General features: G+C 59.0%; 412 protein-coding genes, 7 tRNA genes, 3 rRNA genes and 12 pseudogenes (2 of these 434 cut by a window edge). 258 read left to right on the forward strand and 176 right to left on the reverse strand.

Features of this window, described 5'->3' with window-relative positions:
* The 3 genes from AC3IX4_RS01330 to fba form a co-directional block, all read left to right on the forward strand.
* Positions 1-272: the final stretch of a phosphoglycerate kinase gene (locus tag AC3IX4_RS01330; RefSeq protein WP_489258901.1), read on the forward strand. Its footprint begins 892 nt before the window's first position; 272 of the gene's 1,164 nt are visible here — the last part of the coding sequence; its start codon lies off the left edge, out of view; its stop codon occupies positions 270-272.
* A 32-nt stretch (positions 273-304) separates the two neighbouring features.
* Positions 305-523: a hypothetical protein gene (locus AC3IX4_RS01335; protein ID WP_489258902.1), complete on the forward strand. Its 219-nt coding sequence runs from the start codon at positions 305-307 to the stop codon at positions 521-523.
* 117 nt (positions 524-640) lie between these two features.
* Positions 641-1,705: a class II fructose-bisphosphate aldolase gene (gene fba / locus AC3IX4_RS01340; RefSeq protein ID WP_489258903.1), complete on the forward strand. Its 1,065-nt coding sequence runs from the start codon at positions 641-643 to the stop codon at positions 1,703-1,705.
* A 39-nt stretch (positions 1,706-1,744) separates the two neighbouring features.
* On the opposite strand, the gene AC3IX4_RS01345 is transcribed toward fba, so the two are convergent.
* The gene (locus AC3IX4_RS01345) at positions 1,745-2,416 is read right to left on the reverse strand and encodes a polysaccharide lyase family 7 protein (protein WP_489258904.1); all 672 of its coding nucleotides are present in this window, start codon (positions 2,414-2,416) and stop codon (positions 1,745-1,747) included.
* Positions 2,417-2,724: 308 nt separating this feature from the next.
* Between AC3IX4_RS01345 and AC3IX4_RS01350 the strand changes: the two genes are divergently transcribed.
* The 3 genes from AC3IX4_RS01350 to AC3IX4_RS01360 are packed head-to-tail and all read left to right on the forward strand — an operon-like array spanning position 2,725 to position 5,706.
* On the forward strand, positions 2,725-4,845 hold the full coding sequence (locus AC3IX4_RS01350) for a putative bifunctional diguanylate cyclase/phosphodiesterase (protein ID WP_489258905.1): 2,121 nt from the start codon (positions 2,725-2,727) through the stop codon (positions 4,843-4,845).
* Between the two features lie 53 nt (positions 4,846-4,898).
* Positions 4,899-5,396, forward strand: a complete 498-nt coding sequence (locus tag AC3IX4_RS01355) for a M48 metallopeptidase family protein (RefSeq protein WP_489258906.1) — start codon at positions 4,899-4,901, stop codon at positions 5,394-5,396.
* Between the two features lie 13 nt (positions 5,397-5,409).
* Positions 5,410-5,706 (forward strand): winged helix-turn-helix domain-containing protein, encoded by a 297-nt coding sequence (locus AC3IX4_RS01360; RefSeq protein WP_489258907.1) that lies wholly within the window; start codon positions 5,410-5,412, stop codon positions 5,704-5,706.
* Here AC3IX4_RS01360 and AC3IX4_RS01365 read toward each other — a convergent pair.
* The 7 genes from AC3IX4_RS01365 to AC3IX4_RS01395 form a co-directional block, all read right to left on the reverse strand.
* Entirely contained in the window at positions 5,697-6,161 is a 465-nt protein-coding gene (locus tag AC3IX4_RS01365) for a GNAT family N-acetyltransferase (protein ID WP_489258908.1), read from the reverse strand. The two genes, AC3IX4_RS01360 and AC3IX4_RS01365, sit on opposite strands and share 10 nt — an antisense overlap.
* 53 nt (positions 6,162-6,214) lie before the next feature.
* Complete coding sequence (yccS, locus tag AC3IX4_RS01370; protein ID WP_489258909.1) at positions 6,215-8,395, reverse strand: YccS family putative transporter; 2,181 nt, start codon at positions 8,393-8,395, stop codon at positions 6,215-6,217.
* A gap of 198 nt (positions 8,396-8,593) precedes the next feature.
* Positions 8,594-9,772 (reverse strand): BaiN/RdsA family NAD(P)/FAD-dependent oxidoreductase, encoded by a 1,179-nt coding sequence (locus tag AC3IX4_RS01375; RefSeq protein WP_489258910.1) that lies wholly within the window; start codon positions 9,770-9,772, stop codon positions 8,594-8,596.
* Positions 9,772-11,109, reverse strand: coding sequence for an ATP-dependent RNA helicase DbpA (gene dbpA / locus AC3IX4_RS01380; protein ID WP_489261184.1), 1,338 nt, complete (start codon positions 11,107-11,109; stop codon positions 9,772-9,774). Before dbpA ends, AC3IX4_RS01375 begins: the two co-directional genes overlap by 1 nt.
* Before the next feature lie 105 nt (positions 11,110-11,214).
* A complete protein-coding gene (gene mdtD / locus AC3IX4_RS01385) occupies positions 11,215-12,642 on the reverse strand; it encodes a multidrug transporter subunit MdtD (protein ID WP_489258911.1) in 1,428 nt (475 codons plus the stop codon).
* Positions 12,643-12,843: 201 nt separating this feature from the next.
* Complete coding sequence (locus AC3IX4_RS01390) at positions 12,844-14,181, reverse strand: TldD/PmbA family protein (RefSeq protein ID WP_489258912.1); 1,338 nt, start codon at positions 14,179-14,181, stop codon at positions 12,844-12,846.
* The gene (locus AC3IX4_RS01395) at positions 14,181-15,623 is read right to left on the reverse strand and encodes a TldD/PmbA family protein (RefSeq protein ID WP_489258913.1); all 1,443 of its coding nucleotides are present in this window, start codon (positions 15,621-15,623) and stop codon (positions 14,181-14,183) included. The genes AC3IX4_RS01390 and AC3IX4_RS01395 overlap by 1 nt, the downstream gene beginning before the upstream one ends.
* Before the next feature lie 240 nt (positions 15,624-15,863).
* On the opposite strand from AC3IX4_RS01395, the gene AC3IX4_RS01400 reads away from it, so the two are divergent.
* From AC3IX4_RS01400 to AC3IX4_RS01415, 4 genes are read left to right on the forward strand one after another with little or no spacing between them, the layout of a single operon-like run.
* A complete protein-coding gene (locus tag AC3IX4_RS01400; RefSeq protein WP_489258914.1) occupies positions 15,864-16,517 on the forward strand; it encodes a class I SAM-dependent methyltransferase in 654 nt (217 codons plus the stop codon).
* A 15-nt stretch (positions 16,518-16,532) separates the two neighbouring features.
* Positions 16,533-17,543 (forward strand): ABC transporter ATP-binding protein, encoded by a 1,011-nt coding sequence (locus tag AC3IX4_RS01405; protein WP_489258915.1) that lies wholly within the window; start codon positions 16,533-16,535, stop codon positions 17,541-17,543.
* Positions 17,543-18,346: an ABC transporter permease gene (locus tag AC3IX4_RS01410; RefSeq protein ID WP_489258916.1), complete on the forward strand. Its 804-nt coding sequence runs from the start codon at positions 17,543-17,545 to the stop codon at positions 18,344-18,346. Before AC3IX4_RS01405 ends, AC3IX4_RS01410 begins: the two co-directional genes overlap by 1 nt.
* The gene (locus AC3IX4_RS01415; protein ID WP_489258917.1) at positions 18,343-19,131 is read left to right on the forward strand and encodes an ABC transporter permease; all 789 of its coding nucleotides are present in this window, start codon (positions 18,343-18,345) and stop codon (positions 19,129-19,131) included. The genes AC3IX4_RS01410 and AC3IX4_RS01415 overlap by 4 nt, the downstream gene beginning before the upstream one ends.
* Positions 19,132-19,206: 75 nt before the next feature.
* On the opposite strand, the gene betA is transcribed toward AC3IX4_RS01415, so the two are convergent.
* The 5 genes from betA to AC3IX4_RS01440 all read right to left on the reverse strand — a co-directional run bounded on the left by betA (position 19,207) and on the right by AC3IX4_RS01440 (position 25,495).
* Positions 19,207-20,904: a choline dehydrogenase gene (betA, locus tag AC3IX4_RS01420; RefSeq protein WP_489258918.1), complete on the reverse strand. Its 1,698-nt coding sequence runs from the start codon at positions 20,902-20,904 to the stop codon at positions 19,207-19,209.
* A 123-nt stretch (positions 20,905-21,027) separates the two neighbouring features.
* Complete coding sequence (gene betB / locus AC3IX4_RS01425; protein WP_489258919.1) at positions 21,028-22,500, reverse strand: betaine-aldehyde dehydrogenase; 1,473 nt, start codon at positions 22,498-22,500, stop codon at positions 21,028-21,030.
* Positions 22,501-22,567: 67 nt separating this feature from the next.
* On the reverse strand, positions 22,568-23,179 hold the full coding sequence (gene betI / locus AC3IX4_RS01430) for a transcriptional regulator BetI (RefSeq protein ID WP_489258920.1): 612 nt from the start codon (positions 23,177-23,179) through the stop codon (positions 22,568-22,570).
* A gap of 121 nt (positions 23,180-23,300) precedes the next feature.
* On the reverse strand, positions 23,301-23,933 hold the full coding sequence (locus AC3IX4_RS01435) for a TetR/AcrR family transcriptional regulator (RefSeq protein ID WP_489258921.1): 633 nt from the start codon (positions 23,931-23,933) through the stop codon (positions 23,301-23,303).
* Between the two features lie 185 nt (positions 23,934-24,118).
* Positions 24,119-25,495: a glutamine synthetase family protein gene (locus tag AC3IX4_RS01440; protein WP_489258922.1), complete on the reverse strand. Its 1,377-nt coding sequence runs from the start codon at positions 25,493-25,495 to the stop codon at positions 24,119-24,121.
* A gap of 277 nt (positions 25,496-25,772) precedes the next feature.
* Between AC3IX4_RS01440 and AC3IX4_RS01445 the strand changes: the two genes are divergently transcribed.
* The 3 genes from AC3IX4_RS01445 to AC3IX4_RS01455 are packed head-to-tail and all read left to right on the forward strand — an operon-like array spanning position 25,773 to position 29,358.
* Positions 25,773-26,549 (forward strand): gamma-glutamyl-gamma-aminobutyrate hydrolase family protein, encoded by a 777-nt coding sequence (locus tag AC3IX4_RS01445; protein ID WP_489258923.1) that lies wholly within the window; start codon positions 25,773-25,775, stop codon positions 26,547-26,549.
* A gap of 36 nt (positions 26,550-26,585) precedes the next feature.
* On the forward strand, positions 26,586-27,944 hold the full coding sequence (locus AC3IX4_RS01450) for a glutamine synthetase family protein (protein ID WP_489258924.1): 1,359 nt from the start codon (positions 26,586-26,588) through the stop codon (positions 27,942-27,944).
* Between the two features lie 49 nt (positions 27,945-27,993).
* Positions 27,994-29,358: an aspartate aminotransferase family protein gene (locus AC3IX4_RS01455; protein ID WP_489258925.1), complete on the forward strand. Its 1,365-nt coding sequence runs from the start codon at positions 27,994-27,996 to the stop codon at positions 29,356-29,358.
* 345 nt (positions 29,359-29,703) lie between these two features.
* Here AC3IX4_RS01455 and AC3IX4_RS01460 read toward each other — a convergent pair whose 3' ends face one another.
* The gene (locus AC3IX4_RS01460) at positions 29,704-30,807 is read right to left on the reverse strand and encodes an IS110 family RNA-guided transposase (RefSeq protein ID WP_489261185.1); all 1,104 of its coding nucleotides are present in this window, start codon (positions 30,805-30,807) and stop codon (positions 29,704-29,706) included.
* A gap of 205 nt (positions 30,808-31,012) precedes the next feature.
* Between AC3IX4_RS01460 and AC3IX4_RS01465 the strand changes: the two genes are divergently transcribed.
* From AC3IX4_RS01465 to AC3IX4_RS01485, 5 genes are all read left to right on the forward strand, one after another.
* Complete coding sequence (locus AC3IX4_RS01465) at positions 31,013-32,110, forward strand: polyamine ABC transporter substrate-binding protein (protein ID WP_489258926.1); 1,098 nt, start codon at positions 31,013-31,015, stop codon at positions 32,108-32,110.
* Positions 32,111-32,280: 170 nt separating this feature from the next.
* Positions 32,281-33,375, forward strand: coding sequence for a polyamine ABC transporter substrate-binding protein (locus AC3IX4_RS01470; RefSeq protein ID WP_489258927.1), 1,095 nt, complete (start codon positions 32,281-32,283; stop codon positions 33,373-33,375).
* Between the two features lie 60 nt (positions 33,376-33,435).
* Complete coding sequence (locus AC3IX4_RS01475) at positions 33,436-34,578, forward strand: ABC transporter ATP-binding protein (protein WP_489258928.1); 1,143 nt, start codon at positions 33,436-33,438, stop codon at positions 34,576-34,578.
* Positions 34,575-35,495: an ABC transporter permease subunit gene (locus AC3IX4_RS01480; RefSeq protein WP_489258929.1), complete on the forward strand. Its 921-nt coding sequence runs from the start codon at positions 34,575-34,577 to the stop codon at positions 35,493-35,495. The genes AC3IX4_RS01475 and AC3IX4_RS01480 overlap by 4 nt, the downstream gene beginning before the upstream one ends.
* Complete coding sequence (locus tag AC3IX4_RS01485) at positions 35,492-36,388, forward strand: ABC transporter permease subunit (RefSeq protein WP_489258930.1); 897 nt, start codon at positions 35,492-35,494, stop codon at positions 36,386-36,388. Before AC3IX4_RS01480 ends, AC3IX4_RS01485 begins: the two co-directional genes overlap by 4 nt.
* A 127-nt stretch (positions 36,389-36,515) precedes the next feature.
* On the opposite strand, the gene AC3IX4_RS01490 is transcribed toward AC3IX4_RS01485, so the two are convergent.
* Both AC3IX4_RS01490 and AC3IX4_RS01495 read right to left on the reverse strand, forming a co-directional pair.
* The gene (locus AC3IX4_RS01490; protein ID WP_489258931.1) at positions 36,516-38,921 is read right to left on the reverse strand and encodes a penicillin acylase family protein; all 2,406 of its coding nucleotides are present in this window, start codon (positions 38,919-38,921) and stop codon (positions 36,516-36,518) included.
* Positions 38,922-38,946: 25 nt separating this feature from the next.
* On the reverse strand, positions 38,947-39,528 hold the full coding sequence (locus AC3IX4_RS01495; RefSeq protein ID WP_489258932.1) for a DUF6436 domain-containing protein: 582 nt from the start codon (positions 39,526-39,528) through the stop codon (positions 38,947-38,949).
* Between the two features lie 95 nt (positions 39,529-39,623).
* On the opposite strand from AC3IX4_RS01495, the gene bipL reads away from it, so the two are divergent.
* Complete coding sequence (gene bipL, locus AC3IX4_RS01500; protein ID WP_489258933.1) at positions 39,624-40,610, forward strand: phospholipase BipL; 987 nt, start codon at positions 39,624-39,626, stop codon at positions 40,608-40,610.
* A gap of 44 nt (positions 40,611-40,654) precedes the next feature.
* On the opposite strand, the gene AC3IX4_RS01505 is transcribed toward bipL, so the two are convergent.
* Positions 40,655-41,401, reverse strand: coding sequence for a DUF2059 domain-containing protein (locus AC3IX4_RS01505; RefSeq protein ID WP_489258934.1), 747 nt, complete (start codon positions 41,399-41,401; stop codon positions 40,655-40,657).
* A gap of 116 nt (positions 41,402-41,517) precedes the next feature.
* On the opposite strand from AC3IX4_RS01505, the gene AC3IX4_RS01510 reads away from it, so the two are divergent.
* Both AC3IX4_RS01510 and AC3IX4_RS01515 read left to right on the forward strand, forming a co-directional pair.
* Positions 41,518-42,150 carry a 2OG-Fe(II) oxygenase gene (locus tag AC3IX4_RS01510; protein WP_489261186.1) on the forward strand — a complete coding sequence of 211 codons (633 nt, stop codon included), beginning with the start codon at positions 41,518-41,520 and terminating at the stop codon, positions 42,148-42,150.
* Between the two features lies 1 nt (position 42,151).
* Complete coding sequence (locus AC3IX4_RS01515; RefSeq protein WP_489258935.1) at positions 42,152-42,637, forward strand: 2-thiouracil desulfurase family protein; 486 nt, start codon at positions 42,152-42,154, stop codon at positions 42,635-42,637.
* On the opposite strand, the gene AC3IX4_RS01520 is transcribed toward AC3IX4_RS01515, so the two are convergent.
* Positions 42,634-43,215 carry a transporter substrate-binding domain-containing protein gene (locus AC3IX4_RS01520; RefSeq protein ID WP_489258936.1) on the reverse strand — a complete coding sequence of 194 codons (582 nt, stop codon included), beginning with the start codon at positions 43,213-43,215 and terminating at the stop codon, positions 42,634-42,636. The genes AC3IX4_RS01515 and AC3IX4_RS01520 overlap by 4 nt on opposite strands.
* A 168-nt stretch (positions 43,216-43,383) precedes the next feature.
* Here AC3IX4_RS01520 and AC3IX4_RS01525 point away from each other — a divergent pair, with 168 nt between their 5' ends.
* Positions 43,384-43,857, forward strand: coding sequence for a DUF4399 domain-containing protein (locus AC3IX4_RS01525; protein WP_489258937.1), 474 nt, complete (start codon positions 43,384-43,386; stop codon positions 43,855-43,857).
* Positions 43,858-44,148: 291 nt separating this feature from the next.
* Here AC3IX4_RS01525 and AC3IX4_RS01530 read toward each other — a convergent pair whose 3' ends face one another.
* Positions 44,149-45,252, reverse strand: a complete 1,104-nt coding sequence (locus AC3IX4_RS01530; protein ID WP_489261185.1) for an IS110 family RNA-guided transposase — start codon at positions 45,250-45,252, stop codon at positions 44,149-44,151.
* 149 nt (positions 45,253-45,401) lie between these two features.
* Positions 45,402-46,631 carry a phosphoglycerate dehydrogenase gene (gene serA, locus AC3IX4_RS01535; protein ID WP_489258938.1) on the reverse strand — a complete coding sequence of 410 codons (1,230 nt, stop codon included), beginning with the start codon at positions 46,629-46,631 and terminating at the stop codon, positions 45,402-45,404.
* A gap of 171 nt (positions 46,632-46,802) precedes the next feature.
* Between serA and AC3IX4_RS01540 the strand changes: the two genes are divergently transcribed.
* The 4 genes from AC3IX4_RS01540 (at position 46,803) to AC3IX4_RS01555 (ending at position 50,937) form a co-directional block, all read left to right on the forward strand.
* Positions 46,803-48,200 (forward strand): FAD-binding oxidoreductase, encoded by a 1,398-nt coding sequence (locus tag AC3IX4_RS01540; protein ID WP_489258939.1) that lies wholly within the window; start codon positions 46,803-46,805, stop codon positions 48,198-48,200.
* Positions 48,201-48,239: 39 nt separating this feature from the next.
* The gene (locus tag AC3IX4_RS01545) at positions 48,240-48,905 is read left to right on the forward strand and encodes a fumarylacetoacetate hydrolase family protein (protein WP_489258940.1); all 666 of its coding nucleotides are present in this window, start codon (positions 48,240-48,242) and stop codon (positions 48,903-48,905) included.
* A gap of 176 nt (positions 48,906-49,081) precedes the next feature.
* Positions 49,082-49,990 (forward strand): SdiA-regulated domain-containing protein, encoded by a 909-nt coding sequence (locus tag AC3IX4_RS01550; RefSeq protein ID WP_489258941.1) that lies wholly within the window; start codon positions 49,082-49,084, stop codon positions 49,988-49,990.
* Between the two features lie 56 nt (positions 49,991-50,046).
* Positions 50,047-50,937: an SdiA-regulated domain-containing protein gene (locus AC3IX4_RS01555; RefSeq protein WP_489258942.1), complete on the forward strand. Its 891-nt coding sequence runs from the start codon at positions 50,047-50,049 to the stop codon at positions 50,935-50,937.
* Positions 50,938-51,031: 94 nt separating this feature from the next.
* On the opposite strand, the gene rpiA is transcribed toward AC3IX4_RS01555, so the two are convergent.
* Positions 51,032-51,697: a ribose-5-phosphate isomerase RpiA gene (rpiA, locus tag AC3IX4_RS01560; RefSeq protein WP_489258943.1), complete on the reverse strand. Its 666-nt coding sequence runs from the start codon at positions 51,695-51,697 to the stop codon at positions 51,032-51,034.
* A gap of 147 nt (positions 51,698-51,844) precedes the next feature.
* Here rpiA and ilvA point away from each other — a divergent pair, with 147 nt between their 5' ends.
* Positions 51,845-53,359, forward strand: coding sequence for a threonine ammonia-lyase, biosynthetic (gene ilvA, locus AC3IX4_RS01565; RefSeq protein WP_489258944.1), 1,515 nt, complete (start codon positions 51,845-51,847; stop codon positions 53,357-53,359).
* Positions 53,360-53,406: 47 nt separating this feature from the next.
* On the forward strand, positions 53,407-53,796 hold the full coding sequence (locus AC3IX4_RS01570; protein WP_489258945.1) for a DUF2269 family protein: 390 nt from the start codon (positions 53,407-53,409) through the stop codon (positions 53,794-53,796).
* A gap of 109 nt (positions 53,797-53,905) precedes the next feature.
* Here the strand turns inward: AC3IX4_RS01570 and AC3IX4_RS01575 are convergent, their stop codons facing one another.
* Positions 53,906-54,562: a histidinol-phosphatase gene (locus tag AC3IX4_RS01575; protein ID WP_489258946.1), complete on the reverse strand. Its 657-nt coding sequence runs from the start codon at positions 54,560-54,562 to the stop codon at positions 53,906-53,908.
* Positions 54,563-54,703: 141 nt separating this feature from the next.
* On the opposite strand from AC3IX4_RS01575, the gene AC3IX4_RS01580 reads away from it, so the two are divergent.
* Positions 54,704-55,183: an RNA pyrophosphohydrolase gene (locus AC3IX4_RS01580; protein WP_166358248.1), complete on the forward strand. Its 480-nt coding sequence runs from the start codon at positions 54,704-54,706 to the stop codon at positions 55,181-55,183.
* A gap of 22 nt (positions 55,184-55,205) precedes the next feature.
* Complete coding sequence (ptsP, locus tag AC3IX4_RS01585) at positions 55,206-57,485, forward strand: phosphoenolpyruvate--protein phosphotransferase (RefSeq protein ID WP_489258947.1); 2,280 nt, start codon at positions 55,206-55,208, stop codon at positions 57,483-57,485.
* Between the two features lie 309 nt (positions 57,486-57,794).
* On the opposite strand, the gene AC3IX4_RS01590 is transcribed toward ptsP, so the two are convergent.
* Positions 57,795-58,544 carry an NRDE family protein gene (locus tag AC3IX4_RS01590; protein ID WP_489258948.1) on the reverse strand — a complete coding sequence of 250 codons (750 nt, stop codon included), beginning with the start codon at positions 58,542-58,544 and terminating at the stop codon, positions 57,795-57,797.
* A 118-nt stretch (positions 58,545-58,662) separates the two neighbouring features.
* Here AC3IX4_RS01590 and AC3IX4_RS01595 point away from each other — a divergent pair, with 118 nt between their 5' ends.
* The 3 genes from AC3IX4_RS01595 to AC3IX4_RS01605 are packed head-to-tail and all read left to right on the forward strand — an operon-like array spanning position 58,663 to position 61,293.
* Entirely contained in the window at positions 58,663-59,445 is a 783-nt protein-coding gene (locus AC3IX4_RS01595) for a sulfite exporter TauE/SafE family protein (RefSeq protein ID WP_489258949.1), read from the forward strand.
* Positions 59,446-59,458: 13 nt separating this feature from the next.
* Entirely contained in the window at positions 59,459-60,271 is an 813-nt protein-coding gene (gene lgt / locus AC3IX4_RS01600) for a prolipoprotein diacylglyceryl transferase (RefSeq protein WP_489258950.1), read from the forward strand.
* Between the two features lie 50 nt (positions 60,272-60,321).
* Positions 60,322-61,293, forward strand: a complete 972-nt coding sequence (locus tag AC3IX4_RS01605; RefSeq protein WP_489258951.1) for a thymidylate synthase — start codon at positions 60,322-60,324, stop codon at positions 61,291-61,293.
* A gap of 21 nt (positions 61,294-61,314) precedes the next feature.
* Here AC3IX4_RS01605 and cadR read toward each other — a convergent pair whose 3' ends face one another.
* Positions 61,315-61,764, reverse strand: coding sequence for a Cd(II)/Pb(II)-responsive transcriptional regulator (gene cadR / locus AC3IX4_RS01610; RefSeq protein WP_489258952.1), 450 nt, complete (start codon positions 61,762-61,764; stop codon positions 61,315-61,317).
* A 125-nt stretch (positions 61,765-61,889) separates the two neighbouring features.
* Here cadR and AC3IX4_RS01615 point away from each other — a divergent pair, with 125 nt between their 5' ends.
* From AC3IX4_RS01615 to AC3IX4_RS01630, 4 genes are all read left to right on the forward strand, one after another.
* Complete coding sequence (locus AC3IX4_RS01615) at positions 61,890-62,759, forward strand: LysR family transcriptional regulator (RefSeq protein ID WP_489261187.1); 870 nt, start codon at positions 61,890-61,892, stop codon at positions 62,757-62,759.
* Between the two features lie 254 nt (positions 62,760-63,013).
* Entirely contained in the window at positions 63,014-64,078 is a 1,065-nt protein-coding gene (locus tag AC3IX4_RS01620) for a putative 2-aminoethylphosphonate ABC transporter ATP-binding protein (protein ID WP_489258953.1), read from the forward strand.
* Between the two features lie 13 nt (positions 64,079-64,091).
* Entirely contained in the window at positions 64,092-65,804 is a 1,713-nt protein-coding gene (locus tag AC3IX4_RS01625) for a putative 2-aminoethylphosphonate ABC transporter permease subunit (protein ID WP_489258954.1), read from the forward strand.
* Between the two features lie 36 nt (positions 65,805-65,840).
* On the forward strand, positions 65,841-66,866 hold the full coding sequence (locus AC3IX4_RS01630) for a putative 2-aminoethylphosphonate ABC transporter substrate-binding protein (RefSeq protein WP_489258955.1): 1,026 nt from the start codon (positions 65,841-65,843) through the stop codon (positions 66,864-66,866).
* 118 nt (positions 66,867-66,984) lie between these two features.
* Here AC3IX4_RS01630 and AC3IX4_RS01635 read toward each other — a convergent pair whose 3' ends face one another.
* The 4 genes from AC3IX4_RS01635 to choX are packed head-to-tail and all read right to left on the reverse strand — an operon-like array spanning position 66,985 to position 70,301.
* Positions 66,985-67,449, reverse strand: coding sequence for a thioesterase family protein (locus AC3IX4_RS01635; RefSeq protein ID WP_489258956.1), 465 nt, complete (start codon positions 67,447-67,449; stop codon positions 66,985-66,987).
* 12 nt (positions 67,450-67,461) lie between these two features.
* Positions 67,462-68,427 carry an L-carnitine dehydrogenase gene (locus AC3IX4_RS01640; RefSeq protein WP_489258957.1) on the reverse strand — a complete coding sequence of 322 codons (966 nt, stop codon included), beginning with the start codon at positions 68,425-68,427 and terminating at the stop codon, positions 67,462-67,464.
* Positions 68,428-68,444: 17 nt separating this feature from the next.
* Entirely contained in the window at positions 68,445-69,329 is an 885-nt protein-coding gene (gene cdhC, locus AC3IX4_RS01645; RefSeq protein WP_489258958.1) for a 3-dehydrocarnitine:acetyl-CoA trimethylamine transferase CdhC, read from the reverse strand.
* A gap of 27 nt (positions 69,330-69,356) precedes the next feature.
* Complete coding sequence (gene choX, locus AC3IX4_RS01650) at positions 69,357-70,301, reverse strand: choline ABC transporter substrate-binding protein (RefSeq protein ID WP_489258959.1); 945 nt, start codon at positions 70,299-70,301, stop codon at positions 69,357-69,359.
* Positions 70,302-70,471: 170 nt separating this feature from the next.
* Between choX and AC3IX4_RS01655 the strand changes: the two genes are divergently transcribed.
* From AC3IX4_RS01655 to AC3IX4_RS01665, 3 genes are read left to right on the forward strand one after another with little or no spacing between them, the layout of a single operon-like run.
* Entirely contained in the window at positions 70,472-71,437 is a 966-nt protein-coding gene (locus tag AC3IX4_RS01655; protein WP_489258960.1) for a GlxA family transcriptional regulator, read from the forward strand.
* 48 nt (positions 71,438-71,485) lie between these two features.
* Positions 71,486-71,737: a helix-turn-helix domain-containing protein gene (locus AC3IX4_RS01660; RefSeq protein WP_489258961.1), complete on the forward strand. Its 252-nt coding sequence runs from the start codon at positions 71,486-71,488 to the stop codon at positions 71,735-71,737.
* Entirely contained in the window at positions 71,734-72,939 is a 1,206-nt protein-coding gene (locus AC3IX4_RS01665) for a type II toxin-antitoxin system HipA family toxin (protein WP_489258962.1), read from the forward strand. Before AC3IX4_RS01660 ends, AC3IX4_RS01665 begins: the two co-directional genes overlap by 4 nt.
* Before the next feature lie 13 nt (positions 72,940-72,952).
* Here the strand turns inward: AC3IX4_RS01665 and AC3IX4_RS01670 are convergent, their stop codons facing one another.
* Positions 72,953-73,372 (reverse strand): DUF3010 family protein, encoded by a 420-nt coding sequence (locus tag AC3IX4_RS01670; RefSeq protein ID WP_489261188.1) that lies wholly within the window; start codon positions 73,370-73,372, stop codon positions 72,953-72,955.
* Between the two features lie 78 nt (positions 73,373-73,450).
* The gene (locus AC3IX4_RS01675) at positions 73,451-74,227 is read right to left on the reverse strand and encodes a bestrophin-like domain (RefSeq protein ID WP_489258963.1); all 777 of its coding nucleotides are present in this window, start codon (positions 74,225-74,227) and stop codon (positions 73,451-73,453) included.
* Positions 74,228-74,372: 145 nt separating this feature from the next.
* On the opposite strand from AC3IX4_RS01675, the gene AC3IX4_RS01680 reads away from it, so the two are divergent.
* Entirely contained in the window at positions 74,373-74,672 is a 300-nt protein-coding gene (locus tag AC3IX4_RS01680) for a hypothetical protein (RefSeq protein ID WP_489258964.1), read from the forward strand.
* Here AC3IX4_RS01680 and AC3IX4_RS01685 read toward each other — a convergent pair.
* Positions 74,638-75,078: a lysozyme inhibitor LprI family protein gene (locus AC3IX4_RS01685; protein WP_489258965.1), complete on the reverse strand. Its 441-nt coding sequence runs from the start codon at positions 75,076-75,078 to the stop codon at positions 74,638-74,640. The two genes, AC3IX4_RS01680 and AC3IX4_RS01685, sit on opposite strands and share 35 nt — an antisense overlap.
* Before the next feature lie 739 nt (positions 75,079-75,817).
* Between AC3IX4_RS01685 and AC3IX4_RS01690 the strand changes: the two genes are divergently transcribed.
* The 11 genes from AC3IX4_RS01690 (at position 75,818) to AC3IX4_RS01740 (ending at position 89,149) form a co-directional block, all read left to right on the forward strand.
* The gene (locus tag AC3IX4_RS01690) at positions 75,818-76,795 is read left to right on the forward strand and encodes a dipeptidase (RefSeq protein ID WP_489258966.1); all 978 of its coding nucleotides are present in this window, start codon (positions 75,818-75,820) and stop codon (positions 76,793-76,795) included.
* Between the two features lie 216 nt (positions 76,796-77,011).
* Positions 77,012-77,542: a DUF5943 domain-containing protein gene (locus AC3IX4_RS01695; RefSeq protein WP_489258967.1), complete on the forward strand. Its 531-nt coding sequence runs from the start codon at positions 77,012-77,014 to the stop codon at positions 77,540-77,542.
* 15 nt (positions 77,543-77,557) lie between these two features.
* Positions 77,558-79,618, forward strand: a complete 2,061-nt coding sequence (gene dgcA, locus AC3IX4_RS01700; RefSeq protein WP_489258968.1) for a dimethylglycine demethylation protein DgcA — start codon at positions 77,558-77,560, stop codon at positions 79,616-79,618.
* A gap of 159 nt (positions 79,619-79,777) precedes the next feature.
* Positions 79,778-81,724, forward strand: a complete 1,947-nt coding sequence (gene dgcB / locus AC3IX4_RS01705; protein ID WP_489258969.1) for a dimethylglycine demethylation protein DgcB — start codon at positions 79,778-79,780, stop codon at positions 81,722-81,724.
* The gene (gene etfA, locus AC3IX4_RS01710; RefSeq protein WP_489258970.1) at positions 81,724-82,944 is read left to right on the forward strand and encodes an electron transfer flavoprotein subunit alpha; all 1,221 of its coding nucleotides are present in this window, start codon (positions 81,724-81,726) and stop codon (positions 82,942-82,944) included. Before dgcB ends, etfA begins: the two co-directional genes overlap by 1 nt.
* A 14-nt stretch (positions 82,945-82,958) precedes the next feature.
* Positions 82,959-83,729 carry an electron transfer flavoprotein subunit beta gene (gene etfB / locus AC3IX4_RS01715; protein WP_489258971.1) on the forward strand — a complete coding sequence of 257 codons (771 nt, stop codon included), beginning with the start codon at positions 82,959-82,961 and terminating at the stop codon, positions 83,727-83,729.
* A gap of 64 nt (positions 83,730-83,793) precedes the next feature.
* A complete protein-coding gene (locus AC3IX4_RS01720; protein WP_489258972.1) occupies positions 83,794-84,639 on the forward strand; it encodes an RHS repeat-associated core domain-containing protein in 846 nt (281 codons plus the stop codon).
* Between the two features lie 347 nt (positions 84,640-84,986).
* The gene (locus AC3IX4_RS01725; protein ID WP_489258973.1) at positions 84,987-85,298 is read left to right on the forward strand and encodes a DUF6124 family protein; all 312 of its coding nucleotides are present in this window, start codon (positions 84,987-84,989) and stop codon (positions 85,296-85,298) included.
* A 435-nt stretch (positions 85,299-85,733) separates the two neighbouring features.
* Complete coding sequence (locus AC3IX4_RS01730; RefSeq protein ID WP_489256307.1) at positions 85,734-86,801, forward strand: IS630 family transposase; 1,068 nt, start codon at positions 85,734-85,736, stop codon at positions 86,799-86,801.
* Between the two features lie 370 nt (positions 86,802-87,171).
* On the forward strand, positions 87,172-88,476 hold the full coding sequence (locus AC3IX4_RS01735) for an IS4 family transposase (RefSeq protein ID WP_489261189.1): 1,305 nt from the start codon (positions 87,172-87,174) through the stop codon (positions 88,474-88,476).
* Entirely contained in the window at positions 88,463-89,149 is a 687-nt protein-coding gene (locus AC3IX4_RS01740) for an RHS repeat-associated core domain-containing protein (RefSeq protein WP_489258974.1), read from the forward strand. The genes AC3IX4_RS01735 and AC3IX4_RS01740 overlap by 14 nt, the downstream gene beginning before the upstream one ends.
* Before the next feature lie 101 nt (positions 89,150-89,250).
* On the opposite strand, the gene gbcA is transcribed toward AC3IX4_RS01740, so the two are convergent.
* Positions 89,251-90,543: a glycine-betaine demethylase subunit GbcA gene (gbcA, locus tag AC3IX4_RS01745; RefSeq protein ID WP_489258975.1), complete on the reverse strand. Its 1,293-nt coding sequence runs from the start codon at positions 90,541-90,543 to the stop codon at positions 89,251-89,253.
* A gap of 284 nt (positions 90,544-90,827) precedes the next feature.
* On the opposite strand from gbcA, the gene gbcB reads away from it, so the two are divergent.
* The 3 genes from gbcB (at position 90,828) to AC3IX4_RS01760 (ending at position 92,615) form a co-directional block, all read left to right on the forward strand.
* Positions 90,828-91,928, forward strand: a complete 1,101-nt coding sequence (gene gbcB, locus AC3IX4_RS01750; RefSeq protein WP_489258976.1) for a glycine-betaine demethylase subunit GbcB — start codon at positions 90,828-90,830, stop codon at positions 91,926-91,928.
* Between the two features lie 157 nt (positions 91,929-92,085).
* Positions 92,086-92,316 carry a hypothetical protein gene (locus AC3IX4_RS01755; protein ID WP_489258977.1) on the forward strand — a complete coding sequence of 77 codons (231 nt, stop codon included), beginning with the start codon at positions 92,086-92,088 and terminating at the stop codon, positions 92,314-92,316.
* A complete protein-coding gene (locus AC3IX4_RS01760; RefSeq protein ID WP_489258978.1) occupies positions 92,313-92,615 on the forward strand; it encodes a cell division protein ZapA in 303 nt (100 codons plus the stop codon). Before AC3IX4_RS01755 ends, AC3IX4_RS01760 begins: the two co-directional genes overlap by 4 nt.
* Before the next feature lie 1,210 nt (positions 92,616-93,825).
* Here AC3IX4_RS01760 and AC3IX4_RS01765 read toward each other — a convergent pair.
* Together AC3IX4_RS01765 and AC3IX4_RS01770 are read right to left on the reverse strand one after the other, a co-directional pair.
* Positions 93,826-94,896 carry an IS630 family transposase gene (locus tag AC3IX4_RS01765; RefSeq protein ID WP_489258979.1) on the reverse strand — a complete coding sequence of 357 codons (1,071 nt, stop codon included), beginning with the start codon at positions 94,894-94,896 and terminating at the stop codon, positions 93,826-93,828.
* A gap of 405 nt (positions 94,897-95,301) precedes the next feature.
* Positions 95,302-96,342, reverse strand: coding sequence for a threonine aldolase family protein (locus AC3IX4_RS01770; RefSeq protein ID WP_489258980.1), 1,041 nt, complete (start codon positions 96,340-96,342; stop codon positions 95,302-95,304).
* A gap of 229 nt (positions 96,343-96,571) precedes the next feature.
* Between AC3IX4_RS01770 and glyA (AC3IX4_RS01775) the strand changes: the two genes are divergently transcribed.
* The 9 genes and pseudogenes from glyA (AC3IX4_RS01775) to AC3IX4_RS01815 form a co-directional block, all read left to right on the forward strand.
* Positions 96,572-97,825 (forward strand): serine hydroxymethyltransferase, encoded by a 1,254-nt coding sequence (gene glyA, locus AC3IX4_RS01775; protein WP_489258981.1) that lies wholly within the window; start codon positions 96,572-96,574, stop codon positions 97,823-97,825.
* Positions 97,826-97,846: 21 nt separating this feature from the next.
* Positions 97,847-99,097, forward strand: a complete 1,251-nt coding sequence (locus AC3IX4_RS01780; protein WP_489258982.1) for a sarcosine oxidase subunit beta family protein — start codon at positions 97,847-97,849, stop codon at positions 99,095-99,097.
* 15 nt (positions 99,098-99,112) lie between these two features.
* A complete protein-coding gene (locus tag AC3IX4_RS01785) occupies positions 99,113-99,442 on the forward strand; it encodes a sarcosine oxidase subunit delta (protein ID WP_489258983.1) in 330 nt (109 codons plus the stop codon).
* Entirely contained in the window at positions 99,439-102,456 is a 3,018-nt protein-coding gene (locus AC3IX4_RS01790; RefSeq protein WP_489258984.1) for a sarcosine oxidase subunit alpha, read from the forward strand. Before AC3IX4_RS01785 ends, AC3IX4_RS01790 begins: the two co-directional genes overlap by 4 nt.
* 92 nt (positions 102,457-102,548) lie before the next feature.
* Entirely contained in the window at positions 102,549-103,181 is a 633-nt protein-coding gene (locus AC3IX4_RS01795; RefSeq protein ID WP_489258985.1) for a sarcosine oxidase subunit gamma, read from the forward strand.
* A 122-nt stretch (positions 103,182-103,303) separates the two neighbouring features.
* Positions 103,304-104,161: a formyltetrahydrofolate deformylase gene (gene purU, locus AC3IX4_RS01800; protein WP_489258986.1), complete on the forward strand. Its 858-nt coding sequence runs from the start codon at positions 103,304-103,306 to the stop codon at positions 104,159-104,161.
* Positions 104,162-104,400: 239 nt separating this feature from the next.
* Positions 104,401-104,670, forward strand: a pseudogene (locus AC3IX4_RS01805) (alcohol dehydrogenase catalytic domain-containing protein); the annotation flags it as partial.
* Positions 104,671-104,743: 73 nt separating this feature from the next.
* Entirely contained in the window at positions 104,744-105,811 is a 1,068-nt protein-coding gene (locus AC3IX4_RS01810; protein ID WP_489256978.1) for an IS630 family transposase, read from the forward strand.
* A gap of 23 nt (positions 105,812-105,834) precedes the next feature.
* A pseudogene (locus tag AC3IX4_RS01815) lies at positions 105,835-106,773 on the forward strand (alcohol dehydrogenase catalytic domain-containing protein); the annotation flags it as partial.
* A gap of 38 nt (positions 106,774-106,811) precedes the next feature.
* Here AC3IX4_RS01815 and AC3IX4_RS01820 read toward each other — a convergent pair.
* Positions 106,812-107,459, reverse strand: a complete 648-nt coding sequence (locus tag AC3IX4_RS01820; RefSeq protein WP_489258987.1) for an RHS repeat-associated core domain-containing protein — start codon at positions 107,457-107,459, stop codon at positions 106,812-106,814.
* A gap of 162 nt (positions 107,460-107,621) precedes the next feature.
* Positions 107,622-108,353, reverse strand: a complete 732-nt coding sequence (locus AC3IX4_RS01825; RefSeq protein ID WP_489258988.1) for an RHS repeat-associated core domain-containing protein — start codon at positions 108,351-108,353, stop codon at positions 107,622-107,624.
* Between the two features lie 357 nt (positions 108,354-108,710).
* On the opposite strand from AC3IX4_RS01825, the gene AC3IX4_RS01830 reads away from it, so the two are divergent.
* From AC3IX4_RS01830 to rloA2, 4 genes are all read left to right on the forward strand, one after another.
* A complete protein-coding gene (locus AC3IX4_RS01830) occupies positions 108,711-108,962 on the forward strand; it encodes a hypothetical protein (RefSeq protein WP_489258989.1) in 252 nt (83 codons plus the stop codon).
* Between the two features lie 318 nt (positions 108,963-109,280).
* Positions 109,281-111,659 (forward strand): glucose/quinate/shikimate family membrane-bound PQQ-dependent dehydrogenase, encoded by a 2,379-nt coding sequence (locus AC3IX4_RS01835; RefSeq protein ID WP_489258990.1) that lies wholly within the window; start codon positions 109,281-109,283, stop codon positions 111,657-111,659.
* Between the two features lie 1,044 nt (positions 111,660-112,703).
* On the forward strand, positions 112,704-113,300 hold the full coding sequence (locus AC3IX4_RS01840; protein WP_489258991.1) for a DUF2780 domain-containing protein: 597 nt from the start codon (positions 112,704-112,706) through the stop codon (positions 113,298-113,300).
* 114 nt (positions 113,301-113,414) lie between these two features.
* Positions 113,415-113,915 carry a retropepsin-like aspartic peptidase RloA2 gene (gene rloA2, locus AC3IX4_RS01845; RefSeq protein WP_489258992.1) on the forward strand — a complete coding sequence of 167 codons (501 nt, stop codon included), beginning with the start codon at positions 113,415-113,417 and terminating at the stop codon, positions 113,913-113,915.
* 10 nt (positions 113,916-113,925) lie between these two features.
* On the opposite strand, the gene AC3IX4_RS01850 is transcribed toward rloA2, so the two are convergent.
* Positions 113,926-114,552, reverse strand: a complete 627-nt coding sequence (locus AC3IX4_RS01850; RefSeq protein ID WP_489258993.1) for a glutathione S-transferase — start codon at positions 114,550-114,552, stop codon at positions 113,926-113,928.
* Between the two features lie 348 nt (positions 114,553-114,900).
* Between AC3IX4_RS01850 and AC3IX4_RS01855 the strand changes: the two genes are divergently transcribed.
* On the forward strand, positions 114,901-115,341 hold the full coding sequence (locus AC3IX4_RS01855; protein ID WP_489258994.1) for a hypothetical protein: 441 nt from the start codon (positions 114,901-114,903) through the stop codon (positions 115,339-115,341).
* A 347-nt stretch (positions 115,342-115,688) separates the two neighbouring features.
* On the opposite strand, the gene AC3IX4_RS01860 is transcribed toward AC3IX4_RS01855, so the two are convergent.
* Positions 115,689-116,234, reverse strand: coding sequence for a hypothetical protein (locus AC3IX4_RS01860; protein ID WP_489258995.1), 546 nt, complete (start codon positions 116,232-116,234; stop codon positions 115,689-115,691).
* A gap of 235 nt (positions 116,235-116,469) precedes the next feature.
* Between AC3IX4_RS01860 and AC3IX4_RS01865 the strand changes: the two genes are divergently transcribed.
* The gene (locus tag AC3IX4_RS01865; protein WP_489256307.1) at positions 116,470-117,537 is read left to right on the forward strand and encodes an IS630 family transposase; all 1,068 of its coding nucleotides are present in this window, start codon (positions 116,470-116,472) and stop codon (positions 117,535-117,537) included.
* Here the strand turns inward: AC3IX4_RS01865 and AC3IX4_RS01870 are convergent.
* The 7 genes from AC3IX4_RS01870 to AC3IX4_RS01900 all read right to left on the reverse strand — a co-directional run bounded on the left by AC3IX4_RS01870 (position 117,436) and on the right by AC3IX4_RS01900 (position 127,919).
* Positions 117,436-118,263 carry a DUF7738 domain-containing protein gene (locus tag AC3IX4_RS01870; RefSeq protein WP_489258996.1) on the reverse strand — a complete coding sequence of 276 codons (828 nt, stop codon included), beginning with the start codon at positions 118,261-118,263 and terminating at the stop codon, positions 117,436-117,438. The genes AC3IX4_RS01865 and AC3IX4_RS01870 overlap by 102 nt on opposite strands.
* A complete protein-coding gene (gene tssI, locus AC3IX4_RS01875; protein ID WP_489258997.1) occupies positions 118,260-122,354 on the reverse strand; it encodes a type VI secretion system tip protein TssI/VgrG in 4,095 nt (1,364 codons plus the stop codon). The genes AC3IX4_RS01870 and tssI overlap by 4 nt, the downstream gene beginning before the upstream one ends.
* A 157-nt stretch (positions 122,355-122,511) precedes the next feature.
* The gene (locus AC3IX4_RS01880; protein ID WP_489258998.1) at positions 122,512-122,685 is read right to left on the reverse strand and encodes a hypothetical protein; all 174 of its coding nucleotides are present in this window, start codon (positions 122,683-122,685) and stop codon (positions 122,512-122,514) included.
* Positions 122,682-123,809 carry a PepSY-associated TM helix domain-containing protein gene (locus AC3IX4_RS01885; protein ID WP_489258999.1) on the reverse strand — a complete coding sequence of 376 codons (1,128 nt, stop codon included), beginning with the start codon at positions 123,807-123,809 and terminating at the stop codon, positions 122,682-122,684. Before AC3IX4_RS01885 ends, AC3IX4_RS01880 begins: the two co-directional genes overlap by 4 nt.
* Before the next feature lie 120 nt (positions 123,810-123,929).
* Positions 123,930-126,344 carry a TonB-dependent siderophore receptor gene (locus AC3IX4_RS01890; protein WP_489259000.1) on the reverse strand — a complete coding sequence of 805 codons (2,415 nt, stop codon included), beginning with the start codon at positions 126,342-126,344 and terminating at the stop codon, positions 123,930-123,932.
* 85 nt (positions 126,345-126,429) lie between these two features.
* The gene (locus AC3IX4_RS01895) at positions 126,430-127,404 is read right to left on the reverse strand and encodes a FecR domain-containing protein (protein WP_489259001.1); all 975 of its coding nucleotides are present in this window, start codon (positions 127,402-127,404) and stop codon (positions 126,430-126,432) included.
* Entirely contained in the window at positions 127,401-127,919 is a 519-nt protein-coding gene (locus AC3IX4_RS01900; protein WP_489259002.1) for an RNA polymerase sigma factor, read from the reverse strand. The genes AC3IX4_RS01895 and AC3IX4_RS01900 overlap by 4 nt, the downstream gene beginning before the upstream one ends.
* Before the next feature lie 316 nt (positions 127,920-128,235).
* Between AC3IX4_RS01900 and AC3IX4_RS01905 the strand changes: the two genes are divergently transcribed.
* Positions 128,236-128,685 (forward strand): response regulator, encoded by a 450-nt coding sequence (locus AC3IX4_RS01905; protein WP_489261190.1) that lies wholly within the window; start codon positions 128,236-128,238, stop codon positions 128,683-128,685.
* A gap of 195 nt (positions 128,686-128,880) precedes the next feature.
* Here AC3IX4_RS01905 and AC3IX4_RS01910 read toward each other — a convergent pair whose 3' ends face one another.
* Complete coding sequence (locus AC3IX4_RS01910; RefSeq protein WP_489259003.1) at positions 128,881-131,058, reverse strand: malate synthase G; 2,178 nt, start codon at positions 131,056-131,058, stop codon at positions 128,881-128,883.
* A gap of 444 nt (positions 131,059-131,502) precedes the next feature.
* On the opposite strand from AC3IX4_RS01910, the gene AC3IX4_RS01915 reads away from it, so the two are divergent.
* A complete protein-coding gene (locus tag AC3IX4_RS01915) occupies positions 131,503-132,021 on the forward strand; it encodes a glycine cleavage system transcriptional repressor (RefSeq protein ID WP_489259004.1) in 519 nt (172 codons plus the stop codon).
* A gap of 104 nt (positions 132,022-132,125) precedes the next feature.
* Here the strand turns inward: AC3IX4_RS01915 and rarD are convergent, their stop codons facing one another.
* From rarD to AC3IX4_RS01935, 4 genes are all read right to left on the reverse strand, one after another.
* Positions 132,126-133,013, reverse strand: coding sequence for an EamA family transporter RarD (gene rarD, locus AC3IX4_RS01920; protein ID WP_489259005.1), 888 nt, complete (start codon positions 133,011-133,013; stop codon positions 132,126-132,128).
* 71 nt (positions 133,014-133,084) lie between these two features.
* Positions 133,085-134,059, reverse strand: coding sequence for a serine/threonine protein kinase (locus AC3IX4_RS01925; RefSeq protein WP_489259006.1), 975 nt, complete (start codon positions 134,057-134,059; stop codon positions 133,085-133,087).
* 240 nt (positions 134,060-134,299) lie between these two features.
* The gene (locus AC3IX4_RS01930; protein ID WP_489259007.1) at positions 134,300-135,064 is read right to left on the reverse strand and encodes a TOBE domain-containing protein; all 765 of its coding nucleotides are present in this window, start codon (positions 135,062-135,064) and stop codon (positions 134,300-134,302) included.
* Positions 135,065-135,124: 60 nt separating this feature from the next.
* Entirely contained in the window at positions 135,125-135,862 is a 738-nt protein-coding gene (locus AC3IX4_RS01935) for a ComFC family protein (protein ID WP_489259008.1), read from the reverse strand.
* Between the two features lie 90 nt (positions 135,863-135,952).
* Between AC3IX4_RS01935 and bioB the strand changes: the two genes are divergently transcribed.
* The 8 genes from bioB to AC3IX4_RS01975 all read left to right on the forward strand — a co-directional run bounded on the left by bioB (position 135,953) and on the right by AC3IX4_RS01975 (position 145,106).
* Positions 135,953-137,011 (forward strand): biotin synthase BioB, encoded by a 1,059-nt coding sequence (bioB, locus tag AC3IX4_RS01940; protein ID WP_489259009.1) that lies wholly within the window; start codon positions 135,953-135,955, stop codon positions 137,009-137,011.
* A 54-nt stretch (positions 137,012-137,065) separates the two neighbouring features.
* Positions 137,066-138,238 (forward strand): 8-amino-7-oxononanoate synthase, encoded by a 1,173-nt coding sequence (gene bioF / locus AC3IX4_RS01945; protein ID WP_489259010.1) that lies wholly within the window; start codon positions 137,066-137,068, stop codon positions 138,236-138,238.
* Entirely contained in the window at positions 138,231-138,962 is a 732-nt protein-coding gene (locus tag AC3IX4_RS01950; protein WP_489259011.1) for an alpha/beta fold hydrolase, read from the forward strand. Before bioF ends, AC3IX4_RS01950 begins: the two co-directional genes overlap by 8 nt.
* Positions 138,955-139,770: a malonyl-ACP O-methyltransferase BioC gene (gene bioC / locus AC3IX4_RS01955; protein WP_489259012.1), complete on the forward strand. Its 816-nt coding sequence runs from the start codon at positions 138,955-138,957 to the stop codon at positions 139,768-139,770. Before AC3IX4_RS01950 ends, bioC begins: the two co-directional genes overlap by 8 nt.
* A 1-nt stretch (position 139,771) precedes the next feature.
* The gene (gene bioD, locus AC3IX4_RS01960) at positions 139,772-140,452 is read left to right on the forward strand and encodes a dethiobiotin synthase (protein ID WP_489259013.1); all 681 of its coding nucleotides are present in this window, start codon (positions 139,772-139,774) and stop codon (positions 140,450-140,452) included.
* Positions 140,453-140,856: 404 nt separating this feature from the next.
* On the forward strand, positions 140,857-142,662 hold the full coding sequence (locus AC3IX4_RS01965; protein WP_489259014.1) for a phenylacyl-CoA dehydrogenase: 1,806 nt from the start codon (positions 140,857-140,859) through the stop codon (positions 142,660-142,662).
* Between the two features lie 187 nt (positions 142,663-142,849).
* Positions 142,850-144,628 (forward strand): acyl-CoA dehydrogenase C-terminal domain-containing protein, encoded by a 1,779-nt coding sequence (locus AC3IX4_RS01970; protein WP_489259015.1) that lies wholly within the window; start codon positions 142,850-142,852, stop codon positions 144,626-144,628.
* A gap of 319 nt (positions 144,629-144,947) precedes the next feature.
* Positions 144,948-145,106, forward strand: a complete 159-nt coding sequence (locus AC3IX4_RS01975; protein WP_158461417.1) for a YqaE/Pmp3 family membrane protein — start codon at positions 144,948-144,950, stop codon at positions 145,104-145,106.
* 200 nt (positions 145,107-145,306) lie between these two features.
* Here AC3IX4_RS01975 and AC3IX4_RS01980 read toward each other — a convergent pair whose 3' ends face one another.
* The 10 genes from AC3IX4_RS01980 to AC3IX4_RS02025 form a co-directional block, all read right to left on the reverse strand.
* Positions 145,307-147,151 (reverse strand): alpha/beta hydrolase family protein, encoded by a 1,845-nt coding sequence (locus tag AC3IX4_RS01980; protein WP_489259016.1) that lies wholly within the window; start codon positions 147,149-147,151, stop codon positions 145,307-145,309.
* On the reverse strand, positions 147,117-148,277 hold the full coding sequence (pqqE, locus tag AC3IX4_RS01985; RefSeq protein ID WP_489259017.1) for a pyrroloquinoline quinone biosynthesis protein PqqE: 1,161 nt from the start codon (positions 148,275-148,277) through the stop codon (positions 147,117-147,119). The genes AC3IX4_RS01980 and pqqE overlap by 35 nt, the downstream gene beginning before the upstream one ends.
* Positions 148,249-148,524: a pyrroloquinoline quinone biosynthesis peptide chaperone PqqD gene (gene pqqD / locus AC3IX4_RS01990; protein ID WP_489259018.1), complete on the reverse strand. Its 276-nt coding sequence runs from the start codon at positions 148,522-148,524 to the stop codon at positions 148,249-148,251. Before pqqD ends, pqqE begins: the two co-directional genes overlap by 29 nt.
* Entirely contained in the window at positions 148,521-149,276 is a 756-nt protein-coding gene (gene pqqC, locus AC3IX4_RS01995; RefSeq protein ID WP_489259019.1) for a pyrroloquinoline-quinone synthase PqqC, read from the reverse strand. Before pqqC ends, pqqD begins: the two co-directional genes overlap by 4 nt.
* A gap of 8 nt (positions 149,277-149,284) precedes the next feature.
* Positions 149,285-150,196: a pyrroloquinoline quinone biosynthesis protein PqqB gene (gene pqqB, locus AC3IX4_RS02000; RefSeq protein ID WP_489259020.1), complete on the reverse strand. Its 912-nt coding sequence runs from the start codon at positions 150,194-150,196 to the stop codon at positions 149,285-149,287.
* 71 nt (positions 150,197-150,267) lie between these two features.
* The gene (gene pqqA / locus AC3IX4_RS02005) at positions 150,268-150,339 is read right to left on the reverse strand and encodes a pyrroloquinoline quinone precursor peptide PqqA (RefSeq protein WP_008365141.1); all 72 of its coding nucleotides are present in this window, start codon (positions 150,337-150,339) and stop codon (positions 150,268-150,270) included.
* A gap of 109 nt (positions 150,340-150,448) precedes the next feature.
* Positions 150,449-152,812 (reverse strand): pyrroloquinoline quinone biosynthesis protein PqqF, encoded by a 2,364-nt coding sequence (gene pqqF / locus AC3IX4_RS02010; protein ID WP_489259021.1) that lies wholly within the window; start codon positions 152,810-152,812, stop codon positions 150,449-150,451.
* 37 nt (positions 152,813-152,849) lie between these two features.
* Complete coding sequence (locus tag AC3IX4_RS02015; protein WP_489259022.1) at positions 152,850-153,650, reverse strand: carbon-nitrogen hydrolase family protein; 801 nt, start codon at positions 153,648-153,650, stop codon at positions 152,850-152,852.
* Between the two features lie 12 nt (positions 153,651-153,662).
* A complete protein-coding gene (locus AC3IX4_RS02020) occupies positions 153,663-155,345 on the reverse strand; it encodes a flavin monoamine oxidase family protein (protein WP_489259023.1) in 1,683 nt (560 codons plus the stop codon).
* A gap of 261 nt (positions 155,346-155,606) precedes the next feature.
* Positions 155,607-156,068 carry an Lrp/AsnC family transcriptional regulator gene (locus tag AC3IX4_RS02025; RefSeq protein ID WP_489259024.1) on the reverse strand — a complete coding sequence of 154 codons (462 nt, stop codon included), beginning with the start codon at positions 156,066-156,068 and terminating at the stop codon, positions 155,607-155,609.
* Positions 156,069-156,256: 188 nt separating this feature from the next.
* On the opposite strand from AC3IX4_RS02025, the gene AC3IX4_RS02030 reads away from it, so the two are divergent.
* A complete protein-coding gene (locus AC3IX4_RS02030; protein ID WP_489259025.1) occupies positions 156,257-157,918 on the forward strand; it encodes a PHA/PHB synthase family protein in 1,662 nt (553 codons plus the stop codon).
* Between the two features lie 171 nt (positions 157,919-158,089).
* On the opposite strand, the gene AC3IX4_RS02035 is transcribed toward AC3IX4_RS02030, so the two are convergent.
* Entirely contained in the window at positions 158,090-159,199 is a 1,110-nt protein-coding gene (locus AC3IX4_RS02035) for an IS5 family transposase (protein WP_489259026.1), read from the reverse strand.
* 190 nt (positions 159,200-159,389) lie between these two features.
* Between AC3IX4_RS02035 and AC3IX4_RS02040 the strand changes: the two genes are divergently transcribed.
* Both AC3IX4_RS02040 and AC3IX4_RS02045 read left to right on the forward strand, forming a co-directional pair.
* Positions 159,390-160,382: a hypothetical protein gene (locus tag AC3IX4_RS02040; RefSeq protein ID WP_489259027.1), complete on the forward strand. Its 993-nt coding sequence runs from the start codon at positions 159,390-159,392 to the stop codon at positions 160,380-160,382.
* Positions 160,357-161,424 carry an IS630 family transposase gene (locus AC3IX4_RS02045; RefSeq protein WP_489256307.1) on the forward strand — a complete coding sequence of 356 codons (1,068 nt, stop codon included), beginning with the start codon at positions 160,357-160,359 and terminating at the stop codon, positions 161,422-161,424. The genes AC3IX4_RS02040 and AC3IX4_RS02045 overlap by 26 nt, the downstream gene beginning before the upstream one ends.
* A gap of 595 nt (positions 161,425-162,019) precedes the next feature.
* Here AC3IX4_RS02045 and AC3IX4_RS02050 read toward each other — a convergent pair.
* From AC3IX4_RS02050 to rpsU, 7 genes and pseudogenes are all read right to left on the reverse strand, one after another.
* The gene (locus AC3IX4_RS02050; RefSeq protein WP_489259028.1) at positions 162,020-163,039 is read right to left on the reverse strand and encodes a hypothetical protein; all 1,020 of its coding nucleotides are present in this window, start codon (positions 163,037-163,039) and stop codon (positions 162,020-162,022) included.
* Between the two features lie 215 nt (positions 163,040-163,254).
* Positions 163,255-164,329, reverse strand: a pseudogene (locus AC3IX4_RS02055) (site-specific integrase).
* A 125-nt stretch (positions 164,330-164,454) separates the two neighbouring features.
* Positions 164,455-164,531 (reverse strand) — tRNA-Ile (locus AC3IX4_RS02060).
* Between the two features lie 15 nt (positions 164,532-164,546).
* A complete protein-coding gene (locus tag AC3IX4_RS02065; protein ID WP_489259029.1) occupies positions 164,547-168,290 on the reverse strand; it encodes a bifunctional diguanylate cyclase/phosphodiesterase in 3,744 nt (1,247 codons plus the stop codon).
* A 147-nt stretch (positions 168,291-168,437) separates the two neighbouring features.
* Positions 168,438-170,282, reverse strand: a complete 1,845-nt coding sequence (gene rpoD / locus AC3IX4_RS02070; protein WP_489259030.1) for an RNA polymerase sigma factor RpoD — start codon at positions 170,280-170,282, stop codon at positions 168,438-168,440.
* Positions 170,283-170,349: 67 nt separating this feature from the next.
* On the reverse strand, positions 170,350-172,329 hold the full coding sequence (dnaG, locus tag AC3IX4_RS02075; protein ID WP_489259031.1) for a DNA primase: 1,980 nt from the start codon (positions 172,327-172,329) through the stop codon (positions 170,350-170,352).
* Positions 172,330-172,716: 387 nt separating this feature from the next.
* Positions 172,717-172,932, reverse strand: coding sequence for a 30S ribosomal protein S21 (rpsU, locus tag AC3IX4_RS02080; RefSeq protein ID WP_002551877.1), 216 nt, complete (start codon positions 172,930-172,932; stop codon positions 172,717-172,719).
* A 199-nt stretch (positions 172,933-173,131) separates the two neighbouring features.
* On the opposite strand from rpsU, the gene tsaD reads away from it, so the two are divergent.
* On the forward strand, positions 173,132-174,157 hold the full coding sequence (gene tsaD / locus AC3IX4_RS02085) for a tRNA (adenosine(37)-N6)-threonylcarbamoyltransferase complex transferase subunit TsaD (protein ID WP_489259032.1): 1,026 nt from the start codon (positions 173,132-173,134) through the stop codon (positions 174,155-174,157).
* A gap of 20 nt (positions 174,158-174,177) precedes the next feature.
* Here tsaD and plsY read toward each other — a convergent pair whose 3' ends face one another.
* Positions 174,178-174,747 (reverse strand): glycerol-3-phosphate 1-O-acyltransferase PlsY, encoded by a 570-nt coding sequence (plsY, locus tag AC3IX4_RS02090; protein ID WP_489259033.1) that lies wholly within the window; start codon positions 174,745-174,747, stop codon positions 174,178-174,180.
* Between the two features lie 75 nt (positions 174,748-174,822).
* On the opposite strand from plsY, the gene folB reads away from it, so the two are divergent.
* Both folB and folK read left to right on the forward strand, forming a co-directional pair.
* Positions 174,823-175,179 carry a dihydroneopterin aldolase gene (gene folB / locus AC3IX4_RS02095; RefSeq protein ID WP_489259034.1) on the forward strand — a complete coding sequence of 119 codons (357 nt, stop codon included), beginning with the start codon at positions 174,823-174,825 and terminating at the stop codon, positions 175,177-175,179.
* Positions 175,170-175,685 (forward strand): 2-amino-4-hydroxy-6-hydroxymethyldihydropteridine diphosphokinase, encoded by a 516-nt coding sequence (folK, locus tag AC3IX4_RS02100; protein ID WP_489259035.1) that lies wholly within the window; start codon positions 175,170-175,172, stop codon positions 175,683-175,685. Before folB ends, folK begins: the two co-directional genes overlap by 10 nt.
* Before the next feature lie 93 nt (positions 175,686-175,778).
* Here folK and AC3IX4_RS02105 read toward each other — a convergent pair whose 3' ends face one another.
* The 11 genes from AC3IX4_RS02105 to AC3IX4_RS02155 all read right to left on the reverse strand — a co-directional run bounded on the left by AC3IX4_RS02105 (position 175,779) and on the right by AC3IX4_RS02155 (position 189,871).
* The gene (locus AC3IX4_RS02105) at positions 175,779-177,002 is read right to left on the reverse strand and encodes a multifunctional CCA addition/repair protein (RefSeq protein WP_489259036.1); all 1,224 of its coding nucleotides are present in this window, start codon (positions 177,000-177,002) and stop codon (positions 175,779-175,781) included.
* A gap of 60 nt (positions 177,003-177,062) precedes the next feature.
* Complete coding sequence (locus AC3IX4_RS02110; protein WP_489259037.1) at positions 177,063-178,628, reverse strand: SpoVR family protein; 1,566 nt, start codon at positions 178,626-178,628, stop codon at positions 177,063-177,065.
* Positions 178,625-179,896 carry a YeaH/YhbH family protein gene (locus AC3IX4_RS02115; protein ID WP_489259038.1) on the reverse strand — a complete coding sequence of 424 codons (1,272 nt, stop codon included), beginning with the start codon at positions 179,894-179,896 and terminating at the stop codon, positions 178,625-178,627. Before AC3IX4_RS02115 ends, AC3IX4_RS02110 begins: the two co-directional genes overlap by 4 nt.
* Positions 179,897-180,106: 210 nt before the next feature.
* Positions 180,107-182,029: a PrkA family serine protein kinase gene (locus tag AC3IX4_RS02120; protein WP_489259039.1), complete on the reverse strand. Its 1,923-nt coding sequence runs from the start codon at positions 182,027-182,029 to the stop codon at positions 180,107-180,109.
* 279 nt (positions 182,030-182,308) lie between these two features.
* A complete protein-coding gene (gene glpE, locus AC3IX4_RS02125; protein WP_489259040.1) occupies positions 182,309-182,638 on the reverse strand; it encodes a thiosulfate sulfurtransferase GlpE in 330 nt (109 codons plus the stop codon).
* A gap of 33 nt (positions 182,639-182,671) precedes the next feature.
* A complete protein-coding gene (locus tag AC3IX4_RS02130) occupies positions 182,672-183,529 on the reverse strand; it encodes a symmetrical bis(5'-nucleosyl)-tetraphosphatase (RefSeq protein ID WP_489259041.1) in 858 nt (285 codons plus the stop codon).
* On the reverse strand, positions 183,529-183,909 hold the full coding sequence (apaG, locus tag AC3IX4_RS02135) for a Co2+/Mg2+ efflux protein ApaG (protein ID WP_489259042.1): 381 nt from the start codon (positions 183,907-183,909) through the stop codon (positions 183,529-183,531). The genes AC3IX4_RS02130 and apaG overlap by 1 nt, the downstream gene beginning before the upstream one ends.
* Before the next feature lie 116 nt (positions 183,910-184,025).
* On the reverse strand, positions 184,026-184,832 hold the full coding sequence (gene rsmA / locus AC3IX4_RS02140) for a 16S rRNA (adenine(1518)-N(6)/adenine(1519)-N(6))-dimethyltransferase RsmA (RefSeq protein ID WP_489259043.1): 807 nt from the start codon (positions 184,830-184,832) through the stop codon (positions 184,026-184,028).
* Entirely contained in the window at positions 184,829-185,818 is a 990-nt protein-coding gene (pdxA, locus tag AC3IX4_RS02145; protein WP_489259044.1) for a 4-hydroxythreonine-4-phosphate dehydrogenase PdxA, read from the reverse strand. The genes rsmA and pdxA overlap by 4 nt, the downstream gene beginning before the upstream one ends.
* Complete coding sequence (gene surA, locus AC3IX4_RS02150; protein ID WP_489259045.1) at positions 185,815-187,107, reverse strand: peptidylprolyl isomerase SurA; 1,293 nt, start codon at positions 187,105-187,107, stop codon at positions 185,815-185,817. Before surA ends, pdxA begins: the two co-directional genes overlap by 4 nt.
* Positions 187,088-189,871, reverse strand: a complete 2,784-nt coding sequence (locus tag AC3IX4_RS02155) for an LPS-assembly protein LptD (RefSeq protein WP_489259046.1) — start codon at positions 189,869-189,871, stop codon at positions 187,088-187,090. The genes surA and AC3IX4_RS02155 overlap by 20 nt, the downstream gene beginning before the upstream one ends.
* Before the next feature lie 129 nt (positions 189,872-190,000).
* On the opposite strand from AC3IX4_RS02155, the gene AC3IX4_RS02160 reads away from it, so the two are divergent.
* Genes AC3IX4_RS02160 through AC3IX4_RS02170 form a run of 3 tightly spaced genes read left to right on the forward strand, consistent with a single transcriptional unit; the run spans position 190,001 to position 192,456 of the window.
* Positions 190,001-191,026 carry an aminoglycoside phosphotransferase family protein gene (locus tag AC3IX4_RS02160; protein ID WP_489259047.1) on the forward strand — a complete coding sequence of 342 codons (1,026 nt, stop codon included), beginning with the start codon at positions 190,001-190,003 and terminating at the stop codon, positions 191,024-191,026.
* The gene (gene murU, locus AC3IX4_RS02165; protein WP_489259048.1) at positions 191,023-191,691 is read left to right on the forward strand and encodes an N-acetylmuramate alpha-1-phosphate uridylyltransferase MurU; all 669 of its coding nucleotides are present in this window, start codon (positions 191,023-191,025) and stop codon (positions 191,689-191,691) included. The genes AC3IX4_RS02160 and murU overlap by 4 nt, the downstream gene beginning before the upstream one ends.
* Positions 191,692-192,456 carry a DnaJ domain-containing protein gene (locus AC3IX4_RS02170; RefSeq protein ID WP_489259049.1) on the forward strand — a complete coding sequence of 255 codons (765 nt, stop codon included), beginning with the start codon at positions 191,692-191,694 and terminating at the stop codon, positions 192,454-192,456. It abuts the gene before it with no gap.
* Positions 192,457-192,464: 8 nt separating this feature from the next.
* Here AC3IX4_RS02170 and AC3IX4_RS02175 read toward each other — a convergent pair whose 3' ends face one another.
* Positions 192,465-193,439 carry an alpha/beta hydrolase family protein gene (locus AC3IX4_RS02175; RefSeq protein WP_489259050.1) on the reverse strand — a complete coding sequence of 325 codons (975 nt, stop codon included), beginning with the start codon at positions 193,437-193,439 and terminating at the stop codon, positions 192,465-192,467.
* Positions 193,440-193,541: 102 nt separating this feature from the next.
* Between AC3IX4_RS02175 and AC3IX4_RS02180 the strand changes: the two genes are divergently transcribed.
* From AC3IX4_RS02180 to AC3IX4_RS02240, 13 genes are all read left to right on the forward strand, one after another.
* A complete protein-coding gene (locus tag AC3IX4_RS02180; RefSeq protein ID WP_489261191.1) occupies positions 193,542-195,944 on the forward strand; it encodes a PAS domain-containing sensor histidine kinase in 2,403 nt (800 codons plus the stop codon).
* Positions 195,941-196,570, forward strand: coding sequence for a response regulator (locus AC3IX4_RS02185; RefSeq protein ID WP_489259051.1), 630 nt, complete (start codon positions 195,941-195,943; stop codon positions 196,568-196,570). Before AC3IX4_RS02180 ends, AC3IX4_RS02185 begins: the two co-directional genes overlap by 4 nt.
* A gap of 249 nt (positions 196,571-196,819) precedes the next feature.
* Positions 196,820-197,941 (forward strand): ABC transporter ATP-binding protein, encoded by a 1,122-nt coding sequence (locus AC3IX4_RS02190; protein ID WP_489259052.1) that lies wholly within the window; start codon positions 196,820-196,822, stop codon positions 197,939-197,941.
* A 40-nt stretch (positions 197,942-197,981) separates the two neighbouring features.
* Entirely contained in the window at positions 197,982-199,019 is a 1,038-nt protein-coding gene (locus tag AC3IX4_RS02195; protein ID WP_489259053.1) for an ABC transporter substrate-binding protein, read from the forward strand.
* 221 nt (positions 199,020-199,240) lie between these two features.
* Complete coding sequence (locus tag AC3IX4_RS02200) at positions 199,241-200,488, forward strand: ABC transporter permease (RefSeq protein ID WP_489259054.1); 1,248 nt, start codon at positions 199,241-199,243, stop codon at positions 200,486-200,488.
* 11 nt (positions 200,489-200,499) lie between these two features.
* A complete protein-coding gene (locus AC3IX4_RS02205; RefSeq protein WP_489259055.1) occupies positions 200,500-201,324 on the forward strand; it encodes an ABC transporter permease in 825 nt (274 codons plus the stop codon).
* A 129-nt stretch (positions 201,325-201,453) separates the two neighbouring features.
* Positions 201,454-202,128: a ribulose-phosphate 3-epimerase gene (gene rpe / locus AC3IX4_RS02210; protein WP_489259056.1), complete on the forward strand. Its 675-nt coding sequence runs from the start codon at positions 201,454-201,456 to the stop codon at positions 202,126-202,128.
* Positions 202,125-202,943 carry a phosphoglycolate phosphatase gene (locus AC3IX4_RS02215; RefSeq protein WP_489259057.1) on the forward strand — a complete coding sequence of 273 codons (819 nt, stop codon included), beginning with the start codon at positions 202,125-202,127 and terminating at the stop codon, positions 202,941-202,943. The genes rpe and AC3IX4_RS02215 overlap by 4 nt, the downstream gene beginning before the upstream one ends.
* A gap of 71 nt (positions 202,944-203,014) precedes the next feature.
* On the forward strand, positions 203,015-204,502 hold the full coding sequence (gene trpE / locus AC3IX4_RS02220) for an anthranilate synthase component I (protein ID WP_489259058.1): 1,488 nt from the start codon (positions 203,015-203,017) through the stop codon (positions 204,500-204,502).
* Positions 204,503-204,512: 10 nt separating this feature from the next.
* A complete protein-coding gene (locus AC3IX4_RS02225) occupies positions 204,513-205,106 on the forward strand; it encodes an aminodeoxychorismate/anthranilate synthase component II (protein WP_489259059.1) in 594 nt (197 codons plus the stop codon).
* A 9-nt stretch (positions 205,107-205,115) separates the two neighbouring features.
* Positions 205,116-206,165 carry an anthranilate phosphoribosyltransferase gene (gene trpD / locus AC3IX4_RS02230; protein WP_489259060.1) on the forward strand — a complete coding sequence of 350 codons (1,050 nt, stop codon included), beginning with the start codon at positions 205,116-205,118 and terminating at the stop codon, positions 206,163-206,165.
* A complete protein-coding gene (gene trpC, locus AC3IX4_RS02235; protein WP_489259061.1) occupies positions 206,162-206,998 on the forward strand; it encodes an indole-3-glycerol phosphate synthase TrpC in 837 nt (278 codons plus the stop codon). The genes trpD and trpC overlap by 4 nt, the downstream gene beginning before the upstream one ends.
* Before the next feature lie 160 nt (positions 206,999-207,158).
* Entirely contained in the window at positions 207,159-207,866 is a 708-nt protein-coding gene (locus AC3IX4_RS02240) for a lipoate--protein ligase family protein (protein WP_489259062.1), read from the forward strand.
* Here the strand turns inward: AC3IX4_RS02240 and crp are convergent.
* Positions 207,863-208,507 (reverse strand): cAMP-activated global transcriptional regulator CRP, encoded by a 645-nt coding sequence (crp, locus tag AC3IX4_RS02245; protein ID WP_489259063.1) that lies wholly within the window; start codon positions 208,505-208,507, stop codon positions 207,863-207,865. The genes AC3IX4_RS02240 and crp overlap by 4 nt on opposite strands.
* A 195-nt stretch (positions 208,508-208,702) precedes the next feature.
* Between crp and AC3IX4_RS02250 the strand changes: the two genes are divergently transcribed.
* Positions 208,703-209,125: an OsmC family protein gene (locus AC3IX4_RS02250; RefSeq protein ID WP_489259064.1), complete on the forward strand. Its 423-nt coding sequence runs from the start codon at positions 208,703-208,705 to the stop codon at positions 209,123-209,125.
* Positions 209,126-209,170: 45 nt separating this feature from the next.
* Here the strand turns inward: AC3IX4_RS02250 and AC3IX4_RS02255 are convergent, their stop codons facing one another.
* The 6 genes from AC3IX4_RS02255 to hemJ form a co-directional block, all read right to left on the reverse strand.
* Positions 209,171-210,211 (reverse strand): DUF2157 domain-containing protein, encoded by a 1,041-nt coding sequence (locus AC3IX4_RS02255; protein WP_489259065.1) that lies wholly within the window; start codon positions 210,209-210,211, stop codon positions 209,171-209,173.
* Between the two features lie 50 nt (positions 210,212-210,261).
* Positions 210,262-210,909 carry a 2-polyprenyl-3-methyl-6-methoxy-1,4-benzoquinone monooxygenase gene (coq7, locus tag AC3IX4_RS02260; RefSeq protein WP_489259066.1) on the reverse strand — a complete coding sequence of 216 codons (648 nt, stop codon included), beginning with the start codon at positions 210,907-210,909 and terminating at the stop codon, positions 210,262-210,264.
* 109 nt (positions 210,910-211,018) lie between these two features.
* The gene (locus tag AC3IX4_RS02265; protein ID WP_489259067.1) at positions 211,019-211,357 is read right to left on the reverse strand and encodes a histidine triad nucleotide-binding protein; all 339 of its coding nucleotides are present in this window, start codon (positions 211,355-211,357) and stop codon (positions 211,019-211,021) included.
* Positions 211,358-211,422: 65 nt separating this feature from the next.
* On the reverse strand, positions 211,423-212,196 hold the full coding sequence (locus AC3IX4_RS02270) for an SDR family NAD(P)-dependent oxidoreductase (RefSeq protein ID WP_489259068.1): 774 nt from the start codon (positions 212,194-212,196) through the stop codon (positions 211,423-211,425).
* 122 nt (positions 212,197-212,318) lie between these two features.
* Positions 212,319-213,278: an NAD(P)H-dependent flavin oxidoreductase gene (locus AC3IX4_RS02275; protein WP_489259069.1), complete on the reverse strand. Its 960-nt coding sequence runs from the start codon at positions 213,276-213,278 to the stop codon at positions 212,319-212,321.
* A gap of 32 nt (positions 213,279-213,310) precedes the next feature.
* Positions 213,311-213,736 (reverse strand): protoporphyrinogen oxidase HemJ, encoded by a 426-nt coding sequence (gene hemJ, locus AC3IX4_RS02280; RefSeq protein ID WP_489261192.1) that lies wholly within the window; start codon positions 213,734-213,736, stop codon positions 213,311-213,313.
* A gap of 141 nt (positions 213,737-213,877) precedes the next feature.
* Between hemJ and argC the strand changes: the two genes are divergently transcribed.
* Both argC and erpA read left to right on the forward strand, forming a co-directional pair.
* Entirely contained in the window at positions 213,878-214,912 is a 1,035-nt protein-coding gene (gene argC, locus AC3IX4_RS02285) for an N-acetyl-gamma-glutamyl-phosphate reductase (protein ID WP_489259070.1), read from the forward strand.
* A 157-nt stretch (positions 214,913-215,069) separates the two neighbouring features.
* On the forward strand, positions 215,070-215,420 hold the full coding sequence (gene erpA / locus AC3IX4_RS02290) for an iron-sulfur cluster insertion protein ErpA (RefSeq protein ID WP_489259071.1): 351 nt from the start codon (positions 215,070-215,072) through the stop codon (positions 215,418-215,420).
* Between the two features lie 58 nt (positions 215,421-215,478).
* On the opposite strand, the gene AC3IX4_RS02295 is transcribed toward erpA, so the two are convergent.
* Together AC3IX4_RS02295 and AC3IX4_RS02300 are read right to left on the reverse strand one after the other, a co-directional pair.
* Complete coding sequence (locus tag AC3IX4_RS02295; RefSeq protein ID WP_489259072.1) at positions 215,479-216,564, reverse strand: anhydro-N-acetylmuramic acid kinase; 1,086 nt, start codon at positions 216,562-216,564, stop codon at positions 215,479-215,481.
* 3 nt (positions 216,565-216,567) lie between these two features.
* On the reverse strand, positions 216,568-217,998 hold the full coding sequence (locus AC3IX4_RS02300; protein WP_489259073.1) for a peptidoglycan DD-metalloendopeptidase family protein: 1,431 nt from the start codon (positions 217,996-217,998) through the stop codon (positions 216,568-216,570).
* A gap of 210 nt (positions 217,999-218,208) precedes the next feature.
* Here AC3IX4_RS02300 and tyrS point away from each other — a divergent pair, with 210 nt between their 5' ends.
* The 55 genes from tyrS (at position 218,209) to bfr (ending at position 260,372) form a co-directional block, all read left to right on the forward strand.
* A complete protein-coding gene (gene tyrS, locus AC3IX4_RS02305) occupies positions 218,209-219,408 on the forward strand; it encodes a tyrosine--tRNA ligase (RefSeq protein WP_489259074.1) in 1,200 nt (399 codons plus the stop codon).
* A 496-nt stretch (positions 219,409-219,904) separates the two neighbouring features.
* Positions 219,905-221,441, forward strand: a 16S ribosomal RNA gene (locus AC3IX4_RS02310).
* Positions 221,442-221,506: 65 nt separating this feature from the next.
* Positions 221,507-221,583, forward strand: a tRNA-Ile gene (locus AC3IX4_RS02315).
* Positions 221,584-221,610: 27 nt separating this feature from the next.
* Positions 221,611-221,686 (forward strand) — tRNA-Ala (locus tag AC3IX4_RS02320).
* Between the two features lie 227 nt (positions 221,687-221,913).
* Positions 221,914-224,807, forward strand: a 23S ribosomal RNA gene (locus AC3IX4_RS02325).
* 150 nt (positions 224,808-224,957) lie between these two features.
* Positions 224,958-225,073, forward strand: a 5S ribosomal RNA gene (gene rrf / locus AC3IX4_RS02330).
* The 16S, 23S and 5S rRNA genes sit together here with 2 tRNA genes alongside, the layout of an rRNA operon.
* 147 nt (positions 225,074-225,220) lie before the next feature.
* A complete protein-coding gene (birA, locus tag AC3IX4_RS02335; RefSeq protein WP_489259075.1) occupies positions 225,221-226,180 on the forward strand; it encodes a bifunctional biotin--[acetyl-CoA-carboxylase] ligase/biotin operon repressor BirA in 960 nt (319 codons plus the stop codon).
* Positions 226,170-226,919, forward strand: coding sequence for a pantothenate kinase (locus AC3IX4_RS02340; protein ID WP_489259076.1), 750 nt, complete (start codon positions 226,170-226,172; stop codon positions 226,917-226,919). Before birA ends, AC3IX4_RS02340 begins: the two co-directional genes overlap by 11 nt.
* A gap of 7 nt (positions 226,920-226,926) precedes the next feature.
* Positions 226,927-227,355, forward strand: a complete 429-nt coding sequence (locus AC3IX4_RS02345; protein ID WP_489259077.1) for a hypothetical protein — start codon at positions 226,927-226,929, stop codon at positions 227,353-227,355.
* Positions 227,356-227,500: 145 nt separating this feature from the next.
* Positions 227,501-227,585 (forward strand) — tRNA-Tyr (locus AC3IX4_RS02350).
* Positions 227,586-227,607: 22 nt separating this feature from the next.
* Positions 227,608-227,681, forward strand: a tRNA-Gly gene (locus AC3IX4_RS02355).
* Between the two features lie 27 nt (positions 227,682-227,708).
* Positions 227,709-227,784: transfer RNA gene (locus AC3IX4_RS02360), tRNA-Thr, on the forward strand.
* Between the two features lie 84 nt (positions 227,785-227,868).
* The gene (gene tuf, locus AC3IX4_RS02365; RefSeq protein ID WP_025857206.1) at positions 227,869-229,062 is read left to right on the forward strand and encodes an elongation factor Tu; all 1,194 of its coding nucleotides are present in this window, start codon (positions 227,869-227,871) and stop codon (positions 229,060-229,062) included.
* A gap of 54 nt (positions 229,063-229,116) precedes the next feature.
* A tRNA-Trp gene (locus tag AC3IX4_RS02370) sits at positions 229,117-229,192 on the forward strand.
* Between the two features lie 45 nt (positions 229,193-229,237).
* On the forward strand, positions 229,238-229,606 hold the full coding sequence (gene secE / locus AC3IX4_RS02375; protein ID WP_489259078.1) for a preprotein translocase subunit SecE: 369 nt from the start codon (positions 229,238-229,240) through the stop codon (positions 229,604-229,606).
* Between the two features lie 9 nt (positions 229,607-229,615).
* Positions 229,616-230,149 carry a transcription termination/antitermination protein NusG gene (gene nusG, locus AC3IX4_RS02380; protein WP_010443972.1) on the forward strand — a complete coding sequence of 178 codons (534 nt, stop codon included), beginning with the start codon at positions 229,616-229,618 and terminating at the stop codon, positions 230,147-230,149.
* Between the two features lie 114 nt (positions 230,150-230,263).
* Positions 230,264-230,695: a 50S ribosomal protein L11 gene (rplK, locus tag AC3IX4_RS02385; protein WP_010220295.1), complete on the forward strand. Its 432-nt coding sequence runs from the start codon at positions 230,264-230,266 to the stop codon at positions 230,693-230,695.
* The gene (rplA, locus tag AC3IX4_RS02390) at positions 230,696-231,391 is read left to right on the forward strand and encodes a 50S ribosomal protein L1 (RefSeq protein WP_489259079.1); all 696 of its coding nucleotides are present in this window, start codon (positions 230,696-230,698) and stop codon (positions 231,389-231,391) included.
* A gap of 201 nt (positions 231,392-231,592) precedes the next feature.
* On the forward strand, positions 231,593-232,093 hold the full coding sequence (gene rplJ / locus AC3IX4_RS02395; protein WP_489259080.1) for a 50S ribosomal protein L10: 501 nt from the start codon (positions 231,593-231,595) through the stop codon (positions 232,091-232,093).
* Positions 232,094-232,171: 78 nt separating this feature from the next.
* Complete coding sequence (gene rplL / locus AC3IX4_RS02400) at positions 232,172-232,537, forward strand: 50S ribosomal protein L7/L12 (RefSeq protein WP_489259081.1); 366 nt, start codon at positions 232,172-232,174, stop codon at positions 232,535-232,537.
* A 221-nt stretch (positions 232,538-232,758) separates the two neighbouring features.
* Positions 232,759-236,832 carry a DNA-directed RNA polymerase subunit beta gene (gene rpoB, locus AC3IX4_RS02405; protein ID WP_489259082.1) on the forward strand — a complete coding sequence of 1,358 codons (4,074 nt, stop codon included), beginning with the start codon at positions 232,759-232,761 and terminating at the stop codon, positions 236,830-236,832.
* 65 nt (positions 236,833-236,897) lie between these two features.
* Positions 236,898-241,097 (forward strand): DNA-directed RNA polymerase subunit beta', encoded by a 4,200-nt coding sequence (gene rpoC / locus AC3IX4_RS02410; protein WP_489259083.1) that lies wholly within the window; start codon positions 236,898-236,900, stop codon positions 241,095-241,097.
* A 204-nt stretch (positions 241,098-241,301) separates the two neighbouring features.
* The gene (rpsL, locus tag AC3IX4_RS02415) at positions 241,302-241,673 is read left to right on the forward strand and encodes a 30S ribosomal protein S12 (protein ID WP_003186084.1); all 372 of its coding nucleotides are present in this window, start codon (positions 241,302-241,304) and stop codon (positions 241,671-241,673) included.
* 118 nt (positions 241,674-241,791) lie between these two features.
* On the forward strand, positions 241,792-242,262 hold the full coding sequence (rpsG, locus tag AC3IX4_RS02420) for a 30S ribosomal protein S7 (RefSeq protein ID WP_008089143.1): 471 nt from the start codon (positions 241,792-241,794) through the stop codon (positions 242,260-242,262).
* A gap of 30 nt (positions 242,263-242,292) precedes the next feature.
* Positions 242,293-244,437, forward strand: coding sequence for an elongation factor G (fusA, locus tag AC3IX4_RS02425; protein ID WP_489259084.1), 2,145 nt, complete (start codon positions 242,293-242,295; stop codon positions 244,435-244,437).
* 30 nt (positions 244,438-244,467) lie between these two features.
* Positions 244,468-245,661, forward strand: coding sequence for an elongation factor Tu (tuf, locus tag AC3IX4_RS02430; RefSeq protein ID WP_489259085.1), 1,194 nt, complete (start codon positions 244,468-244,470; stop codon positions 245,659-245,661).
* Positions 245,662-245,819: 158 nt separating this feature from the next.
* On the forward strand, positions 245,820-246,131 hold the full coding sequence (gene rpsJ, locus AC3IX4_RS02435) for a 30S ribosomal protein S10 (protein WP_003186070.1): 312 nt from the start codon (positions 245,820-245,822) through the stop codon (positions 246,129-246,131).
* 81 nt (positions 246,132-246,212) lie between these two features.
* Positions 246,213-246,848, forward strand: a complete 636-nt coding sequence (rplC, locus tag AC3IX4_RS02440) for a 50S ribosomal protein L3 (RefSeq protein ID WP_489259086.1) — start codon at positions 246,213-246,215, stop codon at positions 246,846-246,848.
* A 12-nt stretch (positions 246,849-246,860) separates the two neighbouring features.
* Positions 246,861-247,463 (forward strand): 50S ribosomal protein L4, encoded by a 603-nt coding sequence (gene rplD, locus AC3IX4_RS02445; RefSeq protein WP_003186057.1) that lies wholly within the window; start codon positions 246,861-246,863, stop codon positions 247,461-247,463.
* A complete protein-coding gene (rplW, locus tag AC3IX4_RS02450; protein ID WP_002555488.1) occupies positions 247,460-247,759 on the forward strand; it encodes a 50S ribosomal protein L23 in 300 nt (99 codons plus the stop codon). The genes rplD and rplW overlap by 4 nt, the downstream gene beginning before the upstream one ends.
* 14 nt (positions 247,760-247,773) lie before the next feature.
* Positions 247,774-248,598, forward strand: a complete 825-nt coding sequence (gene rplB / locus AC3IX4_RS02455) for a 50S ribosomal protein L2 (protein WP_489259087.1) — start codon at positions 247,774-247,776, stop codon at positions 248,596-248,598.
* A gap of 16 nt (positions 248,599-248,614) precedes the next feature.
* Entirely contained in the window at positions 248,615-248,890 is a 276-nt protein-coding gene (gene rpsS / locus AC3IX4_RS02460) for a 30S ribosomal protein S19 (RefSeq protein WP_002555486.1), read from the forward strand.
* Between the two features lie 11 nt (positions 248,891-248,901).
* The gene (gene rplV / locus AC3IX4_RS02465; RefSeq protein WP_003103908.1) at positions 248,902-249,234 is read left to right on the forward strand and encodes a 50S ribosomal protein L22; all 333 of its coding nucleotides are present in this window, start codon (positions 248,902-248,904) and stop codon (positions 249,232-249,234) included.
* A gap of 13 nt (positions 249,235-249,247) precedes the next feature.
* A complete protein-coding gene (gene rpsC, locus AC3IX4_RS02470) occupies positions 249,248-249,934 on the forward strand; it encodes a 30S ribosomal protein S3 (protein ID WP_010220308.1) in 687 nt (228 codons plus the stop codon).
* 12 nt (positions 249,935-249,946) lie between these two features.
* Positions 249,947-250,360, forward strand: a complete 414-nt coding sequence (gene rplP / locus AC3IX4_RS02475; protein WP_003255479.1) for a 50S ribosomal protein L16 — start codon at positions 249,947-249,949, stop codon at positions 250,358-250,360.
* Positions 250,360-250,551: a 50S ribosomal protein L29 gene (rpmC, locus tag AC3IX4_RS02480; RefSeq protein WP_002555481.1), complete on the forward strand. Its 192-nt coding sequence runs from the start codon at positions 250,360-250,362 to the stop codon at positions 250,549-250,551. Before rplP ends, rpmC begins: the two co-directional genes overlap by 1 nt.
* Positions 250,552-250,553: 2 nt before the next feature.
* The gene (gene rpsQ, locus AC3IX4_RS02485) at positions 250,554-250,820 is read left to right on the forward strand and encodes a 30S ribosomal protein S17 (protein WP_489259088.1); all 267 of its coding nucleotides are present in this window, start codon (positions 250,554-250,556) and stop codon (positions 250,818-250,820) included.
* A gap of 23 nt (positions 250,821-250,843) precedes the next feature.
* Positions 250,844-251,212: a 50S ribosomal protein L14 gene (gene rplN / locus AC3IX4_RS02490; RefSeq protein ID WP_002555479.1), complete on the forward strand. Its 369-nt coding sequence runs from the start codon at positions 250,844-250,846 to the stop codon at positions 251,210-251,212.
* Positions 251,213-251,223: 11 nt separating this feature from the next.
* On the forward strand, positions 251,224-251,538 hold the full coding sequence (gene rplX / locus AC3IX4_RS02495) for a 50S ribosomal protein L24 (RefSeq protein WP_008374158.1): 315 nt from the start codon (positions 251,224-251,226) through the stop codon (positions 251,536-251,538).
* Between the two features lie 20 nt (positions 251,539-251,558).
* Positions 251,559-252,098, forward strand: a complete 540-nt coding sequence (rplE, locus tag AC3IX4_RS02500; RefSeq protein ID WP_489259089.1) for a 50S ribosomal protein L5 — start codon at positions 251,559-251,561, stop codon at positions 252,096-252,098.
* A gap of 13 nt (positions 252,099-252,111) precedes the next feature.
* Positions 252,112-252,417, forward strand: coding sequence for a 30S ribosomal protein S14 (gene rpsN, locus AC3IX4_RS02505; RefSeq protein ID WP_166363239.1), 306 nt, complete (start codon positions 252,112-252,114; stop codon positions 252,415-252,417).
* 209 nt (positions 252,418-252,626) lie between these two features.
* Positions 252,627-253,019: a 30S ribosomal protein S8 gene (rpsH, locus tag AC3IX4_RS02510; protein ID WP_489259090.1), complete on the forward strand. Its 393-nt coding sequence runs from the start codon at positions 252,627-252,629 to the stop codon at positions 253,017-253,019.
* Between the two features lie 12 nt (positions 253,020-253,031).
* A complete protein-coding gene (rplF, locus tag AC3IX4_RS02515) occupies positions 253,032-253,565 on the forward strand; it encodes a 50S ribosomal protein L6 (RefSeq protein WP_043861928.1) in 534 nt (177 codons plus the stop codon).
* Between the two features lie 10 nt (positions 253,566-253,575).
* Complete coding sequence (gene rplR / locus AC3IX4_RS02520) at positions 253,576-253,926, forward strand: 50S ribosomal protein L18 (RefSeq protein ID WP_166569633.1); 351 nt, start codon at positions 253,576-253,578, stop codon at positions 253,924-253,926.
* Between the two features lie 3 nt (positions 253,927-253,929).
* Entirely contained in the window at positions 253,930-254,430 is a 501-nt protein-coding gene (gene rpsE, locus AC3IX4_RS02525) for a 30S ribosomal protein S5 (RefSeq protein ID WP_166569632.1), read from the forward strand.
* Between the two features lie 2 nt (positions 254,431-254,432).
* Positions 254,433-254,609 (forward strand): 50S ribosomal protein L30, encoded by a 177-nt coding sequence (gene rpmD, locus AC3IX4_RS02530; RefSeq protein WP_010220317.1) that lies wholly within the window; start codon positions 254,433-254,435, stop codon positions 254,607-254,609.
* 3 nt (positions 254,610-254,612) lie between these two features.
* Complete coding sequence (gene rplO / locus AC3IX4_RS02535; RefSeq protein ID WP_007924183.1) at positions 254,613-255,047, forward strand: 50S ribosomal protein L15; 435 nt, start codon at positions 254,613-254,615, stop codon at positions 255,045-255,047.
* A complete protein-coding gene (gene secY, locus AC3IX4_RS02540; protein WP_489259091.1) occupies positions 255,048-256,379 on the forward strand; it encodes a preprotein translocase subunit SecY in 1,332 nt (443 codons plus the stop codon).
* 28 nt (positions 256,380-256,407) lie between these two features.
* Positions 256,408-256,524, forward strand: coding sequence for a 50S ribosomal protein L36 (gene rpmJ, locus AC3IX4_RS02545; protein ID WP_002555468.1), 117 nt, complete (start codon positions 256,408-256,410; stop codon positions 256,522-256,524).
* A gap of 131 nt (positions 256,525-256,655) precedes the next feature.
* Complete coding sequence (rpsM, locus tag AC3IX4_RS02550; protein ID WP_065759198.1) at positions 256,656-257,012, forward strand: 30S ribosomal protein S13; 357 nt, start codon at positions 256,656-256,658, stop codon at positions 257,010-257,012.
* A gap of 30 nt (positions 257,013-257,042) precedes the next feature.
* Positions 257,043-257,432, forward strand: coding sequence for a 30S ribosomal protein S11 (gene rpsK / locus AC3IX4_RS02555; protein ID WP_002555466.1), 390 nt, complete (start codon positions 257,043-257,045; stop codon positions 257,430-257,432).
* 18 nt (positions 257,433-257,450) lie between these two features.
* Positions 257,451-258,071 (forward strand): 30S ribosomal protein S4, encoded by a 621-nt coding sequence (gene rpsD / locus AC3IX4_RS02560; RefSeq protein WP_489259092.1) that lies wholly within the window; start codon positions 257,451-257,453, stop codon positions 258,069-258,071.
* A 22-nt stretch (positions 258,072-258,093) separates the two neighbouring features.
* Entirely contained in the window at positions 258,094-259,095 is a 1,002-nt protein-coding gene (locus AC3IX4_RS02565) for a DNA-directed RNA polymerase subunit alpha (protein WP_003176403.1), read from the forward strand.
* Positions 259,096-259,137: 42 nt separating this feature from the next.
* Entirely contained in the window at positions 259,138-259,524 is a 387-nt protein-coding gene (gene rplQ / locus AC3IX4_RS02570; RefSeq protein WP_489259093.1) for a 50S ribosomal protein L17, read from the forward strand.
* Between the two features lie 383 nt (positions 259,525-259,907).
* The gene (gene bfr / locus AC3IX4_RS02575; protein WP_489259094.1) at positions 259,908-260,372 is read left to right on the forward strand and encodes a bacterioferritin; all 465 of its coding nucleotides are present in this window, start codon (positions 259,908-259,910) and stop codon (positions 260,370-260,372) included.
* A 66-nt stretch (positions 260,373-260,438) separates the two neighbouring features.
* Here the strand turns inward: bfr and uvrA are convergent, their stop codons facing one another.
* The gene (uvrA, locus tag AC3IX4_RS02580) at positions 260,439-263,273 is read right to left on the reverse strand and encodes an excinuclease ABC subunit UvrA (protein WP_489259095.1); all 2,835 of its coding nucleotides are present in this window, start codon (positions 263,271-263,273) and stop codon (positions 260,439-260,441) included.
* A 129-nt stretch (positions 263,274-263,402) separates the two neighbouring features.
* On the opposite strand from uvrA, the gene AC3IX4_RS02585 reads away from it, so the two are divergent.
* Entirely contained in the window at positions 263,403-264,794 is a 1,392-nt protein-coding gene (locus AC3IX4_RS02585; protein WP_489259096.1) for an MFS transporter, read from the forward strand.
* A 9-nt stretch (positions 264,795-264,803) separates the two neighbouring features.
* Complete coding sequence (locus AC3IX4_RS02590) at positions 264,804-265,325, forward strand: single-stranded DNA-binding protein (protein ID WP_489259097.1); 522 nt, start codon at positions 264,804-264,806, stop codon at positions 265,323-265,325.
* 172 nt (positions 265,326-265,497) lie between these two features.
* Here AC3IX4_RS02590 and AC3IX4_RS02595 read toward each other — a convergent pair whose 3' ends face one another.
* The 9 genes from AC3IX4_RS02595 to glcD form a co-directional block, all read right to left on the reverse strand.
* Entirely contained in the window at positions 265,498-266,547 is a 1,050-nt protein-coding gene (locus tag AC3IX4_RS02595; protein WP_489259098.1) for a patatin-like phospholipase family protein, read from the reverse strand.
* A gap of 103 nt (positions 266,548-266,650) precedes the next feature.
* Complete coding sequence (locus AC3IX4_RS02600) at positions 266,651-270,100, reverse strand: adenylate/guanylate cyclase domain-containing protein (RefSeq protein ID WP_489259099.1); 3,450 nt, start codon at positions 270,098-270,100, stop codon at positions 266,651-266,653.
* Between the two features lie 294 nt (positions 270,101-270,394).
* Positions 270,395-270,742, reverse strand: coding sequence for a DUF6124 family protein (locus AC3IX4_RS02605; protein ID WP_489259100.1), 348 nt, complete (start codon positions 270,740-270,742; stop codon positions 270,395-270,397).
* A gap of 353 nt (positions 270,743-271,095) precedes the next feature.
* Positions 271,096-271,443 carry a DUF6124 family protein gene (locus tag AC3IX4_RS02610; protein WP_489259101.1) on the reverse strand — a complete coding sequence of 116 codons (348 nt, stop codon included), beginning with the start codon at positions 271,441-271,443 and terminating at the stop codon, positions 271,096-271,098.
* A gap of 533 nt (positions 271,444-271,976) precedes the next feature.
* Entirely contained in the window at positions 271,977-274,148 is a 2,172-nt protein-coding gene (locus tag AC3IX4_RS02615; RefSeq protein WP_489261193.1) for a malate synthase G, read from the reverse strand.
* Positions 274,149-274,179: 31 nt separating this feature from the next.
* Entirely contained in the window at positions 274,180-274,584 is a 405-nt protein-coding gene (locus tag AC3IX4_RS02620; protein ID WP_489259102.1) for a heme-binding protein, read from the reverse strand.
* A 23-nt stretch (positions 274,585-274,607) separates the two neighbouring features.
* Complete coding sequence (glcF, locus tag AC3IX4_RS02625) at positions 274,608-275,834, reverse strand: glycolate oxidase subunit GlcF (protein ID WP_489259103.1); 1,227 nt, start codon at positions 275,832-275,834, stop codon at positions 274,608-274,610.
* 10 nt (positions 275,835-275,844) lie between these two features.
* Positions 275,845-276,900 carry a glycolate oxidase subunit GlcE gene (gene glcE / locus AC3IX4_RS02630; protein ID WP_489259104.1) on the reverse strand — a complete coding sequence of 352 codons (1,056 nt, stop codon included), beginning with the start codon at positions 276,898-276,900 and terminating at the stop codon, positions 275,845-275,847.
* Positions 276,900-278,399, reverse strand: a complete 1,500-nt coding sequence (glcD, locus tag AC3IX4_RS02635; protein WP_489259105.1) for a glycolate oxidase subunit GlcD — start codon at positions 278,397-278,399, stop codon at positions 276,900-276,902. The genes glcE and glcD overlap by 1 nt, the downstream gene beginning before the upstream one ends.
* Before the next feature lie 209 nt (positions 278,400-278,608).
* Between glcD and glcC the strand changes: the two genes are divergently transcribed.
* From glcC to AC3IX4_RS02675, 8 genes are all read left to right on the forward strand, one after another.
* A complete protein-coding gene (glcC, locus tag AC3IX4_RS02640; protein ID WP_489259106.1) occupies positions 278,609-279,382 on the forward strand; it encodes a transcriptional regulator GlcC in 774 nt (257 codons plus the stop codon).
* The gene (locus AC3IX4_RS02645) at positions 279,382-280,293 is read left to right on the forward strand and encodes a LysR family transcriptional regulator (protein ID WP_489259107.1); all 912 of its coding nucleotides are present in this window, start codon (positions 279,382-279,384) and stop codon (positions 280,291-280,293) included. Before glcC ends, AC3IX4_RS02645 begins: the two co-directional genes overlap by 1 nt.
* A 109-nt stretch (positions 280,294-280,402) precedes the next feature.
* The gene (locus AC3IX4_RS02650; protein ID WP_489259108.1) at positions 280,403-281,323 is read left to right on the forward strand and encodes a hydroxymethylglutaryl-CoA lyase; all 921 of its coding nucleotides are present in this window, start codon (positions 280,403-280,405) and stop codon (positions 281,321-281,323) included.
* An 18-nt stretch (positions 281,324-281,341) separates the two neighbouring features.
* Entirely contained in the window at positions 281,342-282,526 is a 1,185-nt protein-coding gene (locus tag AC3IX4_RS02655) for a CaiB/BaiF CoA transferase family protein (RefSeq protein ID WP_489259109.1), read from the forward strand.
* Positions 282,527-282,539: 13 nt separating this feature from the next.
* On the forward strand, positions 282,540-283,064 hold the full coding sequence (locus AC3IX4_RS02660; RefSeq protein ID WP_489259110.1) for a gamma carbonic anhydrase family protein: 525 nt from the start codon (positions 282,540-282,542) through the stop codon (positions 283,062-283,064).
* A gap of 81 nt (positions 283,065-283,145) precedes the next feature.
* Complete coding sequence (locus tag AC3IX4_RS02665) at positions 283,146-284,468, forward strand: MFS transporter (protein ID WP_489259111.1); 1,323 nt, start codon at positions 283,146-283,148, stop codon at positions 284,466-284,468.
* A gap of 186 nt (positions 284,469-284,654) precedes the next feature.
* Positions 284,655-285,539 (forward strand): sugar nucleotide-binding protein, encoded by an 885-nt coding sequence (locus AC3IX4_RS02670; protein ID WP_489259112.1) that lies wholly within the window; start codon positions 284,655-284,657, stop codon positions 285,537-285,539.
* On the forward strand, positions 285,532-286,461 hold the full coding sequence (locus tag AC3IX4_RS02675) for an NAD-dependent epimerase/dehydratase family protein (protein WP_489259113.1): 930 nt from the start codon (positions 285,532-285,534) through the stop codon (positions 286,459-286,461). The genes AC3IX4_RS02670 and AC3IX4_RS02675 overlap by 8 nt, the downstream gene beginning before the upstream one ends.
* A 42-nt stretch (positions 286,462-286,503) precedes the next feature.
* Here the strand turns inward: AC3IX4_RS02675 and AC3IX4_RS02680 are convergent, their stop codons facing one another.
* The 4 genes from AC3IX4_RS02680 to AC3IX4_RS02695 are packed head-to-tail and all read right to left on the reverse strand — an operon-like array spanning position 286,504 to position 289,568.
* Positions 286,504-287,022: a DUF3299 domain-containing protein gene (locus AC3IX4_RS02680; RefSeq protein ID WP_489259114.1), complete on the reverse strand. Its 519-nt coding sequence runs from the start codon at positions 287,020-287,022 to the stop codon at positions 286,504-286,506.
* A gap of 11 nt (positions 287,023-287,033) precedes the next feature.
* Positions 287,034-288,299, reverse strand: coding sequence for an ABC transporter permease (locus AC3IX4_RS02685; RefSeq protein WP_489259115.1), 1,266 nt, complete (start codon positions 288,297-288,299; stop codon positions 287,034-287,036).
* Positions 288,299-289,018, reverse strand: a complete 720-nt coding sequence (locus tag AC3IX4_RS02690) for an ABC transporter ATP-binding protein (RefSeq protein WP_489259116.1) — start codon at positions 289,016-289,018, stop codon at positions 288,299-288,301. Before AC3IX4_RS02690 ends, AC3IX4_RS02685 begins: the two co-directional genes overlap by 1 nt.
* 4 nt (positions 289,019-289,022) lie before the next feature.
* Entirely contained in the window at positions 289,023-289,568 is a 546-nt protein-coding gene (locus AC3IX4_RS02695) for a DUF2796 domain-containing protein (protein WP_489259117.1), read from the reverse strand.
* A 127-nt stretch (positions 289,569-289,695) separates the two neighbouring features.
* Here AC3IX4_RS02695 and AC3IX4_RS02700 point away from each other — a divergent pair, with 127 nt between their 5' ends.
* The gene (locus AC3IX4_RS02700) at positions 289,696-290,052 is read left to right on the forward strand and encodes a hypothetical protein (protein WP_489259118.1); all 357 of its coding nucleotides are present in this window, start codon (positions 289,696-289,698) and stop codon (positions 290,050-290,052) included.
* A gap of 504 nt (positions 290,053-290,556) precedes the next feature.
* Here the strand turns inward: AC3IX4_RS02700 and trxA are convergent.
* From trxA to AC3IX4_RS02715, 3 genes are all read right to left on the reverse strand, one after another.
* Positions 290,557-291,429, reverse strand: coding sequence for a thioredoxin (gene trxA, locus AC3IX4_RS02705; RefSeq protein WP_489259119.1), 873 nt, complete (start codon positions 291,427-291,429; stop codon positions 290,557-290,559).
* A gap of 69 nt (positions 291,430-291,498) precedes the next feature.
* Complete coding sequence (locus AC3IX4_RS02710; protein ID WP_489259120.1) at positions 291,499-292,152, reverse strand: class I SAM-dependent methyltransferase; 654 nt, start codon at positions 292,150-292,152, stop codon at positions 291,499-291,501.
* On the reverse strand, positions 292,152-292,598 hold the full coding sequence (locus AC3IX4_RS02715) for a YbaY family lipoprotein (protein ID WP_489259121.1): 447 nt from the start codon (positions 292,596-292,598) through the stop codon (positions 292,152-292,154). Before AC3IX4_RS02715 ends, AC3IX4_RS02710 begins: the two co-directional genes overlap by 1 nt.
* Before the next feature lie 107 nt (positions 292,599-292,705).
* Between AC3IX4_RS02715 and nrdR the strand changes: the two genes are divergently transcribed.
* The 12 genes from nrdR (at position 292,706) to AC3IX4_RS02775 (ending at position 301,368) form a co-directional block, all read left to right on the forward strand.
* Entirely contained in the window at positions 292,706-293,170 is a 465-nt protein-coding gene (gene nrdR / locus AC3IX4_RS02720) for a transcriptional regulator NrdR (RefSeq protein WP_166569600.1), read from the forward strand.
* Between the two features lie 2 nt (positions 293,171-293,172).
* On the forward strand, positions 293,173-294,306 hold the full coding sequence (ribD, locus tag AC3IX4_RS02725) for a bifunctional diaminohydroxyphosphoribosylaminopyrimidine deaminase/5-amino-6-(5-phosphoribosylamino)uracil reductase RibD (protein ID WP_489259122.1): 1,134 nt from the start codon (positions 293,173-293,175) through the stop codon (positions 294,304-294,306).
* Between the two features lie 44 nt (positions 294,307-294,350).
* Positions 294,351-295,013, forward strand: coding sequence for a riboflavin synthase (locus AC3IX4_RS02730; RefSeq protein ID WP_489259123.1), 663 nt, complete (start codon positions 294,351-294,353; stop codon positions 295,011-295,013).
* Between the two features lie 16 nt (positions 295,014-295,029).
* Complete coding sequence (gene ribBA, locus AC3IX4_RS02735) at positions 295,030-296,121, forward strand: bifunctional 3,4-dihydroxy-2-butanone-4-phosphate synthase/GTP cyclohydrolase II (RefSeq protein ID WP_489259124.1); 1,092 nt, start codon at positions 295,030-295,032, stop codon at positions 296,119-296,121.
* An 89-nt stretch (positions 296,122-296,210) separates the two neighbouring features.
* Positions 296,211-296,687: a 6,7-dimethyl-8-ribityllumazine synthase gene (gene ribH, locus AC3IX4_RS02740; protein ID WP_065759168.1), complete on the forward strand. Its 477-nt coding sequence runs from the start codon at positions 296,211-296,213 to the stop codon at positions 296,685-296,687.
* Positions 296,684-297,184, forward strand: a complete 501-nt coding sequence (nusB, locus tag AC3IX4_RS02745; RefSeq protein WP_489259125.1) for a transcription antitermination factor NusB — start codon at positions 296,684-296,686, stop codon at positions 297,182-297,184. The genes ribH and nusB overlap by 4 nt, the downstream gene beginning before the upstream one ends.
* Before the next feature lie 18 nt (positions 297,185-297,202).
* Positions 297,203-298,168, forward strand: a complete 966-nt coding sequence (gene thiL / locus AC3IX4_RS02750) for a thiamine-phosphate kinase (protein ID WP_489259126.1) — start codon at positions 297,203-297,205, stop codon at positions 298,166-298,168.
* Entirely contained in the window at positions 298,165-298,668 is a 504-nt protein-coding gene (locus AC3IX4_RS02755; protein WP_489259127.1) for a phosphatidylglycerophosphatase A family protein, read from the forward strand. Before thiL ends, AC3IX4_RS02755 begins: the two co-directional genes overlap by 4 nt.
* A gap of 10 nt (positions 298,669-298,678) precedes the next feature.
* Positions 298,679-299,428 carry an ABC transporter substrate-binding protein gene (locus AC3IX4_RS02760; RefSeq protein WP_489259128.1) on the forward strand — a complete coding sequence of 250 codons (750 nt, stop codon included), beginning with the start codon at positions 298,679-298,681 and terminating at the stop codon, positions 299,426-299,428.
* 109 nt (positions 299,429-299,537) lie between these two features.
* Positions 299,538-300,155: a GTP cyclohydrolase II gene (gene ribA / locus AC3IX4_RS02765; protein WP_489259129.1), complete on the forward strand. Its 618-nt coding sequence runs from the start codon at positions 299,538-299,540 to the stop codon at positions 300,153-300,155.
* The gene (locus tag AC3IX4_RS02770) at positions 300,152-300,571 is read left to right on the forward strand and encodes an MFS transporter (protein ID WP_489259130.1); all 420 of its coding nucleotides are present in this window, start codon (positions 300,152-300,154) and stop codon (positions 300,569-300,571) included. The genes ribA and AC3IX4_RS02770 overlap by 4 nt, the downstream gene beginning before the upstream one ends.
* Positions 300,571-301,368 (forward strand): cobalamin-binding protein, encoded by a 798-nt coding sequence (locus tag AC3IX4_RS02775; protein WP_489259131.1) that lies wholly within the window; start codon positions 300,571-300,573, stop codon positions 301,366-301,368. The genes AC3IX4_RS02770 and AC3IX4_RS02775 overlap by 1 nt, the downstream gene beginning before the upstream one ends.
* A gap of 211 nt (positions 301,369-301,579) precedes the next feature.
* Here AC3IX4_RS02775 and AC3IX4_RS02780 read toward each other — a convergent pair whose 3' ends face one another.
* From AC3IX4_RS02780 to AC3IX4_RS02795, 4 genes are all read right to left on the reverse strand, one after another.
* A complete protein-coding gene (locus tag AC3IX4_RS02780; RefSeq protein ID WP_489259132.1) occupies positions 301,580-303,457 on the reverse strand; it encodes a TonB-dependent receptor domain-containing protein in 1,878 nt (625 codons plus the stop codon).
* A gap of 60 nt (positions 303,458-303,517) precedes the next feature.
* On the reverse strand, positions 303,518-305,410 hold the full coding sequence (dxs, locus tag AC3IX4_RS02785) for a 1-deoxy-D-xylulose-5-phosphate synthase (protein WP_489259133.1): 1,893 nt from the start codon (positions 305,408-305,410) through the stop codon (positions 303,518-303,520).
* A 106-nt stretch (positions 305,411-305,516) separates the two neighbouring features.
* Positions 305,517-306,404 carry a (2E,6E)-farnesyl diphosphate synthase gene (gene ispA, locus AC3IX4_RS02790; RefSeq protein ID WP_489259134.1) on the reverse strand — a complete coding sequence of 296 codons (888 nt, stop codon included), beginning with the start codon at positions 306,402-306,404 and terminating at the stop codon, positions 305,517-305,519.
* Positions 306,401-306,643, reverse strand: a complete 243-nt coding sequence (locus AC3IX4_RS02795) for an exodeoxyribonuclease VII small subunit (protein ID WP_166569588.1) — start codon at positions 306,641-306,643, stop codon at positions 306,401-306,403. The genes ispA and AC3IX4_RS02795 overlap by 4 nt, the downstream gene beginning before the upstream one ends.
* 129 nt (positions 306,644-306,772) lie before the next feature.
* Here AC3IX4_RS02795 and AC3IX4_RS02800 point away from each other — a divergent pair, with 129 nt between their 5' ends.
* Entirely contained in the window at positions 306,773-307,636 is an 864-nt protein-coding gene (locus AC3IX4_RS02800; RefSeq protein ID WP_489259135.1) for a LysR family transcriptional regulator, read from the forward strand.
* Positions 307,637-307,829: 193 nt separating this feature from the next.
* Here AC3IX4_RS02800 and AC3IX4_RS02805 read toward each other — a convergent pair.
* The 3 genes and pseudogenes from AC3IX4_RS02805 to AC3IX4_RS02815 form a co-directional block, all read right to left on the reverse strand.
* Positions 307,830-308,336, reverse strand: a pseudogene (locus tag AC3IX4_RS02805) (HPP family protein); the annotation flags it as partial.
* A gap of 369 nt (positions 308,337-308,705) precedes the next feature.
* Positions 308,706-309,944, reverse strand: coding sequence for a diaminopimelate decarboxylase (gene lysA / locus AC3IX4_RS02810; protein WP_489259136.1), 1,239 nt, complete (start codon positions 309,942-309,944; stop codon positions 308,706-308,708).
* A 79-nt stretch (positions 309,945-310,023) separates the two neighbouring features.
* Positions 310,024-310,959 carry a LysR family transcriptional regulator gene (locus AC3IX4_RS02815; protein WP_489261194.1) on the reverse strand — a complete coding sequence of 312 codons (936 nt, stop codon included), beginning with the start codon at positions 310,957-310,959 and terminating at the stop codon, positions 310,024-310,026.
* A gap of 189 nt (positions 310,960-311,148) precedes the next feature.
* Between AC3IX4_RS02815 and AC3IX4_RS02820 the strand changes: the two genes are divergently transcribed.
* On the forward strand, positions 311,149-311,760 hold the full coding sequence (locus AC3IX4_RS02820) for a hypothetical protein (protein ID WP_489259137.1): 612 nt from the start codon (positions 311,149-311,151) through the stop codon (positions 311,758-311,760).
* Between the two features lie 180 nt (positions 311,761-311,940).
* On the opposite strand, the gene darG is transcribed toward AC3IX4_RS02820, so the two are convergent.
* The 5 genes and pseudogenes from darG to AC3IX4_RS02845 all read right to left on the reverse strand — a co-directional run bounded on the left by darG (position 311,941) and on the right by AC3IX4_RS02845 (position 314,379).
* Positions 311,941-313,029 (reverse strand): type II toxin-antitoxin system antitoxin DNA ADP-ribosyl glycohydrolase DarG, encoded by a 1,089-nt coding sequence (gene darG, locus AC3IX4_RS02825; RefSeq protein ID WP_489259138.1) that lies wholly within the window; start codon positions 313,027-313,029, stop codon positions 311,941-311,943.
* The gene (gene darT / locus AC3IX4_RS02830) at positions 313,026-313,670 is read right to left on the reverse strand and encodes a type II toxin-antitoxin system toxin DNA ADP-ribosyl transferase DarT (protein WP_489259139.1); all 645 of its coding nucleotides are present in this window, start codon (positions 313,668-313,670) and stop codon (positions 313,026-313,028) included. The genes darG and darT overlap by 4 nt, the downstream gene beginning before the upstream one ends.
* Positions 313,667-313,840, reverse strand: a pseudogene (locus AC3IX4_RS02835) (DarT ssDNA thymidine ADP-ribosyltransferase family protein); the annotation flags it as partial. The pseudogene AC3IX4_RS02835 and the gene darT, both read right to left, overlap by 4 nt.
* 84 nt (positions 313,841-313,924) lie before the next feature.
* Positions 313,925-314,077, reverse strand: coding sequence for a hypothetical protein (locus AC3IX4_RS02840; protein ID WP_489259140.1), 153 nt, complete (start codon positions 314,075-314,077; stop codon positions 313,925-313,927).
* A 53-nt stretch (positions 314,078-314,130) separates the two neighbouring features.
* Entirely contained in the window at positions 314,131-314,379 is a 249-nt protein-coding gene (locus AC3IX4_RS02845) for a hypothetical protein (RefSeq protein WP_489259141.1), read from the reverse strand.
* A gap of 7 nt (positions 314,380-314,386) precedes the next feature.
* Here AC3IX4_RS02845 and AC3IX4_RS02850 point away from each other — a divergent pair.
* The 6 genes and pseudogenes from AC3IX4_RS02850 to tnpB all read left to right on the forward strand — a co-directional run.
* Positions 314,387-315,166, forward strand: a pseudogene (locus AC3IX4_RS02850) (PDDEXK nuclease domain-containing protein); the annotation flags it as partial.
* Positions 315,163-318,285: a type I restriction endonuclease subunit R gene (locus tag AC3IX4_RS02855; protein WP_489259142.1), complete on the forward strand. Its 3,123-nt coding sequence runs from the start codon at positions 315,163-315,165 to the stop codon at positions 318,283-318,285. The pseudogene AC3IX4_RS02850 and the gene AC3IX4_RS02855, both read left to right, overlap by 4 nt.
* 221 nt (positions 318,286-318,506) lie before the next feature.
* A complete protein-coding gene (locus tag AC3IX4_RS02860) occupies positions 318,507-318,923 on the forward strand; it encodes a DUF1810 domain-containing protein (protein ID WP_489259143.1) in 417 nt (138 codons plus the stop codon).
* A gap of 152 nt (positions 318,924-319,075) precedes the next feature.
* Positions 319,076-319,408, forward strand: coding sequence for a DUF4760 domain-containing protein (locus AC3IX4_RS02865; RefSeq protein ID WP_489261195.1), 333 nt, complete (start codon positions 319,076-319,078; stop codon positions 319,406-319,408).
* Positions 319,409-319,437: 29 nt separating this feature from the next.
* Positions 319,438-319,782 (forward strand): annotated as a pseudogene (locus tag AC3IX4_RS02870) (Sir2 family NAD-dependent protein deacetylase); the annotation flags it as partial.
* 90 nt (positions 319,783-319,872) lie between these two features.
* On the forward strand, positions 319,873-320,019 hold the full coding sequence (gene tnpB, locus AC3IX4_RS02875) for an IS66 family insertion sequence element accessory protein TnpB (RefSeq protein ID WP_489259144.1): 147 nt from the start codon (positions 319,873-319,875) through the stop codon (positions 320,017-320,019).
* A gap of 89 nt (positions 320,020-320,108) precedes the next feature.
* On the opposite strand, the gene AC3IX4_RS02880 is transcribed toward tnpB, so the two are convergent.
* The gene (locus AC3IX4_RS02880; protein WP_489259145.1) at positions 320,109-320,423 is read right to left on the reverse strand and encodes a hypothetical protein; all 315 of its coding nucleotides are present in this window, start codon (positions 320,421-320,423) and stop codon (positions 320,109-320,111) included.
* A pseudogene (locus AC3IX4_RS02885) lies at positions 320,420-320,614 on the reverse strand (transposase domain-containing protein); the annotation flags it as partial. The pseudogene AC3IX4_RS02885 and the gene AC3IX4_RS02880, both read right to left, overlap by 4 nt.
* Before the next feature lie 402 nt (positions 320,615-321,016).
* Between AC3IX4_RS02885 and AC3IX4_RS02890 the strand changes: the two are divergent.
* Positions 321,017-321,190: pseudogene (locus tag AC3IX4_RS02890) on the forward strand (transposase domain-containing protein); the annotation flags it as partial.
* Between the two features lie 629 nt (positions 321,191-321,819).
* Here the strand turns inward: AC3IX4_RS02890 and AC3IX4_RS02895 are convergent.
* The 9 genes from AC3IX4_RS02895 to AC3IX4_RS02935 form a co-directional block, all read right to left on the reverse strand.
* The gene (locus AC3IX4_RS02895) at positions 321,820-322,530 is read right to left on the reverse strand and encodes a S24 family peptidase (RefSeq protein ID WP_489259146.1); all 711 of its coding nucleotides are present in this window, start codon (positions 322,528-322,530) and stop codon (positions 321,820-321,822) included.
* A 166-nt stretch (positions 322,531-322,696) separates the two neighbouring features.
* On the reverse strand, positions 322,697-323,224 hold the full coding sequence (gene ppa / locus AC3IX4_RS02900; RefSeq protein ID WP_489259147.1) for an inorganic diphosphatase: 528 nt from the start codon (positions 323,222-323,224) through the stop codon (positions 322,697-322,699).
* Positions 323,225-323,419: 195 nt separating this feature from the next.
* On the reverse strand, positions 323,420-324,226 hold the full coding sequence (locus AC3IX4_RS02905) for a M90 family metallopeptidase (protein WP_489259148.1): 807 nt from the start codon (positions 324,224-324,226) through the stop codon (positions 323,420-323,422).
* A 3-nt stretch (positions 324,227-324,229) separates the two neighbouring features.
* On the reverse strand, positions 324,230-324,883 hold the full coding sequence (locus AC3IX4_RS02910; RefSeq protein ID WP_489259149.1) for a DedA family protein: 654 nt from the start codon (positions 324,881-324,883) through the stop codon (positions 324,230-324,232).
* A gap of 233 nt (positions 324,884-325,116) precedes the next feature.
* The gene (locus AC3IX4_RS02915) at positions 325,117-325,575 is read right to left on the reverse strand and encodes a GNAT family N-acetyltransferase (RefSeq protein ID WP_489259150.1); all 459 of its coding nucleotides are present in this window, start codon (positions 325,573-325,575) and stop codon (positions 325,117-325,119) included.
* Between the two features lie 111 nt (positions 325,576-325,686).
* Entirely contained in the window at positions 325,687-326,526 is an 840-nt protein-coding gene (gene eutC / locus AC3IX4_RS02920; protein ID WP_489259151.1) for an ethanolamine ammonia-lyase subunit EutC, read from the reverse strand.
* Between the two features lie 8 nt (positions 326,527-326,534).
* Positions 326,535-327,929 carry an ethanolamine ammonia-lyase subunit EutB gene (locus tag AC3IX4_RS02925; protein WP_489259152.1) on the reverse strand — a complete coding sequence of 465 codons (1,395 nt, stop codon included), beginning with the start codon at positions 327,927-327,929 and terminating at the stop codon, positions 326,535-326,537.
* A 112-nt stretch (positions 327,930-328,041) separates the two neighbouring features.
* The gene (gene exaC / locus AC3IX4_RS02930) at positions 328,042-329,562 is read right to left on the reverse strand and encodes an acetaldehyde dehydrogenase ExaC (protein ID WP_489259153.1); all 1,521 of its coding nucleotides are present in this window, start codon (positions 329,560-329,562) and stop codon (positions 328,042-328,044) included.
* A 387-nt stretch (positions 329,563-329,949) separates the two neighbouring features.
* A complete protein-coding gene (locus tag AC3IX4_RS02935; RefSeq protein WP_489259154.1) occupies positions 329,950-330,207 on the reverse strand; it encodes a PAAR domain-containing protein in 258 nt (85 codons plus the stop codon).
* A 384-nt stretch (positions 330,208-330,591) separates the two neighbouring features.
* Between AC3IX4_RS02935 and AC3IX4_RS02940 the strand changes: the two genes are divergently transcribed.
* From AC3IX4_RS02940 to AC3IX4_RS02955, 4 genes are all read left to right on the forward strand, one after another.
* The gene (locus AC3IX4_RS02940; protein ID WP_489259155.1) at positions 330,592-330,867 is read left to right on the forward strand and encodes a short-chain dehydrogenase; all 276 of its coding nucleotides are present in this window, start codon (positions 330,592-330,594) and stop codon (positions 330,865-330,867) included.
* A gap of 67 nt (positions 330,868-330,934) precedes the next feature.
* On the forward strand, positions 330,935-332,284 hold the full coding sequence (gene mpl / locus AC3IX4_RS02945) for a UDP-N-acetylmuramate:L-alanyl-gamma-D-glutamyl-meso-diaminopimelate ligase (protein WP_489259156.1): 1,350 nt from the start codon (positions 330,935-330,937) through the stop codon (positions 332,282-332,284).
* Positions 332,281-332,910, forward strand: coding sequence for a flavin prenyltransferase UbiX (gene ubiX / locus AC3IX4_RS02950; RefSeq protein WP_489259157.1), 630 nt, complete (start codon positions 332,281-332,283; stop codon positions 332,908-332,910). Before mpl ends, ubiX begins: the two co-directional genes overlap by 4 nt.
* Positions 332,907-333,200, forward strand: coding sequence for a YceK/YidQ family lipoprotein (locus AC3IX4_RS02955; protein ID WP_489259158.1), 294 nt, complete (start codon positions 332,907-332,909; stop codon positions 333,198-333,200). The genes ubiX and AC3IX4_RS02955 overlap by 4 nt, the downstream gene beginning before the upstream one ends.
* A gap of 79 nt (positions 333,201-333,279) precedes the next feature.
* Here AC3IX4_RS02955 and AC3IX4_RS02960 read toward each other — a convergent pair whose 3' ends face one another.
* The 3 genes from AC3IX4_RS02960 to AC3IX4_RS02970 all read right to left on the reverse strand — a co-directional run bounded on the left by AC3IX4_RS02960 (position 333,280) and on the right by AC3IX4_RS02970 (position 336,226).
* Positions 333,280-333,927, reverse strand: coding sequence for an oxidoreductase (locus tag AC3IX4_RS02960; protein WP_489259159.1), 648 nt, complete (start codon positions 333,925-333,927; stop codon positions 333,280-333,282).
* 27 nt (positions 333,928-333,954) lie between these two features.
* Positions 333,955-335,682 (reverse strand): C13 family peptidase, encoded by a 1,728-nt coding sequence (locus tag AC3IX4_RS02965; protein ID WP_489259160.1) that lies wholly within the window; start codon positions 335,680-335,682, stop codon positions 333,955-333,957.
* A gap of 88 nt (positions 335,683-335,770) precedes the next feature.
* A complete protein-coding gene (locus tag AC3IX4_RS02970) occupies positions 335,771-336,226 on the reverse strand; it encodes a MaoC family dehydratase (protein ID WP_489259161.1) in 456 nt (151 codons plus the stop codon).
* Positions 336,227-336,398: 172 nt separating this feature from the next.
* On the opposite strand from AC3IX4_RS02970, the gene AC3IX4_RS02975 reads away from it, so the two are divergent.
* Genes AC3IX4_RS02975 through AC3IX4_RS02985 form a run of 3 tightly spaced genes read left to right on the forward strand, consistent with a single transcriptional unit; the run spans position 336,399 to position 338,078 of the window.
* Positions 336,399-336,761: a CidA/LrgA family protein gene (locus AC3IX4_RS02975; protein ID WP_489259162.1), complete on the forward strand. Its 363-nt coding sequence runs from the start codon at positions 336,399-336,401 to the stop codon at positions 336,759-336,761.
* Positions 336,758-337,477, forward strand: coding sequence for an LrgB family protein (locus AC3IX4_RS02980; protein WP_489259163.1), 720 nt, complete (start codon positions 336,758-336,760; stop codon positions 337,475-337,477). Before AC3IX4_RS02975 ends, AC3IX4_RS02980 begins: the two co-directional genes overlap by 4 nt.
* Before the next feature lie 10 nt (positions 337,478-337,487).
* Positions 337,488-338,078 carry an LON peptidase substrate-binding domain-containing protein gene (locus AC3IX4_RS02985; RefSeq protein ID WP_489259164.1) on the forward strand — a complete coding sequence of 197 codons (591 nt, stop codon included), beginning with the start codon at positions 337,488-337,490 and terminating at the stop codon, positions 338,076-338,078.
* An 80-nt stretch (positions 338,079-338,158) separates the two neighbouring features.
* On the opposite strand, the gene AC3IX4_RS02990 is transcribed toward AC3IX4_RS02985, so the two are convergent.
* Both AC3IX4_RS02990 and AC3IX4_RS02995 read right to left on the reverse strand, forming a co-directional pair.
* Positions 338,159-339,487, reverse strand: a complete 1,329-nt coding sequence (locus tag AC3IX4_RS02990; RefSeq protein ID WP_489259165.1) for a bifunctional DedA family/phosphatase PAP2 family protein — start codon at positions 339,485-339,487, stop codon at positions 338,159-338,161.
* 2 nt (positions 339,488-339,489) lie between these two features.
* Entirely contained in the window at positions 339,490-340,209 is a 720-nt protein-coding gene (locus AC3IX4_RS02995; protein WP_489259166.1) for a DNA-3-methyladenine glycosylase, read from the reverse strand.
* A gap of 170 nt (positions 340,210-340,379) precedes the next feature.
* Between AC3IX4_RS02995 and AC3IX4_RS03000 the strand changes: the two genes are divergently transcribed.
* The 13 genes from AC3IX4_RS03000 to AC3IX4_RS03060 all read left to right on the forward strand — a co-directional run bounded on the left by AC3IX4_RS03000 (position 340,380) and on the right by AC3IX4_RS03060 (position 352,762).
* Positions 340,380-341,651 carry a glutamate-5-semialdehyde dehydrogenase gene (locus AC3IX4_RS03000; RefSeq protein WP_489259167.1) on the forward strand — a complete coding sequence of 424 codons (1,272 nt, stop codon included), beginning with the start codon at positions 340,380-340,382 and terminating at the stop codon, positions 341,649-341,651.
* Between the two features lie 28 nt (positions 341,652-341,679).
* Positions 341,680-342,333 carry a nicotinate-nucleotide adenylyltransferase gene (nadD, locus tag AC3IX4_RS03005; protein ID WP_489261196.1) on the forward strand — a complete coding sequence of 218 codons (654 nt, stop codon included), beginning with the start codon at positions 341,680-341,682 and terminating at the stop codon, positions 342,331-342,333.
* Positions 342,334-342,380: 47 nt separating this feature from the next.
* On the forward strand, positions 342,381-342,773 hold the full coding sequence (gene rsfS / locus AC3IX4_RS03010; RefSeq protein WP_489259168.1) for a ribosome silencing factor: 393 nt from the start codon (positions 342,381-342,383) through the stop codon (positions 342,771-342,773).
* A 9-nt stretch (positions 342,774-342,782) separates the two neighbouring features.
* The gene (gene rlmH / locus AC3IX4_RS03015; RefSeq protein ID WP_119138070.1) at positions 342,783-343,250 is read left to right on the forward strand and encodes a 23S rRNA (pseudouridine(1915)-N(3))-methyltransferase RlmH; all 468 of its coding nucleotides are present in this window, start codon (positions 342,783-342,785) and stop codon (positions 343,248-343,250) included.
* A gap of 17 nt (positions 343,251-343,267) precedes the next feature.
* Positions 343,268-345,163 (forward strand): penicillin-binding protein 2, encoded by a 1,896-nt coding sequence (mrdA, locus tag AC3IX4_RS03020; RefSeq protein WP_489259169.1) that lies wholly within the window; start codon positions 343,268-343,270, stop codon positions 345,161-345,163.
* Between the two features lie 31 nt (positions 345,164-345,194).
* On the forward strand, positions 345,195-346,298 hold the full coding sequence (rodA, locus tag AC3IX4_RS03025) for a rod shape-determining protein RodA (RefSeq protein WP_489261197.1): 1,104 nt from the start codon (positions 345,195-345,197) through the stop codon (positions 346,296-346,298).
* Between the two features lie 17 nt (positions 346,299-346,315).
* Positions 346,316-347,326, forward strand: a complete 1,011-nt coding sequence (gene mltB / locus AC3IX4_RS03030; RefSeq protein ID WP_489259170.1) for a lytic murein transglycosylase B — start codon at positions 346,316-346,318, stop codon at positions 347,324-347,326.
* Complete coding sequence (locus tag AC3IX4_RS03035; RefSeq protein WP_489259171.1) at positions 347,326-348,333, forward strand: septal ring lytic transglycosylase RlpA family protein; 1,008 nt, start codon at positions 347,326-347,328, stop codon at positions 348,331-348,333. The genes mltB and AC3IX4_RS03035 overlap by 1 nt, the downstream gene beginning before the upstream one ends.
* A 213-nt stretch (positions 348,334-348,546) precedes the next feature.
* Positions 348,547-349,707 (forward strand): D-alanyl-D-alanine carboxypeptidase family protein, encoded by a 1,161-nt coding sequence (locus tag AC3IX4_RS03040; RefSeq protein ID WP_489259172.1) that lies wholly within the window; start codon positions 348,547-348,549, stop codon positions 349,705-349,707.
* A 78-nt stretch (positions 349,708-349,785) separates the two neighbouring features.
* A complete protein-coding gene (locus AC3IX4_RS03045; protein WP_489259173.1) occupies positions 349,786-350,070 on the forward strand; it encodes a DUF493 domain-containing protein in 285 nt (94 codons plus the stop codon).
* Positions 350,070-350,717: a lipoyl(octanoyl) transferase LipB gene (gene lipB / locus AC3IX4_RS03050; RefSeq protein ID WP_489259174.1), complete on the forward strand. Its 648-nt coding sequence runs from the start codon at positions 350,070-350,072 to the stop codon at positions 350,715-350,717. The genes AC3IX4_RS03045 and lipB overlap by 1 nt, the downstream gene beginning before the upstream one ends.
* Position 350,718: 1 nt before the next feature.
* A complete protein-coding gene (gene lipA, locus AC3IX4_RS03055) occupies positions 350,719-351,747 on the forward strand; it encodes a lipoyl synthase (RefSeq protein WP_489259175.1) in 1,029 nt (342 codons plus the stop codon).
* 88 nt (positions 351,748-351,835) lie between these two features.
* On the forward strand, positions 351,836-352,762 hold the full coding sequence (locus AC3IX4_RS03060; protein ID WP_489259176.1) for a S66 peptidase family protein: 927 nt from the start codon (positions 351,836-351,838) through the stop codon (positions 352,760-352,762).
* Positions 352,763-352,909: 147 nt separating this feature from the next.
* Here AC3IX4_RS03060 and AC3IX4_RS03065 read toward each other — a convergent pair whose 3' ends face one another.
* The 4 genes from AC3IX4_RS03065 to leuS form a co-directional block, all read right to left on the reverse strand.
* Positions 352,910-354,241 carry a lytic murein transglycosylase gene (locus AC3IX4_RS03065; protein ID WP_489259177.1) on the reverse strand — a complete coding sequence of 444 codons (1,332 nt, stop codon included), beginning with the start codon at positions 354,239-354,241 and terminating at the stop codon, positions 352,910-352,912.
* A gap of 122 nt (positions 354,242-354,363) precedes the next feature.
* On the reverse strand, positions 354,364-355,401 hold the full coding sequence (gene holA / locus AC3IX4_RS03070; RefSeq protein WP_489259178.1) for a DNA polymerase III subunit delta: 1,038 nt from the start codon (positions 355,399-355,401) through the stop codon (positions 354,364-354,366).
* 40 nt (positions 355,402-355,441) lie between these two features.
* Positions 355,442-356,047, reverse strand: a complete 606-nt coding sequence (locus AC3IX4_RS03075) for an LPS-assembly lipoprotein LptE (protein ID WP_489259179.1) — start codon at positions 356,045-356,047, stop codon at positions 355,442-355,444.
* 69 nt (positions 356,048-356,116) lie between these two features.
* Complete coding sequence (leuS, locus tag AC3IX4_RS03080) at positions 356,117-358,723, reverse strand: leucine--tRNA ligase (protein ID WP_489259180.1); 2,607 nt, start codon at positions 358,721-358,723, stop codon at positions 356,117-356,119.
* A 285-nt stretch (positions 358,724-359,008) separates the two neighbouring features.
* Between leuS and AC3IX4_RS03085 the strand changes: the two genes are divergently transcribed.
* Both AC3IX4_RS03085 and AC3IX4_RS03090 read left to right on the forward strand, forming a co-directional pair.
* Positions 359,009-359,326, forward strand: coding sequence for a hypothetical protein (locus AC3IX4_RS03085; protein ID WP_489259181.1), 318 nt, complete (start codon positions 359,009-359,011; stop codon positions 359,324-359,326).
* A gap of 127 nt (positions 359,327-359,453) precedes the next feature.
* Complete coding sequence (locus tag AC3IX4_RS03090; protein ID WP_489259182.1) at positions 359,454-360,269, forward strand: YdcF family protein; 816 nt, start codon at positions 359,454-359,456, stop codon at positions 360,267-360,269.
* On the opposite strand, the gene lnt is transcribed toward AC3IX4_RS03090, so the two are convergent.
* The 5 genes from lnt to miaB all read right to left on the reverse strand — a co-directional run bounded on the left by lnt (position 360,219) and on the right by miaB (position 365,606).
* Positions 360,219-361,736, reverse strand: coding sequence for an apolipoprotein N-acyltransferase (gene lnt / locus AC3IX4_RS03095; protein WP_489259183.1), 1,518 nt, complete (start codon positions 361,734-361,736; stop codon positions 360,219-360,221). The genes AC3IX4_RS03090 and lnt overlap by 51 nt on opposite strands.
* Before the next feature lie 8 nt (positions 361,737-361,744).
* Entirely contained in the window at positions 361,745-362,584 is an 840-nt protein-coding gene (locus tag AC3IX4_RS03100; protein ID WP_489259184.1) for a CorC family transporter, read from the reverse strand.
* Between the two features lie 5 nt (positions 362,585-362,589).
* Positions 362,590-363,084, reverse strand: a complete 495-nt coding sequence (ybeY, locus tag AC3IX4_RS03105; RefSeq protein WP_489259185.1) for an rRNA maturation RNase YbeY — start codon at positions 363,082-363,084, stop codon at positions 362,590-362,592.
* Positions 363,077-364,093 (reverse strand): PhoH family protein, encoded by a 1,017-nt coding sequence (locus AC3IX4_RS03110; RefSeq protein ID WP_489259186.1) that lies wholly within the window; start codon positions 364,091-364,093, stop codon positions 363,077-363,079. Before AC3IX4_RS03110 ends, ybeY begins: the two co-directional genes overlap by 8 nt.
* 184 nt (positions 364,094-364,277) lie before the next feature.
* The gene (gene miaB / locus AC3IX4_RS03115) at positions 364,278-365,606 is read right to left on the reverse strand and encodes a tRNA (N6-isopentenyl adenosine(37)-C2)-methylthiotransferase MiaB (protein WP_489259187.1); all 1,329 of its coding nucleotides are present in this window, start codon (positions 365,604-365,606) and stop codon (positions 364,278-364,280) included.
* Positions 365,607-365,737: 131 nt separating this feature from the next.
* On the opposite strand from miaB, the gene AC3IX4_RS03120 reads away from it, so the two are divergent.
* Positions 365,738-366,064, forward strand: a complete 327-nt coding sequence (locus tag AC3IX4_RS03120; RefSeq protein WP_166570920.1) for a DUF1820 family protein — start codon at positions 365,738-365,740, stop codon at positions 366,062-366,064.
* A gap of 6 nt (positions 366,065-366,070) precedes the next feature.
* Here the strand turns inward: AC3IX4_RS03120 and AC3IX4_RS03125 are convergent, their stop codons facing one another.
* From AC3IX4_RS03125 to AC3IX4_RS03140, 4 genes are all read right to left on the reverse strand, one after another.
* Entirely contained in the window at positions 366,071-366,619 is a 549-nt protein-coding gene (locus tag AC3IX4_RS03125) for a tetratricopeptide repeat protein (protein WP_489259188.1), read from the reverse strand.
* Between the two features lie 213 nt (positions 366,620-366,832).
* Complete coding sequence (gene hemL, locus AC3IX4_RS03130) at positions 366,833-368,116, reverse strand: glutamate-1-semialdehyde 2,1-aminomutase (RefSeq protein WP_489259189.1); 1,284 nt, start codon at positions 368,114-368,116, stop codon at positions 366,833-366,835.
* A 16-nt stretch (positions 368,117-368,132) separates the two neighbouring features.
* Entirely contained in the window at positions 368,133-368,759 is a 627-nt protein-coding gene (gene thiE / locus AC3IX4_RS03135; protein WP_489259190.1) for a thiamine phosphate synthase, read from the reverse strand.
* A gap of 24 nt (positions 368,760-368,783) precedes the next feature.
* Entirely contained in the window at positions 368,784-369,581 is a 798-nt protein-coding gene (locus tag AC3IX4_RS03140; RefSeq protein WP_489259191.1) for a hydroxymethylpyrimidine/phosphomethylpyrimidine kinase, read from the reverse strand.
* 262 nt (positions 369,582-369,843) lie between these two features.
* Between AC3IX4_RS03140 and AC3IX4_RS03145 the strand changes: the two genes are divergently transcribed.
* From AC3IX4_RS03145 to AC3IX4_RS03160, 4 genes are all read left to right on the forward strand, one after another.
* The gene (locus AC3IX4_RS03145) at positions 369,844-371,835 is read left to right on the forward strand and encodes a sensor histidine kinase (RefSeq protein WP_489259192.1); all 1,992 of its coding nucleotides are present in this window, start codon (positions 369,844-369,846) and stop codon (positions 371,833-371,835) included.
* Between the two features lie 797 nt (positions 371,836-372,632).
* A complete protein-coding gene (locus AC3IX4_RS03150; RefSeq protein WP_489259193.1) occupies positions 372,633-374,282 on the forward strand; it encodes an acyl-CoA dehydrogenase family protein in 1,650 nt (549 codons plus the stop codon).
* Positions 374,283-374,320: 38 nt separating this feature from the next.
* Positions 374,321-375,823: an AMP nucleosidase gene (gene amn / locus AC3IX4_RS03155; RefSeq protein WP_489259194.1), complete on the forward strand. Its 1,503-nt coding sequence runs from the start codon at positions 374,321-374,323 to the stop codon at positions 375,821-375,823.
* A gap of 64 nt (positions 375,824-375,887) precedes the next feature.
* Positions 375,888-376,517 carry a pseudouridine synthase gene (locus AC3IX4_RS03160; protein ID WP_489259195.1) on the forward strand — a complete coding sequence of 210 codons (630 nt, stop codon included), beginning with the start codon at positions 375,888-375,890 and terminating at the stop codon, positions 376,515-376,517.
* A 7-nt stretch (positions 376,518-376,524) separates the two neighbouring features.
* Here the strand turns inward: AC3IX4_RS03160 and AC3IX4_RS03165 are convergent, their stop codons facing one another.
* Both AC3IX4_RS03165 and AC3IX4_RS03170 read right to left on the reverse strand, forming a co-directional pair.
* A complete protein-coding gene (locus tag AC3IX4_RS03165; protein WP_489259196.1) occupies positions 376,525-376,728 on the reverse strand; it encodes a DUF2788 domain-containing protein in 204 nt (67 codons plus the stop codon).
* An 83-nt stretch (positions 376,729-376,811) separates the two neighbouring features.
* Positions 376,812-377,291 carry an Lrp/AsnC family transcriptional regulator gene (locus AC3IX4_RS03170; protein ID WP_489259197.1) on the reverse strand — a complete coding sequence of 160 codons (480 nt, stop codon included), beginning with the start codon at positions 377,289-377,291 and terminating at the stop codon, positions 376,812-376,814.
* A gap of 416 nt (positions 377,292-377,707) precedes the next feature.
* On the opposite strand from AC3IX4_RS03170, the gene vgrG reads away from it, so the two are divergent.
* The 4 genes from vgrG (at position 377,708) to AC3IX4_RS03190 (ending at position 384,180) form a co-directional block, all read left to right on the forward strand.
* A complete protein-coding gene (gene vgrG / locus AC3IX4_RS03175; protein ID WP_489259198.1) occupies positions 377,708-381,706 on the forward strand; it encodes a type VI secretion system tip protein VgrG in 3,999 nt (1,332 codons plus the stop codon).
* Positions 381,703-382,332 carry a DUF2931 family protein gene (locus AC3IX4_RS03180; RefSeq protein ID WP_489259199.1) on the forward strand — a complete coding sequence of 210 codons (630 nt, stop codon included), beginning with the start codon at positions 381,703-381,705 and terminating at the stop codon, positions 382,330-382,332. The genes vgrG and AC3IX4_RS03180 overlap by 4 nt, the downstream gene beginning before the upstream one ends.
* 37 nt (positions 382,333-382,369) lie before the next feature.
* Positions 382,370-382,999: a DUF2931 family protein gene (locus tag AC3IX4_RS03185; RefSeq protein WP_489259200.1), complete on the forward strand. Its 630-nt coding sequence runs from the start codon at positions 382,370-382,372 to the stop codon at positions 382,997-382,999.
* Between the two features lie 212 nt (positions 383,000-383,211).
* Positions 383,212-384,180, forward strand: coding sequence for a DUF6515 family protein (locus AC3IX4_RS03190; RefSeq protein ID WP_489259201.1), 969 nt, complete (start codon positions 383,212-383,214; stop codon positions 384,178-384,180).
* 9 nt (positions 384,181-384,189) lie between these two features.
* Here the strand turns inward: AC3IX4_RS03190 and AC3IX4_RS03195 are convergent, their stop codons facing one another.
* Together AC3IX4_RS03195 and AC3IX4_RS03200 are read right to left on the reverse strand one after the other, a co-directional pair.
* Complete coding sequence (locus AC3IX4_RS03195; protein WP_489259202.1) at positions 384,190-385,062, reverse strand: cation diffusion facilitator family transporter; 873 nt, start codon at positions 385,060-385,062, stop codon at positions 384,190-384,192.
* A gap of 18 nt (positions 385,063-385,080) precedes the next feature.
* Positions 385,081-385,509: a polyribonucleotide nucleotidyltransferase gene (locus AC3IX4_RS03200; RefSeq protein ID WP_489259203.1), complete on the reverse strand. Its 429-nt coding sequence runs from the start codon at positions 385,507-385,509 to the stop codon at positions 385,081-385,083.
* A 117-nt stretch (positions 385,510-385,626) separates the two neighbouring features.
* On the opposite strand from AC3IX4_RS03200, the gene hrpB reads away from it, so the two are divergent.
* The 6 genes from hrpB (at position 385,627) to AC3IX4_RS03230 (ending at position 394,070) form a co-directional block, all read left to right on the forward strand.
* Entirely contained in the window at positions 385,627-388,149 is a 2,523-nt protein-coding gene (gene hrpB, locus AC3IX4_RS03205) for an ATP-dependent helicase HrpB (RefSeq protein ID WP_489259204.1), read from the forward strand.
* 560 nt (positions 388,150-388,709) lie between these two features.
* Entirely contained in the window at positions 388,710-389,732 is a 1,023-nt protein-coding gene (locus AC3IX4_RS03210; protein ID WP_489259205.1) for a TauD/TfdA family dioxygenase, read from the forward strand.
* 4 nt (positions 389,733-389,736) lie between these two features.
* Positions 389,737-391,317: a phenylalanine aminomutase (D-beta-phenylalanine forming) gene (locus AC3IX4_RS03215; RefSeq protein WP_489259206.1), complete on the forward strand. Its 1,581-nt coding sequence runs from the start codon at positions 389,737-389,739 to the stop codon at positions 391,315-391,317.
* Positions 391,317-392,378, forward strand: coding sequence for a pyridoxal phosphate-dependent aminotransferase (locus AC3IX4_RS03220; RefSeq protein ID WP_489259207.1), 1,062 nt, complete (start codon positions 391,317-391,319; stop codon positions 392,376-392,378). Before AC3IX4_RS03215 ends, AC3IX4_RS03220 begins: the two co-directional genes overlap by 1 nt.
* Positions 392,379-392,443: 65 nt before the next feature.
* A complete protein-coding gene (locus AC3IX4_RS03225; protein ID WP_489259208.1) occupies positions 392,444-393,184 on the forward strand; it encodes an alanyl-tRNA editing protein in 741 nt (246 codons plus the stop codon).
* Positions 393,177-394,070 carry a hypothetical protein gene (locus AC3IX4_RS03230; protein WP_489259209.1) on the forward strand — a complete coding sequence of 298 codons (894 nt, stop codon included), beginning with the start codon at positions 393,177-393,179 and terminating at the stop codon, positions 394,068-394,070. The genes AC3IX4_RS03225 and AC3IX4_RS03230 overlap by 8 nt, the downstream gene beginning before the upstream one ends.
* Here the strand turns inward: AC3IX4_RS03230 and AC3IX4_RS03235 are convergent.
* On the reverse strand, positions 394,042-395,247 hold the full coding sequence (locus tag AC3IX4_RS03235; protein WP_489256731.1) for an ISL3 family transposase: 1,206 nt from the start codon (positions 395,245-395,247) through the stop codon (positions 394,042-394,044). The two genes, AC3IX4_RS03230 and AC3IX4_RS03235, sit on opposite strands and share 29 nt — an antisense overlap.
* 184 nt (positions 395,248-395,431) lie before the next feature.
* Here AC3IX4_RS03235 and AC3IX4_RS03240 point away from each other — a divergent pair, with 184 nt between their 5' ends.
* The 3 genes from AC3IX4_RS03240 to AC3IX4_RS03250 are packed head-to-tail and all read left to right on the forward strand — an operon-like array spanning position 395,432 to position 399,275.
* Positions 395,432-396,805, forward strand: coding sequence for an FAD-binding oxidoreductase (locus AC3IX4_RS03240; protein ID WP_489259210.1), 1,374 nt, complete (start codon positions 395,432-395,434; stop codon positions 396,803-396,805).
* A gap of 56 nt (positions 396,806-396,861) precedes the next feature.
* On the forward strand, positions 396,862-398,097 hold the full coding sequence (locus tag AC3IX4_RS03245) for an ATP-grasp domain-containing protein (protein ID WP_489261198.1): 1,236 nt from the start codon (positions 396,862-396,864) through the stop codon (positions 398,095-398,097).
* The gene (locus AC3IX4_RS03250) at positions 398,094-399,275 is read left to right on the forward strand and encodes an MFS transporter (protein ID WP_489259211.1); all 1,182 of its coding nucleotides are present in this window, start codon (positions 398,094-398,096) and stop codon (positions 399,273-399,275) included. Before AC3IX4_RS03245 ends, AC3IX4_RS03250 begins: the two co-directional genes overlap by 4 nt.
* 122 nt (positions 399,276-399,397) lie before the next feature.
* On the opposite strand, the gene AC3IX4_RS03255 is transcribed toward AC3IX4_RS03250, so the two are convergent.
* Both AC3IX4_RS03255 and AC3IX4_RS03260 read right to left on the reverse strand, forming a co-directional pair.
* Positions 399,398-400,474: an endonuclease/exonuclease/phosphatase family protein gene (locus AC3IX4_RS03255; RefSeq protein ID WP_489259212.1), complete on the reverse strand. Its 1,077-nt coding sequence runs from the start codon at positions 400,472-400,474 to the stop codon at positions 399,398-399,400.
* Between the two features lie 60 nt (positions 400,475-400,534).
* Positions 400,535-401,200, reverse strand: coding sequence for a YciC family protein (locus AC3IX4_RS03260; RefSeq protein WP_489259213.1), 666 nt, complete (start codon positions 401,198-401,200; stop codon positions 400,535-400,537).
* Between the two features lie 201 nt (positions 401,201-401,401).
* On the opposite strand from AC3IX4_RS03260, the gene AC3IX4_RS03265 reads away from it, so the two are divergent.
* The 6 genes and pseudogenes from AC3IX4_RS03265 to AC3IX4_RS03290 all read left to right on the forward strand — a co-directional run bounded on the left by AC3IX4_RS03265 (position 401,402) and on the right by AC3IX4_RS03290 (position 406,854).
* Positions 401,402-402,133, forward strand: a complete 732-nt coding sequence (locus AC3IX4_RS03265) for a DUF2076 domain-containing protein (protein WP_489259214.1) — start codon at positions 401,402-401,404, stop codon at positions 402,131-402,133.
* Between the two features lie 148 nt (positions 402,134-402,281).
* Positions 402,282-402,761, forward strand: a complete 480-nt coding sequence (locus AC3IX4_RS03270) for an NYN domain-containing protein (RefSeq protein WP_166571570.1) — start codon at positions 402,282-402,284, stop codon at positions 402,759-402,761.
* 21 nt (positions 402,762-402,782) lie between these two features.
* Positions 402,783-403,391 carry a 3'-5' exonuclease gene (locus tag AC3IX4_RS03275; RefSeq protein ID WP_489259215.1) on the forward strand — a complete coding sequence of 203 codons (609 nt, stop codon included), beginning with the start codon at positions 402,783-402,785 and terminating at the stop codon, positions 403,389-403,391.
* A 6-nt stretch (positions 403,392-403,397) separates the two neighbouring features.
* A pseudogene (locus AC3IX4_RS03280) lies at positions 403,398-403,511 on the forward strand (drug/metabolite exporter YedA); the annotation flags it as partial.
* Between the two features lie 55 nt (positions 403,512-403,566).
* Positions 403,567-404,898, forward strand: a complete 1,332-nt coding sequence (rhlE1, locus tag AC3IX4_RS03285) for an RNA helicase RhlE1 (protein ID WP_489259216.1) — start codon at positions 403,567-403,569, stop codon at positions 404,896-404,898.
* A 234-nt stretch (positions 404,899-405,132) separates the two neighbouring features.
* Positions 405,133-406,854 (forward strand): phosphoinositide-specific phospholipase C-related protein, encoded by a 1,722-nt coding sequence (locus tag AC3IX4_RS03290; RefSeq protein ID WP_489261199.1) that lies wholly within the window; start codon positions 405,133-405,135, stop codon positions 406,852-406,854.
* A gap of 44 nt (positions 406,855-406,898) precedes the next feature.
* On the opposite strand, the gene AC3IX4_RS03295 is transcribed toward AC3IX4_RS03290, so the two are convergent.
* Positions 406,899-408,134, reverse strand: a complete 1,236-nt coding sequence (locus AC3IX4_RS03295) for a TIGR03862 family flavoprotein (RefSeq protein ID WP_489259217.1) — start codon at positions 408,132-408,134, stop codon at positions 406,899-406,901.
* A gap of 161 nt (positions 408,135-408,295) precedes the next feature.
* Entirely contained in the window at positions 408,296-409,207 is a 912-nt protein-coding gene (locus AC3IX4_RS03300) for a histone deacetylase family protein (RefSeq protein WP_489259218.1), read from the reverse strand.
* Between the two features lie 99 nt (positions 409,208-409,306).
* Between AC3IX4_RS03300 and AC3IX4_RS03305 the strand changes: the two genes are divergently transcribed.
* The 3 genes from AC3IX4_RS03305 to AC3IX4_RS03315 all read left to right on the forward strand — a co-directional run bounded on the left by AC3IX4_RS03305 (position 409,307) and on the right by AC3IX4_RS03315 (position 411,428).
* Positions 409,307-409,876 (forward strand): GNAT family N-acetyltransferase, encoded by a 570-nt coding sequence (locus AC3IX4_RS03305; RefSeq protein ID WP_489259219.1) that lies wholly within the window; start codon positions 409,307-409,309, stop codon positions 409,874-409,876.
* A gap of 98 nt (positions 409,877-409,974) precedes the next feature.
* Entirely contained in the window at positions 409,975-410,844 is an 870-nt protein-coding gene (tesB, locus tag AC3IX4_RS03310) for an acyl-CoA thioesterase II (protein ID WP_489259220.1), read from the forward strand.
* Complete coding sequence (locus AC3IX4_RS03315; RefSeq protein WP_489259221.1) at positions 410,841-411,428, forward strand: HAD family hydrolase; 588 nt, start codon at positions 410,841-410,843, stop codon at positions 411,426-411,428. The genes tesB and AC3IX4_RS03315 overlap by 4 nt, the downstream gene beginning before the upstream one ends.
* A 79-nt stretch (positions 411,429-411,507) precedes the next feature.
* Here AC3IX4_RS03315 and ypfJ read toward each other — a convergent pair whose 3' ends face one another.
* Positions 411,508-412,392 carry a KPN_02809 family neutral zinc metallopeptidase gene (ypfJ, locus tag AC3IX4_RS03320; protein WP_489259222.1) on the reverse strand — a complete coding sequence of 295 codons (885 nt, stop codon included), beginning with the start codon at positions 412,390-412,392 and terminating at the stop codon, positions 411,508-411,510.
* 242 nt (positions 412,393-412,634) lie between these two features.
* Here ypfJ and pcaH point away from each other — a divergent pair, with 242 nt between their 5' ends.
* From pcaH to AC3IX4_RS03340, 4 genes are all read left to right on the forward strand, one after another.
* Positions 412,635-413,354 (forward strand): protocatechuate 3,4-dioxygenase subunit beta, encoded by a 720-nt coding sequence (pcaH, locus tag AC3IX4_RS03325; RefSeq protein ID WP_489259223.1) that lies wholly within the window; start codon positions 412,635-412,637, stop codon positions 413,352-413,354.
* A gap of 12 nt (positions 413,355-413,366) precedes the next feature.
* Positions 413,367-413,972 (forward strand): protocatechuate 3,4-dioxygenase subunit alpha, encoded by a 606-nt coding sequence (gene pcaG / locus AC3IX4_RS03330; protein ID WP_489259224.1) that lies wholly within the window; start codon positions 413,367-413,369, stop codon positions 413,970-413,972.
* A 235-nt stretch (positions 413,973-414,207) separates the two neighbouring features.
* Complete coding sequence (locus tag AC3IX4_RS03335) at positions 414,208-414,984, forward strand: IclR family transcriptional regulator (RefSeq protein WP_489259225.1); 777 nt, start codon at positions 414,208-414,210, stop codon at positions 414,982-414,984.
* Positions 414,985-415,082: 98 nt separating this feature from the next.
* Positions 415,083-415,964, forward strand: coding sequence for a DMT family transporter (locus AC3IX4_RS03340; RefSeq protein ID WP_489259226.1), 882 nt, complete (start codon positions 415,083-415,085; stop codon positions 415,962-415,964).
* Positions 415,965-415,967: 3 nt separating this feature from the next.
* On the opposite strand, the gene AC3IX4_RS03345 is transcribed toward AC3IX4_RS03340, so the two are convergent.
* On the reverse strand, positions 415,968-417,281 hold the full coding sequence (locus AC3IX4_RS03345; protein ID WP_489261200.1) for an MFS transporter: 1,314 nt from the start codon (positions 417,279-417,281) through the stop codon (positions 415,968-415,970).
* A gap of 650 nt (positions 417,282-417,931) precedes the next feature.
* Between AC3IX4_RS03345 and quiC the strand changes: the two genes are divergently transcribed.
* Positions 417,932-419,842 (forward strand): 3-dehydroshikimate dehydratase QuiC, encoded by a 1,911-nt coding sequence (gene quiC, locus AC3IX4_RS03350; protein WP_489259227.1) that lies wholly within the window; start codon positions 417,932-417,934, stop codon positions 419,840-419,842.
* 101 nt (positions 419,843-419,943) lie between these two features.
* Complete coding sequence (locus AC3IX4_RS03355; RefSeq protein WP_489259228.1) at positions 419,944-420,612, forward strand: TetR/AcrR family transcriptional regulator; 669 nt, start codon at positions 419,944-419,946, stop codon at positions 420,610-420,612.
* A 98-nt stretch (positions 420,613-420,710) separates the two neighbouring features.
* Here the strand turns inward: AC3IX4_RS03355 and AC3IX4_RS03360 are convergent, their stop codons facing one another.
* The 4 genes from AC3IX4_RS03360 to AC3IX4_RS03375 form a co-directional block, all read right to left on the reverse strand.
* The gene (locus AC3IX4_RS03360; RefSeq protein ID WP_489259229.1) at positions 420,711-421,565 is read right to left on the reverse strand and encodes a shikimate dehydrogenase; all 855 of its coding nucleotides are present in this window, start codon (positions 421,563-421,565) and stop codon (positions 420,711-420,713) included.
* A 2-nt stretch (positions 421,566-421,567) separates the two neighbouring features.
* On the reverse strand, positions 421,568-422,017 hold the full coding sequence (gene aroQ / locus AC3IX4_RS03365) for a type II 3-dehydroquinate dehydratase (protein ID WP_489259230.1): 450 nt from the start codon (positions 422,015-422,017) through the stop codon (positions 421,568-421,570).
* Positions 422,018-422,165: 148 nt separating this feature from the next.
* Positions 422,166-423,251, reverse strand: coding sequence for a tRNA (uridine(54)-C5)-methyltransferase TrmA (gene trmA, locus AC3IX4_RS03370; RefSeq protein WP_489259231.1), 1,086 nt, complete (start codon positions 423,249-423,251; stop codon positions 422,166-422,168).
* Entirely contained in the window at positions 423,248-424,543 is a 1,296-nt protein-coding gene (locus AC3IX4_RS03375) for an NCS2 family permease (protein WP_489259232.1), read from the reverse strand. The genes trmA and AC3IX4_RS03375 overlap by 4 nt, the downstream gene beginning before the upstream one ends.
* A 211-nt stretch (positions 424,544-424,754) precedes the next feature.
* Here AC3IX4_RS03375 and AC3IX4_RS03380 point away from each other — a divergent pair, with 211 nt between their 5' ends.
* Complete coding sequence (locus tag AC3IX4_RS03380; protein ID WP_489259233.1) at positions 424,755-425,309, forward strand: DJ-1 family glyoxalase III; 555 nt, start codon at positions 424,755-424,757, stop codon at positions 425,307-425,309.
* Positions 425,310-425,489: 180 nt separating this feature from the next.
* On the opposite strand, the gene AC3IX4_RS03385 is transcribed toward AC3IX4_RS03380, so the two are convergent.
* On the reverse strand, positions 425,490-426,713 hold the full coding sequence (locus AC3IX4_RS03385) for an MFS transporter (protein ID WP_489259234.1): 1,224 nt from the start codon (positions 426,711-426,713) through the stop codon (positions 425,490-425,492).
* A gap of 280 nt (positions 426,714-426,993) precedes the next feature.
* On the opposite strand from AC3IX4_RS03385, the gene AC3IX4_RS03390 reads away from it, so the two are divergent.
* From AC3IX4_RS03390 to AC3IX4_RS03400, 3 genes are read left to right on the forward strand one after another with little or no spacing between them, the layout of a single operon-like run.
* Entirely contained in the window at positions 426,994-428,433 is a 1,440-nt protein-coding gene (locus AC3IX4_RS03390) for a cytochrome ubiquinol oxidase subunit I (RefSeq protein WP_489259235.1), read from the forward strand.
* 3 nt (positions 428,434-428,436) lie between these two features.
* Positions 428,437-429,444, forward strand: coding sequence for a cytochrome d ubiquinol oxidase subunit II (gene cydB / locus AC3IX4_RS03395; RefSeq protein ID WP_489259236.1), 1,008 nt, complete (start codon positions 428,437-428,439; stop codon positions 429,442-429,444).
* A 15-nt stretch (positions 429,445-429,459) separates the two neighbouring features.
* The gene (locus AC3IX4_RS03400; RefSeq protein ID WP_489259237.1) at positions 429,460-429,621 is read left to right on the forward strand and encodes a DUF2474 domain-containing protein; all 162 of its coding nucleotides are present in this window, start codon (positions 429,460-429,462) and stop codon (positions 429,619-429,621) included.
* 510 nt (positions 429,622-430,131) lie between these two features.
* On the opposite strand, the gene AC3IX4_RS03405 is transcribed toward AC3IX4_RS03400, so the two are convergent.
* Both AC3IX4_RS03405 and AC3IX4_RS03410 read right to left on the reverse strand, forming a co-directional pair.
* The gene (locus tag AC3IX4_RS03405) at positions 430,132-431,256 is read right to left on the reverse strand and encodes a methyltransferase (RefSeq protein WP_489259238.1); all 1,125 of its coding nucleotides are present in this window, start codon (positions 431,254-431,256) and stop codon (positions 430,132-430,134) included.
* 93 nt (positions 431,257-431,349) lie between these two features.
* Positions 431,350-432,054: an autoinducer binding domain-containing protein gene (locus AC3IX4_RS03410; protein ID WP_489259239.1), complete on the reverse strand. Its 705-nt coding sequence runs from the start codon at positions 432,052-432,054 to the stop codon at positions 431,350-431,352.
* Between the two features lie 331 nt (positions 432,055-432,385).
* Between AC3IX4_RS03410 and AC3IX4_RS03415 the strand changes: the two genes are divergently transcribed.
* Positions 432,386-433,162 carry a ferredoxin--NADP reductase gene (locus AC3IX4_RS03415; protein WP_489259240.1) on the forward strand — a complete coding sequence of 259 codons (777 nt, stop codon included), beginning with the start codon at positions 432,386-432,388 and terminating at the stop codon, positions 433,160-433,162.
* Positions 433,163-433,201: 39 nt separating this feature from the next.
* On the opposite strand, the gene mscL is transcribed toward AC3IX4_RS03415, so the two are convergent.
* Positions 433,202-433,624 carry a large-conductance mechanosensitive channel protein MscL gene (gene mscL, locus AC3IX4_RS03420; protein WP_489259241.1) on the reverse strand — a complete coding sequence of 141 codons (423 nt, stop codon included), beginning with the start codon at positions 433,622-433,624 and terminating at the stop codon, positions 433,202-433,204.
* A 182-nt stretch (positions 433,625-433,806) separates the two neighbouring features.
* On the opposite strand from mscL, the gene radA reads away from it, so the two are divergent.
* A complete protein-coding gene (gene radA / locus AC3IX4_RS03425) occupies positions 433,807-435,174 on the forward strand; it encodes a DNA repair protein RadA (protein WP_489259242.1) in 1,368 nt (455 codons plus the stop codon).
* Positions 435,175-435,813: 639 nt separating this feature from the next.
* Here radA and AC3IX4_RS03430 read toward each other — a convergent pair.
* Positions 435,814-437,346: a nucleobase:cation symporter-2 family protein gene (locus AC3IX4_RS03430; protein WP_489259243.1), complete on the reverse strand. Its 1,533-nt coding sequence runs from the start codon at positions 437,344-437,346 to the stop codon at positions 435,814-435,816.
* Between the two features lie 278 nt (positions 437,347-437,624).
* On the reverse strand, positions 437,625-437,993 hold the full coding sequence (locus AC3IX4_RS03435; protein WP_489259244.1) for a PilZ domain-containing protein: 369 nt from the start codon (positions 437,991-437,993) through the stop codon (positions 437,625-437,627).
* 190 nt (positions 437,994-438,183) lie between these two features.
* On the opposite strand from AC3IX4_RS03435, the gene AC3IX4_RS03440 reads away from it, so the two are divergent.
* The 3 genes from AC3IX4_RS03440 to yjiA all read left to right on the forward strand — a co-directional run bounded on the left by AC3IX4_RS03440 (position 438,184) and on the right by yjiA (position 441,513).
* The gene (locus AC3IX4_RS03440) at positions 438,184-440,250 is read left to right on the forward strand and encodes a carbon starvation CstA family protein (protein WP_489259245.1); all 2,067 of its coding nucleotides are present in this window, start codon (positions 438,184-438,186) and stop codon (positions 440,248-440,250) included.
* Between the two features lie 18 nt (positions 440,251-440,268).
* Positions 440,269-440,469, forward strand: coding sequence for a YbdD/YjiX family protein (locus AC3IX4_RS03445; protein ID WP_166569930.1), 201 nt, complete (start codon positions 440,269-440,271; stop codon positions 440,467-440,469).
* Positions 440,470-440,532: 63 nt separating this feature from the next.
* A complete protein-coding gene (yjiA, locus tag AC3IX4_RS03450; protein ID WP_489259246.1) occupies positions 440,533-441,513 on the forward strand; it encodes a GTPase in 981 nt (326 codons plus the stop codon).
* A gap of 3 nt (positions 441,514-441,516) precedes the next feature.
* Here the strand turns inward: yjiA and AC3IX4_RS03455 are convergent, their stop codons facing one another.
* The 4 genes and pseudogenes from AC3IX4_RS03455 to AC3IX4_RS03470 all read right to left on the reverse strand — a co-directional run.
* Positions 441,517-442,683: an MFS transporter gene (locus AC3IX4_RS03455; RefSeq protein WP_489259247.1), complete on the reverse strand. Its 1,167-nt coding sequence runs from the start codon at positions 442,681-442,683 to the stop codon at positions 441,517-441,519.
* Positions 442,684-443,020: 337 nt separating this feature from the next.
* Positions 443,021-444,274 (reverse strand): serine hydroxymethyltransferase, encoded by a 1,254-nt coding sequence (gene glyA / locus AC3IX4_RS03460; RefSeq protein WP_489259248.1) that lies wholly within the window; start codon positions 444,272-444,274, stop codon positions 443,021-443,023.
* Between the two features lie 128 nt (positions 444,275-444,402).
* A pseudogene (locus AC3IX4_RS03465) lies at positions 444,403-447,213 on the reverse strand (sensor domain-containing protein); the annotation flags it as partial.
* An 86-nt stretch (positions 447,214-447,299) separates the two neighbouring features.
* A pseudogene (locus tag AC3IX4_RS03470) lies at positions 447,300-448,224 on the reverse strand (PDC sensor domain-containing protein); the annotation flags it as partial.
* Between the two features lie 325 nt (positions 448,225-448,549).
* On the opposite strand from AC3IX4_RS03470, the gene ettA reads away from it, so the two are divergent.
* Together ettA and gdhA are read left to right on the forward strand one after the other, a co-directional pair.
* Positions 448,550-450,217: an energy-dependent translational throttle protein EttA gene (gene ettA, locus AC3IX4_RS03475; RefSeq protein WP_489259249.1), complete on the forward strand. Its 1,668-nt coding sequence runs from the start codon at positions 448,550-448,552 to the stop codon at positions 450,215-450,217.
* A gap of 237 nt (positions 450,218-450,454) precedes the next feature.
* The gene (gene gdhA / locus AC3IX4_RS03480; protein ID WP_489259250.1) at positions 450,455-451,792 is read left to right on the forward strand and encodes an NADP-specific glutamate dehydrogenase; all 1,338 of its coding nucleotides are present in this window, start codon (positions 450,455-450,457) and stop codon (positions 451,790-451,792) included.
* On the opposite strand, the gene AC3IX4_RS03485 is transcribed toward gdhA, so the two are convergent.
* The 3 genes from AC3IX4_RS03485 to AC3IX4_RS03495 form a co-directional block, all read right to left on the reverse strand.
* Positions 451,777-452,289, reverse strand: a complete 513-nt coding sequence (locus AC3IX4_RS03485; RefSeq protein ID WP_489259251.1) for a GreA/GreB family elongation factor — start codon at positions 452,287-452,289, stop codon at positions 451,777-451,779. The genes gdhA and AC3IX4_RS03485 overlap by 16 nt on opposite strands.
* A gap of 83 nt (positions 452,290-452,372) precedes the next feature.
* Positions 452,373-452,573 carry a hypothetical protein gene (locus tag AC3IX4_RS03490; RefSeq protein WP_489259252.1) on the reverse strand — a complete coding sequence of 67 codons (201 nt, stop codon included), beginning with the start codon at positions 452,571-452,573 and terminating at the stop codon, positions 452,373-452,375.
* A gap of 92 nt (positions 452,574-452,665) precedes the next feature.
* On the reverse strand, positions 452,666-453,592 hold the 3' end of the coding sequence (locus tag AC3IX4_RS03495; protein WP_489259253.1) for an Lnb N-terminal periplasmic domain-containing protein. 927 nt of this gene lie beyond the right edge of the window; the window shows 927 of its 1,854 coding nt (coding positions 928-1,854); its start codon lies off the right edge, out of view; the stop codon is at positions 452,666-452,668.

Genomic DNA, 453,592 nt, shown 5'->3' on the forward strand with positions numbered 1-453,592 from the left:
TGAAGACGTCCAAGACTATCCTGTGGAACGGCCCGGTGGGCGTGTTCGAATTCGACCAATTCGGCAACGGCACCAAAACCCTGGCCAAAGCGATCGCCCAGAGTGATGCCTTCTCCATTGCCGGCGGTGGTGACACCCTGGCGGCCATCGACAAATATGGCGTGTCGTCTGACATCTCCTACATTTCTACCGGTGGTGGCGCGTTCCTGGAGTTTGTCGAAGGCAAGGTACTGCCAGCGGTCGAAGTGCTGGAACAACGGGCCAAGGCCTGAATCGATCGGCACACGGCAAAGGGAGCGTCCTGATGGTCAAGGCATTGCCGCTGTTAATCGTCATCGGATTGCTGGGCGGCTGCGGATCCTCGCAGCCTGCTCCACAGAAGGATGAAGCACGCTCGCAAGGCGGCTGCTACCAGTCTGATTGGCAAGCGGAAACCGCACCGGTCATCAACAAGCGTGCAGGGCCTGAAAACCTTGAGAAATATGACGCCGACCACCAGCAGAAAGCGCGCGGTTGTCCGTGAGCCAAACGCACTACAGAAATTCACAGACAGGCAGTAGCCTGTCTACACGACTTGAATAGCGGCCGCCCCTGCGGCAGGCTTGCAAATTAACGACCTTCGTTGGGAGAGACACAAAAAATGGCACTCATTAGCATGCGCCAGATGCTGGACCACGCCGCTGAATTCGGCTACGGCGTTCCAGCTTTCAACGTCAACAACCTTGAGCAGATGCGCGCCATCATGGAAGCGGCTGACAAGACCGACTCCCCGGTGATCGTCCAGGCTTCGGCCGGTGCACGCAAATACGCAGGTGCTCCTTTCCTGCGCCACCTGATCCTGGCCGCCATTGAAGAATTCCCGCATATCCCGGTGTGCATGCACCAGGACCACGGCACCAGCCCTGACGTCTGCCAGCGCTCCATTCAGCTGGGCTTCAGCTCGGTCATGATGGACGGCTCGCTGGGTGAAGACGGCAAGACCCCGACCGACTACGAATACAACGTGCGCGTCACTCAGCAGACTGTTGCCATGGCTCACGCCTGCGGCGTTTCGGTTGAAGGCGAGCTGGGCTGCCTGGGTTCGCTGGAAACCGGCATGGCCGGTGAAGAAGACGGCATCGGCGCCGAAGGCATCCTGGACCACAGCCAGATGCTGACCGACCCAGAAGAAGCCGCTGACTTCGTCAAGAAGACCCAGGTCGACGCCCTGGCCATCGCCATCGGCACCAGCCACGGCGCCTACAAGTTCACCAAGCCACCTACCGGTGACGTGCTGGCCATCGACCGCATCAAGGAAATCCACAAGCGCATCCCTAACACCCACCTGGTGATGCACGGTTCTTCCTCGGTTCCGCAAGAGTGGCTGGCGATCATCAACCAGTACGGCGGCGACATCAAAGAAACCTACGGCGTACCGGTTGAAGAAATCGTCGAAGGCATCAAGTACGGCGTACGCAAGGTCAACATCGACACCGACCTGCGCCTGGCGTCCACCGGTGCGATGCGTCGCCTGATGGCCACCAACCCGAGCGAGTTCGACCCGCGCAAATTCTTCGGCGCCACTGTGACCGCCATGCGTGATGTCTGCATCGCCCGTTACGAAGCCTTCGGTACTGCGGGTAACGCTTCCAAGATCAAGCCGATCTCCCTGGAAGGCATGTACCAGCGTTACCTCAAGGGCGAGCTGAACGCCAAGGTCAACTAAGACCCGAAAAAACCCGCAGAAATGCGGGTTTTTTTAATCTCAAATTTTGTCGTGGTCGATGTCCAGCTGCGAAAACGTCACCATCCCGCCTTCGCTGGTGTACCCGGTATTGTCCTGGGTATACACCCCCGCCTTGAAGTACAACAGCTTGTCGCGCCAGGTCTTGCTGATGGCGCTGTCCCAATGACCATTAGCGGCTGATACACCCAATGCGCCCCCCGGGCTCAAGTGGATGAGGTATTTGAATGCCTGGTTCAGGGGTATCCCTTGCGCGATGACGATCACTCGACTTTCTTCATCATCCGGGCGGTTTCGCACCTTGGCGACGATGTTGCCGGTCTTTGTGGTGGTTTTGTATTGATACTCGAGCTTGAGCAGCGGCCGGGTGCTTTTGTAGGCGTGGATCTGGCCGATCACGATCTTGCCGCTGGAAGGCACTTGATTGACTGCCAGTGTCGCCCGCAGGAAGTTGTCGGCGCTGGCGTAGGTCCAGTTGCGCAAGGTGCCATTGGAGTAGGTTTCCCGTAGCTCCGTACGCGGGTAAATGGCGTTTTCGGTTTTGGTGCCGGTCACCGGCGACCAGAAAAACAGGGTGCCGGTATCAGAATGGAAATACTTGTTCTTGAAGCCTTCTACCAAACGAGGGGTGTCGATGGTGGCGGGTGGATTGCCCGTGGGAACACTGAGGTTCCAGGTGGCGAGATCGATCATTTCAGATTCCAGTCAAGCGCCCGCGAGGGCCGTACTTCAGGCCAGGGCACCAAGGCCCGGACCGTCTCGGGAGCTCTTTATAGCGGCTGGCTTGCCGACTGTTAACGGCATTTCGTCGAAAGGTTGACGCCAACCTAATGGCTAAATAATGCACGCCAATGGATTGGCGAGTTGCGGGCAGTACCGTTAGTCGGGGAGAACGAGGTTTATCAGGTGATGGCAAGGTGCCTTGCCGTCTAATCGAATTTTCCCGACTAGAGTTTCTGTTCAAGTTCTCAAACCAATACTCGAGAAAGATGAGAAGCAGCATGGAATGCGCTTACCCACAGCTGACTGATCAAGGTCCTGTTTTATTGGTAGTCGATGACTATCCCGAAAACCTGTTGAGTATGCGTGCCCTGTTGGAGCGTCATGACTGGCAGGTATTGACCGCAGCTTCGGGGTTGGACGCCCTGGGTACATTGCTGGAACACGAAGTGGACCTGGTCCTGCTCGATGTGCAGATGCCCGGCATGGACGGCTTTGAGGTGGCTCGGCTGATGCGCGGCAGCCAGCGCACGCGGCTGACCCCAATCATTTTTCTCACGGCCAACGAGCAGTCCCACGCTGCCGTGCTTCGCGGCTATGCCTGTGGTGCGGTGGACTACCTGTTCAAGCCTTTCGACCCGCAGGTTTTGCGGCCCAAGATCGAGGCGTTGCTGGAGCATCAGCGTAACCGGCGGGCGCTGCAGCGTTTGACCCAAGACCTTGAAGTGGCGCGGGCCTTCAACGCTTCGGTGTTGGAGAACGCCGCCGAAGGCATTCTGGTGGTTGATGAGAACGGCCGGATCAACTTCGCCAACCCGGCCATCTCTCGATTGCTGGGGATGCCGAATGAGTCATTGCAAGGCACCAACCTCTTGAGTTACCTGCACACCCCGCCCGTGTCGGATTGGCGCGAGTCGGATTTCTACCGGGCATATCTTAACCGCAGCATTTTGCGCCAGCACGATGCTGTACTGCGCACCAGCACGGGCCAGCAAATACCGGCGTCGCTTTCCTGCGCGCCTTTGCCCGCTGAGCAGGGGGCCATGGTGGTCACGGTGCAGGACATGTCGGTGGTGCGAAACCTTCACGAACAACTGGAGTTTCAGGCCGTTACCGACCCGCTGACCGGCTTGCTGAATCGGCGGGGGTTCAACCAGGCCGTGGAAAGTATGCTGGTGCGCAATGATCGCCAGAGTACTACCCAGGCGTTGCTGTATCTGGACCTGGATGGCTTCAAGCGCATCAATGATTCATTGGGCCACGATGTCGGTGACCGGGTGCTGTGTTGGGTGGCCGAGCAACTCAAGGACTGTTTGCGGCCCTACGACATCATTGGCCGCTTGGGCGGTGATGAGTTTACGGCCTTGCTGGAGAACCTCGATTACCCTGAGCACGCCGCCAAGGTCGCGGAAAAGCTGATCGAACGGATGTCGATCTGTCAGCAGATCGACGGCCGAGAAGTGATACTGGGCGTCAGCATCGGAATCGCCACTTACCCGGAATGTGGCGCCAATCTGGAAGGCTTGTTGCGTGCGGCGGACACCGCGATGTACGCCGCCAAGCAGGCCGGGCGTCAACAGTACCGCTTTTATGACCAGGACTTGAACGGGCGTGCGCGCTCGCGGTTGATGCTGGAGGCCAGCCTGCGTACCGCCATCGAACAAAAAGACTTCGACTTGCAGTTTGTGCCGCAGGTATCGCTGAGCAATGGTTGCCTGCGTGGCTTCGAGACGCTGTTGCGCTGGCAGCATCAGACGGTTGGCGAGGTGGCGCCTTCGCTGTTTATCCCACTGCTTGAAGAGGCGCGGTTGATCACTCGCCTGGCCAGTTGGATCTATGATCAGGGCGCCATGTGTCGGCAGGCCTGGCAGGGCCGGTTTGCCAGTGACGTGAAGCTCTGCCTGAGCCTGAGCAATGCACAGTTCGCCATGCCTAACCTGGCCGAGCAATTGAGCGATGTGATCAGCCATCATCAGTTGCTGGCCTGGCAGCTGGAAATCGAGGTCAGTGAAACCTCGTTGCTGCACAACCAGCCAGAGGCTCACAAGCAGATACAGCGTCTGCGTGGGATGGGCGTGACGGTGGCGCTGGATGATTTTGGCGTGGGCAACTGCTCCCTGACCCTGCTGCGCGACTTGCCCTTGGATGTGGTCAAGCTGGACCGGCAATTGATTGCCCGGCTGCCCGACTCTGCCGAGGACGCCGTCATGGCCCGCTGCATTATCGAGCTGTGCCGCGAGTATGGCATCACGGTGATTGCCGAAGGCGTAGACAACAACGTTCAGGTGCAATGGTTGCGGGCCCATGGCTGCCAGTACGTGCAGGGCCCACGGGTGTCGCGCCCGCTGGCAGCGCACGACGTCAGCGAATTTGCTTCGCGGTTTGACTGGGGCTTGCGATAGTTCGCCACCGCCAAGTTGGGTAGACTGACAGCTTTATCCAGTCGACTCTCGCCATGACCGCGCTGAAGTACCTGCAAGCTTATCCACAATCCTTGCAAGATCAGGTTCGCTCCCTGATCGCCCAGAAGCGCCTGGGCGATTACCTGCACGAGCGTTACCCGGATCGCCACGCGGTACAAAGCGACAAGGCGCTCTACAGTTATGTCCAGGCGCTCAAGCAGCAGCACCTGCGCAATGCGCCGAACCTGGACAAAGTGTTGTTCGACAACCGCCTGGACCTTACCCATCGCGCACTCGGTCTGCACACTGCGGTATCGCGCGTGCAAGGCGGCAAGCTCAAGGCCAAGAAAGAGATCCGCATCGCTTCGCTATTCAAGGAAGCCGCGCCACAGTTTCTGAGCATGATTGTGGTACACGAGCTCGCGCACCTCAAAGAAGCCGATCACAACAAGGCGTTCTACCAACTCTGCGAATACATGCAGCCGGGTTATCACCAGCTGGAATTCGACCTGCGTGTCTACCTGACCTGGCGCGACCTGCCCAGCGATTGACAAGGAATGCCCCATGGAAGTCAGCAAGACCAAGAGCAGTTTCTATCGCCGCCTCTACGTGGCCTGGCTGATCGACAGCCAGACCGCGACCAGCGTGCCGGCCATCACCGAGCACACAGGTATGCCCCGGCGTACGGCCCAGGACACCATTGGCGCACTGGCGGACCTGGATATCCTCTGTGAGTTCGAACAGCAGGAAGGGCTGCGCAACCATGCGGGCAGTTACCGCATTCGTGACTGGGGGGCGATCGACAAGCAGTGGATCGCCACCCATCTGGTACAGATCAAGCAGGTGCTGGGTTACCCCTGAACCGCTTCACGGCGCATGCCGATGTGGGGGATGCCGTCTTCCAGATACGCCTCGCCCGCCACTTTGAATCCGTAGCGGCCGTAGTAGCGTTGTAAGTGCGTCTGGGCTGACAGGAAGATCGGCACGCCCGGCCAGCGCTTCTGGGCCTGCTCCAATGCCTGCACCATCAGCCCGTGGCCAAGGCCCTGGCCGCGGACGTCCTCGGCGATGACCACGCGTCCAATCACCACATCGCCGCCTTGGGAGTCGGGGTCGAGCAGGCGCACATAGGCCACCAGCCGGTCGTTTTTCCAGGCCATCAGATGGCAGGTGTCTCCCGCCAGGTCCTGGCCATCGACTTCAAGGTAGGGGCATTTCTGTTCGACCACGAACACCTGCGTGCGCAGTTGCAGCACAGCGTAGAGCTGTTCTTTGCCAAGGTCCGTGTGATGTTTGCATAGCCAGGTTATCGGCATGGGTCTTCCTGATGGGGCCTATGTGGGTCAAGCGATTATGGCTCGTGACGGGTTCAGCTCACAGGCTCCTTGATCAAGTGCGCTGCCAAGGTGCGCAGCGGGCCGAGTTGGCGGCAAATCAGCGCCAGTTGAGTCTGGACCAGGCGTTGGCTTTCGTCGATCTCTTCAGGCATCTGCTCAAGCTCGGTGGCCAATGCTTCCTCTTCATCACTCTGGACCCTGACCGGCTGCTTGTTGGCCAGGCTGCTGGCAACCTCATCGATGCTGTTGGCCAGACGCTCGCCGGCACCCTCGATCAGCTGTTCGCGCACCGGTGCTGGCAGGCTGGCATCGCGGTGTGCGCCAAGGCCCGAAAGGTAGCTGAGCAGAGTGTGCGAGAGCACCAGGAAGCGAAAGCCCACATCGGCTTCCTTACGGAAATGGCCGGGCTCCATCAGCATGTTGGACAGCGTGGTCGACAGCGCCGCGTCAGCATTGTGGGCGTTGCGACGGGCCAGGCGGTAGGCCAGGTCATCACTTTTGCCCGTGGCGTACTGCTGCATGATCTGGCGCAGGTAGATGCTGTTACAGCTCAAGGTGTTGGCCAGCGCCTTGTTGAGCTTGCGGCCTTGCCAGTCGGGCAGGAACAGGAATACCGCCAGGCCTGCGATCAGGCTGCCGATCAAGGTATCGATCAGGCGGGGCAGGAACAGCCCGTAGCCGTCGCCGATCTGGTTGAAGCAAAACAGCACCATCAGGGTGATCGCGGCGGTCGCCAGGGTGTAGCGAGTGGTGCGGTTGACGAAGAACACCACGCCAGCAGCCACGGCAAACAACGCCTGGATGGTGGTGTGCGGGAAGAGGTCGAACAGCGCCCAGCCCACGGTCAGGCCGATGGCCGTACCGAAAATCCGTTGCACCAGTTTACGGCGCGTGGCGCCATAGCTGGGCTGGCAGACAAACAGCGTGGTGAGCATGATCCAGTAGCCCTGGGTCGGGTGAATCAGGTGCACCATGCCGTAGCCGATCGCCAGGGCCAGTGGCAGGCGCAGGGCATGGCGAAACAGCAATGAGGTGGGTGTCAGTTGCTGTCGCAGGCGCGTCCAGACATCGGTCAGGTTGTGTGGCGAGCGGTCCAGCAGACTGCTGTCGGAAGCTTCCGCCAGCGCGTCGGGATTGCTGGCATCGGCGAGCAGTCGGTCGAGGGTGCCCAGGTTGGCGGCCAGGGCTCGCAGCGAGCGCAGCAGCCCCTTCCAGGCCGGATTGCTTTGGATACGCAAGTGCTCGAGCGAAGCGTGCAGATCGTTCAGTGCTTCACCGACGTGGGCGTCCCGGACAAAGGGTTGGCGCAGTTGGATCGACTCCGAGAGCTTTTGGCAGAGGATGCCTTGCTGGCGCAACAGACGCTGGCAGCGAAACAGCACATCGCTGTGGAAAAACGCCTCGGCCAGGGCGTTGTAGGGGTAGTGCGAGGAGCTGGCCCGTTCGTGGATGTCCTGGGCCAGGAAGTACAGCTTCAGGTAGCGACTGACCTTGGCGCCAGGGCGGTCGTTGCTCACCCGGTGCAGAATAATCTCTTTAGCGTTATTGAGTGCGGCCACGACCCGGCCGTTTTGCCGCGCCAGCTCCAGGCGGCGGGCCTCCACATCCAGTTGGCGGATGGGTTCGAACAGCATGGCCTTGAACTTGAGGTAGCGACCCAGCTCGCGAAACAGCCGGGCCAGGCTCTGCTGCACCGGCTGATTGGAAAACATCGCCTGCCAGAGCACCGACAGCAGCCCGTACCAGGCCGCGCCTGCCACCAGCAACAAGGGTTCATGCCAAAAGTCGGTGACTTGGCCGCCGCGCTGATCGACGCCGATCATGGTGTAGACCGACAGGATCAAGGTGGCTGAAGCGATGGCGCCATATCGCTCACCCAAGGCGCCCAGCATCGTCAGGCCGAAGCTGGCCAGGGCCAGGGCGCAGACAAAGATCACGGGGTAGGGGAACAACATCTCCACGGACAAGGCCGCGACGGTAAAACACACCAGGGTGACCGCCAGGGCATTGAGGCGGCCCTGCCAACTGTCATCGGTTTCAGCGAGGGCGCTGGCGACGATGCCCAGGAACAGGGGAATCAACAGCGTCATCTGGTCCTGGAACCAGCACAGGGCCATGGCACCGGTCAGGGCGATGAACACCCGCACGCTGTAGCTGAACTTATCCAGCGCCCACAAGCGCCGCAAAGATTGACGAAACGAGGTCGATGCCATGAAAGGATGCAGGCCTGCTGGGCGATGGTTCGAATTTAGCGGGTTATGGTGAATGCGCCAAGACGGCGTTGGGCCTCAATCGCAATGCCGGACCACCCTATGCCTGTAGGAGCACGGCTTGCCGGCGATGAATGCACCGCGGTTGATCAGGCAGACCGCGGCGCGGCCATCGCGAGCAAGCTCTGCTCCTACAGGGATTTAGACGAACTGAGCTGCCGCGTGCGCTGACGCCCAGGCCCACTGGAAGTTGAAGCCTCCCAAGTGGCCGCTGACGTCCAGCACTTCACCGACGAAGTACAGACCAGGGTTTTTCAGCGATTCCATGGTCTTGGACGACACTTCGCGCGTGTCGACGCCGCCCAGCGTCACTTCCGCGGTGCGGTAGCCTTCGGTGCCGGCCGGGATGACCTGCCAGCACGACAGTTTGTCCGCCACCTCGGCAAGCTCGGCCGGGGTGTACTGCTTCATGGGTTTGGACACAAACCACTGGTCCGCCAGCAAGGTGGCCATTTTCTTGGTGAACAGCTCGCCCAGCAGAGTCTTAAGCTCGCTATTGGGGCGTTCGGCCTGTTGCTGTTGCAACCAGGTAAGCGCGTCGTGGTCGGGCAGCAGGTTGATTTCAACCGTGTCGCCCGACTCCCAAAACGAAGAAATCTGCAGGATCGCCGGCCCGCTCAGGCCGCGATGGGTGAACAGGATGTTTTCCCGAAAGCTGATGCCGTTGCAGCTGACCAAGGCATCGGCGGAGGTGCCGGAAAGCTCGGTGCACAACGCCTTGAGCTGGTCGGTGATGGTGAACGGCACCAACCCTGCGCGAGTCGCCAACACGCTATGGCCGAATTGGCGAGCAATCTGATAGCCGAAGCCTGTGGCACCCAGGGTCGGGATCGACAGGCCGCCGGTAGCGACCACCAGCGAGCTGCACTGCAACTGCCCAGCGCTGGTTTGCAGCAGATAGCCCTGCTCCAGCTTTTCGATGTGTTGCACCGAGGTGTCCATGCGCAGGTCGACCCGGGCTTGCTCACATTCGCTGAGCAGCATGCCGAGGATGTCGCTGGACTTGTTGTCGCAGAACAGTTGGCCCAGTTTCTTCTCGTGATACGGCACGCCGTGCTTGCCGACCATTTCGATGAAATCCCACTGGGTGTAACGCGCCAGGGCTGATTTGCAAAAATGCGGATTCTGCGAGAGAAAGTTGCCAGGCTCGCTGTACATATTGGTGAAATTACAGCGCCCACCACCGGACATCAGGATTTTCTTGCCCGGCTTGTTGGCGTGGTCGATCAGCATGACCCGACGGCCGCGATTGGCGGCCGTGAAGGCGCAGAGCAGGCCAGCAGCGCCAGCCCCAATAATGATGACGTCGGTGGAGTGCATCAGATAATCCGTACCCGCAGCGAACGACCCTTGATCTTGCCATTGCTCAGGCGTTGCAGGGCCTGTTGGGCCATGCTGCGCTCAACGGCCACATACGCCTGGAAGTCGAAAATCGCGATCTTGCCGACCTGGGTGCCAGGAATGCCGGCTTCACCGGTCAGGGCACCGAGGATGTCGCCTGGGCGGACTTTGTCCTTGCGACCAGCACCGATGCACAGGGTGACCATCGGTGGCCACAGCGGCGTGCCGTTCTTGGTGATCAGGTTGTCCAGCGGCTGCCAGTTCAGCGGGGCTTTCTGCTGTACTTCGATGGCTTGGGCGCGATGGCCTTCGGCCGGGGCCACGAAGCTGACCGCCAGGCCTTTTTCGCCGGCACGGCCAGTACGGCCTACACGGTGGATATGGATCTCTGAATCACGCGCCAACTCGACGTTGATGACCATGTCCAGCGAGTCGATGTCCAGGCCACGGGCCGCGACATCAGTTGCCACCAGCACCGAGGTGCTGCGGTTGGCAAACATGGCCAGTACCTGATCACGGTCGCGCTGTTCCAGGTCACCGTGCAGGGCCACGGCCGAGACGCCTTTGGAGCTCAGGTGATCGACCACTTCCTGGCACTGCTGCTTGGTGAAGCAGAAGGCCACGCAGGACTGCGGGCGGAAATGGTTCAACGCCTTGACCACGGCGCTCAGGCGCTGCTCTGGGTCGATCTCGTAGAAGTGCTGCTCGATCTGGCTGTCGGCGTGCAGGGTTTCGACCTTGACCTGCTGCGGGTTGCGCATGAAGGCCGAGGACAGCTGCTTGATACCGGCAGGATAGGTCGCCGAAAACAGCAGGGTCTGGCGGCGTTCTGGGGTTTGCCCGAGGATGTCAGCAATGGCGTCGTAGAAGCCCATGTCGAGCATGCGGTCGGCTTCGTCCAGCACCAGCGTGTTCAGCCCGTCGAGCACCAGGGTGCCCTTGCGCAGGTGCTGCTGCACGCGGCCAGGGGTGCCCACGATGATGTGCGCGCCGTGTTCCAGCGAAGCGATCTGCGGGCCCAGGGCCACGCCGCCGCACAGGGTCAATACCTTGATATTGTCTTCGGCGCGGGCCAGGCGACGGATTTCCTTGGCCACCTGGTCGGCCAGCTCTCGAGTCGGGCACAACACCAGTGCCTGGCAACCGAAGTAGCGCGGGTTGATCGGGTTCAGCAGGCCGATGCCGAAGGCGGCCGTCTTGCCACTGCCGGTCTTGGCCTGGGCGATCAGGTCCATCCCCTTGATGATCACCGGCAAGCTTTGCGCTTGAATCGGCGTCATTTGGGCATAACCGAGGGAGTCCAGGTTAGCCAGCATGGCGGCGGACAGCGGCAAGGTATTGAATTCGGTGGCAATGGTGGTCACGAGGCGGGCCTGCAAAACAAAATGTCGCGCAGTGTACCAGCCTCATGGCCTTTAGCCCTAAGGCTCGATCTCGGGTTCCAGACGAGAAGCACGCCTTCCGTCTGTCGGCGACAGCTGAACAAAGATCGCCGCGGCCAGCATCGCCATGATGCCGATGGTCAGGAAGGTCAGTTGAAATGCCTCAAGGGTGTTGCCCACGCCCTCGGCCGCACCGTCGCCCGTGAACCCGCCCAACAGCGCACCGGCGCACGCGACCCCCAGGCTCAATGACAACTGCGCTACCACCGACAGCAGGCTGTTGCCGCTGCTGGCGCTGGCGTCATCCAGGTCGATCAGGGTCACGGTGTTCATCGCTGTGAACTGCATCGAGTTCACTGCGCCCAGCAGGGCCAATTGAAACAGCAACAGGGCGTAGGGTGTTTGCTGATCGACCAGCCCCAGGCTGGCCAGAAGCAGGCCGAGCAAGAGGGTGTTGGCGGTCAGGATGGTGCGGTAGCCAAAGCGCTCGATCAACGGCCGGGCCATGGACTTGGCGACCATGGCCGCCGCCGCCAGCGGAATCATGCTCATGCCGGCCTGGGACGGCGAATAGCCCAGCGCCACCTGCAGCAACAGCGGCACCAGAAACGGCAAGGCGCCGCTGCCCAGGCGAGCGAACAGGTTTCCGAGTATGCCAACGGCAAAGCTGCGGGTGCGAAACAGCCGTGGGGCGAACAATGGGTCTTCCACGCTGCCGGCCCGCAGCCAATAGGCCGCCAGGCAGGCCATGCCGGCGAACAGCAGCAACATCACCCGCAGGTGGGGCAAATGCAACTCCCCCAGGCCTTCCATGGCGATGGTGATCAACACCATTGCCGCACCGAACAACACAAAACCGATGCCATCGAAGCGGGTGCGCTCAGTACCGCGCAGGTCGGGGATGAACTTCCACACCGCGTAGCAACCGAGGACGCCCACCGGCAGGTTGAGCAAGAAGATCCAGTGCCAGCTCAGGTATTCCACCAGCCAGCCACCGGTGGTTGGGCCCAGCAATGGCCCCAGCAGGCCAGGTATGGTGATGAAACTCATGATCCGCACCAGTTCCGAGCGGGGGTAGGCACGCAACACCACCAGCCGCCCGATCGGCAGCATCAGGGCGCCACCCAGGCCCTGGATTACCCGGGCCGCCACCAGCATGTTCAGGCTGTTGGACAGGGCGCACAGCAATGAGCCGATACTGAACAGCACAATCGCCCCGAAGAAAATCCGTTTGGTGCCGAAGCGGTCGGCGATCCAGCCGGACGCTGGAATCAGCAAGGCCACGGTCAGCATGTAGGCGACGATCACCGACTGCATGCGCAGCGGGTCTTCGGCCAAGTCACGGGCCATGGCGGGCAAGGCGGTGTTGAGAATGGTGCCGTCCAGGGACTGCATGAAGAAAGCGATGGCCACCACCCAGGGAATCCAGCGGGCGGTGATCGGGTCCAGCGGGGCGCGGTTGGGCATTGTTCCACCGTCGGTAGGAGCGCGGCTTGCCGGCGATGAAGGCACCGCGGTGTCAGGTATGACGCCTGTAGGAGCCGGGTTTACCCGCGATGAGGCCGCCGCGGTGTGTCAGGTATGACGTCTCGCAGGCAAGCCTGGCTCCTACAAAGGCCTGAGCCGGGTTTACCGGAATGCCGGACCACCGCGGAGATTGAGGCGCAGTTAAAGGGTCAAGGTCAGCCGACTCAGCAATGCCCCCGGCAAATGCGTCGAAGCGGTCTGGCGCTCACTATAGGTGCTGGTCGATAGAATCAACTCACGCTCCGCCGTCAAAGCTTCCAGACAGGTTCCCAACAAACTGTAGACGCTGTCGTCGAAGCGCATGGTGTTGACCGGTGCCTGAATTTCACCGTTCTCGACCCAGAAGGTGGCAAAGCGGGTCATGCCGGTCATGCGTGCCGCCGACTGATCCGAATAGTTCAAGTACCACAGGTTGCTGATGTAGAGCCCCGTGCCCAATCGTTGCAGCACATCGGCCAATGGCAAGTCGCCTGCGGCCATGCTCAGGGCGCTGGGGCTTTCATAAGCGTCGGCACCGTTGCCTTGGAGTTGGTACTCGACGGCGCTGCGGGAACTGACCAGTTGATCGCGGGCCTTGCCAGCATCGATCAGGGTCAGGTCGGCGCGCACAAAACCTTCGCTTGAGAAGGCCGGGCTCAGGGAACCGGTGACCTGCTCGGCCAGGGTGACCATCGGGCTCAAGGTGTTCTCGCCCCCATACAAACGCTGCAGTGGGCTGCTCTTGCTGGCGATGGACTGGGCCGAAAACCCGCCCCAGCCCAGCATGCCGATGATTTCGTCCAGCGCGGCAGGGGCCAGGTAAGCCCGGTACTGCCCAGGAGCCAGCGCTTTGGGTGGGCGACCCAGATAGGCCAATTGCTCGCGGGTTTGCAACAGGCGTTGCTCGAAGCGTTCGTCGTCCCATGCCTGGCCGGCATAGTTGGCCTTGATGGCCTGGCCATTGCTGTGAAACAGGCTCCAGTCCAGGTTGAAGCTGTTGGCCTGGTGCCAGCCAAAAGCCCCGCAGGAGCTGGCGAACCCTCGGCTGATAGGCCCTGCGGCGTAAATGCCGACGAAATCCGTATCACCTGCCATGGCGCCAATGCGTTCGACCACTGCAGCACTGTCGGGCAGTGGCGGCGTTTGCACGCTGCTGCGCTGCCAGGGCTCGGTATTGAGTTGCAGGTAAGGGTCGGCCGGCACCAGCGGCAGGATTTGCCGCAGTTGTGCCAGCGCGTCGCTGATGCGCTGCTGATCGACTTCAAACTCGCCGCTCAACGTCAGTTGCAGCTCGCCCTGACGTCCATCGTTGATCAACTTGAGCACTGCCACCGCCTGACACACTTGGCCGGCCTGGCGCACGCGAGCGTGGTTGAAGCGAATGAAGGTGGAGTCTTCGGCGTTGTAGCTGAAAGTGAATTGCTCGGGCGCAAGGACGGCATCACGCAGTCCATCCACCAGCGCCTGGAAGGTTTCGATACGGTTGACCGGATGGCTCATCAGCCTTCTCCCCCGAAGACATCAATCTGGCTGAACACGCAGGCCGGTGAGGCATGGCCAACACGGATCACTTGGTTCGGCTCGCCCTTGCCGCAGTTGGGTGTGCCCAGCACGGCGACAGTCGAGGCGTCACCGACGCCGCTCAAGTTGCGCCAGAACTGCGCAGAAATACCGCGGTAGTTAGGGTTCTTGACCACACCCTTGAGCTCGCCGTTTTCGATCAGTTGGCCCCATTCACAGCCGAACTGGAACTTGTTGCGGGCATCATCGATAGACCAGGAACGGTTGGTCGACATCAGGATGCCGTGCTCGATCCCGACGATCAGTTGGCTCAGGGTGCTGCTCCCTGGCTCGATATTAAGGTTGGCCATACGGTCGATAGGCGCCCGGTTCCAGCCGCAGGCGCGGCTGTTGGCAACCCCGGCCAGGCCTGCGCGAAACTGCGACAGCGCGCCGCCGAGCGGGCGCTCCAACAGGCCGTTGCGAATCAGGAACTGCTTGCTCGCTGGTGTGCCGTCATCGTCATGGCCGTAGCTTGCGAGCTCTTCGGGGATGTCCGGGTCGAAGGTCACATTGAGCAGCGCCGAGCCATATTGCAGGCGGCCGAAATCTTCGGTTTTCACAAAGCTGGTGCCAGCGTAATTGCGCTCATCGCCCAGGATACGATCCAGCTCCAGCGGGTGGCCGATCGACTCGTGGATTTGCAGCATCATCTGGTCTGGCATCAGCAGCAGGTCGCGCTTGCCTTCGGGGGTGTTAGGGGCGAGCAGCAATTGCAGGGCCTGGTCTGCGACCTTGATTCCGGCGCCGATGATGCCGCATTGGCTGATGACTTCATCGCCGCCTTGCTGACCGAAGTTGTCACGGCCCTGGCTGCGGGTCTGGCTGTCCTGTCCATCGTAGGCGGTGACGCTCATGCCGGGGTAGACGAAGCGCTGGGCCTGGCGAATTTCCGCACCGGCGCTATTGAGGTAGATCTGCTCGACCGTGCTGGTGCCCAGGCTGACCTGCCAGTTCACCAAACGATCGTCCTTGGGGACGCTGGCCGATTCACTGGCGAGCAACTGATAGCAGTCGCTCAGGGAGGGGAACGGTTGGTCGAGATTAGGCGAGAAATAATCGGCGCATGCGGTGGGCACGGGTTGCTCGCGTAGATCGAGCAGAGCCTGTGCGCCGATGCGTCGAGCCAGTTGCTCGGCTTGTTCCAGAGCCTGCTGCAGGCCGCGTTGGGAAAGATCGCCGGTGGCGGCATAGGTTTCCACGCCATTGAGGCGCACGGTCAGCATCGCGCCTTCATCACGACTCAGGCTGGGTGGCTCAGCGACGTTCTTGCGCACCGACAGGTGTTGGCTGGATTGGCGAACATAACGCAGCGAAAAGAATTCTGCGCAGCTGTGCAAGGCGGCGAAGCGCTGCTTGAGCTGGGCGTGAAAATCGAACATGGGCAACGCCTCGCGGCTGGTGGCAACCAGCGTGTCGGAATTTTCTGGAAAGGCTGTAGCTTAGGCGTGTGGGGCGGGGAGGGGCAACCGGTTAGATCGTGGTGGGGCCAAGCGCTTCGCGGGCTTGGCGCGCGATGGCCCACACAGATCTGAATGTTTCCGACGTTGCACTGGGAACCGCGCAATGCGACTGTTGGGTGGAAGATACGAATGGATCCCACCTGTAAACAGGAGTGTTGGATGAACCACGAACAGGATGTCGAGACGCTCTTCGACGAATGGGCTATCGAGGATGGGGCAGCGGACATGGCCCGTGAACATTGGGCTCGGGTCGAACCTGTATTGTCCGCTCTTGAACCCTGTACAGGGCGATACTTGGAGATCGGCCCAGGCAATGGTTATGCCCTTGAGTACATGGCCAGATCAAAATACGCTGCCGGATATTCCCGTGCTGTGGAGCTCAGCCAGGAAATGGCCCGCCTATGCGCCGCCAGATTGCGTGACCGGTCTAACGTAGATGTCGACGTCGAAAGCTTTCTGAGTTGGTGCCCGCCAGCGGGCATGCACTTCGATCTGATCTTTTCCATGGAAGTGTTCTATTACTTCGAGGACATTGCAGCTGCCATTGAGAAAGCGGCGGGCTTGCTGGCGCCGGACGGAGAACTGATCGTCATGGTGGACTACTACAAGGAAAGCCGCATATCGCAGGGCTGGTCACAAGAACTGGGCGTGAAGCTGACGCGGTGGTCGCAGGAGGACTATCTCGCTGCATTCAAAGCTGCGGGCTTGCAGACAGTGAGGCAGGAAGTGAAAAGCGGTGGGGTGCACGAGCACGGCCTTACACTTTGTACTCGGGGCATACGCGACAAACGCGCCACGGCGATGGGCGTGTAAGTGCCTTGGAGCGCAATGCGGGAGTTATCAAGGATTGGTATGTCAAAAGCAATCGTGCTGTGTGATGTCAGCAAAGTGTACGAAGTGTACCGAGCCAGTGACGCCCATTCGCGCAGCCTGCTTCGATATTTTCGTCGCGAGAAGGCGTATATTCCGGCGGTCAGGAATGTCTCCTTTTCAATCGATGCGGGGGAAGTGGTCGGGTTTCTCGGCGGTAATGGCGCGGGCAAGACCACGACCCTCAAGATGCTTTCGGGCATCATCCGGCCCAGCGGTGGGCATCTCTCAGTATTGGGGCATGAACCCTTCAAGAGACGAACAGAGTTCCTCAAATCGATCGCTCTGGTCATGGGCCAGAAACAACAACTGACTTGGGATCTTCCAGCGCTCGAATCCTTCAACCTACAGGGTGCCCTGTACGATATACCGTCTGCCGAGTGTAGGCGTCGGATCGACGAGTTGTGCGAGCTGCTGTCGGCCCGCGACATTGTTCACCGTCCAGTCAGAAAGCTGTCCTTGGGCGAGCGGATGAAATGCGAGCTGATGCTGTCATTGCTGCATCGCCCAAGCGTCCTGTTTCTCGACGAGCCGACCATCGGCTTGGACCTGGAAATGCAGGCCGCCATTCGTAAGTTCCTTATCGACTACAACAAGGAGTTTGGTGCGACGATTATCCTGACCTCTCACTATATGGCGGACATTGAGGCGCTTGCCAACCGAGTCATAGTGCTGGATCGCGGTCAGGTGGTGTTTGACGGTGATCGACAGGCGTTGGTGAAGACACACGTTTCCGAGCGGCGAATCTGTCTGCGTTTCTCCTCCAGAGTCTGTGGCGAATCCCTACGCGCCTATGGCACTTTGCTTAGCTTGGATAGCGAAGGTGCCGAGTTGTCGATACCTGACGAGCACTTGGCCAGGACTGTGGCAAAGCTACTGGCGAGCTTCCCGGTGACGGACATCTCAATACAAAGCCCGACCCTCGAGCAGGCGTTCCCCAGGTTGTTGCTGCCAAGTGAGCACGCCTGATGGTCGCCCTGACTTCGTTGCCGGGCATCGCCGGGCGCCTGATCCGAACGAGCGTGCTGGTGACCGTGATCTACCGGGTACAGTTGTTCGTGTGGCTCATCAGCGGCGTCGCGCCGTTATTCATGATGTTGATCTGGCGGGAGCTTTCACGAGATCAGGTGATCGGTGGGTATGCACCGAGTGATTTCGTGGCGTACTTCCTGGGTATTTATTTGGTCAGGCAACTGACAGCCGTCTGGGTCATCTTCGTATTGAACGAAGAGATACGGCAAGGGTCTTTATCGGGCCGATTGCTCAAGCCGATACCACCATTCTGGTTCCATGTGGCAGACCATGTGGGCCAGATGCTGGTGCGCGCGCCGATCGTATTGACGGTATTCTGTATCGGCGCATCTCTTTTCGACATCAACCTGGTGTCCATCGCCAAGCAGCTACCGTTTTTCCTGATTGCGCTCGTCCTTGCCTGGATCATCATTTTCCATATCTATTATTGTGTCGGCCTACTCGCATTCTGGATGGCCAATTCCATTGCGCTAGATACCCTGGTCTGGTCGATGTATACCGTTCTGGGCGGGACACTCATCCCCGTTGACCTGTTCCCCGAGGCGACACGCTCTATTGTGACAATGTTGCCATTTTCCGCAGCACTGGATTTTCCCGTCAAGGTGCTGATCGGCAAGGTCACCGGGCTAGAGTTATTACGCGGTTTCGCGGTTCAGTTCATCTGGGTTCTAGTACTGGTCGCATTGAGACGGGTTCTTTGGCGTCATGGTCTGAAGCGCTTTTCTGGAGCCGGAATATGAGCATCAGAACGTTCAAAGTTCTACTGGCCTTAATCAGACATTCGATGCTCGCGGAACTGGAGTTTCGCGCCAATGCCGTCATCAATGTGGTGAACACGGTGGTCGGGATGCTCCTCGCGCTCTATTTTCTTGATGCCATGTTCGCCGAAGTCGGAAGTGTGGGTGGCTGGAACCTCCACCAAGTGCTGGCCCTGTTCGGCGTGGCCATGATTCTTGAGGGCTTGCTTGAAGTTTGGTTGTTTCCCAGCCTTCACGCGTTGTCGGAGAAGGTGCGCACCGGCGATCTGGACTACTTGCTGGTGCGCCCGGTTGATAGCCAGTTTCTGGTGTCGTGTTCGAAGATCAGTCTATGGGAACTGCCCCGAGTGCTGATTGGTGTTGCCGTCGTCGTGTACGCCATGCATAGCGAAGATGCGTTGAATGTGGGCAACCTGGCGGCCTTCCTTGGTCTCATGACGGTGGGAGTGGCGATTTTCTACTCGGTGTTCCTGATCACCTGCACCTTATCTATCTGGTTTGTGAAGATCGGTGATGTTTGGATCATCAGTTACACGCTCATGGAGATCGCACGGTTTCCGGTATCAGCTTTTCCGCAGACGATTCGCACGGTACTGACGTTCCTCATCCCTGTATATTTCATTTCCAACGTTCCGGTTAGCGGGGCTATGGACATGGTCGGATGGCAGGAGGTATTCGGGGGGATTCTGTTTGCGATAGCCTTCCTGTGCCTGTCCAGGGTGTTCTGGCTGTTTGCCCTGAAATCCTACAGCAGCGCCAGCAGCTAGTGCTGCAAGGTGCCGCACCGGATGCTGCAGCGGCAACCGGGGATTGGAAGGGGCCGTGCAACGGCCCCAAACGTATCAGGCCTGCACTACTTCGCGCAGTGGCTTGCCTTTGACCGGCGCGCCATTAGCGACGTAGTACGTGGCGGTGCTGCGCGCCAACGGCTGGCGACCCCGAATCCTGTCGGCGATTTTCTCGGCCATCATGATCGTCGGCGCGTTCAGGTTGCCGGTGGTGATGATCGGCATGATCGAGGCATCGACCACACGCAGGCCCTGAATACCATGCACGCGGCCTTCGCTATCGACCACCGCCATCTCGTCGGTGCCCATCTTGCACGAGCAGGACGGGTGGAACGCGGTTTCGGCGTGTTCGCGGATGAAGGTGTCCAGTTGCTCGTCCGTCTGCACGCCGGGGCCAGGGCTGATCTCGCGGCCACGGTAAGCGTCCAGTGCCGGTTGCGCCATGATTTCGCGGGTCAGGCGGATGCCGTCACGAAATTCCTGCCAGTCCTGCTCGGTGGCCATGTAGTTGAACAGAATGCTCGGGTGCTGGCGCGGATCCTTGGATTTGAGCTGGATACGGCCACGGCTTGGCGAACGCATGGAGCCCATGTGCGCCTGGAAGCCGTGTTCCTTCACGCCGTTGCTGCCGTTGTAATTGATCGCCACCGGCAGGAAGTGGTACTGGATGTTCGGCCATTCGAATTCCGGGCGGCTGCGAATAAAACCACCAGATTCGAACTGGTTGCTGGCGCCGATACCGGTGCCGTTGAACATCCATTCGGCGCCGATGGCCGGCTGGTTCCACCACAGCAACGAAGGGTACAGCGAGACTGGCTGAGTGCAGGCGTATTGCAGGTAAAGCTCCAAGTGATCCTGCAGGTTTTCACCGACGCCCGGCAGGTCGTGGACTACGGGGATGTCCAGGCTTTCGAGCAGCTTGGCCGGGCCGACGCCGGAGCGCTGCAGGATCTGCGGCGAGGCGATGGCGCCGCTGCACACCAGGACTTCCTTGCGGGCACGCGCTTCAACACGTTCTTCGGCATCGCCCACCAAGTAACGTACGCCGATGGCACGCTTGCCTTCGAACAGAACCTTGTCGGTCAGTGCGTGGGTGATGATGGTCAGGGTCGGGCGCTTCCTGGCCTGGTCCAGGTAACCGCGCGCGGTGCTGGCGCGACGGCCTTTCTGGGTGACGGTACGGTCCATCGGGCCGAAGCCTTCCTGCTGGTAGCCGTTCAGGTCTTCGGTACGCGGGTAGCCGGCCTGCACACCGGCTTTGACCATGGCGTGGAACAGCGGATTGTTGCCGGCCTTTGGCGTGGTTACGCTGATCGGGCCTTCGCCGCCGTGGTAATCGTTGGGGCCGATGTCACGGGTTTCGGCCTTGCGGAAATACGGCAGGCAGTCCAGGTAGCTCCAGTTTTCCAGGCCTGGCAGTTTCGCCCAGCCGTCGTAGTCCATTGCATTGCCGCGGATGTAGCACATGCCGTTGATCAACGACGAACCGCCCAGGCCCTTGCCGCGCCCGCACTCCATCCGACGGTTGTCCATGTGCGGCTCGGGGTCGGTTTCGTAGGCCCAGTTGTAGCGCCGGCCTTGCAGTGGGAAAGCCAGGGCGGCCGGCATCTGTGTGCGAAAGTCAAAGCGGTAGTCAGGGCCGCCCGCTTCGAGCAGCAGAACGGAGACGCCTTCGTCTTCAGTCAGACGGGTCGCCAGGGTGTTACCGGCAGAGCCGGCACCGATGATGATGTAATCGAATTCTTGGGACATTGAATGCACCCTCTTTGGATGGGGTCAGGGCGGGGGGGGGGGGCAATCGCGGCGGTTCGGCGTTCCGACAAGCCCTGCTCCTACACGACCGGTAGGAGCAGACCTTGGTCGCGATGAGGTCCGTCAGAACACCGAGTGGTAGGCGCCCAACTCGACCTGGACCGATTTGATGCGGGTGTACTGTGCCAGCGAGCTGATGCCGTTCTCGCGGCCGACACCGGATTGCTTGTAGCCACCGACCGGCATTTCTGCCGCCGATTCGCCCCAGGCGTTGATCCAGCAGATGCCGGCTTCAAGTTGGTGAATCACGCGGTGAGCGCGGGTCAGGTCGTTGGTGACGATTCCGGCGGCCAGGCCGAACTCGGTGTCGTTGGCGCGGCGGATCACTTCTTCTTCGCTCGTGTAGCTCAGGATGCTCATCACTGGGCCGAAGATTTCTTCACGCACGATGGTCATCTCATCGGTGCAGTTGGTGAAGATGGTCGGTGCCACGAATGCACCCTTGGCGAAATCACCCTCGCTCAGGCGTTCGCCGCCACACAGTACGCGCGCGCCTTCTGCCTTGCCTTTGGCGATATAGCCCAACACGCTTTCCATGTGGGCGAAGCTGACCAGGGGGCCGAAGTTGGTGTTTTCATCTTGCGGGTTGCCAATGCGAATGCGCGCAACACGCTCGACCAGCTTGGCTTCCAGGGCCGCCTTGAGATGAGCCGGCACAAACACGCGAGTGCCGTTGGTGCACACCTGGCCGGAGCTGTAGAAGTTGGCCATCATGGCGATGTCGGCGGCTTTATCCAGGTCCGCGTCGTCGCAAATGATCAGCGGCGACTTGCCGCCCAGCTCCATGGTGACGTCCTTGAGCGAGGAGCTCGAAGCGCTGGCCATGACTTTCTTGCCGGTATCGGTGCCGCCGGTGAAGGAGATTTTTTCGATGCGTGGGTGCTCGGTCAGCCAGCTGCCGACTTCACGGCCGCTGCCGGTCAGCACATTGAACACACCGTCCGGCAGACCGGCTTCGGTGTAGATCTCGGCCAGTTTCAGGGTGGTCAACGAGGTGACTTCGCTGGGCTTGAAGATCATCGCGTTGCCAGCGGCCAGGGCCGGAGCGGATTTCCACAGGGCGATCTGGATCGGGTAGTTCCACGCGCCGATACCGACGGTCACACCCAGGGGCTCGCGGCGGGTGTAGACGAACGAGGTGTCGCGCAGCGGGATCTGTTCGCCTTCGATGGTGGGCACCAGGCCTGCGTAGTATTCCAGCACATCGGCACCGGTGACGATGTCGACATAGCGGGTTTCGGAGTACGACTTGCCGGTGTCCAGGGTCTCCAAAGCCGCCAGTTCATCGTTGCGCTCGCGCAGGATGTCCACGGCGCGGCGCAGGATCCGCGAGCGTTGCATGGCGGTCATGGCGGCCCAGACTTTCTGGCCCTTTTCGGCGCTGACGACGGCGCGCTCGACATCGTCCTGGCCGGCGCGTTGCACCCGTGCGAGGACTTCGCCGTTGGCCGGGTTGATGGCTTCGAAGGTGGTGCCGGTGCTGGCATCCACGTACCCACCGTCAATGTAGAGTTTTTGCGTTTCGAAACGGGCCATAGTGTCCTCGCAAGTGCAGTGTGTGGGGCATTCGCCACCGCAGGGATGCTCAGGACACGCCTGCGGCCTATGCGGTCGGCGGGGCAGGGGGCGCCTGCTTTGCCAGTTGTAGATCCATGTACTCGTAAGCGATCTGCTGTGCCTGCGCAGTGTCGAACGCATCGCCCGACAGCGCGCCGCGCAACCACAGACCGTCGATCAACGCTGCCAACCCGCGAGCTGCAGTGCGGGCCTCAGCCTGCGGCAGCACGCGGCGGAACTGACAACACAGGTTGGAATACAAGCGGTGATCGTTGATCCGCTGCAACCTGTGCAAAGACGGCTGGTGCATGCTGGCGGCCCAGAAGGCCAGCCAGGTTTTCATTGCCGGGCCATTGACCTGGCTCTCATCGAAGTTGCCTTCGATGATCACCTGAAGGTGCGCCCGCGGGCTGTCATCCTTCAGCGCCTGGCGATTGGCCGCGACGTTCTCGTTCAGCACGCTCATCAAGTAGCGCATGGTCGCTGCGATCAGGCCGTTCTTGTCCTGAAAGTAGTGACTGATGATGCCGTTTGAAACTCCCGCCAGGCGGGCGATCAAGGCAATGCTGGCATCTCCCATTCCGACCTGATCGACGGCCAGCAACGTGGCTTCGATCAACTGCTGGCGGCGTATGGGTTGCATACCGACCTTGGGCATCTTGCAAGTCTCCTTGGGCCAGGAAGTGATCGACGAGCGACCGCTTCGGCGAGGCCAGTCTATTTTGTTTTAATTGAACGTTCAATCAACAAAGAAAAATGTTGTGACAAACGGTGCCGTTTCATCGGGGGCGCTTAGGCAGGAAAGGCGGCAAGTAGAGCCCCAGGTAAGCATCGAATACACGCATGCCTTCTTCTGCCATGCGCGGAGTGATCTGGTCGTGCAATTGCACTGAACGAGCATAGACTCGGTCACCGAGCTCCATCGCCAAGGCAAACACATCGACGTCATCAGGCATGGCAGGCAGTTGGAAGTGTTGATCGAACACGGTGTGCATCAGCGCGCCCAGCTCGATATCGTGCTGGCGATCGGCCTGGGTGACTTCGGTCAGGCCGTGCTGGGCCAGAATGAGCTGGCGGGCGGCGGCGTCCTGGTTGTAGATGTGCAGCATGCGCTGTTCGACCAGGCGCGACAGGTCGTGCCAGGTGTTCAGGCTGTCTGGATCAATGGGGGCTTGCAGGCAGGCCCGGAAGGCGCTGTGTATATCGGCGGTGAGGGCTTCGAGCAGGGCCGGGACACTGGCAAAGAAATGGTAGACCGAGGACGGTGGGATCTGCGCGCGTTCGGCCACGCTGTAGATCGACAGGCTGGCGACGCCTTCGCTGGCCAACAGCGTGCGGGCGACATCGAGGATCGAATCGATCCGCGCCTGGCTGCGGGCACGTGGTTTGCGGGGGGCGGCGGTGCGCGTCATGGCTGTCTCCTGAGCGGGTCGGGAGGCATTGTACTGTAGCCGCTGCCGATAGGCTGCGATCGGCCGCGAAGCGGGCGCACGATCTTAAAATCGCAGTGGCGGCCCTGATGGACCGCATCGCAGCCTGCGGCAGCGGCTACAGGCAGCGGCTACAGGCAGCGGCTACAGGCAGCGGCTGCAGGCCATCAAACGGTATGCAGGTACCAGTTGTACTCAAGGTCGGAGATGGAGTGTTCAAACTCTTCCAGCTCACTTTCCTTGCACGCGACAAAGATATCGATGTATTTCGGATCGATGTACTTGGCCAGGACCTCACTGTCGTCCAGCTCACGCAGGGCATCGCGCAGGTTGTTCGGCAGGCTCTGCTCGTTCTGCTCGTAGGAGTTGCCTTCCACTGGAGCGTTAGGCTCGACTTTATTGGTCAGGCCATGGTGAACGCCGGCCAACACAGCGGCCATCAGCAGGTATGGGTTGGCGTCGGCACCGGCTACCCGGTGTTCGATGCGCACCGCATCCGGCGTGCCGGTTGGCACGCGCAGGGCGACGGTGCGGTTGTCCAGGCCCCAGCAGGGCGAGTTAGGGACGTAGAACTGGGCACCGAAGCGGCGATACGAGTTGACGTTCGGGCACAGGAAGGCCATCGAGGCCGGTAGGGTCTCGAGCACACCGCCGATCGCGTGTCGCAGCGCGGCGTTCTGCTCGGGATCCTCGCTGGTGAAGATGTTCCTGCCGTCACGGTCCAGAATCGAGATGTGGACGTGCAGGCCATTGCCGGCCTGGCCTGGGTAAGGCTTGGCCATGAAGGTGGTGTCCATCTCATGGTCGTAGGCAATGTTCTTGATCAGTCGCTTGAGCAGTACCGCGTAATCGCAGGCCTTCATCGGGTCGGCGACGTGGTGCAGGTTCACTTCGAACTGCGCGGGGGCGCTTTCCTTGACGATGGCGTCGGCCGGGATGCCTTGTTCTTTCGCGCCTTCGAGGATGTCTTGCAGGCAGTCGACGTATTCGTCCAGGTCATCGATCAGGTACACCTGGGTCGAATGCGGACGTTTGCCGGAAATCGGTGAGCGCGGCGGCTGTGGGCGGCCGTTCACGTTTTCCTGGTCGATCAGGTAAAACTCAAGCTCGAATGCAGCACAGATGGTCAGGCCCATCTCGTCGAACTTGGACACCACCTGGCGCAGCACTTCGCGCGGGTCGGCGAAAAACGGCTCGCCTTCTATCTCGTGCATGGTCATCAGCAGCTGCGCGGTCGGGCGCTTTTGCCAGGGCTCGTTGCACAGGGTGTCCGGGATGGGATAGCAGATGCGATCGGCGTCGCCGATATCCAGGCCAAGGCCGGTGCTTTCCACCGTCGAGCCGTTGATATCCAGGGCGAAGAGGGAGGCCGGCAGGTTGATGCCTTTCTCATAAACCTTGTGGAGGCTGGTGCGTTCGATGCGCTTGCCGCGCACCACACCATTCATATCTGCAATCAGAAGGTCAACGTACAGAACCTCAGGATGTTCCTTAAGGAACGCGTTCGCTTCGTTAAGCTGAACGGCACGCGGGGGTACCGACATGATGCAACACCTTTGTTGTTAAAAATATCAATCAATGGACTCTTGCTGGTTCAGTCAATCCGAAAGCCATCCTGAAGTCAAGTGAGCCCTGTTTTGCCCTAAAAAAGCGCTGCAACGGCGTTTTTGTTGCAATTTAGGGCGCTCAAACCTCGTTGAAGCCACAGCCAGTCGCAGGCTAAAGCAGGCCGTGTTCTATTTTTTACGGGAGTGTTGTGTAAAAAAATGAACAAGGCTAAGCTCGAATGCAACCCAGAACAGCAATAATACCGGGGGTTACATGTCTGGCTTGCCGATAATCGGCGTCACCGCCTGCACCAAGCAGATCGGTCTGCATGCTTACCATATCAGTGGCGACAAGTACGTTCGCGCTGTGGCTCAGGCGGCCCATGGCCTGCCGATGATCCTGCCTTCCCTGGGCGACCTGCTCAAGCCGGCCGATATACTTGACGCCGTGGATGGGCTGCTCTTCACGGGCTCTCCTTCCAATATAGAACCCTTTCACTATAACGGGCCAGCCAGTGCCGAAGACACGGCCCATGACCCTGATCGCGACGCCACTACCTTACCCCTGATGCGTGCAGCCATTGCGGCGGGCGTGCCGGTGCTCGGCATTTGCCGGGGGTTCCAGGAGATGAATGTGGCCTTGGGCGGCAGCCTGCACCAGAAGGTTCATGAAACCGGAACCTTTATGGATCATCGTGAGCCGCAAAACGAGCCGGTGGAAGTCCAGTACGGCCCCAGTCACCCGATGCAGGTGCAAAAAGGCGGCGTATTGGCCGGGTTGGGCTTGCCATCGACGATCGAAGTCAATTCCATCCATGGTCAGGGTATCGAATACCTGGCTCCCGGCCTTAGAGTAGAGGCGCTGGCGCCTGATGGCCTGATCGAGGCAGTGTCGGTTGAACAGGGCCCGGGTTTTGCCTTGGCTGTGCAGTGGCACCCTGAGTGGCGCGTGTGCGACAACCCGCATTACCTGGCGATCTTTCAGGCTTTTGGCCAGGCCTGCCAGCAACGAGCATCACAACGTGGCGCATCCGCGTCAAAAAATGCCTGACTCCTGACGAGTCGGGTTTTACCTCCTGAGGTATTTATGAGTACCAGCCTCGACCAGCTCACCGATTGGTTGAAAGAGCACAAGATCACCGAAGTGGAATGCCTGATTGCAGACCTCACCGGAATCACCCGCGGCAAGATCTCCCCGACCAACAAGTTCATTGCCGAAAAGGGCATGCGCTTGCCCGAGAGCGTCTTGCTGCAGACGGTCACCGGTGACTACGTCGAGGATGACATCTATTACGAGCTGCTCGACCCTGCAGACATCGACATGATCTGCCGGCCCGACGAGAACGCGGTGTTTCTCGTGCCATGGGCTATCGAGCCGACCGCGCAGGTCATCCACGATACCTACGACAAGCAAGGCAACCCGATCGAGCTGTCGCCGCGCAACGTCCTCAAGAAAGTTCTCAAACTTTATTCCGACCGCGGCTGGCAGCCGATCGTGGCGCCGGAAATGGAGTTTTACCTGACCAAGCGCTGCGAAGACCCGGACTTTCCGTTGCAGCCACCGGTGGGCCGTTCGGGCCGCCCGGAAACCGGTCGCCAGTCGTTCTCTATCGAGGCGGCCAACGAGTTCGACCCGCTGTTCGAAGACGTCTATGACTGGTGTGAGCTGCAGAACCTGGACCTGGATACGCTGATCCACGAAGACGGCACCGCGCAGATGGAAATCAACTTCCGTCACGGTAACGCGCTGTCGCTGGCCGACCAGATCCTGGTGTTCAAGCGCACCATGCGCGAGGCTGCGCTCAAGCACAACGTGGCCGCCACCTTTATGGCCAAGCCCATGACCGGCGAGCCGGGCAGTGCGATGCACCTGCACCAGAGCATCGTCGACGTGCACACCGGCAAGAACATCTTCTCCAATGAAGACGGGACCATGAGCGAGCTGTTTCTGCACCACGTCGGTGGCTTGCAGAAGTACATCCCCGAGTTGCTGCCGCTGTTCGCGCCCAACGTCAACTCGTTCCGCCGTTTCTTGCCCGACACCTCGGCGCCGGTCAATGTCGAATGGGGCGAGGAGAACCGCACCGTCGGCCTGCGCGTACCGGATGCCGGCCCGCAAAACCGCCGGGTCGAAAACCGCCTGCCTGGCGCCGATGCCAACCCGTACCTGGCCATCGCCGCCAGTTTGCTGTGCGGCTATATCGGCATGGTCGAAGGTCTCGCCCCCAGCGCCCCCGTGCAGGGTCGTGGCTATGAGCGGCGCAACCTGCGCCTGCCGTTGACCATCGAGGATGCCCTGGAGCGCATGGAAAACTGCCGCGCCCTGGAAAAGTACCTGGGCAAAAAATTCATCGTCGGCTACGTCGCCACCAAGCGCGCCGAACATGAAAACTTCAAGCGCGTGATCAGCTCCTGGGAACGGGAGTTCCTGCTGTTCGCGGTCTGATCGATACGGGGCCGCAGCCCACTGCGGCCCTTTGTTAACGGAGAAGCACATGAGCGTCAAAAACCCGCAAACCCGCGAATGGCAAGACCTGAGCCGTGATCACCACCTGGCCCCGTTCAGCGACTTCAAGCAACTGACGGAAAAAGGCCCGCGGATTATTACCAAGGCCAAGGGTGTGCACCTGTGGGACAGTGAAGGCAACAAGATCCTCGACGGCATGGCCGGCCTGTGGTGCGTGGCGGTCGGTTACGGCCGTGACGAGCTGGCCGAGGCGGCAAGCAAGCAGATGCGCGAGCTGCCTTACTACAACCTGTTCTTCCAGACCGCCCACCCACCGGCGCTGGAACTGGCCAAAGTGATTTCCGACGTGGCACCGGCCGGCATGAGCCATGTGTTCTTCACCGGCTCCGGCTCCGAAGGCAACGACACCGTGTTGCGCATGGTCCGCCATTATTGGGCACTGAAGGGCCAGCGCGAGAAGAAAGTCTTCATCGGCCGCATCAACGGCTACCACGGCTCCACCGTGGCCGGCGCCAGCCTGGGGGGCATGGTCGGCATGCACGAACAGGGCGACCTGCCAATCCCAGGCATCGTCCACATCCCGCAGCCCTACTGGTTCGGTGAAGGCGGCGACATGACCCCGGACCAATTTGGTGTCTGGGCCGCCGAGCAGTTGGAGAAAAAGATCCTCGAAGTGGGCGAAGACAAGGTCGCCGCTTTTATTGCCGAGCCAATCCAGGGTGCAGGCGGGGTGATCATCCCGCCAGACACCTACTGGCCGAAGGTCAAGGAAATCCTCGCCAAGTACGACATCCTGTTTGTCGCTGACGAAGTGATCTGCGGCTTTGGCCGTACCGGTGAATGGTTCGGTAGCGATTACTACGACCTCAAGCCCGACCTGATGACCATCGCCAAGGGCCTGACCAGCGGCTATATCCCCATGGGTGGCGTGATCGTTCGTGACGAAATCGTCAAAGTGCTGAATGAAGGCGGCGACTTCAATCACGGCTTCACGTATTCCGGCCACCCGGTTGCAGCGGCGGTGGGTTTGGAAAACATCCGCATCCTGCGCGACGAAAAAATAATCGAGCGTGTCAAAGCCGATACGGCACCGTACTTGCAGAAACGTCTGCGCGAACTCAACGATCATCCGTTGGTAGGCGAAGTGCGTGGCCTGGGCTTGTTGGGTGCGATTGAACTGGTCAAGGACAAGGCCACTCGTACTCGTTATACCGACAAGGGCGTCGGCATGATTTGCCGCCAGTTCTGCTTCGACAATGGCCTGATCATGCGCGCCGTGGGCGACACGATGATCATTGCGCCGTCGCTGGTAATCACCCATGAAGAGATCGATGAGCTGGTAACAAAAGCACGTAAATGCCTGGACCTCACGCTCAATGCACTTAATGGCTAAGTGCTAAGGTAGGAGCAGACCTTGGTCGCGATAAAGACGCTGCGGTCTGCCTGGTGTATTGCGGCGAGGCCATCGCGAGCAAGCTCTGCTCCTATGTATGGACTCGCCCCCACTATCAACCCGCTTTTGAACACTGCTACCCGGCTGCATCTATGTATAAGGCCTACTCGAGGAAGCCTGATCGGCTTCTGGCCAACATTCAATAAGCTCGCGGTATGCCAATTACGTTAAGGCCTCAAGGGCCAGTAGGAGCACAGGCATCAATCCGCGACGGTCTGACCTGGGGTCAATGTTCTTTAGCAAGGGTTGGAGCGCTTTAACGCCCCGGTGGCAGAACTCTGTGGATCAGTGACTCATCGTCGCCTCCTGGACATTGCCCATGTGGCGACGATAGGTCTGCTCGGTTTTCAGTAATACCCAGACGATGCGTAGGGTACGGTTGGCCAATCGGACGGCCGTTTCCTTGCGACCCAAGCGACACAGCCAGCGCAGCAAGCGCCGGTCATCGGGTTGTTCCGAATCAGGCCGCACCTGTCTCAAGACCGCATGCGCGCCCTGGATCGCCAGGCTGCGTAGGTAGGCGTCGCCCTGCTTGCTCATCTTGCCCAGCCGGATTTTCTGTCCGCTGCTGTGCTGAGTGGGCACCAAACCAAAGTAGGCGGCAAACTGGCGTGCGTTGGCGAAGCGCTCAGGCTCGACCTGCTTGGCCAGCAGCGCGGTGGCGATGATCGGACCGATGCCACGCACCGTCATCAACCTTTTCGCCGTCTCATCCTGCTGTGCGGCCGTTTCCAGTCGGCCGGTCAACACGCTGACGCGCTCGCCCAACTGGCTCCATTCGCCGAGCAGCTCAGCAATCAGCTCGCGCAGCAGATCCGGCAGCGGCTGGGTGGCATCCTCGAGTATCCGCGGCACCACCCGGCTGATCGCCGCCTCACCTTGCGCCAAGGCCACGCCATGCTCGAGCAGCAAGCCACGCATCTGATTACCCATGGCCGTGCGCCGCCGCACATAGCCCTGGCGGGCGCGATGCAGTGCCTGCATGGCCAGCGCCGCGGCACTTTTGACCGGCACTGAGACAATCCGACTATCTCGACCCGCCCGCAAGATCGCATGTGCATCGTTGCGATCATTCTTCGGCCCGCTGCGATGATCGGCCACATGCTGCGCAGGCAGGATCCGCACCGGGTTGCCTTGGGCCTGCAGCAACCGCGCCCATGCCTGAGCGCCTGGGCCTGTTTCCATCAGCACCATGACGCTCATGGGCAGTTGGCGAAGAAACGCCTGGAAGGCTTCGCGCGATTTGATTCGGTCCTCGTACACCACTTGGCCCAGGGCGTTTTCCCCGGCCACCTGGAAGACCCTCTTGGCAAGATCTACCGAGACGGTCGAACAGGTTGCTAGGTCGGCTGAAGACAAAGAGTGATTGTTGGTCGTATGCTTTTTCATGGGCTCGCCCTCGCTGTCGTTGGCTTCTTTATAGATGCCACCGTGGCGCATAGACGCCTCGGTTGGGGCGAGTCCATGTAATTACGGGGTGTTGGTTGTTGATAGAGCGCCTTGGATCTTGCCAGACTAGCGACTGTTGCGGTTGGCCAGCATTCGCGAGAGGGCCGGGCAGCAGGTTGATAAAAAAAATACTGGAGCATGACGCATGAAGAAATTTGGCAAGACGCTTTTGGCCATGTCCTTGATGGGGCTGGTGGCTGGCACTGTTCAGGCGGACGATAAAGTACTGCACGTGTACAACTGGTCGGACTACATCGCAGCCGATACCGTGAAGAAGTTCGAGGCAGAGTCGGGTATCAAGGTGGTCTACGACGTCTTCGACAGCAACGAAACCCTGGAAGCCAAGTTGCTGGCGGGCAAGTCCGGCTACGACGTGGTCGTGCCGTCGAACAACTTCCTGGCCAAGCAGATCAAGGCCGGCGTCTACCAGGAACTGGACCGCTCCAAGTTGCCGAACTGGGACAACCTGGACAAGAACCTGCTCAAGGCCGTTGGCGATGCCAGCGACAAAGACAACAAACACGCCTTCCCGTATATGTGGGGCACCATCGGCATCGGTTACAACCCAGAAAAGGTCAAGGCTGCGCTGGGCGTCGACAAGATCGATTCCTGGGACACTCTGCTCAAGCCTGAAAACATCGCCAAGCTCAAGAGCTGCGGTGTGAGCTTCCTGGATTCGCCTACCGAAATGATCCCGGTGGCGCTGCACTACCTGGGCTATCCGACCGACTCCCAGGACAAGGAACAGCTGGCTGAAGCCGAAGCCCTGTTCCTCAAGATCCGCCCATCGATTGGCTACTTCCACTCCTCCAAATACATCTCTGACCTCGCCAACGGCAACATCTGCGTTGCTGTCGGTTACTCCGGTGATGTCCAGCAGGCCAAGTCCCGTGCGGCAGAAGCCGGCGGCAAAGTCAAAGTGTCCTATGCCATCCCCAAGGAAGGTGCAGGCAGCTTCTATGACATGGTCGCTATCCCTAAAGACGCCGAGAACGTCGAAGGCGCCTACAAGTGGATGAACTTCTTGATGAAGCCAGAAATCATGGCTGAAATCACCAACACCGTGCAGTTCCCGAACGGTAACGCCAAGGCGACCCAGTTCGTGGACGACGCGATCAAGAACGATCCAGGCATTTATCCGTCCGATGCAGTGAAGGCCAAGTTGTACGCCATCTCCGACTTGCCAGCCGCCACCCAGCGGATCCTGACGCGCAGCTGGACCAAGATCAAATCGGGTAAATAAGCCCGGTTTATCTGCGTGAACACGGCCCGTCATGCGGCGGGCTGTGTTTACGGGCAATCAAAGATGCAAATTTTTTTTGCTGGATGGGTGTATCGAAGGTAAGTTGCGCGCCGGTTTTGTGATCCGGCAGAGATAACTGCCGACACGGGCACTATTGAGAGGACCTCCACTTGTCTACTTCTTTGTTTCGCAAGGCCCTGTTGGCGGGTGCAGGCCTGACGCTGGCGCTCAACGTACAAGCAGCGCCCACTGTGCATATTTATAACTGGTCCGATTACATCGGGCAGACCACCCTGGCAGACTTCCAAAAGGCCACGGGCATAAAGCCTGTGTACGACGTTTTCGACTCCAACGAAACACTGGAAGGCAAGTTGCTGGCCGGCCGTACCGGCTACGACGTGGTGGTGCCTTCCAACCACTTCCTGGGCAAGCAGATCAAGGCCGGTGCCTTCCAGAAGCTCGACAAGTCGCAACTGCCGAACTATTCGAACCTGGGCCCGGAACTGCTCAAGCGCCTGGACAAAAACGATCCGGGTAACCAGTACGCCGTGCCTTACCTGTGGGGCACCAACGGCATTGGCTATAACGTGGAGAAGGTCAAAGCTGCACTGGGTGTCGAGAAAATCGATTCCTGGGCGGTATTGTTTGAGCCCGAGAACATCAAGAAGCTTTCCAAATGCGGCGTCGCCTTCCTCGACTCGGCTGATGAAATGCTCCCTGCCGTGTTGAACTACATGGGGCTGGACCCCAACAGCACCGATCCCAAGGATTACCAAAAGGCCGAGCAAAAGTTGTTGGCCGTGCGCCCGTACGTGACCTACTTCCATTCGTCCAAATACATCTCCGACCTCGCCAATGGCGATATCTGCGTGGCGGCCGGGTTTTCGGGTGACATCTTCCAGGCCAGGTCCCGTGCTGAAGAAGCCGGCAAGGGCGTGAACATCGCCTATGCAATTCCCAAGGAAGGCGGCAACCTCTGGTTCGACATGCTGGCGATCCCCAAGGACGCCTCCAACGTCAAGGAAGCCCATGCCTTCATCAACTACCTGCTCAAGCCCGAGGTCATCGCCCAGGTCAGCGATTACGTTGGCTACGCCAACCCCAACCCCAAGGCAGGGGAGTTGATGGACCAAAGCGTGCGCACCGATGAGTCGGTGTACCCACCCCAAGAGGTGGTCGCCAAGCTGTACGTCAACTCCGAGTTGCCCCCCAAGGTGCAACGTCTCATGACCCGCAGCTGGACCAAGGTCAAGTCGGGCAAATAATTATCCAAGGCCCGCTCCGTGTTTGAGTGCGGGCTGTAAACCAGGTTGGGAGTTTCGTTAATGGCAGTTGCCTCCGGCGCCTATAAAAAAGCCCTCGAGGGCGACCAGCAACCCAAGCAGGTGCTGGTCAAGATCGACCGGGTCACGAAAAAGTTCGACGAGACGATAGCCGTTGACGATGTGTCTCTGCAGATCAACAAGGGCGAGATCTTCGCCCTGCTCGGGGGCTCCGGTTCGGGTAAATCCACCTTGCTGCGCATGCTGGCCGGTTTCGAACGGCCGACTGAGGGGCGTATCTTTTTGGATGGCGTGGACATCACTGATATGCCGCCCTACGAGCGGCCGATCAACATGATGTTCCAGTCCTATGCGCTGTTCCCACACATGACCGTGGCGCAGAACATCGCCTTCGGCCTGCAGCAGGACAAGATCCCCAAGGCCGAGATCGACGCCCGCGTAGCCGAAATGCTCAAGCTGGTGCAGATGAGTCAGTACGCCAAGCGCAAGCCGCACCAGTTGTCGGGTGGCCAGCGCCAGCGTGTGGCCCTGGCTCGTTCGCTGGCCAAACGGCCAAAACTGCTGCTGCTCGACGAACCCATGGGCGCATTGGACAAGAAACTGCGCTCGCAGATGCAACTGGAGCTGGTGGAAATCATCGAGCGGGTCGGCGTGACCTGCGTGATGGTGACTCACGACCAGGAGGAGGCCATGACCATGGCCCAGCGCATCGCCATCATGCACCTGGGCTGGATCGCCCAGATCGGTAGCCCGATCGACATCTACGAAACCCCGACCAGCCGCCTGGTCTGCGAATTCATTGGTAACGTCAACCTGTTCGACGGTGAAGTGATCGAAGACGCCGAGGGCCATGCCCTGATCGCCAGCCCCGAGCTTGAGCGCAGTATCTATGTGGGCCACGGCGTCAGCACCTCGGTGCAGGACAAGCGCATCACCTACGCCATTCGCCCGGAAAAAATGCTGGTGACCACCGAGCAGCCAGACAGCGAATACAACTGGTCGCGTGGCAAGGTCCAAGACATCGCCTATCTGGGTGGCCATTCGGTGATCTACGTCGAACTGCCCTGCGGCAAGCTGGTGCAGTCCTTTGTGGCCAATGCCGAGCGTCGAGGCACGCGTCCGACCTGGGATGACCAGGTGTTCGTCTGGTGGGAGAGCGACAGCGGCGTGGTATTGCGTTCATGAACAGCCGAAAACTCAAGCGCGCTTTGCAGCGCATAACGCCCGGTGGCCGCCACCTGGTCATCGGTGTGCCGTTTCTGTGGCTGTTCCTGTTCTTCATGCTGCCGTTCTTCATTGTTTTGAAGATCAGTTTTGCCGAAGCCGATGTGGCGATTCCGCCGTACACCGAGATCTACACCTACGTCGAACAGAAGGTCGAGCTGGTTCTGAACCTGGCCAACTATGGCCTGCTCACCGAGGATGAACTGTATATCTCGGCGTATCTGGGTTCGCTGAAGATGGCGTTCGTCAGCACCTTATTGTGTTTGTTCATCGGCTTTCCGATGGCCTATGCGATCTCCAAGGCGCGCAAGGAAATGCAAACGGTGCTGTTGCTGCTGATCATGATGCCGACCTGGACGGCGATCCTGATCCGCGTGTATGCCTGGATGGGCATTCTCAGCAACAACGGCCTGCTCAACGCTTTTTTGATGTGGCTGGGTTTGATTGACCAGCCGCTGCAGATCCTCAATACCAACCTCGCGGTGTACATCGGCGTGGTCTATTCCTACCTGCCGTTCATGATCCTGCCGCTGTACGCCAACCTGGTGAAGCATGACCAGAGCTTGCTCGAAGCGGCTTCGGACCTGGGGTCCAGTACGTTCAACAGTTTCTGGAAAATCACCGTGCCGTTGGCCAAGAACGGTATCGTCGCCGGTTGCATGCTGGTGTTTATCCCGGTGGTGGGTGAGTTCGTGATTCCTGAGCTGCTGGGCGGCCCGGAAACCCTGATGATCGGCAAGGTGTTGTGGCAAGAGTTCTTCAACAACCGTGACTGGCCGGTGGCGTCTGCCCTGGCGGTGGTGATGCTGGCGATCCTGATCGTGCCGATCCTGTTGTTCAACCGCAGTCAGGCCAAAGAGATCGAGGGCAGAGCATGAAGCGTTTCAGTTTTTCGAGCCTGATGCTGGTGCTGGGCTTGCTGTTCATCTACCTGCCGATGCTGATTCTGGTGATCTACTCGTTCAACGCCTCAAAGCTTGTGACGGTGTGGGGCGGCTGGTCGGTGAAGTGGTATGTGGGCCTGCTGGATAACACTCAGTTGATGGGGTCCGTGGTCCGTTCGCTGGAAATCGCTTGCTATACGGCGGTGGCGGCGGTGGCGCTGGGCACGTTGGCCGCCTTTGTGCTCACCCGCGTGACCCGTTTCAAGGGTCGCACGCTGTTCGGTGGCCTGGTGACGGCGCCCCTGGTGATGCCCGAGGTGATCACCGGCCTGTCGCTGTTGCTGCTGTTCGTGGCCATGGCGCAGATGATCGGCTGGCCGCAAGAGCGGGGCATCGTCACCATCTGGATCGCGCACACTACGTTCTGCGCCGCCTACGTGGCGGTGGTGGTGTCGGCACGCTTGCGTGAGCTGGACCTGTCGATTGAAGAGGCGGCGATGGACTTGGGGGCACGGCCTTGGAAGGTGTTCTTCCTGATCACCATCCCGATGATTGCACCGTCGCTGGCGGCGGGCGGGATGATGTCCTTTGCCCTGTCGCTGGATGACCTGGTATTGGCCAGCTTCGTGTCCGGCCCGGGTTCGACCACCTTGCCGATGGAAGTGTTCTCGGCGGTGCGCCTGGGCGTGAAGCCTGAGATCAACGCGGTGGCCAGCCTGATCCTGCTGGCGGTGTCGCTGGTGACCTTCCTGGTCTGGTACTTCAGCCGTCAGGCCGAAGAACGTCGTCGCCGTGCGATCCAGCAAGCCATCGAGGAAAGCGCTGCCGACTCCTGGAAGCAGCCGGACACCCGCCGCGCGCCAGCCCCGGCATCCCCGTTGGCGTAGGAGCAGACTTTAGTCGCGATGGCATCGCTGCGGTTTCTCAGGAAGCATCGCGGTGATGCCATCGCGGCTAAAGCCAGCTCCTACAACGATGGCAACACCGCGGTGCATCGGATGGACCGCGTGGTTTTCACCGCGGTGGTCCGCCATTCCCGTCAGGCACCAACTTCAAGGTACTGACGGATCCTTCGGCCACATCCTCTTCATCCATCAGCACCGGCTGATAACCTCCCTTGATGTACGCCTGCGCTTGATCGGCATAATGCCGATCAAACAGCACGCCGCTTTGCCCCACCGGGTTGATGGTCAGCGCCTTGCCGGGCTCGGCAAAGTCGATCAGCCGACGGGTCGAGGGGCCGTAGGTCACTGGCCACGGCGCCGGGCCGATCTTGGAGGCCAGATTGTTAGGCACTTCGTGGCCGCCCGGTGCCGGCATCGGGCCGACATTGAACAGGCGATCCAATGGCTTCTGTTGCCCAAGGGGATGGTTGTGGGTGAGGGTATGCGCCTTGCCCCATTGCCAGTCGCTCGGGTCCTGCCCCAGGGTTTTCTTCAAGTGCTCGATGCTGTTGCGCCAGGCGCGCTTGACGGTTTCGCTGCGATTGCCCTGGTTGGCCGTGCCGTGCTCGCCCCACCACGGCGACTGCGGATCTGCGGCCAAGCGCGGCAGGGCAGCATCCAGCACGCGGGTGGAGAGCAGGGTTTCAAACATCGCATCCCCCAACTCGTCGTGCATGGCTGCGCGGCTCAGTTCGTACAGAAACTGGCTGAACAGCGTTGCGTTCAAGGACTCCAGCGGGAAGTCGCCCTGCCAGGCGGCGAGGTCTTCGACCCATTGCTTTTCGCCAGGATCGCTGACCACTTCGCGCAACACCGGGATCAGTGGCGCGAGGGTACGCGGGCCGTAGGCCGTGGCAGTGCCGAGCTGCAGGGCCTGGCTGTTATGCACATCCCATCGCACCGAGGCATCGCTCAATTGCCGATTCAACTGTTGGCCGCGATCCGCCAAGTTGTAGTAACCGGGGATCGGCATGCCAGTGGGTGATACCGGTTGGGCATTGGCTGAGACGATATAGCCCCGGGCCGGGTTTTCTTCCTGCGGGTTGGCGCTAAATGGATAGAAACCGAGCTTGTCCGCATCAAAGGTGCTGCCGTCGAGAATGAACCCTGGGTTGACGCCTTGCGGTCGAATCGGAAGTTGCGCGGCAGCCCACCAGCCGATGTCGCCGGCGGCATTGGCCCAGACCAGATTCAGCCCCGGCGACTGGATTTTCTCGGCCGCGCTGCGGGCCTTGTCCAGGGTGTCGGCACGGTTGAATGCATAGAAGCCATCGAGGATCGGGTTCGCGGTTTCCAGGAACGACCACCACATGGCAATCGGTGTGCTGCCGGCGTTGGGGCCGAGCACGTCGTTGACGATCGGGCCGTGGGGCGACTGGCGCAGGGTGATGGTCACAGGCGCTGCATCCTTGACCGCGATCTGCTGCTCGCTGCGGGTCAGGTCGATCCATTGGCCATTGATTCGCACCTGTTCGGGGTTGGCCGGGTTGAGCTGCTCGGCGATCAGGTCGATGTCGTCATTCTGGAACATGGTCAGGCTCCAGCCGAACTGCCGGTTTTGCCCCAATGAGGCAAAAGGATTGAGCGCCTGATGATAGCCGTATAGCTCAAAGCCCGGCGCCGACAGCTGGGCTTCATACCAGACCGAGGGTACCGAGAAGCGAATATGCGGATCGCCTGCCAGCAGGGGTTTGCCGCTGTGCGTCCGGCTGCCGCTCACCGCCCAGGCGTTGCTGCCTTCGAACTGCGGCAAGCCGTTGTCGATCAAGGCTTGCTGGCTGAGCCGGGCCAGGCGGTTGAGGGGTTGCCAGTCGTTGGCGCTCAAGGAAGGGGGTGATTGCAGTACGCCTTCGGGGTGCCACTTAAGATCGAAGACTTTCAGGTAGTCCGGCCCCAGTTGATCACGTACATAAGTCAGCAGCGGTTCGGTACGAAAGGCGGCGGCAAAGCTGTAGGCCATGTAGCCTGCGATGCTGAGTGTGTCTTCGGCTGTAAAGGGCCGTTTGGCAATGCCCAGGATGTCGAACTCCACGGGCCGTGGATGTGTGTCCTGCCAAGCGTTCACGCCCTGCAGATAGGCTTGCAGGGCCTTCCAGGCCGGGGATTGCTTGTCCTGGTGCGCCACCATCGCCTGAGCCTTCTCGCGTATGCGCAAACTTCGAAATAGACGGTCGGTGTCTACCAGCTTGGCACCCAGCACCTCGGCCAGCTCGCCACGGGCCAGGCGGCGCATCGTTTCCATCTGGAACAATCGGTCCTGGGCATGAACATAACCCAGCGCTCGATAGAGATCCGCTTCATTTTCGGCGCGAATATGCGGTACGCCACGCGGGTCGTAGCGCACCGTCACCGGTGCCTGCAGCCAAGCCATCGTCACCTCGCCGTTTCGCAGCGGTTGCTTGCTGTGCACATACCAGGTGCCGCCGGCGGCAATTGCCGCAATGGCTACGGCCAGGACTGTCAGGCTGTGCTTCATGGGAACTCCCTGTTCTTGTGATCGATCAGTGGGCCTTGGCGGGTGTCCAGGGGCAATAACAGCCTACCGCCAGGGTGTGCGTTGCGTTGACCGGTCGATTTTCACTCAAAGCCTTCAGGATGGGCTCGATAAAACTGTTGCTGGAATTGCAGGTCGCTCCTGCGCTGTAAGGTCCGAAATAAGCCAGCCGGCCGTTACGGTCCCAGATCGCGACGGCGGGGCTGGCGGGTATCCGCTCGGCACCGGGCAGGTTGGCCAGTGGTTCAAGTGTGTGCAGAGTAGTGGGCAATCGGCCCTGGGTATCGGGCTTCTGGACGGAGTAGAACACGACACCCTGAGGGCCGAATCGCTCGGCCAACTCGGCCAAGTGCTGCTGGTTGCCGACATTGCAGGGGCAGGTCGAGTCCCAGAAATGTACCAGGCGGATGGGGCCAGGGCCTGCAAGCTCGCTTGGCAGGTTGAGGATGTCGCCGGCAAACAGCGCGGTCTGCTCGGCAAACGGGCGGATATAGCGGCCCTCGAACCATTGATAGGCGGTCCAGAGCGCATAGGCGCAGAGCAGGGCACAGGCGCTGATCAGGACAGGCTTTATGTGAGCGCGAGCCATGTAGGGTGTTTCCGATTGTGGGCGCCTAGCTTGCCATGCTTGCCCGGACAGATGAATATCGCAGTTGACTCCACCGCGCCGTGATTGGGAAAACCATGCCTGCGATGTTCCAAGCCGACACCCTGCGCGACAGCCTGTTGTCCTTGGCCGAGAAACAGCCGCTTTCGACCCAGGCCAAGGCCTATCAGCGCTTCTATGGTCTGGACTTGCCCGAACGCAAGTCCCGGTTTGCCAATGGGCTGGGGCGATTCCAGGCGGTGGGATTTGAGCTGGTCGCACAGGTGTGGACACCCGAATCGCCCGTGGCGACGATGTTTCTGCTGCACGGCTTCTACGATCATATGGGGCTGTATCGACATGTGATCGACTGGGCGCTGGACCAGGGGTTTGCGGTCATCTCCTGCGATTTGCCCGGCCATGGCCTGTCTAGCGGTGAGCGGGCCAGCATTGATGACTTCAGTGACTATCAACGCGTGCTCGATGCACTGTTCGAGGAGGCTCGCAGCCTGGCATTGCCAGCGCCCTGGCATCTGTGCGGGCAAAGCACGGGCGGGGCAATTGCCATTGATCACATCCTGCATCAGGGCGCAGGCAGCCCCATTGGCGGTGAGGTGATGTTGTTGGCGCCGCTGGTTCGCCCGCGTGCCTGGGGGTGGTCCAAGTTCAGCTACTGTTTGCTCAAGCCCTTTGTCAAAGGCATCGCCCGTCGCTTCAGCGAAAACACCAGCGACCCGACCTTTCTACCGTTTTTGCAGGCAGACCCGCTGCAACCCAGGCGCTTGCCCACCGTCTGGGTCGGCGCATTGCTGGCGTGGGTGCGCAGGATCGAGGCGGCGCCAAGCAGCATTCGTTCACCGATGATCGTTCAGGGCCAGGCCGACATGACGGTGGATTGGCTCTATAACCTTGAGATGCTCAAGCGCAAATTCGCCCAGCCCAGGATTCTGATGCTGCCGCAGGCTCGTCATCATCTGGCCAACGAGCTGCCCGCGATTCGGGAGCGTTATTTTGGCTTTTTGACCGAGAACCTGAGGGGCCCTGTAGGAGCCGACCTTGGTCGCGATGGCATCACCACGGTATAACGTGAAAAACCGCGGTGATGCCATCGCGACCAAGGTAGCGCAGGTCAGAGGTTGGAGGTCGGCTGGCCGACCGCAAGGCCTGCGCGGATGGCGGCCAGGGCCGCTTTGTAATAGGCCTTGCCTTCCGGGGACTCGGCAAAGTTGGCGAATTCTTCAAGTTCAGGGTCCGACAGGTTGCGGTAGACATACAGCAAGGTGTTGTCCAGGTCGGCGCCAATCTGCTCCATCAGCCGCTGGCGTTGGCCATCGAGCATCCCCTGGGCCTGGCCGCCACCGAACAGGCCGGGAATCATCTGGCTGAGACTGTCGGCCGCAACACCGGCAATCGCAAGACTGACTTCGGCTCCCGCTTCGCGGGCTGGCAAGGCTTGCGCCAGATGGCGGATCAGCAGGGAGCGGGTAGCACTGGCTTCCATCCGGGGCAGGCCTTGGGCGTTCTTGGCCAACTGATCGCGGCGGGTGGCGAGTAATTCAGCGGCAACAATCTTGCGCCCCAGCGGCGATTGGAAGAATGCCAAGGCAGGCTTCGGGTTCGGCAAGTTCTGGCGTAAATGGGCTTCGGCGCGCTTGTCCATGGCCTTGGCCGCGAAGCGCTGGTTGCTGTTGTTGACCAGTGCCTGGAAAACCGCAGGCGGCAGGCTGTTGCTATAGCGCTGCTGGGCGGCAGTGAGGGCATCGTTAAAATGCGCGCGTTGTTCCGGCCAACCGGCGACCTTGTACAACTGGTCGAGGTTGTCAGCCCAAGTGGGCGTGGAACAGAACAGCATCAGCAGGAAAAACAGACGGCGCATTGAAGGACTCCTGTCGGCAGGCCGCTATTGTCCGTGGGGTGGCGGGGCTTGTCGAGAATCCTCTGTCATATGGCGCCGCCAGGTGGCGCTGTCGGTTTCATCGGCGTATGGATACTATGCGCGCCATGCACCTATCTCCTGATCATTCGCTGTTGTTGCGTATTGTTGATGACCTGGCCGCTCATGGCTGGTCCCAACAAGACATCTTCTTGCCCCAAGGCCTGACCCAGGCGCTGGCGGGTGAGTGCTGTGCGCGTGCCTCAGCCGGTGAACTGGCCCCGGCCGCCGTGGGCCGCGGCCCGGCCCAGGAGGTCCGTGAGGGCATCCGTGGCGACCATATCCTCTGGCTCGACCCTGGCCAGTCCGAGGCGTGCGACCAATATCTGGGCTTGATGGACAGCCTGCGCGAAGCACTTAATCGCGACCTGTTCATGGGGCTTGAGGATTTCGAAAGCCATTTCGCGCTGTATCCGCCGGGCGCGTTCTACCGTCGGCATGTCGACCGTTTTCGTGATGACGACCGGCGCTCGGTCTCGGCAGTGGTCTACCTCAACGAGGGCTGGCAACCCGAAGACGGTGGTCAATTGCGCATGTACCTCAAGGGCGATGCCGTGCATGACGTGCCGCCGACCGGTGGTTGCCTGGTGGTGTTCCTGTCCGGCGAAATGCCCCATGAAGTCTTGCCTGCCCATCGCGATCGGCTGTCGTTGACGGGCTGGTTCCGCCGTCGTGGCAACGAGCCGTTCTGACATGCACAAGATTCTGGTCAGTGCCTGTCTGCTTGGGCAGCCGGTGCGCTACGACGGCAGGGACAGTGGGCAGTTCGATCAGTTGCGGGCCTGGCAGCAGGAAGGCCGGCTGGTCGTGCTGTGCCCGGAGGTGGCGGGTGGTTTACCGGTTCCAAGGCCCGCGGCAGAGATACCGGGCGGGCAGGGTGGTTCGGTGCTCGATGGGCGCAATCGGGTGATCACCCGTGATGGTGGTGATGTCACCGCAGCTTTTGTGGCAGGCGCCGAATTGGCCTTGCAGCTGGTGAAAACCCATGGAATCGGTATAGCGATTCTCAAGGCGGGCAGCCCGTCATGCGGCAATACCCTGACCTACGACGGTACTTTCAGTGCCCGCAAAGTGAGCGGCGAGGGCGTCACCACGGCGCTGTTGCGCCGTCATGGGGTGCAGGTATTCAGCGAACTGGAACTGCCTGAAGCTGCCCTCGCGCTGGCAGCACTCCCTTAGGGCGCTGTGTTTTCGGCCTGTGCGCCGAACCATTTGTTTGAAAGTGCTTCCAGGCGGCCATCGTCCTTGATTCGTTTCAGGGCGTTGTTCAGCGAGTTCTGGAACGCCGGGTTGTTTTTCTGAAAAGGAATGGCCAGGTTTACGGGTTTGCCGGTTGCTGCCGTGGCACTTGGAGCCTGGGGGGCAAACGGAATGACCAGCGCCGTGGTGGGGCCAACCTCTGCCGGCTTCGCCTTGGCTTGACCATAAGGTGAGCTGAAATCCAGGCGCTCCTTGAGCTCGGGCGTGGCGCTGAGGTGATTCAAGGCAATATCGTATTTTCCGCTCTCGACACCCACCAACAAATCCGCCTGGTCGGTCACGATAAACGACGGATAGACACCCATTTCCCTGGCGATCGTTTCTCCCAATTCAACCTCGAAGCCGGTCAGCTTCTCACCTTCCCTGAAGTTGAACGGTGGCGTGTTGGCTTCTACGGCAATTCGCAGTTCGTGCCGGTCGTTGATATCGTCGATCAGTTCGGCTTGTGCCACCGGGCTGATCAGGGCTGCTAGCAGTATCCCTATGGTTAAACGCATCTGCGCCCCTTCTTTTTCTTGGTATGTGAAAAGTATCGAGTTCGCCCCCGGATTTTTGGCAGTGCCGAGGTCGAACGCAAGCTAGGACCACTATTCTGCGTAGTTGTTTTGCGACTACGCTAATTAATTAACGTCCTAATTTCACGCAGTAAATCACAGGAGAAGTGAATGAACCGTCTAATTTCGCGCGTCGCGGTCGCCGGGTTGTTGCTCGGTATGTCGGCCTACAGTGTCGCCGAAGGTCCGCAAAGCGTAGCAGCGCCCGCGGGGGCAAAGGTGTTTATCGAATCGCCGAAGGACGGCGCCACGGTAGACAAGACCTTTACCGTCAAGTTTGGCGTAGAAGGGATGGAGCTCAAGCCCGCGGGTGACGTGACCCCGAATACCGGCCATCACCATTTGCTGGTCGATGTGGACAAGGAGCCGGCCGCCGATACGGTTCTGCCAACCAACATGATCCCGGAAAATAACCAGCCATTGCCGGCAGGGCCGCAAGTGTTGCACTTCGGCAAGGCTCAGACGGAAGCCAAGATCACCCTGACGCCGGGTAAACATACCCTGCAGTTGGTACTGGGCGATAAATCCCATGTGCCGTTCAAGCCAAGCGTCGAGTCGAAGAAAATCACGGTCAACGTTGAGTAAACAGGGGCCCAAAAAGCATCGCGGGCAAGCCCTGCTCCTATGTATGGACTCGCCCCCACTATCAACCCGCTTTTGAACACTGCTACCCGGCTGCATCTATGTATAAGGCCTACTCGAGGAAGCCTGATCGGCTTCTGGCCAACATTCAATAAGCTCGCGGTATGCCAATTACGTTAAGGCCTCAAGGGCCAGTAGGAGCACAGGCATCAATCCGCGACGGTCTGACCTGGGGTCAATGTTCTTTAGCAAGGGTTGGAGCGCTTTAACGCCCCGGTGGCAGAACTCTGTGGATCAGTGACTCATCGTCGCCTCCTGGACATTGCCCATGTGGCGACGATAGGTCTGCTCGGTTTTCAGTAATACCCAGACGATGCGTAGGGTACGGTTGGCCAATCGGACGGCCGTTTCCTTGCGACCCAAGCGACACAGCCAGCGCAGCAAGCGCCGGTCATCGGGTTGTTCCGAATCAGGCCGCACCTGTCTCAAGACCGCATGCGCGCCCTGGATCGCCAGGCTGCGTAGGTAGGCGTCGCCCTGCTTGCTCATCTTGCCCAGCCGGATTTTCTGTCCGCTGCTGTGCTGAGTGGGCACCAAACCAAAGTAGGCGGCAAACTGGCGTGCGTTGGCGAAGCGCTCAGGCTCGACCTGCTTGGCCAGCAGCGCGGTGGCGATGATCGGACCGATGCCACGCACCGTCATCAACCTTTTCGCCGTCTCATCCTGCTGTGCGGCCGTTTCCAGTCGGCCGGTCAACACGCTGACGCGCTCGCCCAACTGGCTCCATTCGCCGAGCAGCTCAGCAATCAGCTCGCGCAGCAGATCCGGCAGCGGCTGGGTGGCATCCTCGAGTATCCGCGGCACCACCCGGCTGATCGCCGCCTCACCTTGCGCCAAGGCCACGCCATGCTCGAGCAGCAAGCCACGCATCTGATTACCCATGGCCGTGCGCCGCCGCACATAGCCCTGGCGGGCGCGATGCAGTGCCTGCATGGCCAGCGCCGCGGCACTTTTGACCGGCACTGAGACAATCCGACTATCTCGACCCGCCCGCAAGATCGCATGTGCATCGTTGCGATCATTCTTCGGCCCGCTGCGATGATCGGCCACATGCTGCGCAGGCAGGATCCGCACCGGGTTGCCTTGGGCCTGCAGCAACCGCGCCCATGCCTGAGCGCCTGGGCCTGTTTCCATCAGCACCATGACGCTCATGGGCAGTTGGCGAAGAAACGCCTGGAAGGCTTCGCGCGATTTGATTCGGTCCTCGTACACCACTTGGCCCAGGGCGTTTTCCCCGGCCACCTGGAAGACCCTCTTGGCAAGATCTACCGAGACGGTCGAACAGGTTGCTAGGTCGGCTGAAGACAAAGAGTGATTGTTGGTCGTATGCTTTTTCATGGGCTCGCCCTCGCTGTCGTTGGCTTCTTTATAGATGCCACCGTGGCGCATAGACGCCTCGGTTGGGGCGAGTCCATGTAATTACAGGCCGTATGTAGCCGTTGTAGGAGCAGGGCTTGCCCGCGAATGGGTTCAGCCCGTTCTAGAACTTAGAACAGAACGCGCGAACGGATGGTGCCCTTGACCTGCTGCAGCTTGGCTTGCGCCAGGTCCGAGTACTCGGCATCGACGTCGATCACCACGTAGCCAACTTTCTCGTTGGTCTGCAGGAACTGACCGGAGATGTTGATACCGTTTTCGGCAAACACTTTGTTGATTTCGCTGAGTACACCCGGAATGTTTTCGTGGATGTGCAGCAGGCGGTGTTTGCCTGGGTGAGCCGGCAGGGCCACTTCAGGGAAGTTGACCGACGACACGGAAGTGCCGTTGTCGCTGTACTTGACCAGTTTTTCGGCCACTTCCAGGCCGATGTTGGCCTGGGCTTCGGCAGTGGAACCGCCGATGTGTGGGGTCAGGATGACGTTGTCCAGGCCGCGCAGAGGGCTTTCGAACTCGTCATCGTTGGAGCGCGGCTCGACCGGGAATACGTCGATGGCAGCGCCGATCAGGTGCTGGTCCTTGATCGCGTCAGCCAGGGCGTCCAGTTCGACCACAGTGCCGCGAGCGGCGTTGATCAGGATGCCGCCTTTCTTGATAGCGCGGATTTCCTTCTCGCCCATCATCCACTGGGTGGCCGCGGTTTCAGGCACATGCAGCGAGACGATGTCGGACATGCCGAGCAATTCGGTCAGGCTACCGACCTGGGTGGCGTTGCCCAGTGGCAGTTTGGTGATGGTGTCGTAGAAGTACACCTGCATGCCCAGGCCTTCAGCCAGGACCGACAGCTGCGTACCGATGGAGCCGTAACCGATGATGCCCAGCTTCTTGCCGCGGATCTCGAAGGAATTGGCCGCGCTCTTGATCCAGCCACCACGGTGGCAGGAAGCGTTCTTCTCGGGAATGCCGCGCAGCAGCAGGATGGCCTCGGCCAGTACCAGCTCGGCAACGGAGCGAGTGTTGGAGTACGGCGCGTTGAAGACCGCGATACCGCGCTGGCGTGCAGCGTCCAGGTTGACCTGGTTGGTACCGATGCAGAAACAGCCGACAGCGACCAGTTTCTTGGCGCAGTCGAAAACCTCTTCGGTCAGTTGAGTGCGCGAGCGAATGCCGATGAAGTGAGCGTCGGCGATCTTTTCCTTAAGCTCGGCTTCCGGCAGCGCCTTGGTGTGGTACTCGATGCTGGTATAGCCGGCGGCCTTGAGGACGTCCACGGCGGATTGGTGGACGCCTTCGAGAAGAAGGAACTTGATCTTGCTCTTATCGAGAGAAGTCTTGCTCATCTGCGTAAACCTGTGTCCCGGAGAAAAATGGCAGGGAAATGGAGCTGGCGCAGAATCGGCCTGAAGCACGATCAGCGGGGGCGTATGCTAGCATGAGTACCCCTTGATCCGCCCATCCCTGGCACGTGAAGTGTGCTCAGGGTGACTATGAATTGTTCGAGAGTTCCGTCGATGACTGTTCTTGCGCCGATTGATGAATTGAAGACCCTTGTCGAGCCCGGCAAGGTGCTGACCGATCCCGCCTCGCTGGATACATACGGCAAGGACTGGACCAAGCACTACCCTCCCGCCCCTACGGCGATCGTCTTCCCCAAGTCCATCGAGCAAGTCCAGGCCATCGTGCACTGGGCCAACCGCCATCGCATCGCGCTCGTGCCTTCCGGCGGACGCACCGGGCTGTCGGCGGCCGCAGTGGCCGCCAACGGCGAAGTGGTGGTGGCGTTCGACTACATGAACCAAGTGCTGGACGTGAATGTCACGGACCGCACCGTGGTTTGCCAACCGGGTGTGGTCACCGAGCAATTGCAGAATCTGGCGCAAGAGCACGGCTTGTATTACCCCGTGGACTTCGCTTCGGCAGGCTCCAGCCAGATTGGCGGCAATATCGGCACCAATGCCGGCGGCATCAAGGTCATTCGCTACGGGATGACACGCAACTGGGTCGCGGGCCTCAAGGTCGTGACCGGCAAGGGCGACATCCTTGAGTTGAACAAGGATTTGATCAAGAACGCCACGGGCTACGACTTGCGCCAGTTGTTTATCGGCGCTGAAGGCACCCTGGGCTTTGTGGTCGAGGCGACCATGCGCCTGGACCGCGCGCCGCGCAACCTCACCGCCATGGTGCTGGGCACGCCGGATTTCGACTCGATCATGCCGGTGCTGCACGCCTTCCAGAACAAGCTGGACCTGACGGCATTCGAGTTCTTTTCAGACAAGGCATTGGCCAAGATCCTTGGCCGAGGTGATGTGCCCGCACCCTTTGAGACCCAGTGCCCGTTCTATGTGCTGCTGGAATTCGAAGCGGTGACCGAAGAGGTGCTCAACGATGCCTTGGGCACTTTCGAGCACTGCATCGAGCAAGGCTGGGTTGTCGATGGCGTCATGAGCCAGAGCGAGCAACAGCTGCAAAACCTCTGGAAGTTGCGCGAATACATCTCCGAAACCATCGCTCACTGGACACCGTATAAAAACGACATCTCTGTGACCGTGTCCAAGGTGCCGGGCTTCCTCAAGGATATTGATGCGATTGTCGGTGAAAAGTATCCAGACTTCGAAGTCGTCTGGTATGGCCATATCGGCGACGGCAACCTGCACTTGAACATCCTCAAGCCCGAAAACCTGAGCAAGGATGAGTTCTTTTCACAGTGCGCGGTCGTTAATAAATGGGTGTTCGAGATCGTACAGAAATACAACGGTTCGATCTCTGCCGAACATGGCGTGGGCATGACCAAGCGCGATTATCTGGAATACAGCAGGTCCCTGGCAGAAATTGCCTATATGAAGGCGATCAAGGCGGTATTTGACCCAAATGGGATCATGAACCCCGGCAAGATTTTTGCTATCGAGTAACGCCACAGAATCACGGCAAACAAACATCAGGAGTGGGGAATGAGCTACCAGCACCAATATATCGACGGAACGCGCGTTCACTATCCGTTGGGTAAGGTGGTGTGCATCGGCCGCAACTATGCCGAACACGCCAAGGAGCTGAATAATCCGATACCCACCGAGCCATTGCTATTTATCAAGCCCGGCAGTTGCGTAGTGGAAGCAGAAGGCGGGTTTTCGCTGCCGTTTGACCGGGGTGCGGTGCACTACGAAGCTGAGATTGCGGTATTGCTGGGCAAGTCCTTGTCTACCAAGCCCAGTGTCGAGGAAGTTGTCGACGCCATTTCCGGTTTTGCGCCGGCGTTGGACCTGACCCTGCGTGACCTGCAATCGAAGCTCAAGGAAAAGGGCTTGCCGTGGGAATTGTCCAAATCCTTCGACGGTGCCTGCGTGTTGACGCCGTTCGTGCCGGCCAGCACGTTCCCTGACTTTACCGATATCGGCATTCGTCTGACCATCAATGGCGAGGTTCGTCAGGATGGCAGCAGTAACCAGATGCTCAATCCCATTGTGCCGATGATCCAGCACATGGCGGCGATGTTTTCCTTGCAGGCCGGTGACGTGATCCTGACCGGGACACCCGTCGGTGTCGGCCCGCTGGAGCAGGGCGATGAGCTGGTATTGGAGCTGCCCGGCGCCAGCCGTTTCGAAACGCGCGTACTCTGATGCCCTGGCCGCCGTCCGTGGCGGCGGCCATAGGCTGGGAAAGCGCTGTCGCCTGATCGTCGTTTTCTTTTTTTTCACAAACGATTCGCATAATGCAGGCGTGTTTTCAGCAACCGGGCTTGCCGGTAATGCGTTACTGTTCGAAAAAATCAGAGAAGTAATCGATGGTCGTTCCCATGAGTTCCACTGGCCGTAAGGGCCTGCACCGACGCACATCTTTCTGGCTGATCGTTTTAGCCGTCATCGGCTATGGCGTGTCGATGGCCATGCATTGGGATGATCGGGCGATATTCTGGGTCAAGGAGCGCTTCGTCAGCAGCGTGGCGCGGCAGCAAAGCGTCTGGCTTCCCGACTATCGAGCCGACATCAATGCCAAGGTATTGCCGGGTATGGAAGACGATGAAGCGTCGGACCTTTCTTATAACCCGACGACCAAAACCCTGTTTTCTGTCATGGGCAAGAACCCGTTCCTGGTTGAATTGAATCTGGACGGCGACGTGTTGCGTAAAATGCCGCTGGTAGGTTGGTCCAACCCTGAAGGCGTTGCCGTACTCGATGGCCAGCACCTGGCGATTGCGGATGAGCGAAATCACAGCCTGACGATTGTCACTGTGGATGCGTCAACCCAGTCACTGGATATCAAGGATTTTCCCCAATACGACCTGGGCCCTTCGGCCAATCAGAACAAGGCCTTTGAAGGGATTGCCTGGGATCCCAAGCATCAGCAACTGATCCTCGGCGAAGAGCGACCACCGGCACTGTTTACTTGGAAAAGCGACGGTAGCGCGCCATTGCAGGGCAACAAGGCCAAGCTGGCCAACAAAGACCTGGATATGCGCAACCTCTCTGCTCTGGCGATTGACCCGCGCACCGGGCATTTGCTGGTGTTGTCAGCTGATTCGCACCTGCTGATGGAGCTGGATGACAACGGCGAACAGGTCAGCTTCATCACGTTGCTGCAGGGTTTCAACGGGTTGGACAAGACCATTCCTCGTGCCGAGGGCGTGGCCTTGGATGAAGCCGGTAACATCTATATGGTCAGCGAACCCAACCTGTTCTATCGGTTCGTCCCCAAGCGCCGTTAAGCCTGGTTTCAGTTTGATGTGCTTACCTGCCGGCCGAACTTCTTTGAGTTACCTTAATGCGTCGCTTCCTCTATTTGTTTATCGTCGCTGCCCTGCTGATGGCAGGGCTTGCCGGCCAACACTTCCGCTTTTTCGAGCGCGCCTGGTTTAACTGGACGGTCTGGCAGAAGCCTTTTGAACACGCCATCGGCCTTGACGATTACCGCGTGGTGATTGAGGCCAGGCCTGTCGAAGGCGTGGCGGATGATCTTTCAGCGCTGACCTACAACCCTGACCGACGCACGCTGTTTACCCTCACCAATGCCCAGTCCGAGCTGATCGAGCTGTCGCTGGAGGGTCGCATTCTGCGGCGCATGCCTCTGGTCGGTTTCGGCGACCCGGAGGCGATCGAGTACATCGGGCCCAACCTTTATGTGATAGCCGATGAGCGCGGGCAGCGGTTGATCAAGATACATCTGTCAGACGATACCCAGGTCGTCGATGCCCAGAATGCCGAGCAACTGATTCTGCAGTTTGGTCCGGGCGGCAACAAGGGTTTCGAAGGGCTGGGCTATGACGTGGCCGGCAAACGCCTGTTTATCGCCAAGGAGCGTGACCCGATGTTGATCTATGAGGTCCAGGGCTTCCCGCACGGGCCAACAGATCAGTCGTATTCGGTGCATGTGGTGCAAAACAGCCAGCGTGACAAGGGCCTGTTCGTGCGGGATCTATCGAGTTTGCAGTTCGATGCGCGCACTGGGCACCTGCTGGCATTGTCTGAAGAGTCGCGGCTGTTGCTGGAACTTGATGTGGATGGACGGCCGATCAGCAGCCTGTCGTTGAGCAAGGGCAAACAAGGCCTGTCTCGCACTGTGCCGCAGGCCGAAGGGATCGCGATGGATGGCGAAGGGACGATCTACCTGGTCAGCGAGCCGAACCTGTTCTACGTCTTCAAGAAACCGCTGTAGGAGCAGAGCTTGTCGGAGCGCCGAACCGTCGCGATGGCATCACCGCCGTACACCAGATATACCGCGGTGTGGCCATCGCAGCCAAGGCTGGCTCCTACAGGGTTTTCACGCCTTCAGCCGTGCCCAGCAACAGCAGGTCCGCCGGCCGCGCCGCGAACAGACCGTTGGTGACCACGCCGACAATGGCATTGATCTGCGCTTCCAGCTCCACCGGGTTGGTGATCTGTAGGTTGAACACATCGAGAATGATGTTGCCGTTGTCGGTGATAACGCCTTCGCGGTAGACCGGGTCGCCGCCCAGCTTCACCAGTTGGCGGGCAACATGGCTGCGGGCCATGGGAATCACTTCGACTGGCAGCGGGAAAGCGCCCAGCACCGGCACCAACTTGCTGCCGTCGGCGATGCAGATAAAGGTCTTGGCCACGGCCGCGACGATTTTCTCGCGGGTCAGGGCTGCGCCACCGCCTTTGATCAGGTTCAGGTGCTCGTCGCTCTCGTCGGCGCCGTCGATGTAGAACTCAAGGTCGCTGACCGTGTTCAGTTCGTACACCGGGATACCGTGACCCTTCAGGCGTGCCGCAGTGGCTTCGGAGCTGGCGACCGCGCCATCGAAAGCGCCTTTATGCTGGGCCAGGGCATCAATAAAACAGTTGGCGGTCGAACCGGTACCCACGCCAACGATGCTCTTGTCATCTAGCTTGGGCAGAATGAAATCGACAGCGGCCTGGGCGACAGCCTGTTTGAGTTGGTCCTGGGTCATGCGGGCTCCGAAGCGGGCAAGGAGTAACGTAAAGGCCGGCATTATAGCCCCATGTGTGGGTAAAACCTTGGCTTTGCTGTGGTCGTCCGACGCAACGTCGGGGTAGACTCGGGGGTTCCCGCCCTCGATCGTCAGTGATGCTTTCCGATGCTTGAACAGTACGTCAAAAAGATTCTTACCTCGCGCGTTTACGATGTTGCCGTGGAAACCCCGCTGCAAGCGGCTGGCCAGCTGTCCAAGCGTCTGGGCAATCAGGTGCTGCTCAAGCGTGAGGACCTGCAGCCGGTGTTCTCGTTCAAGATTCGCGGCGCCTACAACAAAATGGCGCAGCTGAAGCCCGAAGAACTGGCGCGTGGCGTGGTAACGGCATCGGCCGGCAACCATGCCCAGGGTGTGGCGCTGGCCGCCCGCGAGCTGGGTATCAAGGCCACTATCGTGATGCCCAAGACAACCCCCGAAATCAAGGTCGAGGGTGTGCGTTCGCGTGGCGGCAAAGTCGTGCTGCATGGCGACACGTTTCCCGAGGCGCTGGCCTACTCGCTCAAGCTGGTGGATGAAAAGGGCTACGTTTATATCCACCCTTATGACGACCCGGACACCATCGCCGGCCAAGGCACCGTGGCCATGGAGATCCTGCGCCAGCACCCCGGCCGGCTCGATGCGATCTTTGTCCCGGTCGGCGGCGGCGGGCTGATTGCCGGGATCGCGGCCTACGTCAAATACCTGCGCCCTGAGGTCAAGGTGATCGGCGTCGAGCCGGACGATTCCAATTGCCTGCAGGCGGCCATGGCTGCGGGCGAGCGCGTGGTACTCGGCCAGGTCGGCCTATTTGCCGATGGCGTGGCGGTTGCGCAGATCGGTCAACATACCTTTGATATCTGCCGCCACTATGTGGATGAAGTGATCACCGTCAGCACGGATGAAATCTGTGCGGCCATCAAGGATATTTACGACGATACCCGCTCGATTACCGAACCAGCCGGCGCCTTGGGTGTTGCGGGGATCAAGCGCTATGTGGAGTCGCGCAACATCAGTGGCCAGACCCTGGTGGCCATCGACTCGGGCGCCAATGTCAATTTTGACCGTCTGCGCCATGTGGCCGAGCGTGCCGAGCTTGGCGAAGGCCGTGAGGCGATCATTGCCGTGACCATCCCGGAGAAACCGGGCAGCTTCAAGGCGTTCTGCGAAGCCATTGGCAAGCGCCAGATCACCGAATTCAACTACCGCTATCACAATGAAGGCGAAGCTCATATCTTCGTCGGCGTGCAAACCCACCCCGACAACGACCCGCGCAGCGCACTGCTCGACAGCCTGACGGCCCAGGGGTTTCCGGTGCAGGATTTGACCGACAACGAACTGGCCAAGATGCATATCCGCCATATGGTCGGTGGCCGTGCGGCGCGGGTCAGTGACGAATTGGTGCTGCGTTTCGAGTTCCCCGAGCGGCCGGGCGCGCTGTTCAACTTCCTGAACAAGCTGGGTGGGCGCTGGAATATCTCGATGTTCCACTACCGCAACCACGGTGCGGCGGATGGTCGAGTGGTCGCCGGCCTGCAGGTGCCAGACGACGAACGGCATCTGGTACCCGAAGCCTTGGCAGCCATCGGTTACCCCTATTGGGATGAGTCGGACAACCCGGCCTACCAACTGTTCCTGGGCTGACAGGCACTGCTACGCTCAGTGGATCGGTTGGGCTTCAGGGCGATGATATGGAAACGTTGACGGCACTCAAGCTGGCCCATGGTTTGGGCACCCTGGTGGTGTTTGGTTGCACGGCAGCCTTGGTGTTTGGCGCCTGGCGGATGCGGGCGCAAGGTTATACGGGCCTTGCGCGGCGGCCGTGGTTGTTTGTCTGGTTGCTGATGGGGCTGGGCTTGCTCAGCCTGCCTTTCAGTGGCTGGTGGCTGGTGCACACGGTCGGCTGGTCGCTGGGGCAAACCTGGCTGCTGGGCGGGGCATTGCTTTATACGGTCGGTTGCCTGTGCTGGCTGTTGCTGCCAGGACGCTTGGGGCGAGCGGGCTGGGCAGCGGGGCTGGCCGCGGTGGCGGGGGTGATGTTTGTCGCCGTGTTGGTATTGATGCTGATCAAACCGGTTTGAATCCCAGTGTAGGAGCCGGCTTTAGCCGCGATGAACGCACCGCGGTGCATCAGGCAAACCGCGGTGCGTTCATCGCGGCTAAAGCCGGCTCCTACCCAGAGTGCCAGTTTTAACCCCGCAGCGAGATCACTTTCCAGCCCCGACGCTCGGCTTCAGCCTTCAGGTTCGGGTCCGGGTCCACCGCTATCGGGTGAGCCACTTGCTCGAGCAGCGGCAGGTCATTCATCGAGTCGCTATAGAAGTAGCTGTCTTCCAGGTTCAATCCTGTCTCTTCCAGCCAGCGGTTCAGGCGCGTCACCTTGCCTTCACGAAAGCACGGTATATCGGTACTGCGACCGGTGTAGCGCCCGTCTACCATTTCGCATTCGGTTGCCAGTAGCGTCTCAACGCCCAAGCGTTTGGCAATAGGGCCTGTGACGAAGCGGTTGGTGGCCGTGATAATCACCAGCTTGTCGCCGGCGGCGCGGTGCTTGTCCAGCAGCGCCAGGGCCTTGGGCAGCATGATCGGCTCGATGCAGTCACGCATGAAATCACCGTGCCATTTGTCGAGCTGGGCCATCTCGGTCCTCGCCAGGATTTCCAGGGTGAACTCCAGGTAGGCATTCAAGTCCAGCTTGCCAGCCAGATAGTCCTGGTAGAACTCATCGTTGCGGTTCTTGTATTGAACCGGGTCAAGGATCTTGCGTTCACACAGGTAGTCGCCCCAAGCGTGGTCGCTGTCGCCGCCAAGCAGGGTGTTGTCCAGGTCGAATATAGCCAAGCGCATTGAAGTCTCTCGCGTGAAGTTCAGAAAAGGTCCACAGAATACGGTCTTTTCACAACAGTGCACATAAGGTAGGCCGGTGCGTTGCTGCCTTCCCAAGCTTTGTGGAACAATGCGGGGACATGCGTTTGCGAGGTTGCTGCCGTGATCGACCCCGATGGTTTCCGCCCCAATGTCGGGATTATTCTGACGAATGATGCCGGTCAGGTGCTATGGGCGCGGCGTATCAACCAGGATGCCTGGCAGTTTCCCCAGGGAGGTATCAACCCTCAGGAGACGCCAGAAGATGCCTTGTACCGCGAGCTGAACGAAGAAGTAGGGCTGGAACGCCAGGACGTGGAAATTCTTGCCTGCACCCGTGGCTGGTTGCGTTATCGTTTACCCCAACGTCTGGTCAGGACGCACAGCCAGCCGCTGTGCATCGGCCAGAAACAGAAGTGGTTCCTGCTGCGCCTGGTTTCCAATGAGCAGCGGGTGAGGATGGATTTGACCGGTAAACCGGAATTCGATGGCTGGCGTTGGGTCAGCTATTGGTATCCGTTGGGCCAGGTGGTGACATTCAAGCGCGAGGTATACCGCCGCGCACTAAAAGAGCTTGCCCCGCGCCTGCTGGCGCGCGACTGACGACGGAGTTCGACCCCGAGCCATGCTCAATACGCTGCGCAAGATCGTCCAGGAAGTTAACTCCGCCAAAGATCTCAAGTCGGCGTTGGGGATCATTGTCATGCGCGTCAAGGAGGCCATGGGCAGCCAGGTCTGCTCGGTCTACTTGCTTGATCCAGAATCCAACCGCTTTGTGCTGATGGCCACCGAGGGTTTGAACAAACGCTCGATCGGCAAGGTCAGCATGGCCCCTAACGAGGGCCTGGTCGGTCTGGTCGGTACGCGTGAAGAACCGCTGAACCTGGAAAATGCCGCCGATCACCCGCGCTACCGCTACTTCGCCGAGACCGGTGAAGAACGCTTCGCCTCCTTCCTGGGTGCCCCCATCATTCACCACCGTCGTGTGGTGGGGGTTCTGGTTATCCAGCAAAAGGAGCGTCGCCAGTTCGACGAGGGCGAAGAAGCGTTCCTGGTGACCATGAGCGCGCAGTTGGCCGGGGTTATCGCCCATGCCGAGGCGACCGGCTCCATTCGCGGCCTGGGCCGCCAGGGCAAGGGCATCCAGGAAGCCAAGTTTGTCGGTGTACCGGGCTCTCCGGGCGCCGCGGTGGGCACGGCGGTGGTGATGCTGCCACCGGCCGACCTGGATGTGGTGCCGGACAAGACCGTCACCGATATCCAGGCCGAACTCAAACTCTTCAACAATGCCCTGGAAGGTGTGCGCGCCGACATGCGCACTCTGTCGGCCAAGCTTGCGACCCAGCTGCGGCCAGAAGAGCGGGCCTTGTTCGATGTCTACCTGATGATGCTCGAAGACGCCGCGCTGGGCGGTGAAGTGGTGCAGGTCATCAAGACCGGCCAGTGGGCCCAGGGCGCCTTGCGCCAGGTGGTGGTCGAGCACGTCAACCGCTTTGAATTGATGGACGACGCCTACCTGCGCGAGCGTGCATCGGACGTCAAGGACCTGGGCCGACGGTTGCTGGCGTATCTGCAAGAGGCTCGTCATCAGACCCTGGTCTACCCCGACAACTCCATTCTGGTCAGTGAAGAGCTGACCCCGGCGATGCTGGGCGAGGTGCCGGAGGGCAAGCTGGTCGGCCTGGTGTCGGTATTGGGTTCAGGCAACTCCCACGTCGCGATTCTGGCGCGTGCCATGGGCATCCCGACGGTGATGGGCCTGGTCGACCTGCCATATTCGAAGGTCGATGGCATTGGGATGATCGTCGACGGCTATCACGGCGAGGTCTACACCAACCCCAGTGAAGTGCTCAGCAAGCAGTTCGCGGTGGTGGTGGAAGAAGAACGCCAGCTGTCCCAGGGCCTCGATGCGCTGCGCGAATTGCCGTGCGTAACCCTCGACGGCCACCGCATGCCGCTGTGGGTCAACACTGGCCTGCTGGCCGATGTGGCCCGCGCCCAGCAACGTGGCGCCGAAGGGGTGGGCCTGTACCGAACCGAAGTGCCGTTCATGATCCAGCAGCGTTTTCCGAGCGAGAAGGAGCAGCTGGCGATTTACCGCGAGCAACTGACCGCCTTCCATCCGTTGCCGGTGACCATGCGCAGCCTGGACATCGGCGGCGACAAGGCGCTGTCGTACTTCCCGATCAAGGAAGACAACCCGTTTTTGGGCTGGCGTGGTATTCGGGTCACGCTCGACCACCCGGAAATCTTCCTGGTCCAGACCCGCGCCATGCTCAAGGCCAGCGAAGGCCTGAACAACCTGCGTATCCTGCTGCCGATGATTTCCGGTATCCATGAACTGGAAGAAGCCCTGCACCTGATCCACCGTGCCTGGGGTGAAGTGCGCGACGAGGGCACCGACGTGCCGATGCCGCCGGTGGGAGTGATGATCGAGATTCCGGCAGCGGTGTACCAGACCCGTGAGCTGGCCCGGCAGGTGGATTTCCTTTCGGTCGGCTCCAACGACCTGACCCAATACCTGCTGGCGGTAGACCGCAACAACCCGCGGGTCGCCGATCTTTACGACTACATGCACCCGGCGGTTTTACAGGCCTTGCAGCATGTCGTCACTGAAGCTCACGCCGAAGGTAAGCCGGTGAGTATTTGCGGCGAGATGGCGGGCGATCCAGCCGCCGCTGTGCTGTTGATGGCGATGGGTTTTGACAGCTTGTCGATGAACGCCACCAACCTGCCAAAGGTCAAGTGGATGCTGCGCCAGATCAACATGAGTAAATCCAGGGAAATGCTCAGCCAGGTCATGACCATCGACAACCCGCAGGTTATCCACAGCACCTTGCAGCTGGAGCTGAAAAACCTGGGCCTGGCGCGAATGATCACCCCAGCCTCCCCGAAGAAACTGTAGGAGCAGACTTTAGTCGCGATGAACGCTCCGCGGTTTACCTGATACACCGCGGTGAGGCCATCGCAGCATAGGTATCTACACATTTTTTGGCGTACTGCTACGAATGTAGCCGCTGACGAGGTACGAGGCTGCGATCGGCAGCGAAGCGGCCGTAAAACCTGAGACCGTAATCCATCAGGCACACCGAAGGGCCTGAATTTACGACGGCTTCGCCGCCGATCGCAGCCTCGTACCTCGGCAGCGGCTACAAGAGCCGCGCTGCCCCAGAGTTGTGTAGATACCTATGGCCATCGCAGCCAAGGCTGGCTCCTACATCAGGTCGAGCTGTACTTCTCCCAGATGCCCTCCATAGGGCCCGAAACTGCGTTCTATCATTCGCCTGGACCCATCGGCCCCGACAATCAGCACGGTGCTGGCCCGTGTCCCGTAGCTGGGGCTGGCGATGAACACACTCGACAGCAGGCATTCAGTCGCCAGCCCCACGCCGGTATCCGGCAGTTCGGCAAAGGCGGCCGGTTGCGGGTCACTCAATAATGCCAGCAGTGCCTGCGGGTCGGGAGCATCGATGTGCGCCTGTAAGGCCGAGCGGGCCTTCAGCAGCTTGGGCCAGGGCGTGTCGAGGTCCGCGTTGGAGACGCCATAGACGCCCGCTGCCAGATATCTGGGAATCGGGTCGATAGCGCTTAGGTACGCCAATTGATCGTGTGTGCCGACCAGCAGGTTGAACCCGGCGTAATCGTCCGATCGCCTGGCCACTTCGTTCAAATATTGATCAATGGACTGCGTGCCCGTCAGGAACCCGGCCACCAACTCACCCCGCGAACGCCTTCCCAGCGGCTGGTTAGGATTACGAATATTGGTCAGCGCAGCGAAACGCCCCTGCGGGCCAATGCCAAGCCAGGTGCCACCCGCCTCCAGGTCTCGGCCGGCATACACCCCGGGATATTCCTCCCAAGCCGCCAAGGGCTGGGTAGGTCGGGCATAAAATTCGTCGCGGTTGGCCGCAACGATAAGCGGCTGGGCATGGCCGGGGCGCCAGGCAAACACAATCAGACACATAGGCTCGATCCCAGTGATTTAGCCCACTCTACCCACACTCCTGAAAGCTATCCATCGTCTTCACTAGAGCCAAGACCCCGGCTTCCGTTACCATGCCGAACTCATTTCGGGGGCAACAATGGAATTTCTGCTCTATCTGGTGCTGGGCGCTTGTGCGGGGGTGCTCGCCGGGCTATTTGGCGTGGGCGGCGGGATCATCATCGTGCCGGTGCTGGTGCTCAGTTTCACCCTACAGGGCTTTGATGCTTCGGTGCTGACACACTTGGCGGTCGGAACATCGCTGGCCACGATCATTTTCACTTCGGTCAATGCCATTCGCGAGCACCATCGCCGCGGTGCCGTGCGCTGGCCGATTTTTGTCTGGATGACCTTGGGGATTCTGATCGGTGCCGGTGTCGGGGCAAAAACCGCCTCCTTGATCCAAGGCCCGCACCTGCAAAAAATCATCGGCGTGTTCGCCCTGTTCGTGGCCGTGCAGATGGCCCTGGACCTCAAGCCCAAGGCCAGTAACACAGTGCCCGGCAAGGCCGGCCTGACTGCAGCCGGCAGTGTGATTGGCTGGGCGTCGGCCATTTTCGGCATTGGCGGTGGGTCGCTGACCGTGCCCTTCCTGACCTGGCGCAGTGTGCCGATGCAGCAGGCGGTAGCAACGTCCTCGGCGTGCGGCTTTCCGATTGCCGTGGCCAGTGCCTTGAGTTTCATGGTGCTGGGTTGGCATGACCCGCTGTTGCCACCCCATAGCCTGGGATTCATCTATTTACCGGCATTGCTGGGGATCGCCCTGACCAGCATGTTTTTCGCCCGTTACGGTGCTCGCTTGGCGCACAAACTGTCGCCGCGCTTGCTCAAACGGCTGTTCGCCGCACTGTTGTTCTGTGTTGGCTTGAGTTTTTTGCTCTAAAGAAGGAGTCACCATGCTGCCTTACCCGCAGATCGACCCTGTGGCCTTGGCCATTGGTCCGCTGAAAATTCACTGGTACGGCTTGATGTACCTGGTCGGTATCGGCGGTGCCTGGTTAATGGCTTCGGCCAGACTGCACCGCTTCGATCCGACCTGGAGCCGTGAGAAACTCTCGGACCTTGTATTCTGGTGCGCCATGGGCGTCATCGTCGGCGGGCGCCTGGGCTATGTGCTGTTCTATGACCTGCACGCCTATCTGGCCAACCCGACGCTGATCTTTGAAGTCTGGAAGGGCGGCATGTCGTTCCACGGCGGTTTTATCGGCGTGATGTTGGCGGCCTTGTGGTTCGGCAAGCGCAATAACAAGTCGTTTTTTGAACTGATGGACTTTATTGCGCCGCTGGTACCGATTGGCCTGGGCGCTGGGCGGATCGGCAACTTCATCAACGCCGAGCTCTGGGGCAAGCCGACTGATGTGCCATGGGCGATGGTCTTCCCGCCGTTCAGCGATCCGGCGCAATTACCGCGCCATCCGTCGCAGCTTTACCAATTTGCCCTGGAAGGTGTGGCACTGTTCCTGATTCTCTGGGCATTTTCACGCAAGCCACGGCCAACCATGGCTGTGTCTGGCATGTTTGCCCTGTTCTACGGGATCTTCCGCTTCATCGTCGAGTTCGTCCGTGTGCCGGACGCCCAATTGGGCTATCTGGCCTTCGGCTGGCTGACCATGGGCCAGGTCCTGTGCGTGCCGATGATACTCGGTGGGCTAGGCTTGATCTGGTGGGCCTACCACCGCGCGCCGACCACCAAGGGCGCAGCGCTTTAAATTCAGCAGGGCAAGGCCACAAGCCCTGCCCGCCTCGATACAGGTAAGTCATGAAGCAATATCTTGATCTGGTCGCTCATGTGATCAAAAACGGCACCCTGCAGGGCAACCGCACCGGTGTTCGGACCATCAGCTTTCCAGGCGCCATGCTGCGCTTCGATTTGCAGGAAGGCTTTCCAGCGATTACCACACGCCGCCTGGCCTTCAAGTCGGCCATTGGCGAGATGGTCGGCTTTTTGCGTGGCGTGAAAAACGCCGGCGAGTTTCGTGAGCTGGGCTGCAAGGTGTGGGACCAGAATGCCAACGAAAACGCTCAGTGGCTGGCCAACCCATTCCGCCAGGGCACCGACGATTTGGGCGAGATCTACGGCGTGCAATGGCGCCAGTGGCCGGCCTACAAGCGTATCCCGCTGAGCAACCCGGCCGCCATCGAACTGGCTCGCAGCCAGGGTTACCAGCAGATCGCTGAGGCCGAAGAAGACGGCGAAGCCTTTGTAGTGTTGTACAAGGCCATCGACCAGATTCGCCAGTGCGTCGACACCATCATCAACGACCCGGGCAGCCGCCGCATTCTGTTCCACGGCTGGAACTGCGCCCAACTCGATGAAATGGCGCTGCCGCCGTGCCACCTGCTGTACCAGTTCCACCCGAACGTCGAGACCAAGGAAATCTCCCTGACTCTCTACATTCGCTCCAACGACCTGGGGCTGGGCACGCCGTTCAACCTGACCGAAGGCGCTGCATTACTGTCTCTGGTAGGGCGCCTGACCGGCTACACGCCGCGCTGGTTCACCTATTTCATCGGTGATGCGCACGTCTACGAAAACCATCTGGACATGCTCAACGAGCAGCTCAAGCGCGAGCCGCTGGCGGCGCCCAAGCTGGTCATCAGCGACCGGGTGCCAGAGTTCGCCAAGACGGGCGTCTACCAGCCAGAGTGGCTGGAATTGATCGAGCCAGGCGACTTCAGCCTCGAAGGCTACGAGCACCATGCGCCCATGACCGCGCCCATGGCGGTCTGAAACCTGAGCACGCCACGGGTATCAATGCCCGTGGCTTCTACCCACATGCGAAGGCTCCGCCTCTGGCGCCGTCACCCCACCGCTGACTTCCAACTGCTGCAAGATTGCACACTGATCCACCGGGTTCGGTGCGTTGCAGCGTTGGCGCAGTTCCACCAACTGCTCCTGCAGCGCCAACAGCCCATCGATACGCGCCTTGACGTGGTGGATATGCTCATCCACCAGGACATTGACGCTTTCGCAGGCATCGGCGGGGCTGTCGCGCAGTCTAAGTAGGCTGCGAATTTCCTCCAGCGTCATGTCCAGGGTGCGGCAGTTGCGGATGAAGGTCAGGCGCTCGACGTGCGCCTGGGTGTAGAGGCGGTAATTGCCTTCGCTGCGGGCGGGTTCGGGTAGCAGGTTTTCCCGCTCGTAGTAGCGAATGGTCTCGACCTGGCAGTCGGTTGCCTTGGCCAGTTCTCCGATTTTCATGACGAAGACCTCCTGGGGTGTCTAGCCTATAGTGGCTACAGGGTCTGCACTTGGCAACCACTGCCGACGTGGCGAGACTTGCGTAAGATGTCGTGCATTGAACAAGCGTGTTAACAGAGGATGTGATGCTCAGTGCCGAGTTGAAGGCGTTTTACATGGTGGCTCGGTTGGGCAGCATTACCTTGGCCGCCAAGAAACTGGGGTTGAGCCAGCCCACGGTGACCACCCAGATTCGCAACCTGGAGAGTCAATACGCCGTTGAGTTGTTCTACCGCGGCGGAAGGCGCCTGACACTAAGCGACGATGGGGCGAAATTGCTGCCGATGGTCAAGGCACTGTTACAGCAGGAGTCCGATATCGAGTTCTTCCTGCGCAACAGCGGCCAGGGGCAGGGCGCTTTACGCATCGCGGCGACTGCGCCCTACTACATACTCGATCTGGTAAAGATCTTTCGTGAGCGCCTGCCTCAAGTCGAAGTGTCGGTGGAAATCGGTAATTCCCAACAGGTGCTGGAGATGCTCGAGGATTTTCGGGTTGATCTGGCAGCGTCTTCTCAATTGGTCGAGGATGCACGGCTGGTACGGCGGGTGTTGGGCTCGGATCCGTTGGTGGTGGCTGTCCACCGCAATCATCCGTTGGCCAAGCTTGAGTCCGTACCCATTGACGCATTGGCCGGTCATTGCCTGCTGATGCGCGAATCGGGCTCGACGACTCGTCTGTTGACCGAGGAGATGCTGCGAGCGTCCTCGGTTGCAGTCGGCTCTTTACTTGAGATTGGCAGCCGCGAGTCGATCCGCGAAGCGGTGCTGCGCAACATCGGCATCAGCATCATTGCCCGCCATGAAGTGCCGCATAACCCGGAATTGCGAGTGCTGGCACTCGAAGGGGCGCCGGTGATGCATGAGTACCTGTATTGCCTCAAGGAGCGTCGCCAGGCGCGCTTGCCGGCGGCTTTCCTCGGCGTGGCGCAAGAGGTCTGCGCCCTGTCCCTGTAGGAGCCAGCCTTGGCTGCGATGGCATCGCCTCGGTTCATAGCAGACACCGCGGCGCGGCCATCGCAGCCAAGGCTGGCTCCTACAGCAAGCAGCAAGCAGCAAGCAGCAAGCAGCAAGCAGCAAGCAGCAAGCAGTCGGGCGCAAGGGCCAACCCAAATTTGCCTATACCACTATCGGCAGCTTTTGCCTCACTGCCACATCCCCTTCGCAATCGCTCCCTAGGATGGCCTGCATCTGCTAGATGAGGTCCTGCCATGAACACTGCGATTGCAAACCCGGGCGCACAGATGAAGGTGCGCGGCATCCACAAACGTTTTGGCGCCTTTACCGCGCTGGACGATGTTTCCCTTGATGTGGCCGCCGGTGAGTTGGTTTGCCTGCTGGGACCGTCCGGGTGCGGCAAGACCACCTTGCTGCGTTGCATCGCCGGCCTTGAGCGACAGGACCGTGGCACGCTCTATATTGGCGACAGGGACATCTCCAACTTGGCGCCACAGGCCCGTGACTACGGGATTCTGTTCCAGTCCTACGCGCTGTTCCCCAACCTCACCGTGGAAGACAACATTGCCTACGGCCTGACTGGCAGCGGTCGCGATGAAGTCCGTCAGCGCGTCGCGCAGATGCTCGAACTGGTGGGCCTGACCGGCAGTGAGAAAAAATACCCGGGCCAATTGTCGGGTGGCCAACAGCAACGGGTAGCCCTGGCGCGTGCGTTGGCCCCGGCCCCTTCGTTATTGCTGCTCGACGAGCCGATGTCGGCCCTCGACGCCCGAGTGCGTGAGCATCTGTGTACCGAATTGCGCCAGCTGCAGCGCCAGTTGGGGATCACCACCTTGATGGTGACCCACAATCAGGACGAAGCCATGCTGATGGCTGACCGCATTGCCGTGATGAACAACGGCAAGGTCGAGCAATACGCGACCCCGCAGGAGATCTACGACAAACCCGCGACGCCGTTTGTCGCCGAGTTTGTGGGCCAGGGTAACTGGCTGCCGTTCCAGCGCAGCAGCGCAAGCCATGCCCAGGTCGGAGCCTTGAATATGCGCCTGGCACCGGATGCCGGCAGTGCTGATCGCGGCCGCCTGTTTTGCCGACCGGAGGCCATCAGTGTCAATCCGCCTGTCCACGAAGAAAACCTGTTCGCCGCTCGGGTACAAGAAATCACTTTCTTGGGTAACCGCTGTCGCATGAGCTTCGAGCTCGATGATTTGCCAGGCCATGCATTGACCGCCGAGGTTGCACCCGAGTCGATGCCGCGCCTGGGTTCGCAGTCGATCTGGGTAGCCTTGCCGCCCCGCAGCCTTCAGGTGTTTGCCTGAGATGGCCGTGCAAATGAGCGTGCCACTGTCGCACAAGCAAACGAAGGACAAGGCCGGCGTCGCCCTGGGTGACCGCTTGTTCGTGGTCGGCGGCAAATGGCTGCTGTTGGTGTTGTTGACCGTGGCGGTGTTGATGCCGCTCATGGCGATCTTCTGGCGCGGTTTCAGTGCCCAGGACGGGCAGGGGGGCGGGCTGGTCGCGGCTCGTGAGCTGTTCACCAGCGCCAACTTCCACTGGTTGCTGGGCAATAGTCTGAAAGTCTCGCTGAGCGTCGCGGCCATTGTGGTTCCGATTGCCTACCTGTTTGCCTACGCCCTGCAGCGCACGCTGATTCCGGGCAAGGTCGTGTGGCGCGGTATTTCGCTGTTGCCGTTGCTGGCACCCTCGATGCTGCCCGGCATTGCACTGGTGTACCTGTTCGGCAACCAGGGCCTGCTGCGCGGGCTGCTGTCCGACAACATCTATGGCTTTTGGGGCATCGTGCTGGGTGAGGTGATCTATACCTTTCCCCATGCCCTGATGATTCTGCTGTCGGCCTTGTCGTTGGCCGATGCGCGGTTGTTCGATGCCGCTTCAAGCATGGGCGCAAGCTCCTGGCGCGCCTACCGCAGTATCACTTGGCCTGCCACTCGCCAAGCCGTGTTCGCCGCGTTCTGCCTGGTGTTTACCCTGACCATTACCGATTTCGGTGTGCCGGTTGTGGTCGGTGGCGATTATCAAGTGCTCGCCCTGGAAGCCTACAAGGCTGTCGTGGGCCAGCAACAGTTTGGTCGTGGCGCCTTGATCGGTATGGTCTTGCTGCTGCCGGCGCTGTTGAGCTTTGGCGTGGATGCCTGGCTGCGCCGTCGTCATGGGGACTCCATGAGCGGTCGTGCCCAGGTATTCAAGCCGGTGCCGTCGCGACTGCGTGACGGTTGTTACCTGGCCTTCGTGGTGCTGGTGTGCGCCGCCTTGCTGGCCGTGGTGGGCATGGCTGTCTACTCCTCGCTGGTGAAGTTCTGGCCTTACAACTTGTCGCTGTCGTTCAAGCATTACCAGTTTGACGAAACCGCTGGCGGTGGTTGGCTGGCCTATCGCAACAGCCTGACCATGGCCTTGGCGACGGCATTGATCGGCAGTGTGGTGATCTTCACCGGCAGCTACCTGATGGAAAAAACCGGCGGGCAACGCAGCCTCAACCTGATCCTGCGCATGCTCAGCTTTATACCCATGGCCGTGCCGGGCTTGGTGCTGGGCCTGGGCTATGTGTTCTTCTTCAACCTCAACGGCAACCCGCTGCATGTGTTCTACGGAACCATGGCCTTGCTGGTGGTCTGCACCATCAGCCATTACCTGACCACCGCGCAGATGACCGCGACCACCGCCCTGCGTCAGCTCGACGGCGAGTTCGAGGCCGCCGCGCTGTCGCTCAAGGCGCCGTTGTACCGGCACTTCATGCGCGTCACTGTGCCGATCTGCCTGCCGGCCTTGCTGGATATCATTCGCTACCTGTTCGTCTCGGCGATGACCACCGTATCGGCCGCCATCTTCCTCTACAGCCCCGACACCATCCTGGCGGCCGTGGCCGTCCTGAACATGGATGACGCGGGCAACGTGGGCGGTGCGGCAGCGATGTCGACCCTGATTCTGCTGACCTCGGCCACGGTCTCCTTGCTGCTCGCTTGGGCTTCCCGTGGCCTGCTGCGCCAATCACAAGCCTGGCGCCAAAGTGCGCCCGGTCAATAAACACCTCTCTCACTGTATTGATAAAGGATCCGCACCATGTTCAAGCCACTGGCTCTTGCCGCTGCTGTCCTCACTGCCTTGAGCGTCCAGGCCCAGGCTGCCGACACCCAGCTGATCGTCTACACGGCGCTGGAAGCCGAACAACTGAAGACCTACAAGCAGGCGTTCGAAAAAGCCAACCCGGACATCGAGATCAAGTGGGTGCGTGACTCCACCGGTATCATCACCGCCAAGCTGCTGGCTGAAAAAGACCGCCCGCAAGCTGACGCCGTCTGGGGCCTGGCCGCGTCGAGCCTGGCGATTCTCGACCAGCAAGGCATGCTGCAAAGCTATGCGCCGAAGGACCTGGACAAGATCGGTGGCAACTACCGCGACGCAGCCAACCCGCCGACCTGGGTGGGCATGGACGTGTGGGCCGCGACCATTTGCTTCAACACCATCGAAGCCGAAAAACAGGGCCTGACCAAGCCGGTAAGCTGGCAGGACCTGACCAAGCCTGAGTACAAGGGCAAGATCGTCATGCCGAACCCGGCGTCTTCCGGCACCGGCTTTCTGGACGTCAGCGCCTGGTTGCAGACCTTTGGCGAGAAGCAGGGTTGGGCCTACATGGACGGCCTGCACCAGAACATTGGCCAATACGTTCACTCCGGCTCCAAGCCTTGCAAATTGGCTGCAGCGGGTGAGTTCCCGATTGGTATCTCGTTCGAGTACCCCGCCGTTCAGCTCAAGCGCCAGGGCGCGCCATTGGATATCGTGTTGCCCAAGGAAGGCCTGGGCTGGGAGATCGAAGCCACCGCGATCATCAAGAACAGCCCGCATGAAGCCGCTGCCAAGCGTCTGGCCGACTTCTCCGCAAGCCCGGCAGCCATGGAGCTGTACAAGGAAAACTTCGCGGTACTGGCCCAGCCGGGCATTGCCAAGCCGCAGACCGAACTGCCTGCGGACTACGAACAGCGCCTGATCAAGAACGACTTCGGCTGGGCCTCGAAAAACCGTGACGCCATCCTGGCCGAATGGCGCAAGCGCTATGACGGCAAGTCCGAGAAAGTCGCGCAGCAGTAAGCCCAGGCTTTGCGCAATTGGGGGCGCGCGCACCTGTAGGAGCCGGGTTTACCCGCGATGGTATCACCGCGGTCTTTCTCAATGACCGCGGTGATACCATCGCGAGCAAGCTCGGCTCCTACAAGTGCATCACCCGCCCGACATATTCAGGCTTGGGCAGGTCCACTTGCCCGGCCTGAATCTCCTTCAGCCGCTGCGCCACCGACTCACTGAACGGTGCCGATTTCGGCCCCGCCAGGTCCACGTGCAACAACATCTGCTCATTGGCCGCCACTGGTTCATCCAGCGTCTGAACATGCAGGCTGTGGTACAGATGCACGCGCTTGCGGTCCACGCCCAGAATTTGGGTGCGCACTTGCACTGTGGTGCCCAGCTTCACTTCATGCAGATAGTTCAGGTGGCATTCCAGGGTGAACAGCGAGTGGCCGCTGGCATTGCGGTTGTCGCTGTCCAGACCGATGCGATCCATGAACGCATCGGTGGCGTAGCTGAAGATCAGCAGGTAAAAGGCATCGCGCAGATGCCCGTTGTAGTCCACCCAGTCGGCCTGGATTTCAGTCTCAAAGGTTGGCAACGCAGGCATCGCTTACTCCGCTTATTCGCTGAAGGTCATGCCGTGTTTGGCTTTGGTGGTCTTGACCGCATCGAGCACGGCCAGCAGGCAGTCATCACGATAGCGTTCCAGCGCGCTGATGCTGTGTGACCCCAGCTGCTCACTCGTGCCATCCACCACATCGTCGATCAGCTTGTCGGTCAGGGCCGGGGCGGGCAGGTAGGTCCAGGGCAGCTGCAGCGCTGGGCCGAACTGGGCCATGAAGTGGCGCATGCCGGCATCGCCGCCCGCCAGGGTGTAGGTCAGGAAGGTGCCCATGAACGACCAGCGCAGGCCCGCCCCGAAGCGGATCGCGTCGTCGATTTCACCGGTGGTCGCCACACCGTCGTTGACCAGATGCAGGGCTTCGCGCCAGAGCGCTTCGAGCAGGCGATCAGCGATAAAGCCCGGGACTTCCTTGCGCACATGCAAGGGCCGCATGCCCAGTGACTCATAGACGCTGATGGCCGCCTGAATGGCTTCGGGGGCCGTGCGATTGCCGCCCACCACCTCTACCAGTGGCAGCAGATAGACCGGGTTGAAAGGGTGCCCGACCACGCAGCGTTCCGGGTGGGTGGACGACTCATAGAATTCGCTTGGCAACAGGCCTGAGGTGCTGGAACCGATCAGTGCATTGGGCTTGGCCGCCGCGCTGATTTTGGCATGCAGATCAAGCTTGAGCTCCAGTCGCTCAGGTGCGCTTTCCTGGATGAAATCGGCATCGCGCACGCACTCATCGATGGTGGCGACAAAGCGCAGCCGATCCTGTGAGGCGCCGGCTGCCAGGCCTTGTTTTTCAAGCGCAGGCCAGGCGTTGGCGATGCGTTTGCGCAGCGCGGCTTCAGCGCCGGGCGCCGGGTCCCAGGCCACGACGTCCAGGCCGTGGGCCAGGGCGCGGGCCACCCAACCGCTGCCGATAACGCCGCTGCCCAGGGCGGCGAATGTCTTGATGTCTGTGATAAAGCTCATGTGCGTTCCTTGTGTGATCAGCGACGGGTCAGGTTCATTTTGGCGCGGCCTTCGGCCGGCGTAAGCACGCGGGCACCGAGGCGGCTGAGGATCTCGCAGGCGCGTTCCACCAGTTGGCCGTTGGTGGCCAGCACGCCCTTGTCGAGCCACAGGTTGTCTTCAAGACCAACCCGCACGTTGCCACCCAGTAGCACCGCTTGTGCGGCCATCGGCATTTGCATGCGGCCGATGCCGAAGCCGGCCCAAGTGGCGCCAGCGGGCAGGTTGTCGACCATGGCTTTCATGGTGGTGGTGTCGGCCGGCGCACCCCACGGGATGCCCAGGCACAGCTGGAACAGTGGGTCGTGCAGCAGGCCTTCCTTGATCATCTGTTTGGCAAACCACAGGTGCCCGGTGTCGAAGATTTCAAGCTCAGCCTTCACGCCCAGTTCGGTGATGCGCTTGGCACCCGCCCGCAATTGGGTTGGCGTGGAGACATAGATGGTGTCACCGTCGCCGAAGTTGAGCGTGCCGCAATCCAGGGTGCAGATTTCCGGCAATAGTTCTTCGACGTGGGCCAGGCGAGTCAGCGGCCCGACCAGGTCGGTGCCCGGGCCGAACTCGGTAGGGGTTTCGCCCGGGCCGATCTCCAGGTCGCCGCCCATGCCGGCGGTGAGGTTGACGATGATGTCGATGTCCGCTTCGCGGATACGTTCCATCACTTCACGGTACAGCGCGACGTCGCGGCTGAACTTGCCGGTGTGCGGGTCGCGAACGTGGCAATGGACCACCGTGGCGCCGGCTTTGGCAGCCTCGACGGCGGCCGCAGCGATCTGTTTCGGCGTGACGGGCACCAGGTGGCTTTTGCCCGTGGTGTCGCCAGCACCGGTGAGTGCGCAGGTGATGATGACGTCGTGGTTCATGAAGAGTCCTTCAGGCATGTGGGATGTTTAACGATTTGTAAGGGGCAGGTTCTCGGCAGCCGGGCGGCCATCGAAGGTGGTCACCCCTTCCAGCCAGCGCTTCTGGTCTTGGGGGTGGTCCTTGAGCCACTGGCGGGCCGCCTCCAGGGCATCCTTGTGGTCGAGCAGCGGTTGCATCATCCGGCTCTCGTCTTCGGCGCTGAACGTCAGGTTGGTCAGCAGTCGGTTGGCATTGGGGCAACGGCTGGCGTAGTCGGGCGCGGTGACGCTCCAGACCGTGGCGCGGCCCTCATCCGGGCCCAAGGCGTCGTCACTGCCGGTCAGGTAGGCCAGCTCGAAATTCACGTTCATCGGGTGTGGGGCCCAGCCGAAAAACACCACCGCCTCATTGCGTTTCACTGCCCGCGCAACCGCAGACAACATGCCCGCTTCACTGGACTCCACCAGCTGGAAATCGCCCAGGCCAAACTGGTTTTTGGCGATCATGGCCTTGATCTGGGTATTGGCGCCGGAGCCGGGTTCGATGCCATAGATCTTGCCGCCCAGCTCTTTCTTGAATTTGGCGATGTCGGCGAAGGATTTCAGGCCCTTGTCGGCCAGGTACTTAGGCACGGCCAGGGTCGCTCGCGCATCCTTGAGGCTTGGTTCGGCCAGCACCTTGACCTGCTGTTGCTCGACAAAAGGGGTGATGGTCTGGGTCATCAGCGGGTTCCAGTAGCCCAGGAACATGTCCAGGCGCTGGTCGCGAATACCGGCGAAGATGATCTGCTGGGACGCTGCGGTCTGCTTGGTCTGGTAACCCAGGCCGTCTAGCAGCACCTGGGCCATGGCGCTGGTGGCCATCACGTCGGTCCAGTTGACCACGCCCAGGCGCACGTTCTTGCACTCGGCAGGTTCCGCGCCCACGGCACTGTTGGTGAGTAGGGCGGTACCGGTGAGCATCAGCAGACAGCAGCTGATCAGTCTTTTCATGATGGCTCCTCTGACGGCAGTTCTAATTGTTATGGGGGGCGGCGTCTGTGCACCGTGGAGCCCAGAGTACGCGGCGAGTTCTCGTGCCAATCGCACTGTGGCGACTGGCTCTTGCACTGTCGCGACCTGAGGAGGTATTAACTTCGTTGACCTTTGCCTGAGCACATCGCATGCCCCAGGATTTCTACTTTCTGTTGTTGCCCGGATTTTCCTCGATGGGCTTTATCTCAGCCATCGAGCCCCTGCGTGTGGCCAACCGATTCAAGCCAGGCCTGTACCGTTGGCACGTGCTGAGTGTGGACGGTGGCGCCGTGTTGGCGAGCAATGGCATGTCGGTCAATGCCGAAGGGGCGCTGGAGGTGTTGCCCACAGGCGCGACACTGCTGGTGGTAGCCGGCTTTGACCCGCTGGCAAGCTTCACCCCCGCGCTGCATCACTGGCTGAGACGTCTCGACCATGAGGGCATGACGCTGGGTGGCATCGACACCGGCAGCGTTGTGCTGGCTCAAGCTGGTCTACTCGAGGGTTATCGACTGACCCTGCACTGGGAAGCCTTGGGCGCGTTCAAGGAGTCGTATCCCCAGCTGGACGCCACCCAGGAGCTGTTTGAGATCGACCGGCGGCGCATCACCTCGGCGGGCGGCACCGCCTCTATCGATTTGATGCTCGACCTGATTTCCCAGGCCCATGGTTCGGCGCTGGCGATCCAGGTGTCCGAACAGTTCGTGCTCGGCCGCATCCGCCCTCGCCAGGACCACCAGCGCATGCAGATCGCTTCGCGCTATGGCATCAGCAACAAGAAGCTGGTGCACGTCATCGGCGTGATGGAGAAAAACATCGAGCCGCCGCTCAATACGCTGCAACTGGCTGACACCATCAAGGTGACCCGCCGCCAGCTGGAACGGCTGTTCCGCCTGCATTTGAACGACACGCCGAGTACGTTCTACCTGCGCCTGCGCCTGGACAAGGCCCGGCAGCTGCTGCGCCAGACCGACATGAGTGTGCTGGAGGTGAGCATTGCCTGCGGGTTCGAGTCACCGTCGTATTTCACCCGCAGTTACAGGGCGCGATTTGCGCGGTGCCCACGGGAGGATCGCCGTGCAGCTTCCAAAAGTGAGGCTTTGACAGCGCGCTGAATGTCGCATATACACAACATATGTGAATAAATGTTATGTGTGCGTGACATGGACTATGAATACCTCGCTCAAAAGCTCGGCCAGCAAGTCAAGGGGATGCGACAGAACCGTGGCTTGACTCAAGCTGCCTTGGCCAGCGCCAGTGGCGTGACACGACAGAAAGTGATCGAGATCGAAAAAGGCAGCCTCACCGTCTCAATGCAGGCTTACGCCCGAGTCATCGGCGCTTTGGGGGCAGAGCTGCAATTGGTGCCCGCCAGAATGCCAACCCTGGAAGAGCTTGAGGACTTGTTCAAATGAGTATCGACTGGCTGAAGGTGTATACGCCCCAGGGCGCTTCGGGCAATTTGCTGAGCACGGCAGAGGCGGATTTCCTGTTTCGCTATTCACCTGCCGTTGATGCGAGCAGCGCCATCAGCCTTGCGATGCCATTGCGCGCCGATGAGTTCCGGCGGCGCGAATTGCACCCGATTTTTCAAATGAATTTGCCCGAAGGTTACGTGCTGGAGCAACTGCGTAACCGGCTGGCGAAGACGATTGATGTTGATCCCATGTTGCTGTTGGCGTTATCTGGCGGTACATCACCCATTGGTCGGGTGTTCGTCAGCAGTGAGCAACTTGACGACCTGCTCAAGAACAATTCGGCCACTGAACAAGGTGAGCGGCTGGAAGAAATTCTGGGCTGGGATGGTACCCAGGATATTTTTCTCGACCTGGTTGATCGCTACATTCTGCGCGCCGGTATTTCTGGTGTTCAGCCCAAGGTCCTAGTGCCAGAACGTGCGCCACAGAAATTCACCTCCAAAACATCCGACCTGATTATCAAGAGCGGGCGAGATGAGTTTCCAGGCTTGGCCATTAATGAATACCTGTGCATGTCGGTGGCCAAGGAAGCGGGTTTGCCGGTGCCCGAATTTTACCTGTCCGATAATTTGAAGTTGTTCGTCATGCGTCGGTTCGACCGCGATGAACAGGCGAACCCCATTGGATTCGAAGACATGACCTCGCTGATGGGGTTGGCCTCGGATCAGAAATACAGCAAAAGTTACGCGCTGATCGCAAAAGCCATCCGAGTGTATTGCGCGCCCGAACAAGTGGCCCATTCCTTGCGCCAGCTCTTCGACATCGTTGCTCTAAGCTGCATCGTCGGCAATGGTGATGCCCATCTAAAAAACTTCGGCATCCTGTACACCGACCCTGCCGCCGCTGATGGGCGATTGGCACCCGCCTACGACATAGCCAATACCACCGCTTACATCCCTGAAGACGCACTGGCGCTGGCGCTGACGTTGGCGGGCAACAAATCGCTGTTTGCGTCCCGACTGGGCATTCTCGAATTTGCACTCACGTGTGATATCGATAACCCCAAGGCGCGAATCCAGCACTTACTGCAGGCCCTTGAACGCGTGCTGCATCGAGAGGCTGTAATAGGCGAGCATGCCCCGCTGGTGGTTGAGGCCATCCGTCGATCCGCACAGCCATTCGTTCAAACCTTTGGCTAGCCCAATGTGAGGGTCACGCCCGTTTCAACAACACCGCGCACGCCGTTTTAAACGCCTCGTGCTGATACTTGTTCAGCGAGCCGGGTAGGTCACCTTCAAGTTTCTTGCTCTGGGCACTGATGGTTTGCGGGGACACCAGTTGCACCTCGCAGTCCGTCAGCAACTGGAAGACCCCTTCGATCTTGAAGGTGGTCGGGCCACCGGCGAACTCGCCTTTCTTGCCGCGCTTCTTGATGGCGATGTGGTCGATGCCGTTGTCCTGGACAAACTGTTTGAGTGCAGTAGCGAACGCCTTGACGTTGGCGGTTTCGTCGTCGTCTTCCAAGGCGATTTTCTTGGTGGTCAGGGCCAGGTGTTCGGGCGTTTTTCCACTGAGGGTGGCCAGTGCGAAAATGGCTTCGCTGCCTTTGATTTCAACGCCGCAGATCTTCATCGGGTGCCCATTGCTCATTGAGAATAATGGGCGCCAGAGTGGCGTTCTGCTGCAAGTGCGTCAAGGTTCGCGGGCGCATCACTCCATAACGTCGCGCTGCTGTTCCAGTATTTGATCAAACGCATCCACCCGAATAATGCCCCGCCGCGGGTATTCGAAATCCAGGATCACATACAGCACGCTGACCATCACCAGCGCATAGCCCAGGCTGTGCAGCCAATTACGGCGTATGGCGCCGGCCATGCCGAAGCCGATCAGCAGGGCGCTGATCCAGGTCAGCGCCAGCAGCATCAGGTAGATCAATATCGGTGGGTGGGTCTTGAGTGCCACTGCACGGGTGGTGGTGATGTCGATCATGTCATTGAGTGCCGCCAGGGTTTGCAGGCCGGGGGCGGGGTTGGGCAGGTTTTTCACGGCATTGACACTGGCGGTCCAGATGGCTTGTTGAGCGGTCATCGCCCGCTGATGTTCCTGGGTGGCCACCTCGTCATTTTGCAGGTCTTGGTAATAGGCCAGGCGGGCGTCCACGTATTGGCGAAACAGAGGGCGGATAACGGCTTGATCGCTGGCTGCCAGCAAATCCAGGCGCAGCCAGGCGGTTCCGATAGCGTTGGCTTCCTGGACAATCAGGTCACGACGGACGTCCATGCGGCTGGCGGCGCCTGAGAAGGTAAAGGCGATCAGCAGGGCCAGCAGGCCGAACACCGCGCCTTCGATGGCACCGATGCCAGTGCGGGCACCGTCGGGGTCGATGCGCAGTTGGCGTTTGCCCAGCCACCGGCCCAGCTCCAGCGATACCACGATGGCGATAAAAATGAACAAGGCGTATTCGGGAGCGGCGGCCAGTGTGCGCATCGGCAGTACCTGAACATTGAGTGGGACAGCACCAGTCTTACCCGGTGGGCTGATATCGTGCACCTGTCAGTTCTGACAGTAGACGCTATCGGGCTCGCGAACTAGCGTAACGAACAACCACCGATTTATCGGCAAGGTAAGCCCAATGGCACTGACAAAAAGTTGCTGCTTGCTAGTGCTGTCAGTCATGACATCTTCGGTCTCGCAATCCGGCATGGCACTCATGTATCAGTGTGCCGCGTATGAACGCGAGCACGAAGAACCGCGCCAGCCGCTGCGCAAAGCCACTTATGACGCCAGCACCCCCGAAATTGCGGAAAACATGCTGCGCATGGATCAAAACTTTATGGATGAAGACCGCTATATCATTGTTTGCGATCCGCCCAATAAAGATGAATTGCTGTTCGGCTTCACTCAGCGGAATCGCCCTCGTCCTCGTTCGTAGGGGCGTCCGAATTATTGTGCAGTGATTGCAAATACTCCGAGCGCTCGTCGCTGCGTTGAGCCAGGCAGGTGTTTTCGACCATTTTGAACTCTTGGCTGCCTTTGGGATTCTGCAGTGTTTCTACCGCGCAATCGGCGTCGCGCAATTGGCGCCACAGTTGTTGAGCCGTTTCAACTTTGCTCTTGAATGCCTCGAACTTGGCCGGCTCGTCGACGTATTGGTCTTTTACCCGCTCAAGCATCTCGGCGTAGGCACTGTTCAATTCGCGCTCGGCCGTGTTTTTGTTGTAAAGCGCACACGCCGCATTTTGCTGCTCCGTCTCGACGTTATCGCACGGGGTGCTTTCGTCTTCGGCATGAGCACCGAATGCCAGCAGTGCAAAGGCCAACCCAACCCATAGTTTCATCGATGCGGTCCTGATAGTGGTCGAACAATGTCGACGATTCTGGCTCAAGGGCCTGTGGCTTTCCACTGTTGGGCAAGGAGGGCCACAATTCTAGGGTAGGAGCCAGCCTTGGCTGCGATGGCCATAGGTATCTACACAATTCTGGGGCAGCGCGGCTCTTGTAGCCGCTGCCGAGGTACGAGGCTGCGATCGGCGGCGAAGCCGTCGTAAATTCAGGCCCTTCGGTGTGCCTGATGGATTACGGTCTCAGGTTTTACGGCCGCTTCGCTGCCGATCGCAGCCTCGTACCTCGTCAGCGGCTACATTCGTAGTAGTAGACGAGTTCAGCGAGGCCAGGTCCGGGGACGTAGTCCTCGCAAAGCCTGTACTCGCGGTGTATCTGAATACTGAAGTGCCAGGTTTTACGACTGCTGCGCAGCCGGACGTGGCCTCGTTCTACTCGTCCACTGCTACGAAATGCAGTACACCAAAAGATGTGTAGATACCTATGCTGCGATGGCCACACCGCGGTGTATCAGGAAATATCGCGGTGAGGCCATCGCGGTGGTCCGGCAATCCGGTAAACCCGGCTCCTACAGCGGCGATGAGGCCCTTGCGATCCACACATAACTGACCCGTTGACGCTTTCTGCAATTCCCCTGTCGTTTTTGCATCGGGGCCCAAAGGCTGCGAGGCATATGCTGGCCCCAAAGCGCCGGCAGACGATTCGGCGCAAGGTCAAGACAAAGGGGACAGCCTGATGAGCCCAGCCGAATTGCACGCCGACAGCATCGTTATCGACGGGCTGATCATTGCCAAGTGGAACCGTGAACTGTTCGAAGACATGCGCAAGGGCGGCTTGACCGCAGCCAACTGCACCGTGTCGGTCTGGGAAGGCTTCCAGGCCACCGTCAACAACATCGCCGCCAGCCAGAAACTGATCCGTGAAAACAGCGACCTGGTGATCCCGGTGCGCACCACCGCCGACATCCGCAAGGCCAAGGAGCTGGGCAAGACCGGCATCCTGTTCGGCTTTCAGAACGCCCATGCCTATGAAGACCAGATCGGCTATGTCGACGTCTTCAAGCAGCTCGGCGTGGGCATTGTGCAGATGTGCTACAACACCCAGAACCTGGTGGGTACCGGTTGCTATGAGCGTGATGGTGGGCTGTCGGGTTTCGGTCGCGAGATCGTCGCCGAGATGAACCGCGTCGGCGTCATGTGCGACCTGTCCCATGTCGGTTCCAAGACCTCCGAAGAAGTCATCCTCGAATCGAAAAAGCCGGTGTGCTACTCCCACTGCCTGCCGTCGGGGCTCAAGGAACACCCGCGCAACAAGTCCGATGAAGAACTCAAGTTCATTGCCGACCACGGCGGTTTCGTTGGCGTGACCATGTTCGCGCCATTTTTGGCCAAGGGCATCGATTCGACCATCGACGACTACGCCGAAGCCATCGAATACACCCTGAACATCGTCGGTGAAGACGCCATCGGTATCGGTACCGACTTTACCCAGGGCCATGGCCAGGACTTCTTCGAATACCTGACCCACGACAAGGGCTATGCCCGGCGCCTGACCAGCTTCGGCAAGATTATCAACCCGCTGGGTATCCGTACCGTCGGCGAGTTCCCCAACCTCACCGAAACGCTGCTCAAGCGCGGCCACAGTGAGCGCGTGGTACGCAAGATCATGGGCGAGAACTGGGTCAACGTCTTAAAAGACGTTTGGGGCGAGTGAGTACCTCTGGAGCCTACTGCGCTCGCCGATAGCTGCGTCAGGTCCTCGCGTAAAGCTCGCCGTACCTCGGTACTGTCTCGCTTTACGCTCCGGTCCTTCCTTGCTCTCGACGTGCTCGCTACGGCTCCAGAGGCACTCACTACGGCTTGTTTATTAAAAAGCAAAGCAGTCCGGTTTTGCTTTCACGAACATTTCTGTTTCTGGAGTTAAGTTTCCATGGCCAAGATCGCCCCGCAATTACCTATCGAAGTCGACAGCGAGACCGGTGTCTGGACGTCCGATGCCCTGCCAATGCTCTACGTACCGCGGCATTTCTTCGTCAACAACCACATCGGCATCGAGGAAGTGCTGGGCGCCGACGCCTATGCCGAGATCCTCTACAAGGCCGGCTATAAATCGGCTTGGCACTGGTGCGAAAAAGAAGCCGAATGCCATGGCCTGGAAGGCGTGGCGGTGTTCGAACACTACATGAAGCGCCTGTCGCAGCGCGGCTGGGGCCTGTTCAAGATCCAGGACATCGACCTGGAAAAAGGCACCGCCAGCATCAAGCTCGAGCACTCGGCCTTTGTGTATGTGTACGGCAAGGTTGGCCGCAAGGTCGACTACATGTTCACCGGTTGGTTTGCCGGTGCCATGGACCAGATTCTGGCAGCCCGTGGCAGTTCGATCCGCACCGTTGCCGAGCAGGTCTACGGCGGTTCGGAAGAAGGCCACGACGACGGCCTGTTCATCGTCAAGCCGCTGTAAGTCGAGGATTCTGCCATGGCTTTCGAAGCAATGTTCCAGCCGATCCAGATCGGCAAACTGACCATCCGCAACCGAGTACTGAGCACCGCGCACGCTGAGGTCTATGCCACTGATGGCGGCATGACCACCGACCGCTATGTGAAGTACTACGAAGAAAAAGCCAAGGGCGGGATCGGCCTGGCCATTTGCGGTGGCTCCTCGGTGGTGGCCATCGACAGCCCGCAGGAGTGGTGGGCTTCGGTGAACCTGGCCACCGACCGCATCATCCCGCACTTCCAGAACCTGGCCGACGCCATGCACAAGCATGGCGCCAAGATCATGATCCAGATTACCCACATGGGCCGGCGCTCGCGCTGGGACGGCTTCAACTGGCCAACCCTGATGTCGCCGTCTGGCGTGCGTGAGCCGGTGCACCGTGCCACCTGCAAGACCATCGAGCCGGAAGAGATCTGGCGTGTGATCGGCAACTACGCACAAGCGGCCCGCCGTGCCAAGGCCGGCGGCCTGGACGGTATCGAACTGTCGGCCGTGCACCAGCACATGATCGACCAGTTCTGGAGCCCGAGGGTCAACAAGCGCACCGACGAATGGGGCGGCACTTTTGAAGGTCGCATGAAGTTCGGCCTGGAAGTACTCAAGGCCGTGCGTGCCGAAGTCGGCCCGGACTTCTGCGTGGGCATGCGTATCTGCGGCGACGAATTCCACCCCGATGGCCTGAGCCACGAGGACATGAAGGAGATCGCCAAGTACTACGACGCCACCGGCATGATCGACTTCCTGGGCGTGGTCGGCTCGGGTTGCGACACCCACAACACCCTGGCCAACGTTATCCCCAACATGAGCTACCCGCCCGAGCCGTTCCTGCACCTGGCGGCCGGCATCAAGGAAGTGGTCAAGGTTCCGGTGCTGCACGCGCAGAACATCAAGGACCCCAACCAGGCCACGAGGATTCTGGAAGGCGGCTACGTCGACATGGTCGGCATGACCCGTGCGCACATCGCCGACCCGCACTTGATCGCCAAGATCAAGATGGGCCAGATCGACCAGATCAAGCAATGCGTCGGTGCCAACTACTGCATCGACCGGCAATACCAGGGGCTGGATGTGCTGTGCATCCAGAACGCCGCGACCTCCCGTGAATACATGGGCGTACCGCACATCATCGAGAAAACCACCGGAATCAAACGCAAGGTCGTCGTGATCGGTGCCGGCCCGGCCGGGATGGAAGCGGCCCGTGTGGCGGCCGAACGCGGCCACGACGTCACCCTGATCGAAAAGAAAGACGCCATTGGCGGGCAGATCACCACGGCGTCCAAGGCGCCACAGCGTGACCAGATCGCCGGCATCACCCGTTGGTATCAGCTGGAGCTGACCCGCCTGAAAGTCGACCTGCGCCTGGGCACGGCGGCGGACGTTGCAACCATCATGGACCTGCGCCCGGATGTGATTGTGCTGGCGGTGGGCGGGCACCCGTACCTTGAGCAGAACGAGCACTGGGGCGCGGCCGAAGGGCTGGCGGTCAGCAGCTGGGATGTGCTCGACGGCAAGGTAGCACCCGGCAAGAACGTGCTGGTCTACGACACCATCTGCGAGTTTACCGGTATGTCGGTGGCCGACTATTTGGCCGACAAGGGCAGCCAGGTCGAGATCGTCACCGATGACATCAAGCCGGGCGTGGCCATCGGCGGTACGTCGTTCCCGACCTACTACCGCAGCATGTACCCCAAGGAAGTGATCATGACCGGCGACATGATGCTGGAAAAGGTCTACCGCGAAGGCGACAAATTGGTGGCGGTGCTGGAGAACGAATACACCGGCGCCAAGGAAGAGCGGGTGGTCGACCAGGTGGTGATCGAGAACGGTGTGCGGCCGGACGAAGCGCTGTACTACGCGCTCAAGGAAGGCTCGCGCAACAAGGGCCAGATCGACGTCGAGGCGTTGTTCGCGATCCAGCCGCAGCCGTGCCTGAGCCAGCCGGGCGATGGCTACCTGCTGTTTCGCATCGGCGATTGCGTAGCGCAGCGCAATACCCATGCGGCGATCTATGACGCCTTGCGACTGTGCAAGGATTTCTGATCAGTCATGCACAAACCCTGATGTGCCCTTACACATCACATGTGTAGGAGCAGGGTTTACCCGCGATGAAGGCGCCATGGTCTATCAGACATACCGCAGCGCCCTCATCGCGGGTAAACCCTGCTCCTACAAAGCCCCGAGGTCTTTGGGAGCGACACCATGTTGAACACTCTTCTTCCTATCCTGCTGTTCGCAGCCATCGGCCTTGCGGCTCTCGGCGCGGTGCGGCGGGTTTCACTGTGGCGCCAGGGGCGGCCGGCCAAGGTCGAGCTGCTCAAGGGCCTGCTGGCCATGCCGCGCCGCTACATGGTCGACCTGCACCATGTGGTCGCCCGCGATAAATACATGGCCAACACCCACGTCGCCACCGCAGGCGGCTTTGTGCTGGCGGCGGTGCTGGCGATTCTGGTGCATGGCTTTGGCCTGCATAACCGCATCCTCGGCTATGCCTTGCTGTTCGCTACGGTGCTGATGTTTGTCGGCGCGTTGTTCGTCTACAACCGCCGTCGCAACCCGCCTGCACGGTTGTCCAAAGGGCCGTGGATGCGCTTGCCGAAAAGCCTGCTGATGTTCTCGGCGAGCTTCTTTCTGGTGACGCTGCCGGTGGCGGGCATTTTGCCGGCCGATTTCGGTGGCTGGGTGATGGCGGTGATGCTTGCCGTCGGCGTGTTCTGGGGCGTGTCTGAATTGTTCTTCGGCATGACCTGGGGCGGGCCGATGAAGCACGCCTTCGCCGGCGCCCTGCACCTGGCCTGGCACCGCCGCGCCGAGCGCTTTGGCGGTGGTCGTTCAACGGGCCTCAAGGCGCTGAACCTGGACGATCCGCAAGCGCCATTGGGCGTGGAAAAACCCAAGGATTTCACCTGGAACCAGCTGCTCGGTTTCGATGCCTGCGTGCAGTGCGGCAAGTGCGAAGCCGCGTGCCCGGCTTTCGCCGCAGGCCAGCCGTTGAACCCGAAAAAACTGATCCAAGACATGGTCGTCGGCCTGGCGGGCGGTACCGATGCCAAGTTCGCGGGCAGCCCGTACCCTGGCAAACCCATCGGCGAGCACAGCGGCAATCCGCATCAACCCATCGTCAACGGCTTGGTCGATGCCGAAACCCTGTGGTCGTGCACCACCTGCCGCGCCTGCGTCGAGGAGTGCCCGATGATGATCGAGCACGTCGATGCCATCGTCGACATGCGCCGTCACCTGACATTGGAAAAAGGCGCCACACCCAACAAGGGCGCCGAAGTGCTGGACAACCTGATCGCCACCGACAACCCAGGCGGCTTTGCCCCAGGCGGGCGGATGAACTGGGCGGCGGACCTGAACCTGGACCTGATGGCCGACAAGAAAACCGTCGACACGCTGTTCTGGGTCGGCGACGGTGCCTTCGACATGCGCAACCAGCGCACCCTGCGAGCCTTCGTTAAAGTCCTGAAAGCGGCCAAGGTCGATTTCGCGGTGCTGGGCCTGGAAGAGCGTGACAGCGGTGATGTGGCCCGACGCCTGGGCGATGAAGCCACCTTCCAGCAACTGGCCCGGCGCAACATCCACACCCTGGCGCAGTACAGCTTCAAGCGCATTGTCACCTGTGATCCGCACAGCTTCCATGTGCTGAAAAACGAGTACGGCGCCTTCGACGGCCACTACCACGTGCAGCACCACAGCACCTTCATTGCCGAGCTGATCGGCGCCGGGCGCCTCAACCTCGGCCAGCACAAGGGTGGCAGCGTGACCTATCACGACCCCTGCTACCTGGGCCGCTACAACGGCGAGTACGAAGCGCCGCGCGATGTGCTGCGGGCGTTGGGTATCGAGGTCAAGGAGATGGAACGCTCGGGCTTCCGCTCGCGCTGCTGCGGCGGTGGCGGCGGTGCGCCGATCACTGACATTCCCGGCAAGCAGCGGATTCCTGATATGCGCATGGACGACATCCGAGGCACGGGCGCAGAGCTTGTGGCCGTGGGCTGCCCGCAATGCACCGCCATGCTTGAGGGTGTGGTCGAACCACGCCCGGCTATCAAGGACATCGCTGAGCTGGTCGCCGACGTGCTGATCGAGGACGTTGCCGCCCCAAAGTCGGTGCCGAGTAAACGTACACCTGCGGAGGTGCATTGATGAGCGACATTATCCGCCGCGATCCGCGCGCCGAGTGGATCGCCCGTAACCGCCTGCATCCGCTGCACGCGGCCATGCAACCGGCGCAAACCCAATGGATGGGCCCCAACGGCGTGCTGCGCAAGAACCCCCATGCGGTCGGCTTTATCGGCCCCAATGGCATCAAGCGAATCGACCGCAGCGGCGAGCAACAGGGCGGCACTGCCAAGCGCACGGCGGCGACCGAAGTGCAGTTGCCACTGCATCAGGTGTTGTCGCCTGCGTTCTACATCGCCGTGGCCCCGGACATGGTCGGTGGCCGCCTGAGCAGCCACGACCGCGACTTGCTGGGCCTTGCCCATGCGCTGGCGGGCAGCGATGGCGCGGTGTTGGCGATCGTCTTTGGCGAGCACAAGGAGTTGGCGTTTGCGACCGCCGGCGTGGATCGCTTGCTGGTGATCGAAGGCGAGCAGTTCGACGGTTATGCACCGGAGCAACGACTCCAGGGCCTGCGGGCTGTGGATAACCAGTTCAACCCGCGCCACTGGTTGCTGCCCGACAGCCGCACCGGTGGCGGTGAGCTGGGCCGGCGTTTCGCCGCCGCGCTGGGCGAGCGTCCGGCTACCCGGGTTTGGCAAGTCAAGGATGGCCAGTGCATGGGCCGTGCGGGTGCGGGCCAGCAGGATCTGCAACGTCAAGCGCCGCGCCTGATCCTGGCCGCTGCCGAGTGCGCGGAGCCGGTCAGCGAAACGCGCCACGAAGCAGTGCCGGTTCAGTTATCCACAGAGGTGGTGCGCAGCTTGTCGCGCATCGAAGACCTGGGCGCTGTGGCCGTCGACCCGGCAGCCATTGCGATGGCCGAGGCCGAGTTCATTTTCTCCGGTGGCAACGGCGTCAAGGACTGGGCCTTGTTCCACCGCACGGCGGCGGCACTGGGCGCCACCGAAGGCGCCTCGCGGGTGGCCGTGGACGACGGCTTCATGCCGCGTGATCGGCAGGTGGGCGCGACCGGCACCTGGGTCACGGCACGCGTGTATGTGGCCGTCGGTATCTCCGGCGCCATCCAGCACCTGCAGGGCATCGGCGCCTGCGATAAGGTCGTGGCGATCAACATGGACCCCGGCTGCGACATGATCAAACGCGCTGACCTGTCGGTGATCGGCGAAAGCGCCGCGATCCTGCAGGCCCTGATCGACGCCATCGAAGGCTACCGAAACCAAGCCAAGCGCGACGCCGCTTAACGCAGGATCACAGCATGAACACAAAAGTCATCAGCCTGGTTTCAATCGGCGCCCACCCCACCTCCGGCCGTGCGCGGCGGGCCGAACAGGACGCCCGTGCGGTAGAGCTCGGTTTGCAGTTGGCGGGGGATAACTTGCAAGTGCTGCATGCGGGCGACCCGCAGGAGCCGGCTTTGCGTGCTTACCTGGGCATGGGTTTGGCGCAACTGGATGTGCTGGAGCAACCGGCGGGCTCCGACGCCTTGGGCGTGTTGGGTGAGTACTTGCGCGAAGCGGGTGCCCAAGTGGTGTTGACCGGCAGCCAGGCCGAGACCGGCGAAGGCTCGGGCATGTTGCCGTTCTTGCTCGCCGAGCAACTGGGTTGGCCGTTGGTGGTGGGCCTGGCTCAGGTCGAATCCATCGACGGCGGGGTGGCTCATGTGCTGCAAGCGTTGCCCCGTGGTCAGCGGCGTCGCCTGAAAGTGCGCCTGCCGTTTCTGGCCACTGTGGATAACGCCGCACCCAAGCCTCGCCAGAGCGCTTTTGGCCCAGCGCGACGCGGTGTGTTGGCGGCGCGGCAAGTGGAGATTGTCGAAGACGAGTTATCCACAAGCGCGCAACTGCTACCGGCCAAACCGCGCCCCAAACGGTTGAAAGTGATCAAGGCCAAGAGCGGGGCGGATCGGATGAAAGCCGCGACTGCCAAAGCCAGCGGTGGCGGCGGGCAAGTGCTTAAGGATGTCAGCCCACAGGCCGGGGCCGAGGCGATCTTGAAGTTGTTGATTGAAGAAGGGGTGGTGCGCTGACGGGCGCGCCTACCTAGCAGTTCTGTGAGTACCGGGGGCGTTTCGTGGTTGCTAGGATTGGGGCTTGATCCAGCAAGTTCGAGGCGTCGCCATGCATAACGTTCAAGGTCATTCACTGTTGCTGGCAGTTGATCGCCACCAGAGCCCTTTGTTTGAAGCGTTCAATCGTGTGGTGTTTACGCCGTATGGTGTGCGTAGTGGGCAGCGTTCAGCGCAAGGGAAGATGGGCTTCAATGGACAGTTGAGAGAGCGTGAAAGTGGGGCGTATTTGCTCGGTAACGGGCATCGGGTGTATAGCCCGGTGTTGATGCGTTTTCACAGTGCGGATGGGTTGAGTCCGTTTAATCGCGGGGGTGTGAATGCGTACGCATACTGTGAGGGCGACCCGATCAATTTTGTCGATCCTAGCGGGAGATTTCTAAAGAGTTTTTTCAGGATGGGAAAAACGTCGACGGAACCTGAAGCTGCATTGGATGCGGTGGTCATCCATAGTCCACCCGCGAGTCCTGGTGCGCGTGCCACTTCAAGCGTTCCTACCGCAGCTGATGTGCTTGAGACAGTGGGTCAGGTTTCAGCCAACTTCAACACCACGTCGACCGGTTTGGGGGGCTTGTTTGCAGCAGGTGCGAAGGAGGCACCGCCTGTTATAGATCAGATCGCCAACTTTGCAGCCGTTTCGGGTAGCGGTTTTACGCTAGGCGGAAGAGCAGTCGGAAACACAGACCTTCAAATGGCCGGCTCATTTCTGATGACGGCAGCATTCGCTATCCGACTGGGTAGACAGATTCAACAGAACGGCCCTTTGGGGATGTTGGAAATTTATGGGCGAGGGGCTGCCCGTCTAAGTGGAGCTGAATACGTATACAACTTTTATCGGAATCGCGAAGTGCCATTCATGCCAAAGTTTTGAGTTGGCGAATGTTCCTACATGAATATGGCTGAGATCTTCCATGCTCTTTCTATGTTCCTGTAGTCACTCACGAGCTCTAGGAAATACCCTACGAACCCTGTCGCCAGCCATCACCTTGTCCCTGGGAAGCGTGATCCATAGTCTTTCTCGGTCGCTGAATGTTCAGCGATCGGGCGTGGAAGCCTGGGTACCCTAGAATGAAGCCATCTTGCGATTTTATGGCGACTGTGCGCGGGAGGACCTCTGTGTCCTGCCGGGTTTTTTCGGGTAACCGGTCTTCCACCTCGCGCACAGTTGCCACCCAATTACGTGGAAGTAAACGGGTGCGACTTCACGAGGATTTTCCCATGAAGCAACTCTTACCTGATCCACCGCTGTCCTCGATCAAAACCCAATACACCCCCTTCGGCACCTGCGATGCCCCCCACGGTCCATTATTCGCCGTACTGGCTGATGTCCCCGCCGAAGACGCCCTGACCCACGCCTCGCTCTACCTCAGATGCGCCTTGGCCACCGCCCAACATTCAATCACCCATTGCAACGAAGAAGGCCGGGCCATGCTGTGGTCGGCCGTGCATTCGCTCGAGATGGCCAAGGGGCTGGTGGATGGATTGCTGGATGGGCTAGAGGCCGAGCAGGACAAATCGGCGCCGGTCTGAAAAGCACCGCGGGCAAGCCCGGCTCTCACAAACAGTTGGGGAACGTAGGAGCCGGGCTCGCCCGCGATGGGCTGCAAAGCAGTCCCCAGGTTGCTGACAAACCCCGGCCACTGGTTGGAATCGCGAATGTAATCTGAAGATATATGAAGTGCGCGTAGGAGCGGACCCGGCCGCGATGGGCTGCGAAGCGGCCCCTGCGATTATGAAAACGACTGAGCCCCGCAAGATGTCGCTGGTCTCTGGGGCCGCTTTGCAGCCCATCGCGGCCGGGACCGCTCCTACGAAATGGCGGGTTGCCCCGAGGTTTGTCAGCAACCTGAGGGCTGCTAAGCCGCCCCAACAAACACCGCAGATACCTAGTGTGCTGTCTGCGAAATAGCTTTTCTAATTTTTCACCTACACTTCAGGTGTCATTTCCCCCTTGGAGAGCTTCAGGTGAGCGCACTGGACATTACGCTTAGCTCCGAAGAAAAGGCCGAACTGAACCGGCGCGTTCGCTCCGCCACCATTCCCCAGCGTGAAGGTCGTAGAGCACGCATTGTGCTGCTTGCAGCACAGGGCGAAACGCGGGAAGAGATTGCACGACTGACTGGGTTTTCTCTCCCGACAGTCACCAACTGGTGCCAACGCTTTCAGTTGCTCCGGCTCGACGGATTGATTGATAAACCAGGTCGTGGACGCAAGTCGTCGCTGCCTGCCGATACTGTCCGCCGCGTCTTGGAGCAGGTCACGAAACCTCGCATTGGCGAGTCGCGATGGAGCTGCAGGAGTATGGCGAGAGCGGTCGGGATTTCTTCGAGTACGGTCCATAAGTTATGGGCTGCCAATGACTTGAAGCCTCATCTGACTCGCACCTTCAAGCTCTCAAACGATCCGCAGTTCGAACAGAAATTCTGGGATGTTATCGGCCTTTACCTGGCCCCGCCGGACAAGGCATTGGTGCTGTGTTGCGACGAAAAAAGCCAGGTGCAGGCCTTGGAACGCACGCAGCCTGGATTGCCTCTGGGCATCGGCCACATCCAGACGAAATCACATGATTACACCCGCCACGGCACGGTTACATTATTCGCTGCGCTGGATTATCTGCAGGGAAAATTGATCAGCAGCATCGAACGTCAACACCGTCATCAAGAGTGGTTGTCCTTCCTCAAGAAGATCAACAAGCAGACCCCCAAGAATCTCCAGCTTCACCTGATCGTCGATAACTATGCGACGCACAAGCACGCCGCCGTGAAAACCTGGCTGGCGAAGCACCCGCGTTTCCATATGCACTTCACACCGACGTCCAGCTCTTGGATGAACATGGTCGAACGATTTTTCCGAGACATCACGGTGTATCTACGAGACGGTAGCTTTGCCTCGGTGCGCGAGTTGGAATCCTCGATAACAACGTTCATGGCACTAAGAAATGCTCAGCCGACCCGGTACGTTTGGAACGCGAAAGGCGAGGAGATTTTGAGCAAAATCCAACGAGCTCGCGAGGCACTTGAGGCCGTACCATAGGGATAAATTATTTCGAAGACAGCACACTAGCAGTTCTGCTAGTTGTTTCAAAACAGCGATAGGGTTTAATTAAGCGTATTCGCTCTCACCCCAGGCCGTGACCATGAATGTCCAATCCTTTAGCAGGCTGCTGACTACAACCCATTCGCAAACCGTGCAGCACGTTCTGCAGGCCGGTGCGCCACAGACCATTAACTACCTTGCCTACGGCCATCGTTCTGGGGCTGGCAGTGCGATGACACCGATGGGGTTTAACGGCCAGCCCTTTCAAGGTCTTCGTTTAAACTCTCTCCCATCTACGGTCCAGGATGACGAAACGATGTGGGAAGAAGTCTTAGCGCGGTTTGAAAAAAAAGCACCGGCCAGCGTCATGGCCAAGTTGGCGTTGGAGCAGGCCATCCCGGCCGAGTGGGTCGATCAGGTGTTCGAAAACCATCGCCAACGCCAGTACCCGCGTGAGCTTTTGTTTTCGACCATCGTTGAGCTGATGTCCCTTGTTTCATTGGGTTTACGACCTTCACTGCATGCCGCTGCACGTCAGATGGAGGACCTTCCGGTTACCTTGGCAGCGCTCTATGACAAGGTCAGCCGCACAGAACCCGCGTTGCTGCGGGCCCTGGTCACCGGCAGCGCAGAGCGGTTGACCCCGACCATAGAAGCGTTGGGCTGTTCAGCCATTTTGCCCGGCTGGCAACTGCGTATCGTCGACGGCAACCACCTGCCTTCTACCGAAAAACGTCTGGGGGCTTTGCGGCGTGAACGAGGCGCCGCGCGGCCTGGTTTTTCGGTCGTGGTCTATGACCCCGACCTGGATCAGGTCGTTGACCTTCAGCCCTGCGAAGATGCCTACGCCAGTGAACGCGTCAGCGTACTGCCGTTGCTGGCGAGTGCGAGGGCGGGACAGCTGTGGATGGCCGATCGGCTCTATTGCACGCTCCCCGTCATGGAAGCCTGCGAGGAGTCGGGCGCCTCGTTCATTATTCGTCAGCAGAGTCACCATCCACGCCTGATCCAGGAAAACGACTGGCAAGAACCCGTGTCTGTCGAGGCTGGAACGGTGCGTGAACAAACCATCGAATTGAAAGGCGGACGCTGCTGGCGGCGAATTGAACTGAGCTTGCGAACGCCCACTGAGTCGGGTGACTCCACGCTCTTATTCTGGAGCAATTTGCCCGACAGCATCAGTGCTCAGCAGATCGCTGATTTGTACCGTCGTCGCTGGAGTATCGAAGGGATGTTCCAACGCCTGGAATCGGTGCTGGACAGTGAAATCGCAAGCCTGGGCAACCCCCGAGCGGCCTTGCTCGGTTTTGCCTCGGCGATCTTGGCCTACAACGTTTTGTCGGTCCTTAAGCGCAGTGTTGAACAGGCCCATCGCCAGACGCAGCCCGAGGGCTGGGAAGCTTCGATCTTCCACCTGGCGGTGCAGGTGCGCAGCAGTTATGAGGGGATGCAGATCGCGTTGCCCTCGGATTACCTATCACTCCAAACGACCTCAGAAACTCTGGCGGAGCGTCTGTTGGCGCTGGCCAGGAATATCCAGCCCCGACAGGTCGCTAAAAGCAAACGCGGCCCCAAAGTAGATAAACCCAAGGAATGGCTCGAGGGCAAAGCTGCGCGTGCTCATGTATCGACGGACCGGGTGCTCAAGGCCAAAAAAGATGAAAGACCTTGAAAGGGCTGGGTTTAACGGCGAGAGGGTAGAGCAGGGGACAGGGCATTACATACTGGGCAAAGGTTATCGCGTTTTTAATTCTGTGTTGGGTCGGTTTCAGTCGTGTGATTCGTGGAGTCCTTTTGGGGAGGGCGGGATCAATGCGTATGCATATTGTGCGGGTGATCCGATCAATTATAAGGATCCCTCGGGACGGGCTGGAGCTGTCGTGTATAGGTCGTCCGGACCGATCAAGCCAGTCAGTCCGACGCTTCATAAAAAAATACAAAATAGTTTGCCAAAAGAAATAGTAGTAACTCCCGAGCAAAGGCGCGCGCAGAATCTGCTTAAGTCGATATCACCGGAGCGAAAAGAAAATATAGAGAATGGTTTAAAACGTGAACTGGCACCTACCCAAGCGGTTAGCAATTCTAAGTCTCAAGCCCTTTTTCAGTCTGCATCGGATAAAGAGCTGCAGGCGTTTGAATTAAGAGATAAATTTCTTACGACGATCAGTCAATGGAATAACCCCGGTGATGTTAATTTTTCAACGGAAGTTTTTAATCCGGTCTATAAGCAGTATCTGGATTCGTATGCGAAAATTAATTCAATTCGCGGCTATCATGTTTTTAGCAGGCCTCTGATCAATCGATATGAGCAGCGTTTGAAAGATTTCGGTCGTCCCTCTAAATGAAAAGCATCGCCGGCAAGCCGCGCTCCTACAAAAAGCCACCCCGTAATTATGGGGTGGGGGTGTAGGAGCTGGGCTTGCCCGCGATAAGTTCGCCGCGAACTTTACTGAGCCGCCACGCCCTTTAAATACGGCGCCGGCGCAGCCCCCAGGTTGTTCAACATCCGCTCGCTGTACCAATCAATAAAGTTCACCACGCCAAACTCATACGTCTTGGAGTAAGGCCCCGGCTGGTAAGCCGTGGAGTTGATCCCGCGCTGGTTCTCTTCCGCCAGCCGGCGATCCTGGTCGTTGGTGGCGTCCCACACCTGGCGCATGCGCTGTACGTCGTAATCCACGCCTTCAACCGCATCCTTGTGGACCAGCCACTTGGTGGTGACCATGGTTTCCTGGGCGCTGATTGGCCACACGGTAAACACGATGATGTGATCGCCCATGCAGTGGTTCCACGAGTGCGGCAGGTGCAGGATGCGCATCGAGCCCAGTTCCGGGTTCTTGATGCGGCCCATCAGCTTCTGGCAGCCCTGCTTGCCGTCCAGAGTCATGGACACGGTGCCCTTGAGCAGTGGCATGCGCACAATGCGGTTACGCAGGCCGAAGCTGGCGTGGGCATACGGGATTTTCTCGGCGTCCCAGGCGGCAGCAGAGGCGGCCACATGGTCCTTGAAGGCCTGGTCGGCACGTGGGTCGGTGACGTCGTCCCACTCCAGCAAAGTTTTCAACAGTTCAGGGTGCGCGCCGCCGCAGTGATAGCACTCTCGGTTGTTTTCCAGTACCAGCTTCCAGTTGGCCTTTTCCATCAAGGTGGTTTGCACCGCCACCTTGGTGTTCTCCATGTCGTAGGGCTCCATGTAGTGGTTCAACGTGGAGAGGAAGTCGTCGATGGCGGGTGGGTTCTCGGCCAGGCTGATGAAGATGTAGCCGCCTGAGGTTTTCACGTGGACGGGCTTCAAGCCGTACTGCTTCATGTCGAAGTCGGCACCCATTTCGGTGCCCGCGAACAACAGGCGACCGTCCAGCTCGTAGGTCCACTGGTGGTAGTGGCAGACCAGCTTGGCGACCTTGCCCTTGTCCGAGGTACACAGGCGCGAACCCCGGTGGCGGCAGACGTTGTGGAAGGCATGCACCTGGCCTTCGGCGCCACGGATCACGATGATCGGGTTGTTGCCGATCTGCAGGGTGATGAAGTTGCCTTTGGCCGGGATCTCGCAGGTCATGCCAGCGATCAGCCATTCCTTCTGGAAAATTTCCTGCATGTCGATCTGGAACAGGCGCTCGTCGCTGTAGAACGGCTGCGGCAGAGAGAAGGTGCGCTCGCGGCTCTGCAGCATTTCGGCGGTGGCCTTGCGTGCAGGTTCCAGTGGATCGCCCAGGCTCAAGGTTGCGGTGACGTCCATCGTTGTGGTCCTCATGGCCATGCAGTGTGGCCGGCAAAAGTGGCTGATCGGTTGGGGCAACGCAAGGCAAAAAAACAGTGGTTCAGTTGCGATGAAGTGTGCGTTTGTGCGGGCCGAGAACCTTACCTATGGGCGACATGGTCGAATCAGTTCCCGACGTGCAAGCCCTTATTCCAAGCGGCTGGTCGCGATAAGCACGTCAATGTCGCGAATAGGAAAGTGATCGTCGCGCACCTTGAGCAGAATCGCCAGCATGAGGCCGGCAGTCGGCCGTGGAGATGAGCATGTCGAACAGCTTTCTGAATCCGGTGACCACCCAGACCTGGGCCAATGGCCGACACATCGTGCGTTGCGTCAAAGTGATCCAGGAAACCTGGGATGTGCGCACCTTCTGCTTTATGGCTGACCAGCCGATCATGTTCTTTTTCAAGCCCGGCCAGTTCGTGACCCTGGAGCTTGAGATCGAAGGTGTACCGATCATGCGCTCATACACCATCTCAAGCTCGCCGTCGGTGCCGTACAGCTTTTCGGTGACGATCAAACGGGTGCCAGGCGGCAAGGTGTCGAACTGGCTGCACGACAACCTGCAAGAAGGCCATGAGCTGCCGGTGCATGGCCCGGTGGGCCTGTTCAACGCCATCGATTTCCCGGCCAACAAGGTGCTGTACTTGAGCGGCGGCGTCGGTATCACGCCAGTGATGTCCATGGCCCGCTGGTTCTACGACACCAACGGCAACGTCGACATGGTGTTTGTGCACAGCGCGCGCTCGCCCAAGGACATCATCTATCGCCGCGAATTGGAGCACATGACCTCGCGGATCGAGAACTTCAACCTGCATATTATTTGCGAGAAGTACGGCCATGGTGACCCGTGGGCCGGGTATCGCGGTTATCTGAACCACCGCCTGATGGAACTGATCGCGCCCGATTTCATGGAGCGCGAGATCTTCTGCTGCGGCCCGACCCCCTACATGACAGCGGTCAAGCGCCTGCTGGAAAACGCCGGCTTCGACATGAGCCGCTACCATGAGGAGTCGTTTGGGGCGACGCCGGCCGAGGTCAAGGCTGACGCCCTGGAGCACGCCGAGCAAGCGGCAGAAGCACCCGAGGTCGACATCGCCGACCAGCATCAGGTGGAGTTCACCGCCACCGGTAAGAGCATCCGTATTGCCCCGGGCGAAACCGTGCATGCCGCCGCCGCCAAACTGGGTCTGATGATCCCCAAGGCCTGCGGCATGGGCATTTGCGGCACTTGCAAGGTGATGAAGCTGGGCGGTGAGGTGGAGATGGACCACAACGGCGGGATTACTGATGATGATGTGGCTGAGGGCTATATCCTCTCGTGCTGCAGTGTGCCGAAGAGCGATGTACGCATCGAATATTGAAGGATCCAGTAAGGTAACTGACGAACAATGGGAACCGACCGCCATTACCGGGGTCAATCGGCACTCATGAAAACTGCGTCTGCTGGCTCGGAATCAGTGGCTAGCCGACCCAGTTTTCTTTATCGTGAGCGCCCCCTGGAACTGCCGAGAAATCATTATGTTGGAAACATCCCTCAGCCAATTGGAACAACTGGTCAGCGAACTGGTAGAAAAAAACAGCGCCCTGGCTTCCACCAACGCCCAACTGAGCGCTGAGCTGGCTCAGGCCAAGGACGAGAACGAAACCCTGCAACTGAGCCTGCTGGAGCAGGAAGAGAAGCAGTCGGCGACCGTTTCGCGCATCCAGGCGCTGGTTGATCGTGCAAGTGCTGGTACCGTAAGCGCATGACGGCGGCGACAGAATCGGTCAAGGTCGTCTCGATTCTGGGTAACGACTATTCGATCAAGGCCCCGGCAGGCGAAGAGCAAACCCTGCTCGATGCCACCTCGATGCTCAAGGTCGCTCTGGCCGAAACCAAGCGTAAATACCCGAGCCTGATCGGTGACAAACTGTTGGTGCTGGCAGCGCTGAACCTGTGTTCCAAGCAGATCGAACTGCAACAGCAACATCGCAAGGATCTCGACCGTTACCAAGAGCAAGTCAACGCCACGGTCGACGTCATTTCGCGGACCATCGCGAAAAACTGAGCCACAAGGCTTGCGCTTCTGCCCCTGCCGAATGCGTGCCCACGGATTGAATGCAATCTGTGGGCAGGTTTTTGTGTGCCCTACGTGTTGCTTAAAAGCATTTGCATTGAAAGGGCAAGCAAGACGCTGCCCATCAACCACTGTTGAACTAAGCCATAGTTTGGCCTGCGTAGCATAAAATCAGCCACCTTGCTGGCCGTGACCACTATTGTTGCATTAACCGTGATACTGATAAGTATCTGAATACTTCCAAGCGTCAGGGATTCGGTAATGAGGCTCGCTTATTCTATCGTTTTAACAATTGCCGTTGACGTGTGAATTTTTAGTCGAGTAACAAGGTTATTGCTACCCCTCTGATGTAGGATTGATTCGCCAAAACTTGAAGGGGTTGGACTGTATATCGGTCGGACAAGCGGCGCGGGTTCACCCTGAGAATGAGGGGAGGAAGGCCGTATCAAGGCCTCCAGGCGCTTGCCTTGGGTTTTGCGCTGTTGCGTAAATCGAGCGCCGCCCGCGCGGCGCATCGCGGCTAAAGCCGGCTCCTACATTGGTTGCAACGTGCCATGGCCTGTGGGATCGGCGTTGTTAGCCTTGGTGGTTCGGCTTTGGATTTTTTTGGTTTCGGTGGCTTTTGCGCGTGGCTGGCAACGCCACTCTCACAGGCCATGGCACGTTGCAACCAATGTGGGAGCCGGCTTTAGCCGGCGATGCGCCGCGCGGGCGGCGCTCGATCTCAAGAACAAAGAAAAAAGCCAAGGCAGGCACCTCGTGGGGCTCATGGGATCTGTTGACAGGCCCCTAGAGGTTTCCCTTGAGAATGGACGGGCGGAAGGCCGTATCAAGGCCTCCAGGCGCTTGCCTTGGGTTTTGCGCTGTTGCGTAAATCGAGCGCCGCCCGCGCGGCGCATTCGCCGGCTAAAGCCGGCTCCCACATTGGTTGCAACGTGCCATGGCCTGCGGGATCGGCGTTGTTAGCCTTGGGGGTTCGGCTTTTGATTTTTGTGGGCTCGGTGGAGATTGCGCGTGGCTGGCAACTCCAATCTCACAGGCCATGGCACGTTGCAACCAATGTGGGAGCCGGCTTTAGCCGGCGATGCGCCGCGCGGGCGGCGCTCGATCTCAAGAACAAAGAAAAAGCCAAGGCAGGCACCTCGTGGGGCTCATGCGATCTGTTGACAGGCCCCTAGTGTGCTGTCTTCGAATTAACTTACTAACATTGGGCCGCTTCAAGCACCTCACGCGCCCGTTGGATTTTGTTCAGAATCTCCTCTCCCTTTGCGTTCCAAACGTACCGGGTCGGCTGGGCATTGCGTAATGCCATGAACGTTGTAATGGAACTTTCCAGTTCGCGCACAGAGGCGAAGCTACCGTCGCGCAGATACATCGTGATGTCTCTGAAAAACCGTTCAACCATGTTCATCCATGAACTGGAGGTCGGTGTGAAATGCATATGGAAGCGCGGATGCTTCGCCAGCCAGGCCTTCACGGCGGCGTGCTTGTGCGTCGCGTAGTTATCGACGATCAGATGCAGCTGGAGGTGCTTGGGGGTCTGCTTATTGATTTTCTTGAGGAAAGCCAACCATTCCTGATGACGGTGTTGACGCTCGATGCTGCTGATCAGTTTGCCCTGTATGTAGTCCAGCGCTGCGAACAACGTAACCGTGCCGTGGCGCGTGTAATCATGGGATTTTGTCTGGATGTGCCCGATGCCCAAAGGCAATCCGGGCTGCGTTCGCTCCAGGGCCTGAACCTGGCTTTTTTCATCGCAACACAGCACTAACGCCTTGTCTGGCGGGGCCAGGTAAAGGCCGATGACATCCCAGAATTTTTCCTCGAACCGCGGATCGTTGGACAGCTTGAACGTGCGGGTCAGGTGAGGCTTCAAATCATTGGCGGCCCATAATTTATGAACGGTGCTTGAGGAAATACCCGCGGCCCGCGCCATGCTCCGACAACTCCAGCGAGGCTCACCGATTCGGGGCTGAGTGACTTGTTCCAACACGCGGCGGACAGTCTCGGCAGGCAACGACGATTTGCGTCCGCGTCCCGGCTTGTCAACGAGTCCGTCCAGTCGCAATACCTGAAAACGCTTGCACCAGTCGGTAATCGTTGGGCAAGAAAAGCCGGTTAGCCGTGCGATGTTTTCTCGGGTTTCACCCTGCGCCGCCAGCAAGATAATGCGTGCTCGGCGGCCTTCTCTTTGAGGGATGGTGGCAGAGCGAACACGCCGTTTCAGCTCGGCTGTTTCTTCGAGACTAAGCGTGATATCCAGAGCGCTCACTGAAAACTCTCCAAAGGAGGAATGACGCCTGAAGTGTAGTCGAAACGCTCAACAAATTATTTCGCGGACAGTACACTAGAGGTTTCACCCTGAGAATGAAGGGAGGAAGGCCTTATCAAGGCCTCCAGGCGCTTGCCTTGGATTTTGCGCTGTTGCCCAAATCGCGCGCCGCCCGCGCGGCGCATCGCCGGCTAAAGCCGGCTCCCACATTGGTTGCAACGTGCCATGGCCTGCAGGATCGGCGTTGTTAGCCTTGGTGGTTCGGCTTTGGATTTTTTTTGGTTTCGGTGGCTTCTGGGTATTGCGCGTGGCTGGCAACGCCAATCTCACAGGCCATGGCACGTTGCAACCAATGCGGGCTCGCCGGAGTGCCGGACCACCGCGAATGGCTACACCGCCAACCTATCAGCCCGCCATCGCCGCCCGGATGTCCGCCGCCAATTCCCGCACGCGGGCTTCTTCGGTGTCCCACGAGCACATAAACCGCGCACCGCCGCTGCCGATGAAGGTGTAGAAGCGCCAGCCCTTGACGCGCAACACCTCTAGCGCCTCTTCCGACATTTGCAGGAACACGCCGTTGGCTTCCACCGGGAACATCAGTTCAACGCCAGGAATGTCCGCGACCAGTTGACTCAGTAACTGCGCGCAGTGGTTGGCGTGGTTGGCATGCTTGAGCCAGGCCTGGCTTTCCAGCAGCCCGACCCACGGCGCCGATAGAAAGCGCATCTTGGACGCCAGTTGCCCGGCCTGTTTGCAGCGGTAGTCGAAATCCACCGCCAGGTCGCGGTTGAAGAACAGGATCGCCTCGCCCACGGCCATGCCGTTCTTGGTGCCGCCAAAGCACAGCACATCGACACCGGCCTTCCAGGTCAGGTCGGCCGGTGAGCAGCCGAGGAATGCGCAAGCGTTGGCGAAGCGGGCGCCGTCCATGTGCAGGTTCAGGCCCAACTCCTTGCAGGTGGCGCTGATCGCCTTGATCTCTTCGGGGCGGTAGACGCTGCCGACCTCAGTGGCTTGGGTGAGGGTCACCACGCGGGGCTTGGGGTAGTGGATGTCCTGGCGCTTGAGGGCGATTTCGCGGATCGAAGCCGGGGTCAGCTTGCCGGCTTCGGTGCGGGCGGTGAGCAGTTTGGAGCCGTTGGAGAAGAATTCTGGCGCGCCGCATTCGTCGGTTTCGACGTGGGCGGTCTCTGAGCAGATCACGCTGTGGTAACTCTGGCACAGGGACGACAAGGCCAGTGAGTTGGCCGCCGTGCCGTTGAAGGCAAAAAACACTTCGCAGTTGGTTTCGAACAAGGCGCGGAAGGCGTCCGCGGCACGCACCGTCCACTGGTCGTCGCCATAGGCGCGTTCATGGCCGTGGTTGGCTTGAGCCATGGCGGCCCAGGCCTCGGGGCAGATCCCGGAATAGTTGTCGCTGGCAAACTGCTGGCTTTGTTCTGGCATGGCCGTGGTCCTGTGATCGGTGATGGTGGGCACTGTAAACCATGCTTTAACGGCGCGCCTATCAGGCTATTTGCCTGGCGTGTAGCGAGGTCGCTACAGGCATGTCGTAATCGCACCTTTGTGTGGCGCGTGTAGGCATTCCGAGCGGCTTTGCTGGCCATACCATCGCAACCAATGAGGCACAACCCGTTCGGTCGGTGCCCACTGATCCGCTGCCAGGAGAGATGCGATGTTTAGCAAGCAAGACCAGATCCAGGGTTACGACGATGCACTGTTGGCTGCGATCAACGCCGAAGAGCAGCGCCAGGAAGATCACATCGAGCTGATCGCCTCGGAAAACTACACCTCCAAGCGCGTCATGCAGGCCCAGGGCAGCGGCCTGACCAACAAATACGCCGAAGGGTATCCGGGCAAGCGCTACTACGGTGGCTGCGAGCATGTGGATAAAGTCGAGCAACTGGCCATCGACCGCGCCAAGCAGCTGTTCGGTGCCGACTACGCCAACGTGCAGCCGCACTCGGGCAGCCAGGCCAACGCAGCGGTCTACCTGGCGCTGCTGCAAGCCGGCGACACCGTGCTGGGCATGAGCCTGGCCCACGGCGGCCACCTGACCCACGGCGCCAAGGTGAGCTTCTCTGGCAAGCTGTACAACGCTGTGCAGTACGGCATCAACACCGACACCGGCCTGATCGACTACGACGAAGTCGAGCGCCTGGCGGTCGAGCACCAGCCGAAAATGATCATCGCGGGCTTCTCTGCCTACTCCAAGACCCTGGACTTCCCACGCTTTCGTGAAATCGCCGACAAGGTCGGTGCCTACCTGTTCGTCGACATGGCCCACGTGGCCGGGCTGGTTGCGGCGGGCCTGTACCCGAACCCGCTGCCCTACGCCGACGTGGTCACCACCACCACCCACAAGACCCTGCGCGGTCCGCGTGGCGGCTTGATCCTGGCGCGTGCCAACGAAACGCTGGAAAAGAAACTCAACGCCGCGGTATTCCCAGGCGGGCAGGGCGGCCCCTTGATGCACGTGATTGCCGCCAAGGCTGTGTGCTTCAAGGAAGCACTGGAGCCTGGATTCAAGACTTACCAGCAGCAGGTGATCGACAACGCCCAGGCCATGGCCGGCGTGTTTATCGAACGCGGCTATGATGTGGTGTCCGGTGGTACTGATAACCACCTGTTCCTGGTCAGCCTGATCCGTCAGGGCTTGACCGGCAAAGACGCTGACGCGGCCCTGGGCCGTGCGCATATCACTGTGAACAAAAACGCCGTGCCGAACGACCCGCAATCGCCCTTCGTGACCTCGGGCCTGCGCATCGGTACCCCGGCTGTCACCAGCCGTGGCTTCAAAGTGGCTCAATGCACTGCGCTGGCCGGCTGGATTTGCGACGTGCTCGACAACCTCGGCGACGCCGATGTCGAAGCGGACGTTGCCCAGAATGTAGCCGCCTTGTGCGCTGACTTCCCTGTTTACCGCTGAGTGGGTTCAGGAGTAATGACTATGCAACGCTACTCTGGCTTCGGCCTCTTCAAACACTCGCTCAGCCACCACGAAAACTGGCAGCGCATGTGGCGCACGCCGACCCCTAAAAAGGTTTACGACGTGGTCATCGTCGGCGGTGGCGGGCACGGTCTGGCGACCGCCTACTACCTGGCCAAAGTACACGGGATTACCAACGTAGCCGTGGTCGAGAAGGGTTGGCTGGGCGGCGGCAACACCGCCCGCAACACCACCATCGTGCGCTCCAACTACCTGTGGGACGAGTCGGCGCACCTGTATGAACACGCCATGAAACTCTGGGAAGGGCTGTCCCAGGACATCAACTACAACGTGATGTTCTCCCAGCGTGGCGTCTACAACCTGTGCCACACCCTGCAAGACATGCGTGACTCCGAGCGCCGGGTATCGGCCAACCGCCTCAACGGTGTGGACGGTGAACTGCTCAATACCCAGCAGGTGATGGACGAGATCCCGTACCTGGACTGCTCCAAGAACACCCGCTACCCGATCCTTGGCGCCACCGTGCAACGGCGCGGCGGCGTGGCCCGTCACGACGCCGTGGCCTGGGGCTTTGCCCGTGCCGCCGATGCCTTGGGTGTGGACCTGATCCAGCAAACCGAAGTGATCGGTTTCCGTAAGGAAAACGGCGCAGTGATCGGGGTTGAAACCAACAAGGGCTTTATCGGCGCCAAGCGCGTCGGCGTGGTCACCGCCGGTAACTCCGGGCACATGGCCAAGCTTGCGGGCTTTCGCCTGCCGATCGAATCGCACCCGCTGCAAGCGCTGGTGTCCGAGCCGATCAAGCCGATTATCGACAGCGTGATCATGTCCAACGCCGTACACGGCTACATCAGCCAATCCGACAAGGGCGACCTGGTGATCGGTGCCGGTATCGACGGCTGGGTCGGCTACGGCCAGCGCGGTTCGTACCCGGTCATCGAGCACACCCTGCAGGCCATCGTGGAAATGTTCCCGGTGCTGTCGCGGGTGCGCATGAACCGCCAGTGGGGCGGCATCGTCGACACCACGCCAGACGCCTGCCCGATCATCTCCAAGACGCCTGTGGCGAACATGTTCTTCAACTGCGGTTGGGGCACCGGTGGCTTCAAGGCCACACCGGGTTCGGGCAACGTCTTTGCTGCAAGCCTGGCCAAGGGCGAAATGCACCCGCTGGCCGCACCGTTTTCCATCGACCGTTTCTACAACGGCGCCCTGATCGACGAACACGGCGCTGCCGCTGTCGCCCACTAACAGGAGAAATTCATCATGTTGCACATCTTCTGTCCCCATTGCGGCGAGCTGCGCTCCGAAGAAGAGTTCCATTCCTCAGGCCAGGCGCACATCCCGCGCCCGCTGGACCCCGGTGCCTGCACCGACGAGGAGTGGGGCACGTACATGTTCTTTCGCGATAACCCCCGTGGCCTGCACCACGAGCTGTGGATTCACGCCGCCGGTTGCCGCCAGTACTTCAACGCCACCCGTGACACCGTTACCTATGAAATTCTCGAAACCTATCCGATTGGCGCCAAGCCACAAGTGACAGGCAAGAGCACAAGCCCGCAAGTGGTTGTCAGTGGTCAGGGGGAAAAGGTATGAGCCAAGTCAATCGCCTGTCCAACGGTGGTCGTATCGACCGCAGCCAGGTCTTGAATTTCACCTTCAACGGCGCGCGTTATCAAGGCTATGCCGGTGACACCCTGGCCGCCGCACTGCTGGCCAACGGCGTCGACATCATTGGCCGCAGTTTCAAGTATTCGCGTCCTCGCGGCATCGTCGCGGCCGGCGCGGAAGAGCCGAACGCGGTGCTGCAGATCGGTGCGACCGAAGCGACTCAAGTCCCGAACGTGCGCGCCACTCAACAGGCCCTGTATGCGGGCCTGGTGGCGACCAGCACCAACGGCTGGCCGAACGTGAACAATGACGTGATGGGGATTCTCGGCAAGGTCGGCGGCAAGCTGATGCCGCCGGGTTTCTACTACAAGACGTTCATGTACCCGCAGTCGTTCTGGATGACTTACGAGAAGTACATCCGCAAAGCTGCCGGCCTTGGCCGTTCGCCGCTGGAAAACGACCCGGACACCTACGACTACATGAACCAGCACTGTGACGTGCTGGTGGTGGGCGCAGGCCCTGCTGGCCTGGCGGCGGCTCTGGCCGCGGCGCGCAGCGGTGCCCGCGTGATCCTGGCCGACGAGCAGGAAGAGTTCGGCGGCAGCCTGCTCGACAGTCGCGAAACCCTGGACGGCAAGCCTGCCGCCGAATGGGTCGCCAAGGTGATCGAAGAGCTCAAGGGCTACTCCGACGTGACCTTGCTGCCGCGCTCGACCGTGAATGGCTACCACGACCACAACTTCCTGACCATTCACCAGCGCCTGACCGACCACCTGGGCGACCGCGCCCCGCTGGGCCAGGTTCGCCAGCGCATGCACCGCGTGCGTGCCAAGCGTGTGGTGCTGGCCACCGGCAGCCACGAGCGTCCGCTGGTGTACGGCAACAATGACGTGCCGGGCAACATGCTGGCCGGCGCCGTATCCACCTACGTTCGCCGCTACGGCGTGGCGCCGGGCAAGAAGCTGGTGCTGTCGACCAACAACGATTACGCCTACCGCGTGGCGCTGGATTTCCATGACGCCGGCCTGCAAGTGGTGGCCGTGGCTGATGCACGCCATAACCCACGTGGCGCCTTGGTTGAAGAAGCACGCGCCAAGGGCATTCGCATCCTCACCTCCAGTGCCGTGATCGAATCCCGTGGCAGCAAACACGTGACGGCTGCCCGCGTCGCCGCCATCGATGTGCGCGCCCATAAAGTCACCAGCCCCGGCGAGTGGCTGGAATGCGATCTGGTGGGCAGCTCCGGTGGCTACAGCCCGGTGGTCCACTTGGCTTCGCACTTGGGCGGCAAGCCGATCTGGCGTGAAGACATCCTCGGTTTCGTACCGGGCGAAGCACCACAAAAGCGCGTTTGCGTGGGCGGTATCAACGGCGTTTATCCGCTGGCCGATGCCTTGGCCGATGGGTTTGAAGGCGGTGCTCGCGCTGCCAGCGAAGCCGGTTTCAAGGCCGTCGAGGGTGTAGTACCCAAGGCGACAGTGCGTAAGGAAGAGCCGACCGTTGCGCTGTTCCAGGTGCCCCACGAAAAGAACACTGCTCGGGCGCCCAAGCAGTTCGTCGACCAGCAGAACGACGTAACCGCCGCCGCTATCGAGTTGGCAACCCGTGAAGGCTTCGAATCGGTCGAGCACGTCAAGCGCTACACCGCACTGGGCTTCGGTACCGACCAAGGCAAGCTGGGCAACGTCAATGGCCTGGCCATTGCGGCGAAATCCATGGGCATCACCATCCCCGAGATGGGCACCACCATGTTCCGCCCCAACTACACGCCGGTGACCTTCGGTGCAATCGCCGGTCGCCACTGCGGCCACCTGATGGAGCCCGTGCGCTTTACCGCCCTGCATGCCTGGCACGTGAAAAACGGTGCCGAGTTCGAAGACGTCGGCCAGTGGAAGCGCCCTTGGTACTTCCCGAAAACCGGTGAAGACCTGCACGCCGCCGTGGCCCGTGAATGCAAGGCTGTGCGCGATAGCGTAGGCCTGCTCGATGCCTCGACCCTGGGCAAGATCGACATCCAGGGCCCGGATGCACGCGAGTTCCTCAACCGCATCTACACCAACGCCTGGACCAAGCTGGATGTGGGCAAGGCCCGTTACGGCCTGATGTGCAAGGAAGACGGCATGGTCTTCGACGACGGTGTGACGGCGTGCCTGGCCGACAACCATTTCGTCATGACCACCACCACCGGCGGCGCGGCCCGTGTACTGCAATGGCTGGAGATCTACCAGCAGACCGAATGGCCGGACCTTAAGGTGTACTTCACCTCGGTCACCGACCACTGGGCCACCCTGACGTTGTCCGGTCCCAACAGCCGCAAGCTGCTGGCCGAAGTCACCGACATCGACCTGGACAAGGACGCCTTCCCGTTCATGACCTGGAAGGAAGGCAACGTGGCCGGTGTGCCGGCCCGTGTGTTCCGTATCTCGTTCACCGGCGAGCTGTCGTATGAGGTCAACGTGCAGGCCGACTACGCCATGGGCGTACTGGAGAAAATCGCCGAGGCCGGCAAGCAGTACAACCTGACCCCGTACGGCACCGAAACCATGCACGTGCTGCGGGCCGAGAAGGGCTTCATCATCGTCGGCCAGGACACCGACGGCTCGATGACCCCGGACGACCTGAACATGGGCTGGTGTGTGGGCCGTACCAAACCGTTCTCCTGGATCGGCTGGCGTGGCATGAACCGCGAAGACTGCGTGCGCGACAACCGCAAGCAGTTGGTCGGCCTTAAGCCGGTCGAAGCCAACAAGGTCTTGCCTGAAGGCGCGCAACTGGTGTTCGACACTCGCCAGGCCATCCCGATGAACATGGTCGGCCACGTCACCTCCAGCTACATGAGTTCGACGATGGGCCACTCCTTTGCACTGGCAGTGGTCAAGGGCGGTCTCAAGCGAATGGGTGAGCGGGTCTTCGCACCCTTGGCAGACGGCACCATGATCGAGGCAGAAATCTGCTCGTCGGTGTTCTTCGATCCCAAGGGCGACCGCCAGAACATCTAAAAGCCAAAAGCTTCGCTGGCAAGCCAGCTCCCACAGGTAGGAGCAGAGCTTGCTCGCGATGGCCACGACACAAATCCCAAGACAGGTGTCCCATGACAGCAGTCAACGTATACGAACAACGCCCAAGCAACGGCGCCAAAGCCGAGTCCCCCCTGCACCACGCAGACCTGGCCAGCCTCGTCGGCAAAGGCCGCAAAAACGCAGGCGTCACCCTGCGCGAGAAAAAACTCCTCGGCCACCTCACCCTGCGCGGTGATGGCAAGGACCCAGCCTTCGCCGCAGGCGTCTCCAAGGCCCTGGGCCTTGAGCTGCCGGTGGCCCTGACCGTGGTCGCCAACAAAGCTATGTCGCTGCAATGGCTCGGCCCGGATGAATGGCTGCTGATCCTGCCGGCCGGCCAGGAAGTGGCGGTCGAGCAGAAACTGCGCGCTGCCCTGGGCGACCTGCACATCCAGATCGTCAACGTCAGCGGTGGCCAGAGTCTGCTCGAACTGAGCGGCCCGAACGTGCGTGACGTGCTGATGAAGTCCACCAGCTACGACGTGCACCCTAACAACTTCCCGGTCGGCAAGGCCGTGGGCACCGTGTTCGCCAAATCGCAACTGGTGATCCGCCGCACCGGCGATGAAACCTGGGAACTGCTGATCCGCCGCAGCTTCGCGGACTACTGGTGGTTGTGGCTGCAGGATGCCTCCGCAGAATACGGCCTGAGCATCCAGGCCTAATCACCCACCACCCCTGTAGGAGCCAGGCTTGCCTGCGATGGCGTCACCACGGTGTCACATGGAAAACCGTGGTGATGCCATCGCGAGCAAGCTCTGCTCCTACAGTTGTAAGGAGTTTCACCATGAGCCGTGCCCCGGATACCTGGATTCTTACCGCTGACTGCCCCAGCGTGCTTGGCACCGTCGACGCGGTGACCCGCTACCTGTTCGAGCACAGCTGCTACGTCACCGAACACCACTCGTTCGATGATCGGGTGTCTGGGCGCTTCTTCATTCGCGTGGAGTTTCGCCAGCCCCAGGAATTTGATGAACGCAGCTTCCGCGCAGGCCTGGCCGAGCGCGCCGAAGCCTTTGGCATGCTGTTCGAACTGACGCCGCCCAAATACCGTCCGAAAGTGGTGATCATGGTCTCCAAGGCCGATCATTGCCTGAACGACTTGCTGTATCGCCAGCGCATCGGCCAGTTGTCGATGGACGTGGTCGCGGTGATTTCCAATCACCCGGATCTGGAGCCTTTGGCGCGCTGGCACGAGATTCCCTATTACCACTTCCCCCTCGACCCACACGACAAACCGGCGCAGGAGCGCAAGGTGTTGCAGGTGATCGAAGAGAAGGGGGCGGAGCTGGTGATCCTTGCCCGCTACATGCAAGTGCTGTCGCCGGAGCTGTGCCGCCGGCTTGATGGCTGGGCAATCAACATCCACCACTCGCTGCTGCCGGGTTTCAAGGGCGCCAAGCCCTATCACCAGGCCTACAACAAAGGCGTGAAGCTGGTGGGTGCGACAGCCCATTACATCAACAACGACCTGGACGAAGGCCCGATCATCGCCCAAGGCGTGGAAGCGGTGGACCACAGCCACTACGCCGAAGACCTGATCGCCCGGGGCCGCGACATCGAATGCCTGACCCTGGCCCGGGCCGTGGGCTACCACATCGAACGGCGCGTGTTCATCAACGCCAACCGCACCGTGGTGCTCTAAGAATTGCTCAATCCGTTGTAGGAGCGGCGGGGGCGCCTAGCCTTTAGCCGCGATGGCCTGCGCAGCAGGCCCGACGTAGGGGGCCGCTGCGCGCCCCATCGCGGCTAAAGCCGGCTCCTACAGCGAAATTTGCAGGATTTTGGATCAACGCAAGAAAACCAGCTTCCAGAGCAACCGGCGTTACGCCGATTCGGCGAACGCCTTACACCGCTACAACAACAATTCAGCGAGGTAAAAGCATGTCTGGCAATCGTGGTGTGGTGTATCTCGGCGCGGGCAAGGTCGAGGTGCGGAACATTGACTATCCGAAAATGCAGGACCCGCGTGGCAAGAAGATCGAGCACGGTGTGATTCTCAAAGTGATTTCCACCAACATCTGTGGCTCGGACCAACACATGGTGCGCGGCCGCACCACCGCTCAAGTCGGCCTGGTGCTGGGCCACGAGATCACCGGTGAAGTGATCGAAAAAGGCAGTGACGTCGAAAACCTCAAGATCGGCGACCTAGTGTGCTGTCTGCGAAATAGCTTTTCTAATTTTTCACCTACACTTCAGGTGTCATTTCCCCCTTGGAGAGCTTCAGGTGAGCGCACTGGACATTACGCTTAGCTCCGAAGAAAAGGCCGAACTGAACCGGCGCGTTCGCTCCGCCACCATTCCCCAGCGTGAAGGTCGTAGAGCACGCATTGTGCTGCTTGCAGCACAGGGCGAAACGCGGGAAGAGATTGCACGACTGACTGGGTTTTCTCTCCCGACAGTCACCAACTGGTGCCAACGCTTTCAGTTGCTCCGGCTCGACGGATTGATTGATAAACCAGGTCGTGGACGCAAGTCGTCGCTGCCTGCCGATACTGTCCGCCGCGTCTTGGAGCAGGTCACGAAACCTCGCATTGGCGAGTCGCGATGGAGCTGCAGGAGTATGGCGAGAGCGGTCGGGATTTCTTCGAGTACGGTCCATAAGTTATGGGCTGCCAATGACTTGAAGCCTCATCTGACTCGCACCTTCAAGCTCTCAAACGATCCGCAGTTCGAACAGAAATTCTGGGATGTTATCGGCCTTTACCTGGCCCCGCCGGACAAGGCATTGGTGCTGTGTTGCGACGAAAAAAGCCAGGTGCAGGCCTTGGAACGCACGCAGCCTGGGTTGCCTCTGGGCATCGGCCACATCCAGACGAAATCACATGATTACACCCGCCACGGCACGGTTACATTATTCGCTGCGCTGGATTATCTGCAGGGAAAATTGATCAGCAGCATCGAACGTCAACACCGTCATCAAGAGTGGTTGTCCTTCCTCAAGAAGATCAACAAGCAGACCCCCAAGAATCTCCAGCTTCACCTGATCGTCGATAACTATGCGACGCACAAGCACGCCGCCGTGAAAACCTGGCTGGCGAAGCACCCGCGTTTCCATATGCACTTCACACCGACGTCCAGCTCTTGGATGAACATGGTCGAACGATTTTTCCGAGACATCACGGTGTATCTACGAGACGGTAGCTTTGCCTCGGTGCGCGAGTTGGAATCCTCGATAACAACGTTCATGGCACTAAGAAATGCTCAGCCGACCCGGTACGTTTGGAACGCGAAAGGCGAGGAGATTTTGAGCAAAATCCAACGAGCTCGCGAGGCACTTGAGGTCGTACCATAGGGATAAATTATTTCGAAGACAGCACACTAGTGTCTGTCCCGTTCAACGTCGCTTGCGGCCGTTGCCGCAGCTGTAAGGAACAACACACCGGCGTTTGCCTCACCGTCAACCCGGCCCGTGCCGGTGGCGCCTACGGCTACGTCGACATGGGCGACTGGACCGGTGGCCAGGCCGAATACGTGCTGGTGCCCTACGCCGATTTCAACCTGCTGAAACTGCCGGATCGCGACAAGGCCATGGAGAAAATCCGCGACCTGACCTGCCTCTCCGACATCTTGCCTACCGGCTACCACGGTGCCGTGACCGCAGGCGTTGGCCCAGGCAGCTCGGTGTACATCGCCGGCGCTGGCCCCGTTGGTTTGGCCGCCGCGGCCTCGGCCCGCCTGCTGGGCGCGGCAGTGGTCATCATCGGTGACGTCAACCCCGTCCGGTTGGTTCACGCCAAGGCCCAGGGCTTTGAAGTCGTCGACCTGTCCAAGGACACTCCGCTGCACGAACAGATCGCTGCCCTATTGGGCGAACCTGAAGTGGACTGCGCCGTCGACGCCGTCGGCTTCGAAGCCCGCGGCCACGGCCATGCAGGTGCCCAACACGAAGCACCCGCCACCGTACTCAACTCCCTGATGGGCGTGGTCCGCGTGGCGGGCAAAATCGGCATCCCCGGCCTGTACGTCACCGAAGACCCAGGCGCGGTCGATGCCGCCGCCAAGATCGGCAGCCTGAGCATCCGCTTTGGGCTGGGCTGGGCCAAATCCCACAGCTTCCACACCGGCCAGACCCCGGTCATGAAATACAACCGCGCGCTGATGCAGGCCATCATGTGGGACCGCATCAACATCGCCGAGGTGGTGGGCGTGCAGGTGATTAGCCTGGATCAGGCGCCGGAGGGGTATGGCGAGTTTGATGCGGGCGTGCCGAAGAAGTTTGTGATTGATCCGCATAAGACGTTTAGTGCAGCCTGATTAAAGCTGTCTGCAGCCCCTTTGTGAATGCGTTTTTATTAGGGGGCTGCATTCATGCCCATGGCAGTTCTTAGTTTTAATATTTTTTCATACGTCTCTTGGATGTCCTCTTGTTTTCGGTGCTTGGGCTTTTTCAGGTATTGATTCTTGATATCCACAAGGTCCAGCTCGTAGGTGTGCAGCTTGCTTAACACGCTTATTTCCTTGAATGAGAAATGGGTCTTTCGAGGAGGAAAGTAGTAAAGGTTGCTCTTATAATCATCGGCGTTAAAAAATGTGTAGAGAGATGAGCCTCTTTTTCTGTGCCCGCTTGCTTCAAATAGCCGTGTCAGTGGATTGCCTTTCAAGAGAGCAATAAAGCTTTGCCCGGAGGGATCAATATGATTGATCGGATCGCCTGCGCAATAGCCATACGCATTGATACCCCCTTGGTCGAACGGGCTCAGTGAGTCAGGGCTTCGAAAACGCATCAGTACGGTACTGAGTGCGCGATGGCCATTGCCCAGTAGATAAAGACCGGTCAACGCTTCTTCTTTTTGACCACTAAACCCCAAGTAGTTATCGTGGCGTTCGCGAGTGGAAATGTATCCATAGGGCGTGTAGCTTTTAGACTTTAATGGGGGTTTTAATACAGAGGATTGCAAGTTGGTGCGCAGTAATTCTGTGTGGCTTTTAATTGTTTTCATCGGGTTCATCCTTGAATTGCCGGACTGTTAGTTTTCCTCCTTAATGGGATGAGTGGCTACTAGCAAAATAGATAGGATGCGGCCTGGCACTTAACGCTCAAAAAAATCAGGAGCAAACGTTCCTGATTTTGATTTCTGGCAAATACAAACGCATGGACTACTTTATTCGGGTGGGTAGTGGTAGCGCTGTACCTCTCCGCTAAATCTGATTGACTTCACTTTTTTGGCAGCAGTACGGTCGGTGAGTTGTGCATTGCTTTTGGCAATGATGCTGTCTTGTAGCAGAAGTCTATTGACGTATTTGTCCTCCTCGGGAGACATGCCTTTCTCCATTCGGCGCACAGTTTTTATGGCCGCATCTATTTCATTTGAACTAAGCGCGTCGCCATAGATTTCAAAGTCGATTTTTTGCTGGTCTAACTCCAGCTCTTCATACTTTGCGAATGCTGTCTTTTCTCGTAGTTTAATGATATCTGGGTTGTTGTCCTCTGATATTAATGCATTGTTGAATGTGTTTTTACGAGTTGTCTTGCCCTCTGTTGTTTGACTCATCAATCTTTTGGGAATGATTGATTTAAACGTGAGGCCAGAAGGGTCTGTGTTGTTGATGGGGTCTGAACCGCAATAACCATAAGCACTCAGGCCGCCTTTTCCGAAAGGGCTGGTTTTATCAGGGCTGTTAAATCTCATCAGTAGCGGATTGTATGATCGATAACCGTTACCCAAAAGGTAATGCCTTGTACCCAGGTTACAGGGTTGGCCATTGAAACCCAGCAGGCTTTGCCGCCCGGTCCTGTCAGGATGAAAACCATAGGGCGTATAGACGAACGGGTCGATAGTCTCCGCTCGTAGATAAAGCGGTGAGCTTGACCTGTCAGTAGCAAAAAGAGCCATGTGGTTTACTCCGAAATGAGAAAGCTCTTATTTTCCGCGTTTTCAGCATCGGCTGACACCTAGCAGAACTGTCAGGTTGCGGGTCCTGCTTGCATCCCCGGAATCGACTCCCCTATAGTTCGCCCCGTCGCTGCAAAATCAGCGGCCGGGCGTGCAAGCCCGAACTTAAGGAATAACAGTTCCATGACTGCTCAGCTGGCGATCGCTCGTTTGCTGGATACCGTTATGGCAGCTGTGCGTGGGAGACCTTCGGGTCTGCCGGGGTTCCTTAAGCCTGGTCTTGCACACCTGCGTACAGCTGCCACCCAACTCGTGTGCAAGCGAACGTGGCAGCTTCAATTACTTTTGGAGCCCACGATGACAGATACTTCCTTCGAGCTGGATGGCAAAACCCCGGTTCTGCTCATCAACCCGGACGCCTCCCTGCAAGACCTTCTCGCCTACACCGACCTTCGTATCAAGACCGCCAAGGAATTGATGATCAGCCTGTCATGCCTCAATACCAGTGCCATGGAAACCCGTGATGTCGCTGCGGTCGCGGATGTGGCCTACCTGTTGCTGCAGGATGGGGGAGAGGTATTGGATGCGCTGCGCTGGCGGATGACCTGATCGTTAGATCTGGATGAATCGAATCGATGTAGGAGCCGGCTTTAGCCGCGATGAACGCACCGCGGTGGCTCAGGCAAACGGCGGTGCGTTCATCGCGGGTAAACCCGGCTCCTACATCGGTACGTTGTTACCATCACCGCAAGATTGTTTCTTACGCCTGAATCAGACAATTTGTCGCAGCCCCCTGCCTTTTCTTTCTATCTTTCGCTGCAAAACGTACAAACCAGTTAGTAACTTGTATCCGCGATCACCGGCTAAGCTCGGTATCAGGCCACGGGCTGCGTTTGTTTTTCTTGGATAAATTCGGGACGAAAGAGAATGAGTAATCAGGTCGGTGCCACGGGCACCCAAAAAACCATTCTGGGAGGGCTAGGGGCGATCATTGCGCTGCTGGGCCTGGCCCTGGGCGCCGGTGGTGCCTACCTGGCGGTGCTGGGTGGCAGCTGGTATTTCGTGCTGATGGGCGTGGCGATGCTGGTGTCCGGCATCATGATCGCGCGTCACAAGCCTGCCGGTGCCTGGCTGTATGGCATCGCGCTCATTCTTACGGCCATTTGGGCGCTGTGGGACGTGGGCCTGGATTACTGGCCGCTGGTTTCTCGCGTGCTCACCTTCGCCGTGATCGGCCTGGTGGTTGCCCTGATCTACCCGACCCTGGTGCGTGCCTCTGGCGCCAACAGCGGGCGCGGTGCGTATGGCCTGGCGGCAGTCATGGCCGTGGGCGTGGTGATCACCCTGGGCTACATGTTCAAACCGACCCACGTGATCAGCGCCGCCAGCGAGCCTGAAATCACTAAGGTGATGCCGGGCAGCGAGCAGAAGGACTGGGCGCACTGGGGTAACACCCCCCATGGCAATCGCTTCGCCGCGCTGGACCAGATCAACAAAAGCAACATCGACAAGCTGCAAGTCGCCTGGACCTTCCACACCGGCGACATCCCGCAAAGCACGGGCGCCGGTGCCGAAGACCAGAACACCCCGCTGCAGATCGGCAACACCGTCTACACCTGCACCGCCTATGGCAAAGTTTTCGCCCTGGATGCCGACACCGGCGAACAGCGCTGGAAGTTCGACCCCAAGGGCAGCGCGCCTAACTGGCAGCGTTGCCGTGGCCTGGGTTACTTCGATGACGCCAACGCAGCGCCAGTCGCCGCTTCGACCGCTGAACCTGCTGCTCCCGCTGCTTGCAGCAAGCGCCTGTTCCTGCCAACCGGCGACGCTCGCCTGATCGCCATCAACGCCGAAACCGGCGAGCCGTGTGCCGATTTCGGCACTAACGGTGTGGTAGACCTTGGCGTGGACATGGGCGAAATCAAGCCTGGCTACTACCAGCAGACTTCCACACCGTTGGTCGCAGGCAATCTCGTGGTGATTGGCGGTCGCGTCGCCGATAACTACTCCACCGGCGAGCCGCCGGGCGTGGTCCGCGCCTATGATGTCCACAGCGGCGAATTGGTGTGGGCCTGGGATCCAGGCAACCCGAACATCACCCAGCGTCCGCCAGCCGGGGAAACCTACACCCGTGGTACCCCGAACGTTTGGTCGGCGATGGCCTACGACGAAAAACTGGGCCTGATCTACCTGCCAACCGGCAACGCCACGCCAGATTTCTTCGGCGGCCAGCGTACCGAGTTCGACGACAAGTGGAGCTCTTCGGTGGTGGCCGTGGACGCGAAGACCGGCCAGGTTCGCTGGCACTTCCGGACCACCCACCACGACCTTTGGGACTTCGACCTGCCAGCCCAACCGCTGCTGTACGACATCCCAGATGGCAAGGGCGGCGTGCAACCCGCGCTGGCGCAAGTGACCAAGCAGGGCGAAATCTTCCTGCTCAACCGCGAGACCGGTGTACCGCTGGCCAAGGTTGAAGAGCAGCCGGTCCCCCAAGGCAACGTGCCAGGCGAACGCTATTCGCCGACCCAACCGTTCTCGGTGGAAATGCCGTCGATTGGCAACCAGACCCTCAAAGAGTCGGACATGTGGGGCGCCACGCCCTTTGACCAACTGCTGTGCCGCATCTCGTTCAAAGGCATGCGCCACGAAGGCGTCTACACCCCGCCGGGCCTGGACCCATCGCTGCAGTTCCCGGGTTCTCTGGGGGGAATGAACTGGGGCAGCGTCTCGGTTGACCCGACCACGCACTACATGTTCGTCAACGACATGCGCCTGGGCCTGGCCAACTACATGATCCCCCGTGCCGACATCCCCAAAGGGGCCAGCGGTATCGAGATGGGCGTGGTCCCTCAGGAAGGCACCCCGTTCGGCGCCATGCGCCAGCGCTTCCTGTCGGCAGCCGGCATCCCGTGCCAGAAGCCGCCGTTCGGCACCATGTCGGCCATTGATCTTACGACCAAGAAAATCGTCTGGCAGGTTCCGGTCGGCACCGTGCAGGACACCGGCCCGCTGGGTATCCGTATGCACCTGCCGATCCCGATTGGCATGCCGACACTGGGCGCTTCATTGTCGACCCAGTCGGGCCTGCTGTTCTTCGCCGGCACCCAGGACTTCTACCTGCGCGCCTTCGACTCGCGCAACGGTAATGAAATCTGGAAAGCCCGCCTGCCGGTGGGCAGCCAGTCGGGGCCGATGACTTACGTGTCGCCGAAAACCGGCAAGCAATACATCTTGATCAGCGCCGGCGGCGCACGGCAGTCGCCGGATCGGGGGGATTATGTGATTGCTTATGCGTTGCCGTGAGAGTGGAGTTGTCAGCCACGCGCAATCCCACCGAAACCCAAAAAGATCCAAAGCCGAACCACCAAGGGCTAACAATGCCGATTCCACAGAAAATGGCACGTTGCAACAAATGTAGGAGCAGACCTTGGTCGCGATGCGCCGCGCGGGCGGCGCTCGATTTGGGCAACAGCACAAAACCCAAGGCAAGCGCCTGGAGGCCTTGATACGACCTTCCTCCCTTTCATTCTCTGGGTGAACCCGTAGGGTGCCTGTCAACAGATTGCATGAGCCCCACACAGTGCCTGCCTTGGTTTTTCCTTTGCATTTGAGATCGAGCGCCGCCCGCGCGGCGCATCGCGACCAAGGTCTGCTCCTACATTTGTTGCAAAGTGCCATGGCCTGTGATAGTGGAGTTGTCAGCCACGCGCAATCCCACCGAAACCCAAAAAGATCCAAAGCCGAACCACCAAGGGCTAACAACGCCGATCCCACAGAAAATGGCACGTTGCAACAAATGTAGGAGCGACGGGGGCGCCTAGCCCTTGGTCGCGATGCGCCGCGCGGGCGGCGCTCGATTTGGGCAACAGCACAAAACCCAAGGCAAGCGCCTGGAGGCCTTGATACGACCTTCCTCCCTTCATTCTCAGGGTGAACCCGCAGAGTGCCTGTCAACAGATCGCATGAGCCACACGAGGTGCCTGCCTTGGTTTTTCCTTTGTTCTTGAGATCGCGCGCCGCCCGCGCGGCGCATTCGCGGCTAGAGCCGCTCCCACATTGGTTGCAACGCGCCATGGCCTGTGAGATTGGAGTTGTGAGCGACGCGCAATAGCCAAGATCAACAGCATCGCAGGCAAGTCGGAGCGCCGAACCGCTGGCTCCTACCCCGACGGCGCGCGGCTCAGGCTTGTGTAGGAGCTGGGTTTACCCGCGATGAACCCTGCGCGGTTTACCTGATGTATGGTGGTGGCCCATCGCAGGCAAGCCTAGCTCCTACGGGGGGAACATTTCCCGCTTCTGCTAGTCCAAAAGTCGTTTCTCGCCGTTCCTGGCTTACGAGGTCATTCCATGAAATTTACCCGTCCCCTCGCCCTGGCATCCCTGATGGCGCTGACCGCAAGCTCGGCCTTTGCCTTCAATCTGAGCGATGCGGCCAACGCGGTATCGGCCATGCAAGGCAGCAACAGCAATGGTGAGGCCGTCAGCGCGGTGCCGGCATCGGCCAATCTGCTCAATACCCTGGGCAACGAATTGAAGATCACCCCGCAGCAAGCAGTGGGCGGTACCGGGGCCTTGTTGGGCCTGGCCAAGAATCAATTGAGCAGCGATGACTATTCACAATTGAGCAAGGCCGTACCGGGCCTGGACCTGTTGTCGGGTGACAACGCGCTGGGCGGCCTCACTGGCCTTGGCGCTTTGCTGGGCAAGGGCGATGGTGAGCAATCGGCCCTGAGTCAGGCACTCGGCGGTGTAGAGAGCAAGGATGACCTGAACAAGGCCTTTGATGCGCTGGGGATGCAAATCGGGATGGTCGCCCAATTTGCCCCGCTGATTCTCCAATACCTGGGCCAGCAGGGCGTGGGCGGTTCGCTGTTGCAGAACCTGGGCAATATCTGGGGTGTGGGTGGCACCGATACCCAAGTGGCCACCGGCCTTGGCGGTTAAGCGTTGAGCTCGCGGCGCAAGGCTTCGATACACTGGGCTTCTTTTTGACGAACGATTCCTGCTTCCCGGGTCTAAGGTCGGGTGCTCATTCTTATCCAGAGGAAGTCATTTCACGTGAAAGCCCTTCTTGCACTGCTGTCTGTGCTGGCGCTGCCAGTGGTCGCCGCCGAGCCAACCCTCTATGGTCGTTATGAATACATCGGCTTGCCGGAAATCGGCGAAACCCTCAAGGCCAAGATGGACACCGGTGCACTGACCGCCTCGCTGTCGGCCAAGGACATCGAACGGTTTACCCGTGATGGGGAAGACTGGGTGCGTTTCCGCCTGGCCACCAAGGACTCGGATGGCAAGGTGTACGAACACAAGATCGCGCGCATCAGCAAGATCAAGAGCCGTTCCGATGAAGATGAAGAGGGCGAGGCCGTCGAAGCGGCCAAGCGCCCGGTGGTCGATCTTGAGCTGTGCCTGGGCGGGGTCAAGCGCACCGTCGAGGTCAACCTCACCGACCGCAGCAGCTTCAACTATCCGCTGCTGATCGGTGCCAAGGCGCTGCGTGAGTTCGATGCGGCGGTGAACCCGGCTCGGCGGTTTACGGCCGGAAAGCCTGAGTGCTGATCCGCTGAGGTCAAGCCGGCTCAGTCGTCTTCAGTGAGTCCCGCTCACTCACTTCTGCATACCACTTCGCCAACTGCGGCTGACGCTTGCGCCAGCCCAGCTCCGGCATGCGAAAGTCCAGGTAGCCCAAGGCGCAGGCGACGCTGATGGCGGCAACGTCGAAGGCGCAGCTCAGTTCGGCAATGGCGTCCTGCTCAAGGTAAGCGAGGGCGCGCTCGATCTTTCCCTGCTGGCTGTCCAGCCACTGGTCCCAGTGTTTTTCGCTGGGGCGCAGGAAGGTTTCGTAGCGGATCAGCAGCGCGGCATCGAGGATCGCATCACCCAGCGAGGCAATGGTCAGGCGCCGCCAGCGGGCGCTGCCTTCGCGGGGGATCAGTGGGTTGCCGACGTGTTGCTGGTCGAGGTAGTCGAGGATGACTCGGCTGTCGTGGATCACTTGGCCGTCGGCCAGTCGCAGGGCCGGGAGCTTTCCTGCAGGGTTGCCTTCGCTCAAGCTGGCATTGGGGCTGATCGGGGTCGTTTGGAGGGTTTCCAGGGCGACCCGATTCAGTTGGCCGGTCTCATGCAAGAGCACCATGACCTTGCGCACAAAGGGGGAGGTGGGGGAGTGGAAAAGCGTCATGGTCGGGCTGGACATGGTGTTCCCTCGGGCTGGTTGAGAACACCATAGTAGGGGATGGAGCGCCGGGTAGCTATTTCAGCCACCCCATGTATTCCCCACTCCCCAAAGCGCGAACATTGAAGTTCCAGCCAATACTAATATTACGTATTGAATGGCTATGAATTTCTACAGGCACTTCGAGAAGTTTTCAATGCCCGCTAGGCTCAGGATTCATAGTATTTCGCTGTAGGAATATTCTGGTTTTTTGTTTTTCATATGCTCTATGCGACTATCGTGATCTTTCTTTGGTTAGTCTCTACTCCTGAATTTTATCGAGTGGTTATGATGCAAGGACATGAAGACAAAGCACAGGAGTGGGAAGTCATGGTAGACGCCCTGCCTGGGGATTACGTAGTCGAAGGATTCACTGAGTACTATGATTACTATGTAGCCTCCATGCGCAATAGGGATTGGACGGATGACCTTTTAAGCTGGAGCCTCATGGTGCTTGGTGTGGGGCTTTGCTTGGTGGGTGCTTTGACTATAGTCTTCGGGCCATCGAGGATCTTGGTCAGCACACTATCAGGCCCCACTTTTTTTCAAATGATCCAACTGTATCCCGGGCCAATTTTCAGTAGTGGCGTCATTGTCTTCGGTGTCGCTAAATGGCTTTCGATTTCTAATGCGTGGCCAGTGATGGCTGAAACGTTCTTTCTGCATTACTATTCGATCATCGGTCCAGATGGCACTGAGCTTAATGAGGAGGTTGAGGTTCTGTATATGGATGAAAGTACTTTTCATATTTCCAGAGCCCTAAAGAATTAACTTGGTTTTGTTAGGGGGTCTTTGAAATAGCCGAATATTTTTCGGCTATAAAGTCGTCAGCAGTTTTCAAAAACGACGCGCGTCGAGATTTGATCAATCCTCTTCGCTTTTTCAACCCTATCGAACTCTGTAAGGCTGCTTCGCAGCAGCCATTTTCTGCATGACACGCGCCACTCTCCTACGTTCGCCAACAAATATCCAAATATCGGCGTGCCATCCTGCTGTCTTGAGCGATTAGAGAGAAAAAGATAATGCGTAGATTTTCCATTTCGATGGTCTTTGTCAGTGTAGAAAGTGATGTCATCGCTGGGTTCGTCTCCTAGCACTGTGCAATTTCACGGCAGTGGCTAATGTACGACTTGATAATCTCGACCCCACACTCGAACAGTGCTGGAAATTTTGACGGGCCCCTCAAATGTGAATTTTTGCCTCACCGCCGCTTTTGGCGGAATCGTGACCTCATCTGGATTCTCCAGGCTGGACGTGAGTCCGTTGGCGAATCCCTCCTGATCCATTACCAGCAATGCGCCCGCTTGCCTGAGATTGATCAAACGCAATTGTGTGTCGGTGCTGTTCTTGAAACCGAGGATGACTTCGAAGTTGTCGCCCCCGGGCTGGACTGTCAGAACCTGGGTATCGATACGGCCTTTCATTTGCTCAGATGAAGTAATAATCGTGGCACCATCGATCCCTTGTGCTGATTCGCGACCCTCAATGACGCCCTCGCTGATGCCACTCAACAGGTTTTTGCCCACTGCGATAGCCGAAGAAACCGTCGATTTGGCTAAATCTTTAAGAGAACTATCGGTTGCCGACTCGGCGTCTGCCAAGCACATCGAGCTTACCAAGAGGCAGGAGATAAAAAGGGTGGAGCGGGGAGGGGGAAGTATCATGGGCTTAGTCCTGAAAAAGAGCCTGCAGTCAGGCGAAAGTGGAAGCCTTGCGCTCAGCTGCCTTGAGCGATTAGAGAGAGAAAGTTATTGCGTAGATTTTTCCATTTCGATGGTTTTTGTCAGTGAAAAAAGTAATGTCATCGCTGGGATCGTCCCCTAGTGTGCTGTCTGCGAAATAGCTTTTCTAATTTTTCACCTACACTTCAGGTGTCATTTCCCCCTTGGAGAGCTTCAGGTGAGCGCACTGGACATTACGCTTAGCTCCGAAGAAAAGGCCGAACTGAACCGGCGCGTTCGCTCCGCCACCATTCCCCAGCGTGAAGGTCGTAGAGCACGCATTGTGCTGCTTGCAGCACAGGGCGAAACACGGGAAGAGATTGCACGACTGACTGGGTTTTCTCTCCCGACAGTCACCAACTGGTGCCAACGCTTTCAGTTGCTCCGGCTCGACGGATTGATTGATAAACCAGGTCGTGGACGCAAGTCGTCGCTGCCTGCCGATACTGTCCGCCGCGTCTTGGAGCAGGTCACGAAACCTCGCATTGGCGAGTCGCGATGGAGCTGCAGGAGTATGGCGAGAGCGGTCGGGATTTCTTCGAGTACGGTCCATAAGTTATGGGCTGCCAATGACTTGAAGCCTCATCTGACTCGCACCTTCAAGCTCTCAAACGATCCGCAGTTCGAACAGAAATTCTGGGATGTTATCGGCCTTTACCTGGCCCCGCCGGACAAGGCATTGGTGCTGTGTTGCGACGAAAAAAGCCAGGTGCAGGCCTTGGAACGCACGCAGCCTGGATTGCCTCTGGGCATCGGCCACATCCAGACGAAATCACATGATTACACCCGCCACGGCACGGTTACATTATTCGCTGCGCTGGATTATCTGCAGGGAAAATTGATCAGCAGCATCGAACGTCAACACCGTCATCAAGAGTGGTTGTCCTTCCTCAAGAAGATCAACAAGCAGACCCCCAAGAATCTCCAGCTTCACCTGATCGTCGATAACTATGCGACGCACAAGCACGCCGCCGTGAAAACCTGGCTGGCGAAGCACCCGCGTTTCCATATGCACTTCACACCGACGTCCAGCTCTTGGATGAACATGGTCGAACGATTTTTCCGAGACATCACGGTGTATCTACGAGACGGTAGCTTTGCCTCGGTGCGCGAGTTGGAATCCTCGATAACAACGTTCATGGCACTAAGAAATGCTCAGCCGACCCGGTACGTTTGGAACGCGAAAGGCGAGGAGATTTTGAGCAAAATCCAACGAGCTCGCGAGGCACTTGAGGCCGTACCATAGGGATAAATTATTTCGAAGACAGCACACTAGGTTATCAACTTTACAAGAGGCGCGTTCTGCGCTGCAAATAATGTAAAAAGTTGCGCCGGACATCCCTTTTCGGTCTGTGAGGGCTTCCACCTCCCATAGTTTGGTTTTTGTGTCTATTCCAACGCCATCTAACTCAAGGTAGCCTTTGAACGTATGTATGGGTTCCACGTTTACCGTCGATGGGCTTAGATTAAGTTCGATGGAAATTACTTTGATATAATCCTCTTGTATCGCTTCAGGTTTGAGGACGTAGTCATCATCCTCTGCAATGTATAGATAGTCTGTGTTTCGGTAATTCGGCGTCCACGAGAGCACTGAGATGCCGAGTTGATCCCAGATGTAGCGCCCCTCTGTTATCCGATAGTCAGATCCGAAGACCTCGATGGCGCGTGAAATCGGATTTTTTAGCTTAATGCGTTCTCCATTGAAAAAAAGTCCATCTGAAAAGTAGGGGTGTCCGAAATCGTTTACACCGCTGCGGCGGATGATGATCTCCGGTAGGGCGCCCTTACTCACAATACGGGCTCGCTCAATATCGATCTGGCGGCGGCGGTTCGCGCTTTCGTCCAGGTAATTAACCATTTTGTCAGTCGCGCCCTCTAGAAAACCCCTGAATGACGGTGCGGCAGTGGTATCACCATAAACGGGGGATATGAGTGTCGATAGGAAAAAAATCATGATTAAAGGGGACTTCATTTGATTTGATTCCGTTCTCCAAAGAAATCCAGATAGTATTTTTGTATATAGCTCCAACCTTGTTCGCCCTGGCCCCCCATTTGTTTGATGCGTTCCAGCGCAGGATTGACGTGGGTGGTGTGCAAGTGTTCCAGGTCGGTCGAGGACTCGCCTATAAGGATTTTATCGGGATTGGCTTTAGCCCATTTGGCGACGATAGTGTCCTGCCAATGACTGTCGTTGGGATGGCAGAAGAAACGGCCTGCCAGTTTTGCCGGATTGCTATCGGCATTGCCCTGCCAGCGGCTATGCATAGCGTGACCGACCTGCTCGACCGCATGGGCGGCCAGTTTGGCGGCCAAGGTGTGGAACGGGTGGTTGTCGTGGTCCTTGGCCAGTTGTGAATGGCTGGGGTCGGTTGAGCTACTGTTGTTGGGGTTGTCATTCAATAGGGTCTGAGCGTCGTCCACACTGTTGCCCACCAGATGTAACAGCGCTTGGAACGCCATGTTGTTGGCATTGATGTAGAGACGTAACGGTGTGCTTGCTAGCCAGCCAAACTTCTCGACATACTGGTGCCCCGGCATGGCGGCCCAGCCGTCGCGAAGTCCCAAAAAGTGATTGAGTCCATCGCGCCATTTCGGATCACTGTGATCCTTTAACAAAATCAACATCATGGCTTCCGAGTCGGAGCGCTTGCCGGAAACACTCGCTTCAAAGTCACTACGGTTTACCGGAAATAGCATCTGAGCCAAGGGTTCGGCTAGGCTGGCAATCACGTCACTAGAGCTGAACATGCCTGTCACCACTGGCCAGCCATGGATGCAGTCAGCCTTGGCCGTCCAAGGCAAGACTTTGTGATGGCCGAGTTTACGTAGGCTCAACTCCACGTAATTGGAATGGGCGAAATAATCTTCCAGTACATGCAATGCTTCCCCAAACCAAAGCATACCTGCAGGAGATAGCCCCTTGGCTGCTGCGGCTTTCAGCTTGCCCTTCATGTACTGTTCAGAAGTCTCTATATAGCGCTTCATCGAGCGCTTTGGATCGACTTCGAGTAACGGATCTCCCGGTAAAACCCAAGCTTCAAATTCTGGATCAATCGTTTGAGGGTCCAGTGGGTCGGGTTTCAGATTCTTGGGGTTATCAATATGTTCACTCGGACGATAGACCCCCAGCTTTTCTGGCGTCACGGTGTAGGCATCTCGGCCTTTTGGGTTCGTCTGAAGGCTATGGAACTCCTTGAGTGCCAGCAGATCCACGAGTTCAGTAAGTACCTCTCGTGACAGTTTGGACGGAAAATTTTTAGGCCCGTCGGGTGCACGAACAATTTTCGGGTCGAGCAGCTGCGAGTAGTCACGCAGCCAATTGCCGAAATAGATGGCTTTGCGTTGCGCAGCACTGAAACCGACCTTTTCCAGAACATTTTCAACTGACTCATGACCGAAGGAGGCCTGCGGCTTGTGCTGGTGATGTTCACCGCGCCCAGCCCCGAAGGCTTCGCGGCTGCCCAATTTGCGCTCCTGTCGTTGGGCATCCGGCCCTTGGCTGCGTTGAATCGCGGCTTGTGCCTCGCTGTAATCGACTTTCAAGGCTCCGTTGTAGTGAGGGGCGCTGTACTGGGCATAGACCGTCTCGCTGCTGTTGGCGATGTCAAAGAAGGCGATGTGGTAGGCATAACGAGCCCCCTCGTCGAGCAAGCCATCCTGTGCCAGCGTGGAACTCCCGTCGGGATGTTTATCGGCCAAATCCAGGCGCAATACGTTATCGATATGGTGGCCGAACTCATGCAGCAGAATGGCCATTAACCGCCGCGCTGCATCGGGTTGCTCTATGGCGGGGTCAATGGCCGCGTGGTGGATATCAATCGTGCGCCGGGCATTGTCATAACTGGCAGGGTAGTGACCCACCTTGATGACACGATGCTCTGGATTTCGGATTGCTTGTTCGCGTAAGGCGCTGTGCAGTTTTAGGTAAGTGTGGGCGGGAATATCGAAACCGAATATCGGCACGAGCATCAAAACAAATTCAGTGGGCGTTGAGTGGTGCGCGACGTCGGTCAGTTGATCAAGGGCAAAGGTGCTTTGCAGGTGGTGAGTGGTGAGGGGTTGCTCACCCAAGGGCGCTATGTTGCTCTGCAAGTCGGAGCCAGATCCAGTAAGAGAAGGGACGTTAAGCGCCAGTGGCAACTTGAGGACGGCGCCCGTTCCTTGGCCCGGAAAACCACCGGAGTTGAGGCCGATCCGTTGGCCGTTCAACCAGACGCCACTGGGGTCAAGCTTGAGAAAGTTTCCATTAATATTTAGAGATATCTCAACACCGGCTTCAATCACGACTTTCTCGCCAGCCTTGAAATGCAGTTCACGACCCGCGTCGACAAAAACGCCGACACCTGCTTTCACATGTCGACCCAGGCTGACATCCAAGTGGTCATCGGCATTGACAACGACTTTGCGGTTGCCGTGGGTCGTGTGCTGTTCTTCGGCTTTTAGTTCCGTGTAACAGTTCGCATTCACCGCGGTGTATTGCTCGTTACCTACATGAAGGCTTTGGTTGTGTTTTACGATCTGGTCCCAATCACGCTCGGCATGTACAAAGACTTGTTCGGCGCCCTTGTGGTCTTCGATACGAAATTCATTGAAGCCACGTCCGCCGGGTGTGCTGCAAGATTTGAAGACGGTCTGGGTTTTGGCAACCGGCAAGGGGTATGGCGTCAGATTCTGCACGTTGTACAGACACGCTGAAACGTAGGGGCGGTCAGGGTCACCCTCGAAGAATGAGACCTCCACTTCCATACCGACGCGAGGGATGGCAAAGCTGCCGTAGCCGTCACCTGCCCAACCCGATGTGACCCGCAACCAGCAACTGCTGTGTTCATCGGCCATCCCTTTACGGTGCCAGGGGAATTGCACTTTTATACGTCCAAGCTTATCGCAGAACACTTCTTCATCATTTGGCCCGGCCACGGTCGCCAGTTGGCTGCCTCTGATGGCATGTCGGTGATCACACAGTGGAGGGCGATAGATCACGTTCCAGGGTATTGCGGTAAACGTGTTGCGATAGCCCTGGTGAAAACCGTCGGGGTTCCTACTGGTATCGCTGGTGATTGACTCTTCCAGCACCTGCGGTTGGTACCCTTCATGGCGAATGCTTGTGAGCAGCCACAGAATGTTCCAATCCTGTCGCGGATGTGCGCTGAGCGGTACAAAGTGACCGCTGACCAAACTCGGCTGATCGCTTTTACCTTCCGCCAGTCGGTAGTCGCTTTGATGGCGCTGCAGAGCCTGTTGGGCCACTTGTTTACCGGTAGCATCATCGCGAAAACGGCCGGGATAATCGTAGTCCTCTAGCTTAGGACAGCCTTTAGACGGATCGCTAAGTTGCTGCGCACTGAGTTGCACGTGTGGCTGCATGAAGTCATAGTCGCGGCGCGTCACCTGTGAGGTACGGGTTTCTACTTGCACGGAAAACCGGTTGATAACCGGCTGCTGCGCAACCATGCCGGTATCTTGTTGATAGGTTGTAGGCAGCACTTTGGGAAATGCGGGTTGACCGTCGCCAAACACCAGCAAATGTTGGGTGGCACTGTGCTGAAAGTGATAACTCAGCCCTTCTTCGGCACAAAGACGCTGGATGAAATGCAGGTCGGTTTCGTCGTACTGGGTGCAGTACTCACGCGGTGGGTAACTCGCAGGGCGCAGTTCAAAGCGGAAACTGTCGTTGAGAATACCGTGCCCTTTGAGTACCTGGGTGATGATCTGTTGCACGTTCTGGTTCTGGAATATTCGCAACTGACGGCTATGAGCGAGGTAGGCCAAGCGCGGTACCAACACCAAGTGATAATGGGTCAGACGCTTGCTGGATACACCCTGAGCAACGCTGTAGATTCTGCCGTGAACACCGGCGCCCAGTCTGTTGAAGGCCAGAAAAGCGGGTTGATGAAGCAGGCTTTCCAGATCGAGGTCAGGTCGCTCGCTTACCAACTCTATGTCGAAGCGATAAGGGGTGTTGAGCGCTTCATCGCCTTTGAATGCCAATACTTTGAGGTCATTGGGTACGGCTGGCAGAGAGAGGGTGAACGGGGCGAGCGCATTGAGGGGGAATTGGCTCATTCTGAGACTCCATGCAGGCTTGGCCGAAAGAGGAAAGACGCTCAAGGCTGGTGGAATCGACGTGTTTCGTATGCGGGATACGTCCTAAATGTTTGAGTGAAATTTCCTAAAGTTGATTCGCATGTCAATGATTGTCCCTCAGCATTTATTGGGACTCTCAGCGGCACACGCCGCGAAGGCTCAGCACCGCTGGAATACCCAGGCCGATCCAGGCCATCACATCCCACCCGCCATCGCCCAGCAAGGCGATGACCAGGCCGCTGAAACCGAGCAAGGCGATGACTGTGGGCAGGCCGAAGGTTGCCCAGACGCGAGACGGTTTTTTCTTCATTGGGCCACCTCCACCTTGCCGCCAGCGGTGGCTGTACGCCGCCGAACCCACCACAGGTAGACCCCGCTGCCGAGCACGATGATGGTGAGCACATCCAGTACCGCCCAGAGGATCTGCATCGGTCGCCCGCCGTAGTCACCAAAGTGCAAGGGCTGCGACAGGCCCATGGCGTCCATGTACCACGGCCGCTCACCGATAGCGGTGACCTCCAGGTTGCTGGCATCGATCAGCACCGGCGTGAGCAGGTGCGCGGTCAAATGAGTGCTGCCTTTCATGAACACGGCGTAGTGGTGCTCGCTGGAAAAGCGCGTGCCGGGGAAGGCGATAAAGTCGGCGGTCATGCCGGGGGCCGCTTCGTTGGCAATGTCCAGCAGGCGCGTGGCGGGTGCCCGTTCGAGCAACGGCGGTGCATCGCGATAAGGCGCGACCATCGCCGCCAGGCTGTCGTTGCGCCAGGCCGCGATGATCAAGTCGGCGCAGGCACTGATCACGCCGGTCACACCCACCACCAGCGCCCAACTCAAGGTGACGACGCCAATCAGGTTGTGCAAATCGAGCCAGCGCACGCGGGTGGATTTGCCCTGGCGCACGGTGCCGAACTCCAGCCTGCGCATGAACGGTGAATACAGCACCACGCCGGAGATGATTGCGACCACGAACAGCAAACCCATGAACGCCAGCAGCAGCTTGCCCGGCAGGCCCGCGAACATGTCTACGTGCAAACGCAGCATGGTCATCATGAAGCCGCCATTGGCCGAGGGCATTTCAACGGTTTCGCCGGTGCGGGCATCGAGCATGAAGGTGTGCGAGGTGTTGGGGTCGGCGCCCGCCGTGGCGGCCATGATCGCTACTACACCGTTGGCTTCGTCTTCGTCCCAGCCCAGGTACTGCACCACTTCGCCGGGGCGGTGGGCCTCGGCCTTGAGTACCAGTTGTGCGAGGTCCAAATGCTGGGTGTTTGCGGGCATTTCCTTGAGTTCAGGGGCATCGCCGAGCAGGTGTTCGAGCTCGTGATGGAAAATCAGCGGCAGGCCGGTGAGGGCCAGCAGCAGGAGGAACACTGTGCAGATCAGGCTGGTCCAGGTGTGGATAAAGGACCAGCGTCTGATGGTTTGGCTTTTCATAAATCTCCAAGGCGCCGTGGCCCTAATGGTAGGAGCCGGCCTTGGCCGCGATGAACGCACCGCGGATTGCCTGATGCACCGCGGTGTGTTCATCGCGGCCAAGGCCGGCTCCTACAGGGGTTAGAACTTGTAGTTCACGCTGGCTACGACGTTGCGTTCGTCGCCGTAGTAGCACCAGTAGCCGTCGCACGAGGCCAGGTAGTCTTTGTTGAACAGGTTCTTGGCATCCACCGCGACCGTGGCACCCTTGAGGGCCTGGCTCAGGCGGCCCAGGTCGTAGTGCACCGAGGCGTCATACACGGTGTAGGAGCCCACATGGCCCAAGTCGGTATTGGTGGTGTTGCCGTAGGTGTCGCCCACATAGCGCACGCCCGCGCCCACGCCGAAGCCGTCCAGTACACCGGCGTGCCAGGTGTAGTCGGTCCATAGCGTTGCCTGGTTGCGTGGAATCAGTGCCATGCGGTTGCCCTGTTCGGCCGCCGCGCCCTTGCGGATCTCGGTGTCGGTATAGCTGTAGGAGCCCACCAGCTTGAGGTTTTCGGTCACGTTGCCGGTGGCTTCCAGCTCCAGGCCGCGGACCTGAAGCTCACCCACTTGGCGGGTGATGTTGCCTTCGGTGACCTGGACGTTCATCTGACGCAGGTCATAGACGGCTGCCGTCAGCAGGGTGTCGCTGCCCAGTGGCTGGTACTTGATACCGGCTTCGTACTGCCGGCCTTCGGTGGGCTTGAACGAGGCGTCGGCTTTAGCGCTGGCACCGGTGGTTGGCTGGAAGGATTCGGTGTAGGAAATGTACGGTGTGATGCCGTTCTCAAACACGTAGCTCAAGCCCAGGTTGCCACTGAAGGCCTTGTCGCGCTCGGTGCTGGTAGCGTCATTGTTGTTGTGGAAAACGGTGGACGTGTGAATCCAGTCTTCACGCCCGCCCACGGTCAGGCGCCAGTTGTCCAAGGCAATCTGGTCTTGAATGTAGAGGCCGGTCTGGCGTGTTTTCTGGCCGTAGTCGTACATGGAGAAGTACGAGACGTTGGAGAAGTCCTGGCCGTAGATCGGCCGGTTCACGTTGGTGGGTGGCACCCCGCTTACACCGTAGAGCCACTGGTAGTTGGTGTTGGAGCGCTGATGGTCCAGGCCCAGCAACAGGGTGTGGGTCAGGTTGCCGGTGTTGAAGTCAGCCTGGAAATTGTTGTCCACGGCGAACTGGCTGATGTCTTCGTTGACGATGCCAGTTTCGCGGTTGACCGTGCCATCGGCTTCGACCGTGTTGAAGGTCGCCACGTTGATGCCCTGGAACGATAGGTCGTTCTTGGTGTAGCGCAGGTTCTGGCGGAACTGCCAGACGTCGTTCAGGCGATGATCGAAGGCGTAGCCCAGCGCGTAGTAGGTGCGGTCGTAGAATTCCCAGTCCGGGTCACCGAGGTTCTTGTGGTGGGAAATCTTGCCCGCCGCTGAGTCCAGCTTGGTGCCCTGCAGCGGCAGGAACTGGCCGGTGATGCCGGTATCGTCTCGGGTGTACTGGGAGATGAAGGTCAGGTGGGTGTCTTCATTGATGTTCCAGGTCAGGCTCGGGGCGATGTTGTAGCGCTTGTCCGGGACGTGATCGGTGGGTGTGCTGCTATCGCGCACCACGCCACTGACGCGATACAAGAACTGGCCTTCGTCATCGACCTTGCCGGTGCTGTCGAAGTTGATCTGCTTGTGGTTGTTGCTGCCGGTCTGCGCTTCGATTTCGTGGCTGCTCTCGGCATCCGGGCGACGGCTGACCATGTCGAGCATGCCGCCCGGAGGCGTCTGGCCGTAGACCGAGGAGGAAGGGCCACGCAGCACCGCGATGCGTTCAAGGTTCCACGGTTCGACCTTGGGGTTGGCAAACGAGCCACGGGGCAGCGGCAGGCCGTCCAGGAACTGGGTCGGCTCGAAGCCGCGTATGCGCAGCCAGTCGGCGCGCGAGTCAGCGCCATAGCCGCTGCTCTGCACGCCAGCGGTGTAGCGCAGGGCATCGTTGAGGTTGAGGACCGAGCGGTCTGCCATTTGGTCGCGAGTAATGACCGAGATCGAGCGTGGCGTTTCGACGATCGGGGTGTCGGTCTTGGTGCCGGCGGCAGTACGGGTGGCCAAATAGCCGGTGGTTGGACCCCAGGCGCTTTCATAGTCCTGGTGGGCGTTCACGCTGGTCTCTGGCAGGGCCAGAGTCCCTTCCGGTACTGCCGCCAAGGTAAAAGTCCCGGCAGCACTCTGTTCCAATTGCAGCCCAGTACCCCGCAGGGCTGCGCTTAGGGCGCCGATAGCATCGTATTGGCCTTGCACGGGTGCCGAAGTCTTGCCCGTAGCTAATGCGGGGTTCAGCGCCAGCGCCAGGCCAGATTGGCTGGCGATTTGGTTCAGGGTGCTGGCCAAGGGGCCGGCGGGGAGATTGTAGCTGCGGCTGCCGGCGTGTTCGGCGACGAGCAGCGGGCCGCTGGCCACGGGGGCAGCGACGGCAATCGCCATGGCCAAAAGGCTTGGGCGCAGAAGGGACTGGATGGCGCGGGGCATGCGGCAACTCCTGAGAGAAACGGTGCTTAATGCCTCCTTGCCGCACGAGAATGAAAAAGTGATAGGGCTGAATCGAAAATAATGTTTAAGGTGCGTTTTTCGCCATCACCGTGACCCACCAAGGCGTGCGCTGCTCGATCTGCACCGGCAGGGTCGGCAGCAACGACTTGAGTGCAAGGTCGGTGTCGTTCAGAGGGAAACTGCCGGTGATCCGCAGTTCTGCCACTTGCGGGCTGACGCCCAGATGGCCGCTGCGATAGCGGCCCAGTTCTTCGACCAGGTCGGCCAGGCGTACGTTGTCGACCACCAGCATTCCGCGTGTCCAGGCATCGGCGCCGGGGGTGAGGGCAAGGCTTGCGCTCAGGCCGTCCTCACGCATGAGCACCTGTTCGCCTTCCTTGATGATGCGTTCCTCATGGCTTTCCTGGGAGCGGGCAGCCACGGCCGACTGCAGCACGCTCAGGCGTGTGCCGTCGTCTTCACGTCGCACCAGAAAGCGTGTGCCCAGGGCGCGCAGGGTGCCGTCGGGCGTATTGACCAAAAACGGGCGATTGTCCTTGTGGCCGGTCTCGATGGAGATTTCACCGTCGTGCAGCACGATCAGGCGTTGCTTCTCATCGAAGCGCACATCGATGGCGCTGTGGGTGTTGAGGCTGATCAGCGTGCCGTCGTCCAATCGCAGGGTACGCTGCTCACCGGTGGCGGTGCGTTGATCGGCCAGCCAGTAGCCGACAGGGAAATACTGATCGCCGATCACAAGCGTCATGCCACCGACCAACAGCACGCTGGCGACCCCGCTGCCCATGCTGCGCAGACGCTGGCGAATGCCGGCACGCGACTCCAGCAAGGCGTGGCGCACAGGGCCGGCCGCGGCACTGAAACGCCGGTCGAGCATGCCCAACTGCGCCCAGGCCCTGGCGTGTTCCTCATCGGCAGCCAGCCACTGTTCGAATTCGGCGCGGTCCCAGGCTTTGGCATCGCCGCCGTCCAGGCACAGTTGCCAGGCGATAGCCGCGTCCAGCACCCGAGAAGACACCGGGCCGTTGCTCAGCGCCGTCATGCGGGCTCCCCGTAAAGGGCGATGTAGCACTGACGCATGCCTTGGGCCAGGTACTGGCGTACGCGAGGTACGGAAACGCCCAGGCGCTTGGCGATGTCGGCGTGGCCAAGGCCATCGAGGCGGTTATAGAGAAACGCGGCGCGTGCCTTGCTTGATAGTTTGCCGAGCAGGCGGTCGATCGCCTTGAGGTCTTCCAGGATCAGGTGTTGTTCTTCCGGGGAGGGCTGTTCGGCTGCGGGAGTCTGCATCAATTCGGCCAGATAGGCCTGTTCCAGCGCGGCGCGACGAAAATGGTCGAACAGCAGGCCCTTGGCAATGGTCAGCAAAAAAGCCCGCGGCTCATGCGGCGGGCTGATCGAGTCTCGGCCCAGCAGGCGCACGAAGGTGTCCTGGCTCAGGTCCTCGGCACGCTGGGGGCAGGCGATATTGCGTCGCAGCCAGGCAAACAGCCAGCTGCGATGGTCACGGTACAACGCCCCGACCATCTCACGCTGTGGGCTTTGAGCAGACGACAAGAAAGGCCCCGAAAAATAATGTTTAAACTAACGAGAATTATTCGCGATTCTGTCAGAGCCGGGAGCGAGGTGCAATTGACGCCTATCGGAATGAGGGCATGTAGAAGCCAGCCTTGGCTGCGATCGCATCGCCGCGGTGCATCAGGCAAACCGCGGTGCGTTCATCGCGGCTAAAGCCGGCTCCTACCCCAAGCCGGTCCTGTTTGGCAATGTAAAAGTGCTCGACCGCGCGGTCGCTGGGCTTGATGATGCTTTCATCGGCGGTAAAAACCGATTGAAACATTGGGATTTTTGGGGCGTTGATGAAGAGAAAGACATGGCCGATAACGACAAACTGTTGAGCGATGCCGAAATCGCGGCCCTCAATGCGGTCAATCAGGCCCCACCGACGCAAGAGTCATTGAAAGTGCTGGTCGTTGAAGACGATGAGCAAGCCTGTGAGTTATTGGCGGAAATACTCGAGTTGCACGGCATCCAATGTTTGCAGGCCCACAGTGGCAGGCAGGCGTTGGGATTGTTGGCCACCGAGCGCAGCATTGGCTTGATGATCACTGATTTGCGGATGAAAGCCATGGATGGCCTGGACCTGATTCGCCGTGTGCGCGAATCGGAACGTGCAGCACTGCCGATCATCATCACCTCGGGCGACGCCGAAGTGCGCGATGCCATTGAAGCGATGCATTTGAGCGTGGTGGATTTTCTGCTCAAGCCGATTGATATGGATCGGTTGATCGAGCTGGTGCGGCGGGAGCTGGGGATTAGCTAGGCCTGAGGTTTGGGCCTGCAAATAGGCACGCGGTGGTCCGGCATTCTGGTAAACCTTGCTCCTACGGCTGTAGGAGCAAGGTTTACCTGCGATCGCATCACCGCGGTCTATCAGGCAAACCGCGGTGCATTCATCGCGGCTAAAGCCGGCTCCTACAGGGGAATGCCGGACCGCCGCGAATGATTTCGATGGTTTTTACAGCCCGTTCTTGGCCTTGAACTCACGGCGACGGCGATGCAGCACCGGCTCGGTGTAGCCATTGGGCTGCTTGGCGCCTTCAACCACCAGTTCGACCGCCGCCTGGAAGGCGATGTTGCTGTCGAAGTCCGGTGCCATTGGGCGGTACAGCGGGTCACTGGCATTCTGGCGGTCAACCACCGGCGCCATGCGCTTGAGGCTTTCCAGAACCTGGGCTTCGCTGACGATGCCGTGGCGCAGCCAGTTGGCCAGCAACTGGCTGGAAATCCGCAAGGTTGCACGGTCTTCCATCAGGCCCACATCGTTGATGTCCGGCACTTTCGAGCAACCCACGCCCTGGTCGATCCAACGCACCACGTAACCCAGAATGCCTTGGGCGTTGTTGTCCAGTTCGTTGCGTTTTTCTTCTTCCGACCAGTTGGTGTTCGCTGCCAGCGGAATGGTCAGGATGTCGTCGATCGAAGCCTTGGCGCGCGAAGCAAGCTCGGCTTGGCGAGCGTACACATCGACCTTGTGGTAGTGCAGCACGTGCAGGGCCGCGGCAGTCGGCGACGGTACCCAGGCGGTGTTGGCACCGGCCAGCGGGTGAGCGATTTTCTGCTGCAGCATGGCGGCCATCAGGTCCGGCATGGCCCACATGCCTTTACCGATCTGGGCGCGGCCTTGCAGGCCGGTTGCCAGGCCGATATCAACGTTGGAGTCCTCGTAGGCGCCGATCCACTTCTGCGCCTTCATGTCGGCCTTGCGCACCACGGCGCCGGCTTCCATGGAGGTATGGATTTCATCGCCCGTACGGTCAAGGAAACCGGTGTTGATAAACACCACGCGCTCGCTGGCGGCCTGGATGCAGGCCTTGAGGTTGAGGGTGGTGCGTCGCTCTTCGTCCATGATGCCGACTTTGAGCGTGTTGCGGGCCAGGCCCAGCACGTCTTCGATGCGCCCGAACAGCTCGCTGGTAAAGGCGACTTCTTCAGGGCCGTGCATTTTCGGTTTGACGATGTAGACGGAGCCGGTGCGGGTGTTCTTGCGCGAGGTATTGCCGCTGAGGTTATGCACCGCGGACAGGCAGGTGACCAGACCGTCGAGAATACCTTCCGGCACTTCATTGCCTTGGGCATCGAGGATGGCGTCGATGGTCATCAGGTGGCCGACGTTACGCACGAACAACAGCGAGCGGCCGTGCAGGCTGACTTTGCCGCCTTGAGGCGTCGAATATTCGCGGTCCGCGTTCATGGTGCGGGTGAAGGTCTTGTCGCCCTTGGTCACGCTTTCGGACAGGTCGCCCTTCATCAGGCCCAGCCAGTTGCGGTAGACCACGACCTTGTCGTCGGCATCGACGGCAGCGACCGAGTCTTCGCAGTCCATGATGGTGGTCAGTGCCGCTTCCATCAGGATGTCTTTGACACCGGCAGCGTCAGTCTGGCCGACCGGGGTGCTGGCATCGACCTGGATTTCGAAATGCAGGCCGTTGTTTTTCAGCAGGATCGAAGTTGGCGCAGCGACGTCGCCGTTGAAGCCGATCAGTTGCGCGTCGTTGCGCAGGCCGCTGTTGCTGCCGCCCTTGAGGGCGACGACCAGCTTGCCGGCTTCGATACGATAAGCGGTGGCGTCGACGTGAGAGCCTGCGGCCAGTGGCGCGGCTTCATCAAGGAAGGCACGGGCGAAGGCGATGACCTTGTTGCCACGGATCGGGTTGTAGCCCTTGCCCTTTTCTGCGCCGCCGTCTTCACCGATGGCATCGGTGCCGTACAGCGCGTCATACAGCGAGCTCCAGCGGGCATTGGAGGCATTGAGTGCAAAGCGGGCGTTCATCACTGGCACAACCAGTTGTGGGCCAGCCATGCGGGCGATTTCTTCGTCGACATTTTGCGTCGATGCCTGGAAGTCTGCGGCTTCTGGCAGCAGATAACCGATTTCCAGCAGGAAGGCTTTGTAAGCCGCAGCGTCATGCGCCTGACCCTGGCGAGCCTGGTGCCAGGCGTCGATCTGCGCCTGCAGCTGGTCACGCTTGGCCAGTAGAGCTTTGTTTTTCACAGCGAGGTCGTTGATGATCTTTTCTGCGCCGACCCAGAAGGCTTCGGCGGTGATGCCGGTTCCGGGAATGGCTTCGTTGTTCACGAAGTCGAACAGGACTTTGGCGACCTGAAGGCCACCGACTTGAACGTGTTCAGTCATTGCTTGCCTCACTCTGCTCAGCTATTCAGCTCTTCTATTTAAGCCTGTTAGCGCTTCTCTGGATACGGAACCAGAACATGCCCCGCAGGGCGGCTGGGCGAAGCTTGTCGGCATTTGCCGGCAGGGCTTTCCGTATCTTCACAGGCGCCTTGGCAGACATCTATCCAGCATTATGTAGTCCGCGCTGCGGCATACTACATTATGAGCTGCGGTTGTGAAAATCAGACTAAATACGTCGCTCTGCGACCGATATGGGGAATGCGGTCACGCTGGGGATCAGCATGTTCTCAAAAAAACGGTAGATTGTTCCAGATAAATCTTAAAACAGTACACGATTTGTTCTTGAGTGCTGCTGCGGCAGGTTGCCGCGCCTTGCCTATACTTCTCCAATCCGGCGTGTTGGGCCTTTGCCCGCGTCATTACCCGAATGCAGAGGATGTGTGTGTGGAACATTTAGTCTTGACGGTTTTGGCGCCAGACAAGCCAGGTTTGGTAGAGCGTATCGCCCGGTGCATCGCCGACCATAATGGCAACTGGCTGGAAAGCCGGATGTCGCGAATGGCCGGTCAATTCGCCGGCATCATGCGTGTCGCGGTGCCGGCCGAATCTCACGAAGAATTGCTCGATGCCTTGCAGAGACTGTCGGAAAAGGGCATTCACGTGACCGTCTCCGAAAGCGGCATCGAGTCGTCCTGCACCTGGAAGCCGATCGCCATGGAGCTGGTCGGCAATGATCGCCCGGGTATCGTGCGCGACATCACTCGTTTATTGAGCGAGCAGGGTGTGAACATCGAGAGTTTGACCACCGATGTCCGTCCGGCACCCATGAGCAGCGAGCCGTTGTTTCATGCCGAGGCCGTGCTGGCCTTGCCGCTGACGTTGTCGGTTGAGCTGCTTCAGCAGCGTTTGGAAACGCTCGCCGATGACTTGATGGTGGAGTTGGTGTTGCGGGTAGAAGACTGAGTGCAGTTATCCCGATTATTCGGGGATGCACCTGTGGATAACCTTTGGAGAGAGTGCTGCAGGCCCCGGGCGCCGAGGCCTGCATCGGTTTGTGCGATTTTTGATCAGCGGCGTCGGCGCAAGCTCAGCCACGCATCCAGGCTATAAACGGCCAGACCCGCCCAGATAAAGGCGAAGGTCACCAAGGTGCTGGACGACAGGTGTTCGCCGTACAGGAATACAGCCTGCAACAGCACCAGCGTCGGCCCTACGTATTGCAGAAAGCCCAGGGTGGTGTAGGGCAGATGCCGTGCGGCTGCGTTGAAACACAAGAGGGGCAGCAGCGTGACCGGGCCTGCGGCAATGAGCCAGAGCGCTTCGGTGTGTGTGTAGAAAGCAGCCTGTGAGCTCTCGGCCGCTGGGTTGAGCAACATCCAACCCAGTGCCAACGGCACCAGCAACCAGGTTTCCACCACCAATCCCGGCAAGGCAGCCACGGGCGCCTGCTTGCGAATCAGGCCGTAGAAACCGAACGTCAGTGCCAGCACCAGTGATATCCACGGCAGGCTGCCCACTTGCCAGACTTGCTGGATAACCCCGATCGTTGCCAGTGCCACCGCCATCCATTGCAGGCGACGCAGGCGCTCGCGCAGCAATAGCATGCCGAGCAACACATTGAGCAGCGGGTTGATGTAGTAACCAAGGCTGGCTTCGAGCATATGGCCGTTGTTGACTGCCCACACATACACCAGCCAGTTACTGGCGATCAGGGTGCCGCTCAGGGCCAGGACGGCTAGCCGGCGAGGGTTGTCGCGCAGTTCTCGCCACCAGCCGGGGTGCTTCCACGCCACCAGCAAGAGTGAGCCGAACAGCGCTGACCAGAGCACCCGATGGACGATGATCTCGATAGCGGGCACTGATTGAATAGCTTTGAAGTAGAGCGGGAACAGTCCCCAGATGACGTAGGCAGATATGCCTAAAAGATACCCGCGGCGCGGGTTGGCAGCTTGCATGAAGAATCCTTGCTTAGGCAGCTAACAAAAAAAACCATTGTAGGGCGGCCGGGCAGGGATTGTCTGTCCGGTCAGAATAATTTCAACGGTTCTTCATCCAGTGCAGCCCGCTGCTCGCGCAGGGCCAGCACCTGATCGCCCCAATAGCGTTCGCTGCCAAACCACGGAAAGCTGTGTGGGAACGCCGGGTCATCCCAACGGCGGGCCAGCCAGGCGCTGTAGTGCAACAGGCGCAAGGCGCGTAGCGGTTCGATCAGCGCCAGCTCACGCGGGTCGAAATCGTGGAACTCGTTGTAGCCGTCCATCAATTCCGACAGTTGGCCCAGGCGCTCGTGGCGCTCGCCCGCGAGCATCATCCAGATGTCCTGAACGGCCGGGCCCATGCGGCAGTCGTCGAGGTCGACGATATGGAACACGTCGTCGCGGCACATCATGTTGCCGGGGTGGCAGTCGCCGTGCATGCGAATGGCTTTGAAGGGCGTTGCCTTGTAGATCGCCTCGACCCGCTGCAGCAGGTCACGCGCTACTGACTCAAAGGCCGGCAGCAAGCTGCGGGGGATGAAGTTTCCTTCCAGCAAGGTGGTTAGCGAATCATGACCGAAGTTCTGTACGCCCAGCGCCTCTCGGTGCTCGAAAGGGCGGGTAGAGCCGACTGCATGCAGGCGTCCGAGCAACTGGCCAAGGCGATACAGCTGGTCCAGGTTGCCCGGCTCCGGCGCCCGGCCACCCCGGCGTGGAAACAGCGTGAAGCGAAAGCCCTGGTGCTCGAACAAGGTGGCGCCGTCGTGCGTCATGGGGGCGACCACGGGCACCTCGCAATCGGCCAGCTCAGCGGTAAAGCTGTGCTCTTCAAGTATGGCCTCGTTGGTCCAGCGGGCAGGGCGGTAGAATTTGGCAATCAGCGGCTCGCCGTCTTCGATGCCAACCTGATAGACACGGTTTTCATAGCTGTTGAGCGCCAACACACGGGCATCGCTGAGAAAGCCAATGCTTTCGACGGCATCCAGAACCAGGTCAGGTGTCAATGTTTCAAACGGGTGCGACATGCTCACTCCTGCGCGCGGCAGGTTACCGCGTGGCCTCACATGGTAACGCAGAAGGTTGGGGTGTTGGATTCATTCGCGGTGGTCTGCATTCGCAGGCAAGCCGGAATGCCGGACTACTGCTCATTCACCAGGGTAGGAGCGCGGCTTGCCGGCGATGGGCCGCACCGCGGTGTATCAGGCGATGGCGATCTATCGGACGCTATCGCCGGCAAGCCGTGCTCCTACACAAGCCCGCTCACATTAAAGCGGGGTTCCCAGCAAGACATTGGACGGCGTGATCTGTACCTGTACCGCGCCACCCGTTTGCAGCTTTTGCTCAATGAGGCGCTGGGGTTCACACAGGGCACACAACGTCTGGCCGTTGCCCAGAGTGATCCGCACCTCGCTGGGCCCCTCGGTATCTTCAAGTATCTGATCAATACGACCGACCAGCTGGTTGTGATCGGTCGCGCACGGTTCGTTGACCGCCGACAGCTCCAGCCAGCCGGCCTTGATCAGGGCCACCACTTCTGTCCCGGTTTGCAGTTCAAGATGCAGGGTGCTGTCATGGGTGATCTGCGCTTGCAGGGTGATGCCGCCGGCCAGCGCAAGGACGACCTGATCGTTGCGCCCATGAGCGTGGATGGCGGTGACCCGGCCGTGCAGCTGGTTGCGGGCACTGGTGCGCATCATCAAGCGGCCGAGCAGATCAAGGTCGCTGCTGTCCTCGGCGGCTTCCAGAACCTGCGCCTGCAAAGCCTGCAAGCGCTGATACAAGCGCAGCACCCGCTCGCCTTCGATTGACAGCCTCGCCCCACCGCCTCCGCGCCCCCCGACCACCCGTTCGACCAACGGCTGATGGGCCAGGTTGTTCAGTTCATCAATGGCATCCCAGGCCGCTTTGTAGCTCATGCCCGCGCTTTTTGCGGCGCGGGTGATCGAGCCTTGTTCGGCAATGTGTTGCAGCAACGCAATGCGCTGCGGACGACGAACGATGTGTTGAGTCAAGGGCGCGGGCAGGGACATGGGATGAGGCGAAATCCATAAAAGACTGACGCTCGACGTTGCCCCTGCCTACGCGCCAAGTCAAGGCTGACCGGGGCGGGGTGTGCGCGCCAGGCAGTAGACATCCACGCGTGCGGCGCCAGCTTCTTGCAGCAGGTGGGCCAGTGCCTGGGCGGTTGCACCGGTGGTCATGACATCATCCACCAGGGCCAGGTGCTGGCCACGCACCGATGTTGTTTCTGCCAACGCAAAGGCATTGCGCAAATTACGTTTGCGCGCCTTGGCGTCCAGCTCCTGCTGGGCCTGGGTGTCTTGCGGGCGCAGCAGCGACCGGTGGTCAACGTCAATGTGCAGGCTGGCGCCAAGCCAGTCGGCGAGCATGGCGGCCTGATTGAAACCACGCTGGCGCAAGCGCTGGCTGGACATCGGTACGGGCAGCAGGTGCTGCGGTCTGGGTAAGTCTTCGCTGAAACGGTGGGCGAGCCAATGCCCCAGCAACTCGGCCATCAAGCGCCCCAGCGGCCAACGACTCTGATGTTTGAAGCGCGTGATCAAGGTGTCGACGGGAAAGCCGTAATGCCAAGGCGCTTCCACTTGAGTGAAGGCAGGCGGGTGTTTGCTGCATTGCCCACAGATCAGTCCGGCCGCGGGCAACGGCAGCGCGCAGACCTGGCAGCGTTCGTCCAGCCAGGGCAACTCGTCCTCGCAGGCGCTGCAGAGCGGGTAGGGGTTATCAGTGGTTTCGTCGCAGAGCAAACAGGTCTGGTTGTTATTTGACCAGATGTAAACCTGCTTTCCTTGTAGTGGTTGACAGTCCATTGCGCTTCCTTAAATATGCCGCTTAATCCGTGTTGCGCTTGTGGGTTTGAAACCCCTGGCGCCAGTCTAAGCATAATCAAGGTATTGCCCATGAGCGCCAGCACCACTGCAACCCTGCGTCACGACTGGACCCTGGCCGAGGTCAAGGCACTGTTCGTCCAGCCCTTCAACGACTTGCTGTTCCAGGCGCAGAGCGTGCACCGCGCGCACTTCGATCCAAATCGGGTTCAGGTTTCCACCTTGCTGTCGATCAAGACCGGCGCTTGCCCTGAAGATTGCAAATATTGTCCGCAGTCCGGTCACTACAACACCGGGCTTGAAAAAGAAAAGCTGATGGAAGTACAGAAGGTCCTGGAAGAGGCCGCTCGTGCCAAGGCCATCGGCTCGACTCGCTTCTGCATGGGCGCGGCCTGGAAACACCCTTCGGCCAAAGACATGCCTTACGTGCTGCAGATGGTCAAGGGCGTCAAGGCCATGGGCCTGGAAACCTGCATGACCCTGGGCCGGCTGGATCAGGATCAGACCGCCGCGCTGGCCGACGCAGGCCTGGACTACTACAACCACAACCTGGACACCTCGCCGGAGTTCTACGGTTCGATCATCACCACCCGGACCTACGGCGAGCGCTTGCAGACCCTGGCTTACGTGCGTGATGCGGGCATGAAGATCTGCTCTGGCGGCATCCTCGGCATGGGCGAGTCGCTGGACGATCGGGCCGGCCTGTTGATCCAGTTGGCCAACCTGCCAGAACACCCTGAATCGGTACCGATCAATATGTTGGTGAAGGTGGCCGGTACCCCGCTGGAAAATGCCGAAGAGGTCGACCCATTCGACTTTATCCGCATGCTCGCCGTGGCGCGCATCCTGATGCCGCAATCGCATGTTCGCCTCTCGGCTGGCCGTGAAGCCATGAACGAGCAGATGCAGGCCCTGGCATTCATGGCCGGTGCCAACTCAATTTTCTACGGCGAAAAACTGCTGACCACCGCTAACCCGCAAGCGGACAAGGACATGCAACTGTTTGCGCGCCTGGGTATCCAGCCAGAAGCTCGCGAAGAACACGCCGATGAAGTACACCAGGCTGCCATCGAGCAAGCGCTGGTCGAGCAGAAGAGCAGCGAGTTGTTCTACGACGCAGCCTCTGCCTGAAACACCGGGGCCCGTTGCGGCCCCGGCGACTGATGACCTGAACGCGAGGCACGCATGTCCTTCGATCTTGGAACGCGACTGGATGCACGTCGTGCCGCCGCGCTGTATCGCCAGCGCCCTTTGCTTGAAAGCCCACAAGGCCCCGAAGTGGTGGTCGATGGCCAGCCGCTATTGGCGTTCTGCAATAACGACTACCTGGGGCTGGCGAATCATCCCGATGTGATTGCTGCCTGGCGTGCCGGGGCCGAGCGTTGGGGCGTGGGCGGCGGCGCCTCTCATCTGGTGATCGGCCACAGCGGTCCTCATCATGCGCTTGAAGAAGCCTTGGCCGACCTGACCGGTCGCCCCCGCGCATTGCTGTTCTCCACCGGCTACATGGCCAACCTGGGCGCGGTCACAGCGCTGGTAGGCCAGGGCGATACGGTGCTGGAAGACCGTCTCAATCACGCCTCGTTGCTCGATGCCGGCTTGCTCAGCGGCGCACGCTTCAACCGCTACTTGCACAACGATGCGCAAAGTCTGGCAAGCCGCCTGGAAAAGGCGACTGGCAATACGCTGGTCGTCACCGATGGCGTGTTCAGCATGGACGGCGACCTGGCCGACTTGCCATCCCTCGCCCGCGTGGCGCGGGCGAAGGGCGCCTGGTTGATGGTCGATGACGCCCACGGCTTCGGTGCACTGGGTGCCCAGGGTGGGGGTATCGTCGAGCACTTTGGGTTGAGCCAGGAGGACGTGCCGGTATTGGTTGGCACCCTGGGCAAGGCCTTTGGCACCGCTGGCGCTTTTGTGGCTGGTAGCGAGGAGATGGTCGAGTGTTTGATCCAGTTCGCTCGGCCCTATATCTACACCACCAGCCAGCCACCGGCGCTGGCTTGCGCCACGCTCAAAAGCCTTGAGCTGTTGCGTACTGAACATTGGCGCCGTGAGCACCTGGCCGCATTGATCCGCCAGTTCCGCCAAGGCGCGCAGTCCATTGGCCTTGAGCTGATGGACAGCTTCACCCCCATTCAACCGATTTTGATCGGCGACAGCGCGCGGGCCTTGCAGCTCTCGCAGATGTTGCGCGAGCGCGGCCTGCTGGTCACCGCCATTCGCCCGCCGACGGTTCCGGCCGGCAGTGCGCGCCTGCGGGTCACCCTCAGTGCTGCCCACAGCGAAGCCCAGGTGCAGCTATTGTTGAATGCACTGGCCGATTGCTACCCGCTACTGGAGCCGAACCATGCGTGACCGACTGGTGTTGCTGCCAGGCTGGGGCCTGGGTGTCTCGCCGCTGGAGCCTCTGGCGGCGGCCTTGCGGGGGCTCGATGAGCACCTGCGGGTAGAAATCGAACCCTTGCCCGAGCTTGAAAGTACGCAACCCCAGGACTGGCTCGACGAGCTGGACGCCACCTTGCCCGACAATGTCTGGCTGGGGGGCTGGTCGCTTGGCGGCATGCTGGCCTCGCAACTGGCGGCGCGGCGCGGCGAGCGCTGCTGCGGGCTGGTGACGCTGGCCAGCAACCCCTGCTTTGTCGCGCGAGCGGACTGGCCGACGGCAATGCCCGAGGCGACCTTCACGGCGTTTCTGGAAAGCTGCCGGGCAAATCCACAGGTAACCCTCAAGCGCTTTGCCGTGCTCTGCGCCCAGGGCGCCGCGGATGTGCGCGGCTTGACCCGGCTGCTGGCCACGGCAGCGCCGCAAGCGCCGGCAGCAGGCTTGGTGCATGGGTTGGAACTGCTGGCGACACTGGACACCCGGGGGGCTTTACAGGCGTTCAGTGGCCCGCAATTTCACCTGTTTGCCGGCCTCGACGAACTGGTTCCAGGAGAAGCCGCAGGCGAGCTGTACACCTTGCTGCCCGATGTTGAAGTGGGCCTGATTGAACAGGCTTCTCACGCATTCATTCTGGAGGACCCCCATGGATTGGCCGCGGCCATCCAGGCCTTCTTGCACGAGTCCGGCGATGACTAATCTCTCTCACCCGGCACTGCCGGGCAACCTGCCTGACAAGCGTCAGGTCGCGGCTTCCTTTTCCCGTGCTGCTGCCAGCTATGACAGCGTGGCCGAACTGCAACGTGCGGTCGGCACCCATTTGCTGGGCTGTTTGCCTGACTCACTGGCCCCACGGCGCTGGCTCGACCTGGGCAGCGGAACGGGTTACTTCAGCCGAGCCCTGGCCGAGCGTTATGCCTCGGCGCAAGGCGTGGCGCTGGACATCGCCGAAGGCATGCTCCGCCATGCGCGACCTCAGGGCGGTGCCAGTGGCTATGTGGCTGGCGATGCCGAGCGTTTGCCATTGCAGGCTGATTGCTGCGATCTGATTTTTTCCAGCCTGGCCGTGCAATGGTGCGCCGACTTCGCCTCGGTGCTGCGTGAAGCTCGGCGCACGCTGGCGCCGGGTGGCGTGATGGCTTTCGCCAGCCTGTGCGTCGGCACCCTTCAGGAGTTGCGTGAAAGCTGGCAGGCGGTCGATGGCATGGTGCACGTCAATCGCTTTCGTACCCTTGAGGACTATCAGCGCCTGTGTGCGCAAAGTGGTCTTGAAGTCGTGACACTGCACACTCGTCCCCACGTGTTGTACTACCCTGACGTGCGTGGGTTGACCCATGAGCTCAAGGCGCTGGGCGCACATAACCTCAACCCGGGACGACCGGGTGGCTTGACCGGCAGAGCGCGTATGATGGGGTTTATCCAGGCATACGAGCGATTCCGGCAACCCGAGGGTCTGCCCGCGACTTACCAAGTGGTCTATGCCGTGTTGCAGAAAAAAGGGGAGTGAAATGAGCCAGGCCTACTTCATCGCAGGGACCGATACCGATGTCGGCAAGACCACCATTGCGGCGGGTCTGCTGCAAGCGGCGCGCTTGAATGGGCTCAGTACCCTGGCAGCCAAGCCGGTGGCTTCTGGTTGCGAGGCCACCCCCAAGGGGTTGCGCAATGCCGATGCGCTGGCGTTGATGGCTGAAAGTTCGGTGGTGCTTCCTTACGAGCAGGTCAACCCGTTTGCCTTTGAACCCGCGATTGCACCCCATTTGGCGGCTCGCGAGGCGGGTGTGACATTGAGTGTGGATGGTTTGCTGGCGCCGATGCGCGATGTATTGGATCGAGGTGCTGACTTTACCTTGATCGAAGGGGCTGGCGGCTGGCGGGTCCCCTTGTCGGGCGAAGCTAACCTGTCGGACCTGGCCATTGCCCTGGAGTTGCCTGTGATTCTGGTGGTGGGCGTGCGCCTGGGTTGCATCAGCCACGCGCTGTTGACCGCCGAAGCGATTGCCCGTGACGGTTTGCAGTTGGCCGGTTGGGTGGCCAACATCATTGATAGCCGCACCGCGCGGCTTGAAGAGAACCTCGCCACCTTGGCCGAGCGTTTGCCAGCGCCTTGCCTGGGCCGGGTGCCGAAACTCAAGGTAGTGTCTGCGGCAGCGGTGGCCGAGCACCTGCAGTTGGATTTGCTGGATTAAGCCACGATCCATGTTTACCGGAATGCCGGACCACGGAATGCCGGACCACCGCGATGAACACGCCGCGTGCCTGATGATTGCATGCGCCACGGTCTAATGTAGGAGCAGAGTTTACTCGCGATGGCGTCCCCACGGCCTTCCTGAGAATTGCAGCGATGCCATCGCGAGCAAGCTCTGCTCCTACACCCCCTGCTCGACTACGCTTTTTCTCTATTAGAGCCTCCATGACTGGAGGCTCTGCGACGCTGTGGCCGATACCTTTCGCGGACAAGCCTGCGATCAGTGGCCTTGACATCGCATTGGCGTAAACGTATGTTTCAAACAACTGTTTGATCGGGTCCGAGGACGGAGCCGATCGGTTTGTGGTCATCCCATCCAGGATTCATCAGCAGAGGTTTATCGCTATGCCTGATTACAAGGCCCCCTTGCGTGATATTCGCTTCGTTCGTGACGAACTGCTCGGCTACGAAGCGCACTATCAGAGCCTGCCCGCATGCCAGGACGCTACGCCGGACACGGTCAACGCCATCCTTGAGGAAGGCGCCAAGTTTTGTGAGCAGGTACTGGCCCCGCTGAACCGCGTCGGTGACCTGGAAGGCTGCACCTGGAGCGAGTCGGGCGTTAAGACTCCCGCCGGCTTCAAAGAGGCTTACCAGCAATTTGTCGAAGGCGGCTGGCCTAGCCTTGCCCACGACGTTGATCACGGCGGCCAGGGCTTGCCCGAGTCACTGGGCTTGGCGATCAGCGAAATGGTCGGCGAGTCGAACTGGTCCTGGGGCATGTACCCTGGCCTGTCCCACGGGGCGATGAACACCATCTCCGAGCACGGCACCCCCGAACAGCAAGAGGCCTACCTGACCAAGTTGGTGTCTGGCGAGTGGACCGGCACCATGTGCCTGACCGAACCACACTGCGGTACCGACCTGGGCATGCTGCGCACCAAGGCCGAACCCCAGGCCGACGGCAGCTACAAAGTCACCGGCACCAAGATCTTCATTTCGGCCGGTGAACACGACATGGCCGACAACATCGTCCACATCGTGTTGGCCCGCCTGCCCGATGCACCGGCTGGCACCAAAGGTATTTCCCTGTTTATCGTGCCCAAGTTCTTGCCGAACGCTGAAGGCGGTGTCGGTGAGCGCAATGCGGTCAGCTGTGGCTCCCTCGAGCACAAGATGGGCATCCACGGTAACGCCACCTGCGTGATGAACTTTGACGCAGCCACCGGTTACCTGATCGGCCCGGCGAACAAAGGCTTGAACTGCATGTTCACCTTTATGAACACCGCTCGCCTGGGCACTGCACTGCAAGGCCTGGCACACGCCGAAGTGGCCTTCCAGGGCGGCCTGAAATACGCTCGCGATCGCCTGCAAATGCGTTCGTTGACCGGCCCCAAGGCACCCGACAAAGCGGCTGACCCGATCATCGTCCACCCGGATGTGCGTCGCATGTTGCTGACCATGAAGGCGTTCGCTGAAGGCAACCGCGCCATGGTTTACTTCACTGCCAAACAGGTCGACATCGTCAAGTATGGCCAGGACGAAGAGCAGAAGAAGCAAGCGGATGCCCTGCTGGCATTCATGACACCGATTGCCAAGGCATTCATGACCGAAGTCGGTTTTGAATCGGCCAACCACGGCGTGCAGATTTATGGCGGTCATGGCTTTATCGCTGAGTGGGGCATGGAGCAAAACGTTCGCGACAGCCGTATTTCCATGCTGTACGAAGGCACCACCGGCATTCAGGCACTGGATCTGCTCGGTCGTAAAGTGCTGATGACCCAGGGCGAAGCGCTCAAGGGCTTCACCAAGATCGTGCATAAGTTCTGCCAGGCCAACGAAGGTGTCGAGGCGGTCCAAGAGTTCGTCCAGCCGCTGGCGCAACTGAACAAGGAGTGGGGCGAGCTGACCCTGAAAGTGGGCATGGCCGCCATGAAGGATCGTGAGGAAGTCGGTGCCGCTTCGGTGGACTACCTGATGTATTCCGGTTACGCCTGCCTGGCTTACTTCTGGGCCGACATGGCGCGCCTGGCCGCGCAGAAGCTTGCCGAAGGCACCCCTGAAGAGGCGTTCTATACCGCTAAGCTGCAGACCGCGCGCTTCTACTTCCAGCGCATCTTGCCGCGCACCCGAGCGCACGTTGCCACCATGCTGTCCGGCGCCAATAACCTGATGGACATGAAGGAAGAAGACTTCGGTCTGGGCTACTGATCACCTGCTCCGGAACCGCCTACCCTTGAAGGGGGCAGGCGGTTTTTTTTCGGGTGCGTGAAGCGCGTGACCTAATTAGTCTACTTGGTCACTAGATGACCCTATGTATCTATTTGGTTGTTTGGATAGACTCGAATTTTACTCTGATAGGTCCTGCGGGACCCTTTGCTGATGTGGAGAGGTTGCCATGGCTGACTACAAAGCGCCGCTGCGCGATATGCGCTTCGTTCTCAATGAAGTGTTCGAGGTTTCTGGCCTGTGGGCACAGATGCCGGCGCTGGCCGAGAGTGTTGACGCCGAAACTGTTGAGGCGATTCTGGAGGAGGCCGGCAAGGTCACTGGCAAAAGCGTTGCTCCCCTGAGCCGCAGTGGGGATGAAGAAGGCTGCCATTGGAGCGCTGGCGTTGTGACCACTCCGGCCGGTTTTCGTGAGGCCTACCGGACTTACGCCCAAGGGGGCTGGGTAGGCGTGGGTGGCGACCCGCTGCACGGGGGCATGGGGATGCCCAAGGTGGTGTCGGCCCAGGTCGAGGAAATGGTCAACTCATCGAGCTTGGCATTCGGCTTATACCCGATGTTGACCGCCGGGGCGTGCCTGTCGATCAACGCCCACGCCAGTGAAGCCCTCAAGCAAACTTACCTGCCAAACATGTATGCCGGCGTCTGGGCCGGTTCCATGTGCCTGACAGAGCCCCATGCGGGCACCGACCTGGGCCTCATCCGCACCAAGGCCGAGCCGCAAGCCGACGGCAGCTACAAGGTCAGCGGTACAAAAATCTTTATTACTGGCGGCGAGCACGACCTGACCGAAAACATCATTCACCTGGTACTTGCCAAGCTGCCCGATGCGCCGTCCGGGCCCAAGGGTATCTCGCTGTTTTTGGTTCCCAAGGTTTTGGTCAACGCCGATGGCAGCCTGGGTGAGCGTAACCCGGTCCATTGCGGTTCGATCGAGCACAAGATGGGTATTCAGGCCTCTGCCACCTGTGTAATGAACTTCGATGAAGCGGTTGGCTATATCGTCGGCGAACCGAACAAAGGCCTGGCAGCCATGTTCACCATGATGAACTACGAGCGCCTGGGGGTGGGTATTCAAGGCTTGGCTTCGGCTGAGCGCTCTTACCAAAATGCCATCGAATACGCGCGTGATCGCCTGCAAAGTCGCTCACCCACAGGCTCCCAGGCCAAGGATAAGATTGCTGACCCGATCATCGTTCACCCTGACGTGCGCCGCATGTTGCTGACGATGAAGGCCTGCAACGAAGGCAGTCGGGCGTTCTCGACCTATGTGGCGATACAGCTGGATACCGCCAAGTTCAGTGAAGACCCTGTAATCCGCAAGCGTGGTGAAGACCTGGTAGCGTTACTCACCCCGATTGCCAAGGCCTTCCTGACCGATGTGGGCCTGGAAACCACGGTCCATGGCCAGCAGATCTTCGGTGGCCATGGATATATTCGCGAGTGGGGCCAGGAGCAACTGGTGCGCGATGTACGCATCACGCAGATCTACGAAGGCACCAACGGTATCCAGGCGCTGGACTTGATGGGGCGTAAGGTGGTGGGCACCGGTGGTTCGTTGTACAAGCTGTTTGCCGACGAGGTCCGCCATTTCACCGCCACGGCTGATGCGTCATTGGGCGAATTCGTCAAACCGCTGAACGCAGCGGTGGATAACCTTGATGACCTGACGTCCTGGGTGTTGGACCGAGCCAAGGGCAACCCCAATGAAATCGGTGCAGCGTCGGTCGAGTACCTGCATGTGTTTGGCTACACCGCCTATGCCTATATGTGGGCGCTGATGGCCAAGGCCGCCCTGGGTAAAGAAGCAGAAGACGATTTCTACGCCAGTAAACTGGGCACGGCTCGCTTTTACTTCGCCCGTCTGTTGCCGCGTATTCACTCTTTGACCGCTTCGGTGAAGGCAGGCAGTGAATCTTTGTTCCTACTGGACGCCGATCAGTTCTGAAGACTACGTCGTGTAAGTGAATGCTTACACGACGTGCTGCTGTTTGGCGTCTTCCGTAAAATTGGATCCACAGTTAATCTAGCTTCCATGGACGTAGCGCTGGAAGCGCAAGAGATAGAACACGGACACGTAGGATTCCTGCCAGGATGGCGGGCGAAATGGATGTCAGGGAAACAGTCTGCAAAGCCCCGCTTCGGCGGGGTTTTCTTTTTTCCGGGTTTTATTGCCCGAACCTCTTCTTGCTGCATTTTTTTTGCCGGCGAGGAACGCTCCCTTGAAGCTAAAGTCTTTAGATAGTCACCTAAAGAGGAAGCGCTTCATGGATCTGATTCGAATTATCATCGCCATCCTCCTGCCACCCCTGGGCGTTTTTCTGCAAGTGGGATTCGCCGGGGCGTTCTGGCTGAACATTCTGCTGACTTTGCTGGGCTACATCCCCGGTATCGTCCATGCGGTGTACATCATCGCCAAGCGGTAGGACTACAGGGTTCGGCGCTCCGACTTGCTGGCGACGCGGTCTGGCTGAAACACCGCGGTGCATTCATCGCAAGTAAACTTGGCTCCTAGCCCGGTCGGCGGTGCACACGCTGGGTAGGAGCAGAGCTTGCTCGCGATGATATCGCCGCGGTCTATCTGGAATAGGCGGTGAGGCCATCGCAAGCAAGCTTTGCTCCTACCCTACCTGTCTGAGTTCAGTACCTTTCGGTAAAACTGCCATTCCTGTTCCAGTGCATGAGCAAGATTGGCAGCGGTGCGAAAGCCATGGCGTTCAGTGGGGTAGAAATGCCCCTCGGCCGGGATACCGTTTTCCTGCAGGGCCTTGAGCATCGAGCGGGTTTGCTCCGGCACTACCACGGCGTCCAGTTCACCCTGGAAGAAAATCACCGGCACCTTGATGTCGGCTGCGTGCAGCAAGGGTGTGCGGGCGCGGTAGCGATCAGCGTCGAGCGTAGGGTCACCGATCAGCCAGTCCATGTAATCGCCTTCGAACTTGTGGGTAGTGCGAGTGAGTGCCAGAGGGTCGCTGACCCCAAACAGGCTGGCACCGCCTCGAAATACGTCGCGCAAGGCCAGGGCGCACAAGGTGGTGTAGCCACCGGCGCTGCCACCGCGAATAAAGGCCTGGTTCGGGTCAATCAAGCCGCGCTCGGCCAGGTGCGCCACGACGGCGCAGGCGTCATCCACATCCACCTCTCCCCAGCGTAAATACAAGGCCTGGCGATAGGCGCGACCATAACAGGTGCTACCCCGATAGTTGAGGTCGGCCACTGCGAAGCCGCGTTGAGTCCAGTACTGGATACGGGGGTCTAGCACCGGGTAGCAGGCAGAGGTGGGTCCGCCATGGATAAACACCACCAGCGGCGGTCGTTCCTGGTCGTCCATGGCCGGGTAGAAAAAGCCATGGGCCAGGCCGCCGCCGCTGGCGTAGCACAATGGCTGGGGACGGCTGATACGTTCACTGGGCAAGGGCATGATGCCACCGGCCAGAATCTCGACCTTGCCGCTCTGGCGGTCAATGGCGATGACTGCGGGGGTGCGGATCGGTGACGCTGCAATGGCATAGATGTGCTGTTGATCCAGGTCCAGGCTGCGAAACCGATTGAAGTCCTCTGCCAGCGCCTCAACCCTGCTGTCGGCGTGGTGCAGGCCAAGCCGGCTGAAACCCTCTTCGAACCAGCTCGCCAAATAGGTATCACCCTCGACGGGTAGCCAGGTGCTGGCGCCCAATTGCCAAGGAGCGCCAGCATGATCGGCATCGACGGCGGGCAAGGCCGCCCAACCGTTGGCAACTTCGCCCCACGGCTGCCAAAACCCATTGCGGTCCGACAGGGCATATAGACGGTGCTGCGAATCGAAGCGTGGTTGTTGCAAGGACTCTGCCTGTTCTCCATCGCCCGCGATGCAGTGGGGGGCTTCCCACCCCTTTGCGCCTCGCTCGGCGCACATCAGGCGGGTGCGGGTCCAGGGTTGCTCAGGCCGGCTCCATTCGATCCAGGCCAAACGCTGGCCGTTGTCGCTCAGGGTGGGCGATGCATAGAAGTCTGCACCTTCGGCCAGGACCTGGCGCTTGCCGTCGTTCAGGGCAATCTGGATCAGCCGGTGTTCAACGCCTTGCGCCGTGTGGGTTTCTTCAACCGCCAAGACCTGCTCACCTGAGCAATACAGGTCGCCATGGCGTTGTGTGCCCTGGGTCAGGGCGACAGGTGCGGTGCCATCGAGTGTTTGTGTGTAGAGCTGCTGATCGGACTCATTGGCAAAAACCAGCCCATGTTCGCTCAGGCAAAACGAGCCGCCACCGTATTCATAGACACGGCTGCGGGCGCTGAAACCCTCAGGGGTCAGGCATTGGGCTTGTCCATGACGCCACCACCAGATCCGGCACGCAGCGTCCTGGGGGCGAAACTCATTCCAGAACAGGCCTTGGGCACCGACCTTGAGCTCGGCAAAGTCAGTGCCGGCGGCGACGGCCTGCTCGGCGGTAAAGCGTTCAAGATTTGGCGATGAGTCGCGAATTACGTTCATTTCGAAAGGCCAGTTGTTCGATGGTCCGGGTCGCGGTTTCGGCATCCTCCCGCGCTTGCAGGATAACCCCGTGGTCCGCGGACTTGCTGCAAACAGGGTCTGCGTTGCTGGCATCCCCGGTGAGCATGAAGGCCTGGCAGCGGCAGCCGCCGAAATCCTTTTCTTTCTCGTCGCAGGAGCGGCACGGCTCTGGCATCCAATCATAGCCACGGAAGCGATTGAAACCGAAAGAGTCATACCAGATGTGTTGCATGCTGTGGTCGCGAACGTTGGGAAACGCGACCGGCATCTGTCGGGCACCGTGGCAGGGCAGTGCAGTGCCGTCTGGAGTCACGGTCAGGAAGATGCTGCCCCAGCCGTTCATGCAGGCCTTGGGGCGTTCTTCGTAGTAGTCCGGCGTCACAAAGATCAGCTTGCAAGGGGTTCCCGCCGCCTGGAGTTTTTCCCGGTATTCGTTGGTGATGCGTTCGGCGCGTACCAGTTGTTCGCGGGTCGGCAGCAGGCCGACGCGGTTCAAGTGTGCCCAACCGTAGAACTGGCAGGTGGCGAGCTCGACAAAGTCGGCTTCCAAGGCCACGCACAACTCGATGATGCGGTCGATCTTGTCGATGTTGTGCCGGTGGGTCACGAAGTTCAGCACCATGGGATAACCATGGGCCTTGACCGCCTTGGCCATGGCCAGCTTTTGCGCAAAAGCCTTTTTCGAGCCAGCGAGCAGGTTGTTGACCTGCTCGTCACTGGCCTGGAAGCTGATCTGGATATGGTCCAGGCCCGCGTCCTTGAAGTCGCTGATCTTCTGTTCGGTCAGGCCGATACCGGAGGTAATCAGGTTGGTGTAAAACCCAAGCCTGCGCCCTTCGCGAATCAACTCAGCGAGGTCCTGGCGCACCAGTGGCTCGCCACCGGAAAAGCCCAACTGCGCAGCCCCCATCTCCCGCGCTTCGCGCATCACCTTGAACCATTGCTCGGTACTCAGCTCCTTGCCTTGTTCGGCAAAGTCGAGTGGATTCGAGCAATAGGGACATTGCAGCGGGCAGCGGTAGGTCAGCTCGGCCAGCAGCCACAGCGGCAGGCCGACCTCGGGCTTGGCGGGCAGCTCAGGCAAGTTCGATCCAGTGTTCGGCACGGGCGACCTCCATGAACTGCTCGATGTCATCGCCCAGCTCCGGTACACCGGGGAACTGGCGGTCCAGTTCGCTGATGATTGCCGCAACGGTGCGTTGGCCATCGATGAGCCCGCCGATGGCGGCGGCGCTCTCGTTGAGTTTGATCATGCCCTCGGGGTAGAGCAGCACGTGGCCTTTTTGCGCCGGTTCGTACTGGTAGCGGTAGCCCTGGCGCCATTTCGGTGTCAGTTGTCGATCGAAGCTCATAGGGCAATCCCCTTGTGCCAGACCCGCTCGTCGGTGACGCTGTGATAGGGCGGGCGGTTCAATTCGTAGGCCATGCTCATGGCATCGAGCATGCTCCACAGTATGTCCAATTTGAACTGGAGAATTTCCAGCATGCGCTGCTGGCTCGCAGCGGAGGTGTAGTGCTGCAGCGTGATAGTCAGGCCGTGTTCAACATCGCGGCGTGCCTGACCGAGCCGAGTACGGAAATACTCGTAGCCTGCCGGGTCGATCCAGGGATAGTGCTGCGGCCAGCTGTCGAGTCGCGACTGGTGGATTTGCGGGGCGAACAATTCGGTCAACGAGCTGCTGGCCGCTTCCTGCCAACTGGCGCGGCGGGCGAAATTGACATAGGCATCGACGGCAAAGCGCACGCCGGGCAGCACCAGTTCTTGGGAGCGCAGTTGGTCCGGGTCAAGGCCCACGGCCTGGCCGAGTCGCAACCAGGCCTCGATACCGCCCTCCTCGCCGGGGGCGCCATCGTGGTCAAGCAGGCGCTGAATCCACTCGCGGCGGACTTCCCGATCAGGGCAATTGGCCAGGATCGCGGCGTCCTTGAGCGGGATATTCACCTGATAGTAAAAACGGTTGGCGACCCAGCCCTGGATCTGCTCACGGGTGGCACGGCCTTCATACATCGCCACATGGTAGGGGTGATGGATGTGGTAATAGGCGCCCTTGGCGCGCAAGGCCTGCTCGAATTCGGCGGGGGATAGCGGTGTGGCGTCGCTCATGTCAGCTCCTACAACTCGATGCTCATGCCGTCGAAAGCGACTTCGACGCCCCGGAGCTCGACTTCTACGCGTTCAGCGGAGTCTTCATCGAGGATCGGGTTGGTGTTGTTGATGTGAATCAGCACCTTGCGCTGGCGCGGGAACTGCTCCAGTACTTCAAGCATGCCGCCCGGACCGTTTTGCGCCAGGTGGCCCATCTCGCGACCGGTGCGCGTGCCGACGCCACGGCGCTGCATCTCGTCATCGTTCCACAGCGTCCCGTCGACCAGCAGGCAATCGGCTTGATGCATCTTCTCCAGCAGGGCGTCGTCGAACTGGCCCAGGCCCGGGGCGTAGAACAGCTTGCCGCCGGTGCGCAGGTCTTCGACGATCAGGCCCAGGTTGTCGCCAGGGTGTGGGTCGAAGCGGTGCGGAGAGTAGGGCGGTGCGGCGCTGCGCAGTGGGAACGGGGTGAAGCGCAGGTTCGGGCAGGCGTCGATGACGAAGCTGCCTTCGAGCTCGATCCGGTTCCAGATCAAACCACCGTTCCAGTGGCTGAGCATGTTGAACAAGGGAAAGCCGGTGCTCAGGTCCTGATGGACCATGTCAGTGCACCAGACCTGATGCGGGCAACCTTCGCGCAGGCTGAGCAGGCCGGTGGTGTGGTCGATCTGGCTGTCGAGCAGGACAATGGCATTGATGCCAGTGTCGCGCAGGGCCCGTGCAGGCTGCATCGGGGCGAAGCCTTGCAGTTGCGCGCGTATGTCCGGGGATGCATTGCACAGCACCCAATGCACGCCATCATCGGACAGGGCAATGGAGGATTGGGTGCGCGCCTTGGCCCGAAGCGTCCCTTCACGAAAGCCCTTGCAGTTGACGCAGTTGCAGTTCCACTGCGGGAAACCGCCGCCGGCGGCCGAACCTAAAATCTGGATGTACATGGCTGCTCCATCGTGCGGCGCCTGAAAATGAAAACGCCCCGGCTGACCGAGGCGTTGTACGGCAACCGCATTCAGCGGCTGGCGAAGTACATGGTCACTTCAAAGCCGATACGCAAATCAGTGTAAGCAGGTTTGGTCCACATGGGCGTTCTCCTTCAGGATGGGGTTTAGTAGGTCACTACACACTGTAGATGGTTAGTTATGTTACTCAATTTTTCGGGTTGGATATGCCCGATTATCCAAGAAAAAACGTTACAGCAGCGGTAATGATCCGCGTTCAAACCGCCAACTGTCATTGTTGGTCTCACCGTTGGTCAGGCAGGTCACGCCGTACTTAGCGTGTGCCAAGTGGTGCGCTGCAGTGCTCAAGGTATTGGAGTCGATAGCCCGCAATGCGTTCTGCAAGTCTTGCAGACTATCCGACGAGCGCTCGCCCAAATGGGCCTGCCACGCCCATTCGGCGATATCAGCGTCGTCCATCACACGGTTATCGAATGGGTCGCTCAGGGACTGGATCTGATGGTGCAGCTCTGTCTGCGGCAAGGTACTGATCGCTACTGCCTGTTCGTCGAGCAGGTTCTGGATCTGGTCGACGATCTCACTCGCCGTGGCGTTGGGAGACTGGACGCCCAACACAATCCCTTGCTGGCCCTGTAGCTGGCGAAAGGCACTGAACACTGCATAGCCCAACTGCAACTCCACGCGCAGGCGTTGGTAGAACGGGCCTTGAAGCAGGTGTGCCAACAGTCGCCAGACGGCTTCCTGGGCGGCGGGGCAGGGATAGAACAGCAAGACGGCCTGCTCACTGCCAGGCAGTGATAGCTGGCGCCAATGACGTTCAGGGGATAGCGACGGTGAAGGCTGCCGGATGACCTGCGCTTGTCCTGGCGTGTTGGATAGCGCGTGAAAGAGTTCAACGCTCTGGCTTGTGGATAAACCGGTGGCCATGGCTTGCCATTGTGCAGTTATCCACAGGACAGTGCGGTTGCCCGCAGGTGTGCTGGTGATTTTGCAGGTGCTGTGCAGTTGTTCGGGCAGTCGCTGGATCAACTCGCGAAGCGGCATGAGTGGCGGCGCGTTGAGGTCTTCACCATCGTGTTGGCTAAGCGGTTGTCCAAGCAGCGTCAGCGCCTGACGCAACACCTCGGCAATGGGAGTGGCGATACCCCTGCATCTGAGCTGCAACAACGGACCACAAGCACTCAAGTTCAACTCGGCCCCCGCCTGCCGAGCGCGTTGGGCGAGGCCCTGCAATCCCTGATTGAGCCCATTGAAATGGTTGCTGTGCAGCGGTGACGCGAGGCGCCATTGCAGGTACACCGCTGCCCACTCGCCTTTGGCGGGCAAAGCGCTGCTCAGCGTCAAGCCCATAGGGCAGGGCAGGGACGGCAATGCTTGTACGCAGGTTCTGAGCAAAAGATTGGGGACGGGGAGTTGCCAGGGCTTTTCTGGAGCGACACGTTCTACAGGATGATCGAGCATCTGGCGCAGCACACCCGGCAGGGCGTTACTGACGACTTCGCGCTCGTCATAGTGCTCACAATCATGCCGTGCAATCGCCAGCGCGTTGCTGGTAGCCAGTTGGCGTTGACGAAGCAAGGTGTACTCGTCGATCAGCGGTTGCCAGTCAGCGTGCTGGAAAAAAACCAGCCAGTCGTACACAAGGCCCATGGCGGTCGAGTTGGTCTTGAGCGAGGCCGGTTCCAGTTCGATATGCAGCAGGGCCTGGCCGGCAAACTGGTACAGCGGTTTGCAGGTCAACCTCTGCAAGCCCGTTTGCTGGCGCAGTTGCGCGACCAACCCGCCCAGTTGTTCATCGGTGAGCCAAGTGCCAAGGAACTCAATGGCTTGCAGAGCACCCGCGGGCAATCCCTCTAATGCGAACAACAGCCTGCTCTCTTGTAAGCCGCCGAGCAGTGCCGGCGGCTGTTGCTGTTGTACGGGTTCGCCACCGACAAACATTGTTGAGAACTGCCGGGCCAGTGTTTCGAGCGCGTGCAAGGACTGCGGCCCAGCCAGGCTCAAGGTCATTTGCCCGGCTTGGTAGAAGGTGCTGTGAAATTGCTTTAACGCACGTTGAAAGTCGGGGCGAGGCACCGGCAGGCTGTAGCGATTGCCAGCATGAAAGCCGCGCAACGGGTGCACCGCAGAAAGTTGCTGCAATAGGCTGTATTGCTGTTGGGCGGCGGCATCCCGCGACCAGGCGATAAATTCGGCGTGAAGCACTTCACGCTCACCCAACTGCTCGCTCAGCGCCAGCCGTGGGTGGGCCAGCATGTCGCACAGGCGCTCCAGACCACCTGCAAAGGCGGCGACAGGTACTTCGAAAAAGTAATCGGTGGTGCGCTCTCGGGTGCTGGCATTGACCTGCCCGCCGTGCCGCTGCACATAGCGCATCAGCCCATCGGCTGCGGGAAAACGATCGCTGCCCAGGAAGAAAAGGTGCTCGAGGAAATGCGCAAGCCCGGGCCAGCGCCGGTCCACATCATGACTGCCGGCGGCTACCCGCAGGGCGGCCGCACAACGCTTGAGGTGAGGGGCACTGTGCAGGCTGACCCGCAGGCCATTGGCCAGGGTCAGGTACTGGGGCATGACGACTTGAGGGGAGTGGTCCATAGAGCCGTCATGCTAGCGGATAACCTTGTCACAGGCTTCAGCCTTTGCTCAGGTCGCCATACAGTTCCGGGCGTCGATCCTGCAGGTAAGGCGTATGGGCGCGGGTGTGGGTCATCATCTCTCGGTCCAGGGTGACGACCAGCATTTCGCTACTCTCCTGCGCCTGCGCAAGCACACTGCCATCGGGCGCGGCAATGCTGCTTTGCCCGCAATAGTGGATCTCGCCTTCGTTGTCGCAATAGTTGGCGTAGGCCACATAGCACTGGTTTTCATGGGCGCGGGCGCGCACCGTGACCTGGGCCACGAAGTCGTAAGGCTTCATGTTGGCGGTTGGCACCAGGATCAGCTCAGCGCCGGCCAGCGCCAGGCGCCGGGTATTCTCGGGAAACTCCAGGTCGTAGCAGATCAAAAGCCCCAAGCGCCAACCGTTGAGTTCGATAATCGGAAAATCGCCAGCGCCCGCGCTGAACATCTGTCGGTCCAGTTCGCCAAACAGATGGGTCTTGCGATAGTTGCCTTGTGCCTGGCCCTGCGCGTCGATCAATTGCACGCTGTTGTAGATCCGTCCATCAGCACCACGCTCCGGATAGCCATAGACAATGGCGATACCGCAACTGCGAGCAATGTCTGCAACTTGCTGTGCTGATGGGCCATCGTGGGGCTGGGCCAGGCGCGCTACAGCCTCGGTACCGATGTTGTAGCCGCTCAGGAACATTTCTGGGCAGACCAACAGGTTCGCACCGCGTGCACCGGCCTCATGGGCCTGCAACCGCAGGCGTTCAAGGTTGGCGGTTTCCTGCAGCGGTTGTGGAGCACATTGAAACAAGGCGATGCGCATGGGTTGTTCCTCTCAGTCCGGCAGGGCGATGGGGCCGATGTCCTTGAACACATCGCCGGGGCCAGGGTTGTGTGCATGAGTGTGGCCACCAAAGTGATTCATGATGCCCCACACCGCATTGAGCGAAGTCTGGACTGCGCCTTCGACCCAGGCCGGCGTCCAGGACACATCATCGCCAGCGATGAAGATGCCGCGCTGCTCGGCGGGCATCTGGTCCTGCATGAAGTGGGCATACATGCGTTGATTGTAACGGTAGTGCCCCGGTAGCGCGCCTTTGAAAGCACCGAGAAAATGCGGGTCGGCTTCCCAGGACACTGTGATCGGGTCGCCGATAATGCGCCCGGCGATATCCACCTTTGGGTAGATCTTTTTCAGTGCGTCGAGCGCCAGTTTGACGCGCTTCTCCACCGGGTGCGGCAGCATTTTCAAGGCGTCGCTCATCCAGGAATATGACAGACAGATCACGCCCGGCTTGTCGTCGCCGTTGTCGAACAGATAAGTGCCGCGCGTCAGGCGGTCGGTGAGGGTCATGCTCATGACATCACGGCCGGTTTGCGGGTCTTTGTCTTTCCAGAACGGTCGGTCGACCATCACGAAAGTTTTCGACGATTGCATGTAACGGGTGCGGTCCAGTGCCATCCACATTTTTTGCGAGAATAAAGACTCTTCGCATTCGATCTGAGTGGTCAGCAGCCAGCTCTGGCATGTGGTCAGTACCGCGGCATATTGGCGGGTGTCGCCCCAATTGTCGGTGACGGCCAGGCGACCGTCGGGTGCCCGGGCAATACTCTTTACCCCTGAACGCGGCGCCCCCCGGTGCAAGCTGCTCAGGCTGGTGCCTTCTGGCCAGTGTGCGCACCGCTCGGGCACATGACGCCAGATCCCCAGAGGGACCTGTTCTACGCCACCCACAATCAGATGCTGGTGGTCGTCACAGTTGGTCATGACCACACGAAAGATTTCCAGCATGGAGTTGGGGAAGTCCGAATCCCAGCCGCCGGTGCCAAAGCCCACTTGGCCGAACACTTCGCGGTGCAAGAAACTCAGCTTGGCAAAGGCCTTGGAGGTTGCGACAAAGTCGTAGAACGTGCGGTCGTCCCACAGGGGCACCAAGGTGTTCCACAGCGCCTTGAGGCGAGGTACGTCACGGTCGCGGATTGCTTGTTGGATCTCGCCGAATCGGGCGCCATCCTCCAGGGCATCAGCCCAGGCATCGGCAACCTCCTGGAACAGCTTGGGTAGGTCGGCAAGTTTTTCGGCGTAGTAGGTCTGGCCTTCCAGATCGATCACCGTGCTACCGGACGCGCCGGTCAGCGGGTTGGGAAAGGGCTTGGTCTCAAGCCCGAGCTTGTCCACGTAGTGATAGAACGCCGTAGACGACACCGGAAAGCGCATGCCGCCCAACTCGGCAATGATGCCTTCAGTCCCTTCGAACGCCTGCGATCGCAGTCGCCCGCCCATCTTCGACGCCTCGTAAACCACAGGCTTGAGGCCTAGCTTCATCAGCTCATAGGCGGCCACCAGGCCCGCGATGCCGGCCCCGACAATCGCCACTTCTTCGCCATGGCGCTCAGCCGGAATACTGCCGATCCCGGCCGGGTGTTCGATCCAGTCATCGAAGGCAAAAGGGAAATCCGGGCCGTATACGGTGATGGGCTTCTTACCGTCGGCGGGGTGGCGATTGTTCTTGTTCATGGCAGACCTCGTCGAGCTCGGCGCTGGGGGCAGAGCGTGAGTATAGGAAACGACTGAGGGCCATTTTAGGGAGGGCGGAAGACGTAAATAAGAGGCAAGGTGTCGTCATATGGAGCGTTTGGTGATCGTTATGACGAGCGATGTGTGCATTGTGACGGGGCAGGAGCCGGCTTTAGCCGCGATGGGCGCACCGCGGTTTGCCTGATATACCGCGGTGCGTTCATCGCGGCTAAAGCCGGCTCCTACCTGGGATTGTGTCGCTCAAACCGGCTGCCCACGATCAATCTTGCTGCTCAGGATGATCGAAGTTGTAGTCTTTTCCACACCCTCGACGCTGCCGATCTGGTCCAGCAACTGGTCCAGCTGGTCGGGGGAGTCGGTGCGCAGCCAAGCGACATAGTCGAATTCGCCACTGACTGCGCAGAGCTGCTCGACCTGCGCCATGGTGCCCAACTTGCGCACCACATCCTTGCCGGAGCGCGATTTAACGGTGATGCCGACATAGGCTTGCAAGCCGCCATCAATCACTCGCTGGCCCAAGCGCACACCGTAACCGGTAATCACTTTGGCTTTTTCCAGGCGTGCCAGGCGTGAGGTGACGGTCGTGCGGGCGATCCCTAACTGACGAGCCAGCATGGCCACGCTTTCGCGGGCATTGATTTGCAGGGCGGCGAGAAGTTGACGGTCGATGTCGTCGAGGGTAGGGGGACGCAGTTCAGGCATGGGCTTCTCAGGCAGGGGCTGGTTGGGGCCGGATGATTTAATCGCAGGTGCTGCGTCTGCCGCCAGCCATTTTGAATCAGGCTGCTGGCGGGGACGAAAAAAAATTTGGCAAATCGGACCATGTTTCAAATACACGACTACTCTAAGGTGTTCAAAACCAAGCTCGTCCAAAACAGGGAACCGATGTGATGAGTAATAAAAGAACGGGCAATCAGGTCATTCTGGGAACGATGCCTATAAAAGCTCAAGCCAAGGCAACGCAAAAGGAATCGCTTTTCGCACGATTAGCCCGTCTGGCAAAGAACAGCGCCCAAGTCGTCTCGGCCAGTGCTGAACTGACGACCCAGCTGGCTTCAGTCGGCTTAGGCACTTCAAAGATTGAACCTGAGAAGTCCGATAGACGTTTCAACCACCCGGCCTGGCGCGAACATGAGGGTTACCGCCGACTGGGTCAGGCTTATCTGGCTTGGTCACGCAGCGTCAATGGTCTACCCGACCGACTCGATACAGCTGATTGGCGTACTAAGGAGCAACTGCGCTTTGCTCTTGACCTATGGACCAGCGCCGCCGCACCGACCAATAGCTTGCTGGGCAATCCGGCGGCGTTGCAAAAAGCCTTCGATTCGGGCGGAGCCAGCCTGGTACGAGGGACTAAAAACTGGCTCCACGACGTGGTACATAATCGCGGCATGCCCACTCAGGTGGACTCCAGTCGCTTTAAAGTCGGCGAGAACCTGGCGGTCACCAAAGGATCGGTGGTGTATCGAAGTGAGGTATTCGAGCTGATCGAGTATCACCCGGTCACCAAGACGGTGTGTGAGCGTCCGGTCCTGCTGGTGCCACCGATGATCGGCAAGTACTACTTCCTCGACATGGCGCCGGGACGTAGTTTTATCGAATACGCGGTCAGCCGTGGCTTGCACTTCTTCACGATCAGTTGGCGCAACCCAACCCCTGAACAAGGGACATGGAACCTCGACACCTACGCCGCAGCCGTACTTGAAGCGCTGGAGGTGGTGCGGGAAATTACCGATGGCGCCGAAGTGAACGCCCATGGCTTTTGTGCCGGTGGCCTCATTCTCAGCGCTGCCCTCAATCACAGTGTGGCTCAGGGCAAGTGCCCGGTGAACGCAGCGTCCTTTGGTGTGATGCTATTGGACTTTGACCATCCCATGCAGCTCGGCGCGTTTTCGCCGGCCCCCGTGCTGAAATTGGCTCGTCAGCGATCCGCCAAGTCCGGCGTGATGAGTGCCAGTGATATGGCTGGGGCTTTTGCCTGGTTGCGTCCTAACGACCTGGTGTGGAGTTACTGGCACAACAATTACCTGATGGGGGAATCGCCACCCGCAATTGATGTGATGGCCTGGAATGCCGACGGCACTCGCATGCCAGCGGCGTTGCACGATCAGTTCCTCGATGTTTTCAGACATAACGCCCTGGTCGACGGGCCGTTGACGGTGCTCGGCTCACCCTTTGAGCCAGGTGCTATCGAGTGCGATAGCTACTTCATGGCGGCAGAGGGGGACCATTTGACCCCCTGGAAAGCCTGCTACCAGTCGGCCCAGCTATTTGGTGGCGCGCGCACCTTCGTGCTCAGCAACGCGGGGCATATCGCCAGCCTGGTCAACCCACCGAGCAACCCCAAGGCACGTCACTTTACCGGCCCGGCTCCGGTCCTGGACGCAGACGACTGGTTGGCGCAGTCCACCGAACAATCCGGCACCTGGTGGAAAAATTGGGCTGACTGGGTCACTGAGCGCGGCGGAGCAGAGCGACCAGCCCCGAAAGTGGCTGGGGGCAAACGTCATGGTGAACTGGAGCCTGCTCCAGGTCGTTATATCCATGAGTGAGAGAGTGGGCGTGATTCGAAAGCGACGCTGTTTCGCGTTTAAGTCGCTGCTGAAAAACGCGCTGAAAGTTTGAAATAAAAGCTAATCGCGGTGGGGGTGACAGGTAGCTGCCATCTCTACTCCGATCAGAAAGTTTGTGCGAGCGAGCGCTCTATCATTTCCTTTTGAGCCTTATGGGCGTCTAGGATGAGTCGCTGCCTGCTCATTCGCTACGCAATTAGCCTGATAGCGGGTGCTACGACCACCACCAGGCAGGCGAACGAGGCAGCCTTTTTCAAGAAGGTCACCTAAATGGCGAGTCGCAGTGGCTTTTGAAACCTTAGCCACGGCCTGGTATTGGGCGGCGCTTATACCGTCTTCAAAACCGCGGTCACCGCCATCGAGTAGCCGATTAAGCACTTTGATTTGTTCGGCAGACAGGACCTGGCTGCGGTGCGTCTGCCAGAAGCGCGCCTTGGCCAGCAATCTGTCGATGCGGGCAAGTGCCTGTTCCAGGCTTTTGAGTAGCGTTCCGAGAAACCACTGCAGCCAGGCGGTGATATCCAGGGTGCCTTTCTGGCTGGCTTCCAGAATATGGTAGTAGCCGGCTCGGTCGTCGAGGATGCTCGCTGACATGGCGTAGAAGCGGATGGCCTGCTGTTCGCCCTGGGCCAATGCCAGGTCTGTGAGGGTGCGAGTCAGGCGGCCGTTACCGTCATTGAAGGGGGGCAGGGTAACAAACCAGAAATGGGCAATCCCAGCGCGGAGCAATGGTTCGAGGCTGGCATCGCTGCGGCTGGTCTCGAACCAGTCAAGGAAGTCGGCCAGCTGCTCTTCCAGCCCGGTGCGTGGTGGCGCTTCAAAGTGTACGGTGGGGCGGTCGACTCGGCCGGAAACAACCTGCATGGGCTCATCGCCGCGCAGTGTGCCGATGCGCAGTGGGCGGGCTAATATGTGTTTACCGGCTCCTGAAGAAGCTCGGGTTGCGCGTACCGCTGTCGAGTCGATCATCCAGGTTTGTAAGTCTATCAAGCCCTTCTCGTTCAACTTGATGTGCAAACGCTGAAGCATCCGGTCGAAGACCCGTTGATTTCTCCAGTCTCGGAATCGCTGATAAACCGTTGACCAGGGTCCGAAATGCTCTGGCATATCGCGCCACGCAGCGCCCGAACAGAGAACCCAAAGCACACAGTTGAGCATGAGACGGTCATCACGGCGCGGGCGTCCTCGCCGACGTGGTTCCACAAAGAGATCCGCTATCAGCTCCCATGCTTCATCCGAGATTTCGTATCGCTTTGCCATCACAGGATTCCTTTCCATAGATGGCTGGGAACTCTATAAAAAAAACGGGGCTGGCAGGGCTTCGACACGGTTTCCGCGAATTACGTACAGAGCCTAGGATGGTCCTTGCCCAACTGCACATGGAATAGTTCGTCGTCTTGCGACATTGTTGTTCCCTTGTCTAATTCTGGTTGCAGCAGGGAGTGTGCAAGTGAGTGAAATGGCTGACAAGGTAGAGGTTCTGTCCCTTGAGGTCTCTGATCGGATGATGGGAGCCTCACGGGCGTTGTGCTCCATTAAGTTCTCGATGGATATGAGCTCCCGATATTATTTTGAGCAGGAGTATCAAAACGACTGGATGGACAGTAGTGGTACCTGCGCTTTTTGGGGGCATTCATTTCTACGCATTGTGGTGCCTTTTCTCGACTGGGAGGAATCCCAGTCGGCGCGGTTCAAAGCCCTTGTTGATCCTCGCTATGTCCTTGGGGCTAGCATCAAGGGGAAGCCTCAACACGTCCCTGAAGAGGAGATCGCGGATAGGATTGAGAGCTACTCGACGAACTTTACCTGGTCCAACAAGGCTCTTTACACCTGGTACAAGCCCTTGGGCATATTGACCGCGCATGAAGGTAAGCATCGTGTTGCGTTCATGCGTACGCATGGAAATAAACCGATTGCTGCCTGGGTTGATGAGCAGAATTATCCTGCTGCCAAACGAATTCAGCTCATAGAGCCAGCAAGGCGGCAGGATGAGTGGTTAGCTCTGTTAGACGGGCGATACCTGCAAGTACTCCAGCGACCCTATACCTCGGTAGCACTGTTACGGGAGTATGGTGTGGAGTCCTTCAGATGGCATCAACTGAAGGCCCTTCCGCCTGAAGGCTTGGTGAGAGACGCCGTTTACCAGCGTCGACTGCACAAAATACAGGAAACGATCAAAGAAGCTGATCGAACCCTGGATCTGCGGGAGCTTGTTGATGCGGTGCCGGTGTCGGTGCCGGTGCCGGAGAGTGTTGACGTCCGTCTCAACCTTTTGATGCTGGATAATATGAGGTTTGAAGCACTCCGATTTGCCCGATGGCCAGGGAGCCTTTTGGCTCTAGTGTGCTGTCTGCGAAATAGCTTTTCTAATTTTTCACCTACACTTCAGGTGTCATTTCCCCCTTGGAGAGCTTCAGGTGAGCGCACTGGACATTACGCTTAGCTCCGAAGAAAAGGCCGAACTGAACCGGCGCGTTCGCTCCGCCACCATTCCCCAGCGTGAAGGTCGTAGAGCACGCATTGTGCTGCTTGCAGCACAGGGCGAAACACGGGAAGAGATTGCACGACTGACTGGGTTTTCTCTCCCGACAGTCACCAACTGGTGCCAACGCTTTCAGTTGCTCCGGCTCGACGGATTGATTGATAAACCAGGTCGTGGACGCAAGTCGTCGCTGCCTGCCGATACTGTCCGCCGCGTCTTGGAGCAGGTCACGAAACCTCGCATTGGCGAGTCGCGATGGAGCTGCAGGAGTATGGCGAGAGCGGTCGGGATTTCTTCGAGTACGGTCCATAAGTTATGGGCTGCCAATGACTTGAAGCCTCATCTGACTCGCACCTTCAAGCTCTCAAACGATCCGCAGTTCGAACAGAAATTCTGGGATGTTATCGGCCTTTACCTGGCCCCGCCGGACAAGGCATTGGTGCTGTGTTGCGACGAAAAAAGCCAGGTGCAGGCCTTGGAACGCACGCAGCCTGGATTGCCTCTGGGCATCGGCCACATCCAGACGAAATCACATGATTACACCCGCCACGGCACGGTTACATTATTCGCTGCGCTGGATTATCTGCAGGGAAAATTGATCAGCAGCATCGAACGTCAACACCGTCATCAAGAGTGGTTGTCCTTCCTCAAGAAGATCAACAAGCAGACCCCCAAGAATCTCCAGCTTCACCTGATCGTCGATAACTATGCGACGCACAAGCACGCCGCCGTGAAAACCTGGCTGGCGAAGCACCCGCGTTTCCATATGCACTTCACACCGACGTCCAGCTCTTGGATGAACATGGTCGAACGATTTTTCCGAGACATCACGGTGTATCTACGAGACGGTAGCTTTGCCTCGGTGCGCGAGTTGGAATCCTCGATAACAACGTTCATGGCACTAAGAAATGCTCAGCCGACCCGGTACGTTTGGAACGCGAAAGGCGAGGAGATTTTGAGCAAAATCCAACGAGCTCGCGAGGCACTTGAGGCCGTACCATAGGGATAAATTATTTCGAAGACAGCACACTAGGTTTGGTTGCCAGGCTAGCCGACGGGGTGTTTGACCTTCCTGTGTTTGCTGAGGCTGCAAATGGATTGTTTGGCGCCGCTTTCGCGATGGCCTTAGCGCCGATGCTGATGGAGTGGAGGAGGCGGAAATCAACTGAGCCAGCTATTTTTCCGGTGTCACGATCTGCTGTGACAAAAGCGTGCTCGAGTACGGTTCGGAAGAGTCGTTCTGGTGTCTGAGAGAGGTCCGAAGCGTTTGCCAGATCTACCTGTCGCGTACACAGAGACGAGATCTCAGATACTATGCAGAGTCCAGGGTGTGTCTGGGAGATTGCTGCCGCACAGCTAGGGGGAAGCCAGCCCATCTCGATAGTCGCTGGCCTTCAGATCAGCGATTTTCAGACACAAAAAAACCGCCTTTTTATGGGCGGTTCTTTGTACATTTTACTTTCACAGAAAAGGGTATTAGCCCTGTCGCTTAGGTAGAGTTCTGCTCTCGGTTCCCAAGCCATGTGCGTCAATGCTATTGACAGTTGACGGCTGTGTCAACCTAATTAGCTTGTCAAAACACAGCTTCGTCGTGATCCTCATGCCCTGTTTTCCTCATCCAGGGCGCGCTGGAACTCAAGTTCCTCCTCATAATTGCGTCCCATTGCTTCGGCCCAGCTTTTGGCCAAGCGCTCTACTGCCGATAGTTGACTGAGCCGCTCCGTTTGAGCTTCGAGCTCCGCCGTCAATGACTCGACAGATACCTGAAGATGGTCAGCTTTAAGCTGAACCTGCAGAACATCGTTGTAGGGCACGTAATCAGAGGCTCCAACGGCGTGAACCAAGGCGCTTTTCAGCTTTTTCTCTTCAGCACGACTGAGGGCAATACCGTATTTGACGTTACGCCCTGAGTCTCTACCATTCTTGAAATAACTGACTGGCGGCAAAATTCTCTGTACAGAAATGCACTCAAGCATACTGCAGATAACGTAACTATCTTTGCCGCTGTTCTGATATCTCGGCATCTTGTCGAGCGTGCTTTGATCAAGCTTGAACGCCGTCTTGTCGCTAGGCTTGACTTCCTGGGATGTAACAGGAGCCACCTGAATAAGGTTTCCGGAAATCACCTTTACGACCACTGCAAGTCGCCGTTTATGCATTTCAGCCTCAAGCAGGGTGTCCATGTATCGCTTATTCGTTTTGCTCAGTGCGTTGATTCGACCAGTCTGCTGAACGAACCCGTAATCCACTTCAACCAGCGTTCCTTGCTGGCCTAGGAGTTTCTGTGCTGTCAGCACCTTGTTTGATTTCAAGGTCTGGTAGAGAAATATTTCCTTTGAGACGTCATGTCTTTTGATTAAAACGGAGAAAATAGCTGGCTGCTGAGCATTCGCCTGCGTGGTTGATACCGATTCCAATCTCCACAGGTGATTGTTAACTCCTACGAAGCATTTCGTGATGAACACTGGATGGGGATCGCGGCCCGGTTTCGCTCGAGGGACTCCGGGAATAAGCGCCTCTTTGATGTCATCATAGGTCTCAGTACCGAGCACCGTCTCCACCAATGCACCACCGCTGCCCGTAACGGTTTCCAGATACCGAACAACGATCGTTTGCATGTGCGTCCTTGGGTGCAATTGCGGGGGTGCGCATTTTGGCTTTCGATGAGTGTGAATGGAAGTACTACAGTTACTTTACAAAGCTCTTATGGGATTGAAGCTCATAAGAATTTCGCTGGTTTTGAGGTGTTCGACTTCGTGCTGCGTGGTTGTCAGGTCTCGATGACATCTAGCTTTGCAGGTGAGGGGGCGTGGCAGGATGCCCTCATCCTGAACTAATAAACTTCAGTGTTGGGTCTCGTTATTTTGTCCAGCTTGGTGACGAGGTCTTCGGCTCGCAGGTGTGTATAACGCTTAAGCATCTGCATCGATTTATGCCCACTGATAGCCGACACCTCCTGATCAGATAACCCGCCCTCGACCAGCCGACTCACCGCTTCGTGGCGCAGATCGTGAAATCTGAAGTCGGGTAGATCGAGCGTCTTCTTTAGCTGTCCCCAGATTTTGGTGAATGTGTACGGCCTGCGTTTCCCGTCCTTTCCAGGCTCACCAAAAAACACCAGATTGCAGTCGATTGGACGCACCGGGTTATTCATCGCAGCTTGGAATACTTCTGTGGCTCGCTTGCTCAAGGGAACGGTTCGGGAGGAGTCGTTCTTTGTGTCTGAGAGGCGTATGACGCGCTTTGCCAGATCTACCTGAGACCGACGCAGGGATGAGATCTCAGACGAGCGCATACCCGTTTCCAGGGCGATGCGCACAATCCAACCCAGCATAGGGTTGCTGTGTCGATTCACGGCCGCAAGCAAATGGCGTTCTTCGTCGGGTGATAGTCGTCGGTCGCGACCGTCTCCCGGGCTTGGCTTGCGAATGTTCAGCACTGGATTGAACGTCAGGCCCAATCCCCATTCCTGAATAGCGACGGTGTACAGGTGGCTCAACAGAGCCAGCTCAAGGCGCACAGTGTTATTGCTTGATGTTTCCATCGCGGCCGGGCTCGCTCAGTCGCTTGTCGCGGTAGCCGGCGATGATTTCGGCGGAGAGGGCGGCGAGAGAGTATTTGCCCAGGTGCTCGATGAGCTTCTTGGCTTTGGTGATTTCACCGCGCTGGGTACTGGGCTTCTTGGTGGGGGTGATGTCGCTCAGGTAGCGCTTGAGTGCAGCCTCAAGCGTCATGCGCTCGGAGCCGCTGCGCTGGATGTACACACCTCTGACCATTTCGTCTTCGGTACGCCGAGATCAGTCCTCCACATCACGCTTGGTACGGAAGGTTTTAGCCACGGTTGGCCAGCCAGTTTTGCGAATCAGAGCCTTCCAGGTGCCGGAAGGAGTTTTAACGAGAGTTGCCATGAGAGGGTGCTCCTAGGCGGCTGGCGAACCAGCACTGTACCTAATTTGTACCCTTGGAGCGTAGGACTGTAAAAACAGGGGGCAACCCAAAAACACGAAAGCCGCGCAGTGCGCGGCTTTGAGTATGGTGGGCCCAGCAGGACTCGAACCTGCGACCAAGGGATTATGAGTCCCCTGCTCTAACCAACTGAGCTATAGGCCCTCAGTAGGTCGCGGATTATAACGATGGTTTCTCTACAGTGCTATCCGAAAAATCTGAAAGAGCTGTCTGAAGGAAGGTTGCAGCGAATTCTTTGGGCGGTAGGGGCAGGCTGACGAGGTAGCCTTGGATCTGTTCGCAGCCTTCTGCGGCCAAGAATTGTTGTTGCGCATGGGTCTCCACCCCTTCAGCGATGACGGTCAGTTGCATGCTGCGGCCCAGTGCGATGATTGCGCGGACGATGGCGACATCATGGGGGTCGTTGGGTAGGCCGCGGACGAAGGATTGGTCGATTTTCAGGATGTCCAGCGGCAGGCGCTTGAGGTAGCTCAAAGAGGAATATCCGGTGCCGAAGTCGTCGATGGCCAACTGCAGGCCCAGTCGCTTCAGTTGATGCAGCACGGCCAAGGCTTCTTCGGCTTGGCTCATGATGAAGTTTTCAGTGATCTCCAGTTGCAGGGAGTCTGGGCGCAGATGCAGTGACTGCAGTAACTCATCGATACGATTGACCAGATCCGGTTGGCGAAGCTGTGCGCCAGCCAGGTTGACCGAGAGGGGGCCAAAGGGTTTGTAGCAGCGGTTCCAGTCGCGCATTTGAGTGCAGGCGTGTTCCAGCACCCATTCACCCAGTTGCAGGATCATGCCGTTTTCTTCGGCCAGCGGAATGAAACGCTCGGGTGCGACCTCGCCGAAGTTGGGGTGATGCCAGCGAATCAGGGCTTCGGCGCCCACAAGGCTCTGAGTCTTGAGGCTGAATTTGGGCTGGTAGCACAAGCTCAGTTCTTCACGTTCGATGGCACGGCGCAGTTCATGTTCCAGTGCCACTCGCTGGCTGGCCTGGGCGGTGAGATCTCGAGTGTACGATTCGACCCGGTTGCGGCCCTTGGCCTTGGAGCGGTACATGGCGGCGTCGGCATTCTTGATAAGGCTGGCGACGTCGATACCGTCCTGGGGGAACAGGCTGGTGCCAATACTGGCACTGGTAAAGAACTCGTGTTCGCCGGCCTGGAAAGGCGCGGTGAAGCAGGCCAGCAGTTTGTTGGCGATATGTTCGGCGTCTCTGGCGTGCTGAAGGCCCGGAAGCAGGATGATGAATTCGTCGCCCCCCAGCCGTGCAACCGTATCGATGTCGCGTACCTGCTCCTTGAGGCGGTGGGCGATGCCCTTGAGCAGCAGGTCGCCGACCGGGTGGCCGAGGCTGTCGTTGATGTGCTTGAAGCGGTCCAGGTCCAGGAACAAGACGGCGCCATTTCCATTGGACTGTTGTTGGCTGTTGAGCGCCGCTTGTAGCCGTGTTTCAAACAGTGCTCGATTGGGCAGCCCGGTCAGCGGGTCGTGGTGGGCCTGGTAGTCGAGCTTGGCCTGGGCGCGCTTGAGGCTGGAGATGTCGGCAAACACCGCGACGAAGTGGGTGATCTTTCGTTCGCTGTTGCGCACCGCACTGATGGTCAGCCAACTGGGATACAGCTCACCGTTCTTGCGCCGATTACAGATTTCGCCCTGCCAGTGGCCATCGGCACTCAATTGGTGCCATAAGGCCGCGAAGAAGGCGCTGTCGTGTTGCCCGGAGGCCAGTAGGCGAGGCGTCTGGCCCAAGGCTTCCACTTCGCTGTACCCGGTGATCTCACTGAAGGCACGGTTCAGGGCGGTAATGCGCTGAGCCGTGTCGGTAATCAGCACGCCTTCGGCAGTGCTCTCGAACACGGTCGCGGCCAGTTGCAGCTTTTCCTGCATGAGGTGGCGTTCGGTAATATCGCGGGCGATGGTCAGCATGCACTCTTCGCCACCAATCGGCAGGGGGCGAGCAGACAGCTCACAGAGCCGGACTTGCCCATCTGCACGGCGGATATGGCAGGTGAAGTCACGAACGAAACCGTCCTTGTTTAGCAGCTCAAGCAGCCGTTTGCGCTCGTTCAGGTCAACCCATATGCCTAGGTCTAGCGACGAGTGATCAATCGATATATTGCTGGCATAGCCACTCAGACGCGTGAAACCTTCGTTGACTTCGATGAGCAAACCGTCGCTTTGGCGCGACAGTAATAGGCCATCCGGTGAGGCATGGAAGGCTTTGGCGAACTTCTCCTCGGATGTCTGCAGCTGCTGTTGGGTTTCCTTGAGTTGCGATATGTCCCGTACCACCACGACCAAGGCGGGGGTGGTGTCGAGCTTGAACGGCTCGGCCGAGATGAGGCCGGTGAACAGTTGGCCGTTGTTGCGACGAAAGGGCATCTCCAGGTTGCGTATGCTGCCGGCTTGAAGTCGCAGCAGTAAGCTTGGGCCTATGCCATCGATACCCCAGATGTTCAGTTCAGAGGCTGCTTTGCCGATGACGTCCACAGCGCGAAGCCCTATCTGCTCCTCAAAAGCCGAATTGACCTCCAGCAGGCAACCGTCGCAAAGCCTGGCGATCAACAGAATGTCGGGGCATTGCTGGAACACCGAAGCAAACTTCTGTTCCGACAGGCGCAGTGCTTCCTCGGTTCTCTTGGTCTCGCTGATGTCGATCATCAACCCTCGCATGATCGGCTTATGGCCATGTTCGATCAGGCTGACAATGTCACGCACCCACAGGCAGCGGCCGTCTGCGGTGAAAACCCGATAGTCGAGGCTGTGATCGCGACCTGACTGGGTTTCGGCATTGCAGAATGCCTGGGCCCAAGCCGAGTCGTCGGGGTGCAAAATGCTGAGCCAGAAGCCAGGCTTGCGCCACTGGCTTACCGGATAGCCGAGCAGGTCTTCAGCGTGGGGTGACACATAGCTGTAAGTGAAATCGTTGACGTTGGCTTCCCAGGCGATGGCCGAAAGGCTTTCGATCAACCCGCGATAGTGATACTCACTGCTACGCAGCTCCTGCTCCAGGGAAATGCGCCGGGAAATTTCTGAACTAAGACGGCGATTGATCCGAATGACGCCAGCGAGAAAGACGACCAGCAGGATCACCCCGGGGAGGCCGTAGAACAATAAGTCGGACCAGAAAGTGCGGTGGTCCAGCACTTTGCCTACCCATCGTTCTTGAATGTTGCTGACCTGCTCCGGGCTTAAGTTCGCCAGCACCTTGTCGAGAATGCCGACCAGAATCTTGTCGTCTTGCGGTACGGCCATTGCCAGTTGGTAGCGGTAGGGCGTTTCACCACTGACATACAGGCCTTCGAGCTTCAGCTGTCGAAGGCTCCAGACGCTGGAAGCGAGGTCACCCACAACCGCATCGACCTTATTGGTGGCCAGCGCTTGCAAGGTGGAACTGACATTGGGCAGTGCCACCAGATTGAAGTCTGGATGCTGGGTGCGAAGCAGTTCGTGAGGGGCATAGTTCTCTACGACAGCCACTTTGAGCCCATACAAGTCGTCAAGATCACGGGGCTGAGGGCCCCCCTTGTGCGCCAGGATCACTATGGGGAAATCCAGGTACGGGCGTGTAAACGACAGGTAGCTTTGGCGCTCAGGGGTCGACATGATCCCCGGCAGTAAATCCAGGCGACCCTCGCGGGCCTCCTCCAGCACGGCTGTCCAGCTGATGGGCTCGATTGGCTTGAGGTTGATGCCCAGTTGGTCGCGGATCAAGGCAATGTAGTCGGCGGCGAGCCCCTGATAGTGCCCCTGTGCATCGCGGTACTCAAATGGCGGCCAAGAAGCATCCACCCCTAGGCGCAACTCGGGGTGAGCCGCCAGCCACGCGTGCTCTTCTTCGGTCAGGGACAGGGCGTTTGCGGTTGCGGTCCATGCAAGCAGAGACAACAACAGAAGGGCCCGCAGCTTCGCCATGGCGTCCTCATTGCTCCAACAAATTGATTCGAGTGTAGACGGGCTGGTGCGGGGTCGGGAGAGTAGCTGGACTTATTATTTGCAGGGGAGCAGGGCGGTTAGGCCCCTAAACGCAGAACCCCCGGCAAGGCCGGGGGTTCTGGTGTATCACTCGTCGAGGAAGGAGCGCAGGTGCTCGCTTCTCGTCGGGTGGCGCAGCTTGCGCAGCGCCTTGGCTTCGATCTGACGAATCCGCTCGCGGGTTACATCAAACTGCTTGCCGACCTCTTCGAGGGTGTGATCGGTGTTCATGTCGATACCGAAACGCATCCGCAGGACCTTGGCTTCACGAGCAGTCAGCCCAGAAAGCACGTCACGCGTGGCTTCCTTGAGGCTTTCAACCGTGGCGACATCGATTGGCGACTGCATGGTCGAGTCTTCGATGAAGTCGCCCAGGTGCGAATCTTCGTCATCGCCGATCGGGGTTTCCATGGAGATCGGCTCTTTAGCGATCTTCAATACCTTGCGGATCTTGTCCTCAGGCATTTCCATGCGCTCGCCCAACTCTTCTGGCGTCGGCTCACGCCCCATTTCCTGCAGCATCTGGCGGGAAATACGGTTGAGCTTGTTGATCGTCTCGATCATGTGCACCGGAATACGGATGGTGCGTGCCTGGTCCGCGATGGACCGGGTGATCGCCTGACGAATCCACCAGGTGGCGTAGGTCGAGAACTTGTAGCCGCGACGGTATTCGAACTTGTCCACCGCTTTCATCAAGCCGATGTTGCCTTCCTGGATCAGATCGAGGAATTGCAGGCCACGGTTGGTGTACTTCTTGGCGATGGAGATCACCAGACGCAAGTTCGCTTCAACCATTTCCTTTTTCGCGCGGCGGGCCTTGGCCTCACCGATCGACAGGCGACGGTTGATGTCCTTGATCTCGGCGATCGTCAGACCGGTTTCATCTTGCAGCGCGATCAGCTTCTGCTGGCATCGAACGATGTCGGCATCCAGGCGGCCCAGTGCTTCGGCCCACTTGGTGCTGCGCTTGGAGAGGTCACCGCTCCAGGTCACGTCGACTTCATTGCTTGGGAACAGGCGTAAAAAGTCTGCCCGTGGCATACGTGCATCGCGAACGCACAGCTGCATGATTGCGCGTTCTTGAGCACGCAGGCGCTCCAGTGCGCTACGAACACGCTCTACCAGGCCTTCGAACTGCTTGGGTACCAGCTTGATCGGCATGAAGAGTTCAGCGAGCAGCAGCATCTCGGCGATGCCTTGCTTGCTGGCGCGACCGTGCTTCTTGAGGACCTTGACGGTGGCTTCAAGTTGCTCGGCGACTGCGCCGAAGCGCTGCGCTGCGATGACTGGGTCCGGGCCACTTTCAGCCTCTTCCTCGTCGTCGCTGTCGCTTTCTTCTTCTTCGTCGTCTTTTTCTTCAGCAACGGCCGCCTTGGTATCAACAGGCGGTGGTACTTCGGCCGGCGGCGCAATGCCGTCGTCCGGATCAATGTAACCGCTCAGGACGTCGGACAGCCGACCGCCTTCGCTGGTTACGCGATCGTATTCGCTGAGGATGTGCTCGACCGTGCCGGGGAAGTGCGCAATTGCGCCCATCACTTCACGGATGCCTTCCTCGATACGCTTGGCGATTTCGATTTCGCCTTCGCGGGTCAGCAACTCCACCGTACCCATTTCACGCATATACATGCGTACCGGGTCGGTCGTGCGGCCGATGTCGGTCTCCACGGCCGCCAACGCTGCAGCCGCTTCTTCCGCGGCTGCTTCGTCGGTGTCGGCTTCGGCCAACAAAAGGGCATCCGCATCCGGAGCACTCTCGAATACGTTGATCCCCATGTCATTGATCATGCGGATGATGTCTTCCACCTGTTCCGGATCTGAAATATCCTCCGGCAGGTGGTCGTTGACCTCCGCGTAAGTCAGGTAACCCTGCTCACGACCACGGGCGATCAACTCTTTGAGGCGAGACTGCTGTTGCGCTTTTCCGGACATAACACCCTATCCACTGAAGGTCTTGGCGGGCAAAAAACAAGCCGAGGATTATACCCGAGCATGGACCTCACGCGCCAGTTGAGGTCGGGGTTTGTGCGGGAACATTCCTGCTAAGAAGGTCGCGCAGCTGATTTTTTTCCTCTGCACTCAGTTCACTTTGACGTGCTTTCCTGAGCAGATGTTCCAGGATTCGCTCGCGTTGGCGAGCAGACAAGCTAGTTATAGTGTCGAAAAACTGTTGTTCAAGGTTGTCGGCATCGATCAACCATTCCTTTTCTGCCAGTGCGCGTAGCAATCGACCTTGTTCGGTGCCGTGCCAGCGCGCAATCAGCTGTAATGAGCGTAGCCCAGGATTCTTTTGCAGGGCTTCGAGCAGTGCCACCAACAACTGAGCGTAGACATGCTCTTCGTCGGCAAAATGACTGGCATCTTCGACTTTGCCGGCCAGTTGCGGGTGATGCAACAAGGTGCGCAAAGCGCTCAGGGTCGGCGGCTCTACGCTGGTGGGAACCCTTGGTGCGCGCGGTTGGAAGTCCTGGCGCTTACCGTTGCGATCCCACGGCTTGCCCTTTTTGTCCCAGGGTTTGCCTTCAAACTTTTTCTGTCCACCCTTGGGGGCCCATTCCTGCTGGGCAGGCTGATAAGCATCCTGATGGTGGTAGTCGCTGTAGTCGGGTGTGAAATCCGCTACTGCGTTGTAATCGATGGACGGGTCATAGCTTGGGGGGGCTTCACTGTGAGGTGAATGCGCCAGCTGATTCATGTCCTCATTGCTGAGTCCCGTTATTTCCTTCAGCCGGTTGCGCATTAAAGTCCGCAGGTTGGCGCCCGGGACTTTATCGATCAACGGTGCTGCCAGCGTGGCCATATGGGCCTTGCCTTCCAGCGAGCGGGGGTCAGCTTCTTCAGTCAATTGCTGGAAGAAGTAGTCGGCCAGCGGCTGAGCATGCTGGTTGATACGGGCTCGGAAAGCATCGGTGCCTTCGGCGCGAACCAGGGTATCTGGGTCCTCGCCTTCGGGCAGAAACAAAAACCTTGCCTTGCGACCGTCCTGGAGGCTCGACAGGGTGGCCTCCAGTGCGCGCCAGGCGGCATTACGACCAGCCTGGTCGCCGTCAAAACAGAACAGCACGCTGGGCACGACCCGGAACAGGCGCTTGAGGTGCTCCTCACTGGTCGCGGTACCTAGCGTTGCCACCGCATTGCGTAAACCTTGCTGGGCCAGGGCGATGACGTCCATATAGCCCTCAACCACAATGATTTCATCAAGGTTGCGGTTGAACTTGCGGGCTTCGAACAGGCCGTAAAGTTCCTGGCCCTTGTGAAACACCGGGGTCTCCGGGGAGTTCAGGTACTTGGGTTTGTCGTCGCCCAGCACACGTCCACCAAAGGCGATCACTCGACCTCGACTGTCGCGAATCGGGAACATGACCCGGTCACGGAAGCGGTCGTAGCGCTTGCCGGACTCAGCGTTCTCGATCAGCAGGCCGGCATCGATCATCGCCTTTTGCTGCAGGGTATCGCTGCTCAGGTGCTTGAACAGGTTGTCCCAGCCAGGCGGTGCAAAGCCCAGTCCGAAGTCGCGCGCGATCTCCCCAGACAGGCCGCGGCCCTTGAGGTATTCGACCGCTGACTTGCGAGTCGGGTGGCTTTTCAGTGCCTGGCGATAAAACTCGGCGGCGGCCTCAAGCAGCGGGTAGAGCGGTGAATCGGTGGGCTGGCGTGGCTTGTGGCTGCGCCCGCTCTCTTCGCGGGGTACCTCCATGCCAGCCGCCTTGGCCAGTTCCTCGACCGCCTGGGGGAAATCCAGGTTGTCGTGGTCCATGATAAAGCCCAGGGCGTTACCGCCCGCGCCGCAGCCGAAGCAGTAATAGAACTGCTTGTCGGGGCTGACGCTGAAAGAAGGCGTTTTTTCTTTATGAAACGGGCAGCAGGCGGTGTAGTTCTTGCCGGCTTTTTTCATCTGGACGCGGGACGTCACCACATCGACGATGTCGGTGCGGTTCAGTAGGTCGTCGATAAAACCTTGGGGAATCAGCCCTGCCATGGTGCTCTCATCATCAGGCGACAACGCTGTGCGGTGGGGGCCGACAACGCATTGGATTCAAGTGTATCGCTTGTGCGATAGCAACGACGTCGCATCCGAGGTCAGCCTTGGCTGAAGTCGAATGAGGAAAAAAATCTATGGACTTGTCTGAGCCTTCCGGAGGGAAGGTTGGGGTGTGCTCGTCTGTAGCCGGTTAAGGCTCGTCAGTGTCGACGCGCACCTGGCAAAGATGCCAGTTCTGACGCTTTGGGCAGGTATGTTTCGAAATGCCGAAGCATTCGGAACATCCTCGTGCCAGAAGGCATGAGGTTGAAACTTCAGCTGCAACTGCCAGCAGCCCGGCTGTTAGGCCGGGCAAGGCAGAAGCTTGCGACAGACGCCTGTAAATTAATACAGACGAACGGCGCGGCGCTGTTCGCGCTGAACCTTCTTGGCGTGACGTTTGACAGCGGCTGCTGCCTTGCGCTTACGCTCAGAAGTCGGCTTCTCGTAAAATTCGCGGCTACGAACTTCAGCCAGAACACCGGCTTTTTCGCAGGAGCGCTTGAAACGACGCAGAGCTACGTCGAAGGGTTCGTTCTCTTTAACTTTGACGGCTGGCATCCAGAGCTACCTTCATTCATTACCGGGATCAACGTCTCTTGGCAATTATGTGCGCTGGAGTACGTCGGTTTTAAGGGTTGCGGATGTTAACCCCTAGTCGGCAGGAATGCAAAGCCTCTGATCGAAAACCGCTGGTCGCCTCGGTACGCGACGACTATTATTCGCGCCTTCGAATTGAGCCTCGACAAGGCGTAGACCCATGTTAGTACTGGGATTGGAAACATCCTGCGATGAAACCGGCGTCGCTTTATATGACAGCGAGCGCGGTCTGCTGGCTGATGCATTATTCAGCCAGATCGACCTGCACCGTGTCTATGGCGGCGTCGTTCCCGAGCTTGCCTCGCGCGATCACGTCAAGCGCATGCTGCCCTTGATCCGCCAGGTATTGGCGCAGGCGGACTGTGCCGCCACAGAAATCGATGCCATCGCCTACACCGCGGGCCCGGGCCTTGTAGGTGCCCTGTTGGTGGGGGCTTCCTGCGCCCAGGCATTGGCGTTCGCCTGGGACATTCCTGCGCTGGGTGTGCACCACATGGAAGGCCATTTGTTGGCTCCGATGCTGGAAGCGCAACCACCAGAATTTCCGTTCGTCGCTTTGTTGGTTTCCGGTGGCCATACGCAGCTGGTTCGGGTCGATGGCATTGGCCAATACCAGCTGTTGGGCGAAACCCTGGACGATGCCGCCGGTGAGGCCTTCGACAAGACGGCCAAGCTGATCGGCCTCAATTATCCGGGTGGGCCGGAAATTGCCCGGCTGGCGACTCAGGGTGTACCGGGGCGCTTCGTGTTTCCTCGGCCGATGACCGATCGCCCTGGCCTGGATTTGAGCTTCAGCGGTCTGAAAACCTTTGCCCTCAATACCTGGCAGCAGTGCAAGGCGGCTGGAGACGACGGCGAACAGACCCGTTGCGACATCTCTCTGGCGTTCCAGCAGGCGGTGGTGGAGACTCTGACCATCAAGTGTCGGCGCGCCCTCAAGCAGACCGGGCTCAAGCGCCTGGTAATCGCTGGTGGCGTGAGTGCCAACACGGCATTGCGTGAATCGCTGGAGAAGATGCTCGGTGAATTCAAGGGCAACGTGTACTACGCCCGTCCTGAGTTCTGTACCGATAATGGCGCCATGATCGCTTTTGCCGGTTGCCAGCGTTTGCTGGTCGGCCAGCACGAAAGCCTGGCGATCAGTGTGCAGGCGCGTTGGCCTATGGAGCAGTTGCCGCCACTATGAGTGCGACTCATGGGGCAGATTCAAAAATGCCGTTCGCGCCCGGCAAACAGGTCGCGTAGATTGCCGCGGTGACGCCAGACGATGAGCAGGGTCAGAATGCTCATCGCCAGCAGCGCCTCGGGTTTTTGCCAAGCGAACAGCGGCAGGGTGAGTGGTGTTGCGATCAGGGCTGCCAAGGAGCTGGTCCGGGTCAGGTAGAAGGTGAGCAGCCAGGCACCGATGGCCAGCAGCGCGGCAGGAGGATACAGCCCCAGCAGTACGCCTGCGGCGGTGGCTACGCCTTTGCCGCCGCGGAAGCGGAAATAGATCGGGAACAGATGGCCGAGCACTGCATAGACGCCGATCCAGGCCTGCTGTTGCAGCGAAAGCCCGGCCATGACCGCCGCGAAGATAGGCAGCAAGCCCTTGCACAGGTCGCCGAGCAAGGTAAGGATGGCCAGTTTTTTTCCGGCCAGGCGCAACATGTTGGTTGCACCCGCATTCCCCGAGCCGCTCATGCGTGGGTCGGGAGTACCGGTCAGGCGGCTGAGGACGATGGCAAAGGACAGCGAGCCGAGCAGGTAGGCGGATATCGCCAGTAACCAAAACATGCTAACTATTCCGGGCAAGGACGCCCCTGATTCTAACGGCGCAATGCGCCCTTGTCGTGCTGCGGAGAGAAGTGCTTGGACAGAGTGTTTATCGAGGGTCTTGAGGTCGATACCGTGATCGGTGCCTACGACTGGGAGCGCGGGATTCGTCAATGCCTGCGTCTGGACCTGAGTTTTGCCTGGGACAATCGCCCGGCCGCTGCCGGCGATGACCTGACCCTGGCGCTCGACTATGCCAGCGTATCCAGCCGGATACAGGCATTTGCCGATCAGGCTCAGTTCGAGTTGGTGGAGACGTTTGCAGAGCGCCTGGCCGAGGTCCTGATGAGCGAATTCCAGATTCCCTGGATGCGCCTGAAACTGACCAAGCCTGGCGCTATACCGGCAGCCAAGGGTGGTGTTGGCGTGGAGATCGAGCGCGGATGTCTCTGACCAGGGTTTATCTTGGGCTCGGCAGCAATATCGAGCGCGACGCGCACCTGTGTGCGGGTCTTGATGCGTTGGCCGGGTTTCTGGAAGACATGCAGTGCTCTCCCGTATTTGAAAGCCAACCCGTGGGAATCAAGAGTGGGCCCTTCCTGAATCTGGTGGTGACTGGGCTGACTTCGCTACCGCTGATGGAGCTGGACCGTCGCTTGAAGTTCATCGAGGCCGACAACGGCCGCTACGCCCCGGAACGCAAGGGGCTGCCGCTGGATATCGACGTATTGTTGTATGCCGATCAGGTGGGCAACTTCGATGGGTTGGTGTTGCCGCGTGCCGAAATTCTGAAAAATGCTTTCGTATTGTGGCCATTGTCGCTGATCGCGCCGCAAATGCTGCATCCGGGTGTGGGCAAGTCTTTCAGCGATTTGTGGGTCGAGGCCGAGATTGATCAGGTGCTGGCGCCGTTCCCATTCGAGTGGCGTGGGCAGCAATTGACGCCTGGAAAACTTTAAGTGTAGGAGCCAGCCTTGGCTGCGATGAACGCGCCGCTGTATATCAGGTAAACCGCGGTGCATTCATCGCGGCTAAAGCCGGCTCCTACCCCATTACGATTTGTCTTTGTAGCTTTGCAGCGCTTCCAGGCGCGCAAGCTTCAGGCCCTCGCCCAGGTCCTTGCCGGTCAGGCCCTGCTCAATCAGCGGTTGCACCCCCACTGACCGGGCTACCTCGGCAGCGCCACGCAGGTAGGCAGCCTGTGGATAATCTCGATCTTCAAAGCCGGTTCTACCCCGTGCATCCATCTCGCAGGCTGCTACGAATTCATCAAAACGCTGTGGGCGTCGATAGACGTCGAAGCTTTGCAGCAGTTCGAGCAGCGTCGCCGCCTTCAGTTCCAGTGCTCGATGCCCATGGGTGTGATATTGACCGACCAATAACGCCAATTCCTGGCAGTCCCTTGGCACCTTGAAGCGCTCGTTGATGGCCTTGATCAGTTTCAGGCCGCGTTGCTCGTGGGCGATGTGGCGAGGCCACTGGTCGCTGGGTGTCAGGCCTTTACCCAGATCATGTGTCAGGCAGGCCCAGCGCACGCTCAGCGCCAATCCGTGACGGGCTGCTTGTTGCAGTACTGCCAGGGTATGAATCCCTGTATCGACCTCGGGATGGTGGGCTGGGGGCTGAGGCACTCCGAACAAGGCATCGACTTCTGGCATCAGTTCCTTGAGGGCGCCGCAGTCGCGCAGGACCTGTACGAATACCTCGGGATGGTCTTCCATCAGGGCGCGGGAAATTTCCTTCCAGCTACGCTCTGCTGTCAGTGACTGCAGCTCGCCCGATTCGCTCAATTGGCGCATCAGCTCAAGGGTTTGCGGGGCGATCGTGAAGCCTAGCGCGGCATAGCGGGCAGCAAAGCGCGCGACACGCAAGACCCGTAGTGGATCTTCGGCAAATGCCGGTGAAACATGGCGAAGAAGCCGGGCTTTGAGGTCTTCTTGGCCGTGATAGGGGTCGGTAATCCGCCCGTCATCATCTTCGGCCATGGCATTGATGGTCAGGTCGCGACGGATCAGATCTTCTTCAAGGGTGACATCGGGGCTGGCGTGAAAGACGAAGCCGCCGTAGCCGCGCCCGCTTTTGCGCTCGGTACGTGCCAGTGCATATTCCTCGCCGGTTTGCGGGTGGAGAAACACCGGGAAATCTGCCCCCACCGGACGATAGCCCAGCGCCTGCATCTGTTCGACCGTGGCGCCAACCACCACCCGATCGATATCCGTTACAGGTAGGCCGAGTAGTCGATCGCGGACTGCGCCGCCGACTTTATAGATCTGCATGTAATACCTCCGTTGACGGGACAGGATACCTGTTACCCGTCAACGGAGGCAGACCATGGCTTAGAGATGGACCACGGTGAGATCGAGGCGGCCATAGTCGCCATCGCCGTGTTCAGCCTTTGGGGGGACGTGGTGAACCTTCATGACTTGGTCACCCTGCAGGGTTTCCAGGTGGATATCGAAGCCCCAGAGGCGATGCAGGTGCTTGAGGACCTCGTCGGTTGAATCACCCAGGGGTTTGCGGTCGTGTTGTTGATGGCGCAGAGTGAGCGAGCGGTCGCCGCGACGGTCGATGCTCCAGATCTGTATGTTCGGTTCGCGGTTTCCCAGGTTGTATTGCGCTGCCAGTGTCTCGCGGATGATCCGATACCCGGGTTCATCATGGATGGCTGGCACCAACAGATCATCGCGCTGATCGTCATCCAGGATGCTGAACAGCTTGAGGTCGCGTATCACCTTGGGTGACAGATACTGCAGGATGAAACTCTCGTCCTTGAAGCTGCTCATCGCAAATTTTATCGTCGATAACCAGTCGCTGCCGGCTATTTCCGGGAACCAGTGGCGATCTTCATCAGTCGGCTCTTCGCATATCCGGCGAATGTCCCGGTACATGGAAAAGCCAAGGGTATAAGGGTTGATGCCGCTGTAGTAGGGGCTGTCGAAGCCTGGTTGATAGACAACGCTGGTGTGCGACTGGAGGAACTCCATCATAAAGCCGTCGGTAACCAGGCCTTCGTCGTAAAGGTCGTTCATCAGGGTGTAGTGCCAGAAGGTCGCCCAGCCTTCGTTCATCACCTGGGTCTGGCGTTGTGGATAAAAGTACTGGGCGATCTTGCGAACGATCCGCACGATCTCCCGCTGCCAGGGTTCGAGCAGCGGAGCATGTTTCTCGATGAAATAGAGGATGTTTTCCTGAGGCTCAGCCGGGAACCGCGCGTTATCGCGGTCACCGCCCTTGCCGGCGCTCTTGGGAATGGTGCGCCAAAGGTCGTTGATTTGCTTTTGCAGGTGCTCTTCGCGGTCTTTCTGGCGACGCCGCTCTTCTTCTGCAGAAATCGGATAGGGGCGCTTGTAGCGGTCTACACCGTAGTTCATGAGGGCATGGCAGGAGTCGAGTAAGTCTTCCACGGCATCAATCCCGTGGCGCTCCTCGCATTGGGAAATGTACTGCTTGGCGAACACCAGGTAATCGATGATCGAGCTGGCGTCGGTCCAGGTGCGGAACAGGTAATTGCCTTTGAAGAAACTGTTGTGCCCGTAGCAGGCATGGGCAACCACCAGCGCTTGCATACAGATGGTGTTTTCTTCCATCAGGTAGGCAATGCAAGGGTCTGAGTTGATCACGATTTCGTACGCCAGACCCATCTGGCCGCGGCTGTAGGACTTTTCTGTGCTCAGGAAGTGCTTGCCATAAGACCAGTGATGGTAGCCCAGGGGCATGCCGACTGACGCATAGGCGTCCATCATCTGTTCGGCAGTAATGACTTCTATCTGGTTCGGATAGGTGTCTAGCGCATAGCGGTCGGCGAGGCGGCTGATCTCCCTGTCATAGGCCTGGATGAGCTCGAAGGTCCACTCCGAACCCGTGGAAATGGGTTGGCGCTTGTGCTGCTCTCGGGCGTTCATGTGGCTAACCTACGCTGGAAGAGTTCACGGAAGACCGGATAGATATCACCGGCCGTTACCAATTGCTGTTGGGCGAAGGTCTCGGCAAAGGCCTCGCCAATGCGTTCATACTCAAACCATAGCGCCTGATGTTCGCGCGGAGTGATCTCGACGTAAGTGTAGTACTGGACGAACGGCATGATCTGCTTGGACAGGATCTCGCGGCAAATGGGTGAGTCATCGTTCCAGTTGTCGCCGTCGGAGGCCTGCGCCGCATAAATATTCCATTCATGGGTGGGGTAGCGCGCGGCCATGATCTCCTGCATCAACTTCAAGGCACTGGAGACAATGGTGCCGCCGGTTTCCCGTGAATAGAAAAACTCTTCTTCGTCCACCTCGCGCGCGCTGGTGTGGTGGCGAATAAATACCACCTCGATGCGGTCATAGTTGCGCTTGAGGAACAGGTACAACAGGATGAAGAATCGCTTGGCGATGTCTTTGGTGGCCTGGGTCATGGACCCAGATACGTCCATCAGGCAAAACATCACCGCTTTGGAGCTGGGGTTGGGCTGCTTGATCAGCAGGTTGTACTTCAAGTCAAAAGTGTCGAGGAAAGGCACGCGGTAAATACGCGCCCGCAGCCGTTCGATTTCCGCTTCAATTTCCTGGATATCGCCGAAGTTGTCGGGTTCTTCGCGTTTTAGGCGAGCAAGCTCTTCTTGCGCAAGGCGCAATTTGCCTCGGCTGCTGCCGGACAGGGCAATGCGGCGGGCATGAGCCGAGCGCAGTGTTCGAATGATGTTGATCCGCGAAGGGTTGCCTTCGTTGCTGATGCCGGCGCGAACGGTCTTGTAGGTGTCAGTGCCGGTCAGGTTGCGCTTGACAAGGTTGGGCAGCTCCAGGTCCTCGAACATGAATTCGAGAAATTCTTCCTGGGTGATCTGGAAGACGAATTCGTCCATCCCTTCACCAGAGTTGCCGGCCTTGCCTGGGCCTCGGCCGCCACCCCCGCCAGGGGGGCGGGCGATGTGCTCGCCAGCGGTGAATTCCTTGTTGCCCGGGTGCACAACGGTTTGCTTGCCCCCGCGGCCATGGTGAAGCACCGGCTCGTCGATATCGCGGCCGGGAATACTGATCTGCTCGCCATGCTCCATATCGGTGATGGAGCGGCGACTTACTGCTTCTTCAACAGCTTTCTTGATGTGATCACGGTAGCGCCGCAGAAAACGCTGGCGGTTCACCGTGCTCTTGTTCTTGCCATTGAGACGTCGGTCGATCACATAGCTCATGACTGCTCCTTAGAAGCTGTCTTGAAAAAGGGTCGAACGGGCCGATGCTGGGCAGGATGGACCGGGACACCCAAGCCAGGGCGCCTCGAATCATGTGTGCATCGCCAAAGCCTCGCCGCCGCTTTTTTCAAACACCTCCCTTGAGCCTGTGTAGCAGAAATTGCTGCCACAGGCTCCGGGCTAACGACAACCGGTTCTTCCGGTAGCGGATTACTGGGATTTTCTGACCCGCAGGTACCATTCCGAAAGGAGACGGACTTGCTTGTCTGTGTAGCCGCGCTCCACCATCCGAGTGACGAAGTCGTTGTGTTTTTGCTGGTCCTCTTTGCTGGCTTTGGCGTTGAAGCTGATGACAGGCAGCAGATCTTCTGTGTTCGAGAACATTTTCTTCTCGATGACCACCCGCAGTTTCTCGTAACTGAGCCAAGTTGGGTTCTTGCCATTGTTATTGGCGCGAGCTCGCAGCACAAAGTTGACGATCTCGTTGCGGAAGTCTTTGGGGTTGCTGATCCCTGCCGGCTTCTCGATTTTTTCCAGTTCTTCGTTGAGCGCGATGCGATTGAGGATTTCGCCGGTTTCCGGGTCGCGGTACTCCTGGTCCTGGATCCAGAAATCTGCGTACAGCACGTAGCGGTCGAAGATGTTTTGGCCGTACTCGCTGTAGGACTCAAGGTAGGCCGTCTGGATTTCCTTGCCGATGAACTCAATGTAGCGCGGTGCCAGGTACTCCTTCAGGTAGCGCAGGTAGCGTTCGCGAACTTCCGCCGGGAACTGCTCTTGTTCGATCTGTTGTTCCAGCACATAGAGCAAGTGAACCGGGTTGGCGGCGATCTCGTGCGGGTCGAAGTTGAAGACCTTGGAGAGGATCTTGAACGCGAACCGGGTAGAGAGGCCGTTCATGCCTTCATCGACACCTGCGCTGTCGCGGTATTCCTGAATCGACTTGGCCTTTGGATCGGTATCCTTGAGGTTCTCGCCGTCGTAGACGCGCATCTTGGAGTAGATATTCGAGTTCTCTGGCTCCTTCAGGCGCGAGAGCACGGTGAACTGTGCCAGCATCTTGAGGGTGTCGGGAGCGCAATGCGCCCTGGCCAGCGAGCTATTGAACAGAAGCTTGTCGTAGATCTTCACTTCGTCGCTGACGCGCAGGCAATACGGCACCTTGACGATATAGATCCGGTCGATGAACGCCTCGTTGTTCTTGTTGTTACGGAAGCTGTGCCATTCCGATTCGTTGGAGTGGGCCAGCAGTATCCCGGTGAAGGGAATGGCGCCCAGGCCTTCGGTACTGTTGTAGTTGCCTTCTTGAGTGGCTGTCAGCAACGGGTGCAGGACTTTGATCGGGGCCTTGAACATCTCGACGAATTCCATCAGGCCCTGGTTGGCCCGGCAGAGTGCGCCCGAATAGCTATAGGCATCGGCGTCGTTCTGTGGGAACTCCTCGAGCTTGCGGATATCGACCTTACCGACCAGTGCGGAGATGTCCTGGTTGTTTTCATCGCCTGGCTCGGTTTTGGCCACAGCAATCTGATTGAGGATCGAGGGGTAGAGTTTGACCACCCGGAACTGGCTGATGTCGCCACCAAATTCGGCCAGGCGCTTGGTGGCCCAAGGCGACATGATGGTGCTGAGGTAGCGCTGCGGAATCCCGAAGTCCTCTTCCAGGATTGCGCCATCTTCATTGGCGTTGAACAGCCCCAGTGGCGATTCGAAGACCGGAGAGCCCTTGATGGCATAGAAGGGTACCTTCTCCATCAGTTGCTTGAGCTTCTCGGCCAGGGATGATTTACCGCCGCCCACCGGGCCCAGCAGGTAGAGGATCTGCTTCTTCTCTTCCAGGCCTTGGGCAGCATGGCGGAAGTAGGAAACGATCTGGTCGATGCATTCCTCCATGCCGTGGAAATCCTCGAACGCTGGATAGCGCCGGATGACCTTGTTGGAGAAGATGCGCGACAACCTGGAATTGGTAGACGTGTCGAGCAACTCCGGTTCGCCGATCGCGATTAGCAGGCGTTCTGCCGCAGAGACGTAGGCGCTGCGATCCTTTTTGCAGAGTTCCAGATACTCCTGCAGCGATAGCTCTTCCTGGCGGGTGGATTCGAAACGTTGTTGGAAGTGGCTAAAAATACTCATGACGTCACCTCGCTCGATACGTGGAGCCGACGCCGGATCAGCAGTTGATGCTGGCATACAACCGGAAAAAACCGGATGCTGTTAACCCCCCAGAACACCTAAAAGTCCTACCGATGACCCGCACGCCGGTGTACCGGCTCTCCCCTTTTTGGATGGCCTGGGCTTAAGGATAGTTGGTTATCTGAGAGGTCAAGGAGAGTTGGGCACTAGTTTCGCCCGTACCGTTCGTCAGGAACGCGCCAGCCCGCGAGATACGCGGGCTTGGCGACATGAAATTTTTTATCCAGCGCTACTTTCCACCGTTTCGGCAGGGTAAGTCGTGCGCCACAATTCGAAGCCGCCATCGAGGCTATAGACGTCCGAAAAGCCCTGGCTGACCAAGTAGGCGGCCGCGCTCTGGCTGGAGTTTCCGTGGTAGCAGACCACTACCAGCGGAGCGTCCAGGTCGGCCTTGGCAATGAAGTCGTGCAGCGAGTGATTGTCCAGGTGAAACGAGCCGCTGATGTGTTTGCTGGCGTAGGTCTGTGGGTCACGAATATCGACCACGACGGCACCTTGTTCGCGCAGGGCTTGGGCCTGCTCGGGAGGGATGCGTTTGAATTCGGTCATGAACGGGGATCCTGTTAGGGCTGACGAGGCATTCTAGCGCGTTGTGCCAGGCACGGGGGCAGGTGCCAGATGACCACCTTCGCTGCAGTCGCAGGCATGTCGTTCGCCGGTATCGACATTGAGCAAGGTCAAGGACCCGCCCCATACGCACCCGGTGTCCAGGGCGAAGATGCCGGGCTCTTCGCAGCGACCTTCCAGGGCGGCCCAATGGCCGAAGATAATCTTCAGGCCACGAGTCTTGCGCTGTTTGTGCTGGAACCAGGGGGCATACCCGGGAGCGGCAGTATCGGCGCCTTCCTTGCCCTTGAGATCAAGCTTGCCGTCGGCCGTGCAGAAGCGCATGCGAGTGAAGTAGTTGGTGATCACTCGCAGGCGGGTGACACCCTTGAGGTCTTTGTCCCACTTTTTCGGCTCGTTGCCGTACATGCCATCCAGGTAGGGCTTGAGACGGTTGTCATCGCGCAGCGCCTCTTCGACCTCGGCCGCCAACTGCTGGGCTTTGCTCAGGCTCCACTGCGGCGGTATGCCGGCATGCACCAGAACAGCCTGGCGCTTTTCATCGTAATGTAAGAGCTTTTGCTGACGCAGCCAGTCGAGCAGCTCACGGGCATCCGGCGCGTTCAGGATTTCGCGCAGGGTGTCGCTCTTTTTCAGGCGTTCGATGTTGTGGCCGGCGGCCAGCAAATGCAGGTCATGGTTACCGAGCACGCAGACCAGCGAATCGCGCATCCGGTACAGGAAACGCAGTGTTTCAAGGGATTCGGGGCCGCGATTGACCAAGTCGCCCACCAGCCACAGCCGGTCATTGTCTGGATCGAATCGCACGCGGTCCAGCAGGCACTTCAACGGTTGCAGGCAGCCCTGTAGGTCTCCGACTGCGTATGCCGCCATCAGTGAAGCGCTCCGGGTACGGCGAGGCGGAAGGGGGCAATGATGGCGTCGAACTGTATACCGTCGTCCGTCACCATCTGGTAGCTGCCCTGCATCGCGCCGACCCGGGTGGTCATGACTGTCCCGCTGCTGTAAGTGTGGCTCTTGCCAGCCTCGATCCGTGGCTGCTGGCCGACGACCCCGGCGCCGCGCACTTCTTCGACATGGCCGTCACCGTCGGTGATGATCCAGTGACGCGAAAGCAGCTTGGCCGGGAGCAGACCGTTGTTTTTCACGGTCACGGTGTAGGCAAAGGCAAAGCGGTTGTCTTCGGGCTGCGATTGTTCTGCCAGGTAGCGGGTGACGACGCTGACGTCGATCTGGTAACGGGGATCGGACATTCAAGAGGCCTTTTTCAAGCGAGCGCGGGTCAATGAGCGGTGGGGTCAGTCTAGTTGATGGGCTCGGTACGGGCGAAAAGCGCAAAGCCATTCGCCGGCCCCGGGCCCGCGATACGTCAGTTGGCTGCAGGTTGTTCGGCGAGCTTGTCGGCCAGGCGAACGAAGGCTGCCAGGTCCAGTTGTTCGGGACGCAGGCTGCCATCTACCCCGGCTGCCTCGATGGCGCTGCTGTCGAGCAGGGCCTTGAGGGTGTTGCGCAGGGTCTTGCGGCGTTGGTTGAACGCCTCGCGAACAATGCGCTCCAGCAGGCGATGATCCTTGGCCGGATGCGGCAATACTTCATGGGGAACCAGGCGAACGATGGCCGAGTCGACTTTGGGTGGCGGGTTGAATGCGCCCGGCCCGACGTTGAACAGATGCTCCACCCGGCAGTGGTACTGAACCATGATCGACAAGCGACCCCAATCACCGCCGCCAGGGCCTGCGGCCAGGCGTTCGACCACTTCCTTTTGCAGCATGAAATGCATGTCGCGGATCAGGTGAGCGTTGCTCAGCAAATGGAAGATCAGCGGGGTCGAAATGTTGTAGGGCAGGTTACCCACGACTCGCAGCGTGCCGGGCTCGGCGCCCAGTGTATTGAAATCGAATTTCAGGGCATCGCCCTGGTGCAGACGGAAGTTGTCTTTGCCAGCGAACTGCTGGTTCAGGATCGGCACCAGGTCCTTGTCCAGCTCTACGACGTCCAATTGCGCACCGCTGCCCAGCAGGCCTTCGGTCAGTGCCCCTTGGCCTGGGCCGATTTCCAGCATACGGTCGCCTGGGCGGGCATGGATGGAGCGCAGGATACGGTCGATGACGCCGGCGTCGTGCAGGAAGTTCTGGCCGAAGCGCTTGCGCGCCCGGTGTTGGTACGGCTGGTTCATAGTCGGGTCTCGGCCATCTGGTAAGCGGTTTCCAGCGCGACCTGCAGGCTGCCGGTGTCGATCTGGCCGGTGCCGGCCAGGTCCAGGGCAGTGCCGTGGTCGACGGAAGTACGAATGATCGGCAGGCCCAGGGTCACATTGACCGCGGCGCCAAAGCCTTTGTACTTGAGCACAGGCAAACCTTGGTCGTGGTACATCGCCAGCACTGCGTCGCAATGCTCCAGATATTTTGGGGTAAACAGGGTGTCGGCGGGCAGCGGGCCGCGAAGGTCCATGCCTTCGCCGCGCAAGCGCTGCAGCGCCGGCTCAATGATGTCGATTTCTTCGCGGCCCAGATGGCCGCCTTCGCCGGCATGTGGATTAAGGCCACACACCAGGATTCTCGGTTGGCTAATGCCAAACTTGTGTTTCAGATCCGCATGCAGGATGCGGGTCACTCGCTCCAGCAGCTCAGGAGTGATGGCATCGGCGACTTCTCGCAGGGGGAGGTGGGTGGTTGCCAAGGCCACTCGAAGGCCCCCTGTGGCCAGCATCATCACCACTTGCTCTGTTTGGGTCAGTTCCGCCAGGAATTCGGTGTGACCGGAAAACGCCACGCCGCCTTCGTTGATGACGCCCTTGTGTACGGGAGCGGTGATCATCCCGGCAAAATGCCCGTCCAGGCAGCCAAGGCCTGCGCGGGTCAGGGTTTCCAGGACGAAGCCGGCATTGGCTGTGTCCAGTGTTCCCGTGACCACCGGCGCACCCAGAGGGGTATCCCAGACATACAGGCTGCCCGCCGGTGCGGGTGTGTCGGGGAATGCGTCGGGGAGGACTGGCAGGAGGGTGACAGCCACCCCCAGCTGTGTGGCCCGCTCGGCGAGCAGGTCACGGCTGGTAATGGCAATCAGGGGATGAGGCTGGGATTGCGAGGCGAGCAGCAGGCACAGGTCAGGACCGATGCCCGCGGGTTCGCCGGGTGTCAGGGCAAAGCGCGTGGACGTCACGGCTTGATTTCCACATAGGCCTCGTCACGGATCTGACGGAGCCAGGTTTGCAGTTCTTCGTCGTATTTGCGGTTACGCAATACCGTCATGGCCTGCTGCTCGCGTGCCTGGTCGGTGCTGTCAGTAGCGCGACGGCCAAGGACTTCCAGGACGTGCCAGCCATAAGGGCTCTTGAACGGTTTGGACAGTTCGCCTTGCCGCGTGGTGGCCATGACTTCGCGGAACTCTGGGACCAGGGCGTTCGGGTCGACCCAGTTCAGGTCGCCACCGTTGAGTGCCGAGCCTGGGTCTTCCGAGAAGCTTTTGGCCAGCGTGGCAAAGTCTTCACCCGACTGGATTCGCTCGTAGAGACGTTCGGCCAACAGCTTGGTTTCTGCTTCGGTACGGATTTCGCTTGGCTTGATCAAGATGTGGCGAACATGGATTTCATCGCGCATCTGAGCACCGGCACCGCGTTTTTCCAACAGCTTCAGAATGATGAAGCCGCCGGGAGTACGAACCGGCTGCATGACACTGCCCACCGACATCGAGGCCAGCTCGCGATCGAAAGGAGGCGGCAATTGGGCGGCTTTACGCCAGCCCATTTCGCCGCCTTCCAGTGCGTTGTCGCTGGCAGAGCGGGAGATCGCCATCTGTGCGAAGTCGGCGCCTTGCTTGAGTTGGGTGTAGACGTCCTGGGCCTGCTTGGCGGCAGCCTGGATCGCGTCGGAATTGGCGCTCTCCGGGGTCGGGATCAGGATGTTCGCCAGGCGGAACTCTTCAGACAGCGCCATTTTACCCATGTCGGACGCGAGGAAGTTCTTCACTTCCTGCTCCGAGACCTGGATGCGCTCGGCCACCCGGCGCTGACGGACACGGCTGATGATCATTTCACGGCGGACCTGATCGCGGGCATCGTTGTACGACAGGCCATCGCGGGCCAGGGCGGCTTGGAACTGCGCCACCGTCATGTTGTTGCGCTGGGCAATGGTGCCGATGGCCTGGTTCAGCTCTTCGTCGGTAATGCGGATACCTGAGCGTTCGCCAATCTGCAATTGCAGGTTCTCGACGATCAGGCGTTCCAGTACCTGCTGCTCCAGGACTCCGGCCGGTGGCTGGCTTGCGCCCCGCTTGGCGATGGTTTGCTGAACTTCATGGACGCGCTGGTCCAGTTGGCTCTTCATGACCACGTCGTTATCGACGATGGCCACTACCTTATCCAGGGACTGCACCGCGGCATGTGCCGCGGAACCCATCAACAGCGCGCCCAACACCAGCGGGCGCAGACAATCAGTAAGCTTGATCTTCACGTGTGCGATAACCTTGAATGCCTTTGTCGAGGAAGCCCTCGACCTTGTTGCCCGTAATGCCACCCAGGCCCTTGAGCACGATTTGCAGGAAGACGCCGTGGTCGCCTTTCTCGTTCTGCGGCGCGTATTGACTGAACTCGTCATAGTCGACCCAGTAACGGTTGATCAGGCGCAGTTTCCAGCAGCAGCTGTCATATTCGAAGCCACCGAAGGCTTCCAGTGTACGGTTGCGGTTGTAGTCATGCTGCCAGCGAGCAATCGCGTTCCATTGCGGTACGACCGGCCAGATGACCGAAAAGTCGTGTTGCTCGATCTTGTAGTAATCCTTGATGAAGTTCGGATCACCGGGCGTGCCGTAGTCGCCACCGCCCACCGACCATTTACCGGTCGTGGAGTCGTAGCGGACCAGGTCGTTACGGTAGCGGTAACCGAGGTTGACGACCTTGTTCGGGTTGTCTTCAGGCTGGTAGTGGAACATCGCGCTGCCCGAACGGGTGCTGCGGCTGTCCGGGTCCCAGTTGAAGTCCGAGCTCAGGCGCCAGTCGCGGTTGAAACGGTATTCGTATTCAAGGGCGTAAGGCGACACTTTGGCCTGGGAATCGTCGCGGGTGGCGAAGTCGATACCAGGCAGCTGGACCTTGCGATCCTGGAAGTACACCGCTTGGCCGATGCTGAAACGCTGACGTTCGAAGCCGTTGTCTTCAATCCAGCGGTTGGTGATGCCCAGCGACAGTTTGTTCTCGTCACCGATGCGATCAGTGCCATAGAAGCGGTTGTCGCGGAACAGCGACGCGTAGTTGAAGGTCGTCTCTGCGGTGTCGAAGATCGGGATATCGGTCTGGTCTTCATACGGTACGTAGAGGTAGAACAGGCGCGGCTCAAGTGTCTGGCGATAATCAGTGCCAAACCACTGGGTGCTGCGGTCGAAGTACAGGCCGCTGTCGATGCTGTACACCGGGAGGCCACGATTTTGAGAGCTTTTGAATTGCTCGTCGGCCAGCAGGGTGTTTTGGCCCTGTTGATCGAGATCAAGATCGTAGTTGGTGTAGACGTACTTGACCGAAGGCTTCAGGAAACCGAAGGACCATTCCAGTGGCAAGCTGACTTTCGGCTCGAGGTTGGTGCGGTTGCCGTTAGCGCGCGCCAGGCCGATCACGTTGTTGTCGAGGCGGACTTCAGGAATGCCCTCATCGTTGATGTAGTCGCCGGTACGCAGGTCTCGGTCGAAACGCACGAATTCGGTGTTGTAGCTGAAGTCCAGGCCGCCCGGATTCACTGGCAGAGCACCGTTGAAAGTGATCTGCGGCAGGCGGTCGTACGGGGTGATCTGCGAAACCGTGGCAAGTTTGAGCGATTGCACGTTCAACCGGGCGGTGTAGGAGTCGCCGCGGTAGGAGACCGCACCTTGCTGGTTGACGTAGTCGCTGGTATCGATGCCGATCTGTTCGGTCTTCAGGTCCTGGAAGTAGTACGGGTCGCTGATGTCGGTGTAGTCGACTTCAGTCAATACGCGCGAATCCAGGCCGCCCTTGTGCTGCCAGTTGAGCATCCAGCGCTGCTTGTCGTAGTCCGACTGCAGCTTGCGCTCGTCGTCTTCGTCGTTCAGGTACGCGCCGCCGAACTGGCCTTCGCTGCTCGGGGTCAAGTAGCGGAACTCGCCTTCCATCAACAGGCCGCGCTTGGCCATGTACTGCGGGTACAACGTGGCGTCGTAGTTCGGCGCCAGGTTGAAGTAGTACGGCGTGGTCAAGGCAAAGCCGGTGTCGCTGCTGGTGCCGATGGACGGCGGCAGGAAACCGGACTGGCGACGATCGTCGATCGGGAAGTAGATGTACGGGGTGTAGAAGATCGGTATGTCCTTGACCCGCAGCGTGGCGTTGGTCGCGGTACCGAAGCCGGTGGCAGGGTTCAAGGTGATGTTGTTGCCCTTGAGCTGCCAGGCGTTGCTGTTTGGTTCGCACGTGGTGTACGTACCATCCTTGAGGCGGATGATGGCGTTTTCAGAGCGCTTGGCGTACAGCGCGCTGCCGCGCGTGTTGGACTTGTGCAGCACGTACTCGGCGTTGTCGACCTTCGCTTCGCCGGTGTCGAGCTGGATTTCGGCATGATCGCCGACGACCAGCGCACCGTTGTCGCGCAGCTTGACGTTGCCATTCAGTTCGCCACGGTTTTCGGCCTGGTGCAGGCTGGCCTCGTCGGCCTCGACCTGCATGCTGCCTTGGCGCATGACGACATCACCGGCAAGGGTGGCAACCTGCTGCTCTTGCTCGTAACGCGAAGCCTTGGCACCGATAAAGGTCGGGGCTTCGTCTTTCGGTGTGGTATCGGCCATGCCCGGGCGGATCGGCTCGACGTACGCGCCTGCGCAGTACGGAGCGGTTTCGGCCAATTGGGCAGGGGTGAGCTTGTCCCGCGGGACCCAGTCCAGGTGGTTGTAGTCGGCGCTGCGCGACTTCAAGGCGCGGCCTTTGCTTTGGGTGACCAGCACCGGGGCAGGGCCTTGGTCTGCAACAACGGCCGTTTCACTGCCCGGCTCAGCGGTTTCGCTGGCGGTGCTTGCGGCGCTTTCGTTGTGCACGGGACGAGGAGGCAATACGGCAGTGCTGGATTTGGGCTTGCAGTCCCAGGCACCGGAAGCAGAGACTTGGCAGTCAAACTGTTCCGCCGCGACCACGAATGGCACGGCCAAGGGTTGCATCGCTAGCAAACTGCCAGTGATCAGCAACGGGAATTTTTTACGAAACGCGGGGGAATTCAATGCCATCTTATTTGTCCGGGCTTCCTGCGTGCCATCTGCCCGCGTGTGGGGCCGCACGCCTCTCGATGGTCTGATAAAGATGCTGGATAATAAAGCATGCCCCGCTTGACGGCTAGCGCCGTCGGAGACCCTGCAATGCCTGAACACGATGTACGCCTGCAACAACTCAACGCATGGCTTGATGAACAACTGGCTGGACTCTTCCGGGCCGAGGGCTGGGGGCCGGTTCCAGCGGCCAGCTTGACCGCTGCCAGCAGCGACGCAAGCTTTCGCCGATACTTCCGTTGGCAGGGAGAAGGCCGCAGTTTTATCGTCATGGACGCGCCGCCGCCTCAGGAAAACTGCAAGCCGTTCGTAGACATTGCCCATTTACTGGCCACTGCCGGTATCAATGTACCCGTCATTCACGCCCAGGACCTGGAGCGTGGATTTCTACTGCTCAACGATCTGGGCAACCAGACGTACCTGGATGTGATCAATCCCGAGAACGCCGATGCGCTGCTCAGCGATGCCATCGATGCCTTGCTGGCCTTCCAGCAATTGCCCATGCAGGCGCCGCTGCCCAGCTATGACGTTGCCTTGCTGCGTCGGGAATTGGAATTGTTCCCCGAGTGGTATGTGCGCAAGCATCTGGGACGTGAGCTCGATGCCAGGCAGCAGGCTTGCTGGCAACGTGTCAGTGATTTGCTGATCGACAGCGCCCTGGCCCAGCCCAAGGTGCTGGTACATCGTGACTATATGCCGCGCAACCTGATGCTCAGTACGCCCAACCCCGGTGTCCTGGATTTCCAGGACGCGGTGTACGGCCCTGTGACCTACGACATTACGTGCCTGTTCAAGGATGCGTTTCTTAGCTGGCCCGAAGAGCGCGTGGCGGTCTGGCTTGAGCGTTACTGGAGCCAGGCCCGTGCCTTGAATATCCCGGTTCAGGCGCAATTCGAGGATTTTTGTCGTGCCAGCGACCTGATGGGCGTACAGCGTCACTTGAAAGTGATCGGTATCTTTGCGCGTATTTGCCATCGTGATGGCAAGCCGCGTTACCTGGGCGATGTGCCGCGTTTCTTTGCTTATATCGCCACAGTGGTCGCGCGCCGGCCGGAGCTGGCCGAGTTGGGCGAATTGATTGCCAGCCTTGAAGAAACCCGCGAGGCATCGTCATGAAGGCCATGATCCTCGCCGCTGGCAAAGGCGAGCGCATGCGCCCCCTGACCCTGCACACACCCAAGCCATTGGTGCCGGTGGCTGGCGTACCCTTGATCGAGTATCACCTGCGCGCGCTGGCGGCCGCAGGTTTTCGCGACGTCGTGATCAATCACGCCTGGCTTGGCCAGCAAATTGAAGACCACTTGGGTGACGGTGCGCAGTTCGGCTTGAGTATCCGATACTCAGCCGAAGGCGAGCCGCTGGAAACCGGCGGCGGCATCTACAAGGCCTTGCCATTGCTGGGCGATCAGCCGTTTGTAATCGTCAATGGCGATGTCTGGACCGACTATGATTTTCGAGCCCTTCGCAAGCCGCTGGCCGGTCAGGCGCATCTGGTGTTGGTCGACAACCCGGCGCATCACCCGGTGGGCGACTTTTCGCTGGTCGACGGGCAGGTTCGAGACAGCGGGGATGAGCAAAAAATGACCTACACCGGCATTGCTGTGCTCAATCCTGCGTTGTTTGATGGCAGCAGTCCAGGTGCGTTCAAGCTGGCACCCTTGTTGCGCAAGGCGATGGAGCAGGGGCAGGTCACGGGCGAACACTTCAGCGGTCGCTGGGTCGATGTCGGCACCCACGAGCGACTGGCCGAAGTTGAACATTTGCTTGTCGGACAACGCTGAATGCTCTGGCCTACTACCCTGATTGGAGCAGGGGCCGGTTTCGCGATCGCCAGTATTCCGGGTGCGCTGCTGGGTGCCCTATTAGGGCAAGCCATGGATCGGCGCATTCGGGTACAGGACTGGGCTGACCTGCGCGAGCGGCTCAGTGGCCGTTCGGCGCTGGGCGATGATGAAGTGTTGTTTGTCTTGTTGGGGCGACTGGCCAAGAGTTCGGGACGTGTTGTCGACGGGCATATACAGCAGGCTCAGCAGGAGATGCGCAGGCTGGGGCTGGAGGGAGACACAAAACGGCGGGCCATCGACGCGTTCAATCGGGGCAAGAGTGGCAGTGATCGCTTGCGCGGTCATCTGTTGCGCCTCAATCGTCAGCCCAACACTGCAGAAGGCCTGCTGCGGGCTTGCTGGCGGATGATCTGGGCCGATGGCCGGGCTAGCCGCGAAGAGCGCGAGTTGATTCTGCTCTGGGGTCGATGGTTGGGCTGGGAGCAAGCCCGGATACGTGGATTGTCGCTGGATTATGAGCCGCAGCGAACGGTGCCTGCTGCTCGTGCCAACAGCTATCAGGATGCCTTGTGCCTGTTGGGCGTCGCGGCCAACGCGGAGCCGGCGCACATCAAGCGGGCTTATCGACGTCTGTTGAGTCGCCATCATCCCGATAAATTGACCGGCAACGGCGTCACCCCTGCTCAGGTTCGCGAGGCGACTGAGCGCACCCGCGAGTTGCATCAGGCCTATGCGTTGGTCCGCCAGCGGCGAGACTTCTGACGGCAGGCTCAGTTCTCTGCTGGCGTTATCCAGCCACGTACCCGGCGAACCAGTTGTTCTTGCTCGGTTGCCGGGTTGCCGGGCAGTGCATTGAGCGAGATGTGTCGATAACCGCTGTCTTTCTGGCGTTTGCTGGCTTGCAGGCGCTGCCGCGCGGCCTTGGCCACTCGTGGGTCCCCGCCGTACACGATATCGGCGATCGGAATTTTCAGGCTGGCCACCAATTCATCCAGGCGCTGATTGGCAATCGGCGGTGTTACTGCCGCGACCATGACCAGTTTTTGCACCAGGGCCGGCTGGCGCTGTTGCACGTACAGGGCACTCCAGTAGGCGCCGGTGCCATGGCCTAGCAGGACAATGTCGCGGGCTTTCTGCTGTTGGGCATAAGCGATGCCGGCATCGATTCGTGCGAAGATCCGCTGGGCGTCTTCATTGGCCCAGTCTACAGGCGCGCTCTGGGCCGGGCTGGTTTCGGCCGTATCGGTTTCGGCAGCGGTGGCCTGCTCGACATGGGTCACGGTGTCTGCGGGCGTTGCGGGTGCACTTTTTTCAATGGGCGCAACGGCGGCGTCATGCGATGGGGCTGCCTCGGTGAGCAGATCTGGCAGTGTCAGGCTCAGGCTGTGCCACCCGGCATTTGGCAGCTTGCGCCGAAGTGGGCCGATTGCCTGCGGCCAGTCGGCGGTTTCGCCAGCGCCTGGGACGATCACAACTGCACCGTGCGGGTTACTACTGTTGGCAGGCTTGTAGAGGGCGAGAAACTCATCATTGCCGGCTTGCAGGGTTTGTTGCTCTGAGCGCGGCAACTGCCGCTCCAGCGCGATGGCGGCTTCCTGACTACGCTCGAGCAGTGGCTGGCGCTCTGCGGGCGTCGGTTCAGGTGCCGCCGTTTGTGGGCTGTCGGCGGCCAGGGCTTGGGTGGTACAAGGTAGTATCAGTGCAAGGCACATTGCCATGAGTGGCGTGCGATAGAGGTGCAGCATTGGTAAACCCGGGCCGGAAACAATACCGGCAGCCTAATGGTATTTATCGGGGACAGCCATGATCTGCCATGGCCATGATCTTCATTAATGAGACACAAGACGATGCGTTTGTGCTGCCTGTGGATTATCGGCTGGTTGTGCGTTCCCTTGATGGGCTGGGCCGAGGAACCCGTTGCCAGCCCCGAGGTTCGGTTAAATGCCGCCCAGCAGCAATGGTTGCAAGCGCACCGCAGCCTGCGCGTGGGTTTGGTGCTGCAAGCCCCGTACGCACAGTTTGACCGGCGCCTGCAGCAGATGTCGGGCCCCAATGTCGAATTGATCGAATGGATTGCCCGGCTCTTGCGCCTGGACCTGACCTGGCGCAACTTCGCTGACCAGGCTTCCCTGGAGCAAGCCCTGCACGAAGGTGAGATCGACATGGCGCCTGGCTTGATCCAGACGCCAGCGAGCCTGCGCAGTTGGTTATTTTCCGATCCCTACATGCGGGTGCCACAACTGGTGATCGGGCCTCGAAGCGGCGCCGGGGCGGTCGATCTGGAAACGCTCGACAGCCGTGACCGGGTGGCTGTGCGCATGCCAAGCGCGGTCGCCGACTATCTTCGCAGCACCTACTCGAACCTGAATCTGCAAGGCGTGCCTATCGAGCGTCAGGCGCTGCAACTGCTGCTCAGCGAGCAGGCTCGTTATGCCGTGGTCGATGAAGCGCAATTGAGCCGGTTGTCTCGTGAGTCCGAGTTTTCCGACCTGGTGGTGGTGGGTGATATTGGCTTGCCGCAATTGCTGCGCGTTGGCTCGCGCCGGGATTGGCCACAATTGGCCGATATCATCGAGCAAGCCTTGCTGGCAATCCCCGCCAAGGACCTGGAGAAACTCCACGAGCGCTGGCTGCAGCCCAAATATCCCCGCCTGACCGATTCCGCTCGGTTCTGGCAGAACCTCTGCCTGTTGTTCGGCGCCCTGTTGTTCGTAAGCGTTACCCTGGTGTTTTTTCTACGCCGCCAGAAACGCGCTCTGGAGCAGCGTTTGCTGGGCGCACGGGAAGACCTCGCACACTATCGTGCCAGTGAGGCGGCGCTGCGCTTGGCGCAATTCTCCATCGACCAGAGCGCCGTGGGCATCCTCTGGGTCAACTGGGACAGTCATGTGCGCTATGCCAACCGCGCCGCCGAAGCCATGCTCGGGTACTCGGCTGGGGCGGTGGTCAATCGGCCCTTGATCGATTTCGACCCAACCCTGCACATGGACCGTTGGTTGAACCTGTGGCGCCGGGCGCGTTCAAGTGACGATGTCTTGCCTACCTTCGAAACCAATTGCATGCGGGCCGATGGCAGCGTGTTACCCGCCGATGTCTCTCTGAGCTTCTTGCGCTTTCGGGATGCCGAGTATCTGGTGGTGTTTCTCACCGACGTCACCGAGCGCCGGCGTGCGTTGGCAGCCTTGCAGGAAAGTGAGGCACGACTTCAGGGCATCGCCGCCAATGTGCCCGGAATGGTATTTCGCCTTGAACGTGTGCGGCCCGGGGCACAGCTTGAGTTCGCCTACATCAGTGAAGGCAGCGAGGCGTTGGTTGGCTACTCGCCCGCCACGCTACGCCACCCCGACATGGGGTTACGCAGCCTTGTCCACCCGGACGATCGCGCCGATTACCACCGGACCCAGGATCACGCACTGGATACCGACAGTGACTGGTCGTGGCAGGGCCGGATCCTGACCCGCGAGGGTGAGGAACGCTGGGCCGAAATCAAGGCCATCACCCGTGGGTTGGGCGAGGGGCGAGTTGTCTGGGACGGCATTGTCTGGGATATCAGCGACAGCAAGCGTATCGAGCATGCGTTGGCCAGTTCTCAGGAGCAGCTGCGAGAACTGTCGGCACACCTTGAGAGCGTTCGCGAAGAAGAAAAAGCCCGCATCGCCCGTGAAGTGCATGATGAGCTGGGGCAGATGTTAACGGTGCTCAAACTGGAGACATCCATGTGTGAACTGGCGTATGCCCACCTGGACCCAGGCTTGAATGATCGGCTCAACAGCATGAAGCGCCTGATTGCTCAGTTGTTCCAGCTTATTCGTGACGTGGCCACTGCCTTGCGGCCACCGATCCTGGACGCTGGCATCGGTTCGGCCATTGAATGGCAAACGCGGCGTTTTGAAGCGCGCACGCAGATTCCTTGCCTGGTGCAGGTGCCGGACCATTTGCCTGCGTTGAGCGATGCCAAGGCTATCGGCCTGTTCAGGATTCTCCAGGAGGCGCTGACCAATGTGATGCGCCATGCCCAAGCGCATACTGTGCACATCAGTCTGGTGCTGGAGGGGCCGGACTTGTCGATGACCATCAGCGATGATGGCTGCGGCTTCGAGCTAACCGCCAGCCGGCCGACTTCATTTGGCCTGGTTGGCATGCGCGAGCGAGTATTGATGCTGGGCGGCAGCCTGGCGCTGGACAGTGAACCGGGGGAGGGCACCACCTTGAGCGTGCGCCTACCTTTTGATGCAGGAGAGCGGCAGTGATTCGTGTTTTGGTGGCAGAAGATCACACCATCGTTCGGGAAGGTATCAAGCAACTGATCGGCCTGGCCAAGGACCTGCAAGTCGTGGGCGAAGCCGCCAATGGTGAGCAGCTACTCGAGGCCTTGCGGCAAACGCCCTGCGAGGTGGTGCTGCTGGACATTTCGATGCCGGGTGTCAACGGCCTGGAAGCCATCCCCAGAATCAGGGCACTGAATACCCCACCGGCTATTTTGGTGCTGTCGATGCACGATGAAGCCCAGATGGCGGCCCGCGCCTTGAAAATGGGTGCAGCGGGCTACGCAACCAAAGACAGCGACCCTGCTCTATTGCTGACAGCCATCCGACGAGTGGCTAATGGAGGACGTTATATTGACCCGGACTTGGCGGATCGGATGGTCTTCGAGGTCGGTCTGACCGACGCCAGGCCGCTGCACTCGCTGCTTTCAGAGCGCGAATTTTCGGTATTCGAGCGCCTGGCCCAAGGCGCCAACGTCAATGATATCGCTCAACAGCTGGCCCTGAGCAACAAGACCATCAGTACCCACAAGGCTCGCTTGATGCAGAAACTCAATGTGAATTCGCTGGCCGAATTAGTGAAGTACGCCATGGAGCACAAGCTGGTCTAGGTCTGTTCCAAAAACGACCTGTCTTGCCCATCTGTGTGAATGACCTTGGTCGCACTGGGCCGCGCAGCGGCCCCTGAGCGGCTTCGCGGCCCGACCTGCCCTCATCCAAAAAACGCCATCACTGTAGGGCAATCCCTACCCCGGTGCTTCCAAGTCGCTGATATCAATCTCTCTCACCCCCCGATTTGCGCCCGCTGCCAGCTTCACTAGGCTTAGTCCACGGCAGTCATCCAATAAAAAGGTGTGGGTATGAGCGAGGTGAATTCGAGCGCTGGGGCAGGTGAGGTGCTGGTCAGCTTTCGTGGCGTGCAGAAAAGCTACGACGGCGAAAACCTGATCGTCAAAGACCTTAACCTGGAAATTCGCAAAGGCGAGTTTCTCACCTTGCTTGGGCCTTCCGGTTCCGGCAAGACCACCAGCCTGATGATGCTGGCCGGGTTCGAAACCCCGACCGCCGGCGAGATCAAACTGGCCGGCAAGTCCATCAACCATGTACCGCCGCACAAGCGCGACATCGGCATGGTGTTCCAGAACTACGCCTTGTTCCCCCACATGACCGTTGCCGAAAACCTGGCCTTTCCGCTCAGCGTTCGCGGCTTGAGCAAGACCGATGTCAGTGAGCGAGTGAAGAAGGTCCTGAGCATGGTTCAGCTCGATGCCTTCGCCCAGCGCTACCCCGCGCAGTTGTCCGGTGGCCAGCAGCAGCGAGTGGCGTTGGCCCGAGCGCTGGTGTTCGAACCGCAACTGGTGCTGATGGATGAGCCGCTGGGCGCGCTGGACAAACAACTGCGCGAGCACATGCAGATGGAGATCAAACACCTGCACCAGCGCTTGGGCGTGACGGTGGTGTACGTGACCCACGACCAGGGCGAAGCGTTGACCATGTCCGACCGCGTGGCGGTCTTCCATCAGGGCGAAATCCAGCAGATTGCCGACCCACGCACCCTCTACGAAGAACCCAAAAACACCTTCGTTGCCAACTTCATCGGTGAAAACAACCGCATCAGCGGCCAGTTGCTTAGCCAGGACGGCGACAAGTGCGTGATTGCATTGCCGCGTGGCGAGAAGGTCCAGGCGTTGGCGGTCAATGTTGGCCAGCCAGGGGAAGCGGTCACCTTGTCGATTCGCCCTGAGCGGGTTCGCCTCAATGGCCACAGCGAAAGCTGCGTGAACCGCTTCTCAGGAAGGGTCGCCGAATTCATTTATCTGGGTGATCACGTGCGGATGCGCCTGGAGGTGTGCGGTAAAACCGATTTCTTCGTCAAACAGCCCATCGCCGAACTCGACCCGGCGCTGGCCGTGGGCGATGTGGTGCCGCTTGGTTGGCAAGTCGAGCACGCACGGGCGCTCGACCCGCTGGAAGTCAACTGAAAGACAGCTTCACCAACCTTGTATTGTGGAGAAAATAATAATGATCAAACACTTGAAACTGACTGCCCTGACACTGGGCATGCTGGGCGCAGCCCAGGCGATGGCGGCGGGCCCGGATCTGACCGTGGTGTCTTTCGGTGGTGCCAACAAGGCGGCGCAGGTCAAGGCGTTCTATATGCCTTGGGAACAAGCCGGAAATGGAAAGATCGTTGCCGGTGAGTACAACGGTGAGATGGCCAGGGTCAAAGCCATGGTCGACACCAAAAGCGTAGATTGGGATCTGGTTGAAGTTGAGTCGCCTGAGCTGTCTCGTGGTTGCGATGAAGGCATGTTCGAAGAGATCGATCCGGCCCTGGTCGGTAAAGCAGAGGACTTCGTCAAAGGCGCCATCCAGCCCTGCGGTGTGGGTTTCTTCGTATGGTCCACCGTGCTGGCCTACAACGCCGACAAACTGAAAAGCGCGCCAACGAGTTGGGCTGACTTCTGGGACACCAAGCAGTTCCCCGGCAAGCGCGGCCTGCGCAAAGGCGCCAAATACACCCTCGAATTCGCTCTGATGGCCGACGGCGTAGCGCCTAAGGACGTCTACCAAGTCCTGGGCACCAAAGACGGCGTGGACCGCGCATTCAAGAAACTCGACGAACTCAAACCCAGCATTCAGTGGTGGGAAGCCGGCGCGCAGCCGCCACAGTATCTGGCTTCGGGCGACGTGGTCATGAGCTCGGCCTACAACGGCCGAATCGCTGCCGTACAGAAAGAAAGCAACCTGAAAGTGGTCTGGAACGGCGGCATTTACGACTTCGACTCATGGGCCATCCCCAAAGGCGCCAAAAACGTAGAGGCCGCGAAGAAGTTCCTCGCCTGGTCCGTTCAGCCCGAGCAGCAGAAAACCTACTCGCAGAACATCGCCTACGGCCCGGCCAACACCCAGGCGGTACCGCTGTTGGATAAGGCGATCCTCAAGGACATGCCGACCACGCCGGAAAACATCGCCAATCAGGTGCAGATCGATGTGCTCTTCTGGGCCGACAACAGTGAGCAACTGGAGCAACGTTTCAACGCTTGGGCTGCCAAGTAACTGTAGGAGCCCGGCTTGCCGGCGATAGGGCCACCGCGGTGTGTCAGGGTTGACGCCTCGCGGGCAAGCCCGGCTCCTACCTGTAGAAGCCGGGTTTACCGGAATGCCGGACCACCGCGGTGTACCCATCGCAGCCAAGGCTGGCTCCTACAAAGCTTGTCATCACCTGAAGTGTCGCCCATGGGGTGACGCTTCCCTCGTAGAAGATTTCGGAGTTCGCTATGGCCATCGCAGTGCCTATGAAACAGGACGCCAGCCCCAACCTGAAACAGCGGCTGGCCCGGGCTGAACGCGTCAATCGCTGGAAAGCCCAGGCCCTGATCGCACCGCTGGTGCTGTTTCTGCTGTTGGTCTTCCTGGTGCCGATCGTTGCACTACTCTACAAAAGCGTTGGCAACCCGGAAGTGGTCAATGGGCTACCGCGAACTGTCCAGGCTGTTGCTAGCTGGGATGGTAAGAGCCTGCCCGACGAGGGAGTTTACAAAGCCCTCAGTGAAGACCTGGCCGAGTCGCGCAAGAATCAAAGCCTTGGCGATCTGTCCAAGCGCCTGAACATGGAGCTGGCCGGCTATCGCAGCCTGTTGGCAAAAACTGCTCGAGCCTTACCCTTCAAGAGCGAGCCGGCTTCTTATAAAGAAGCCCTGCAAAGCCTGGACGAGCGTTGGGGAGATCCGGCCTACTGGCAAGCGATCCGTCGCAACACCAGCAATGTCACGCCGTTTTATCTGCTCGCCGCTGTCGATCATCGAATCGATGACCTGGGAGAGGTGGCGCCGACCACACCCGACCAGGCGATCTACCTGGATATTTTCGCTCGAACTTTCTGGATGGGCCTGGTCATCACGGCTATCTGCCTGGTGCTGGCCTATCCATTGGCCTACCTGCTGGCAAACCTTCCGGCGCGCCAAAGCAACCTGCTGATGATTCTGGTGCTGCTGCCGTTCTGGACCTCGATTCTGGTACGCGTCGCCGCCTGGATCGTGCTCCTTCAGTCGGGAGGCTTGATCAACAGTGGGCTGATGGCCTTGGGCATTATCGATAAACCGCTGGAACTGGTGTTCAACCGCGTAGGTGTCTACATCTCGATGGTCCACATCATGCTGCCATTCATGATTCTGCCGATCTACAGCGTGATGAAAGGGATCTCGCCCACCTACATGCGTGCCGCCATTTCGCTGGGCTGCCATCCGTTCGCGAGCTTCTGGCGCGTGTACTTTCCGCAGACCTACGCAGGTGTAGGGGCTGGTTGCCTGTTGGTGTTCATCCTGGCCATTGGTTACTACATCACCCCGGCGCTGCTCGGCAGCCCTAATGATCAGATGGTCAGCTACTTCGTCGCGTTCTACACCAACACCAGCATCAACTGGGGTATGGCCACGGCGCTGGGCGGGCTGCTCTTGCTCGCTACCGTGATCCTGTACCTGATCTATAGCTGGTTGGTCGGTGCCAGCCGCCTGCGCCTGAGCTGAGGAGAGTCGAAATGTTGAGCCCTTACATGTCGCCCGTGGAGCGGGTCTGGTTCTACACCTTGCGCATTCTTTGCGGGTTGGTGCTGTTGTTCCTGATTTTGCCGGTACTGGTTATCGTGCCGTTGTCGTTCAACTCCGGCAGCTTTCTGGTCTACCCGCTGCAAGGTTTTTCGCTGCATTGGTACCAGGACTTCTTCGGTTCGGCCGAATGGATGCGGGCACTGAAGAACAGCATCATTGTGGCGCCAGCCGCCACGGTACTGGCCATGGTCTTCGGCACATTGGCCTCGATCGGGCTGACGCGGGGCGATTTCCCTGGCAAGCCGTTGGTGATGGCGTTGGTGATCTCGCCCATGGTGGTGCCGGTGGTGATCATTGGTGTGGCCAGCTACCTGTTCTTTGCACCGCTAGGGATGGGCAACAGCTACATTTCTCTAATATTGGTACATGCCGTACTCGGTGTTCCGTTCGTGATCATCACTGTGTCGGCGACATTGCAGGGATTCAACCACAACCTGGTGCGGGCTGCGGCAAGCCTGGGTGCCTCGCCGCTGACTGCTTTTCGCCGGGTGACTTTGCCGCTGATCGCGCCTGGAGTGATTTCCGGGGCCTTGTTCGCCTTTGCGACCTCGTTCGATGAAGTGGTGGTGACGCTGTTTCTCGCAGGCCCCGAGCAAGCCACGCTGCCGCGGCAGATGTTCAGCGGTATTCGCGAAAACTTAAGCCCGACCATTGCCGCTGCCGCGACGCTGCTGATCGCCTTTTCGGTGGTACTGCTGCTGACACTGGAATGGCTGCGCGGTCGCAGCGAGAAGATGCGAACCCAGGCGGTATAAGGCATTAAATTGCTTTCGCCAAAGCATTACGGGCCGTGACCTTCGTCAATCCTGACGACGGCCACGGCCCGTAATGCTTTGGCTGAGGTACAATGCGCGCCATCGTGATTCTTCAAAAACAGGTGCGCCATGCAGCCCTTCGCTATTGCCCCGTCTATTCTGTCCGCAGACTTCGCTCGCCTGGGCGAAGAAGTCGACAATGTCCTCGCCGCGGGCGCCGATATCGTCCACTTCGATGTGATGGATAACCACTATGTGCCTAACCTGACCATCGGCCCGATGGTGTGTGCGGCACTGCGCAAGTACGGTATTACCGCGCCGATCGATGCCCACCTGATGGTGTCCCCGGTCGATCGCACCATCGGTGACTTCATCGACGCCGGCGCCACGTACATCACGTTTCACCCCGAAGCCACGTTGCATGTGGATCGCTCACTGCAGTTGATCCGCGAGGGTGGTTGCAAGGCTGGCCTGGTGTTCAACCCCGCCACACCGCTGGACGTACTCAAGTACGTGATGGACAAGGTCGACATGATCTTGCTGATGAGCGTGAACCCAGGCTTCGGCGGGCAGAAGTTCATCCCCGACACGCTGGATAAACTGCGCGAAGCGCGTGCATTGATCGATGCCTCGGGCCGTGACATTCGCTTGGAAATCGACGGCGGCGTCAATGTCGGCAACATTCGTGAGATCGCTGAAGCAGGCGCGGATACCTTCGTGGCCGGTTCGGCGATTTTCAACACCCCCAACTATCGCGAAGTGATTGAGAAAATGCGCGCTGAACTGGCGCTGGCTCGTCCATGAGTGGCTTCGAGCAGCTGTTCCCGGGCAGCCTGCCAAGGCTGGTGATGTTCGACCTGGACGGTACGCTGGTCGACTCGGTCCCCGACCTTGCCGCCGCCGTGGAGAAAATGCTGCTCGCCCTGGGCCGCGCACCGGTCGGCATCGACGCGGTGCGGCTCTGGATTGGCAACGGTGCGCGCGTCCTGGTGCGCCGTGCGCTGGCCAACAGCCTGGATCATGCCGCTGTCGGTGATGCCGAGACGGATGAGGCGCTGGCGATTTTCATGGACACCTACGCCCAAGGCCATGACCTCACCGAGGTGTATCCAGGTGTGCGTGACACGTTGAAATGGTTGCACAAGCAGGGCGTCGAAATGGCCCTGATCACCAACAAGCCCGAGCGCTTTGTCGCCCCTTTGCTCGACCAGCTCAAGCTCGGCCGCTATTTCCGCTGGATTGTCGGTGGCGACACCCTCCCACAACAGAAGCCTGATCCAGCCGCCTTGCTGTTTGTGATGAAAATGGCCGGCGTAGCGCCGCGCGAAGCGCTGTTTGTCGGTGACTCGCGCAATGATGTGCAGGCGGCGAAGGCGGCCGGTGTGGCCTGTGTCGCGCTGACCTACGGTTACAATCATGGGCGCCCGATCAGCGAAGAGTCGCCAGCGTTAGTGATAGACGATCTGCGGGCACTCCTCCCCGGTTGCTTAGATGCAGCCACTGGGATAACGTTGGCAGACGACAAAGCCCCCCCTCATAGAGATTCCATCGTGGTGGTCACCCGCAAACTCTGGATGAAAGTCATCAAGGCCCTGGCCCGCTGGCGTTGGCGCGCCTGATTACTTTCTGGCCGGCCTGCCCGGCGCGTTTGCACACCTGACCGTTTTTACCTCATGCCACGAGGCTGATCATGACCCGCGAAGAATTCCTGCGTTTGGCCGCTGCCGGCTATAACCGCATTCCCCTTGCCTACGAAACCCTGGCTGACTTCGACACGCCGCTGTCGATCTATTTGAAACTGGCCGATGCACCCAACTCCTACCTTCTGGAGTCGGTACAAGGCGGTGAGAAGTGGGGGCGTTACTCGATTATTGGCCTGCCGTGCCGCACAGTGATGCGCGTTCATGATCATCAGGTGGTCGTGACCCAGGACGGTAATGAAGTCGAACGTCATGATGTCGAAGACCCATTGGACTTCGTAGAAGCATTCAAGAATCGCTACAAGGTGCCAACCATTCCAGGAATGCCACGTTTTGACGGCGGCCTGGTGGGCTATTTTGGCTACGACTGCGTGCGTTACGTTGAAAAGCGCCTGGGCAAATGCCCGAACCCGGACCCATTGGGCGTACCGGATATCCTGTTGATGGTTTCGGACGCTGTCGTAGTGTTCGACAACCTTGCCGGCAAGATGCATGCGATCGTACTGGTCGATCCGGCCAATGCCGAGGCTTACGAGCAAGGCCTGGCCCAGCTCGATGGCCTGATGGACAAACTTCGCCAGCCAATCACCCCGCGCCGCGGCCTGGACCTGACCCGCCAGGGCGCTGGCGAGCCAGTGTTCCGTTCAAGTTTCACCCAGTCCGACTATGAGCAGGCTGTCGATACCATCAAGGAATACATCCTGGCGGGCGATTGCATGCAGGTCGTACCGTCCCAGCGCATGTCGATCGACTTCAAGGCCGCACCTATCGATCTTTACCGTGCGCTGCGTTGTTTCAATCCGACACCTTATATGTACTTCTTCAACTTTGGCGACTTCCATGTGGTGGGCAGCTCGCCGGAGGTACTGGTGCGGGTGGAGGATAACCTGATCACTGTTCGCCCAATCGCGGGCACCCGTCCACGCGGCGCAACCGAAGAGGCCGACCGTGCACTGGAAGAAGACCTGCTGTCGGACGCCAAGGAAATCGCCGAGCACCTGATGCTGATCGACCTGGGCCGCAATGACACCGGGCGCGTCTCGGAGATCGGTACGGTCAAGGTTACTGAGCAGATGGTCATCGAGCGTTATTCGAACGTGATGCACATCGTTTCCAACGTCACCGGCCAACTCAAGCAAGGCTTGAGCGCCATGGACGCCCTGCGCGCCATCCTGCCCGCCGGCACGCTGTCGGGGGCGCCGAAAATTCGCGCCATGGAAATCATCGACGAACTGGAGCCAGTCAAGCGCGGTGTCTATGGCGGCGCGGTCGGGTACCTGGCCTGGAACGGCAACATGGATACGGCCATTGCCATTCGTACCGCGGTGATCAAGGACGGTGAACTGCACGTCCAGGCCGGGGGCGGTATCGTTGCCGATTCCGTGCCGCTGTTGGAGTGGGAGGAGACGCTGAACAAACGCCGCGCGATGTTCCGCGCCGTTGCGCTCGCTGAACAAACCCCCGCGTCCGACGCCTGAGGAGCAGACCATGCTGTTGATGATCGACAATTACGATTCTTTTACCTACAACGTCGTCCAGTATTTCGGCGAGTTGGGCGCGGACGTCAAAGTGATCCGCAATGATGAAATGACCATCGCCCAGATCGAAGCGCTGAACCCTGAGCGCATCGTCGTTTCACCAGGCCCTTGCACGCCGACCGAAGCCGGTGTGTCGTTGGAAGTGATCAAGCATTTTGCTGGCAAGCTGCCGATTCTGGGCGTCTGCCTGGGGCATCAATCCATCGGCCAGGCCTTTGGTGGTGATGTGGTTCGTGCCCGCCAGGCCATGCACGGTAAGACCAGCCCGGTCATCCACGAAGACCAAGGCGTATTCGACGGCCTCAATCATCCGCTGACCGTCACCCGTTATCACTCGTTGGTGGTCAAGCGCGAAACGCTGCCTGAGTGCCTGGAAGTCACCGCCTGGACAGCCCTGGGAGACGGTTCGGTCGATGAAATCATGGGCCTGCGCCACAAGACACTGAACATCGAAGGGGTGCAATTTCACCCTGAATCGATTCTGACCGAGCAAGGCCACGAGCTGTTCGCCAACTTCCTCAAGCAAACCGGCGGCAGCCGCTAAGGACCGATCATGGATATCAAGAGCGCGCTGAACCGTATTGTCAGCCAGTTGGACCTGAGCACCGATGAAATGCGCGATGTCATGCGCGAAATCATGACGGGCCAATGCACGGAGGCACAGATTGGTGCCTTTATGATGGGCATGCGCATGAAGAGCGAAAGCATCGACGAAATCGTCGGTGCGGTCTCGGTGATGCGTGAACTGGCGGACAAGGTCGAGCTGCAGACCCTCGATGGCGTCGTCGACGTGGTCGGTACCGGCGGTGACGGCGCTAATATTTTCAACGTATCCACCGCTTCTGCTTTTGTTGTCTCGGCAGCGGGCTGCACCGTAGCCAAGCATGGTAATCGGGCCGTGTCGGGCAAGAGCGGCAGCGCGGACCTGCTGGAAGCCGCGGGCATTTATCTGAACCTGACCCCGGTACAAGTGGCTCGTTGCATCGACAGTGTTGGCATCGGCTTTATGTTCGCCCAGGTCCACCATGGTGCGATGAAGCATGCCGCCGGCCCTCGCCGCGACCTTGGCATGCGTACCCTGTTCAATATGCTTGGCCCGCTTACGAATCCGGCCGGAGTTCGGCATCAGGTCGTAGGTGTCTTCAATCAGGCCCTGTGCCGACCATTGGCTGAAGTACTGCTGCGTCTGGGTAGCAAGCACGTTTTGGTGGTGCATTCCCAGGATGGCCTGGATGAATTCAGCCTGGCTGCTCCGACTTATGTGGCGGAACTCAAAGATGGCCAGATCACCGAATACTGGGTGCAGCCTGAAGACCTGGGTATTAAGAGCCAGAGCCTTTATGGGCTGGTAGTCGACGGCCCGGCTGCATCGCTGGAACTGATCCGCGACGCTCTTGGGAAACGCAAGACTGAAAATGGCCAAAAGGCTGCGGAAATGATTGTGCTCAACGCGGGCGCTGCGTTGTACGCGGCAGATCATGCATCGAGCCTCAAGGAAGGCGTGGCCTTGGCCCACGACGCCCTGCATACCGGCCTTGCCCGGGAAAAACTCGAAGAGTTGGGTGCCTTTACCGCGGTGTTCAAAGTGGAGAATGAAGGATGAAAGTACCGACGGTTCTGGAGAATATTCTTGCCCGCAAGGTTCAGGAAGTGGCAGAGCGGCGCAGCCGGGTAAGCCTGGCTGAACTTGAGCGGTTGGCTGCTGCTGCCGACCCAGCGCGGGGTTTTGCCCGGGCCCTGATTGACCAGGCTGCGCGCAAGCAACCGGCGGTGATTGCTGAAATCAAGAAGGCTTCACCAAGCAAAGGCGTGATTCGCGAGGACTTCGTCCCCGCCGACATCGCCAAGAGCTACGAAATGGGTGGCGCTACCTGCCTGTCGGTGCTGACCGATATCGATTACTTCCAGGGCGCTGATAGCTATCTGCAGCAGGCTCGCTCGGCGTGCAAACTGCCGGTGATCCGCAAGGATTTCATGATCGACCCCTATCAGATCGTTGAAGCCCGTGCCTTGGGAGCCGACTGCGTGCTGTTGATCGTCTCCGCCCTGGATGACGTGAAAATGGCCGAGCTGGCGAGCGCCGCCAAAGGTGTTGGCCTGGATGTGCTGGTTGAAGTGCATGATGGCAATGAGCTTGAACGTGCCCTGAAAACCCTCGACACGCCATTGGTAGGGATCAACAACCGTAACCTGCACACCTTTGAAGTCAGCCTGGAAACGACGCTCGACTTGCTGCCGCGGGTGCCTCGTGACCGTTTGGTAATTACCGAAAGCGGTATTCTCAATCGCGCCGATGTCGAGCTGATGGAAATCAGCGAGGTGTATTCGTTCCTGGTGGGCGAAGTCTTCATGCGTGCTGAGAATCCTGGCGTGGAGCTGCAGCGTTTGTTTTTCCCGGAACGCGCACCGGTCATCACTGCCTCGACTCTGGACTGATTCGATGAACGCACCGCGGTTTGCCTGGTAGATTGCGCAACACCCATCGCTGTAGGAGCCGGCTTTAGCCGCGATGAACGCACCGCGGTTTATCTGATGTATTGCGTAACGGCCATCGCAGGCAAGCCTAGCTCCTACAAAACCCGATAAGGTTTCTGATATGACGATTGAACCTGCTGCATTGACGGTTGAAGCGGGCTTGCATGCCGAACAGGACTTGCTGGCTGCCGTGTGTTCAGGGGCACAGTCCCATGGTTTACTGTTCTGGAAGCCTACGGATCGGGCTTTGGTGATGCCTCGGCGGATGAGCCGACTCGCGGATTTCGAAGAAGCCTGCGGCGAGTTGGCTATTTCCGGCTGGCCGGTGCTGTTGCGTGAAACTGGCGGTGAGCCGGTGCCTCAATCTCCTGCGGTGCTGAACCTTGCGCTGGTATACGCTGCACCGCGCCGCGAAGGTGATCACGGTCGTATTGAGGCCGCCTACGAGCGACTTTGCCAGCCCTTGTGCGAGTTGCTGCGCGAGTGGGGAGGCGAAGCCGGTGTGGGCGAGATCGAGGGTGCGTTCTGCGACGGTCGCTACAACGTCAACCTCAATGGTCGCAAGTTGGTCGGTACCGCCCAGCGCTGGCGACAAGGCATGGGCGGCAAACGTCCGGTTGTCTTGGTGCACGGTGCCTTGCTGTTGGATAACGAGCGCGAGTCTATGGTGTCGGCAGTTAACCAATTCAATGAAATCTGCAACCTGGAGCAGCGCTGCCGGGCTCAAAGCCATATCGCGCTGCACGAGGTATTTGCTCAGGCGCCCTTGATCGAACGCCTGCAACAGCAATACCAATCAATGCTCGACTCGATCCCCGCCGACGCTTAACGCGTCCCGAAGACCACCATGGTCTTGCCTTTGACGTGAACCAGGCTGCGTTCTTCCAGATCTTTGAGGACGCGGCCGACCATCTCCCGTGAGCAACCGACGATTCGGCCGATCTCCTGACGAGTAATCTTGATCTGCATGCCATCGGGATGGGTCATGGCATCGGGCTGCTTGCACAATTCGAGTAGGCAACGGGCAACTCTACCCGTGACATCGAAGAACGCCAGATCGCCCACTTTGCGGGTCGTGTTGCGCAAGCGCTGCGCCATCTGATTGCCCAGCGCATACAGAATTTCGGGTTCCTGCTCGGCCAACTCACGAAATTTGGCGTAGGTGATCTCAGCCACCTCGCACTCGGTCTTGGCTCGAACCCAGGCGCTGCGCTCTTGCTCTTGCCCTGCGGGCTCGAATAAACCCAGTTCACCGAAAAAATCGCCGGTATTGAGATAGGCAATGATCATTTCATGGCCGTCGTCATCTTCGATCAGGATGGTGACTGAGCCTTTGATAATGAAAGACAGTGTCTCGGAGCGATCACCGGCGCAAATAATGCTGCTCTTGGCCGCATAGCGACGGCGCTGGCAATGAGCGAGTAGTTTGTCGATATTTTTGATTTTGGGTGCAAGGGTTGGAACGACCATGGCGCTATCCCGCAATTAAGTGAAACCGCTTCCGTACAATTTTTATTCAACTCACCTGCGCCTTGACGCCAGCAGATTGGCGCAGCTTATCAGAGGCGTTCGATTGGATCCGCATTTACTTAACCGTTTCTCATTCGCCGGCGTAAGAGACCGCTGTGCTAAGCTGGCGACCTTTTTTACAGTGGAGTCCTGGTGATGAAGGCGCGTATCCAGTGGGCGGGTGAGGCCATGTTTCTCGGTGAGTCGGGCAGCGGCCATGTGGTAGTCATGGATGGCCCGCCGGAAAGTGGTGGCCGAAATCTGGGCGTGCGCCCTATGGAAATGCTGCTGCTGGGCCTGGGTGGCTGCAGTAACTTCGATGTGGTCAGCATTCTGAAAAAGTCTCGCCAAGCTGTGGAAAGTTGCGAAGCGTTCCTTGAAGCTGAACGGGCCGAGGAAGATCCGAAAGTATTCACCAAGATTCATCTGCACTTTGTGGTCAAGGGGCGCGGTTTGAAGGAAGCCCAAGTCAAGCGGGCTGTCGAGTTGTCTGCAGAGAAGTACTGTTCAGCGTCGATCATGCTCGGGCGTGCCGGGGTGGACATCACCCACGACTATGAAATCGTTGAGCTCGGTTGAACTGATGTTGAATGCAAAGGCCCTCGACAAAGAGGGCCTTTTCATTTAGCGCTTCAAAGCCGGTAGAAAATTGAGCAGTGGCGCCGGCAGCTTTGCGCGCAGGTGATCGCTCAGGCGATTCCGATGTTTCTGATACACCAGCCCCAGGCCAATGACGGCGACACCGATCACGCTCACGACCACTGGGAACAGCAGCGAGTCAGCAAACACGTCATAGGACAGGTAGCCCAGATAACCCGCAACTCCCAGACCGCCAAAGACCATGAATGTCGGCCGGCGCAGCAACACCGCGAGGGCCATCAGGCCGAGGTTGACCAGGCAGTAGGCCGCCTTCCCCCACTCGCTGCCGCTTTCCATCAGGCTCAGCCCACCCCAGAACGCCAGCAAACCGGCCAGATATCCCCAAAATGCGTAGTCGTGGCGGGTACGGCCATCAATCCAGACAAAAACCATCAACAGGCCAAGTCCGAACCAGAGCGAGATCAGGCGCCGGTCTTCCCAATTGAACGTCTCGCCATACACCCATTCAGTCAGGTCCATGGACATGAACCACAGCGCCAGGGCGATGGGCATCACAATGAAAGGGAAGCGAACAACGCGCAGCATCAGCAGCCCGGCAATAACGGTGGCCGCTTCCATGGCCAGCCAGCCGCCCTGAACGTAGCGGTAATAATCGCGATAGTTGCCTTGGGTATCCTCCAGTGGCCACCACCCGACCAGGCGCTCGATGGCAAACACCGCCAGGGGCACAAGGCTCACAGCAACCGCAGCCAGTAAGCCGCCAGGGATGAGTTGCCCGCGCTTATGCAGCGCGATGCCAATCCCGCCTGACAAGCCCGTGTATAAAAGTGCGATTAACAATAGGGCGATATCACCGACGCGCATCCACGCTTGCGTGATCAGCCAGCCCATTGCGGCCATGATCAGCAGGGCGCCGAAGTAATAGGCGATATGCGAAAGCTGGAAGGTGGCGCGCCCTTGTGGCGACTGCCTTAAAAACTCAAGCAGCGCCACGTCCTGGCCAGGCGCCAGGACTCCGGCGCTTACAGCTCGAGCCAGATCCTGGGCGTCGATACGTTCACTCATGGCAGACCTCACTTCCTGTGGCGATCCTGTGTGACCCAATGCCGGTTGAATCAGATTCGATAGGTGCTCTTGGTCATCACTTTGGCCATCAGGCTCATGCCGAACTTGATGGGGGCGGGAAAGCGTATGCCCCCGGCATCCAGCGCCGATTCAGCGTGTTGTGCCTCATCGGTGCGCATCTGCTCAAGAATAGCCCGGGATTTTTCGTCATCGGTGGGGATCTGTTCCAGATGTTCATCCAGATGTTTGCAGACCTGATGCTCGGTGGCGGCCACAAAACCAAGGCTTACCTTGTCGCTGATCAGTCCAGCGACGGCTCCGATACCGAACGACATGCCGTAGAACAGCGGGTTGAGCACGCTGGGGTGGCTGCCCAGCTGACGAATGCGTTGCTCGCACCAGGCCAGATGGTCGACTTCTTCATCGGCGGCATGCTCCATGGCCTTGCGCACCTGAGGCAACTTGGCGGTCAGGGCCTGGCCTTGATACAGCGCCTGGGCACAGACTTCTCCGGTGTGGTTGATGCGCATCAAGCCGGCAACATGACGGGCTTGTACGTCATCGAGCTTGGAGTCAGGGGCAATGATGGCCGGAGACGGGCGGGACGGCTGCCCGCTGAAAGGCAGTAACGTTCGCATGGCGGCATCGGCTTGCAGCAACAAGCGATCAAGCGGCGAGTAGTGACGTTCGGTAGCCATGGGCACCTCCGCAAAAAACACGGCTGCCAGTTTAACCCAATCGGCTGAGCAGAGCTTGCGGCGGATCAACACACCGTTTAACGCGGCAAACGGTGTGTTGAGTGCTTGATCAGCCCGGTGGCCAATGCATCTGGCGCTGCCCTAGCACATGCATATGAATGTGGTAGACGGTTTGACCGCCCAATTCATTGCAATTCATCACCACGCGAAAACCTTCGTCACAGCCCAACTCTTTAGCCAAGCGCTGCGCGGTAAAGAGGATATGACCGGCAAGCGCCTTGTCATCTTCCGTCAGGTCATTGAGGGTGCGGACCGGCTTTTTCGGAACGACCAGAAAATGCACGGGGGCTTGCGGGGCGATATCGTGGAAGGCCAGGACCTGGTCATCTTCGTAGATGATTTTCGCGGGTATTTCTCTGTTGATGATCTTGGTGAACAGAGTATCCACAGCTGTTACTCCATGGTGGTAATCGGACCTGAGTGTACTCAGCTCGCCCGACTTAGCCCAGCCCTTCAGCGCGGGCTGTAGGCTTTGTTGATCAGGGCAGCGATCTTGCGTGCCAACCAGCGCGAGCCGAATCGCGGAGCCAGGGCCAGCCAGCGATTACGTCGTCCGGGTGTGATGATTGCACGATTTTTTTCCAGAGCGCGAACAGTGAACAAGGCAACTTCTTCCGGACTGAGGCAGCGCTTGCTCTTGTCGAGCCTGGGTATTCGGCGATGGGGTGAGCGGGTGGGGCCGGGACACAGAACAGAGACCTTGATCCCGCATTGCTTGAGCTCTTCGCGCAGGCCTTCGGAAAAATGCAGCACATACGCTTTGCTGGCGGCATAGCTGGTCATCCAGGGGCCGGGAGTAAAGGCGGCAATGGATGCGACATTCAGAATCTGCCCACCCCCTTGTACAGCCATGGCGTTGCCGATGGCGTGGCACAAGCGAGTAAGTGCCAGAATGTTTACCTCGATCAGGTCCTGCTCATCTCCCCACTCCTTGGCCAGGAAAGGACCGTAGGAGCGCTGGGCGGCACAGTTGACCAGCAAATCGATCTGCCTCTCGCCTTCTTCAAGCTCCAACAGAAAGCCTGACAAGCGTAGGGGCTCGCTCAAATCAAGGGCCCGAATCAGGACCTCCACACCGAAACGCATGGACAATTCGATGGCGATGCTTTCAAGCAGATCACGTTGGCGGGCAACCAGAATAAGGCTGCGCCCTCGGCGAGCAAGGGCTTCGGCCATAGCCAGGCCCAGGCCGCTGGAGGCGCCAGTGATCAGGGCGTAACGGGTCATGCAGTTCTCCGTGCGAACGCCACCGCTCTGCATTCATCGAAGAAGCAGGGAAGGGACGCATTTACATTTGGACAGTCTACAGTGCGAGCGAGGGATTCGCTGCTTTCGTTATAAGCAGGCCATCAATGGGGCCAGGTTTGAGCCATTTTGAGGGCTTGCTGCTGAGCCTGGCGATATTCCCGATCCAGTCGGGCGATAAGCGCTTGGGTTGAAGGCAGGTCATCGATACCGCCCACCCCTTGGCCTGCCGACCAAACAGTTTTCCAGGCCTTGGCCTCATCGTTGATCGGCTTGAGTTTGCTGCTTGCGCCCGTGTTATTCAGCGCGGCCAGGTCGAAACCAGCCCGTTCCAGGCTCTGGCGCATGAAGCTTGCGGGCACGCCAGAAACGGCGGGTGTGTAAATGATATCGGCCGCCTTGGCAGCCAACAGCATGTCTTTGTAATCGTCGGGTGCATGGCTTTCGCCAGTGGCGATAAAGCGTGTTCCGAGGTAAGCAAGGTCGGCGCCCATCATCTGTGCAGCCAGAATTTCATGGCCGTGGTTCAGGCAGCCTGCCAGTAGTAAAGTCTTGTCGAAGAACTGGCGAATTTCACTGACAAGGGCAAACGGGCTCCAGGTACCGGCATGCCCACCTGCACCTGCGGCCACGGCAATCAGGCCGTCGACACCGGCTTCGGCGGCTTTTTCTGCATGTCGTCTGGTGGTGACGTCATGAAATACCAGCCCCCCGTAGGCATGCACGGCATCGACCAGCTCTTTGACCGCACCCAGGCTGGTGATGACGATGGGAACCTTGTGGTCGATACAGATCGCAAGATCCGCCTGAAGCCTCGGATTACTGTTATGCACGATGAGGTTGACCGCATAAGGTGCGGGCCGCTCCAATGCTGCCAAACCTGTTTCGATCTCTTCTATCCAGGCCTTGAAGCCGCTGCTTTCTCGCTGATTGAGCGCGGGGAAACTTCCCACTACGCCATTGGCGCAACAGGCCAAGACCAACTGCGGGTTGGAGATCAAGAACATGGGCGCTGCCACGACCGGCAGGCGCAGGCGTTGTTCAAGCAGGTTTGGCAGCGGCATGGGAGCTGATCTCGTAGGCTAAAAGAATGAGATTAGAACGGTTTGACCACGGCCAGGATGACAATTGCCAGCAGAAATACCACCGGTACTTCATTGAACCAGCGATAGAACGTATGGCTGCGCTTGTTTTCGCCGCGGGCAAAGCGCTTGAGCTGCGCGCCGCACATGTGATGGTAGCCGGTCAGCAGGATCACCAATGTCAACTTGGCATGCATCCAGCCTTGACTCATGTAGCCACCCGGATTGAGGCTGATCAGTGCGATGCCCAGAATAAAGGTGGCGATCATCGCAGGCCCCATGATGCCGCGATACAGTTTGCGCTCCATGATCGTGAAGCGTTCGCGGCTGGCGGTGTCTTCGCTCATTGCGTGGTAGACGAACAGGCGTGGTAAATAGAACAGGCCGGCAAACCAGCACACCACGGCGACGATATGAAACGCTTTGAGCCATAAAAACAGCATTTTTTGGTTATCCCCAGGTTCACGGAATCGAGATAGTAGTGGTTAGCGTGCCCGCACGTCACCTGAACGGTTGTTACAGGACCTTGAGCCCCCTATCATCGGTGACTTTCCAGTCGGTTCGTTGAAAGGGGCGGTTTTATGGTCAAGGTCGGTATCGTCGGCGGCACGGGATACACCGGTGTCGAGCTGCTGCGTCTGTTGGCACAGCATCCACAGGCAGAAGTGGCTGTTATCACTTCGCGATCCGAAGCCGGACTGCCGGTTGCCGAGATGTACCCGAACCTGCGCGGTCACTACGACAACCTGGCTTTCAGTGTTCCTGACATCAAAACGTTGGGCGCCTGTGATGTTGTGTTCTTCGCGACCCCTCATGGTGTGGCGCACTCCCTGGCCGGTGAGCTGCTGGCCGCTGGCACCAAGGTGATCGACCTGTCGGCAGACTTCCGTTTGCAGGACGCTGAAGAGTGGGCCAAATGGTACGGTCAACCCCATGGTGCGCCTGAGCTGCTCAAGGACGCCGTCTATGGTTTGCCTGAAGTCAATCGTGAGCAAATTCGCCAGGCGCGTCTGATTGCCGTGCCGGGTTGCTACCCAACCGCAACGCAACTGGGCTTTTTACCTTTGCTTGAGGCCGGTATTGCCGATGCTTCGCGCTTGATCGCGGACTGCAAGTCCGGCGTCAGTGGCGCTGGCCGTGGTGCCAGTGTGGGCTCGCTGTTCTGCGAATCGGGCGAAAGCATGAAGGCCTACGCGGTGAAAGGTCACCGCCATCTGCCGGAAATCACCCAAGGTCTGCGTCGTGCTGCTGGTGGTGATGTAGGCCTGACGTTTGTACCGCACCTGACGCCGATGATTCGTGGCATTCACTCGACCCTGTACGCCACCGTTGTGGATAAGTCGGTTGACCTGCAGGCACTGTTCGAGAAGCGCTATGCCGATGAGCCTTTCGTCGATGTGATGCCGGCGGGTAGCCATCCGGAAACCCGCAGCGTGCGCGGTGCCAACGTCTGCCGTATTGCTGTTCACCGGCCTCAGGGCGGTGATCTGGTCGTGGTCTTGTCGGTCATCGACAACCTGGTCAAGGGCGCATCGGGCCAAGCCGTTCAAAACCTGAACATCCTGTTTGGCCTGGATGAGCGCCTGGGGCTTTCTCACGCAGGCATGATGCCTTAATCCCTGTCACCGAAAAGGCCCGCGATGCGGGCCTTTTCGTTTTCGGATACGCAATGTTCCGAATGTCTTTTGCACAATTGTTGACCCTTTTTCTCACAGAAGCGGATAATGCGCGTCATCACGCATTATGGCGGCATAGCGCCGGGAGATAGTCAGCATGAGCGTCGAATCCTTCACCCCCATGGCTTTGCAATTTACGCAGGGTGCTGCGCACAAGGTGAAGAGCCTGGTCGATGAAGAAGGTAACGATCGCCTGAAGTTACGAGTATTCGTAACGGGTGGCGGTTGCTCCGGTTTTCAGTATGGTTTCACCTTCGATGAAGATGTGGCCGATGACGACACCATCGTCGAGCGCGAGGGCGTGTCCCTGGTGGTCGATCCAATGAGTTTCCAGTACTTGGCCGGTGCTGAAGTGGACTACCAGGAAGGTCTGGAAGGTTCGCGCTTCGTCATCAAGAACCCGAACGCGACTACAACCTGTGGTTGCGGGTCGTCGTTTTCGATCTGAGTCTTGTTTTACCGATGCACTCAACGCCGCGCTTTGCGCGGCGTTTTGCATTGTCTGGTCAGGCTGGGTAGATAGCGCCCAGAACTCTCAAACCACTCGCCCCGGTCACACTTGGGCGGTTGGTAGGAATGCCTTCGAGGCAGCAATGTGCAAGCCAGGCAAATGCCATGGCTTCAACCCAGTCAGGTTCAACGCCGCGAGCGGCAGTGCTGTCCACCTGCGTTGCGGGTAACAGCTGGGCAAGGCGGCGCATCAGCGCACCGTTGTGAGCGCCACCACCGCAGACCCAAAGGGCTTGGGTGCGGGGTTGGGCGGCCTTTAGCGATTCTGTAATGGTCTGTGCGGTGAGCTCGAGCAGGGTAGCTTGCACGTCTGCCTGCGCATAGGCGCTGCAAAGGTGACGCTTGAGCCAAGGCAGATTGAAAACTTCCCGCCCTGTGCTTTTAGGGCCGGTCGCAGTAAAGAAAGGGTCGGCGAGCAGTCGCTTCAGCAGCTCAGGGATTACGGTACCTGAAGCAGCCCAATCGCCATTCTTGTCGTAGCTCAGGGCCTTGCAGTCAAGAATCCAGGCATCAAGTAGAGCGTTACCCGGGCCGCAATCAAATCCTCGGACCGGGTTGCCGGCTTGCATCAGGCTCAGGTTGCTGAAACCGCCTACGTTCAACACCGCCCTGGGTTCGGTCGAAGCGCCGAACAGCGTCTCGTGGAAGGCAGGGACCAAGGGGGCGCCTTGCCCGCCTGCAGCGACATCTCTACGGCGAAAGTCGCTAATCACGGTGATGCCCGTAAGCTCGGCGAGCAATGCAGGGTTACCGATCTGAACCGTGAAGCCGCGGGCAGGTTCATGGCGGATGGTTTGGCCGTGACTGCCGACTGCACGAATACTGCCAGGCTCAAGCTTGTGTTGAGCTAGCAGCTGTTTGACGCCTTCAGCCGCCAGCGTAGCCCAGCGATTTTCCGCAGTGGCGGCCCGGGCTATTTCATCAGGGCCTGGGGAGCAGAGCTCAAGCAACTCGCTACGCAGATCCGCCGGCATCGGCAGGTAGAGGGTCGCGAGCAACTTGAGCGAGTCGCGTTGCTCAATCAGCGCAATGTCCAGCCCGTCCAGGCTGGTGCCCGACATGATGCCTAGATAAAGCGCCATGGATCAGCGCTTGCTCGAGGCCAGCATTGTCGCCTTTTCCTGGTCCATACGGGCCATCAGGGGCTGACTCTGCTGGTTGAAACGCTGGCGTTCTGCTTTGGCAATCGGATCGGCCATGGGCAGTTTCTGGCCCAGAGGGTCGACATGCATGCCATTGACCTGGAACTCATAGTGCAAGTGTGGCCCGGTTGAGAGGCCGGTGGTCCCGATATAGCCAATGACCTGCCCTTGTTTGACAGTGCCGCCAGTCTTCACGCCTTTGGCAAAGCCCTGCATGTGACCGTACAGCGTTTTGTAGCTGTTGCCGTGTTGAATGATGACAGTGTTGCCGTAACCACCTCGACGCCCGGCCAGCAAGACTTTACCGTCGCCTGCCGCCTTGATGGGCGTGCCGCGAGGCGCTGCGTAATCGACGCCTTTGTGGGCGCGAATCTTGTTCAGGATGGGGTGTTTGCGTCCCATCGAGAAGCGCGAGCTGATACGGGCAAAATCCACTGGAGTGCGGATGAACGCCTTGCGCATGCTATTGCCATCGGCGGTGTAGTAGCTGGTGTTGCCCTGCTTGTTGGTGTAACGCACGGCAGTGTAGGACTTACCGCGGTTGGTAAATCGGGCGGACAAAATATTGCCAGTACCGACGACTTTGCCGTTGACCACTTTCTGCTCGTAGACCACATCAAAATCGTCGCCTTGGCGGATGTCTTGAGCGAAGTCGATGTCATAGCCAAAGATGCTGGCCATATCCATTGTCAGGTTGTGCGATAGCCCGGCGCGTTGGGCTGATTGCGACAGGGAGCTGTTGATAACCCCGTGAACGTAGGCCGTGCGCACTGCTGGCTTGCTGATCTCGCGGCTGAAGGTAAAGCCTTTATCGCTTTTGGTAAGGCGAATGGTCTCCAGGTCGCTGACTTTGCTGTGCAGGCTGGCAAGCTGGCCGTTGGGGTCCAGTTCTATCTGCAGCACCTGGCCATGTTTGAGCTGGCGGAACTGCTTGGATTGCTTGCCGCTGCCAAGGACTTCCTTGACTGTGCTGGCAGGAAGGCCAGCCTTTTCGAACAGCTTGGACAGTGTATCGCCACGTGCAACCGTAACTTCCTTGTGCCTAGGCTCCTTTTTGGCGGGCGTGGTGAGAGCAGGGAGCGGTGAGGGCTCGATTTTGGCTGTTTCTTCGGAAACTACAGCGCTGTTGTCGATTTGAGCGAAGGGGGAGGAGGTGGATTCTTCCTGGATAGGAGTCGCTGCGGCTTCTTGCTGGTCCTGCTTGAGCTGTTCGGCAGGAGTCTCCAACTCGAGATTCAGGGTGGTTTTCTTGGCTTCGACTTCGCTGGAAGGGAATACCAGCAAGGCAAGGCTGAGGAGGGCGGCGATGCCGCTGGCGGCCAACAGGTGGCTCTTCGGATAAAGCGGGGGCGCTTTAGTCGGTTCGTCGGTCATAAGTGATTTGGCTTTGAAAATGATGAGGTGGAAAAGATGAATGACATGATGAAGATGAAATAACTGTATAAAATATAACCAAATCGTCCTCAAAGCAAGCTCGCAGACGTCGTCAGTCTGGTTTGAGGTCACATGTCGGGCAAAAACTTGTATTTGGTGGCTGATCTTGTATGTTGGTCCCCCTTTGAATCTGAGCCTTGCGGGTTTGTTATGAAGTCGGTTGAAGAGCAGCTAGCGCTAATCAAGCGTGGAGCGGAAGAGGTGTTGGTCGAGTCGGAGTTGGTCGAGAAGCTCAAGCGTGGGCAGCCGCTGCGTATCAAGGCGGGTTTCGATCCTACGGCGCCGGATCTGCATCTTGGTCATACCGTGCTTATTAATAAGCTGCGCCAGTTTCAGGATCTGGGGCATCAGGTCATTTTCCTGATTGGTGACTTCACCGGCATGATCGGTGATCCGAGTGGCAAAAGCGCCACGCGTCCGCCGCTCACGCGTGAGCAGGTCCTGGAAAACGCCGAGACGTACAAGAGTCAGGTGTTCAAGATTTTGGATCCGGCCAAGACGGAGGTCGCATTCAACTCCACTTGGATGGACAAGCTGACGCCCGCGGACTTCATTCGCCTGACATCCCAGTACACCGTTGCTCGCATGCTTGAGCGCGATGACTTCGATAAGCGCTACACAACCAATCAGCCCATTGCTATCCATGAGTTCCTCTATCCGCTTGTGCAGGGTTATGACTCGGTAGCGCTGTGTGCGGATGTCGAGCTGGGTGGTACCGACCAGAAGTTCAATCTACTAATGGGGCGGGAGTTGCAGCGTGCCTACGGCCAAGAGGCGCAGAACATTGTCACCATGCCTCTGCTTGAAGGGCTGGATGGCGTTAAGAAGATGTCCAAGTCGCTGGGTAACTATGTCGGTATCCAGGAAGCGCCGGGCGTCATGTATAGCAAGCTGGTTTCCATTCCCGATCCATTAATGTGGCGTTACTTCGAGCTGTTGAGCTTCCGCTCGATGGATGAAATTGACGCATTCAAGGCGGATGTGGAGGCAGGCGCCAATCCTCGTGACATCAAGATCAAGTTGGCTGAAGAGATTGTTGCGCGCTTCCATGGCGAAGAGGCTGCTGCCAGTGCTCACCGCGGCGCGGGTAATCGTATGAAGGATGGCGAGCTGCCGGAGGATTTGCCGGAGGTTGAGTTGTTGGCTGCTGAAGCGATGCCCGTTTCGGCTGTCCTTAATAAAGCAGGCTTGGTCAAGAACTCGGCGGCAGCGCGTGATCTACTGGCTGCTGGCGGTGTTCGTGTGGATGGTGAGGTGGTTGATCGCGGCTTTGTGTTTGAGCTCGGCGCGACGCACGTGTGCCAGGCTGGAAAGAAGGCTTTTGCGCGCATAACGCTGAAAGCTGAATAAGTTCGCAATTACTGCTTGACGGCGAATTGTATCTCTCTATAATTTGCCCCACTTCCGGCGTAGCCGAAACGGAAAACTCCTTGTAAGTCAACGAGTTAACCAAAGTAGCAAGGTTGGAAGTGTTTCGGTCTGAAGGTCGAAAGCGGTGAATAAGGTGGTTGACAGCGCTTCTAAACGCTGTAGAATTCACCTCCCGCTAACGAGAGATCGAGGCGAGCCAAGTGTTTGAAGTTGTTCAGGTTTCTCCTAAAGAACTTCAAAATAAACGCTTGACAGACACAGAGGAAAGCGTAGAATGCGCGCCTCGGTTAAGACGAAAGACTCTTAACCAACCGCTCTTTAACAACTGAATCAAGCAATTCGTGTGGGTGCTTGTGAAATCAGACTGATCGTCAAAAAGATTATCAGCATCACAAGTGACTATACGAGTAATCATATAGTTCATTTTGAGATTGCTGAGCCAAGTTTAGGGTTTTCTCAAAACCCAAGCAGTATTGAACTGAAGGGTTTGATCATGGCTCAGATTGAACGCTGGCGGCAGGCCTAACACATGCAAGTCGAGCGGAGGAGAGTAGCTTGCTACTCGAATCAGCGGCGGACGGGTGAGTAATACCTAGGAATCTGCCTGATAGTGGGGGACAACGTTTCGAAAGGAACGCTAATACCGCATACGTCCTACGGGAGAAAGCAGGGGACCTTCGGGCCTTGCGCTATCAGATGAGCCTAGGTCGGATTAGCTAGTTGGTGAGGTAATGGCTCACCAAGGCGACGATCCGTAACTGGTCTGAGAGGATGATCAGTCACACTGGAACTGAGACACGGTCCAGACTCCTACGGGAGGCAGCAGTGGGGAATATTGGACAATGGGCGAAAGCCTGATCCAGCCATGCCGCGTGTGTGAAGAAGGTCTTCGGATTGTAAAGCACTTTAAGTTGGGAGGAAGGGCAGTAAGCGAATACCTTGCTGTCTTGACGTTACCGACAGAATAAGCACCGGCTAACTCTGTGCCAGCAGCCGCGGTAATACAGAGGGTGCAAGCGTTAATCGGAATTACTGGGCGTAAAGCGCGCGTAGGTGGTTTGTTAAGTTGGATGTGAAATCCCCGGGCTCAACCTGGGAACTGCATCCAAAACTGGCAAGCTAGAGTAGGGCAGAGGGTGGTGGAATTTCCTGTGTAGCGGTGAAATGCGTAGATATAGGAAGGAACACCAGTGGCGAAGGCGACCACCTGGGCTCATACTGACACTGAGGTGCGAAAGCGTGGGGAGCAAACAGGATTAGATACCCTGGTAGTCCACGCCGTAAACGATGTCAACTAGCCGTTGGAATCCTTGAGATTTTAGTGGCGCAGCTAACGCATTAAGTTGACCGCCTGGGGAGTACGGCCGCAAGGTTAAAACTCAAATGAATTGACGGGGGCCCGCACAAGCGGTGGAGCATGTGGTTTAATTCGAAGCAACGCGAAGAACCTTACCAGGCCTTGACATCCAATGAACTTTCCAGAGATGGATTGGTGCCTTCGGGAACATTGAGACAGGTGCTGCATGGCTGTCGTCAGCTCGTGTCGTGAGATGTTGGGTTAAGTCCCGTAACGAGCGCAACCCTTGTCCTTAGTTACCAGCACGTCATGGTGGGCACTCTAAGGAGACTGCCGGTGACAAACCGGAGGAAGGTGGGGATGACGTCAAGTCATCATGGCCCTTACGGCCTGGGCTACACACGTGCTACAATGGTCGGTACAGAGGGTCGCCAAACCGCGAGGTGGAGCTAATCTCACAAAACCGATCGTAGTCCGGATCGCAGTCTGCAACTCGACTGCGTGAAGTCGGAATCGCTAGTAATCGCGAATCAGAATGTCGCGGTGAATACGTTCCCGGGCCTTGTACACACCGCCCGTCACACCATGGGAGTGGGTTGCACCAGAAGTAGCTAGTCTAACCTTCGGGAGGACGGTTACCACGGTGTGATTCATGACTGGGGTGAAGTCGTAACAAGGTAGCCGTAGGGGAACCTGCGGCTGGATCACCTCCTTAATCGACAGACATCAGCTGCTCATAAGCACCCACACGAATTGCTTGATTCATTGAAGAAGACGATTGGGTCTGTAGCTCAGTTGGTTAGAGCGCACCCCTGATAAGGGTGAGGTCGGCAGTTCGAATCTGCCCAGACCCACCAATTACGTGGTGCACCCTGTAGCGATACGGGGCCATAGCTCAGCTGGGAGAGCGCCTGCCTTGCACGCAGGAGGTCAGCGGTTCGATCCCGCTTGGCTCCACCATTACAGATAGCCACTATCGTAAAAGCTTAGAAATGAATATTCGGATCGAATATTGATTTCTGAACTTTTTCAGAATCGTTCTTTAAAAATTTGGGTATGTGATAGAAAGATAGACTGGACGACACTTTCACTGGTGTTTGTTCAGGCTAAGGTAAAATTTGTGAGTAAATTGCAAATTTTCGGCGAATGTCGTCTTCACAGTATAACCAGATTGCTTGGGGTTATATGGTCAAGTGAAGAAGCGCATACGGTGGATGCCTTGGCAGTCAGAGGCGATGAAAGACGTGGTAGCCTGCGATAAGCTTCGGGGAGTCGGCAAACAGACTTTGATCCGGAGATCTCTGAATGGGGGAACCCACCTAACATAAGTTAGGTATCCTGCACTGAATACATAGGTGCATGAAGCGAACCAGGGGAACTGAAACATCTAAGTACCCTGAGGAAAAGAAATCAACCGAGATTCCCTTAGTAGTGGCGAGCGAACGGGGACCAGCCCTTAAGTGGCTTTGAGATTAGCGGAACGCTCTGGAAAGTGCGGCCATAGTGGGTGATAGCCCTGTACGCGAAAATCTCTTGGTCATGAAATCGAGTAGGACGGAGCACGAGAAACTTTGTCTGAATATGGGGGGACCATCCTCCAAGGCTAAATACTACTGACTGACCGATAGTGAACTAGTACCGTGAGGGAAAGGCGAAAAGAACCCCGGAGAGGGGAGTGAAATAGATCCTGAAACCGTATGCGTACAAGCAGTGGGAGCCCACTTTGTTGGGTGACTGCGTACCTTTTGTATAATGGGTCAGCGACTTATATTCAGTGGCGAGCTTAACCGAATAGGGGAGGCGTAGCGAAAGCGAGTGTTAATAGCGCGTTTAGTCGCTGGGTATAGACCCGAAACCGGGCGATCTATCCATGGGCAGGTTGAAGGTTGGGTAACACTAACTGGAGGACCGAACCGACTACCGTTGAAAAGTTAGCGGATGACCTGTGGATCGGAGTGAAAGGCTAATCAAGCTCGGAGATAGCTGGTTCTCCTCGAAAGCTATTTAGGTAGCGCCTCATGTATCACTGTAGGGGGTAGAGCACTGTTTCGGCTAGGGGGTCATCCCGACTTACCAAACCGATGCAAACTCCGAATACCTACAAGTGCCGAGCATGGGAGACACACGGCGGGTGCTAACGTCCGTCGTGAAAAGGGAAACAACCCAGACCGTCAGCTAAGGTCCCAAAATCCTGGTTAAGTGGGAAACGATGTGGGAAGGCTTAGACAGCTAGGAGGTTGGCTTAGAAGCAGCCACCCTTTAAAGAAAGCGTAATAGCTCACTAGTCGAGTCGGCCTGCGCGGAAGATGTAACGGGGCTCAAACCAGGTACCGAAGCTACGGGTATCACCTTTGGGTGATGCGGTAGAGGAGCGTTCTGTAAGCCTGTGAAGGTGAGTTGAGAAGCTTGCTGGAGGTATCAGAAGTGCGAATGCTGACATGAGTAACGACAATGGGTGTGAAAAACACCCACGCCGAAAGACCAAGGTTTCCTGCGCAACGTTAATCGACGCAGGGTTAGTCGGTCCCTAAGGCGAGGCTGAAAAGCGTAGTCGATGGAAAACAGGTTAATATTCCTGTACTTCTGGTTATTGCGATGGAGGGACGGAGAAGGCTAGGCCAGCTTGGCGTTGGTTGTCCAAGTTTAAGGTGGTAGGCTGGACTCTTAGGTAAATCCGGGAGTCTAAGGCCGAGAGCTGATGACGAGTTACCCTTTGGGTGACGAAGTGGTTGATGCCATGCTTCCAAGAAAAGCTTCTAAGCTTCAGGTAACCAGGAACCGTACCCCAAACCGACACAGGTGGTTGGGTAGAGAATACCAAGGCGCTTGAGAGAACTCGGGTGAAGGAACTAGGCAAAATGGCACCGTAACTTCGGGAGAAGGTGCGCCGGTGAGGGTGAAGGACTTGCTCCGTAAGCTCATGCCGGTCGAAGATACCAGGCCGCTGCGACTGTTTATTAAAAACACAGCACTCTGCAAACACGAAAGTGGACGTATAGGGTGTGACGCCTGCCCGGTGCCGGAAGGTTAATTGATGGGGTTAGCTAACGCGAAGCTCTTGATCGAAGCCCCGGTAAACGGCGGCCGTAACTATAACGGTCCTAAGGTAGCGAAATTCCTTGTCGGGTAAGTTCCGACCTGCACGAATGGCGTAACGATGGCGGCGCTGTCTCCACCCGAGACTCAGTGAAATTGAAATCGCTGTGAAGATGCAGTGTATCCGCGGCTAGACGGAAAGACCCCGTGAACCTTTACTATAGCTTTGCACTGGACTTTGAATTTGCTTGTGTAGGATAGGTGGGAGGCTTTGAAGCGTGGACGCCAGTTCGCGTGGAGCCATCCTTGAAATACCACCCTGGCAACTTTGAGGTTCTAACTCAGGTCCGTTATCCGGATCGAGGACAGTGTATGGTGGGTAGTTTGACTGGGGCGGTCTCCTCCTAAAGAGTAACGGAGGAGTACGAAGGTGCGCTCAGACCGGTCGGAAATCGGTCGTAGAGTATAAAGGCAAAAGCGCGCTTGACTGCGAGACAGACACGTCGAGCAGGTACGAAAGTAGGTCTTAGTGATCCGGTGGTTCTGTATGGAAGGGCCATCGCTCAACGGATAAAAGGTACTCCGGGGATAACAGGCTGATACCGCCCAAGAGTTCATATCGACGGCGGTGTTTGGCACCTCGATGTCGGCTCATCACATCCTGGGGCTGAAGCCGGTCCCAAGGGTATGGCTGTTCGCCATTTAAAGTGGTACGCGAGCTGGGTTTAGAACGTCGTGAGACAGTTCGGTCCCTATCTGCCGTGGACGTTTGAGATTTGAGAGGGGCTGCTCCTAGTACGAGAGGACCGGAGTGGACGAACCTCTGGTGTTCCGGTTGTCACGCCAGTGGCATTGCCGGGTAGCTATGTTCGGAAGAGATAACCGCTGAAAGCATCTAAGCGGGAAACTTGCCTCAAGATGAGATCTCACTGGAGCCTTGAGCTCCCTGAAGGGCCGTCGAAGACTACGACGTTGATAGGTTGGGTGTGTAAGCGCTGTGAGGCGTTGAGCTAACCAATACTAATTGCCCGTGAGGCTTGACCATATAACACCCAAGCAATTTGACTCGCTCGGTTGAGCAGCAGATTGCGGTGTTGTGAAGACGAAACGAACCGAAAGTTTGCAACTCACAAACCATCACATACCCGATTCGCTGGAACGTCGACCGAAGGTTGACGCGCTGGCTACAGAATTTCTTGACGACCATAGAGCATTGGAACCACCTGATCCCATCCCGAACTCAGCAGTGAAACGATGCATCGCCGATGGTAGTGTGGGGTTTCCCCATGTGAGAGTAGGTCATCGTCAAGATTAAATTCCGAAACCCCTATCTGCGTACGCAGGTAGGGGTTTTGTTTTTGCGCGCGAAAAAAAACAGAGCAAGCAACTCGCGGCGTTTTCTATGCAACAGCGCATGGCGTGGCTATTATGCGTCCCTCATTGTGATGCGAGACGGGCATGCTGACGTTGTTGAAACTCCTCAAGGATGGTCGATTTCATTCCGGCCAGGCACTGGGTGTTGCCCTAGGTATCAGTCGTAGCGCCGTCTGGAAGCAGTTACAGAACCTTGAATCTGAGCTGAATATCACCATTCACAAAGTGCGAGGTCGAGGCTACCAATTGGCAGCCCCTCTGGTGCTGCTCGATGAGCGGCTGATTTCTGCTGCTACTACTGGTAATGCGTGGCCGGCATTTGTGTTCGATTCAATAGACTCCACTAATGCTGAAGCGCTTCGCGCTATTGAGCGTGGTGAGCTCGCACCTTTCATGGTGTTGGCTGAGCGTCAAACGGCAGGTCGCGGACGTCGTGGACGCAAGTGGGTCAGCCCCTTCGCTGAAAATTTGTATTACAGCTTGGTATTGCGCATTGATGGCGGTATGCGTCAGCTGGAAGGCTTGAGCCTGGTTGTAGGGTTGGCTGTGCTGCGCACTCTCCAGCAGCTTGGTATCGCAGAGGCGGGCTTGAAGTGGCCTAACGATGTTCTGGTGGGCAGTCGCAAAATTGCAGGCATTCTCCTGGAGCTGGTGGGTGATCCTGCTGATGTGTGCCATGTGGTGTTGGGTGTTGGTATCAATGCCAATATGAAAGCTGCGCAAGAAGTTGATCAGGAGTGGACGTCTATACAGCTGGAGGCAGGCGAGGCTATCGATCGGAATGAATTAGTCCGCCGATTGAATGCGAACCTCCAGACGTACCTGGACAGACATCGTACGTTCGGATTTGCAGCCATTCAGCCTGAGTGGGAGAGCTGCCACCTCTGGCAAGGGCGTCCGGTTTCGCTGGTCGCGGGCACACAACATATCAATGGCGTGGTGCTGGGGGTTGATCAGCAAGGCGCCTTACGTTTGTTGGTGGACAATATTGAAAAGCACTTCAGTGGTGGAGAGCTCAGTTTGAGGTTGCGTGATGATTCTTGAGCTCGACTGCGGGAACAGCTTCATAAAGTGGCGGATCATTGGTAGCCAGGATAGAGCTGTGGTTGCTGGTGGCATCGTTGACTCCGATCAGGCGCTGATAGGTGCGTTGAGGGGGCTGCAAGACATTTGGCCGACACATTGTCGGCTTGTGAGTGTCCGGACTGAGGAGGAAACCCTCGGGCTGATGCAGGCGCTGAATGAAGTATTCGCTATTCCAATCGTGAGTGCGAAACCGGCTCAGGAAGTGGCTGGTGTGCGTAATGGCTACGAAGAATACGAGCGCTTGGGGTTGGATCGTTGGCTTGCGGTACTCGGCGCCTATCATCTGGCGGGTGGAGCCTGTTTGGTCATCGACTTTGGCACAGCTGTCACCTCTGACTTCGTGGCTGCCGATGGAGAGCACCTGGGTGGCTTCATTTGCCCTGGTATGCCTTTGATGAGGGGGCAGCTAAGGACTCATACGCGTCGTATCCGCTATGACGATGCATCGGCGCAAAAAGCTCACGGTAGCCTTGATCCGGGGCGAACTACTGTCGAGGCGGTGGAGCGAGGCTGTGCATTGATGGTTCGCGGGTTTGTTCTGACTCAGATAGAGCATGCTCGTGCTCGCTGGGGGGAGGATTTCGTGCTGTTTCTTACCGGAGGAGACGCGGATCTTGCCCAAGGGATCATGCCAGGGGTGCGGGTTGTGCCTGATCTAGTGTTTATCGGACTTGCCATGGCTTGCCCGCTCTCTTGAGGTGTTTATGCGTTGGCTGTTTCTGCTGCTGGTGGTGCTGAATGCCTTTTATTACATTTGGCACCAGCAAGAGGCTCCCCCCAAAGCTAAAGAAGTGATGCCGTTGTCGCTGCACAAGGGTGGGCAGCATGGAATCCATCTGTTAAGCGAGTCTGGTGGTGCATCCCAGGCTGTCGCTGTGCCGCCTGTCGAGTGCCTGTTTATCGGTGGCTTGGGCTCCCAAGAGCGTATTGACGCTTTGGGGCAGCGCTTGCTGTCATTGGATGTCAGTGCAAAGTCAGTCGGGAAAATAGAAGGTGTGCCGGGTTTTTGGCTTCGGGTTTCCCCGGCTAGCCGGGATTTTCTGGATGAGCCGGCGCTCAGAAATCTTTCTCAGGATTTCAAGGAGTTAAAACATAAAATAATGTTGTGCGAGGGTGTTGCATCCTTCGATTAGTTTGCATAGAATGGCGCCCGCTCCACAGTGAGATGTCGAAGACAGAAAACTGTGAAGTGATTGTTAAGCGAGCTAAGTTCAAGATTTAATTGAAAAAAACGCTTGACAAGAAGGCGGCAAGAGTTGAAAATGCCGCCCACGCTTAGGAGGGGTTCCCGAGCGGCCAAAGGGATCAGACTGTAAATCTGACGTCTACGACTTCGAAGGTTCGAATCCTTCCCCCTCCACCAATTTAGCGAGAGCTGCAAGCTCGCGGGTATAGTTTAGTGGTAGAACCTCAGCCTTCCAAGCTGATGATGCGGGTTCGATTCCCGCTACCCGCTCCAAGTTTGCTGTTGTTGCAAAGATGTATCGCTCTTGTAGCTCAGTTGGTAGAGCACACCCTTGGTAAGGGTGAGGTCAGCGGTTCAAATCCGCTCAAGAGCTCCATATATAAAGGCAGATATGAAAATATCTGCCTTTGTTTTAATGGCTAGTGACGTTTGTTTAATTCTTCTGCGGGGAGTGCTATTGATGGCTAAGGAAAAATTTGATCGTTCCCTACCGCACGTCAACGTTGGCACCATCGGTCACGTTGACCATGGTAAAACCACGCTGACTGCTGCCCTGACTCGCGTTTGTTCCGAGGTTTTCGGTTCGGCTCGTGTTGACTTCGACAAGATCGACAGCGCCCCAGAAGAGAAAGCTCGCGGTATCACCATCAACACCGCGCACGTTGAGTACAACTCGACCATTCGTCACTACGCTCACGTCGACTGCCCAGGTCACGCTGATTATGTGAAGAACATGATCACCGGTGCTGCGCAGATGGACGGCGCTATCCTGGTTTGCTCGGCCGCTGATGGTCCGATGCCGCAAACCCGTGAGCACATCCTGCTGTCCCGTCAGGTTGGCGTTCCGTACATCGTGGTCTTCCTGAACAAGGCTGACCTGGTAGACGACGCTGAGCTGCTGGAACTGGTTGAGATGGAAGTTCGCGACCTGCTGAGCACCTACGACTTCCCAGGCGATGACACTCCGATCATCATCGGTTCGGCTCGTATGGCGCTGGAAGGCAACGACGAAAACGAAATGGGCACCACTGCCGTTCGTAAGCTGGTTGAAACTCTGGATACTTACATCCCTGAGCCAGTTCGTCTGACCGACAAGCCGTTCCTGATGCCAATCGAAGACGTATTCTCGATCTCTGGTCGCGGTACTGTTGTGACTGGTCGTATCGAGCGCGGTATCGTTCGCGTTCAGGATCCACTGGAAATTGTTGGCCTGCGTGACACTACCGTCACCACCTGCACCGGTGTTGAAATGTTCCGCAAGCTGCTCGACGAAGGTCGTGCAGGCGAGAACTGCGGCGTTCTGCTGCGTGGCACCAAGCGTGACGACGTTGAGCGTGGCCAGGTTCTGGTCAAGCCAGGTTCGGTTAAGCCGCACACCAAGTTCACTGCAGAAGTCTACGTTCTGAGCAAGGAAGAAGGCGGTCGTCACACTCCGTTCTTCAAAGGCTACCGTCCACAGTTCTACTTCCGTACTACTGACGTGACCGGTAACTGCGAGCTGCCAGAAGGCGTTGAAATGGTAATGCCAGGCGATAACATTCAAATGACTGTTACCCTGATCAAGACCATCGCAATGGAAGACGGTCTGCGCTTCGCTATCCGTGAGGGCGGTCGTACCGTCGGTGCTGGTGTCGTTGCAAAGATTATTGAATAAATAGTTGTAATGCCTTCTTCGGGCCGGCATAATGGTCGGCCTGATTCAAGTTTTAGGTCAGTAGCTCAATTGGCAGAGCGACGGTCTCCAAAACCGTAGGTTGGGGGTTCGATTCCCTCCTGACCTGCCAGATTCACTCAGTGTGTCTGGCTTTCTTTTCACAGGATCCTCCTAGATGACTCCCAAGGCTGAAGCCCAAGATTCTCGCTTTGATTTACTCAAGTGGCTGCTTGTGGTCGCGTTGGTGGTTGTCGGCGTAGTCGGTAATCAGTACTACTCCGCCTCCCCGATCCTGTATCGCGTATTGGCTCTTCTTGTTATTGCGGCTGTTGCTGCCTTCGTGGCGTTGCAAACTGCAAAGGGCAAGTCGTTCTTTACGCTGGTGAAGGAAGCTCGCACCGAGATCCGTAAAGTCGTTTGGCCGACTCGCCAGGAAACCACCCAGACTACCTTGATTGTCGTCGCGGTCGTGCTGGTGATGGCGTTGCTCCTGTGGGGGCTTGATTCCCTGCTGGGTTGGCTTGTTTCCTTGATTGTTGGCTAAGGGTGTCCCGTGGCTAAGCGTTGGTACGTTGTGCATGCTTACTCGGGTTACGAGAAGCATGTAATGCGCTCTCTGATCGAGCGTGTAAAGCTGGCTGGCATGGAAGATGGCTTTGGCGAAATTCTGGTCCCTACCGAAGAAGTGGTAGAGATGCGTAACGGCCAGAAGCGCAAAAGCGAGCGTAAATTCTTCCCAGGATATGTGCTGGTTCAGATGGATATGAATGAGGGTACTTGGCACTTGGTCAAGGATACTCCTCGGGTGATGGGCTTCATCGGCGGAACCGCCGACAAGCCAGCACCAATCACCGACAAGGAAGCAGAAGCTATCCTTCGTCGCGTTGCAGACGGTAGCGACAAGCCGAAGCCGAAGACATTGTTCGAGCCGGGTGAGGTTGTTCGCGTTACTGATGGTCCGTTCGCGGATTTCAACGGTACTGTCGAAGAGGTTAACTACGAGAAGAGCCGGATCCAAGTCGCCGTGCTTATTTTCGGTCGCTCTACTCCGGTAGAGCTTGAGTTCAGTCAGGTCGAAAAGGTCTAGCTGGGCGAGCATCCCATACCCCGCAGCTTCGTGCTGCGGGGTTTTGTCGTCTTGGGATAAAACGCAAGTAACCGGGGAGCCATCAGGCGTTCGTACCCGATATTGGAGTAGCTCATGGCTAAGAAGATTCAGGCTTACATCAAGCTGCAAGTAAAGGCCGGCCAGGCCAACCCAAGTCCACCCGTTGGTCCAGCACTGGGTCAACACGGTGTGAACATCATGGAATTCTGCAAGGCCTTCAACGCCCGTACTCAGGGTCAAGAAGCTGGTCTGCCGACTCCTGTGATCATCACTGTTTACAGTGACCGTAGCTTCACTTTTGAAACCAAGAGCACCCCTGCTTCGGTTCTGCTGAAGAAAGCAGCTGGCCTGACCAGCGGTTCTGCACGTCCGAACACCGTTAAAGTTGGCACTGTGACTCGTGCTCAGCTGGAAGAGATCGCAAAAACCAAAAATGCTGATCTGACTGCCGCTGACATGGATGCAGCCGTGCGTACCATCGCCGGTTCTGCTCGCAGCATGGGCCTCAACGTGGAGGGTGTGTAAATGGCTAAGCTGACCAAGCGCCAAAAGGCTATCGCTTCGAAAGTTGAAGCTGGCAAGGCTTACAACTTCGTAGAAGCGGCTGCTCTGCTCTCCGAGCTGTCCACTGTCAAGTTCAGCGAGTCTGTAGACGTTGCTGTTAACCTCGGTGTTGACCCGCGTAAATCTGACCAGGTCGTTCGTAGCGCAACTGTGCTGCCACACGGTACTGGCAAGACTGTACGTGTAGCTGTCTTCACCCAGGGTCCAGCTGCTGAAGCGGCTCTGGCTGCCGGCGCTGATCGCGTTGGTATGGATGATCTGGCTGCCGAAATGAAAGGCGGCGACCTGAACTATGACGTCGTTATCGCATCGCCTGATGCAATGCGCGTTGTAGGTCAGTTGGGTCAGGTTCTGGGTCCTCGCGGCCTGATGCCTAACCCTAAAGTCGGTACCGTAACTCCAGACGTAGCCACCGCGGTTAAAAACGCCAAAGCTGGTCAGGTTCGTTACCGTACAGACAAAAACGGTATCATCCACACCTCCGTTGGCAAAGTCGGTTTCGACGCTGTCAAGCTGCAGGAAAACGTTGAAGCCCTGATCGCTGATCTGAAGCGTATCAAGCCAGCTTCTTCGAAAGGTATCTACGTCAAGCGCGTTACCCTGAGCACCACTATGGGCCCAGGTCTGGTCATCGACCAGAGCTCGCTGAACGCGTAAGACAATAATTGGTGCAAGAGATTGCGCCAATTGGAAAAAATTGGGGTCCCTGCCTGGCGGGGGCTATCCAAGACCGTAGGCGGCGAAAGCCTTAAACCCTAAAGCCTACGCAGATGGTGCTCCCGGTTCCTTACCGAATCAGACACCAAAACGACATCCGCCTTCGGGGGGATGAAACGGTAACAAGCAGGAGTTAAACCCGTGGCAATTAAACTCGAAGACAAGAAGGCCATCGTCGCTGAAGTCAACGAGGCTGCCAAAGGCGCTCTGTCCGCTGTCGTGGCTGATGCCCGTGGTGTGACTGTAAGCGCTATGACCGGACTCCGTAAAGAGGCCCGCGAAGCTGGCGTATACGTACGTGTCGTACGTAATACCCTGCTCAAGCGCGCTGTTGAAGGCACCGAGTACTCGGTCCTCAATGACGTGTTCAAAGGCCCGACCCTTATTGCATTCTCCAAGGATCATCCGGGCGCTGCTGCTCGTATTTTCAAAGAGTTCGCCAAGGGTCAGGACAAGTTCGAGATCAAGGCAGCTGCGTTTGAGGGCAAGTACCTCGCAGCAAACGAGATCGACGTGTTGGCTTCGCTGCCAACTCGCGACGAAGCTATTGCGAAGCTGATGAGCGTGATCCAAGGCGCTACCAGCAAGCTGGCTCGTACTCTGGCGGCCATTCGCGACCAGAAAGAAGCTACTGCTGCCTAAGGCTGCGTAAATTCTTTCAAAATCATATGTCTAATTTGATGGCTGCGTAGGCTGTCACCCCAATACAGGATTTAAGTCATGTCTCTGACTAACGAACAAATCATCGAAGCAATCGGCCAGAAAACCGTTCTGGAAGTTGTTGAACTGATCAAGGCGATGGAAGAAACCTTCGGCGTTACCGCTGCTGTTGCCTCTGCTGGCCCAGCTGCTGCCGCTGCCGTTGTTGAAGAACAAACTGAATTCAACGTCATGCTGCTCGAAGCTGGCGAGAAGAAAGTTAACGTGATCAAGGCAGTTCGTGAGCTGACCGGTCTGGGCCTGAAAGAAGCCAAGGCTGTTGTTGACGGCGCTCCTGGCGTGGTTCTGGAAGCTGTTGCCAAAGACGCAGCTGACAAAGCCAAAGCAGCTCTGGAAGAAGCAGGCGCCAAAGTCGAGCTCAAGTAAGCATCGACTTTGCGTCTCCAGCCTGAGCGTAAAGCAAACGGCTGATGGCTGGTGGCTCATGCCACCGGCCTTTTTCCGTTATAGGCGGCTGACCAGGTCGGCCCCTGTAGCGAGAGCAGTACCCACCCGATGAGGTGGAGCAAGCCAATGGGTTTGCAGATTTTCTGGCTACTCCCGTCGGGAGAAGCCAAACAAGCAGGTGACCAAGCTGGGGAACGCTGATGGCTTACTCATACACTGAGAAAAAACGTATCCGCAAGGACTTTAGCAAGTTGCCGGACGTCATGGATGTGCCTTACCTCCTGGCCATCCAGCTGGATTCGTATCGTGAATTCTTGCAGGCGGGGGCGACCAAAGATCAGTTCCGCGACGTGGGCCTGCATGCGGCCTTCAAATCGGTTTTCCCGATCATCAGCTACTCCGGCAATGCTGCCCTGGAGTACGTTGGCTATCGTCTGGGTGAACCGGCATTCGACGTCAAAGAATGTGTCCTGCGTGGCGTGACCTACGCCGTACCTCTGCGGGTAAAAGTCCGCCTGATCATTTTCGACAAAGAATCGTCGAACAAAGCGATCAAGGACATTAAAGAGCAAGAAGTCTACATGGGAGAAATCCCATTGATGACTGAAAACGGTACCTTTGTAATCAACGGTACTGAGCGAGTCATCGTTTCCCAGTTGCACCGTTCGCCAGGTGTGTTCTTCGACCACGACCGTGGCAAGACTCACAGCTCGGGCAAACTGCTGTACTCGGCTCGCGTGATTCCTTACCGCGGCTCGTGGTTGGACTTTGAGTTCGACCCTAAAGACTGCGTATTTGTCCGTATCGACCGTCGTCGTAAGCTGCCGGCTTCCGTGCTCTTGCGTGCGCTGGGTTACAGCACTGAAGAAGTGCTCGATGCGTTCTACACCACCAACGTATTCCACGTACAGGGCGAAACCCTCAGCCTGGAACTGGTGCCTCAACGCCTGCGCGGCGAAATCGCAGTCATTGATATCCATGATGGCGCCGGCAAGGTTATCGTTGAGCAAGGCCGTCGTATCACTGCGCGCCATATCAACCAGTTGGAAAAAGCCGGCGTCAAAGAGCTGGATGTCCCGCTGGAATACGTGCTGGGTCGTACTACCGCCAAGGCTATCGTGCATCCGGCAACGGGTGAGATCCTGGCTGAGTGCAATACCGAGCTGAGCACTGAAGTCTTGATCAAGATTGCCAAGGCTCAGGTTGTTCGTATCGAGACCCTGTACACCAACGATATCGATTGCGGTCCGTTCATTTCGGATACCCTGAAAATCGACTCCACCAGCAACCAACTGGAAGCGCTGGTCGAGATCTATCGCATGATGCGTCCTGGCGAGCCGCCAACCAAGGATGCTGCCGAAACCCTGTTCAACAACCTGTTCTTCAGCCCTGAGCGCTATGACCTGTCTGCGGTCGGCCGGATGAAGTTCAACCGTCGTATCGGTCGCACCGAAATCGAAGGTTCGGGCGTGCTGAGCAAGGAAGACATCGTCGAGGTTCTGAAGACCCTGGTCGATATCCGTAACGGCAAAGGTATCGTCGATGACATCGACCACCTGGGTAACCGTCGCGTTCGTTGCGTTGGTGAGATGGCTGAGAACCAATTCCGCGTTGGTCTGGTACGTGTTGAGCGTGCGGTCAAAGAGCGTCTGTCGATGGCGGAAAGTGAAGGCCTGATGCCTCAGGACCTGATCAACGCCAAGCCAGTCGCTGCAGCGGTCAAAGAGTTCTTCGGCTCCAGCCAGCTGTCTCAATTCATGGACCAGAACAACCCGCTGTCCGAGATCACCCACAAGCGTCGTGTCTCTGCGCTCGGCCCTGGTGGTCTGACTCGTGAGCGCGCGGGCTTCGAAGTTCGTGACGTGCACCCGACTCACTACGGTCGTGTTTGCCCAATCGAAACGCCGGAAGGTCCGAACATCGGTCTGATCAACTCCCTGGCGGCCTATGCGCGTACCAACCAGTACGGCTTCCTTGAGAGCCCGTACCGCGTTGTTAAAGATGCACTGGTCACCGACGAGATCGTATTCCTGTCGGCCATTGAAGAAGCGGATCACGTCATTGCACAGGCTTCGGCCACAATGAACGAGAAGAAGCAGCTGATCGATGAGCTGGTAGCTGTTCGTCACCTGAACGAATTCACCGTCAAGGCGCCAGAAGACGTCACCTTGATGGACGTCTCGCCTAAGCAGGTAGTTTCGGTCGCAGCCTCGCTGATTCCGTTCCTCGAGCACGACGACGCCAACCGTGCGTTGATGGGTTCGAACATGCAGCGTCAAGCGGTCCCAACTCTGCGTGCCGACAAGCCGCTGGTAGGTACTGGCATGGAGCGCAACGTTGCTCGCGACTCCGGCGTTTGCGTCGTGGCTCGTCGTGGCGGTGTGATCGACTCCGTTGATGCCAGCCGTATCGTGGTTCGTGTTGCTGATGATGAAGTTGAAACTGGCGAAGCCGGTGTCGACATCTACAACCTGACCAAATACACCCGTTCGAACCAGAACACCTGCATCAACCAGCGTCCGCTGGTGCGCAAGGGTGATCGTGTTCAGCGTAGCGACATCATGGCCGACGGCCCGTCCACCGATATGGGTGAACTGGCGCTGGGGCAGAACATGCGCATCGCGTTCATGGCATGGAACGGCTTCAACTTCGAAGACTCCATCTGCCTGTCTGAGCGTGTTGTTCAGGAAGACCGCTTCACCACGATCCACATTCAGGAACTGACCTGTGTGGCACGTGACACCAAGCTTGGGCCAGAAGAGATCACTGCGGACATCCCGAACGTGGGTGAAGCTGCACTGAACAAGCTGGACGAAGCCGGTATCGTTTATGTGGGTGCTGAAGTAGGCGCTGGCGACATTCTGGTCGGTAAAGTGACGCCAAAAGGCGAAACTCAACTGACGCCAGAAGAGAAGCTGCTGCGCGCTATCTTTGGTGAGAAAGCCAGTGACGTGAAAGACACCTCCCTGCGTGTGCCGACCGGCACCAAGGGTACTGTCATTGACGTACAGGTCTTCACCCGTGACGGTGTTGAGCGTGATAGTCGCGCACTGTCGATCGAGAAGATGCAACTGGACGAGATCCGCAAGGATCTGAACGAAGAGTTCCGTATCGTCGAAGGTGCAACCTTCGAACGTCTGCGCTCTGCCCTGGTGGGGCAAATCGTCGAAGGTGGTGTGGGCCTGAAAAAAGGCTCCGAGATCACCAACGAAGTGCTGGATGGTCTGGAACACGGTCAGTGGTTCAAGCTGCGCATGGCTGAAGATGCTCTGAACGAGCAGCTGGAAAAAGCTCAGGCGTACATTGTTGACCGTCGCCGTCTGCTGGACGACAAGTTCGAAGACAAGAAGCGCAAGCTGCAGCAAGGCGATGACCTGGCTCCGGGCGTGCTGAAAATCGTCAAGGTTTACCTGGCAATCCGCCGCCGCATCCAGCCGGGCGACAAGATGGCCGGTCGTCACGGTAACAAAGGTGTGGTCTCCGTGATCATGCCGGTTGAAGACATGCCGCACGACGCCAATGGTACGCCGGTGGACGTGGTACTTAACCCGTTGGGTGTACCATCGCGTATGAACGTTGGTCAGATCCTTGAAACCCACCTGGGCCTCGCGGCCAAGGGCTTGGGCGAGAAGATCAACCGCATGCTCGAAGAGCAGCGCAAGGTTATCGAACTGCGCAAGTTCCTCACCGAGATCTACAACGAGATCGGTGGTCGTCAGGAAAGCCTTGAAGACTTCACCGACCAGGAAATCCTGGATCTGGCGAAGAACCTCAAAGGCGGTGTGCCAATGGCCACTCCAGTCTTCGACGGCGCCAAGGAAAGCGAGATCAAGGCCATGCTGAAACTGGCAGACATGCCAGAAAGCGGCCAGATGCAGCTGTTCGATGGCCGCACCGGTAACAAGTTCGAGCGTCCAGTGACCGTTGGTTACATGTACATGCTCAAGCTGAACCACTTGGTGGACGACAAGATGCACGCGCGTTCCACTGGTTCTTATAGCCTGGTTACCCAGCAGCCGCTGGGTGGTAAGGCGCAGTTCGGTGGTCAGCGTTTCGGGGAGATGGAAGTGTGGGCGCTGGAAGCATACGGCGCGGCATACACCCTGCAGGAAATGCTCACAGTGAAGTCGGACGACGTGAACGGTCGGACCAAGATGTACAAAAACATCGTGGACGGCGATCACCGTATGGAGCCGGGCATGCCCGAGTCCTTCAACGTGTTGATCAAAGAGATTCGTTCGCTCGGTATCGATATCGATCTGGAAACCGAATAACACGTGACGCGAATCGGGAGCGTGGCTGAACAAGCCCGCTCCCTGCTCCGCCAGGAGGAAAGGCCTTGAAAGACCTACTGAATTTGCTGAAAAACCAGGGTCAAGTCGAAGAGTTCGACGCCATCCGTATCGGATTGGCATCGCCTGAGATGATCCGTTCGTGGTCGTTCGGTGAAGTAAAAAAGCCGGAAACCATCAACTACCGTACGTTCAAGCCTGAGCGTGACGGTCTGTTCTGCGCCAAGATCTTTGGCCCAGTCAAAGACTACGAGTGCCTGTGCGGTAAGTACAAGCGCCTGAAGCATCGTGGCGTCATCTGTGAGAAGTGCGGCGTTGAAGTCGCCCTGGCCAAGGTCCGCCGTGAGCGCATGGCTCACATCGAACTGGCCTCTCCAGTTGCACACATCTGGTTCCTGAAATCGCTGCCGTCGCGTATCGGCCTGCTGATGGACATGACCCTGCGTGATATCGAACGCGTTCTCTACTTCGAGAGCTACGTCGTTATCGATCCGGGCATGACCACTCTGGAAAAAGGCCAGCTGCTCAATGACGAGCAGTATTTCGAAGCGCTGGAAGAGTTCGGTGACGACTTCGACGCCCGCATGGGTGCTGAGGCTGTTCGCGAGCTGCTGCACGCTATCGACCTGGAGCACGAGATCGGTCGCCTGCGCGAAGAGATTCCGCAGACCAACTCGGAAACCAAGATCAAGAAGCTGTCCAAGCGTCTGAAGCTGATGGAAGCCTTCCAGGGCTCGGGTAACCTGCCTGAGTGGATGGTCCTGACTGTTCTGCCGGTGCTGCCGCCAGACCTGCGTCCATTGGTACCGCTGGATGGTGGTCGCTTCGCGACCTCCGACCTCAACGATCTGTATCGTCGGGTCATCAACCGTAACAACCGCCTCAAGCGCCTGCTCGATCTGTCCGCGCCGGACATCATCGTGCGCAACGAAAAGCGCATGCTGCAGGAAGCGGTCGACGCCTTGCTCGACAACGGTCGTCGTGGTCGCGCAATCACCGGTTCCAACAAGCGCCCTCTGAAATCCCTGGCTGACATGATCAAGGGTAAGCAGGGTCGTTTCCGTCAGAACTTGCTCGGTAAGCGTGTTGACTACTCCGGTCGTTCGGTAATTACCGTAGGTCCGACCCTGCGTCTGCACCAATGCGGCCTGCCGAAGAAAATGGCGTTGGAGCTATTCAAACCGTTCATTTTCGGCAAGCTGGAAATGCGTGGTCTGGCGACCACCATCAAGGCCGCCAAGAAAATGGTCGAGCGCGAGCTGCCGGAAGTGTGGGACGTTCTCGCTGAAGTGATTCGCGAACACCCCGTACTGCTCAACCGTGCACCGACTCTTCACCGTCTGGGTATCCAGGCGTTTGAACCCGTACTGATCGAAGGTAAGGCTATTCAGCTGCACCCTCTGGTCTGTGCCGCGTACAACGCCGACTTCGACGGTGACCAAATGGCCGTTCACGTGCCGCTGACGCTGGAAGCCCAGCTGGAAGCGCGTGCGCTGATGATGTCGACCAACAACATTCTGTCGCCAGCCAACGGTGAGCCAATCATCGTTCCGTCGCAGGACGTTGTATTGGGTCTGTACTACATGACGCGTGAAGCGATCAACGCCAAAGGCGAAGGTCGTATTTTTGCGGACTTGCAGGAAGTTGACCGCGTATTCCGCGCCGGCGAAGCCGCGCTGCATGCCAAGATCAAGGTTCGTATCAACGAAACCGTCAATGATCGTGACGGTGGCAGCGTCAAGAACACCCGTATCGTCGACACCACCGTCGGCCGTGCGCTGTTGTTCCAGGTTGTTCCACCTGGCCTGTCGTACGACGTCGTCAACCAGCCAATGAAGAAAAAGGCTATCTCCAAGCTGATCAACCAGTGCTACCGCGTGGTTGGTTTGAAAGAGACTGTTATCTTCGCTGACCAGTTGATGTACACCGGTTTTGCCTATTCGACCATTTCCGGCGTTTCCATCGGTGTTAACGACTTCGTTATCCCGGATGAGAAAGCTCGCATCATCGGTGCTGCTACCGATGAAGTGAAAGAGATCGAAAGCCAGTACGCGTCCGGCCTGGTAACCCAGGGCGAGAAGTACAACAAAGTAATCGACCTTTGGTCCAAGGCGAACGACGAAGTTTCCAAGGCGATGATGGCCAACCTCTCGAAAGAGAAAGTCATCGACCGCAATGGCGACGAAGTCGATCAGGAGTCCTTCAACTCCATGTACATGATGGCTGACTCCGGTGCCCGGGGTTCGGCAGCTCAGATTCGTCAGTTGGCCGGTATGCGTGGTCTGATGGCCAAGCCGGACGGCTCGATCATCGAGACGCCGATCACCGCGAACTTCCGTGAAGGTCTGAGCGTACTGCAGTACTTCATCTCGACTCACGGTGCTCGTAAGGGTCTTGCGGATACCGCGTTGAAAACCGCTAACTCCGGTTACCTGACTCGTCGTCTGGTAGACGTGGCCCAGGATCTGGTCGTGACTGAAGTCGACTGTGGCACTGAGCACGGTCTGCTGATGACTCCGCACATCGAAGGCGGCGACGTTGTAGAGCCGCTGGGTGAGCGCGTACTGGGTCGTGTGATCGCTCGCGACGTCTTCAAGCCTGGTAGCGACGAAGTCATCGTTCCTGCCGGTACGCTGGTAGACGAGAAGTGGGTTGAGTTCATCGAGCTGAACAGCATCGACGAAGTGATCGTGCGTTCGCCGATCAGCTGCGAAACTCGTTTCGGCATCTGCGCCAAGTGCTACGGTCGCGACCTGGCTCGCGGTCACCAGGTGAACATCGGTGAAGCTGTCGGCGTTATCGCTGCACAGTCGATCGGTGAGCCGGGTACCCAGCTGACGATGCGTACGTTCCACATCGGTGGTGCGGCAAGCCGGACCTCGGCTGCAGACAGCGTCCAGGTTAAAAATGGCGGTACTGTTCGCCTGCATAACCTCAAGCAAGTGATTCGTGCTGACGGCAACCTGGTTGCGGTTTCGCGTTCGGGTGAGTTGGCGATCGCCGACGACTTCGGTCGTGAGCGTGAGCGTTACAAGCTGCCTTACGGTGCAGTGATTTCGGTGAAGGAAGGCGACAAGGTCGACGCTGGTGCCATCGTGGCCAAGTGGGATCCGCACACTCACCCAATCGTCACCGAGATGAAAGGTACCGTGACCTTCGTGGGCATGGAAGAAGGCATCACCATCAAGCGTCAGACTGACGAATTGACTGGTTTGACCAACATCGAAGTTCTGGATGCGAAAGATCGTCCGGCTGCGGGCAAAGAAATTCGCCCGGCGATCAAGATGGTCGGTGTCGATGGCAAGGACCTGCTGCTGCCTGGTACCGACGTACCGGCTCAGTACTTCCTGCCAGCCAACGCCTTGGTCGGTGTGGCTGACGGTGCCCAGATCGGCGTGGGTGATGTTATTGCGCGTATTCCGCAAGAAACGTCGAAAACCCGTGACATCACCGGTGGTCTGCCGCGCGTTGCCGACTTGTTCGAAGCGCGTCGTCCGAAAGAAGCCTCGATTCTGGCAGAAGTCAGCGGCACCATCGCGTTCGGTAAAGAGACCAAAGGCAAGCGCCGTCTGGTTATCACCCCGAACGATGGCAGCGATCCGTACGAAGAGCTGATTCCGAAGTGGCGTCACCTGAACGTCTTCGAAGGCGAACAGGTAAACCGCGGCGAAGTTATCTCCGACGGCCCAAGCGATCCACACGACATTCTGCGTTTGCTGGGTGTTAGTGCGCTGGCCAAGTACATCGTCAACGAGATTCAGGACGTTTACCGTCTGCAAGGCGTGAAAATCAACGACAAGCACATCGAGACCATCCTGCGTCAGATGCTGCGTAAGGTCGAGATTGCCGAGTCGGGCGATTCCAGTTTCATCAAGGGCGACCAGATGGAACTGACGCATGTACTGGTCGAGAACGAGCGCCTGAGCGCGGACGACAAGTTCATTTCCAAGTACACTCGCGTCCTGCTGGGTATCACCAAGGCGTCGTTGTCCACCGAATCGTTCATCTCGGCGGCCTCCTTCCAGGAGACCACTCGAGTTCTGACCGAGGCGGCGGTTACCGGCAAGCGTGACTACTTGCGCGGCCTGAAAGAGAACGTGGTCGTGGGTCGTCTGATCCCGGCCGGTACTGGTCTGGCATACCACAGCGAGCGTAAGCGTCGCCGTGAAGCAGACAAACCGTTGCGTGTCAGCGCCAGTGAGGTGGAAGCCGCACTGACTGAGGCGTTGAACTCCAGCGGTAACTGAGAGTAGGGCCCTGGCGAGTCTTCTGCCGGTCATTGTCGACATATTTTGTTGCTGATGACCGGGGAGGGCGGGTCGGGGCCTTGCCTTGACTGGGGACAAGATCCTCTTTAGACTCTTGTACCCCTAAATTTGGTGGGACTTCGTCCTGCCATTTTGCTTTTCTTGTAAGACAATAGCGTCGCAAGACAACAGTGGAGCTAGTAGATGGCAACTATCAACCAGCTGGTACGTCAGCCGCGTAAGCGTATCGTCGAGAAATCCGACGTTCCTGCGCTGCAGAACTGCCCGCAACGTCGTGGCGTGTGCACCCGTGTGTACACCACCACGCCGAAAAAACCTAACTCGGCACTGCGTAAAGTATGCCGTGTGCGTCTGACCAACGGTTTCGAGGTTTCCTCGTACATCGGCGGTGAAGGCCACAACCTGCAAGAGCACAGCGTGGTACTGATCCGCGGCGGTCGTGTAAAAGACTTGCCAGGTGTTCGTTACCACACCGTTCGCGGCTCTCTGGATACTTCGGGCGTTAAAGGCCGGAACCAGGGTCGTTCGAAGTACGGTACCAAGCGTCCGAAGTAATCGGCCGTTTGCAGCAATTTGCAGTTATTTATTTTATTGAGTCGATAAGAGTAAGGTCGGGCACGCTCTTCCAGAGCACTGTCCCGGGCTAACCTGAAGACCGTTTGAGGGCTTATCAATGCCAAGACGTCGTGTAGCAGCCAAGCGTGAGATTCTGGACGATCCGAAATACGGAAGCCAAATTCTCGCCAAGTTCATGAACCACGTGATGGAAAGCGGCAAAAAGGCCGTTGCCGAGCGTATCGTTTACGGTGCGCTGGACAAGGTTAAAGAACGCAAGAACAGCGATCCCCTGGAGATCTTCGAGAAAGCTCTCGACGCCATCGCTCCGCTGGTCGAAGTTAAGTCGCGCCGTGTAGGCGGTGCTACTTACCAGGTTCCGGTCGAAGTTCGTCCGTCCCGTCGTAACGCGCTGGCAATGCGCTGGTTGGTAGACTACGCCCGCAAGCGCGGCGAGAAGTCTATGGCTCTGCGCCTGGCTGGCGAACTGTTGGACGCTGCCGAAGGCAAGGGTGCTGCAGTCAAGAAGCGTGAAGACGTGCACCGTATGGCTGAAGCCAACAAGGCTTTCTCGCACTACCGCTTCTAATTTTAGCGTCACTCAATTTGCGAGGGCTTTATGGCTCGTATTACTCCGATTAACCGCTACCGTAACATTGGTATCTGTGCCCACGTTGACGCGGGCAAGACCACCACTACTGAGCGGATCCTGTTCTACACAGGTCTCAGCCATAAGCTGGGTGAAGTGCATGACGGCGCAGCGACCACCGACTGGATGGTTCAGGAGCAGGAGCGTGGTATTACCATCACCTCTGCTGCTGTAAGTACCTTCTGGAAAGGCTCGCGCGGTCAGTACGACAACTATCACGTCAACGTCATCGATACCCCGGGCCACGTTGACTTCACCATTGAAGTAGAGCGCTCGCTGCGCGTACTCGACGGTGCGGTCGTTGTGTTCTGCGGTACTTCCGGTGTTGAGCCGCAGTCCGAAACCGTATGGCGTCAAGCCAACAAGTACGGCGTTCCACGTGTTGTCTACGTGAACAAGATGGACCGTGCAGGTGCGAACTTCCTGCGTGTTGTCGCTCAGATCAAGAACCGTCTGGGTCACACCCCGGTTCCTGTTCAGTTGGCCATCGGTTCGGAAGAGAACTTCCAGGGTCAGGTTGATCTGATCAAGATGAAGGCTATCTACTGGAACGACGACGACAAAGGCACCACCTATCGCGAGGAAGAAATTCCTGCCGATATGCTGGAGCTGGCTCAAGAGTGGCGCGCCAACATGGTTGAAGCGGCTGCCGAGTCCAGCGAAGAGCTGATGAACAAGTATCTGGAAGGCGAAGAGCTGACCGTCGAAGAGATCAAAGCCGGTCTGCGCGCGCGCACCCTGGCCAGCGAGATCGTTCCGGCCGTCTGCGGTTCTTCCTTCAAGAACAAGGGCGTTCCTCTGGTTCTCGATGCTGTTATCGATTACCTGCCAGCTCCGACCGAGATCCCTGCGATCAAGGGTATTCACCCGGATCTGATCGAGAAGCCCAAGGACGAGCTGGTTGAGTCGGATTACGACGAGCGTCATGCAGACGACAGCGAGCCGTTCTCGGCTCTGGCGTTCAAGATTGCCACCGACCCGTTCGTGGGTACTCTGACCTTCGTCCGTGTTTACTCGGGTATGCTGAAGTCCGGCACCTCCGTGATCAACTCGGTCAAGGGCAAGAAAGAGCGCGTTGGTCGTATGGTTCAGATGCACGCCAACGATCGTAAAGAGATCAGTGAAGTGCTGGCGGGTGATATCGCTGCTCTGATCGGCATGAAGGACGTCACCACTGGTGACACCCTGTGCGACGCCGACAAACCGATCATCCTGGAGCGTATGGACTTCCCGGAGCCTGTGATCTCGGTAGCTGTAGAGCCGAAGACCAAGCAAGACCAGGAAAAGATGGGTATCGCTTTGGGCAAGCTGGCTCAAGAAGACCCGTCGTTCCGTGTCAAGACCGATGAAGAAACTGGCCAGACCATCATTTCTGGTATGGGTGAGTTGCACCTGGACATCCTCGTTGACCGCATGAAGCGCGAGTTCAACGTCGAGGCCAACATCGGTAAGCCGCAGGTTTCCTACCGCGAAAAAATCACCAAAAACTGCGAAATCGAAGGTAAGTTCGTTCGTCAGTCCGGTGGTCGCGGTCAGTTCGGTCATTGCTGGATCCGCTTCGCGACGCCAGACGTGGACGCCCAAGGCAACATCACTGAAGGCCTGGTGTTCACCAACGAGGTTGTGGGTGGTGTGGTTCCGAAGGAATACATCCCGGCGATCCAGAAGGGTATCGAAGAGCAGATGAAGAACGGCATTGTTGCCGGCTATCCGCTGATCGGCCTGAAGGCAACCGTGTTTGATGGTTCCTACCACGACGTCGACTCCAACGAGATGGCGTTTAAAGTGGCAGCCTCCATGGCGACCAAGCAACTGGCCCAGAAGGGCGGTGGTGTTGTGCTTGAGCCGATCATGAAGGTTGAAGTAGTAACCCCAGAGGACTACATGGGTGACGTGATGGGTGACCTGAACCGTCGTCGTGGTCTGATCCAGGGTATGGAAGACTCAGTATCCGGCAAGGTTGTCCGTGCCGAAGTACCGCTGGGTGAAATGTTCGGTTATGCGACCGACGTTCGTTCCATGTCTCAGGGTCGCGCGAGCTACTCCATGGAATTCTCCAAATACGCCGAAGCTCCGTCGAATATCGTCGAAGCTCTCCTTAAAAAACAAGGCTAATCCAGCCCTTTAGGCAAGAGGTTCACTGTCGTGGCTAAAGAAAAATTTGATCGTTCCCTACCGCACGTCAACGTTGGCACCATCGGTCACGTTGACCATGGTAAAACCACTCTGACTGCTGCTCTGACTCGCGTTTGCTCCGAGATTTTCGGTTCGGCTCGTGTTGACTTCGACAAGATCGACAGCGCTCCAGAAGAGAAAGCTCGCGGTATCACCATCAACACCGCGCACGTTGAGTACAACTCGACCATTCGTCACTACGCTCACGTTGACTGCCCAGGTCACGCTGACTACGTGAAGAACATGATCACCGGTGCTGCGCAGATGGACGGCGCTATCCTGGTTTGCTCGGCCGCTGATGGTCCGATGCCACAAACCCGTGAGCACATCCTGCTGTCCCGTCAGGTTGGCGTTCCGTACATCGTGGTCTTCCTGAACAAGGCTGACCTGGTAGACGACGCTGAGCTGCTGGAACTGGTTGAGATGGAAGTTCGCGACCTGCTGTCGACCTACGACTTCCCAGGCGACGACACTCCGATCATCATCGGTTCGGCTCGTATGGCGCTGGAAGGCAACGACGAAAACGAAATGGGCACCACTGCCGTTCGTAAACTGGTTGAAACTCTGGATACCTACATCCCAGAGCCAGTTCGTCTGACCGACAAGCCGTTCCTGATGCCAATCGAAGACGTATTCTCGATCTCTGGTCGCGGTACTGTTGTGACTGGTCGTATCGAGCGCGGTATCGTTCGCGTTCAGGATCCACTGGAAATCGTTGGTCTGCGTGACACTACCGTCACCACCTGCACCGGTGTTGAAATGTTCCGCAAGCTGCTCGACGAAGGTCGTGCAGGCGAGAACTGCGGCGTTCTGCTGCGTGGCACCAAGCGTGACGACGTTGAGCGTGGCCAGGTTCTGGTCAAGCCAGGTTCGGTTAAGCCGCACACCAAGTTCACAGCAGAAGTCTACGTTCTGAGCAAGGAAGAAGGCGGTCGTCACACTCCGTTCTTCAAAGGCTACCGTCCACAGTTCTACTTCCGTACTACTGACGTGACCGGTAACTGCGAGCTGCCAGAAGGCGTTGAAATGGTAATGCCAGGCGATAACATTCAAATGACTGTTACCCTGATCAAAACCATCGCAATGGAAGACGGTCTGCGCTTCGCTATCCGTGAAGGCGGCCGTACCGTTGGTGCTGGCGTTGTAGCTAAAATCATCGAGTAAACTCTTTTTGAGTTAGCTTCGATGCTTTGAGAAAGCCCCCGCTCAGCGGGGGCTTTTTTTATTGGGTTGACACCCAATAGGGGCGTCTATAGAATCACGCCTCCTTTTAACGGGCGTAGTGCGTCCGGTGGGAATAGCAGCCTGGAGTCTGAAATCCAATGCAAAATCAGCAAATCCGTATCAGGTTGAAGGCTTTTGACCATCGCCTGATCGACCAATCCACCCAGGAAATCGTGGAAACCGCGAAACGTACTGGTGCTCAAGTGCGTGGTCCAATTCCACTGCCTACCCGTAAAGAGCGGTTCACCGTTCTGGTCTCCCCGCACGTCAACAAAGACGCGCGTGACCAGTACGAGATCCGTACTCATAAGCGCGTTCTGGACATCGTCCAGCCAACGGATAAAACCGTTGATGCTCTTATGAAGCTTGATCTTGCGGCCGGTGTGGAAGTGCAGATCAGCCTCGGCTAAGACTTGGGTCTTAGTCGTGTAACGCTCTGAAATGGGCGGCCATAGCGGGTGAAAGCCCCGTACACTCATGAGGTTTACAACATGACTATTGGTGTAGTCGGTCGTAAATGCGGTATGACCCGTATTTTCACCGAAGAAGGTGTCTCCATTCCGGTCACGGTCATTGAGATCGAGCCGAATCGCGTCACCCAGTTCAAAACTGAAGAAACCGATGGCTATCGTGCAGTGCAAGTCACTGTAGGTGAGCGTCGTGCTTCGCGTGTGACTGCTGCTCAAGCAGGCCACTTCGCTAAAGCGAGCGTTGCCGCTGGTCGCGGTGTCTGGGAATTCCGCCTTGAAGAAGGCGAGTACCAGGCTGGCGACTTGATCAATGCAGAACTCTTCGCTGCAGGCCAACTGGTAGATGTTACCGGTCAGTCCAAGGGTAAAGGCTTTGCCGGTACCATCAAGCGTTGGAACTTCCGCGGTCAAGACAACACCCACGGTAACTCCGTTTCCCACCGCGTCCCTGGCTCTATCGGCCAGTGCCAGACTCCTGGTCGTGTATTCAAGGGCAAAAAAATGTCCGGTCATATGGGCGCAGAGCGCGTGACCGTTCAGTCCTTGGAAGTTGTGCGCGTCGACGTTGAACGCAATCTGCTGCTCGTCAAGGGTGCCGTTCCTGGTGCTACTGGCGGCGATCTGGTTGTGCGTCCGGCAGCCAAGGCTCGCGGTTAAGGGGAAGCTGAAATGCAATTAAATGTAAATGACGCTCAAGCGATCGAAGTTTCCGAACTGACTTTCGGCGGCGAGTTCAACGAGACGCTGGTTCACCAAGCAGTCGTGGCCTACATGGCCGGCGGCCGTCAAGGTAGCAAGCAGCAAAAGACCCGTTCCGACGTATCTGGTGGCGGTAAGCGCCCATGGCGTCAGAAAGGTACTGGCCGTGCTCGTGCTGGTACTATCCGTAGCCCAATCTGGCGTGGCGGCGGTACCACTTTCGCAGCTCGTCCACAAGATCACTCGCAAAAGCTCAACAAGAAGATGTACCGCGCAGCAATGCGTTCCATCCTTGCTGAACTGGTACGTACTGATCGTCTGGTCGTGGTTCAGGACTTCGCTGTTGAAGCGCCAAAAACCAAAGACTTGCTGAACAAGCTGAATGGCATGGGTCTGACCGACGTTCTGATCGTGTCTGACGCTGTTGATCAGAATCTGTACCTGGCTGCTCGTAACCTGCCGCACGTTGATGTCCGTGACGTACAGGGTTCCGATCCAGTTAGTCTGATCGCATACGACAAAGTGTTGATCACTGTGTCGGCCGTGAAGAAATTCGAGGAGCTGCTGGGATGAACCAGGAACGCGTATTTAAAGTTCTACTTGGCCCGCACGTTTCCGAGAAGGCCACGGTTCTGGCTGACAAGAAAGGCCAGTTCGTTTTCAAGGTTGCTACTGACGCAACCAAGCTGGAAATCAAGAAGGCCGTCGAAAGCCTGTTCAGCGTGAAAGTAGAGCGCGTCACTACCCTGAACGTTCTGGGTAAGAGCAAGCGCACTGCTCGCGGTCTGGGCAAGCGTAATGACTGGAAGAAGGCAGTTATCTCCCTTCAACCAGGCCAAGATCTCGATTTCAGCAGCAGTGCTGAGTAAGGAAGGGGTGCATCATGGCAATCGTTAAATGCAAACCGACTTCCCCTGGCCGCCGTTTTGTGGTCAAGGTGGTCAACCAGGAGCTGCACAAAGGCGCTCCTCACGCACCGCTGCTCGAGAAAAAATCGAAGACTGGTGGTCGTAACAACAATGGCCGTATCACTACACGTCACGTGGGTGGTGGTCATAAGCAGCATTACCGTATGGTCGACTTCCGTCGCAACGACAAAGATGGCATCGCTGCCACCGTCGAGCGTATCGAATACGATCCAAACCGTACTGCTCACATCGCACTGCTGTGCTACGCAGACGGCGAGCGCCGCTACATCATCGCCCCTAAAGGCGTGAGTGCTGGCGACCAGCTGATCGCAGGCGCCTTGGCTCCAATCAAGCCAGGCAACTCCCTGCAGCTGCGCAACATCCCAGTGGGTAGCACCGTTCACGGTATCGAACTGAAGCCGGGCAAAGGTGCACAAATCGCTCGTTCCGCTGGTGCTTCGGCTCAGCTGATCGCTCGCGAAGGTGTCTACGTGACCCTGCGTCTGCGCTCTGGTGAAATGCGTAAAGTCCTGGCTGAATGCCGTGCGACCCTGGGTGAAGTCTCGAACTCCGAGCACAGCCTGCGTTCGCTGGGTAAAGCTGGTGCCAAACGCTGGCGTGGCGTTCGCCCAACCGTTCGTGGTGTTGCCATGAACCCGGTTGACCACCCGCATGGTGGTGGTGAAGGTCGTACCTCCGGTGGTCGTCATCCGGTATCGCCATGGGGCTTCCCGACTAAGGGCGCGAAGACTCGTGGTAATAAGCGTACCGACAAAATGATCGTCCGTCGTCGCAAGTAAATAGAGGGATACGACAGTGCCACGTTCTCTGAAAAAAGGTCCTTTTATTGATCTTCACCTACTGAAGAAGATCGAAGTGGCGGCGGAGAAGAACGATCGCAAACCAGTTAAGACCTGGTCGCGTCGTTCCATGATCCTGCCACAAATGGTCGGTCTGACCATCGCGGTACATAACGGTCGCCAACACGTCCCAGTTCTCGTGAACGAAGACATGGTCGGCCATAAACTGGGCGAGTTTGCCGGTACCCGCACCTACCGCGGGCACGTGGCAGACAAGAAAGCCAAGCGTTAAGGGGTAAGGAAATGGAAGTAGCCGCTAAGTTGTCGGGCGCTCGCATATCCGCCCAGAAAGCCCGCTTGGTCGCCGACCAGATCCGCGGGAAGAAGGTGGGCGAAGCGCTCAACCTGTTGGCCTTCAGCAGCAAGAAAGCCGCTGAAATCATGAAGAAAGTCCTCGAGTCGGCCGTAGCCAACGCCGAGCATAACGAAGGCGCAGACGTTGATGACCTGAAGGTCTCCACCGTTTTCGTCAACGAAGGGCGTTCGCTGAAGCGTATCATGCCGCGTGCCAAAGGCCGCGCTGATCGCATCGTCAAGCGGTCTTGCCATATCACTGTCAAGGTTGCGGACAAGTAACGGAGTCGATCAGATGGGTCAGAAAGTACATCCCACTGGCATTCGCCTGGGAATCGTCAAGGAGCACACCTCCGTCTGGTACGCAGACGGTCGGACTTATGCGGACTATTTGCTCGCAGATCTGAATGTGCGTGAGTACCTCCAAGACAAACTAAAAAGCGCGTCCGTTAGCCGTATCGATATCCATCGTCCGGCTCAAACTGCACGCATCACCATCCACACCGCTCGTCCAGGTATCGTTATCGGGAAGAAAGGTGAGGATGTTGAGAAACTGCGTCAGGACCTGACCAAGCAAATGGGTGTGCCTGTGCACATCAATATCGAAGAGATCCGCAAGCCGGAACTCGACGGTATGCTGGTTGCCCAGAGCGTAGCTCAGCAGCTGGAGCGTCGTGTAATGTTCCGTCGCGCTATGAAGCGCGCAGTACAGAACGCCATGCGCATTGGTGCCAAAGGCATCAAAATCCAAGTGAGCGGTCGTCTCGGCGGTGCTGAAATTGCACGTACTGAATGGTATCGCGAAGGTCGTGTGCCACTGCACACCCTGCGTGCCGATATCGACTATGCCACCTACGAAGCTCACACCACTTACGGTGTGATCGGTGTGAAGGTTTGGATCTTCAAAGGCGAAGTTATTGGTGGTCGCCAAGAAGAACTGAAACCACAAGCACCAGCGCCTCGTAAAAAAGCTGCTAAGTAAGGGGTACGCCAAATGTTGCAACCAAAGCGTACGAAGTTCCGCAAGCAGATGACTGGCCACAACCGTGGTCTGGCACTGCGCGGTAGCAAAGTCAGCTTCGGCGAATTCGCCTTGAAAGCTGTTGCCCGCGGTCGTCTCACCGCCCGTCAGATTGAGTCGGCGCGTCGTGCTCTGACCCGTCACGTAAAGCGTGGCGGTAAAATCTGGATCCGTGTATTCCCGGACAAGCCGATTTCCAAGAAGCCTCTCGAAGTGCGGATGGGTAAAGGTAAAGGTTCCGTTGAGTACTGGGTTGCCCAGATCCAGCCAGGCAAAGTCCTGTACGAGATCGAGGGTGTTTCTGAAGAGCTGGCGCGTGAGGCTTTCGCCTTGGCAGCTGCAAAGTTGCCTCTCGCCACCTCCTTTGTTAAGCGGACGGTGATGTGATGAAAGCGAATGAACTTCGTGAGAAATCAGCACAGCAACTGAACGAGCAACTGCTCGGCTTGCTGCGCGACCAGTTCAATCTGCGCATGCAGAAGGCAACTGGCCAGTTGGGGCAGTCTCACCTGCTCTCGCAAGTGAAGCGTGACATCGCTCGCGTGAAAACTGTGCTCAATCAGCAGGCAGGTAAGTAATCATGGCTGAAGCCGAAAAAACCGTCCGTACGCTGACTGGCCGTGTTGTCAGCGACAAGATGGACAAGACCATCACCGTACTGATCGAGCGTCGCGTAAAGCACCCGATCTACGGTAAATACGTTAAGCGTTCGACTAAGCTGCACGCGCACGACGAAACCAATCAGTGCCGCATCGGCGACAAGGTCTCCATCTGCGAGACCCGTCCGCTGGCCAAGACCAAGTCCTGGGCACTGGTTGAAGTTCTCGAACGCGCTGTTGAAGTCTAAGGGCTAGGGGTCGGAGAAATTTTATGATTCAGACTCAATCCATGCTCGATGTGGCCGATAACAGCGGCGCTCGTCGCGTCATGTGCATCAAGGTGCTCGGCGGTTCTCACCGTCGTTACGCCGGCATCGGTGACATCATCAAGGTTACCGTCAAGGAAGCAATTCCTCGCGGTAAGGTGAAGAAAGGTCAAGTGATGACTGCTGTTGTAGTCCGCACTCGCCACGGTGTCCGTCGCGCTGACGGCTCCATTATCCGCTTTGATGGCAACGCTGCTGTTCTTTTGAACAACAAGCAAGAGCCGATCGGCACCCGTATCTTTGGGCCAGTGACTCGTGAACTTCGTACTGAGAAGTTCATGAAGATCGTCTCGCTTGCCCCAGAAGTGCTGTAAGGAGATCCGACATGCAAAAGATTCGTCGTGACGACGAGATCATCGTGATCGCCGGCAAAGACAAAGGTAAGCGCGGTAAGGTGCTGAAGGTGCTCGCTGACGACCGTCTGGTCGTTGGTGGGATCAACCTGGTCAAGCGCCATACCAAGCCTAACCCTATGTCGGGCGTACAGGGCGGTATCGTCGAGAAAGAAGCGCCACTGCACGCTTCCAACGTCGCCATTTTCAACGGCGAAACCAACAAGGCTGACCGCGTTGGTTTCAAAGTAGAAGAAGGCAAGAAAATTCGTGTCTTCAAGTCGACCCAAAAAGCGGTTGATGCTTGAACACTGCTAGGTAGAAGACCATGGCACGACTGAAAGAGATTTATCGGAAGGAAATTGCGCCCAAGCTTAAGGAAGAACTTAAGCTGGCCAACGTGATGGAAGTTCCGCGCGTTACCAAAATCACCCTGAACATGGGTCTGGGCGAAGCGATCGGCGACAAAAAAGTCATCGAGCACGCTGTTGCTGACATTGAAAAGATCACCGGTCAAAAAGCCGTTGTGACTTTCGCACGGAAATCCATCGCGGGCTTCAAAGTCCGTGAGGGCTGGCCGATCGGCGTTAAAGTTACTCTGCGCCGCGATCGTATGTACGAGTTCCTGGACCGCCTGCTGGCGATCTCCCTGCCTCGGGTTCGCGACTTCCGCGGCCTGAATGCCAAGTCCTTCGACGGTCGTGGCAACTACAGCATGGGCGTGAAAGAGCAGATCATTTTCCCGGAAATTGATTACGACAAGATCGATGCTCTCCGCGGTCTGGACATTACCCTGACCACCACTGCACGGACGGATGAAGAAGGTCGCGCACTGCTGCGCGCTTTCAAATTCCCGTTCCGCAACTGATTGGAGTAGGAAAATGGCCAAGAAGAGCATGAAAAACCGTGAGCTGAAGCGTCAGCTCACCGTTGCCAAGTACGCCAAGAAGCGTGCTGAGCTGAAAGCTATCATCGTTGATCTGAACGCAAGTCCAGAAGCACGTTGGGAAGCTTCCGTAGCTCTGCAGAAGCAGCCACGTGACGCAAGCGCTTCGCGCATGCGTAACCGCTGCCGCATCACTGGTCGTCCGCACGGCGTATACCGCAAGTTCGGCCTCGGCCGTAACAAGCTGCGTGAAGCTGCAATGCGTGGTGACGTACCAGGTCTGGTTAAAGCCAGCTGGTAAGCAATACAGCCCAGGTCTCGGTGGCGGGGGAGTAATCAACCGACCACCGGTGTCCTTGTCTATGAATCGAGCCCCTTATGGGGCTTGATTCATTTATGGGGTGTGTCTAGAATGACCGGCTCGCCTGAGCCCGGGTATTTTGCCCGGAATTGTCTCGGCGACGTAGTAGCCGCAAGGCTCATTTTTTTTGTATCAGGAGCGTCTAGCCCATGAGTATGCAGGACCCGTTAGCGGACATGCTAACTCGAATCCGTAATGCCCAGATGGCTGAAAAGTCCGTCGTAAGCATGCCGTCTTCCACGCTGAAGGTGGCTGTAGCCAAGGTCCTCAAGGACGAAGGCTACATCGCGGGTTATCAGGTAAGCGGTGAGGCCAAGCCTTCCCTTTCCATCGAGCTGAAGTACTTCGAAGGCCGTCCGGTTATCGAAGAAGTCAAACGCGTAAGTCGTCCAGGCCTGCGTCAGTACAAGTCCGTCGATGATCTGCCAAAAGTTCGTGGCGGTCTCGGTGTGTCTATCGTCTCCACCAACAAAGGTGTGATGACGGATCGTGCTGCGCGCGCTGCCGGTGTCGGCGGCGAAGTTCTTTGCACAGTGTTCTAAGGGGGGATAAGCATGTCTCGCGTCGCTAAGAACCCCGTTAAGCTGCCGGCTGGTGTCGAAGTAAAATTCGTCGGCCAACAGCTTTCGGTGAAGGGTGCCAAGGGCACTCTCGAACTGAATGTTCACTCGTCCGTTGAAGTCGTTGAAGAAGCTGGTGAGCTGCGTTTTGCTGCTCGCAATGGCGATCAACAGACTCGTGCAATGGCCGGTACCACTCGTGCGTTGGTAAACAACATGGTCCAAGGCGTAAGCCAAGGCTTCGAGCGCAAGCTCCAGCTGGTCGGTGTTGGTTACAAGGCACAAGCAAAAGGCACAGTGCTGAACCTGGCTCTCGGCTTCTCGCACCCAGTGGACTACGAACTGCCGGAAGGCATCACCGCTGAGACTCCTAGCCAGACCGATATCCTGATCAAGGGCATCGACAAGCAGCTGGTGGGTCAAGTGGCCGCTGAAATCCGCGATTTCCGTCCACCAGAGCCTTACAAAGGTAAGGGTGTGCGTTACGCGGACGAAGTCGTCCGTCGTAAAGAAGCCAAGAAGAAGTAGGGCATAGCAAATGACCGACAAAAAAGTTACTCGACTGCGTCGCGCTCGCAAAGCACGCCTGAAAATGCACGAGCTCGAAGCCGTGCGTCTCTGCGTGTTCCGCTCCTCGCAGCACATCTATGCCCAGGTCATTTCGGCCGACGGCAGCAAAGTCCTGGCAAGCGCCTCGACTTTGGACAAAGAACTGCGTGATGGTGCCACTGGCAACATCGACGCGGCCACTAAGGTTGGCCAGCTGGTCGCTACGCGTGCGAAAGCCGCTGGCGTCTCGCAGGTGGCTTTCGACCGCTCTGGCTTCAAGTACCACGGCCGCGTTAAAGCGCTGGCTGATGCTGCTCGTGAAGCTGGGCTGGAGTTCTAAGTTATGTCAAATAACGACCAAAAGCGCGACGAAGGCTACATCGAGAAGCTGGTTCAAGTTAACCGCGTAGCTAAAACCGTTAAAGGCGGCCGTATCTTCACTTTCACCGCGTTGACCGTGGTGGGTGATGGTAAAGGTCGTGTTGGCTTCGGCCGTGGCAAGTCGCGCGAAGTACCTGCTGCGATTCAAAAAGCCATGGAAGCTGCTCGTCGCAACATGATTCAAGTGGACCTTAACGGTACCACCCTGCAGTACGCCCTGAAATCCGCCCACGGCGCTTCCAAGGTTTACATGCAGCCTGCTTCTGAAGGTACCGGTATCATCGCTGGCGGCGCAATGCGCGCAGTGCTGGAAGTTGCTGGTGTTCAGAACGTACTGGCTAAATGCTACGGTTCGACCAACCCAGTGAACGTGGTACACGCCACTTTCAAGGGTCTGAAAACCATGCAATCCCCGTCGTCCATTGCTGCTAAGCGCGGCAAGAGCGTTGAGGAGATCCGTTGATCATGGCTACCGTTAAAGTAACGCTGATCAAAAGCACCGCCGGCCGTCTCCCTAACCACAAATTGTGCGTTAAGGGTCTGGGTCTGCGCCGCATCGGTCACACTGTAGAAGTCCTGGATACTCCCGAGAATCGCGGGATGATCAACAAGGCTTACTACATGCTGCGCGTCGAGGGTTAATCGATGAAACTCAATGATCTGAGTCCAGCGCCGGGTTCCCGTCGCGAAAAGCATCGTCCGGGCCGTGGTATCGGTAGTGGTTTGGGTAAGACTGGTGGCCGTGGTCACAAAGGTCAGACTTCCCGCTCCGGTGGCACCATCGCTCCAGGCTTTGAAGGCGGTCAACAGCCGCTGCATCGTCGTCTGCCGAAATTCGGCTTCGTTTCGCTGAAAGCCATGGATCGCGCAGAAGTGCGTCTGTCCGAACTGGCTAAAGTGGAAGGCGACATCGTCACCGTGCAATCCTTGAAGGATGCCAACGTGATCAACCAAAACGTACAGCGCGTGAAAATCATGCTGTCCGGTGAGGTTACTCGCGCGGTCACCATCAAGGGTATCGCAGCCACCAAAGGTGCGCGTGCGGCTATCGAAGCAGCTGGCGGCAAGTTCGAGGAATAAATGGCTAAGCAAGGTGCTCTCTCAGCGCTAGGCAAGGGCGGGATGTCCGAACTCTGGGCTCGTCTGCGTTTCCTGTTCCTGGCGATTATCGTCTATCGGATCGGTGCGCATATCCCAGTTCCAGGTATCAACCCGGATCGGCTCGCGGACCTGTTTCGGCAGAATGAGGGGACCATTCTTAGCTTGTTCAACATGTTTTCCGGCGGCGCGCTGGAGCGGATGAGTATTTTTGCACTGGGGATCATGCCGTACATTTCGGCATCGATCATCATGCAGCTTATGACCGCTGTCAGCCCGCATCTGGAGCAGTTGAAGAAGGAAGGTGAAGCTGGCCGTCGCAAGATTAGCCAGTACACCCGCTACGGCACCGTCGTCCTGGCCCTGGTTCAAGCTATTGGCATGTCCATTGGCTTGGCCGGTCAGGGCGTTGCTTTTTCTGCTGATTTTGGCTTCCATTTCGTTGCGGTTTCCACTTTTGTGGCTGGCGCGATGTTCATGATGTGGCTGGGTGAGCAGATCACAGAGCGCGGTGTAGGCAACGGTATCTCGATGTTGATCTTCGCAGGTATCGTCGCCGGTCTTCCGAGTGCGATTGGGCAGTCTTTCGAGTCTGCACGTCAGGGCGATATCAATATCTTCGCCTTGGTCGCTATCGGTTTGCTGGCAGTAGCGATTATCGGTTTTGTGGTGTTCATCGAGCGTGGTCAGCGTCGTATCGCCGTTCACTATGCCAAGCGTCAGCAGGGTCGTAAGGTCTTCGCTGCGCAGACGAGCCACCTGCCGCTGAAAGTGAATATGGCCGGTGTAATTCCTGCTATTTTCGCGAGCAGCATTTTGCTGTTCCCGGCTTCGTTGGGTGCCTGGTTCGGTCAGTCTGAAGGTATGGGCTGGTTGCAGGACATCTCGCAGTCGATCGCTCCTGGTCAGCCGTTGAATATTCTGCTGTTTAGTGCAGGGATTATTTTCTTCTGCTTCTTCTATACGGCGTTGATGTTCAATCCGAAAGACGTAGCGGAAAACCTGAAGAAGTCCGGTGCCTTTATTCCGGGCATCCGTCCAGGTGAGCAGTCGGCGCGCTACATTGATGGCGTTCTGACCCGCTTGACCATGTTCGGTGCTCTTTATATGACGGCCGTGTGCCTGCTGCCCCAGTTCCTGGTGGTTGCAGCAAACGTTCCGTTCTACCTTGGCGGGACCTCGTTGCTGATTGTGGTAGTGGTTGTGATGGACTTCATGTCCCAAGTACAATCGCACCTCGTTTCGCACCAGTACGAATCCCTGATGAAGAAAGCCAACCTGAAAGGCTACGGTGGCAGCGGTTTGCTGCGCTGAGAGACCCTTAAGGTTCGAGGAGTTGGTGATGAAAGTTCGTGCATCGGTGAAAAAGCTGTGCCGCAACTGCAAAATTATTCGCCGCGAAGGTGTCGTTCGAGTAATTTGCAGCGCGGAACCACGTCATAAGCAGCGCCAAGGCTGATTGTGATCTGCGCTTCAAGCCCAGCAGCTAGTGCGCTGCTGGGTTGATTATTTGTTATTACAGCGATATTATCTCGCGCCCTATTTCTTGGCTTCCGGGGCGTAGGTAGCTGTCAATTGGAGTCCCACTGAATGGCCCGTATTGCAGGCGTTAACATTCCAGATAACAAGCACACTGTTATCTCGCTGACCTACATCTACGGTGTTGGTCGCACCACTGCACAGAAAATTTGTGCAGAAACTGGGGTCAACCCAGCCGCAAAGATCAAAGATCTGAGCGACGAGCAGATTGAACAGCTGCGTAGCGAAGTTGCGAAGTTCACCACTGAAGGTGATCTGCGTCGCGACATCAACATGAAAATCAAGCGGTTGATGGACCTGGGTTGCTACCGCGGCCTGCGTCATCGTCGGGGTCTGCCAGTACGCGGTCAGCGTACCAAGACCAACGCGCGTACCCGTAAAGGTCCGCGTAAGCCGATCCGCAAGTAATCGCACCAGCGAATCGACAGGAATATAGACATGGCAAAACCTGCTGCTCGTCCTCGTAAAAAAGTCAAAAAGACAGTGGTTGATGGCATCGCCCACATCCATGCGTCTTTTAACAACACCATCGTGACCATTACCGATCGTCAAGGTAACGCGCTGTCCTGGGCTACCTCCGGCGGTTCGGGTTTCCGCGGTTCTCGTAAGTCCACCCCGTTCGCTGCTCAAGTAGCTGCTGAGCGTGCTGGTCAGGCTGCGCTGGAATATGGTCTGAAGAACCTCGACGTTAACGTCAAGGGTCCAGGTCCAGGTCGTGAGTCCGCTGTTCGTGCTTTGAACGGTTGTGGCTATAAGATCGCCAGCATCACCGACGTGACGCCAATCCCGCATAACGGGTGCCGTCCGCCGAAGAAGCGCCGCGTGTAATTCAGGAGACGATAGATAATGGCTCGTTACATTGGTCCAAAATGCAAACTGGCTCGTCGTGAAGGCACTGACCTGTTCCTGAAGAGTGGCGTTCGCGCTCTGGAATCGAAGTGCAATATCGAAGCAGCCCCAGGTATCCACGGCCAGCGCCGTGGCCGCCAGTCCGACTACGGCACCCAACTGCGTGAAAAGCAGAAGGTCCGTCGTATTTATGGCGTTCTCGAGCGTCAGTTCAGCGGTTACTACAAGGAAGCAGCCGGCAAGAAAGGCGCTACCGGTGAGAACCTGCTGCAGCTGCTCGAATGCCGTCTGGACAACGTCGTTTATCGTATGGGCTTCGGCGCTACTCGTGCCGAGTCCCGTCAGCTGGTTTCGCACAAAGCGATCAGCGTAAACGGCAAGACTGTAAACGTTCCGTCCTACCAAGTTCGTCCGGGTGACGTGGTCGCAGTTCGCGAGAAATCGCAGAACCAGCTGCGCATTGTTCAAGCCCTTGAACTGTGCGCCCAGCGTGGCCGCGTTGAGTGGGTAGATGTGGACACCGCGAAGAAGTCGGGCGTTTTCAAGAACGTTCCTGCTCGCGGCGACCTGTCTGCTGACATCAACGAAAGCCTGATTGTCGAGCTCTACTCCAAGTAAGGGCTAGAAAATAGGTGCATCCATGCAGATTTCGGTAAATGAGTTCCTGACGCCCCGCCACATTGATGTGCAGGTCGTCAGTCCAACCCGCGCTAAAATTACGCTTGAGCCTCTCGAGCGTGGTTTCGGCCATACCCTGGGCAACGCGCTGCGCCGCATCCTGTTGTCCTCCATGCCTGGCTGTGCAGTAGTCGAGGCCGAGATTGACGGCGTACTCCACGAGTACTCCGCCATCGAAGGTGTACAGGAAGATGTCATTGAAATCCTGTTGAACCTGAAAGGCCTGGCTATCAAACTGCACGGTCGTGACGAAGTTACGCTGACCTTGTCGAAGAAGGGTTCGGGGGTGGTTACCGCTGCCGATATTCAGCTGGATCATGATGTCGAGATCGTTAACCCCGATCACGTAATCGCTAACCTGGCGTCTAACGGCGCCTTGAACATGAAGCTCACCGTAGCTCGTGGTCGTGGTTATGAGCCGGCCGATTCGCGTCAGAGCGATGAAGACGAAAGCCGCAGCATTGGTCGCTTGCAGCTTGACTCTTCGTTCAGCCCGGTTCGCCGTATCGCATACGTGGTGGAAAACGCCCGTGTCGAACAGCGTACCAACCTGGACAAGCTGGTAATTGATCTGGAAACCAACGGTACTCTGGATCCTGAAGAGGCTATCCGTCGTGCTGCAACCATTCTGCAACAGCAGTTGGCTGCGTTCGTCGACCTCAAGGGTGACAGCGAACCAGTGGTAATCGAGCAAGAAGACGAGATCGACCCGATCCTGCTTCGCCCGGTTGACGATCTGGAACTGACTGTACGTTCGGCTAACTGCCTTAAGGCGGAAAACATTTACTACATCGGCGACCTGATTCAGCGTACCGAAGTAGAACTGTTGAAGACTCCGAACCTGGGCAAGAAATCCTTGACTGAAATCAAGGACGTTCTGGCCTCCCGCGGTCTGTCCCTCGGCATGCGCCTCGACAACTGGCCGCCTGCAAGTCTTAAGAAGGACGACAAGGCGACTGCCTGATCGTCGTAATCACCGAACGTAGTGTTTGGTAAGGAATGAACCATGCGTCATCGTAAAAGTGGACGTCACCTGAGCCGTACCAGCTCTCACCGCAAGGCCATGTTTCAGAACATGGCGGTGTCGCTGTTCGAGCACGAGCTGATCAAAACTACTCTGCCAAAAGCTAAAGAACTGCGCCGCGTTGCCGAGCCGCTGATCACTTTGGCCAAGCAAGACAGCGTAGCTAACCGTCGCCTGGCTTTCGACCGTACTCGTTCGAAAGAAATCGTCGGTAAGCTGTTCAACGACCTGGGCAAGCGTTACGCCACTCGTCAGGGCGGCTACCTGCGCATCCTGAAGTGCGGCTTCCGCGCTGGCGACAACGCTCCTATGGCGTACGTCGAGCTGGTTGATCGTCCTGTCGGTGGTGTTGTAGACGCTGCTGAGTAAGACGAACAGTCTGTACAAGAAACCGGGCCTAGTGCCCGGTTTTTTGTTTTTTAACGTTTAGTAAAAATCTATTGATCCAAGTCACTCAATACCGAGGAAGGCAGTCGGGACATTGTGGGATCCGCTCAAATTGACCGATTTCATCCACACCCAGAAACGCCTGCCCCAGAGCAAATGGTGGGGCTGCTCAATGCGTTGGGCGTGAAATTGGCCTAACTCGAAGTGATAAGAAGAAACGCCCTCATTTGGGCGGTTTTTCAATGCAATTGCCTACCATTTGCCTGCTTTTCTTCACTTATCTGCCCATTTATTAACGATTGGCGAGTGACCTTCCAGCCAGCTTGGTTCAAACTATTAACTTTCAAGCAGGGAGAAGCAGGGCGATGCAAGGTCACCCGGACGTCATCGATTATCTCAACACGTTGCTCACGGGCGAGCTGGCAGCGCGTGACCAATATTTCATTCACTCGCGTATGTACGAAGACTGGGGCTTTACCAAGCTCTATGAGCGCATCAACCACGAGATGGAAGAAGAGGCGCAACACGCCGATGCCTTGATGCGTCGTATCCTCATGCTCGAAGGCACGCCGCGCATGCGCCCTGATGATCTGGATGTCGGTACTACCGTGCCGGAGATGCTAGCCAGCGATCTGCGCCTGGAATACAAAGTGCGCGCTGCGCTGTGCAAGGGCATCGAGTTGTGCGAGCTGCACAAAGACTACGTCAGCCGCGAAATTTTGCGTGTTCAACTGGCTGACACTGAAGAAGACCACACCTACTGGCTGGAAAAGCAGAAAGGTCTGATCAAGTCCATTGGATTGCAAAATTACCTGCAATCGCAGTTCTGATTCGCAGCATTAAAAAAACCTCTGTCACGTCAATGACAGAGGTTTTTTTATGGGGCCAGAAAAGGCTTACGCCCGATCGCGAATCAGCAGCGGCTTGAGGTAATGGCCGGTATAGGACTGCTTCATCTCAGCCACCTCTTCCGGCGTTCCATAGGCGATGATTTCACCGCCCTTTGATCCGCCTTCAGGGCCCAGGTCCACCAGCCAGTCGGCCGTCTTGATCACATCAAGGTTGTGCTCGATGACCACCACGGTATTACCGTGGTCGCGCAGACGGTGCAATACATCCAGCAGTTGCTGAATATCCGCGAAGTGCAGGCCGGTGGTCGGCTCATCGAGGATATACAGGGTTTTACCGGTATCGCGCTTGGACAGCTCGCGTGACAGTTTCACTCGCTGTGCTTCACCGCCCGACAGGGTGGTAGCCGATTGCCCAAGCTTGATGTAGGAAAGCCCTACGTCCATCAGTGTCTGCAGCTTGCGCGCCAGCGCGGGTACCGCATCGAAAAACTCTCGAGCTTCTTCGATGGTCATTTCCAGTACTTCGTGGATGGTCTTGCCCTTGTACTTGATCTCCAGCGTCTCGCGGTTATAGCGCTTACTCTTGCACACATCGCAAGGTACGTAGATATCCGGCAAAAAGTGCATCTCGACCTTGATCAGGCCATCGCCCTGGCACGCTTCACAGCGACCACCCTTGACGTTGAACGAAAAACGTCCAGGCCCATAGCCACGTGAGCGTGACTCAGGTACGCCGGCGAACAGTTCACGGATCGGAGTGAACAGCCCTGTATATGTTGCAGGGTTCGAGCGCGGGGTTCGGCCAATAGGGCTCTGGTCGATGTCCACCACTTTGTCCAGGTGCTGCAAGCCATCGCAGCTATCGTGGGCAGCGGCTTCCAGGGTGGTGGCGCCATTGAGCGCCGTGGCGCTGAGCGGGTACAGGGTGTTATTGATCAGCGTCGATTTGCCAGAGCCAGAGACGCCGGTCACGCAGGTCAACAGGCCGATAGGAATCTCAAGGTCTACGTTGCGCAAGTTATTGCCGCGAGCGCCCTTGAGCGACAGCGACAGCTTTTTGTTGCGTGGCGTACGCTGGGCCGGCACGTTGATTTTTACCCGGCCAGACAGGTATTTGCCGGTGAGCGAGTCAGGGTGCGCCATCACCTCGGCAGGTGTGCCTTCGGCCACAATCTGACCGCCGTGTACACCTGCGCCCGGCCCGATGTCCACCACATAGTCCGCCATGCGAATGGCATCTTCGTCGTGCTCGACCACAATCACGGTGTTGCCGATATCCCGCAGGTGATTGAGAGTGCCCAGGAGACGGTCATTGTCACGCTGGTGCAGCCCGATAGAAGGCTCATCGAGGATGTACATCACCCCGACCAGGCCAGCACCGATCTGACTGGCCAGGCGGATCCGCTGAGCCTCGCCACCCGACAAGGTATCGGCGCTGCGATCCAGGGTCAGGTAGTCCAGCCCGACGTTCACCAGAAACTGTAAACGCTCGCAGATTTCCTTGAGGATTTTGTCGGCGATTTCGCCCCGTCGGCCGGTCAGCTTGAGGCCGCCGAAATAGTTGGATGCGTCACCAATCGGAAGGCCGGTCACTGCTGGTAGGGTTTTTTCCCCGACCCACACGTGACGCGCCTCACGCCGCAAGCGCGTACCTCGACAGTCTGGGCAAGGCTGGGTGCTGAGGAATTTGGCCAGTTCTTCGCGCACGGTAGCCGATTCTGTTTCACGGTAGCGCCGCTCAAGGTTGGGTACGATGCCTTCGAACGGATGGGAGCGTTTGACGATATCGCCCCGGTCGTTCAGGTATTTGAAGTCAACGTTCTTGCTGCCGCTGCCATGGAGGATGACTTTCTGCTGATCGGCGGGAAGGTCTTTGAAGGGCACCTCAAGGCTGAAGTCGTAGTGAGCCGCCAGCGAGCCCAGCATCTGGAAATAATAGACATTGCGCCGGTCCCAGCCGCGAATCGCACCTTCGGCCAGGGTCAGTTCGCCGTTGACCAGGCGCTTGATGTCAAAGAACTGTTTGACGCCCAGCCCATCGCACGTCGGGCAAGCGCCAGCGGGGTTGTTGAACGAAAACAGCTTGGGTTCCAGCTCGCTGATGGCGTGGCCGCAGATTGGGCAGGCGAATCGAGCCGAGAAAATCATCTCCTCCAATGGCTCATCGTCCATGGCAGCCACCAGGGCAATGCCATCGGCCAGCTTCAGGGCCGTCTCGAAGGATTCGGCCAACCGCTGCTGCAAATCGCTGCGCACCTTGAAGCGATCGACCACCACTTCGATGGTGTGCTTCTTTTGTTTGTCCAGCTTGGGCAGCTCATCGAGCTCATACAGCTTGGCGTTGATGCGGGCACGCACAAAGCCCTGGGCACGCAGCTCATCGAACACCGCCAGGTGCTCACCCTTGCGCTCGCGGATCACTGGCGCCAGCAGCATGAGCTTGCTGCCCTCTGGCTGCGCCAGTACCAGGTCGACCATCTGGCTGACGGTCTGGGCTTCCAGTGGGATGTCGTGATCGGGGCAACGAGGCGTGCCGACTCGCGCATAGAGCAAGCGCAGGTAATCGTAGATTTCGGTAATGGTGCCGACGGTCGAGCGCGGGTTGTGAGAGGTCGATTTCTGCTCGATGGAGATCGCCGGCGAAAGACCTTCGATCGTATCGACGTCAGGCTTTTCCATAATCGACAGGAACTGGCGCGCATAGGCCGACAATGACTCGACGTAGCGGCGCTGGCCCTCGGCGTACAAGGTGTCAAACGCCAGGGATGACTTGCCGGAGCCCGACAACCCGGTGATGACAATTAATTTATCCCGGGGCAGGGTGAGGTCGATATTCTTCAGGTTGTGGGTTCGCGCCCCACGAATCAGGATCTTGTCCACTGCGGCCTCGCTTGGCGGGCATAAACGCGTGAGTATACGGCTGCATGCCAGTACGCGGCAAAGCGTCACGTATATGCCGTTAATCGATGGGACTGGTAGAATCGCCGCCGGTTCACATGAGGTTTTTCCATGCAAGATCTCCACAGCGACCGCATGAGTGGTAGCGAGACCCGCGCAGCAAGCGGTCTGGCCCTGGTGTTCGCCTTTCGTATGCTGGGCATGTTCATGGTGCTGCCGGTCCTGGCCACCTATGGCATGGACCTGGCCGGTGCCACGCCAGCCCTGATCGGCCTGGCGATTGGCGCCTACGGCCTGACCCAGGCATTCCTGCAAATCCCGTTTGGCATGATTTCCGATCGTATCGGCCGGCGTCCGGTGATTTACGTGGGGCTGATCATCTTTGCCCTGGGCAGTGTGCTGGCTGCCAATGCCGACTCGATCTGGGGCGTGATTGCTGGACGTATCCTACAAGGCGCTGGTGCGATTTCCGCGGCAGTCATGGCATTGCTGTCTGACCTGACTCGCGAGCAGCATCGAACCAAGGCCATGGCCATGATTGGCATGAGCATTGGCCTGTCGTTTGCGGTGGCAATGGTGACCGGGCCGTTGCTGACCCGCGCGTTTGGCCTTTCAGGGTTATTTCTGGCAACCGCTGCCATGGCCGTGGTGGGCATTGGTCTGGTGGCCTTTGTGGTACCGCGCTCGGCCGGCCCGTTGCAACATCGCGAGTCCGGCGTCGCCAAGCAGGCGTTGGGGGCCACCCTGCGTCATCCCGACTTGTTACGGCTGGATGTTGGCATTTTTGTATTGCACGCCATTCTGATGGCGAGCTTTGTGGCCCTGCCGCTGGCATTGGTCGGCGCCGATTTGCCGAAGGAGGAACACTGGTGGGTGTACCTGACAGCCTTGCTGGTATCTTTTTTCGGGATGATTCCGTTCATCATCTATGGTGAAAAGAAGCGCAAGATGAAGCGCGTTCTACTCGGCGCGGTCAGTGTGTTGATGCTGAGCGAGCTGTTTTTCTGGAAGTTCGGCGACAGCTTGCAGGCGTTGGTGATCGGCACAGTGATTTTCTTCACGGCGTTCAACCTGCTGGAAGCTTCGCTGCCTTCTTTGATCAGCAAAGTGTCGCCAGCAGGCGGAAAGGGTACGGCCATGGGCGTGTACTCCACCAGCCAGTTCCTGGGGGCGGCCTTGGGTGGAATCCTTGGTGGCTGGCTGTTCCAGCACGGGGGCTTAAGCATGGTGTTCATCGGCTGCGCCGGGCTCTGCGCCCTATGGCTGGCCATAGCTGTTACTATGCGCGAACCTCCGTATGTGACTAGCCTGCGTATGCCTTTATCGCCAGAAGCGATACGGGAAGCAGGCCTGACCGAGCGCCTACGCGCCGTGCCGGGTGTAACAGATGCGGTAGTGGTGGCAGATGAAGCCGCCATCTATATCAAATTGGATACTGAAATTTTGGATCGCTCGTCCCTGGAACGCCTGGTCAATCCGGCTTCCCAGACGTGCGAAGCCTAGGAGAACGTTATGGCCCGTGGGGTTAACAAAGTCATATTGGTCGGCACTTGCGGTCAGGATCCTGAAGTACGTTACCTGCCTAACGGTAACGCAGTGACCAACCTCAGCCTGGCCACCAGCGAGCAGTGGACTGACAAGCAAACCGGCCAGAAGGTCGAGCGCACCGAGTGGCACCGCGTTTCGATGTTCGGCAAGGTCGCCGAAATCGCCGGCGAATACCTGCGCAAGGGTTCGCAGGTTTACATCGAAGGCAAGCTGCAGACCCGCGAGTGGGAAAAAGACGGCATCAAGCGCTACACCACTGAAATCATCGTCGACATGCAAGGCACCATGCAGCTGCTTGGCGGCCGTCCGCAGAACCAGGACGGCTCCCAGCCTCAGGGTGGCAACAACTACAACCAGCAGGCGCCTCGTCAATCCGCCCCGCGCCCGCAACAAGCGCCACAACAGCGCCAGGCTCCAGCGCCGCAGCAGCAAGCGCCGCAGCCAGCTCCAGATTTCGACAGCTTTGATGACGATATTCCGTTCTAGGTAGTCAAGTTTGTAAGTCTGTATTTAGAAAGCCCCTGGTCATTTAGTTCAGGGGCTTTTTTATCTTGATGTGGGTCTGAATTTTAGATTTGGGAAGGTGTGTTGGTTGTTTGCGAGTTATCTTTGCTTAATATCTCCCTCTTTTTCAGGGAGTGGTTGTTGTGCAAGGATCTCAAAGAAATTCCTTTCTAATGTCGATACTCGACCGCTCACCAATATTCGAGTAGTTATCCGTGAGCCACGCCTCGGCCTCGCGGCGTCCGTTGTCGCGCAGTCCGCAAAGGAATTCCCAGTCCGCGTTGTACTTGCTCGACACGCTGAGCGCGCACATCGCCGCGTCGGACTTAATGGAGTGGATAAGCATCTCCTTCATCTCATTGCGATCGATCTTGCCTTGCTGTATGAGGTCGGTGACAAAGGCGATCGTGCGCATCTCGCGCATGAGCGACGAATTGAAGCTGATTTCACTGATGCGATTGAGGATGTCGGCGGCTGTAATGGGCACTCCCGGGCGGACGAGCGGGTTGATGTGGACAATCACCACATCGCGCGTATTGCAGTGATAGATCAACGGGAAAATGGCCGGGTTGCCCATGTAACCGCCATCCCAATAGTGCTGCCCATCGATTGTGATCGCCTGGAACAAGGTCGGCACACAGGCCGAAGCAAGCACCGCTTCGGCGCAGAGGTCCTTGCCCGTGAAAATGCGTATTTTCCCCGTCTCGACATTGGTCGCGCATAGATAGAGGTGGAATGGGCATTGGCTTCGCAAGACTGCAAAATCTACCTGTTTATCCAGCACATTCCGCAATGGACTCAAGTTGCGGCTATTGAACTGGTAAGGCGAGAATATTCGAAGCGCCATGTCCGCGAACGTATACATGGGTGAATAGTCCAGACCGAAGCTGTGCGTCCCTTTCAGCCATGGCATCCAGCGCAATGGGTTATAACGTTTGGCGGACTGCGCCACGGCGTACCAAAAATCGTGCAGCGCTTCGCGGGCACCGGCCTCACCACCTTGCAGCATACCAAAGGCCAGTACAGCGGCATTCATCGCGCCGGCACTGGTTGCACTTACCCCTTCAATGGTAAGCCTGCCGTCCTCAAGTAGCCGATCAAGCACCCCCCAAGTGAAAGCACCATGCATTCCGCCGCCCTGTAAAGCTAGCGTGATCGGCTTTCGCTCATCGCTGCCCCGAGGCTTATCGTTCTGCATGGTCATTCTTAATCTCCTCGTCGGTGCTGAGCCGAATCGGGAACTTGGTACGATGCCTCTTCTCGTCGCTCGCTAATACTCCATTTAGCGCTATTGGGTCATCGATCGTTCACTCTCCGCGTGATGACCATGCATCGAGCAGCGCCTTGGCTTGTAGCAAATCAACGCTGTCGAAGCCTTCGGTGAAAAAGCTGTAAATGTCTGCCAGCATTTGCTGGGCTACCTCTTTGTCTCGTGTTGCCCAAAGCTGAGCAAGGCTCACTGTGGCTCGTAGCTCGAGTGACTTTGCGCCTTGTTGTCGAGCAATCGTGATCGCCTTTTGAAAGCAGGTTTGCGCTTCCCATCGCAGGGGGGAATCCTGTTCGCCTTCGTCCAGACATTGAAGGGTAAGAGCTCCTTTGAGCCGGTACAGTTCTGCCTCGTAAAAGTGCTCGCCTGTTCGGCTCACCGTAGACAGGGCGTCGGTCACGGTATCCAATCCGGCCTGCCGATGCCCGGCGCGCTTATGAGCTGCGGCCAATAAAGCCAAAAAATAAGAGCATCCAAGCTCAGCTCCGGCTGCTTGGTAAGTCGCGATAGCATTAGTTAGCTGAGTGATTCCCTCGTCAACGTTTCCTTGCTCAGCGCGAGCCCAGCCTTGAAGAATATTCCCCCATGCCAAAAAAAGCGGAAACCCTCGCTCCAGTGAAATATTGATGGCGGCATCTGCACACTCTTCGGCGAGTTGTACATCGTGCCGAAACTGTCCCAGTATCGACGTAGCGGACAGGGTGAAGGCCAAGGTAAATGGGTGGGAAGTCTTCTGGACTAGAGTAAGAATGTCCCGGCTGCGCTTGCTTGCCTGATCTGGGAAACCCAAGTACCAAAGACTCCAGGACGAAAATATCAGGCCGTAGCCCGGATCCATACCGTACGCAATGGGATGTGGGCGATGACGGTCTGGGATGTAGAGGGCACGCGCCCGCTCCTGATGCTCCAGGGCATTGCGCGGATTTCCCTGGAAAAACAATGTCGAACCCAATGCAGCATGTGCATCCACAAGCAATTCCGAATCCTGTGCAGATTGCGCAACAGTGAGCAATCGTTCACCCAGTTCGTAGGCGGTAGCGTAGTCAGCACGCAACGAGTAGTAAGTTCGTAGTCCCAGCAAAGCAGGGAAAAGCACCGAGTCGTCACCTAGTTGCGTGCAAAGCGCCAGTGCGCGAGTGTAAGTGGCCGCTACCTCGTGCGCACAATAGCCGCGCACGGCCATCAAGGCGGGCCCCAGGGAGAGTAATAATGTCAGCTCTTGATGATCACGTGCGGGCGTCTCGGGTAAAAGCTTGAGCAATTCCAGCGCCGCGTCGAGATGACTCATCGCATCGAGTTGGGCGGAATGCTGGAGTGCCTGTTGCCCCGTACGTTGCAGGTATTCCACAGCCTTCGGGATATTGCCGCTCAGTCGGTAGTGGTGCGCCAGTTCGCTGCAGTAGTCCGCAATACGGGTGGGGAACAGCGCCTCGATGGCCTGCGCTGTGCGTTCGTGCAGCACGCTACGCCGCTCTGTAAGTAGCGAGTGGCCCGCGACCTCTTGGGTCAGTGCATGCTTGAACGAATACTCCACCTCTGGAAACGCGGGCCACTGGTAAATGAACTCAGCGGCCTCCAGTCGGGCCAGAAGATCGCGCAAATCGTCGTCCGTCCGAGCAACCCGTCCCACGCAGATGCACTGAATCAGACTGAACGGAAACTCTTTGCCGATAACGGCGAGGGTCTGTAGCAATTCCTTCTGCGCAACGGGTAGCCGGTCAATACGGGCGGCGAGCACACCCTGCACGGTAGTAGGAATATGCAGTTCAGCCGGAGTTTGCTCGGTCCGGTAATTACCAGGCTCACCGAGCAGCAATTTTTCCTCGACCAGCGTTTGAATCACCTCTTCAATGAAAAAAGGGTTGCCATCTGTCTTTTCCAAGATGAGCTGTTTGAGAGGGATGAGGGTGGGGTCATTTGCAAGTAGGGCCGTAAGCAGTCCCTGTGCTTCAGACGGGCCCAGCGGTTCGAGTCGCAGTTGGATGCAGTGTTCCGCCGTCCAAGCAGGCAGATACTCGGGCCGGTAGTTCACGAGGAGCAAGATTGGGGTGCTCACCAATCGTTCGATGAAATACGCGAGGAATGCTTCCGTCTCGCAGTCCAGCCATTGCAAATCCTCGAATAGTAGTTCAATCGGCTGATTGAGGGCCTCGCGCGTCAGAAGTTGAGTGATCGCGTCGAAGGTGCGTTCGCGTCGAATCTGAGAAGCCATCTCCGTAAGCGCCGAGCCGTGTTCTCCAATACCTAATAGATAGAGCAGGTAGGGAACGAGATCCTCGAAGCTGCGATCGAGCATCAGGGTCTTGCCCATCACCTTTTCCTGGCAGCGTCGCTCATCGTCTTGGGCTGTGATCTGAAAATAGTTGTTCAGAAGCTCGATGAGCGGAAAGTAGGCAAAGGCCTTGCCGTGTGAGACGGAGAACGTCTCCAATACCAGACACCCGCGCCGGGAGCGTTCCTTGAACTCATGGAATAGTCGCGACTTCCCAACTCCGGCCTCACCGACCACGGCAACGAGTTGCCCGTGGCCCGTTTTGGATTTCTCGTGTGCCCGGTGTAGGTGGTCGAGTTCGAGTTGTCGGCCGACGAACGTGGCCAGCCCACGATGTGCCGCCACCTGCAAGCGTGTGCGTAGCGCGCCGAGACCCTGCACTTCGTACACAACTAGCGGTTCGGGAATGCCTTTGATCTGAGTGGCCCCCAGCGCCTTGAATTCGAAATAACCCTCAGCCAGTTTGTAAGTGGGCTCACTCACGAGGATTGACGATGGTGCGGCGATTCCCTCCATTCGGGATGCAATATGGATCGTATTCCCGACCGGATCGTAATCGGTGTGCAAATTGTCCATGCGTATCGAACGCACCACGACTTCTCCGGTATGGATGCCAACGCGGATTTGTAGCGGAATCCCTTTCTCCAGACGAATACGATCGCCATGTTTACGTATCGCCTGCTGCATACGCAGTGCCGCATAGAGCGCCCGCTGCGAATGATCCTCATGGGCGATAGGGGCGCCGAAGAGCGCGAGGATGCCATCCCCCAACGTTTTGGCTACGTAGCCTTCGTAATGATGGACGGCTTCCATCATCAACGCGATAACGGGCTCTATCAGGCGCTGGGCCTCTTCCGGGTCGAGATCGTGGATCAAGGCCATGGAGCCGGCCATGTCGGCAAACAGTGCCGTGATGGTCTTACGCTCACCGGCGGGCTCGCCCCGGGCTTCCATGGCGGCCTGTTCAGCGCGGATGCGCTCGGCAAGGTGGTGGGGCGTGTATTGAATCGGCGCTGGAGAAGGCTCTGAAACAGGAGTGAGGTTCGATACTGGCGCAGTAGGCGCCTCGGTCAGCGGTGCGCCGCACTCACTGCAGAATTTGGCGCAAAGGCTCGCCTTATGGCCACAGCGCTGACAGTTGCGAGAGAGACTAGCGCTGCACGCTTCACAGAAGCTGGCCCCAGAGGGATTCTCGAATCCGCAGTTTGCGCAGCGCATACGATCTCTTCTCTTTTTCAGGTATTCAAGAAGACCAGTCAAAAGACGGGAAAGCGTGACATCGATCTGGCGAAAGACGAACTGAAGTCATTGGGCCAGTACGTTCGGGCAGTCTTTTAACCTTCCATGTCAAAGATACGTTTGTATCGTTCTATCGAGAAGTAAAATTCGCTTACTGGAAGACAACGGAAGATTGGAAGGCCTTGGGCGGACTAGGGCAACTGTCCGCCGCGCTGGTGCAATGGCTAAGCGATAACGGCTCGGCGTACACCACCGAACAGAACGATTTGCTTTCTAAAGGTTGCTGTTTATGTCTGAAGTCGTCGGCATTGACTCATCCAGGCGCGCTATTTCCACCCTTTTAAGCAAGGCATCAATCAACGCCCGGCCCATTTCAATCTTCTGAACCATCCCAAGCACCATCTTGCGGTCGTTCTTGTCTAGATGGTCTATCGCATCCCAGCCGGCGGCTTCGGCGCAGTCGAGTAAAAGGCTTGCGTGGATCAGCGCATCTTCGCCGCAGATGCCAGCGTTGACGTTGAAGAAGGGATTGCAGTTGGCGTCGGTGGCGCCGAAGGGGGTGCTGGCGGTGAGTGTGCCGAGCAGTTTGAAGGCGGGTGGATCAGGGACGATCTTTTTCATGTGCAGCTCCATACCGGTTGAGCTGGCACCGTTCGCTGCGAAACGAATGGGTGGCAGCTGTACGCGGGTTCGCAGACCGGGGCATGGAAACCGGCGCACCCGAAGGTGCCCCACGCACAGCCGCCATTGAACATGGGAGCGTTGCGCTATGCCTCGGACTGCGACATCCGGTCGTTGAAAGCCAACGACGGACCCAGAGTAGGGAGGGGCAAGTTAGAGCGCAACCGCTTGGCGGGGCGCGGAGTATGAATCAGAAGCTTCCTACAACAAACCTGCAAACATGGTTGCAAACAATTTCATTAAGCCTTTTGTGAAGGTGCGGTCTGGGCCGCACCCTCGCAAGCATTGCTTTTTTAAAGGCTGCTGTTTATGTCTGAAGTCGTCGGCATTGACTCATGCTGGCGCGCTGTTTCCACCCCTTTGAGCAGTGCATCAATCAAAGCCCTGCCCATTTCAACTTTCTGAATCATGCCAAGTACCATCTTGCGGTCGTTCTTGGTCAAGTGGTCCACGGTGTCCCAGCCTGCGGCTTCAGCGCAGTCGAGCAGGAGACTGGCGTGAATTAGTGCGTCCTCGCCGCAGATGCCAGCGTTGACGTTGAAGAAGTGGTTGCAATTGACATCGGTGGCGCCGAATTTCGTGCTGGCGGTGAGGGTGCCAAGCAGTTCGAAGGCGGGTGGATCAGGGACGATCTTTTTCATTTGGAGCTCCCATGCAAGTTGAGCTGACACCGTTCGCTGCTAAACGAGAGGGGTGGCAGCTGTACGCGGGTTAGCAGACCGAGGCATGGAACCCGGCGCACCCGAAGATGCCCCACGCACAGCCGCCATAAACATGGGAGCGTTGCGACATGCCTCGGACTGCTAAATCCGGTCGTTGAAAGCCAACGACGGACCAAGAGTAGGGTGGGGCAAGTTAGGGCGCAACCGCTTGGCGGGGCGCGGAGTATGAATCAGAAGCGTCCTACAACAAACCTGCAAACATGGTTTCAAACAATTTCATCAGTGTTTAAAGACTCATGCTTTCCGTGGGCTGCGAAGCGGCCCCTGCGATTATGAAAACGACGGAGCCTCGCAAGCTTGCATCGCAGATGTCGCTGGTCTCTGGGGCCGCTGCGCGGCCCATCGCGGCTAAAGCCTGCTCCTACCCGCGCACGCCAACGTTCGGGGGTAGGAGCAGAGCTTGCTCGCGATTGGCAGCACCGCGCTCCTGCAGACAGATCGCATCGCCGCTGTCAGGCTGATTTGTAGGCCAATCGGAACTGGTGCAAAATCGGTTCGGTGTAACCACTTGGCTGCTCGCAACCCTGGAACACCAGCGCACACGCGGCCTGGAAGGCTACCGACTGGTCAAAGTCTGCCGCCATCGGCTTGTACAGCGGATCGCCAGCGTTCTGCTTGTCCACCACAGCAGCCATACGCTCCAAGGTTTCCATAATCTGATCGCGACTGATCACACCATGGCGCAACCAGTTGGCCAGGTGCTGGCTGGAAATGCGCAGGGTGGCGCGGTCTTCCATCAGGCCGACGTCGTGGATGTCCGGCACCTTGGAGCAGCCGATGCCTTGTTCGACCCAGCGCACCACGTAACCCAGCAAGCCTTGGGCGTTGTTCTCGATCTCTTCGGTGATGTCCGAAGCGCTCCAGTTCGGTGACTCGGCCACCGGGATGGTCAGCAATCCATTGAGCAGGGTGTCGCGCTCGGCGGCGACGTCGATACGCTCAAGTTCGATTTGCACGGCCGTCACATCCACCTGGTGATAGTGCAACGCATGCAAGGTGGCCGCAGTGGGTGAGGGCACCCAAGCGGTGTTGGCGCCCGCCTTGGGGTGGGCGATTTTCTGTTCCAGCATGGCGGCCATCTGGTCCGGTATGGCCCACATGCCTTTGCCGATTTGCGCTCTACCGCGTAGCCCGCACGCCAGGCCGGTCAGGACGTTGTTGCGCTCATAGGCGGCGATCCACGGCGTACCTTTCATCTCGCCCTTGCGCAGCATGGCACCCGCCTCCATGGCGCTGTGAATCTCATCACCGGTACGGTCGAGGAAGCCGGTGTTGATAAAGGCCACTCGCGCCGAGGCGGCGGCGATGCACGCCTTGAGGTTGACGCTGGTGCGCCGCTCCTCATCCATGATGCCCATCTTCAATGTGTTTCGAGGCAGTTGAAGCAGGTCTTCGACTCGGCCGAACAGCTCGTTGGCGAACGCGACTTCAGCCGGCCCATGCATTTTCGGTTTGACGATATAGATCGAGCCCTGACGCGAGTTACGGCGTTGCGCAAGGTCGTGCAAGGAGGCAAGGGTGGTCACCACGGCATCCAGGATGCCTTCGGGGATTTCCTGGCCATCGCTATCGAGAATGGCGGGGTTGGTCATCAGGTGGCCGACATTTCGGACAAACATCAGTGAACGGCCCGGCAGACTCTGGGAGGAACCGTCGGCGGCTGTGTAGCTGCGGTCCGGGTTCAGGCGGCGGGTGAAGGTTTTGTCGCCCTTGCGCACTTGCTCGGTCAGATCACCCTTCATCAGGCCGAGCCAGTTGCGATACACCTGGACTTTGTCATCGGCGTCCACGGCGGCGACTGAATCTTCGCAGTCGAGGATGGTGCTCAGTGCCGCTTCCAGCAGTATGTCTTTGACCCCGGCCGCATCGGTTTGGCCGATAGGGTGGTTGGGGTCGATCTGGACTTCAAAGTGCAGGCCGTGGTTGCGCAGCACTATGGCCTCTGGTGATGCGCCATTACCGCGATGGCCGACAAACTGATCGGGGTTGCGCAGGCCGATAACGTGCGAGCCCAGCAAGACCTGTAATTGGCCACCGTCGACACGGTAGGCGGTGGCATCGGCATGGGAGCCTTCGGCCAAAGGTGCAGCTCGGTCCAGAAAGGTGCGTGCAAAGGCGATGACCTTCGCCCCCCGTTGAGGGTTATAGCCAGGGCCGCTTGATGTGCCCGCCTCTGGGGCAATGGCATCGGTGCCATAGAGCGCGTCATACAGTGAACCCCAGCGAGCGTTGGCGGCATTGAGCGCGTACCGTGGGTTGGACATCGGTACCACCAGTTGCGGCCCCGCCTGGATGGCCAGTTCACGGTCAACATTCGTGGTGGTTGCTTGCACCTGCGCAGGCACTGGTAACAGATAGCCGATCTGTTCCAGAAAAGCCCTGTAGGCGGCCATGTCGCGAATCGGCCCTGGGTTGGCGCGGTGCCAGTCATCGAGCGCCCCTTGCAGGCGGTCGCGCTCGGCCAGCAAGGCGCGGTTCTTCGGTGCAAGGTCGTGGACCAGTGCGTCGAACGCGCTCCAGAACGCATTCGGTGCGAGATGAGTACCGGGCAATGCTTCGTCTTCAATAAAACGTACAAGATGTTCAGCGACCTGCAGGCGCTGGCGAGAAATACGGTTGCCCATGGCAAGCTCCAGTTCGATGACAGTGTTCAATTCAAAGGGCCAGGCCGGTGATTCCGGCCTTGGCGATTTGCGCATCCTGATCGGGTTTCACGCCCGAAACGCCAACGGCAGCGACGACCTGGCCATTGACCAGCACCGGTACACCGCCTTCCAGGCAGGTCAGCAGCGGTGCAGACAAGAAGGCGGTACGCCCCCCGTTGACCATTTCTTCATAGCCCTTGGATTCACGTCGTCCGAGTGCGGCAGTGCGGGCTTTTTCCAGGGCGATGTAGGCACTGATCGGCGCACAGCCGTCCAGTCGCTCCAGGGCCAAGGGATGGCCGCCGTCATCGACCACGGCAATGCTGACGGCCCAGTGATTGCGCTCGGCCTCGGCGCGGGCGGTGGCCAAGATGGCGGCAACGTCGAGATGACTGAGAACGGCTTTGGTGTGCATGGCAACTCCAGGGTTATGAGGTTTCAAAGAGGGTCAGCCATGGCTTCATCCACCAACTCGATCCAGTGGCGTACCGGGGTGCGACCGGCGCCGTCGAGATGGCTCTGGCAGCCAATGTTGGCGGTGGCGATAACGTGCGGCTTGCCGCTTTCCAGGGCGTTGAGCTTGTTGTCGCGCAGCTGGCGGGACAGCGCCGGCTGGGTGATCGAATAGGTGCCAGCCGAGCCGCAGCACAGGTGCGAGTCGGGTACGACGGTGAGATGAAAGCCCAATCGGGTCAGTACGTCCTCCACGGCGCCCCCGAGCTTCTGGGCATGCTGCAAGGTGCAGGGGCAATGGAAGGCCAGGCGCAGTTCACTGCGAACGCCCAGCGTTTCCAGGGGGGCGTCGCGCAGCACTTCGACCAGGTCCTTGGCCAGTGCGCTGACCCGTTTGGCCTTCAAGGCATAGTTGGGGTCGCCTTCGAGCAGGTGGCCGTAATCCTTGATGAACGCGCCGCAACCGCTGGCGGTTTGCACGATGGCCTGCGCGCCGGCTTCGATAGACGGCCACCAGGCATCGATATTGCGGCGGGCGCGATCAAGGGCGGTGTGTTGGGCATTCAAGTGATAGTCCACAGCCCCGCAGCACCCGGCTTCGCGAGCAGGCTCGACGCTGATGCCCAAGCGATCGAGGACGCGCGCCGCGGCGGCGTTGGTGTTGGGCGACAGGCCCGGTTGTACGCAACCTTCAAGCATCAGCACACGTCGTTGATGCTGTGTCTGGGGGCGCGGGCGAGCCTTACGGATCTGTCGTGGCAGCTTGGCACGCAGGGCGTCGGGTAGCAGAGGCCGGAGTAATTCACCACTGTTGACCAATGCCTTGAACAGTCCCGCATGGGGCACGACTGCCCGTAGTCCAGCGCGCAGGCTGCGCTCGCCCCATGAGCGAGGTACGCGCTGTTCGATCACTTCGCGGCCGATATCCAGCAAGTTGTGGTACTGGACCCCAGACGGACAAGTGGTTTCACAGTTGCGGCATGTCAGGCAGCGGTCCAGATGCTTCAGGGTATGAGCGCTGGGTTGTGCGCCTTCGAGCACTTGCTTGATCAGGTAGATACGCCCGCGAGGGCCATCAAGCTCATCGCCGAGCAGTTGGTAAGTCGGGCAGGTGGCATTGCAAAAGCCGCAATGCACGCAAGAGCGCAGGATGCGTTCGGCTTCTTCGCCACGGGGCAGGGCGCGGGCCTGGTCACTCAGATGTGTTTGCATGGCGTGGCCCTCAGAGGTGTGCGTACAGGCGCCCGGGGTTGAAGATCCCGTGCGGGTCCAGTTGGGCCTTGAGCTGTTGGTGGTAACGCAGCAGCGGGGCACTCAATGGCGCGAAGGGGTCATCGCAGGGCGTCATGCAACTGGCGTGTCCACCCACGCTGGCTGCGCGTTCGCGGATCAGCGCAGGTTCGGCACTGGAGACCAGCCAGCGTTGAGCGCCGCCCCAGTCGATCAACTGCTGCCCTGGCAGTTCCAGCAGGGGCGTGTTGTGCGGTAGCGACAGGCGCCACAGCGGGTCTGATGCTTTGAAAAAGGACAGGCGTTGTTCTCGTAGGTCTTGCCAAAATCCGGCACCGAGGGCTTCGCCGCCTATTCGGTCACGGGCTGCGCTCACCGAGCCTTCGCCACCCTCAAGGCGTAGGTACAGACGCTCGCCGTCATGGCAGGCGGCGCTGATGGGTACGGGTTGCTGACCCCATTCGGCGAGCTTGGCCAGTGCCAATTCACGACTCATCTGCAGGCACAGGCCGGTGCTGGCGCGGGGGCGTGGGAGCACCTTGAGCGAGACTTCGGTCAAGACGCCCAGGCAGCCCAAGCTGCCGGCGAGCAGGCGCGACACATCGTAACCGGCGACGTTTTTCATCACTTCACCGCCAAAACGCAGATGCTTGCCGTGGCCGGTGATGACCCGCGTGCCCAGCACAAAATCGCGCACCGAGCCCGACCAGGGGCGTCGCGGGCCTGACAGCCCCGCGGCGACCATACCGCCCACGGTCGCCCCCGGCCCTCTGTGTGGGGGTTCGCAGGCGAGGAACTGGTCATTCTCAACCAAGGCTTGTTCCAGCTCGGCCAATGGCGTACCAGCCCGAGCGGTCACCACCAGTTCAGTTGGATCGTAGCTGACGATGCCTCGGTGGTTGCGAGTGTCGAGCACTTGCCCTTCAATCTGGCGCCCTAGCCAGGCCTTGCTGTTACTGCCCTGGATGCGCAACGGCGTGTGCCGTTCGATGGCCTCGCAGACCTGGTCCAGCAGTTCGGCGCTGCTGTCGCGATCGGTCGATTTCATCAGAAGCGCTCCAGTTCGGGGAAGGGCAATTTGCCCATGTGCACATGCATGGCACCGAACTCGGCGCAGCGGTGCAGGGTGGGGATGTTTTTGCCGGGATTGAGTAGGCCAGCGGGGTCGAAAGCAGCCTTTACGGCATGGAACAACGTCAATTCATCAGGGCTGAATTGCGCGCACATCTGATTGATCTTTTCGCGGCCCACGCCATGCTCGCCGGTGATGCTGCCGCCCACCGCCACGCACAGTTCGAGGATCTTGCCGCCCAGTGCTTCCGCTCGTTCCAGCTCACCGGGCTGATTGGCATCGAACAGGATCAAGGGGTGCATGTTGCCGTCACCGGCATGGAACACGTTGGCCACACGCAGGCCGTACTCGGCCGACAATTCACTGATACCGCGCAGTACCCCCGGCAGTTCGCGCCGGGGAATGGTGCCGTCCATGCAGTAATAGTCGGGAGACAAGCGGCCAACGGCCGGGAAGGCATTCTTGCGTCCGGCCCAGAAACGCACCCGTTCGGCTTCGTCTCGGGCCAGGCGTACTTCGGTGGCGCCGGCTTTTTCGAGCACCGCGCGCACGCATTCGCAGTCGTCCTGGACATCGGCCTCAACGCCGTCCAGCTCGCACAGCAGGATCGCTTCGGCGTCGACCGGATAGCCTGCGTGAATAAAGTCCTCGGCGGCGCGGATGGCCAGGTTGTCCATCATCTCAAGGCCCCCTGGGATGATGCCGGCGGCAATGATCTCACCGACTGCGCGGCCGGCCTTTTCCACCGAATCAAAACTGGCCAGCAGTACCTTGGCCACCTGCGGCTTGGGCAGCAGCTTGACGGTCACTTCGGTGACGATCCCCAGCATGCCCTCGGAGCCTGTAAACAGCGCCAGCAGATCGAAGCCTGGGCTGTCGAGCGCGTCGCTGCCCAGGGACATGGCTTCGCCTTCGACCGTCAAGATGTCGACCTTGAGCAGGTTATGCACCGTCAGCCCGTACTTCAGGCAATGCACACCTCCGGCATTCTCAGCCACGTTGCCGCCGATGGAGCAGGCGATTTGCGAGGAAGGGTCAGGGGCGTAATAGAGGTTGAAGGGCGCGGCAGCCTGGGAGATCGCCAGGTTACGCACGCCGGGCTGGACCCTGGCAAAACGACCGGCGGGGTTCACCTCAAGGATTCGGTTGAAGCGCGCCATGACCAGCAAAATGCCTTGTTCCAATGGTAAGGCGCCACCCGACAAGCCCGTGCCGGCGCCTCGGGCAACCACGGGAATGCGCTGTGCATGGCAAAGCTTGAGCAGGGTCTGGACCTGTTCTATGCGCTCGGGCAATACCACCAGCAGGGGCGTGGTGCGGTAGGCGGAGAGGCCGTCGCACTCGTAAGGCTTGAGGTCTTCCTCAAGGTGCAGAATGTCCAGGTCCGGCAGAGCCTGACGCAACTGGGCCAGTACCGCCGTTTTGTCGACCTGTGGCAGCGCCCCGTCGACGCGCTCGTCATACAGAATGTTCATGGCAGGCTCGATGCTTTTATTGTTCAGTGATCATCCGCCCGAAATTTGTGCCGCGTCCAACGTTCTACTCACTGGTCCTACCAGTTTTTGCGAAGGTCATGACATTGGCTATTCCATCAAGCCCAGAGCAAACCTATGCTGGGGAGGATCTAGCACTGAAGGCGATCAGCTCATCCATAGCTGGTCCTACCAGTTGAAAGGAGATGCGAATGGCTCTGGAAGTGGGTAAGGAACGGCGGCAGTTGGCCGATGTGGTGGCCGAACGCATCGAGCAATTGATCGTCGATGGCGTGCTCAAGGTCGGCCAGGCGCTGCCCTCGGAGCGGCGCTTGTGCGACAAACTGGGGATATCCCGATCAGCGCTGCGTGAGGGGCTGCGGATACTGCGTGGGCGCGGCATCATCGACACCAGCCAGGGCCGTGGCTCGTTCGTGGCGCAGCTCTCGGGGCGCCCGGACGCCAGCCCGCTGATGCACCTGTTCAGTTCGCAGCCACGTACCTTGTATGACTTGCTTGAAGTGCGCGCGCTGCTCGAAGGCGAGTCCGCGCGCCTGGCGGCCCTGCGCGGCACCCAGGCGGACTTTGTGATGATCAGCCGGCGCTATGAAGAAATGCTCGCCGCCCATGAGTCGCCCAAAGGGCTGGACTCCCAGGAGCATGCCCGGCTGGATCATGCCTTCCACCTGGCAATTTGCGAGGCTTCACACAATCCGGTGCTGGTGCATACCTTGCAATCGCTGACCGACCTGATGCTCAGCACCGTGTTCGCCTCGGTCAATAACCTCTATCACCGGCCCCTGAGCATGAAGCAGTTGGATCGCCAGCATTCCAAGCTGTATCACGCGGTCATCGAGCGTTTGCCCGAACAGGCCGAGCGGGCAGCGCGCAGTCATATCCATGGCATCCGCGACAGCCTCAAGGATATCGAGCAGGAAGAGCAGCGGCTGGTCCGCGCGACATTGCGGTTGGAGGGGTGGAGTTGATGTGGCAGATAGACCCGGTTTCGCTTCGTCACTTCATCGCCGTATGCGAAGAAGGCACCATCACTCGCGCCAGTGAGCGGGAGTTCATTGCGCCGTCGGCCATCAGCAAACGGATTGCCGATATCGAGTCGGCCATCGGTACGCCCTTGCTGATTCGCAGCAAGCGCGGCGTTGAGCCGACTCCGGCAGGCCAGGCTTTGCTCCGTCATGCCAGGTTGTTGATGCGCGACATAGAGCGGCTGCAGGGCGAACTGAGTGAGTACGCCGAAGGGGCACGGGGGCATGTGCGGATCCTGGCCAATATCTCGTCGATCATGGAGTTTTTGCCGGAGGATTTGTCTGATTTCCTGTTGGCCAATGAACACATCCAGGTCGATATCGAAGAGCGCTTCAGCCCTGATGTCGTGCGTGGTGTGGCTGAAGGCAATGCGGACCTGGGGATCTGCCGGCAGTCGATGGCCGTGGGCGAGCTGGAGTTCATTCCTTACCGTACTGACCAGTTGGCCGTGGTGGTGAACCACAAGCATCCCTTGGCCGAGCTTGAGTGCATCAGCTTCGCCGAGACGCTGGATTACGAGCATCTGGGGCTTTCGGCCTACGCCACGCTGAATGGATTCATGCAGCGAGCCGCGCGCGAGCAAGGCCGCGAATTGCGTTTTCGCAGCTACGTGTCGTCGTTCGATGCGGCCAACCGACTGGTCCAGGCCGGGCTTGGCTTGGTGATCTTTCCTCAGGAAGCCGTCAGCCGCTACACCGAATTATTCGGGCTTAAAGTCATTCCGTTGCTCGATGATTGGGCCAAAGGGCAGTTTGTCATTTGTGTGCGTGACATCGATTCGCTGTCTTTGTCGGCCAGGCGCCTGCTCAATCATTTGTTGGCGCGTGTACCCGTGCCAGCCTGCGTCAGTTGAACTTGTGCATCCATCTCCGTTGACGATGGATGCAGCCGTGAATAACGTCTTTTCGCTTCACAGGCGGCTCTCTAGGCTAAGCCCACGCATCACAGCCTGAGAGCCACTCATGACAACAATAATCATCAATGAAGTGGGCCTGCGTGACGGCTTGCAAAGCCTGCACAGCATCATGCCCACCGCCGACAAGCAACGCTGGATCGATGCGGCCTACGCGGCCGGCGTGCGACATATGGAAGTTGCTTCTTTCGTCCCCGCCAAACTGCTGCCGCAGATGGCCGATGCCGCAGCCGTCGTAGCCCACGCCCTGACCTTCCCTGACCTGGTTGTCACAGTGTTGGCGCCTAACCTGCGCGGTGTTGAAAACGCCTTGGTTGCTGGCGCTCACAGGATCGTTGCACCCATCTCGGTCAGCTCCGCCCACAGCCTGGCGAACGTGCGTCGCACGCCGATCCAGATGGTCGAGGAATTCGCCCGCATGTGTGAGCTGCGTAGTCAAAGCCGCGACAGCAACGTGAAAATGATTGCTGGCATGTCAGTGGCGTTTGGCTGCACACGTCAAGGGCATGTGCCACTGACGGACCTGTGCGCGCTGAGCCGCCAGGTGCTGGAAACCGGCTGCGATTTTATTTCTTTGGCCGACACCACCGGCTACGCCACCCCAGGCCAGGTCGCCCAGACCTTGCAGGCGGTGCGCGCCATTGCCGGGGAAAAGCTGCAGGCCGCGCACTTTCACGATACCCGAGGGCTGGCGCTGGCCAATAGCCTGGTGGCGGCCCAGCAAGGCATTCGCGAGCTCGATGCCTCGCTAGCAGGTTTGGGCGGCTGCCCATTTGCGCCGGGAGCCTCGGGCAACGCGGTCACTGAAGACCTGGTGTTCATGCTCCAGGGCTCGGGTTACCAGACCGGTATTGACCTTGAAAAGCTGATCGCCGTGCGCGAAGTGCTCAAGCAATCGCTGCCCGATGACCCGCTGTACGGCTACATCGCCCGTGCTGGCCTGCCGCTCAATTACTCTTCTGCCCGCTGAATCAACCGGAGTCACAGCATGTCGAAACTGCCTCTGGACGGCATTCGCGTCGTCGAAATATCCCATATGGTCATGGGCCCTACTTGCGGCATGATCCTCGGCGACCTGGGTGCCGAGGTCATCAAGGTCGAGCCCGTTCGCGGTGATGGCACCCGCCGTCTGCTCGGTGCCGGCGCAGGCTTCTTTCGCACGTTCAACCGCAACAAACAAAGCATCGCCGTCGACCTGGACGACCCTCAAGGCCGCGCGGCCGTACTGGAGTTGATCGACAGTAGCGATGTCTTTATCGAGAACTTCAAGCCTGGGCGCATGAAGGCGCTGGGCCTGGACTACGACAGCCTGCGCCAGCGTAATCCCAAGCTTGTGTATGCCTCCCACAAGGGTTTTTTGAGTGGCCCCTACGACAAGCGCCTGGCGCTGGATGAGGTGGTGCAGATGATGGCCGGCCTTGCCTATATGACCGGGCCGGTGGGGCGGCCGTTGCGTGCCGGCAGCTCGGTCAACGACATCATGGGTGGAATGTTCGGTGCCATTGGTGTGCTGGCGGCGCTCAACGAGCGCAATCACACAGGCGTTGGCAAGGAAGTGCAAAGCGCGTTGTACGAGAACTGCGTGCTGCTGGCCGCCCAGCATATGCAGCAGTACGTGGTGACCGGCGAAGCCGCTGCCCCCATGCCCAATCGCATCAGTGCCTGGGCGATCTACGACGTGTTCGAGTTCGCAGGTAAAGAGCAGATGTTTGTGGCTGCGACCGGCGAAGGGCAGTGGAGCACCTTGTGCCGGCTGCTTGATCAGCCGGGCCTGATGGCGGACCCGACGCTTGCAACCAATAACGACCGAGTCCTGCAGCGTCCGCGCTTGTTGGCACACCTGGCCGAAGTGTTCGCCAACATGGACGCCCAGGCGTTGGCGGTGCAGCTGGAGGCCAACGGCATTCCATTCGCACCGATTCGTCGACCCGAAGAACTGTTCGAAGACCCTCATCTGCAGCAGAGCGGCGGGCTGGCCCAGCTGGAGCTTGAAGACGGCTCTTACACCGATATGCCGCTGCTGCCGCTGTCGCTGGACGGCGACCGCCTGCAACCGCGCCGTTCGATCCCGCGCATTGGCGAGCACACCCGTCAAGTCATGCAAGGGCTGGGATACAGCGAGGCACAGATCGAAGAACTGCGCGCGGCTGGCGTGTTCCGAACCGACGATTGACGAGAGAATTCCCATGGCGATTTACCAGATTGACGACAGCGCTCCCGACATTCATGCCAGTGCCTTTGTCGCCAGCGACGCCACCGTGATTGGCAACGTGGTGCTGCGCGAGAACACCAGCGTCTGGCCCCAGGCGGTATTGCGCGGTGATAACGAAGTGATCGACATCGGCTCGGGCAGCAATGTGCAGGAAGGCGCGGTGTTGCACACCGACCCCGGCTACCCGCTGCACATCGGCGCCCACGTGACCATTGGCCACCAGGCCATGTTGCACGGTTGCAGCATCGGCGAGGGGGCTTTGATTGGCATTCAGGCGGTCATCCTCAACGGTGCGGTGATCGGTAAGAACTGCTTGGTGGGCGCCGGTGCCGTGGTGACGGAAGGCAAGGTCTTCCCGGACAACTCGCTGATCGTCGGCGCGCCGGCCAAAGTGCTGCGCGAATTGGATGAAGCGGCCATCAGCCGGATGCACGTCAACGCCACCGAATACGTCGAGCGGGCACAGCGCTACAAACACCGGCTGGTCAGGTTGGATTGAGCGCCACCCGAAACCGCTGATACAACCGAAGGCGCCCAGGCGCCAACCGTCTCCAACAATGACAAGAACTGGAGAAACACCATGGTGGCTATCACCGAACGCCTTGCCGATGCCGAGCAGGAAGATGCGAAGCTCAAGGAACTGCTGCTGTACCGACGGGTAGCCTGGCGCATCGTGCCGTTGGCGGTTATCTGCTTTCTGTTCTCCTATTTCGACCGTATCAATATCAGCTTTGCCAAGGCGCAAATGCAGTCTGATCTGGGCCTGAGCGATGCCGCCTACGGGCTGGCGGCCAGCATGTTCTTTGTCGGTTATGTACTGTTTGAGGTCCCGAGCGCCATTGGTTTGAAGAAGTACGGCGCACCGAACTGGATCTGCCGAATCATGATTTCCTGGGGGTTGGCGACAGCGGCGCTGATGTTTGCCTACAACCAGTACACCCTGTACTTCCTACGCTTTCTGGTGGGGGTGATGGAGGCCGGGTTTGGTCCGGCAATCCTGTTTTACCTCGCCTGCTGGTTTCCCAAAAAGTACCTGGCGCGTATCAATGGCCTGTGGTTTCTCGCTGTACCCTTGGCCGGTGCTATCGGCTCGCCGGCGGCCGGGTTGGTGCTGGCGAAAATGAATGGCGTGCTGGGCCTGGCCGGCTGGCATTGGCTGTTTCTGCTGTCGGGCCTGCCTTGTGTGGTGCTGGGGCTGCTGGTGTTGTGGAAGCTGGACCGTGATATCCAGTCGGCCAAGTGGTTGTCCAGCGATGAAAAGGCGCTGCTGGAAGCGAACCTTGCGCATGACCGCAAGAAGGTCCCACCTGCACATACTTCGTTGTGGCGCGTGCTATTCACTCGCGAAGTGGCGCTGTTCGCCTTTATTTACTTCTGCGTCAAGCTTGCGGCCTACGGCCTGAATTTCTGGATGCCGCACCTGATCGAGCAGGCCGGGGTCAAGGACCTGACTTATGTGGGGTTCCTGAGTTCGTTGCCGTACGTGATTGCCTGTATCGGCATGATCATCCTCACGCGCCGCTCGGATCGGTCCGGCAACCGCAAGTCGTATCTACTGTTGTGCATGCTGACCGCAGCGGCGGGTTACCTGCTGGCTTGCCTGTTTTCACAGAGCCCGGTCTTCATGATGCTGGCATTGATTCTCGCGACGGCGGGCTCATTCATCGCCATTCCGATCTTCTGGACCATCCCGCAATCGACCTTCTCGGGGATCGCGATTGCCAGCGGCACGGCGGCCATCAACTCGCTTGGCCAGCTCAGCGGCATGGTGGCGCCAGTGATGGTGGGGTATATCAATGATCTGACGGGTATTTCCTACATGGGCATGCTGTCGATCGTGCCATTACTGTTGCTGTGCTCGTGGGTGATTGCCAAGTACGTGCGTAATCCCAAGGCTGCTTGATTGCATAGGGTTTAATTCGCAGGCAAGCCTGCTCCCACACCCACAATGCCTTAATGGGTGCATCTTGTGGGAGCTGGCTTGCCAGCGAAGCTTTTAGCCCCGCCTGTTTACCCCCCGTTGGACTTCGCCCGCCGGAAGCCGCAAAATGACTTTTTTGTCTTTCAACCTGACGGGACCTGCGACGCTATGCGAATGCGCCTTATGCTGTTGGGCGGAGGAAATGCCCTTGGGCAAGCGCTGATTCGCCTTGGGGCGGAGGAAGATATCGGTTTTCTTGCCCCGCGCCCTCCAGAAAACGGTTGGGATGCTGCCAGCCTCACTCAATTGCTGGATGACACCCGACCTGATGCACTGGTCAACCTGGCTTACTATTTTGACTGGTTCCAGGCAGTCAGTGTGCCACCCGCCCGCCTGGCGGTTCAGGAACGTTCGGTCGAGCGTCTGGCCGAACTTTGTCAGCATCACAACATCATCCTGCTACAACCTTCCAGCTACCGAGTCTTTGATGGCTCGCGTGCCACTGCCTACAGCGAAAAAGATGAGCCCGTGCCCCTCGGGCTGCGCGGCCAGGCGCTGTGGCGGATCGAACAAAGCGTGCGGGCGGCATGCCCCCAGCATATATTGCTGCGTTTTGGCTGGCTGCTCGACGACAGCCCCGAAGGCGTACTTGGGCGTTTCCTGGCCAAAGCCGAGAGAGCTGAAGAGTTGCTGATGGCTGACGATCGGCGCGGTAACCCGACCCCGGTCGACGATGCGGCCCGGGTCATCATTTCGGTCCTCAAACAACTCGATTGCTCGGCACCGCTGTGGGGGACCTACCACTACGCTGGCAATGAAGCGACCACACCGCTGGCGCTGGGGCAGGCTATCCTTGGAGAGGCGGCCAACCTGCACACGCTGGCTGTCGGGGCTCCTACCGCCCAGGCCCATGCGGCCCGCCCTGATGCTGGCGAAGAGCCTCAGCATGCCGTACTGGCCTGCAAGAAAATTCTACACACGTTCGGCATCAAGCCACGCGCCTGGCGCGCCGGCCTGCCGACCTTACTGGATCGGTTCTATCGGCATGGCTGACTCTCCTGTTCTGATTACCGGTGGTGCCGGGTTCATTGGTTCACACCTGGCCGACGCCTTGCTTGCCAAGGGTTATGCCGTGCGTGTGTTCGATGACCTGTCCACCGGCAAACGCAGCAATCTGCCGTTGGATAACCCCAAACTCGAGCTGATCGAAGGCGATGTGGCCGATGCTGCACTGATCGCTCGCGTTGCCAATGGTTGCCAGGCGGTGGTCCACCTGGCGGCTGTTGCTTCGGTGCAGGCGTCAGTGGATGACCCGGTCAAGACGCACCAGAGCAATTTCATCGGCACCTTGAACATTTGCGAGGCGATGCGTCTGGCAGGCATCAAGCGTGTGGTGTTTGCCTCCAGCGCGGCGGTATACGGCAACAACGGCGAGGGCCAGTCGATCGACGAGGACATCGCCAAGGCGCCATTGACGCCCTATGCCGTCGACAAGCTGGCAAGCGAGCAATACCTGGACTTCTACCGTCGTCAGCATGGGTTGGAGCCGGTCGTCTTTCGCTTTTTCAACATCTTCGGCCCGCGCCAGGACCCGTCTTCGCCGTACTCTGGCGTCATCAGCATCTTCAGCGAGCGCGCGCAGCAAGGCCTGCCGATCACCGTGTTCGGTGACGGCGAACAGACTCGTGATTTTGTCTATGTAGGCGATCTAGTGCAGTTGCTGGTGCAGGCGCTGGAACAGCCCGCCATCGAGGAAGGGGCGGTGAACGTTGGCCTGAACCAGGCGACTTCGCTCAATCAGCTGCTGGCCGCATTGGGGCAAGTACTGGGAAATTTGCCTGCGGTTACCCACGGGGCACCGCGCTCGGGTGATATTCGCCATTCGCGGGCCAACAATGACCGACTGCTGGCGAGGTTTGACTTCCCTGAACCGACGCCGATTGTGGAAGGCCTGGCACGGCTGCTGGGTCGCTGAGGGCCGGCTGTGGGGCGACGCGCCCCCAGCACGACAGCGCGATTATTGCGCCAATTCATAGGCGTAGATTTTCTCGGCTTCCATCTGGTAGCCCGCGTCGGCCAACTCGCTGCTCGATGCCTTGACCTGCATGGGGCCCTCGATCCAGTAGGGTTGGTACAGCTCTTCGACCTTGATGCCGATTTCGCTGAACACATGCACGATCTGATTGGACGGCGGCGGTGGTACATGGATGCACGCTCCGTAGTACGGCACCAGCAAAAACTCCGTGGTGCGACCTTCTTCGCTGACTTCCAGCGGCACGATATAGCCTGGCAGCTTGATCTGTTGGTCATTCAGGGCCATGACCACAGGTGCCGCCGGGGACTGTTGGCGTGCGGCCGGTGCGGCCTCGGCCGCCAAGGCATCGCTCAACTGTGACAGGTCATGAATCGGCGCCAGTTGGGGCTTGATCGCCGGCGCATCGGGCGGAATCATTTGCTCCCATTTGAGCTCTCGCGGCTCGGTCGCCAACGCCTGCGCGGTGACCAGAAACAGCATTGCCAGCCACACACCTTTCATTCCCGAACCCTTCATAAGTGAATCGACAGGCCGTCGGCCAACGACTGGCGATAGGCACGCCATGCAGGCACGCTGCCCATCAATACGGCGGCCGCCAGAATAATGCCCAGCAAGGTCCATTCATAGGTGCTTGGCAGATCCAATGGCAGGTACAGGCCGTAGTTCGATTGCACGTAGCCTTGCGCCAGGGCGATGCCGAAGTAGAGCAGAACCAGCCCTGCTGCGATACCGGCCAAGGCCAGGGAGAAGGCTTCCAAAATCAGCAGGCTTGCGATATGCCAGGGGCGGGCGCCGACCGAACGCAGGATGGCCATCTCGCGGCGGCGCTCATTGAGGCTGGTCAGGATCGCCGTCAGCATGCCGATCAAGCCGGTCAGCACCACGAAAAGCGACACCACGAACAGGGCTTTCTCGGCGGTCCCCATCAGGCTCCAAAGCTCCTGCAACGCCACGCCCGGCAAGATTGCCAGCAGCGGTTCGCCACGGAACTCGTTGATATCCCGTTGCACGGCAAAGGTTGAAATCTTGCTGTTCAGGCCCAGCATGAACGCGGTGATGGCCTGGGGGGTGAGGTCCATGTCGCGAGCCTGGCCTGCGCTGACCCGGCCAGCACCACGCGCCGGAACGCCGTTGTGCCAATCGATGTGCATCGCTTCCATGCCGCCGAGGCTGATGTGCAGGGTATGGTCAATGGGCGTACCGGTGCGCTTGAGCACGCCAACGACGGTAAAGGGCTTGTCGTCATGCTTGACCAGGCTGATGGCGGCCACGCCATGGGCCAGTACCAACTTTTCGCCCAGCGTGTAATGCAGCGCTTCGGCCACTTCGGCGCCCAGCACCACTTCAAACGGATCGCTCTGGAAGGCACGGCCCTGAGCCAGTTCCAGGTGCTGTCGACGACCATACTGGTAGTGCTCGAAGTAGCTGGCGTTAGTGCCCATGACGCGGTAGCCGCGGTGTGAGTCGCCCAGGGAAATCGGGATGGCCCATTTCACCTTCGGGTTAGCGGCGAACTGCTCGAAGCTGTCCCAGCGAATATTGTTGGTGGCATTGCCGATGCGAAACACCGAGTACAGCAACAGGTTCACGGAGCCGGAGCGGGCGCCCACGATCAGGTCAGTGCCGCTGATGGTGCTGGCAAAGCTGGCCCGGGCTTCGGTGCGCACCCGTTCGACGGCCAGTAGCAAGCACACTGACAAGGCAATCGCAAAGGCGGTCAGAAAGGCAGTAAAGCGGCGGTTGGCGAGGCTGGCCAAGGCAAGGCGAAACAGGTACATCAGGCCTCCACATCGCTGGCTGGGCGGGTGGCCCGATTAAGGTCGGACAACGACAGGTTCCGATCGAACAGCGGCGCCAGGCTCTGGTCATGGCTGACGAACAACAGGCTGGCGCCGGCTTCGCGGCATTCGGCGAACAGCAGGCGAATAAAGGCTTCGCGGGCATCGGCGTCGAGGGCCGAGGTGGGCTCATCGGCGATCACCAGTTCTGGCTGCCCGATCAGCGCACGGGCTGCGGCGACGCGTTGTTGTTGGCCGATCGACAGGGTGTCGGCGCGACGTGCGAGCAGGACGGGGTCCTTGAGGCCCAAGTGGGCAAGCAGAGTCGCGGCGGCCTGGTCGATGCTGCCGTGGCGCTGTTCGGCGCGGCTCGCGCGCAGCTTGGAGAAGCGACAGGGCAACTCGACGTTTTCCCGAACCGAAAGAAACGGCAGCAGGTTGAACTGCTGGAAGATATAACCGGTGTGGTCGACCCGGAAACGGTCGCGTGCGGCTTGCGACAGCGCGCTCAGCTCCTGGCCGAGCAGGCGCACGCTGCCGCGGCCAGCCTTTTGCACGCCGCCCAGCAGCCCCAGTAGTGTGGTCTTGCCGCTGCCGCTGGGGCCCTTGAGGAACAAGGTTTGACCACGCTCCAGGCGAAACGCCGGGATATCCAGCAACGGTGATTGGCCAGGCCAGGCGAAGCCCAGATCAGTGAGCTCGATAAGTGCTGGGTTCATGTGCTCAGAAATTCAGGGCGGCGGCGGATGCAGTGGCCTCAACGCCTTTCTGGCCGTTCGGGCCGATCAACTGTACCTGGATTTTTTGGGTGGAGGGGAAGGCCTTGAACAGTTGCGTGAGGTCCAGCGTCTGCAGGGCGGCGGGTGTTGTGCAGGTGAATTGATAGTGTGCGTGGATCTCGCTGTGCTCATGCTCGGCCGCTGGTTTGTCACCGAACAGCGGGCTTTCCAGCTTCTGGCTGGCGATGCTGCATTGGGCGGCCTTGGGCAGGTTGAACAGAATGGCCGGTTGTTCCAGTTGCTTGCGGGCCGCTGCTGCCTTGGCCTGGTCGGCGGGGCTGCTGGCTGCGTGCTCGAAGCCCACCAGATTCATGGCCGGGCTTTCCAGTTCAAGCTCCAGGGTTTGCCCATCCAGCGTGGCGTTGATGCGTGCTACACCGTGCTCGTGAGCGCCCAGGCTGCCATGGTCATGGTCGTGATCGTCATCACGGGCGTGGGCAACGGCCAAAGGCAGCAAGGCAAACGGCAGGGCGAGCAGCAGGCGGCGCATGAGATGTCTCCGAGCGGGGAAAATAAATCGCAATGTTATAACAACTTTATTGAGTCATTGCCACTGCACTTGGCGAGCGGTGTTGCCCATGGGAGCATGCAGGCAGTCGATCGAGAGGAAGCAGAGCATGTTGCGAATTCGTGGAACCGTGGGCAGCTTGCCGGTGGACCTGACGCTGGAGTTGGATCAGGCGGATTGGGCGCAGCTTAGGGCGATTTTGGGGGGACAACACCTGGCGCCGGAACCGACGCCGGCCGCCGCACCGATGGCAAGCTCGGTCGGGCAGATCGATGCGTTGTGGGAGACGGCTCAGCAGATTTTGCGCGGGAGCGGGGCGATCAGTGGCCCTGAATTGCTGGAGCAGCTGGAAGGTTTGGCGGGGAGTACGGCAGCCGGTAAGCGGCTATTGGTGCGCTTGCGTCACAGCTCGCAGGTGAAGGTTGAGAGCGGCGTTGATGCGCCGATCTATCGCTGGATCGATTGATGGACACGGTTTGCCGGCGCGGTTTGTCTGAAATTGCGCGTTGGATTCATCGCGAGCAAGCTCTGCTCCTACAGGCCTTGGAGCACGGCTTGCCGGCGATGGGCATAGGTATCTACACATCTTTTGGTGTACTGCATTTCGTAGCAGTGGACGAGTAGAACGAGGCCACGTCCGGCTGCGCAGCAGTCGTAAAACCTGGCACTTCAGTATTCAGATACACCGCGAGTACAGGCTTTGCGAGGACTACGTCCCCGGACCTGGCCTCGCTGAACTCGTCTACTGCTACGAATGTAGCCGCTGACGAGGTACGAGGCTGCGATCGGCAGCGAAGCGGCCGTAAAACCTGAGACCGTAATCCATCAGGCACACCGAAGGGCCTGAATTTACGACGGCTTCGCCGCCGATCGCAGCCTCGTACCTCGGCAGCGGCTACAAGAGCCGCGCTGCCCCAGAATTGTGTAGATACCTATGCGGCGATGGGATCAACGCGGTGTTGGGAGCCGATCAATACAACGCTGCAAAAAGCTTGCGGCGATAAAGGGTTACTAAGGGGTGATCGTTGCCCAGCAGTTCGAACACTTGCAGCAAGGTTTTGTGCGGCAGGCCGTTTTCGTACCCGCGGTTGCGCACGAACAACTTTAGCAGCGCATCCAGCGCCGCTTCGTACTGCTGACGGGCCAGTTGCTGGATTGCCAGTTGATAGACCGCTTCATCGTCCTGCGGGTTTTGCGCCAGGCGCGACTTGAGGTCGGCGGCATCCGGCAGGCTGGCAGCTTGGCCGAGGAAGGTCAGTTGGGCCTTGGCGGCGGCCAGTGCGGCCTTGTGTTCGTCGCTCTTGACGGCATCCAGTACGGTCTGGGCCTCTGCCAATTCGCCGCGTTCGGCCAGGCAGCGCGCATACAGAATCAGGGCCGGGACGTGGGTGTTGTTTTCGCCCAGCAGAGCCTTGAGTACGGCTTCGGCATCGCCAAAACGGCCGTCATCGAACAACGCCTGGGCCTGCTCCATGGGGTCGGAAGCCGGCGGTGGTGGCATTTTTACGTGGGGTTCGAGTAAGGCGCGGATGGCAGACTCTGGTTGCGCGCCGGCAAATCCGTCCACCGGCTGGCCGTCCTTGAACAGCACCACGGTCGGCAAGCTGCGGATACCAAAGCGGCCGACGATGTCCTGTTCGATGTCGCAGTTGACCTTGCCCAGCAGCAATTCGCCTTGGTAGTCCTCGGCGATTTTCTCCAACAGTGGCATCAAGGCCTTGCAGGGTGCGCACCAGTCGGCCCAGAAATCCACCAGCACCGGCTTGTGGAACGAATTGGCGATCACTGCCTGGTCGAAGTTAGCGGTAGTGGCGTCGAAAATGTACGGCGTATCTTGACTCATCGCGGCTCTCGATAATGCGTGAATGCGTTCAACTATAAAGGCTCGCGCCATTGCCCGGAAGGGTGGGGCTCAGGCGCGTGCGGCATGGTAAAGGCTGACGCTGCGAAACTCCTCGGGCTCCATCAGGTCGGGCAGGGTCAGGGCCTGAAGATTGCCCAGGTGCTCGTAAAGCGGATGCTGGAAGTCACGTACACGGGAATCGGCCACCAGCGCCTGGCGGCCGCGACTGAGGAAGTGATCAAGCAGCGGCAGGTTGGCGCGGTCATACAGCACGTCGGCCACCAGGATCAGGTCGAAGCGATCGGCTTCAGCGAAAAAATCCACCGAGTACGTGAGCTCCACGTCGTTGAGTTGGGCGTTGGCCCGACAGGCCGCCAGTGCCAACGGATCAAGGTCGCAAGCAACCACTTCCAGCGCACCCGCCTTGGCCGCGGCAATGGCCGCGATGCCTGAGCCACTGCCAAAGTCCAATACGCGCTTACCGGCGACCCAGTGCGGGTGTTCGGCCAGAAACCGCGCCAGGGCCAGGCCGCTGGCCCAGCAAAAGCTCCAATAGGGAGGCTCCTCCAGAATGCGCCGGGTTTCTTCCGAGCTGAAGGCCCGGTCCATGTTCTGGGCGTCGATCAACCACAGCTTCAGTGGGCAATCTGGAAGTTCGCTGACCACCAATCGGGCATCGCCCAGCAAACCGCTCAAGGCGGATTGCAACTCAGACACGGGCATCAGGGGGCTATCTCGAAACGCAGCGGGCCCAGGGCCTGGGTGGTGGCTTGACTGATACGCACGGCCGGAAGGTGCAGGATCAACTGGCCGGATTGGCTGGCGCGCCCACGCAGCTCAACCCGAGCACCCGCCGGAAAGGCCTGGGGGCTGAAACGCAGCTGGAAAGGCAAGGGCTGGTTGGTGCCGTCGAGGGTACTGCTGGCCAATAGTTTTTGCGGGCGGCTGCGATCGTCGATGACCAGCAGCGCCAGCTCGACTTGGGCGCCGGCCGGCACGCCCAGCAGGGTTCCGCTCAGCTCCCGTTGATAGGCCGGTAGCGGGCCGTAGGCCGGAACCTTGGCGGTGGCCTGAACCACGGGTTTGCCCTGGTCCGATTTGGGTGCCTCACTGCTGCATGCAACAAGCAGGCTGGCGAACCCGAGCAAAACGAGTGCTCGAAATGACATTGATGTCTCCTGCGGGCAAATAATCCTGCGCCGATGGTACCCCCTTTGACTTGTCTTGCCAGTGGGATGCGCTACCATGGCCCTCCCTTTTTTTGTTGCCTGCCACCATGCACTGTCCCTTCTGCGGTGCCAACGACACCAAGGTCATCGACTCTCGACTGGTCGCCGAGGGCGAGCAAGTGCGCCGTCGCCGCGAATGCGTTGCTTGCGGCGAGCGCTTTACCACCTTCGAAACGGCCGAGCTGGTGTTGCCGCGCCTGATCAAGCAAGACGGCAGCCGCCAGCCGTTCGACGAGGAAAAACTGCGCGCCGGTATGCAGCGTGCGCTGGAAAAGCGTCCTGTGAGTGTAGAACGCCTGGAAGCGGCGCTGGCCCATATCAAGCACAAACTGCGCGCCACCGGCGAACGGGAAGTCAAATCCCTGGTTGTGGGCGAGCTGGTGATGACCGAGCTGCAAAAGCTCGACGAAGTGGCTTATATCCGCTTCGCCTCTGTGTACCGGCGCTTCCAGGACCTTGATGAATTTCGCGAAGAAATCGACCGACTGGCCCGCGAGCCGGCTAAAGAGTGAATATGTCCACAGAGCAAGCGGTGCTCGACGCCCACTACATGGCGCGCGCGCTGGAACTGGCGCGCAAGGGCCTGTACTCGACCCACCCCAACCCTCGGGTGGGCTGTGTGATCGTCCAGGGCGGGCAGATTGTCGGTGAAGGCTGGCATGTGCGTGCCGGTGAACCCCACGCTGAAGTTCACGCCCTGCGCCAGGCGGGTGAACTTGCCCGTGGCGCCACCGCCTATGTCACCCTCGAACCCTGCAGCCACCACGGGCGCACGCCGCCTTGCGCCGATGCATTGGTAAAGGCCGGTGTCGGGCGCATGGTTGCTGCCATGCAAGACCCCAATCCGCAAGTGGCCGGCAGTGGCTTGGCGCGGTTGGCGGCGGCCGGTATCGAAGTCAGCAGTGGCGTGCTCGAAAGCGAAGCGCGGGCGTTGAATGTGGGTTTCATCAAGCGCATGGAACAGGGCCTGCCGTTTGTTCGAGTCAAACTGGCCATGAGCCTGGACGGTCGTACGGCGATGGCCAGCGGAGAAAGCCAGTGGATCACTGGCCCCGCGGCCCGCTCGGCTGTTCAGCGCCTGCGGGCGCGCTCAAGCGTGGTGCTAACCAGCGCCCAGAGCGTTATGGCTGACAATGCCCGCATGACCGTGCGTGCCGATGAACTGGGTCTGGACAGCGAAACAACCGCGCTGGCCATCGCCCGCCCGCCATTGCGCGTGCTGATCGACAGCCGTTTGCGTCTTCCCCTGGACAGCGCTTTTTATCAGGCGGGTCCCGCGTTGGTGGTGACCTGCTCGAACGAGCACGCCAGTCGCTATGCAGCGGCCGGTATCGAAACGTTGGTCATGCCCGGAGCGGATGGCCAGGTCGATCTGGCAGGGCTTCTGGCGGAGCTTGGGCGGCGGGGCGTCAATGAGTTGTTGGTCGAGGCAGGCCCAAGCCTGGCCGGTGCGTTTGCCGCACAAGGCCTGGTGGATGAATTCCAATTGTTTGTCGCTGGCAAGTTTCTCGGCTCCAGCGCCCGGCCATTGCTGGACTGGCCGTTGGCGCAAATGAGCGAAGCGCCCGTGTTGAAAATTACAGAAATGCGCGCGGTGGGCGATGACTGGAGAGTCACTGCCATTCCGGTGCCGTCAGTCAGCGTATAATTTGCGGCTTGCGCCCAGCGCCAGCCTGTTTTCGAGGAGGACTCATGTTTACCGGCATCATCGAATCCATCGGCAGCATCCGTACCCTGACGCCCAAAGGTGGCGACATACGGGTCTATGTCGAAACCGGCAAGCTCGACCTCGCCGACGTGAAATTGGGCGATAGCATCGCCGTCAACGGCGTCTGCCTGACTGCTGTCGAGCTGCCAGGCGATGGTTTCTGGGCTGACGTCAGTCGCGAAACCCTCGATTGCACCGCGTTCAACGACCTCAAGAGCGGCAGCCGGGTCAACCTGGAAAAGGCCCTGACGCCGACCACCCGCCTGGGCGGTCACCTGGTCAGCGGCCATGTGGACGGTGTCGGTGAGGTGGTGTCGCGCAGCGATAATGCCCGCGCCATCCAGTTCCGCATTCGCGCCCCCAAAGAACTCGCCAAATACATCGCCCACAAAGGCTCGATCACGGTGGATGGCACCAGCCTGACCGTGAATGCCGTCGATGGCGCCGAGTTTGAGCTGACCATCGTCCCGCACACCCTGGCCGAAACCATCATGGCCGACTACCGCACAGGTCGTCGCGTCAACCTGGAAGTCGACCTGCTGGCTCGTTACCTGGAGCGCCTGCTGCTCGGTGACAAGGCAGCGGAACCGACCAAGGGCGGCATTACCGAAAGTTTCCTGGCCGCCAATGGCTATCTGAAGTCCTGAATAAAGGGGGTGCCGCGTGGCGCTCAACAGCATCGAAGAACTGGTCGAAGACATTCGCCAAGGCAAGATGGTCATCCTGATGGATGACGAAGACCGCGAGAACGAAGGCGACCTGATCATGGCCGCCGAATGCTGCAAGGCTGAGCACATCAACTTCATGGCCAAGCACGCCCGTGGCCTGATTTGCATGCCCATGACCCGCGAGCGTTGTGAACTGCTCAAGCTGCCTTTGATGGCGCCGCGCAATGGCTCGGGTTTCGGCACCAAGTTCACGGTGTCGATCGAGGCCGCCGAAGGCGTGACCACCGGCATCTCCGCCGCCGACCGCGCACGTACCGTGCAGGCCGCTGCGACCAAGGATGCCAAGGCTGAAGACATCGTCAGCCCAGGCCATATCTTCCCGTTGATGGCCCAGGCGGGCGGAACGCTTGCGCGTGCCGGGCACACCGAAGCGGCATGCGACCTGGCGCGCATGGCCGGTTTTGAACCCAGCGGCGTGATCTGCGAAGTGATGAACGACGACGGCACCATGTCGCGTCGAGCAGAGCTTGAAACCTTCGCCGCCGAGCACGGCATCAAGATCGGCACCATCGCCGATTTGATCCACTACCGGATGATCCACGAACGTACCGTTCAGCGGATTGCCGAGCAGCCGCTGGACAGCGAACTGGGCCAGTTCAACCTGGTGACCTACCGTGATTCGGTTGAAGGCGACGTGCACATGGCACTGACCCTGGGCACCGTGAGCGGCGACGAACCGACCCTGGTTCGTGTCCATAACATGGACCCGCTGCGCGACCTGCTGATGGTCAAGCAGCCCGGCCGCTGGAGCCTGCGCGCCGCCATGAGCGCGGTGGCAGAGGCAGGCAGTGGCGTGGTGTTGTTGCTTGGCCACCCGCTCGATGGTGATGTGTTGCTGGCGCATATTCGCGAAACCGCGGATGCCGTGACCGCCAAAAAACCGACCACCTACAGCATCGTCGGTGCCGGTTCGCAGATTCTTCGCGACCTGGGCGTACGCAAAATGCGCCTGATGAGTTCGCCAATGAAGTTCAATGCGATATCCGGATTCGATCTGGAAGTTGTAGAATACGTGCCCTCTGAATGAAGGCAGGCTCAATAAGCGCCTGAATTCGTGACCCGGACCCTTGCAGGCCGCCTTGAAGCGGCCTGGCTCTTTAAGATGAGATTGCCCGAATGACCCTGAAGACCATCGAAGGTACCTTCATTGCCCCCAAAGGTCGCTATGCTTTGGTGGTTGGCCGCTTCAACAGCTTCGTCGTCGAAAGCCTGGTGAGCGGTGCCGTTGACGCCCTGGTTCGCCATGGTGTGAGCGAAAGCGACATCACTATCATCCGTGCTCCTGGCGCTTTCGAAATTCCGCTGGTTGCGCAGAAAGTCGCCCAACAAAGCGAATACGCCGCGATCATCGCCCTGGGTGCTGTCATCCGTGGTGGTACGCCGCATTTCGAATACGTGGCAGGTGAATGCACCAAGGGCCTGGCCCAGGTTTCCATGGAGTTCGGCGTACCGGTCTCCTTCGGCGTCCTGACTGTCGACTCGATCGAACAGGCCATTGAGCGTTCCGGCACCAAGGCCGGTAACAAAGGTGCTGAAGCTGCCTTGTCCGCTCTGGAAATGGTCAGCCTGCTGGCGCAGTTGGAGGCCAAGTGATTAGCGACGAAAGCGATCGTTTCAACCCGCGTGACGAGAAGCCTGCAGACGCTGGCAAACCGTCCAAGAGCGCAAAGCGCCGCGAAGCTCGCAAGCTGGCGACCCAGGCCCTGTACCAATGGCACATGGCTGGTCACTCGCTGAACGAGATCGAAGCGCAGTTCCGGGTCGACAACGATTTCAGCGATGTTGATGGGGCTTATTTCCGCGAAATCCTGCACGGGGTTCCGTCGAAGAAGACCGAGATCGACGCTGCCCTCAAGCCTTGCATGGACCTGGCCCTGGAAGAGCTGGACCCAGTGGAGCTTGCCGTGTTGCGCGTCTCCACCTGGGAGCTCATTGCACGCCTGGACGTTCCTTACCGCGTTGTGATCAACGAAGGTATCGAGCTGGCCAAGGTGTACGGCGCCACCGACGGACACAAGTTCGTCAACGGGGTTCTGGACAAATTGGCACCGCGTCTGCGTGACGCCGAAGTGAAGGCTTTCAAGCGCTGATCCTGGCGCTTGTTCTTCATGGGCGAATTTGAGCTGATCCGACACTACTTCGCCGCGGCGCCCTGTGCGCAAGCGGGCGAAGGCGTGGCCCTGGGAATCGGCGATGATTGCGCCTTGCTGTCGGTAGCGGCCGGTGAACAACTGGCCGTTTCCACCGACACCCTGGTGGCCGGGGTGCATTTCCCCACCATCAGCGACCCTTTTCTGCTGGGCCAGCGCTCTCTAGCCGTTGCCGCCAGCGACCTTGCCGCCATGGGCGCCACGCCCGTCGGCTTTACCCTCGCCCTGACCTTGCCCACTGTCGAAGCCGATTGGCTGCAGGCCTACGCCAGCGGTTTGAATCGCATGGCGCAGCACTGCCGACTGAGTTTGATTGGCGGTGACACCACCCGTGGCCCCTTGAGCCTGACTGTGACCGTATTCGGCCGCGTGCCGGCCGGCCAGGCCTTGACGCGCTCTGGTGCGCAGGTGGGCGACTTGCTCTGTGTCGGTGGCGATCTGGGCAATGCGGCTGGCGCCTTGCCGCTGGTGCTGGGGGAGCGCGTTGCCTCAGCCGAGCTGGCTGACCCCTTGCTCGCTCATTACTGGTCACCCTCGCCACAGTTTGCACTCGGCATTGCCTTGCGTGGCAAAGCCACTTCGGCGCTGGATATCTCCGATGGGCTGCTGGCCGATTGTGGGCACATTTCCCGTGCCTCGAAGGTGGCCTTGCAGGTCGAACTCGAGAAATTGCCGCTGTCCGCGGCCTTGCAAGGCTTTCTCGGCCGTGCCGGTGCACAACAGGCAGCCTTGGCCGGCGGTGATGACTATGTGCTGGCGTTCACCTTGCCGCCGGCCCAGTTGCCAGCCTTGCTGGCGGCGGGCGTACCTGTCCGGGTGGTGGGGCAAGTGCTTGAGGGGCAGGGCGTGACGTTGGTCGATGCGCAGGGTCAAGACATCACCCCGACGACTCGGGGCTATCAACATTTTCGGGAGACACCGTGACGGATCACCCCCACCAGGTTCCAGCCGAGAACGTGCCGCCATCGGTCTGGCGCAATCCTTGGCATTTCCTGGCGTTTGGCTTCGGCTCAGGCACCTTGCCCAAGGCGCCGGGTACCTGGGGGTCGCTGGTGGCCTTGCCCTTCGTGCCGCTTTGGCAGATGCTTCCAGACTGGGGCTACTGGCTGATGCTGGGTATCACCATGCTGTTCGGCTTCTGGCTGTGCGGCAAGGTAGCCGACGACTTGCGCGTTCACGACCACGAAGGCATCGTCTGGGACGAAATGGTCGGCATGTGGATAACGCTTTGGCTGGTGCCTGAAGGCTGGTATTGGATATTGGCAGGCTTCGTTGCCTTCCGGTTTTTCGATATTCTCAAGCCTTGGCCGATTCGCTGGATCGACCGCCATGTTCACGGCGGTGTAGGCATCATGCTGGATGATGTGCTGGCCGGGGTTTTCGCCTGGCTGGCCATGCAATTGCTGGTGTGGGGTGTCACCTAAGGAGAGGAAAATGCGGGAATGGCGATGGATGCTGCTGTTCTGGATGCTGTGTACGGGCGCATGGGCTACAGAGCCCGCGGTGCAACCCACGCAGATCCGCCTGGCCAGTGAGGCGTGGGAAGACTACACCAATGCCGATGGCACGGGCCTGGCCTGGGATATCCTGCGTGAAGTGTTCCAGCCGGTCGGTGTCGTGGTAAAGCATCGCAGCGTTCCTTATTTTCGCGCAGTCGGCCTGGTCAAGCGTGATGAGGCTGACGCTTGGGTGGGCTCTTATAAAGAAGAAAACCCCGACAACCTCTACCCGCGCTGGCATTTTGATGTCGATCATATCTACGCCCTGGGCCTGGCCAACAAGCCCACCCCGACCCTTGAAAACGTCGGCAGTTATCGACTGTCGTGGGTACGCGGCTATGGGTTTGAAAAGTACCTGCCCAATATTCATCGCTACCAGGAAGTGCAGCGGCGTATCGGCATCGCTTCGATGCTGGAGCACGACCGCGCCGATTTCTACATTGATGCCCAGACAGAGGTCGAGTATGTCATCGAGCATGCCGATGATCCGGGCAAGTTCCGTATGACCCACATCGCTGAACTACCACTGTATCTGGCGTTTGCCAATACGGCGCGAGGCCGCCAGCTCATGGCTATCTATGACCAGCGCATGGAGACATTGGAGAGCAGCGGGGGGCTGCGTAAGATCTTCGCCCACTGGGAGCAACCCTATCCCTTCGATAATGCCGAGGTTTCGGCGAAGTAGTAATCCAACTTTTCGATGGGTATTGCCAACAATTCAGCCTAAGCGTGTGCGCTAACCTGCTGTTACAATGCCTGCCAGTCTTTTTTTTCGTTCAGATCAGGAGCACACGGTGCCCGTCGTCTTCGTTGCCGCTTCTCAGCTGCCCACCCCTTTTGCCCGATTCACCATGCATGGTTTTCTCGACGAGGCCACCGGCCGCGAGCACGTGGTGCTCAGCCTCGGTGACGTGGCCGATGGCGAGCCCGTTCTGGGCCGCCTGCATTCCGAGTGCCTGACTGGCGATGCGTTGTTCAGCCAACGCTGTGACTGCGGCTCCCAGCTTGAGGCGGCCTTGCAAGCGATTGCCCGCGAAGGGCGTGGCGTGCTGCTGTATCTGCGCCAGGAAGGTCGTGGTATCGGCTTGTTGAACAAGATCCGTGCCTATGAGCTGCAGGACGGCGGCGCCGATACCGTCGAGGCCAACGAGCGCCTGGGCTTTGCCGCCGACCAGCGCGATTACGCCATGTGCCTGCCGATGCTTGAACACCTGGGTGTGAAGTCGCTGCGTTTGATGACCAACAACCCACGCAAGGTCAAGGCCATGACCGGCATGGGTATTGTGATCGCCGAGCGTGTGCCGCTGCACACCGGTCATAACCCACACAATAAACACTACCTGGCGACCAAGGCCGGCAAGCTCGGCCACATGATGGGCAACGAGCACCAGGGTGAGGTGGGTTCGGCGTGACACGCCTGCAAGTGCGTCGGCGTCTGGCCGTGTCCTGGTGGCAACACCTGGCGGTCGCGTTGGCGCCGTTGCTGGTACTTAACTGGGCATTCGGCCAGGGTGAGCCGGTCGTGCCGATTCTGGCGATGCCGTTCTTTATCGCCGGCATTGCCTCGATGTTTCTCAGTTTGCCGCGTTTCGGTGCCTACAAGCGCGCCTTGATCGCTACGCAAAAGGCGCTGGACACCCCTGATGAACCGGCGACCTGGATCGAGTTGGCGAGGGTTCGTCGTATCGCCTTTCTCTATGCCGCGCTACCCGCCTGGGTGGCCGCCTTGTCGGTGTTTGTCGGCCTGGAGGCCGTGCCACTGATTCTATTGGCGTTCTCCAGCGTCGTGCTGTTTTACCTCTACCGCATCCCTCGTCAGCTCGGGTGATGCGCTGTTGGCTGCTGGCCCTGCTGGCCTTGGCCTGCGTGGCGACGCAAGCGGCCGAGCGTATCGTGACCCTGGCGCCTTCCCTGACTGAAATTATCCTTGAGCTCGATGGAGCAGACCGCCTGGTCGGCGTACTGGACGCGGGCCCGCGCCCGGCCGAGCTCGGGTCGCTGACGTCGGTGGGCCGTTACGGGCAAGTGGACATCGAGCGTTTGATCGCCTTGCGCCCGGATCTGTTATTGATGACACCGGGCAGTGTCGGTGCGGCGCAGCGTGACCAGCTCAAGCGTCTCAATATTCCCAGCCTGGAAGTGGACCCTCACAGCCTCGACGCCTTGGCGGCGCAGTTTGAGGTGATCGGTGAGCGTATTGGCCGGCCCGAGCAGGGGAGCGCGCGGGCGATGTGGTTCAGGGACGGGTTGCAGCAGCTGCGCCAGCGTTATCACCGAGAGCATCCGCTGCGGGTGTTTTACCAAGTCTGGGATTCGCCGCTCTACACGGTTGGTGGAGGGCAGATCATCAGCACGGCGATCGAGGTGTGTGGTGGGCGCAATGTGTTTGCCGAACTTGTCCTGCCCGCGCCGCAGGTCAGTGTCGAGGCCGTGTTGCTGCGTGATCCTGAAGTGATCTTAGCCAGTTCCCAGGCGCAGCTGGATGCCTGGCGTCGCTGGACCAGCGTGCAGGCGGTGCGGGAGGGTCGATTGCTGATCGTGCCGGACAATGGCCTGGAAAGGCCCAGCGGGCAAATGCTCGGAGCGGTGGCCAAGTTGTGCGCGGTGATGACACCTGACCTGTAGGAGCCAGCCTTGGCTGCGATGGGATCGCCGCGGTCTATCTGACAGGCCGCAGCGATCCCATCGCAGCCAAGGCTGGCTCCTACCTGATGGGGTTGCGGGCACGTTTGGGGTAGGAGCCGGGTTTACCCGCGATGCAGGCACTGCGGTCTATCTGATGTACCGCGGTGCGGCCATCGCAGACGAGGTGAGGGCGGCATATCCCGCGCATTTTTTAGAGGGCCGGCGTCCAGGTCAGGCCCAGCCTCCAGGCTTGGCCTTCTTCTCGGTAGCCATAGGCGCTGCCGTTGTAGCTGTACAGCGTGCGGGACCAGGATTTGTCGAGTACGTTGTCCAGGGTCAGGTCCATCGTCAGTTCAGAATTGAATGCCCAACTCCCACGCAATCCCAGCAAGCCATAGCCGCCGATATGCTGGTTATTGGCTTCGTCGTTGAAACTGCTGCTGACCGCTTGCCAACTCGCCCCCAACCCCAACTGGCCGAATTGCCGATCCAGGTCCAGGCTCAAGGTGCGCCGTGCCCGTCGGTTGAGGGTATGGCCGGTGTCGCGGTCGCGTGGGTCGATCAGTGAGATCCCCAGGTTGCTTTGCCAGCCGAACAGCTCATCGCGCCACGCGGCTTCGAAGCCATTAATGCGCGCCGAGGCGGTGTTCTGCGGGCGATAGTTGCTATCCAGAGTGATGGCGTCTTTAAGGTCAGTGCGATAAAGCGACGCCTCGATTCGCCCGGTTTCACTGAGCTGGCTGCGCCATTGCACTTCATAACTGCGTGAGTGTTCGGGTTTGAGGTTGGGGTTGCTGAAGTCGGGGTAGTACAGATCGTTGAACGTCGGTGCGCGAAAGCCTTCGCTGTAGGAAAACAGCATATCGTTGCTGGCATTGATTGGCAGCGTCAGGCTGGCGCTCCAGGTGTTCTGGCTGCCGAACTGCTGGTTGCTGTCGTGGCGTACACCCAATTCAGTAGAAAAGTCCTCGCCCTTGTAGCGATGCTGAACGAACAGCGCACGGTTCCAGCGGCTGTCGGCGTCAAAGTCGGTGCTGGCATGCACGCGGTCTTCATACCACTCAGCACCTGCCAGCACGCTGTGCTGTTCGTTCAGGTCGAAGGTGTTCTGCCAGTTGAGCGAATCGCGGTAGGTGTTGAACGCGCTGGCGTCGTCACTCAGGGTGTCGCCCGACTGCTCGCGGTTTTCGCTATGGCCCAGCTCCAGTCGGCTATTCCAGTTGTCGGCAAGCCTGGCATCCAGATAGCCACCGATACTGCTCAGGTTGAAGTCGCTGAACGGGCGTTGGCCGACGCTGGTGCCCTGGGCGAAATCATAGCGGCCGAACGGGTTGTCGTATTCGGACTTGCCGCGATTGTCGAGCAGGTTGAAACCCGCTTGCAGGTTGTCGTCGAAACGGTGGCTCAGGTTCAGGTTCAGCGACTTGTTGCGATAGGCGTCGTGGTCGTTGTCGGCGTCGAACGAGGTCGTGGTGCGGTTCAGACCGTCCGTCTCGTCGAGGCTGGCGCCGAGATTGAAGCGTGTCTGGGCATCACCCCCGGACAGCCCGAGGCTGCGCTGGAACGTCTGGTTGCTGCCCATCGCCAGGCGCATTCGGGGTTGTAAGCTGTTCTCGCTGCCGCGACGGGTAAAGATCTGGATCACCCCGCCAATGGCATCGGCACCATAGATGACCGAACGAGAGCCACGCAGCACTTCAACGCGCTCGATCTGGTCGATGTTCAGGTACTGCAGGTTGCTGTCGGCGGAGGTGGCATTGGCGATGCGCTGACCGTCGACCAGCACCAGGCTCTGCGCCGCTTTTGTTCCGCGAATGGAAATGCCCGGCAGGCTGCCGCGCCCGCCCGTGGGTGAGACTTGCACACCGGGCACCCGACGCAGCAAGTCGGTGACGCTGGTGGGCTGCAGGCGGTCGATATCGTCACGGGTGAATACCGTGCTGGCGGTGCTGCTGTCGCTGCGGGCTTGCACCTCGCGGTTGGCGCTGATCAGCATGTCATCAAGTTTGAGCGCACGGTCGCGCTGCAGAGCATCGGCCAAGTCCGTACTGCTCAGCAAAATCAAAGGCAGGGCAAAAGAGGGGCACATCGGGTATCCGGGAACAATGCACTTCACGGCAGGCGCCGTGAAGTGCAGCAAGGCAGGGGTTTAGAGGGCGGACAAGCGTTCGCGTACTGCCGCTTCGATACCGTCTGCGTCCAGGCCGCATTCGGCGAGCATTTGCTTGGGCTTGGCGTGCTCGACATAGATATCGGGCAGGCCCAGGTGCAGGATCGGCTTGAGCAGGTTGGCCTGGGCGAGGAACTCGCTGACCGCCGCACCGGCACCGCCCATCACGGCGTTTTCTTCGATGGTCACCAGCAGCTCATGGCTGGCGGCGAGTGTGCGAACCAGCGCTTCGTCCAGTGGCTTGACGAAACGCATGTCGACCACGGTGGCGTCGAGGATTTCGCCGACCTTCAGCGCTTCGGCCAGTTGCACGCCGAACACCAGTAGGGCAACTTTCTGGCCCTGGCGGCGAATAACGCCTTTGCCAATTTCCAGCGGTTCGAGGTCTTTGCTGATGGGGGCGTTCGGGCCGGTGCCGCGAGGGTAACGGACGGCAGCCGGGCCTGGGTACAGGTGGCCGGTGCTGAGCATCATGCGCAGTTCGTTTTCATCGCTCGGGGTCATCACCAGCATGCCGGGGATGCAACGCAGGAACGACAAATCGAAACTGCCCGCGTGGGTCGGGCCGTCTTCGCCGACCAGGCCGGCGCGGTCGATGGCGAACAGCACATCGAGGTTCTGCACCGCGACATCATGGATCAGTTGATCGTAGGCGCGCTGCAAGAAGGTCGAATAGATCGCCACGACCGGCTTGGCGCCTTCACAGGCCATGCCCGCTGCCAGAGTGACGGCGTGCTGTTCGGCGATCGCCACGTCGAAGTAGCGCGACGGGTAGCGTTCGCTGAACTCCACCAGATCGGAGCCTTCCTTCATCGCCGGGGTGATCCCCACCAGGCGCTCGTCAGCGGCCGCCATGTCGCACAGCCATTGACCAAACACGGCGGAATACTTGGGCCCGCTGGCCTTTTTAGGAGCGGCGGCCGGTGCATCCACAGGTTCAAGCTTGGTGATGGCGTGGTAGCCGATCGGGTCGACTTCGGCCGGGGCGAAACCTTTGCCCTTTTTGGTCACCACATGCAGAAACTGCGGCCCTTTAAGGTCGCGCATGTTGCGCAGGGTGGCGATCAGCGTGGGCAGGTCATGGCCATCGATGGGGCCGATGTAGTTCCAGCCCAGCTCTTCGAACAGCGTACCGGGGACCAGCATGCCCTTGGCGTACTCTTCGGTACGACGGGCGATTTCCCAGGCACCGGGCAGGCGCGACAGCACTTTCTTGCTGCCTTCGCGCATGCTGGCGTAGGTACGGCTGGAAAGAATCTTGGCCAGGTAGTTGGACAGGCCGCCGACGTTGCGCGAGATCGACATGTCGTTGTCGTTCAGGATCACCAACATGTCAGCGTTGACTTCCGGCGCATGGTTCAGCGCTTCGAAGGCCATGCCCGCGGTGAGCGCGCCGTCGCCAATCACGGCAATCGACTTGCGTGGGCTGTTCTGCAGGCGGGCGGCGATGGCCATGCCCAGGGCGGCGCTGATCGAGGTGCTGGAGTGGCCGACACCAAAGGTGTCGTACTCGCTCTCGGCGCGGCGCGGGAAGGCGGCAATACCGTCCTTCTGGCGCAGGCTGCCCATGGCCAGGCGGCGGCCGGTCAGGATTTTGTGCGGATAGGCCTGATGACCGACGTCCCACACCAGCCGGTCATCCGGCGTGTCGAAGACGTAGTGAAGCGCGATCGTCAGCTCGATCACACCCAGGCCGGCACCGAAGTGTCCGCCTGTCTGGCCGACCGTATAGAGCAGCTCCTGGCGCAGTTCGTCGGCCAGGGTGTCTAATTCCGCCTCGCCCAGTCGGCGCAGGCCGGCAGGGGTGTCGGCGCGGTCGAGCAGCGGCGTAATCGGGCGTTCGCGGGGAATCTCTTGAAACGTCGTGGGCATCAGGCGAATCGTTATAGTTTGAAGTGGCGGAAGTTTACCTTAAGCGGCGCTCACTGCCCACGCACAGGTGAAACCATGCGTAGGACAATGGTGCTCAACCGGCGAGTCAGCTGCGTCGGGCGACGATATAGCGGGCTAGATCGCGCAAGGGCTCGGCAGCTGAGTCAAAAGGTCGCAGGGCGTCCAGGGCCTGATCTCGCAGCTCCAGGGCATAAGCCTTGGCCGATTCCAGCCCCAGCAGGGCCGGATAGGTCGGTTTGTCGCGAGCAATGTCGGCGCCCTGGCGTTTGCCCAGGGTGGCGGTGTCACTTTCGACGTCGAGAATATCGTCTTGCACCTGGAAGGCCAGGCCGATGGCTTTGGCGTAGGTCTGCAAGGCTTGCAGTTGAGCGGGTTCTGCGCGTTCGCTGGCCAGGGCACCGAGGGTGACACTGGCTTCGATCAGCGCGCCGGTCTTGTGCCGGTGCATGAACTCCAGTGCGGTCTGGTCAAGCTTCTTGCCCACCGAACCGAGGTCGATGGCCTGCCCGCCAACCATGCCAGCCGGGCCTGCGGCCTGGGCCAGCGCTTGCACCATCGCCAGGCGAGTGCCTTCACGCTGGGTGCTCAGGCGCGGATCAAGCAGGGCGGTAAAGGCCAGGCTTTGCAGACCGTCGCCCGCGAGGATCGCGCAGGCTTCGTCAAAGGCTTTGTGGGTGGTCGGTTGACCGCGGCGCAGATCATCGTCGTCCATGGCTGGCAAGTCATCGTGAACCAACGAATAGGCGTGGATCAGCTCCACGGCACACGCGGCGCCGTTGGCTTGCGCAGGTTCAACGCCCAACGCTTCACAGGCCGCATAAGCCAGCAGCGGGCGCACGCGCTTGCCGCCGTTCATCACGCTGTAGCGCATGGCGTCGTAAAGGCGGGTGACTTCTACCGAGGGAGGAACGAACAACGGCTCCAGGGCGGCATTGACACGCGCCTGGCATTGGGCCTGGTAGCTGGAAATCATTGCGCGGGTTCCGGGTCGAACGGCTCTTGCGTCAGCTCGCCGTCGCGCTCCAGCAATTGCTGGACCTTCTGTTCGGCCTGGGCCAGCGCCCCCTGGCAATCGCGAGTCAGGCGAATGCCTTGCTCGAACGCTGTCAGGGAGTCTTCCAGCGACAGTTCGCCGTTTTCCAGGCGCTCGACCAGCGTCTGCAGTTCCGCAAGGGACTGCTCAAAATCAACGGAGGTTTTCTTTCGGGCCATGGTGGCGATCTCGGTGAAGTTTTAACGGGCGCGACACTAGCAGAGCCGGGGCAGAGGGGCAAATCGGAGGGTGGCACTTTACCGCAGGTATTTCCCTACAATAGACGACCTTTGATGATGGATGCCCCCATGGACCTGGACTTGGCTCGAACTTTTCTGGAAATCGTGCGCTGTGGCAGCCTGGTCGCGGCGGCGGAAAAACTCCACGTGACCCAGACCGCTATCAGCGCCCGGGTGCAGAAACTCGAAGGTCATCTGGGCTGCCAGTTGTTTGTGCGCAACCGTGCCGGCGCCCGCCTGACCGCCGATGGCGAGGCCTTTGTGGTCTATGCCAACCAACTGCTGCAAACCTGGGAGGCGGCGCGTCGGGACCTGCCCTTGCCAGAGGGTTACAGCAACCTGTTGCGCATCGGCGGCGAAGCTAGCCTGTGCAACCCCGTGATGCTCAGTTGGGTGCAGGCCTTGCACGAGCGCATCCCCGATCATGGCCTGCGCACAGAAATTCACGATTGTGAGATTTTGTTGCGCCAGCTGGAGCAGGGCCGACTGGACGCTGCGTTGGTCTATGAACCGGTGTATTGGCCGGACCTGCAGGTCGAACAAATACTGGAAGAAAAACTGGTGATGGTTCGCTCGGTCGCCCAGCCCGACCCCTACGTGTACATCGACTGGGGCGAGGACTTTCGCCGTCGCCACGACGCTGCGATGCCCGAGCGGGCAAAGGCGGCCATCGGCTTCAACCTGGGGCCGTTGGCCCTGCAATACATTCTGGAGCATGGCGGCGCGGGCTACTTCCGTACCCGCGTCGTGCAAAGCTACCTGGACAGTGGCGTGTTGGAGCCGGTACCGCGCACCCCGGAATTCAGCTACCCGATTTATCTCGTGTATTCCCGCGAGCGTGATACTCCGGTTTTGCAGCAGGCTTTCGAAGTGTTGCGCGAGGTCGTGAGGGGCGACCGGGACTGGTCGCAGCGCTGGAGCCCGCTGATCTGACCTCAAGCTCGGCCTGCCTGCGGCGGGCTGCGTGCTTCTCGGTGGCCAGGATAATGGCTTCCAGGTCCTCGCGGGTGATGTCGACGAACTCGCCGATTTCATCGAGGGCGTGGTCCATGTCGGCATCGGTAATGTCGCTGGCGGGCGCTGGAACATTCACAGGCGCTGGCCCGTGGGCTTTGGGGTAACGCACGCCGGTCATATTGTTGTAGACCAGCGCCACAGCCAGTAGGCTGCCCGCGTTGAGCATCACCGGCTCCAGCACCCAGGCACCCATGCTTGATAGAGTCGAATCACTCAGCACCAAGCACATCGCCACCGCGCCACCTGGCGGGTGCAGGCAACGCAATGGGCACATGATCAACAGGGAAATACCCACCGCCGCACTGGCCGCCAGCATTGAGTGACCGAAGAAGTGAGACATCACCAATGCCACCAGCGTGGCAACCAGATAACTGCCGACAATCGACCAGGGCTGAGCCAGAGCGCCGGAATGCACCGCAAACAACAGCACCGCGGAGGCCGCCAGTGGGCCAAGCAAGTGCAGGGTGACCGTGCTACCGAAATAGGCGGTGCAGAGCAGGCTGGCGAGCATCAACCCAATCAGCGCGCCCACAGAGGCGCGCACGTTTTCGCGTGCAGGAATATGCAGGGCAGGGGGAGTGAATTGTCTGAGGTACTGCGTAAAAGGGCGGATCATCTGGGCAATCGCATCTCTTAAAGAAAGCCCAGCTGAAACCAGCCGGGCTTCGCACCATGGGGGCAGCGCTCAAGTCGTTCCGTCCTTGGATGGAAACGGCTGAGAGTCTGAAGAAGCGAAGATGTTGGCGCCAATTCAAAAAAATGCAGTTTTGCAGCAAAAATATTGCAGTAGGAGCACGGCTTGCCGGCGATGCGGGCGGCGCGGTTTGGCTGAGATACAGCAGCGCCTGCATCGCGACGGTTCGGCGCCCCGATAAACTCAGCTCCTACCGCCCGGCGGCCTACCATTCAAATCGGAGGGTAGGAGCACGGCTTGCCGGCGATGAAGGCGACGCGGTCCAGCTGTCTGCCACGCCAATGATCAGGCCTAGACCTCTTCCAACGCCAACAGCTCTTCAATCCGCTGCGCCCGACGAATCAGCACATCCTTCTCGCCATCGAGCAACACCTCGGCAATCAGCGGCCGGCTGTTGTAGTTGGACGACATCGACGCCCCATAAGCGCCGGTATCATGAATCACCACCAACTCACCCACCTCGACCTGAGGCAACGAGCGCGGCAACACTAGCCCACCTTCACCCTGGGTGAATACATCGCCCGACTCGCACAGCGGCCCGGCTACCACGCTGTCGACCACATCACGCTGCCCGGCGTTGTCGGCCAGCAGGCTGATATGGTGATAACTGCCGTACATGGAAGGGCGCATCAGTTCGTTAAAGCCCGCATCGATCAGTACAAAGTGATTCTTGCCGGCCTGCTTGGTCGCACGCACTTCACTGACCAGGCACCCGGCCTGCGCCACCAGGAAACGCCCAGGTTCCAGCTCCAGCTCCAGCGAGTGGCCCATAATCTCTTCAGCTTGCTTGCGGGTGGCGTCCCACAGCTGGAAGTAGTGCGCGGTGTCGACTTCGCTGTCGCCTTCACGATAAGGAATCGACAGCCCGCCACCGGCAGACACCGCCGTCATGTCCAGTCCCGCCGCCTTGACGTGCTTGACCTGCTCCAGCATCGCCTGGCCAACCTGAGCCAAGTGCCCATAATCCACACCCGAACCGATATGCATGTGCAAACCCACCAGGCGCAGCCCCTGCTCACGAACCACCGCCAGCGCTTCAGGCAGGTCGGCATGCCAGATACCGTGCTTGCTGTGCTCACCACCGGTGTTGGTCTTGTTGCTGTGGCCGTGGCCAAAGCCCGGATTGATCCGCAACCACACCGGATGCCCCTTGGACACATGCCCCAGCTGGCGCAGCATGTCGATGGAACCTGCGTTGACCGGAATCTGGTGCTCGCGCACCGTAGCCAGTGTGTTGGCATCGATCAGGTCAGCGGTGAAGACGATGTCTGAGGGGTTATTCACACAGCTAAAACCTGCGGCCAGCGCCCGCACGATTTCACCGTGGGAAACCGCATCAATCTTCACGCCCTGCTCGCGCATCAACCGCAGGATGTGCAGGTTGGAGCAAGCCTTCTGGGCAAAGCGCACCGTGTCGAACTCACGCAACTGCGCAATACGTTCGCGGATGCAGTCGGCGTCATACACCCAGAACGGGGTGCGGTGCTGCTTGGCCACCTGCTGCAGGCGAGCGACGGTGAACTGGGTCATCAGGGCAACTCCAAAAGTGAGCGAGGTCGCCACAATGACAGATGCGGACTATCAAGAAAAATACTCTTGATTAGGCTGTCTATTCATTTTTGATATGGGCTTGCACGCCCAAGGCCGCGAGCCGGCTAACGATGCGTTGGATCTCGACCTTGAGCACCTCAAGGAAAACATCACGCAAGGGCGTAGCGGGTCGATACAGCGGCTGCACACCATTCACCTTGAACGGCAACGAAAACGCCAAGGGGCGAATCTGCAGGCCTTGACCGAGAAAGGTGAGCGCCGTGAGCGGATTGATAATCGCGATCCCAAGCCCGGCCTGCACCATCGAACAGACCGACACCGCATTATGCGTCTCGATACGCATACGCCTGTGGACACTTGCTGCACGAAAGATCTGATCGATCTGCCTTCGGTAACTGTCATCGGCCGCCAGACTAACAAAGGCCTGATCCTGAAAGTCCGTCACCGAAAGCCTTTCCTTTAATAACAGCGGGTGCCCGTCGGGCAGCACGCACACCTCATCGACACTCAGCAGCGGCTGCAACGCAGTGCCCCGCGGCGCCTCGTCCTGCTCGGTCAGGCCAATATCGTGGCGCTGGGCGCTGAGTTGCTCCTCCAGATGAGGCGAGTCAAAGGCCGCCACCACGATGCTGGTATTCGGGTTGACCTGCGAAAACGCCTGACACGCCATGGGCAGCAACGACTGGGAAAAGGCGGGCAAACAGGCAATGGAAAACTGGCCCTCAGTGAACTCCTGCAAGTTGCCAGCAAAAGCGACCAAGCGATCCAGACCGGTATACGCCCGGCCCACCTCCTCAAACAGCAACAGCGCCCGGGCGGTAGGGTGCAGGCGGCCGCGTTCGCGCTTGAACAGCTCAAAGCCAAGGAGCTGTTCGAGGCGGGCGAGTTCGCGGCTGATCGTGGGCTGGCTGGTATGCAAGAACAGAGCGGCACCGGTCACGCTGCCGGTGGTCATGATGGCGCGGAAGACTTCGATATGGCGCAGGCTGATCATGGAGTTTTGATTCGCGAATGGCATCGAGCCCGGCCCGCAATAGTGAAGCAGGCCATGGCAGGCAAGCAGATGGAAGTAGCTGTGTACGGTAGTGGTTGCTGTGATCTCCAGCAAGCGTAGGCATAATGCCATCATTTTGTCGCCTGCTCAGGCCGAGCAGGTGAGATCACGCAAACAGGAACGTTGAAAATGTCGGGTCTAGCCGTATTGGAAGGGAAATGGTTTGTAGGTCGTAACCTCACCGTCAAAAGCATCTTCGATTTTATCTGCGAGCTGCACTTCGAAAACTCCCACGCCTACCACTACGAGATGTTCAACAGCGGTGACGCCTTTCGGGAAATTCTCCAGCGCTTGTGCGAAACCGACAACATGCGCCACGTCTACATCGCCGCCCACGGATCGCCCGAAGGCATCTACGGCTCCAACGAACAGGCCATCAGTATCACGCGAATCAAAAATGCCATCAGCAGCCTGGATGATATTCGCGGCACCATGGATTCGCTCTACTTCGGCAGCTGCATGTTCGGCGAAATGGACAACCTCGCCCGCCTGTTGGTAGCGGGCAGCAAACTGCGCTGGATGGCGGGGTACAACAAGTCAATCGAGTTCGTCGAGTCCACGACGCTGGATGCGCTGTTTTGGAACAAGTACTTGGATTGCGCTGAGACCACGGCGCTGCAGAAGGTGACGGCGGTATGTGAGGAGTTGAAGCGAGATGTGCCGGGGTTGATTGAGAAGCTTGGGTTTAAGGTGATGGCGTATGACGGGCGTAGGGCGGAGCCGTGTGTGGAGTTGATTTGATTCTGTACGGCGGCCGGGGTGCTCATGGGCTCAGTCATACATAAGCCAAGGCCTTATCCTTGAGTTTGGCCCTCAAGGGAAATTGTCCAACAGCCTGTTGGACAATTTCAGCAGGAAAGCACACTGCCCTCAGTTTTAAGGTCGCATTGGTCAGTGTTCCTGCACTGATTTATACCTCATCTAGCAGGTGGCCATCTCAGGCCTGAAACTACTGGAGGTAAGGCGTTTGAGCGCAATATCAAGCGCCTGATCGTCAAACAGCTTGCTCTTGCGAGAGGCAGCAGCGGCTCCACCATCCCAATGCCTCAACGCTTCGCGCACGGCAGGCACGGTCGGGGAAACCCCTCCCTGGCTTAGCAACCAATCAACCGTTGCCAATAACTCCATGCCAAAGGGCGACTCAAAGCCATCGATCAGCTCGGCGGTGCGCTCCAACGCTTGGGAATACTCCTTGGCTTCTGTTTTGAGATAGGTTTGCAGAAAGGCTTTACGCTCTTCGTCAAACCAGATCACATCACTGATACCCGCATCACTGATACGTTTGTCGCAATGCAGATAGCTACCATCAAGATTATTGAGCAGATGCTCCAATCGATTGGCATACGGACCGTATTTATGAGCTACAAACTTAAGGTCCAGAGGGTTCTCGGTGTCCGGCAGCTTTTCTATGGCGCGTTCCAGGAACCAGGCCAGCTTCTGAATCTCAAGCAGGCTGCATTCCATGCCTAAAACCCAATAGCGCCGAACCAATTCGGCAATGAGCGCGCGAGCAGGCGTGAGTTTTTCCACTCCGCTACGTTTGGCGACATTCAGATACTGGCTGGAGGGCTCGAACACCAAGACATCCACATCCAGATCACTCAACGCAGCAACAATCTGTTCACGGACTTCAGGCCACTTCAAGCCCCCGTTACCGGCGCCCAGCGGTGGGACGGCGACAGATTTAACCTGGTTTTCAATCAAAAAACGGCGCAGATCGTGTAGGCCTTCCGTCACCCATGCCATCTGCGAAGGTGATCGCCAGTGACGTTTGGTAGGGAAGTTTACGATCCAGTGGGGACCTTCCAGTTCGTTGACTGCAGTTACGTGAACTTTGCCTGTCTCCACTTCGCCAGCCTTGCACGCAGCCGAGTACAGACGGTAATTCTCCGCGAAGCGCTCTTTGAACATCAGCGCGATACCTTTGCCCATCACGCCAACGGTATTCACCGTGTTGACGAGGGCCTCGGTCTTGGCTTCCAGAAGGTTGCCTTGGGTGAATCTGATCATTGGAAATACCATCCAGGACGCGCATGAACAGGCAACGTCAGGCCTCTAGTGGCCACGTCTCGTTCTATGCGTTCTTTCATTGCATCGGTGTAGCACATGATGCCCAGCAGTCCTGTAATCGGTAGGTGATGGTGAATCAGCGCTTCGGCCTGATAACGTTCCATCTTTCGAGGGTCATCAGGTTCGCGTTTGAAGTCGCGCCGTTGAAGGATAGGCCAATCGATCTCGCAGAGACTCGCCAGATCGCTGTAGTAGTCTGTCCAATCCGGGTAGGCATGTGCGTTTGTGAAGACGAACGGTAGGCCAAGCTGTTCGACGCGGTGCAGGCTGGAAACCAGAATCACGATCTCGTCGTTGCTACGTTGCTGAACACTCCACCCAGAATGAATGTTTTTCATCATTACAGAGAAGGGGGTGAAATAGAAGGATACGTAGTCGGCCAGTACCCCTCCCGGTGCTATCGGGATGTGCCGAGATCGGCGCTTGTCGATCAAGTCAGCGTTGCCAATGTTCACGTACTGCGGTGCCTGCACGTCCGAATTTGCGCAGTGCAGACCGTTGTCCAGAATCCAAGGCAGGTTATCGCGATGGACGATACGCCAAATCAGAGCCTTCTCTGGATTCAGTCTGCTGTAGATCATTTACGAAACATTCCCGGATTCACGGTGAGACGTACCTTAACACCTGCCTCGCGCATTTTTTCTGTGCAGAGGCTCTAGGCCTCAGAGTTTGGGACAAAAATCGTAGAAAAGTCTTTCGGTGCGACGACACCAGGCGAGAGGCATTCTGCCATGCAGATGCTTTTGCAATCGGAGCGCCTTTCTCGTGTCGCTATTTTTTGGTTTCAGCGACATGTTTGCGAAGCGTGTTCTTGAAATTGGTTTTTCGCGACGCATTAGGCGACTGCCCAGCGAATGGTGAAGAGCGTGTGAGTACGACTGGTCTGGCGGATTTCACCAGTCTGGCGGTCGATGACTGGCAGGCCTGGCCCGTGTATTGAGTTGATCTGATTCTGCACGGCGGCCGGTGTATTGATGGGCTCAGTCATACATCAGCCAAGGTCTTAAATCCTTGAGGTTGGACACCACGATTTGCTGCGCCTCAGGAGCGCATGCGGCAGATAACCTCGTCTTGCGCAGATTGCTTGAAGCCTTTGTGCTGTAGTTGTTCGACCAACTTTTGCCATTGGGCATAGCCGGTCAGGTGCACAACCAAATCGACATCATCGGTGTAACGGACTTCTTCGCGGCTGAATTCATCAGTCAGCAGCAAGGCAGTAGTGCAGCCGCCAACAAAGGCGACCTCTTGGCAAAGTTCTTGGCCTAACGCCTGGGCGACCACTTCAAGCATCTGAATGTTTTGTCAGCATTGCCCGGATCGCCAATTTGGTCAGCAGGCTGCTGACCAATTGCCCTGGTTCCACGTGGTGACCCTGCTAACCAAGCTGGACAGTCCTGCTGAGCGCGAGTGGTATGCGCAACACACCGTTCTGCATGGCTGGTCACGCAGTACGCTGGAGCAGAACATCAAGAACCGCTTGCAGCAGCGCCAGGGCTCAGCGGTCACCAACTTTGTCGCCCGCCTGCCGGCGGCTGAGTCAGCCTTGGCCCAAGAAACCCTGAAGGACCCCTATCTGTTCGATTTTCTTGGTCTGGGCGACGATGCCCACGAGCGCGACATCGAAGATGGGTTGATCCGCCATATCACCCGATTTCTGCTGGAATTAGGGGCAGGTTTTGCCTTCGTCGGTCGGCAGTTTCGCCTTGAAGTAGGTGGTGATGAGTTCTTCATCGACCTGCTGTTCTATCACACCCGCCTCAAGTGCTACGTGGTCGTGGAGCTCAAAGCTACAGCCTTCAAACCCGAACACGCCGGCCAATTGAATTTCTACCTGGCTGCGGTGGATGCACAGATCAAGGCCGATGACGACAAGCCCACTATCGGCCTGCTGTTGTGTAAACAGCAAAATCGCCTGGTGGCCGAGTACGCGTTGTCGGGCATCGACAAACCTATCGGTGTAGCCGAATACCAATTGCTGCGTGACTTGCCCGAGAATCTGGGAAGAAATCTGCCGAGCATTGCCGAGATCGAGGCGGAGCTGGCCGATGATTTGAGCACAGGAAGTGAAGTGGAATGACCGAAGACCAACTGGAACAGGAAGCCCTCGGCTGGCTGGCAGAGGCGGGCTACACACACCTGTATGGGCCGGATATTGCTCATGATGGCGAATGCCCAGAGCGCGATCATTACCGTCAGGTGGTCTTGATCGAGCGCCTGCGCAGTGCCATGGCCAAGCTCAATCCCAAGGTACCGCTGGCCGCATGCGAAGACGCGCTCAAGCAGGTACTCGAGCTGGGCCTGCCGGTACAGCTGTCGGCCAACCGCTTGTTCCATCGCCTGTTGGTCAGTGGCGTATCGGTGCAGTACCAAAAAGAGGGTGAAACCCGCGGCGACTTTGTCCGTCTGATCGACTGGGCCGAAGTGAAGGCTAACGACTGGCTGGCGATCAATCAGTTCAGCATCCAAGGGCCGAAACACACCCGGCGCCCGGACATCATCCTGTTCGTCAACGGCCTGCCGTTGGTGTTGCTGGAGCTGAAAAATCCGGCAGATGTGAAGGCCGACCTAGGCAAAGCCTTCGACCAGATCCAGACCTACAAGGAGCAGATCCCTGACCTGTTCCAGTACAACGAAATCCTGGTGATTTCCGACGGTAGCGAAGCCCGCATGGGTTCATTGTCGGCTGATGCCGAACGCTTCATGAACTGGCGCACCATCGACGGCGAGGATCTCGACCCGCTGGGTCAATTCAACGAGCTGGAGACCCTGGTGCGCGGTGCTTTGGCGCCGGAGATGCTGCTCGATTACCTGCGCTACTTCGTGTTGTTCGAGGATGACGGCCGGCTGGTTAAGAAAATTGCCGGCTATCACCAATTTCACGCCGTACGCGCCGCCATTCAGCAGGTGGTCACCGCCTCGCGTCCAGGTGGCACCCATAAAGGTGGGGTGGTCTGGCACACCCAGGGCTCGGGCAAAAGCATCACCATGACCTGTTTCGCCGCACGGGTGATGCAGGAAGCGGCGATGGAGAACCCAACCATTGTGGTGATCACTGATCGCAACGACCTGGATGGCCAGTTGTTCGGGGTGTTCTCGCTGTCCCAGGATCTACTGCGCGAACAGCCAGTCCAAGTGGACTCACGTGGCGATTTGCGCACCAAACTGGCCAACCGGCCCAGTGGCGGTATTGTGTTTGCCACTATCCAGAAGTTCATGCCCGGGGTTGATGAAGACAGCTTCCCGGTACTGTCCCTGCGCTCAAACATCGTCGTCATCGCCGACGAAGCCCATCGCACTCAATATGGGTTCAATGCCGAGTTGAAAGCGCCAACCGGCCTTCAAGTGGCCGAGAGCCAGGCCCGTTACCAGGTAGGTTATGCCCAACACCTGCGCAATGCGCTGCCGAACGCCACTTTTGTGGCGTTTACGGGCACCCCAGTGTCCAGCGAGGATCGCGACACCCGCTCGGTCTTCGGTGAATACATTCACGTCTACGACATGCAACAGGCCACCGAAGATGGCGCGACCGTCGCTATCTACTACGAGTCGCGTCTGGCCAAGCTGTCGTTGAAAGATAGTGAGCTACCCACGATCGACGATCAGGTCGATGAACTGGCCGAGGATGAAGAGGACGACCAGCAGTCGCGCCTGAAAAGCCGTTGGGCTGCGCTGGAGAAAGTAGTCGGGGCCGAGCCGCGGATTCAAAGCGTGGCTGCCGACCTAATCACGCACTTTGAGGAGCGTAATCAAGGGCTGGTGAGTATGGGCCAGATGCCCGGCAAGGCCATGGTAGTGGCCATGAGCCGAGAGATCTGTGTGCACCTGTACAACGAGATCGTCGCTCGGCGTCCGGAGTGGCACGACGAAGACCCGGAGAAAGGCTCGATCAAGATCGTCATGACCGGCAGTGCATCGGACAAGGCCTTGCTGCGGCCGCACATCTATTCTGGGCAGGTCAAAAAACGCCTGGAAAAGCGCTTCAAGGATCCGTTCGATCCGCTCAAGCTGGTGATCGTCCGTGATATGTGGCTGACCGGCTTTGATGCGCCTTGCGTCCACACCCTGTACGTGGACAAGCCAATGAAGGGCCATAACCTGATGCAAGCCATTGCCCGGGTTAACCGTGTCTTTAAAGACAAGCAAGGCGGCCTGGTGGTGGACTACATCGGTATCGCCAATGAGCTGAAAGCAGCGCTCAAGGAGTACACCGGCAGCAAGGGCAAAGGGCGGCCGACCGTGGATGCCCATGAAGCCTATTCGGTGCTGGAGGAGAAGCTCGATGTCTTGCGCAGCCTGTTGCATGGCTTTGATTACAGCGATTTCCTCACCGGCGGACACAAGCTCCTGGCCGGGGCAGCCAACCATGTGTTGGGTCTGGAAGATGGCAAAAAGCGCTTTGCTGACACAGCACTGGCCATGGGCAAGGCCTTCACCCTGTGCTGCACCTTGGATGAAGCTAAGGCCGTACGCGAGGAAGTGGCGTTCTTCCAGGCGATCAAGGTGATCTTGATCAAGCGTGAAGTCAGTCAGCAGAAAAAGACCGACGAAGAGCGTGAGTTGGCCATTCGCCAGATCATTGGCAATGCCGTGGTCTCTGGCGACGTAGTAGATATCTTCGAGGCGGTGGGCTTGGACAAGCCCAATATCGGCCTGCTCGACGATGCGTTTCTCGCCGAGGTGCGCAATCTGCCCGAGAAGAACCTCGCGGTCGAGCTCTTGGAGCGCTTGCTGGAAGGCGAGATCAAGAGCCGTTACAGCACCAACCTGGCCCAGGAGAAGAAATTCTCCGAGCTACTGGCCAATGTGATCAAACGCTATCAAAACCGCTCTATCGAAACCGCCCAGGTCATTGAAGAGCTGATCGAAATGGCCAAGAAATTCGCTGCGGTAAGTAAACGCGGCGATGAACTGGGGCTCAACGATGACGAGTTGGCGTTTTATGATGCGTTGGCTACCAACGAAGCCTCGGTGCGTGAGCTGGGCGACGAAATCCTGGCCAAAATTGCCCATGAGTTGACCGCTAGCCTGCGGGCTAACGTCAGTGTCGATTGGAGCAGCCGTGAAAGCGTGAGGGCCAAATTGCGTATCTTGGTGCGGCGGATTCTGCGCAAATACAAATACCCGCCGGATCAAGCCGAGGAGGCTGCTCAGCTGATTCTCAACCAAGCCGAGACGCTGTGTGAGGCTTGGTTATAGCGTGGATGGGATCGGCCACTCTCTCTTGCGGGGAATGGCCAATCAAAATATCTCCGCAGCGTTTTCAGGTTTCCCCAATGTGCTGCATCCTTCGGTTGAATCTACATCCGAAGCGGTAATTTGCGGGTGATCCAAACTAACCATTGCGGCTGTTGACAGTCTCTACGAAACTAGGTGCGATTTATTTTTATCAGCATCTTGAAACCGAATCGGAGCCTCACATGACTGAATCACTGACGCGTTTTGTTCTGGCTCAAGCATCGGACTATGAACTAGCCATACGTGAGCTTGAAAGTGGAAGAAAGGAAGGCCACTGGATGTGGTTTATCTTTCCCCAGTTACGCGGTCTGGGCGCCAGTGATAAAGCTACGTACTATGGCCTGAGTGGCGTTGAGGAGGCTCGTGACTATCTGGAACACTCGCTGTTGGGACCGCGACTTGATCGGGCGACCCGTGCAGTATTGAGTTCAAAAATTCCTCTAAAAGAACTTTTCGGAGAGCTCGATGCACTGAAATTTGCATCTTGTATGACGCTTTTTGCTGCTGCCGCAGGTGCTGGGTCCTTGTATGCGCGGACGCTGGATAGCGGGATCAAGGTAGATTTAAGAACACGTGAAATACTTGAAGGAGCAAGATAAGCAAAATGAGTAATTACGAAATATCGACGTTAGCGGTACAAGTAATCGTGGCGTTGGTTGCTTTTTTTTCTGTGTATCTGGTTATTCGTCAGATCAGTATATTGACCGAGTAACTTAAAGCGACACAACAGGCTTCTGAGGCGCAGAGCATCATTTCGATCGTCGAGTTTCTACAAGCCAGTGAGGCACGCGACGCTCGGCAAGAGGTTCGCGCCACTCTATCGTCTATCCATCATGATGGCTGGGACGATACCCATGCGAAGCATGCCTCGTTGACATGCGCCAACTACGATGTTGTTGCGGCGCTTTTGCGTGCAGATTTGATCAAGAACAAACACATCATCATTGAAAACTGGGCACCCAGTATCCTGCACTGCCACCAAGTGCTTGCGCCTTACATTCAGAAGAAGCGTGCCCAACCAGGCGGCGACCAAAAATACTGGAGCAACTTCGATTGGTTGCGAGATCAGTGCTCCCAAGTCTGACGGTGTATGCGGCTTTTTTAGGTGAAAAGATGAGTTCTGAAGCCCTATTCGTCAATACGGTGGAACGCCTGCGAGTTGCCCGGCATGTTGTCATTTTTACCGGTGCCGGCATTTCTGCAGAAAGCGATATCGCCACCTTCCCCCGCGATCACATGACCGGCCTCTGGTCTCATTACGATCCGCAGCAGCTGGCCACTCCTGCTGCTTTTGTAAGAGATCCAGGATTGGTATGGGGATAGTATTCCTGGCGTCGAACGCTTGTTGGCAAGGCACAACCCAATGATGCGCACTTGGCAGTAGTCACGCTGACACAGTGCTTGCCTCATGTGACAGTCATCACTCAAAACGTCGATGACCTGCATGAGAGAGTAGGATGTAAGGTAAGCGATCCACCGTGTACACATTCAACGCGGCCAGTTGAAGCCTGATGCTGTGCTCCCGATTTCCATCAAGAGCCAGCCACCATGATGTGTCCCGACGCCAAAGTCGAAAAGGTCTACCTCTACCCCAAGCCCGTGGACTTCCGAAAATCCATCGACGGCCTCGCAGCCCTGGTGGAGTTGGATATCAAGGTCGCTGTGTTCGACCCCGTGCTGTTCGTTTTTCTGTAACTGATCCATGACCCCCGCCTACCCAAACAGGCTACGCCTGAGGTGGGGGTAATCAAATCATGCTGGCACGGAGGTCATTCATAGTGCAGTTACTTCGTTCTTTGTGGCTTGATATCCACCACCGTCCCAGCCTGTACGTTTTTAATCGGTGATAGTAAGTGCGGCGAAATATTCCAGCGTTGACTGGTGTCGGTCACCACGGTGACAGTCTTGCGGTTGAATTTCATGACGGTACCGGACAGGCGCTCACCGCTGGGCGAGTCGAAGCTTACCCGAGCGCCTGGATGGAACTGCATCATTGATTTATGAGCCTCCAACGATTCCAACATCTTCAGCCGTTCGATAATGCGATGATTTAGCGTCACCAACTCATCGACACTTAGGTGATCAATATTGATACTCATGATGTCCTCCAATTCCAAGGTAGTAGCGCCTCAAAGTCTTCAACCGATTTAGCCTGCGGTATTCGTTCCAGTACGTGGCGTAGCCACGTATAGGGCTCTTGGCCGTTAGCTTTGGCGGTCTCGACCAGGCTGTAAATCTGCGCACTGGCTGCGGCGCCCTTGGGCGTATCACTGAAGAGCCAGTTCTTGCGATTATGCCAAGCTTGGCATAATCGTAATTATCCGCAGTCGTAAATTATGTCAGGTATCTGGCAGCGAAGGTCAGCGCACCTCGCAGCCTACGCTGTCGGCTTTGCATAATTTCAGAGACTTTCCAGAAATTTGAGCAGGGCGTCAGTCGGGCGATAGCGCGTGGGCTTGCTTCCTGATGGGGCGATGGCCGCAATCAAGTCTCGCCAGTTATTGATCCGCAGGCATGGTGTACTCCTTAGAGGGGGCGGGCTCTACGGGAACCACCGAAAATTATGGCGTGTCCGAAACGTGCCAGGAGACCCGGAAAGCAGGCGGGCTATGCGACCACGAAACCGGGGACGGGCGAACTGAGCATAATTTCCTACTGCGGATAATTGCGATTATGCCAAGCTTGGCATAAGCGCAAAGCATGGCTGTTCAGTGATACCCCCAAGGGCGCCACGGCCAGTGCTCAGATCTACAGCTTGGTCGAGACCGCAAAGGTCAACGGCATTGAGCCGAGTGCATGGCTGAAAGATACGCTGGTGGGCCCTGCATCTCTCTGGTTGCCGAGGCTTGTCGAGGCCTTGGCGTAATGCATTTTTCACCTGCAATACTCCGAAATTGGGTACATGACACGACTTTCAGTATCACGGATACGATCCGATGCCCGTGCGTTCCAGTGATGAGAAAGCAGCGTGAAATCTTGTTTAGTACTGAGTCGCTTCTCACTTCTTAAATCCCGACCGGCCGCTTTGGGTCATCACTGCCGGTCATGACCACGAGCGTGCTTGTCAGATCCAATGCATCAATGCATATGGGTGGCAAGTCTGTGCAATTACCTAGCGGTCGCGTCGTTGTGTCCACTGGACGCTTCAGTTTTCGACTTCAGCTAGACCGGAAAACCGAACCGATGGCGCCGCGGAAAGCCCAGTGCTTGGGTGTGGGTCAAATTCTAATTTTTGTATCAAGGCCTTATTTTGTAAGGGTTTCAGGCATTAAAAAGCCGGCTTGTGGCCGGCTTCTCGGGGACGGTCTTGGCTTATTTTTGGTAAGCCGCAACAGCCTTCAATCGTTGTCCAGCCGCTCGAACGGGGCTGGGAGTGGTGCGATGAGCATGTCACTCATCCCACCTCAGCGCGCTGCTTCGCCTTTGGCGAGGGCGCTGAAAATGTGGGGCGTAGGATACTGGGAATGTTTCGCAAAGCCCAGCAAAAAATCACCTTTACTCCAGGGATTGCGCGATTTTTCCGCGTTTGGGGCGCTGTTGTCGGTACATTGCCCACCAGAATACCCAGCCTACGATGTCTACGCCTTCGGTGCGCAGTTGCTTGCGGTTGAGGATGATGTCGGGTTGTTCGCTGTGCAGGTGGGTGCGCATGTGCAGGGTGCCGCCGGACATGCGCTTGAGGTACTGGATGCGCAGTTTGCCTTGGTACAGCAGGGCGTAGCGCTCGCCATGGAACAATCGGGTGGTGTGGCGGGCGATGGCCAGGCTGGAGCCTTGGGGTAGGTCGGCGCCTAGGCTGTTGTCGGGCATTTGCAGGCCGATGGCTTGGTCGGGGTCGACGCCCAGTTGTTGTAGGGCCTTGAGTTGCAGGCGCAGGTGGTGATCGCCCATTTTCAGCAGTTGGCCGTTGTGCAGGTGGTAGTAGGGCAGTTGTATGTCTTGCCCAGAGGGCAGGGCCAGGAAGGTGGGGGCTGGATTGGGTTCCAGGATGGTGTTGGGGGGATGTTTCGGGCCTTTGCCGGTGCGTAGCCATTTGCTTTGCACGCACAGCAGTTCGGCGATGTCGTCGAGCCTTGCCAGCGGTACGCCGCGTTTGAACCAGTTATTGACGTGCTGGGGCGTGACGTCGCGGTGCAGGGCGAAGTCCGAAGCGGTCAGGTGGCACTCGTCGAGGAGTGCTTTTAGGCGTTCACCAGAGGTTTTCATGAGGCCAAAGTCTAGCCGTCTGAATTGGACGCTTAAATGAACGCGGTGTTTATTCGCTTAGGAAAAATCGGGCTCTGTGTGCGATGTGGGTGTAGGGCCTTGTAGGTGCATTTTGTGCAGGCATAAAAAAACCCCGGAATTCCGGGGTTTTTTACCAAGCGGTTGATCAGCCTTTGTAGGCAGCAACCGATTTGGTGATTTCAGCGCGGGCAGCTTCAGCGTCGCCCCAGCCTTCGATCTTGACCCACTTGCCTTTTTCGAGGTCTTTGTAGTTCTCGAAGAAGTGCTTGATTTGCTCCAGCAGCAGGCCTGGCAGGTCGGTGTACTCTTTGACGTCGACGTACAGCTGCGTCAGTTTGTCGTGCGGTACGGCGATGACTTTGGCGTCGCCGCCGCCGTCGTCGGTCATGTGCAGGATGCCGACTGGGCGCGCGCGGATAACCGAGCCTGGCGCCACTGGGTACGGGGTCACGACCAGCACGTCGAGGGGGTCACCGTCGTCGGCCAGGGTGTTGGGGATGAAACCGTAGTTGGCCGGGTAGAACATTGGGGTGGCCATGAAACGGTCAACGAACAGGCAGTCGCTGTCCTTGTCGATCTCGTATTTGATCGGCGCGTGGTTGGCCGGAATCTCGATGGCGACGTAGATGTCGTTCGGCAGGTCTTTGCCAGCCGGAATCTTGCTGTAGCTCATTGGGCATTGCCCCCATGTTTGGCCAAAAATTGGTCGCGATTATAGGCACATTCCGCAGCGGTTGCCACGCCTGCCCGGATGCTCGGCATTTTGGTAGGAGCACAGCTTGCTGGCGATGGCCGTACCGCGGTGCGTCAGGTAAACCGTGGCGCGTTCATCGCGGGTAAACCCGGCTCCTACATTGGACCGCATCGCCTATGGGTGGTAGGCGGGGTGGTTGGTTTGCAAGGCCTGCAGGCGGGTTAGCGGGTCCTGGCGGTAGAAGGCTTTGAGTTGTTCGTACACTTTAGGATAGGCGTCATTCAGCACGTCGGGGGCGCTGAAGAAGTATTCGCTGGTGACGGCAAAGAACTCAGCCGGGTTTTCGGCAGCGTAGGGGTCTATGGCGGTTTCCGCGTTTGGGTTTTTGTCCAGCTGGCGGTTGAGGTCATCAAAGGCGTGCTGCATGGCGCTGGCCCAGTCGCTCACGCGCATGTCGCTGTGCAGGGGCGGCAGGCCATTGGCGGCGCCGTTGAGCATGTCGAGTTTGTGCGCCAGTTCATGGATCACCAGGTTGTAGCCGTCCCAACCGCCGCTCGATTGCACCCCAGGCCAGGCCAGGATGATCGGGCCCTGTTGCCAGGCTTCGCCACTGTGTTCGGCGTCCCACTCGTGTTCGATGCCGCTGGCATCACGGTAGCGTTGGGGACTCAGGAAGTCGTCGGGGTAAAGCAAGATTTCGTGAAAGCCCTGGTACCAGTCTAGTTCGCCGAGGTGGAGTAGAGGCAGTTGCGCCTGGGCGGCGAGCAGCAATTGGTGCTCGCGGTCCAGGGTGATGCCCGGCAGGGGGCTCAGGTGTTTTTCCTGTAGGAACAACACACTGGTTTCTTGCAGGTAGCGATCTTCCTCGTCGGTCAGGCCGTCGAGGATCGTCAGATGCTGGCGGACCCGCTGCCACATCTGTGGGTCCAGCGGGTCACGCGCCAGGCGTCGGCGCCGTCGCCAGGCGCTTAGCGACCACATGGGTCAGTGCGACTGTGGCTTGGCGCTGCGGCTCATGCGGCTGCGAATCAAACCAATGATCATCGGCAGCAGCGACAACAGGATGATGGCGACTACCAGCAACGAGAGGTTTTTCTTGATGAACGGCACGTTGCCGAAGAAATACCCCAGGGTGACCAGGCCGCCGACCCAGAGCACAGTGCCGACCACGCTGAAGCACAGAAAACGCGGGTAGTACATGCGGGCGATACCGGCCACGAAGGGCGCAAACGTCCGCAGGATGGGCAGGAAGCGCGCCAGGGTGACGGTTTTGCCGCCATGCTTCTCATAGAAATCGTGGGTTTGTTGCAGGTAGTCGCGACGGAATATCTTCGACTTGGGGTTACTGAACAGGCGCTCGCCCGCCGTTCGGCCAATCACGTAGTTGGTGCTGTCCCCCAGGATCGCCGCCGCCATCAGCAGCCCGCCGAGTAGTACCGGGTCCATGCCGCCGCCGGCTGCGACCGCGCCGGCAATAAATAGAAGGGAGTCGCCCGGCAAAAATGGCATGACCACCAGACCGGTCTCGCAAAAAATCACCAGAAACAAAATGGCGTAAATCCACACACCATAGTTGGTGACCAGCATGTCGAGGTACACATCGAGATGCAGAATGAGGTCCAGCGGGTTGAAATCCATGCGTGACACCTTGTTGAAACCCGAGGCTACGGGTCGAGAGGGGCTGACAGTGCGAAGTCGAAAAGAAGCCTGGCACCGGATGGCGCATGGCGATAGTAACTTTTCACACAATCTGGAGAGCCGGGATTATACGGTCAGTTTGTACTCATGCCCGAGCACTTTGTAGCCGCACATGTCCAACGGTCGAATGAAGAAGGCGGCGGGAGGCTGGCTCCCGCCAATAACCGCAAGGTCTATTCTTGTTTGATCGGCAAAACGTAGTTCTTGAACTCGGTATCTTCGCGAAAACCGATGGATTCATAGACCTTTTGCGCCACTGCATTGTTGCTGCTGGTCGATACCCGCATGCGTACGGCCTGGGTTTCCCTGGCCATTTTTTTGGCCGTGTTGATCAGGTGGTCGGCAACCAGCTGACGGCGTGCATCTTCGGCCACGTAAATGTCGTTGAGAATCCATACGCGCTTGAGCGAGAGCGATGAAAAGCTGGGGTAAAGCTGGCAGAAACCCAGCAATCGGGTGTCGTCATCATTAGACAGGGCCAGGTAGATGACCGATTCCTTGCGACGAAGGCGTTTTTCCAGAAAGGCCCGCGAGGAGTCTGGATACGGTAATTCACCGTAAAACTCGCGATATTTGACGAACAGGGGAGCAATCAGGTCCAGATGCTCAAGGGTTGCTTGGATGATTCGCATAGCATTCCTCATGTTCCAGTCGAATGTTGGGCGGCGAATCGCTGGCAGCCGTCGTCCTGAATGCTGCCTAAAGCAAAAAAAAATCGCAATCGGGCGCTGCTGCCCAGCGCTTCACTCGGGCTTCTCAGCCCTGCAAAGCAAAAAGTTCTGGTTTTTGTCCGGCTGGCCTTCAGATTCCAGGGTGTGGACTTGCGCCTCATCCTTGAGGTTGACCCCCGATAGCTGGCGCCGACAGGCCTCACGCATCAGGTAAAGCAAGCGATGGGCCGCCATGGCGTAGCTCAGGCCTTCCAGGCGCACGTTGGAGATGCAGTTGCGGCTGGCGTCGTTGAGGCCGACCCTGGGATTGTAGGTGAAATACAGGCCCAGGCTGTCGGGGGAGCTGAGCCCCGGGCGCTCTCCGATCAGCATCACGGTCATGCGCGCCTGCAGAAATTGGCCCACTTCATCGGCGACTGCGACTCGGCCTTGCTCCACCAGCACGATTGGCGACTGGGTCCAGCCATCGGCTGCCATGTCTTCATACAGGCGAGTGAGAAAGGGCAGGGTGTGGCGATGTACCGCTAGCGCAGAGAGCCCGTCGGCCACCACGATGGCCAGATCAACGCCACCGGGGTTGGCCTGGGTGTGTTCGCGCAGGCGCTGGGCCGAGGCTTCATCAAGGCGCCGGCCCAGGTCTGGGCGCTGCAGGTAGGTGTAGCGGTCGCTGGCCGCGCTGTGCAACAGCAGGCTCGGATGGCCCAGCTCGGTCAATTGCCTGCGAAGGCCACTCTGGTCGAAGGGCAGGTGGACGGCGTCGCGGGCCTGGGCGTGGGCGTATTGGAAGTCCAACTGGGCGCTGGTCGGCAAGCTGACACCCGTTCGGCCCAGGGCGATCCGCGCCGGGGTCAGGCGGCGCAGTTCCAACCAAGGGTTTGCGGCGTCTTGCGGGCTTGGGGTTTTCGATTCCATGAGGACACCTAACCGAGCTGTTTCAAGGCATGACGGAATGCTGGCGGCAGCGCATCGCCAAAGCGAACTTTCCCATCTGCTTGAGTGAAAATTCCCATACGCGCCAACCAGGCTTCGAATTCCGGTGCGGGCTTCAGGCCCAGGGTCTGACGGGCGTAGAGCGCATCGTGGAAGGACGTCGTCTGGTAGTTGAGCATGATGTCGTCCGAACCCGGAATGCCCATGATGAAGTTGACGCCCGCCACACCCAGCAGCGTCAGCAGGGTGTCCATGTCGTCCTGGTCGGCTTCGGCATGGTTGGTGTAGCAGATGTCGCAGCCCATGGGCACACCGAGGAGCTTGCCGCAGAAGTGGTCTTCCAGCCCGGCGCGGATGATTTGTTTGCCGTTATAGAGGTACTCCGGGCCGATAAAGCCGACCACGGTGTTGACCAGAAACGGTTTGAAGTGGCGTGCCACTGCATAGGCGCGGGCTTCGCAGGTTTGCTGGTCGACACCGTGATGGGCGTTGGCTGATAGCGCGCTGCCTTGGCCAGTCTCGAAATACATCAGGTTCTGCCCCAGGGTGCCGCGGTTCAGGCTCAGCCCTGCCTCGTAACCTTCCTGCAATACATTGAGGTTGATGCCGAAGCTGGCGTTGGCCGCTTCGGTGCCGGCGATGGACTGGAACACCAGGTCCAGCGGCATGCCGCGGTTGATGGCCTCGATCGATGTGGTGACATGGGTCAATACGCAAGTCTGGGTTGGGATGTCGTAGCGCTGGATCACCGCATCCAGCATCTGCAGCAGGTCGCAGATCGAAGCGATGCTGTCGGTGGCCGGGTTGATGCCGATCATGGCGTCGCCATTTCCGTACAGCAGGCCATCAAGCACGCTGGCGGCGATACCGGCAGGGTCATCGGTGGGATGGTTGGGCTGCAAGCGGGTCGAGAGTCGACCGCGCAGGCCCAGGGTGCCCCGAAAGCGAGTGACTACCCGGATTTTCTGGGCGACCAGCACCAGGTCTTGGACGCGCATGATCTTCGACACGGCAGCTGCCATTTCAGGGGTCAGGCCAGGCTCCAGGGCGCGCAGGCTTTGCTCGTCCGCTGCCTCGCTGAGCAGCCAGTCACGCAGGCCGCCCACGGTGAGGTGGCTGACCACGGCAAACGCAGCCTTATCGTGGCCGTCGATAATCAGCCGGGTGACTTCGTCTGCTTCGTAGGGAATCAGTGCTTCTACAAGGAAATGCTTGAGCGGAATATTGGCCAATGCCATTTGGGCAGCCACCCGCTCGCCGTCGTTGAGCGCGGCGACGCCGGCCAGGAAGTCACCGGAGCGTGCCGGGCTGGCCTTGGCCATGACGTCCTTGAGGCTGTCGAATCGGTATGTCTGGGCGCCGATGGTGTGCGCAAAATGTGCCATACAGAGTCTCCGTGGCGCTGCAGGCCTGAGCCTGCGGCGAGATGGTTATCAGTGTAAGGCCTCGGCAGAAAAGCGTGGCCTTGGGTGAAGGCCACGCTGTGTTGCGGTGTTGTCAGAAGAAGCCCAGCGGGTTGATGTCGTAGCTCACCAGCAGGTTTTTGGTTTGCTGGTAGTGGTCGAGCATCATTTTGTGGGTTTCACGGCCGACGCCGGATTTTTTATAACCGCCAAATGCCGCGTGTGCGGGGTACAGGTGGTAGCAGTTGGTCCAGACGCGACCGGCCTTGATGCCACGGCCCATGCGGTAGGCGCGGTTGATGTCGCGGGTCCAGACGCCTGCACCCAAGCCGAACTCGGTGTCATTGGCAATCGCCAGCGCTTCGGCTTCGTCCTTGAAGGTGGTGATGCTGACCACCGGGCCAAAGATTTCTTCCTGGAACACGCGCATTTTGTTGTTGCCTTTGAGCAGCGTCGGCTGGATGTAATAGCCGGTGGCCAGGTCGCCTTGCAGTTGCTCGACCTTGCCACCGGTCAGCAGCTCGGCACCTTCCTGTTCGGCAATTTCCAGGTACGAGAGAATCTTGTCGAACTGTTGCTGGGACGCCTGGGCGCCGACCATGGTCTCGGTGTCCAGTGGGTCGCCGCGCTTGATCTGCTTGATCTTCTTCATGACCTCTTGCAGGAAGGCCGGGTAGATCGATTCCTGCACCAGTGCCCGCGATGGGCACGTGCACACTTCACCCTGGTTGAAGAACGCCAGCACCAGGCCTTCGGCGGCTTTTTCGATAAAGGCAGGCTCTGCCTGCATGATGTCTTCGAAGAAGATGTTCGGCGACTTGCCGCCCAGTTCCACGGTGGACGGGATGATGTTTTCGGCCGCGCATTTCATGATGTGCGAGCCCACTGGGGTGGACCCGGTGAAGGCGATCTTGGCGATGCGCTTGCTGGTGGCCAGGGCTTCGCCGGCTTCGCGGCCATAGCCTTGAACGATGTTCAGCACGCCCGGTGGTAGCAGATCACCAATCAGCTCGAGCAGTACGCTGATGCCCAGCGGGGTTTGCTCGGCGGGCTTGAGGATGACGCAGTTACCGGCCGCCAAGGCTGGGGCCAGTTTCCAGGCCGCCATCAGGATCGGGAAGTTCCACGGGATGATCTGACCGACCACGCCCAGTGGTTCATGAATGTGATAGGCCACGGTATTGCCGTCGATCTCGGCCGCGCTGCCTTCTTGTGCGCGTATGCAGCCTGCGAAATAGCGGAAGTGGTCGGCCGCCAGCGGGATGTCGGCGTTCAGGGTTTCGCGGATGGCCTTGCCGTTGTCCCAGGTTTCAGTCAGGGCCAGCACTTCGAGGTTCTGCTCGATGCGGTCGGCGATTTTCAGCAGGATCAGTGAACGGGCCTGGACTGAGGTGGTCCCCCAGGCATCGGCAGCGGCGTGGGCGGCGTCCAGGGCTTTTTCGACGTCTTCGGCGGTGGAACGAGGGAATTCTGCGATGGGCTGGCCGTTCACTGGCGAGATGTTGGTGAAGTATTGGCCTTTGACCGGTGCCACGAACTCGCCGCCGATGTAGTTGCCGTAGCGGCTTTTGAATGTGACAAGGGCGCCTTCGGTTCCGGGTTGAGCGTAACGCATGGTGAGTTTCTCCTGGCTTTTGTACTTATCGGGGGAGGACGCGTTGAAAACGTTGATAAGCGTAGAGCAAAGGTTGGGCCAGCGCGTTGAATCCCGAAGATTCAAGGCCTGCAAGCAGAGAGCAAGCCTCACTGACACAAACGGTGGCAGCGAGCACTTGTTGAGCGTGGCAGCAATCAGATGACTGCTGTGCACTATTTATCCTGCTCCACAGGAGCGTAAATCCAGCATCCTCCAGCCTATTTCTCAATGCAACGACAGCGCGACCGGTGAACGACACAATCTTAGGGTAGGAGCCGGCTTTAGCCGCGATGAACGCACCGCGGAGCGTCAGGCATACCGCGGTGCGTTCATCGCGGCTAAAGCCGGCTCCTACCTTGCCGCTATTTATTCCAGCAAATAGCCTTCGTCGCCCTCGCTCAACACCCCACCATGATCTGTCCGATCACCCACGCGCGCCACGGCTCGGCCTTGTACGTTGGAAATCGCCGACCCCTCAATGATCAAAGCCCCACAGCTAATGGCATCTCCCACCCGGGCAACACCCTTGCCGTTGAGCAGGACGGTTTCGCTGGCACTGACTACGGTACCTGGGCCGTGGAGGGGACAGAGGTGGGCATGGCCGATCAGGACGACGGGTTTCATGAGGTGTCTCGAATGGGAGAGAGGGGCATCGACGTTATTGGCCCGACGTCGGAGGGAAAAGCAGGTGATTCCTGAGTTAGCGTCGGATACTTCCTGGTTTTGGTTCGGCACCTTGCCCGCTTCAGACAATGGGGCTTATAGTCCGCCCGTCGTCCCTATGACGATCGGGTTTGGCGACCCGGATACGAATGTGCAACGGCGCTCTGCCGGTTCTGCAGAGCTCCCTTGTGCCCGCAAAGCTGTGTGTTATGGCAGCTGTGCGCGGGAGACCTTCGGGTCTGCCGGGGTCATTCGTTCCGGTTCGCCAACCTGCGTACAGCTGCCACCTATTCGTTTGGCGACGATAGGGGGCATCTCCACTGGCAAACGAATGAGATCTCCTACATGCCTCAGTACATTCCTCTTACAAACAATTGCGATCTTCCCTGCTTGGCCATTGATAGCCATGCTCCGGTTTCTGATCTTCATAACAATGCGCTTCTTCGAATTCGTGTTGCGACTGAACTACTGGAGAGTCTTGCGCGCAGTGAGCTGATGAGCGCCGACGGCACCGACTTGCAATACATCAGTCAAGCCGCTGCTCTTTTGATGCGTGACGGCTGTGATTTGCTGGATGTATTGGGTCGCAATCTTCCTCAAGGCCGGTCGGCTCTTCCCTGACCGACCAAACCAGTCGAGTTTTTCCCCGCCCTAAGCTACCCTGCCTCGATGTTTCGCGAGGTCAATCATGCACATTCATATTCTCGGTATTTGCGGCACGTTCATGGGTTCGCTGGCGGTGTTGGCCAAGGAGCTGGGGCATCGTGTGACCGGTTCGGACGCCAATGTCTACCCGCCAATGAGCACTCAGCTTGAGGCTCAGGGCATCGAGCTGACTCAGGGCTACGACGCCGCCCAGTTGGACCCGGCGCCGGATCTGGTGGTCATCGGTAATGCCTTGTCGCGCGGCAATCCGGCGGTGGAGTACGTACTAAACAAGGGTTTGCCTTATGTGTCGGGGCCGCAGTGGCTGGCCGACCATGTGCTGCAGGGCCGTTGGGTGCTGGCGGTGGCCGGCACCCATGGCAAGACCACCACCAGCAGTATGCTGGCTTGGGTGCTGGAGCATGCGGGCATGAGCCCGGGCTTTTTGATTGGCGGCGTGCCGCAGAATTTCTCGGTGTCGGCTCGCTTGGGCGGCACGCCGTTTTTTGTCGTGGAAGCCGATGAATACGACAGCGCCTTCTTCGACAAACGCTCCAAGTTTGTCCACTACCGTCCGCGCACCGCCATTCTGAACAACCTGGAATTCGATCACGCGGATATCTTCCCGGATCTGGCATCCATCGAGCGCCAGTTCCACCATTTGGTGCGCACCATTCCCAGCGAAGGCCTGGTGATCCACCCGACCACCGAGCCGGCGTTGCAGCGTGTCATCCAAATGGGCTGCTGGACTCCAGTGCAAACCACCGGTGCCGGTGGGCAATGGCAGGTCAATCTGTTGAGCGCCGATGGTTCGCGCTTCGAAGTCAGCTTCGAGGGCCAGCTTCAGGGCGTGGTCGAGTGGGAAATGACCGGTCAACATAACGTTGCCAACGCTTTGGCAACGCTGGCTGCAGCCCGCCACGTGGGCGTGGTGCCATCCATGGGCATCGCCGCCTTGAACGCGTTCAGAAGCGTAAAGCGGCGCATGGAGAAAGTGGCCGAAGTGCAGGGCGTGACCATCTACGATGACTTCGCTCACCACCCGACCGCCATCGCCACCACCCTGGACGGCCTGCGCAAGCGCATTGGCGATGCACCGCTGATCGCTGTGATCGAGCCGCGCTCCAACTCCATGAAGCTGGGTGCGCATCGCGATGGTTTGCCAGAAAGCGTCAAGGATGCCGATCAGGTGATCTGGTATGCGCCGCCCAACCTGGGTTGGGATTTGGTCGCGACGGCCGCTGAATGCGCAGTGCCCGCCGTGGTCGCCGACTCGCTGGAGGCGATCATTGCCCGCATCAAGGGCCAGGCCAAGCCGGGCACCCATGTGGTGATCATGAGCAATGGCGGCTTTGGTGGCCTGCATCTCAAGTTGGCCGAGGCCCTGAAATGAGTGGGCCAGATCGCATCACCCTGGCCATGACCGGTGCATCGGGGGCGCAGTATGGTCTGCGCCTGCTCGACTGCCTGGTTCGGGAAGACCGTGAGGTGCACTTCCTGATTTCCAAGGCGGCGCAATTGGTGATGGCGACCGAGACGGACGTGCTGCTGCCGGCCAAGCCACAAAGCATGCAGGCCTTCCTGACCGAATACACGGGCGCTGCCGCCAACCAGATCCGTGTCTACGGCAAGGAAGATTGGATGTCGCCGGTGGCCTCTGGCTCCGGGGCGCCGGCGGCGATGGTCGTGGTACCGTGCTCCACGGGCACCCTGTCGGCGATTGCCACAGGCGCGTGCAACAACTTGATCGAACGTGCGGCCGACGTAACTCTCAAGGAGCGTCGGCAGTTGGTGCTAGTCCCGCGTGAGGCACCGTTTTCCAGCATCCATCTGGAAAACATGCTCAAGCTGTCGAACCTGGGTGCCGTGATTCTACCGGCCGCGCCTGGCTTTTATCATCAGCCACAAACCATTGATGATCTGGTGGACTTTGTCGTGGCGCGAATTCTCAACGTGCTGAATATTCCGCAAGACATGCTGCCGCGCTGGGGCGAGCACCATATTGGCGGGGAAGAATGAAGCGGCGTCTGGTGTTGGTCGCCTTGGCGGTGGCGGTGCAATTGGTGGGCTGCGCTACGGTCAGTACCTTGAACGCAGCCAAGCCGGGTGCACCGATCGTGTATTCGGGCACACGATTGGATTTGTACGCGATGAAGGGGGGATGCTGCCCGGAAGATCGGTTTGGCGTGGCAGCGCCTGAATATCCCGCACTGGACCTGCCCGGCAGCGCACTGCTCGATACCGTACTGCTGCCATTGTCGGTACTGACGGTATTGGGTGTTGAGTTTCAGGCTACCGGCGGGCTGTAGGAGCCAGGTTTACCTGCGATGCAGGCGCCGCGGTTTTCCTGATATACCGTGGCGCATTCATCGCAGCCAAGGCTCGCTCCTACCGGAGTTTGCCCAGCTTGCGCAATTGATCGGACTCGACCACGCGAATGCCGTCCTGCTCTTCCAGCGCCAAGCGCCACATGGCGCGGGCCAGTTCACAGGCTTCGATGCCGTGATACTTGCCGGGAATCAGTTTTGACAAGGGCCCGACCAGAGACTCGCCCAAGCGCGGCTCGGTGCGGTTGCCCAGCAACAGGGAAGGGCGGGCGATGGTCAGTTGCGGCCAGTCCTGCTCTTTAAGCGCCTGCTCGGTCTCGCCTTTGATTCGGTTGTAGAAAATCGACGAATGTTGGTCGGCGTCCACCGCGCTGATCACCAGCAAGTGGCGGGCACCCAGCTCGCGGGCGCGCTTGCCGAAGGCCACCACCAGGTCGTGATCAACCTCGCGAAAGGCTTCCCGGGAGCCGGCCTTCTTGATCGTACTGCCCAGGCAGCAGTAGGCAATATCTACCCGCCCCTTGAGCTCGGGCAACAGCTCGGTCAGGTTACCCACCGGGTTTTCCAGGTGCGAATGTTTGGCCAGCGGGCGACGGGTTGGCGCCAGCACGCGGGTAACGGTCGGTTCGTTGAGCAATCGATCCAGCAAGTGCTCCCCCGTCAAGCCGGTGGCGCCAGCAAGCAGTATGTGTTGGGGCGTCAAGTACATAATGTCTCTCCCTTGATACACATCAGCTTAGTGCTTCCCCGCCTGTTTTTCCTCTACAGGCTTTGAAGAATTACTTTGCAGGGCTCGGCGTGCCTGCTGTTGGCGCAATTGCTGCCAGCGGGCGAGCACAGCCTTCGGCGCCCAGATCTGCGGTTCGGAGGCGTCGAAGCCTTCGGAGATCTCGCGAGCCGCCACCTGAGTGCGGGCCAGCTCAAAGGCTTGCTGTAGATCATCGGTCTGGTTCAGGGCCTGGGCGAACAGAGCGTCACCGAAATAGGTGAAATCAGCTTCTTCCGAGCAACCAAATGACACCCGGTCCGCACGTGAGGCGGCCATGATCAGGGTCTTTTCATCCTTGAGCGCCGGGATGAAGCCTCCTGAATAACAGGCGGAAATGACAATCACCTTATCGCGGTTTTTCAGGGGGGCTAGCACGCTGGCTAGGTCATCGGCAGGCAAGTCCGCCAGTTGCAGGCGCGGCACGTCGAGTACCAGTTCGTGCTCGTGGGAGCCATGGCTGGTGAGATAGATGAACACCAGGTCTTCTGGCCCACTGCGTTCGGCCAGGGTGTGCACGGCGCGCGTGAGGGTTTCGCGAGTGGCCATCGGGCGATCCCCCAGATGGTCGCGATGGTTCACCAGGCTGATCTGCCCAAAGGCACCGAAGCGGCTGGCAAGCATGTGGCTGACATAGTCAGCTTCACGCAGGAACACACTCTGTTTGCCGTCACCCGCCACTGTCAGGCTATACAGCTCGATCGAAGGCGTCGAAGCGGGTAGGGCGGCCAATGCTTGGTCGACCAGGCCGCCTTGGTTGAGCAGGGCCAGTTCCAGCGGGTCAGGCAGCAATTTGCCATGTTCATCGCGCACCCGCTGGCCGTCGACCCATTGGCCGGATTGAACGCTGCCGTCGGTTTGCGTCAGGCGGCCTCGCCCCTGATAGACATCATTGTCGAACTCACCCTCATAGACACTGCCGTCGGCCAAGACCAGGCGCCCAGTGCCAGAAAACCGCCACTCCAAAAAGCCGCCTTTATAATGACTGCCGTCGGCGCCGAACAGTTCGCCCTTGCCGGTCAGATCGCCGTCCTTGAATTGGCCGATCCAGACATCGCCGTCGGCATTTTCGTAGCGGCCGCGGCCCTGTAGCTGGTTGTGGTGAAAGTTGCCGATGTACTGGTCGCCTTCAAGGCTGTTGAAGGTGCCGCTGCCTTCCAGTTGGCCGTTGACGAAGGTGCCGGTGAATTCGTTGCCGCTGGCGTCACTTCGAGTGCCCTCGCCATGGGGTTTGCCTTTGGCGAACAAACCTTGGTACTGGCTGCCGTCTTCAAGGTCCAGATGGCCTGGGCCAGAATACAGGTCGGCCTTGAAACCGCCTCGGTAGACCAGGCCGGGCTCCTTGAGCGTGCCTTCTCCTTCGCGTCGGCCCAGTTGGTAGCCGCCCGTGTAAGTGGTGCCACTGGCCTTCAGGCTGCCTTGGCCATGGAACAGGCCTTGCTGGAATTGGCCACGGTACACCTCGCCATTGCTGCCGTGCCATTCACCCTGGCCGTGCCATTGGCCATTGAGAAAGGTACCGCTATACCAGCTGCCATTGGGGTAATCGATGCGCCCCTGTCCTTGCAAAAGGCCGTTGACCACTTCGCCTCGGTAGCGACCGCCATCAGGCAAGCGAGCATCGGGGGGTGACAGCGACTCGCCTTCGCCACAGGCGGCGAGCAGCAGTGTCAGGGCAAGGGGCAGGAGTGGGCGCATGGCGGGGTCCGGGCAATTGACCGCCCGAGTATGCCGCAGAATGTGATGCGAAACAGCCACCCGGGCTGTTTCACATGCCAATGTGTGGTTACACGAAGCAGAGCGACAGGGGTTCGGCGACATACGCCGGCTTTTCTTCACCTTCGATTTCAAGGGTTGTCGTGGCCTTGAGCAGCCATTGGCCAGGCTTCTTCTCGAAGGCTTCGGTCAGCTCGACTTTGAGTCGAACCCTGGAATTGACCTTGACCGGCTGAATGAATCGCACGCTGTCCAGCCCGTAGTTGACGACCATTTTCAGGCCTTCGGGCAGGACCAGGATGTCTAACATCAGTTTGGGAATCAGTGACAGCGATAAAAGGCCATGGGCAATGGTGGTGCCGAAAGGGGTCTGTGCGGCTTTGACAGGGTCTACGTGAATAAATTGGAAGTCACCGGTGGCTTCGGCAAACAGATTGATGCGTTGTTGATCAATGGTCATCCATTCGGAACGTCCCAGCTCCTTTCCAACATAGTCTTTAAGCGCTGCAACAGGTACATAGGGCATATAACTTTCCTTGTTCGATCGTTTACGGACCCATCTTGGTACGAGCGTCCTACAACGCTAGATCAGCATGGACTGCAAGGTCGGTCAAGTACTCATGAGTGCGGCGAATGGCGGGGTATAGGCTCATGGAGGGCGTGTTTATAATGGTCGGCAATCGCGCGGGGAATTTTTTATGTTGTTACGGGGTTTAACCTGGCTGGTGTTGTTCCAACTGCTCGGCACGGCGCTCAATCATTTGTTGGTGCCCGTCTTGCCGGGCCCGATCATCGGCCTGGTGCTGTTGTTGATTTTCCTGATGGCTCGCGGTGAGGTTGGAGAGCCTTTGAACCTCGCCTCAGCCAGTCTGTTGCGCTACCTGCCGCTGTTGCTGGTGCCGCCTGCCGTTGGCGTGATGGTCTATGCCGCCGATATCGCCGCCGATTTCTGGGCCATTGTTGGCACCCTCGTGTTGTCCCTGGTGATCGCTATCGTGGTGGCTGGGGTATTGATGCAAAAAATGATCGAGCGTCAGGCCCGCCGTGGGGATCGTCCATGACCCTGCTCGATTGGCACGGCGCCGTCGACGCCGTCATCCACCATCCGCTGTTTGGCATCGGCATCACCCTGGGCGCGTATCAACTTATCCTGGCCGCTTATGAGAAGACCCGCTGGATCTTCCTGCAGCCCGTGCTGGTATCGATGGTGGTCGTGGTCGGCGTATTGCTGGCCTGCGGATTGACCTACGGCGAATACCGCAAGAGCACTGAAATCCTCAGTATCTTGCTTGGGCCCGCCACCGTGGCGCTGGCCGTACCGCTCTATCTCAACCTTCGACGCATCCGTCAGTTGTTCTGGCCAACCTTTACTACGCTGGTAGTGGGTGGCGTGGTGGCCACTGGCATTTGCTTGTTATTGGGCAAAGGGTTCGGCGCTGAGCACATGATCCTGATGACCATGGCGCCCAAGTCGGTCACCTCTCCCATCGCCATGCTGGTCGCTGAGCAGATTGGCGGTGTGGCAGCGTTGGCGGCTGTGTTTGTGCTGATTACCGGTGTCATTGGAGCAATCATTGGGCCTGCGCTACTGTCCTTGCTCGGGGTGAAAAACCACGCGGCCCGGGGCATGGCATTGGGCTTGACCGCACATGCGGTAGGTACGTCGGTGGCGTTGCAGGAAAGTGAAGAATGCGGTGCCTTTGCGGCTTTAGCCATGAGCCTTATGGGCGTGGCGACGGCTGTTTTCCTGCCCCTGGCGGTCAGTCTGGTTGCTTAAGGAATCTGTTATGACCTTGCCGTTGTTCCCCCTCAATACCGTGTTGTTTCCCGGTTGCTACCTTGATTTGCAACTGTTCGAGGCGCGCTATCTGGACATGATCGGCCGTTGCATGAAGCAAGGCGGAGGCTTCGGCGTCGTCTGCATTCTTGAGGGTGAGGAGGTGGGCAATGCACCTGAAGGGTACGCGCTGATTGGCTGTGAAGCGCTGATTACCGACTTCAGGAAGCAGGATAATGGCTTGCTGGGCATTCGTGTCCAGGGCGGGCGTCGTTTTCGCGTGTTAAGCAGTGAGGTGCAGCGCGATCAATTGATTGTGGCCAATGTAGAGTGGCTTGAAGAGCAGTCTGGCCGCGCGTTGGATGAGTCCGAAAGCGACTTGCTGGCCTTGCTCACGGCCTTGGCCCAGCACCCGATGGTAGCGGCGTTGGATATGGGTCATCACGCTGAAGACCAGCAATCGCTGGCCAACCAGTTGGCGTACCTGCTGCCATTCCCCGAAATCGACAAGTTGGATCTTCTCGAATTGAACGACCCGCAGCAGCGCCTGGACGCGATTCAGGCACTGCTCGATGACTTGCAGGGCGAGCTTTTCGCCTGACACACCGCGGTGGTTTCATCGCCGGCAAGCCGTGCTCCTACCGGAGTAGACACCCGTTAGGGTAGGAGCCGGCGGTTCCGTTAGAGCATGGATTGGTAGTTGTAGCGTTCCAGCGCGAGGGGCAGGGCGTGCAGGGCAAAAAACGCCAAAAGCGCGATCACCGCTGGCAATACCAGCCACCAGACCCGCAGCGGCAGGGCGCCCATCGGCGTCGAGCGTTGGACCAGCGCCAGGCTGATGGCGCAGAAGGTGCTCGCCAACAGGGCGCCGGCCAACACATCGGTTGGCCAGTGCACACCCAGATAGAGTCTGGAGGCGGCGATTGCCATCGCGGGCAGGCAGCCCAGCAGCAACCACGTCAGGCGCATGCGCGGCGGTTGCCCGCGACCGGCCAAAATCGCCAGTGTCAGAAAGAACGCAAAGGACGCCGAGCTATGGCCGCTTGGCATGCTGAAAGTGGTCAGGGGAGTGCTCAGCACCTCTGGCCGGGCCCTGGTGAACAGCCATTTCAAACTGCCATTGGCCAGCGCCGTGCCCAGCAGGGTGATGCCGGCAAAGATCATTGGGCGCCACTGCCTTGTCAGCAACAGCAGCCCGGTCAGTAATCCCCCAGCGAACAATTGTGTGCGAAAGTCGCCCAGGCGGGTCACGACCACCACCATGCTATCGACCGCCCGGCTGCGGTGCTCCTGAATCAGGGTCATCAGGCCCTGATCAAGTTGTATGAGGTAAGGCCAGCCAAGCAGCAAGGCTGACAGTAACAACAGGCACAGCACTGCGGTTAAGCGGGTGGCTGACCTGTGCCGACGCAGCGTACTGTTGGCGCCCACGCCAACCAGAACAGCCAGGCCCGCCGCCACAACACCTGCCTGTGTCCAGAAGCCTTCGGGCAATGGCAAGCGCATGGCCGCGCCGGTGGCCCATCCGGGCAATAGATAAGCCACGGCCCAACCCGCCGCGGCCACCAGGCTGACGCCGATAAAACGTGGCAGGGGCATGTCGAACATGCCGGCCACCACCGGCAACATGGGCCGCAAGGGGCCGATAAAACGGCCAACCAGCAAGCTGGCGATGCCATAGCGCTGGAAATACGACTCGGCGCCGCCAATCCATTCAGGGTGATGGCGTAGCAAGGGTAGGCGCCGAATGTTCTGGTGAAAGCGTCGGCCGAGAAAATAGGAAATCGCATCGCCTAGGAGCCCGCCCAGATACCCGAGCAGCAAGGTCTCGCCCAGCGACAACGCACCGCTGCCGGCCAGCACGGAGACCGCGAACAGCAACACTGTGCCCGGCACGATAATCCCGGCAATCGCCAGGCACTCAATGAAGGCCACGAAAAAAATCGCCGCGCCGAGCCATTGTGGGTTGACCGTCAACCAGCCAGTCACGCTGTCGAGCCATGGGCCCATGTTCAGATTCCTTGTTCGGGTAAAGAGTGTTCGATCAAAACGTAGTCTTGTCCTTCGACTTGCCCGCGACGCAAGGGGTTGCGGGTGCAATACCGAGCGTACTGGGCGTCGACGAAACGATAGGGCAGATGTTCATCGCGGCCGTGGGGAATGCCCAGGCGGGTGGTCTGGATAATGTGTTGCACGATGATTCCCCGGTCTTCCACAAACAACTGCCCGGGGTCGAAGCGCTTGGCATCCCAATTCGGCACTTTGAGCCCCAGCGCTCGGCACAGCAGGGTCTGGCCCGCGCACAGCCGCTTCGGTGGGCGTGGGTTGCCATTGGCGTCGGGGTTGTTCAATTGCATCTGCGCCAGGCTGTTGGCATCCGAGTACGGGTCCAGCCAAGGGTAGGCTGACTTGATCAGCACGGCATTGCCCGGCCCCTGGGCGCTGAAGTTCAGTGAATCACCGCCGCGCGCGTAGTACATATAGATGTGGCCACCATCAAGAAACAGCGCCCTGCGCTTATGCGTGTAACCCAACGAGGCATGGCTGCCTTTTTCCGCGCAGTAATAGGCTTCGGTCTCGATAATGCGTGCCGACAGCCAATAGGGCCCATGGCGGTGACGGATGATCTTGCCCAGCAGCTCGCGTGCCAGCACCTGGGCATCGCGATCGAAGAACGCGTTGGGCAGGGGGCGGGCGTCGGGCCACGGCAGCGAGGCAAGCGTTTCCGGCATCTGGGGTCACCATATTTGAGAGGCCGCGGATCATAGCAATTTCCAGCTTAAACGGGCCTGAACAACGACTTGTGACAGTTCATTTCGACCATCCGCCTGCCACCGCTGTCCGTGGACGGGCGCGACAGCTATAATCAGCCGCTTTCTTCCCCGCCAAGACCACAGAGACCATGACTGAGTCCGTTCTTGACTACATGACCCGCCTGGGTCGCTCTGCCCGCGAAGCCTCCCGTGTGATCGGCCGTGCCAGCACTGCGCAAAAAAACCGCGCCCTGCAAGCTGCTGCCGCCGCACTGGATGAGGCTCGCGCCGAATTGTCCGCCGCCAACGAGCTGGACCTGGCCGCTGGCCGGGCCAATGGCCTGGAACCGGCCATGCTCGAGCGCCTGGCGCTGACCCCGGCACGCATCGACGGCATGATCGTCGGTTTGCGCCAGGTGGCCAGCCTGCCGGACCCGGTCGGCGCCATTCGCGACATGAGCTACCGGCCGTCAGGTATCCAGGTCGGCAAGATGCGGGTTCCGCTGGGTGTGGTGGGGATTATCTATGAGTCGCGTCCGAACGTGACCATCGATGCCGCCAGCCTGTGCCTGAAGTCGGGCAACGCGACGATCTTGCGGGGCGGCTCTGAAGCTATCAACTCCAACCGTGCCATTGCCGCCTGCATCCAGCGTGGCTTGGCCGAGGCTGGCCTGCCGGCCGCAGTGGTCCAGGTGGTCGAAACCACCGACCGCGCCGCGGTGGGTGCCCTGATCAGCATGCCCGAGTTCGTCGACGTGATCGTTCCCCGTGGTGGCAAGGGCCTGATCGAGCGCGTCAGTCGCGACGCCCGGGTGCCGGTCATCAAGCATCTGGACGGCATCTGCCACGTGTATGTCGCCGCCGATGCCGACCTGCAAAAGGCCCAGCGCATTGCCTTCAACGCCAAGACCTACCGTTACGGTATCTGTGGCGCCATGGAAACCCTGCTGGTCGACCAATCGATCGCCGCCGAGTTCTTGCCGGCCATGGCTGCGCAGTTCAAGGAAAAAGGCGTCGAATTGCGCGGTTGCGTGCGCACCCGCCAGTTCATCGAGGCCGTTGAGGCCACCGAAGAAGACTGGCACACCGAATACCTCGCGGCGATTCTGTCGATCCGCGTGGTCGACGGCCTGGACCAGGCGATCGAGCACATCAACCACTACGGCTCGCACCACACCGATGCGATCGTGACCGAGCATCAAGGCCAGTCCCGTCGTTTCATGAACGAAGTCGACTCAAGCTCGGTGATGCTCAATGCCCCGACCTGCTTCGCCGACGGTTTTGAATACGGCCTGGGCGCCGAGATCGGTATTTCCACGGACAAGCTGCACGCCCGTGGCCCGGTTGGGCTCGAAGGCCTGACCTGCGAGAAGTACGTAGTGATCGGCGACGGTCAACTGCGCGGCCAGGAGCCTGTCTGACTTGGCAGCCGTCAAGCCAGCTGGCAGCCTGACGCAGCACCCCCGACGTGTCGGGGTGCTGGGAGGCACTTTCGATCCGATTCATATCGGCCACCTGCGCAGCGCGCTGGAAGTGGCCGAGATGCTCGGGCTCGATGAGCTGCGCCTGATACCCAATGCTCGCCCGCCGCATCGCGACACACCACAGGTGTCTGCCCAGCAGCGCCTGGCGATGGTCGAATGCGCCGTGCAAGGGGTTGCGCCGCTGGCGGTGGATGCGCGCGAGCTGTTGCGTGACACGCCGTCGTACACCATTGATACGCTGGAATTGATACGCGCCGAAATGGCACCTCAAGACCCGCTGTTTTTACTACTGGGCTGGGATGCCTTTTGCGGTTTGCCGACCTGGCATCGCTGGGAAGAACTGCTTACGCATTGTCACATCCTGGTGCTGCAACGGCCGGATGCCGATGTCGAGCCGCCGGATGCCTTGCGCAACCTGCTGGCGGCACGTTCTATCAGTGATCCGCAGGCGCTTCAGGGCCCTGGCGGGCAGATCACATTTGTCTGGCAGACACCCTTGGCCGTGTCGGCCACCCAGATCCGACAGCTGCTGGCCAGCGGCAAGTCGGTACGTTTTCTGGTGCCGGACGCGGTACTGGCCTACATCGATGCGCACGGGCTGTACCGTGCGCCGACCTGAGGGCGCGCCGCAAGGCGGCCCCCATCTACGAGCTGAATGAGTTTTTTATGAAGAAACAAGCACTGACACTGAGTGGCGAAGAGCTGGTTGAATTGGCCAAAACCGCCCTTGAAGACGTTAAGGCCCTGGATATCTTGGTTATTGACGTGAAGGACAAGCACAGCCTGACCGACTACATGGTCATCGCCACCGGTACCTCCAACCGCCAGATCAACGCGATGCTCGACAAGGTTCGCGAAATCGTCAAGGCCAAGGGTTGCATGCCGTTGGGCGAAGAAGGCAAGGGCGAGAGCGACTGGGTTCTGCTTGACCTGGGCGATGTGATCGTGCACATGATGACCGCCGCCGCTCGCCAGTTCTATGACCTGGAGCGTCTGTGGCAGGGTGCCGAGCAGAGCCGTGCGGCCAGCGGTGCGCATCACACGCCTGGCAACGAATAAGGCATCGCTGTGCGTCTACGCCTGATTGCAGTCGGTTCGCGCATGCCCAAGTGGGTCGAAGAGGGCTGGCACGAGTACGCCAAGCGCCTGCCCTCGGAGTTGTCGCTGGAACTGGTGGAAATTCCGCTCAATACCCGCGGCAAGAACGCCGATGTGGCCCGCCTGATCCGTCAGGAGGGCGAAGCCATGCTGGCCAAGGTTCAGCCCGGTGAGCGAATCGTCACCCTCGAGGTTCATGGCAAGCCCTGGAGCACCGAGCAGTTGGCCGGTGAGCTGGACCGCTGGCGCCTGGACTCGCGCACAGTCAACCTGATGGTCGGTGGCCCCGAGGGGCTGGCGCCAGAAGTCTGTGCGCGCAGTGAACAGCGCTGGTCGCTGTCACCGTTGACCCTGCCGCACCCGCTGGTGCGGATTCTGATTGGCGAACAGATTTATCGCGCCTGGACTGTCCTGTCCGGGCACCCTTACCACAAATAAGCCTGTAAGCCTCCTTCATGTCGCAGCCGATTCGCCTCAAGGATCACGAAAAAGACGCCCGCCTGGTGCGTAAGCGCGTTGTCGTGGGCGCCGTGGCGGTGGTCGTGCTCATTTGCGTACTGATCGCCCGCTTGTATTACTTGCAGGTGATTCAGTACGACTATCACTCGACCTTGTCGGAAAACAACCGCGTTCACGTGCAGCCGATTCCGCCGACACGCGGGCTGATTTTTGACCGGAACGGGGTGATCGTCGCCGATAACCGGCCAAGCTTCAGTCTGAGCATGACCCGCGAACGCTCTGGTAACTGGCGTCAGGTGCTCGATGTGATCGTCGAGGTGCTGGAGCTTTCGGCCGACGACCGCGCCTTGTTCGAAAAGCGCATGAAGCAGGGGCGCCGGCCGTTCGAACCCGTGCCGATACTGTTCGAGCTGACTGAAGAGCAAATCGCCCGGGTGGCGGTTAACCAGTTCCGCTTGCCAGGCGTGGAAGTGGTGGCGCAATTGGTTCGTCATTATCCACAGGGGGCTCATTTCGCCCATTCGGTCGGCTATGTCGGGCGGATCAACGAGAAAGAGCTCAAAACCCTGGATCCGGTGAACTATAGCGGCACCCACCATATCGGCAAGACCGGTATCGAGCGCTTCTACGAGCCGGAACTGCATGGCCAGGTCGGTTATGAAGAAGTCGAAACCAATGCCCGCGGCCGGGTATTGCGAGTGCTCAAGCGCACCGATCCAAAACCTGGCAAAGACATCATCCTGAGCCTTGACATCAAGTTGCAGGAAGCGGCCGAAGCCGCGCTGGGCGGGCGCCGTGGCGCCGTCGTGGCGCTGGACCCGGCCACCGGCGAGGTGCTGGCGATGGTCAGCCAGCCAAGTTTTGACCCTAATTTGTTCGTCACCGGCATCAGCTTCAAGGCGTATGCCGAGCTGCGCGACTCTATCGACAGGCCGCTGTTCAACCGCGTGTTGCGCGGCCTGTATCCACCCGGCTCGACCATCAAGCCTGCTGTCGCCATCGCGGGCCTGGACTCAGGCGTGGTCACGGCCGGCTCGCGGGTGTACGACCCCGGTTACTACCAACTGCCCAACTATGACCACAAGTACCGTAACTGGAACCGCAGTGGCGACGGCTGGGTCGATCTGGACACCGCGATCATGCGCTCCAATGACACCTACTTCTATGACTTGGCGCACAAGATGGGCATCGATCGCCTGTCCGATTACATGAACCGCTTCGGTATCGGTCAGAAGGTTGCCCTGGATATGTTCGAAGAGTCTCCAGGCCTGATGCCCACGCGCGAATGGAAACGCGCTACCCGTCGCCAGGCCTGGTTCCCGGGCGAAACCCTGATTCTGGGTATTGGCCAGGGCTACATGCAGGCGACCCCGCTGCAATTGGCCCAGGCCACGGCGCTGATCGCGAGCAAGGGTAAATGGAACCGACCGCACCTGGCCAAGACCATCGAAGGCCTGCCGCCCGTCGATGAAAACCCGATGGAAGATATCGTGCTGCGTGACAAGTCGGACTGGACCAAGGTGACCCATGGTATGGAACAAGTGATGCACGGTGCCCGCGGCACCGCACGCAAGGCGGCCATCGGGGCGCAATACCGGATCGCCGGCAAGAGCGGTACCGCGCAGGTCGTGGCGATCAAGCAGGGGGAGCGCTACGACCGCTCCAAGCTTCAGGAACGTCATCGCGACCACGCCTTGTTCGTGGGCTTTGCCCCGGCCGACAACCCAAAAATCGTGGTCTCGGTCATGGTCGAGAACGGTGAATCCGGCTCCGGTGTTGCAGCGCCTGTGGTTCGCCAGGTGATGGACGCCTGGCTGCTGGGCGCCGATGGCCGACTCAAGCCTGAGTTCGCCAACCCTACCGTTGCACAGGCGCAGACCCATGATCAGTAATTTCGACCGCATGCTCTCCAGCGAAGATGTGATGCGTCGGCGTGCGAGCCTGCTGCAGCGCTTGCACATCGACGGCCCGCTGTTGATCCTGCTGCTGACCTTGGCCGCGGGCAGCCTGTTCGTGCTGTATTCGGCCAGTGGCAAAAACTGGGACTTGCTGCTCAAGCAGGCGACATCGTTCGGTATCGGCCTGGTTTCGATGTTCGTCATTGCCCAGCTCGAACCGCGATTCATTGCGCGCTGGGTGCCGTTGGCGTATGTGCTGGGGGTGGTCCTGCTGGTCATGGTGGACGTCATGGGCCACAACGCCATGGGCGCGACACGCTGGATCAACATTCCCGGGGTCATCCGCTTCCAGCCTTCGGAGTTCATGAAGATCATCATGCCGGCGACCATCGCCTGGTATCTCGCCAAACGCTCGTTGCCCCCTCAACTCAAGCATGTAGCGGTCAGCCTGATGCTGATCGGGGTGCCGTTCATTCTGATCGTGCGCCAGCCAGACCTTGGGACCTCGTTGCTGATTCTCGCCTCTGGTGCATTCGTGTTGTTCATGGGGGGCTTGCGCTGGCGCTGGATCATCAGCGTGCTCGCCGCCGCCGTGCCCGTGGCGGTGGCCATGTGGTTCTTTGTGATGCACGACTATCAGAAGCAGCGGGTACTGACCTTCCTGGACCCAGAAAGCGACCCACTCGGCACCGGCTGGAACATCATCCAGTCCAAGGCTGCCATCGGCTCGGGTGGGGTGTTCGGCAAAGGCTGGCTGCTCGGTACTCAATCGCACCTGGACTTTCTGCCCGAAAGCCACACCGACTTCATTATTGCCGTGCTCGGTGAGGAATTCGGCCTGGTGGGTATCTGCCTGCTGTTGCTGATCTATCTGTTGCTGATCGGTCGCGGCCTGGTCATTACCGCCCAGGCCCAAACCCTGTATGGCAAGCTGCTCGCGGGCAGTTTGACCATGACCTTTTTTGTGTATGTTTTCGTCAATATCGGTATGGTCAGCGGGCTGTTGCCCGTTGTGGGCGTACCGCTGCCATTCATTAGCTACGGCGGAACTTCGCTGGTGACGCTGCTGTCAGCGTTTGGGGTTCTGATGTCGATTCATACCCATCGTAAATGGATCGCTCAAGTTTGATTAAGGTGAACAAATACATGCTATTGATGCGTGACTGGGCTACTCGATGCGTCAGCTGGGTAGGCCTGGTGGGTATCCTCGGCGGCGCTCAGCAAGTAGCGGCCGGCGAATACGAAGGTTCACCGCAAGTCGCCAATTTTGTTGGCGAGATGACCCGCGATTATGGCTTCGCGGGCGAGCAATTGATGAGTGTGTTCCGTGAAGTGGAGCGCAAGCAGTCGATCCTGGACGCCATTTCGCGCCCGGCCGAGCGGGTCAAACCGTGGAAAGAATATCGGCCGATGTTCATCACCGATGCGCGCATCGCCCGAGGTGTGGATTTCTGGCGCCAGCATGAAGCTGCGCTGGCCCGAGCCGAGCAGGAATACGGTGTGCCCGCGCAAGTGATCGTGGCGATCATTGGAGTAGAGACTTTTTTCGGGCGCAACACCGGCAACTATCGGGTGATCGACGCACTGTCGACCCTGGGCTTCGATTACCCGCCGCGTGCCGACTTCTTCCGCAAGGAATTGCGCGAGTTCCTGCTGTTGGCCCGTGAAGAGCAGATTGATCCCATGACGGTCAAAGGCTCCTACGCCGGTGCCATGGGCCTGCCACAGTTCATGCCCAGTAGCTTTCGCGCCTATGCCGTGGATTTTGATGGTGATGGCCATATCAATATCTGGACCGACCCGGACGATGCTATCGGCAGTGTTGCCAGCTACTTCAAACGCCACGGCTGGGTCGCTGGAGAGCCCGTGGTCAGCCGCGGCTGGGTGCGCGGCGAGCGGGTCGACGAGGGTTTGACTCCAGGCCTCGATCCGGTCAAGACCGTTGGGGAGTTGCGGGCATTGGGTTGGTCGAGTCATGATGCGCTGCGCGACGATCTGTCGGTCACCGCGTTCCGGCTCGAAGGCGATACCGGCCCTGAGTACTGGATGGGGATGAAGAACTTCTATGCGATCACGCGCTATAACCGCAGTGTGATGTACTCCATGGCGGTCCATCAATTGTCGGAAATGCTGGTTCAAGCACGGGGCGTCAAGTAATGCGCGCAATGCCAATTCGCACACCCTTGAAGTTGATGGCCTACGTGGTATTGGCGTCTCTGGTGGTCAGTTGCTCCACCAGTCGTGCCCCGCAGACCACCACCACCACCACCGCCGCACGCCCCAACCCCGTGCTGGATATCAACCGCGCCCATAAAGATGGCGCGCCTTGGTGGGATGTGGATGTCTCGCGTATTCCCGATGCCGTCCCGACCCCTCACAACGGTGCCTACAAGGCCGCACCCTACTCGGTGTTGGGCAAGTCCTACTTCCCGATGGCCGAGTCGCGCAACTACGTGGCGACCGGTACCGCCTCCTGGTACGGCACCAAGTTTCATGGCCAGAACACGGCCAACGGCGAAGTCTATGACCTCTATGGCATGAGCGCGGCGCACAAGACCCTACCGCTGCCCAGCTATGTGCGGGTGACTAACCTGGATAACTACAAGAGCGTGATCCTGCGGGTCAATGACCGTGGGCCGTTCTATTCCGACCGCATTATCGATTTGTCTTACGCTGCCGCGAAAAAACTCGGTTATGCCGAAACCGGCACTGCACGGGTCAAGGTCGAGGGCATCGATCCGCAGCAATGGTGGGCACAGAAAGGCCAGCCGGCGCCGATGGTGCTGGAGCAGCCGCAAGTGGCCCAGGCCAAGCCTGCGTTCAAATCCACCACCGGCGCGGTTGAGGTCTATACTCCGCCGCCACAGCAGCACGCCGCTGCGGTGGTGCCGGTACAGGTCAATGCAAGCAACTCTGCCAGCGCGTCGTCCGGGGTGTTTTTGCAAGTCGGTGCATTCGCCAACCCGGATGCTGCCGAGTTGCTTCGCTCCAAGCTCAGCGGCATGGTGCGCCAGCCGGTCTTTATCAGTTCGATCGTGCGCAGCCAGCAGACCCTGCACCGGGTTCGCCTGGGGCCGATTGGCTCACAGGATGAAGCCCAGCAAGTACAGAACAGCATCCGCCTGGCCAAGCTTGGCCAGCCGAGTGTGGTAACAGCCGATTGAACCGCCAGCGCCCGCTCTTGTCCGAGCAGGCGCTGGCTGGATACAAGCCCGCCGCAGAGCGGGTCGTCGCCGGCAGGTCTCGGGGGGCCAGCCAGACAAAGCGACCGCCGATGCGCGAAACAGTCTGTACAATGGCTGCCTTTGCCTCGGGCCCGAACCTGAAAAAACGATTGCCCGCCAGGGCATTTGCCCATTAGCAATTTCGAGAGACGGATGAACATCACCACCTTTGCCAAACGCTTGCTCCTGCTTGTACCGCTGATGATCGCCCCTGCCGCCTTTGCGGCAGAGCAGATGATGCCGTCGCCGCCGCAGCTGGCTGCCAAGTCTTACGTGCTCATGGAAGCTTCCAGCGGAAACATCCTGGTCGAGAACAACGGCGATCAACGTTTGCCGCCGGCCAGCCTGACCAAGCTGATGACTGCCTACATCGCGACCCTGGAAATCCGTCGCGGTCAGATCGGCGAGAACGACCCGGTCACGGTCAGCGAGCACGCCTGGCGCACCGGTGGTTCGCGGATGTTCATCAAGGTCGGCTCGCAAGTCACCGTCAGCGATCTGCTGCACGGGATCATCATCCAGTCCGGTAACGACGCCAGCGTCGCGATCGCCGAGCACATCGCCGGCAGCGAAGATGCCTTCGCGGACCTGATGAACAAGACGGCCGAAAAACTCGGCATGAACAACAGCCATTTCATGAACGCCACCGGTCTGCCTAACCCGGACCACTACTCCTCGGCTCATGACATGTCGCTGCTGGCTCGCGCGATCATCCACGAAGACCCGGCCCATTACGCGATCTACTCGCAGAAGGAGTTCTTCTGGAACGGCATCAAGCAGCCGAACCGCAACCTGCTGCTGTGGCGTGACAAGACCGTCGATGGCCTGAAAACTGGTCACACCGACGAAGCCGGCTACTGCATGGTGTCTTCGGCAGTACGTGATGGCATGCGTCTGATCGCCGTTGTCTTCGGCACTAACAGCGAACAGGCTCGCGCTGCTGAAACCCAGAAGCTGCTGACCTACGGTTTCCGCTTCTTCGAAGCCCAGACTTTCTATCAGAAAGGCACTGAGCTGGCCCAGGCTCCGGTTTGGAAGGGCGACGCCCGCCAAATCAAAGCCGGCTTGGCCGAAGACCTGACCATGACTTTGCCTAAAGGCCAATTGAAAAACCTGGCCGCCAGCATGACCATGAACCCACAACTGATCGCACCGATCGCCAAGGGCGACGTGATCGGCAAGGTGGAAGTCAAACTGGGTGACCAAGTGGTCCACAGCGCCGACCTGATTGCATTGGACGCTGTCGAGGAAGGTGGCTTCATGCGCCGCATGTGGGATAGCATTCGTCTATTCTTCTACGGCTTGTTCAACTGATATCGACGATCAGTTCGCCCCCGGCTTGGTTCAAGCCGGGGCGTGCTCGTCGTCGCGGCTTAAGAGGCCGTTACTGCTATGACTGACCCAAAAGACATCGATCCAGAAGCACACAAAATCAAGTTCCCTTGCGACGATTACGCGATCAAGGTAATCGGCGACACGGGCGTGGGCTTCAAGGACTTGGTCATCAAGACTTTGTCCGAGCATGCCGTGGTTGACCTCAAGACTTTGGCCGAGCGCCAGAGCGCCAATGGCAAATACACCACCATTCAGCTGCACATCATTGCCACGGGCGAAGAACAGCTGATGGACATCAACAGCGCCCTGCGCGCGACGGGTTTCGTGAAGATGGTGCTCTGATGTCGACCGCCCTGGGCTTTCGCGAGTTGGGCCAGATGGCCTATGAGCCGGTCTGGCAAGCCATGCGAGCATTCACCAATACACGTGGACCGCAGACAGCCGATGAGATCTGGCTGGTGCAGCATCCACCGGTGTTTACCCAGGGGCAGGCCGGCAAGGCCGAACACCTGCTGTTGCCGGGGGATATCCCGGTGGTGCAGGTTGACCGCGGCGGCCAGGTGACCTATCACGGCCCTGGCCAGCTGGTCGCTTATTTATTGCTGGACGTGCGGCGATTGGGGTTTGGCGTTCGAGATCTGGTCAGCCGGATCGAGCGCAGCCTGATCGAATTACTCGCCAGCTACGGTGTAGAGGCGGCTGCCAAGGCCGACGCACCGGGTGTATACGTCGACGGCGCGAAGATCGCGTCCCTCGGCCTGCGCATTCGCAATGGCTGCTCCTTCCACGGGTTGGCCTTGAACGTGGACATGGACCTTGCGCCATTCCGACGAATTAATCCCTGCGGGTATGCGGGGCTGGCCATGACCCAGCTGCGCGACCATACAGGCCCGATTGAATTGGCCGAGGTAAGTGCAAGGCTGCGCTCGCAGCTCGTCAAGCACCTCGACTTTGCTGAGCAGACGACCCTCACGGGCGGAATCGATTGATATGACTACTGCGCAAGAAACGGTTGAAGACACCGTGCAATCCTTGATCCCCACGGTAAATGTTTCCGAACGCCCGGCCCGTGCAAAAGTGGAAGCTGGCGTCAAACTGCGTGGTGCCGAGAAAGTCGCGCGTATCCCGGTGAAGATCATCCCCACCGAAGAGCTTCCGAAAAAGCCTGACTGGATCCGTGTTCGCATTCCGGTGTCCCCTGAAGTCGACCGTATCAAGCAACTGCTGCGCAAGCACAAGCTGCACAGCGTCTGCGAAGAAGCCTCTTGCCCGAACCTGGGTGAGTGCTTCTCTGGCGGCACGGCCACCTTCATGATCATGGGTGACATCTGCACCCGTCGCTGCCCGTTCTGCGACGTGGGCCACGGCCGTCCAAAACCTCTGGACGCCGATGAGCCGAAGAATCTAGCGGTCGCCATCGCTGACCTGCGCCTGAAATACGTGGTGATCACCTCGGTTGACCGTGACGACCTGCGCGACGGCGGTGCCCAGCACTTCGCTGATTGCCTGCGGGAAATTCGTGCACTGTCGCCGGGCGTCCAGTTGGAGACTCTGGTACCTGACTACCGCGGCCGTATGGACGTGGCACTGGCCATCACCGCCCAAGAGCCGCCAGATGTGTTCAACCACAACCTGGAAACCGTACCGCGCCTGTACAAAGCTGCGCGCCCGGGCTCGGACTTCCAGTGGTCGCTGACCCTGCTGCAGAAGTTCAAGGAACTGGTGCCCCACGTTCCGACCAAGTCCGGCTTGATGCTGGGCCTGGGTGAAACGGATGAGGAAGTGATCGAAGTGATGCATCGCATGCGCGAGCACAACATCGACATGCTGACCCTGGGCCAGTACCTGCAGCCGTCGCGTAGCCACCTGCCGGTGCAACGCTTCGTGCACCCGGACACCTTTGCCTGGTTCGCCGAGGAAGGCCACAAGATGGGCTTCAAGAACGTGGCTTCCGGTCCTCTGGTGCGTTCTTCGTACCACGCCGACCAGCAGGCTCACGAGGCCAAGATCAAGCTCTGATCGGCTGTCTTGAGTGCTGTGTAATGCCGACATCGAGCCTCTGCGCTCATGTCGGCATTTTTGTTTCTGCTGACAAGGAATGCTACTGGTGAGCCCTCAAGTCCCATTGTTGAAACCCCTGACGGCTGGCAGCCTGATCGCCATTATCGCGCCTGCTGGCCCCCGTGAACTGGACTGTGACCTGGTCAGCGACTGGTTTGCCCAGCGCGGGTTTGCCTGCCGCTTGTATCCTAGTGTCACGGCCCACGCCGGTTACCTGGCAGGGGATGACGACTGTCGATTGGCTGACTTGCACGCTGCCTTCGCTGACCCTGACGTGGCGGCCATCATTTGCTTGCGCGGCGGTTACGGCAGCATGCGCCTGCTGGACCGTATCGACTTTCAGTTGCTGCGCGACAACCCCAAGCCTTTTGTCGGCTATAGCGATGTCACGGCGGTGCATACCGCAATCGCCCGCTTTGCAGGTTTTCCAACCTTTCACGGCGCCATGCTGACCTCGGAGTTGCTGACCGAAAAGCAGGCGCCGACCGAGTCGTCCTTGTTCCAGTGCCTGCAGGGGCAGCTACGAGCCGGGGATCAGCTGGAGCACCCGGAGCAGTGGCCCTTGACCACGATTGTGTCTGGCAAGGCGCAAGGACCGCTGGTAGGCGGCAACCTGGCAATGATCGGCGCCACGCTGGGCACGCCCTTCGAGATCGAGCTGGCCGGGAAGCTATTGTTTATCGAAGATATCGGTGAGCCGCTGTACCGCGTGGATCGGCTGCTGACGCAACTGCGATTGGCGGGCAAGTTCGAGGGGCTGCAGGGCGTACTGGTGGGGGACTTCACCAAACTGACGGTGGCTGATCTGGCGCCGCTGTTGCGCCAGACTTTCGAGCCTATGGGCATTCCGGTGCTGGCGGGATGGCGCAGTGGGCATTGTGATCCCAACCTGACCTTGCCGCTGGGTGCGCTGATGAGCCTGGATGCTGATCGCCAGACGCTGCACCTGCAACAGAATCTGTTTTTATCCTGAACCCGGGGACTTGTGTAGGAGCAGAGCTTGTCGGGGCGCCGAACCGTCGCGATGGCATCGCCGCGGTATGCCAGATGTACCGTGGCGCTGCCATCGCGAGCAAGCTCTGCTCCTACCCGATCGAATGAATCGAATGCTGTAGGGGTTTCAGCGGTTACGCAGGCTCTCCAGCAGCTTGTGCGTTGGGTAGCCGTCCGCCGGCCAGCCCAGTGACTGTTGCGCGCTGCGGATGGCCTTGCGGGTGTTGGCGCCGATGATGCCGTCCGGGTTGCCGGCGTCGTAGTGATTGGCGCTGAGCAGGGTTTGCAGCTCGATGCGCTCGGTTCGGCTCAATGGCAGGTCATCGCGCGGCCATTGGCCGTAGATGTAGCCGGTGCCGTCGAAGCGCTGGCTCAGCATGCTCACGCCAAGGCCATAGGACGATGAGTTGTTGTACTTGAGGATCGCGCGGAAGTTGTCCAGCACCAGGAACGCTGGGCCGCGGTAACCTGCGGGCAACAGCAGGGCGGCGGAGAGATTTTCGACACCGGCCGGCATGCGGGCACCGGCTGGCAGCGTAACCCCCAGCTGCTGCCATTCGCTGACGCTCATGCGCAGGCTGCCGTCGGCCTTGGCAAAATCGAAGCTGGTGGGGAGCGCCACTTCAAAGCCCCAGGGTTGGCCGGGCTGCCAGCCTGAGCTTTGCAGGTAGTGTGCAGTCGAGGCCAGGGCATCGGCTGCGCTGTTCCAGATATCTCGCCTGCCATCCCCGTCGAAATCCACGGCATGTGTGTTGTAGGTGGTGGGGATGAACTGAGTCTGCCCCATGGCGCCCGCCCATGAGCCGAGCATGCGCTCAGGCTGGACGTCGCCGTTTTGAAGGATCTGCAAGGCGGCTATCAATTGACTCAGGGCGAAGTCTGGGCGCCGGCCTTCGTAGGCCAGTGTCGCCAGGGAGCGGATCACCGACTTGTCACCCTGGAATTGGCCGAAGCTGCTTTCCATGCCCCACACGGCGACCAGCACTTGGCGGTCAACGCCATAGCGCTGTTCAATCTGCTCCAGAATGTCTGCGTATTGGGCCAGCAGCGATTGGCCTTTGCGCACACGCACAGGCGACATGGCGCCTTCCAGGTATTCCCAGACCGGGCGGGTGAATTCGGGTTGGCTACGGTCGGCCTTGACCACGCTCATGTCTGGCTCGATACCGGCGAAAACGCGGTCGAACAAGGCAGGGGAAACACCGGCTTGCAGTGCTTGTTGGCGAAAGCCTTCGCGCCATTGCTCGAACGATTGGCTCGGCGGGATAAAGGCGTCGGCATCAGGTGGCGCCACCGGCTTTATCGGGGTCACCAAAGTGGGCGTGGCAGCGGGTTTGGCAGGCTCCAGTGGCACAGCATCGGCAGCCGTAGGCTTTTCGGCGCAGGCGACGAGCAGGATCAGGCTGGAGGCGGTCATCAGTTGGCGTAATTGCCAACGATTTGAAAAGCGTGGAAGCATGCAATGGTCCAGGTCATACCGTTCAGGTATTGACCATATCATGCCTTGGAAGGTTCGCGCCCCTGTGCCGCCAAAAAGTAGGAAGCCCTCCGCTTTCAAGGGGGAAGGCTTCGCGGCAAGCGTTACTGAGCGGGCAGGGACAGACGCTGACCCGCCATCAGCAACGACAATCGAGACAAGCTGATCCACGGGGAACCGGCTGCCTGGCCCTTGATCTGCGCATCGATTTGCTGGGCATCTTGCAGCAACAAGGCCCAGCGCTGCGCCGAATAGCGTTGCAGGGCTTTGCTCATCAATGGTTTGCGTTTGTCCCAGATCGGCGGGCGCGCCTGGCTGAAAGCCTTGTCCAGGGGTATGCCCTGGCTGTGTTGCTGGGCCAGGTTGGCAAGTACCCTTAACTCGCGCGCCAGTGCCCATAGAATCACGGGGGGTTCTACCCCTTCACCACGCAAGCCTTCGAGAATCCGCAGGGCGTGGGTAGGCTCGCCATTGAGCACCGCATCCACCAAGCCAAACACATCAAAGCGAGCGCTGTCGGCCACTGCAGCCTGTACGGTCTCGACCGTGACTTGCTGATCATCGGCCAGCAGCTTGAGCTTTTCGATTTCCTGGGCGGCGGCGAGCAAGTTGCCCTCGACCCTGGCGGCAATCAGCTCGACGGCATCCTGCTGGGCAGCCAGCCCGGCCTGCGACAGGCGCTGGCGGATCCACTGCGGCAGTTGCGCAGCCTCCACCGGCCATATCTGAACGAATTGAGTGGCCTGGCCATCGATCAGGGCCTTGCCCCACTTGGTTTTCTGGGCGCTGCCGTCAAGCTTGGGCAAGCTGACCAGCAGCACCGTATCTTCGGCGGGGCGCGAACAGTATTCGATCAGCGCTGCCGCGCCTTTATCGCCCGGTTTACCCGATGGCAGGCGCAGTTCCAGCAGGCGTCGCTGGGCAAACAGCGAGAGGCTGGCACCCGCCTGGAGCAAGGTGCCCCAGTCAAAGTTGGCATCGGCGCTGAATACCTGGCGTTCATCGAAGCCTTGCTGTCGAGCGGCTGCGCGGATGGCGTCGGCGGCTTCCTGGCACAGCAACGGGTCGTCGCCGCTGATCACATAGACCGGTGACAGGCTGCCTTGCAGGTGCTTGTTGAGTTGGGCGGGGAGTAGTTTCATAGGCGTTTGCAGGCGGGGCACTCACATGCCCCGCTCGGCATCACTTGAAGGGCAGTTGTACTGGCGACTGCTGCGGCTGCGCTTGTTGCGAGCGGCGAGCGGCTTCCAGGGCATCGGCTTCAGCCTTGGCGCGGGCTTCTGCGTCAATTTGCAGTGTTTCAAGCTGGTTAGGCGTCAATTGCTGCAGGCGCAGCATCATGCGCTGGATCAGCTCGCGGCGGATCTCGCCCCGAACCTGCTCCGATTGCTGGCTGGAACCTGCGACGTTGTTACCGTCGTAGATGTAGACCTTCTGCACTTCCAGTTTGTCGCCCAGTAGTTGCAGGTTGCCTTGGCCCTGGATTTCGTATTCCAGCTCAGTGCCCAGCTCATACTCGGCAGAGCGAGCGGAACCGGTGTAGCTGGCGGTACGCTGGGTTTCGTTTTCACGGGTCAGGACCAGCTTATACGGTGCGCCGGCATGAACATTTACACCGCTTCTTTCCAGCGACTGGCGCAATTGCTTGACGGTATCGCCGTAAGCGTTGCGAGCGGTGACGTCCAACTCCTTGATGGCCAATTCATTGGTGCCCGTGCCCCGCAACTGGAAACCGCATGCGCTCATCAGCATGGCGAGGCCCACTACCAGCAGATTGCGTTTGATCATGTAAAGCTCCTTGAAACCCTGTAGGCCGATTCTGCGACGGGCGCCCGTTGAGGCGGGCGCCCGCTTCGATCAGTTGGCGACAATATTGACCAGTTTGCCGGGAACGACGATGACCTTGCGAATCGTCAGGCCGTCGGTAAAGCGCAGCACGTTTTCATTGACCCGTGCGGCCGCCTCGACTTCCTCGCGGCTGGCGCTGGCAGGCATTTCGATCTGGCCGCGCAGCTTGCCGTTGACCTGGATCACCAGCACCAACGTGTCTTGTACCAGGGCGCTTTCATCCAGAACAGGCCAGTTGGCGTCGATGACGGCGCCGCTGTGGCCCAGTTGGTTCCAGAGTTCGTGGCTGATGTGCGGCGTAATCGGTGCCAGCAGCAGGGCGACGGTTTCCAGGCCTTCCTGCAGCAGGGCGCGCTCCTGTTCGCTGCCTTGCGGGGCTTTTTCCAGCACGTTCATCAGCGTCATCACCTGGGCGATGGCGGTGTTGAACTTGTGGTGTTGGCCCACGTCCACGCTGGCCTGCTTGATGGCCTGGTGGATGGCGCGACGCACGACTTTCTGCTCGTCGCCGAGGTTCGCCAGGTCAGGCTTGCCGGCCGGGCCTTGGGTCACATGGGCCTGAGCCAGGCGCCAGACGCGGCGCAGGAAGCGGTTGGCGCCTTCGACACCGGAGTCGGACCACTCCAGGCTCATGTCGGGAGGCGAGGCGAACATCATGAACAGGCGGCAGGTGTCGGCACCGTAGGCATCGATCATCGACTGCGGGTCTACGCCGTTGTTCTTGGATTTGGACATCTTCTCGGTGCCGCCGATTTCAACCGGCAAGCCGTCGGTCTTCAGGCGTGCGCCGATGATCTTGGCCTTGGCATCGCGCTCTACTTCGACGTCGGCTGGGTTGAACCAGTCCTTGCCGCCGTTGGCAGCGACGCGGTAGTAGGTTTCGGCAACGACCATGCCCTGGGTCAGCAGGTTCTTGAACGGCTCGTTGGAGCTGACCAGGCCTTCGTCGCGCATCAGCTTGTGGAAGAAGCGCGCATAGAGCAGGTGCAGGATCGCGTGTTCGATACCGCCGATGTATTGATCGACCGGCAACCAGTGGTTGGCCGCTTTAGGGTCGACCATGCCGCCTTCGTAGTTGGGCGAGGCGTAGCGGGCGAAGTACCAGGACGACTCGACGAAGGTGTCCATGGTGTCGGTTTCGCGCTTGGCAGGCTTGCCGCAGGTTGGGCAGCTGCACTCGTAGAACTCAGGCATGCGCGCAAGCGGCGAGCCCGCGCCATCGGGGACGACGTTTTCTGGCAGCTTGACGGGCAGTTGGTCTTCCGGCACCGGCACGTCACCACAGCTGTCGCAGTGGACGATCGGAATCGGGCAGCCCCAGTAGCGCTGGCGGCTGATGCCCCAGTCGCGAAGGCGGAACTGGGTGCGCGACTGGCCGAGGTTCTTGCGGATCAAGGCGACTTCGATGGCGTCGAAGGCGCCGGCGAAGTCCAGGCCGTCGAACTCGGCGGAATTGATCAGTTGGCCGTATTCGCCATAGGCGTCCTGCCAAGGGGCCGGGGTATGGTCACCGGCACTGGTGCGGATAACCGGCTTGATGGGCAGGTTGTACTTGGTCGCGAACTCGAAGTCGCGCTCGTCGTGGGCCGGCACAGCCATGACCGCGCCGTCGCCGTAGTGTATCAGCACGTAGTTGGCGACCCACACCGGCAGTTTTTCACCGGTCAGTGGGTGCTCGACGAACAGCGAAGTCTGCAGGCCTTTCTTTTCCTGGGTGGCCACGTCGGCCTCGGCCACGCTGCCGCTCTTGCATTCGTCGATGAAGGCTTGCAGCGTCGGGTTGCCCTGGGCTGCGAGGGTCGCCAGCGGGTGCTCGGCGGCCACGGCCACGTAAGTGGCGCCCATCAGGGTGTCAGGACGGGTGGTGAAGACTTTCAGGGCGCCGGTCGAACCGATCGAGGCTTGATCGAACGGGAACTGGACTTCCATGCCGCGCGACTTGCCGATCCAGTTGCGCTGCATGGTCTTGACCTGCTCAGGCCAGCCCGGCAGCTCGTCGAGGCTTTCCAGCAGCTCGTCGGCGTAAGCGGTGATCTTGAAGTAGTACATCGGGATTTCGCGCTTTTCGATCAGCGCGCCCGAACGCCAGCCACGGCCGTCGATCACTTGCTCGTTGGCCAGGACCGTCTGGTCTGCAGGGTCCCAGTTCACGGTACCGTTCTTGCGGTAGATCACGCCTTTTTCGAACAGGCGGGTAAACAGCCACTGTTCCCAACGGTAGTAATCAGGCTTGCAGGTGGTGACTTCACGCGACCAATCGATGGCCAGGCCCAGGCTCTTGAGCTGGGTCTTCATGTAGTCGATGTTTTCGTAGGTCCACTTGGCCGGCGCGACGTTGTTTTTCATCGCGGCGTTTTCAGCGGGCATGCCGAAAGCGTCCCAGCCCATGGGCTGCAGGACATTTTTGCCTTGCATGCGCTGGTAGCGGGCGATCACGTCGCCGATGGTGTAGTTGCGCACGTGCCCCATGTGTAGCTTGCCGCTAGGGTAGGGGAACATGGATAGGCAATAGTAGGTGTCCTTGCCTGGCTGTTCACTTACTTCAAAGGACTTTTGCTCGTCCCAGAACGATTGGGCGGCGGCTTCGATTTCGCGGGGCTGATAGAGTTCGTGCATGGCTACTTTGCGCTGAGAAATGGGTGACCTTATCCAGGCAGCTATGAATACGCTGCACTCGGCAATCCGGTGTCTAATGATGAACGCAGTAGCATACATGACCCCGATCTATCGAGGGAAACGCTGATTGCATCCAGGCCGTTCCAAGGCTCTGCCATGCGATATTTCAGACGAGTGTTTGGCTTGCAGCCTACGTTATCCGTTGGTCGCAGCGTACGGTCGGTTTTGTGGGCAACGCTAAGCTCATCAATGGGGAGTTTGTTTTATCTTCGATGAGGTGAGCGGATGGTAGAGTCGCAGCTTAAAGCAATGAAATCGGAGCTGTACGAACGGTTGCTCGACCGCTTGGGGCTTGCCCTGGATGTGGCTCGGACTTCGGTTCGGTTACGAGATGAAATGCCTGCTGAATTGGAGTTACGTGGCCTGAGCCGCGCTGAATTCGAATTGATCAATGCCTACCTGGAATCCATCCCGGTAGCTGGGCAGGGAAGCTCCGGCGCTGTGCAGATTAAAGAGTCGCCTCGTTCGGCCAGCGTTGTCTGGTTGAAGGACAAGAGAGGCGGTAAATCCACGGTCAAATCCAGAACGCTGCAATTCAAATAACCATTGCAACGAGCCTGACGCAGGCTGGAGTGCGTCGAATGCAAGATTCCCTTTCACACAGATGGCAGGCTGACATTGTTGTTGGCTGCCAATCCTCTTAGGCTTCGGGCATCCAAGGAGATGCCCGATGCCTTTTCGTTATCTGATTAAACAACTCGTTCTCCCGCCAGGCCTTTTTTTCCTGCTGTTGCTGCTTGCCTTTTGGCTGCGCCGATCACGGCCGCGGTTGGCGGCGCTCGCGTTTGTGCTCGGGTTGGGCGGGCTCTGGTTAATGAGCCTGCCGATCGTGGTGGAGTGGTCGGCCCGGGCTCTGGAGACCGAGCCGCCCTTGGCCGAACAACAATGGGCTGATCTGGCTAGGCGCGCGGATGCCATTGTGGTGCTGGGGGCCGGGCGTGAGCGTGGTGATCCGGCTTGGGGCGGGGAGGACCAGCCCAGCGCGTTGGCGATGGCGCGTATTCGCTATGCCGCGCGGCTGGCCAAGGCCTCGGGCTTGCCCTTGTTGATCACCGGTGGTTTGCATTATGGGTCGCCGCCCAGCGAAGCCCAGATCATGGCCGAGTCGCTGCAACGCGATTTTGGCGTGAGCGTGCGCTGGAAAGAGGAGCGCAGCCGCACCACGTGGGAGAACGCGCAAATGAGCGCCGCGCTGTTGGGGCTTGATCGTCGCCGTGTGGTGTTGGTGACGCATGCCTGGCACATGCAGCGTTCGCGCTGGAGTTTCGAGCAGGCGGGCTTGCGCGTCATTGCGGCACCGGTGGGCTTTCTAGGCGGGGACAATGCCCGCCCGTTTGGCGGCTGGTTGCCAGAAACCAAGGCGATGTGGCAGAGCGGCTTTCTATTGAACGAGGCGGTAGGCTTGATCGGCTACCGCCTGTTCTATCGGGGAGGGTCAGACCGTCTTGGCGAATCGGCTGGCGAGCAGGGCCCAGCCCAGAATTAACCCGCACAGGATTGTCAGCGGCCAGGAGCGCCATTGCAGGTAAGGCGTCAGGTTGTGCATCGGTACCACCTCGCCGTACAAAATGGCGCGTTCGAACTGCGGGATCTGCGCGGTAATCTTGCCGAACGGATCGATCAGGCCGGTGACGCCATTGTTGGTGGCGCGGATCATCCAGCGGCCCGCCTCCAGTGCGCGCATCTGGGCCATCTGCAGGTGTTGCAGCGGGCCGATCGAGGTGCCGAACCAGGTGTCGTTGCTGATGGTCAGCAGCAGGTCGCTGCGGGCGGCAAGGCCTGCGGCAAATTCTGGATAGACCACTTCGTAGCAGATGTAGGGGGCGATCTGGTAGCCCTTGGCTTGCAGCATCGGCTGGTCTTCAGGGCCGCGGGCGAAGTCCGACATGGGCAGGTCGAAGAAGGCGATCAGGCCTCGCAACAGATCCTGCAGGGGGACGTATTCTCCAAAAGGCACCAGCTTCTGCTTCAGGTATTGCCCATCACCCTGGCCCACTACGGTGATGCCATTGAAATAGCGCTTCTGGTTGTGCACCCACTGACGGATCGGCACTCCCGTGATCAAAGCAGATTCACGATCACTGGCAAATTTGCCCATCATGTCCAGATAACCCTGCGCCGACTCCTTGAGTACTGGTATGGCAGTTTCTGGCCAGATGATCAGGTCCACGGGCTTGGAGGTGAAGGTCATGTCCCGGTAGAGGGCCAGTTGTGCATTGAGTTGTGCCGGGTCCCATTTCAGGCTCTGTTCGATATTGCCTTGAATGGCCGCGACGCGCAGAGGGGCACCGGAAGGGCTGGTCCAGGCATGGCCTTTGAGGCTTAGACCAATCGCCCAGGGCGCGATCAGCAGCGCCAGACCAGCCGCCAGGAACGCCTTGCGTTCCTTGAGGCGGCCAAGGTTGCACACAAGGGCGGCGGTCAGGGCCAGGCTGAAAGAGATCAGCCACACTCCGCCCAGCGGCGCGAGCCCAGCCAGTGGGCCGTCGAGCTGGCTGTAGCCGGAATAAAGCCAGGGGAAACCGGTCAGGAACCAGCCGCGAAACGCTTCCTGCACTAGCCACAAGGCGGCAAAGGCCAGGGCGTCGGCCAGTGGGGCTTCATTGCGGCGCAGCCAGCGGGCCCAGAGCCAGGTGGGTAGAGCGAAGAACAGGGCAATGGCGGCGATGAATGCCAGCATCAATAAGCCGGCCAGCAAGGCTGAGGCGCCGCCGTAGGTGTGGATGCTGACGTAGATCCAGCTGGTGCCTGCGCTGAATACCCCGAAACCGTAGCACCAACCCCTGGCAAATGCCTGGCGTGGCGTCAGCTCGCGCAGGCCCAGGTAGAGCAGGGCCAAGGACAGCAATGCCAAAGGCCAGATGTCGAACGGCGCGAGCGCCAGGGTGGTGATGGCACCGGCCGCCACGGCCAGCAGATTACCGGGCCAGCCGGGGCGGGTGAACCAACGCATGGTTATCCTTAACGAGTGATGGGGGTCAGGCGCAGCAAGTGGATTCGCCGGCTGTCGGCGTTGAGAATGCGGAACCGCCAAGTGCCGATCTCGGTGGTTTCGTTGCGTTTTGGCAGGTGCCCGAAAGCACTCATGACCAGGCCGCCAACGGTGTCGAACTCGTCGTCAGAGAACTCGCTGTCGAAGAACTCGTTGAAGTTCTCGATCGGCGTCAGAGCCTTGATCAGGAAATCACCGCTGGGCAGCGGCTTGATGTAGCTGTCTTCTTCGACATCGTGCTCGTCTTCGATGTCGCCGACGATCTGCTCCAGCACGTCTTCAATGGTCACCAGGCCCGCCACACCGCCGTACTCGTCGATAACGATGGCCATGTGGTTGTGGTTGGCACGGAATTCACGCAGCAGGACGTTCAGGCGCTTGGACTCGGGCACAAAAGTGGCCGGGCGCAGCAGGTCCTTGAGATTGAAGTTTTCGCCGTTCTCCTTGAGGATCAGCGGCAGCAAGTCCTTGGCCAGCAGCACGCCAAGCACGTCGTCATGGCTTTCACCAACCACCGGATAGCGCGAGTGCGCCGCGTCGATCACCGCCGGCAGGAACTCGCGAGGGGTCTGGGTCGACTTGATGCTGATCATCTGCGAGCGCGGGACCATGATGTCGCGCACTTGCAGGTCAGCGACCTGAATCGCGCCTTCGACAATGGTCAGTGCTTCGCTGTCGAGCAGCTTGTTCTGGTGGGCTTCGCGCAGCAGCTCAAGCAGCTCCTGGCGGTTTTTCGGCTCATGGGCAAAAGCCTGGGTCAGTTTACCCAACCAGGACTTCTGCCCGTTGCTCGATCGGTCTTCGCTCATGGCGTTTACTCGTGATCCCTTTGTGATTCGGTGGTGTGTGGGTCGGTTTCGTCGTCGGCGTAGGGGTCTGGGTAGCCCAGTTCGGCAAGCAGCGTCCGTTCCAGGGCTTCCATCTCTTCGGCTTCGTCGTCGTCAATATGGTCATACCCAAGCAAATGCAAGCAGCCATGGATGACCATGTGTGCCCAATGGGCATCGAGTGCCTTGCCTTGCTCGGCGGCTTCACGCGCGACAACGCCCACGCAGATGACCAGATCGCCCAGCAGCGGGATATCGAGCATGTCGTCGGGGACGTGGGCGGGAAAGGACAACACGTTGGTCGCGTAGTCCTTGTGCCGGTAGGTGTGATTCAGTTCACGGCCTTCGGTCTCGTCGACCAGGCGGATGGTCAGTTCCGAGTCGCCTTTGCGCTGACGCAAGGCCAGCTCGCACCATTGGCGAAAGCTGGGCTCATCAGGGTGGGGCGCATCGCTGGCCAGTTGCAGGTCGAGCTCAACCATCGCGATGATTGCTCCGAGGTGCTGCATCGATAGCCTTGTTGCCGCTATGGCTTTCATAGCGCTCATAGGCCTCGACGATGCGCTGCACCAATGGATGGCGCACCACGTCCTTGGGTTGGAAGTGGGTAAAGCTGATACCCGGCACATCGCCCAATACATCGATGACATGCGCCAGGCCCGAGCGAGTGCCGCGCGGCAGGTCGACCTGGGTGATGTCACCGGTGATCACGGCGGTGGAGCCGAAGCCGATCCGGGTCAGGAACATCTTCATTTGCTCGACGGTGGTGTTCTGGCTTTCGTCGAGAATAATGAAGCTGTTATTGAGTGTGCGGCCGCGCATGTAGGCCAGCGGGGCAATCTCGATCACCTGCCTCTCGATCAGCTTGGCCACGTGTTCGAAGCCGAGCATTTCGTAAAGCGCGTCATAGAGCGGGCGCAGGTAAGGGTCGATTTTCTGGGCCAGGTCGCCCGGCAGGAAGCCGAGCTTTTCGCCCGCCTCAACCGCCGGTCGCACCAGCAGAATGCGACGCACCTGTTCGCGCTCCAGCGCATCGACGGCGCAGGCCACGGCAAGGTAAGTCTTGCCGGTACCGGCCGGGCCGATGCCGAAGTTGATATCGTTGCCCAGGATTTCCTTCACGTAGCGTTGCTGGTTGACGCCGCGTGGGCGAATCATGCCCTTGCGCGTTCGCAGCGAAACGCTGACTTCGTTGATGGCCGGGTTGTCCAGCTCTTCAACGGAGGATTCCTGCAAGAACAGGTGGACCATCTCGGGCGACAGGTCGGTGGCCTTGGTCTCGCGATAGAGACGGCGCAGCAGGTGTTCTGCGGACGTGGTGTGCTTGGACTCGCCAATCAGTTCGAACTGATTGCCGCGATTGCGGATCTCGATGGCCAGGCGTTGTTCGATCAAGCGCAAATGCTCGTCGAATTGCCCGCACAGATTGGCGAAGCGGCGAGCCTCAAAGGGCTCGAGAATGAAGCGATGGGGTTCTATGGGTGCGTTCAAGGTCGTTTTTTAGCCGCCCAACGGCAATAAGGATGATCTCAAGGATAACCCCAGCCGCCTAAGCGCGAAAGCGCTTAAATGATCAAGGGTGATGTTGGTTTTGTAGGAGCAAGGTTTACCTGCGATGAAGGCACCGCGGTGCATCAGGAAGACCGCATCGCCGGCAAGCCGTGCTCCTACATCGTCATTGCGCCAGCGAGCCACGCAGGGAGTGGGGGCGCGCTTCGTCAATGTGCACATCGACGAACTGGCCGATCAACGTCGCATCGCTGCAACTGAAGTTGACGATCCGGTTGTTCTCGGTGCGCCCTTGCAGTTGGCCCGGGTCTTTGCGCGAATAGTCGCTGACCAAAATGCGCTGGATGGTGCCGACCATCTGTCGGCTGATTTCGAAGCCCTGCTGGTTCAGGCGATGCTGCAAGGCATCCAGGCGCTCTTTCTTCAGCGATTCAGGCGTGTCGTCGGCAAGATCGGCGGCCGGCGTGCCAGGGCGCTGGCTGTAGACGAAGGAGTAGGAGAAGTCCATGCCGACGTCAGCGACCAGCTTCATGGTCTGCTCGAAGTCTTTTTCGGTTTCGCCCGGGAAGCCGATGATGAAGTCGGAGCTGATGCAGATACCTGGCACGGCAGCCCTGAGCTTACGCAGCTTGGACTTGTATTCCAGCACCGTGTGGCCACGCTTCATGGCCGCCAATACCCGGTCAGAGCCTGATTGCACCGGCAAGTGCAGGTGTTTGACCAGCTCGGGTACTTCGGCATGGGCCTGGATCAGGCTGTCGGAAAACTCCAGCGGGTGCGAGGTGGTGTAACGAATGCGATCGATGCCGTCGACGGCGGCCACCACCCGGATCAGCTCGGCCAGATCGGCCAGGCGACCGTCATGGGTCAGGCCGCGATAGCCGTTGACGTTCTGGCCCAGCAAGGTCACTTCGCGCACGCCGTTCTCGGCCAGGTGAATGACTTCGGCGATCACGTCATCGAACGGGCGGCTGACTTCTTCGCCACGGGTGTAGGGCACCACGCAGAACGTGCAGTACTTGCTGCAACCTTCCATGACCGAAACGTAGGCGGTCGGGCCGTCGATGCGCGGTTCGGGCAAGTGGTCGAATTTCTCGATCTCGGGAAACGAGATGTCCACCTGCGGGAGTTGAGTGGCGCGGGCCGCGTCGATCATCTCTGGCAGTCGGTGCAGGGTCTGCGGCCCGAAGACAACGTCTACATACGGCGCGCGCTTGCGAATGGCTTCACCTTCCTGGCTGGCGACACAACCGCCCACGGCGATGACCATGTCCGGCTTGGCCAGCTTCAGCTCGCGCCAACGGCCCAGTTGCGAGTACACCCGGTCTTGGGCGCGCTCGCGAATCGAGCAGGTGTTGAGCAGGATGACGTCGGCGTCTTCGGCGCGCGCGGTGACTTCCAGGGCTTGATGTTCGCCCAGCAGGTCGACCATGCGCGAGCTGTCGTACTCGTTCATCTGGCAACCGTGGGTTTCGATATAAAGCTTCTTGGCCATGGGAGATCATCAGGTGGTTCACAGAACCGCGCATTATAGTGGCCCGAAGGAGACGTTCCTAGCGTTGTCTGTCTGGCGGCTATGTTATAGTTTTCGCCCTCTCCCTCATCCCCGATTGTCTACATCCAAAGATGACCAAACGCGAAGCTCCGATCTACAAAGTAATATTCCTGAACCAGGGCCAGGTGTTCGAAATGTACGCCAAGCAGATCTATCAAAGCGATCTGTGGGGTTTTCTTGAGGTCGAGGAATTTGTGTTTGGTGAGCGCACGCAAGTGGTCGTTGACCCCAGCGAAGAAAAGCTCAAGGCACAGTTCGAAGGTGTGGTGCGCAGCTTTGTGCCGATGCATTCGATCATTCGCATCGATGAAGTCGAGCGCCTGGGTACGCCGAAGATCAGCGAGGCCCGTGGGGTCAGCAACGTAATGCCATTCCCGATGCCGATGCCAGACAAGTAAAGCGGTTCAAGGCAATGGGGCGAAGGGGGTGCGACCGTCGGCGGTCTGCAACTCCAGCAGATACTTGCGGAAAATTTGCCCCAGCACCTGCGTCGCGGTTTCCAGCTCGTCGCGCTTCATCTTTTCCGAAACTTCGTCTGCGGTGTCCAGCGCCTCTTCGGCACCGTTGACCGCCGCCATCTTCAGGACGATATAGGCCTGGATGTTGTTGGCTGGCACGCCTTCGCCGTGAAAGAACATCACCCCCAGACGATACTGCGCCTGAGCATGGCCTTGCAGCGATGCCTTCTCGAAATAATTGAGGGCTTTGTCGAGGTTACGCGGCGCGCCTTGGCCGGTGTAATAAAACTCACCCAGTTCAAATTGTGCCTGGGCATCCCCTGATTTTGCCGCTTGCTCACACGCCGCCACGGCTTGATGCAGGTCTTCAGGCTGAGTATTGAGGGTGCAGCGACCCATTGCTGGGATCAACAACGAGTTTCCGCCTGCCGAGGCCAGCAGGGGCTGAAGAAGCAACAGGCAGCCCAGGGTCAGGGCGCGGCCGGTGCGGTTCATGGGGATCGACTTACCTCTTCAGGGTGCGGCCAGTGATGGCACAAGTGGCACATTATGAAATAAGCAGAGCTTACCTTACAAAGTCTTTACCAGTTTTTCTGTAATAGCCACCTTTAGTATTTAACCGCCATTCGTGGTGGGCCGGCATTCCGGCAAGCCCACACATCTTTGTGGGAGCAGGCTTGCCGGAATGCCGGACCACTGCGAATAGGATTACTTCATGGCCGCAAAGGCTTTTTCGGCAGCATCTAGAGTGATTTTTAGCTCCGTTTCGCCATGGGCGATCGAGGTGAAGCCGGCTTCGAAGGCGCTCGGTGCCAGGTAGACGCCCCCTTCGAGCATCAGGTGGAAGAAGCGCTTGAAGCGCTCGGCGTCGCTGGCCATGACGTCGTCAAAGGTAACGATATCGTCGGCACCGCTGAAGTATAGGCCGAACATGCCACCTGCCTGGGTGGTGACGAACGGTATGCTCGCGGCATCGGCGCGCTGTTGCAGGCCGTCGAGCAGGCGGCTGGTGTAGGCGCTCAGTTCGTCGTGGAAACCCGGGCGGCTGATCAGTTTCAAGGTGGTCAGGCCAGCGGCCATCGCCAGCGGGTTACCCGACAGGGTGCCGGCCTGGTAGACCGGGCCCAACGGAGCGATGCAGCCCATGATGTCGCGCTTGCCGCCGAAGCAGCCAACCGGCATGCCGCCACCGACGATTTTGCCGAAGGTGCTCAGGTCCGGGGTGACGCCGTAGTAGGCCTGGGCGCCGCCCAGGGCCACGCGGAAACCGGTCATCACTTCGTCGAAGATCAGCACCACGCCATGCTGGTCGCAGAGGCGGCGCAGGCCTTCCAGGAAACCTGGCGCCGGTGGTACGCAGTTCATGTTACCGGCCACGGGTTCAACGATGATGCAAGCGACTTCCTGGCCGACGTTGCCGAGCATCTCTTCAACGGCAGCGATATCGTTGAAGGGCAGGGTCAGGGTGTGTTTGGCAAAATCAGCAGGCACACCAGCCGAGCTCGGCACGCCCTGGGTCAGAAGACCGGAACCGGCCTTGACCAGCAGGCTGTCGGAGTGGCCGTGGTAGCAGCCTTCGAACTTGATGATTGCATCGCGCCCGGTGAAGCCCCGGGCCAGGCGAATGGCGCTCATGGTGGCTTCAGTGCCGGAGCTGACCATGCGCACCATGTCCATCGACGGTACCAGCGAGCAGACCAAGTCTGCCATCTCGGTTTCCATCGCGGTTGGCGCGCCGTAAGACAGGCCGTGCTCCAGCTGGCGACGGACGGCATCCAGTACGTCCGGGTGGCTGTGGCCGAGGATCATCGGCCCCCAGGAACCCACGTAGTCGACATAGCGCTTGTCATCCTCATCGGTGACGTAGGCGCCTTCGGCATGCTTGAAGAACAGGGGCGTGCCACCCACGCTCTTGAAAGCGCGGACCGGCGAGTTCACCCCGCCAGGGATGTGCTTCTGGGCGTTGGCAAACAGGATTTCGGAACGGGACATGGCAGTTCTCTCTAAATCAGGCGGATTCGAACAAAGCGTTGAACGCGCGGGCGCGGCGGGTGACTTCCTGGGCGCTGTCGGCACCGAACAGGCCATGGATCACGGCCAGCAGGTCGGCGCCATGGGCCACTAGTGGCGGGGCGTTTTCCAGGGTGATGCCACCGATGACGGCGATCGGTAGCTTCAGTCGTTGGCGGGCCTGGTCGAGCAGCTCGAGGTTGGCTGCGGGGGCACCCGGCTTGGTGGTGGAGTTGAAAAAGCGGCCGAAGGCCACGTAGCTTGCGCCTTCGTGCGCCGCTTGCTCAGCCAGTTCAAGCTGGCCGTGGCAGGTGGAGCCAATGATTGCCGTGGGCTTGAGCAGCGCGCGCGCCGGGGTCAGCGGGCCATCGGTCTGGCCCAGGTGAACGCCGACTCCCAGGCGTGCCGCCAGTTCCGCGTCGTCATTGATGATCAGCTGGGTCTTGTAGCCTTCGCACAATTTGAGCAGCGCCGAGGCTTCGCGCAGGCGATGGGCCTCGTCGTTGCTTTTGTCGCGGTACTGCAGCAGTGTCACGCCGCCATCGAGCGCGGCTTCGACGTAGGAGAGAAACTTGCCGGTCAGCAATTGGCTGTCGGTGATCGCATACAATCCGCGTAACTTCATTGATCAAGCCTCAAGGCTCACTTCTCAGGAGCAGAAATCCAGTGGCAGGCGACGTGGCACGAACTGGCCTTTGCCCAATTGTTCAGCGTCGCGCAGGGTGCGCCAGGTGTAATCCAGTGCCGAGCGCACGGCGCTGTCCAGTTGCTCGCCCAGTGCCAGGCGGCCGGCCAGGGTGCTGGCCAGGGTGCAGCCGGACCCATGATAGCTACCCGGCAAGCGCTGGCAGGTAAAGGTATGGCGTTCGCCATTGCGACTGTAGAGGCGATTATGTATCTCGTGTTCATCACCGTGGCCACCGGTGATCAGCAGGTGTTCAACGTAGGGCAGCAGTTTTTCTGCGCACTCGTCTGCCGTGCCTTCGGGCAATTCGGCCAGGATGCGCGCTTCGGGCAGGTTGGGGGTGGCGATGGTGGCCAGTGGCAGCAGGCGTTCGCGCATGGCGTAGCCGACTTCATCCTTGCCTAGCCTGCCACCGCCGCCGGCGCGCAGCACGGGGTCGCAGACCATCGGCAGATGCGGATGGGCGCTGAGCAGTTCGACGACGGTGTCGACCATTTCCAGCGAACCCAGCATGCCGAGCTTCACAGCGGCCACGTTGGCATCGTTGAGCACGGCATTGGCCTGGGCCATTACCCACTCGCGATCGAGCACGCGGAAGTCGCTGACATTGACGGTATCCTGAACGGTCAGGGCGGTCACGGCCGGAGCGGCGTGGCAACCTTGTGCGATCAGGGCTTCGATATCTGCCTGCAAGCCGGCGCCGCCACTAGGGTCGTGGCCGGAGAGACAGAGGACAACGGGGCGGGAGCTATAGATATTCATGGTGCGCGAGCTTACCACCAAATAATTTTTTTGGGGGCTGACTGGCTATTACATAAATTTTGATCAAAAGGTCAGTCAAGGACTTTGATTTTTCTCTGAAAGTATTGATCTAGAGCAATCAAGGCCATTTTTTACGTAGCATCAACTGGCCATCAGCCGCTATGCTAGAGTGCTTTGATACTGATAACAGGCACTGCCGTACCGTCGTCTCAAGGGAGTTGGGGGGTTCTTGACGTGAGCAGGCGGGCACCGCTGGGGCCGTATGCGTTATTTGCTGATTTTCCTGCTGGGCTGGCTACCGATGCTGGCCAGCGCGGTCGAGTTCGACGACGCAACGCGCAGTCTCCCCCTTGGGCGCGCGATGCAGGTCTTCGAGGACCGCGACGGCACTGCCACGCTCGCGCAGGTGACCTCGCCAGCGATGGCGGCACAGTTTCTTCCCCATCAGGCTGACGTGCTTAATGCCGGGTACTCCACCTCGGCATTCTGGCTGCGAGTCGATTTGCACTACGCCGCCCAAAGCAGCGCGGCGCCGCGCAACTGGCTGCTGGAACTGGCGTACCCGCCGCTGGATCACCTGGACCTGTACCTGGCCGATGAAAGCGGTCATTTCTATCTCGCCCAGCGCACCGGCGATGCCTTGCCGTATGCCAGCCGGCAGGTCAGGCAGAACAACTATCTGTTCCAGATTCCCTTCAGTCCAGGCCAGGACCGAACGATCTACCTGCGCCTGCAAAGCCAGGGTTCGCTCCAGGCGCCGCTGACGCTGTGGTCCAATGCCGCTTATATCGAAGCGCAGCCCACCCGGCTCTATGTGTTCGGGTTGATCTACGGCGTGCTGGCCGGAATGTTGGTGTACAACCTATTTATCTACCTGAGTGTGCGTGACACCAGTTACCTGTTCTACATCTTCTATATCGCCTCGTTCGGCTTGTATCAGGTGTCGGTCAACGGCGCCGGGGTGCACTACCTGTGGCCGAACAACCCCTGGTGGGCCAATGCGGCGACGCCCTTTTTCATCGGAGCAGCAGGGCTGTTCGGCTGCCAATTCACGCGTAGCTTCTTGCAGATGGCCAGTTACGGGCGCTTGCTTGACCGAACCTTGCAGGTGCTGATGGCCTGTGGCGTCTTGGTGATGGTGCTGTCGCTGAGCAGCAGTTACGGCCTCGCGCTGCGCATGGCAACGCTGCTGGCGCTGCTCTTTACCGTGATCATCTTCAGCGCCGGGATGGTGGCCTGGTGGCGCGGCCTGCGAGTGGCGCGGTATTTCATCATTGCCTGGTCGGCCCTATTGTTGGGCGGGCTGGTCAATACCCTGATGGTGCTGGGCTACCTGCCCAACGTCTTTTTGACCATGTATGCCAGCCAGATCGGATCGGCGCTGGAAGTCGGGCTTTTGTCGCTGGCTCTGGCCGACCGCTTCAACAGCCTGCGCGAGCAGCAGGCCAAGACCCTGCAGGAATCAGGACAAAAGCTTGAGGTAGTCAACCAACAGCTGGCCAATAGCAACCGCTTGAAAGATGAGTTTTTGGCCACGGTCACCCACGAATTGCGCACCCCCATGAACGGCGTGATCGGCTCTCTCGAGCTGATGGAAACCGTGCCGTTGACAGCGGATCTGGATCAATACCGACGCACGGCGGCGGGCTCCGCGCAGGACATGATGCAGATGATCGACGACATCCTGATCCTCACCGAGCTGCAAGCGGGCAGGCTCTATCCGATTCATGCGGACTTCAGCCTACGCTTGTTGCTCGACAGCTTGCAGCTGCAATTCAGTGGGCCGGCACGGGCCAAGAAGCTTGCGTTTACCGTCGTGGTGGCGGCGCAGATCCCCGACCAGCTGCACGGCGATGCGAAGAAGGTCGGCTTGTGCCTGGCTTGCCTGTTCGACAACGCCATCAAGTTCACCCGGCACGGCACTGTCAGCCTGAGGGTTCACAGTCGAGAGGTGGCGCAGGAGGTGCTGGAGTTAACGTTCAAGGTTGCTGACAGCGGCATCGGCTTCAGCCACCTCGACGATGCCACCTTGTATCAGCGTTTTTACCAAGTGGATGGCTCCATGAGCCGAGAGTACGGCGGCCTGGGTATTGGCCTGGCGATCTGTCGGCAGCTGACCGAGTTGATGGGCGGGCGTCTCAAGCACCATTCCACCCCAGGTGAAGGCAGCACCTTTGAGCTCACGTTACCGTTGGTCATCTCCCAGGCCAGCCAGGGCATGGTCCAGATGCCTGGCGCGCCCCGCCGACCCTGACTGACGATAGCCCCCTGAACTTTCTGCGGAATGCGGTTTGCTTGATGCACCGTGGTACGTTCATCGCAGTGGTCCGGCATTCCGGCAAGCCTGGCTCCTACCCTGACGGCTGCGCGGCTTGGTGTAGGAGCCGGCTTTAGCCGCGATGAACACGCCGCGGTTTGGCTGATACACCGCGGTGCGTTCATCGCAGCATAGGTATCTACACATCTTTTGGTGTACTGCATTTCGTAGCAGTGGACGAGTAGAACGAGGCCACGTCCGGCTGCGCAGCAGTCGTAAAACCTGGCACTTCAGTATTCAGATACACCGCGAGTACAGGCTTTGCGAGGACTACGTCCCCGGACCTGGCCTCGCTGAACTCGTCTACTGCTACGAATGTAGCCGCTGACGAGGTACGAGGCTGCGATCGGCAGCGAAGCGGCCGTAAAACCTGAGACCGTAATCCATCAGGCACACCGAAGGGCCTGAATTTACGACGGCTTCGCTGCCGATCGCAGCCTCGTACCTCGGCAGCGGCTACAAGAGCCGCGCTGCCCCAGAATTGTGTAGATACCTATGTTCATCGCAGGCAAGCCTGGCTCCTACCCGGACGGCTGCGCGGCTTGGTGTAGGAGCCGGCTTTAGCCGCGATGAACACGCCGCGGTTTGCCTGATACACCGCGGTGAGGCCATCGCGACCAAGGGCTAGGCGCCCCCGTCGCTCCTACAAACAGAGGTTCGGCGCTTATGTCACTTTGAGTGTCTGCCAGAGCATGGTTCACTGAGGTCAATCGACTGGATCGAAGGAGCCTTGTATGGACCTGCATGCGTTCGCCGAAACCCACGAAGTCACCAACCAGCCACCTTCTCTGGACGGCGCCAACCTCTACCGCATCGACGTGCCGCTACAACAATGGGCGCAGCGTTACGGTGCCGGCTGGGCCAAGCCGCAAATCGACGCCTATGGCGCATTGGCTGGCGGGCCGCTGATGGCCGCAGGTTTTCTAGCTAACGAAAACAAGCCGATCTTCAAGAGCCATGATCGCTACGGCCATCGAATCGACCTGGTGGAATTTCATCCTGCCTATCATGAGTTGATGCGCACAGCGGTTGAACACGGCCTGCCGTCCTTGCCCTGGACCGACCCCCAACCGGGTGCCCATGTGGCGCGGGCGGCGATGACCTATCTGCACTCTCAGGCCGAAGCCGGCAGTGGTTGCCCTCTGACCATGACCTTTGCCTGCGTACCCGCACTGAAACTTCAACCGGACCTGGCCAAGCTCTGGCTGCCCAAGGTGCTGGCCCGGGAATACGATCCGCGCAATGTCGAGATTCATCACAAGGGCGGCGCCACCATTGGCATGGCGATGACCGAAAAACAGGGCGGGACCGACGTGCGCGCCAATACCACCCGTGCATATCCGGTGGGCGCCGGCGGGCCTGGGCAGGCGTATGAGCTGGTGGGGCACAAGTGGTTCTGCTCCGCCCCCATGTGCGACGCCTTCCTGACCCTGGCGCAAACCGACAAGGGCTTGAGCTGCTTTTTGTTGCCCCGCCATCGCCCGGACGACAGTCGAAACGAGTTCTATATCCAGCGTTTGAAAAACAAGCTCGGCAATTGCTCCAACGCTTCCAGCGAAGTCGAGTTTCGCGGAGCGCTCGCCTGGATGATCGGCGAGGAAGGGCGAGGTGTGCCGACCATCATCGAAATGGTCGCCATGACCCGCTTCGATTGCATGGTCGGCTCCAGCGCCTTGATGCGCCAGGCGCTCACCCAGGCGACCCATCATTGTGCCCATCGACGGGTCAGTGGGCGCCTGCTCAGCGAGCAACCGTTGATGCAGAACGTACTGGCCGACCTGGCGCTGGAAAGCGAGGCGGCGCTGGCCTTGAGCCTGCGCATGGGCAATGCGCTGGATCGATTGGATGACCCCCAGCAGGCACATTTCGCCCGGCTGGTCACCGCGGTGGGCAAGTACTGGATCTGCAAGCGAGCACCGGCCATGATCAACGAAGCCGCCGAGTGCATGGGCGGCGCAGGCTATGTAGAGGACAGCATCCTGCCGCGCTTGTACCGCGAAGCCCCGGTCAACTCGACTTGGGAAGGCTCGGGCAACGTGCAGTGCCTGGATGTGCTGCGCGCCTTGTCCAAGGAGCCTGGCGTGCTGGAGGCGCTGTTCATCGAACTGGGTGACGGCCACGGTGACAAGCGGTTGGCCAAGCATATCGAGGGCCTCAAGGCCGCGTTCAAAGACACCGATGACATCCAGTACCGCGCTCGTCAGTTGACCGGGGATATCGCCCTGGGCCTGCAAGCCAAACTGCTGCTGGAGGCAGGAGATTCGGCGGTCAGCGACGGATTCATCGCCAGCCGCCTAGGGGGAAGCGGGCGTGTTTATGGCAGCTTGCCGCGTGGTGTCCAGGTGCAGGCGCTGTTGCAGCGCAGCACCCCGCTCTGGAGCTGATTCGCCAGCGTTGCGGCCTGTCGCCCATTAGAGGCAAGATGAAGCTTGGCAAGATAAGACAGGAGTTTCACGTGACCCGAGCTGATGATTTTGTGACCGTTGAAACCCCCGAGCAGGCTGTCGATCTACTCGCCAGCCTGCATGATCAAGCGACCCACGCCCTGAGCCATGCACTCAAGTGCTACCTGAAGGACCGCACCGAGCCGAGCGCTGCCCAGCGTGAACTGTTCCGCTATCCCGAGCTGCGGCTGACCTACGAATTTCATGACGAAGTGCCTGTTACCACCCGCGCCTACGCCAAAGTCCAGTTGCCTGGCACCTACAGCACGACCGTTACCCACCCGGCGGCCTTTCGCGGCTACCTGCTGGAGCAACTACGGCCTTTGATGAAAGATTTCACCGTAACGGTAGAAGTCGGCGTCAGTGAACAGAATATCCCTTACCCCTATGTCGTCGAGCAGGGCGATGAACTGGCGGGCAGTGGCATCACGGCGGCGGCGCTGGCGCGTGTGTTCCCCAGCACCGATTTGTCTGCCGCCACCGACGGCATCGCCGATGGCCTGCACGACTGGGCCAATGCCGACCCACTGCCGCTGGCGCTGTTCGACGCGGCGCGGGTGGACTTTTCCCTGCGCCGGCTAGTGCACTACACCGGTAGCGACTGGCGCCATGTGCAGCCCTGGATCCTGCTGACCAACTACCACCGTTATGTCGACCAGTTCGTCATGCACGGCCTTGAGCAACTGCGTGACGACCCGCGCTTCGTGCGCATGGTCATGCCCGGCAACGTGATCATCGAAAAGGGCATGGACAATGGCGAAGCCCAGGCGATAGTGGCGGGGGTGGTCTGGCACCGATACCAGATGCCGGCCTATCACCTGATCGCTGCCGATGGCGATGGCGTGACGCTGGTCAACATCGGTGTCGGCCCGTCCAACGCCAAGAACATCACGGACCACCTGGCGGTACTGCGCCCGCATTGCTGGCTGATGATTGGCCACTGTGGCGGCCTGCGTCAGTCGCAGACCATCGGTGACTATGTGCTGGCCCACGCCTACATGCGGCGGGACGGAATTCTCGACCGGGTAGTGCCGCCGAACATCCCGATCCCCGCCCTGGCCGAAGTGCAAGTGGCCCTGCAAGAGGCGGCAGCCCAGGTCACTGGCGAGCGTGGCGATGAACTCAAGAAACGCCTGCGCACCGGCACGGTATTGACCTACGACGACCGCAACTGGGAGCTGCGTTGGGCTGAGGAACGTCCGTTGATCAACCTGTCGCGCGCAGTAGCGGTAGACATGGAAAGCGGCACCATCGCGGCCCAGGGATATCGCCTGCGTGTGCCTTACGGCACCTTGCTCTGCGTGTCCGACAAACCGCTGCACAGTGAGATCAAGTTGCCAGGCTCGGCCAACGCTTTCTACAACCGCGCCGTCAGCCAGCACTTGAAGATCGGCATCGCCGCCCTCGACCTGTTGCGCACCGAGTTGAACTCGTTGCATTCACGCAAACTGCGCAGCTTCGACGAACCGCCGTTCCGTTGAGGTTTGCTCAATCGGGCAGGGCGCTCTAGCATGAGCGACCCTGCCGGATTGAATCTTGATTGCCATGTCTTTGCCTCCCCGTCGTCCCTCCCACAAACCCTCAGGCAAACCTGCGCCCAAACGCCGGGTCGCCAAGGCGCCGCCTGCCGAACCGAAACTGATTTTGTTCAACAAGCCTTTCGACGTGCTGACCCAATTCAGCGACGGTGAAGGGCGGGCGACCTTGAAGGATTACATCGATGTGCCGGGTATTTATCCGGCCGGGCGACTGGATCGCGACAGTGAGGGTTTGCTGCTGTTGACCAACGATGGGCAGTTGCAAGCGCGCATCGCCGACCCCAAGCACAAACTGGCCAAGACTTATTGGGTACAGGTTGAAGGTGAGCCGACCGAGGAGCAGTTGGAGCGCCTGCGCAAGGGCGTGGAGCTCAACGATGGCATGACCTTGCCGGCCCAGGCCCGATTGCTGGAAGAGCCGCAACTGTGGCCGCGCAACCCACCGGTGCGCTTTCGCCTGAGCGTGCCCACCCATTGGCTGGAGCTGGTCATCAAGGAAGGACGTAACCGCCAGGTGCGACGCATGACAGCCGCTGTCGGCTTGCCAACCCTGAGGTTAGTGCGGGTGCGCATCGGCAACTGGACGCTGGAAGGGCTTGATCAGGGCCAGTGGCGCGAAGTGCCGGCCAAGCTGTAGAGCAGGCTCAGACGCCTTCGATATAGGCGATGACCACGCTTTTGATGATAAACGCGAGAATGCCCAGCCCCAGCACAAAAAACAGAATGAGGGTGCCGAACCGGCCAGCCTTGGATTTTTTCGCCAAATCCCAGACGATAAAACCCATGAAGCCGACCAGGAGGGTGACAAGACCCGTCATCATCCACTCTTCGAATACAGCAGGATCCATCGATACACTCCCAGTGGCCACAGGCCAGGTCAGACACGGCGGGCGATTATACGCCGATGTGCCACCCCGGCCACTGCCTGTGGTCAACTGCGCAAGTGGGTCAACGGCATCTCGGTGCTGTTGAGCACCTGATTGAGTACAAAGCTTGAGCGCACGTTGGTGACGCCCTCGATGCGGGTCAAATGGCCCAGCAGCAGTTGTTGATAGTGATCCATGTCTGGCACCACCACCTTCAATTGATAGTCGGCGTCCATGCCCGTGACCAGGCTGCACTCCAGCACTTGCGGCAGGGTGCGAATAGCCGCTTCGAAGGTTTCAAAACGCTCAGGTGTATGACGGTCCATGCCGATCAACACATAGGCGGTCAGGCTCAGGCCGAGCTTCTTGCGATCGAGCAAGGCGACCTGGCGGGAAATATAGCCATCATCCTCAAGCTGCTTGACCCGTCGTGAGCACGGGGAGGGGGACAGGCCGATACGTTCGGCCAGTTCCTGATTGGAGATGCGCGCATCGCGCTGCAATTCGGCAAGAATGCTGAGGTCGTAGCGATCCAGCTTGCTCATGAATCAGCCCTTTGTTGGTTGAATTGCTGCAAATTATCTATCTGAAGTGAAAAATTGCGCAAGTGGTGTTTCATTGAGCAATATTCGCAATCTTCTGTCGCGGCGTTCGCCGTATTCTTTTACCCAGAATCACTGCCCGGACATGAGTCCAGTGCGGTTCGCCCAAGCAGGAGAACCGCGGCCAGCAATCCCACAGGGTTGTGCTTGGCCCCCGGGCTACACACTGTCCAGAAGACGGCGTGAGGTGAGCCGACGTCAAAAGCGTCGCGCAAGGACAAAATTCTCGAAGGGGGACCGTTTGGTTCCTCTTTTTTATTGGGCTTCGGAAATTTCCAGAAATCTTTGGGAAATGGCCTCTGTATTCGCAGTGCTGTTCACCTTTCTACTGACGACTCCCGACACAAGGAGCGTCGAAAATGGCCAACCCACCGCGCCTGTTCTTCAACCACAGCCGCCACACCCTGAAAATCTACCGCCAGGACGCCACTTTCGACGTGCTCGCCTTCCACGGCGAAGAACGCCTCAGCCAGCCCTTCAGCTACCACATCGAATTCACCTGCACCGTGCAGGACCTGCCGCTGGAGCAAATCCTCAACAAGCGCGCCACCTTCACCCTGCACGAGCGACCTGTTAAACCCAGCCGCTATCTGCCCAAGTCCCCAGTAGTGGGACCGCTGCGCACCTTCCACGGCGTGATCACCGCCTTCAAGCGCCTGTCCGCTTCCAAGGACGAAGCCCGCTACGAAGTCACCCTGCAACCGCGCCTGGCCCGGCTCGAGCGGGGCCAGCAGTACCGCATCTACCAGGACAAATCGGTGCCGCAGATCGTCGAACACATCCTGCGCAGCCGCCACGGTTTTCTTGGCCAGGACTTTTACTTCAACCTCACGCGCGAGTACCCGCGGCGCGCGCAGGTCATGCAATACGGCGAAAGCGACCTGGCCTTCATCGACCGGCTGCTGGCCGAAATCGGCATTTGGTACCGCTTCACCAGCGACGACCGGTTGGGCATCGAGGTGGTCGAATTCCACGACAGCCAGGCCCACTACCAGTACGGCATCGAACTGCCCCACGGCCCGCCGACCGGCCTGGACAGCCACGCCAAGGTCGCCGCCTGGCAGCTGCAGACCGAGCACCGGGTGGTGGAACAACACATCAACATCCGCAGCTATGACCCGCGCAACGCCAAGGCCTTTCTCGACGGCGAAATCGACCAGACCCGCGGCGCCAAGACCACCTACGGCGAGGCCTACCACTACGCCGAGCCCTACACCGAACTGGGCGATCGCTACGACTTCGACCACAAGGTGCAATGCGAAAGCGGCTATTTCTACGCGCGCCTGCGCCACCAGCGCTACCTCAACAGCCAGACCGTGCTCAAGGGCCTCAGCAACAGCCCCAGCCTGGCGCCGGGCCAAGTGCTCAAACTGACCGGCAATAACGTGCCGCAGGCCTTCGCCGAACGCATCGTCATCACCCACCTGAAACCCTGCGCCGCCCGCGACCGCAGCTTTATCAGCCACTTCGAAGCCATCCCGTACTTCCCCGCCAACGACCGCTGCTACCGGCCGCCACTGCTGCCCAAACCGAGCATCGCCGGCACCGTGCCCGCGCGGGTCACCAACCCACAAAAAACCGACCCCTACGCCGACATCGATAGCCATGGCCGCTACCGGGTGCAGTTCCTCTTCGACCGCGACGAATGGCCGACCGGCCGCGCCAGCTGCTGGCTACGCCTGGCCCGGCCCTACGCCGGCGACACCTACGGGCTGCACCTGCCATTGCTGGCCGGCACCGAAGTCGCGGTGGCCTTCGAGCAGGGCGACCCCGACCGGCCTTACATCGCCCATGCCTTGCATGACAGCAACAACCCCGACCACGTGGCCTTGTACAACTACAAACGCAATGTGCTGCGCACTCCGGCCAACAACAAGCTGCGGCTGGACGACACGCGGGGGCAGGAGCACGTCAAGCTCAGCACTGAGCACGGCGGCAAGAGCCAGTTGAACCTTGGGCATCTGGTGGATCGGGAGCGCAAGCCGAGGGGTGTGGGGTTTGAGCTGCGCAGCGACAGTCATGGCGCGATACGAGCAGGTGGTGGTCTGTTGATCAGCGCCGAGGCCCAGCCCAAGGCTCAGGGCCAACAGCTGGAAATGAGCGCGCCGATCAGCCGCCTGCAACAGGCCTGCGAGCAACTGCAAGCACTCTCGGTCGATGCCCAGGCTGCCAGCGTCGAGCCCGCCGACGTGGCCGCGCAGGTCACGCTGCTGCGCCAGGAATTGGAACAACTCAAGGCCTCGGTGCTGCTGCTCAGTGCGCCGAAAGGCATCGCCCTGAGCAGCGGCGAGCACCTGCAACTGGCCGCGCAAGACAACCTGATGCTCAACGCCGGGGGCCAGGCCGACTTCAGCATCGCCAAGCGCCTGTTCATCGGCGTTGGCCAGGGCTTGAGCCTGTTCGTGCGCAAGCTGGGGATCAAACTGGTCGCCAACCAAGGCCCGGTTAGCGTCCAGGCTCAGAACGACACCTTGGAACTGCTGGCGCGCAAGGGCCTGCACATCACCAGCACGGAAGACGAAATCTTCATCACGGCAAAGAAAAAAATCACCCTCAACGCGGGTGGCAGCTACTTCACCCTCGACCAATGCAAGATCGAAGCGGGCACCCTGGGCGACTACAACATCAAGGCGCCGTACTTCGACTACTTCAGGGTCAAGGCCCCGGATCCGGTCGAATTGCCGACGCTGCCCGCCGCCATCGATCCACCGCGGGAATTCACCCAGCAGTACCACATCTTCGAAAGCGACGGCGAAACCATCATGCCCGGGGTGCGCTACCGGATCACCTCCGAGTCGGGCCAGGTCTGGAAGGGCATTACCGACAGCCAGGGCTGGACCGAACGGGTCAGGACCGTCAAATCCGAAGCGCTGTCGCTGGTGTACGACTACGAGGAGGAAGAAGAGGAAGAAGAACTGCCGGTGGGCATCATCCTGCGCCTGGGGCTGTTTTTCGATGGCACCGGCAACAACGAGGCCAATGCCGCGCTGACCGCCCAGTGCCGGCGCGAAGACCTGGCGTTGTTCGAAGAGAGCGAGTTGCAGAGCATCATCGAACTGTGCGAGGCCCGTGGTTTTGGCGAGTTTGATGGTGATGGGTTTATGAGCGGGCCGGATAGCAGCTATGGGAATGCGCCGAGTAATGTGGTGCATTTGCATGAGTTGTATCCCGATCATGCGACTGATGGGCTGCCGGACGGTGCGGAGGTGGGCTATGTGCCGGTATACATAGAGGGCATTGGCACCCGTAGCGGCGGAGAGGACTCACTTTATGGTCAGATCTGGGGCCAGGGCGAGACCGGGGTGGTGGCACGGGTCAGGAAGGCACCAGAGCTGATCGAAAAGGAAATGAACCGTTTCCAGCTATCCAACCCAGGCGTCTACATTCGCAAGGTCGAGTTCGACATTTTCGGCTTCAGTCGCGGCGCTGCTGCAGCCCGTCATTGCGTCAACGAGTTACTCAAGCCAGGACGCGGGGTATTTGCCGAACTGTTGCAGCCCGGCCGCTTTACCCTGTTGACCACCTTCGACCCCGCAGTGGACGTCAGCCTCAACCTGATCGGCGTATTTGACACGGTCGCGGCCATCGCGGCGCCGGGCAATCTCTCCGTGTCTGATGACATCAACCCCGGCGTCAACCTGTACCTGCCGCCCGGCTGTGCGCGTCAGGTCCTTCACTTGCAGGCCCGTGACGAGCATCGCCACAACTTTTCCCTCAACAGCGTGCAGAAGGGCCACCGGGAGATCTGCTTGCCCGGCGTACATTCCGACGTCGGTGGCGGCTACCGGCCGCGCAGCCTTGAGCGCCTCTGGCTGAGCAAGCCGCTTCGTTTGACCCTGCCCGTCAACACGCCGCTGGAAAGTGTGTCCGAGTGGCAGCAAGTCAACGGCCACGCCAAGCGGCTACGCGCCAGCGGTCTGGCCGGTGACGGTAGTCTCGAAGTCAAGGTGACGCCGATCGCTGTGGTGTCGAAGGGGGATCGCCCGCCCATTAACGAGATGTTCTGGCTGGAGACCATTCTCGACCGACCCGTTCGTGGCGAGTTGGGGTTGATTGCCTTGCGGGTGATGCGTGAAATGGCAGTGCAGCACGGTGTGCCGTTCGATGCCATCAGCGACGAAGACGAGCGCTTTCGCATGCCGGAGGAGCTGCAACCCATCGCCGAACGGATTCTGGATCAGGTGCTGGCGGGCCAAGAGGTCTGCCTGGATCCGGAGCAGGAACTCCTGCTGCTGGGTCGCTATATCCACCGCTCCGCCCACTGGACGCCAAGCAAAGGCTTGATGGTCAACAAGCCAACGCACAATGCCAAGCGCAACGTCTACCCCAACCAGCCGCAAAAGGACTACCCGCAATGAGGCGCCTGACAGTGCTGCTCGGCTTGCTGTTTAGCCTGACGGCTTGCGCCAGCGGGATCAAGCCGCCGAAGCTGCCGTACCCCAGTTGGTACGTCGGCTTGGCCGCACCACGGCACATGGAGGTCTGGGTCGAGAGTGTCGATGTGCTCGATCAGCGCGGACTGGCGTTTTTCCATGTATTTGGCGGAGTAGCGGGTTATACCCGCAAGCCGGAGGGTTGGCACAAGGGCAGCGGTAAATCCAAGCCCATAAACAATGTTGATTTGCCACTGCAGCTGTTTGTGCGCTGGCAATCGCTAGCAGAGCCGCAGACCTACAAAATCGGCATCAGGATCCCGCAGTGGGTGCGCGACGAGATGGTCAGGCCAGAGCGGGTGTTCTGCCAGGGCTCTAAAAAATGGATAGACGACTATCGGGATTCCATCACCTTAGGTATGGCCCCGGGCGGCATTGTCAAAGTTTGGGTTGGAGGTGCATGCCTAGGCTACCGGGAAGTCGGCCGCTTCCAGGCCGAAATCGAGCCACTGGGGCCCTTTAAGAGTGGCCGTGGGATCTATTACCGTGCACCCAATCCAGAGGCGCAGGCCTACATCGACGAGCACGGAATCCCTTATAGCACTTGGTAGGTGTCTACCCCAACCAACCGCAGCAGGATTATCCGCAATGATCCGCGTGACAGCGCTGTTTGCCCTGCTGTTCAGTCTGACGGCCTGCGCCAGCGGGCCAAGGCCGCCCAAGCTGCCGTACCCCAGTTGGTACGTCGGTCTGGCCGCGCCACGGCACATGGAGGTTTGGGTCGAGAGCGTCGATGTGCTCGACCAGCGCGGCTTGGCGTTCTTTCGAGTGCATGGCGGGGTAGTGGGTTATACCCGCAAGCCACAGGGTTGGCACAAGGGCGGCGGTAAAGCTAAGCCAGTAAACAACGTCGATCTGCCGCTGCAGCTGTTTGTGCGCTGGCAGTCATTGGCAGAGCCGCAGACCTACAAAATCGGCATCAGGATCCCACAGTGGGTGCGCGATGAGATGATCAAGCCGGAGCGGGTGTTCTGCCCATTCGATCAGGCGGAAATAACGCTTTATCGCAACAGAGTTACCCTCGGTTTGGCACCCGGTGGGATTGTCAAAGTATGGGTAGGGGTCGCCCGTCTAGGCTACCGGGAAGTCGGCCGCTTCCAGGCCGAAATCGAACCGCTGGGGCCCTTCAAGAGTGGTCGAGGGATCTATTACCGTGCGCCGAATCCAGAGGCGCAGGCCTACATCGACGAGCACGGGATTCCTTATGGTACTTGGTAGGAGGATCCAGGAAAGCATCAGGGCCTTGTAGGCACTGTCGCGGCGCCGTGTTACTGGCGTAAATGTCAGGGAAGAATAGGAGACCGAGGAACGATTTTTTGTTGTCAGTCATGATGTTCACACCCGCTTTAATGCAGACTAAACACCCAAGCACAGAACCGGATCCGGTTTTGTCAGTCTCATAAATACCCCCCTACCTCGGTGAGGAAAGCATGAAGTCGCGCATCTGGCGTGTGGCTGGTGTTGGTCTGCTCTGTCTGGGCGTTAGCGCTCAATCCCTGGCCGAAGGGCCGAACGCGCAGGACCAGCTGCGGGGAAGTGCTGGAGGCGGTGGCGAGCAGCGCGGGAATGGCGGTGGTCACTCCAATCGGGGCGAGCATGGCGGCTCGGGGCAAGGCGAGCAGCGTGGCCAAGGCGGCCAGTGGCATGGTCAAGGGCAAGGTGGGCAACGCCAGCCGCAGCATGACTCCAACCGTGGCGGGCAGCCGGGCAATACGTCGCCCATTCAGAGCAAGCCGTCTGAGGTCCGCCAGTCTCAGTCTCCTCAACGGGGTTACTACCAGGATGTGCCTCGGGGGAATGCCAATTATCGGCAATACCAAACAGCTCCGCGGCCGAACGATCATCGCTGGAATGGCCGCCCGGACGGGCATGGCAATGGGTGGGGCAGCGGCCCGCAATATCGCCCGGGTCATGTGATCAACAGTTTCCCTGAAAGGCACTGGCGCGTGCCTTACCGTGGTCGCGATTATTTCTATTCCGGTGGCTACTGGTATCGGCCGCAGGGCCCCCGCTATTTCGTGGTCCGGCCACCGCACGGGATTCGCGTCGCTTATCTGCCGCCTTATGCTCAGGAAGTCTGGATAGGCAGTGCGCTGTTTTTCCTGGCGGCTAGCACCTATTACCAATACATGAACGACTCGCGCGATTACGTGGTGGTGGACCCGCCGCACGTCAGTGCGCAACCGGTCAGCAATGCCTATGACGTGGTGGCCTACCCGGCCTATGGGCAAAGCCCGCAACAGGTGGACCAGGACCGTTATGACTGCCATCGCTGGGCGGTGGAGCAGAGTGGCTTTGATCCAGCGTCGGCCAGTTATGCACCGCCCGATTATGTGGTGCAGAACTATCGCAGGGCGATGGCGGCCTGTTTGAGTGGTCGAGGGTATAGCGTCAACTGAGGTGAGGCCTTACACAATAGGGTCCGCATGCACCAACACTTCGGCCCGCGGGTATTGCGCCCTGATCGCCGCTTCGACCTGTTCACACAGGTCATGCGCCTGGGTCAAGGCGAGCGAGCCCGGCAGCTCAAGGTGCAGTTGTACAAACCAGTGGCTGCCGGAAATTCGGGTGCGCAAATCATGAGCCCCCAGGACACCCGGCACGCCGCGCGCCAGGGCCAGCATCTGTTCGCTGACGTCGCTGGGCAGCTCCTGGTCCATCAATACTGCTGTACTTTCCCGGGCAATCTGGGCTGCGCTCCAGAGGATGTACACGGCAATCCCCAACCCAAAGAACGCATCCGTTTGCGGCCAGCCAAAACGCGCCAGCACCAGGGCGACCAGGATGCTGCTATTGAGCAGAAGGTCAGAGCGGTAATGCAGGGAGTCGGCTCGCACGGCTGTCGAGCCAGTGGCTCGGATTACCTTGCGCTGAAAGGCCAGCAGCGCCACGGTCAGGGCCAGTGATAGCAGCATGACCGCAATCCCGACCCCGGTATCCCCCAGCGGTTGCGGATTTTGCAGGCGCTCAATCGCTTGGCCGCCAATCAGCAGGGCACTGACCGCAATAAACAGCGCCTGCGCCATGCCGGCCAGCGCTTCAGCCTTGCCGTGGCCGTAGCGGTGGTCTTCATCGGCGGGACGCAGGGCGTAGTGAACGGCCAGCAAGTTCAGGAACGAGGCAAACCCATCCAGCACGGAGTCGGTCAGGCCAGCCAGCAGGCTCACCGAACCGCTGAGCCACCAGGCGATGGCCTTGCTGACGATCAGAATACTGGCGACCGCGAGTGAGGCGCGGGTCGCCAGCCGGAGCAACCGGGCGTGTTCGGCGGGTTGGCTCATGTGGGCGAAGCTTCCTAGTTACAGCGCGTGGGTAGCCGGTGTGACGCCGTACAGGGCCAGCTGTTCAAGGCTGCCCTTGTGCTGGATCAGGCGCGGATCGTCCAGCGGCAGGTTCAGGCCCTGTTCGCTTTGCAGGATAGCCTGCAGCTTGTGGTTGTCGACGCGACCATCAGCACCAATGGCTTCCTGCAGTTTTTCCGGGGCGACTTGCGCGGTGCTGCCACCGGGCAGGTAGATCGCACCCGTGGCGAAGTCGATACCGAAGGCGATCAGGCCGGGAATGACATAGAAAAGAATACCGATGGCGTCCAATGCAACGATTACAGGGTCTACTCGGCCCTCGATCTGGCCGCGCCGATCCGGGAAGAACAGCGTGCCGCAGGCGGTCAGTTGGGTCAGCAGGGCAGCGACCACAGCGCCGCCAATAAGACGAGAAGGAATACGCATCGAAATCTCCAGATTGAAGTCGCCACGATACAGGCAAACAGCCTGCACCTATAGCTAAGACCATGATAAGACGGGCTCGGTTCGCCGTTATACTCGGCGCACTGTTTGAGGACTACCATGAATTCTTTGCCGATTGATGCCGTTTTGCCTGCTTTGCGCCAGGCGCTTGCCGAACGTCATGAAACCGTACTCGAAGCGCCTCCCGGCGCGGGCAAGACAACCCGTGTGCCACTGGCGCTGTTGAATGAGCCGTGGTTGGCCGGCCAGCGCATCGTGATGCTCGAACCGCGTCGCCTCGCGGCCCGTGCAGCCGCCGAGCGACTGGCCAGCGAGCTGGGCGAAAAGGTGGGGGAAACGGTCGGCTACCGCATTCGGCTCGACAGCAAGGTCGGCCCCAATACCCGTATCGAAGTGGTGACCGAAGGGATTCTGACCCGTCGATTGCAGGACGACCCGGCGCTGGAAGGCGTGGGTTTGCTGATCTTCGACGAATTCCATGAGCGCAGTCTGGACGCTGATCTTGCCTTGGCCCTGAGCCTCAATGGCCGTGAGTTGTTTCGCGACGATCAGCCGCTGAAAATCCTGCTGATGTCGGCCACCCTCGAAGGTGAACGGTTGTCGACGCTGCTCGATGATGCACCGGTAATCAGCAGCGAAGGGCGCATGTACCCGGTGGCGATCAACTGGGGGCGGCCGTTTCAGCCGGGTGAGTTTATCGAGCCTCGGGTGGTGGATACGGTGCTCCAGGCGATTGATGAGCAAACGGGCAGCCTGCTGGTGTTTCTGCCGGGGCAGGCCGAGATTCGTCGGGTGCATCAGCAATTGGCGGATGCGCTCGGCCAGCGCAGCGACATCCTGCTCTGCCCGTTGCACGGTGAGCTGGATCTGGCGGCCCAGCGGGCGGCCATCGAGCCGACCACCGCTGGCCAGCGCAAGGTGGTGATGGCAACCAACATTGCCGAGACCAGCCTGACCATCGACGGCGTCCGGGTGGTCATCGATGCAGGCCTGGCGCGTGTGCCGCGTTTTGACCCTGGCAGCGGCATGACTCGGCTCGACACCCAGCGCATCTCCCGTGCCAGTGCTACCCAGCGGGCTGGGCGGGCGGGCCGATTGGAGCCGGGCGTGTGTTATCGGCTGTGGTCCGAAGCACAGCACGAGCAATTGGCAGCCTATGGCACGGCGGAAATCCTCCAGGCGGATCTGGCGGGGTTGGCCTTGCAGTTGGCACGCTGGGGCGTGACGCCCGGCCAGTTGCGCTGGCTCGATGGGCCCCCTGCAGCGGCCTATGCCCAGGCGCAGGACTTGTTGGTTCGCCTGGGTGCACTGGCATCTGCCCAAGGCGCGCTCAGCCCGCACGGCCAGTCGATGGCCGGCTTGCCGGCACACCCGCGTATCGCCCATCTGTTGTTGCGCGGCCAGGACCTTGGCCTGGCCAGCATGGCCTGCGATGTCGCCGCCTTGTTGGGCGAGCGCGACATTCTTCGCGACGGAGGCGCCGACTTGCACAGCCGACTGGCCGTGCTCAGCGGCGAAACTCGAAGCGCCCGTGGCAGCCAGGGCGGTGTACAGAGGGCACGACAATTGGCGCGGCAATACCGGGGTTACTTACGTGGCAAGTCCTCCCGCGCCGTGGCGGACCCTGATCACCCACGCTGGCTCGGCGCCTTGCTGGCGCTGGCTTATCCAGACCGTGTCGCCCAGCAACGCAAGCCTGGTGGCGCCGAGTACCGTCTGGCCAATGGTCGCGCCGCGCAGTTCGCTCAGGCTGATGCGCTGATGAAAGAGCCCTGGTTGGTGGTGGCCGACCTCGGCAGCCGCCAGGGGCAACGCGAGGAGCGGATTTATCTGGCCGCCGAGCTGGATCCGGCGCTGTTCGACACGGTGCTGGCCGAGCAGGTCAAGGTGGTCGATCAACTGGACTGGGACGAGCGTGAAAATGCCCTGCGTGCCGAGCGCCAGCGCAAGGTCGGTGAGCTGGTGCTCAGCCGCGAGCCATTGCCGGGCCTTGACGAGGCGGCGCGCAGTCAGGCGCTGCTGGGGCTGGTACGACGCAAAGGCCTGGAACTGTTGAACTGGACACCAGAACTGCGCCAGTGGCAGGCACGGGTATCGCTGGTGCGCCGCTTGGAGTTGGATGCACAAGGCCGCACCGATTGGCCGGATGTCAGCGACGCCGCCTTGCTGGCGAACCTGGAAAGCTGGTTGCAGCCTTATCTGGGAAAGGTCACGCGGCTGAGTCATTTCGCTCAGCTGGACCTGGGGTCGATGATTCGCAACCTGTTGCCCTGGCCGCTGCCGCAGCGGCTGGAAGAGTTGGCGCCTTCACACTTGAACGTGCCTTCAGGCTCCTCGATTCGCCTGGACTACAGCGAACAGCCGCCTGTTTTGGCGGTGCGATTGCAGGAGTTGTTCGGCCTGGCCGAAACGCCGCGCATCGCGGGTGGTCGGCAGGCGGTTCTACTGCATTTGCTTTCACCGGCACGTCGTCCCGTGCAGGTCACCCAGGACCTGGCCAACTTCTGGCGAACCACCTATTCAGAGGTGAAGAAAGACTTGAAGGGGCGATACCCCAAGCACTACTGGCCTGATGACCCTCTGGTGGCCGAAGCCACAGCAAGGGCCAAACCGCGCCGGTAGAAGCACCGAATGTAGGAGCCCGGCTTGCCGGCGATGAGGCCATTGCGGTGGATCAGGTAGGGCCTCTCGCGGGCGAGCCCAGCTCCTACAAGAATGTGCGGCGTATTATGTGTAGAGCAGATAAAGGACATGTCCTACGGGTCATGGCTCATGCTGCGGATCTGCCTCGTCCTTAGTCACCAACTATCTGGATGCGTAGCGCAGCATGACGTCCTGTTCACCCAGGGCGATCAATTGAATATTTCGATTTTTCAGACTGCGTTTCAGCTCGCCTGAGCGCGCTTTGGGTCCGCTCATGAGAAGGGGCCTGCTGAAGCGCCGATGCATGTAGCGGGTGAGTGGGGGTTTTTCACGGTCATACGGCTTATGATCCTTCAGATTATTCTTAATATTTATCAATAAGTTGGGTTGTTTTATCGACGCGGCGTGCGGCGATACTGCGTATGCAGCTGAAAAGAATCTATCAAAAGAAACATATTTCTATTTGTTGAATTTGTAGATGAGGAAAAGTATTTAATGCATCGTACTTGGACATGCCAACGATTCCAGGGACGTGAAGAATGATGACTGTGAAGGACTGCAATACAGAAAGGGCATTCGATTTCGTGGTCGGCGCCTATGCCGATCCGGGACGCTGTTTTTCAGAGGCCGCGCACGACATCCATGCACAGCTGCTGAGTGAGGGCGCTGTTGTCATTCGCGGTGCCAATGCGTGCAGGGATCCTGGCGTGTTTGAAAAGGCCGTTGGCGCACTGGGTTTTCAGGCTCGCGATTACGTTGGTGGCAGCTCTCCACGCTCGACGATTCAGGGCAAGGTCATGGAAGCGACCCGCACACCTCCCGACTGGTCAGTCATCCTTCACCAGGAAATGGCCTATATAAAGAATCCGCCAGAAATCATCGCCTTCGTATGCGTGGAGCCTGCCGGCAAGGGTGGTGAATCCGTGGTCGGGGACATGCGTAACCTGGAGCAGCTGGTTGACCGAACGACATTGAATCAACTGACTGAACGCGGCCTTAAATTGCGCAGGACCTTACCCGGCGAGGCGCGGGTGAATCTCAAGCCCGGGGTGAAGAAAAGCTGGCAGGAGACATTTTCCACCCCCAGTACGACCAAGGCAGAAGTGCTGTGCCGGGCGCGGGGTTGGGATTTCGAATGGATCGGCGACGACCTGGTCCTCTGGCAGGACTGTATTTCCCCGATGCGTCGGCATCCGCGCAAAGCCGCAGACATCTGGTGCAATCAAGCGCACTTCTGGGGCGCGACCGCCATGATCGAATGGGCGCGTATCGATGGTCGGGAACAGGACGCGAGTGAACTGGTAAAGGCGCAGCGCAACAATCCGGAACTGCTGGAAACCATGTGTTTTGGTGACGGTGAACCGCTTCCGGAAGATCTCACCCTCGAGCTGTTCCACACCGTCAGAAGTGTGGAGCGAGATGTCGAATTGGAGGAGGGCGATATTCTACTGCTCGATAATTTCCAGTATGCGCACGGTCGGCGCGCATTTTCGGGCAACAGGACAATCAACGTGATCATCGCCGATTGGGCGGACGAACAGTCACACCTAGTCCGGGGATGAAAAAATGACGATTCAGGAAAAAAACTTCACGTCGGATAACGCGTTTGTGCTGACTCCCGTTGTCGATGTCAGCCTCAAGGACCTGATCGAGTATGCCCGACCCGGAAAAACAGTGATCGCATCGCAAGCCACCCGGCAAAGGGTTCAGGCGTCGAGAGAAGCCCTGGAAAAGCTCGTCGCTCAAGGGGCGGTCATTTATGGCGTGAATACCGGAATGGGCGGCTTCGTTGACCACCTGGTACCAATCGAGAAAGCCCACGAACTTCAATCCAATTTGATTCAGGGCGTCTCGACAAACGTCGGTGAGCGATTTCCGGACAGCGTGGCCCGCGCAACGATGTTTGCGCGAATCATATCTTTGTCCCGCGGCAACTCGGCGCTCTCGCTGGAGAGTTTTGATCGGTACATCGCCATTTACAACTCTGGACTGATTCCCGAAATTCCGAGCAAGGGCTCTTTGGGTACCAGTGGCGACCTGGGGCCGCTGGCGGCTGTCGCACGGATGATGACCGGGGACGGATATGCTTATCTTGATGGCGCCCGGGTTCCGGCGGCTGAAGCGCTCGAGCAACTGGGCCTGGCGCCGCTTCACTTGAGTTACAAGGAAGGATTGGCGCTGATCAACGGCACTTCCTGCATGGTCGCGGTCGCGGCGATGAATGTGGTCGAAGCCCGAGAACTGCTTGAGCAATACACCACGATTTCCGCCTTCTCTTTCGAAGCGTTACAGGCTCGGGTACGTCCTTTCCACCCTGACGTTCACCAGTTGAAACCGCACTTGGGCCAGCAAGAAATTGCCGCGGCCATCTGGACCGATCTTCAGGGCTCGGAACTGGCGATTGACGATCTTCAGCTCTCGTCGCAACTCAGCGCTCTGCGCACAGACCAGGTGCGCCAGGAAGACATGCCCATCGAAGATGCCTATTCCATTCGCTGCACGCCGCAGATTCTGGGACCGGTTCTGGAAACCATCGAGTTCGTCGAACGCGTGGTCACCAACGAACTGAACTCGTCAAACGATAACCCCTTGATCACGCCAGAAAATGGCCAGGTTTTTCACAATGGGCACTTTCACGGGCAGTACATCGCTTCGGCCATGGACTACCTGACGATCTCCGTCATCACCCTGTGCAACCTTTCCGATCGCCGAATTGATCGCTTCCTGACAAAAGCCAATAGCAATGGCCTCCCTTCATTTCTGTGTGAGGAAAACGGTGGTCTGCGTTTCGGCCTCATGGGCGGGCAATTCATGTCGGCTTCCCTGACGGCAGAAAACCGTTCGCTGGCAACGCCGGTCTCGATCCAAACCCTGACCACCACAGGCGATTTCCAGGACGTGGTTTCATTCGGCCTTGTCGCCGCGCGTCGCGTGACCGAGGTGCTGCAGAACACGCGATACGTCCTTGCTTTCGAATTGATCTGTGCGGCCCAAGCTGCCGATATCAGGGGCAGCGCCAAACTGGGGCCAAAGGGCCGTGCCTGGCATGCGCGAGTGCGTGAACATATTCCTTTTCTTGATCATGATGTGGCATTGACCGGGTATCTGGAAAAGATCGTGGCCCAGGTTCTTGGGGGGCACAGGTGATGAGTTCGTCAGGACAGGACAATGTGTTCGCAGGAGCGGTCACCGAAAGTGTCCGACTGCACGCTAACGAAAATCCGCTGGGCGCGTCTAGCCTGGCGCTGCATTTGTGCAGGTCGATGCCGACCCTGCTGAGCGAATACCCTGAGGTGACTTACAAGTCTCTTCGCACGGCAATCGGCGAGCGCTGGCGCGTTGATCCCGAGCACGTGGTGATCGGAGCGGGTTCCGATGAGTTGATCGATATCGCGTTGCGCAGTCTGTTGAAGCCAGGCAGCCGCATCGTGGCGCTGCAGCATAGCTTCAAGATGTACAAAATCAGATCAGCGCTGCTGGGGGCCGATTATAGCGAGATATCCCCGAGCGCCGGTGAGGGCTACGAGACGGCGCTGAATCTTGCCCTAGAGAAAAAACCGGACGTCGTGGTCCTGGTGAATCCATCCAATCCTCTGGGCGACTATCTATTGCCATCGCAGCTGTTATCGCTGGTAGCTGCGATTCCGAAAAATACGACGGTCATCATCGATGAAGCGTACGCAGAGTTTGCGCCGGATCGGGAAAACTCTGCAGGTATTCAGATCGTCAACGCCCGGGGAAACTCGATATGCCTGCGAACTTTTTCAAAGGCGTACGGCATTGCGGGACTACGACTCGGCTGGGCTTATGCCAGCGCCGATCTGGTGCCGGTGCTGCAAGCGCGGCGCGCGCCGTACAACGTCAGTTCGTGTTCCGCCCTTGCCGGAGAATACGTCCTGCAGGACTCCGATCATCTGGACAAGACCGCGGCGCACTGTCAGGCCTGGGGGCAGGAAATCGTGAGTCTGTTCAAGGCCCATGGAATTCAAGCCAGAAGCCAGTACGTCAACTTTGTATTCGTCGAGTGCGCCAGTCAGCAATGCTGCCAGGATTTGTATGGCCACCTGGAGAGTGAAGGCTTCCTGACGTCGCAGTTGACCGATTATGGCCTTGATACATGCCTGCGGATCTCGTTCGGGAGCCAGGCGCAGATGACCAGGCTGTGCGATGTACTGAGGAAAAAACTGCAAACCATGGTGCCCAACTGAGGCCAGCAGCCGGTTATTCCCCATGCCTTCCAACGCAATTCAGTGGGACCTTATTCGAGGTGAAAATGAGCCAGACGCTGCCTTTGTTTCACGAAGAACCGTACTTGAAGCAACTGGAATGTCGAGTCGATTTGCTTGAACGCGACGACGCCGGTCTTCCTTTTGCGCTCCTTGGCAAGACAGTGTTCTACCCGCAAGGAGGCGGACAGCTCGGAGATCGAGGTTTGTTGAACGTCCTAGTCGCAGGGGAGGGTGAGGCTCTGCGGACGCTGGAGATCGTCTCGACGAAAAAAAGGAATGATCAGATCAGGCATTACCTGGGCGTTGACGACGAGGTGTTTACGCAACTGCAGGAGCGCGTGATCGGCTTGCAGGCGACCGCCATGCTTGATTGGTCATTGCGATATCATCAGATGCGTCTTCACTCAGCGATGCACTTGATGCATTGCATGCTTGAACAGACGCTCGGGCGGTCAGTTTCACACCCGGTACGCTCTCCGTTGAGCGACGACGATGGAGAGAATCAATACGAGTTTGTCGGAGAGTTCGACGAAGACTGTCTGAGGCGGGCGACAGACGCCTTGAACGAGTTTTGCTCTGCAAGTCATGAGATTCGTACGAAAGCGGATATCAGTAAAGGACAGGGATTTCGTTGGTGGCAATGCGAAAGCTGGTCAATCCCCTGTGGGGGCGTTCATGTGCGTAATACGCAAGAAATAGGCGTGGTAACTTCTAGTATGAAAATCAAGAAAAATACGACCAGAGTGGTTATCACTTTGTCGAAAGAGGCTGAAGAGCTTGGATAGCAAACGAGCGTTTGGTGCGTTCCTGATGCAGTTTCGGATCGAAGCGGGGCACCTGAAGATTTCCACGTTTCTCGATGAGGTCAATATTCCATTTTCGGCCAATTACTATCGAGATGTTGAGGCTGGAAGGAAGTACCTGAGTATTGATGCTGCCGTCGAATTACATGATCACATTGGAATTGACGCTGCCAGCAAAATCAGTTTTGATTATTTTTGGCATTACTTCAGAGACTTGTTGCCGGCTAACGTCCACGAGATGTTGTTTGGCAAAGGCGTCGAGGTCACGGATTTTTCTTCCCGGCTTGCGCTGAGGGAACACGACTCCAAAATCTTGCGACGGGCGCTGAGTTTAAGCCGGTATGAGCGTGAATTCATCGTCACCGAAGAGGTGATTGCGGCGTTTGAGGCAAACTTCGAACTGCTGCCGTTGATGACTTATCTCTACATGGTGGACAGTGCCTCCGTGGCTGAAATCCAGTTGGTGTGCCAGCAGATCGGTCTTGCCTATGATCAAAGTACCGAAGCGTTTCTGAACCTGGTCTCCAAAGAGCGAACAACACCTGACGCCCCATTTGTTCGGCATGCACCAATGCTGAGGATGCCAAGAACGGTTGATGCGTTGAAATTGAAGGATCAGTTCCTGCGCCACGAAGTGGATCGATCACTGCTAAAACCTGAGAAAAGTGAGTATTTCGATGTTTCAGGTTCTTTTAAATACAGCTCGATGGTGACACTCAAAGACACAGAAATAGAACAGATTCAGGACCGTCTTGTGGATCTTTTCTCTGTTATTGAAGTGCATAACAAATCAGGCCGTCAGTTGGAAGATTCAGGTGCCCAGCCTTATTTTTGGTTCTTCACGGATTGCCGGGAAAAGCGCATTTGATCTTCAAGAAGAAAAATGCGCTGTCCCGGTAGCCGTAAGCCATTCGCTTGATGACCTTGATCCGATTGTTGATCCCCTCTAGTTGGCCTGTGTGCATTGGCCATCGAACTCTGCTCAAAATGCCTCGCCAGTAACCGCTCAGCCTTTTCGCGAACTGGATCAACGAAGGAATGCCGCTCTGCTTGGCATGCCCCATCCATTGTTTCCACGCCCTACGCCATTCCCACGCTGTTTCGCTCGACCATAGCGCTTTGAGCTCAGCCTTCATGATATAGACCGTCATCAGCGACTGATTGGCATCCAATAAATCCTGCAGATGTACCTGCTGCTCTTGGCTCTTCAGATTTTCGGGGTTGCGCAGCAAGAGCCAGCGGGCCTGCTTGACCACCTTTCTCGCCGGTTTGTCATGGCGCAGTCGGTTAGCCTCGTCGACTCGTACCCTGTCGATGACTTCACGACCGTATTTGGCGATGACATGAAACAGGTCGTAGACCACTCGCGCATTGCGGCAGTGATGTTTCACTTCCAGATCGAAGGCCGTATTCATATCCATGGCGACCGCTTCGATTTGTGAACACCGCTCTGGCCCCAGATCCTCGAAAAACGAGCGTATAGCTATCCGGCTGCGCCCTTCACCCACCCACAAAACGCGACGCGTATCGGCATCCAAGATCACGCTGGCGTAGCGATGCCCCTTGAACAAGGCGAACTCATCCATCACCAAGCGCTTGGGCTCGGCCTCGGGTAGTTCATGCAATGTTTGCTCAAGCGCGCGACGCTCCAGGACGCGCACTGTTTCCCAGTGCAGGCCAAAGAGTTGAGCGACATGGAGCGTTGCCATCTGGCGACAGGCTTTGATGACCGCTTGGCAAAGCCTTGCGCTAAGCCTGGCGTACCGATCAAGCCAACTGACCGACTCCATCCGAGTCCCGCAGTCCAGGCAACGCAGGCGTCTAAAAACAGCGGTAAGCGTGACAGGGTGGCCAAGAATTGGCAGATCCCGAATGGATCGCTCTGACTGGTCGTGGACAGCAAGGCAGGGCTTGAGGCAGCCGCTGCAAAGAGGAATCTGATTAGGTCGAGGGGTTAGGTTGATCTGGAGAGAGCCGCCAACGACTTGGGCGGAAGCCACAGAAAATCCATCCCAAAAAGGCAGGATCGTATTAATATCTGGCATGAGAACGGCGGTTTGGTTGATGGGTTTGCTCGCACGAACATCATCGGTCAAATCGCCGTTCTTTTTTGTCTATTTCCCAGGATTCCGTGAAGAACCTTATTTTTTCGGGTTGATTGTATCTGGCCGTCCGGAGTACGACGGGCGTGCGGCCCGAGGGAGCAAAAAAATCAAGGAGTGAATAGACATGAGACGAATGAATGCTCAAGTTGTTGAAAAACTCCGTCAGTTGTTTGGCGAGCGTTTAAGGCTTGAACAAAGTATCCGGCAACAATTCTGCCAGGCACCCCCCGGTATTGAACTGAGTCCTCCCGATGCCGTTGTGACCGTTCGCAGTGAAGAGGAAATCGTCCAAATTGTAAGGCTCTGTCGCGAATACGGTGTTGCGGTGATCCCGGCGGGTGCGCGCTCATCCCTCGAAGGGCAAATCAACGCGCCAAGTGGTGGTGTCTGTATCGATTGCTCGGAAATGAACGCGATTGTCGGAGTGAACGTGACCGACATGACCGCCACTGTTGAATCGGGTGTCACCCGCGAACAACTCAACAGTTATTTGCGTGAGACGGGGCTGTTCTTTTCCGTCGACCCTGGCGCAAACGCCTCCATGGGCGGTATGGCGGCAACGCGTGCATCGGGGACCAATTCGGTTCGCTACGGGACGATGGCTGCCAATGTCAAAGCCGCTCGCTGGATCATGGCGGATGGGGCCGTGGCGCAAATCGGCTCCCGAGCGCCAAAATCGGCCATGGGCCTGGATCTGCTGGCGATTGCTGTAGGTTCCGAGGGCACCCTTGGAATATTCAGTGAGCTGGAAGTCCGGCTGCATTCGGTGCCTGAGGCCATCGTCGCGGGCGTCTGTTCGTTCGAATCGGTCGACAACGCCGTACAGGCAGTGGCAAGCGCCCTCGGCCAAGGCCTCTCGATTGCACGGATCGAGCTGTTGGATGTAACGGCTGTCCGTGCCTGCAATGCCTATTCCCCCGCGCTGGGCCTGGTGGAAACGACGCATCTTTTTCTGGAGTTTCATGGGGATCGGTCCACGGTCGCCAGCAGCATTGAACTGTTCAAGGACTGCGCGGGTGAGTACGGCGGTCAGGTCAGAATTTCCGAGAGTCTTGAAGAGCGCACGGCCTTGTGGAAAGCCCGACATGATGCCTGGTGGGCATTTCACGCGTTCTACAAGGGGCGCAAGGGTCTGGCCACAGATGTCTGTGTTCCGCTGTCTTGCCTGAGCGCCTGTATCAACGCGACTGCGGCCGACATTGCCGCCTCCGGGCTCGACGCACCGCTTATCGGCCATGTCGGGGACGGTAATTTCCACCTGCTGATCATGCTTGATGAGGGGGAGGACGAAAGTCTGGAGATCCAGGCGTTCCTCAGTCGGTTGTCGAGTCGCGCGTTGTCATTCGGCGGCACGGTCAGTGGTGAGCATGGCGTAGGGCAAGGAAAGTTGAAGTGGATGTCGGCACAACATGGCGCGGCGCTGCAATTCATGCAGGCAATCAAATCGGCATTGGACCCGGAGAACATCTTCAACCCCGGCAAGATGTATCACTCGTAGAACGTTGATGCTCAATAACCGTCGTTATTTCATTTTTAAGGATGGATTTGAAAGATATGCGTCATATTTTGATAGTGGGTATTAACAAAGTCTCCATCAAGTATGTGTGTGAGGCAATCCGCAGTGCAGGCTTTGAGCCGATATTGTCCATTGACCCTTCAGGTTTTCACGGGGCCGCCAAAAGCGTATTTGAAGGGGTCACCTGTATTCCTGCCTTTACCGACAAAGACGCCCTGTCCGGTTACTTGAAGTCCAATCCAGCGCTTGTTGGCTTAATCCACAGTATTACAACGTTCTTTGACGAGCTGTTCCCTGTGGTCTCTGCGATTGCCGAGGAGTTGGGCTTCAATGCGCCTCCTGCGGTTTTTGCAAAACTGTCATCCAAGGAGTTCGTGGGCAGTTTGATATCGGAGCACGTTCCCGCCGAGTCCTGTGTGTCTCTGGCGGGTGGAGACTTTATCATTCCCTGGCTGACACCCGGTCAGCAAAATGACGTGGTTCTCAAACCCTCGGTCGGTTCCGGCGCGGTGGCAACCACCATGCTTTCGATTGCCGCGGATGTTGACCCTGCCAGTGTGATCAGATCGGCCATCCTAGAGAGCGGAATCGATGACCCGCAAAGCATTGCGTGGATTGTCCAGGCCCATTGCGTAGGGGACCTCGTCAGCATGGAGGGCTTTGCCCAGGATGGGCGGGTTGTCTTCCTTGGACTGTCCAGGCGCGATCGTGTCGGGTTCACTGAAGTCGTCAATCAGTTTCCGGCCGACGCCCAAATCGCCTGGTCCGTGCGTTCGAAAATCGAGACGGCTGTGCGCGATCTGATTTCCCGTTCGGCGTTTGATAATGGCTTCTTTCATTGCGAGTTCATCGCGACAGAATCCACAGCGTATCTGATTGACGCCAACATGGGGCGTCTCGGTGGCGCGAGCATCGTCGAGCAAATTGCATTGGCCTATGACCTGGCGCCTGCAACGGTCCTGCAACACGTTGCGCTGCTGCCACTGGACTTGCTGGATGCCCCGCTTCAATACACGCCTGTCGAGGCGTGTCGGCAGACCTTGAGCTACTGGTATTGCCTGGACCACGAAGCCATCGTGTATGGCTGGGAGATTCCGCCAATTGCGTCAATCCACACGCCGATAGCCAGCGTCGGCAGCGTAATTCAACCCATCGGCACGTCTGACTATGCCTGGATTGGCATGCTCACCGGCTATGCAGAAGTCGTCGCGCGCGAAATAGGCCAGGTGCTTGTCCATACGGATCGCGGTCCTAGAAGCCCGGTATTCAAATGATTTACTTCGTCCGGTTTCTTTCGTCCGCCGCCTGGAGTTGCTTCTATCCATTCATGGCTATCTGGCTCGATGCTGCCGTAGGGCTCAGTACCAGTGCTGCCGGCATTGTTGTCGGGTTTGCGATTGTTTCAAACCGCATTGGTGCACTGGCCTTTCAAGGCATTCTGGACAAGATTGATCGCCGTCGGGAAATTGCCCTCGCATTACTGGGCGTGGCGGTGGCGGCGCTATTGATGCTGGTCACGGCCTCGATGGGCATCACAAACGTCTTCATCTGGGTCGTGCTGGTCGTGGTGTTCGGCGTGTCCAACTCGCTCGCCACGATTTCGCAGATTTCCTACATCGTTCAGTACTTTCGTGAGGGCGAGCACGAGCGCGTGCTCTCCTACGAAAATGTTGCAGCGAACGCTGGTGCCGGGATCGCCCCCTTCGTTGCGTCGTTGATACTCGCAGGCACCGGGTACTGGTTTGTGGCTCTGCCATTGTTGTTAGGTGTGCTTGCCACGGCTTCCACCACGCTGATTCCGCAGGTGGCACGTTCAGCAGGTCTGGAGTTTGCCGATCGTTCTTCCTCGATGGGTGAATCCGAGGCTTCCCCCAAAGTTGTTGCATTCCTGGCAATCAACTTTCTGACCATGATTGGCTATGCGCAGTTTTATTACGTATTTCCTACCTATGCGACCGAGCGCTTCTCCAGTGAACTGGTGGGCGTGCTTTTCCTGGTGGCCAGCGGCATCATCATTTGCAGCCAGGTTTACATCACGTCGCTTTCGCAGCGTGTCTCGCGTCTGTGGCGCGTCATCATTTCCAACGTGTTGATCGGTGCGGGATGCCTGCTGTTGACCATTTCGTCGCAGGCGCAGGCAGTTCTGTTTGTCGTGGTGGTGTTTATCGTTGTCGGCGAGATGATTTGTGGCCCGTTGTACCAAGCCCAGGCGGTTAAAATATGGAGAGGACGCAGTTCTGTTGCGATGGCCGTTCAGACATGTGTCTGGGGCGCTGCCGAAGCAACCGCAGCTGTGCTCGGACTTCTGGCTGTCGCGCAGGAGCTCAGCTTCATGTCCTTCCTGCTGGGATTTGCCGCATGCGTCATCGCAGCCGCGGGGGCATGGGTATCGATTGCGCTCAAGCGCCCACTTATCGGCATCGACATCGAGCAGAGGTCCGCTCAGGTTTAAGCCATCGCGGGGTGTCAAGGGCGGCCTCTCGCGGGCAAGCCCAGCTCCTACAAGAATGTGCGGCGTATATGTGTAGGAGCCGGGCTTGCCCGCGATGAAGTCACCGCGGAGCGCCGGTAGCATCAGGGTTTGGGCGGCAGTTGAAAACGTGCCAGCAGGGGCAGGTGATCGGAGATGCGCAGGCTGTCATTCTGTCGAACCTGTGCCATTTGCCGCAGAATCCGCGGGCTGTGGAACAGGTAGTCAACCGTGCGATCCGGCGCTTGCAGCGTGGGGTCGTTGGGGAAGTGAGTGAACCAGTCGGCGCGCTCGGCGCCGCTGGCCTCGGGGTTGCTCGGGATCATCGGGTATTTGTCCCAGAGCAGGTGCAGTTCGCTGTCGGGTGAATACTGCCCGCGCTGCACAGGCGTCAGGCGCCGGTGTTGCCCCAGTGGTAGCAAGTTGAAATCGCCGCCCAGCAGCCACGGTGTGCCCTGGCTTTCAAATTTGTCGAGCATCCCCTCAAGCACTTGTACTTGTTGGCGCTGAATATCCTGCCCAGGGATATGACGCTCCAATCGGGTATTGAGCACGGCCAATTGGCCGCCGTCCTGTAGGGGTAGGTAGCTGGCCAGCACTGTCGGGTGAGGTTGGAACAGACGAGTTAGCAGACTGCTGTCGGCACGCGGCAATTCCAGGCGCTCGGCCTGTTTGATCGGATATCGGCTCAGGGTTGCCAGCGTACGGCCGACAGCGCCGAAAATATGTAGGTTGGGTACGAAGTCAGCCTTCCAGTCGTAGGCCTGGACGCTGCAAGGGTAAAGGTCGACTACACGCTCGCGCAATAAGGCGAGTTGGTCCTGGTAGTCGGTGGCCTTGGCGCCGTTGTCCAGCTCTTGCAGCAAGACGATGTCCGGGTGCTCGTCGCGGATGACGCGTGAAACTTCATCCAGGTTATAGGCCAGGTCCTCAAAGCTGGGGCGGTCGTCGCCGCCTTCCTGCTCGTACCAGAACGTGTAGTTCTTGCCGGCCAGGTATTGCACGTTCCAGGTCATGACCTTCAGTGTCTGCCCGGCTTCCAGCGGCGGCGCGGCACCAGAGCAGGCCACCGGCACGGCTTGGCGGGGCTCGGGGTGCCAGGCAAGTTTCCAGGCCAGCAGCCCGAGCAGGGCGCAAAGGATCAGCAAACTCAGCAGGGCGTTGCGCAATAGTCGGATCATCGGCTCGGCTTATTGGTGCAATGCTCTGGAGCATAACCGAGCGCGACGCTGGCGACAAAGTCAGGCGCGGTCTGGCACCGCGTCGTCAATGAGCATGAACAGGCGGAACAGCACCACACTGGTGAACAGCTGCAGAAAACTGATGACGCTGTCGAGCACCAGCGAAAGCACCGGGTTCTGCGGCACGGGGTAGACCATCATGCTCAGGCCGTCGAGCAGCCACAGCGGCGCCATCACGCAGAGGATGCAGGTGAGAATTCGGATGAAATGGCCCTGGGTCAGCTGAAAGCTGGCCCTCATGGCCGCCAACGGCGTCAGGCCGCGCAGCACCAGCAGGTATTCAGCGAACACCAGTTTGATCATCACCCACAGGCCCGGGAGCACGAACATCGACACGCCGAGCATGATCAACAGGGTGCTGATCATCGCCAGCAGCGCGAAGGTTGGCCACAGGCGCAGGGCCATCGCCAGCAAATCGCGCTTGGCGGGTTGCCGGCCTTCGCTTCGCGCGTCGAGAAAGAGGATCAGGGCGGCGGTATAGAGCGGATAGAACAGCAGGCCGACCAGCACGGTGTAGGCCGGTGACGCATCTGTGCCGATCGCTTGATCGACCAGTTGCTTGGTCACCGCTTCGAGCACCACCAGGGGCAGGCACAATTGCACGATGGCCACCAGGTTGAGGCGGAAGAAATACAGGGAGTCACGCAGAATGGTGAGCGGATTCATCAGTCGATATCGCAGACAAGGAGCAGGCCGCCACTGTAGCCGATGCTCTGCGCGGGTCCAACTGCAAGGCGGCGCGTGCTAACAAAAGATTCATCATCAAGACCTTTCAATCGGCCACCTTTACCCCCATTTTCATGCCTGGCCCGCGCCAGAAGCGTACAGAGCCCCCGATTTTCCCCAAGGCAATCTAACGAGGTCGCCATGCACAGCGAAGAACAAACCCTGATCGACGGACTGTTTGCCCGGCTCAAGCAAGCCGAAACACCGTCCACGCCACGCGATGCTCAGGCCGAACAACGCATTACCGAGCACCTGCACGCCCAGCCGTCGGCGCCGTACTACATGGCCCAGGCGATTCTGGTGCAAGAAGCCGCGCTCAATCGTCTGGATGAGCAAAACAAGCAACTGCAAGCCGAGTTGGCCCAAGCCAAGGCCCAGGCAGCCGCGCCCGCCCAGGCACCGGCTGCCAGCAGCGGTGGTTTTCTTTCCAGCCTCTTCGGCGGCCCCTCGCGTGCCCCGCAAGCGGCCGCTCAACCCGTCCAAAGCCCGGCCCCGGTTGCCAGCGGTGGCGGAGGCTGGCGTGAGCCGTCACGCAGTTTCGGCGCGGCACCGGGCATGGCTCCCCAGCAAAACTACGCAGTACACCCGCAGGCCGCGCCTGCCCGTGCTGGCAGCAGTTTTCTGGGCGGTGCCCTGCAAACGGCGGCGGGCGTGGCCGGTGGTGTGATGCTGGCGCAAGGCATCAGCAGTCTGTTCAACCATCAATCGCAGCCAGAGGAAGTGGCTGAAGTCACCAAGGAAGAGCCAGCGCCAGCCAGCGATAGCGGCGGTTGGGGCAGCGATCAGCCTCAACAAATGGTCAGCAACAACGATGTTGGCAATGACCAGGGCGGTTTCATGGATACCGACTACGCCGACGACGAATACGTCTGACCCGGACTACACCGCACCCGGCGCCCTGTCGGGTGCGGCATTGCTGCGCACTTTCCCCCTATCTTTGCTCAGACTGGCATACTGTCGGCCGACCCGGCCCGGGTTTCGCTGGCCGGCCAGTGCGCGTTTGACGCCATGAGGGTGTGCGGTGAGAAAGATTGCAGTGTTCGCCGATGTACAAAACCTCTATTACACCGTGCGCCAGGCCTATGGTTGCCACTTCAACTATGCCGCACTGTGGGCCGATATCGGCAAGCGCGGCGAGATCGTCGAGGCCTATGCCTATGCCATCGACCGGGGTGACAGCCGTCAGCAGCAGTTCCAGCAGATCCTGCGTAACCTGGGTTTTACGGTAAAGCTCAAACCCTATATCCAGCGCAGCGACGGGTCGGCCAAGGGCGACTGGGATGTGGGCATTACCTTGGACATCATGGACGCCGCCGATCATGTCGACGAAGTCGTGCTGGCCTCTGGCGATGGCGACTTCGATTTGCTGCTTGAGCGCATCATCCAGAAACATGGCGTGGAGGCAGTGGCCTATGGCGTACCCGGCCTGACCGCCAATTCGTTGATTCGAGCCGCCAGCCGTTACGTGCCGATCGAAGGCGCACTGTTGTTGAAAAACTAGCCCCCTGTTGAGGTTTGCCCGTTGGAACGTATTGCCGTCATCGACTTTGAAACCACCGGTATTTCCCCGAGTGATTATTGCCGCGCCACGGAAATTGCCGTGGTGATGCTTGAGCGCGGGCGCATCGTGGATCGCTATCAGAGCCTGATGAATGCTGGCGTACCGGTGCCTGGCTTTGTCGCCAGCCTGACCGGCATTACCACTGCGATGGTGCGTAGTGCGCCGCCGGTGGATCGAGTCATGGGCGAGGTGGCGGACTTTGTCGGTGACACCCCTCTATTGGCCCATAATGCTTCGTTCGACCAGAAGTTCTGGGATTTCGAATTGGGCCGGATCGGCCGCAGCCGGTCTCAAAGCTTCGCCTGCTCGATGTTGCTGGCCAGACGCCTGATGCCTTCTGCACCTAACCACAAGCTCGGCACCCTCACTCGTTTTGCCAACCTGCCCGACACCGGCAAGGCCCACCGTGCCATGGCCGACGCCGAAATGGCCGCCAACCTGGCCCAGCACCTGGCCGCTGAACTGCTCCAGACTCACGGCCTGGCCAACGTCTCCCATGCCCTGTTCTGCAGCTTGCAGAAAGTCCCAGCCGCCAAGATCCGCGAAGCCCTGGCCCGCCACCGCGGCTGACACCGCATGCTGGGCATTGCCTTTGCTGGCGAGCAGATCGGCACCGAGGAGTGCCTGGCCATGGCCGTGATCATCGGCGCGGTGGTGTTGATCGGCTTACCGCAATGGCGCAAGCAGTAAGGGCGGGGGACAGGTAAACTGCGCGCATTGCTGAACTCTTCGACGGTATTACCTGATGACATTCGCCAAACTTGGCCTGATCGAACCGCTGCTGCGCGCCTTGCAAACCTTGAATTACAACACCCCGACCCCGGTCCAGGCGCAGGCCATTCCTGCTGTACTGGCCGGTCGCGACATTATGGCTGCCGCCCAGACCGGCACAGGCAAAACCGCAGGCTTTGCCCTGCCGGTGCTGCAACGCTTGGCAATGGAAGGCGCCAAAGTCGCCAGCAACTCGGCACGCGCCTTGGTGCTGGTGCCCACCCGCGAGCTGGCCGAGCAGGTTCACGCCAATATCCAGGAATACGCCGAACACTTGCCGCTGAGTACCTATGCCGTGTACGGCGGTGTCAGCATCAACCCGCAAATGATGAAACTGCGCAAGGGTGTCGACTTGCTGGTGGCCACGCCAGGGCGCCTGCTCGACCTTTACCGCCAGAACGCGGTGAAATTCCAGCAACTGCAAGTGCTGGTGCTCGATGAAGCAGACCGCATGCTCGACCTGGGCTTCTCCGAGGAGTTGAGCAGCATCTACGCGGCCCTGCCGAAAAAGCGTCAGACCCTGTTGTTCTCCGCGACCTTCTCCGATTCGATCCGGCTGTTGGCGGGCACCATGCTCAATGATCCGCTGAGCATCGAAGTCAGCCCACGTAACGTGGCGGCCAGCTCCGTCAAGCAGTGGGTCGTGCCTGTGGATAAAAAGCGCAAGCCTGAGCTGTTTATCCACTTGATGCGCAAGCAACGCTGGAAACAAGTGCTGGTCTTCGCCAAGACCCGTAATGGCGTCGATCAACTGGTCGACCGCTTGATGGCCCAGGGCGTAAACGCCGACGGCATCCATGGCGACAAGCCACAAGCCACCCGCCAACGGGCGCTGGACAGTTTCAAGGCCAATCAAGTGCAGATCCTGGTAGCCACTGACGTGGCGGCTCGCGGCCTGGACATCGAAAACCTGCCGTTGGTGGTCAACTTCGACCTGCCGATCGTGGCCGAGGATTACATCCACCGTATCGGCCGTACCGGTCGTGCCGGGTCTACCGGCGAAGCCATTTCGCTGGTGTGCGCCGATGAAGTGAACCTGCTGGCGGCGATCGAGACGCTGACGCGCGTGACCCTGCCGCGCCATGAAGAACCGGACTTTGTGCCTGAGCACCGGGTACCGATGACGGATGCCAGTGGTGCCGTGCTGAAAAAGCCGAAGAAACCGAAAAAGCCGAAAGAAACGGGCGGTAAGCGCAGCCTGGGACGTTGGATGGACAGCGGTGATGAGCCAGCGGCTGCGCCTGATGTGAAGCCGGTGCGCAAGGTGCCGGTGTTCAATACTGGGCCGCGTAAACGCAAGCCTTAAGTATTTCACTGCCAAGGGGGCGCAAATGCACACTGCGCCCTCGATCTGTTTGATGAGTGCTTATAAGTTCTTGATGGGTCCTACTCTAAAACTACTTGAATATCAACCTGACAGTTCTGTGGGCTAGACCTGCATAAATTTCAGTCGCATGTTATGTACACGTCATCCTGTAACCAGCGATGACGCTGCTGCATTTGTTATTAACATTCGAGTGGGGTTTTTATGCGTCAGGTTATGGGTGTGCGCGTAATAAATTTGTATCGTGGTGCATTAGTCTTAGGCGTGATTTGTTTTTTATCTGGGTGCTTGAGGGATACATCAGTCGATTCCGCCCCCGCCCCCGCTGCAGTGCAAGCATCGGCAGCACCTTCCATTGAAGCGCACGCTTCTCCTCGTGTAGTGAGTGGGTCGCGAAATCGTCCATTTAATGAATACAGCTGGTTGACCACTCATAACTCGGTGCTTTTGAATGAGCAAGGAGACAGGGATGTTGCTCGGCAACTCAGTGAAGGGGTGAGGGGGTTCATGTTGGATATCGCCAACTCTTCCAGTTCGGGGGATGCGATGTTGTGCCATGGGCAGAGCAGTTGTGCGCACGGACGCCTGTCAGACAAGTTGGGAAATACGTTTCTGCCTTTTTTAAATAGTCGCCCCAATGAAGTGCTGAGCTTTATTCTTGAAGATTACTCAACGCGCGAGGCGCTTCAGCGTGCCATTGAGCAAGGCGGCGTCGCCCGTTACATCTTCAACCCTGATGATTATCCGGGAAACAGTTGGCCAACATTGCAGCAAATGATCGACAAAGGTCAGCGCCTGGTGATCATGACCAGCAAGGCGGCCAATGCGGGTCTTTACACCGTCGGGGGGCACCGGTTCCAGATTTTATTTGATAAAGACTGGCAAGTTCAGAATACCTACAATCTAGGTAATAGTGTATTTCAACATGATTGGAGTTGTGCTTCGCGTTGGAACGATGTTCCGATCAGTACGCAGAATGTCCAAAACAGGCTGTGGAAGCGGTTGTTCGTCATGAACCAATTTCATCAGTATCTCGCCGGGTTGAGCACGGATGCCGCCAACAAAGATAATAATCTGACCTACCTTGAGCGCCGGGTGCAGAGTAATTGCAGAGTGGCCAACCTCTTGACGGTACGGCGGCCCAATTATATTGCCTTGAATTGGTACTACGCGGGTGACGCCCAGGCCTATGTCCGGGCGTTGAATGACGGTGGCATTTATTTTTATGAGCAGAATAATGGTAACTCGGATGGCGATACGACCTGTGTCATCAGTGCCGCCAATGCGACTTATACACTTCCCAGCAGTGGCTGCGAAAACGACGAAGCGCGATCACTGATTCTGCGTGGTGTTCCCGCCAATCGACGAATTCGTCTGTATGACAGTCCAAGTGGGAATACTGAAGATGACGTCGCCACTATTGTGACTAAACGGGACATCCATTTTTCCGAAAGTGTGGTCGTTGGAAGTTTTGAAAGCAACCGTGATACGCCAGATTACTCAATTGTCTATTCCCGCAATAATGGCTTGGGTGGCAAGGTGTCACGCATCGTGGTAGACGAAAATGTCAACGACTTCTCGGACGCCAGCGTGGGATTGTACGAAGGTAATAATGGTTCTCAGAATAAAGTGTGCACCATACCCATGGGCAGGTCTGTGAATTTTGTTTTCCCGGGGAGCTATGGGTGTGACAACGATGAGGCCAGGTCAGCGGTCATTTATAAGGCCAAAGTGGGTACTTACCTATTCTTCTACGGTGATAAGAAAAATTCCAGCTCCGAAGGGCACGTGTGGATAGACGTTATAAAAGACATTACAACGCCGCAAACGATACATTCCTTTGAGCGTGATTTCGACACAGAGTTTGTTCGCGTGAGGCGTTATGGCACCCAGCAGTTGGACGGGAAAATTTCGTCTGCAACCCTACTGCCAAGGTAGCTGTACCGGGCAGGCCAAGCGTTGTTTGCGCCGATAACTCGATGTTATCGGCGTAGCCATTCCAGTACGCCTGCACCCGCCATCCGCCCACTGGCAAAACACGCCGTCAGCAAATACCCCCCGGTCGGTGCTTCCCAATCAAGCATTTCTCCTGCGCAGAATACCCCTGGCTTGGCCGTGAGCATCAGTTGCTTGTCCAGTGCTTCGAAAGGCACACCACCGGCACTGCTGATCGCTTCATCCAGCGGCCGTGTGCGTACCAGGGTAATTGGCAAGGCCTTGATCGCACGCGCTAGTGAGGCCGGGTTGGCAAAGGTCGCGGCATCCGTCAGTTCGCGTAACAGTGCTGCCTTGACGCCGTCGAGCCCGACCTGGCTGTGCAGGTGCTTGGCCATGGAGCGCGAACCACGGGGTTTGGCCAGGGCCATTTCGAGTTTATCCACAGCCTTGCCCGGCAGTAGGTCCAAGGCAACCGTGGCATTGCCGGTCTGGTTGATGCGCTCGCGAATTTGCGCAGACAACGCATAGATCAAGCTGCCTTCAAGGCCGGTGGCGGTCAGCACGCACTCGCCAAGGCGAGGGGGTTGGCCGTCGATACTCAAGGCGATGTTCTTCAGCGGGGCGCCTGCAAATCGGGACTTGAGCACTTCGCTCCAGCCTTCTACATCAAATCCACAGTTGGCAGGTTGCAGTGGCTTGAGTTCGACGCCTTGGGCTTCGAGCAACGACATCCAGGCGCCATCAGACCCCAGGCGTGTCCAGCTGCCCCCGCCCAACGCCAGCACAGTGGCGTCGGCCTTGATCGCCGTTTCGCCGTCGGGGTTGGCAATCCGCAGTGAGCCATCGGCATTCCAGCCCAGCCAGCGGTGGCGGGTGTGGATAACCACGTTGGCATCGCGTAGGCGCTTGAGCCAGGCGCGCAGCAATGGTGCGGCTTTCATATCGGTGGGGAACACGCGGCCAGAGCTGCCGACGAAGGTGTCGATGCCCAGGCCGTGTATCCACTGACATAAGGCATCGGCACTGAAAGGGCTCAACAGGCGATCTATCTCGGCGCTGCGTTCGGCGTAGCGCGAGACAAAGGCCGGATAAGCCTCGGAGTGGGTGATGTTCATGCCACCAACCCCGGCCAGCAGGAATTTTCGTCCGACCGAGGGCATGCCGTCGTACAGGTCCACACGCACGCCTGCCTGGCTCAGGACTTCGGCCGCCATCAGCCCGGCCGGGCCACCACCGATAATGGCAACGTTGAAGGAGCGAGGAGGGAGGGTGTCGGACATGGGGTTCTGCAGGTGGCGAAATGAGCCGGACATTCTACCTCAGGGACGCCCGTTCGCATCCGTACAAAAAATAACCAGTCGCTGCAAAGCCCCGACTGCGCGGGGCGAAACGGTCTTTCACTCAGGTTATCCACAGGCCGCTCCACAGCGATTGTGAGTAACTAGAGGTTATCCCAGACCTTTTGTGCGCTGTGATGAAGGATGCCATGGCGTCGGGCGAGGGCTTGTCGGTCCTTGCTGTAACCTCCACCGATCAACCCCACGACCGGAATATCGCGCCCCAGGCAGTGGCGCAGTACGGCCTCGTCACGGTCGGCTACGCCGCTGTCGGTCAATTGCAGGTAGCCCAGCGCATCGTCCTTGTGTACATCGACACCAGCGTCGTACAGCACCAGGTCTGGCTGATACAACGGCAGCAGGTAATTCAGGGTGTTATCCACAACGTGAAGGTATTCCTCGTCGCCCATGCCACGCTGCAGGGGAATGTCCCAGTCGCTCTGGGCTTTACGTGCAGGAAAGTTCTGTTCGCAGTGCAAGGAAACAGTGATGGCGTCGGGGGTATTGGCCAGGATGCGAGCGGTACCGTCGCCCTGATGTACGTCGCAATCGAAGATCAGCACTCGGCTGACGGCACCGCTTTCAAGCAAGTAGCGGCTGATGACAGCCAGGTCGTTGAAAATGCAGAAACCAGCCGGATGGTCATAATGAGCATGATGGGTACCGCCGGCCAGGTGACAAGCCAGGCCGTGTTGCAGGGCCTGCTCGGCGGCCAGCAATGAGCCGCCGACAGCGCGCACGGTTCGACGGGCCAGCGCTTCGCTCCAGGGCAGGCCCAGGCGGCGCTGGTCTTCGCGGGGCAGATCTCCGTTCATGAAACGCTCGATGTAGATAGGATCATGGGCCAGGGCGAGTATGTCGGGTGGGCAGATCTGCGGGCGCAGCAAGTCCTGCTCAGTGGTCAACCCGCTGTCGATCAGGTGATCGTGCAACAGGCGGAATTTGTCCATCGGGAAGCGGTGGTCGGCAGGAAACGCCGGGCTGTAATCGTCGTGGTAGACCAGGGGTAACGGCATGTTGAGTTCAGATCGGGTGGTCAGATGCCCGATCTTGCCAGCTGCGAGCCCTTGGGTGCCAGCCTTGTAGACTGGCGGGGAACAAAGAGGAGCCTGCCGATGAAACCGATTCTTGAATTGGAGAGCGCGCGGTTGGTGCTGCGCCAATGGCAGGATGATGACCTGCGCGAATTTGCCAACCTGTGCGCAGACCCGCAAGTGATGCGCTATTTTCCCGCACCCTTGAGCCGGGTCGAAAGCGCTGCCTTGATCGGCCGCATTCGTGGCCATTTTGCCGAATACGGTTATGGTCTGTGGGCCTTGGAGCGCAAGGATAGCGGGGCGTTTATCGGTTTTACCGGATTGTCTAACCTGAACTTTGACGCACCGTTCGCCCCAGCGGTGGAAATTGGATGGCGGCTGGCCAAGCGACATTGGGGGTTGGGTTTTGCCAGCGAAGCGGCATGGACCGCGCTGCGCTGCGGGTTCAGCCAGTTGGGCCTCGATGAGGTGGTTTCATTCACTACCTACAGCAACTTGCCGTCGCAGAAGGTCATGCAGGCCATCGGCATGCAGCGCGACTGGGCCGGTGATTTCGAGCATCCTCGCTTGGCGATCGATGATCCGCTGCGCCCCCATGTGCTGTATCGCATTAATCGGGCCCAGTGGCTTCAGACGCTGCAGGGTTGAGGGCGTGTTGTGGCAAAGCCTGTATTATTTCATCCAGGGTCGCGCAGTGTGGGATCACCGCAGCGCAGACCACCGCAGAATGCCAAGGAGAATACTGAATGAGCCACGTGTTGGACGATCTGGTCGATCTGTTGAGCCTGGAGTCGATCGAAGAAAACCTGTTCCGCGGGCGCAGCCAGGACCTTGGCTTTCGTCAGTTGTATGGTGGCCAAGTGTTGGGGCAGTCGCTGTCCGCGGCCAGCCAGACGGTCGAAGAGGCGCGCCATGTGCATTCGTTGCACGGCTACTTCCTGCGCCCGGGCGACGCCACCTTGCCGGTGGTTTACCAGGTGGACCGGGTCCGTGACGGTGGCAGCTTCAGTACCCGTCGTGTCACGGCGATCCAGAAAGGCCAGCCTATCTTCACCTGCACCACCTCCTTCCAGTACGACGAAGGCGGGTTTGAGCACCAGGCCCAGATGCCTCGGGTGATCGGCCCGGAAAACCTGCCAACGGAAGTCGACCTGATCGCCCAGGTGGCAGACCAGATACCCGCATCTATCCGCGAAAAGCTGCTGTGTGCCAAGCCTATCGAGATGCGCCCGGTCACCGAGAAAGACCCGTATAACCCGCAAGTGGGCGATCCGATCAAATACATCTGGTTTCGCGCCGACGGTACGCTGGCTGATTCACCGGCCCTGCACAAGTACATCCTGGCCTACGCCTCGGACTTCGGCTTGCTCACCACTGCACTGATACCCCATGGCAAATCGGTTTGGAGCAAGGACATGCAGATCGCCAGCCTTGACCATGCGCTGTGGTTTCACCAGAACCTGCGTGCTGATGAATGGCTGCTGTATGTCACAGACAGCCCCTGGGCCGGCAACGCCCGTGGCTTCTGCCGGGGCAGTATCTACAACCGCGCCGGACAACTGGTGGCTTCATCAACCCAGGAAGGCCTGATCCGCCACCGAGAGGACTGGGCATGAGCCTTGCGGACATCCGCCATTGGGTGTTCGACATGGATGGCACCCTGACAGTGGCCGTGCATGACTTTGCGGCCATTCGCCAGGCGCTCGATATTCCTGCCGAAGATGACATCCTGACGCACTTGGCCGCCTTGCCGGCACCGATTGCCGCCGCCAAGCATGCCTGGTTACTGGAGCACGAGCGTGATCTGGCCATCGCGTCGACCGCGGCGGTGGGGGCTATCGATCTGGTGCGAGAACTGGCCGGGCGTGGCTACCGGCTGGGCATCTTGACTCGCAATGCTCGCGAGTTGGCCCATGTGACGCTGGAGGCCATTGGCCTGGCTGACTGCTTTGCGGTCGAGGATGTGCTTGGCCGTGACGAGGCGCCGCCTAAACCGCACCCAGGCGGGCTGCTGAAATTGGCCCAGGCTTGGGATGTCGACCCGCAGCGCATGGTGATGGTCGGGGATTACCGCTTTGACCTCGATTGCGGTCGGGCGGCGGGTACCCGAACGGTATTGGTGAATCTGCCGGACAACCCTTGGCCGGAACTCACCGATTGGCATGCTGCGGATTGTGAAGCCTTGCGCCAACTACTGTAGGAGCCAGCCTTGGCTGCGATGGCCGCGCCGCGGTGCATTGGGCAATCCGCGGCGCGTTCATCGCGAGCAAGCTCTGCTCCTACAGGGCTTTCGAGCTGAAGGTATCGCACTGGTTGACATCACCGTTGGCGAAGCCGGTCTTGAACCAGCGCACGCGCTGGGCCGAAGTGCCGTGGGTGAAGGAGTCCGGTACAACCCGGCCCTGGCCTTGCTGCTGCAAGCGGTCGTCGCCAATCGCGTTGGCCGCGTTCAAGGCTTCTTCGATGTCTCCAGGCTCCAGCCAGTTGTGCCGCTGCTGGCCATGGAAAGCCCAGACGCCGGCCAGGCAATCGGCTTGTAGCTCCTGACGGACCAGCAGGCCGTTATCACCTTCCAAGCGCTGACCACTCTGGCGGGCCGCCTGGACTTTGGCAGAAACGCCCAGCAGGGTCTGCACATGATGGCCCACTTCATGAGCGATCACGTAGGCCTGGGCAAAATCTCCCGCGGCGGCAAAACGCTGCTCCATTTCGCGGAAGAAACTGGTGTCCAGGTAGACCATCTGGTCGGCCGGGCAGTAGAACGGGCCGGTTGCGGAGCTGGCAAAACCGCAGGCTGAACTGACCTGGCCGCTGAAGAGTTTCAAGGTCGGGTCTTTGTACTGGCGTCCGCCCTGGGCGAAGATTTCCCGCCAGGTGTCTTCGGTGTCGCCCAGGATGCTGGAGACAAAATCTGCCTGCACGTCGCCGGCCGGTGGCGCCTTGGCGGGGCCGGTTTGTGTCGGGGCCGAGGTTTGTGACATCTGCCCGGTCAGTTGGCCGAGGATCTGCAAAGGGTCCTGGCCGGTGAGCAAGCCGATGCCAACGATCAAGACCACGGCGCCCAGGGTCAACCCCTTGCCGCCACCCATGCGCATACCGCCACCACCCCCTTCACCCCGCGCATCGACGACGTTGTCGCTGCGTCTGCCTTTTTTCCACAGCATGGTAATACCCTCGTTGCAGGCGTCTGGGTCGGTACTGCCGTTGAGAGTTGAAGTGCGGGTGCCCAAACCTGAGGGTTAAGGTTAGTTCATCGTTTTGGCGCCGATGAAGTCATCAAACGATACATAACCATTTGGATATGTATGCAGAAGGTCTTTTCAGTGTTCCAACCCTAGCAATTGCCGGACACTGAAGCCCACGCCTACCTCCCGGGCTCTACGCAAACCTATAACAGGAGAACGACATGTCTGCCGCAGACAACAGTCGCTTCATTATCCGTGATCGCAATTGGCACCCTAAACCCCTGACGCCTGACTACAAGACGTCCATTGCCCGTTCGCCTCGCCAGGCGCTGGTGAGCATCCCGCAATCGGTGAGCGAGACCACCGGCCCGGATTTCACCCATTTGAAGTTCGGCCAGCACGACAACGACCTGCTGCTGAACTACAACAACGGTGGCCTGCCGATCGGCGAGCGCATCATCGTAGCGGGCCGTGTTTGCGATCAATACGGCAAGCCGATCCCGCATACGCTGGTGGAAATGTGGCAAGCCAACGCCGGTGGGCGCTATCGCCACAAGAACGACCGCTACCTGGCGCCACTGGACCCCAACTTTGGCGGTGTCGGCCGCGTGCTGACTGACAGCGAGGGTAATTACAGTTTCCGCACCATCAAGCCGGGCCCCTACCCATGGCGCAATGGCCCGAATGACTGGCGCCCGGCGCACATTCACTTCTCCATCAGCGGCCCGTCGATTTCCACTCGCCTGATTACCCAGCTGTATTTTGAAGGTGATCCGTTGATCCCTTTGTGCCCGATCGTCAAATCGATCGCGGACCCAGAGGCGGTACAAACCCTGATCGCCAAACTCGACCTGGCTAATGGCAACCCGATGGATTGCCTGGCCTATCGGTTTGACATTGTTCTGCGCGGCCAGCGCAAGACTCACTTCGAAAACTGCTGAGGAGCTGCGCACATGCCTATTCAACTGCTGCCGGAAACCGCCTCGCAGACCGCAGGCCCCTACGTGCATATTGGCCTGGCCCTGAGTGCAGCGGGCAATGAGCCACGCGACCAGGAGATCTGGAACGAAATGGCCAAGCCAGAGGCGCCAGGCGAGCATATCGTGCTGCTGGGCAACGTCTATGACGGCAATGGCCACCTGGTCCGCGACTCGTTCCTGGAGTTCTGGCAGGCGGATCACAACGGCCAGTACGACACCGACTACAACCTGGAAAAACCGTTCAACAGCTTTGGTCGTACCGCGACCACGTTTGATGCGGGTGAGTGGACGCTGAACACCATCAAGCCCGGTGTGATCAAAAACGCTGCCGGCGTGCCGATGGCGCCGCACATCAACGTCATCCTGTTTGCCCGTGGCATCAACATCCACCTGCATACGCGCCTGTACTTCGATGATGAAGCCTTGGCCAACGGCAAGTGCCCGGTGCTCAACCTGATCGAGCAACCCAAGCGTCGCGAGACTTTGGTGGCCAAGCGTTGCGAAGTGGACGGCAAGCTTGCGTACCGCTTCGACATTCGCATTCAGGGTGAAGGCGAGACGGTGTTTTTTGATTTCTAAGTGACAACCCTATTCGCGGGCAAGCCCGCTCCCGCAATAGACACTGTTGTGGGAGTGGGCTTGTGTGGGAGCGGGCTTGCCCGCGAAGCTTTTTTTGTTTTTTTGGAATAAAGTTCCATAATCTGTGAAATCAGCTGAGACGCAAAGATAAGCAAGGTGCAACGTAAATCGAACAGACGATTGCGCTTTGCCTTGTGCTCTTTAGAATCGGCAAAATTTTCCAGAGACCGTGACCATGGCCGGAAGTCAGATAGAACGGGCGTTCAGCCTGCTTGAAAGCCTCACCAGCGACCCTCGCGGCCTGCCCATGCAGACCTTGGCCGAGCAGCTGGATATCCCCAAGAGCGCTACTCACCGCATGCTCGCCGAGCTGATGCGGCTGGGGTACGTGCGCCAGAACCCCGAAAACAGCCGTTACCGCCTGAGCACCAAACTGGTGGCACTGGGCTTTCGATACTTGGCCAGCAGTGGCGCCGATATCGTCCAGCCGATTCTCGACCAGTTGGCCCAGGAAACCGGCGAACTGGTGCGTCTGGGCGTGGTCGAGGGGGATCGCCAGACCTGGATTGCCAAGTCCCAGGGCGCCCGCGCCGGGCTGCGTTACGACCCGGACATGGGCCGCGATGCGCCGCTGTTCTACACCGCCTCCGGGCATGCCTGGCTGGCCAGCATGAGCGATGCCCAGGCGTTGGTGCTGGTGGAGCGTCAAGGCGTTGACCGACCTGAGGACTATGGCCCCAATGCACCGACGTCCAATGCCGATTTGCTCGAACGCCTGCGTATTGCTCGCGAGCACGGCTACGCTTGGGTGGTGGAAAGCTCGGCGGTGGGCACTTCGGCGTTGGCGGCTGTGGTGCGCCATCCGCTGGATGGGCATGTGGTCGGCGTGCTCAGTGTGGCCGGGCCGAGCGCACGACTGCCTGAAGCGCGGATGCATGAATTGGCCCCGCAGTTGTTGGCGGCGGCGGCGGAACTGACGGGGGCGAGCCCGGCCTCGGATTTGTTCAGTTGACGAGCTAGGGTCATCATAAAATCACTTGCGATAATCTGGAACAGGGTTCTAAATATGTGCGTTCCCTACTGACTCTGATTTCCCTGCATGAGATGTCGATGACCGCCCCCACCGTCTTGACCGGCGTTAGCCAACCCTTCAAAGGCATTTTGCTGGTCGTGGTTGCCACCTTCCTGTTCGCCTCCCATGATGCGCTGTCCAAATACCTGACCGGGCTCTACCCGGTCATGTTGGTGATCTGGGCGCGCTACCTGACGCATACATTATTGATGATGGGCATATTCCTGCCCAGGTCAGGCCTGCACGTGCTGCGCACACGCAAGCCTGGGATGCAGCTCGCCAGGGCTTTGTGCCTGCTGGCGACTAGCCTGCTATTCATTTCCGGGCTGCAGTTCCTGCCGCTGGCCGAGGCCACGGCAGTGAATTTCCTGGCGCCACTGCTGGTCACCGCCTTGTCGGTGCCACTGTTGGGAGAGCGCGTCACGCGCGGTCAATGGCTGGCTGTGCTGGCAGGGTTTGTGGGGGTGATGGTGATTGTGCATCCCGGTAGCGATTTGTTCACGCCCGCTGTGCTGCTGCCGTTGGGATCGGCCACCTGCTTCTGCTTCTACCAGATTCTGACGCGTAAGCTCAGTGAGGTGGACAGCCCCACCACCAGCAATTTTCTCGCAGGCCTGATCAACACGTTGGTGATGAGCGCAGTGGTGCCCTTTTTCTGGAAGGCTCCGGGCGGGTTCGATGCCCTGTTGATGCTGATGTTGGGGGGCTTCGGGATGGTGGCGCATCTTCTGCTGACCCAGGCGTTTCGGCACGCGCCACCCGCGTTGCTGGCGCCCTTCAGCTATTGCCAGATCGTGTTTGCAGGGTTAATGGGGATTATATTCTTCAACCACACACCAGACATTACAGCCCAGGTCGGTATTGCGGTGATATGCCTGAGCGGCCTGGCGGCAGCGCTGTTGCAGCGCCGCCGCCAGTGAAGGTCAAACTTCGACGTTCGGTATTTTGCGCGGGGCCATGAAGTACAGCCATACCAGTGCAATGAAGTACATCGCCGGGATCATGGTGAACAGCACGGCGTAATTGTTGTGAGTGACCGTCAGGATGTAGCCCACCAACTGCGTCATGAACATCCCGCCAATGGCCGCGCACATGCCACCAAAGCCGAACACGGTACTCATCATGTGCTTGGGGGTGTAGTCCATCACCAGGCTCCAGATGTTGGCAGTCCAGGCCTGATGCGCGGCAATGGCCAGGGAGATGGCCAGCACAGCGATCCACAGGCTGCTGGCACCGGCTGCAAAGACCACACTCCCGATCGCGATGGCAAACGACAGCATTGAAACCAGGCGAGCCTTGACCGGGGCCATACCGCGGCCGATCAGGAAGGACGAAAGGACGCCGCCGCCGATGCTGCCGAAGTCGGCGCACAGGTAGATGATGATCAGCGGAATGCCCATCTGGGTCACGTTGATGCCCAGGTTGTATTGCTGGTTCAGGAACGGCGGCAGCCAGTACAGGTAGAACCAAAACACCGGTGCGGTCATCGAGAATGCCAAGGCAAAGGCCCAGGTGCCGCGCATGCGCATGATACGAGAGAAGGGCACACGGGCCTGCTCGGGTTCGACTTCTTTCTGGATGTAGTCAAGCTCCGCCTTGTTCACACTGGGGTGATCTTCGGGATTGAAGTACTTCAACCCCCAGAAGATGGCCCACGCCAGTCCCAGGAACGACATGCACAGGAACGCGGCTTGCCAGCCCCAGACGCTCAAGATCAGCGGCAGAAGCATAGGTGTGAGCATGGCGCCGACGTTGGTTCCGGCGTTGAAGATACCCGTCGCCACGGCACGCTCACCGGCCGGGAACCACAGCCGCGTGGTTTTCACGCAGGCCGGATAGTTGGCAGCTTCCGTCAGGCCCAGAATGAAGCGGCAAATCATAAAGCCTACCGCCGAAGTCGCCAGGCCATGCGCGCCCGTGGCCAGGCTCCAGAGCAGCACGGCGCAGAAGAACACGCGCTTGACCCCAAGCCGATCGATCAACCGACCCTGCAGGATAAAGCCGATGGCGTAGCCGACCTGGAACCAGAAGTTGATGTTGGCGTAATCCATCGCCGTCCAGCTCATCTCCTTGGCCAGGATCGGCTGCATGACGCCCAATGCGGCGCGGTCGATGTAATTCAGGGTGGTGGCGAAGAACACCAGGGCGAGCATCGCCCAGCGTGTCTTGCCCACGGCCATGGCGCCACGGATTTTGTCGCCGATACCGGCGTGTGGGGTGCTCACAGGCTTGGACATGGGAGTGCTTTGGGTCTGGATCATTTGAGTGTAGCCATCCGTTTTGTGACGCTGGATTCAATCCAGTCGCCGGACTTCGACGGGTCGCACATCCTCTCCATCACAGCCTTCCACGCTTTGCCAGGTACAGGTCGGCCTGGCCGCTGGCGTTGTGAGCGAGCGGGGCGAGGAATATGGAAAGTGGACGTGCTGACCGTTGGGCATCATGGCTGGCGCCAGCCAGTCGATGATGTCAATCCAATCGGTTCGCGAGCGCGGTGCTCAGCCTTTGAGCCGTAGCAGCGGCGTTGTTCGAAGTGACGCCAGGACCCAGGCAGCAGGTGGTGGCGATTGCAGAGGTAAAACAGTGAGTGCATGCATGAGCGTTTACCCGAATTTTTATGTTTATGGTGCAACTGGGTTTTGGTGGCGCTGGGTGGCGGCATTTGAATCTTCCAGCACAACCGGTCAGTACTTGTGGTGCTGCCAGTGGGTGCCTCATGGGTAGGAATGTTGCGCACTGTTCGAAAAACCGTCAATTCGTCCTACCGCATTCTGGTCGATAATCGCACACAAAACTAACTGGTTCGTACATATTAAATTGAGGTATACACTCTGTGCACCAATAATTCTCCTACCTGGGCCGTGCCTACGCCTACTGGAGCCATAAGATGCAGCGTTCGATTGCCACCGTTTCCTTGAGCGGTACCCTGCCGGAAAAACTTGAAGCCATTGCCGCCGCCGGTTTTGACGGTGTCGAGATCTTCGAGAATGACCTTCTCTACTACGACGGTAGCCCGCGCGAGATCCGCCAGCGATGCGCCGACCTTGGGCTGGCAATCACACTGTTCCAGCCGTTTCGCGACTTCGAGGGTTGCCGCCGCGACCGGCTGGCCCGCAACCTGGACCGTGCCGAGCGAAAATTCGACCTGATGCAGGAGCTGGAAACCGACCTGGTGCTGGTCTGCAGTAACGTCGCCAGCGATGCGCTGGGCGACCAGCAGATCCTGGTCGACGACCTGCGACTGTTGGGCGAGCGCGCCGGTGCTAGAGGTTTGCGCATCGGTTATGAAGCGCTGGCCTGGGGGCGTCACGTCAACACTTACCAGCAAGTCTGGGACATCGTTCGTCAGGCCGACCATCCGAGCCTGGGGATGATTCTGGACAGCTTTCATACGTTGTCGCTCAAGGGCGATCCTGCGGCGATCCGGCAGATTCCAGGCGACAAGATTTTCTTTGTGCAGATGGCCGATGCCCCCCTCCTGGCCATGGACGTGCTGGAGTGGAGCCGGCATTTTCGCTGCTTCCCGGGGCAAGGCGAATTTGACCTGCCCGGCTTTCTGGCGCCGATCCTGGAAACCGGCTATCGCGGCCCGTTGTCGCTGGAGATCTTCAACGATGGTTTCCGTGCTGCGCCCCCGCGCGCCAATGCTGCCGATGGCCTGCGTTCGCTGTTGTATCTGGAAGAAAAAACCCGTGCGCTGCTGGAGCAAAAGGGCCAGCCGCAATCGGTCACCGATCAACTGTTCGCACCCGTCCCGGCCAGTCCTTACGATGGCATCGAGTTCCTTGAATTTGCTGTTGATGACGCACTGGGCGCGAAGCTTGGCAACTGGCTCGAGCGGTTGGGCTTCGTCAAGGCCGGCCAGCATCGCTCCAAGAACGTCAGCCTGATGCGCCAAGGCGATATCAACCTGATCCTCAATGCCGAACCCTATTCGTTCGCGCACAACTTCTTCGAAAGCCATGGCCCTTCCTTGTGCGCCACCGCGATCCGGGTCAAGGACAGCAGCAAGGCTCTGGAGCGTGCCGTGGCCTATCGCGGCCAGCCATACCGCGGCCTGGTCGGGCCGAATGAGCGTGAGCTGGCAGCGGTGCGCGCCCCCGATGGCAGCCTGATCTATCTGGTCGACCAGGACGCTGACGGTCGCACCCTCTATGACACCGACTTCAGCCTGGCCCCATTGCCTGCTGGAGTGCCCGGCCTCAAGCGCATCGATCACATGGCCATGGCCTTGCCGGCCGATAGCCTCGACAGCTGGGTGCTGTTCTACAAAGGCCTGCTGGACTTCGAAGCGGATGATGAAGTGGTGCTGCCAGACCCTTATGGTCTGGTCAAAAGCCGCGCCTTGCGTAGCCAGTGCAGCTCGATCCGCCTGCCGCTGAACATCTCGGAGAACCGCAACACCGCGATCTCCCATGCGCTGTCCAGCTATCGTGGCTCAGGTGTGCACCATATCGCCTTTGATTGCGATGACATCTTCGCCTCGGTCAAAAAGGCCAAGGAGGCTGGCGTGGTGCTGCTGGATATCCCGTTGAACTACTACGATGACTTGGCCGCACGCTTCGATTTTGATGACGAGTTCCTGAGTGAACTGGCTTATTACAATGTCCTTTACGACCGTGACGCACAGGGCGGGGAGTTGTTCCACGTCTACACCGAAGCCTTTGAAGACCGCTTCTTCTTCGAAGTGCTGCAGCGCAAGAACGGCTATGCAGGTTATGGCGCGGCCAATGTAGCGGTGCGCCTGGCGGCCATGGCCAAATCTCGTAGTGGTGGCCTTCGTCACGCCAAACTGTAGGAAATTGCGGGATATTGGGTAGTACATGTCGCGTTTAAGCTTTCTTCGCTTCGCGCGGAGGACCATAATCGCCACTGTTTTCCGATGGCCGTGAGCCCTGTATGACTACAAATCCCGCCCTCGCCGCGGCGCCCGAACAAGCGCCGCGCAAGAGTCGCAAAAACAACCCCGAGAAGACCCGCGAAAACATTCTCCAGGCGGCAATCACCGAGTTCGTCCAGCAGGGGCTGGCCGGTGCGCGGGTGGATGCGATCGCCGAGCGTACCCATACCTCCAAGCGGATGATCTATTACTACTTCACCAGTAAAGAGCAGCTGTACATCGAAGTGTTGGAGAAGCTGTACGGCGATATCCGCAGCACCGAGAGCAGCTTGCACCTGGCCGAGTTGACACCGCATGACGGTATCCGCCGACTGGTTGAGTTCACCTTCGATCACCATGATCGCAACGTGGATTTCGTGCGTATCGTCTGCAACGAAAACATGCACAACGGCGAGTTCGTCAAACAATCCAAGGCGATTCGTTCGATGAACAACACCGTGCTGACGGCGTTGGATGAAGTCTTGAAGCGAGGTGCCAGAGAGGGGGTGTTCCGCCAAGGGCTGGATGCGCTGGACGTTCACCTGTTGATCAGCTCGTTCTGTTTCTACCGGGTGTCCAACCGGCATACCTTCGGCGAAATATTTCAGATCGAGCTTGAGAATGCGCAAGTCAAGGCACGCCACCGAGAGATGATCTGCGATTCCGTCCTGCGCTACCTGCAGGCCTGAATGTGGGAGCAGAGCTTGCTCGCGATGAATGCACCGCGGTGTTCCTAAATGACCGCGGTGCATTCATCGCGACCAAGGTTGCTCCTACAGGGCGGTGTTCAGCCGCTCATGCTGTTGAAATGCGCCACCATCCGTTCGGCATTCGCCTTTGCTCCACTGAACAACTCAAACGCTTTCACCGCCTGAAACACCGCCATGGTGCCGCCATCCAGGGTGCGGCAACCCAGTGCCCGGGCCTCGCGCAGCAGTTCGGTTTCCAGCGGAAAGTAGACGATCTCGGCAACCCACAGCTGCGAGCGTAGAAGCGCCTTGGGCACGGGCATGCCCGGCAGCTTGGCCATGCCCATCGGCGTCGTGTTGACCAAGCCATCCGCAGCCTCCAGTGCGCTGGCCAGGTCTGTGCCAACTCGCGCACGGCTACCGCTAAAGTGCTGGTTGAGATTGTCCGCCAGCGCCTGGGCACGATCAGGGTCGACATCGAAGAGACTCAACTGGCCCACGCCTTCGCTCAACAGCGCATGGGCAACCGCTGCACCCGCGCCACCGGCCCCCATTTGCACCACACGCTCGCGGGCCACATCGCCCAGCCCGCGTCGAAAACCTTCGGCAAAGCCCAGGCAGTCGGTGTTGTGGCCAATGCGCTTGCCGTCCTTGAGCACCACTGTGTTGACCGCGCCGATGCCACGCGCTTCATCAGACAGCTCATCGAGCAACGGAAGGATCGCCTGCTTGCAAGGGAATGTGATGTTCAGGCCGGTAAAGCTCATGTATTCGGCGGCTGTGAGCAGCTCTTCCAGCGCACCACTGTCGAGCTTGAGCGCGTCCAGATCGATCAAGCGATACAGGTAGCCCATGCCTTGCGCCGTACCTTCCTGTTCATGCAGGGCAGGGGTCCGGGAGGCCTGGATGCCGGCGCCGATCAGGCCGGCCAATACCTGGGTCTGGTGTGTCATGTTCATTGCTCCGGGCCCTCGTGAAGGTGGGCGATATGTTGCAGGGCCAGGCTATAGCCATGGGTGCCGAAACCGGCCAAGACCGCCACGGCAATACCGGACACATAGCTGTGATGACGGAACGCTTCGCGCTTATGTACGTTGGAGATGTGCACTTCGAACACTGGCACTTCACTGGCCACCAGCGCATCGCGAATGGCGATCGAGGTATGCGTCCAGGCACCGGGATTGATCACGATCGCGGCGCAGCGGCCACGGGCCTGATGAATCCAGTCAATCATCTGGCCTTCATGGTTGGTTTGTTGGAATTCGATATTAAGGCCCAGGGCATCGCCTGTGCGGCTGCATGAGGCCGACACATCGGCAAGGGTTTCATGGCCGTAGTTGGCGGGCTCGCGGGTGCCGAGCATGTTTAGGTTGGGGCCGTTGAGTACCAGCACGGTACGACTCATCGGAGGACTCCGTTGTTGTTCTTGAGTGAGTCCGGATAAATTGTACTAACTGGTTAATACAGTCAATCGGGTGCACGAGGCCTAGGCAATTACTGTTCGATCAGCGAACGGGATTGGAGGGGCCAGGCGCCCCTCCAGGCGGGGAGGCTCAGCGTCGAACCAGCAGGACGCCGCTTTCCATGTGGTGCGTATAGGGAAATTGGTCAAACAGCGCGCAACGTTCCACCCGGTGGGTGTCATGCAATTGCGCGATGTTGGCGGCCAGGGTTTCGGGGTTGCAGGAGATGTACAGGATCTGGTCGAAGCGTCGGGTCAGTTCGCAGGTGTCCGGGTCCATGCCGGCACGCGGTGGGTCGACGAACACGCTGCCGAACGCGTAGCTCTTGAGGTCAACGCCTTCCAGACGGCGGAACGGCCGAACTTCATTGAGTGCTTCGGTGAGCTCTTCGGCCGACAGGCGCACCAGCGTGACGTTGCCTACGCCGTTGTCTGCCAGGTTGTGCAGGGCAGCGTTGACCGACGTCTTGCTGATTTCGGTCGCCAGCACTTTGCGCACGCGAGTGGCCAGCGGCAGGGTGAAGTTGCCGTTGCCGCAATACAGCTCCAGCAGATCGTCCTGGCGCTCGCCCAAGGCTTCATAAGCCCAGTTCAACATCTTCTGGTTCACTTCACCGTTGGGCTGGGTGAACGCGCCTTCAGGCTGGCGATAGCGAAAGCTGCGCCCCGCCACACTCAGCTCTTCGACAGCATAGTCGCGGCCGATGACCACACGCTTGCCTTTGGAGCGGCCAATGATGCTGACGTTCAGGTCAGCGGCCAGTTGTTCGGCCGCCACTTGCCAATGCTCGTCAAGTGGGCGGTGGTAGCAGAGGGTGATCATCGCGTCACCGGCCAGGGTGGTCAAAAACTCCACCTGGAACAGCTTGAAGCTCAGTGCCGAGCTGGCTTGCCAGGCGGCCTTGAGCCTTGGCATCAGCTCATTGATGCGCAAGCTTGCGATGGGAAAGGCTTCGATCAGGATCGGCGTGTGCTTTTCACCCGGTGCGAACATCGCGTAGTGGCGCTGCTCGTTTTCGCGCCATAGGCGAAATTCGGCGCGCAGGCGATAGTGCTCGCGCGGCGAGTCGAATACCGCAGGCTCTGGCGCATCGAATGGCGCCAGCAGCTCACGCAGGCGCTCGACTTTGGCGTCGAGTTGGCGGGTGTAGTCGGAGGGGTCGAGAACAGCACTCATGCGTTAAACCAGCCCAGCTTGATAACGAAAAGAATCGACAGGATCACCAGCGCCGAGTTCAAGTCGCGGTGGCGACCGGAAATCAGCTTGATGGCCGTCCAGGAAATAAAGCCAAAGGCAATGCCGTTGGCGATCGAATAGGTCAGCGGCATGGCGAGGGCGGTCACCATCACCGGTGCAGCTTCGGTAATGTCGTCCCAGTTTATTTCCGCCAGGCCCGAGGCCATCAGCACGGCGACGAACAGCAGCGCAGGTGCAGTGGCAAACGCCGGGACACTGCCGGCCAGTGGCGCGAAGAACAGCGCCAGCAGGAACAATACCGCGACTACGATGGCGGTCAGGCCGGTGCGGCCACCCGCACTCACGCCGGCGGCAGATTCGATGTAGCTGGTGGTGGTCGAGGTGCCCAGCAGCGAGCCCGCCATGGCGGCGGTGCTGTCGGCGATCAGGGCACGGCCCATCTTCGGCATGTGGCCGTCCTTGCGCATCAGCCCGGCGCGCTTGGCCACGCCGATCAGGGTGCCGGAGTTGTCGAACAGGTCAACGAACAGGAACGCGAAAATCACGCTGATCAGGCCAATATCCAGCGCGCCCTTGATGTCCAGCTGCAGGAAGGTCGGGGCCAGCGACGGTGGCATCGACATTACACCTGCGAAAGGGGTGAAGCCCATGACGATCGACGCCACGGTCACACTGAGAATGCCGATCAGCACCGCGCCACGGACTTTCATGGCCTCCAGGGCCACGATCAGGAAAAAGCCCAGGGTCGCGAGGATCGGAGCAGGCTGTTTGAGGTCGCCCAAGCCCACCAGGGTTTTTGGATTATCGACGACGATGCCGGCGTTATTCAGAGCAATCAATGCCAGGAACAAGCCGATCCCTGCCGCAATGGCCGAACGCAGGGGCAAGGGGATGCTGTTGACGATCCACTCGCGGATGCGAAAGATCGACAGCAGGAAAAACAATACGGCCGAAATGAACACCGCACCCAGTGCCACTTGCCAGGTATGGCCCATGTTCAGCACGACGGTGTAGGTGAAAAAGGCGTTCAGGCCCATCCCCGGCGCCAGGGCGATCGGATAGTTGGCGATCAGCCCCATGACGGTCGAACCGATGGCGGCGGCCAGGCAGGTGGCGACGAACACCGCACCCTTGTCCATGCCGGTCTCGCCGAGGATGCTCGGGTTGACGAACAGAATGTAGGCCATGGCCAGGAAGGTGGTGACACCCGCGAGTATCTCGGTGCGCACATTGGTGTCATGTGCCTTGAGTTGAAACAGCCTTTCCAGCATGCCTGCTCCCCGTGGCGCCCTGGGGCGCCGTGAATGAATTCGACCCTCAAAGCAAAGCACAGGCTGTGCCGCAAGCCTTGGACTTTGTATGGGTCGGGAAAAAGCCGCGCATCATACCAGCATGACTTGGGACGGGGTATGAATCCTCCTGCACGCAAGACCGCAGGGTGAATGAACTACGCTTTTGAGAATAGCCATCTGGAGTGCGGTCATGACTGAAAGAGCCTTGATAGCGATTGCCAACGGCGTCGATGATCTGCAGTGCGTGACGCTGATCGATGTGTTGCGACGTGCAGGAATTGAGGTGGTGGTCGCCAGTGTTGAAGCGCGGCGGATGCTCACGGGCGTGCGCGGCACTCGACTGACCGCCGATGCGATGGTAGTCGACGTACTGGCCCAACCGTTCGACTTGATTGCGTTGCCGGGCGGAGAGCCGGGCTGCCTCCACTTGGCCGGGCATCAGCCGTTGGCGCAGCGAGTGCAGGAGCAATCCAAGGGTGGGCATTTTTTTGCCGGTATCGGTGAAGCACCGGCACTGGCGCTACTGCCATATGGCGTACTACGCCAGCGGCGTATGACCTGCCACCCTCGCTTCAGTCATGTGCTGTCCAACTGCAGCTTCGTTGACCAGCCGGTGGTGGTCGATGGCAACTGCATAACGGCGCAGAATTCTGCGGCGGCCTTGACCTTTGCCCTGACCCTGGTCGAGCAGGTCTGTGGCAAGCGGGTGAGGGCGCAAACCTCCGCGTTGTTGGGGCTCGCGTAGGAGCAGACCTTGGTCGCGATGGTGTCGCTGCGGTGTCACTCTTTACTATCGCGGCGATGCCATCGCGACCAAGGTCTGCTCCTACAGGCGACGCCATCGCGACCAAGGTCTGCTCCTACAGGCGACGCCATCGCGACCAAGGTCTGCTCCTACAGGCGATGCCATCGCGACCAAGGCCCATCAACGCCGGGTGTGCATGTGATCCCGCCGGGCCAGTGTTGGAAACAACTTTATCCACACCCCCGTCACCACCAGCGTGCCGACACCGCCCAGCACCACCGCCGGTACGGTCCCGAACCAGTGCGCCGTCACCCCCGATTCGAACTCGCCGAGCTGGTTTGAAGCGCCGATGAACAAACCATTCACCGCACTGACCCGGCCGCGCATCTCATCAGGCGTTTCCAACTGCACAAAGGCACCGCGGATCACCATGCTGATCATGTCGGCCGCACCCAGCACCGCCAGGACCGCCAGCGAAAACCAGAACGAGCTCGAAAGACCGAAGGCAATCGTCGCCACGCCAAAGACACCGACGGCCGTGAACATGATGCGCCCCACATTGCGTTCCACGGGAAAGCGCGCCAGCCACAGTGACATCAGCAGGGCGCCCACCGCAGGTGCCGAACGCAGCAGGCCCAGGCCCCAGGGGCCGGTCAACAGGATGTCCTTGGCAAATACCGGCAACAGCGCCGTGGCACCGCCTAGCAAGACGGCAAACAAGTCCAGGGAGATGGCACCGAGAATGTCCGGGCGACTGCGGATAAAGCGGATACCTGCCAGCAGCGACTCCATGCTGGCCTTGCCCGTGTTCAGGGTGACTTGCCGGGACGTCAGGTTGAGCATCAGGCAGCAGGCGATGATGTAGAGCACGACGACAGGTCCATAGACCCAGACACTGCCGAAGGCGTAGAGAAAACCGCCCAGCGCCGGTGCAACGATGGTTGCCGATTGCATGGCCGAGGCCGAGGCGGCCACCGCGCGTGGAAACAACTCGGCAGGGACGATGGCCGGCAACAGCGCCTGCGTCGCTGGCATCTCGAACGAACGCGCGCTGCCGAGCAAGAACGCCAGGATAAAAATCATCTCGCGGCTGACCGAGTCGGTGCTGGCGCCCGCTACCAGCGCCAGCGCTATCAAGGCTTGGGCGCTCTGACACAAGGCAGCCACCTTGCGCCGGTCATAGCGGTCGGCAACGTGCCCGGTGTGCAGCATGAACAACACGCGGGGGGCGAACTCCACCAGGCCGACCAGCCCCAAGTCCAGCACGTTGCCGGTCAATTGATACAGTTGCCAGCCAATGGCCACGGTGAGCATCTGGAAACCACTGGCGGTAAACACCCGCGCAAACCAAAACGCCAGGAAAGGCCGGTGGTGACGCAGCAGCAAAGGGGTGGTGCTAGACATGAAAAGCAAATATCCCAAGGCGCGTAAAGCGGCGAGATTAGCATCACTTTGTAACGCAAAGTTACGCAGCTCTGCGTTCATGTGCGCTCAGCGCACCGATTCGAACAGAGGTAAAGAGGGTGAGACAACCGGTCACGCGGCAATCGACCACGCGAACCCTCCGGCCGATTGAGACTACTCTTTCAACGATCGCTTGATCCACATCAATGCCAACCGTGGGTATTTGACGTGACGGCCTATCCGGCCGGCCCCTTCGATGTACCCTGACAGAGGAAGCCATATGTTCGGTTTGGAGGCTCTCGATCTCGCCCGAATCCAATTCGCGTTCACCGTGTCGTTCCACATCCTGTTCCCGGCCATCACCATTGGCCTGGCGAGTTATCTGGCCGTGCTCGAAGGGCTGTGGCTCAGAACCCATCAAGACGTTTACCGTGACCTGTATCACTTCTGGTCGAAGATCTTCGCCGTCAACTTCGGGATGGGCGTGGTCTCGGGCCTGGTGATGGCCTATCAGTTTGGCACCAACTGGAGTCGCTTCTCCGACTTCGCCGGCGCCGTAACCGGGCCGTTGTTGACCTACGAAGTGCTCACCGCCTTCTTCCTCGAGGCCGGCTTTCTCGGCGTCATGCTGTTTGGCTGGAACCGGGTGGGGCGTGGCCTGCACTTTTTTGCCACGGTGATGGTGGCGATCGGGACCTTGGTATCGACCTTCTGGATCCTGGCCTCCAACAGCTGGATGCAAACGCCCCAGGGGTATGAAATCGTCGATGGCCGGGTCATCCCGGTGGACTGGCTGGCGGTGATCTTCAATCCTTCCTTTCCCTATCGGCTGATGCACATGGCCACCGCCGCCTTTGTCGCCACCGCCTTTTTTGTCGGTGCTTCGGCGGCCTGGCACTTGCTGCGGGGCCGTGACAATCCGGCGATCCGCAAGATGCTCTCGATGGCCATGTGGATGGCGCTGATCGTAGCGCCGGTGCAAGCGGTGATCGGTGACTTCCATGGTCTCAATACGCTCAAGCACCAACCGGTGAAAATCGCCGCCATCGAAGGGCACTGGGAGAATGTCGGCGATGAACCGACGCCGCTGATCCTGTTCGGCTGGCCGGACATGAAGGCGGAGAAAACCCGCTTTGCCGTCGAGATTCCCTACCTGGGCAGCCTCATCCTGACCCACAGCCTGGACCAGCAAGTGCCGGCGATGAAGGAGTTTCCCCCTGAAGACCGGCCCAACTCGACCATCGTGTTCTGGTCGTTCCGGGTCATGGTCGGGTTGGGCCTGCTGATGATCCTGACCGGCCTGTGGAGCCTGTGGTTGCGCCAGCGCGGCACCCTGTTCGAGAACCGGGCGTTCCTGCGCCTGGCGTTGTGGATGGGGCCGTCGGGGCTGATCGCGATATTGGCCGGCTGGTTCACCACCGAAATCGGTCGTCAGCCGTGGGTCGTCTACGGCCTGATGCGCACCGCCGATGCCTCTTCCAATCACAGTGTCGGGCAGATGAGCCTGACCCTGATCCTGTTCGTGGTGGTGTACTTCTCGCTGTTCGGCGTGGGCCTGGGCTACATGATGCGCCTGGTGCGCAAAGGGCCGAAGACCGATGAGGGCAAGCAGCAGAACCCTGGTGGGCCGGGCCAACCGCGCACACCGGCACGTCCGCTTTCGGCTGCCGATGAGGGCAGCGAAGACGGTTCCAGCGACAGCCTGAGCAAGGGGAACTGAGCCATGGGTATGGATCTTCCACTGATCTGGGCGGTGATCATCATCTTCGGCATCATGATGTACGTGGTCATGGACGGCTTCGATTTGGGGATCGGCATTCTCTTTCCCTTTATCCCGGGCGAGTCGGACCGCGATGTGATGATGAACACCGTGGCCCCGGTCTGGGACGGCAACGAAACCTGGCTGGTGTTGGGCGGCGCGGCGCTGTTCGGGGCCTTTCCTTTGGCCTATGCGGTGGTGCTGTCAGCGCTGTACCTGCCGTTGATCTTCATGTTGATCGGCTTGATCTTTCGCGGCGTGGCCTTCGAGTTTCGCTTCAAGGCCAGGCCCGACAAGCGACACATCTGGGACAAGGCCTTTATCGGCGGCTCGTTGGCCGCCACCTTCTTCCAGGGCGTGGCGCTGGGGGCCTTTATCGACGGCCTGCCGGTGGTCAACCGTGCCTATGCCGGTGGCTCGCTGGACTGGCTGACCCCCTTCAGCCTGTTCTGTGGCCTGGCATTGATCGTGGCGTATGCCTTGCTGGGCTGCACTTGGCTGATCATGAAAACCGAAGGCAAGCTGCAGGCGCAGATGCATCACCTGGCGCGGCCGCTGGCGTTCGTGTTGTTGGCCGTGACCGGCATCGTCAGCCTGTGGACGCCGCTTGCCCATGATGAAATCGCCGCCCGCTGGTTCAGCCTGCCCAACCTGTTCTGGTTCCTGCCGGTGCCGATCCTGGTGCTGGTCACGATGGTCGGCCTGTTGCGGGCCGTGGCGCGCAATGCCCACTACACGCCGTTTTTGCTGACCCTGGTGTTGATCTTTTTGGGCTACAGCGGCCTGGGGATCAGCCTGTGGCCGAACATCGTACCGCCGTCGATCTCGATCTGGGACGCCGCCGCACCGCCGCAGAGCCAGGGCTTCATGCTGGTGGGGACCTTGTTCATCATCCCGTTCATTCTCGGCTACACCTTTTGGAGCTACTACGTGTTCCGCGGCAAGGTGACTCACGAAGATGGTTATCACTAGCCGGGAGGCCGCTCAATGACTGACAAGCAAACGCTGCCCACGCCTGAGCCGAAAAAGCCGCTCTGGCACCGCTTGGGTTGGTTGGTGCTTATCTGGTGCGCCAGTGTTGCGGCACTGGGCATCGCCGCCTGGTTGATGCGCCTGTTTATGGCGGCGGCGGGGATGAAATCCCACTGAGAAAACCAAGGCGGGCACCTCGTGGGGCTCATGCGATCTGTTGACAGGCACTCTGCGGGTTCACCCTGTGAATGCAGGGAGGAAGGTCGTATCAAGGCCTCCAGGCGCTTGCCTTGGGTTTTGTGCTGTTGCCCAAATCGAGCGCCGCCCGCGCGGCGCATCGCCGGCTAAAGCCGGCTCCCACATTTTTTGCAACGTGCCATGGCCTGTGGGGTAGGGGTTGTTAGCCTTGGTGGTTCGGCTTTGGATTTTTGTGGTTTCGGGGGGGGGGCGCGTGGCTGACAACGCCAATCTCACAGGCCATGGCGCGTTGCAACAAATGTGGGAGCCGGCTTGAGCCGGCGAATGCGCCGCGCGGGCGGCGCTCGATCTCAAGAACAAAGGAAAAACCAAGGCGGACACCTCGCGGGGCTCATGCAATCTGTCGACAGGCACCCTACGGGTTCACCCTGAGAATGAAGGGAGGGAGGTCGTATCAAGCCGCACATCGGATCGCCGAACCGCTAGCTCCTACTTACGGGCCTTGAGCACGACAAACTTTGGTGTGGCGGCAACCTGTTCGACGCCTCGGAAAAGGCGTGCAAGTTTGCTGTGATAGCCCAGGTGGCGGTTGCCAACGATGTACAGCGCACCGCCCACCACCAAGGCTTCGCGCGCTTGCTGAAACATGCGCCAGGCCAGGAAGTCGCCCACCACTTGCTGCTGGTGGAAGGGCGGATTGCAGAGCACCACATCCAACGACTGGGGCGGCAGGTCGGCCAGGCCATCACCCGCCTGGGCGGTCACTTCGCGAGCGCCCAGGGCGGCCTGCCAGTTGTCCAGTGCCGATTGCACGGCCATGTACGACTCATCCACCAGCGTGTAATGAGCCTGGGGATTATCCAGGGCGCTGGCAATCGCCAGCACGCCATTGCCGCAACCCAGGTCCGCTACCCGGGCATTGCCCAGGTTTTTCGGCAAGTGCGGGAGGAAAGCGCGAGTGCCAATGTCCAGGCCTTCGCGGCAGAACACATTGGCATGGTTAAGCAGTTCGATGGCCGGCTTTTCGAGGCAGTACCGGGTTGGGTAGGGCGAAGTGAACGGTGGTTTGGATTCGTAGCTTGCGGTCAGCAAACGAGCCTTTTTCTGCGCCAGTGAGGCTTGCACAGGCCCAATGTATTTCTCCAGCAGGTCGCCGGCTGCGCGAGGCAAATGTTTGACCATGGCTCCGGCAATCACCTGCGCACCTGGAGCAAGATGGCCTTGCAGGCGAATCAGTTGCTCTTCCAGCAAGGCCAAAGTCTTGGGCACGCGCACCAGGACGCGGTCGAACTGGCCGCTGAACGGACTGCTGGCCGGCAACAGGCTGATCGCATCGAAGGGCTGGGCGTTGAGCACAAGGTTCTTTTGCAAGGCCAGGTTGGCCAGGTAGGAATCACCACTGGTGACGACCTGGAAGTGGCCGTTGAGGCTGACCGCCAGAGCGCCAAAACTGTCGTTGAGCACCAAGACACGGGTGGTGGTGGGCAGCGATTGGGCGTGCAACTCAGCGAGCAGGTATTCATCGGCCGCGTCAAAGGCTTGCAGCGGCTCATTCGCTTGCTCAGGTTGGCGGATCAGGTCGAGTTCGGCGAAGGGGCTGGTCAGCAAGGGCATGGCGGGGCTCTGGATATCGGCTTGAATGCAACAAGACGCGATTCTACGTGCTTTTGACACCAGAGTGAGTCACAAGTCGTTCAAAGGATCAGTTCAAAAAAAACCGCCGAGCGCTGCGCGCACGGCGGCGCTGGTTTTGTTGGAAGCGTTCATCTTGCTGATAGCACCCTTGACATGAAAGTTTACCGTTCTTTCAGATAAACGCAGGATGATGGCGATATCAGCGGCGGTCTTCCCCATGGCGGACCATTTGAGCACTTCGATTTCCCGATCACTCAGGTTGGCATTTTCTTCAGGCGTCAGGGAGATCTGGTTGCTCAGCAAGCCATGCATGATATTGCACAGCCAAGCGGTGAATGGAGACTTTTCGTAGAACTCTTGAACGCTGATTGATTGTTCGCTGCGGGCCACGCTCAACAAGCTTTCACCGCCGCGATGATCGCGTGCCGATTGAGACCAACCGTACTTCAGCCCATGATGTTGAGCTTCTTCCCAAAACTGTGGGACGGCTTTGAAAACATCATCGGTCCAAAGAACAGGAAAGAGAGAGGTATGACAATGGAGCACAACGGGATCGATATCGATGTAGTTCATCGCGTGATAGCGATTCATCCAAACGGAGGGGTAGTTGCTGTAAATAACTGTTTTTGGGTGTGCGGTGGCCAATTGTTTGCGCATCCCAAAAGCCATGTACTCAAAGCCGAGTTGCTTCACCATCAATAAAGCATTGGCGAACGCTTCCTCCGGATTTTTGGAATTCATCAGCGCGTGAAGCTGTGCCTCCGTCCAAAGTTCCACGAGCAGGTCCTCCATGAGTTTTTATGGATCCAAGTTTAGAGTTCGAGTGTAGGATATCTTCCTGAATGTGGGTAGGAAAATTTGATGCTGCCAATTTGATACTAGTCTGTTGGGTAGTGTTATAGAGCGAGTCGTTATTATTACAAATGTTATGGCGGTTTTTAATATGGCATTTCTCAGGGTGGGTGATTAATAAGGACGTTCTATTTAGTTAACTTCCTTTTCAGTGGGGTGTGGGGTGTGGGGTGCAGGGTCGATACCACACAAATCGAGGGTGTTTGTTGCTGACGGTTTGCGCCACACTCTGTGCTTACCTCTTATGGAGCGCACCATGACTGCCAGTGCGGAGAAGTTCACCCGTCAGACGTTGCTGGACGTTCAACCGTTGACCCCCAGCCTGTTTACCCTGCGCACCACACGTGACCCAGGCTTTCGTTTTCGGGCGGGTCAGTTTGCTCGGCTAGGGGTGACCAAGGCGGATGGCAGCGTGGTGTGGCGCGCCTATTCGATGGTGTCATCTCCTTACGACGAATACCTGGATTTTTTTTCTATTGTGGTGCCAGGCGGTGAATTCACCAGTGAGTTAAGCCGGCTGCGCGAAGGCGACAGCCTGTTGATCGATCGGCAGGCCTTTGGCTACCTGACCCTGGACCGCTTTGCCGATGGCCGTGATTTATGGTTGCTGGCGACGGGCACCGGAGTCGCGCCTTTCCTGTCGATACTGCAGGACTTCGAAGCGTGGGAGCGCTTCGAGACGATCAAACTGGTGTATTCAGTGCGCCAGGCGCGCGAGCTGGCCTATTTGCCGCTGATCGCAGGCTTAAGGGAGCGTGACTACTTCGCCGGGCATGCCCACAAGCTGCAATTCATACCCGCGGTGACGCGTGAACAGCATCCCGGAGCGCTGCGCGGACGGATTACTGATTTGATCGTTAATGGCGATTTAGAGCGCTCGGCGGGTCTTGCGCTGACAGCGGAACATTCGCGGGTGATGCTCTGTGGCAACCCACAAATGATTGACGATACCCGGCAAATACTAAAGCAGCGTGACATGAACTTGAGTTTGTCTCGGCGGCCTGGGCAAGTTGCCGTTGAGAACTATTGGTGAAAATAACGGCGCCGTGAGGCGCCGTGTTCAAAAAGTGACTTATAAGTTTCCGGGTTTGTTGTTTTGCGATTTCAACAAGTCTCGTATTTCACCCAGCAGTTCTTCTTCTTTGGTTGGGACGGGCGGCAAGGTGGGGGCAGCTGCTTCTTCGCGCTTCATCCGGTTGATCACTTTGACAGCCATGAAAATGGCTAAGGCCACGATCAGAAAGTCGATAACGGTTTGAATGAATTTTCCGTAGGCGAGCATTACCGCAGGAGCGTCTCCCTGGGCTGCCTTGAGCGTGACGGCCAAGTCGCTAAAGTCTACTCCACCGACCAATAGCCCAATGGGTGGCATGACCACATCGCCGACAAAAGATGAAACGATCTTGCCGAAAGCGGCGCCGATAATGATACCGACGGCCATATCGACGACGTTGCCTTTGACTGCGAAGGCCTTGAACTCACTGATTACGCCCATGGTTAATTCCTTGTTACAGGTGGAGGTTGGTCAGAGCAGTGTAATTCAGCTATTGAGTTCACGCTTGGTGCAAGTGTCTTGCGCTGTAGCGAACAGTTTTGTCCGATGTACGCCGAACTTCATTGGCCCCTCTCATGGCCGGGCTCGGCTATGATGGCTGCTTTTGCAGGCAGGACGACAAGATGGCCAAGGCCAAGCGCATGTACGGCTGCACCGAGTGCGGCGCGACCTTTCCAAAGTGGGCCGGTCAATGCGGCGAGTGTGGCGCGTGGAACACTCTGGTAGAAACCGTGATCGAGAACGGTGCCGCAGCGCCACCCAGTGGCCGCACTGGCTGGGCCGGGCAGCAAGCCCAGATCAAGACCCTGGCCGAAGTCAGCGTCGAAGAGATTCCGCGATTCACCACCGCCAGCGCCGAACTCGACCGCGTGCTCGGCGGCGGGCTGGTCGATGGCTCGGTGGTCTTGATCGGCGGCGACCCGGGTATCGGCAAGTCAACCATCCTGCTGCAAACCCTGTGCAATATCGCCTCGCGCATGCCCGCCTTATACGTCACCGGCGAAGAGTCGCAACAGCAGGTGGCCATGCGCGCCCGGCGCCTGGGGTTGCCACAGGACAAATTGCGCGTCATGACCGAAACGTGCATAGAAACCATCATCGCCACGGCCAAGGTCGAGAAGCCCAAGGTCATGGTCATCGACTCCATCCAGACCATTTTCACCGAGCAGTTGCAATCTGCACCGGGTGGGGTCTCGCAGGTGCGCGAAAGCGCGGCGCTGCTGGTGCGCTATGCCAAGCAGAGCGGCACGGCGATTTTCCTGGTGGGCCACGTCACCAAGGAAGGCGCCCTTGCCGGGCCGCGGGTGCTTGAGCATATGGTCGATACGGTTTTGTATTTTGAAGGTGAGTCCGATGGCCGCCTGCGATTGTTGCGGGCTGTGAAAAACCGCTTCGGAGCCATTAACGAGTTGGGCGTCTTCGGCATGACCGATCGCGGCTTGAAAGAGGTTTCCAACCCCTCTGCGATCTTTCTGACTCGTGCTCAGGAAGAAGTACCAGGCAGTGTGGTGATGGCCACTTGGGAAGGTACGCGGCCGATGCTGGTGGAAGTCCAGGCCTTGGTCGATGACAGCCACCTGGCCAACCCACGCCGCGTAACCCTGGGGCTGGACCAGAATCGCCTGGCCATGTTGCTGGCAGTGCTGCATCGCCACGGCGGGATTCCCACCCACGATCAGGACGTGTTTCTCAACGTGGTGGGTGGGGTAAAAGTGCTGGAAACCGCATCAGATCTCGCCTTGTTGGCGGCGATTATGTCCAGCCTGCGCAATCGGCCGCTGGCGCATGGCTTGTTGGTGTTTGGCGAAGTGGGGCTGTCGGGCGAGGTTCGCCCCGTGCCAAGCGGTCAGGAGCGACTGAAAGAAGCTGCCAAGCATGGCTTCAAGAGGGCCATCGTGCCCAAGGGCAATGCCCCCAAGGAAGCGCCATCGGGGTTGACGGTGGTGGCGGTGACGCGCCTTGAGCAGGCGCTGGATGCGTTATTCGAGTAATCCCTGTCCTTAGAAACTTCGCTGCTTGCGCTTTGATTTCTTGCTCTGCTCCTGGCTCTTGACCTTCATACATAAAGGGTCCAGACACCGCGGATGTCCCCGCATCCGGCCCTACGCTTCGCTCCGGGTTCCCATCATTCTCAGGGTGAACCCGCAGAGTGCCTGTCAACAGATCGCATGAACCCCACGAGGTGCCTGCCTTGGTTGTTCCTTTGTTCTTGAGATCGAGCGCCGCCCGCGCGGCGCATCGCGACCAAGGTCTGCTCCTACATTGGTTGCAACGTGCCATGGCCTGTGAGATTGGAGTTGTCAGCCACGCGCAATCCGCCCGAAACCACAAAAATTCAAAGCCGAACCACCAAGGCTAACAACCCCAACCCCACAGACCATGGCACGTTGCAACCAATGTGGGAGCCGGCTTTAGCCGGCGAATGCGCCGCGCGGGCGGCGCTCGATCTCGGCAACAGCACAAAACCCAAGGCAAGCGCCTGGAAGCCTTGATACGGTCTCCCTCCGCACCTACTCCGTGGGGCCGCTGCGCAGGCGCGGAACGAAGCCTCCTGAAGGGACATCCGTGGTGTCTGGAGTTTCTGTGTTTGAAGATCAAGATCAAGATCAAGATCAACGGCTCGGCTTTGATCAGCCTGTCGCCGTCACCGACTCAACCGTTCGCTTGACTGGCGCCGGCCCATGCTCGTGGTCGCCGCCCAGCACCGGAACCTCCTGCCCATCGGCGTTGTACAGTTTGCCGTCCTCAAAGTAATCCCCATCGCGCAGAGCGGCGATGTCCAGCACATTCAAGGTCCGCTCGGACGCCGCAACGAATACCGATTGCTGATCAGAGTTACCGGCCTTGAAGTGGTTGAACGCCAGGTTCAACACAATCGCCATGATCGCCGACGAGCTGATACCCGAATGGAAAATGGTGCCAAACCAGCCCGGGAATTGATCGTAGAAGTTAGGCGCCGCGATCGGGATCATGCCGAAGCCGAGCGAGGCAGCGACGATGATCAGGTTCATGTTGTTGCGATAGTCAACCTTGGACAGGGTGCGGATGCCGCTGGCTGCCACCGTGCCGAACAGCACGATACCGGCACCGCCCAGCACGGAGGTCGGCACGGCGGCAATCACCCGGCCCATGACGGGCAGCAAGCCCAGCACTACCAATATCACACCGCCGGTGGCCACCACATAACGGCTCTTCACGCCTGTCACAGCCACCAGGCCGACGTTCTGCGCGAAAGCACTTTGCGTGAAGGACCCAAAAATAGGCGCCAGGATGCTCGACAGCATGTCAGCTCGCAGGCCATTACCCAGGCGCTTTGAATCGACCTTGGTGTCGATGATTTCACCGACGGCCAGGATATCGGCGCTGGTTTCCACCAAGGTCACCATGATCACAATGCACATCGACAAAATGGCGGCGATATGAAAAGTGGGTGTGCCGAAATGGAAGGGTGAAGGCATGGCCAGCATCGGGCCGTTAGCGACGTTGGAGAAGTTCGCCATGCCCAGCGACCAGGCGATCAGTGTGCCAATGACCATGGCCAGCAGGATCGACAGGCGAGAAATCGCCGCACTGCCCAGTTTGCTCAGTACCAGAACAATCAAGAACGTCAGGGCGGCCAGACCAATATTGGCCATGCTGCCGAAGTCGGGTGCATGGCTGTTACCGCCCATCACCCAGCGTGCCGCTACAGGCATCAAGGTCAAGCCGATGGTCGTGATGACAATCCCGGTCACCAGGGGTGGAAAGAATTTAGTGATCCTGGAAAAGACCGGTGTGATGGCCAGCCCTATCAAGGATGCAATCATCACGGCCCCGAGCACCGACGGCATCCCTCCACCGTCGGCGGTCGTCAGAATCGCCGACATGGTCGCCACACCGGCAAAGGATACGCCCTGCACCAGTGGCAGCTGACAGCCAAAGAAGGGAATGCCCAAGGTTTGCAACAAGGTAGCCAAGCCGCCGGCAAACAGCGAAGCGGCAATCAGCAAGCCGATATCAGCGGGCGCAAGGCCTGCGGCCTGCCCGAGAATCAGCGGTACGGCAACAATCCCTCCGTACATCGTCAAAACGTGCTGCAGCCCGTACGCCAGATTGGCGCCAAGGCCCAGGTTTTCGTCTTCGGGACGTTGTACTGAAGACGTGCTGAGGGCGGACGTATTCATGGAGATGGCATCTCGATTTATTGTTGTCCGGCTACTGTAGACGCCAATGGTTACGGAATTCCAGACAAATTGTATACAGTTTTACATTTTAGATCCTGATCGATCGGTCATGTATTTTGGCGGGAAAAATGGGCGATTTGGGTCCGCGATTTTTGGTATGCGGTATACAGGAGGATTTCTTGTTTTTCGCGGTTATGCGGGGTGCCGCAGCGGCTTTTTATCGGTGTTTGATAAAAGGCAGAGGAGGGGTGGCAAGATCGATAGCAGGCTAAAAGATTCTAAAGTTCGATCAATTGGCGCAGCTCACGCAGCAATTCTGTCTCATCCGCCAGGTTGAGTTCGACTAAGCGGCGCAGGTGCTCGCTGGAGTGCAGGTCGATATAGCGGCAGGTGAAGCCCAACTGATCGTCCTTCTCATGGTTGAGCTCGCCCTTCAAGTGCACTTGGGCGTCGGGGTTCAGCTGGATCTCGATATCGAACAGTTGATGAACGCTGGCGGACCAATCCTCGGGGCGATTGACCTGCAACCCCTTGAGGGACACGTCCACCAGTGTGGTGCGCCAGCGATGACCGTCGCGCACAAGCTCTGCGGCAGCATCGAAAGCGATGCGTTTGAATCGGCGGCGCTCCAAATGGTGCTCTGTCATGGCAGCTTCCTTTTCGATGGTTTGACTATAGCTGCGTGTAGGCAAGCTGTCCTTGTCAAGCCATGCCCAAAGGGGATCGATATAGACTTTGGTCGTAGGCGGCAGCTCTAGATCAAAGGGCGATATTTCTGACTACACTCGCTAGACTTCAAGGGTTGTTCTTTTATATCCACTTAGCTGGAATCTAATCATGAAAAATAATAATAGCCCGCTACGCCATTTGCCCTGGCTGGTGCTGGCAGTTCTGGGAGCGTGCGCGCTGGGCGTGGTGGCCCTGCGTCGAGGCGAAGCCATTAACGCCTTGTGGATCGTGGTAGCGGCGGTGGCCATCTATCTCGTTGCATACCGTTACTACAGTCTGTTTATCGCCACGCGTGTGATGCAACTAGACCCTCGGCGGGCGACACCGGCGGTTATCAACAATGATGGTCTGGACTACGTGCCGACCAACAAACACATTCTTTTCGGTCACCACTTTGCCGCTATCGCGGGCGCGGGTCCGCTTGTCGGTCCGGTCCTGGCGGCGCAAATGGGCTATCTGCCTGGCACACTCTGGCTGATTGCTGGCGTGGTACTGGCCGGTGCGGTACAGGACTTCATGGTCCTGTTCCTGTCGACTCGCCGCAACGGCCGTTCGCTGGGTGACATGGTCCGCGAGGAAATGGGGCGTGTTCCAGGCACCATTGCCTTGTTCGGTTGCTTCTTGATCATGATCATCATCCTCGCGGTGCTGGCACTGATCGTGGTCAAGGCCCTGGCGGAGAGCCCGTGGGGGATCTTTACCGTGATGGCGACCATCCCGATCGCGATGTTCATGGGCGTTTACATGCGCTACATCCGTCCGGGCCGCATTGGTGAGATCTCCATTGTCGGGGTTCTGCTGTTGCTGGGCTCAATCTGGCTGGGGGGCCAGATTGCTGCGGATCCGGTCTGGTCCAAGGCGTTCACCTTTACCGGTATCCAGATCACCTGGATGCTGGTGGGTTATGGTTTCGTGGCGGCGGTACTGCCGGTGTGGCTGGTGTTGGCGCCGCGTGACTACCTGTCGACCTTCCTGAAAATCGGCACCATCGTGGCCTTGGCGATCGGCATCCTGGTCACCATGCCCGACCTGAAAATGCCGGCCCTGACGCAATTCACCGACGGTACGGGCCCGGTCTGGAAAGGTGGCCTGTTCCCGTTCCTGTTCATTACCATTGCTTGCGGTGCGGTGTCTGGTTTCCACGCGCTAATCGCTTCGGGGACCACGCCCAAGCTTCTGGACAACGAAACCAATGCCCGCTACATCGGCTATGGCGGCATGCTGATGGAGTCGTTCGTGGCGATCATGGCCATGGTCGCAGCTTCGGTCATCGAGCCGGGTGTGTACTTTGCGATGAACAGCCCGGCCGCTATTGTGGGCAGTGACGTGGTATCGGTGGCCCAGACGGTCAGCAGTTGGGGCTTCGCGATTACTCCCGAGGCCTTGGAGGCGGTAGCCAGAGACATTGGCGAAACCACCGTGCTGGCTCGTGCTGGCGGTGCACCGACCCTGGCGGTCGGTATCGCGCAGATCCTGCACCACCTACTGCCAGGTGAAAACACCATGGCGTTCTGGTACCACTTCGCGATCCTGTTCGAGGCGCTGTTTATCCTCACTGCGGTCGATGCCGGTACCCGTGCCGGGCGCTTCATGCTGCAAGATTTGCTGGGCTCGTTCGTGCCCGCCCTCAAGCGCACTGAGTCCTGGACGGCCAACCTGATTGCCACCGCAGGTTGCGTGGCCATGTGGGGTTACTTGCTGTATCAGGGCGTGATCGATCCGCTGGGGGGTATCAACACCTTGTGGCCGCTGTTCGGTATCTCCAACCAGATGCTGGCCGGTATCGCGCTGATGCTCGCCACTGTTGTACTGATCAAAATGAAGCGCCAGCGCTACATCTGGGTCACCCTGCTGCCGGCGGCCTGGCTGCTGATCTGCACCACCACGGCAGGCTTCATCAAACTGTTCGACCCTAACCCGGCAGTCGGCTTCCTGGCGCTGGCGAACAAATACAGCGTAGCGTTGGAGGCTGGGCAGGTACTGGCCCCAGCCAAGGACATCACGCAGATGCAACATGTGATCTTCAACGCCTACACCAACGCCACACTGACCGTCCTGTTCCTGTTCGTGGTATTCAGCATCCTGTTCTATGCCCTGAAGGTCGGTATTGCGTCCTGGGGCACCAAGGAGCGCACCGACAAGGAAACTCCATTCCAGCCGGTTCCAGATGCGTAAAACCAGAGGATTGCAAACATGTTCAATGACCTGAGTCGCCTCGGCAAATACCTCGGTCAGGCCGCGCGCCTGATGGTGGGCATGCCCGATTACGACAACTACGTCGAGCATATGCAAACCAAGCACCCGGACAAGCCGCTGATGACCTACGAGGAGTTTTTCCGCGAGCGTCAGGAGGCGCGCTACGGCGGCGGCAAGGGTTCCCCGCGCTGCTGCTGAGTCCGTCGTCACCCCACGCGCCACGCTTTGCCGTGGCGCGTTTTTTTATGGATACATCATCCAATGCCTGAAATCACCCCTATTCCGGTCACGGTGCTGAGCGGCTTTCTCGGCGCCGGCAAGACCACATTGTTGCGTCACCTTCTCAAGGCCGAGCACGGTCTGAAAATTGCCGTCATCGAGAACGAATTCAGCGATGCCGGTATCGACACCCAGTTGCTGGGCGATGAGCCGGTGCAGGTCATGACCCTGGCCAACGGCTGCGTCTGTTGCACCATTCACACCGACTTGACCAAGGCCCTGTATCTGCTGCTGGAGCGCCTGGACAGCGGCGAAATTGCCTTTGATCGCTTGGTCATCGAGTGCACTGGCCTCGCGGACCCGGCCCCCGTGGCGCAGACCTTCTTTATCGATGAAGAACTGCGGGAACGTTACCTGCTCGATGGCATCATCACCTTGGTAGACGCGGCTCACGCCGATGTACACCTGGCGCAGACCATCGCTCAGGCCCAAGTTGGCTTTGCCGATCGGCTGCTGGTGAGCAAAACCGATCTGGTCGAGGCGGCCAGTTTCCAAGCGCTCAGTGAGCGCCTGACGCGCATCAACCGCCGCGCCCCCATCCGGGTCGTCGAGCACGGCAAGATTGATCTGGCCGAACTACTGGATGTCCGAGGCTTCAATCTGAATGATGATCTGGGCGCCAGCCCGAACCTGCGCCCGGTGCTTAAAGGCAACTCGATCGACCGGATTTCCAGCCTGGTGTTGCGCACCGACCAGCCGCTGGATATCGATAAACTCAGCGAGTTCATGAACGCATTGCTCGAAGAGCACGGCAAACAACTGCTGCGCTACAAAGGGGTGTTAAACATCGCGGGTGAGCCGCGGCGCTTGGTGTTCCAGGGCGTTCTTAAACTGTATGGCTTTGACTGGGATACGGAATGGGCCGAGGGCGAGGCGCGGGAAAGCGTGATGGTGTTTATTGCCGATGAGCTGCCTGAAGAAAAAATTCGGGCAGGCTTCGCCGAATTGACCGCCAGCAACTGACACTCAGGACGTCCTGCTATATTTTCGGCCTGTAAAAAAAACAGCCGCGGCTAGCACCCCACAAAACAGGGTGAGTGAACTGGCATTCGCCGCAACTTGGCTGGCAAGCATCCCGCAAATGGCGGCGATTATCTGGTGCAGAAATCCCGCCATTGCCATCGCGTATGGGCCTGTAACCGGTGAGCGTGAATTCGCGATCGACAGGCTTAAAGGATATAAAACACCTTGAGCCATTAAGATCAGGCAATACGGCACCCACAAAGCAGCGGGCGATTGTCCAGCAAGCAGTTGGCCGACATTCAACGCTAAAGCGCCCACCATCATCAGGCCAATACTAGAGCCGAAAAGCAGTTTGGGGCTGTAGTGAGGCGCGAGCCGATTGACCAGGAGCGCGCCCAATAAATAAGCAGCACTGATAGGCCATCCCAATAACCCGTATTCAATCGGACTCCATGCATATTGATTCTGAAATACGACAGGCGCCATTGCATTGAAAAATATAATAATTCCGTAGCCAATGCCGCCAGCCAAGGCCGACCAGATAAAACCCGGAGACCGTAAAATTATCTGGTAGGACCTCCAAGGTGTGTTATCGCAAGTAGAGCGATAGCGGGCTCCAAGCGCAAGCTGACGGATCAGTAAACTGAGTCCAAAACTTGTTGTGGCGGTCACCAGGAAAATGGCTTGCCATCCGAAAGCACCCTGCAACAGGGCGCCGAGAAACTGACCAATACCAATCGAGATCACGAAACACATGGACAGCCAACTCAACGCCCGAGTCAGCTTCTGATCACTGAAAGCATCGTTCAAGATGACTCTTGCCATGACCGAGACGCCTGCTGCCGCAATACCCTGAATGGCGCGCAGAACTAAAAATGACACCTCATCGATTACAAGGACAATGGCCAGGTTGCTGATGGAGTAGAGAAATAGCGCCGCAATAAGTATATTTTTGCTGCCCCAGCGGGAAGCCTGCTTCCCCCACCACAGCATGCTCAAGCCCATGCCTAGCAAGTAAACCGATAGCGTCAACCCTGCGAAATCATCGGCGGCCCCAAGATCGGCTGCAATGATTGGCAAGGCCGGTAGATAAAGCGTAATACCGGCTTGGGCCAGAAAGACTGCCAGGCATGCAGGAAGGAGTGGACCCTTTCTGAGGCTATTGTTCATGCTGCCACATTCCGTATTGGGAACTGATGGCAGAAAGCTTGAGCCCATATCTCCTTGAGGTAAGCCCGTAAGTTCTTGCGATGGCGAGAGGTATTTCGCCTGCGAGTGCAGGATATTTCTTACAGGAAAATGTACCGATGGTAGAGAGGCAGGTTATTTACGCGCACAAAAAAGCCCGGCTCAAGAGCCGGGCTTCGATTGCTGCGCAAACCTACTGTAGGAGCCAGGCTTGCCTGCGATGAGGGCGCCGCGGTGTGTCAATTACGACGCCTCGCGGGCAAGCCCAGCTCCTACAAAGTGAGCTGCGCCATGCGTCAGGCAATCCGCGGCGCGTACATCAGTTGCCGTATACCGGCAACTTGGCGCAGATGGCCTTGACCTTCTCACGAACGGCGTCGATCACCGCTTCGTTGTTCAGGTCAGCCAGGATGTCGCAGATCCAGCCAGCCAGTTCACGGCACTCTGCTTCTTTAAAGCCACGAGTGGTCACAGCCGGGGTGCCGAAGCGCAGGCCGGAGGTGACGAACGGGGAGCGTGGGTCGTTTGGCACGGAGTTTTTGTTCACGGTGATGAACGCTTTGCCCAGGGCGGCATCGGCGTCTTTACCGGAGATTTCCTGCTTGATCAGCGACAGCAGGAACAGGTGGTTCTCAGTACCACCGGATACCACGTCGAAGCCGCGCTCGATGAAGACGCTGGCCATGACCTGGGCGTTTTTCACCACTTGTTGCTGGTAAGTCTTGAACTCAGGCTGCAGCGCTTCTTTGAAGCAGATGGCCTTGGCCGCGATGACGTGCTCCAGCGGGCCGCCTTGGGCGCCCGGGAATACGGCGGAGTTCAACTTCTTCTCGATGTCGGCGTTGGCGCGAGCCAGGATCAGGCCGCCACGTGGACCGCGCAGGGTCTTGTGGGTGGTGGTGGTAACCACGTCAGCGAACGGTACTGGGTTCGGGTAGACGCCAGCGGCAACCAGGCCCGCTACGTGAGCCATGTCGACGAACAGGTAGGCACCGACTTTGTCGGCGATTTCACGGAAACGTGGGAAGTCCAGGATCTGCGAGTAGGCAGAGAAACCGGCCACGATCATTTTCGGCTTGTGCTCGACCGCCAGGCGCTCGACTTCGTCGTAGTCGATCAGGCCGTTGCCGTCGATGCCGTACTGGATGGCGTTGTACAGTTTGCCCGAAGACGAAACGCTGGCGCCGTGGGTCAGGTGACCGCCGTGGGCCAGGCTCATGCCCAGGATGGTGTCGCCAGCTTGCAGCAGGGCCAGGTAAACAGCGGAGTTGGCCTGGGAGCCAGCGTGCGGCTGAACGTTGGCGTAGTCAGCGCCGAACAGCTCTTTGGCGCGGTCGATAGCCAGTTGCTCGACGACGTCGACGTATTCGCAGCCACCGTAGTAACGCTTGCCAGGGTAACCTTCGGCGTACTTGTTGGTCAGCACGGAGCCTTGGGCTTCCATGACGGCTGGGCTGGTGTAGTTTTCCGAGGCGATCAGCTCAATATGCTCTTCCTGGCGCTGAGCTTCTTGCTCCATGGCGGCAAAGAGATCGGCGTCGTACTTGGCAATGGTCAAATCACGGCTGAACATGGCGGTCCTCAAGGATCGTGCAGAAAAGGGGGGCATTCTACCCCATCGGCTTTTATCTGGCATATGAAACGGCATCATGTGGCAGACAAGCGGAAGTCATATTGCCCTGTGGGCCTTACCAGTCGCCCTCAATCGAACAGGGCTTCGTTGCTGAAGTGGGCTTCGAACTGGCTGGCCTGCATCGGTCGGCCAAACAGGTAACCCTGGACTTCATCACAACCATGCTCGCGCAGGAAATCGAGTTGGTCGTGGGTTTCGACGCCCTCGGCGATCACCGCGAGGTTGAGGCTGTGTGCCATGGCAATGATGGCGCGGGCGATTTGGGCATCCTGTTCACCCTCCGGCAGGCCGTCGACGAAGGTGCGGTCGATCTTCAATACATCGATCGGGAATTGCTTGAGGTAGTTGAGCGACGAATAACCGGTGCCAAAGTCATCGACGGCGATGCTCAAGCCCAGGTACTTGAGGCGATCGAGAATCTGCATGGCTTCGTCGACTTCACGCATCAGAATACTTTCGGTCAGCTCAAGCTCAAGGCAAGCGGGCGGCAGCCCAGTGTCCTTGAGGATAGTGGCAATGCGCTCGCCCAACTGGCCGTCAGAGAACTGGCGGGCGGAAATGTTGACCGACACCTTGGGCACTCGCACCTTGCTCTGATGCCAGCGCTTGAGTTGACGGCACGCTTGGGCCAGCACCCAGTCGCCTACGTCCACCACCAGCCCCAGCTCTTCAAGCACCGGTATAAAGTCGCCTGGCGGCACCAGGCCGCGACGCGGGTGGCGCCAGCGCAACAGCGCTTCGGCGCCGGTCAGGCGCTGGCCATCGCCACTGAACTGCGGTTGGTAATAGAGCACGAATTCTTCCTGCTCCAGGGCGTGGCGCAGGTCGCTTTCCAGCTCCAGGCGCTCCAGTGCCGAGGCGTTCATGTCGGCCTGGTAGAACTGGAAGTTGTTCTTGCCACGTTCCTTGGCGTGGTACATCGCGGTGTCGGCGTTCTTCATCAGTTGGCTCAGCTCGCTGCCGTCCTGAGGGCTCAGGGCGATGCCGACGCTGGCGGTGACGAAGAACTCGCGATTCTCCAGCACGAAGGGTTTAACCAAACTGCCCAGGATCTGCTCGGCCACACTGATGGCGCGGTTCAACGCCATGTCGCGAGAGGCGCGAGGCTGCAGCAACAGGGTGAACTCATCGCCGCCCATGCGTGCCACGGTATCGTCTTCATCGACGCAGTCCAGCAGGCGCGCCGCCATCTCCTTGAGCATGCGGTCGCCTGCGGCGTGGCCCAAGGAGTCGTTGATCGGCTTGAAGCGATCCAGGTCGAGGAACATCAGTACCACCCAGGACTTGTGCCGCTCCGCTTGTTGCAGTGCCGTGTGCAGGCGGTCCTGGAACAGCGTGCGGTTGGGCAGGTGGGTCAGGGCGTCGTAGTAGGCCAGGCGGTGGATGCGCTGTTCGCTGGCCTTGCGCTCGCTGATATCGCTGAAAAAACACACATAGCTGGCCAGGTCGCCTTCGTCATCGAACACGGCGGTAATGCCGACCCAGGCCGGATAATGCTCGCCGCTGCGACGCTTGAGCCAGACTTCGCCCTCCCAACTGCCTCGGGCATGCAGTTGCTTGAGGACGTAACGCAGGTGGGCTTCCTGCTGCTGATCGACGGTCAGCATGTTCGGCAATTGGTCGAGCACCTGGGCCACGGCGTAGCCACTGACCCGGCTGAAGGCCTCGTTGGCCTGGACGATATAGCCGGCTGGGTCGGTGATCAGGATCGCCGACGTCGAGTGCTCGAAAACCGTGGCTGCCATGCGCAGGTCTTTTTCGGCCCGGCGCTGCTGGCTGATGTCGCGGCCGACACCCAGAATGCCTTCGAAGTTGCCACTCTTGTCCCAGGCCAATACCAGGCGTAGCTCAATCGGAATCTTGCGCCCGTCCGCGCGCAGGCAGTCGAACAGATAGAGCTGCGTCGGGATTTGTTGCAGCTGGGCCAATTGCGCCGGGTCACCCAGGGCGCGATTGATGCGTTCGATCAGCGAATAGATGCCTGTCAGTTGCGCCGGGTTGGCGATAGTGGTCTGCCAGCCGTTGGCGAAGATCCAGTCAACATCAAAGCCCAGCACCGACAGGACCGAAGGGCTGACATAGTTCAGATGCAAGGCGCTGTCGGTGGAAAAAATCACATCGCTGATGCTCTCGGCCAACATACGATAACGGTGCTCGCTGTCGCGCAGCGATTCGCTGGCCTCGATCTGCTCGGTGACATCCTTGGCCACGCCGATGATGCGGGTCACCTGACCTGAACGGTCACGCGCCAGGGCCTGCTCGCGAATGTCGAAACGGCGCCAGCGCAGGTCGCGGTGACGAAAGCGCAACTGGCATTGCAACAGTTCGGCATGGCCACTGCTGCGCTGACGATGGCGCATCTGGTGGTAGTGCTCGGCATCTTCAGGGTGCAGCAATACTTCCCAGAAGTATTCGCCCATCTGATCCAGCTCAGTGTGCTCATAACCCAGTGTCTGGCCCAAATGATGGTTGCTGAAAATCATCCGCTGGCTTTGTACGTCTTGCACATACAGGTGGTCAGGCACCGTACGTACCACATCGGACCAGAAGCTTTCGCGTTCCAGCAGCGACAATTCGACCCGCTTGCGACTGGTGATGTCGCTGATGCTGAGGATGATTGCCTGGTCATCTCGCGGTTGCGTCGGCAAACGCACCATCAGCCACACATGCAGCTCACGGCCTTGAGCATTGGTGAGCTTGATCTCGAATTCGCGCAGGCATTGGCGCTCGAGCAGCGCTTCGATGAGTTGGTAGCTGATGGCGCCCACCTCAAGCGGGCAGCCGTCAATCAGGGTTTTCCAGGCGCCCTCCGCGCCCTCGACGCCCAGCAGTTGCAGGGCAACCTGATTGACCTCGGTGATCTTCAACTGACGCAGCAGCGGCGTGTGCGCCTGGCTGTTCAACGGCAGCCAACGCTCAAGATCGGTGCTGTTGTGCAGACCGTGCCGTTCCAGGTGTGCCCGCGCCTCGGACAGGTCCAGCACGCACAAGGCGACGCCGGTGCCCTCGAAAATATCCTGATAGCGTCGGCGGCCTTCCTGCAAAGCGCGCTGACGCTTACTCATATTGAACAGCGCCAGCAGTGGCAATAGTGAGCAGGCCAGTACCAACAGGCATTTTCCAATCAGTGCTGGCAACAGTTTCAGGCGTTCGCGTTCGGCGTCGAACAGCCCGCGCAGTTGCCAGTCGCTGTTGCCCAGTGGCGCGAGCAGAACCGTATTGGCAGCATTGCCAGCCGTCGAGCCCGCGCCTTCGCTGGTGGCAATGATCCGTCCATCGAGGCTTTCCAGCTGCAAAAGAGCTTGTGTGCCACGGGTGTGTTGGTGATTGAGGGAAGTCTGATAGGTATTGTCAAAACGCAGGACCCAATGGCCATGGGTTGTATCGCCATAGGGGCGCAACAGCAGATAGATCGATGAATTCTGGGGGGGCGCGCCGTAATACCAGGGCTTGTCACCGGCTGCGCCAAGCAAGACGTCAAGGGCTGCCTGATCATTGCTGCCAGGCGCACTGTCGCTATTCACCCGGCCCTGGGCGTCTAGCCAGGCCAGGCTTTGTAGGGCTGGCTGGGCGGTTTTCAGGCGTGCGATCCATTGCCCAAGCACAGCGGCGCTGCTGTCTTGGCCGTTGCTCGGCAGCACACTGCGGTTGACCTGGGCGTTGAGTGCCAGGTTCAAGCTCAGGTGATCGGCCAACTCTGAGCTGTAGTTGATAGTGTCGCGTCGCAGCTCTTGGAGCGAGCGCTGGAATTGATCCAGCAATTGCCACGACAACAACACCAGTAACAGCAGCACGAGGATCGCCAGCGCACCTTTCAACGAGCCCCGCAGAGGCGAAACGGGCGCATCCGCTTTGACGGGCAAGGGTGACGGCTGAATAAGATTGGTCAAGCGATGATCCTGCGGTATGGCTGTCCGTGGCAGGGATTGTCGTGGTCGCATACCCTGGCGAGCCCACGCCAGGTACCTGAGCGCGCACTGTAGCCGCTGCCGAAGGCTGCGATGCGGCCCGTCAGGGGCGCCCGCAGGGATATCAAGATCCTGCGCCCGAAGGGCGGCTAGCATGCCCTGAAGTGTGGCTAAGTGCCAGCTCTGTTCGTCGTCGGTTTGCCCTGTCACGCGCATTCCGGTAGCTTTGGCCCCCACGCGGGCGCGCAAAGCACCCTGGCCCCGACTTCCCCCCATATCTCATTCGTCTCTGACGCTAGGTTCTTCCATGGCTCAATACGTCTACACCATGCATCGGCTGAGCAAAGTTGTGCCGCCGAAGCGGGAAATCCTCAAGAACATTTCCCTGTCCTTCTTCCCAGGCGCCAAGATCGGCGTGCTCGGCCTCAACGGCTCGGGTAAATCCACCCTGCTGAAAATCATGGCGGGTGTCGACAGCGAGTTCGACGGTGAAGCCCGCCCGATGCCAGAGCTCAACGTCGGCTACCTGCCGCAAGAGCCACAGCTGGACCCCACCAAGACCGTACGTGAAGTGGTCGAGGAAGCGGTCAGCGTCATCAAGAACGCCCAGGCGCGCCTGGATGAGGTTTACGCCGCTTACGCCGAGCCTGATGCCGACTTCGACAAGCTGGCTTCCGAGCAAGCCAAGCTTGAGGCCATCCTGCAGGCCAGCGATGGTCATAACCTGGAGCGCCAGCTGGAAGTCGCCGCCGATGCGCTGCGCCTGCCGGCCTGGGATGCCAAAGTCGAACACTTGTCCGGTGGTGAGAAGCGTCGTGTGGCCCTGTGCCGCCTGCTGCTGTCGGCCCCTGACATGCTGCTGCTCGACGAACCAACCAACCACCTGGATGCCGACTCGGTCGCCTGGCTCGAGCACTTCCTGCACGACTTCCCGGGTACCGTGGTAGCCATTACCCACGACCGTTACTTCCTCGACAACGTCGCAGGCTGGATCCTGGAACTGGACCGCGGCGCCGGAATTCCGTACGAAGGTAACTACTCTGGCTGGCTGGAAGCCAAGTCCAACCGTCTGGCCCAAGAGTCCAAGCAGCAATCGGCTCACGAAAAAGCCATGAAAGAGGAACTGGAGTGGGTGCGTAAAGGCGCCAAGGCTCGTCAGTCCAAATCCAAGGCACGTCTGCAACGCTTCGAAGAAATGCAGTCCCAGGAATTCCAGAAGCGCAGCGAAACCAATGAGATCTACATCCCCGCCGGTCCGCGCCTGGGTGACAAGGTCATTGAGTTCAAGAACGTTAACAAGGGCTATGGCGATCGCGTGCTGATCGACAACCTGTCGTTCGCCATGCCAAAAGGCGCGATCGTGGGTGTGATCGGTGGTAACGGCGCGGGTAAATCGACCTTGTTCCGCATGCTCATGGGCAAGGAGCAACCGGATTCCGGCTCTATCGAGATCGGTGAAACTGTGCAACTGGCGTGCGTTGACCAGAGCCGCGACGACCTGGACGGCAACAAGTCCGTGTTCCAGATGATTTCCGACGGTTCCGACCAGATTCGCATCGGCAACTATGAAATCCCGTCGCGCACCTATGTCGGTCGCTTCAACTTCAAGGGCGGCGACCAGCAGAAGTTCGTCAAGGACCTGTCCGGTGGTGAGCGTGGCCGTCTGCATTTGGCCCTGACCCTGAAGGAAGGCGCCAACGTCCTGCTGCTCGACGAACCGTCCAACGACCTGGACGTTGAAACCCTGCGTTCGCTGGAAGAAGCGCTGCTGGACTTCCCGGGCGCCGCCATTGTGATCTCTCACGATCGTTGGTTCCTGGACCGTGTGGCGACCCACATCCTGGCGTACGAAGACGACTCGCAAGCGGTGTTCTTCGAAGGCAACTACACCGAGTACGAAGCCGACCGCAGGACGCGCCTGGGTGAGGCTGCTACTCAGCCGCACCGTGTTCGTCACAAAAAGCTTGCTCAGTAATAGGGCGTAAGGCGCACTTTTTAAGTGCACCTGGAAAGCTTCGCGGGCAAGCCCGCTCCCACAGGTTTTTTTAGGGGTCTGGGGGGGGCGGGTTTGCTTGTTTTTGGGTGCCGATTTATAGATTTGCACCAATTATTTTCATAAATACGACATATCGCCCTGTTGCAGGGCGCAATGAATTGTTAAAGTCCGCGCAAATTCTCCCTCTAAACAAAACAATTTGCCGAGACTTTTCTCATGATCGAATCCGTCGAAGACTTCCTGGCCCGCCTAAAAAAACGCGATCCGAACCAGCCAGAATTCCATCAAGCCGTTGAAGAAGTGCTGCGCAGCCTGTGGCCTTTCCTGGAAGCCAACCCTCACTATCTGCAGTCGGGCATCCTGGAGCGTATGGTCGAGCCTGAGCGCGCACTGGTGTTCCGTGTTTCCTGGGTCGATGACCAGGGCAAGACCCAGGTCAACCGCGGCTTCCGCATCCAGATGAACAGCGCCATCGGCCCGTACAAAGGCGGCTTGCGCTTTCACCCGTCGGTCAATATGGGCGTGCTCAAGTTCCTGGCCTTCGAACAGGTCTTCAAGAACTCCCTTACCTCGCTGCCCATGGGTGGCGGCAAGGGCGGTTCGGACTTCGACCCCAAGGGCAAGAGCGACGCAGAAGTCATGCGTTTCTGCCAGGCATTCATGAGCGAGCTGTACCGCCACATTGGTGCTGACGTAGACGTCCCGGCCGGTGATATCGGCGTGGGCGCTCGTGAGATCGGCTACATGTTCGGCCAGTACAAGCGCCTGGCCAACCACTTCACTTCGGTGCTGACCGGCAAGGGCATGAACTACGGCGGCAGCCTGATTCGCCCTGAAGCGACCGGCTTTGGCTGCGTCTACTTCGCCGAAGAAATGCTCAAGCGCAAAGGCGAGCGAGTGGAAGGCAAGCGCGTCGCCATTTCAGGCTCCGGCAACGTGGCCCAGTACGCGGCACGCAAAGTCATGGACCTGGGCGGCAAGGTGATCTCCCTGTCTGACTCCGAAGGCACGCTGTTCTGCGAAGCCGGCCTGACCGAAGAGCAGTGGCTGGCAGTGATGGACCTCAAGAACGTCAAGCGCGGTCGTATTCGTGACCTGGCCGGCCAGTTTGGCCTGGAGTTCCGCGAGGGCCAGCGCCCATGGAGCCTGCCTTGCGACATCGCACTGCCATGCGCTACCCAGAACGAACTGGACGCTGATGATGCTCACGCCTTGCTGGCGAACGGCTGTGTCTGCGTGGCGGAAGGCGCCAACATGCCAACCACCCTTTCGGCTGTGGATATCTTTATCGAAGCGGGCATTCTGTTCGCACCGGGCAAGGCCTCCAACGCAGGCGGCGTGGCCGTGAGCGGGCTGGAAATGTCGCAAAATGCCATGCGCCTGCTGTGGACGGCGGGTGAAGTGGACAGCAAGCTGCACGCCATCATGCAGTCGATCCACCATGCGTGTGTGTATTACGGCGAAGAGAACGGCCAAATCAACTACGTGAAGGGCGCCAACATCGCAGGCTTCGTTAAAGTCGCCGATGCAATGCTGGCTCAAGGCGTGGTCTGATCCCGCTCCGGGGCAATGGCGATGACTTCGATCAACTGATCACCCGCAGGTCTTCGCCATAGCACCTCATCACCCGGCCCTGCGCCCAGCAGCGCACGGCCAAGAGGTGAGCCCCAGTTGATCAGGCCGATGGCAGCATCGGCCTGATCCTCTCCTACCAACTGCACCCGATGCTGTTCGTCGGTTTCATCGGCGTAGGTTACCCAGCTTCCGATCTGGGCCTTCTCGCAAGGCGTGACCATCGACACAAGCTGAGCGCTCTGCACCCGGCTGTTGAAATAACGCAGGTCGCGTTCCAGTTCAGCCAGTCGCTGTTTATCAGCCCCTTCTCCCAGGTCGATCTGTTCGTGTCGTTGCGTCTGCAGCACCGAGACTTTGTCCTGTAACTGACGAAGGCCTTCGGCGGTGACGTAATTGGGTTGATCGCTGACACGCCGCTCCACAGGCTGTATGGCCTGGTCGGCGGCTTGATCTTCATTGACGAATGCTCGGCTCATGGCGTTTCTCCGCTCTTGGAGGTTGGGCCATGCTGACAGGCTTTAAGTTGCATTGAATGTCTGAACGCGACTTAAAACGCGACTTAGCGTGAGCGATAGGCGCGGGCGCGACCCTGGTCCAGTTCGCGCTGCCATTGGTCGTCGCGATCCTTGCGCTTGTCACGCAGATGATCGTAGTAATCCTGCCAATCCTGGTTGTAGCCTTCCTGATGCAAGGGAGCATGGCCAGGCGTACAGCCAGCCAGAAGCACAGCAACTAACAACACAGACCCGCATTGCCACATGGCGTTGACTCCTGCGCCGAATGGCCGGCGCTCTCTTATAAGTCTAGGCCGTGATGGGTCAGAGATTCGTCAACGGATTGTGATGGAAGTGTTTAGTAGTGGTACCACTTCAGTTCCAGCATCACCTCGTTCTGCGGTGAGGAGAGATGGCTGAAGGTTCGTTGAGCGCTCAGGCGCAGCCCCAGTTGGGTCACTAGCTCCCATTGCTGGTTGAGGCTCAGGCTGCGGCGAACCTCACCGTTGGTGAAATAATCGCCCTTGGCTTCCAGGCTAAGGTTGCCCAGGCCATTGCGCCACAGCACGCCGGTGTTGAACCCGGCGGCAGGTGCTACGAACTCGGCAAAGTCATTGTTGTGTTCCACTCGCACCGTTCCCAAAACAAATCCCAGCGCGTCATTGCCCAGCTTCCAGGTGCCACCGGCGCCACCGTTGATGTGGCTGACCAGATTCTCGTCGCCATGCTTGCCCAGCACGCGCTCAAGGCCGCCCGCCACTTGCCATGACAAGGGCTGCAGTAGGTCATTGCGGGGGGTCAGGGAGCGGATGGTGGCCAGGTCCAATCGTTGCACTTGCCAGTCGCTGTCCTCGTACTGGCGCAGTTTGAGCTGCAGGATTTCGATCTGCGCTCCGAGCGGGAAGCCGTAGGCATTGTCGTTGAGATCGTGGTAGGCCATGCGCAGGCCATATTCGGCAAAGGCCTTGTCTTCGCGCGTGCCGACACCCAATTGCCAGGTGCGGGACTGGTGGCCATCTTCGGGGTAGCCGGGCTTTTCGATGTCCAGTGCAGGAGGAGGGTTGCGGTTGATGGCGCGCAGCAGTTCGAAACTGCGCTGGCTGCGTGCGTCGTCACGCGCCTGGCCATTGGCGCGGTAGCGCTCGAGGCGATAGGCGGCGTCCTGGATCAGCGCCCGGCGTTCCACCGGCAATGCCTGGAACGTGCTCGATTGCAGCTGTGTGGTATCAGCGGCAATGGTCTGAACCCACTGCTGCTCGCCGCTGTCCAGCGGCTCGGCGCGTGC

The sequence above is a fragment of the Pseudomonas sp. KH_021 genome, assembly GCF_057838865.1.

Bases quoted from the DNA above. Each gene is read 5' to 3' on its own strand.
- AC3IX4_RS01410 (WP_489258916.1), top strand. From the start codon at position 17,543: ATGGTCGCCCTGACTTCGTTGCCGGGCATCGCCGGGCGCCTGATCCGA.
- AC3IX4_RS03000 (WP_489259167.1), top strand. From the start codon at position 340,380: ATGACTGAGTCCGTTCTTGACTACATGACCCGCCTGGGTCGCTCTGCC.
- AC3IX4_RS02780 (WP_489259132.1), bottom strand. From the start codon at position 303,457: ATGTGCCCCTCTTTTGCCCTGCCTTTGATTTTGCTGAGCAGTACGGAC.
- quiC (WP_489259227.1), top strand. From the start codon at position 417,932: ATGCAGCGTTCGATTGCCACCGTTTCCTTGAGCGGTACCCTGCCGGAA.
- AC3IX4_RS01395 (WP_489258913.1), bottom strand. From the start codon at position 15,623: ATGTTCGATTTTCACGCCCAGCTCAAGCAGCGCTTCGCCGCCTTGCAC.
- AC3IX4_RS01445 (WP_489258923.1), top strand. From the start codon at position 25,773: ATGTCTGGCTTGCCGATAATCGGCGTCACCGCCTGCACCAAGCAGATC.
- AC3IX4_RS01880 (WP_489258998.1), bottom strand. From the start codon at position 122,685: ATGAAGAAAAAACCGTCTCGCGTCTGGGCAACCTTCGGCCTGCCCACA.
- AC3IX4_RS02115 (WP_489259038.1), bottom strand. From the start codon at position 179,896: ATGAGCTATGTGATCGACCGACGTCTCAATGGCAAGAACAAGAGCACG.
- cdhC (WP_489258958.1), bottom strand. From the start codon at position 69,329: ATGAACCACGACGTCATCATCACCTGCGCACTCACCGGTGCTGGCGAC.
- AC3IX4_RS01780 (WP_489258982.1), top strand. From the start codon at position 97,847: ATGCAACGCTACTCTGGCTTCGGCCTCTTCAAACACTCGCTCAGCCAC.
- AC3IX4_RS01475 (WP_489258928.1), top strand. From the start codon at position 33,436: ATGGCAGTTGCCTCCGGCGCCTATAAAAAAGCCCTCGAGGGCGACCAG.
- AC3IX4_RS02915 (WP_489259150.1), bottom strand. From the start codon at position 325,575: ATGCGAATCATCCAAGCAACCCTTGAGCATCTGGACCTGATTGCTCCC.
- AC3IX4_RS01680 (WP_489258964.1), top strand. From the start codon at position 74,373: ATGGCACTGACAAAAAGTTGCTGCTTGCTAGTGCTGTCAGTCATGACA.
- AC3IX4_RS01825 (WP_489258988.1), bottom strand. From the start codon at position 108,353: ATGGCTCTTTTTGCTACTGACAGGTCAAGCTCACCGCTTTATCTACGA.
- rplW (WP_002555488.1), top strand. From the start codon at position 247,460: ATGAACCAGGAACGCGTATTTAAAGTTCTACTTGGCCCGCACGTTTCC.
- AC3IX4_RS02715 (WP_489259121.1), bottom strand. From the start codon at position 292,598: ATGTCATTTCGAGCACTCGTTTTGCTCGGGTTCGCCAGCCTGCTTGTT.
- AC3IX4_RS01970 (WP_489259015.1), top strand. From the start codon at position 142,850: ATGGCTGACTACAAAGCGCCGCTGCGCGATATGCGCTTCGTTCTCAAT.
- ypfJ (WP_489259222.1), bottom strand. From the start codon at position 412,392: ATGCTGTGGAAAAAAGGCAGACGCAGCGACAACGTCGTCGATGCGCGG.
- glpE (WP_489259040.1), bottom strand. From the start codon at position 182,638: ATGACCGAATTCAAACGCATCCCTCCCGAGCAGGCCCAAGCCCTGCGC.
- AC3IX4_RS01440 (WP_489258922.1), bottom strand. From the start codon at position 25,495: ATGTCGGTACCCCCGCGTGCCGTTCAGCTTAACGAAGCGAACGCGTTC.
- AC3IX4_RS02880 (WP_489259145.1), bottom strand. From the start codon at position 320,423: ATGAGTATCAATATTGATCACCTAAGTGTCGATGAGTTGGTGACGCTA.
- rplN (WP_002555479.1), top strand. From the start codon at position 250,844: ATGATTCAGACTCAATCCATGCTCGATGTGGCCGATAACAGCGGCGCT.
- AC3IX4_RS01820 (WP_489258987.1), bottom strand. From the start codon at position 107,459: ATGAAAACAATTAAAAGCCACACAGAATTACTGCGCACCAACTTGCAA.
- trpD (WP_489259060.1), top strand. From the start codon at position 205,116: ATGGATATCAAGAGCGCGCTGAACCGTATTGTCAGCCAGTTGGACCTG.
- AC3IX4_RS03215 (WP_489259206.1), top strand. From the start codon at position 389,737: ATGACGATTCAGGAAAAAAACTTCACGTCGGATAACGCGTTTGTGCTG.
- AC3IX4_RS01515 (WP_489258935.1), top strand. From the start codon at position 42,152: ATGCACAAGATTCTGGTCAGTGCCTGTCTGCTTGGGCAGCCGGTGCGC.
- AC3IX4_RS03380 (WP_489259233.1), top strand. From the start codon at position 424,755: ATGACTGAAAGAGCCTTGATAGCGATTGCCAACGGCGTCGATGATCTG.
- AC3IX4_RS01435 (WP_489258921.1), bottom strand. From the start codon at position 23,933: ATGACGCGCACCGCCGCCCCCCGCAAACCACGTGCCCGCAGCCAGGCG.
- AC3IX4_RS01850 (WP_489258993.1), bottom strand. From the start codon at position 114,552: ATGTCCAGCCCGACCATGACGCTTTTCCACTCCCCCACCTCCCCCTTT.
- plsY (WP_489259033.1), bottom strand. From the start codon at position 174,747: ATGTTTTGGTTACTGGCGATATCCGCCTACCTGCTCGGCTCGCTGTCC.
- AC3IX4_RS02845 (WP_489259141.1), bottom strand. From the start codon at position 314,379: ATGCTTGAAGTGGTCGCCCAGGCGTTAGGCCAAGAACTTTGCCAAGAG.
- rplK (WP_010220295.1), top strand. From the start codon at position 230,264: ATGGCTAAGAAGATTCAGGCTTACATCAAGCTGCAAGTAAAGGCCGGC.
- AC3IX4_RS01770 (WP_489258980.1), bottom strand. From the start codon at position 96,342: ATGCCAGAACAAAGCCAGCAGTTTGCCAGCGACAACTATTCCGGGATC.
- AC3IX4_RS01675 (WP_489258963.1), bottom strand. From the start codon at position 74,227: ATGCGCACACTGGCCGCCGCTCCCGAATACGCCTTGTTCATTTTTATC.
- AC3IX4_RS01860 (WP_489258995.1), bottom strand. From the start codon at position 116,234: ATGATACTTCCCCCTCCCCGCTCCACCCTTTTTATCTCCTGCCTCTTG.
- mscL (WP_489259241.1), bottom strand. From the start codon at position 433,624: ATGGGCGTAATCAGTGAGTTCAAGGCCTTCGCAGTCAAAGGCAACGTC.
- AC3IX4_RS03145 (WP_489259192.1), top strand. From the start codon at position 369,844: ATGCGTTATTTGCTGATTTTCCTGCTGGGCTGGCTACCGATGCTGGCC.
- AC3IX4_RS02895 (WP_489259146.1), bottom strand. From the start codon at position 322,530: ATGAAAACCTCTGGTGAACGCCTAAAAGCACTCCTCGACGAGTGCCAC.
- AC3IX4_RS02215 (WP_489259057.1), top strand. From the start codon at position 202,125: ATGAGTGGCTTCGAGCAGCTGTTCCCGGGCAGCCTGCCAAGGCTGGTG.
- cadR (WP_489258952.1), bottom strand. From the start codon at position 61,764: ATGAAAATCGGAGAACTGGCCAAGGCAACCGACTGCCAGGTCGAGACC.
- fba (WP_489258903.1), top strand. From the start codon at position 641: ATGGCACTCATTAGCATGCGCCAGATGCTGGACCACGCCGCTGAATTC.
- AC3IX4_RS01480 (WP_489258929.1), top strand. From the start codon at position 34,575: ATGAACAGCCGAAAACTCAAGCGCGCTTTGCAGCGCATAACGCCCGGT.
- argC (WP_489259070.1), top strand. From the start codon at position 213,878: ATGGTCAAGGTCGGTATCGTCGGCGGCACGGGATACACCGGTGTCGAG.
- AC3IX4_RS02665 (WP_489259111.1), top strand. From the start codon at position 283,146: ATGGTGGCTATCACCGAACGCCTTGCCGATGCCGAGCAGGAAGATGCG.
- rpsM (WP_065759198.1), top strand. From the start codon at position 256,656: ATGGCCCGTATTGCAGGCGTTAACATTCCAGATAACAAGCACACTGTT.
- AC3IX4_RS03225 (WP_489259208.1), top strand. From the start codon at position 392,444: ATGAGCCAGACGCTGCCTTTGTTTCACGAAGAACCGTACTTGAAGCAA.
- AC3IX4_RS02905 (WP_489259148.1), bottom strand. From the start codon at position 324,226: ATGTGGTCGCTAAGCGCCTGGCGACGGCGCCGACGCCTGGCGCGTGAC.
- AC3IX4_RS03150 (WP_489259193.1), top strand. From the start codon at position 372,633: ATGGACCTGCATGCGTTCGCCGAAACCCACGAAGTCACCAACCAGCCA.
- betI (WP_489258920.1), bottom strand. From the start codon at position 23,179: ATGCCCAAGGTCGGTATGCAACCCATACGCCGCCAGCAGTTGATCGAA.
- rpsJ (WP_003186070.1), top strand. From the start codon at position 245,820: ATGCAAAATCAGCAAATCCGTATCAGGTTGAAGGCTTTTGACCATCGC.
- glcE (WP_489259104.1), bottom strand. From the start codon at position 276,900: ATGAAATCGACCGATCGCGACAGCAGCGCCGAACTGCTGGACCAGGTC.
- darG (WP_489259138.1), bottom strand. From the start codon at position 313,029: ATGATCAGATTCACCCAAGGCAACCTTCTGGAAGCCAAGACCGAGGCC.
- tsaD (WP_489259032.1), top strand. From the start codon at position 173,132: ATGTTAGTACTGGGATTGGAAACATCCTGCGATGAAACCGGCGTCGCT.
- AC3IX4_RS03240 (WP_489259210.1), top strand. From the start codon at position 395,432: ATGAGACGAATGAATGCTCAAGTTGTTGAAAAACTCCGTCAGTTGTTT.
- cydB (WP_489259236.1), top strand. From the start codon at position 428,437: ATGGGTATGGATCTTCCACTGATCTGGGCGGTGATCATCATCTTCGGC.
- bioC (WP_489259012.1), top strand. From the start codon at position 138,955: ATGACTAATCTCTCTCACCCGGCACTGCCGGGCAACCTGCCTGACAAG.
- AC3IX4_RS01350 (WP_489258905.1), top strand. From the start codon at position 2,725: ATGGAATGCGCTTACCCACAGCTGACTGATCAAGGTCCTGTTTTATTG.
- AC3IX4_RS02610 (WP_489259101.1), bottom strand. From the start codon at position 271,443: ATGAAAAAGATCGTCCCTGATCCACCCGCCTTCGAACTGCTTGGCACC.
- AC3IX4_RS02795 (WP_166569588.1), bottom strand. From the start codon at position 306,643: ATGGCCCGAAAGAAAACCTCCGTTGATTTTGAGCAGTCCCTTGCGGAA.
- bioF (WP_489259010.1), top strand. From the start codon at position 137,066: ATGTCCTTCGATCTTGGAACGCGACTGGATGCACGTCGTGCCGCCGCG.
- betA (WP_489258918.1), bottom strand. From the start codon at position 20,904: ATGTCCCAAGAATTCGATTACATCATCATCGGTGCCGGCTCTGCCGGT.
- AC3IX4_RS02695 (WP_489259117.1), bottom strand. From the start codon at position 289,568: ATGCGCCGCCTGCTGCTCGCCCTGCCGTTTGCCTTGCTGCCTTTGGCC.
- AC3IX4_RS02190 (WP_489259052.1), top strand. From the start codon at position 196,820: ATGAGCGAGGTGAATTCGAGCGCTGGGGCAGGTGAGGTGCTGGTCAGC.
- AC3IX4_RS03295 (WP_489259217.1), bottom strand. From the start codon at position 408,134: ATGTCCGACACCCTCCCTCCTCGCTCCTTCAACGTTGCCATTATCGGT.
- AC3IX4_RS02670 (WP_489259112.1), top strand. From the start codon at position 284,655: ATGCGAATGCGCCTTATGCTGTTGGGCGGAGGAAATGCCCTTGGGCAA.
- AC3IX4_RS01975 (WP_158461417.1), top strand. From the start codon at position 144,948: ATGGATCTGATTCGAATTATCATCGCCATCCTCCTGCCACCCCTGGGC.
- ilvA (WP_489258944.1), top strand. From the start codon at position 51,845: ATGCTTGAACAGTACGTCAAAAAGATTCTTACCTCGCGCGTTTACGAT.
- AC3IX4_RS03415 (WP_489259240.1), top strand. From the start codon at position 432,386: ATGACTGCCAGTGCGGAGAAGTTCACCCGTCAGACGTTGCTGGACGTT.
- AC3IX4_RS01495 (WP_489258932.1), bottom strand. From the start codon at position 39,528: ATGGCTCGCGCTCACATAAAGCCTGTCCTGATCAGCGCCTGTGCCCTG.
- nrdR (WP_166569600.1), top strand. From the start codon at position 292,706: ATGCACTGTCCCTTCTGCGGTGCCAACGACACCAAGGTCATCGACTCT.
- AC3IX4_RS02155 (WP_489259046.1), bottom strand. From the start codon at position 189,871: ATGGCATTGAATTCCCCCGCGTTTCGTAAAAAATTCCCGTTGCTGATC.
- AC3IX4_RS01935 (WP_489259008.1), bottom strand. From the start codon at position 135,862: ATGGACTGTCAACCACTACAAGGAAAGCAGGTTTACATCTGGTCAAAT.
- AC3IX4_RS01485 (WP_489258930.1), top strand. From the start codon at position 35,492: ATGAAGCGTTTCAGTTTTTCGAGCCTGATGCTGGTGCTGGGCTTGCTG.
- AC3IX4_RS03430 (WP_489259243.1), bottom strand. From the start codon at position 437,346: ATGAATACGTCCGCCCTCAGCACGTCTTCAGTACAACGTCCCGAAGAC.
- apaG (WP_489259042.1), bottom strand. From the start codon at position 183,909: ATGTCCGATCCCCGTTACCAGATCGACGTCAGCGTCGTCACCCGCTAC.
- AC3IX4_RS02340 (WP_489259076.1), top strand. From the start codon at position 226,170: ATGATTCTTGAGCTCGACTGCGGGAACAGCTTCATAAAGTGGCGGATC.
- choX (WP_489258959.1), bottom strand. From the start codon at position 70,301: ATGAAAAGACTGATCAGCTGCTGTCTGCTGATGCTCACCGGTACCGCC.
- AC3IX4_RS01595 (WP_489258949.1), top strand. From the start codon at position 58,663: ATGGAATTTCTGCTCTATCTGGTGCTGGGCGCTTGTGCGGGGGTGCTC.
- AC3IX4_RS03180 (WP_489259199.1), top strand. From the start codon at position 381,703: ATGAGGCGCCTGACAGTGCTGCTCGGCTTGCTGTTTAGCCTGACGGCT.
- AC3IX4_RS02175 (WP_489259050.1), bottom strand. From the start codon at position 193,439: ATGCTGCACCTCTATCGCACGCCACTCATGGCAATGTGCCTTGCACTG.
- AC3IX4_RS01690 (WP_489258966.1), top strand. From the start codon at position 75,818: ATGAGCCCAGCCGAATTGCACGCCGACAGCATCGTTATCGACGGGCTG.
- AC3IX4_RS03140 (WP_489259191.1), bottom strand. From the start codon at position 369,581: ATGAATATCTATAGCTCCCGCCCCGTTGTCCTCTGTCTCTCCGGCCAC.
- yccS (WP_489258909.1), bottom strand. From the start codon at position 8,395: ATGGCATCGACCTCGTTTCGTCAATCTTTGCGGCGCTTGTGGGCGCTG.
- mrdA (WP_489259169.1), top strand. From the start codon at position 343,268: ATGTCGCAGCCGATTCGCCTCAAGGATCACGAAAAAGACGCCCGCCTG.
- AC3IX4_RS03090 (WP_489259182.1), top strand. From the start codon at position 359,454: ATGCCTTTTCGTTATCTGATTAAACAACTCGTTCTCCCGCCAGGCCTT.
- AC3IX4_RS02130 (WP_489259041.1), bottom strand. From the start codon at position 183,529: ATGGCGGCATACGCAGTCGGAGACCTACAGGGCTGCCTGCAACCGTTG.
- lgt (WP_489258950.1), top strand. From the start codon at position 59,459: ATGCTGCCTTACCCGCAGATCGACCCTGTGGCCTTGGCCATTGGTCCG.
- tssI (WP_489258997.1), bottom strand. From the start codon at position 122,354: ATGAGCCAATTCCCCCTCAATGCGCTCGCCCCGTTCACCCTCTCTCTG.
- AC3IX4_RS02195 (WP_489259053.1), top strand. From the start codon at position 197,982: ATGATCAAACACTTGAAACTGACTGCCCTGACACTGGGCATGCTGGGC.
- holA (WP_489259178.1), bottom strand. From the start codon at position 355,401: ATGAAACTACTCCCCGCCCAACTCAACAAGCACCTGCAAGGCAGCCTG.
- AC3IX4_RS02605 (WP_489259100.1), bottom strand. From the start codon at position 270,742: ATGAAAAAGATCGTCCCTGATCCACCCGCCTTCAAACTGCTCGGCACA.
- lysA (WP_489259136.1), bottom strand. From the start codon at position 309,944: ATGACCCAGTTCACCGTCGCTCGCCTGCAGCAGGTGGCCAAGCAGCAC.
- AC3IX4_RS03435 (WP_489259244.1), bottom strand. From the start codon at position 437,993: ATGACAGAGCACCATTTGGAGCGCCGCCGATTCAAACGCATCGCTTTC.
- AC3IX4_RS03340 (WP_489259226.1), top strand. From the start codon at position 415,083: ATGACCGCCCCCACCGTCTTGACCGGCGTTAGCCAACCCTTCAAAGGC.
- AC3IX4_RS01545 (WP_489258940.1), top strand. From the start codon at position 48,240: ATGAGCTACCAGCACCAATATATCGACGGAACGCGCGTTCACTATCCG.
- rpiA (WP_489258943.1), bottom strand. From the start codon at position 51,697: ATGACCCAGGACCAACTCAAACAGGCTGTCGCCCAGGCCGCTGTCGAT.
- AC3IX4_RS01835 (WP_489258990.1), top strand. From the start codon at position 109,281: ATGAGTAATCAGGTCGGTGCCACGGGCACCCAAAAAACCATTCTGGGA.
- AC3IX4_RS01905 (WP_489261190.1), top strand. From the start codon at position 128,236: ATGGCCGATAACGACAAACTGTTGAGCGATGCCGAAATCGCGGCCCTC.
- murU (WP_489259048.1), top strand. From the start codon at position 191,023: ATGAAGGCCATGATCCTCGCCGCTGGCAAAGGCGAGCGCATGCGCCCC.
- AC3IX4_RS01365 (WP_489258908.1), bottom strand. From the start codon at position 6,161: ATGCCGATAACCTGGCTATGCAAACATCACACGGACCTTGGCAAAGAA.
- rsfS (WP_489259168.1), top strand. From the start codon at position 342,381: ATGAAGAAACAAGCACTGACACTGAGTGGCGAAGAGCTGGTTGAATTG.
- AC3IX4_RS02965 (WP_489259160.1), bottom strand. From the start codon at position 335,682: ATGCGCCCACTCCTGCCCCTTGCCCTGACACTGCTGCTCGCCGCCTGT.
- AC3IX4_RS02840 (WP_489259140.1), bottom strand. From the start codon at position 314,077: ATGACTGAGCCCATCAATACACCGGCCGCCGTGCAGAATCAGATCAAC.
- thiL (WP_489259126.1), top strand. From the start codon at position 297,203: ATGGGCGAATTTGAGCTGATCCGACACTACTTCGCCGCGGCGCCCTGT.
- AC3IX4_RS01540 (WP_489258939.1), top strand. From the start codon at position 46,803: ATGACTGTTCTTGCGCCGATTGATGAATTGAAGACCCTTGTCGAGCCC.
- rpsQ (WP_489259088.1), top strand. From the start codon at position 250,554: ATGGCTGAAGCCGAAAAAACCGTCCGTACGCTGACTGGCCGTGTTGTC.
- darT (WP_489259139.1), bottom strand. From the start codon at position 313,670: ATGATCTACAGCAGACTGAATCCAGAGAAGGCTCTGATTTGGCGTATC.
- rplR (WP_166569633.1), top strand. From the start codon at position 253,576: ATGACCGACAAAAAAGTTACTCGACTGCGTCGCGCTCGCAAAGCACGC.
- AC3IX4_RS02595 (WP_489259098.1), bottom strand. From the start codon at position 266,547: ATGACCATGCAGAACGATAAGCCTCGGGGCAGCGATGAGCGAAAGCCG.
- AC3IX4_RS02980 (WP_489259163.1), top strand. From the start codon at position 336,758: ATGACCCTGCTCGATTGGCACGGCGCCGTCGACGCCGTCATCCACCAT.
- AC3IX4_RS02775 (WP_489259131.1), top strand. From the start codon at position 300,571: ATGCGCTGTTGGCTGCTGGCCCTGCTGGCCTTGGCCTGCGTGGCGACG.
- AC3IX4_RS03045 (WP_489259173.1), top strand. From the start codon at position 349,786: ATGACTGACCCAAAAGACATCGATCCAGAAGCACACAAAATCAAGTTC.
- AC3IX4_RS02205 (WP_489259055.1), top strand. From the start codon at position 200,500: ATGTTGAGCCCTTACATGTCGCCCGTGGAGCGGGTCTGGTTCTACACC.
- AC3IX4_RS01740 (WP_489258974.1), top strand. From the start codon at position 88,463: ATGAAAGACCTTGAAAGGGCTGGGTTTAACGGCGAGAGGGTAGAGCAG.
- AC3IX4_RS01925 (WP_489259006.1), bottom strand. From the start codon at position 134,059: ATGTCGCACCCGTTTGAAACATTGACACCTGACCTGGTTCTGGATGCC.
- AC3IX4_RS03235 (WP_489256731.1), bottom strand. From the start codon at position 395,247: ATGCCAGATATTAATACGATCCTGCCTTTTTGGGATGGATTTTCTGTG.
- pcaH (WP_489259223.1), top strand. From the start codon at position 412,635: ATGTCTGCCGCAGACAACAGTCGCTTCATTATCCGTGATCGCAATTGG.
- AC3IX4_RS02985 (WP_489259164.1), top strand. From the start codon at position 337,488: ATGACCTTGCCGTTGTTCCCCCTCAATACCGTGTTGTTTCCCGGTTGC.
- dgcA (WP_489258968.1), top strand. From the start codon at position 77,558: ATGGCTTTCGAAGCAATGTTCCAGCCGATCCAGATCGGCAAACTGACC.
- AC3IX4_RS01790 (WP_489258984.1), top strand. From the start codon at position 99,439: ATGAGCCAAGTCAATCGCCTGTCCAACGGTGGTCGTATCGACCGCAGC.
- AC3IX4_RS01415 (WP_489258917.1), top strand. From the start codon at position 18,343: ATGAGCATCAGAACGTTCAAAGTTCTACTGGCCTTAATCAGACATTCG.
- AC3IX4_RS01490 (WP_489258931.1), bottom strand. From the start codon at position 38,921: ATGAAGCACAGCCTGACAGTCCTGGCCGTAGCCATTGCGGCAATTGCC.
- radA (WP_489259242.1), top strand. From the start codon at position 433,807: ATGGCCAAGGCCAAGCGCATGTACGGCTGCACCGAGTGCGGCGCGACC.
- AC3IX4_RS01670 (WP_489261188.1), bottom strand. From the start codon at position 73,372: ATGAAGATCTGCGGCGTTGAAATCAAAGGCAGCGAAGCCATTTTCGCA.
- AC3IX4_RS03250 (WP_489259211.1), top strand. From the start codon at position 398,094: ATGATTTACTTCGTCCGGTTTCTTTCGTCCGCCGCCTGGAGTTGCTTC.
- mdtD (WP_489258911.1), bottom strand. From the start codon at position 12,642: ATGCCCAACCGCGCCCCGCTGGACCCGATCACCGCCCGCTGGATTCCC.
- AC3IX4_RS02275 (WP_489259069.1), bottom strand. From the start codon at position 213,278: ATGCCGCTGCCAAACCTGCTTGAACAACGCCTGCGCCTGCCGGTCGTG.
- AC3IX4_RS03220 (WP_489259207.1), top strand. From the start codon at position 391,317: ATGAGTTCGTCAGGACAGGACAATGTGTTCGCAGGAGCGGTCACCGAA.
- AC3IX4_RS02955 (WP_489259158.1), top strand. From the start codon at position 332,907: ATGAAGCGGCGTCTGGTGTTGGTCGCCTTGGCGGTGGCGGTGCAATTG.
- AC3IX4_RS01335 (WP_489258902.1), top strand. From the start codon at position 305: ATGGTCAAGGCATTGCCGCTGTTAATCGTCATCGGATTGCTGGGCGGC.
- rsmA (WP_489259043.1), bottom strand. From the start codon at position 184,832: ATGAACCAGCCGTACCAACACCGGGCGCGCAAGCGCTTCGGCCAGAAC.
- AC3IX4_RS02050 (WP_489259028.1), bottom strand. From the start codon at position 163,039: ATGCAAACGATCGTTGTTCGGTATCTGGAAACCGTTACGGGCAGCGGT.
- rpoB (WP_489259082.1), top strand. From the start codon at position 232,759: ATGGCTTACTCATACACTGAGAAAAAACGTATCCGCAAGGACTTTAGC.
- AC3IX4_RS01930 (WP_489259007.1), bottom strand. From the start codon at position 135,064: ATGTCCCTGCCCGCGCCCTTGACTCAACACATCGTTCGTCGTCCGCAG.
- lipB (WP_489259174.1), top strand. From the start codon at position 350,070: ATGTCGACCGCCCTGGGCTTTCGCGAGTTGGGCCAGATGGCCTATGAG.
- etfB (WP_489258971.1), top strand. From the start codon at position 82,959: ATGAACACAAAAGTCATCAGCCTGGTTTCAATCGGCGCCCACCCCACC.
- AC3IX4_RS03290 (WP_489261199.1), top strand. From the start codon at position 405,133: ATGGGTGTGCGCGTAATAAATTTGTATCGTGGTGCATTAGTCTTAGGC.
- AC3IX4_RS02680 (WP_489259114.1), bottom strand. From the start codon at position 287,022: ATGAAAGGTGTGTGGCTGGCAATGCTGTTTCTGGTCACCGCGCAGGCG.
- AC3IX4_RS03300 (WP_489259218.1), bottom strand. From the start codon at position 409,207: ATGCCGTTACCCCTGGTCTACCACGACGATTACAGCCCGGCGTTTCCT.
- AC3IX4_RS01830 (WP_489258989.1), top strand. From the start codon at position 108,711: ATGACAGATACTTCCTTCGAGCTGGATGGCAAAACCCCGGTTCTGCTC.
- AC3IX4_RS01525 (WP_489258937.1), top strand. From the start codon at position 43,384: ATGAACCGTCTAATTTCGCGCGTCGCGGTCGCCGGGTTGTTGCTCGGT.
- rplX (WP_008374158.1), top strand. From the start codon at position 251,224: ATGCAAAAGATTCGTCGTGACGACGAGATCATCGTGATCGCCGGCAAA.
- folK (WP_489259035.1), top strand. From the start codon at position 175,170: ATGTCTCTGACCAGGGTTTATCTTGGGCTCGGCAGCAATATCGAGCGC.
- AC3IX4_RS02020 (WP_489259023.1), bottom strand. From the start codon at position 155,345: ATGAACAAGAACAATCGCCACCCCGCCGACGGTAAGAAGCCCATCACC.
- AC3IX4_RS03265 (WP_489259214.1), top strand. From the start codon at position 401,402: ATGCACAGCGAAGAACAAACCCTGATCGACGGACTGTTTGCCCGGCTC.
- AC3IX4_RS01725 (WP_489258973.1), top strand. From the start codon at position 84,987: ATGAAGCAACTCTTACCTGATCCACCGCTGTCCTCGATCAAAACCCAA.
- tuf (WP_025857206.1), top strand. From the start codon at position 227,869: ATGGCTAAGGAAAAATTTGATCGTTCCCTACCGCACGTCAACGTTGGC.
- AC3IX4_RS03165 (WP_489259196.1), bottom strand. From the start codon at position 376,728: ATGGATCCTGCTGTATTCGAAGAGTGGATGATGACGGGTCTTGTCACC.
- rplV (WP_003103908.1), top strand. From the start codon at position 248,902: ATGGAAGTAGCCGCTAAGTTGTCGGGCGCTCGCATATCCGCCCAGAAA.
- AC3IX4_RS02860 (WP_489259143.1), top strand. From the start codon at position 318,507: ATGACTGAATCACTGACGCGTTTTGTTCTGGCTCAAGCATCGGACTAT.
- AC3IX4_RS02620 (WP_489259102.1), bottom strand. From the start codon at position 274,584: ATGCACACCAAAGCCGTTCTCAGTCATCTCGACGTTGCCGCCATCTTG.
- AC3IX4_RS01620 (WP_489258953.1), top strand. From the start codon at position 63,014: ATGAACACTGCGATTGCAAACCCGGGCGCACAGATGAAGGTGCGCGGC.
- AC3IX4_RS02120 (WP_489259039.1), bottom strand. From the start codon at position 182,029: ATGAGTATTTTTAGCCACTTCCAACAACGTTTCGAATCCACCCGCCAG.
- AC3IX4_RS02035 (WP_489259026.1), bottom strand. From the start codon at position 159,199: ATGGCAAAGCGATACGAAATCTCGGATGAAGCATGGGAGCTGATAGCG.
- AC3IX4_RS02800 (WP_489259135.1), top strand. From the start codon at position 306,773: ATGGACCTGGACTTGGCTCGAACTTTTCTGGAAATCGTGCGCTGTGGC.
- AC3IX4_RS02960 (WP_489259159.1), bottom strand. From the start codon at position 333,927: ATGTACTTGACGCCCCAACACATACTGCTTGCTGGCGCCACCGGCTTG.
- glyA (WP_489259248.1), bottom strand. From the start codon at position 444,274: ATGTTCAGCCGTGATTTGACCATTGCCAAGTACGACGCCGATCTCTTT.
- bfr (WP_489259094.1), top strand. From the start codon at position 259,908: ATGCAAGGTCACCCGGACGTCATCGATTATCTCAACACGTTGCTCACG.
- glcD (WP_489259105.1), bottom strand. From the start codon at position 278,399: ATGAACATTCTGTATGACGAGCGCGTCGACGGGGCGCTGCCACAGGTC.
- AC3IX4_RS03065 (WP_489259177.1), bottom strand. From the start codon at position 354,241: ATGCTTCCACGCTTTTCAAATCGTTGGCAATTACGCCAACTGATGACC.
- AC3IX4_RS02200 (WP_489259054.1), top strand. From the start codon at position 199,241: ATGGCCATCGCAGTGCCTATGAAACAGGACGCCAGCCCCAACCTGAAA.
- rpsN (WP_166363239.1), top strand. From the start codon at position 252,112: ATGGCCAAGAAGAGCATGAAAAACCGTGAGCTGAAGCGTCAGCTCACC.
- mpl (WP_489259156.1), top strand. From the start codon at position 330,935: ATGCACATTCATATTCTCGGTATTTGCGGCACGTTCATGGGTTCGCTG.
- hemL (WP_489259189.1), bottom strand. From the start codon at position 368,116: ATGTCCCGTTCCGAAATCCTGTTTGCCAACGCCCAGAAGCACATCCCT.
- AC3IX4_RS02015 (WP_489259022.1), bottom strand. From the start codon at position 153,650: ATGCGCATCGCCTTGTTTCAATGTGCTCCACAACCGCTGCAGGAAACC.
- AC3IX4_RS01405 (WP_489258915.1), top strand. From the start codon at position 16,533: ATGCGGGAGTTATCAAGGATTGGTATGTCAAAAGCAATCGTGCTGTGT.
- AC3IX4_RS02710 (WP_489259120.1), bottom strand. From the start codon at position 292,152: ATGCCCGTGTCTGAGTTGCAATCCGCCTTGAGCGGTTTGCTGGGCGAT.
- pcaG (WP_489259224.1), top strand. From the start codon at position 413,367: ATGCCTATTCAACTGCTGCCGGAAACCGCCTCGCAGACCGCAGGCCCC.
- AC3IX4_RS03440 (WP_489259245.1), top strand. From the start codon at position 438,184: ATGAAAAATAATAATAGCCCGCTACGCCATTTGCCCTGGCTGGTGCTG.
- dxs (WP_489259133.1), bottom strand. From the start codon at position 305,410: ATGCCCACGACGTTTCAAGAGATTCCCCGCGAACGCCCGATTACGCCG.
- rplD (WP_003186057.1), top strand. From the start codon at position 246,861: ATGCAATTAAATGTAAATGACGCTCAAGCGATCGAAGTTTCCGAACTG.
- AC3IX4_RS01980 (WP_489259016.1), bottom strand. From the start codon at position 147,151: ATGAACGTAATTCGCGACTCATCGCCAAATCTTGAACGCTTTACCGCC.
- AC3IX4_RS02700 (WP_489259118.1), top strand. From the start codon at position 289,696: ATGTTGCGAATTCGTGGAACCGTGGGCAGCTTGCCGGTGGACCTGACG.
- AC3IX4_RS01505 (WP_489258934.1), bottom strand. From the start codon at position 41,401: ATGCGCCGTCTGTTTTTCCTGCTGATGCTGTTCTGTTCCACGCCCACT.
- rplB (WP_489259087.1), top strand. From the start codon at position 247,774: ATGGCAATCGTTAAATGCAAACCGACTTCCCCTGGCCGCCGTTTTGTG.
- AC3IX4_RS01360 (WP_489258907.1), top strand. From the start codon at position 5,410: ATGGAAGTCAGCAAGACCAAGAGCAGTTTCTATCGCCGCCTCTACGTG.
- AC3IX4_RS01455 (WP_489258925.1), top strand. From the start codon at position 27,994: ATGAGCGTCAAAAACCCGCAAACCCGCGAATGGCAAGACCTGAGCCGT.
- AC3IX4_RS02975 (WP_489259162.1), top strand. From the start codon at position 336,399: ATGTTGTTACGGGGTTTAACCTGGCTGGTGTTGTTCCAACTGCTCGGC.
- AC3IX4_RS02940 (WP_489259155.1), top strand. From the start codon at position 330,592: ATGCCTCAGTACATTCCTCTTACAAACAATTGCGATCTTCCCTGCTTG.
- tnpB (WP_489259144.1), top strand. From the start codon at position 319,873: ATGATGTGTCCCGACGCCAAAGTCGAAAAGGTCTACCTCTACCCCAAG.
- AC3IX4_RS02820 (WP_489259137.1), top strand. From the start codon at position 311,149: ATGTCGGGTCTAGCCGTATTGGAAGGGAAATGGTTTGTAGGTCGTAAC.
- AC3IX4_RS01520 (WP_489258936.1), bottom strand. From the start codon at position 43,215: ATGCGTTTAACCATAGGGATACTGCTAGCAGCCCTGATCAGCCCGGTG.
- yjiA (WP_489259246.1), top strand. From the start codon at position 440,533: ATGCCTGAAATCACCCCTATTCCGGTCACGGTGCTGAGCGGCTTTCTC.
- rpmD (WP_010220317.1), top strand. From the start codon at position 254,433: ATGGCTACCGTTAAAGTAACGCTGATCAAAAGCACCGCCGGCCGTCTC.
- AC3IX4_RS02935 (WP_489259154.1), bottom strand. From the start codon at position 330,207: ATGAAACCCGTCGTCCTGATCGGCCATGCCCACCTCTGTCCCCTCCAC.
- AC3IX4_RS03190 (WP_489259201.1), top strand. From the start codon at position 383,212: ATGAAGTCGCGCATCTGGCGTGTGGCTGGTGTTGGTCTGCTCTGTCTG.
- aroQ (WP_489259230.1), bottom strand. From the start codon at position 422,017: ATGAGTCGTACCGTGCTGGTACTCAACGGCCCCAACCTAAACATGCTC.
- ribH (WP_065759168.1), top strand. From the start codon at position 296,211: ATGACCCTGAAGACCATCGAAGGTACCTTCATTGCCCCCAAAGGTCGC.
- AC3IX4_RS03195 (WP_489259202.1), bottom strand. From the start codon at position 385,062: ATGAGCCAACCCGCCGAACACGCCCGGTTGCTCCGGCTGGCGACCCGC.
- rpsD (WP_489259092.1), top strand. From the start codon at position 257,451: ATGGCTCGTTACATTGGTCCAAAATGCAAACTGGCTCGTCGTGAAGGC.
- ispA (WP_489259134.1), bottom strand. From the start codon at position 306,404: ATGATTTCCAGCTACCAGGCCCAATGCCAGGCGCGTGTCAATGCCGCC.
- rpsH (WP_489259090.1), top strand. From the start codon at position 252,627: ATGAGTATGCAGGACCCGTTAGCGGACATGCTAACTCGAATCCGTAAT.
- rplF (WP_043861928.1), top strand. From the start codon at position 253,032: ATGTCTCGCGTCGCTAAGAACCCCGTTAAGCTGCCGGCTGGTGTCGAA.
- glcF (WP_489259103.1), bottom strand. From the start codon at position 275,834: ATGCAAACACATCTGAGTGACCAGGCCCGCGCCCTGCCCCGTGGCGAA.
- AC3IX4_RS01640 (WP_489258957.1), bottom strand. From the start codon at position 68,427: ATGAGCTTTATCACAGACATCAAGACATTCGCCGCCCTGGGCAGCGGC.
- AC3IX4_RS02225 (WP_489259059.1), top strand. From the start codon at position 204,513: ATGCTGTTGATGATCGACAATTACGATTCTTTTACCTACAACGTCGTC.
- amn (WP_489259194.1), top strand. From the start codon at position 374,321: ATGAAGCTTGGCAAGATAAGACAGGAGTTTCACGTGACCCGAGCTGAT.
- secE (WP_489259078.1), top strand. From the start codon at position 229,238: ATGACTCCCAAGGCTGAAGCCCAAGATTCTCGCTTTGATTTACTCAAG.
- rplC (WP_489259086.1), top strand. From the start codon at position 246,213: ATGACTATTGGTGTAGTCGGTCGTAAATGCGGTATGACCCGTATTTTC.
- AC3IX4_RS01510 (WP_489261186.1), top strand. From the start codon at position 41,518: ATGCGCGCCATGCACCTATCTCCTGATCATTCGCTGTTGTTGCGTATT.
- AC3IX4_RS02295 (WP_489259072.1), bottom strand. From the start codon at position 216,564: ATGGCGCTTTATCTAGGCATCATGTCGGGCACCAGCCTGGACGGGCTG.
- AC3IX4_RS02675 (WP_489259113.1), top strand. From the start codon at position 285,532: ATGGCTGACTCTCCTGTTCTGATTACCGGTGGTGCCGGGTTCATTGGT.
- glyA (WP_489258981.1), top strand. From the start codon at position 96,572: ATGTTTAGCAAGCAAGACCAGATCCAGGGTTACGACGATGCACTGTTG.
- AC3IX4_RS02970 (WP_489259161.1), bottom strand. From the start codon at position 336,226: ATGCCCTATGTACCTGTTGCAGCGCTTAAAGACTATGTTGGAAAGGAG.
- AC3IX4_RS03260 (WP_489259213.1), bottom strand. From the start codon at position 401,200: ATGAATCCGCTCACCATTCTGCGTGACTCCCTGTATTTCTTCCGCCTC.
- AC3IX4_RS02160 (WP_489259047.1), top strand. From the start codon at position 190,001: ATGCCTGAACACGATGTACGCCTGCAACAACTCAACGCATGGCTTGAT.
- AC3IX4_RS01465 (WP_489258926.1), top strand. From the start codon at position 31,013: ATGAAGAAATTTGGCAAGACGCTTTTGGCCATGTCCTTGATGGGGCTG.
- serA (WP_489258938.1), bottom strand. From the start codon at position 46,631: ATGAGCAAGACTTCTCTCGATAAGAGCAAGATCAAGTTCCTTCTTCTC.
- AC3IX4_RS01375 (WP_489258910.1), bottom strand. From the start codon at position 9,772: ATGCACTCCACCGACGTCATCATTATTGGGGCTGGCGCTGCTGGCCTG.
- AC3IX4_RS02730 (WP_489259123.1), top strand. From the start codon at position 294,351: ATGTTTACCGGCATCATCGAATCCATCGGCAGCATCCGTACCCTGACG.
- AC3IX4_RS01630 (WP_489258955.1), top strand. From the start codon at position 65,841: ATGTTCAAGCCACTGGCTCTTGCCGCTGCTGTCCTCACTGCCTTGAGC.
- AC3IX4_RS01635 (WP_489258956.1), bottom strand. From the start codon at position 67,449: ATGCCTGCGTTGCCAACCTTTGAGACTGAAATCCAGGCCGACTGGGTG.
- tesB (WP_489259220.1), top strand. From the start codon at position 409,975: ATGAGCCACGTGTTGGACGATCTGGTCGATCTGTTGAGCCTGGAGTCG.
- AC3IX4_RS03185 (WP_489259200.1), top strand. From the start codon at position 382,370: ATGATCCGCGTGACAGCGCTGTTTGCCCTGCTGTTCAGTCTGACGGCC.
- AC3IX4_RS01755 (WP_489258977.1), top strand. From the start codon at position 92,086: ATGTTGGAAACATCCCTCAGCCAATTGGAACAACTGGTCAGCGAACTG.
- bioD (WP_489259013.1), top strand. From the start codon at position 139,772: ATGAGCCAGGCCTACTTCATCGCAGGGACCGATACCGATGTCGGCAAG.
- AC3IX4_RS01760 (WP_489258978.1), top strand. From the start codon at position 92,313: ATGACGGCGGCGACAGAATCGGTCAAGGTCGTCTCGATTCTGGGTAAC.
- AC3IX4_RS03390 (WP_489259235.1), top strand. From the start codon at position 426,994: ATGTTCGGTTTGGAGGCTCTCGATCTCGCCCGAATCCAATTCGCGTTC.
- AC3IX4_RS02105 (WP_489259036.1), bottom strand. From the start codon at position 177,002: ATGCAGATCTATAAAGTCGGCGGCGCAGTCCGCGATCGACTACTCGGC.
- ybeY (WP_489259185.1), bottom strand. From the start codon at position 363,084: ATGGTTGAGCTCGACCTGCAACTGGCCAGCGATGCGCCCCACCCTGAT.
- AC3IX4_RS03345 (WP_489261200.1), bottom strand. From the start codon at position 417,281: ATGTCCAAGCCTGTGAGCACCCCACACGCCGGTATCGGCGACAAAATC.
- AC3IX4_RS03040 (WP_489259172.1), top strand. From the start codon at position 348,547: ATGAACATCACCACCTTTGCCAAACGCTTGCTCCTGCTTGTACCGCTG.
- trmA (WP_489259231.1), bottom strand. From the start codon at position 423,251: ATGAGTGCTGTTCTCGACCCCTCCGACTACACCCGCCAACTCGACGCC.
- AC3IX4_RS03490 (WP_489259252.1), bottom strand. From the start codon at position 452,573: ATGTGGCAATGCGGGTCTGTGTTGTTAGTTGCTGTGCTTCTGGCTGGC.
- AC3IX4_RS02110 (WP_489259037.1), bottom strand. From the start codon at position 178,628: ATGAACGCCCGAGAGCAGCACAAGCGCCAACCCATTTCCACGGGTTCG.
- rplQ (WP_489259093.1), top strand. From the start codon at position 259,138: ATGCGTCATCGTAAAAGTGGACGTCACCTGAGCCGTACCAGCTCTCAC.
- coq7 (WP_489259066.1), bottom strand. From the start codon at position 210,909: ATGGCTACCGAACGTCACTACTCGCCGCTTGATCGCTTGTTGCTGCAA.
- eutC (WP_489259151.1), bottom strand. From the start codon at position 326,526: ATGGAATCGAAAACCCCAAGCCCGCAAGACGCCGCAAACCCTTGGTTG.
- AC3IX4_RS02025 (WP_489259024.1), bottom strand. From the start codon at position 156,068: ATGCCTGAACTGCGTCCCCCTACCCTCGACGACATCGACCGTCAACTT.
- AC3IX4_RS02660 (WP_489259110.1), top strand. From the start codon at position 282,540: ATGGCGATTTACCAGATTGACGACAGCGCTCCCGACATTCATGCCAGT.
- AC3IX4_RS02990 (WP_489259165.1), bottom strand. From the start codon at position 339,487: ATGGGCCCATGGCTCGACAGCGTGACTGGCTGGTTGACGGTCAACCCA.
- thiE (WP_489259190.1), bottom strand. From the start codon at position 368,759: ATGAAGTTACGCGGATTGTATGCGATCACCGACAGCCAATTGCTGACC.
- rpsK (WP_002555466.1), top strand. From the start codon at position 257,043: ATGGCAAAACCTGCTGCTCGTCCTCGTAAAAAAGTCAAAAAGACAGTG.
- AC3IX4_RS03315 (WP_489259221.1), top strand. From the start codon at position 410,841: ATGAGCCTTGCGGACATCCGCCATTGGGTGTTCGACATGGATGGCACC.
- bipL (WP_489258933.1), top strand. From the start codon at position 39,624: ATGCCTGCGATGTTCCAAGCCGACACCCTGCGCGACAGCCTGTTGTCC.
- AC3IX4_RS02345 (WP_489259077.1), top strand. From the start codon at position 226,927: ATGCGTTGGCTGTTTCTGCTGCTGGTGGTGCTGAATGCCTTTTATTAC.
- gbcA (WP_489258975.1), bottom strand. From the start codon at position 90,543: ATGGACGTCACCGCAACCTTGAGCCTGGGCGATCCACTGGAACCTGCA.
- AC3IX4_RS01530 (WP_489261185.1), bottom strand. From the start codon at position 45,252: ATGAAAAAGCATACGACCAACAATCACTCTTTGTCTTCAGCCGACCTA.
- rplA (WP_489259079.1), top strand. From the start codon at position 230,696: ATGGCTAAGCTGACCAAGCGCCAAAAGGCTATCGCTTCGAAAGTTGAA.
- AC3IX4_RS01785 (WP_489258983.1), top strand. From the start codon at position 99,113: ATGTTGCACATCTTCTGTCCCCATTGCGGCGAGCTGCGCTCCGAAGAA.
- fusA (WP_489259084.1), top strand. From the start codon at position 242,293: ATGGCTCGTATTACTCCGATTAACCGCTACCGTAACATTGGTATCTGT.
- rpsE (WP_166569632.1), top strand. From the start codon at position 253,930: ATGTCAAATAACGACCAAAAGCGCGACGAAGGCTACATCGAGAAGCTG.
- ribD (WP_489259122.1), top strand. From the start codon at position 293,173: ATGTCCACAGAGCAAGCGGTGCTCGACGCCCACTACATGGCGCGCGCG.
- AC3IX4_RS02255 (WP_489259065.1), bottom strand. From the start codon at position 210,211: ATGAGTGAACGTATCGACGCCCAGGATCTGGCTCGAGCTGTAAGCGCC.
- dgcB (WP_489258969.1), top strand. From the start codon at position 79,778: ATGTTGAACACTCTTCTTCCTATCCTGCTGTTCGCAGCCATCGGCCTT.
- pqqD (WP_489259018.1), bottom strand. From the start codon at position 148,524: ATGAGCTTCGATCGACAACTGACACCGAAATGGCGCCAGGGCTACCGC.
- AC3IX4_RS02815 (WP_489261194.1), bottom strand. From the start codon at position 310,959: ATGATCAGCCTGCGCCATATCGAAGTCTTCCGCGCCATCATGACCACC.
- AC3IX4_RS03200 (WP_489259203.1), bottom strand. From the start codon at position 385,509: ATGCGTATTCCTTCTCGTCTTATTGGCGGCGCTGTGGTCGCTGCCCTG.
- AC3IX4_RS02590 (WP_489259097.1), top strand. From the start codon at position 264,804: ATGGCCCGTGGGGTTAACAAAGTCATATTGGTCGGCACTTGCGGTCAG.
- lipA (WP_489259175.1), top strand. From the start codon at position 350,719: ATGACTACTGCGCAAGAAACGGTTGAAGACACCGTGCAATCCTTGATC.
- AC3IX4_RS03245 (WP_489261198.1), top strand. From the start codon at position 396,862: ATGCGTCATATTTTGATAGTGGGTATTAACAAAGTCTCCATCAAGTAT.
- AC3IX4_RS02030 (WP_489259025.1), top strand. From the start codon at position 156,257: ATGAGTAATAAAAGAACGGGCAATCAGGTCATTCTGGGAACGATGCCT.
- AC3IX4_RS03035 (WP_489259171.1), top strand. From the start codon at position 347,326: ATGCGCGCAATGCCAATTCGCACACCCTTGAAGTTGATGGCCTACGTG.
- rplP (WP_003255479.1), top strand. From the start codon at position 249,947: ATGTTGCAACCAAAGCGTACGAAGTTCCGCAAGCAGATGACTGGCCAC.
- lnt (WP_489259183.1), bottom strand. From the start codon at position 361,736: ATGCGTTGGTTCACCCGCCCCGGCTGGCCCGGTAATCTGCTGGCCGTG.
- AC3IX4_RS01355 (WP_489258906.1), top strand. From the start codon at position 4,899: ATGACCGCGCTGAAGTACCTGCAAGCTTATCCACAATCCTTGCAAGAT.
- AC3IX4_RS02065 (WP_489259029.1), bottom strand. From the start codon at position 168,290: ATGGCGAAGCTGCGGGCCCTTCTGTTGTTGTCTCTGCTTGCATGGACC.
- crp (WP_489259063.1), bottom strand. From the start codon at position 208,507: ATGGTCGTTCCAACCCTTGCACCCAAAATCAAAAATATCGACAAACTA.
- AC3IX4_RS03445 (WP_166569930.1), top strand. From the start codon at position 440,269: ATGTTCAATGACCTGAGTCGCCTCGGCAAATACCTCGGTCAGGCCGCG.
- birA (WP_489259075.1), top strand. From the start codon at position 225,221: ATGCTGACGTTGTTGAAACTCCTCAAGGATGGTCGATTTCATTCCGGC.
- AC3IX4_RS03375 (WP_489259232.1), bottom strand. From the start codon at position 424,543: ATGCTGGAAAGGCTGTTTCAACTCAAGGCACATGACACCAATGTGCGC.
- AC3IX4_RS01870 (WP_489258996.1), bottom strand. From the start codon at position 118,263: ATGAAGTCCCCTTTAATCATGATTTTTTTCCTATCGACACTCATATCC.
- gdhA (WP_489259250.1), top strand. From the start codon at position 450,455: ATGATCGAATCCGTCGAAGACTTCCTGGCCCGCCTAAAAAAACGCGAT.
- mltB (WP_489259170.1), top strand. From the start codon at position 346,316: ATGCTATTGATGCGTGACTGGGCTACTCGATGCGTCAGCTGGGTAGGC.
- rodA (WP_489261197.1), top strand. From the start codon at position 345,195: ATGCGTCGGCGTGCGAGCCTGCTGCAGCGCTTGCACATCGACGGCCCG.
- AC3IX4_RS01590 (WP_489258948.1), bottom strand. From the start codon at position 58,544: ATGTGTCTGATTGTGTTTGCCTGGCGCCCCGGCCATGCCCAGCCGCTT.
- trxA (WP_489259119.1), bottom strand. From the start codon at position 291,429: ATGAGTCAAGATACGCCGTACATTTTCGACGCCACTACCGCTAACTTC.
- hrpB (WP_489259204.1), top strand. From the start codon at position 385,627: ATGAATTCTTTGCCGATTGATGCCGTTTTGCCTGCTTTGCGCCAGGCG.
- AC3IX4_RS02910 (WP_489259149.1), bottom strand. From the start codon at position 324,883: ATGGATTTCAACCCGCTGGACCTCATTCTGCATCTCGATGTGTACCTC.
- AC3IX4_RS02925 (WP_489259152.1), bottom strand. From the start codon at position 327,929: ATGGCACATTTTGCGCACACCATCGGCGCCCAGACATACCGATTCGAC.
- AC3IX4_RS01625 (WP_489258954.1), top strand. From the start codon at position 64,092: ATGAGCGTGCCACTGTCGCACAAGCAAACGAAGGACAAGGCCGGCGTC.
- AC3IX4_RS01665 (WP_489258962.1), top strand. From the start codon at position 71,734: ATGAGTATCGACTGGCTGAAGGTGTATACGCCCCAGGGCGCTTCGGGC.
- AC3IX4_RS01950 (WP_489259011.1), top strand. From the start codon at position 138,231: ATGCGTGACCGACTGGTGTTGCTGCCAGGCTGGGGCCTGGGTGTCTCG.
- AC3IX4_RS03125 (WP_489259188.1), bottom strand. From the start codon at position 366,619: ATGAACCGCACCGGCCGCGCCCTGACCCTGGGCTGCCTGTTGCTTCTT.
- AC3IX4_RS02170 (WP_489259049.1), top strand. From the start codon at position 191,692: ATGCTCTGGCCTACTACCCTGATTGGAGCAGGGGCCGGTTTCGCGATC.
- AC3IX4_RS03085 (WP_489259181.1), top strand. From the start codon at position 359,009: ATGGTAGAGTCGCAGCTTAAAGCAATGAAATCGGAGCTGTACGAACGG.
- AC3IX4_RS01390 (WP_489258912.1), bottom strand. From the start codon at position 14,181: ATGAGCCATCCGGTCAACCGTATCGAAACCTTCCAGGCGCTGGTGGAT.
- erpA (WP_489259071.1), top strand. From the start codon at position 215,070: ATGAGCGTCGAATCCTTCACCCCCATGGCTTTGCAATTTACGCAGGGT.
- bioB (WP_489259009.1), top strand. From the start codon at position 135,953: ATGAGCGCCAGCACCACTGCAACCCTGCGTCACGACTGGACCCTGGCC.
- purU (WP_489258986.1), top strand. From the start codon at position 103,304: ATGAGCCGTGCCCCGGATACCTGGATTCTTACCGCTGACTGCCCCAGC.
- AC3IX4_RS03485 (WP_489259251.1), bottom strand. From the start codon at position 452,289: ATGAGCCGAGCATTCGTCAATGAAGATCAAGCCGCCGACCAGGCCATA.
- rpmC (WP_002555481.1), top strand. From the start codon at position 250,360: ATGAAAGCGAATGAACTTCGTGAGAAATCAGCACAGCAACTGAACGAG.
- AC3IX4_RS01400 (WP_489258914.1), top strand. From the start codon at position 15,864: ATGAACCACGAACAGGATGTCGAGACGCTCTTCGACGAATGGGCTATC.
- AC3IX4_RS02760 (WP_489259128.1), top strand. From the start codon at position 298,679: ATGCGGGAATGGCGATGGATGCTGCTGTTCTGGATGCTGTGTACGGGC.
- rpsC (WP_010220308.1), top strand. From the start codon at position 249,248: ATGGGTCAGAAAGTACATCCCACTGGCATTCGCCTGGGAATCGTCAAG.
- ubiX (WP_489259157.1), top strand. From the start codon at position 332,281: ATGAGTGGGCCAGATCGCATCACCCTGGCCATGACCGGTGCATCGGGG.
- AC3IX4_RS02270 (WP_489259068.1), bottom strand. From the start codon at position 212,196: ATGACCCGTTACGCCCTGATCACTGGCGCCTCCAGCGGCCTGGGCCTG.
- AC3IX4_RS01890 (WP_489259000.1), bottom strand. From the start codon at position 126,344: ATGCCCCGCGCCATCCAGTCCCTTCTGCGCCCAAGCCTTTTGGCCATG.
- AC3IX4_RS01855 (WP_489258994.1), top strand. From the start codon at position 114,901: ATGGTAGACGCCCTGCCTGGGGATTACGTAGTCGAAGGATTCACTGAG.
- pqqB (WP_489259020.1), bottom strand. From the start codon at position 150,196: ATGTACATCCAGATTTTAGGTTCGGCCGCCGGCGGCGGTTTCCCGCAG.
- AC3IX4_RS01695 (WP_489258967.1), top strand. From the start codon at position 77,012: ATGGCCAAGATCGCCCCGCAATTACCTATCGAAGTCGACAGCGAGACC.
- ppa (WP_489259147.1), bottom strand. From the start codon at position 323,224: ATGAGCTACAGCAAGATTCCGGCTGGCAAAGACCTGCCGAACGACATC.
- AC3IX4_RS02300 (WP_489259073.1), bottom strand. From the start codon at position 217,998: ATGACCGACGAACCGACTAAAGCGCCCCCGCTTTATCCGAAGAGCCAC.
- ettA (WP_489259249.1), top strand. From the start codon at position 448,550: ATGGCTCAATACGTCTACACCATGCATCGGCTGAGCAAAGTTGTGCCG.
- AC3IX4_RS01885 (WP_489258999.1), bottom strand. From the start codon at position 123,809: ATGAAAAGCCAAACCATCAGACGCTGGTCCTTTATCCACACCTGGACC.
- AC3IX4_RS03455 (WP_489259247.1), bottom strand. From the start codon at position 442,683: ATGAACAATAGCCTCAGAAAGGGTCCACTCCTTCCTGCATGCCTGGCA.
- etfA (WP_489258970.1), top strand. From the start codon at position 81,724: ATGAGCGACATTATCCGCCGCGATCCGCGCGCCGAGTGGATCGCCCGT.
- AC3IX4_RS01895 (WP_489259001.1), bottom strand. From the start codon at position 127,404: ATGACGGCGCTGAGCAACGGCCCGGTGTCTTCTCGGGTGCTGGACGCG.
- secY (WP_489259091.1), top strand. From the start codon at position 255,048: ATGGCTAAGCAAGGTGCTCTCTCAGCGCTAGGCAAGGGCGGGATGTCC.
- rplL (WP_489259081.1), top strand. From the start codon at position 232,172: ATGTCTCTGACTAACGAACAAATCATCGAAGCAATCGGCCAGAAAACC.
- betB (WP_489258919.1), bottom strand. From the start codon at position 22,500: ATGGCCCGTTTCGAAACGCAAAAACTCTACATTGACGGTGGGTACGTG.
- rplO (WP_007924183.1), top strand. From the start codon at position 254,613: ATGAAACTCAATGATCTGAGTCCAGCGCCGGGTTCCCGTCGCGAAAAG.
- AC3IX4_RS02600 (WP_489259099.1), bottom strand. From the start codon at position 270,100: ATGCGCTGCGCAAACTGCGGATTCGAGAATCCCTCTGGGGCCAGCTTC.
- AC3IX4_RS01660 (WP_489258961.1), top strand. From the start codon at position 71,486: ATGGACTATGAATACCTCGCTCAAAAGCTCGGCCAGCAAGTCAAGGGG.
- trpE (WP_489259058.1), top strand. From the start codon at position 203,015: ATGACCCGCGAAGAATTCCTGCGTTTGGCCGCTGCCGGCTATAACCGC.
- AC3IX4_RS03305 (WP_489259219.1), top strand. From the start codon at position 409,307: ATGAAACCGATTCTTGAATTGGAGAGCGCGCGGTTGGTGCTGCGCCAA.
- gbcB (WP_489258976.1), top strand. From the start codon at position 90,828: ATGTCGAACAGCTTTCTGAATCCGGTGACCACCCAGACCTGGGCCAAT.
- miaB (WP_489259187.1), bottom strand. From the start codon at position 365,606: ATGGCCAAGAAGCTTTATATCGAAACCCACGGTTGCCAGATGAACGAG.
- rpsL (WP_003186084.1), top strand. From the start codon at position 241,302: ATGGCAACTATCAACCAGCTGGTACGTCAGCCGCGTAAGCGTATCGTC.
- AC3IX4_RS02655 (WP_489259109.1), top strand. From the start codon at position 281,342: ATGTCGAAACTGCCTCTGGACGGCATTCGCGTCGTCGAAATATCCCAT.
- rpe (WP_489259056.1), top strand. From the start codon at position 201,454: ATGCAGCCCTTCGCTATTGCCCCGTCTATTCTGTCCGCAGACTTCGCT.
- exaC (WP_489259153.1), bottom strand. From the start codon at position 329,562: ATGCGTTACGCTCAACCCGGAACCGAAGGCGCCCTTGTCACATTCAAA.
- AC3IX4_RS03075 (WP_489259179.1), bottom strand. From the start codon at position 356,047: ATGATCAAACGCAATCTGCTGGTAGTGGGCCTCGCCATGCTGATGAGC.
- rhlE1 (WP_489259216.1), top strand. From the start codon at position 403,567: ATGACATTCGCCAAACTTGGCCTGATCGAACCGCTGCTGCGCGCCTTG.
- AC3IX4_RS01795 (WP_489258985.1), top strand. From the start codon at position 102,549: ATGACAGCAGTCAACGTATACGAACAACGCCCAAGCAACGGCGCCAAA.
- tyrS (WP_489259074.1), top strand. From the start codon at position 218,209: ATGAAGTCGGTTGAAGAGCAGCTAGCGCTAATCAAGCGTGGAGCGGAA.
- rpsG (WP_008089143.1), top strand. From the start codon at position 241,792: ATGCCAAGACGTCGTGTAGCAGCCAAGCGTGAGATTCTGGACGATCCG.
- AC3IX4_RS03400 (WP_489259237.1), top strand. From the start codon at position 429,460: ATGACTGACAAGCAAACGCTGCCCACGCCTGAGCCGAAAAAGCCGCTC.
- AC3IX4_RS02615 (WP_489261193.1), bottom strand. From the start codon at position 274,148: ATGGGCAACCGTATTTCTCGCCAGCGCCTGCAGGTCGCTGAACATCTT.
- AC3IX4_RS03355 (WP_489259228.1), top strand. From the start codon at position 419,944: ATGACTACAAATCCCGCCCTCGCCGCGGCGCCCGAACAAGCGCCGCGC.
- AC3IX4_RS03100 (WP_489259184.1), bottom strand. From the start codon at position 362,584: ATGAGCGAAGACCGATCGAGCAACGGGCAGAAGTCCTGGTTGGGTAAA.
- AC3IX4_RS01685 (WP_489258965.1), bottom strand. From the start codon at position 75,078: ATGAAACTATGGGTTGGGTTGGCCTTTGCACTGCTGGCATTCGGTGCT.
- ptsP (WP_489258947.1), top strand. From the start codon at position 55,206: ATGCTCAATACGCTGCGCAAGATCGTCCAGGAAGTTAACTCCGCCAAA.
- AC3IX4_RS01575 (WP_489258946.1), bottom strand. From the start codon at position 54,562: ATGCGCTTGGCTATATTCGACCTGGACAACACCCTGCTTGGCGGCGAC.
- AC3IX4_RS01615 (WP_489261187.1), top strand. From the start codon at position 61,890: ATGCTCAGTGCCGAGTTGAAGGCGTTTTACATGGTGGCTCGGTTGGGC.
- AC3IX4_RS01460 (WP_489261185.1), bottom strand. From the start codon at position 30,807: ATGAAAAAGCATACGACCAACAATCACTCTTTGTCTTCAGCCGACCTA.
- rpoD (WP_489259030.1), bottom strand. From the start codon at position 170,282: ATGTCCGGAAAAGCGCAACAGCAGTCTCGCCTCAAAGAGTTGATCGCC.
- AC3IX4_RS02565 (WP_003176403.1), top strand. From the start codon at position 258,094: ATGCAGATTTCGGTAAATGAGTTCCTGACGCCCCGCCACATTGATGTG.
- AC3IX4_RS02250 (WP_489259064.1), top strand. From the start codon at position 208,703: ATGAAGGCGCGTATCCAGTGGGCGGGTGAGGCCATGTTTCTCGGTGAG.
- AC3IX4_RS01450 (WP_489258924.1), top strand. From the start codon at position 26,586: ATGAGTACCAGCCTCGACCAGCTCACCGATTGGTTGAAAGAGCACAAG.
- AC3IX4_RS03360 (WP_489259229.1), bottom strand. From the start codon at position 421,565: ATGACACACCAGACCCAGGTATTGGCCGGCCTGATCGGCGCCGGCATC.
- AC3IX4_RS01345 (WP_489258904.1), bottom strand. From the start codon at position 2,416: ATGATCGATCTCGCCACCTGGAACCTCAGTGTTCCCACGGGCAATCCA.
- AC3IX4_RS01570 (WP_489258945.1), top strand. From the start codon at position 53,407: ATGGAAACGTTGACGGCACTCAAGCTGGCCCATGGTTTGGGCACCCTG.
- AC3IX4_RS01555 (WP_489258942.1), top strand. From the start codon at position 50,047: ATGCGTCGCTTCCTCTATTTGTTTATCGTCGCTGCCCTGCTGATGGCA.
- AC3IX4_RS03120 (WP_166570920.1), top strand. From the start codon at position 365,738: ATGACCAAACGCGAAGCTCCGATCTACAAAGTAATATTCCTGAACCAG.
- AC3IX4_RS01965 (WP_489259014.1), top strand. From the start codon at position 140,857: ATGCCTGATTACAAGGCCCCCTTGCGTGATATTCGCTTCGTTCGTGAC.
- AC3IX4_RS02855 (WP_489259142.1), top strand. From the start codon at position 315,163: ATGACCGAAGACCAACTGGAACAGGAAGCCCTCGGCTGGCTGGCAGAG.
- AC3IX4_RS03210 (WP_489259205.1), top strand. From the start codon at position 388,710: ATGATGACTGTGAAGGACTGCAATACAGAAAGGGCATTCGATTTCGTG.
- dbpA (WP_489261184.1), bottom strand. From the start codon at position 11,109: ATGCTGGCTAACCTGGACTCCCTCGGTTATGCCCAAATGACGCCGATT.
- rpsU (WP_002551877.1), bottom strand. From the start codon at position 172,932: ATGCCAGCCGTCAAAGTTAAAGAGAACGAACCCTTCGACGTAGCTCTG.
- AC3IX4_RS02995 (WP_489259166.1), bottom strand. From the start codon at position 340,209: ATGCCGGAAACGCTTGCCTCGCTGCCGTGGCCCGACGCCCGCCCCCTG.
- AC3IX4_RS01550 (WP_489258941.1), top strand. From the start codon at position 49,082: ATGAGTTCCACTGGCCGTAAGGGCCTGCACCGACGCACATCTTTCTGG.
- AC3IX4_RS03385 (WP_489259234.1), bottom strand. From the start codon at position 426,713: ATGTCTAGCACCACCCCTTTGCTGCTGCGTCACCACCGGCCTTTCCTG.
- AC3IX4_RS01735 (WP_489261189.1), top strand. From the start codon at position 87,172: ATGGCCAAGTTGGCGTTGGAGCAGGCCATCCCGGCCGAGTGGGTCGAT.
- AC3IX4_RS02650 (WP_489259108.1), top strand. From the start codon at position 280,403: ATGACAACAATAATCATCAATGAAGTGGGCCTGCGTGACGGCTTGCAA.
- leuS (WP_489259180.1), bottom strand. From the start codon at position 358,723: ATGCACGAACTCTATCAGCCCCGCGAAATCGAAGCCGCCGCCCAATCG.
- AC3IX4_RS01910 (WP_489259003.1), bottom strand. From the start codon at position 131,058: ATGACTGAACACGTTCAAGTCGGTGGCCTTCAGGTCGCCAAAGTCCTG.
- dnaG (WP_489259031.1), bottom strand. From the start codon at position 172,329: ATGGCAGGGCTGATTCCCCAAGGTTTTATCGACGACCTACTGAACCGC.
- AC3IX4_RS02690 (WP_489259116.1), bottom strand. From the start codon at position 289,018: ATGAACCCAGCACTTATCGAGCTCACTGATCTGGGCTTCGCCTGGCCT.
- AC3IX4_RS03170 (WP_489259197.1), bottom strand. From the start codon at position 377,291: ATGAGCAAGCTGGATCGCTACGACCTCAGCATTCTTGCCGAATTGCAG.
- AC3IX4_RS03160 (WP_489259195.1), top strand. From the start codon at position 375,888: ATGTCTTTGCCTCCCCGTCGTCCCTCCCACAAACCCTCAGGCAAACCT.
- glcC (WP_489259106.1), top strand. From the start codon at position 278,609: ATGGCTCTGGAAGTGGGTAAGGAACGGCGGCAGTTGGCCGATGTGGTG.
- AC3IX4_RS02685 (WP_489259115.1), bottom strand. From the start codon at position 288,299: ATGTACCTGTTTCGCCTTGCCTTGGCCAGCCTCGCCAACCGCCGCTTT.
- AC3IX4_RS02585 (WP_489259096.1), top strand. From the start codon at position 263,403: ATGCAAGATCTCCACAGCGACCGCATGAGTGGTAGCGAGACCCGCGCA.
- AC3IX4_RS01840 (WP_489258991.1), top strand. From the start codon at position 112,704: ATGAAATTTACCCGTCCCCTCGCCCTGGCATCCCTGATGGCGCTGACC.
- trpC (WP_489259061.1), top strand. From the start codon at position 206,162: ATGAAAGTACCGACGGTTCTGGAGAATATTCTTGCCCGCAAGGTTCAG.
- AC3IX4_RS02240 (WP_489259062.1), top strand. From the start codon at position 207,159: ATGACGATTGAACCTGCTGCATTGACGGTTGAAGCGGGCTTGCATGCC.
- rarD (WP_489259005.1), bottom strand. From the start codon at position 133,013: ATGCAAGCTGCCAACCCGCGCCGCGGGTATCTTTTAGGCATATCTGCC.
- pqqF (WP_489259021.1), bottom strand. From the start codon at position 152,812: ATGGACCACTCCCCTCAAGTCGTCATGCCCCAGTACCTGACCCTGGCC.
- vgrG (WP_489259198.1), top strand. From the start codon at position 377,708: ATGGCCAACCCACCGCGCCTGTTCTTCAACCACAGCCGCCACACCCTG.
- AC3IX4_RS01655 (WP_489258960.1), top strand. From the start codon at position 70,472: ATGCCCCAGGATTTCTACTTTCTGTTGTTGCCCGGATTTTCCTCGATG.
- AC3IX4_RS02180 (WP_489261191.1), top strand. From the start codon at position 193,542: ATGCGTTTGTGCTGCCTGTGGATTATCGGCTGGTTGTGCGTTCCCTTG.
- AC3IX4_RS01605 (WP_489258951.1), top strand. From the start codon at position 60,322: ATGAAGCAATATCTTGATCTGGTCGCTCATGTGATCAAAAACGGCACC.
- AC3IX4_RS02645 (WP_489259107.1), top strand. From the start codon at position 279,382: ATGTGGCAGATAGACCCGGTTTCGCTTCGTCACTTCATCGCCGTATGC.
- AC3IX4_RS03255 (WP_489259212.1), bottom strand. From the start codon at position 400,474: ATGATCCGACTATTGCGCAACGCCCTGCTGAGTTTGCTGATCCTTTGC.
- rpmJ (WP_002555468.1), top strand. From the start codon at position 256,408: ATGAAAGTTCGTGCATCGGTGAAAAAGCTGTGCCGCAACTGCAAAATT.
- rplE (WP_489259089.1), top strand. From the start codon at position 251,559: ATGGCACGACTGAAAGAGATTTATCGGAAGGAAATTGCGCCCAAGCTT.
- AC3IX4_RS03335 (WP_489259225.1), top strand. From the start codon at position 414,208: ATGGCCGGAAGTCAGATAGAACGGGCGTTCAGCCTGCTTGAAAGCCTC.
- AC3IX4_RS03405 (WP_489259238.1), bottom strand. From the start codon at position 431,256: ATGCCCTTGCTGACCAGCCCCTTCGCCGAACTCGACCTGATCCGCCAA.
- pqqC (WP_489259019.1), bottom strand. From the start codon at position 149,276: ATGAGCGACGCCACACCGCTATCCCCCGCCGAATTCGAGCAGGCCTTG.